Annotated in this window: 280 protein-coding genes, 33 pseudogenes and 1 riboswitch; of the genes and pseudogenes, 132 read left to right on the top strand and 181 right to left on the bottom strand. The window is 70.5% G+C overall.

The features are described 5' to 3' along the window. Positions 1 to 517, top strand: a pseudogene (locus tag FHX80_RS34550) (hypothetical protein); the annotation flags it as partial. Positions 518 to 560: 43 nt separating this feature from the next. Here FHX80_RS34550 and FHX80_RS34545 read toward each other — a convergent pair. From FHX80_RS34545 to FHX80_RS34525, 5 genes and pseudogenes are all read right to left on the bottom strand, one after another. Next, a complete protein-coding gene (locus FHX80_RS34545; protein WP_145767927.1) occupies positions 561 to 1427 on the bottom strand; it encodes a helix-turn-helix domain-containing protein in 867 nt (288 codons plus the stop codon). A 1014-nt stretch (positions 1428 to 2441) separates the two neighbouring features. Then, on the bottom strand, positions 2442 to 2927 hold the full coding sequence (locus tag FHX80_RS34540) for an iron chaperone (protein WP_145767926.1): 486 nt from the start codon (positions 2925 to 2927) through the stop codon (positions 2442 to 2444). A gap of 61 nt (positions 2928 to 2988) precedes the next feature. Beyond that, positions 2989 to 3660: pseudogene (locus FHX80_RS34535) on the bottom strand (glyoxalase). Continuing rightward, the gene (locus tag FHX80_RS34530; RefSeq protein WP_145767924.1) at positions 3657 to 4184 is read right to left on the bottom strand and encodes a helix-turn-helix transcriptional regulator; all 528 of its coding nucleotides are present in this window, start codon (positions 4182 to 4184) and stop codon (positions 3657 to 3659) included. The pseudogene FHX80_RS34535 and the gene FHX80_RS34530 overlap by 4 nt, the downstream one beginning before the upstream one ends. Before the next feature lie 374 nt (positions 4185 to 4558). Further along, complete coding sequence (locus FHX80_RS34525) at positions 4559 to 4969, bottom strand: VOC family protein (protein ID WP_145767923.1); 411 nt, start codon at positions 4967 to 4969, stop codon at positions 4559 to 4561. 329 nt (positions 4970 to 5298) lie between these two features. On the opposite strand from FHX80_RS34525, the gene FHX80_RS34520 reads away from it, so the two are divergent. Together FHX80_RS34520 and FHX80_RS34515 are read left to right on the top strand one after the other, a co-directional pair. Beyond that, on the top strand, positions 5299 to 5502 hold the full coding sequence (locus tag FHX80_RS34520) for an acyl-CoA carboxylase subunit epsilon (RefSeq protein ID WP_145767922.1): 204 nt from the start codon (positions 5299 to 5301) through the stop codon (positions 5500 to 5502). 270 nt (positions 5503 to 5772) lie between these two features. Next, positions 5773 to 7296, top strand: a complete 1524-nt coding sequence (locus tag FHX80_RS34515) for an acyl-CoA carboxylase subunit beta (RefSeq protein WP_411977561.1) — start codon at positions 5773 to 5775, stop codon at positions 7294 to 7296. A gap of 131 nt (positions 7297 to 7427) precedes the next feature. On the opposite strand, the pseudogene FHX80_RS34510 reads toward FHX80_RS34515, so the two are convergent. Together FHX80_RS34510 and FHX80_RS34505 are read right to left on the bottom strand one after the other, a co-directional pair. After that, positions 7428 to 7710, bottom strand: a pseudogene (locus FHX80_RS34510) (transposase); the annotation flags it as partial. Positions 7711 to 8093: 383 nt separating this feature from the next. Next, positions 8094 to 8612, bottom strand: a complete 519-nt coding sequence (locus FHX80_RS34505; protein WP_167523828.1) for a transposase — start codon at positions 8610 to 8612, stop codon at positions 8094 to 8096. Positions 8613 to 8896: 284 nt separating this feature from the next. On the opposite strand from FHX80_RS34505, the pseudogene FHX80_RS34500 reads away from it, so the two are divergent. From FHX80_RS34500 to FHX80_RS36965, 4 genes and pseudogenes are all read left to right on the top strand, one after another. Next, positions 8897 to 9109, top strand: a pseudogene (locus FHX80_RS34500) (glycosyltransferase family 2 protein); the annotation flags it as partial. A gap of 192 nt (positions 9110 to 9301) precedes the next feature. Beyond that, a pseudogene (locus FHX80_RS34495) lies at positions 9302 to 9391 on the top strand (IS5/IS1182 family transposase); the annotation flags it as partial. A gap of 964 nt (positions 9392 to 10355) precedes the next feature. Next, the gene (locus FHX80_RS34490; RefSeq protein WP_145768390.1) at positions 10356 to 11501 is read left to right on the top strand and encodes a glutathione-independent formaldehyde dehydrogenase; all 1146 of its coding nucleotides are present in this window, start codon (positions 10356 to 10358) and stop codon (positions 11499 to 11501) included. An 86-nt stretch (positions 11502 to 11587) separates the two neighbouring features. After that, the gene (locus tag FHX80_RS36965) at positions 11588 to 12058 is read left to right on the top strand and encodes an aquaporin (RefSeq protein WP_145768389.1); all 471 of its coding nucleotides are present in this window, start codon (positions 11588 to 11590) and stop codon (positions 12056 to 12058) included. Here FHX80_RS36965 and FHX80_RS34480 read toward each other — a convergent pair. From FHX80_RS34480 to FHX80_RS34470, 3 genes are all read right to left on the bottom strand, one after another. Beyond that, a complete protein-coding gene (locus FHX80_RS34480) occupies positions 11994 to 12569 on the bottom strand; it encodes an NADPH-dependent FMN reductase (protein ID WP_145768388.1) in 576 nt (191 codons plus the stop codon). The genes FHX80_RS36965 and FHX80_RS34480 overlap by 65 nt on opposite strands. 204 nt (positions 12570 to 12773) lie before the next feature. Then, positions 12774 to 13736 (bottom strand): threonine/serine exporter family protein, encoded by a 963-nt coding sequence (locus FHX80_RS34475; RefSeq protein WP_244318778.1) that lies wholly within the window; start codon positions 13734 to 13736, stop codon positions 12774 to 12776. Between the two features lie 34 nt (positions 13737 to 13770). Next, positions 13771 to 14646 carry a sigma-70 family RNA polymerase sigma factor gene (locus FHX80_RS34470; protein ID WP_145768387.1) on the bottom strand — a complete coding sequence of 292 codons (876 nt, stop codon included), beginning with the start codon at positions 14644 to 14646 and terminating at the stop codon, positions 13771 to 13773. Between the two features lie 86 nt (positions 14647 to 14732). Between FHX80_RS34470 and FHX80_RS34465 the strand changes: the two genes are divergently transcribed. Next, positions 14733 to 15191: a carboxymuconolactone decarboxylase family protein gene (locus FHX80_RS34465; RefSeq protein WP_145768386.1), complete on the top strand. Its 459-nt coding sequence runs from the start codon at positions 14733 to 14735 to the stop codon at positions 15189 to 15191. A 71-nt stretch (positions 15192 to 15262) separates the two neighbouring features. Here FHX80_RS34465 and FHX80_RS36505 read toward each other — a convergent pair. The 4 genes and pseudogenes from FHX80_RS36505 to FHX80_RS34445 form a co-directional block, all read right to left on the bottom strand. Beyond that, positions 15263 to 15925, bottom strand: a pseudogene (locus FHX80_RS36505) (Tn3 family transposase); the annotation flags it as partial. Between the two features lie 74 nt (positions 15926 to 15999). Then, a pseudogene (locus FHX80_RS36960) lies at positions 16000 to 16251 on the bottom strand (Tn3 family transposase); the annotation flags it as partial. 100 nt (positions 16252 to 16351) lie between these two features. Continuing rightward, a pseudogene (locus tag FHX80_RS36955) lies at positions 16352 to 16567 on the bottom strand (Tn3 family transposase); the annotation flags it as partial. A gap of 179 nt (positions 16568 to 16746) precedes the next feature. Continuing rightward, positions 16747 to 17076, bottom strand: a complete 330-nt coding sequence (locus FHX80_RS34445; RefSeq protein WP_145768384.1) for a hypothetical protein — start codon at positions 17074 to 17076, stop codon at positions 16747 to 16749. A 142-nt stretch (positions 17077 to 17218) separates the two neighbouring features. On the opposite strand from FHX80_RS34445, the gene FHX80_RS34440 reads away from it, so the two are divergent. Together FHX80_RS34440 and FHX80_RS34435 are read left to right on the top strand one after the other, a co-directional pair. Continuing rightward, positions 17219 to 18073, top strand: coding sequence for an IS5 family transposase (locus tag FHX80_RS34440; protein ID WP_145768383.1), 855 nt, complete (start codon positions 17219 to 17221; stop codon positions 18071 to 18073). Then, entirely contained in the window at positions 18070 to 18474 is a 405-nt protein-coding gene (locus FHX80_RS34435; protein WP_208764875.1) for a hypothetical protein, read from the top strand. The genes FHX80_RS34440 and FHX80_RS34435 overlap by 4 nt, the downstream gene beginning before the upstream one ends. 872 nt (positions 18475 to 19346) lie before the next feature. Here FHX80_RS34435 and FHX80_RS35330 read toward each other — a convergent pair. Continuing rightward, positions 19347 to 19868: a hypothetical protein gene (locus tag FHX80_RS35330; RefSeq protein WP_208764874.1), complete on the bottom strand. Its 522-nt coding sequence runs from the start codon at positions 19866 to 19868 to the stop codon at positions 19347 to 19349. A gap of 296 nt (positions 19869 to 20164) precedes the next feature. On the opposite strand from FHX80_RS35330, the gene FHX80_RS34425 reads away from it, so the two are divergent. Then, positions 20165 to 21949, top strand: coding sequence for an FAD-dependent monooxygenase (locus FHX80_RS34425; RefSeq protein WP_145768382.1), 1785 nt, complete (start codon positions 20165 to 20167; stop codon positions 21947 to 21949). Positions 21950 to 21996: 47 nt separating this feature from the next. Here the strand turns inward: FHX80_RS34425 and FHX80_RS35045 are convergent. Beyond that, positions 21997 to 22220: pseudogene (locus tag FHX80_RS35045) on the bottom strand (IS5/IS1182 family transposase); the annotation flags it as partial. 332 nt (positions 22221 to 22552) lie between these two features. On the opposite strand from FHX80_RS35045, the gene FHX80_RS34420 reads away from it, so the two are divergent. Continuing rightward, a complete protein-coding gene (locus FHX80_RS34420; protein WP_145768381.1) occupies positions 22553 to 23173 on the top strand; it encodes a DinB family protein in 621 nt (206 codons plus the stop codon). Positions 23174 to 23433: 260 nt separating this feature from the next. Here the strand turns inward: FHX80_RS34420 and FHX80_RS34415 are convergent, their stop codons facing one another. Together FHX80_RS34415 and FHX80_RS34410 are read right to left on the bottom strand one after the other, a co-directional pair. Then, positions 23434 to 23883, bottom strand: coding sequence for a glutaredoxin domain-containing protein (locus FHX80_RS34415; RefSeq protein WP_145768380.1), 450 nt, complete (start codon positions 23881 to 23883; stop codon positions 23434 to 23436). A gap of 242 nt (positions 23884 to 24125) precedes the next feature. Further along, a pseudogene (locus FHX80_RS34410) lies at positions 24126 to 24411 on the bottom strand (transposase family protein); the annotation flags it as partial. A gap of 54 nt (positions 24412 to 24465) precedes the next feature. Between FHX80_RS34410 and FHX80_RS34405 the strand changes: the two are divergent. Beyond that, a complete protein-coding gene (locus FHX80_RS34405) occupies positions 24466 to 25014 on the top strand; it encodes a YciI family protein (protein WP_145768422.1) in 549 nt (182 codons plus the stop codon). 201 nt (positions 25015 to 25215) lie between these two features. On the opposite strand, the gene FHX80_RS34400 is transcribed toward FHX80_RS34405, so the two are convergent. The 4 genes from FHX80_RS34400 to FHX80_RS34385 all read right to left on the bottom strand — a co-directional run bounded on the left by FHX80_RS34400 (position 25216) and on the right by FHX80_RS34385 (position 29149). Next, entirely contained in the window at positions 25216 to 25830 is a 615-nt protein-coding gene (locus FHX80_RS34400) for an SMI1/KNR4 family protein (RefSeq protein WP_145768379.1), read from the bottom strand. Positions 25831 to 26194: 364 nt separating this feature from the next. Next, positions 26195 to 26650, bottom strand: coding sequence for a hypothetical protein (locus FHX80_RS34395; protein ID WP_145768378.1), 456 nt, complete (start codon positions 26648 to 26650; stop codon positions 26195 to 26197). A 129-nt stretch (positions 26651 to 26779) separates the two neighbouring features. Next, complete coding sequence (locus FHX80_RS34390; RefSeq protein ID WP_145768420.1) at positions 26780 to 27925, bottom strand: cytochrome P450; 1146 nt, start codon at positions 27923 to 27925, stop codon at positions 26780 to 26782. 183 nt (positions 27926 to 28108) lie between these two features. Beyond that, the gene (locus FHX80_RS34385; RefSeq protein ID WP_145768377.1) at positions 28109 to 29149 is read right to left on the bottom strand and encodes an MDR family NADP-dependent oxidoreductase; all 1041 of its coding nucleotides are present in this window, start codon (positions 29147 to 29149) and stop codon (positions 28109 to 28111) included. A gap of 377 nt (positions 29150 to 29526) precedes the next feature. Here FHX80_RS34385 and FHX80_RS34380 point away from each other — a divergent pair, with 377 nt between their 5' ends. Then, on the top strand, positions 29527 to 30120 hold the full coding sequence (locus FHX80_RS34380; RefSeq protein WP_145768376.1) for a TetR/AcrR family transcriptional regulator: 594 nt from the start codon (positions 29527 to 29529) through the stop codon (positions 30118 to 30120). Beyond that, entirely contained in the window at positions 30117 to 30305 is a 189-nt protein-coding gene (locus FHX80_RS34375; protein ID WP_208764873.1) for an alpha/beta fold hydrolase, read from the top strand. The genes FHX80_RS34380 and FHX80_RS34375 overlap by 4 nt, the downstream gene beginning before the upstream one ends. A 105-nt stretch (positions 30306 to 30410) precedes the next feature. Here the strand turns inward: FHX80_RS34375 and FHX80_RS34370 are convergent, their stop codons facing one another. After that, positions 30411 to 33806, bottom strand: a complete 3396-nt coding sequence (locus tag FHX80_RS34370) for a CARDB domain-containing protein (protein ID WP_145768375.1) — start codon at positions 33804 to 33806, stop codon at positions 30411 to 30413. 1022 nt (positions 33807 to 34828) lie between these two features. Continuing rightward, positions 34829 to 35158 (bottom strand): annotated as a pseudogene (locus tag FHX80_RS34365) (MarR family transcriptional regulator); the annotation flags it as partial. A 363-nt stretch (positions 35159 to 35521) separates the two neighbouring features. Between FHX80_RS34365 and FHX80_RS34360 the strand changes: the two are divergent. From FHX80_RS34360 to FHX80_RS34345, 3 genes are all read left to right on the top strand, one after another. Next, positions 35522 to 38731, top strand: coding sequence for an alpha-L-rhamnosidase (locus tag FHX80_RS34360; RefSeq protein WP_145768374.1), 3210 nt, complete (start codon positions 35522 to 35524; stop codon positions 38729 to 38731). Positions 38732 to 38800: 69 nt separating this feature from the next. Continuing rightward, positions 38801 to 39730, top strand: a complete 930-nt coding sequence (locus tag FHX80_RS34355) for an LLM class F420-dependent oxidoreductase (RefSeq protein ID WP_145768373.1) — start codon at positions 38801 to 38803, stop codon at positions 39728 to 39730. A gap of 230 nt (positions 39731 to 39960) precedes the next feature. Then, positions 39961 to 40476 (top strand): DUF6630 family protein, encoded by a 516-nt coding sequence (locus FHX80_RS34345; protein ID WP_145768372.1) that lies wholly within the window; start codon positions 39961 to 39963, stop codon positions 40474 to 40476. Between the two features lie 154 nt (positions 40477 to 40630). Here the strand turns inward: FHX80_RS34345 and FHX80_RS34340 are convergent, their stop codons facing one another. From FHX80_RS34340 to FHX80_RS34325, 4 genes are read right to left on the bottom strand one after another with little or no spacing between them, the layout of a single operon-like run. Continuing rightward, positions 40631 to 41299, bottom strand: a complete 669-nt coding sequence (locus tag FHX80_RS34340; protein WP_145768371.1) for a response regulator — start codon at positions 41297 to 41299, stop codon at positions 40631 to 40633. Then, positions 41296 to 42585 carry a sensor histidine kinase gene (locus FHX80_RS34335; RefSeq protein ID WP_145768370.1) on the bottom strand — a complete coding sequence of 430 codons (1290 nt, stop codon included), beginning with the start codon at positions 42583 to 42585 and terminating at the stop codon, positions 41296 to 41298. Before FHX80_RS34335 ends, FHX80_RS34340 begins: the two co-directional genes overlap by 4 nt. A 10-nt stretch (positions 42586 to 42595) precedes the next feature. After that, a complete protein-coding gene (locus tag FHX80_RS34330) occupies positions 42596 to 43756 on the bottom strand; it encodes an acyltransferase family protein (RefSeq protein ID WP_145768369.1) in 1161 nt (386 codons plus the stop codon). Further along, a complete protein-coding gene (locus FHX80_RS34325; RefSeq protein WP_145768368.1) occupies positions 43749 to 44720 on the bottom strand; it encodes an alpha/beta hydrolase in 972 nt (323 codons plus the stop codon). Before FHX80_RS34325 ends, FHX80_RS34330 begins: the two co-directional genes overlap by 8 nt. Positions 44721 to 44955: 235 nt before the next feature. Between FHX80_RS34325 and FHX80_RS34320 the strand changes: the two genes are divergently transcribed. Beyond that, on the top strand, positions 44956 to 45396 hold the full coding sequence (locus FHX80_RS34320; protein WP_145768419.1) for a GNAT family N-acetyltransferase: 441 nt from the start codon (positions 44956 to 44958) through the stop codon (positions 45394 to 45396). A 53-nt stretch (positions 45397 to 45449) separates the two neighbouring features. Here the strand turns inward: FHX80_RS34320 and FHX80_RS34315 are convergent, their stop codons facing one another. The 4 genes from FHX80_RS34315 to FHX80_RS36495 form a co-directional block, all read right to left on the bottom strand. Next, the gene (locus tag FHX80_RS34315; RefSeq protein ID WP_145768367.1) at positions 45450 to 46940 is read right to left on the bottom strand and encodes a UDP-N-acetylmuramoyl-L-alanyl-D-glutamate--2,6-diaminopimelate ligase; all 1491 of its coding nucleotides are present in this window, start codon (positions 46938 to 46940) and stop codon (positions 45450 to 45452) included. A gap of 536 nt (positions 46941 to 47476) precedes the next feature. After that, positions 47477 to 48643: an alpha-lytic protease prodomain-containing protein gene (locus FHX80_RS34310; RefSeq protein WP_145768366.1), complete on the bottom strand. Its 1167-nt coding sequence runs from the start codon at positions 48641 to 48643 to the stop codon at positions 47477 to 47479. A 250-nt stretch (positions 48644 to 48893) separates the two neighbouring features. After that, positions 48894 to 50432 (bottom strand): carboxylesterase/lipase family protein, encoded by a 1539-nt coding sequence (locus FHX80_RS34305; protein WP_145768365.1) that lies wholly within the window; start codon positions 50430 to 50432, stop codon positions 48894 to 48896. Between the two features lie 176 nt (positions 50433 to 50608). Further along, on the bottom strand, positions 50609 to 50743 hold the full coding sequence (locus FHX80_RS36495) for a hypothetical protein (protein WP_280118798.1): 135 nt from the start codon (positions 50741 to 50743) through the stop codon (positions 50609 to 50611). A gap of 32 nt (positions 50744 to 50775) precedes the next feature. Between FHX80_RS36495 and FHX80_RS36490 the strand changes: the two genes are divergently transcribed. Then, a complete protein-coding gene (locus FHX80_RS36490; RefSeq protein ID WP_280118797.1) occupies positions 50776 to 50901 on the top strand; it encodes a hypothetical protein in 126 nt (41 codons plus the stop codon). Positions 50902 to 51351: 450 nt separating this feature from the next. Then, entirely contained in the window at positions 51352 to 51999 is a 648-nt protein-coding gene (locus FHX80_RS34300; protein ID WP_244318784.1) for an HD domain-containing protein, read from the top strand. A gap of 42 nt (positions 52000 to 52041) precedes the next feature. Here the strand turns inward: FHX80_RS34300 and FHX80_RS34295 are convergent, their stop codons facing one another. From FHX80_RS34295 to FHX80_RS34275, 5 genes are all read right to left on the bottom strand, one after another. Beyond that, positions 52042 to 52311, bottom strand: coding sequence for a hypothetical protein (locus tag FHX80_RS34295; RefSeq protein WP_145768364.1), 270 nt, complete (start codon positions 52309 to 52311; stop codon positions 52042 to 52044). A 35-nt stretch (positions 52312 to 52346) separates the two neighbouring features. Beyond that, a complete protein-coding gene (locus FHX80_RS34290) occupies positions 52347 to 52811 on the bottom strand; it encodes a MarR family winged helix-turn-helix transcriptional regulator (RefSeq protein WP_145768417.1) in 465 nt (154 codons plus the stop codon). Positions 52812 to 52979: 168 nt separating this feature from the next. After that, positions 52980 to 54005, bottom strand: a complete 1026-nt coding sequence (gene adhP / locus FHX80_RS34285) for an alcohol dehydrogenase AdhP (protein ID WP_145768363.1) — start codon at positions 54003 to 54005, stop codon at positions 52980 to 52982. A gap of 156 nt (positions 54006 to 54161) precedes the next feature. Beyond that, on the bottom strand, positions 54162 to 54713 hold the full coding sequence (locus FHX80_RS34280) for a glycoside hydrolase family 25 protein (protein WP_145768416.1): 552 nt from the start codon (positions 54711 to 54713) through the stop codon (positions 54162 to 54164). 445 nt (positions 54714 to 55158) lie between these two features. Next, positions 55159 to 56523 carry a radical SAM protein gene (locus FHX80_RS34275; RefSeq protein WP_145768362.1) on the bottom strand — a complete coding sequence of 455 codons (1365 nt, stop codon included), beginning with the start codon at positions 56521 to 56523 and terminating at the stop codon, positions 55159 to 55161. A gap of 249 nt (positions 56524 to 56772) precedes the next feature. Between FHX80_RS34275 and FHX80_RS34270 the strand changes: the two genes are divergently transcribed. Further along, complete coding sequence (locus FHX80_RS34270; RefSeq protein WP_145768361.1) at positions 56773 to 57297, top strand: SRPBCC family protein; 525 nt, start codon at positions 56773 to 56775, stop codon at positions 57295 to 57297. 14 nt (positions 57298 to 57311) lie between these two features. On the opposite strand, the gene FHX80_RS34265 is transcribed toward FHX80_RS34270, so the two are convergent. Further along, entirely contained in the window at positions 57312 to 58166 is an 855-nt protein-coding gene (locus FHX80_RS34265; RefSeq protein WP_145768360.1) for a pentapeptide repeat-containing protein, read from the bottom strand. A gap of 219 nt (positions 58167 to 58385) precedes the next feature. On the opposite strand from FHX80_RS34265, the gene FHX80_RS34260 reads away from it, so the two are divergent. The 7 genes from FHX80_RS34260 to FHX80_RS34230 all read left to right on the top strand — a co-directional run bounded on the left by FHX80_RS34260 (position 58386) and on the right by FHX80_RS34230 (position 67284). Then, entirely contained in the window at positions 58386 to 59759 is a 1374-nt protein-coding gene (locus FHX80_RS34260) for an FAD-binding oxidoreductase (RefSeq protein WP_145768359.1), read from the top strand. 84 nt (positions 59760 to 59843) lie between these two features. Then, positions 59844 to 60335, top strand: a complete 492-nt coding sequence (locus FHX80_RS34255) for a hypothetical protein (protein ID WP_145768358.1) — start codon at positions 59844 to 59846, stop codon at positions 60333 to 60335. Positions 60336 to 60423: 88 nt separating this feature from the next. Beyond that, positions 60424 to 60651, top strand: coding sequence for a hypothetical protein (locus tag FHX80_RS34250; RefSeq protein ID WP_145768357.1), 228 nt, complete (start codon positions 60424 to 60426; stop codon positions 60649 to 60651). Positions 60652 to 61020: 369 nt separating this feature from the next. Continuing rightward, positions 61021 to 62187 (top strand): L-rhamnose isomerase, encoded by a 1167-nt coding sequence (gene rhaI / locus FHX80_RS34245; RefSeq protein ID WP_145768356.1) that lies wholly within the window; start codon positions 61021 to 61023, stop codon positions 62185 to 62187. Between the two features lie 58 nt (positions 62188 to 62245). After that, entirely contained in the window at positions 62246 to 64291 is a 2046-nt protein-coding gene (locus FHX80_RS34240) for a bifunctional aldolase/short-chain dehydrogenase (RefSeq protein WP_145768355.1), read from the top strand. Positions 64292 to 64307: 16 nt separating this feature from the next. Further along, positions 64308 to 65828, top strand: a complete 1521-nt coding sequence (locus FHX80_RS34235) for a rhamnulokinase (RefSeq protein WP_145768354.1) — start codon at positions 64308 to 64310, stop codon at positions 65826 to 65828. After that, positions 65821 to 67284, top strand: coding sequence for an L-fucose/L-arabinose isomerase family protein (locus FHX80_RS34230; protein WP_145768353.1), 1464 nt, complete (start codon positions 65821 to 65823; stop codon positions 67282 to 67284). The genes FHX80_RS34235 and FHX80_RS34230 overlap by 8 nt, the downstream gene beginning before the upstream one ends. A gap of 13 nt (positions 67285 to 67297) precedes the next feature. Here FHX80_RS34230 and FHX80_RS34225 read toward each other — a convergent pair whose 3' ends face one another. After that, entirely contained in the window at positions 67298 to 68371 is a 1074-nt protein-coding gene (locus FHX80_RS34225; protein WP_145768352.1) for an enoyl-CoA hydratase/isomerase family protein, read from the bottom strand. 228 nt (positions 68372 to 68599) lie between these two features. Between FHX80_RS34225 and FHX80_RS34220 the strand changes: the two genes are divergently transcribed. Next, positions 68600 to 70786 (top strand): SpoIIE family protein phosphatase, encoded by a 2187-nt coding sequence (locus FHX80_RS34220; protein ID WP_145768351.1) that lies wholly within the window; start codon positions 68600 to 68602, stop codon positions 70784 to 70786. 85 nt (positions 70787 to 70871) lie between these two features. Here the strand turns inward: FHX80_RS34220 and FHX80_RS34215 are convergent, their stop codons facing one another. The 5 genes from FHX80_RS34215 to FHX80_RS34195 form a co-directional block, all read right to left on the bottom strand. Beyond that, positions 70872 to 71534 (bottom strand): LAETG motif-containing sortase-dependent surface protein, encoded by a 663-nt coding sequence (locus FHX80_RS34215; RefSeq protein ID WP_145768350.1) that lies wholly within the window; start codon positions 71532 to 71534, stop codon positions 70872 to 70874. 314 nt (positions 71535 to 71848) lie between these two features. Then, entirely contained in the window at positions 71849 to 72337 is a 489-nt protein-coding gene (locus FHX80_RS34210; RefSeq protein ID WP_145768349.1) for a GNAT family N-acetyltransferase, read from the bottom strand. A 40-nt stretch (positions 72338 to 72377) separates the two neighbouring features. Next, complete coding sequence (locus tag FHX80_RS34205) at positions 72378 to 73538, bottom strand: DUF6397 family protein (RefSeq protein WP_145768348.1); 1161 nt, start codon at positions 73536 to 73538, stop codon at positions 72378 to 72380. Between the two features lie 120 nt (positions 73539 to 73658). Beyond that, positions 73659 to 74072 carry a roadblock/LC7 domain-containing protein gene (locus FHX80_RS34200; protein ID WP_145768347.1) on the bottom strand — a complete coding sequence of 138 codons (414 nt, stop codon included), beginning with the start codon at positions 74070 to 74072 and terminating at the stop codon, positions 73659 to 73661. A gap of 119 nt (positions 74073 to 74191) precedes the next feature. Further along, positions 74192 to 74818, bottom strand: coding sequence for a GTP-binding protein (locus FHX80_RS34195; protein WP_145768346.1), 627 nt, complete (start codon positions 74816 to 74818; stop codon positions 74192 to 74194). Positions 74819 to 75141: 323 nt separating this feature from the next. Between FHX80_RS34195 and FHX80_RS34190 the strand changes: the two genes are divergently transcribed. The 3 genes from FHX80_RS34190 (at position 75142) to FHX80_RS36950 (ending at position 78910) form a co-directional block, all read left to right on the top strand. Continuing rightward, complete coding sequence (locus FHX80_RS34190) at positions 75142 to 75507, top strand: ArsR/SmtB family transcription factor (protein WP_145768345.1); 366 nt, start codon at positions 75142 to 75144, stop codon at positions 75505 to 75507. Beyond that, positions 75491 to 78217, top strand: a complete 2727-nt coding sequence (gene mgtA, locus FHX80_RS34185) for a magnesium-translocating P-type ATPase (RefSeq protein ID WP_145768344.1) — start codon at positions 75491 to 75493, stop codon at positions 78215 to 78217. The genes FHX80_RS34190 and mgtA overlap by 17 nt, the downstream gene beginning before the upstream one ends. Before the next feature lie 87 nt (positions 78218 to 78304). Next, a complete protein-coding gene (locus FHX80_RS36950) occupies positions 78305 to 78910 on the top strand; it encodes a GNAT family N-acetyltransferase (protein WP_425281719.1) in 606 nt (201 codons plus the stop codon). Here FHX80_RS36950 and FHX80_RS34180 read toward each other — a convergent pair. After that, positions 78796 to 80280 carry an LCP family protein gene (locus tag FHX80_RS34180; protein ID WP_244318776.1) on the bottom strand — a complete coding sequence of 495 codons (1485 nt, stop codon included), beginning with the start codon at positions 80278 to 80280 and terminating at the stop codon, positions 78796 to 78798. The two genes, FHX80_RS36950 and FHX80_RS34180, sit on opposite strands and share 115 nt — an antisense overlap. A gap of 194 nt (positions 80281 to 80474) precedes the next feature. On the opposite strand from FHX80_RS34180, the gene tatA (FHX80_RS34175) reads away from it, so the two are divergent. Both tatA (FHX80_RS34175) and FHX80_RS34170 read left to right on the top strand, forming a co-directional pair. Next, a complete protein-coding gene (gene tatA / locus FHX80_RS34175) occupies positions 80475 to 80639 on the top strand; it encodes a Sec-independent protein translocase subunit TatA (RefSeq protein WP_145768414.1) in 165 nt (54 codons plus the stop codon). A 158-nt stretch (positions 80640 to 80797) separates the two neighbouring features. Beyond that, on the top strand, positions 80798 to 81373 hold the full coding sequence (locus tag FHX80_RS34170; RefSeq protein WP_145768343.1) for a TerD family protein: 576 nt from the start codon (positions 80798 to 80800) through the stop codon (positions 81371 to 81373). A gap of 82 nt (positions 81374 to 81455) precedes the next feature. Here the strand turns inward: FHX80_RS34170 and FHX80_RS34165 are convergent, their stop codons facing one another. After that, entirely contained in the window at positions 81456 to 83570 is a 2115-nt protein-coding gene (locus FHX80_RS34165; protein WP_208764872.1) for an MMPL family transporter, read from the bottom strand. Positions 83571 to 83651: 81 nt separating this feature from the next. Between FHX80_RS34165 and FHX80_RS34160 the strand changes: the two genes are divergently transcribed. Continuing rightward, on the top strand, positions 83652 to 84161 hold the full coding sequence (locus tag FHX80_RS34160; protein ID WP_145768342.1) for a MarR family winged helix-turn-helix transcriptional regulator: 510 nt from the start codon (positions 83652 to 83654) through the stop codon (positions 84159 to 84161). A gap of 25 nt (positions 84162 to 84186) precedes the next feature. On the opposite strand, the gene FHX80_RS34155 is transcribed toward FHX80_RS34160, so the two are convergent. The 4 genes from FHX80_RS34155 to FHX80_RS34140 are packed head-to-tail and all read right to left on the bottom strand — an operon-like array spanning position 84187 to position 88578. Further along, entirely contained in the window at positions 84187 to 84627 is a 441-nt protein-coding gene (locus tag FHX80_RS34155) for a DUF742 domain-containing protein (protein ID WP_145768341.1), read from the bottom strand. 16 nt (positions 84628 to 84643) lie between these two features. Next, entirely contained in the window at positions 84644 to 85081 is a 438-nt protein-coding gene (locus FHX80_RS34150) for a roadblock/LC7 domain-containing protein (RefSeq protein ID WP_145768340.1), read from the bottom strand. Further along, a complete protein-coding gene (locus FHX80_RS34145) occupies positions 85078 to 87648 on the bottom strand; it encodes a sensor histidine kinase (protein ID WP_145768412.1) in 2571 nt (856 codons plus the stop codon). Before FHX80_RS34145 ends, FHX80_RS34150 begins: the two co-directional genes overlap by 4 nt. Positions 87649 to 87708: 60 nt before the next feature. After that, on the bottom strand, positions 87709 to 88578 hold the full coding sequence (locus FHX80_RS34140; protein WP_145768339.1) for an MHYT domain-containing protein: 870 nt from the start codon (positions 88576 to 88578) through the stop codon (positions 87709 to 87711). Positions 88579 to 88738: 160 nt separating this feature from the next. Between FHX80_RS34140 and FHX80_RS34135 the strand changes: the two genes are divergently transcribed. Then, on the top strand, positions 88739 to 89338 hold the full coding sequence (locus FHX80_RS34135) for a class I SAM-dependent methyltransferase (RefSeq protein ID WP_145768338.1): 600 nt from the start codon (positions 88739 to 88741) through the stop codon (positions 89336 to 89338). Between the two features lie 78 nt (positions 89339 to 89416). On the opposite strand, the gene FHX80_RS34130 is transcribed toward FHX80_RS34135, so the two are convergent. Beyond that, positions 89417 to 90319, bottom strand: a complete 903-nt coding sequence (locus FHX80_RS34130; RefSeq protein ID WP_145768337.1) for an oxygenase MpaB family protein — start codon at positions 90317 to 90319, stop codon at positions 89417 to 89419. Positions 90320 to 90480: 161 nt separating this feature from the next. Here FHX80_RS34130 and FHX80_RS34125 point away from each other — a divergent pair, with 161 nt between their 5' ends. Then, positions 90481 to 90789, top strand: a complete 309-nt coding sequence (locus FHX80_RS34125) for a hypothetical protein (RefSeq protein WP_145768336.1) — start codon at positions 90481 to 90483, stop codon at positions 90787 to 90789. A gap of 94 nt (positions 90790 to 90883) precedes the next feature. After that, a complete protein-coding gene (locus tag FHX80_RS34120) occupies positions 90884 to 91939 on the top strand; it encodes a hypothetical protein (RefSeq protein ID WP_167523824.1) in 1056 nt (351 codons plus the stop codon). 394 nt (positions 91940 to 92333) lie between these two features. On the opposite strand, the gene FHX80_RS34115 is transcribed toward FHX80_RS34120, so the two are convergent. Both FHX80_RS34115 and FHX80_RS34110 read right to left on the bottom strand, forming a co-directional pair. Beyond that, positions 92334 to 92516, bottom strand: a complete 183-nt coding sequence (locus tag FHX80_RS34115) for a hypothetical protein (RefSeq protein WP_136325839.1) — start codon at positions 92514 to 92516, stop codon at positions 92334 to 92336. Positions 92517 to 92612: 96 nt separating this feature from the next. Beyond that, positions 92613 to 93665, bottom strand: coding sequence for a fatty acid desaturase family protein (locus FHX80_RS34110; RefSeq protein ID WP_145768335.1), 1053 nt, complete (start codon positions 93663 to 93665; stop codon positions 92613 to 92615). Between the two features lie 254 nt (positions 93666 to 93919). Between FHX80_RS34110 and FHX80_RS34105 the strand changes: the two genes are divergently transcribed. The 9 genes and pseudogenes from FHX80_RS34105 to FHX80_RS34065 all read left to right on the top strand — a co-directional run bounded on the left by FHX80_RS34105 (position 93920) and on the right by FHX80_RS34065 (position 106771). Further along, positions 93920 to 96832 (top strand): DEAD/DEAH box helicase, encoded by a 2913-nt coding sequence (locus FHX80_RS34105; RefSeq protein ID WP_145768334.1) that lies wholly within the window; start codon positions 93920 to 93922, stop codon positions 96830 to 96832. Beyond that, a complete protein-coding gene (locus FHX80_RS34100; protein ID WP_244318775.1) occupies positions 96829 to 98274 on the top strand; it encodes an SWIM zinc finger family protein in 1446 nt (481 codons plus the stop codon). Before FHX80_RS34105 ends, FHX80_RS34100 begins: the two co-directional genes overlap by 4 nt. A 498-nt stretch (positions 98275 to 98772) precedes the next feature. Then, positions 98773 to 99363, top strand: a complete 591-nt coding sequence (locus tag FHX80_RS34095) for an N-acetylmuramoyl-L-alanine amidase (protein WP_145768333.1) — start codon at positions 98773 to 98775, stop codon at positions 99361 to 99363. A gap of 42 nt (positions 99364 to 99405) precedes the next feature. Continuing rightward, a pseudogene (locus FHX80_RS36290) lies at positions 99406 to 99549 on the top strand (transcriptional regulator); the annotation flags it as partial. Positions 99550 to 99942: 393 nt separating this feature from the next. After that, positions 99943 to 100452 carry a DUF4232 domain-containing protein gene (locus FHX80_RS34090; RefSeq protein WP_145768332.1) on the top strand — a complete coding sequence of 170 codons (510 nt, stop codon included), beginning with the start codon at positions 99943 to 99945 and terminating at the stop codon, positions 100450 to 100452. Positions 100453 to 101502: 1050 nt separating this feature from the next. Continuing rightward, positions 101503 to 103176, top strand: a complete 1674-nt coding sequence (locus FHX80_RS34085) for an NUDIX domain-containing protein (RefSeq protein ID WP_341874053.1) — start codon at positions 101503 to 101505, stop codon at positions 103174 to 103176. A gap of 188 nt (positions 103177 to 103364) precedes the next feature. Further along, positions 103365 to 103826 carry an NUDIX domain-containing protein gene (locus tag FHX80_RS34075; protein ID WP_244318774.1) on the top strand — a complete coding sequence of 154 codons (462 nt, stop codon included), beginning with the start codon at positions 103365 to 103367 and terminating at the stop codon, positions 103824 to 103826. Between the two features lie 744 nt (positions 103827 to 104570). Continuing rightward, a complete protein-coding gene (locus tag FHX80_RS34070) occupies positions 104571 to 105860 on the top strand; it encodes a phosphatase PAP2 family protein (RefSeq protein ID WP_145768408.1) in 1290 nt (429 codons plus the stop codon). Between the two features lie 650 nt (positions 105861 to 106510). Beyond that, positions 106511 to 106771: a hypothetical protein gene (locus tag FHX80_RS34065; protein ID WP_145768331.1), complete on the top strand. Its 261-nt coding sequence runs from the start codon at positions 106511 to 106513 to the stop codon at positions 106769 to 106771. 123 nt (positions 106772 to 106894) lie between these two features. Here FHX80_RS34065 and FHX80_RS34060 read toward each other — a convergent pair whose 3' ends face one another. Continuing rightward, on the bottom strand, positions 106895 to 107395 hold the full coding sequence (locus FHX80_RS34060) for a hypothetical protein (RefSeq protein WP_244318773.1): 501 nt from the start codon (positions 107393 to 107395) through the stop codon (positions 106895 to 106897). Between the two features lie 8 nt (positions 107396 to 107403). Then, a pseudogene (locus FHX80_RS34055) lies at positions 107404 to 107619 on the bottom strand (transposase); the annotation flags it as partial. 53 nt (positions 107620 to 107672) lie between these two features. On the opposite strand from FHX80_RS34055, the gene FHX80_RS34050 reads away from it, so the two are divergent. From FHX80_RS34050 to FHX80_RS34040, 3 genes are all read left to right on the top strand, one after another. Then, positions 107673 to 108284: a hypothetical protein gene (locus FHX80_RS34050; RefSeq protein WP_167523822.1), complete on the top strand. Its 612-nt coding sequence runs from the start codon at positions 107673 to 107675 to the stop codon at positions 108282 to 108284. Between the two features lie 237 nt (positions 108285 to 108521). Beyond that, the gene (locus FHX80_RS36670; protein WP_167523821.1) at positions 108522 to 108836 is read left to right on the top strand and encodes a hypothetical protein; all 315 of its coding nucleotides are present in this window, start codon (positions 108522 to 108524) and stop codon (positions 108834 to 108836) included. Positions 108837 to 109567: 731 nt separating this feature from the next. Next, positions 109568 to 110977, top strand: a complete 1410-nt coding sequence (locus FHX80_RS34040; protein WP_145768329.1) for an MFS transporter — start codon at positions 109568 to 109570, stop codon at positions 110975 to 110977. On the opposite strand, the gene FHX80_RS34035 is transcribed toward FHX80_RS34040, so the two are convergent. The 15 genes from FHX80_RS34035 to FHX80_RS33965 form a co-directional block, all read right to left on the bottom strand. Continuing rightward, the gene (locus FHX80_RS34035; protein ID WP_375884484.1) at positions 110946 to 113015 is read right to left on the bottom strand and encodes a prolyl oligopeptidase family serine peptidase; all 2070 of its coding nucleotides are present in this window, start codon (positions 113013 to 113015) and stop codon (positions 110946 to 110948) included. The two genes, FHX80_RS34040 and FHX80_RS34035, sit on opposite strands and share 32 nt — an antisense overlap. A 129-nt stretch (positions 113016 to 113144) precedes the next feature. Next, positions 113145 to 114359 carry a D-mannonate dehydratase ManD gene (gene manD / locus FHX80_RS34030; RefSeq protein WP_145768328.1) on the bottom strand — a complete coding sequence of 405 codons (1215 nt, stop codon included), beginning with the start codon at positions 114357 to 114359 and terminating at the stop codon, positions 113145 to 113147. A 551-nt stretch (positions 114360 to 114910) separates the two neighbouring features. Continuing rightward, on the bottom strand, positions 114911 to 115657 hold the full coding sequence (locus FHX80_RS34020) for an NADase-type glycan-binding domain-containing protein (protein ID WP_244318772.1): 747 nt from the start codon (positions 115655 to 115657) through the stop codon (positions 114911 to 114913). 634 nt (positions 115658 to 116291) lie between these two features. After that, positions 116292 to 116855 (bottom strand): phage tail protein, encoded by a 564-nt coding sequence (locus FHX80_RS34015; RefSeq protein ID WP_145768327.1) that lies wholly within the window; start codon positions 116853 to 116855, stop codon positions 116292 to 116294. Beyond that, positions 116852 to 118810 (bottom strand): putative baseplate assembly protein, encoded by a 1959-nt coding sequence (locus FHX80_RS34010; protein ID WP_145768326.1) that lies wholly within the window; start codon positions 118808 to 118810, stop codon positions 116852 to 116854. Before FHX80_RS34010 ends, FHX80_RS34015 begins: the two co-directional genes overlap by 4 nt. Beyond that, positions 118810 to 119232: a GPW/gp25 family protein gene (locus tag FHX80_RS34005; RefSeq protein WP_145768325.1), complete on the bottom strand. Its 423-nt coding sequence runs from the start codon at positions 119230 to 119232 to the stop codon at positions 118810 to 118812. Before FHX80_RS34005 ends, FHX80_RS34010 begins: the two co-directional genes overlap by 1 nt. Then, positions 119232 to 119549, bottom strand: a complete 318-nt coding sequence (locus FHX80_RS34000; protein ID WP_145768324.1) for a PAAR domain-containing protein — start codon at positions 119547 to 119549, stop codon at positions 119232 to 119234. The genes FHX80_RS34005 and FHX80_RS34000 overlap by 1 nt, the downstream gene beginning before the upstream one ends. 140 nt (positions 119550 to 119689) lie before the next feature. Beyond that, positions 119690 to 121504, bottom strand: a complete 1815-nt coding sequence (locus FHX80_RS33995; protein ID WP_145768323.1) for a VgrG-related protein — start codon at positions 121502 to 121504, stop codon at positions 119690 to 119692. Further along, positions 121501 to 122223: a CIS tube protein gene (locus FHX80_RS33990; RefSeq protein ID WP_145768322.1), complete on the bottom strand. Its 723-nt coding sequence runs from the start codon at positions 122221 to 122223 to the stop codon at positions 121501 to 121503. Before FHX80_RS33990 ends, FHX80_RS33995 begins: the two co-directional genes overlap by 4 nt. 137 nt (positions 122224 to 122360) lie before the next feature. After that, positions 122361 to 122786: a phage tail protein gene (locus tag FHX80_RS33985; protein WP_123465434.1), complete on the bottom strand. Its 426-nt coding sequence runs from the start codon at positions 122784 to 122786 to the stop codon at positions 122361 to 122363. A gap of 24 nt (positions 122787 to 122810) precedes the next feature. Continuing rightward, positions 122811 to 123140, bottom strand: coding sequence for a hypothetical protein (locus FHX80_RS33980; protein WP_145768321.1), 330 nt, complete (start codon positions 123138 to 123140; stop codon positions 122811 to 122813). Between the two features lie 2803 nt (positions 123141 to 125943). Beyond that, positions 125944 to 126102: a DUF6760 family protein gene (locus tag FHX80_RS35035; RefSeq protein WP_167523820.1), complete on the bottom strand. Its 159-nt coding sequence runs from the start codon at positions 126100 to 126102 to the stop codon at positions 125944 to 125946. Further along, on the bottom strand, positions 126099 to 126599 hold the full coding sequence (locus tag FHX80_RS33975) for a zinc-ribbon domain-containing protein (protein WP_145768320.1): 501 nt from the start codon (positions 126597 to 126599) through the stop codon (positions 126099 to 126101). The genes FHX80_RS35035 and FHX80_RS33975 overlap by 4 nt, the downstream gene beginning before the upstream one ends. Next, on the bottom strand, positions 126596 to 127036 hold the full coding sequence (locus tag FHX80_RS33970) for a phage tail protein (protein ID WP_145768319.1): 441 nt from the start codon (positions 127034 to 127036) through the stop codon (positions 126596 to 126598). Before FHX80_RS33970 ends, FHX80_RS33975 begins: the two co-directional genes overlap by 4 nt. A gap of 34 nt (positions 127037 to 127070) precedes the next feature. Next, positions 127071 to 128630 (bottom strand): phage tail sheath family protein, encoded by a 1560-nt coding sequence (locus FHX80_RS33965; RefSeq protein ID WP_145768318.1) that lies wholly within the window; start codon positions 128628 to 128630, stop codon positions 127071 to 127073. Between the two features lie 268 nt (positions 128631 to 128898). On the opposite strand from FHX80_RS33965, the gene FHX80_RS35325 reads away from it, so the two are divergent. Further along, the gene (locus FHX80_RS35325; protein WP_244318771.1) at positions 128899 to 130986 is read left to right on the top strand and encodes an eCIS core domain-containing protein; all 2088 of its coding nucleotides are present in this window, start codon (positions 128899 to 128901) and stop codon (positions 130984 to 130986) included. 88 nt (positions 130987 to 131074) lie between these two features. Here the strand turns inward: FHX80_RS35325 and FHX80_RS33955 are convergent, their stop codons facing one another. The 4 genes from FHX80_RS33955 to FHX80_RS33940 form a co-directional block, all read right to left on the bottom strand. Beyond that, positions 131075 to 133117, bottom strand: coding sequence for an ATP-binding protein (locus tag FHX80_RS33955; protein ID WP_145768405.1), 2043 nt, complete (start codon positions 133115 to 133117; stop codon positions 131075 to 131077). 251 nt (positions 133118 to 133368) lie between these two features. Next, complete coding sequence (locus tag FHX80_RS33950) at positions 133369 to 134073, bottom strand: Pvc16 family protein (protein WP_145768317.1); 705 nt, start codon at positions 134071 to 134073, stop codon at positions 133369 to 133371. Further along, the gene (locus FHX80_RS33945; RefSeq protein ID WP_145768316.1) at positions 134070 to 137255 is read right to left on the bottom strand and encodes a DUF11 domain-containing protein; all 3186 of its coding nucleotides are present in this window, start codon (positions 137253 to 137255) and stop codon (positions 134070 to 134072) included. Before FHX80_RS33945 ends, FHX80_RS33950 begins: the two co-directional genes overlap by 4 nt. A 191-nt stretch (positions 137256 to 137446) precedes the next feature. Beyond that, positions 137447 to 138139: a helix-turn-helix transcriptional regulator gene (locus FHX80_RS33940; RefSeq protein ID WP_375884487.1), complete on the bottom strand. Its 693-nt coding sequence runs from the start codon at positions 138137 to 138139 to the stop codon at positions 137447 to 137449. A 270-nt stretch (positions 138140 to 138409) separates the two neighbouring features. On the opposite strand from FHX80_RS33940, the gene FHX80_RS33935 reads away from it, so the two are divergent. Next, the gene (locus FHX80_RS33935) at positions 138410 to 139762 is read left to right on the top strand and encodes a COG1470 family protein (RefSeq protein WP_244318770.1); all 1353 of its coding nucleotides are present in this window, start codon (positions 138410 to 138412) and stop codon (positions 139760 to 139762) included. An 847-nt stretch (positions 139763 to 140609) separates the two neighbouring features. Next, positions 140610 to 140789, top strand: coding sequence for a hypothetical protein (locus FHX80_RS33930; protein WP_145768314.1), 180 nt, complete (start codon positions 140610 to 140612; stop codon positions 140787 to 140789). 392 nt (positions 140790 to 141181) lie between these two features. On the opposite strand, the gene FHX80_RS33920 is transcribed toward FHX80_RS33930, so the two are convergent. The 11 genes from FHX80_RS33920 to FHX80_RS33870 form a co-directional block, all read right to left on the bottom strand. Next, a complete protein-coding gene (locus FHX80_RS33920) occupies positions 141182 to 143668 on the bottom strand; it encodes an ATP-dependent Clp protease ATP-binding subunit (protein WP_145768312.1) in 2487 nt (828 codons plus the stop codon). Between the two features lie 975 nt (positions 143669 to 144643). Further along, on the bottom strand, positions 144644 to 145612 hold the full coding sequence (locus FHX80_RS33915; protein WP_145768311.1) for a PfkB family carbohydrate kinase: 969 nt from the start codon (positions 145610 to 145612) through the stop codon (positions 144644 to 144646). Continuing rightward, positions 145609 to 146598 carry a zinc-dependent alcohol dehydrogenase family protein gene (locus tag FHX80_RS33910; protein ID WP_145768310.1) on the bottom strand — a complete coding sequence of 330 codons (990 nt, stop codon included), beginning with the start codon at positions 146596 to 146598 and terminating at the stop codon, positions 145609 to 145611. The genes FHX80_RS33915 and FHX80_RS33910 overlap by 4 nt, the downstream gene beginning before the upstream one ends. Continuing rightward, positions 146595 to 147470 carry a carbohydrate ABC transporter permease gene (locus FHX80_RS33905; RefSeq protein WP_145768309.1) on the bottom strand — a complete coding sequence of 292 codons (876 nt, stop codon included), beginning with the start codon at positions 147468 to 147470 and terminating at the stop codon, positions 146595 to 146597. The genes FHX80_RS33910 and FHX80_RS33905 overlap by 4 nt, the downstream gene beginning before the upstream one ends. Then, positions 147467 to 148456 (bottom strand): carbohydrate ABC transporter permease, encoded by a 990-nt coding sequence (locus tag FHX80_RS33900; RefSeq protein WP_145768308.1) that lies wholly within the window; start codon positions 148454 to 148456, stop codon positions 147467 to 147469. The genes FHX80_RS33905 and FHX80_RS33900 overlap by 4 nt, the downstream gene beginning before the upstream one ends. Further along, a complete protein-coding gene (locus FHX80_RS33895; protein ID WP_145768307.1) occupies positions 148453 to 149817 on the bottom strand; it encodes an ABC transporter substrate-binding protein in 1365 nt (454 codons plus the stop codon). Before FHX80_RS33895 ends, FHX80_RS33900 begins: the two co-directional genes overlap by 4 nt. Before the next feature lie 172 nt (positions 149818 to 149989). Further along, positions 149990 to 150751 carry a DeoR/GlpR family DNA-binding transcription regulator gene (locus tag FHX80_RS33890; protein ID WP_145768306.1) on the bottom strand — a complete coding sequence of 254 codons (762 nt, stop codon included), beginning with the start codon at positions 150749 to 150751 and terminating at the stop codon, positions 149990 to 149992. Between the two features lie 337 nt (positions 150752 to 151088). Beyond that, positions 151089 to 151964, bottom strand: a complete 876-nt coding sequence (locus tag FHX80_RS33885) for a glycosyltransferase family 2 protein (RefSeq protein ID WP_145768305.1) — start codon at positions 151962 to 151964, stop codon at positions 151089 to 151091. A gap of 286 nt (positions 151965 to 152250) precedes the next feature. Beyond that, positions 152251 to 153201, bottom strand: a complete 951-nt coding sequence (gene bla / locus FHX80_RS33880; RefSeq protein ID WP_145768304.1) for a class A beta-lactamase — start codon at positions 153199 to 153201, stop codon at positions 152251 to 152253. A gap of 865 nt (positions 153202 to 154066) precedes the next feature. Next, positions 154067 to 156451 carry an ATP-binding cassette domain-containing protein gene (locus FHX80_RS33875; protein ID WP_145768303.1) on the bottom strand — a complete coding sequence of 795 codons (2385 nt, stop codon included), beginning with the start codon at positions 156449 to 156451 and terminating at the stop codon, positions 154067 to 154069. A 255-nt stretch (positions 156452 to 156706) separates the two neighbouring features. Then, a complete protein-coding gene (locus tag FHX80_RS33870) occupies positions 156707 to 157063 on the bottom strand; it encodes a VOC family protein (RefSeq protein ID WP_145768302.1) in 357 nt (118 codons plus the stop codon). Positions 157064 to 157397: 334 nt separating this feature from the next. Between FHX80_RS33870 and FHX80_RS33865 the strand changes: the two genes are divergently transcribed. Further along, positions 157398 to 158156, top strand: a complete 759-nt coding sequence (locus FHX80_RS33865; protein WP_208764871.1) for an IclR family transcriptional regulator — start codon at positions 157398 to 157400, stop codon at positions 158154 to 158156. A 233-nt stretch (positions 158157 to 158389) separates the two neighbouring features. On the opposite strand, the gene FHX80_RS33860 is transcribed toward FHX80_RS33865, so the two are convergent. Then, positions 158390 to 158965 carry a helix-turn-helix domain-containing protein gene (locus FHX80_RS33860; protein WP_145768300.1) on the bottom strand — a complete coding sequence of 192 codons (576 nt, stop codon included), beginning with the start codon at positions 158963 to 158965 and terminating at the stop codon, positions 158390 to 158392. 158 nt (positions 158966 to 159123) lie between these two features. Between FHX80_RS33860 and FHX80_RS33855 the strand changes: the two genes are divergently transcribed. Continuing rightward, the gene (locus tag FHX80_RS33855) at positions 159124 to 160365 is read left to right on the top strand and encodes a benzoate/H(+) symporter BenE family transporter (protein WP_145768299.1); all 1242 of its coding nucleotides are present in this window, start codon (positions 159124 to 159126) and stop codon (positions 160363 to 160365) included. A 108-nt stretch (positions 160366 to 160473) separates the two neighbouring features. After that, on the top strand, positions 160474 to 162267 hold the full coding sequence (locus FHX80_RS33850) for an ABC transporter ATP-binding protein (RefSeq protein WP_145768298.1): 1794 nt from the start codon (positions 160474 to 160476) through the stop codon (positions 162265 to 162267). A gap of 185 nt (positions 162268 to 162452) precedes the next feature. Here FHX80_RS33850 and FHX80_RS33845 read toward each other — a convergent pair whose 3' ends face one another. The 4 genes from FHX80_RS33845 to FHX80_RS36940 form a co-directional block, all read right to left on the bottom strand. Further along, entirely contained in the window at positions 162453 to 162764 is a 312-nt protein-coding gene (locus tag FHX80_RS33845; protein WP_425281718.1) for a sulfite exporter TauE/SafE family protein, read from the bottom strand. 234 nt (positions 162765 to 162998) lie between these two features. Continuing rightward, positions 162999 to 163808 (bottom strand): tetratricopeptide repeat protein, encoded by an 810-nt coding sequence (locus FHX80_RS36280; RefSeq protein ID WP_244318769.1) that lies wholly within the window; start codon positions 163806 to 163808, stop codon positions 162999 to 163001. A 111-nt stretch (positions 163809 to 163919) separates the two neighbouring features. Then, entirely contained in the window at positions 163920 to 164294 is a 375-nt protein-coding gene (locus tag FHX80_RS36945; protein ID WP_425281717.1) for a DUF4331 family protein, read from the bottom strand. Positions 164295 to 164296: 2 nt separating this feature from the next. After that, positions 164297 to 164530: a DUF4331 family protein gene (locus FHX80_RS36940; protein WP_425281721.1), complete on the bottom strand. Its 234-nt coding sequence runs from the start codon at positions 164528 to 164530 to the stop codon at positions 164297 to 164299. A gap of 336 nt (positions 164531 to 164866) precedes the next feature. On the opposite strand from FHX80_RS36940, the gene FHX80_RS33830 reads away from it, so the two are divergent. After that, a complete protein-coding gene (locus FHX80_RS33830) occupies positions 164867 to 166075 on the top strand; it encodes an MFS transporter (protein ID WP_411977470.1) in 1209 nt (402 codons plus the stop codon). A 125-nt stretch (positions 166076 to 166200) separates the two neighbouring features. Here the strand turns inward: FHX80_RS33830 and FHX80_RS33825 are convergent, their stop codons facing one another. After that, positions 166201 to 166938, bottom strand: coding sequence for an SAM-dependent methyltransferase (locus FHX80_RS33825; protein ID WP_145768297.1), 738 nt, complete (start codon positions 166936 to 166938; stop codon positions 166201 to 166203). A 136-nt stretch (positions 166939 to 167074) separates the two neighbouring features. Next, positions 167075 to 167932 (bottom strand): class I SAM-dependent methyltransferase, encoded by an 858-nt coding sequence (locus FHX80_RS33820; RefSeq protein ID WP_145768296.1) that lies wholly within the window; start codon positions 167930 to 167932, stop codon positions 167075 to 167077. 260 nt (positions 167933 to 168192) lie between these two features. Here FHX80_RS33820 and FHX80_RS33815 point away from each other — a divergent pair, with 260 nt between their 5' ends. From FHX80_RS33815 to FHX80_RS33795, 5 genes are all read left to right on the top strand, one after another. Beyond that, complete coding sequence (locus FHX80_RS33815; protein ID WP_244318768.1) at positions 168193 to 169677, top strand: aldehyde dehydrogenase family protein; 1485 nt, start codon at positions 168193 to 168195, stop codon at positions 169675 to 169677. Between the two features lie 14 nt (positions 169678 to 169691). Next, on the top strand, positions 169692 to 171230 hold the full coding sequence (locus FHX80_RS33810) for a GMC family oxidoreductase (RefSeq protein WP_145768294.1): 1539 nt from the start codon (positions 169692 to 169694) through the stop codon (positions 171228 to 171230). Beyond that, positions 171227 to 172276: a quaternary amine ABC transporter ATP-binding protein gene (locus tag FHX80_RS33805; protein ID WP_145768293.1), complete on the top strand. Its 1050-nt coding sequence runs from the start codon at positions 171227 to 171229 to the stop codon at positions 172274 to 172276. The genes FHX80_RS33810 and FHX80_RS33805 overlap by 4 nt, the downstream gene beginning before the upstream one ends. A 115-nt stretch (positions 172277 to 172391) precedes the next feature. Then, entirely contained in the window at positions 172392 to 174350 is a 1959-nt protein-coding gene (locus FHX80_RS33800) for an ABC transporter permease (RefSeq protein WP_145768292.1), read from the top strand. Position 174351: 1 nt separating this feature from the next. After that, the gene (locus tag FHX80_RS33795; RefSeq protein WP_145768291.1) at positions 174352 to 175317 is read left to right on the top strand and encodes an ABC transporter substrate-binding protein; all 966 of its coding nucleotides are present in this window, start codon (positions 174352 to 174354) and stop codon (positions 175315 to 175317) included. A 31-nt stretch (positions 175318 to 175348) separates the two neighbouring features. Here the strand turns inward: FHX80_RS33795 and FHX80_RS33790 are convergent, their stop codons facing one another. Further along, complete coding sequence (locus FHX80_RS33790; RefSeq protein WP_375884451.1) at positions 175349 to 177223, bottom strand: ATP-binding SpoIIE family protein phosphatase; 1875 nt, start codon at positions 177221 to 177223, stop codon at positions 175349 to 175351. Between the two features lie 136 nt (positions 177224 to 177359). Beyond that, positions 177360 to 177521: a hypothetical protein gene (locus FHX80_RS35030; protein WP_167523811.1), complete on the bottom strand. Its 162-nt coding sequence runs from the start codon at positions 177519 to 177521 to the stop codon at positions 177360 to 177362. Positions 177522 to 177887: 366 nt separating this feature from the next. Between FHX80_RS35030 and FHX80_RS33785 the strand changes: the two genes are divergently transcribed. Continuing rightward, a complete protein-coding gene (locus FHX80_RS33785; protein WP_145768290.1) occupies positions 177888 to 179789 on the top strand; it encodes an ABC transporter ATP-binding protein in 1902 nt (633 codons plus the stop codon). A gap of 67 nt (positions 179790 to 179856) precedes the next feature. Here the strand turns inward: FHX80_RS33785 and FHX80_RS33780 are convergent, their stop codons facing one another. Further along, positions 179857 to 180660 carry a PepSY domain-containing protein gene (locus FHX80_RS33780; protein ID WP_145768289.1) on the bottom strand — a complete coding sequence of 268 codons (804 nt, stop codon included), beginning with the start codon at positions 180658 to 180660 and terminating at the stop codon, positions 179857 to 179859. Positions 180661 to 181019: 359 nt separating this feature from the next. Between FHX80_RS33780 and FHX80_RS33775 the strand changes: the two genes are divergently transcribed. After that, positions 181020 to 181337 (top strand): hypothetical protein, encoded by a 318-nt coding sequence (locus FHX80_RS33775; protein ID WP_145768288.1) that lies wholly within the window; start codon positions 181020 to 181022, stop codon positions 181335 to 181337. Between the two features lie 57 nt (positions 181338 to 181394). On the opposite strand, the gene FHX80_RS33770 is transcribed toward FHX80_RS33775, so the two are convergent. The 3 genes from FHX80_RS33770 to FHX80_RS33760 all read right to left on the bottom strand — a co-directional run bounded on the left by FHX80_RS33770 (position 181395) and on the right by FHX80_RS33760 (position 184183). Next, entirely contained in the window at positions 181395 to 182432 is a 1038-nt protein-coding gene (locus FHX80_RS33770; protein ID WP_145768287.1) for an ABC transporter substrate-binding protein, read from the bottom strand. Between the two features lie 70 nt (positions 182433 to 182502). Beyond that, positions 182503 to 183378: an ABC transporter permease gene (locus FHX80_RS33765; protein ID WP_145768286.1), complete on the bottom strand. Its 876-nt coding sequence runs from the start codon at positions 183376 to 183378 to the stop codon at positions 182503 to 182505. Beyond that, positions 183368 to 184183, bottom strand: a complete 816-nt coding sequence (locus FHX80_RS33760; RefSeq protein WP_145768285.1) for an ABC transporter ATP-binding protein — start codon at positions 184181 to 184183, stop codon at positions 183368 to 183370. The genes FHX80_RS33765 and FHX80_RS33760 overlap by 11 nt, the downstream gene beginning before the upstream one ends. A gap of 219 nt (positions 184184 to 184402) precedes the next feature. Here FHX80_RS33760 and FHX80_RS33755 point away from each other — a divergent pair, with 219 nt between their 5' ends. Further along, positions 184403 to 186001 carry a sensor histidine kinase gene (locus FHX80_RS33755; RefSeq protein WP_145768284.1) on the top strand — a complete coding sequence of 533 codons (1599 nt, stop codon included), beginning with the start codon at positions 184403 to 184405 and terminating at the stop codon, positions 185999 to 186001. Then, positions 185998 to 186696: a response regulator gene (locus FHX80_RS33750; RefSeq protein ID WP_145768283.1), complete on the top strand. Its 699-nt coding sequence runs from the start codon at positions 185998 to 186000 to the stop codon at positions 186694 to 186696. The genes FHX80_RS33755 and FHX80_RS33750 overlap by 4 nt, the downstream gene beginning before the upstream one ends. A 28-nt stretch (positions 186697 to 186724) precedes the next feature. On the opposite strand, the gene FHX80_RS33745 is transcribed toward FHX80_RS33750, so the two are convergent. The 6 genes and pseudogenes from FHX80_RS33745 to FHX80_RS33720 form a co-directional block, all read right to left on the bottom strand. Continuing rightward, positions 186725 to 187483 (bottom strand): hypothetical protein, encoded by a 759-nt coding sequence (locus FHX80_RS33745; RefSeq protein ID WP_145768282.1) that lies wholly within the window; start codon positions 187481 to 187483, stop codon positions 186725 to 186727. Positions 187484 to 187771: 288 nt separating this feature from the next. Continuing rightward, positions 187772 to 187966 carry a hypothetical protein gene (locus tag FHX80_RS33740; RefSeq protein WP_145768281.1) on the bottom strand — a complete coding sequence of 65 codons (195 nt, stop codon included), beginning with the start codon at positions 187964 to 187966 and terminating at the stop codon, positions 187772 to 187774. Positions 187967 to 188285: 319 nt separating this feature from the next. Further along, positions 188286 to 189404 carry an acyl-CoA dehydrogenase family protein gene (locus FHX80_RS33735; protein WP_145768280.1) on the bottom strand — a complete coding sequence of 373 codons (1119 nt, stop codon included), beginning with the start codon at positions 189402 to 189404 and terminating at the stop codon, positions 188286 to 188288. Next, positions 189401 to 190588, bottom strand: a complete 1188-nt coding sequence (locus FHX80_RS33730; protein ID WP_145768279.1) for an acyl-CoA dehydrogenase family protein — start codon at positions 190586 to 190588, stop codon at positions 189401 to 189403. The genes FHX80_RS33735 and FHX80_RS33730 overlap by 4 nt, the downstream gene beginning before the upstream one ends. Further along, the gene (locus tag FHX80_RS33725) at positions 190585 to 191553 is read right to left on the bottom strand and encodes an NADPH:quinone oxidoreductase family protein (protein ID WP_145768278.1); all 969 of its coding nucleotides are present in this window, start codon (positions 191551 to 191553) and stop codon (positions 190585 to 190587) included. The genes FHX80_RS33730 and FHX80_RS33725 overlap by 4 nt, the downstream gene beginning before the upstream one ends. Positions 191554 to 191816: 263 nt before the next feature. After that, positions 191817 to 192476, bottom strand: a pseudogene (locus tag FHX80_RS33720) (beta-N-acetylglucosaminidase domain-containing protein); the annotation flags it as partial. A gap of 59 nt (positions 192477 to 192535) precedes the next feature. Here FHX80_RS33720 and FHX80_RS33715 point away from each other — a divergent pair. Continuing rightward, a complete protein-coding gene (locus FHX80_RS33715) occupies positions 192536 to 193117 on the top strand; it encodes an SDR family oxidoreductase (protein WP_244318766.1) in 582 nt (193 codons plus the stop codon). A 17-nt stretch (positions 193118 to 193134) separates the two neighbouring features. Here FHX80_RS33715 and FHX80_RS33710 read toward each other — a convergent pair whose 3' ends face one another. Together FHX80_RS33710 and FHX80_RS33705 are read right to left on the bottom strand one after the other, a co-directional pair. Beyond that, positions 193135 to 193968, bottom strand: a complete 834-nt coding sequence (locus FHX80_RS33710) for an enoyl-CoA hydratase/isomerase family protein (RefSeq protein WP_145768277.1) — start codon at positions 193966 to 193968, stop codon at positions 193135 to 193137. A 92-nt stretch (positions 193969 to 194060) separates the two neighbouring features. Further along, positions 194061 to 194792, bottom strand: coding sequence for a PIG-L deacetylase family protein (locus tag FHX80_RS33705; protein ID WP_145768276.1), 732 nt, complete (start codon positions 194790 to 194792; stop codon positions 194061 to 194063). A gap of 222 nt (positions 194793 to 195014) precedes the next feature. Between FHX80_RS33705 and argG the strand changes: the two genes are divergently transcribed. Together argG and FHX80_RS33695 are read left to right on the top strand one after the other, a co-directional pair. Next, entirely contained in the window at positions 195015 to 196466 is a 1452-nt protein-coding gene (gene argG, locus FHX80_RS33700; protein WP_145768275.1) for an argininosuccinate synthase, read from the top strand. Between the two features lie 186 nt (positions 196467 to 196652). Beyond that, a complete protein-coding gene (locus FHX80_RS33695) occupies positions 196653 to 197225 on the top strand; it encodes a rhodanese-like domain-containing protein (protein ID WP_145768274.1) in 573 nt (190 codons plus the stop codon). Between the two features lie 114 nt (positions 197226 to 197339). On the opposite strand, the gene FHX80_RS33690 is transcribed toward FHX80_RS33695, so the two are convergent. Next, positions 197340 to 198635, bottom strand: coding sequence for an alpha/beta fold hydrolase (locus FHX80_RS33690; protein WP_145768273.1), 1296 nt, complete (start codon positions 198633 to 198635; stop codon positions 197340 to 197342). 107 nt (positions 198636 to 198742) lie between these two features. Between FHX80_RS33690 and FHX80_RS33685 the strand changes: the two genes are divergently transcribed. Next, a complete protein-coding gene (locus FHX80_RS33685; RefSeq protein WP_145768272.1) occupies positions 198743 to 199906 on the top strand; it encodes an ABC transporter ATP-binding protein in 1164 nt (387 codons plus the stop codon). Positions 199907 to 200082: 176 nt separating this feature from the next. On the opposite strand, the gene FHX80_RS33680 is transcribed toward FHX80_RS33685, so the two are convergent. Further along, on the bottom strand, positions 200083 to 201231 hold the full coding sequence (locus FHX80_RS33680; RefSeq protein ID WP_145768271.1) for a serine hydrolase domain-containing protein: 1149 nt from the start codon (positions 201229 to 201231) through the stop codon (positions 200083 to 200085). Between the two features lie 191 nt (positions 201232 to 201422). Here FHX80_RS33680 and FHX80_RS33675 point away from each other — a divergent pair, with 191 nt between their 5' ends. Continuing rightward, entirely contained in the window at positions 201423 to 202574 is a 1152-nt protein-coding gene (locus FHX80_RS33675; RefSeq protein ID WP_145768270.1) for a Gfo/Idh/MocA family protein, read from the top strand. Beyond that, the gene (locus FHX80_RS33670) at positions 202571 to 203500 is read left to right on the top strand and encodes a DUF6807 domain-containing protein (protein ID WP_145768269.1); all 930 of its coding nucleotides are present in this window, start codon (positions 202571 to 202573) and stop codon (positions 203498 to 203500) included. Before FHX80_RS33675 ends, FHX80_RS33670 begins: the two co-directional genes overlap by 4 nt. 33 nt (positions 203501 to 203533) lie before the next feature. Here FHX80_RS33670 and FHX80_RS33665 read toward each other — a convergent pair whose 3' ends face one another. From FHX80_RS33665 to FHX80_RS33645, 5 genes are all read right to left on the bottom strand, one after another. Beyond that, complete coding sequence (locus FHX80_RS33665; protein ID WP_145768268.1) at positions 203534 to 204487, bottom strand: ABC transporter substrate-binding protein; 954 nt, start codon at positions 204485 to 204487, stop codon at positions 203534 to 203536. Further along, on the bottom strand, positions 204484 to 205161 hold the full coding sequence (locus FHX80_RS33660; RefSeq protein WP_145768267.1) for an ABC transporter permease: 678 nt from the start codon (positions 205159 to 205161) through the stop codon (positions 204484 to 204486). The genes FHX80_RS33665 and FHX80_RS33660 overlap by 4 nt, the downstream gene beginning before the upstream one ends. Next, a complete protein-coding gene (locus FHX80_RS33655) occupies positions 205158 to 205835 on the bottom strand; it encodes an ABC transporter permease (RefSeq protein ID WP_145768266.1) in 678 nt (225 codons plus the stop codon). Before FHX80_RS33655 ends, FHX80_RS33660 begins: the two co-directional genes overlap by 4 nt. 174 nt (positions 205836 to 206009) lie before the next feature. Beyond that, complete coding sequence (locus FHX80_RS33650; protein WP_145768265.1) at positions 206010 to 206711, bottom strand: alpha/beta fold hydrolase; 702 nt, start codon at positions 206709 to 206711, stop codon at positions 206010 to 206012. Positions 206712 to 206781: 70 nt separating this feature from the next. Then, positions 206782 to 207414 carry a PadR family transcriptional regulator gene (locus tag FHX80_RS33645; protein WP_145768264.1) on the bottom strand — a complete coding sequence of 211 codons (633 nt, stop codon included), beginning with the start codon at positions 207412 to 207414 and terminating at the stop codon, positions 206782 to 206784. Between the two features lie 70 nt (positions 207415 to 207484). Here FHX80_RS33645 and FHX80_RS33640 point away from each other — a divergent pair, with 70 nt between their 5' ends. The 6 genes and pseudogenes from FHX80_RS33640 to FHX80_RS33615 form a co-directional block, all read left to right on the top strand. Continuing rightward, a complete protein-coding gene (locus FHX80_RS33640) occupies positions 207485 to 207877 on the top strand; it encodes a nuclear transport factor 2 family protein (protein ID WP_145768263.1) in 393 nt (130 codons plus the stop codon). A gap of 58 nt (positions 207878 to 207935) precedes the next feature. Next, entirely contained in the window at positions 207936 to 208625 is a 690-nt protein-coding gene (locus FHX80_RS33635) for a formylglycine-generating enzyme family protein (protein WP_145768262.1), read from the top strand. 157 nt (positions 208626 to 208782) lie between these two features. Further along, on the top strand, positions 208783 to 210075 hold the full coding sequence (locus FHX80_RS33630) for a phosphoribosyltransferase (RefSeq protein WP_145768261.1): 1293 nt from the start codon (positions 208783 to 208785) through the stop codon (positions 210073 to 210075). A gap of 228 nt (positions 210076 to 210303) precedes the next feature. Beyond that, positions 210304 to 211368, top strand: a complete 1065-nt coding sequence (locus FHX80_RS33625; RefSeq protein WP_145768260.1) for a tetratricopeptide repeat protein — start codon at positions 210304 to 210306, stop codon at positions 211366 to 211368. Beyond that, the gene (locus tag FHX80_RS33620) at positions 211365 to 212414 is read left to right on the top strand and encodes a polyprenyl synthetase family protein (RefSeq protein ID WP_145768259.1); all 1050 of its coding nucleotides are present in this window, start codon (positions 211365 to 211367) and stop codon (positions 212412 to 212414) included. The genes FHX80_RS33625 and FHX80_RS33620 overlap by 4 nt, the downstream gene beginning before the upstream one ends. Before the next feature lie 104 nt (positions 212415 to 212518). After that, positions 212519 to 212800 (top strand): annotated as a pseudogene (locus tag FHX80_RS33615) (helix-turn-helix domain-containing protein); the annotation flags it as partial. A 6-nt stretch (positions 212801 to 212806) separates the two neighbouring features. Here the strand turns inward: FHX80_RS33615 and FHX80_RS33610 are convergent. Both FHX80_RS33610 and FHX80_RS33605 read right to left on the bottom strand, forming a co-directional pair. Next, positions 212807 to 213316: a mycothiol transferase gene (locus FHX80_RS33610; protein WP_145768258.1), complete on the bottom strand. Its 510-nt coding sequence runs from the start codon at positions 213314 to 213316 to the stop codon at positions 212807 to 212809. A 105-nt stretch (positions 213317 to 213421) separates the two neighbouring features. After that, positions 213422 to 213739 (bottom strand): YkvA family protein, encoded by a 318-nt coding sequence (locus tag FHX80_RS33605; RefSeq protein ID WP_145768257.1) that lies wholly within the window; start codon positions 213737 to 213739, stop codon positions 213422 to 213424. 486 nt (positions 213740 to 214225) lie between these two features. Between FHX80_RS33605 and FHX80_RS33600 the strand changes: the two genes are divergently transcribed. Further along, on the top strand, positions 214226 to 216283 hold the full coding sequence (locus FHX80_RS33600) for a SpoIIE family protein phosphatase (RefSeq protein WP_145768401.1): 2058 nt from the start codon (positions 214226 to 214228) through the stop codon (positions 216281 to 216283). A gap of 49 nt (positions 216284 to 216332) precedes the next feature. On the opposite strand, the gene FHX80_RS33595 is transcribed toward FHX80_RS33600, so the two are convergent. Further along, positions 216333 to 216797 carry a hypothetical protein gene (locus FHX80_RS33595; RefSeq protein WP_145768256.1) on the bottom strand — a complete coding sequence of 155 codons (465 nt, stop codon included), beginning with the start codon at positions 216795 to 216797 and terminating at the stop codon, positions 216333 to 216335. Between the two features lie 138 nt (positions 216798 to 216935). Here FHX80_RS33595 and FHX80_RS33590 point away from each other — a divergent pair, with 138 nt between their 5' ends. Next, positions 216936 to 217853, top strand: a complete 918-nt coding sequence (locus FHX80_RS33590) for a carbohydrate kinase family protein (protein ID WP_167523819.1) — start codon at positions 216936 to 216938, stop codon at positions 217851 to 217853. 85 nt (positions 217854 to 217938) lie between these two features. Here the strand turns inward: FHX80_RS33590 and FHX80_RS33585 are convergent, their stop codons facing one another. Beyond that, entirely contained in the window at positions 217939 to 218538 is a 600-nt protein-coding gene (locus tag FHX80_RS33585; protein WP_145768255.1) for a TetR/AcrR family transcriptional regulator, read from the bottom strand. A gap of 274 nt (positions 218539 to 218812) precedes the next feature. Between FHX80_RS33585 and FHX80_RS33580 the strand changes: the two genes are divergently transcribed. Beyond that, positions 218813 to 221104, top strand: coding sequence for an exo-beta-d-1,3/1,6-glucosidase (locus FHX80_RS33580; RefSeq protein WP_145768254.1), 2292 nt, complete (start codon positions 218813 to 218815; stop codon positions 221102 to 221104). Positions 221105 to 221170: 66 nt separating this feature from the next. On the opposite strand, the gene FHX80_RS33575 is transcribed toward FHX80_RS33580, so the two are convergent. From FHX80_RS33575 to FHX80_RS33545, 7 genes are all read right to left on the bottom strand, one after another. Continuing rightward, complete coding sequence (locus FHX80_RS33575) at positions 221171 to 222346, bottom strand: 4-hydroxybenzoate 3-monooxygenase (RefSeq protein ID WP_145768253.1); 1176 nt, start codon at positions 222344 to 222346, stop codon at positions 221171 to 221173. A 3-nt stretch (positions 222347 to 222349) separates the two neighbouring features. Then, positions 222350 to 223567 carry a bifunctional 3-oxoadipate enol-lactonase/4-carboxymuconolactone decarboxylase PcaDC gene (gene pcaDC / locus FHX80_RS33570; RefSeq protein ID WP_145768252.1) on the bottom strand — a complete coding sequence of 406 codons (1218 nt, stop codon included), beginning with the start codon at positions 223565 to 223567 and terminating at the stop codon, positions 222350 to 222352. 134 nt (positions 223568 to 223701) lie between these two features. Further along, a complete protein-coding gene (locus tag FHX80_RS33565; protein WP_145768251.1) occupies positions 223702 to 225180 on the bottom strand; it encodes a lyase family protein in 1479 nt (492 codons plus the stop codon). After that, the gene (gene pcaG, locus FHX80_RS33560) at positions 225149 to 225751 is read right to left on the bottom strand and encodes a protocatechuate 3,4-dioxygenase subunit alpha (protein ID WP_145768250.1); all 603 of its coding nucleotides are present in this window, start codon (positions 225749 to 225751) and stop codon (positions 225149 to 225151) included. The genes FHX80_RS33565 and pcaG overlap by 32 nt, the downstream gene beginning before the upstream one ends. After that, positions 225751 to 226590 carry a protocatechuate 3,4-dioxygenase subunit beta gene (gene pcaH, locus FHX80_RS33555; protein WP_411977471.1) on the bottom strand — a complete coding sequence of 280 codons (840 nt, stop codon included), beginning with the start codon at positions 226588 to 226590 and terminating at the stop codon, positions 225751 to 225753. Before pcaH ends, pcaG begins: the two co-directional genes overlap by 1 nt. A gap of 121 nt (positions 226591 to 226711) precedes the next feature. Next, positions 226712 to 227383 (bottom strand): CoA transferase subunit B, encoded by a 672-nt coding sequence (locus FHX80_RS33550; RefSeq protein ID WP_145768248.1) that lies wholly within the window; start codon positions 227381 to 227383, stop codon positions 226712 to 226714. Continuing rightward, the gene (locus FHX80_RS33545) at positions 227383 to 228165 is read right to left on the bottom strand and encodes a CoA transferase subunit A (RefSeq protein WP_145768399.1); all 783 of its coding nucleotides are present in this window, start codon (positions 228163 to 228165) and stop codon (positions 227383 to 227385) included. The genes FHX80_RS33550 and FHX80_RS33545 overlap by 1 nt, the downstream gene beginning before the upstream one ends. 172 nt (positions 228166 to 228337) lie before the next feature. Here FHX80_RS33545 and FHX80_RS33540 point away from each other — a divergent pair, with 172 nt between their 5' ends. After that, on the top strand, positions 228338 to 230017 hold the full coding sequence (locus FHX80_RS33540; protein ID WP_145768247.1) for an IclR family transcriptional regulator domain-containing protein: 1680 nt from the start codon (positions 228338 to 228340) through the stop codon (positions 230015 to 230017). A gap of 175 nt (positions 230018 to 230192) precedes the next feature. Beyond that, the gene (locus FHX80_RS33535; protein ID WP_145768246.1) at positions 230193 to 230423 is read left to right on the top strand and encodes a hypothetical protein; all 231 of its coding nucleotides are present in this window, start codon (positions 230193 to 230195) and stop codon (positions 230421 to 230423) included. A 43-nt stretch (positions 230424 to 230466) separates the two neighbouring features. Here the strand turns inward: FHX80_RS33535 and FHX80_RS33530 are convergent, their stop codons facing one another. Next, positions 230467 to 232656: an alpha-galactosidase gene (locus tag FHX80_RS33530; RefSeq protein ID WP_145768245.1), complete on the bottom strand. Its 2190-nt coding sequence runs from the start codon at positions 232654 to 232656 to the stop codon at positions 230467 to 230469. Between the two features lie 327 nt (positions 232657 to 232983). Between FHX80_RS33530 and FHX80_RS33525 the strand changes: the two genes are divergently transcribed. Beyond that, positions 232984 to 234171: an ROK family transcriptional regulator gene (locus FHX80_RS33525; protein ID WP_145768244.1), complete on the top strand. Its 1188-nt coding sequence runs from the start codon at positions 232984 to 232986 to the stop codon at positions 234169 to 234171. A 23-nt stretch (positions 234172 to 234194) separates the two neighbouring features. Here FHX80_RS33525 and FHX80_RS33520 read toward each other — a convergent pair whose 3' ends face one another. Then, positions 234195 to 234944, bottom strand: a complete 750-nt coding sequence (locus FHX80_RS33520) for an NPP1 family protein (RefSeq protein ID WP_425281720.1) — start codon at positions 234942 to 234944, stop codon at positions 234195 to 234197. Between the two features lie 484 nt (positions 234945 to 235428). On the opposite strand from FHX80_RS33520, the pseudogene FHX80_RS33515 reads away from it, so the two are divergent. Together FHX80_RS33515 and FHX80_RS33510 are read left to right on the top strand one after the other, a co-directional pair. Beyond that, a pseudogene (locus FHX80_RS33515) lies at positions 235429 to 236019 on the top strand (ROK family transcriptional regulator); the annotation flags it as partial. Beyond that, positions 235983 to 236453, top strand: a complete 471-nt coding sequence (locus tag FHX80_RS33510) for a carbohydrate-binding protein (RefSeq protein ID WP_145768242.1) — start codon at positions 235983 to 235985, stop codon at positions 236451 to 236453. The pseudogene FHX80_RS33515 and the gene FHX80_RS33510, both read left to right, overlap by 37 nt. On the opposite strand, the pseudogene FHX80_RS36270 reads toward FHX80_RS33510, so the two are convergent. From FHX80_RS36270 to FHX80_RS33490, 4 genes and pseudogenes are all read right to left on the bottom strand, one after another. After that, a pseudogene (locus FHX80_RS36270) lies at positions 236392 to 236605 on the bottom strand (XdhC family protein); the annotation flags it as partial. The gene FHX80_RS33510 and the pseudogene FHX80_RS36270 overlap by 62 nt on opposite strands. 58 nt (positions 236606 to 236663) lie before the next feature. After that, positions 236664 to 238826 carry a xanthine dehydrogenase family protein molybdopterin-binding subunit gene (locus tag FHX80_RS33500; RefSeq protein ID WP_145768241.1) on the bottom strand — a complete coding sequence of 721 codons (2163 nt, stop codon included), beginning with the start codon at positions 238824 to 238826 and terminating at the stop codon, positions 236664 to 236666. Next, positions 238823 to 239815, bottom strand: coding sequence for an FAD binding domain-containing protein (locus tag FHX80_RS33495; RefSeq protein WP_145768240.1), 993 nt, complete (start codon positions 239813 to 239815; stop codon positions 238823 to 238825). Before FHX80_RS33495 ends, FHX80_RS33500 begins: the two co-directional genes overlap by 4 nt. Further along, positions 239812 to 240414: a (2Fe-2S)-binding protein gene (locus tag FHX80_RS33490; RefSeq protein ID WP_244318764.1), complete on the bottom strand. Its 603-nt coding sequence runs from the start codon at positions 240412 to 240414 to the stop codon at positions 239812 to 239814. Before FHX80_RS33490 ends, FHX80_RS33495 begins: the two co-directional genes overlap by 4 nt. A gap of 242 nt (positions 240415 to 240656) precedes the next feature. Between FHX80_RS33490 and FHX80_RS33485 the strand changes: the two genes are divergently transcribed. The 7 genes from FHX80_RS33485 to FHX80_RS33455 all read left to right on the top strand — a co-directional run bounded on the left by FHX80_RS33485 (position 240657) and on the right by FHX80_RS33455 (position 248671). After that, the gene (locus FHX80_RS33485) at positions 240657 to 241289 is read left to right on the top strand and encodes a TetR/AcrR family transcriptional regulator (protein WP_145768239.1); all 633 of its coding nucleotides are present in this window, start codon (positions 240657 to 240659) and stop codon (positions 241287 to 241289) included. Positions 241290 to 241379: 90 nt separating this feature from the next. Further along, entirely contained in the window at positions 241380 to 241775 is a 396-nt protein-coding gene (locus FHX80_RS33480; RefSeq protein WP_145768238.1) for a TOBE domain-containing protein, read from the top strand. A gap of 357 nt (positions 241776 to 242132) precedes the next feature. Continuing rightward, positions 242133 to 242615, top strand: coding sequence for a molybdopterin-dependent oxidoreductase (locus FHX80_RS33475; RefSeq protein ID WP_145768237.1), 483 nt, complete (start codon positions 242133 to 242135; stop codon positions 242613 to 242615). A gap of 189 nt (positions 242616 to 242804) precedes the next feature. Beyond that, entirely contained in the window at positions 242805 to 242993 is a 189-nt protein-coding gene (locus FHX80_RS33470; protein WP_145768236.1) for a hypothetical protein, read from the top strand. Positions 242994 to 243126: 133 nt separating this feature from the next. Beyond that, positions 243127 to 243927 (top strand): molybdate ABC transporter substrate-binding protein, encoded by an 801-nt coding sequence (modA, locus tag FHX80_RS33465; RefSeq protein ID WP_145768235.1) that lies wholly within the window; start codon positions 243127 to 243129, stop codon positions 243925 to 243927. Positions 243928 to 244003: 76 nt separating this feature from the next. After that, the gene (locus FHX80_RS33460; RefSeq protein WP_145768234.1) at positions 244004 to 245953 is read left to right on the top strand and encodes an ABC transporter permease; all 1950 of its coding nucleotides are present in this window, start codon (positions 244004 to 244006) and stop codon (positions 245951 to 245953) included. A 243-nt stretch (positions 245954 to 246196) separates the two neighbouring features. Further along, a complete protein-coding gene (locus FHX80_RS33455) occupies positions 246197 to 248671 on the top strand; it encodes a polysaccharide lyase 8 family protein (RefSeq protein WP_145768233.1) in 2475 nt (824 codons plus the stop codon). 83 nt (positions 248672 to 248754) lie between these two features. On the opposite strand, the gene FHX80_RS33450 is transcribed toward FHX80_RS33455, so the two are convergent. Then, positions 248755 to 249873, bottom strand: coding sequence for a substrate-binding domain-containing protein (locus tag FHX80_RS33450; RefSeq protein WP_145768232.1), 1119 nt, complete (start codon positions 249871 to 249873; stop codon positions 248755 to 248757). 158 nt (positions 249874 to 250031) lie between these two features. Then, positions 250032 to 250811 carry an AraC family transcriptional regulator gene (locus tag FHX80_RS33445; RefSeq protein ID WP_145768398.1) on the bottom strand — a complete coding sequence of 260 codons (780 nt, stop codon included), beginning with the start codon at positions 250809 to 250811 and terminating at the stop codon, positions 250032 to 250034. Between FHX80_RS33445 and FHX80_RS33440 the strand changes: the two genes are divergently transcribed. After that, on the top strand, positions 250701 to 252215 hold the full coding sequence (locus FHX80_RS33440) for an alpha-L-fucosidase (RefSeq protein WP_145768231.1): 1515 nt from the start codon (positions 250701 to 250703) through the stop codon (positions 252213 to 252215). The genes FHX80_RS33445 and FHX80_RS33440 overlap by 111 nt on opposite strands. A 287-nt stretch (positions 252216 to 252502) precedes the next feature. Here the strand turns inward: FHX80_RS33440 and FHX80_RS33435 are convergent, their stop codons facing one another. Further along, positions 252503 to 252955: a flavodoxin family protein gene (locus FHX80_RS33435; RefSeq protein WP_145768230.1), complete on the bottom strand. Its 453-nt coding sequence runs from the start codon at positions 252953 to 252955 to the stop codon at positions 252503 to 252505. 228 nt (positions 252956 to 253183) lie between these two features. Continuing rightward, positions 253184 to 254029 carry a class I SAM-dependent methyltransferase gene (locus FHX80_RS33430; RefSeq protein ID WP_145768229.1) on the bottom strand — a complete coding sequence of 282 codons (846 nt, stop codon included), beginning with the start codon at positions 254027 to 254029 and terminating at the stop codon, positions 253184 to 253186. A gap of 131 nt (positions 254030 to 254160) precedes the next feature. Here FHX80_RS33430 and FHX80_RS33425 point away from each other — a divergent pair, with 131 nt between their 5' ends. After that, positions 254161 to 254790, top strand: coding sequence for a TetR family transcriptional regulator (locus FHX80_RS33425; protein ID WP_145768228.1), 630 nt, complete (start codon positions 254161 to 254163; stop codon positions 254788 to 254790). A gap of 87 nt (positions 254791 to 254877) precedes the next feature. On the opposite strand, the gene FHX80_RS33420 is transcribed toward FHX80_RS33425, so the two are convergent. After that, positions 254878 to 255324: a helix-turn-helix transcriptional regulator gene (locus FHX80_RS33420; protein WP_145768227.1), complete on the bottom strand. Its 447-nt coding sequence runs from the start codon at positions 255322 to 255324 to the stop codon at positions 254878 to 254880. 522 nt (positions 255325 to 255846) lie between these two features. Here FHX80_RS33420 and FHX80_RS33415 point away from each other — a divergent pair. Next, on the top strand, positions 255847 to 256275 hold the full coding sequence (locus FHX80_RS33415; RefSeq protein ID WP_145768226.1) for a pyridoxamine 5'-phosphate oxidase family protein: 429 nt from the start codon (positions 255847 to 255849) through the stop codon (positions 256273 to 256275). A gap of 36 nt (positions 256276 to 256311) precedes the next feature. On the opposite strand, the gene FHX80_RS33410 is transcribed toward FHX80_RS33415, so the two are convergent. The 4 genes from FHX80_RS33410 to FHX80_RS33395 all read right to left on the bottom strand — a co-directional run bounded on the left by FHX80_RS33410 (position 256312) and on the right by FHX80_RS33395 (position 258455). Then, positions 256312 to 256755, bottom strand: a complete 444-nt coding sequence (locus FHX80_RS33410) for an ester cyclase (RefSeq protein ID WP_145768225.1) — start codon at positions 256753 to 256755, stop codon at positions 256312 to 256314. Positions 256756 to 256852: 97 nt separating this feature from the next. Next, positions 256853 to 257410 (bottom strand): YceI family protein, encoded by a 558-nt coding sequence (locus FHX80_RS33405; protein WP_145768224.1) that lies wholly within the window; start codon positions 257408 to 257410, stop codon positions 256853 to 256855. Positions 257411 to 257607: 197 nt separating this feature from the next. Then, positions 257608 to 258021, bottom strand: a complete 414-nt coding sequence (locus FHX80_RS33400) for a YciI family protein (RefSeq protein ID WP_145768223.1) — start codon at positions 258019 to 258021, stop codon at positions 257608 to 257610. Positions 258022 to 258206: 185 nt separating this feature from the next. After that, a complete protein-coding gene (locus FHX80_RS33395; RefSeq protein WP_145768222.1) occupies positions 258207 to 258455 on the bottom strand; it encodes a hypothetical protein in 249 nt (82 codons plus the stop codon). 490 nt (positions 258456 to 258945) lie between these two features. After that, positions 258946 to 259161: riboswitch (cobalamin riboswitch) on the top strand. A 163-nt stretch (positions 259162 to 259324) separates the two neighbouring features. On the opposite strand from FHX80_RS33395, the gene metE reads away from it, so the two are divergent. Further along, positions 259325 to 261643 (top strand): 5-methyltetrahydropteroyltriglutamate--homocysteine S-methyltransferase, encoded by a 2319-nt coding sequence (gene metE / locus FHX80_RS33390; protein ID WP_145768221.1) that lies wholly within the window; start codon positions 259325 to 259327, stop codon positions 261641 to 261643. 110 nt (positions 261644 to 261753) lie between these two features. Here metE and FHX80_RS33385 read toward each other — a convergent pair. Next, positions 261754 to 261921: pseudogene (locus FHX80_RS33385) on the bottom strand (cobalt ABC transporter ATP-binding protein); the annotation flags it as partial. 67 nt (positions 261922 to 261988) lie between these two features. Here FHX80_RS33385 and FHX80_RS36265 point away from each other — a divergent pair. Beyond that, the gene (locus tag FHX80_RS36265) at positions 261989 to 263614 is read left to right on the top strand and encodes a hypothetical protein (protein ID WP_244318762.1); all 1626 of its coding nucleotides are present in this window, start codon (positions 261989 to 261991) and stop codon (positions 263612 to 263614) included. A gap of 154 nt (positions 263615 to 263768) precedes the next feature. Here the strand turns inward: FHX80_RS36265 and FHX80_RS33370 are convergent, their stop codons facing one another. After that, positions 263769 to 264347 carry a TerD family protein gene (locus tag FHX80_RS33370; RefSeq protein WP_145768220.1) on the bottom strand — a complete coding sequence of 193 codons (579 nt, stop codon included), beginning with the start codon at positions 264345 to 264347 and terminating at the stop codon, positions 263769 to 263771. A gap of 380 nt (positions 264348 to 264727) precedes the next feature. Beyond that, on the bottom strand, positions 264728 to 265009 hold the full coding sequence (gene tatA, locus FHX80_RS33365) for a Sec-independent protein translocase subunit TatA (RefSeq protein ID WP_145768219.1): 282 nt from the start codon (positions 265007 to 265009) through the stop codon (positions 264728 to 264730). 477 nt (positions 265010 to 265486) lie between these two features. On the opposite strand from tatA (FHX80_RS33365), the gene FHX80_RS35025 reads away from it, so the two are divergent. Continuing rightward, the gene (locus FHX80_RS35025) at positions 265487 to 265795 is read left to right on the top strand and encodes a hypothetical protein (protein WP_167523818.1); all 309 of its coding nucleotides are present in this window, start codon (positions 265487 to 265489) and stop codon (positions 265793 to 265795) included. On the opposite strand, the gene FHX80_RS33355 is transcribed toward FHX80_RS35025, so the two are convergent. The 3 genes from FHX80_RS33355 to FHX80_RS33345 form a co-directional block, all read right to left on the bottom strand. Then, the gene (locus tag FHX80_RS33355) at positions 265768 to 266331 is read right to left on the bottom strand and encodes a hypothetical protein (RefSeq protein ID WP_145768218.1); all 564 of its coding nucleotides are present in this window, start codon (positions 266329 to 266331) and stop codon (positions 265768 to 265770) included. The genes FHX80_RS35025 and FHX80_RS33355 overlap by 28 nt on opposite strands. A gap of 296 nt (positions 266332 to 266627) precedes the next feature. Next, positions 266628 to 267392 carry an ABC transporter permease gene (locus FHX80_RS33350; RefSeq protein ID WP_244318761.1) on the bottom strand — a complete coding sequence of 255 codons (765 nt, stop codon included), beginning with the start codon at positions 267390 to 267392 and terminating at the stop codon, positions 266628 to 266630. Beyond that, positions 267389 to 268003 carry an ABC transporter ATP-binding protein gene (locus tag FHX80_RS33345; RefSeq protein ID WP_145768217.1) on the bottom strand — a complete coding sequence of 205 codons (615 nt, stop codon included), beginning with the start codon at positions 268001 to 268003 and terminating at the stop codon, positions 267389 to 267391. The genes FHX80_RS33350 and FHX80_RS33345 overlap by 4 nt, the downstream gene beginning before the upstream one ends. 466 nt (positions 268004 to 268469) lie before the next feature. Here FHX80_RS33345 and FHX80_RS33340 point away from each other — a divergent pair, with 466 nt between their 5' ends. Then, on the top strand, positions 268470 to 269837 hold the full coding sequence (locus FHX80_RS33340) for an NAD(P)-binding domain-containing protein (protein WP_244318760.1): 1368 nt from the start codon (positions 268470 to 268472) through the stop codon (positions 269835 to 269837). A 171-nt stretch (positions 269838 to 270008) separates the two neighbouring features. Here the strand turns inward: FHX80_RS33340 and FHX80_RS33335 are convergent, their stop codons facing one another. Then, positions 270009 to 271367 carry a wax ester/triacylglycerol synthase domain-containing protein gene (locus FHX80_RS33335; RefSeq protein WP_145768215.1) on the bottom strand — a complete coding sequence of 453 codons (1359 nt, stop codon included), beginning with the start codon at positions 271365 to 271367 and terminating at the stop codon, positions 270009 to 270011. A gap of 821 nt (positions 271368 to 272188) precedes the next feature. Between FHX80_RS33335 and FHX80_RS33330 the strand changes: the two genes are divergently transcribed. From FHX80_RS33330 to FHX80_RS33315, 4 genes are read left to right on the top strand one after another with little or no spacing between them, the layout of a single operon-like run. Beyond that, positions 272189 to 273415, top strand: a complete 1227-nt coding sequence (locus FHX80_RS33330; RefSeq protein WP_167523817.1) for an SDR family oxidoreductase — start codon at positions 272189 to 272191, stop codon at positions 273413 to 273415. A gap of 33 nt (positions 273416 to 273448) precedes the next feature. Continuing rightward, positions 273449 to 275032: a PfaD family polyunsaturated fatty acid/polyketide biosynthesis protein gene (locus FHX80_RS33325; RefSeq protein WP_145768213.1), complete on the top strand. Its 1584-nt coding sequence runs from the start codon at positions 273449 to 273451 to the stop codon at positions 275030 to 275032. A 56-nt stretch (positions 275033 to 275088) separates the two neighbouring features. Next, positions 275089 to 281250 (top strand): type I polyketide synthase, encoded by a 6162-nt coding sequence (locus FHX80_RS33320; protein ID WP_244318759.1) that lies wholly within the window; start codon positions 275089 to 275091, stop codon positions 281248 to 281250. A gap of 48 nt (positions 281251 to 281298) precedes the next feature. Then, the gene (locus FHX80_RS33315; protein ID WP_145768211.1) at positions 281299 to 288000 is read left to right on the top strand and encodes a beta-ketoacyl synthase N-terminal-like domain-containing protein; all 6702 of its coding nucleotides are present in this window, start codon (positions 281299 to 281301) and stop codon (positions 287998 to 288000) included. 93 nt (positions 288001 to 288093) lie between these two features. Here the strand turns inward: FHX80_RS33315 and FHX80_RS36260 are convergent. Then, a pseudogene (locus FHX80_RS36260) lies at positions 288094 to 288330 on the bottom strand (transposase); the annotation flags it as partial. 101 nt (positions 288331 to 288431) lie between these two features. On the opposite strand from FHX80_RS36260, the gene FHX80_RS35020 reads away from it, so the two are divergent. From FHX80_RS35020 to FHX80_RS33295, 5 genes and pseudogenes are all read left to right on the top strand, one after another. Beyond that, positions 288432 to 288929 (top strand): hypothetical protein, encoded by a 498-nt coding sequence (locus FHX80_RS35020; RefSeq protein ID WP_167523816.1) that lies wholly within the window; start codon positions 288432 to 288434, stop codon positions 288927 to 288929. A 451-nt stretch (positions 288930 to 289380) separates the two neighbouring features. Further along, positions 289381 to 289590, top strand: a pseudogene (locus tag FHX80_RS33305) (transposase); the annotation flags it as partial. A gap of 5 nt (positions 289591 to 289595) precedes the next feature. Beyond that, a complete protein-coding gene (locus FHX80_RS36935) occupies positions 289596 to 289931 on the top strand; it encodes a helix-turn-helix domain-containing protein (protein WP_425281716.1) in 336 nt (111 codons plus the stop codon). Next, positions 289831 to 290523, top strand: coding sequence for a transposase (locus FHX80_RS36255; RefSeq protein WP_425281715.1), 693 nt, complete (start codon positions 289831 to 289833; stop codon positions 290521 to 290523). The genes FHX80_RS36935 and FHX80_RS36255 overlap by 101 nt, the downstream gene beginning before the upstream one ends. 2 nt (positions 290524 to 290525) lie before the next feature. Next, positions 290526 to 290885: pseudogene (locus tag FHX80_RS33295) on the top strand (histidine phosphatase family protein); the annotation flags it as partial. A gap of 234 nt (positions 290886 to 291119) precedes the next feature. Here FHX80_RS33295 and FHX80_RS33290 read toward each other — a convergent pair. The 6 genes and pseudogenes from FHX80_RS33290 to FHX80_RS33260 form a co-directional block, all read right to left on the bottom strand. After that, a complete protein-coding gene (locus FHX80_RS33290) occupies positions 291120 to 291977 on the bottom strand; it encodes an aldo/keto reductase (protein WP_145768210.1) in 858 nt (285 codons plus the stop codon). After that, complete coding sequence (locus FHX80_RS33285; protein WP_145768209.1) at positions 291974 to 292408, bottom strand: cupin domain-containing protein; 435 nt, start codon at positions 292406 to 292408, stop codon at positions 291974 to 291976. Before FHX80_RS33285 ends, FHX80_RS33290 begins: the two co-directional genes overlap by 4 nt. A gap of 73 nt (positions 292409 to 292481) precedes the next feature. Then, positions 292482 to 292802: a carboxymuconolactone decarboxylase family protein gene (locus FHX80_RS33280; RefSeq protein WP_145768208.1), complete on the bottom strand. Its 321-nt coding sequence runs from the start codon at positions 292800 to 292802 to the stop codon at positions 292482 to 292484. A 771-nt stretch (positions 292803 to 293573) separates the two neighbouring features. Further along, positions 293574 to 294281 (bottom strand): annotated as a pseudogene (locus tag FHX80_RS33270) (SDR family oxidoreductase); the annotation flags it as partial. Next, positions 294274 to 294645, bottom strand: a pseudogene (locus FHX80_RS33265) (glycoside hydrolase family 15 protein); the annotation flags it as partial. The pseudogenes FHX80_RS33270 and FHX80_RS33265, both read right to left, overlap by 8 nt. Beyond that, positions 294645 to 295303: pseudogene (locus FHX80_RS33260) on the bottom strand (catalase); the annotation flags it as partial. The pseudogenes FHX80_RS33260 and FHX80_RS33265, both read right to left, overlap by 1 nt. Positions 295304 to 295715: 412 nt before the next feature. Between FHX80_RS33260 and FHX80_RS33255 the strand changes: the two are divergent. The 4 genes from FHX80_RS33255 to FHX80_RS36240 all read left to right on the top strand — a co-directional run bounded on the left by FHX80_RS33255 (position 295716) and on the right by FHX80_RS36240 (position 298572). Continuing rightward, positions 295716 to 296159 (top strand): SRPBCC family protein, encoded by a 444-nt coding sequence (locus FHX80_RS33255; protein WP_145768205.1) that lies wholly within the window; start codon positions 295716 to 295718, stop codon positions 296157 to 296159. 60 nt (positions 296160 to 296219) lie between these two features. Further along, a complete protein-coding gene (locus FHX80_RS33250; RefSeq protein ID WP_145768397.1) occupies positions 296220 to 297833 on the top strand; it encodes a phytoene desaturase family protein in 1614 nt (537 codons plus the stop codon). 62 nt (positions 297834 to 297895) lie between these two features. Beyond that, positions 297896 to 298216, top strand: a complete 321-nt coding sequence (locus FHX80_RS36245; RefSeq protein ID WP_244318758.1) for a cytochrome P450 family protein — start codon at positions 297896 to 297898, stop codon at positions 298214 to 298216. Next, on the top strand, positions 298183 to 298572 hold the full coding sequence (locus FHX80_RS36240) for a cytochrome P450 family protein (protein ID WP_244318757.1): 390 nt from the start codon (positions 298183 to 298185) through the stop codon (positions 298570 to 298572). Before FHX80_RS36245 ends, FHX80_RS36240 begins: the two co-directional genes overlap by 34 nt. Positions 298573 to 298638: 66 nt before the next feature. On the opposite strand, the gene FHX80_RS33240 is transcribed toward FHX80_RS36240, so the two are convergent. The 3 genes from FHX80_RS33240 to FHX80_RS33230 form a co-directional block, all read right to left on the bottom strand. Further along, positions 298639 to 299421, bottom strand: coding sequence for a VOC family protein (locus tag FHX80_RS33240; protein ID WP_208764869.1), 783 nt, complete (start codon positions 299419 to 299421; stop codon positions 298639 to 298641). A gap of 136 nt (positions 299422 to 299557) precedes the next feature. Beyond that, complete coding sequence (locus tag FHX80_RS33235; RefSeq protein WP_145768204.1) at positions 299558 to 300232, bottom strand: HAD family hydrolase; 675 nt, start codon at positions 300230 to 300232, stop codon at positions 299558 to 299560. Positions 300233 to 300317: 85 nt separating this feature from the next. Then, positions 300318 to 300935 carry a cysteine hydrolase family protein gene (locus FHX80_RS33230; protein WP_145768203.1) on the bottom strand — a complete coding sequence of 206 codons (618 nt, stop codon included), beginning with the start codon at positions 300933 to 300935 and terminating at the stop codon, positions 300318 to 300320. A gap of 148 nt (positions 300936 to 301083) precedes the next feature. Here FHX80_RS33230 and FHX80_RS33225 point away from each other — a divergent pair. Continuing rightward, positions 301084 to 301266, top strand: a pseudogene (locus FHX80_RS33225) (sigma-70 family RNA polymerase sigma factor); the annotation flags it as partial. Positions 301267 to 301354: 88 nt separating this feature from the next. Here FHX80_RS33225 and FHX80_RS33220 read toward each other — a convergent pair. The 4 genes from FHX80_RS33220 to FHX80_RS33205 form a co-directional block, all read right to left on the bottom strand. After that, positions 301355 to 302446, bottom strand: coding sequence for a glutamate--cysteine ligase 2 (locus FHX80_RS33220; RefSeq protein ID WP_145768202.1), 1092 nt, complete (start codon positions 302444 to 302446; stop codon positions 301355 to 301357). A 31-nt stretch (positions 302447 to 302477) separates the two neighbouring features. Then, positions 302478 to 302621, bottom strand: a complete 144-nt coding sequence (locus FHX80_RS36235; RefSeq protein WP_244318780.1) for a CDGSH iron-sulfur domain-containing protein — start codon at positions 302619 to 302621, stop codon at positions 302478 to 302480. A gap of 73 nt (positions 302622 to 302694) precedes the next feature. Then, positions 302695 to 303375, bottom strand: a complete 681-nt coding sequence (locus tag FHX80_RS33210; protein WP_145768200.1) for a HemK2/MTQ2 family protein methyltransferase — start codon at positions 303373 to 303375, stop codon at positions 302695 to 302697. A gap of 158 nt (positions 303376 to 303533) precedes the next feature. Beyond that, on the bottom strand, positions 303534 to 303728 hold the full coding sequence (locus FHX80_RS33205) for a hypothetical protein (RefSeq protein ID WP_145768199.1): 195 nt from the start codon (positions 303726 to 303728) through the stop codon (positions 303534 to 303536). A 323-nt stretch (positions 303729 to 304051) separates the two neighbouring features. On the opposite strand from FHX80_RS33205, the gene FHX80_RS33200 reads away from it, so the two are divergent. Then, positions 304052 to 304375: a hypothetical protein gene (locus FHX80_RS33200; protein ID WP_145768198.1), complete on the top strand. Its 324-nt coding sequence runs from the start codon at positions 304052 to 304054 to the stop codon at positions 304373 to 304375. 19 nt (positions 304376 to 304394) lie between these two features. On the opposite strand, the gene FHX80_RS33195 is transcribed toward FHX80_RS33200, so the two are convergent. The 4 genes and pseudogenes from FHX80_RS33195 to FHX80_RS33180 all read right to left on the bottom strand — a co-directional run. Continuing rightward, a complete protein-coding gene (locus FHX80_RS33195) occupies positions 304395 to 305357 on the bottom strand; it encodes an iron-containing redox enzyme family protein (RefSeq protein WP_145768197.1) in 963 nt (320 codons plus the stop codon). A 611-nt stretch (positions 305358 to 305968) separates the two neighbouring features. Beyond that, positions 305969 to 306124, bottom strand: a complete 156-nt coding sequence (locus FHX80_RS33190; protein WP_145768395.1) for a DUF6131 family protein — start codon at positions 306122 to 306124, stop codon at positions 305969 to 305971. A gap of 116 nt (positions 306125 to 306240) precedes the next feature. Continuing rightward, positions 306241 to 306759: an SDR family oxidoreductase gene (locus FHX80_RS33185; protein WP_208764868.1), complete on the bottom strand. Its 519-nt coding sequence runs from the start codon at positions 306757 to 306759 to the stop codon at positions 306241 to 306243. 130 nt (positions 306760 to 306889) lie between these two features. Beyond that, positions 306890 to 307174, bottom strand: a pseudogene (locus FHX80_RS33180) (enolase C-terminal domain-like protein); the annotation flags it as partial. A 193-nt stretch (positions 307175 to 307367) separates the two neighbouring features. Here FHX80_RS33180 and FHX80_RS33175 point away from each other — a divergent pair. The 3 genes from FHX80_RS33175 (at position 307368) to FHX80_RS33165 (ending at position 308833) form a co-directional block, all read left to right on the top strand. Then, the gene (locus tag FHX80_RS33175) at positions 307368 to 307694 is read left to right on the top strand and encodes a plasmid stabilization protein (RefSeq protein ID WP_145768196.1); all 327 of its coding nucleotides are present in this window, start codon (positions 307368 to 307370) and stop codon (positions 307692 to 307694) included. A 119-nt stretch (positions 307695 to 307813) separates the two neighbouring features. Continuing rightward, positions 307814 to 308254 carry a VOC family protein gene (locus tag FHX80_RS33170; protein ID WP_145768195.1) on the top strand — a complete coding sequence of 147 codons (441 nt, stop codon included), beginning with the start codon at positions 307814 to 307816 and terminating at the stop codon, positions 308252 to 308254. Positions 308255 to 308272: 18 nt separating this feature from the next. Further along, the gene (locus tag FHX80_RS33165) at positions 308273 to 308833 is read left to right on the top strand and encodes a type 1 glutamine amidotransferase domain-containing protein (RefSeq protein ID WP_145768194.1); all 561 of its coding nucleotides are present in this window, start codon (positions 308273 to 308275) and stop codon (positions 308831 to 308833) included. Between the two features lie 121 nt (positions 308834 to 308954). On the opposite strand, the gene FHX80_RS33160 is transcribed toward FHX80_RS33165, so the two are convergent. The 3 genes from FHX80_RS33160 to FHX80_RS33145 all read right to left on the bottom strand — a co-directional run bounded on the left by FHX80_RS33160 (position 308955) and on the right by FHX80_RS33145 (position 311132). Continuing rightward, entirely contained in the window at positions 308955 to 309788 is an 834-nt protein-coding gene (locus FHX80_RS33160) for a class II glutamine amidotransferase (RefSeq protein ID WP_145768193.1), read from the bottom strand. A 403-nt stretch (positions 309789 to 310191) separates the two neighbouring features. Beyond that, on the bottom strand, positions 310192 to 310350 hold the full coding sequence (locus FHX80_RS33150) for a zinc-binding dehydrogenase (RefSeq protein ID WP_208764867.1): 159 nt from the start codon (positions 310348 to 310350) through the stop codon (positions 310192 to 310194). A 152-nt stretch (positions 310351 to 310502) separates the two neighbouring features. Further along, positions 310503 to 311132: a ScbR family autoregulator-binding transcription factor gene (locus tag FHX80_RS33145; RefSeq protein WP_280118792.1), complete on the bottom strand. Its 630-nt coding sequence runs from the start codon at positions 311130 to 311132 to the stop codon at positions 310503 to 310505. 561 nt (positions 311133 to 311693) lie between these two features. Between FHX80_RS33145 and FHX80_RS33140 the strand changes: the two genes are divergently transcribed. Next, on the top strand, positions 311694 to 312374 hold the full coding sequence (locus FHX80_RS33140) for an HAD family hydrolase (RefSeq protein WP_145768191.1): 681 nt from the start codon (positions 311694 to 311696) through the stop codon (positions 312372 to 312374). A gap of 240 nt (positions 312375 to 312614) precedes the next feature. Here the strand turns inward: FHX80_RS33140 and FHX80_RS33135 are convergent, their stop codons facing one another. The 7 genes and pseudogenes from FHX80_RS33135 to FHX80_RS33105 all read right to left on the bottom strand — a co-directional run. Beyond that, positions 312615 to 312890 (bottom strand): hypothetical protein, encoded by a 276-nt coding sequence (locus FHX80_RS33135; protein WP_145768190.1) that lies wholly within the window; start codon positions 312888 to 312890, stop codon positions 312615 to 312617. Continuing rightward, a pseudogene (locus FHX80_RS33130) lies at positions 312841 to 313116 on the bottom strand (IS30 family transposase); the annotation flags it as partial. The gene FHX80_RS33135 and the pseudogene FHX80_RS33130, both read right to left, overlap by 50 nt. 382 nt (positions 313117 to 313498) lie before the next feature. Further along, positions 313499 to 314731 carry a COG4705 family protein gene (locus tag FHX80_RS33125; protein ID WP_145768189.1) on the bottom strand — a complete coding sequence of 411 codons (1233 nt, stop codon included), beginning with the start codon at positions 314729 to 314731 and terminating at the stop codon, positions 313499 to 313501. 87 nt (positions 314732 to 314818) lie between these two features. Beyond that, entirely contained in the window at positions 314819 to 316087 is a 1269-nt protein-coding gene (locus tag FHX80_RS33120) for a sensor histidine kinase (protein WP_145768188.1), read from the bottom strand. Beyond that, the gene (locus FHX80_RS33115; RefSeq protein ID WP_145768187.1) at positions 316078 to 316731 is read right to left on the bottom strand and encodes a response regulator transcription factor; all 654 of its coding nucleotides are present in this window, start codon (positions 316729 to 316731) and stop codon (positions 316078 to 316080) included. The genes FHX80_RS33120 and FHX80_RS33115 overlap by 10 nt, the downstream gene beginning before the upstream one ends. A 301-nt stretch (positions 316732 to 317032) precedes the next feature. Then, positions 317033 to 317395, bottom strand: coding sequence for a hypothetical protein (locus FHX80_RS33110; protein WP_145768186.1), 363 nt, complete (start codon positions 317393 to 317395; stop codon positions 317033 to 317035). 16 nt (positions 317396 to 317411) lie between these two features. Next, positions 317412 to 317902 (bottom strand): annotated as a pseudogene (locus FHX80_RS33105) (transposase family protein); the annotation flags it as partial. Between the two features lie 123 nt (positions 317903 to 318025). On the opposite strand from FHX80_RS33105, the gene FHX80_RS33100 reads away from it, so the two are divergent. The 8 genes and pseudogenes from FHX80_RS33100 (at position 318026) to FHX80_RS33060 (ending at position 324752) form a co-directional block, all read left to right on the top strand. After that, positions 318026 to 318595 (top strand): SMI1/KNR4 family protein, encoded by a 570-nt coding sequence (locus FHX80_RS33100; protein WP_244318779.1) that lies wholly within the window; start codon positions 318026 to 318028, stop codon positions 318593 to 318595. A gap of 370 nt (positions 318596 to 318965) precedes the next feature. Beyond that, positions 318966 to 319984 (top strand): annotated as a pseudogene (locus FHX80_RS33095) (IS4 family transposase); the annotation flags it as partial. Between the two features lie 556 nt (positions 319985 to 320540). Beyond that, the gene (locus tag FHX80_RS33085) at positions 320541 to 320870 is read left to right on the top strand and encodes a response regulator transcription factor (protein WP_326589760.1); all 330 of its coding nucleotides are present in this window, start codon (positions 320541 to 320543) and stop codon (positions 320868 to 320870) included. A gap of 160 nt (positions 320871 to 321030) precedes the next feature. Further along, the gene (locus tag FHX80_RS33080) at positions 321031 to 321855 is read left to right on the top strand and encodes an alpha/beta fold hydrolase (RefSeq protein ID WP_145768185.1); all 825 of its coding nucleotides are present in this window, start codon (positions 321031 to 321033) and stop codon (positions 321853 to 321855) included. 55 nt (positions 321856 to 321910) lie between these two features. Beyond that, complete coding sequence (locus FHX80_RS33075; protein WP_145768184.1) at positions 321911 to 322234, top strand: putative quinol monooxygenase; 324 nt, start codon at positions 321911 to 321913, stop codon at positions 322232 to 322234. A 127-nt stretch (positions 322235 to 322361) separates the two neighbouring features. Continuing rightward, positions 322362 to 323054 carry an SDR family NAD(P)-dependent oxidoreductase gene (locus FHX80_RS33070; protein WP_145768183.1) on the top strand — a complete coding sequence of 231 codons (693 nt, stop codon included), beginning with the start codon at positions 322362 to 322364 and terminating at the stop codon, positions 323052 to 323054. Position 323055: 1 nt separating this feature from the next. Continuing rightward, positions 323056 to 323556: pseudogene (locus tag FHX80_RS33065) on the top strand (MFS transporter); the annotation flags it as partial. Between the two features lie 134 nt (positions 323557 to 323690). Next, positions 323691 to 324752, top strand: a complete 1062-nt coding sequence (locus tag FHX80_RS33060; RefSeq protein WP_167523815.1) for an FUSC family protein — start codon at positions 323691 to 323693, stop codon at positions 324750 to 324752. On the opposite strand, the gene FHX80_RS33055 is transcribed toward FHX80_RS33060, so the two are convergent. Both FHX80_RS33055 and FHX80_RS33050 read right to left on the bottom strand, forming a co-directional pair. Further along, positions 324753 to 325799, bottom strand: coding sequence for a glucose 1-dehydrogenase (locus FHX80_RS33055; RefSeq protein ID WP_145768181.1), 1047 nt, complete (start codon positions 325797 to 325799; stop codon positions 324753 to 324755). Next, positions 325796 to 326725: an aldose 1-epimerase family protein gene (locus tag FHX80_RS33050; RefSeq protein WP_167523814.1), complete on the bottom strand. Its 930-nt coding sequence runs from the start codon at positions 326723 to 326725 to the stop codon at positions 325796 to 325798. Before FHX80_RS33050 ends, FHX80_RS33055 begins: the two co-directional genes overlap by 4 nt. A gap of 424 nt (positions 326726 to 327149) precedes the next feature. Here FHX80_RS33050 and FHX80_RS33045 point away from each other — a divergent pair, with 424 nt between their 5' ends. The 3 genes and pseudogenes from FHX80_RS33045 to FHX80_RS33035 all read left to right on the top strand — a co-directional run bounded on the left by FHX80_RS33045 (position 327150) and on the right by FHX80_RS33035 (position 328774). Further along, on the top strand, positions 327150 to 327824 hold the full coding sequence (locus FHX80_RS33045; RefSeq protein ID WP_145768179.1) for an HAD family hydrolase: 675 nt from the start codon (positions 327150 to 327152) through the stop codon (positions 327822 to 327824). 154 nt (positions 327825 to 327978) lie between these two features. Beyond that, positions 327979 to 328134: pseudogene (locus tag FHX80_RS35305) on the top strand (LLM class flavin-dependent oxidoreductase); the annotation flags it as partial. A gap of 1 nt (position 328135) precedes the next feature. Then, positions 328136 to 328774 (top strand): CE1759 family FMN reductase, encoded by a 639-nt coding sequence (locus FHX80_RS33035; RefSeq protein ID WP_244318756.1) that lies wholly within the window; start codon positions 328136 to 328138, stop codon positions 328772 to 328774. Here FHX80_RS33035 and FHX80_RS33030 read toward each other — a convergent pair. The 4 genes and pseudogenes from FHX80_RS33030 to FHX80_RS33015 form a co-directional block, all read right to left on the bottom strand. Beyond that, positions 328702 to 329652, bottom strand: coding sequence for a lactate/malate family dehydrogenase (locus FHX80_RS33030; RefSeq protein WP_145768178.1), 951 nt, complete (start codon positions 329650 to 329652; stop codon positions 328702 to 328704). The two genes, FHX80_RS33035 and FHX80_RS33030, sit on opposite strands and share 73 nt — an antisense overlap. Positions 329653 to 330106: 454 nt before the next feature. Then, positions 330107 to 330271, bottom strand: a pseudogene (locus FHX80_RS33025) (pirin family protein); the annotation flags it as partial. A gap of 122 nt (positions 330272 to 330393) precedes the next feature. Further along, a pseudogene (locus FHX80_RS36230) lies at positions 330394 to 330582 on the bottom strand (tyrosine-type recombinase/integrase); the annotation flags it as partial. Between the two features lie 118 nt (positions 330583 to 330700). Further along, positions 330701 to 330991 (bottom strand): hypothetical protein, encoded by a 291-nt coding sequence (locus FHX80_RS33015; protein WP_145768176.1) that lies wholly within the window; start codon positions 330989 to 330991, stop codon positions 330701 to 330703. Between the two features lie 49 nt (positions 330992 to 331040). On the opposite strand from FHX80_RS33015, the gene istB reads away from it, so the two are divergent. After that, entirely contained in the window at positions 331041 to 331814 is a 774-nt protein-coding gene (gene istB, locus FHX80_RS33010; protein ID WP_145768175.1) for an IS21-like element helper ATPase IstB, read from the top strand. Between the two features lie 437 nt (positions 331815 to 332251). Here the strand turns inward: istB and FHX80_RS35015 are convergent. Then, a partial coding sequence (locus FHX80_RS35015) for a hypothetical protein (RefSeq protein ID WP_167523813.1) occupies positions 332252 to 334513 on the bottom strand: 2262 nt, incomplete at its 5' end.

Here is a 334513-nt window from a genome sequence, read left to right as displayed (position 1 = left end):
GTTCGGCCGCCCCGGGCACCCGGCGCAGCCCGTTCCGTTCATGCACCCCGCCCCGTTCACGTACCCCGGTCCGTTCGCACCGCCCGCGTACCCGGTGCAGCCGCTGCCGGCCGTCCGGCCGCTCCAGGCCCTGCGGTCCGTACCGTCCGTGGGCCGCCCCGAGGAGCCGGCGCGTACGGCTCCGGCGGCGGGCGGCGCCTCCCAGGGCCCGCTGCGGGTGGCGGCCGGCGCCGACACCGCACCGCAGCGCAGGAACCACAGCGAGACGCCGCCCGCGTGGGCGGCGGTCGCGGCGAAGATGGCCAGAGACCCGGCCATCCGGTACACGGCGGGCGGCCGGGAATTCCTGCGCTGGATGCAGGCGCACGTCACCGACCCGAACGAGGAGCGGAGCGACCTGGTCGACGCCGTCCCGGCGCACTGGGCCGGTGTCATCGCCCCGATCGCCGAGCGCATCGGCCGCGAGTGGCACCTGCTCGCCGAGCAGCTCAAGGCCAAGCAGGACGTGGCTCCGTGACCTGCCCGGCCAGGGCCGCCCGGCGGGCAGGGCCCGGGGCGGTCTACGCCACGGGGGCCGGCTCCGGCGCCGCGGACGCCACCTTGAGGTGGCCCGCGTCCCGGCGCCCCCCGGCCACCGGCTCGGCCTGCGGGCCGAGGGAGACGCAGCCGGGGTGGGAGACGACCTCGGCCGGCGGGACGAGTTCGGGCAACGCCAGCAGGACCGGCGGATCGGTGGCCCGTACGGGCCGCAGCCGTACTGCGGCGCTCACGATCACGCCGGCGGTGACGGGCACGGTCGCCGGGCCGCGCCCCGCGACGAGGGCGGTCCGCCGGGTGCGGGCCTCGGGCCCGATGCCGTCGGCGGCCGCCACCGCGAGCAGGTGCCACTCCCCCTCGGGAACGTTCTGGAGCACGTAGCAGGACGGCCGGCCGGCCGGTACGTCGACGACGGCCGAGGCGACGGACGGGTGCTGGACCACGGGGGTGCCGAAGGCCCCGAGGAACACGCGCGCGTTGCCGTGGCCGGCCGGGAGACTGATGGTGCCCGCGATCGTGCCGTACCCGGCACGGAGATCGGGCTCGGGTCCCGGCAGCCCGTCCCCGCCGTCCCGCGACAGCCGCCGGTAACGGCTCGGGGAGACCCCGACACCGGACGTGAAGGAGTTGGTGAACGACCCCAGGCTGTTGTAGCCGACCGCGTAGGAGATATCGATGATGCTCATCGAGGTGTGCTTGATGAGCCGCTTGGCCTCGTGAATGCGGATCGCTGCCAGGAATCTCCCGGGAGTGATCCCGGTCTCCTCCTTGAACAGCCGCGCGAAATAGAAGCGGCTGAGCAGAGCACTTTCGGCGATCTCCGTGAGAGTCAGCGGCTCGCCGTAACGCTCCCGAATGCACTCGATCGCCCTTTCTGCTGCGTTGTCCATACGCACCTCACTACGTCTCGATCCAGACAGAAGGATCGCGCGGCGACGTCGCGCACAACTCGAAGAACACTCGTGAGATGTTCACTTGTGCTTTTCCCCCGGAAATGCATGGGCGGAAAAGAATGAGGAAAAGCGGCCGGGGGTGCTTTCTCCCGGACGGGTCCGCGCCCACGTCCTGCGGGACACGTGCACGTACGGGCGCCTGCCGGTGCCGTGGCCGAGAGCCGGATACGGCCGGATGCGAGCCGGTGAAACACGACGGTGCGGGTGGCACGGCCGGCGCCGGGACCGGTCGGGCCGCAGGCCCGGCAGCTCAGGTGAGGGCAACCCGTGGAGCGGCGTGCGCTACCGCCGGGGCGGCCCCAACGCCCCTCACCGGCCGCACCGGGCCGGCACACGGACCTCCCGCACCTCCACCGGACCGACCACTGCGTGGCGGCGTGCCGTCCCCGCCGCAGAAGCCTGTCCTGCATCACCGGATCCCCCTGAAGCGCCCCGGGCGCCGCCCGCCGCGGACCGGCCGGAACCGCCCCCGCCAACCGCCCCCCGCCAACCGCCATCCGCTGTCCGCTGTCCGCTGTCCGCTGTCCGCCAGAACTCGCACACCCGAACACGTCCGCGTCGGCGGGCACCGCCCGCGGCCGGCCCCGGCCCCCCACGGCCAGGAAGCTCAGCCACGGCCCGATCCCGTACACGCACCTGCGCGCGTGTCACGGCTGCGCACCGCCATCGGGCACAGGGGGTGAGGAACCCGCTCCCCCGCCGACACGGCCGGCGGCCTCCGGGACCGGGGAAGGTCACCCTCCGTCCCCGTGGAACATCCTCGGCGATCACCGCGGCAACGTGGAGTCGGGCCCTGCCCGACGTAGAGCACGACACGCGACAACACCCGAACGGAGTAGCGGTGTTCGGAACATCCGGCCCGGCACGGACAAGCGGCCGGAGCTGGACGAACAGCCCCGCGCGGACAGACGGCCCGGCCCGGGACTTCCGGCCGGGGTGTCCCGGCCGGCCTCAGGCCCCTGCTTTCTTCACGAGGGCGCTGATGACCTTTTCGTCGGCCGCGGTCAGCTCCTTCAGTGCATAGGCGGTCGGCCACATCGCGCCCTCGTCGAGGGCCGCCTGGTCGCTGAAGCCGAGCGTGGCGTAGCGCGACTTGAACTTCTCCGCGCTCTGGAAGTGGCAGACGACCTTGCCGTCCCTGGCGTACGCGGGCATCCCGTACCAGAGCTTGGGTGCGAGGCCGGGAGCGGCGGCCCTGACGATCTCGTGGATCCGCTCGGCGAGGACCCGGTCCGATTCCGGCATCTCGGCGATCTTCGCGAGGACGTCCTGCTCCGCCGCGGCCTCCTTCTCCGCCCGGGACGAACCACGCCGCGCCGCCGTCTTCTTCTGGTCGCGTGCGTGATCCTTCATCGCGGCCCGCTCTTCGGCGGTGAATCCGTCGTACTTCTCGGCGGACGTGCCGGAATTCTTGGCGGGTGACTTCGTCGACGGCATAGCAGGTTTCCTCTCGTGCAAAAGAGTGAGACAGGGCGGTTCGGGAGTGCCGGACCGGACGTCAGGACTGTGCGGGGGAAGGCGGCGCGACGGTCTCCCAGGCGAAGCCGTCCGGGTCGGTGAAGGCGTCGACGGTGCCGCCGAGGACGATACGGTGCGAGCCGGTGCCGTCGGCGGGAACACCGAGGTCCTTGGCCAGCGCGCGGGTGCTTGTACAGCGCCAGCTTGACAGGGCTGGACGGACCGGAGGCGAACTCGGCGTACTTGCCGCCGAAGCTCTTGGCCACGGCCAGGCCCCGGTCGACGTAGAACTGCTTGGTCGCCTTCACGTCCTCGACACCGAGCAGCAGGACGAACTCGTCGATCTCACGGGTGGCGGGGCCGGTGTCCTTCTTCGCCGACGTCCGCGATTCTTCCAGATCGTCCCGTCCGGGGCCTGGACCACGCCGCCGTAACCCCACAGCGACTTCGTGGCGGGCTTCAGCACCGTGGCGCCGGCGTCCACGGCGGCGGCGACGAAGCCGTCGACGGTCGCCGGCCCGGACACCGTGAGTGCCAGGGTGAAGCCGCGGAACCCGGTCGAGTGCGCCTCGGACGCCCGCAGGCGAATGTACGTGTTCACGCCGAAGGCGTCGTAGAAGCGGCGGGCGGCCTCGAGGTCGGCCACCTCGAGGGTGACGGACGCGAGAACCGTGTGGACTGCGGTGGAAGCGGTGGTTGCCATGTCCGTCATGCTAGGCGCCGGGCGGTGGCCGGAGCTTCTCGAATCCTGACCGGCCCCGCCACTTGCCTGGCCACGCACGCGGGCATCCCCTCCACCGTGATCGCCGGTCCCGCGTCACCGACCGTGACCGCGTTATCGGCACCGGCAGGGCCGGACGCCGCTTCCGCGGCCTGGCGCCGGAAGGCCCCCGGAGGCATACCGACCAGCTCGGTGAAGCGGGTGGTGAACGTGCCCAGCGACGCGCAGCCGACCGCGAGGCAGACCTCGGTGACGCTGATGTCGCCCCGCCGCAGCAGCGCCGTCGCCCGCTCGATGCGACGCGTCATCAGATACCCGTACGGCGCCTCACCGTAGGCGGCCCGGAACTGCCGCCCGAGGTGCCCGGCGGACATGTGCGCATCACGAGCGAGCGCCTCCACGTTCAGCGGCTGCGCGTACTCCCTGTCGATCCGGTCACGGACCCGGCGCAGCCGCGCGAGATCGTCCAGGCGCTGCGCCTGGACGCGTGCACGCCGCCATTCGGGCTTGCACATGAGAACCCTCCCCCTCGTCGTTCGTCTTCCCATGCCGTCCGCGCCCCCGGGTGCCGGGGGGCGCCCCGCCGAGGCCGGGTGCCCCGACACCCGGGGGCACGGACCGGGCCACCGGACCCGGCCCGGAGTGCCCGGCCCGGAGTGCCCGCCCCGGAGTGACCGGCCCGAAGTGCCCGGCCCGAAGTGCCCGGCCCGGAGTGACCGGTCCGGTGTGGCCGGTCCGGTGTGGCCGGTGCGGTGTGGCCGGTGCGGTGTGCCCGGTGCGGTGTGCCCGGTGCGGTGTGGCCGGTGCGGTGTGCCCGGTGCGGTGTGCCCGGTGCGTCTCATGGGCGGTCGTGACGCCGCCCGCGCGGCCGCACCGCTGCCCGCATGGCTCAGCGCAGTTCCTGGATGCGGACCAGGTTGCCCGCGGGATCGCGGAAGGCGCAGTCGCGGACACCGTAGGGCTGCTCGGTCGGCTCCTGGACGACCTCGCTGTCACCGGCCTGCACCTTCTCGAACGTGGCGTCGAGGTCCGGGGTGGCCAGCAGGATCCACCCGTAGGTGCCCTTGGCCATCATCTCGGTGACGGTACGGCGCTCGTCCTCCGTGACGCCGGGATCGGCGGCGGGCGGTGCCAGAAGGATCGACGTGCCGGGCTGACCGGCCGGACCGACCGTGATCCAGCGCATCCTGCCCTGTCCGACATCGCTGCGGACCTCGAAGCCGAGGACGTCGCGGTAGAAGGCCAGCGAGGCGTCCGGGTCGTCGTGCGGCAGAGCCGTCGTGTGAATGGTGATGTCCATGGAGAGCAGGCTAGACGCGACCGCGTGAACGGTGCTTCTCGATTCCTGCTCGATCCGGACACCTCATGACGTTCACCGGCATGTCACCCGGAACGCACCCGCCCTCCCCGCGGCAGCGCACCCGACACCCCGTCAGCCGCCCGTCAGCCGCCCCGGTGGGAGCGGTGCAGGCTCGGCGCCGGCCCCTCCGCTCCGGCACACCGGCCCTCCCCCGGGCCCGCGCCACGAGCAGCATTCCCCAGGACGGTCCCCGGCGATCCTCAAGCGGGGCCGGAGCACTCCTGTAGGCCGGTGGCGGACCGTGAACGAAACTCCGAGGGAGGAAAAAAATGGGCGATACCGGCACCGCGCCCACGTTCCGGGTGGAGCGCGGGCGGGCCACCGACGCGGAACTGGCCGCGGTCACCGCCGTGCTGTGCTCACTGCTCGCGGGACGCGACGAGGAGAACAGCGACGTACGGCCGCCCCCGGCCCCCCGGTGGGAACCGGAACGGGCCGGCACGGTCTACCACTCCCCGTACAGCTGGCGTTAGCAGCCGGCCCCTCCACCCCGGCTGAATCACGTGCCCGCCACGCCCCACCCGCACACACCGCACCAGCGGTCCCTCTTGCGGTGGAGCGCCGACCGGGCCGCACCCTGAGAGAGGAAGGGACGTGTCGTGACAGGAGTGAACAACCCTCCTCGGGCCTCTGCTGAGACAGCCGGCGCCCACGTGCGGACGGCCGAACCGCATACGGCCCGTGCGCAAACAACTTGTGGCCCCGGCGGGGAACCCGCCAACGCCCACGCGCGGACCGGCGAACTGCACGCGGTCCGTGCACAAGCGATCGGCGGCCCCAGCGAGAAAGCCACCGAGGCGCAGCACGCCAGGGGCAAGCTGACCGCCCGGGAGCGCATCGGACTGCTCCTGGACGAGGGATCGTTCCGCGAGGTGGAACAGTTGCGCCGGCACCGGGCGACCGGCTTCGGACTCGAGGACAAGCGCCCCTACACCGACGGGGTGATCACCGGCTGGGGGACGGTCGAGGGCCGGACGGTCTTCGTCTACGCGCACGACTTCCGGATCTTCGGCGGCGCTCTGGGCGAGGCCCACGCCACGAAGATCCACAAGATCATGGACATGGCCCTCTCGGCCGGTGCCCCGCTGGTCTCCCTGAACGACGGCGCGGGCGCCCGGATCCAGGAGGGCGTCTCCGCGCTCGCCGGCTACGGCGGGATCTTCCGGCGCAACACCCGGGCCTCCGGTGTCATCCCGCAGATCAGCGTGATGCTCGGCCCGTGCGCGGGCGGCGCGGCCTACAGCCCGGCCCTCACCGACTTCGTCTTCATGGTCCGCGAGACCTCGCAGATGTTCATCACCGGACCGGACGTCGTGAAGGCGGTCACCGGCGAGGAGATCACCCAGAACGGCCTCGGCGGCGCCGATGTGCACGCCGAGACCTCCGGCGTCGCGCACTTCGCGTACGACGACGAGGAGACCTGCATCGCCGAGGTCCGCTACCTCCTGTCGATGCTCCCGCAGAACAACCGCGAGTACCCGCCCCGTCTGCCGTGCGCCGACCCGCGGACCCGCCGCTCCCAGGCCCTCCTGGACCTGGTGCCCGCCGACGGCAACCGCCCCTACGACATGCACCAGGTCATCGAGGAAATCCTCGACGACGGCGACTACCTCGAAATCCACGAACGCTGGGCCCGCAACATCATCTGCGCACTCGGCCGCCTCGACGGCCAGGTCGCCGGCATCGTCGCCAACCAGCCACAGGCACTCGCCGGTGTCCTGGACATCGAAGCCTCCGAAAAAGCCGCACGGTTCGTCCAGATGTGCGACGCCTTCAACATCCCGGTCATCACCCTCCTGGACGTTCCCGGCTTCCTCCCCGGCATCGACCAGGAACACCGCGGCATCATCCGCCACGGCGCGAAACTCCTGTACGCCTACTGCAACGCCACCGTGCCCAGAATCTCCCTCATCCTGCGCAAGGCCTACGGTGGCGCCTACATCGTCATGGACTCCCAGTCCATCGGCGCCGACCTCACCTATGCCTGGCCCACCAACGAAATCGCCGTCATGGGTGCCGAGGGCGCCGCCAACATCATCTTCCGCAGACAGATCGCCCACTCCAACGACCCCGAGGCCACCCGCGCCCACCTCATCAAGCAATACAAGACCGAACTCATGCACCCCTACCACGCAGCGGAACACGGCCTCATCGACGACATCATCGACCCCACCCACACCCGCGAAACACTCATCGCCGCCCTCACCATGCTCCACACCAAACACACCGACCCAACCCACCGCAAACACGGCAACCCCCCGCAATAACAGCCCAGCGCACTCCAACCGGAACGGGGGTGTCATGAAATGGGGTGGGAACTTCACCGGAAGGGACACCTGATGACGGTCCGGAGGGTCTGCCGAACGAGTGGTGCGGCGCGGGTTGTCGAGGGTTGCTGCCGGGCTGCGGAGAGCCGGCCGTCGAACGTCGGAGGTGATGCCGTAGGCGTTCAGGGCGGTCTTCCCGCGCATGGTCCGGCGGGCCCGGCCCTTGCCGGTGGGGCCGAGAGACATGATCGCCATGCAGAGGCACTTCAGTGCGGCCTGTTCGCCGGGGAAGCGGCCGCGGGCCTTGACCGCCCGGCGGGTCCTGGCGTTGACGGACGCGAGCGCGTGGGTGGTGCGGACGACGCGGCGGATGTCGGTATCGAAACGCAGGAACGGAATGAACTCCTCCCACGCCCTGGCAACGGTCGCGGAGGGCGCGGTGGACCGCGGGCACGGTGGACCGCGGGCACGGTGGACCGCGGGCACGGTGGACTGGTGCTGACGCGGAGGGTGCAGCCCCGGCCGCCGCGGTCGGGTAACTGATGTGCTGCCAGGCGTCGTCGGGATGCTGTGGACGGCCCGTTTGATGGAGGGGTTCATGCCGGCGGTGATCGAGAAGTGGGCACCGCCCCGGCGGCAGGCGGCGATTACCCCGGCGTTGTAGAACTGCGAGTCGGCCCGCAGGATGCGTATGCCGGTGCAGCCGGCCTCGCGGGCGGTGGCCAGGGCCTCGGCCACGAGTTTCGGGGCGCCTCGGGAGTCTGCTGCTTTGCCGCGGCGCATCCGCACGGTGGCGATCACCGGCCGCGAGGTGGGGTGCGGATCGTGGCGAGGAGGGGGTGCAGGGTGCGGATGCCTTTGCACCGGCCGTACTCGGCGCCCTGCTTGGCCCGTCCGTAGACCCGCTTATGGGTGGAGTCGACATCGATGAACACCGTCTGATCGGCCCCGGGCAGCAGCGGGGTGTGCGCGGCCAGCGCACCCAGGAACCTGCGGTGCACGGCATGGAGCTGGAGAGCATGGCCGTGAGTGAACGCGCGCAGGAACGTGCCCGGCGTGGAGGGTGCCCGGATGCCGCCGAACAGGACCGGCATCGCACCGTGCCGCAGCACGTCGAGGTCGTCGATGCTGTCCGCACCCGCGACCATCCCGGCCACGATGCTGGTGACCTTGGCGTCTGCCGTGGCCCCCGCGCCGTTCTCCGCACCGCCAAGCTTCACCTTCGCAGCCACCAGACGGGCGAGTCCGCACCGCTCGGCCAGCCGCATCACCGGGACCAGCCCGGCATACGCCACGAGATTTTGGTCATCGAACACGGCCGACACCGCCGCAGCGGCATGGGAAGATTGCATCTCGCGGGTGTTCTCTCGCTCTGTGGATGTGGAACCGTAGGAAGTCCCATCGTCCCAGCTCAGAGAGCATCCGCGCCTTCATGTCCAAGCCCTGGACCGGCTATTGCTCGGTGGATCAAGGCTAAGCGCGAGCAGAGGCACGCAGGCAAGTAAGTCATGTTCTGCGGCCTAGTCGGTAGTCCGGTCGGGCGCGAAGGGGCGGCGACGGCGGCGGACGCTGGCTTCGGTGGCGTGTGGGGCGGTGACGGCCCGCTGCCCGGGTTGTCGTCGTCGGAAACGGGACGGCCCTTGCGGGGCTGCCGGACGGCGTGACCGCGGTGGAGCTGGAGGAGAACCTGGGGGTGTCCGGAGGCCGCAACGTCGCTTGGCGGCGGCTGCGTGAGTTCGGTGACGTGGACGTGCTCGTGGACCTGGACGATGACGGGCTGTTGATCGACACAGGCGTGTTGCGGCGGATCGCGGTTGTAGATTCTCGTCTGATCTGTGGGTCAGGGCCCGCACGACCTGGGCAGCGCGGCGGCTGCACTCATGGCACTTCTACGGCCTTCGGGAACATCAGGGTCTCGGCGACGGTCGATGAGATCGATTTTGGGCATGGGAGTCTCGGTGTCCGAAAGCTCAACACCGATTCGGTGGCAAGTGCGGAACGCGTCATCGCCGATACGATCATCACCGTCCGTAGCCTGCTCCGCAGGGCGTGGACGACCCACCGCTGGGACAACCGTCCGAACCGCCGCCCATGAGCGAGTGCCGATCTACGCAGCGTCCGAGTGCGGCAGTTTGGGCATCTTGATGCCGACATGATCGGTATGTATGTCTGCCGAGCACGGCCGCCACCGCCCCGGTGGACGTGTGCAGCACGCCATCACGGCAGTAGAGAATATTTCCCCTATATGGGTGATGATCGGTATATGGGTGACGATCGGTGTGGGTGGTGCGGAGCTCCACTGCCGGAGTCGGCAGGCCCGGGTCGGCGGTATTGCCATCAGGCGCATCGGCAGGCGGCCTGGCGAGCCAGGCGTCGCTGGCAGGCGGCGGCGAAGGCGCGGCAGGCGCTGGTGTTCGCGGAAGCGGATCTTCTGACGCAGGTGCAGGCCGCAACCCAGCAGGCGAGCGACTCGCGCCCGCGGCGAGGAGCGGAGGGCTGCCATGTTGCCGCCGTGGCGGAGGTGCCCGGGCTGGCCGGGCAGCTGGTGCGCTGTGCGGTGTTGGCGGACCGGCGAGCCGGGGCGAGCTGGGCGCAGATCGGTGCCGGCCTGGGCATCAGCGCGGAGGCGGCCAGATGCCGCTTCGGTCGCCTGGAGGGATCTCTGCCCGGTGCCGCTCGGGAGGGTGAGAGCATGAGGGACCTTGCCGGCTTCGGCACGAGCACAGGCTCGGGCACGCATCCACTCGACGCCGCTTTGGACCAGTTCATGCGGGAGACAGATGCTTCCGGGGGCATGGTATACCTGCTGCCGCCGGGCGAGCGGGTGCTGCGGCTGGCGGTGCTGAGGGGGGTCCCCCGGCAGATCGCCGCGCACACGTCCACACGGTCAGGAATGCAATCGCCGCTCGGGCTGCGGCGGCGACCGCGCCGGGAGTGGGCCGGGTCGGGAGTCACCTGGGGTAACCCCTTTTGAACAGAGCACCCGGCCACTGAGCGGACCACGTGGCTGAGCTGGTGAAACCGCGAAACGCCGCGGACTCGGTGGAGAGGAGCACACGATGAAAGCCGTCGTTTACAAGGAACCGTTCAAGGTCGCCGTCGAAGAGGTCGACGACCCCCGCATCCAGGACCCCACCGACGCCCTGGTCCGGGTCACCACGACCGCGATCTGCGGCTCCGACCTGCACATGTACGAGGGCCGCACCGCCGCGGAGGCCGGGATCGTTTTCGGGCACGAGAACATGGGGATCGTCGAGGAGGCCGGCCAGGGCGTTGCCAGCGTCAAGCCGGGTGATCGGGTGAGCATGCCGTTCAACGTCGCCTGCGGCTTCTGCAGGAACTGCCTGGCCGGCCGTACCGCCTTCTGCCTGACCGTCAACCCCGGCTTCGCTGGGGGTGCCTACGGCTATGTGGCCATGGGCCCGTACACCGGCGGGCAGGCGGAGTACCTGCGAGTGCCGTTCGCCGACTTCAACTGCCTGCAGCTGCCGCCCGGCACCGAGCACGAGGACGACTTCGCGATGCTCGCCGACATCTTCCCCACCGGGTACCACGCCACCGAGCTGGCCCAGGTCAGCCCGGGCGACACGGTAGTGGTGTCCGGCGCTGGTCCGGTGGGGCTGATGGCCGCCTACTCGGCACTGTTGCGGGGAGCATCGAAGGTGTTCAGCGTCGACAAGGTGCCGAGCCGCCTAGCGCTGGCCGAGCAGATCGGCGCCATCCCCGTTGATTACAGCAAGGTCGACGCCGTCGAGCAGATCACCGAGCAGACCAACGGGAACGGTGCCGACAAGGGCATCGATGCCGTTGGCTACCAGGCCACCGTGCAGGAGGGCGAGGAGCAGCCGGCGATCGTGCTCAACAGCCTCGTTCAGACCGTCCGGGCCACCGGCATGCTCGGCGTAGTCGGCCTGTACGTACCCTCCGACCCCGGCGCGCCGAACGAGGACGCCGCGCACGGCCGGCTGCTGTTCAACATCGGCAAGTTCTGGGAGAAGGGACTGCAGATGGCCACCGGCCAGGCCAACGTCAAGGCCTACAACCAGCAGCTGCGCGACCTCATCATCGCCGGCCGGGCCAAGCCGAGCTTCGTCGTCTCCAAGCGGCTGCCACTGGAGAAGGCCCCGGACGCCTACCAACGATTCGACAAGCGTGAGGACGGCTACTCGAAGGTCGTCCTCGAGCCCCACCCAAAGGCCGCCTGATCCGATGTAGCCGGCCGGTGCACGGCCAACACCCCTGACGCTGGGCGTGCACCCCCGGCGCGCTCGAGCTATCGGGGTGAGCATGCATGACCGCGGAGCTGTGGCGGCGGTCGGCCGCGGAGGCGATCGGCACCGCGCTACTGGTGATCTTCGGGGCGGGCTCGTTCGTAGCCGCCTTGGTGGTGGGCAAGGGCCAGCTGGGCTACGCCGCGATAGAGATCATCGGTTTCTCGTTCGCTTTCGTCATCGCCGCTGCCGTCTACGTGTTCGGCCCCATCTCCGGGGCGCGGTCCGGTGATCGGCGCCGTCGTCGCCGTCGCGGCCTATGTGTTCGTTGCGCACCCTCAAACGTCCACACCGCCGCCCGGACGAACACCCGAAGCCGAATAACACCCCGGCATGACTTTCAGCACATGCTGCACTCCAGGAAGCCCGTGCGCCCCAACAAGATCGGTCGCCGAACCAGATGGCTAACAGAAGGCGTGGAGGGCATCACGTTTCCCTGGGAGGCAGCACGGAGAGCACGCGTACGATGTGATCGCGAAATTCCTCCATGAAGCGCCGCAGGAATTCTTCCGTGTCGCTATTGGTGACCTGGCCATCTTCCGTGAACACCTCCGGTCTGAATCTGATGTAGGCCTCGGGCGCGTTCATTTGCGGAGAGTTGCAGTAGCTGAGGACGCTGCGAAGGCTCTGCTGGGCGATGGCTGTCCCGATGGCGCCGGGGGAGGCTCCGATCACCGCGGACGGTTTGTGCGTGAATGAATTGTCGCCCCAGGGACGGCTGGCCCAGTCGATGGCGTTCTTCAGGGCGCCGGGGATTGATCGATTGTATTCCGGGGTAACGAACAGAATGGCGTCGACGGAAATGATGGAAGACTTGAGTTTCCTGCCCTCGACAGGAAAGTCACTGTCGTAGTCGTAGCTGTAGAGCGGAAGGTCCTTGATCGGAATCTCATCGAACTCCAAGTCTGGTGGGGCCAGCCGGATCAAGGCTTGGGAGAGCGTTCGGTTGATGGAGTGAGTCGCCAGGCTTCCTACTATGTAGCCGACCTTGTACTTGGTCATCCGTCCTCGATTCCGCTGCGCGCACCTTGCTTTGGCCCGCTTCTCTTCCGGAAAGCGGGCGAACTTCTTCCAAGTGCACGAAACCACGGCCGCTGGTGATCCGCTTGCCGGCTGATCCAACCGGAGGAGCACGCGTCATGCGCCCTTCGGTCGGACCACGAGCTCGGCGAGAACCGGCGTCGGCCGTGCTGCGGGCGGCCCGGCTCATGCGGGGCCGCGTCGTCCTGCTCGGTGAGGGCTGCCAGTGCGCGCGTCATGGTGCCGCCCGGCCTGGGTTTCGCTGTGCCCCTGCGTGAGTGCTTCGCCGACCACAAGGCCGATGGCGAGGGCGGCGACGATCGTGACCAGCTTCAGCAGGTCCTGGAACCCTCGACATAGCCGCCGACCAAAGTGGTCAGGCCGCGCATGCCGAGCGAGCCGACGGCGAGCGTGAAGAAGCCGGGCAGGATCAGGATCAGCCGGGGTGGACGGCGCGGCCCGCGCGCGATCAGCGTAGCCGCGGCGGCGAAGGTGCTGCCCGTCTCCCCGGCGAACTTCGTGAGCGCCGACTGCACGCCGACGGTGACGTAGACGAGCAGGAGCAGCGGCCAGAAGAAGCGCAGGGGGGGTCGCGAAGGCGAGCAGGGTGCCCGCTGTGAAGACGATCCAGGCCAGGAACAGCGCCCACCGGGGTAGGTCGGAGTGGGCGGCGACGTCGAAGAGGGCGTGGGGGGAGGAGCCGGTGAACAGGACGCCGAGCAGGACGCCGACGTACAGCTGGACCAGTAGGAAGACGGAGTAGACGAGCCGTAGCGCACCGGTGGTGATCAGGCCGGCGGCCAGCTCGGCGGTCGCCGCGCTCAGGTAGTCCCCGGGGACGAAGTAGAACAGCGCAGGGAGCATCAGCAGGACGGGACCGCCGTGCGCAGGATTGTCGGCGAACAGTTCGATCGTGACGACAGAGACCGCCGTTGACACCGTGAGCGGAAGGAACCGGTGCAGCCGCAGCACGCGGTCGGCGGTGACCGCGAGAGCCGCGGCGAGCGCGCCCAGCACGGCCGTGGTGGCGATCTCGTACCAGGTGGGCTGCATCAACGGTGCGAAACCCAGCGCGAACAGCACGATGCCGAGGAACTTCAGCCACCACGGGTACGGCACCGGCGCCGCCTCGATGACGAGGACCGACACCACATGGAAGACAAGCAGGGGTCGCCGGTAGGGGTCATACCGGGTTCGGCAGGTCCATCAACGCGAGTTCGGCCGGGTCGACCACGGCGGTGATCTCGGTGATGCGGCCGTCGGTGACGGTGAAGGCGAGGACGGAGAGCGGGGTGCCGTCTTCGCTCCAGGAGATGATGCCGGGGCGGCCGTTGACGGTCGCCGCATGTCCTCGTGCCGCGCTGGCGGCCACTCGTGCGCGGGTGGCGACTTCGGTGGCTCCGAGTGTGACGAACGTGCCGTTCGGGGTGTGGACGGTGAACTTCACTTCGGGGTGGAGAACCTGCAGCAGCTGCTCGAACCGGCCCTCACCGGCCGCGGCCAGGAAGGCTTGGACCACCTCGCGTTGCTGACGCCCGGCGCCCGCCGGTTGCCGGGCGGTCTGTACTTTCCTGCGGGCGCGGCTGGTGAGCATTTTGGTCGCGTCGGCGGACTTGCCGAGAATCGCGCCGATCTCCCCGTGGGGCACGGCGAACACGTCGTGCAGCACGAACGCCAGTCGTTCGTCCGGGCGCAGCGAGTCGAGGACCGTGAGAAGCGCGAGGCCGACGGAGTCCCCGAGTGCCACGAGCTCTTCCGGAGCAGGAGCGTCGTCGAGCGTCACGGTGAACTCGGGCAGCTGGGTGTCGAAGGAGAGCTCCGGCCGGACCCCGCGTGAGCGCAGGACATCGAGGCTGATGCGTCCGACCACGGTGGTCAGCCAGCCGCCGAGGTTGTTGATGGTGTCGGTGTCCTGGCGGGCGAGACGTAACCACGCCTCTTGGACCGCGTCCTCCGCGTCGGCGTGTGATCCGAGCACGCGGTAGGCGACGGCTCGGAGCCGGTCACGGTGGGCCTCGAAGGCGTCACCGATCGGATCCGTGGGCTGGGTGCCTGGCATGGTGTTACCTCTCTGGAAGCTGCTCCGTCATAGGGGTGACGGGCGAAAGCCCCGCAACGTATCCCGATGAAGGAGTGCACTCTCACATGGAAAACCGGCTCAAGAACAAGAACACGAAAAACGCCGATGTGTGGACCGCGGTCCAGCACCTCCACAAGGCGATTGCCGCCGGGGGCGTCGACCCGAAGCTGCTTGCGCTGGTCCACCTTCGCGTCAGCCAGATCAACAGCTGCTCGGCGTGCATCTACGCCAGTGTCACCGGGGCGAAGAAGGCTGGTGAAACCGACGAGCGGCTGCACAACGTGGCGGCGTGGCGTGAGGCGCCGTTCTACACCGACGCGGAGCGCGCGGCACTGGCGCTGGCCGAGGGAGCCACCCGGCTGCAGGACGGTGCGCAGGGCGTCACCGACGAGATCTGGGAAGAGGTCAACGCTCATTTCACCGAGGAGCAGATCCATGCGATCAACCTGGAGATCGCGCTGACCAACTTCTTCAACCGGATCAACCGCACCGTCAAGGAGCCGGCCGGCCAGACCTGGGGCTGAGACCAGCGCGGCTCTTGCCCACTGACCGGGCCGTGGTCACCGAGCCCGTCGGAAGACCGGCCCCCACCTCCTCACCACCCGGCGGCAGCCGGTCCGCCCCCGGGAGTACGCGGCAGGGACAGGGCGGCCCGCGCAGTCACGCCCAGGCCGGGATCGGGATCGAGATCGGAGTCGCGGTCGGGATCGGGATCGGGATCGCGGTCGGGATCGGGATCGGGATCGCGGTCAGGATCGGGATCGCGGTCAGGATCGGGATCGCGGTCGCGGTCGGGGTCGGGGGCGGGGTCGGGGTCGGGGGCGGGGTCGGGGTCGGGGGCGGGGTCGGGGTCGGGGTCGGGGTCGGGGTCGGGGCGAGTGTTCATGTCCAGCTCGAAACGGCCACAGGGATTCACGTGCGTCCAGCACAGTGGAGCCAGTGCGCGCCGGTCCGCTTCGGTGAGGATGCCGGCCCGCTTCGGGTCTGCGAGGACCTGCTGCTGCATCAGCAGCGTGTTGACGTGGACCAAGGGCGGGCCCGAGCAGGCGGAGCGCGAGCATGGACACCTCCTGGAACTCCTTGTCCGCCCCGGCCAGGTCGCCGCTTGCCGTAGAAGAGGTCCTTGCCCGCCGAATTCCAGCTTCTCCACGACCTGCGGCCCCTCGTGGATCTCGCGCCGCATCTCCACACCGGCGACGCAGGCGCACACGAAGACGGTACGCACCGCCCGCCCACGTTCTCCGATCGCCTGGTAAGTGGGGGGTGCTTGGGGCCGCCCAGGATGAAGCGGCGCAGAACCTGCCCGGCCCCCGAGGTGCCCGGGCGCGGGGCGGTGGTGTACTTCACGATCTGGTCGTACGGCCGGACGGTCAGATCCCAGTCGTTCGCGTCGGTGGAGAGCACCAGCGCGAGGTCCGGCCACTTCCCGTCCTGCCCGGCCACCGGCCGGTACAGCTTCGCGGAGCCGATGTTCTTCAGCCCCGGCACCAGCGTGAAGCCAAGCACATGAGCGAAGGCGACGGCGACGGCGACGGCAACAATGGAGGCGCCGTGGGTGTCGGTGTACTGCCGGTCCACTTCCATACCGGTGCGGTGCCACGGCACACCCTCGATCCCGAGGCGGCCCCGGAGGCCGGACAGGACTTGAGCCGGGAGTTGGTAGATGCAGACGGGATGTCCGCTCGACGTACCGGTAGATCATCGCGCCGGGGCTCCGGTAGCGCTGATGCCACTCGGTCATCAGGTTCCTGGACCAGGCGCCGAACGTGCCGCTTCCGGACGCACATGCGGTGCCGGTGCCCCACCACATCGCATCCCGGGCAGCGAGCATGGCGTTCACCAGCTCCCGCAGGACCGCGCGCAGTCGGCACGGTTCACCAACAGGTGCCGCACCCGCCACAGCGTCGCCTCGCTCCCGCCGTGCCTACCGGTCACCGCGACCCGCCTGATGCCCATGCCGGTGCCCAGCCCGGACAACACCAGGAGCAGGCGGCGCCACAGCGCCTCCCTGGACAGGTTCTCTGTTCTCCCTGGTGGCCACCGAGGTGAACGCGGCGATGAACCAGGTGCCGCACTCCGCTACTTCAGGATGTCCAGCAGGCCGCTGGTACCCCAACGCGGCGTTCGATCCCGCCCCTGACGGCCACCAAGGACTCCGGCTCCTCCTGCCTCGCCGCGCGGGGAGAGCCTGATCCACGGCTCGCCGTGCTTCTTGACGATCGCCGCTCCGCCCCTCGTGCCCTGCGCCAGTGCGATCTCGAAGTGGGCCAATGAAGTACGGAGTTCGTCCCGCACGGCAGCGACGAACTCGCCGGAGTCCTGCGGCCGGCCCAGGGCGGCGTCACACACGTCCCGGTTGCCTTCGACGCCCGCGGGCAGGTCATCCTCCGGGTTGCGCCACCAGTTCACCCCCCACCACCCAGGTCTCCCGCCGGCGCACCACGTCTCAGTGGACGTTAAGTCCGATCTTTCTCGGTTCGTGATCGCTCGATCGTATGACTGATCGCCACGCGGGATGGGCGTTGGGCATGGACATGCTGGGATACAGGGCATGGACAGAGAGCCGTACCCGAGTGACTTATCGGACGAGCAGTGGTCGTTGATCGAGCCGGTGATCACGGGCTGGAAGCAGGACCGGGTGGCGCGGTCGGCGACCGGGGATCCGGGATCCTGTGACCTCCGGGAGGTCGTGAACGCGATCTTCTACCAGAACCGGACGGGCTGTCAGTGGCGCTATCTGCCGCACGATCTGCCGTCCTGGTCAGCGGTGTTCTACTACTTCACCCTGTGGCGCGAGGACGGCCTGGACCAGCGGATCCAGGAACTCCTGCGCTGCCAGGTGCGGGAGAAGGCCCGCCGATTAGAGGACCCGTCCCTCGTGATCATCGACACCCAGTCCGTGCGTGCGGCAGCCGGTGTCCCGAGGACCACGACTGGACTTGACGTCAACAAGAAGGTGTCCGGGCGCAAGCGCGGGCTGGCCGTGGACGTTCTGGGCCTGGTCATCGGCGTAGTCGTCCTGCCGGCCTCCGCCCACGACAACGCCGCCGGCACCGCCCTGCTCGACCAGGCCGCCGAACGCTGCGGGAACCGTCTGGAGAAGGCCCTGGTGGACCAGGGCTTCAAGGACGAAGTGGTGATCCACGGCGTGCTGCAGGACATCGACGTCGAGATCGTCCGCCGCAACCCGGACGACAAGGGCAAGGGCTTCGTCCCGCAGCCCAAGCGCTGGATCGTGGAGCAGGTCAACGGGACCCTGCTGCTGCACCGGCGCCTGACCCGCGAGTACGACCACCGCCCCGACACCTCCGCCTCACGCGTCTACTGGGCCTCCACCTCGAACATGGCCCGCCGCCTGACCACACCGAGCCCTGCCTGGCGCGACGACCTCGGGCTCGCCGCGTGAACGTCACCGAACTCCTCGCCGGCCTCCAGGCCCAGCACGAGGCGGCCACCGCCCGCGCCGGTGAACTCCAGGGGCAGATCGAACACCTCACCGCCGCCCTGGCCGAGACCGCGGCCCGACTCGCGGAGCTGGACATCGCCCGGAAGGTCATCGGGCAAACCGCACCGGCAGTAACCGAACCCGACCCACCCCAGACCGAGATGAGCACCGCCTACCAAGCCATCGTGAACGCCTTCAACCAACACCCCGTCCAGGCATTCCGCGCCCGTGAACTGCACGAACTCCTCGACATGCCCACCGACGAGGCATCCGTCAACATCACCCGAAGCCGCCTCGCACGCCTCCTCCGCCAAGGCTTCCTCACCCAACCCGGACGAGGCCGCTACCAGAAACGGACTTAACGTCCACTCACAGCGCGACCCACACGCACAGCTCGCACGGAATGCGCTCGACCCGCCCCACGCTCGTCCACTACCGCCGCCCGCCACTGCTCGGGCACCACCCCCGCGAGCGGCACCGTCTCCGCGGGACCGAAGCACGCCCCCTCCTTCAACAGCCGCTTCAGATACCGCTTAAGCAGATCGATCGCGTCCATCACCGGCCGGTAGACGGTGCTGCTGCACGTCAGCCCCAGCGCGCCCAGCAAAAAAAGGGGGGAGAGCACCCGCCACCGGTGTACCGCGCACAAGGAGCACAGCACGGTGCGGACCGGGCCTGGTAGCGGGCCTCGTTCGCCGCCGCCTCCGCGGCCAGGGCCTTCAGCGTCCTCTCCCCGCCGACCACGGAGCAGCTCACCCACCGCACCGCACCGTGCCGGACGGCTCCGACAACGCCGCCTCCACACTCCGCAGCAGCACGCCCTCCTCGCCCCGGATCTTCCTCAGCTCGGCGTTCAACTCCTTGTCGGCCCTCCGCTCGGGTATTGATCTTCAGCACGAGCCGGATGAACAGGTCCACCAGCAAATCGGTGACCTCCCTCTGCCGCACATGACACAGCGCGGCCGGCAGCATCAGCCGTCACGCCGGTCTCATACGCTCCAGGTTCGCCGGGCACTCCCCCGACGCCCGCGCCGCCACGCCACGCCACGCCACGCCTCCAGCAGCTTTTGCGACACGTCCGCGAACAAGCCCGCGGGCAGCTCCGGCCGCCGCACTCGCTGGAGCTTGTTCACCTCCGCCGGCAGGGCCTCCGGCCCCGTGCCCCCGGGCCTCCGGATCGGCCTTCAGCTCGGCGAAGCACGACCGCCCGCCGCCCGCCACCGCGTCCTCACCGTCACCTCCCCTGGACTGTCACGTCCTCGCTGCCGGCGACCACGTCCTCCAGGCGTGAGCGCGTCGCCGCGACCTTCGTCCACGCCGGCATCAACGTCACCGACACCCCCTGTTCACCGGCGTGAGAGGCACCCAGCTCGCCGGACGCGCCACCCTGGTCAGCTGCGGCCCCCTCCCCGCCCGCCACAGCACCCACCAGCCGTTCCGCGACGTCACCACCGCCATCGAATACCACCTCGACCTCCAGCACCACCAACCCGGAACACTCCCCCGCCACGCCACCTGCCTCCACCAGCGCACCACCGGCCGCACCGGATCCCTCACCCGACTGATCCGCCAACCAGCCACCACCGCCATCACCGCCATCAGCGACGGCACCGAACACATCACCAAGACCACACCCGAGGCCATCTGCCTCGACCACCTCGCCGAAACCCACCACCACCCCCGCACCCAAGACCGCCAACCCCACCCAACAAACAGCAGAAGCAGCCCTGACCAGCACAAACACCAACCGGGCCATGGCACGCCAGAACTACCTACAACGAACACTGCCGACCTCAACACGGAACACATAACCCCAGCTCACACACCCCGACCACCCAACACCGAACCGCCAATTCCGTCTCTCAGCAAACCAGCAACACACCAGGCCGGCCGGCACCCCACACACCAACAAGCCCCCTTCCAGCATCAGACCTGGAGGAACCACCGCACAGATCGGCCAGCCATGACACACCCTCAACCCTGCCGGATCAACGCAACCTGGTGAAGCACACTGGCTCGGGAACTGATTCCGGACGACGAGGGAGCCCGATCATGGCCGATGTCGACGTACTCGTAGTGGGCGCGGGCCCGGTGGGCCTGACGACTGCGGCCGAACTGCGGCGCCACGGCGTGGACTGCCGCATCATCGACCGGCTGGCCGCCCCGGAACCCTTCGCCAAAGCCATCGGCATCGTGCCCCGCACACTGGAGATGTGGGACACCATGGGCCTGGTCCGCGAGGCACTGGACGCCGCGGTGCCACACCTGGGCCAGCTCGTCTTCATCAACGGCAAGGCGGCCCCCCGCTCCGAGCTGACTCTGCCACCCGAGATCCCCTACCCCTTCACCACACTGCCCCAGTACGCAACCGAACGGCTGCTCACCGAGCACCTCGCGCGCTTCGGCACAGAGGTGGAGCGGCCGACCGAACTCCGCTCGGTGGAAGTACGCCCCGACGAGGTCGAGGCCGTCCTCGCGCACGCCGACGGCCGGACCGAGCATCTGCACGCCCGCTACGTCGTGGGCTGCGACGGCGCACACAGCCTGGTCCGCAAAGCCGCCGGGCTGACCTTCGAGGGCGACGCCTTCCCCGAGCAGTACATGATCGGCGACGTCGAAGTCGACTGGGAACTGCCCGCCGGCTACAGCATGCGCTCCGTGAACCTGGACGCCAACGGCACCATGGACGACATGCTCGTCTGCATTCCGATGCCCGGCGTTCGCCGGTACTGGCTGTCGATGCTGCGCCCCCGCACCCGAACCGGGGACGAAGACGACTCGAGCGCCCCGGACGGGATGGGAGGCGGCCGCGGACCGGACCTCGGCCAGATCCAGGACGTGCTCGACCGGCTGTCCCCAGAACCCACGACCGCCTCCACCCTCCGCTGGTCGTCCGCCTTCCGGATCAGCCACCGCCTGGTGAACCAGTACCGCAACGGCCGCCTCTTCGTCGCCGGAGACGCCGCACACATCCACCCGCCGATCGGCGGCCAGGGTCTGAACACCGGAGTGCAGGACGCCCACAACCTTGCCTGGAAACTGGCCCTGGCCGTCCGCGGTCTGGCCACCGACGACGTACTGGAGAGCTACCACACCGAACGCCACCCGGTCGCACAAGAGGTGGTCAACCGCACCGTCCGCCACGCCCGCACCGTCCGCCACGCCCGCTCCGGCCTCAGCAACAACGGGGACGACACCGAGACGACACTGCGGCGCCAGGCCCAGCTGCTGATCGCCTACCCGGACAGCCCGCTGGTCCAACCGCAAGCAGCGGACAGCACACCCGCGGCCGGTCCCGCCCCCGGCGACCGGGCACCGGACTGCCGCGGCCTGCAGAGCGACCTCGCCTCCTACCCCCGGCGCCTGTTCGACCTGCTGCGCACCCCGCGACACGTACTGCTGCTGTTCGCGGGCCCGGAACACATTTCCGGCGACGGCGCCGCCCGGCTCGAGGCCTGCGCCGCCGAAGCACAACACGCCGCCCACGGCCTGCTCGACGCCTACCTGATCACCGCCGCAGAAGTACCCCACGACGCCCGCCCGGTCGGCCTGCACCCACCACGGGTACACGACACAGCAGGCGAATTCCACGACGCCTACACACCACGTGACGGCGAAGCCCTCCTGATCCGCCCCGACGGCTACCTCTCCGGACGCTTCCACCCAGCCGCACCACAACACCTCACAACACACCTGCGCCAAACCTTCCTCACCCCCACGACCGAAACAACACCAAGCCATACCAGGAGCAGGACGGCCCTGACCCATACCAACCAGACAGCAGCCAGGGACTCAAAAACCACCCCAGACTCCCCGGCCCCAGCACTGTCAACCTGACACAACCACAACAACACCACCCCCTGACCGGGGGCGGTTCAGAACCTCACCCCGATCGCGTTGTCGTGCACCGGTGCCGCGACAACGACCGCGATGATCAGCCCCATGACGTCCACCGCCGGCCCGGGGTCTTCTTGGCCGCGTCAAGGCCGGTGGTGGTCTTGGGCACCCCGGCCGCCGCGCGCACCGGCTGGGAGTCGAGCACCACCAGGCTCGGATCGGCCTTGCGCCCGGCCTTCTCGCGCACCATCATCCGCAGCACGTCAGGGATGCCGCGCCCTCCACGCTGCGATCAGCGGCTCGATCACCGCCCCCTCTACGTTCGTCAGATCCGTCTTGTACGCCCTGCGCTCACCCACCCCCCAGAGCACCACGGCCAACCCCGCCGACGAGCCGAAACTCCTCAACACCACAAAACAGCGGAAGACTCGCTTATTGCCTTCTCAGAACAATCATCATGGCCCAGCTGACAACCAATTGACCAGCTGAAGTGTTCAGCGATGGCGCTGGGCTTGGCGAGAAAATGAAATGAGGTGCGGTTCCGGCCGTGACAGGGTGACGACAGATCAATCCCGTCCCCGCAGCCCGCCGCAGGAGCCTCCGATGCCTACGCCGCCACGCATGATCCCATTGCTCCAGCAGTTCGACTTCGCGCACAAGCGACTTGCCGACCGGTTGGCAGGCCCCGTCATGGACAGCGGCAACGGCACGGACGTCGAGGTCGGCCCCATGACTGACAAGGAGTACTTCTGGGAGCCGGTGCCCGACTGCTGGTCGGTCCGACGACGTACGGACGGGCCCGGACCCCGGGCGACGACCCTGACCGGCACAGGTGAGTGGGGACGCGACGCCACACCGGGCCCGCACCCCGCCCCGCCACCCTTCACCACAATCGCGTGGCGTCTGAGTCACCTCTGTGAACTGCTGACCCTTCGGGCTGACCACACAGCCGGCAGCCATACGCTGACACGGGACGACTACTGCAGCAGCAAAGACGCTGCCGGGGCGATCTCAGCCTTCGAGACCGGCGCCGCAGCCTGGCGGAAGGCCTTGCACGGTGTCGATGACAGTGCCCTGGACACCGTGGGATACAGCACCTACCCCCACGGCAGCGACTCCGGCGACCCCTTCATCGACATCGTCTGGTGGGTCAACCAGGAACTGCTGCACCACGGAGCAGAGATCGCCCTGATGCGCGACCTGTACCGCTCACAACCACACTGACACCCGTCGTTGCACACATCCCACCGGATACTCGCAGTGATGGTTCTACTCGGGCAGACCGACAACGCTCTCTCTGAAGTCCCAAAATCTGTACACCACTCACCTCCCACCAGAACGTTTCGCCGCCACGCACCAGCCAACGGATCCACAGCCACGTGCGAGCCGTACAGGATGCCACCGATACGGAACCCATCCGTAACGGCACAACACCGAACATCAAGCCATACGCCCCTGCCCCGAAACCACCACCACACCGACAGTCACCCCATCGACTCCGGGCTCTGCCCAAGCTGCTCGCGCACCCATTCAGGGTCCGGGTTGACATGCGGCCGGCCCGTCACGACAACGGTCGGCACGGTCTCATTGCCATCGTTGACTGCCCTCACCACTGCCGCTCCAGCCGGGTCACTCCAGATGTCGACCCAATGCAACTGTCGGGCGCTTCGGCCCAACCGGATGCGCAGCCGCAGGCAGTACTTGCAGCCCGACCGCCAAAAGACGACCGGCCGGCCGTCGACCGCACTGCGGCGTTGTGCCTCCAGCGCACCGATCGACCTCGGGAAGACCAGAGGCGAGTGCACGACAGCGAGCAGCACAAACAACAGCAGAAGTGCTGCGGCTTCGCCGGGGACCCCGCTGAGGATCAGCCCGGTCGCGACGACTGAGCCACCGAGCACAAACAGCATCGGAAGGATCCAAGCGCGCATCATGACGACGAAGGCTATCGGAAGGTCGCGACAAGAGAGCCTGACAGACAGGTCTCGCCGGCTGGCGAACGGTCGTCAGAATCTGCCCGACGATGATCACGAGATTGACGCAAGGTCGTCACGTACTGTGATCGTAGCTGCAAGGGAGTTTGCGCGCAGAAGTCTCCGACTCTTCAGGGTGGCATTGGCCTGGTCGCCGACGGATCGGATCCTGGTGCGGGAGGACTTCACCGCCCGCTTCCCGGTCCGAATGCATCTGCGATGACCTGGACGTGCATGCCGTGGCGCTTGTGCTTGCCGGAGTAGTCGGGGCGGTCGGCGGCGATGCCGTCGGTGGACAGCAGTGTGCCGTTCGGGATCACGAACGCCTTGTTGGCGACGACGGCCACGGCCTGCTGGAGGGTGGGGCGAGGACGGCCAGGATCTCAACCGCTCCGGCGATGTAGCGGTATACGGTGGCCGGCCCGATCCCGAAGCTGGCTGCGAGCTAGCGTACGTGTGCCCGTAACGCACGTGGGCCAGGACGAGCAGCCGTCGCATGGGAATCCGCTCGACCTGGATGCCTCCGTGAAGAGATCATGGGGCATGGAGTTCCTCTGTTACCACCGCGACCGGCCCGGTTCCCTGCCTCTGCGCCACAGGCTGACGGAAGAGCACTGGTCATACATGGACCAGTACGCGAAGGAGATGATCGCCCGGGGTCCGACCCTCACCGATGACGGTGAGACCCCTACCGGCAGCGTGCACATCGTCGACCTGCCCGATCCCTCCGCTGCCCGCACGTTCGCCTTCGACGAGCCGAACTACCAGGCCGGTGCCTACCGGGATGTGCTGCTGCGACGATGGCGCAACATGCTGGGGCGCACCATGTGGGACTTCCCCGGCGGACCGGCCGAAGGCAACCGGTACCTGGTGCTCGGCCTCGGCGCGGGGAAGGCCGCCGACACCACGGTGCCGGCCGACCGGGACGAACTGATCGCCTACGGACCGCTGCTGTCCGACGACGGCGCCACCTGGCTGGGCACGGCGGCATTGATCCGGGCACCGGATCGGGACACGGCACGCGCCATCCTGACCCCGGACCGGTACGCCGACATTGAGGTGCACAACTGGCAGTTCGGCGGGCGGTCGTGACGTCCGAGAACATCTGCGTCCAGGCCGACCGTCATCGAGCCCGCCCAAGGCATCACCGACACCATGGTCGAAAAAGGGCCACACCGCCATGGAAATCTGGACCGCCTTGATGGACGACCACAACGTCTCCATCGCCTGCGGCACGGTCAGGCCCTACGTCCATGACCAGACCGTCGCCCCCCATGACCTGCCCGTTCCTGCTCAGGCCACCGGGACCGGTTCCCAGTTGAGTTCGCCCGCGTCGCCGAGCTGACCGACACAGGTCGCTTCGGCACCCCCGAGAGCAGCATGTTGCCCCAGCACTGCCGTCTGTGACTCCAGGGCGTCGGCAATGTCCTGGAGCATTGAGTCGATCGAGTCCCACAGCGGCACCCCGAGTCCCCAGCGCTCGTGATCCCACAGGAAGACCGCCCCGTTGGCCCCGCCGGGCCGAAGGTCAACGATGAGGCCGTCACCGCCGGGGCTCATCGCGATCGGTATGAACTCCGGCAGAAAGCGAGGCTCCGGCTCCCCGTTCTGATCGAACAGAGGTCCTTCCTCCTCTGCGACGAGCAGCCAGGTCTCCCGAGTCTCCAGGGCTTCTTCCAGCGCCACAGGAGCGAAGTCTCCGGGGATCCAGAAATCGGCGCTGACGTCGGCCAGGGCCCACCACTCCTTCACGTCGGCCGGCAGTGTCACAGCCTGCGCTGCCTCAACTGCGTCAAGGCGACCCGAGTCCACGGCCGGTCTGAGCGGGGCCTGCCGGACATGAGTCCTCAGCCAGAGGCCGATTCGATCCCATGACTGCCGCACACGACTGTGATCAATAGAGGTCATGACCGGCAGTCTCCCAGCCCGCTCGGACAGTGGCCGCCGATCACGACCGGCAGGCCCGGTCGATCTGCCCGAGGTACCACTGGAGGTGTTCTCCTGGACCGGTGACGACCAAGTGTTCACCTCGGTCGCCGGCGGCGAGGCACGTCCTCGGGAACGGCATGCCACGATCGCCGCTCTGTTGGTCGCACACTGCAGCAACGTCGGCTACGCCGCTCCTCAGGACACGGACCCGGAACGCGCCGCCGCCCCGATGCACGGGCGCACCCGGCCGGTTGTGCGGGCCTCCCGGACCGTGGCCGGCACCGTCCAGGAGACCGTCACCGTCCAGGAAGCCCGCACCGCTGCGATGACGCCCCTGGCGAGCTCACCGCGCGGGCGACGGTCCGAGCACCATCGGCCAGCCGTCGACGGAGGCGAGTACCTCTTCGAGCGACTGGTCCGGGCCCGCGCTGAACACCACGGTCCCCGGTGCCGCCCGCGCGTACCGCTCCGGGTCCACCACGGCGTCCACGCGCAACACCAGCGCCGCCTCCGGGTCAACCACCGAGTGGCCGGGGAACGCCCCGCTGTCCATCCCGACGCGCCCCAGCGCGACCGGGTACTCGGCGATGTCGACCACCAAGCGGTTGCCGTCGAGGGTGTGCTCGGCCCAGCCATCGGTCGGCACCAGGTAGACCACGCCGTCGCCCTCGTAGCAGCAGTTGAAGAGCTCATGGACCGCACGCTCGCCGGGTGGGCCGTCGGGGTCGACGACGAGCACCACAGCGGGCACGTCAGGCTCGTCGGGGTCGATGCCGGGACGGATGTGGAGCCGGGCCACGAGTGACCTCCGGTGCTGAACAGGGCGGGCGTTTCAGTAGAGCACGCCCGTTCCCGCGTACGTCCGCGTACGTCCGCGTACGTCCGCAAGGCCCGTACCGCAAGACCTACTCCTCGCTCACCGTGCTCCTCACCAGGTCACCGGAAGGCGTTCCGGGCTGCGCGAGGTGGTTCCCACGCGCCAGTGGACGGACTCCACCGGCTGCGCCAGCCGCAGTCCCGGGAACCGGACCGCCATTCTGTGCAGGGCCAGTTGGAGTTCCATCCGTGCCAGCCAGGCGCCCAGGCAGTAGTGCGGTCCGGCGCCGAAGGACAGGGTGGGCGCCTCCAGGGGTGCGAACAGGTCGTCCGCCGTACTTGCCGGGAAGACGGCGGGGTCGCGGTTGGCCATGCCGCAGTCCGCCAGGACCACCGCACCGGCTGGGATGAGAACACCCCCGACCTCGACGCCCTCGTACGCGCGACGCGTGCTGCCCCGGTCGTCGCCCAGCGGAATCAGGTGGAGCAGACGGTCGGCCGCCGCACCGGCCGCCTCCCCTCCGGCCGCGAGGAGCGGCCAGGCCTCCGGTCGCTCGGCGAGCAGGTAGAGGAGGGAGTTGCCGAGCATGGTCATCGTGCTGTCGTGTCCCCCCACCACCAGCCCGCAGACCAGGCTGACCAGTTGGCCCTCGGGGATGTCTCCCTCTTCGTCGGCGGCCCGGACCAGGCCAGTCACCAGATCGTCGCCGGGCTCGCGCCGCCGGGCGGCCAGCAGTTCGGCGCCGAACGCGGAGAACTCGGCCATGGCCGCTCCGACCTCGTCACCGCAGCGCGAGCCGTCCGTGAAGGCGTGCTCGCTCCAGTGGCGCATCCGCTCACGCGCGGAGGCGTCGAGTCCCATCAGCCTGCTGATCACGGCAACCGGCAGCGGCAGCGTGAACTCCGCGACGATGTCGACCGGCCCGTCCCCGTGGGTCGGCAGTCCGTCCAGTAACTGCTCCACGATCGAGGCGATCCAGGGTTGCCAGCGGGCGACGGCCCTCGGGGTGAACGCGCGGCGCATGGTGCGGCGCAGTCGCAGGTGACTGGGGCCGTCCTGGTTGAACATCAGGTCCGGGTCGTTGACCAGCCCTGGCACCTGGGACAGGGACGGCCCGTCCGCCGCGTACAGCTCGGCACGGCCGAACCGGCTGTCGCTGAGCACCTGCCTGACATCGGAATACCGGCTGACCAGCCAGGCCGGGGATCCGTCGGCCAGGTCGGTGAGCCGCGGTGGGCCCGGGGCGTCGAACTCCATGCGGTGGAGCGGGGCCAACAGCGGTTCGGGACCAGCACTGTTGCTGGTGCTGACTGCGGCGGACACGGTACCTCCTGGCTGTGCATGCTCGACGGGACAGCTGACGGGGCAAGCGGAGCGGCCGGGGAAGAGGAGAGGGGAAGGCGAAGAGGAACGGAAGGGGAAGGGGTATCACGGTGCCGGTCACAGTTCGACCAGCACCTTGCCCAGGTTGGCCCCCCGGTCGTGGTACAGGCTTCCGTAGGCCGCGGGGATGTTGTCGAAGCCGTGGTGGAGGGTATGGTCGCAGACGACCTCGCCCTGCCGGACCCTGCCACCCAGCTCGGTGTGGAGCGCCTGCCAGTTCTCGTCGGTGAACCACTCCAGGGAGAAGATTCCGCGCACGGTGGTGCGCGTGAACATGATGTACGGCAGGAGCCGGGGGCCCACCACGTCCTGGCCGACCTGGGTAGCCCACTGCCAGCACACCGCCACCTGACTGCCGACGTTGAGCAGGGAGAACACCACGTCGGTCACGGCACCGCCGAGGTTGTCGAAGTAGCGGTCGACGCCGTCCGGAGCCGCCCGGGCGAGCGCGTCGCGCACGCTCTCGGCGCTGTCGCCCTGCCGGTAGACGACGACCGTGTCGAACCCCAGCCGTAACAGGTACTCCGCCTTCTGCGGGCTCGACGTCGTGCCCACCACGCGGGCGCCCGCGAGCCGGGCCAGCTGGCCGACCAGTGTCCCCACCGCACCCGAGGCGCCGCTGATCACGAGGGTGTCCCCCGCACCGACGGTGAGGAACTTCGACAGCGTGCCCCAGGCGGTCATGCCGGGGCCGCCCATCGCGCTCAGCGCCGTCGCCAGCGGCAGCGCGTCGTCGTACCAGCGCGGGTCGAGACGGCGGAAGGCCGGGAACACCATCGGGAAGGTTCCCGTCTGCCACAGCGATTCCGTGCCCGTGCTGACCAGATGGGACCGCCAACCGCCGAAACCCTGCACCAGATCGCCCGGCAGGTGTGCGGCCCGCGGGCCCGCCTCCAGCACTTCCATGATCGAGTCGGCGCCCATGTGCCGGCCGAGCGGGGTGTCCAGCGCGATGCCCTGGAGATAGGGGTCGACCGAGACGTACCGGGTCTTCAGCAACATCTCCCCGATAGATTCTTTTCCGCTTTCAGCGGCTTCAATCCTCGGCCGATGACTTGCTGAGATTCCCCCGAGCGCCGTGACTGACCTCGTAGCCATTCAACCGGATGCCCGGTCCGGAAGAAATAGGGACTGACCCCACTGTCGCCAATGTGGGTTACTTAGTATTCTTTTCGTTTCTTTCCTGCTTGCCAATAGACCCAGCACCTCGGCCCGGCTCTGAACAGTCCGACGGCAGGCGCCCGTCGCCGGTGTCGGAGCCATCACGGCGCTGACACCACGCGCATGGCACTCGCGTCGCACTGACCACCGGTACCGGGAACGCGCTCGGAGCCCATGCGCCGGTCATGGCGGTGACTCCGGGGACAGAGCCGGCGTGACTCACGAGGCCCTGTCGGGCTTGAGTACCTCTGCCGGTTGCCGCTCCTAGGACCCCTAGGCTATATCTAGATACCCTAGGAATTCGCGGAGGACGCATGGTCAGGGCTGGTCTCACAACCGAACGAGTGACGATCGCGGGCGCCGAACTGGCGGACGAGGTCGGGCTCGACCGGGTGACCATGTCCCAGGTGGCGCGGCGGCTCGGGGTGAAGGACGCGAGCCTCTACGCGCACGTCCGGGGGCTGGAGGACCTGCGCGGGCGGATCGCACTGCTGGCGGCGGACGAGAAGACCATCCGTATCGCGGAGGCGACCGCCGGGCGGGCCGGCAGGGACGCGCTGGTCGCGTTCGCGGATGCCTGGCGCGAGTACGCCCGCGAGCATCCGGGCCGTTACATGGCGACGCAGACCCCCATGCAGATCGATCCCGAACTGGCCGCGAAAGCACCCGGACCGCGGCGCGGCGTCGAATTGACCTACGGCATGCTGCGCGGTTACGGACTGGCCGAGCCGGACCTGACCGACGCGGTCCGGTTGCTGCGCAGCACGTTCCACGGGTTCGTCGCCCTGGAGGCCGCGGGCGGGTTCGCGCATGCGCGCTCACCCCAGCGCTCCTGGGTGCGAACTCTAGACGCCCTGCACACCCTGCTGGAGCACTGGCCTCCGCCGCGGGAAGAGGACTCCGCATGACGAAACCGGCCATCGGCAGCGTTCGCTTGGACGGAGCGACCCTGCACCACGAGGTACGCGGGCAGGGTCCACTTCTGCTGCCGATCCCGGGCGGGACGGGCGCTGCGGCCTCCCTCACCCCCGTCGCCGACCACCTGGCCACCGAATCCACCGTCGCTGCCCATGACCCGCGCGGCATGTCCTGAAGCACGCTTGACGACCCCGAGGCGGCCCGGCTCCGTTCCCCCGGCCGGCCCGCTCCTGTGGCGGGCCGGCCGGGGGCCGGGTCGTGTCCGGTGGGCGGGCCGGAACTACTTCTTGGCGGCTGCCTTACCGGCACTGCCGTTGATGACGAACTGTGAACCTGGTTCGACCACGACATCGCCGTCGGCCGAACCGGTGATGGTCACATCCGTCAGGGTCGCACTGCCGCGTGCACCTCCATGGGCCAGGATTCCAGACCCGTTGACGGAATTCTCGATGCGGACGTTCGAGATCTGCGCTCCGGGTACGGATCCACCGCCGGACTTGAACTGGATCCCGTCGTAGGTCGAGTCATGGATATCGGTGTCGCGGATCGTCACACCGGGGATGTTCTGACCGGCGGCGAACAGTGTGATGGCACCGAACTCCTGGGCCTCGCCCCAGAAAGCCCCGCCTGTGCGGTAGAGCTCGTTGTTGGCGATCAGTGTCTGCCCGGAGAAGGGCAGCGGATCGTGGTCCGTCGCCAGCATGATTCCGGGGTAGTTCATCGTGTCGGAGATGATGTTGTTCTCGATCGTGTTGCCGTAACCGCCGTACATCGCAATACCGTTGGCCCGCCAGGGCAACTGGATCGTGTTGTTGCGGAAGTGGTTGTCATGACCGATGTCCACCGACGGATTCTTCACGTACTTGCTCGACCACACGGCCAGCGAGTCGTCACCGGTGTTCCTGAAGGAGGAGTTGAACACCGTCGAATTGCGTGTTCCGTTGGCGAAGTTGATGCCGTCCGCATAGGTGTTGCGGATCCGCATGCCGGTGAAGTCGACCCCGTCACCCGGTCCCCAGAGGTCCGGAATGTTGTCGTAGTCGCGTCCGACCCACACGCCGACGTTCGCGTGCTCCAGCCACACATTGGTGATCTTGGTGTCCTTGCCGAAGCGTCCGTTCAGGCCCACTCCGCCCTCGGCGTTGCCGTCCCCTCCGCGGATGGTGCCGGAGCCGAAGATCGCCAGGTCCGAGATCTTGGTGTTGGCGTCGATGTCGAAGCCGAAGTTCCCCTCGTGCGGGTGGTTGATGCCGCCCGCGTCCTGCGGCGGGGTGAGGGTGTACAGCTGAGAGTGCCACATGCCCGCGCCGCGGATAGTGACGTCCCTGATGCCGACCTGGTTGTACTGACCCCGGTTCAGTGGGTCGTCGGTCAGGATCTTCTGCTCCTGCCGCCACTGCCCCGGCGGGATCCACACGCAGCCGATGTTGCCGTTCTGGTTGGCCGTCACGGCGCGCTGGATGGCATCCGTGTCGTCGATCCCGTCGTTCGGGACGGCTCCGTAGTTGGTGATCGAGGTGCATCCGGCAGGCTGGGAGGCCGCCGGTGCCACCTGTTCCAGGTCTACGAGGTCGATGATGTAGAAGGGGGCCGAGTCGCCCGCGTCGCGCTGGAGGCGGAACTTCGTACCGGCGGGGTAGGTCTGGCCCAGCAGCGCGTTGGACTCGTCGAACAGCCTGCGTGCGTCGCCCCCGGGCCTGTTGGTCAGGCCCTCAGGACTGTCCGTGTCGCCGTACAGCCAGCTGTGCTTGGAGGAGAGGGTCAGCTTCCGCTCGAAGGTGTTGTTGACGTACAGGCTGATCGTGGCCGCCGTCCCGCCGCCGGAGTCGTCGGGGATGGAGTTGCGGACCACGATCGAGTTGGACGGAACGGTCGAGGTGATCTCGGCGTACTCACCGGTGGAGTCGAGCCGCACGGACTGCCGACCCGAGGACTCGGTGGCGAAGTTGGTGTGGCCGAAGGTGCGCTTCTTGTCGGACGTCAGCAACGTGCCCCGGTAGTCACCCTTCTCCGCCTCGTACTCGGTGTACGGGACAGCGGCCCCGCGGCCGACGACGATGGCGCGCGAGAAGACGTTGTTGTTCTCGTTCGTCTCGGCGACGACACCGGTCGCGTCCGCGATGGCGGTCAGGTTCGCCCCACCGCTCTTCGCGGTCCAGCTCCCGCTGATGGGCACGGTGACGGTGCCTCCGGCGGGAATCGCGCCGGTAGCGCCGTTCAGCGTGGTGCTCTCCACGAGGAGACGGGTGACCGTCGGGGAACTCACCGCAGTGGTACCGCGGTTGTGCACGGATACGGTGAAGGTGACGGCTGAGCCCACTGCGGGATTCGCCGGGCTGGAGGTGATGCCGAGCACCTCCAGATCGGGGCCGGGGCTCTGAGCGACCACGAGCTTCGAGGACGCGGTGCGGCTGTTGTTGCTGTTGTCCTGCTCGATGATCGTGTCGGTCGGGTCGACCACCGCCGAAACGCTGTACGTTCCCATCGGTCGTTTGCCGACTCCCACCTGCACGGTGGCCGAGGCGCCTGCGGCGAGTCCGCTCACGGGTGCGCTGCCGGCGACCACACCCTCCAGGCTGACATCAACCGTCGTCGCGGCGGCCGGAGCCGTACCCGTGTTGCGTACGGTGGCGCTCACGGTGACGTCGTCCTTCTCGGACGGCGAGGCGGGCGACCACGTCAGTTCGGAGACGGTCAGGTCCGGGTTGGGAGCGGCGGTGCCGACGATCTGGATCTCGGCGACCTGGGCACCGGGAGCACCGGTATTGGAGAAGAACTTGAGCTGGATGTCCGCGTACCGCCCGCTCACCGGGATCGTCACGGTGTTCTGGTTGCCGGTGGGGTTGAACGCGTAGTCGGCCCGGTCCTTCAGCGAGGTGAAGCCGGTGGCTGACTGGGAGCGGCCGAGGATCTGGAGGCTCTGGGTGCGGGCCGCCCAGGCCTGGTCCGGCGAGAGCTTGACGACGACGTTCTCGAGGTCGGCGTCGGCGCCGAGCTTCACCGTGAGTGTCGAGGGGTATCCGTTCGACTCCCAGTAGGTGCCGGGCTTGTCATCGTTGGCGTTGGCCGCCACGAAGTTCTGCACGAACGAGGAAGCCTCGATCGGCTTGTTCAGTGCCAGGTTGGAACCGACCCCGGCCGGTGGGCCGGGGTCGTCCCCGCCGTCCGCTCCGTAGACCTCCACCTGTGACAGCTGCGCGGCGTTCCAGCCGGTGTTGGCCGTCACCTGCACACGGATGTACCGCGCCTGTTTCGCGGTGAAGCCAATGGTCACGGTGTTGCCCGCCGAGGGTGTGAACACCCTTGGGGCCGAGGCGGACAGGGAGCTGAAGCTGCTCCCGTCCGTGCTGCTCTGGATGCCGAGTGTCTGGGTGCGAGCCTCCCAGGTGTTCGGCAGCCTCAGCACCACCTGGTCGACGTCGAACCGGTTGCCGAGGTCGATCTGCACCCACTGCGGGAACGTGCCCGGGCTCTCCCAGTACGTCTGCTGGCTGCCGTCGGTGATGTTCGACGCCGGGTAGGCGCCGTTCGACCCACTGGCCGTCGCCTGCTTCCCGAAGGCGAGGTCAGGGCCCGGTACGGCTGCCGAGGCGGTGACCGGCAGGAGCCCGACCGTCATCAGTGCGGCTGTCACCGCGCCGACGATGAACCGCCATCCGAATTGCTTCCCTCTCATGCTGTCCTCTGTTCCGTGGGGATGCGGGACCGGGAGAGCACGACGACGCGTAGCCGACCGCACGACGCGCTCTGCGCCACGCGGTCGGACAGGGCCGGGGTGTGAGCTGCCGGTGCACCGATGGGGGGACGATCAGGTACGTCGGCAGAAGCAGGAGCGAGCTACCTGCCGGAAATCACACGCTCGTTGCCTAGTATTTTGAGTGATCTGGTCAATATTTTACGGTGCCGAGGTAACAGGTTTCTAGCAGGTCACACTCTTGTCAACGGTCCTCACATGGGCGCCGGACTTCGCGCGCGACTCGACGCGCACGCCCCCGAATGGTCGACGCATCCACACATCGGATCTCAACGCGGCAGATCTACACCCAGCCACCCGAGACGACAGGGCGGGCGACAAGGCGGGCGGCGGCCCGGTTGCGCACCGACAGAGCATGGCGAATCACCCATATTGCAGACACACGCGCCCAGTTAGCGTTCATCGATATCCGAATGATCATCGAAGATGACTGAACCATTAGATATTCGAGCAAGCATGGACACACTCACACTCACACTCACGCTCGCTTGTTGCGCTGAAAGCTCCTACCTTTGCCACGCTCAAGTCAAGCGTCAGCAGTGCTCGCGTCATCCTGAAGAGAACTCAACGGACCCGCCGGTGGAAGGCGACCCTCACCACCATGGCCGCCACCGTGACACTGACAGGATCTGGGCATGTGCCTTGACGCGATACGCCGAAGCAACCGCACGCACACCGAGTACAGGGCCACGCTCACCCCCCGCGACGGCAGCACCGGTTCCCACCCAAGGATCTGGGCGCTCTCACGCCTCCCACGTCGAGTGCAGGCGGTCGGACTCATCGCTGAGCATGCCCATCATGACGAGATCCTGGTGTGCCGACCGGCGAAGAGCACGTGTGATCGCGCAAGCGCACCTCCTCGACGCAGCCGAGTCGGTCGGCATTGAAGCGCCAACAATGTTTCGCTCTCCAACCGTCTGCTACCTGGCACCTCACGGATGCGGCTCGTCACTGCGGCCGTCGAGCACAGCGCGCTCGGCGCGGCCCGCCTCGATGAGCCGGACCTGTCGCACCCGCCCGTCCCCGGGGTGCGGTTCCACTGTGACCAGACCGTCGGTCTCCAGGGAGCGCAGCAGCCGGCCGAGGTACCCGGAGTCAAGCCCGAGACGCTCGCGCAGTCGCCATACGTCCTGACCCTGTTATCCGGTCTCCCACAGGAGCCGGGCCTCGCCGATGGGCCGGCCACGGGCGAGGTAGTGGTCTTGGAGCGCACCCACGCGCTCGGTGACGGTGCGGTTGAACTGCCGCACCTGGTCGATCTGCCCCGCATCCATTCTCTGACCCTAGTCAGAGATACTCCTGCTGGACCAGAGGCGCGACACGGCCACTGGCGAGCCGGCCGGACGCATTCCCTCGCACCAAGGTGCGGGCCGAGAGCAAACCAACAGACGCCGTCAGCCGACCGGGCACCATCGGCGCGCCGCCGGCCGCCGCCGGGACGTGGCAGCCACTCCCACGGATTGAAACCGTTCAATCAAGCAACTCACCTGCACCGCAATACATTTGGAGGGCGCACGCTCGAGCGACGCCCCATCAAGAAACTCCCTGCACACTCATTGACCCCCACCTCTCCCGCCCATACGTTCAGCTACGTTCACCGCATGAATCGATTCATCAATTCTATGTGAGGGGCCTCAGTGATCAGCAGGAGGAACATCCTGACGAGCGCGGCTGCCACGGTGGGCGCCGTGGCAGCCGGAGTCGGACCAGCCGTGGCCGCACCGGCGCCGACACCCTCCCGGGCGCATACGCAGCACGGTGCACCACGCGTCACCACGCCGACCGTGGAGTACGTTCAGCGCCCCCTGGGACTCGACACTCCACACCCTCGGCTGAGCTGGCCGATCGCCTCGGACGAGACGAACGTGCGCCAGAGCGCCTATCGGATCCGGGTCGCGTCCAGTGAGTCCGGCCTGTCGCACCCGGACGTCTGGGACAGCGGGAAGGTCATGTCCGGCGAGTCCGTCCTCGTCCCCTACGCAGGCCCTCAACTGAAGCCGAGAACACGCTACTTCTGGTCCGTTCGAGTGTGGGACACGGACGGAGGCGAGTCCGGCTGGAGCGCGCCTTCGTGGTGGGAGACCGGCCTCATGGACCCCGCCCAGTGGTCCGCCGCATGGGTGTCCGCGCCGTCGGCCCTCACGGACGCGCCGTCACTGGAGAACAGCACCTGGATCTGGTTCCCCGAGGGCGAGCCGGCCAACAGCGCCCCGGCGGACACCCGTTGGTTCCGCCGCACCATCGATGTCGCCGACGGGACGACCGCCGCGACCCTCGCCATCAGCGCGGACAACGTGTACGCCGTCTCCGTGAACGGCACCGAGGTCGCACATACCGATCTGGCGACCGACAATGAGGGCTGGCGCCACCCGGCGGTCATTGACGTCCTCGCGCAGCTGCGTCCCGGAAAGAACGTCGTCGCGGTGTCGGCGGCCAACGCGAGCGAAGGTCCTGCCGGCCTGATCGCCACGCTCTCCCTGAACACGGCGTCCGGCGAGCAGAGCGTCGTCACCGACGCCTCCTGGAAGTCGACGGACAAGGAGCCCCCAGCTGACTGGCGCGGCCTCGGCTTCGACGACAGCGGCTGGCCGGCGGCGAAGGAGGCGGCCGCATGGGGTGCCGCGCCGTGGGGCAAGGTCGCCGCGGCGGTGTTCGCGGCCAACCAGCTGCGGCGCGAGTTCACGCTGCCGCGGAAGAAGGTCGCGCGGGCCCGCCTGTACGCCACGGCTCTCGGCCTGTACGAGGCCCATCTCAACGGCCGCCGCGTGGGCCGCGATCAGCTCGCCCCGGGCTGGACCGACTACCGCGAGCGCGTCCAGTACCAGACGTACGACGTCACCTCGCTCCTTCGGCCCGGCGCGAATGCCATCGGTGCGTACGTGGCGCCGGGCTGGTACGCGGGCAATGTCGGCATGTTCGGGCCCCACCAGTACGGCGAACGACCTGCACTGCTGGCCCAGTTGGATATCGATTACACGGACGGTACGAGCCGGCGCATCACGTCGGACACGAACTGGCGGGCCGCCTCCGGGCCGATCCTCACCGCCGACCTGCTCAGCGGTGAGACGTACGACGCGCGCAAGGAGACCGCCGGCTGGACCTCGCCCGGCTTCGACGACCGGACCTGGTCCGAGGTACGTGGCGCGGGCGAGGCCGCACCCGGCCTGATCGTCGCGCAGGTGGACGGCCCGGTCCGGGTGGCCAAGGAGCTTCCCGCCAAGAAGGTGACCGAGCCCGCGCCGGGCGTCTTCGTCTTCGACCTGGGCCAGAACATGGTCGGCTCGGTGCGGCTGCGCATCTCGGGCGACGCGGGGACGACGGTACGGCTGAGGCACGCCGAGGTCCTCAATCCGGACGGCACCATCTACACCGCGAACCTTCGCACCGCCGCGGCCACCGACACCTACGTCCTCAAGGGCGGCGGCGCCGAGACGTACGAGCCGCGCTTCACCTTCCACGGATTTCGTTACGTCGAGGTGACCGGTCTCCCCGGCACTCCCCCGGCCAATGCCCTGACCGGCCGCGTCATGCATACGTCCGCGCCGTTCACGTTGGACTTCGAGACCGACGTCCCGATGCTCAACAAACTCCACAGCAACGTCACTTGGGGCCAGCGGGGCAACTTCCTCTCCGTCCCGACGGACACGCCCGCACGCGACGAGCGTCTGGGGTGGACGGGTGACATCAACGTCTTCGCACCGACGGCCGCGTACACGATGGAGTCGGCCCGCTTCCTCACGAAGTGGCTCGTGGACCTGCGGGACGCCCAGACCGCCGAGGGCGCCTTCACGGACGTGGCGCCCATCGTCGGCAATATCGGCAACGGCGCAGCCGGCTGGGGCGACGCGGGCGTCACGGTCCCCTGGTCGCTGTACCGGGCGTACGGGGACCGGCAGGTCCTCAAGGACTCCTGGCCTTCCGTCCGAGCCTGGTTGTCGTTCCTGGAGAAGAACAGCGACGGCCTGCTCCGGCCGGCCGGTGGGTACGGCGACTGGCTGAACGTCTCCGACGAGACGCCGAAGGACGTCGTCTCCACCGCGTACTTCGCGCACAGTGCCGATCTCGCGGCCCGGACGGCCACGGAGCTCGGCGAGGACCCCGCCCCTTACCTCGACCTCTTCGCACGCATACGCGAGGCGTTCCAGGGCGCGTACGTCACCGCCGAAGGAAAGGTGAAGGGTGACACGCAGACGGCGTACGTCCTCTCCCTGTCGATGGGCCTGCTGCCCGACGCTCTGCGGGCTTCGGCGGCCGACCGGCTCGTCGCACTGATCGAGGCCAAGGACTGGCACCTGTCGACGGGCTTCCTCGGAACGCCCCGGCTGCTGCCGGTCCTCACCGACACCGGGCACACCGATGTCGCCTACCGCCTGCTTCAGCAGCGCTCCTTCCCGAGCTGGGGCTACCAGATCGACAAGGGCTCCACCACGATGTGGGAGCGCTGGGACTCCATCCAGCCGGACGGCGGCTTCCAGACGCCGGACATGAACTCCTTCAACCACTACGCCTACGGATCGGTCGGCGAGTGGATGTACACGAACATCGCCGGCATCTCGGCGAGCCGGCCCGGTTTCCGCGAGATCGTCATCCGTCCGCGGCCGGGCGGCGAGGTCACATCGGCCCGCGCCACGTTCGCCTCGGTCTACGGCCCCGTCTCCACCCAGTGGAAGCTGCGGTCCGGCGGCATCGACCTGAGGTGCACCGTGCCTCCCAACACGACCGCGGAGGTATGGGTCCCCACGGACAGCCCGGACTCGGTGACCCACACCCGTGCAACGTTCCTGCGCGAGGAGGGGGGCTGCGCGGTGTACCGCGTCGGTTCCGGGAACCACCGCTTCGGCGTGTAGGACGTCTCGTCACATCGACCCCGGCGTAAGTTAGTTGCCCAATACACCGAGAATGAGGGAGACACACCTGTGCCGATCCCGCTCGGTCTTGGCCTTCCGCAGATGAAGCAGTACGACCTCGGCCGCGACGTGGCAGACGTGGCACGGGCCGCGGAAGCGGTCGGGTACGAGAGTCTGTGGGTGTTCGAGCGGGTTCTGTTTCCCGAGCCGGCCACCCAGGGGCTTTACGGGGTCCCGGGGCTGGCCTGGCCCGATCAGTACCGCAGCGTCACCGACCCGCTGGTCACCCTGACCCTGGCCGCCGCGGCAACCGGCCGGGCCCGGCTCGGGACCAGTATTCTCGTCGCGCCCCTGCATGTGCCCTTCCAGCTGGCCCGTTCACTCGCCTCGTTGGACGTCGCCAGCGGTGGCCGGGTGATCGCGGGGCTGGGAACCGGTTGGTCCCTGGACGAGTACGCGGCCGCATCCGTCGCTCCCTTCGAGAAGCGCGGCGCGGTCCTGGACGAGCTGCTCGACGTGTGCGCGGCCGTCTGGGGCCCTGACCCCGTCTCGTACAAGGGGGATCTCACGACGATCGCCCCGGCCGAGGTGGGGCCCAAACCGGCCCGCCCCATCCCCGTGTTCCTGCCGGCGAACAGCCCCCGGGCCACTCGCCGTCTGGTCGACCGGGCCGACGGCTGGATGCCCGTCGCGATGGGTGCGTCGCAGCTGGCCGAGCAGTGGCAGCGGGTGCGGGACGTCGCCGCCGAACGGGGGCGGGACCGGCCGGTGGGTGTCTGTGCCCGTGCCAACGCGCGGTACAGCGCCGAACCGTTGGGGAGCCGGGACCGGAAGTCGTTCCACGGCAGTGTCGCGCAGATCGTCGAGGACCTGGTGGCACACGCCGCCACGGGCGTACCGGAGTTCATCCTGGACCTCCAGGGCACGACTCGTGACGCCGCAGAACTCATCGGCGTGGCGACCGCGGTGTACGAGGCCGCGCGAGCCGCCGGAGTCTGAGCCGGACCGGAGGCGGACGGTCCTGAGCAGGGCGCGCTGCTCGCCGACTCGGTGGGACAGGCAGTGCTGGTGGTCCTGGACTCACTGGCGCAGGCGGAGCACGGCCCGTGACCCACCCGTCCGGAGGCCTCGTTGTCATACCCCTGTGGCAGGGTTTTTCCAGGGCGCCGGACCGGGTGTCCTCATGACACTGCGGATGCGGCCGTACGGCTGCCGAAAGGGCGCACGCCATGTCCGGTACCTACGAAGCCCGTACCTCCCTGGCCGCTGTCGCGGCATTGCTCGCTCCGGCCCATGAGGCTGTCGCCGCGCGGGTACTGCACGCGCACGACGACCCCGCGGGCTACGTGCGCGACCATGCCGCCGTATTGGAGGACCGGGGTATCGATGGGCCCGTGCCCGACCTCGCCTGGATAGCGCTCGTCGACGCGCTCGCCGACCACCGGCTGCTGGCGGAACTGGACTGGAAGGAGGACTCCGAGGAGATCCGATCCCAGCTGCGGGGTCTCGCGTCCCGGCCCTCGGTGGATCCCTGGGTGCTGGTCGGGGCGGACGACATGCTCCTGCCGACCCACGAGTTCCTGGAGGCCCGTGATCGACACTTCCGCGACGTCGGTGCGGCGCTTGCCGTCCTCGACATCGAATCGGACTGCTACCCGGTGGTGTGCCTGCGGGCCGCACGGGTGGCGGAGCTGACCGCTCTCGCAGCCTGCGCGGGCTTCACCACACAAGGTTTCGGCGCCTGATTCGGGATCCGGCCCATGGTTCGGAATCACGTGGGAAGCAAAGGGTCGCGGCGGCAGCGCGAATAGGTCCGTGGCGCCACGCGGCGGGCCTTCGGGGAACCGTTCACTCCGGGTGCACGGAGCTGCCCGGTCTCCGCCGCGCCATGCCCCGGGTTCAGTAGCCGGCCGGGCGTATCAGGCCGGTCTCGTAGGCGAAAACGGCGGCCTGGGTCCTGTCCCGGAGCCCCAGCTTGACCAGGATCCGGCCGACGTGGGTCTTGACCGTCTGTTCCGCGACCACCAGGTTCGCTGCTATCTCGGCGTTCGAGAGTCCCTGTGCGATGAGGGACAGGACCTCGGTCTCGCGTTCCGTCAGAACACCCGCTCGGCCCTTTTCCGGGGTGCGGGGTGTCCGGGTGACGCGGGAGAACTCGGCGATGACGCGCTTGGTGATGTTCGGTGCGAGGAGGGCGTCACCTGCCGCCACCACCCTCACCGCTTGGGCGAGTTCGGCCACCGAGGCGTCCTTGAGGAGGAATCCGGAGGCACCGGCGCGCAGCGCCTCGTACACGTACTCGTCGAGGTCGAATGTGGTCAGGACGAGGACCTTGACGGTGGATCCGGCGGGCGCGGTGATGCGTCGCGTCGCCTCGATACCGCCGAGTCCGGGCATGCGGATGTCCATCAGCACGACGTCGGGCGTGAGTTCGGCGACCTTGGTCACGGCGTCCAGGCCGTCGACCGCCTGGCCGACGACCTCGATCCCGGGCTCGGCGTCAAGAAGGACCGTGAAGCCCTGGCGGACCATCATCTGGTCGTCGGCGATGACAACACGGATGGTCATACGGGTTCCTCCAGGGGAAGTAGCGCCACAACTTCGTAACCGCCTTCGGGAGTGGGCCCGTTGGTGAAGTCCCCGGCCAGCATGGCGGTGCGCTCCCGCATGCCGAGCAGTCCGTGACCGATGTGGCGCGGGGGCGGGACCGGCTCGTCCGGCGCGGAGTTGGTGATCCGGACGGTAACGCAGTTCGTCCCGTATCCGATCCCCACGCGTACCGCGGTTCCGGGCGCGTGCCGCAGGGCGTTGCTGAGGGACTCCTGCACGATACGGAACGCGGAGAGGTCGACGCCGGGCGGGATGGGCCGCGGTGTGCCTGTGAGGTCGGTGGTGACCCTGAGGCCCGCCGCTCGCACATTGGCGAGCAGTTCGGGCAGGCGGTCGAGGGTGGGCTGGGGGGTGTGTCGCGCGTCGGCGGACAGGGGGTCCTCGGAGCGGAGCACACCGAGGACGCGGCGCAGTTCGGTGAGTGCGTCGACGGCGTTCTCGCGGATGCCCGCGAGGTTCTCCTTGAGCTCGTCGGACGGATTCTCCACGAGGTGCGGGGCGACCTGGGCCTGGATGGAGATCACCGACATGTGATGGGCGACCACGTCGTGAAGTTCGCGGGCGATGCGGTTGCGCTCCTCCAGGAGGGTGCGGCGGTTGCGTTCCTCTGCGGTGCGTTCCTCCTGCGCCACGAGTTCGGTGCGGGCGACCTGACGGCCGCGCAGCGCAGCGCCGACCACGACGACCGCGGTGAGGACGGCCACGGCGACACGGGTGTCGGCGGTAGGAGCGACGAAGCCGTGCGGGGCGCAGGCCAGGCTCACCAGGATGCTGAGGCTGAGTGCCTCGACGGCGATGCGGGGGCGCAGCCGCAGCGCCATCAGCAGCAGGACCCCGGCCTGTACGACGATTCCGGGCCCGGTCCAGGGCAGTGGCGCGTCGACTGCCCCGAACCTCGCGGTCAGCGCGACAACGGTCATGACGGCGGTCACCGCCCACCAGGCGGGAACCGGCCGGTACAGGGCGGCGATGAGAGCCACGGACTGGATCCCGCCGAGAAGGACGGCGTCCCAGGAGTCCATCCCGTACTGCCACACAAGGGTGTTGATGCTGAAGGCGGCGATCGGCACCGTGCACACCACGAGTGGAACCAGGAGGGCCGGGAGCCAGTCGTGCAGTCCGGGCCGTTTCGAACGGGGCGGTGGGTCGATGGCCGTGGTCCACAGGTCGTGGGCCAAGATGCGCGGCAACGCCTTCACACGTCCTGTCAGCAGCGCCCCGGCCCCCGCCCATTCCCTACGCATGGCTCCCACCCTAGGCACGGTGCGCCTCCTCGGTCCGGCTGGGTCGCCCTTCCCGCACCACCGTGGTGCCTTGCTGCCGTCGCTGTTCGTACGTTCTGAACGCCGCCCAGCACACGGCCAGGGCGACGGCGAAGGCCGGTAGCCAGAGAAGCCGGGCGATGATCCACTGCGCGCCGTCGGGACGGGTGTGCAGGCCCGTCAGAGCACGACCGGTGAGCAGGCCGGTCGCCGTCACCGCCATCATCGCCGTCTGGTGCCAGAGGAAGACGGTCATGGCACTGAGGTTGACCAGGGCCACGGCCGCCCATGCGGCGGGCCTCACGAGTACCCGCCGCAGCGGGCCCAGCAGGAGCAGCGCCGCACCGCACTGGGCGAGGCCGAAGGTGACCGCGGCCAGGGTGGGCGGGTCGAGATTCGAGATGCCGGCGCCCGGTACTCCGACCATGGCCGCGGGGTATCCGGCGAACAGGACCAGCAGAGCGGTGGCGGTCGCGCCGCCGATGAGCAGGGTCCAGCCGGTCGTACGGGACCGCAGGTCCCCGCGGGCCCAGGCCGTGCCGAGGCAGTACGGGACGAGCCAGCCCGCGGCCACATTGATCCAGCCGAGCCGGTCGGGGCCGTCGAGCCCGAGCCTGATGATGTCGACGTGGAGGACCACGACTACGGGCCACAAGGGGTGGAGCCGGGTGACGAGCGGGGTCAGCGCGGTGAGTGCGGCGAGGACCAGCAGGAACCAGAGGGGTGAGAGGACGAGTTCCAGCAGCGCGTGCAGGTTGTCGTAGCCGACTCCGGAGGCGAGCATCGTGCCTGCCGTCACGGCCCAGACCACCAGCAGCGCCGCGACCGGCCGAAACAGCCGGGCCGTCCTGGCGCCGAGCCAGCGACCGTAGGTGGTGCCCCGGGCACGGGCCGACGCATAGCTCTTGGCCGCCACCTGCCCGCCCACCAGGAAGAACACCGCGAGCGTCTGGAATACCCAGGAGACCGGGGCGAGTTCGGGTAAGTACTGGAGCGGGCCGGCAACATGGACGGTGCCGCTGTCGATGACGAGAGCGGTCACCAGCCAATGGCCGAGTACGACTCCGAGGATGGCGAGGGCGCGCAGCGCGTCGACGGCCCGGTCGCGGTGGTACGGGGTGGCTGCGTCGATCCGCCGGATGAACTCACGCATGCCGGCTCCTCCCGGAGGGTGCGGTGCCCGAGACGATGCGGGCGATGTTCTTGAGGGGTACGGAGCCGGGCTTGAGGTAGTCGCTGTGTCCGCCGGTTCCGGCGTCGAAGGTGTGGGCGCCGAACTTCCGCGACATCGGGTCCGGTCCGAAGCCGATGGAGACGAAGGGGAGGTGGAGACGGGTGTGCGGAATGCCGGCGATCCAGTCGTCCGCTCCCCGGCCGGCCCAGACGGTGGTACGGGTGTGCAGCGCGCGGACGTTGCCGGCCCCGGTCCCGGGGCTGGCGCACAGGACGACGGCGGCGACTCCCCGCAGGCCGGGCGCGGCGCGGGCGCAGACGACCGAACCGTAGGAGTGGCAGAGCAGGGAGATCCTGGCCGCCGGTCCGACGGTGTGCAACTCGCCGGTGAACTGCCTGAGCAGGGGAGCGGCCGCCTCGGCGCGTCCGGTGGTGAGGACCGCGGGGCTCACCGTGACAGGTGTTTTGTAGCCGAGCCACGCGACGACGGCAGACCTCCCGCCCAACTCCTTTCGCAGGGTGGCGGAATCGTTCCTCAGGCGCCAGTACCTGTCGAGGTCGGTGTCGGCGCCCGGCACGATGACGGCGATCCGTTCGGCCTGTGCCAGGTCCCCGAAGACCTCGGCGGTGCGGCCGCCGTCGCGGCCGTCGAAGAGGAGGAAGTGGCGACGGGGATCCGCCATGGCGCGCAGCGCCGCGGCCCGTCTCCGGTCGCCGTGGGCCGCGGCCGTGCGCTCGGCTGCCAGGATGCCGTGACGTGTGACGGCGTAGCGTGCGTCCAGGGTGCCCGGAGCGGTGTCCCGCAGCGGGGCGAGCGCGGCCGGAGCGGGTGCCGGTACGGCTGCGGGGCGGGAGGCTCCGGACACGGGCACGGCGACCGAGGTGGCGATGAGCGCGGCCAACAGGGCGCGGCGCAGGCGGCTGTTGCGAGGGCGGACGCGCATGGGGTGAGTCCTTCCGTACCGGATGTGCTTCGTGGTTCCGGTACGAAAGTTATGAACCGCGCCCTGTAGTCGGCGTCCCTCCACGGATCGCACCTGTCGTGTAGCTCCGAAGTACTACGGGTAGGGCGAGCGGGGCGGTGGTCCGGCCCGTGGTCCGGCGTGAGGCGTCTCTCGTCCGCCGAGGAGGCGAGTTGACGCGTCGCTGTCCGCGCGGTTTCCTGATGCGATGACTTCGATGACCGGTCTTCGGATCGAGCGGGTGGACGGCAGCGCCAAGCTCGTGGACTGGCGGTACGTCCACAACACGATCATTGCCACGGCCGTGCTGTCGCTCGCGGAGGTGGACGAGCGGGCCCGTCGCAACCGGCTGGCCGTCGCGTATCTGGGAGAAGTCGTGGTGGGTTGCTCCACCGTGCGGCCGCCCGCCCCGGACGACGCGGTGGCCACCGTGATCGCGCGGGTGCTGCCTGACCACCGTGGCCGGGGGTTCGGCGGGCAGTTGTACGCGCGGGGGCTGGCCGAAGCGCGCGCGCTCGGCGCCGATGTGATCGAGACCTGTGTCCTGGAGTCCAGCCCCGAGGGGTTGCGGTTCGCACTGGACCGTGGATTCGTCGAGACCGAGAGGTACGTACTGCCGGGTGACAGCGTGCCGTTCATCGACCTCCGCCTGGCCTGACGCCCTTTTTCGCCGGGACGTGGCGCTCTGCGGTGGGCGCAGAGCGCCGGCTGTCAGGCCTGCAGAGCGGCGAGTTCGCGCACCGTCGCCATGTCGCTGAACGGGATCAGCTGTTCGCCGACGGTCTGGTACGGCTCGCTGCCCTTCCCCGCCACCAGCACGATGTCGTCGGGTCCGGCGGCCCCGAGGGCGAAGGCGATCGCGGTGCGCCGGTCCGCGTGGCGTTCGAACCTGGTTCCGGTGCCCTCCAGGCCCGGGGCGATCTGGTCCATGATCGCTTCGGGGTCCTCGTTCCTGGGGTTGTCCGAGGTCAGGACGCACAGGTCGGAGCGGGTCCCGGCGATCTCGCCCATCCGGGCCCGCTTGGTGACGTCCCGGTCTCCCCCGCACCCGAAGACGGTGATGACCCGGCCCCGCGAGAAATCCCGGACGGCGCCGAGAACCTTGTCCAGGGAGTCCGGTGAGTGCGCGTAGTCCACGATCACCGCGGTGCCGCGCGGCGTCTCGAAGCGTTCGAGCCGCCCGGGGACCGGAGGCATCCTGTCGAGTGCGGCCACCAGCCCGGCGAGGTCGTGGCCCAGGACGTGGCAGGCCGCCACGGAGGCCAGCGCGTTGGACACGGAGAACCGTCCCGGTACGGGGATCGCCGCAGGGTACTTGCTGCCCTCGTGGTGAAGGGTGAAGCGGGTACCGAAGGCGTTCATGCTCAGGTCCGTGGCCCGGTAGTCCGCCTCCGCGTCGATGCCGTACGTGGTGACCATGCCCGGCATCGTGGGGGCGATGGCGGCGCCCACGGGGTCGTCCGCGTTGACCACGGCGCTCCGGCACAGCCCCTGGAAGAGGCGGAGCTTGGCGTCGCGGTAGTTCTCCATGGTGCCGTGGTCGTCCAGGTGGTCCTGCGTCAGATTGGTGAAGATACCCACGTCGAGGAAGGCATGGTCCACCCGGTGGTGCAGCAGGCCCATCGAAGTCGCTTCCAGGACCACGGTGCCGACCTCGTGGTCACGCATGTGCCCCAGGAGGTACTGGAAGTCCGGCGATTCCGGTGTGGTCAGGACAGAGCGGGGCATCGGGATGAGTTCGTCACCGATCCGGCTGCCGGCGGTGCCGATCACTCCGACTCTCGCGCCCTCGGCGATCCTGAGCACGGACTCGACCATGTACGAGACCGAGGTCTTCCCGTTCGTGCCGGTGACGGCCACCATGTCCATGTTCCGGCCGGGTTCTCCGTGGTAACGGGAGGTGATGACCGCCGCTGCCGTACGGGTGTCCGCCACCCGCACCACGCACGTGCCGGTGAGCGATGCCTGCACCGCCGTCAGGATGTCCGGTGCCTCGCTGTCCACCAGCACGGCCACGGCACCCCGCGCCAGGGCCGGACCGACGGCCTCGGGACCGCCTTCGCGATGGCCGGGCACAGCGATGTACAGCGATCCCGGTGTCACGCGGTGGGCGTCGAAGCAGGCTCCGGCGGTGATCTGGGTCTCCGGATCACCGAGGAGGACCTCGTGATCGTGCCCGGCCAGCAACTCCCTCAGATTCATGCAGGATCCTTTCGAGAATGCGGCTCGGCCCCCGTCGGCCGCCGCCGTGGGGTTGCCGACGGCGCGTCGCGGGGGCTGCGCATGGTGTGGGGTGCTGCGGTGCGCAGCAAAGGCGGTGGAAGAACTCCGGTCGCGGAGCGGGAGAGCACGGCCGGAAACGGAATCCGGAGGCGGAGCAACGTCGCGGCACGGCCGGCTGCGGGTGGGTCCCGGTCAGCCGTGACCGTGCACGGCACGGCAACGCGCCTCGGGGGCGACAGGGCCCAGCAGGTCAGGTGCCTGTCGCAGGCACTCCCTCACCGCTTCTTTGTGACCCATAAGTGGAGTGTACGTCCCAGGGACCGCGCTGGATCCCCGTCGTCGTTCCGGCCGGGAGCAGGAGTGGTCCCGGTGAGGGCGCGAGCGGCGCGCGGACCGGTGCACGCGAGAGTGTTCCCGGCGGCGGTACCCGCCGTGGTGGCCGGTCGCACGTGAAGGGCCTGTCGCGCGAAAGCGGCGTGCTTCGCGCGACAGGCCCTCGGGACCGGTCGGGGTGATCAGGCCGTGTGGAGCGTCAGCCCGTACCGGTTCAGGATCTCGTTGATCGGCTGGTGCCAGGTCTCGCCGCCCGAGGTGCAGTTGCCCCAGCCGCCCGAGGTGACTCCCTGGGCCTGGTCGCCGCTGATGAAGGAGCCGCCCGAGTCGCCCGGCTCCGCGCACACGCTGGTCTTGGTCATCTGGTAGACCGCGCCCTGGCTGTAGTTCACCGTTTCGTTGGTGGCCAGTACGTTGCCGCAGTGCCAGTGCGAGGTGGATCCGGAACGGCATATCGAGGCGCCGACGGGGGCCGCGGCGGAGCCGCGTACGAGCTGATCCGAGACGGTGCCCCAGCCGAGGACCACGGGAACGGTCCACCATCCGTTGCCCACACTGACCCAGGCATAGTCGTCACCCGGGAAGGACGACCCCTGGAAGTTCCCGATGGCGGAGCCGTCCCACCCTCTGACGCCCGCACCCGCCTGTCCGCAGTGTCCGGCGGTGACGAAGCCGCCGTACACGGAGAAGCCGATGGAGCACCGTACGTTCCCTGTGTAGTACGGGTCTCCGCCCACGGTCCCGGCGGCGAAGGTCTGCGGTGCCCGGGCGGTCTGCTCGACGACGACCGGTCCGGCCTCGCGGGCCCGCTCGACGAACTTCCGGACATCGTTGTCACCCTGCGCCGAGGCGACGATGTTGACGACGACCTTGTTGGCCTCCGGGTCGACGTGCCAGCTACTGACCCCGGCGGGGGCGTCGAGCTTGTCGATCCGTGCCTTGACCGCGTCGAGCCGGCGCGCGGTGTGTGTCACCAGGCGGACTGCCGCACCGGTCGCCCGTACAGCCGCTTTCTGCTTGTTACTGGTGACGGCCACGGTGAGTCCGCCGGTCGACGGGTCGTACCAGGAGCCGCCGTACGCCGCTCCGGCGGCGCGCTTCGCCTTTCCCTGTATCGCGGTCGCGGTCTTCTCCGCGGACAGCCTCGCCCTGGCTTGGCTTTCCGTCAGTCCGAGGTCCTTCCGCATGGCGGCCAGCAGTCCGGCGGACGCCGGGGGCGCGTCGGAGACGGCGCGGTTTGCGGTGGCGGGGGTGTCGGCGGCGGAGGCGGCGGGGAAGCCCGCGCCCGCCCAGGCTCCGACGAGGAGCACGGCGGACAGAGCGGTCCGTAAAGCTGTGATGCGTCTCAAGGCATTGGCCCTTCTGTTGTTCCGACGACGTGGGGAGGAACAGCAGGCATCCGGGAGACGTCTCGCCTGAGAGCGCTCTCAGAGTGTGCCGCTCCGGACTGTAGCCCAGAGTTGTTTGCAGGTCCATGCCAATGTACGGGTGGCGGACGGCTCAGCCGTCGAGCGGGCGTACCCTCCGACCGATCCGAACTCGCCCTACAGACAGGACAGATGGAAGCGGGGTGGTGACGCCGAAGGTGCGTCACGGGCCTCAGGGCCGCAGGGGTCGGTATCCGAAGCTCCGCCACAGTGTGCGGATCGTTTCGCTGTCCGACCAGTGGCCGGGGGCAGGTGCCGCGGTGGTATCTGTTGTCTCCCAGGTCCGGACCGGCCCGCCGGAGGTGCCGAGCGGCTCCCACCCCGGCTCGCCGGTGACCGCGAATCCGGCCCAGGCGGCGGTCATCCGGTCCGAGAGGTGATGGTCCGCGGCCGTCGGCGGACCGCCGATCAGGAAGCGGACGCTCTCCTCGTCGAGGTTCCCGAAGGCGAACGGGACGTCCGCGCAGTGCCAGGCGTATGCCACCGACTGCGATCCGCCCCGCTGCCGCGCGAAACGTGACAGGAAGGTACGCCCGCCGGCCCGCGCATGGGCGTCGGCGAGCCGGCTGCTGTACTCGCCGAACATCAGGTCCCCGTACAGAGCGAGATGGATGTCGCCCACGGAGGCCCCCGGCATGAGTCCGCGGTAGCCCTGCGTCAATGTGTCCGGTAGTTCGAAGTCAGCGGCGAAATCGGCGAGTTGTTCCTCCGTGGTGACCTTCGCGCTGCTGCCGACGGCGTCCAGCAGCCAGTACTCCTGGGTGGTGTGACACACGAGCAGATCGATTCCGGAGGCCGTCCCACCGGCGAGGACGGCGAGCGGATCGGCACGCAGGTGCACTCCGTCAGCCACCGGGCCGTAGATGACCGGGTCCCAGTGGTGACGTCCGGAGACCGGGTTCTGCCGGTATCCGTCCACCACGGCGTCGGATGCCTTCACCAGCCTCTGCGGCGAGGCGGCCGCCAGCCCGGCGCGCGTTGCGGGGACCGCAGCCTCGGCGGCCACCTTCTGCATGAAGTGCTCGGCGAGTTCCGGTGAGAAGCTGGGGCCGACCGCGCTGTGCGCTATCGCGCGCCGGAACAGACCTCGCGCGCCGTCCATGGCCATCAGGCAGGCCACCGATGTCGCCCCGGAGGACTGCCCGGCCACGGTGACGTTCTCCGGAGTCCCGCCGAAGGCCGCGATGTTGTCGCGCACCCATGTCAGGGCGGCAATCTGGTCGAGCAGCCCGCGGTTGGGCGGGCAGGGGTCGTCGCCGTCGGCCGGGATGTGGCCGAAGCCCTCCAGCCCGAGGCGGTAGTTGAGGGTGACCACGACGAGGCCGGCGCGGGCGAGCGCGCCGCCGTCGAAGTCCGGCTGCGCACCGGACCCGAAGGTGTACTTCCCGCCGTGGATCCAGACGAGCACGGGCAGCGGGGCGCCGTCGGGGGTGCCGATACCGGTGACCGGGGTCCAGACGTTGAGGCTGAGGACGTCCTCGTCGCCGGGCGACCAGCTCGGTGCGCCCGGCAACCGTGCCGACTGCGGTGGGACGGGCCCGAAGTCCACGCAGTCGCGGATGCCGGCCCAGGGCCTGCGGGGGCGTGGCGCCCGGAACCGGTTCGCTCCGAACGGTGGCTCGGCATAGGGGATTGCGAGGACGGCGACGACACCCCGGTCCGCGCCTCGTCCCCGTACCTGCCCGCACGTCGTATCGAAGACACTCCTCAACGCTGCTCTGCCGCCCTTCGCTCCCCGCCCCGGCCGGGCACGGTGATCAGGATGGCAGAGCCCGTGGTCACGGCGCGAACGAAATAGCGGTCACCGCGAGAAGCGCGTCGACGAGCCCGGAGGGCGCGGGTTCGTCGTCCAGGGACGATCCGATTTACGCGCCGCCCTTGCGTTTGTCACAGAGGTCGAAGCCCGACGGCGGAGAGCAGCACGAAGCCGCCGATGAACGCGGCCGTGATGGGCTCCAGTTCGAAGCTGGTTCCGGCCTGAGGCTCGGCGGCGATCGTGCCGCGACGAAATCGGGAACACACCGTAGCCGACCGGTGTCAGGATGAACGAGGGGATGCCGCTTCTTCTCCTCGCTGCCGCCATCGCCGCTCTGTCCGCAGGCAGCGAGGTGGTGGGGAGGGCGGAGGACGACGAGCACCGTGGCGGTCCGTGCGGCGAGCAGGACGGTCGCGGTGCGTGAGGTGCGCATGTCGAATCGACCTCCGGGTGCGAGGGAATCAGCTGGGCGCGTCGAGTATCCCTTCATCGGGCGTTCGATATACCGAACAGAGTCCGGTTGACTGGACAACCGGGGAGCTCAAGGCGCGACCGCCTCCGGCCATTCCCTCAGACCGACAGAACGTGATGGCAGCGCGTGATCGGGACAGGCGTAGTTGGTTCACGCAGGCATGGACGTCCCGTTCCCTCCATGGCGTGAGCGAACCGTGCGGTCCTGCCCTGCGCTCGCGGCCGTCCGGCATCAGCGCGCGGCGCCGGGTTGTGGCCCGTGGGACGAACGCGGATGGTGGAGGTGCGGGCGGTCCCGTCACACCGTCCGCCGGACGCGCGGGCCCTTCGGGCCGTTCCGGCCGTTCAAGCTGGTCAGGCAGTCCGTGCAGTGCATACGTCCCGGAAGGTGCAGGTGAACGTGGTGACCACCGATCCCTCTTCAGTCGCCGGAGTGCAGGTTCCCGATACGGCGCTGGCGCGCGAGGCCACCCAACTGGTCCGGGACACCACCAGCGAACTCGTCTTCCACCATTCGCGCCGCGTCTACTGGTTCGGCGCCCTACAGGGCCGCAACCGCGATCTGGGTTACGACCCCGAACTCCTCTACATCGGCGCAATGTTCCACGATCTCGGGCTCGGCGAACGCTTCCGTACGAGCGGGCGCCGCTTCGAGGTGGACAGCGCGGACGAGGCGCGGCGATTCCTGCAGGGGCACCATGTCCCGGAGGACAGCGTCCGCAGGGTCTGGACGGCCATCGCACTGCACACCACACCCGGTGTCCCGCAGTTCATGGAGCCCGAAGTGGCGCTCGTGACGGCCGGGGTCGAGTACGACGTACTCGGCATCGGCTACCGGGACATCTCCGAGGAGGACCGCTCCCGGATCGTCGCCCTGCACCCGCGGCCGGACTTCAAGCAACGCATTCTCGGCGCGTTCACCGACGGCATTCGCCAGAAGCCGGAAACGACGTTCGGTAACGTCAAGGCAGATGTGCTGGAGCACTACGTGCCGGGTTTCGAGCGCGGCGACTTCGTCCGTACGATCCTCGACTCGCCCTGGCCGGAATGAGCCGGGTCGCCGCGGCAGCCGTCGCGGTGTCGGCCCGCCGGGTCAGCGGACCTGGCTGATCGCGGTGCGAAGCATCGCCACGGTGGTCGCGGCCGCCGCACGTTCCGCATCGTCGCTCGTCGCCCGCACCCGCTCCTCCAGCAGCACCACCGCCGCCTGCAGTACACCGACGCGTACCGGAACGCTCTGCATCGCCGCCAGAACCGCCGCTGCCTGTTCGGCCGGCGTCGCAGTCGCGGCCTGCGGGATGAGGGTGGAGATACCGCGCCCGAGCGCACGGTCACGAGGCGGCTGAGCCGCGGCTGTGGTCACCGCAGAAGTCTGCCGCACCGGGTGGGCCAATTCGGTCAGCGGCCTGGCCGCTGCGCCCCGGCACCGTCCTGGGCATGCGCGTACACGCGTCTCAACAGGACTGCCAGCTGTGTGCGTTCCGCCTCCGACAGGGGCGCGAGAAGGTCCTCCTGGACGGCCAGCGCCTCGACGTGCAGGCGGTCGAGCAACGTGCGGCCCGCCGGCGCGACGGTGACCATGACGCGGCGCCGGTCCGTTGTGTCGCGGGCCCGCTGCACAAGTCCGGCGACCGAGAGGTCGTCCACGATCTTCACGATGTCGCTGCGGTCGATCGAGAGCCGGGCCGCCAGCTCCCGTTGCACATGCGGGCCGAAGTCGACCAGTGCCGCCAGGACGGCCATGTGCCAGAGCCGCAGTCCGCGCTCGGTCAGCCGCTCCGCAAGCCGGCCGCGGGCCACTTTCCCGGTCCTGGACATCAAGTAGACAGTGAGCCCCAGGAGGCTGGGCGGGGTCTCGTTCATGTTCATCACATATATAGTAGGTCGTCACCAATGATGGGTGCACACCCGTGAATGAACGTGGACGCCCTGCACCCCCGGCTACTGGTCAGCGGGTTCGTCGAACGTTCCGCGCCTGTCCCGGCCGCCGGGGCCCGGCGGCCGGAGCGGTCGGTGATACGGGTGCGGTGATCAGGCCTTTGTGCTGCCGAAGTCGAAGACGAGGCGCGCCGACACCGTCCCCTTGAGGACTTCGTCGATCGAGGTGTTGATGTCCGCCAGATCGCGGCTCTCGCGAACCACACGGGTGCGGCCGAGCCGGTGCAGCCGGAAGACCTCGGCCAGGTCCTCGCGGGTTCCGACGATCGAGCCGACGACCTTCGTGCCGTTCAGCACGGTGTCGAAGACCGGAAGTTCCAGTTTGCCCTCTGCGGGGAGTGCCACGAGGACGAGGGTGCCGCCGCGGCGCAGCGCACCGTAGGCCGCGCTGAACGACTCGTTGCTCACCGCGAGCGAGATCGCCGCGTCGGCGCCGCCGAGCCGGTGGGTTTCCTCGGCGACGTCCTGGACGCGGGCGTCGATGACGTGATCGGCGCCCAGTTCCCGGGCGAGGGCCAGCTTCTCGTCGGTGACGTCGACGGCGATGGTCTCGGCGCCGAAGATCCGCGCGTACTGCAGGGCGAGGTGCCCCAGCCCGCCGATACCGGAGACGAGGGCACGGGTGCCGGGGCGCGCCCCGGAGAGTTTCACCGCCTTGTACGTGGTGACGCCCGCACAGGTCAGCGGCGCCGCGTCCAGCGGATCGATGCCGTCGGGCACGGGCACGACGTAGTTGCCGTGCGCGAGGGCGTACTCGGCATGGCTGCCGTCGACCGAGTAGCCGCTGTTCTGCTGCTCCAGGCAGAGCGTCTCCCAGCCGGAGACACAGTGGTCGCAGTGTCCGCACGCCTCACCGAGCCAGGGGATGGCCACCCGGTCCCCCACCGCGAGGTGGGTGACCTGGTTGCCGGCCGCCTCGATGATTCCGATGCCCTCGTGACCAGGGACGAAGGGCGGACTCGGTTTGACCGGCCAGTCCCCCTGGGCCGCGTGGATGTCGGTGTGGCACAGCCCCGAGGCCTCCATGCGTACCAGGACCTGATGCCCGGCGGGGCTGGGCAACGGCCTGTCCTCGACGACGAGAGGTTCGGTGAAGCTGCGGACGACTGCGGCTCTCATGGGTACTCCTCCGCTTCGGTGCTTGTGTGCCCGGCTTGCTGCGCGCGAACGCACCCACCAGGTACACAAGCTTCGAAACAGAGTATTTCGGATGGCTTGTTATCGCCTCTCCTCGCCCTCGGCCCGGTCGCTACTCCCTCCTCCCCGGTCCGGTCGCTACCCCCGCGCCCAGGTGTGCATCGCGGCCCGCGAGGAGAACTTCGCGACGTCCTTGTCGAGAGGATGGTCGGTGTACTGGTGGATGCGCCAGGACGCCTTGATGCGAGGCTTGCCCGCGGTGACGTAGTCGGCGATCCACAGGCCGTCCCCGGCGTACGACGTGGTGTCGTGGTTCAGCCAGAAGTATCGGTTGCAGTACAGCAGGACCCGGTGGTGCGGCCGCAGTCGTTTGACCTCGCGGATGAACCGGTCCTTCTCGGCATTGCTCGCCCGGGTGCCCTCACCGTTCTCCTCCCAGTCGACGGCCAGCAGTTCCCCTGCCTTCTCCGGCGCCCTGCTCAGGAAGTACGCCGCCTGCGCCGTGATGTTCCCGGGCCACAGGAAGTGGTAGTAGCCGACGACGCACCCCGCGTCCCGAGCGCGCTTCGTCTGCTCTGCAAGATGCGGGTTGACGTACGAACGCCCTTCGGTGGCCTTGATGAGGACGAAGTCCAGTCCGTCCGTGTCGAAGGACGACTGATGAGAGCTGACATCGACACCATGGAGCATGGGCACCGCCTTCAAGTGGTTCACGTGATTCCGCTTCCTCGTCCGTTAAGTGCCCGCGACTTGCGGGTCCCATCCGTCGGCGTGGTAGAGGAATCGTTTCGCCGTCACCCGGAACAACCCCGGGCGGGAGCGGGCCGGTGAACCGGCAGTAGTGAGTCGGTGAACCGTCAGGACCCCGTTCACGTCACGCGGACACCTTCGGAAGAACGCCGAGGGATGCCGGAGCAGGTGGCGGAGGGTCTCTTCCTCCGCTTCGCTGCCCTGAGCACGGCCCGGCACTATGCGCGGCCGGACCCGTCCTGGGCCCAGTCGGCCTGGGCCCCACCGGCCTGGAGCCGCTGCGGGGCGTACGCACCCGGGCGGACGGTCTGGACACCGCACTGGTGCGAGGCCCCGCCCAGGCCGTACGGGAACTCGCCGCCGCGGCGGATCCGTCCACCGGCGGCTACCCCTCGTCGTCGGGACGGGCCGGCAGGCTGTCCATGAAGGAGCTGACGGAGAACACCGCGCGTCCCGGACCCGGCTGGCCGTAGCCGGGGGGCGAGCTGAGCCCGTACTCCTCCATCGTCGAGCGGTAGGCGTCCAGCAATCGGATGTGGTACTCAAGCGGCGCGCCGTCCGGGTTGGTCTTCCCCAGCGGGGTGGTGGGCTCGGGGCACCAGGTGGTGAAGCGGGGCGTGATGCCGTGCGACATGAAGAACCGCAGGCCCTCGGTGGTGGATTCGATGGCCTCCTTCACCGTGGTGAAGCCGAACGGCTCAGCCATCTCCACGCCAGCGACGAAGTTGGGAATGACATTGCGGGCGCCGAAGACCTCGGCGGAGTCCAGGATGCGGCGGTGCCATTCGTCGCGGCCGACGTAGCGCTCCTTGCCGGGGCAGTACAGCTCGAACAGCCGGGGGTCCCACACCTCGTAGTTCGGGTGGTAGATCTGCACACCGTAGTCGTGGAACCGCTGCACATCGGCCTTGGGAAGGGCCTGGGCGACGACCTTGCCGATCCAGCGGCCGGGGAAGCGCTCCTCGATGGCCTTCGCGTACCGGCCGTAGAAGTCGGCCTCGTCCCGGCCGCCGATGTGGGAGGTGATGGCACCACCGGTGAGGGTGTAGGCCGTGGAGGTCTTCGCGGTGTCGTACCGGTCGATGATGGCCAGTGCCTCAAGGACCTCCTCCACCGGCTTCACTCCGGTGTACGGGCGGCCCGCGGCCTTGTGCTGGCGCCAGTTGTGGTTGATGTCACAGTACTGGCACTCCTCCTTCGCGCCGAAGTACTGGCATACGCGGAAGACCGTCAGATAGACGAGGTAGCCCCACTGGATGGTGGGCGCGACCTCCATCACGGACTTGCCGTTCTCCAGCTTGTGCCGGTAGTAGTCCGGCATCGGGGGGAGTCCGACGTCGGAGATCCACCTGCCGTCGAGGTAGAGCCCGAGCACGCCGTCGGCGTCGGCCGCGACCCGGTAGGGAGACGCCGGGTTGACCCGCACGGAGACGACGGTGCGCCGCAGCTCGTACGGACCGCCGGTGAGGACGATCTCCTCCGGCGGCCGGCGCAGGGCTGCGGCCCCCAGCTCGGGCAGGGTGCCGTGGTCGAAGGAGAAGATGAAGTACGACTTCGGCTTGACGTCACCGTCCTCGTTGTCACTGAGCGCGGACTCGTCGAAGGCCAGGCCGCCGCGCAGCAGGTCCTCCTTGATGACGGCCTCCCGCGGCACGTGCGGGAACTGCTCCATGAGCCGTTCGATCAGGCGGGTGCGGCTCGCGTCGGTGCTGCCCGGGTCGGTACGGCTGGGGTCGGTGCGGCTGGACATGTGCGGGGCTCCTCGGTCCGGTTGTCGAAGGTGTTCCAGATACGTCACCCTGTGCAACGAACCACGGGCCCGAAGCGTTCTCGATACCGGGCGCCGGTTGCGGGGCCACCGGTCCGGTCCATGGGTTACTGCCGCCACGATCCGTGTGACCCGTGAGTAGGGTGTGGGGCCCGGGAGCCCGCCGGCCGTCCGTGCGGTCGGCCCGACGCCCGGTGGTTGCCGGAGCCGGCCGCGGATCGGAAGTGCTTCATGCCCCGCACCATGTCCGTGTCGGACAGCATCGTGGTTCTCGCCGCCCCGTCGGCCGTGTACGAGCAGATCGGCGACCCGACCGCGATGGGTCGCTGGAGTCCGGAGAACCGGGGCGCGAAGGTGCTCGGGGAGCGCCGGGACGCGTATGTCGGCATGGTTTTCGAGGGCCGCAACAAGCGCGGAAGGATGCGCTGGACGACACGGTGCACGGTGACCGCGGCCGATCCGGGCGAGCGGTTCGCCTTCCGGGTTCACGCCATCGGTGCCCGGCGGCCCCGGCTGCCCGGCGCGATCGCCACTTGGGAGTACCGCTTCGAGGCCGTGGACGGCGGCACACGGGTAAGCGAGACCTGGACCGACGACCGCCGCGGCCAGCCGGACTTCCTGGCCGACGCCTTCGGCCGGGTGGACACCCGGGGGCACACGTTCGCCGAGTTCCAACGCGGCAACATCAGGACCACTCTCCAGCGGCTGAAGGCGGCACTGGAGGCCCCGCTGGACGGGGATGCGCCCCGACCGTAATCGTTCGGGCGCCCTCAACTCTCCCAGTGCTCGGGGCGGCTGAGCGACGGAGGGAGCCGGGTGGCCGCGTTCCCCCGGGCGGCGTTCAGCTGTGACTGCGTCAGGAAGAGTGCTCCGGTCAGGTCGGCGCCGGACAGTTCCGCGTCCCGGAAGTCGGCGCCGATGAGGTCGGCCAGCCGGAGATCGGCGCCGGTGAGATCCGCCGCGATGAGGTAGGCGCCGCGCAGGTCGGCACCGCGCAGATCCGCGCCCTTGAGACGGGCGCCGATGAGGTCGGCGCCGCGGTGGTTGCGCTTCTTCTTGCGAGGAGCGGTGGCGCGTACGAGTTCGCTGGTGCGCGAGAGCAGGGCGGCGACCTCGTCCCGGTGAGCCGAGACGTCCAGGTCCGCGAAGGCGTCCGCGTCGAGGCGGGTGAGGCGTTCGGTCGCGTCTAGGGTGCGGCCGATGTCGCCGTGAAGGGGGCGGGCCGGTACCAGGGCGGCCGCCTCCGTCAGATACCAGAGCAGTTCGTGGAGCTGCCGCATGACCGGGAAGACCTGGAACATCTGCTGGGCACTCTCCGGGGCCCTGCGCCAGTCCCGTCCGCCGAAGGTCTCCGCGGAGACCTTCTGGCCGGCGCCGAAGCAGTCGTACACGGTGCAGCCCGGAAAGCCCTCGGTGCGCAGCCGGGTGTGGATGCCGCAGCGGAAGTCGTCCTGAAGGTTGCGGCAGGGTTTACCGGCATCCTTGTTGATGGCGAAGTCCGCGGACCGGGTCAGGGTCAGCGCGACGCAGCACAGCCCGAAGCAGTTCCCGCAGTCGGCGCGCAGACCGGCCCGGCCGGAGCTGTCCGCGCGGTCGGGGCCGGGAACTCGGTCGTCGTGGGGCACGGTGCCTGGATCCTCCGGTGTACGGGGTTCATGGACGGTCGAGCCTACCGAGTCTCACCGTGCGCCTGATCCACGCGGTGTCCTTCACGGAGCGGCCTGCCGGGCCGGGCGCGGGGACGGCGGTTCCGTAACCGCCGAACGGGGGCCTCCCCCACGAGCCGGGCAGCTCCGCGCGCGACAATGGTGCATTGTGCATCTTTACAGGAGGTGGCCACCATCGTGGAAAACGCACCTGTCGACAGCATTCCGGCCCGGCGCATACTGACCGATCCGGCGGGTCTGGCCCGGTACCAGCACGACGAGGCCGAGTGGGCGCCGTACGGAATGCCGCTGGCCGTGGTACGCCCCGAGAGCACTGACGAGGTGCGTGATGTGGTGCGCCACTGTCTCGCCCACCGCATTCCGCTGGTGCCACGCGGTGCGGGCACCGGTCTGTCCGGCGGCGCCAACGCCGTCGACGGGGCGATCATCCTGTCGTTCGAGGACATGAACCGGATCGTCGACATCGACGCGGCCGAGCGACTCGCAGTGGTCCAGCCCGGTGTGGTCAACGACGATCTCCGGGCGGCCTGTGCGGAGCACGGGCTGTGGTACCCGCCGGATCCGGCCAGTTCACCCTGGTCCACCATCGGCGGGAACGTCGCGACCAACGCCGGGGGCATGTGCTGCGTCAAGTACGGCGTGACGCGTGACTACGTGCTGGGCCTTCAGGTGGTCAACGGGCTCGGCGAGGTCGTCTCGCTGGGCCGCCGTACCGCGAAGGGTGTGGCGGGATACGACCTGGCCGGGCTGATGGTCGGCTCCGAGGGCACCCTTGGGGTGATCACGGAGATCACCGTGCGGCTGCGTCCGGCACGGCTCCAGGAGCGCACGGTGGCGGGATACTTCTCGTCGGTGGTCGCAGCCGGTGAGGCGGTGAGCGCCGTGACGGCGTCCGGCGTCATCCCGTCCGCGCTCGAACTGGTCGACCGGCACTGCCTCGCCGCCGTCGACGCCTGGAAGAAGATGGGGCTGTCCGCGGACGCGGACGTGGTGTTGCTCGGCCGGGTCGACACCCCGGGGGCCGAGGGTGACGCCGAGGCCGAACTGGTCCGGGAATGTTTCGAACGGGCCGGGGCGAGCTGGGCCGCGGTCTCCACCGACCAGCAGGAGGCCGATGCCCTGTTCCAGGCCCGGCGGCTGGCCTATCCGGCGCTGGAGCGGCTCGGCCCGGTCCTGACCGAGGACATCTGCGTACCGCGGACCGCGGTACCGGAGATGCTGGCCCGGATCGAGCGGACGGCGGCCCGGCACGGCATCCTGATCGCCAACATCGCCCATGCCGGCGACGGCAATCTGCATCCTTTGATCATCACGCCGCCGGGTGACGAAGCGGCACGCGCCCGCGCCCAGTCGGCATTCGAGGACATCCTGGACGACGCGCTCGCGCTCGGCGGCACGGTCACGGGCGAGCACGGGGTCGGGCTGCTGAAGATGCGCGGCATGAACAAGGAGCTGGGACCCGCGGTGCTCGGCATGCACCACGCGGTGAAGGCGGCACTGGATCCGCACGGCATCCTCAACCCGGGCAAGGTGCTCGGGGGCGGCATCTGACCTTCTTGTTCGCGTCCGGGGCCGCGTTGTCAGTGGGGCGGCGCACACTGACAACCAATGTGTACGGGCGAAAGGGGGAGGCGGATGAACGCCGACGAGGGAACCGTCTTCGAACCGGCGACCGGGGAGGGTCCGCCACCCCCGGGCCCCGCGGATAGGCGTACCGCCGCGGTGCGGACCGCGTTCGCCGGGATGCTGCAGATACGGCGGCTGACCAACACCGGGCACCCCGCCCCGGAGACCGTCCCGGCCCCGTGGGAACTGCACAGGCCCGTAACGGCGATCGCCCTCGCGCTGGAGGCATCGGGGCTGCCCGCGTCCGCGGTTGACGCGTCGGGGCGGCGTACGGCGACGGGGTACCGCGTGGAACCCGGCACCCCCTCGGGCACCGTACGGGTCGAGTGGCTCGGCCCTTCCGGGAGCGGGGCTGCGCACGAGGAGGACGGCGAACTGACCCGATGCGCGGCGGCGCTGCGGGAGTTGGGCTGGACGGCGCTGCTGTACCGCGGGCCGCGCCGTCGAAGATTCCTGGAGGTCGAACCACCAACCGGTTCTCGTCGGCCGGACGGCCGATAGGGATCGCACCCGAGCCGTCACCGAGGGGTGTTGTCAGACCCAGGAGGGATGCTTGGGGGTCCGACACCACTGACGTGGAGGTGCTGAGATGCGCAATGACGAACTGGCCGCGGCGCAGGCGTACGTCCGTCTGCTGGAGGCCACCCGGGCCGCCCTCTCCGATCCGGATGACGCCCCTCTGTACATACCGTTGCTCGCCGCACCGATCGAGGAGGCGGACGGCGCGCTGCGGCGGGCCGGGCTCTCGGGCAACGAGTCCCGGTTCTTCGGCCTCGTCCGGACGCTCCACCCGCGCATGTCGGGCAGCGGGCGCTGAGCCGTGCCCCGCGAAAGGCCGCCGGAGGGGGCCGGGCGCCACGGGGCCGGGGTCGCCGGATGTGACTCCGGGGCCCGCCCGGCTCAGCGGTGACACCCCAGCGGGAATCATCGGCCCGGACGGCGAGTGGGCCGCCCGGTGCCCACCTGACGGAACGCCTTCCTGACCGGGCCTGCCCGGGAACTCCCCCGGGCAGGCCCGGTCCGTCTTTGGCCAGGTCGCCCCGATCCGTGGTGAATTGATTCAAACCAACGGGAAGATGGGCAAGCTGTTGACTAGTCGTTGCCGCCAAACCTAGCGTACGTTCCTGATGAAACGATTCACATCTGACGGCTGTGGTCGCCGGATGACTCTGCTTACGAGGTGTTCATGTCTGATGTGTCGGCCGTCAAGGCAGCCCTGAAGTCTCAGGTGATCGAGACTCCTTCGTGGGGTTACGGCAATTCGGGAACGCGTTTCAAGGTGTTCGCACAGCCGGGGGTGCCGCGCGACCCGTTCGAGAAGATGGAGGACGCCGCGCAGGTCCACGCGTTCACCGGGGTCGCGCCGAAGGTGTCGTTGCACATTCCCTGGGACAAGGTGGCGGACTATGCCGCACTGACCCGGCACGCCGAGGGCCTCGGGCTTCGGATCGGCGCGATCAACTCCAATGTCTTCCAGGACGACGACTTCAAACTGGGATCGGTCACCCACCCCGAGGCGGCGGTGCGGCGCAAGGCGACCGATCATCTACTGGAGTGCGTCGACGTCATGGACGAGACCGGTTCGCCCGATCTCAAGCTGTGGTTCTCCGACGGCACCAACTACCCCGGGCAGGACGACATCGTCGCCCGTCAGGACAGGCTTTCCGAGGCGCTGACGGAGGTGTACGAGCGGCTGGGCGAGGACCAGCGGATGCTGCTGGAGTACAAGCTCTTCGAGCCGGCGTTCTACACCACGGATGTGCCGGACTGGGGCACGGCGTACGCGCACTGCCTGAAGCTCGGCCCGAAGGCCCAGGTGGTCGTGGACACCGGGCACCACGCACCGGGCACGAACATCGAGTTCATCGTGGCGCTCCTGCTGCGTGAGGGAAGGCTCGGCGCGTTCGACTTCAACTCCCGCTTCTACGCGGACGACGATCTGATGGTCGGCGCCGCCGACCCCTTCCAGCTGTTCCGGATCATGCACGAGGTGGTCAAGAACGGCGGTCTCACGTCCGAGACCAACGTCAACTTCATGCTCGACCAGTGCCACAACATCGAGGCGAAGATCCCCGCGGTGATCCGGTCGGTCGCCAATGTGCAGGAGGCGACCGCCAAGGCGCTGCTGGTGGACGGGGACGCGCTCGGCGCCGCGCAGAGGTCGGGCGATGTGCTCGCCTCGAACGCCGTCCTGATGGATGCGTACAACACCGATGTGCGGCCACTGCTCGCCGAGGTGCGCGAGGAGCAGGGGCTGGGCCGTGACCCGTTCGCCGCCTACCTCGCCTCCGGCAACCAGGAACGCATCGCCGCCGCCCGGGTCGGTGGCACGCAGGCCGGCTGGGGCGCCTGACCCGCCGGTACACCCTCCCCTTGCCGTCAACGCACTTCTCACCTCAGAAGGAACCCTTATGACGTCCGCGACGCACGCCGAGGTCGCAGCGCTCCTGGAGCGCGCGCACCGGATCGGCTCCGATCCCCGCAACACCAACTACGCCGGTGGCAACACATCGGTGAAGGCCGTCGGAGCCGATCCGGTCACCGACGGCGGGACCGAGCTGCTCTGGGTCAAGGGTTCCGGGGGTGACCTCGGCACCCTGACGGAGACGGGTCTCGCCGTGCTCCGCCTGGACCGGGTCCGCGCCCTCAAGGAGGTGTACCCGGGCGTCGAGCGCGAGGACGAGATGGTGGCGGCCTTCGACTTCTGCCTGCACGGCAGGGGCGGTGCCGCGCCGTCCATCGACACCGCCATGCACGCCCTGGTCGAGGCGGCGCACGTCGACCACCTGCATCCGGATTCGGGGATCGCCCTGGCGTGTGCGGCCGACGGCGAGAAGCTGACCGCCGAGTGCTTCGGCGACAAGGTGGCCTGGGTGGGCTGGCGCCGGCCGGGGTTCCAGCTCGGTCTCGACATCGCGGCCGTGAAGGAGGCCAACCCGCAGGCGGTCGGCGTGATTCTGGGCGGTCACGGAATCACCGCCTGGGGCGAGACGTCCGACGAGTGCGAGCAGAACGCCCTGTGGATGATCCGTACCGCCGAGACCTTCCTTCAGGAACACGGCAGGGCCGAGCCCTTCGGTTCCGTACTGCCGGACCGGGTGGCACTGTCCGCGGAGCTGCGCCGCGAACGGGCCGCGCAGCTCGCGCCGCTGATCCGCGGTCTGGTGTCCACGGACCGCGCCCAGGTGGGTCACTTCACCGACGCCGAACCGGTGCTGGACTTCCTGTCCCGCGCCGAGCATCCGCGCCTCGCCGCGCTGGGCACCTCATGCCCGGACCACTTCCTCCGTACGAAGGTCAGCCCGCTGGTCCTCGACCTTCCCTCGGACGCTCCGGTGGCCGAGGCCGGGGCACGGCTGAAGGAGCTGCACGAGGAGTACCGTGAGGCCTATCGCGCGTACTACGAGCGGCACGCCACTCCCGACTCCCCCGCCATGCGTGGTGCGGATCCGGCGATAGTGCTGGTGCCCGGGGTGGGCATGTTCTCCTTCGGGAAGGACAAGCAGACCGCCCGCGTCGCCGGGGAGTTCTACCTCAACGCCATCAACGTGATGCGCGGTGCGGAGGCTGTCTCCTCCTACGCGCCGATCGAGGAGTCCGAAAAGTTCCGGATCGAGTACTGGGACCTGGAGGAGGCCAAGCTGCGACGGATGCCGAAGCCGAAGCCGCTGGCCACCCGGGTGGCGCTGGTGACCGGTGCGGGATCGGGAATCGGGAAGGCCATCGCGCACCGGCTGGCCGCCGAGGGCGCGTGCGTGGTCGTCGCGGACCTGAACGGGGAGAACGCCGCCGCGGTAGCCCAGGACCTCGGCGGGGCCGACCGGGCGGTCGCGGTGACGGTCGACGTCACCAGTGAGGAGCAGATCGCCGAGGCGTTCAGGGCCGCCGTGCTCGCTTTCGGCGGTGTGGACCTCGTCGTCAACAACGCGGGGATCTCCATCTCCAAGCCGCTGTTGGAGACGACCGCGCGCGACTGGGATCTGCAGCACGACATCATGGCGCGCGGTTCGTTCCTCGTGTCTCGGGAGGCAGCCCGGGTGATGCGGGCTCAGGACCTCGGCGGCGACATCATCTACATCGCTTCAAAGAATGCCGTGTTCGCGGGTCCCAACAACATCGCGTACTCGGCGACCAAGGCCGACCAGGCCCATCAGGTGCGGCTGCTGGCGGCGGAGCTCGGTGAGCACGGTATCCGGGTGAACGGCGTCAATCCGGACGGCGTGGTGCGTGGTTCGGGGATCTTCGCCGCCGGCTGGGGCGCCCAGCGGGCGGCGACGTACGGCATCGAGGAGGAGAAACTCGGCGAGTTCTACGCCCAGCGGACCCTGCTCAAGCGCGAGGTGCTGCCCGAACATGTCGCCAATGCCGTGTTCGCCCTGACCGGTGGCGACCTCACGCACACCACAGGTCTGCACATCCCGGTCGACGCCGGTGTGGCAGCGGCCTTCCTTCGATGACCCGGACACGATCCCCATGGCTGTGAACTCACTCCACGACCCGGCCGGCGACTCCGTCTTCGCCGCCGTGGACCTCGGTGCCACCAGCGGCCGGGTGATGACGGGCAGGGTCGGACCCGGCACGCTGGTGCTGACCGAGGCACACCGGTTCGCCAACACACCGGTGCGGCTGCCGGACGGGCTGCGCTGGGACGTACTGGCCCTGTACCAGGGGATGCTGGAGGGGCTGCGGGCAGCCGGGCGCGGTGGTCAGGTCGCCTCGATCGGCATCGACACCTGGGCGGTGGACTACGGTCTGCTGGATGCCGACGGGGCGCTGCTCGGGGCGCCGTTCCATTACCGGGACGGGCGCAACAGCGGAATGTCGGAGCGGTTGCCGGACGGCTGCGGCGCGGCAGAGCTGTATGCCGTCAGCGGGTTGCAGCATCTGCCGTTCAACACGGTGTTCCAGTTGCTGGCACACCGTGCCGGCGCTCAGTGGGAGGCGGCGCGGACACTGTTGCTGATGCCCGATCTGCTGGTGCACTGGCTGACGGGGTCGGTGGGCGCCGAGATCACGAACGCGTCGACGACCGGTCTGCTCGACGCGCGCGGCGGTTGCTGGTCGGATGAGCTCATCGGACGGCTGGGGCTGGCGCGTTCGCTCTTTCCGCCGCTGCGTGAGCCGGGCGATCCGGCGGGGACACTGCTGGCGCACGTCGCCGAGGCCACCGGCCTGCCGGCCGGAACCCCGGTGACGACCGTCGCCTCGCACGACACGGCGTCGGCGGTCGTGGCGGTACCGGCGACGGAGTCGGACTTCGCGTACGTCTCGTCCGGCACCTGGTCGCTGGCCGGTCTGGAGCTGGACGCCCCGGTGCTGTCCGAGGAGTCCCGGGCGGCGAACTTCACCAACGAGCGCGGGGTCGACGGCACCGTCCGATACCTCCGCAACATCATGGGCATGTGGCTGCTGGAGGAGTGCCGCCGGGCGTGGGACCGCAGGGGCCCGGCCACCGGTCTGGCCGGGCTGCTGGCCGCCGCGGCCGCGGCGGAGCCGTTCGCCGCGGTGATCGACCCCGATGACGAGACGTTCCTCGCGCCGGGGGACATGCCGTCCAGGATCGACGCGTATCTGTTGCGGACGGGGCAGACGCCTCCGGGAACTCCCGGGGGGTACGTGCGGTGTGTGCTGGAGAGCCTGGCGCTGGCCCATCGCAGGACGCTGCGCCGGGCCGCCGAGCTGGCGGGCCGCGAGCCGAAGCGGATCCATCTGGTCGGCGGCGGCTCGCGCAATGAGCTGCTGTGCCAGTGGACGGCCGACGCGAGCGGGATGCCGGTGACGGCGGGGCCGGCCGAGGCCACGGCGCTCGGCAACATCCTGCTCCAGGCCCGCGCCCACGGTCTGGTGGGCGACCTCGCCGGCCTGCGTCGACTGGTCGCCCGTACACAGGAGTTGCGGCACTACGAACCCCGGGGAAACCGACAGGACTGGGACCGCGCGGACGACCGGCTCAGCCCGGGACCGGTGACGAGGAAGGGAAGTCCTGATGTCTGACGACTGCGGCGCCGAACCCGGCAGTCCACTTGTACGCACGTTGCGCCGACGAACCCGGGTGGGCCTGGTCTCGGGCGGGCTCGGCGCGTACTGGCCGCAGTTCCCCGGCCTTCTCGAACGGCTGCAGGAGTCGGCGCGGTTCGTGACCGAACGGTTCGAGGAGATGGGCTGCGAGGTGGTCGACGCGGGTTTCGTCTCCGATCCGCTGGAGTCCGCCAGGGCCGCGGAGCAGTTGCGCCGGGCCGACTGCGATCTGGTGATGACGTTTCTGACGACGTACCTCACCGCCTCGATGGTGCTGCCGATCGCGCAGCGCACCCACACACCGGTGCTGGTGATCGACCTCCAGCCGACCGAGGCCATGGACCACCCGAACACCGGCACGGGCGAGTGGCTGGCCTACTGCGGTCAGTGCCCACTGCCGGAGGTCGCCAGTGTGTTCCGGCGCAGCGGTATCCCGTTCCGGTCCGTCTCCGGTCATCTGCGCGACGAGAACGCCTGGGCCAGGATCGGCCGCTGGATCTCGGCCGCCGGTGTGCGTGGCGCACTGCGTCACGGCCGCCATGGGCTGATGGGGCACCTGTACCCGGGCATGCTCGACGTCTCCACCGACATGACGCTGGTCTCCACGCAGCTCGGCGGACATGTCGAGGTCCTGGAGTTCGACGACCTGCGGGTCAGGGTCGCGGCCGTCACGGACGGGGAGACCGCCGACCGGGTCGCGCTGGCACGTGAGGTGTTCACCCTGGACGGTTCCGTCGACGAGGACGACCTCGCCTGGGCGGCCCGTGTCTCGGTCGGTCTCGACCGGCTGGTGGCTGATTTCGCGCTCGACAGCCTCGCCTACTACCACCGAGGGCTGGAGGGCGAGATCCATGAACGGCTGGGCGCCGGCATGATCCTGGGCGCCTCGCTGCTGACCGCCCGTGGGGTGCCGATGGCCGGTGAGTACGAGCTGCGCACCAGCCTCGCCATGCTGATCGCCGACACCATGGGAGCGGGCGGTTCGTTCACCGAGCTACAGGCGCTCAACTTCCGCGACCGGGTCGTGGAGATGGGGCACGACGGCCCCGCCCACCTGGCGATCAGCGCGAAGGAACCGCTGCTGCGCGGTCTGGGTGTGTACCACGGCAAGCGCGGCTGGGGCGTCAGTGTCGAATTCGACGTCACCCACGGGCCTGTCACCACGTTCGGCATCGGTCAGGAGGCCGACGGCTCGTTCGTTCTGATCGCATCCGAGGGTGCGGTCGTGCCCGGTCCCCTGCTGGAGATCGGCAACACAACCTCCCGGGTCGACTTCGGTTTCGATCCCGGCGAGTGGACCGATGCCTGGTCCGCCACGGGCATCGGTCACCACTGGGCGCTGTGCACCGGCCACCGCGCCAAGGACTTCCGGGCCGCCGCGGACCTTCTGGGCATCCCGTTCCGTTCCGTGACCGGGCCCAACGCCCTCTGACGCGAGCGGTGTCTCAGCGGGTCGCCGGGGCCCCGGGGCCGAGTCCGAGTTCACCGCCGCCCAGCGGTGCGAAGAACCGCGCCACATCGGCTTCGGTGACCTCGGCGAGCCCGGCGGGGCTCCACCGCGGATTCCGGTCCTTGTCGATGATCTGGGCGCGTACGCCCTCCACCAGGTCGGGCCGGGTGAAGGCGGTGGACGAGACCCGGTACTCCTGGTCGAGCACCGCTTCCAGACTGTCGAGGCGCCGGGCTCTGCGGACTGCCTCCAGCGTCACCTTCAGTGACGTCGGCGACTTCGACAGGATCGTCGCCGCGGCCTGTTTCGCGGCGGGCACCCCGCGATCGGCGAGGCGCTCGACGATCTCCTCGACGGTGTCGGCGCCGTAGCAGGAGTCGATCCAGTCGCGATGTGCGGCCAGTTCGCCGCCGGGGGCTGCTACGGCGTACCGCTCCGCCGTCGCGGCGATGTCCGCGGGCGTGGTGCAGGCGTCGAGGGCGGCGATCAGGCCGGGAAGTTCCCGCGACGGCACGAAGTGGTCGGCGAGCCCGCACAGCAGCGCGTCCGCCGCGCCGACCGCTTCCCCGGTGAGAGACAGGTGGGTGCCGAGCTCACCGGGGGCCCTGCCCAGCAGGTATGTACCGCCCACGTCCGGAACGAACCCGATACCGGTCTCGGGCATCGCGATGCCCGACCGCTCCGTGACGATCCGGATCGAGCCGTGGGCCGAGATTCCGACGCCGCCGCCCATCACGATTCCGTCCATGACCGCGACGTACGGCTTGGGGAACCGGGCGATACGGGCGTTGAGCCGGTACTCGTCACGCCAAAAGTCCAGGGCGGTCCCGCCGCCGGCCATGGCGTCGTGGCGGATGGCGCGGATGTCGCCGCCCGCGCACAGTCCCCGCTGCCCCGCCCCGGTGAGCAGCACGGCAGCAACCGAGGCGTCCTGTTCCGCCGCGTCGAGCGCCTCTCCCATGCGCAGCACCATGGCGTGGTTCAGCGCGTTCAGGGCCCGGGGCCGGTTGAGCGTGATGTGACGGATGCGCCCTTCGGTGCGCAGCAGGACGGGATCCTCGTGGTTCATGCGTGCGCTCCGGTCAGCCCCTGTGCCGTGCCGCCCGCCGGTCACGGACGGCCTTCCGCTGCCATTGTGCGCGGCGGCCCGGAGCCCTGGTACGGAGGGGTGTTCCGGCCACGGGGCCGGGACCTGTACACCGTCCGGGAAGATCTCCGCTGTGGCAGCCGCACCGAACCGGCACGACAATTGGGGCACGCAGTACGGCAGCCCCGCCGGACGATCTTCGGAGCAGGAATGACCGATCACGATCGGCCACCGATCATCCCCGTCCGACCTCGCCTGTTGTTCGAGAAGACACCCCACGGCGACACCGGGACGGCGGAGCGGCTTGCCATGAACCGCACCGGCAGTTTCGAGTGGGATCTCGATGCCCGGACGCTGGACGTCGACGAGGCAGGCCTGCTGGTGTTGGGCCTGGATCCGTTCTCCTTCGACTCACGGCCGGAGTCCCTGGTGGAGCGGCTGGAGCCGTCGGAACGGATCCGTCTGGATGTGGCGATCGACGAGGCCGTCAAGGGCGGGCGCAACACGTACAGCGTCCATTTCCGCGTTCCGCTCGATCACGGCGGCGACCAGTGGACCCATATCCAGGCGCGCATCCTGCGCAGCTCCGGGGGGCGGGCGCGCCGGGTGATCGGGGTGGTACGGGACGCGACGGCGGAAGTCACCCATTCGGCCTTCGTGCAGGAGCTGGAAAAGCGACGTCAGCGCCAGACCGACATCGTCGAACGCACCACGAGCGCCTTGTCGCGGGCTGTGACCGTGGACGATGTGACGGCCGCGCTGACGGGACCGGGCGGGCTGGCACGGCTGGGAGCCGACGGGCTCGCGCTCGGGCTGATGGACAACAGCACGCTGAATGTCATCGCTCTGAGCGGCGACTCCTTGGAGGTCGTCGACGAGCTGGGACAGGGCCGGCTCGACCGGAAGTTCCCGCTGGCCGATACCATTCTCAGCGGCCGGCCACACTTCGTGAGTTCGCTCGGCGCGCTCACGCGGCGCTACCCGGTGCTGGAACCGTATATGGGGCAGCTGAAATTTCAGGCCGCGGCCTACCTGCCGCTCGTCGCACAGGCACGTTCACTGGGCGGGCTGGCGCTCTTCTACCGCGAGCGCACGGCCTTCAGCGCCGACGAGCGCAATCTGTGTCTGGGGCTGGCCGCCATCGTCGCCCAGTCCCTCCAGCGGGCCACGCTCTTCGACGAGGAGCGGGAGTTCGCCACCGGTCTCCAGTCCGCGATGCTGCCCCGGCGGATCCATGACATCGAGGGCGGCGAGATCGCCGTCCGCTACCACACGGCGTGGAGTGGCCGTCAGGTCGGCGGCGACTGGTACGACGTGATCGCGCTGCCGAAGTCCCGATTCGGCATCGTGGTGGGCGACGTACAGGGCCATGACACGCATGCGGCCGCGATCATGGGCCAGCTGCGGATCGCGCTGCGTGCGTACGCCGGGGAGGGCCATCCGCCGTCGACGGTACTGGCCCGGGCGTCCCGGTTCCTCGCCGAACTGGACACGGACCGGTTCGCCACCTGTACGTATGCCCAGGTCGATCTCGGTAGCGGAACGGTGCGGGTGGTGCGGGCCGGCCACTTCGCTCCGCTGATCCGGCATATGGACGGCCGGGTCGGCAGCCCGCGGGTACGTGGAGGTCTGCCCCTGGGGATCTCGACCGATTTCGGGGACGAGGAGTTCCCCGAGACCCGGCTCGATCTGGTCCCCGGCGAAACACTGGTCCTGTACACCGACGGGCTGGTCGAGGAGCCCGGCGCCGATATCGACGCGGGGGTGCGCACGCTCATCCATGAGGTGAGTGCGGGTCCGGCGGGGGCCGAGGCGCTTGCCGATCATCTGTCGGAACGGCTGTGGGAGCGCTGGGGTTCGGGTGACGACGTCGCGTTGCTGGTGTTGCGCCGCAGCCCGGATCCCGGGTCGCCGCGGGCCCCGCGGCTGCATCAGTACATCCACCAGGCCGACCCGCAGGGGCTCTCCGACGCACGGACGATCGTGCGCCAGGCCCTGGCCGACTGGGACATGGCCGAACTCGCGGACGACGCCGAACTGCTGACCGGGGAGCTGTTGGTGAATGTGCTGCTGCACACGGAGGGCGGCGCGGTGCTCACCCTGGAGGTGCTGCCGGAACCGGTGCGGCGGGTCCGGCTTTCCGTGCAGGACCGCTCCAGCGTATGGCCGAGGCGCCGGACACCGGGTGAGACGGCGACTTCAGGGCGGGGTCTGCTTCTCCTGGACGCCGTCGCCACGCGGTGGGGCATCGAACCCCGCGGCGAGGGGAAGGCGGTGTGGTGCGAGATCGGCCCGGCCGCGCCACCCACGTCCGCTCCCATGCACAGGGACGCCCGGAAGCCGGTGAAACCCGCGGGCGGGACGGACGGAACCGGGAGGACGAGCGGACAGCATTGAGGGGCGTGCCGCCCCGCCGAAAGCGATGCGGCACGCCCCCTGCCGGACCCCCGGCGCACTACGCGCCCGGGACCGCCGGACTACGTCAGTGCTGAGCGGTGCGACGCTTGCGCACGGACCACATGATGCCGCCACCGGCCAGCAGCACGGCAACAGCCGCACCACCGATGATGGGGGTCGCCGACGACGAACCGGTCTCGGCCAGATCCGGCGAGCTGGAACTCGGCGCGGCTGCGGCGGGCGCAGACGACGAAGCGGTCTCGCTGGGCTTGTCGCTCGGGGCCGGCGTCGCCGTGGTGGGCGACTCGGAAGGCTTCTCCGACGGCTTCTCCGACGGCTTCTCGGACGGTGTCGTCTCGGACGGCGTCACCGTGGGCGTCGGGGTGTCGCCCTCGCAGACCGGTGCCTGCTTGGTGTCCTCCTTCGAGAACTGGGCGCCGTCACCGGCCTTGACGACCAGATGCACCGTCAGAACCTTGTCGTGCGCGGGCAGTTCGATCGTCTTGTCGAGCCCCCTGCCGAAGGTCTCCGTCGGCAGCAGGTCCTTCCCGTCAACGGTGACGGTCACCTGGTTGGTGACCTTGTCGTTGTACGCGGTCAGGTGAAGGCTCACTTCGGTACAGGTCACGTCCCAGGTGGGGGTGTGAGCTGCGGCCGGGCCGGCGGTGAGAACCGCGCCGGTCAGGCCGACAACCGCAGCGGCAGCGAGGGTTCCCGCAGCACGCAGCGATCTCCTGGGTATGGTCATGGAATGTTCCTCCGCAAATGTTTCATCGCCCGAATGGCGGTGGGGCGCACAGTACTGCCCTCGTCCCCCGTATGTGCACCCGGCCCACACACCGTTCGACGTCACAACTGGCGGCACACCATCACCAGTTGGGACATGACGGACAGCGCTGACGGGGTGATGGCCGGACCGGCGGTGGCGCGAAGTGAGCGTATGACGCCGGAACGTGCCGATCGAGCCGTTTCGGCCAGTCGGCCGACCGTGCAGGCCGGCCGCGCCGACCGAGAGACACCGAACATCGGACACCGGTTGCCGAATACCGGATACCGGTGCTGTCAGAGCGGTCGGTGCATGATGTGCAGTCCGACGAATCCCTGCTTCGGGTGGTCGAAGCCCTCGGGCAGCGTTCCCAGGACCTGGAAGCCGAGCGAGCGGTAGAGCCCGACCGCGGCGGTGTTCGTCTCCACCACCGCGTTGAACTGCATGGCGCGGAACCCGGCGGTACGGGCCCAGTCGATCGTGTACGCGCACAGGGCCCGTCCCACGCCGCGTCCGGCGTGCCGGGGGTCGACCATGTAACTGGCGCTCGCGATGTGCGAGCCGTTTCCCATATGATTCCTGTTCATCTTCGCCGTACCCAGAATCGTCCCGTCGTCGGCAACCGCGACGACCGTACGGTTGGGTGGCTCGAGGAGCCACCAGTCCTGGGCGTCGAACTCCCCCAGGTCGAGGGGATAGGTGAAGGTCTCGCCGTCGGAAACGATTCGGTGGAAGAACGGCCATACGGCCGGCCAGTCCCCAGTGGTTGCTTCCCTGATCAACATGGCGCAAAGACTGCCCGCTCCGGCCGCCGCTCGCGAGCCCTTATTTCCTGTTCGAGGCGTCCTCCCGCACCGAGCCTCCCCGCGGGCCGGCGAGCGGGCGGCGCGTACCTGGTGGACGGTGCCCGGCAGAGCGGGCAGCACGAGTGGCCGCGCGATGGACGTCATGCGCCCGAGGACGGCGACTTCGGCGCACCCTGCGCAGCCCGAGCCGGGCCAGGAGCCCAACAGGCCCTCCTTGTTCCACCGGTTCAGCAGGCTCGGCCAGATCGTCGGCCGACGCGACCGGCCCGGCCAGTTGGACTGCCTCGGCCGGCTCGACCGGCTTGACCGACTCGGCCGGCCCGACCGGATCGGTCAGTTCAACCGCCTCGGCCGATACACGCGGTCGGCCGAGTTCCTTCCGGCGCGGCCGCTGTTCGTCTCCGGGGCGTGGCGCCTGGCGGTGCTCACGGGCACTGTCCAGCTCCATGATGAGGTTGACCCGTCGCCACAGGATCTCGTCCGGTTCATCAGCGTGCATCAGGCGGCACATCGCCTGCCCCGTGGCCGACGGCCCCCGTTGCCCGAAGACCGGCTCGGGCCGGACCCTGGCGAAGTGGGCGCGCTCGTAGGGGTCGTCGACCACTTCCGCCAACTGGGCGGGGTCCAGTGCCTGGGCCGCGATCGCCGCGCGCGCCCAGGGATCCTCGGTGCGGGTCAGCAGCCGTTCGATCCTCCGCGAACGCCAGTTACGCGGGCGGCAGTCCATGCCGGAGTCCAGCCGGCTGCGCATCCAGGCCGGGCTGTTGCCCACCAGCAGTTCGGGCGAGCGGGCGGCAAACCCGCCGAGTTCCTGGGCGAGATAGAGCCACACCACCACTCGGTAGCGATTGAGATAGAACGCGACCGGTGTGACGCATCCCGCGCGGGCCAGCCGGGTGAAGCGGCCCGGGCTGATTCCGAGCAGCCGCGCGCCTTCCGCCGTCCCTACCGTGCGCACCCGCTCCCGCAGAGCCTCCGGGAAGCCGTCCTCCGACCGCAGCCGGTCGATCTCCTCCTGGCGGACCCTGGGCCGCCCGCCGCTGCGCTGCGCTTCGACCCGGACGATGCCCAGGTGCACCGCCAGCTCGAACTCACCTCGTTTCAAAACAAGTTCCGCAGCAGCCCGGCTTACGGCGACCGTGGGTGCACCGCTTGTACGTACCGCATCCGTCACCGGCATGACGATCCTCCCCCATGAGATCCGAATACTCTCTGTGACCACGGTAGCCCGGGGAGAACCACCACCGCCCGGCCTGTGGATAACTCCCCGGCCGGGCGGCAACATTGAACGAAGGACGCGTCAGATCAGGCTGTCTCCGGCGCTTCCGTCCTGCCTCGCCGCCACACCCAGATGTTCCCCGACCTTGTTGACCAGCAGCGTCATCTCGTACGCCACCTGACCCACGTCGGCCTCGGCCTCACTGAGCACGCACAGACAGCTGCCGTCCCCGGCGGCCGTCACGAAGAGCAGCGCCTCGTCGAACTCCACCATGGTCTGCCGGGCCTTTCCGGCGCGGAAGTGCCGTCCCGATCCGCGGGCAAGGCTGTGCAGGCCGGACGAGACCGCCGCCAGATGTTCCGCGTCCTCACGCGCCAGACCCGTACTCGCTCCTGTCACCAGACCGTCGTTGGAGAGCACCAGGGCATGCCGTATGTGCTCCACCCGGCTGGTGAGATCGTCGAGGAGCCAGTCGAGTCCCCTGTCCAGCGCCATCCTGTTCCTCCCCGTTCATACGTTCCCCGTGCCCCCGTACGCGTAAGCCTTGCGCACCGGTCACGTCCGGGCAACCTCCCCTCCACGCATCGGACAGGGCGAAATCAGGACATGCCTTCTCAGCTCACCGAGTCGAGGAGCCGGGCCGTGTGCATCCGGCCCGCGTACTCGACCATGCGGATCAGGACCTCCTTGCCGGAGTCCCGGTCGCGGGCGTCGCACAGCACCACGGGCGTTCCCGGGTCGAGGTCGAGGGCGCGTGAGACCTCTTGTTCGCTGTACGAGCGCGCCCCCGTGAAGCAGTTGACCGCGACGACGAAGGGGATCCGCCGGTGCTCGAAGTAGTCGACGGCCGGGAAGCAGTCCTCCAGCCGCCGGGTATCGGCCAGGACGACGGCCCCGAGGGCGCCTTGGGACAGTTCGTCCCAGAGGAACCAGAAACGGTCCTGTCCCGGCGTACCGAACAGGTACAACGAGAGGCCGGACCGGATGGTGATGCGTCCGAAGTCCATGGCGACGGTCGTCGTGGTCTTCCGGGCGACACCATCGGTGTCGTCGACCGACTGACCGGCCTCGCTGAGAAGTTCCTCCGTCCGCAATGGCCGGATCTCGCTCACCGCTCCGACCAGCGTGGTCTTGCCGACCCCGAATCCGCCGGCGACCAAGATCTTCAGGGCCATGACATCGCTCTGCGGGGCCGCCCCGGTGCCGGCCTCGTAGGTGCTGTCAGTGTGCTCGGGTGGCATCGATCACTTCTCTCACCAATGAGTCCCAGGATGTCGAATGCGCAGGTCAGAGCCATCTTGCCGGGCTTGGATCCAGTGAATCCTCGGCAGGTGCACGGCGACAGCATGGCAAACAGGAACCCGGTCCGTGGGATGGGACCGCATTCTTGGGGATATGACCATTTCAGGCCGTTCACCGCCTGGAAAAGCCCACATTCCGGTGTGATTGTCAGCCCTCCGATTGTTCCTGGTCGATGACGACTCACCACGGAAGCTCCACGTCCGGCGCCTACACTGGTCCCTTCGGGTGCGAGGAGTCGGCCCACGCGGACGGGAGTACAAGAGTGTCGACAGGTGCCGGCGGCGGTTTCCAGGATCCGCCCGCGGAGGTGCTGGCCCAGGCGGCTGCCGCCTTCGGTCTGCTGGCGACACCTGCCCGGCTGCACATCGTCTGGGCGCTGGCCCAGGGCGAGAGCGATGTGACGGGCCTCGCGGAGCGGGTGGGCGGCACGCTTCCATCGGTGAGCCAGCATCTGACGAAGCTCAAGCTGGCCGGCCTCGTCCGCTCCCGGCGCGAGGGCCGCCGTCAGGTGTACCTGGTCGACGATCCCGATGTGGTGACAGTCGTACGGCTCATGGTCAGCCAGCTCGCGGAGCGGGCCGGGTACCCGTCCACGCAACCCGCACGTCTCCATGAACTCGGCGCCTGAGAACGCTGCCGCGGCGGAGAACGCAGACCGGTCGGCTGTCGTCGTGCCGATGCCCGGCGCCACCGCCGGCCCCGCGGCCACCGCGCAACCGCCCGCCGCACCGACCTCGCTCCAGGTCCTGCGTTCGCTGGACAGCGGGCCGCGGGGGCTGCTGGAGACGGAGGCGGAGGAACGGCTGGCCCGGTTCGGCGAGAACATCCTCCCCGCCTGGCGCCCGGTCCCCTGGCCACTGCGCTTCCTGCGCACCCTGCGAGACCCCTTCACTTCCGTACTGCTCTGCCTCGGGCTGATCTCGGCCGTGGTGGACGCGTGGGGTACGGCGTCCGTCACCCTGGTCCTGGCGGTGGTCAGCGGTGTGCTGCGGTCCTCGGAGGAGCATCGGGCCCACCGGGCGACGGCGGCGCTGCGCGAGTTGGTGGCGACGACCGCGACGGTGCAGCGCCGCAGCGGCCCCGACACGGTCCCACAGGCCCGCGAGGTACCGGTCGGCGAGCTCGTCCCGGGTGACGTGATCAGACTCGGCCCGGGAGACCTCGTGCCGGCCGATGTGCAGCTGCTGCGCGCGAGCGGTCTGACCGTGCATCAGTCCGCCCTCACCGGGGAGTCCGCTCCCGTCGGAAAACATCCCGCGGACGCCGGGCTGCGGCAGGGGGCCACGACCGCGCTGCACAGCGTGCCCGGCATCGGGGCGGGCGTCTTCGCCCAGCGTCAGCTGTGTTTCCAGGGCAGCAGTGTGGCGTCCGGCAGCGGTACGGCAGTGGTGGTCGCGACCGGTGGGAACACCCGGTTCGCCGCCGCGCACGACCGGTCGGCACACCGCCGCGGCGCGAGTGCGTTCGACCGGTCGGTGCAGGGGATCTCCTGGACTCTGATCCGGTTCATGCTGCTCACCCCACCGCTGGTCCTGATGGCCAATGCCGCACTGCGCGGGCGGGGTCTGGAGACCTTGCCGTTCGCCGTCGCGGTGGCGGTGGGGCTGACGCCCGAGATGCTGCCGGTCATCGTCACCACTGCGCTGGCCCGGGGTGCTTCCCAACTCGCACGCAACAACGGGGTGATCGTCAAGCGGCTGCCCGCGCTGCACGACCTGGGCGCGATCGATGTGCTCTGCCTGGACAAGACCGGCACCCTCACCCAGGACCGGCCCGTCGTCGACCGCTCGCTGGACCGGACGGGGCATCCCGATCCACGGGTGCTGCACTGGGCGGCGGTCAACGCCCTGTGGACGCTTCAGCTCGCCGACCTCCCGGCGCCGGACGCCCTCGACGAAGCGGTGCTGGACGCCTGGGAACAGCAGGACGGCCCGCTGTCCGGGACCAGTGACTGGACGCCCCCCACTGCCGTCGGGTCGTACGACGCGGTGGCCGCCCTGCCCTTCGATCCGGTGCGGCGTCTCTCCACCGCGGTTGTCCGGCTCCCCGGCGGGTTGGGCACCCATGTGCTGGTGACCAAGGGGGCGGTGGAGGCCGTCCTGGAACGGTGCGACCTGGAGCCGGAGGAACGGGAGCGGCTGGCCGGTATGGCGGCGCACGAGGCCGCCCATGGGCTGCGGCTGCTCGCCGTCGCCCGTACCGAGCGGCCCGCACGGTTCGGCACGTACGACCCGGCCGACGAACACGGGCTGACCTTTCTCGGCTTCGTGGCCCTGCGGGACGCGCTCACGCCCAGCGCCGCCGACGCACTGGAGGTGCTGGCCCGCCGGGGTGTCGCCGTGAAGGTCCTCACCGGGGACCACCCGGGCACAGCGGCCCGTGCCTGCCGGGACCTCGGGCTGGATCCGGGGCAGGTCGTCTCCGCCGAGGAGGTGGACGCGCTGTCCGCGGCGGAGCTCGCCCGCGCGGCCGACCGGGCGACCGTCTTCGCCCGCTGCACCCCTGGGCACAAGGCCCGGATCGTCGCCGCGCTGCGTGCATCGGGACACACCACGGGGTTCCTCGGTGACGGTGTCAACGATCTGCCGGCCCTGCACGCCGCAGATGTGGGCATCTGTCCTCGCAACGCGGTCGACGTGGCACGGGAGACCGCCGATGTCGTTCTCGCGGAGAAGGACCTCGGCGCGATCGACCACGCGATCACCGCGGGCCGGCACAGCAGCGGCAACATCGCCACGTACCTGCGCATCACGCTCTCCTCGAATCTCGGAAACGTGATCGCGATGCTGGCCGCAGGTCTGCTGCTGCCGTTCCTGCCGATGCTTCCGGCGCAGGTCCTGGTCCAGAACCTGTGTTTCGACGCGGCGCAGCTCGCCTTCGCCTTCGACCGTCCCGCTTCCTCGGTACTGCGACGGCCGACGGTGCTGCGCCCGCGGGACTTCCTCCGGTTCATCACGGGATTCGGGCTGCTGAACGCCGCCGCCGACCTGGCGACCTTCGCCGTGCTGGCCCTTGCCCTGCACGATTCCCGGGCGGACGACCAGGCGGCCTTCCACTCCGGATGGTTCACCGAGAACCTCCTCACCCAGGCCCTGGTGATGCTGCTGCTGCGCACCGGCCGACGGGCCGCGGAGGGCCGCACAGGTGGACCGCTGCGGGCGGCCGCGGCCGGTCTGGCGGTCGTCGGCGTCCTGCTGCCGCTCACCCCGCTCGGCCCGCCGCTGGGTATGAGCGCACTGCCGCCGCTCTATTACCTGTTGCTCGCCAGCGTCCTCGCGTTGTACGCATACGGCCTCGCAGCGGCGCGCAACCGCTATGAACGGAAACGGAAGCTCTGATGGCCACGGCGGACAACGACCGCGCGGATTCCGGCACGGGAACCGCTCACGGCCGGCCGGTACGTGTACGCCGCGCCACCCTCGACGATGTTCCGGCGCTGGTGCGGATGCGCGCTGATGCCGGCCGACAGGGGGATGGCCACCGGTGACGACCGCGCTCCGTGGCGCGCCGCCTCGGCGCAGTGGTTCGCCGACCGGATGCCGCGGCCGGATGAGTTCGCCGCGTTCCTGGTCGACAACACCGAACTGGGCGTGGTGTCGTGCGCGGTCGGCTCGAGCGGGCTGCAGGGTCACGTGTCCAACGTGAGCACCGATCCGCGGCGGCGCCGGCTGGGCCATGCCCGGGCCTGTCTTGACGCGCTGCTCGCCTGGTTCGAGCAGGAGACGCGTGTGCGGTGGTCAGTCTCAACGCCACCGGGGACGGGGCAGGTCTGTACGAGTCGTTCGGGTTCGCGCCGCCCCGGCACCACCCCTCTTTGCAGCTGCGGACGGCCGGGCCGTCGGTCTGAGAGGCTGCCGGTGGCCTCCGTCCGCCGGATCGCAGGTCACCCGACAGCCGCTGAGCCGTCCGCAGCGGCTCAGCCGTACGACAGGTTGCTGCAGGGGTCGTCGTCGGCCGAGCGGGCTTCGTCGGCTACGGCGGACGGCACTGCGTCGGATGTCGCGGGGGCGGCTGCGGGGTTGTCGGCGTAGTCGCTGCCGACAATCACCTGGATTCCGGCGGCGGCCGACTCCGTGGTCCGCGCTCCCGCGAAGAGCCGGGCCGTGGTCTCGGCCTTGTCCCGCAGGCCCGGGCCGTAGGTGACGAGGGTGTGGGTCTGGTCCTGGGAGTTCGCGGTGGCCGTGCCGGTGACGGTGAAGCCGTGCGAGCGCAGGAGCTTCGCCGCGTCGGCCGCGAGTCCGGTCACGGTGGTGCCGTTGTAGACGGCCACGTCGATGCCCGTGCCGGAGACGGGAGCGGTGGCAGAGGGCGACGCCCCGCCGGATGCGGTGGCCGGGCCGTCTCCTCCCGCCTTGCCTGCGGCGTTCTGGCCGTCGAGTGTGCGGTCGGCCTTCAGGGACGCCCACAGCGCGCCGGCGTCCGGTTCCACGATCGCGACGCGGGCGCCCTGGTAGCGCCAGGGGACGGTGACGAACTTCGTGTTGTGCAGGTCGACGTTCTTCATCGACATGGCGAACGACAGCAGCCGGTCGGCCGATCCGAGCCCCGGGTCCACGGTCATCGCGTCGGTCGCCGCGTTGGCGAGCGGCAGCAGGGTGGTGGGGCTCAGGCCACGGGACTTGACCTCCTTCACGAGGGAACCGACGAAGGCCTGCTGCCGCTTGATGCGCCCTATGTCGGAGCCGTCGCCGATGCCGTGCCGGATCCGTACGTAGTCGAGTGCCCGCTGTCCGGAGACCGACTGCGGGCCCTTGGCGAGGACCAGGGTTCCCCGGGTGGTTCGCTTGGGGTTCAGATCGCGCTGGTAGATGTCCTTCGGCAGACAGACGGGCACTCCTCCGACGGCCGAGGTCAGCGCGGAGAAGCCTGCGAAGTCGACCACGATGGTGTGGTCGACACGCAGGCCGGTGAGGTGTTCGACCGTGTTCTGGGTGCAGGCGGGGTTGCCCTCGGCCGTCTCCCCCACCGAGAACGCCGCGTTGAAGATGGTGTGGTGCTGCGGGGTCGTCCAGCTGCCGTCGGGCATTTTGCAGGCCGGAATGTCGACGAGTGTGTCGCGGGGGATGGACACGGCGACGGCATGCTTGTGGTCGGCGTAGACATGCAGCAGGAACGCGGTGTCGGAGCGCCCGACGTCGCCCGTGCCACCGCCGAGCCCGCTGTTGGCGCCCGATCGTGAGTCCGACCCGATGACAAGGACGTTCTGTCCTTTGGACGTGTCGGGCGGCCGGTCGCCCGACACTCCGTCGGCGCTGAATGTGTCGATGCTGCCGGTCAGTTTGAGGTACCCCCAACCGACTCCGGCGACCAGCAGTACCAGGAAGGAGAGCCCGAACAGGGCCGTCCGCCGCAGACGACTCCTCCGTCCCCCTGCCGCTGCCGCCTTGTGACTGCCTGCCATTGGCCACCCCGTTCGTCCGGCTTCCATGCAGTCGGACTCGCACCGCACACACATGGTTGTACAGTTGCGCAATGTAGCAAGTGTTTTCGCCCGGATGGATCACCGGACCCGTCCATCGTCGGTCCGATCCGCTGTCCACAAATGCCTGCCGGAAACATTGACCGGAAGACACCCGAAGAAAGGGCGTGAAGCGCATGCTGCGCAACGGCCTCGAACCCTGGCACCTGGTGATCGTCGCGATCGTCGTGCTGATGCTGTTCGGCTCGAAGAAGCTGCCGGACACCGCCCGCGCCCTGGGCAAATCCATGCGGATCCTGAAGAGTGAGGCGAAGGCCATGAAGGAGGAGTCTCCTCGGTGAGCGGCGCGGCCGCAATCGCCGCACCGGCTCGCCACTTCATGGCTTGCGCAATCAGGGAACCCTGAGGGCAGGGCCGTCGTTCAACTCGGTGACGGCCGAAGAAGCGCTGATCAGAAGTAGTGCCGATCGGCGGATCATTGAATCATTGGAGGAAGTTCATGGGTGTGACCCTGGCCAAGGGCGGCAACGTCTCCTTGTCGAAGGAGGCGCCCGGCCTGACCGCGGTGACGGTCGGCCTGGGCTGGGACGTACGGACGACGACGGGCGCCGATCACGACCTCGACGCCAGCGCACTGCTGTGCTCGGAGAGCGGCAAGGTCCTCTCCGACCAGCACTTCGTCTTCTACAACAACCTCAACAGCCCGGACGGTTCCGTCCAGCACACCGGTGACAATCTGACGGGCGAGGGCGAGGGCGACGACGAGTCCATCAATGTGGACCTGGCGGGCGTCCCTGCGGATGTCGCGAAGATCGTCTTCCCGGTCTCCATCCATGACGCGCAGAGCCGGGGGCAGAGTTTCGGCCAGGTGCGCAACGCCTTCATCCGTGTGGTGAACCGGGCCAACGGCGTGGAGCTCGCCCGCTACGACCTGAGCGAGGACGCGTCGACGGAGACGGCGATGGTGTTCGGCGAGCTGTACCGGCACGGAGCGGAGTGGAAGTTCCGCGCGGTCGGCCAGGGGTACGCCTCCGGCCTGGCGGGTATCGCGTCCGACTACGGCGTCAACGTCTGACCTATCGCTGCCGTGAACCGGATCTGCACGGGTCCCGGTCCGCACTCCGGCATACGGAGCGCGGACCGGGACCCGTTCCGCTTCACCGGAGCCCGGCGGCTCCCGGCGCCTTCGTCCCGCTGCGACTGATCGCACTGGGCCACCAGGCCTTCGGACCGATGTCCACGACCAGCGCCGGCGCGAGCAGTGAACGCACCACCAGGGTGTCCAGGAGCACGCCGAAGGCCACGATGAAGGCGATCTGAGCGAGGAACGCCAGCGGAATGACGATCAGCGCGGCAAACGTGGCGGCCAGCACCACCCCCGCCGAGGTGATCACCCCGCCCGTGCTGACCAGTCCGCGCAGTACGCCCTGCCGGGCCCCGTGCGCCAACGCCTCCTCCCGGACACGCGACATCAGAAAGATGTTGTAGTCCACGCCAAGGGCCACCAGGAAGACGAACCCGTACAGCGGCACGGAGGCATCCGTTCCGCTGAACCCGAAGGCATGCTTGAAGACCAGCGCCGAAACGCCCAGGGTCGCCAGGAAGTTGAGCCCCACGGTGGCCACCAGCAGGACCGGGATCAGCACGGATCGCAGCAGCCCCATCAGGATCACCAGAATGATGGCGAGCACCACCGGCACGATGACGCCGCGGTCGTGCCCGGCCGTCTGCTGGGTGTCGTACTGCTGCGCGGTGTAACCGCCGACGAGCGCGTCGGCTCCCGGGATCGCGTGCACGGCGGTGCGCAGGCGCTGGATCGTGGCCTTGGCCGCATCACTGTCCGCGGCGTCCGTCAGCGTTGCGTCGATGCGCACGCGGCCGTCCACCACGACGGGCGGACCGCCACCCGGCCGTCCGGAAGCCGTCACGGGTGCCGCGGAGGCGACACCTCGCGTCCCCTCGGCCGCAGCGGTCACCTCGGCGGCGCGGGCACTGTTGGCGACGACGACCGCGGGGTTGCCCGATCCGCCCGGGAAGTGCTTCCCCAGGGTGGCCTGCGCCGAGACGGACGGGGCGTCGTTCACGAAGATCTCGTCCAGCGGTACGCCCTGCGACTTCAGCGTGGGCGCGAACGCCGCACAGGCGACCAGGACCAGGGAGGTGGAGATCCAGACCTTGCGCGGGGTGCGGTCGACTCGGGCCGCGACCCGTCGCCAGATGCCGTGTCCCCCGGCCGCCTCGTCCGCCGGGCGCGGTTTCGCCGGCCAGTAGGCGGCCCGGCCGCACAGGACCAGCACCGCCGGCAGGAAGGTCAGTGTGCTCAGCACCGCGCAGACGATGCCGATGGCCCCCACCGGGCCGAGCGCCCGGTTGTTCGTCAGATCGCTCAGCAGCAGCGCGAGCAGGCCGAGGGCCACGGTTGCGGCGCTCGCGGTGACGGCCCCGAAGGAGCGGCGCAGCGCGGCTACGGCCGCGGCCGTGCGGTCGCCGTGCCGGGTGAGCTCCTCGCGGAAGCGTGCGGTGAGCAGCAGCGCGTAGTCGGTGGCCGCGCCGATCACCAGAATCGACAGAATGCCCTGGACCTGGCCGTCCACACGCACGACGTCGTGGTCCGCGAGGACGTAGACGATCGCGCAGGCGAGTCCGAGGGCGAGGACGGAGCTGAAGATGATCAGGAACGGCAGCAGCAGACTTCGGTAGACGAGAAGCAGGATCACCAGCACTGCGGCGAGTGCGACGCCCAGCAGCAGCCCGTCGATCCCGGCGAAGGCGTCCTTGAGGTCGGCCTGGCTGGCCGCGGGTCCGGCGATCCCTGCCGTGGTGCCCGCCACCGTACCTGCTGCCTCACGTACCCGGTCGAGCGTGCCGGGCAGTGCGTCCCCCAGGCCGGAGCTGAGTTGCACGACACCGGAGAGCGCCTCGCCGCCCTCGGAAGGCAGTGCGGGCGAAGGCGTTCCGACGACTCCCGGCACCCCGGCCAGGGAGGCGAGTGCCCGGGTGGACGCGGCCTGAGCACCCGCCGGGAGCGGGCCCCGCTCGCTTGTCCAGACGACGATCGCGGGTACGGTTCCGGACCGCTGGAACTCCTTCTGGGCCTCGGACACCTTCGTCGACTCCGCGCTGCGCGGCAGGAACGCGGCCTGGTCGTTCGTGGACACCTCGCCGAGCTTTCCGGCGTACGGGCCCAGCGTCCCGCCGATGCCGAGCCAGACGACGAGCAGGGCCACGGGCACCAGCCAACGGACGATGCGGTGCCGCGGTACGGGCTTCATTGCTTCCCCAGAGGTCGGTGCACGATCACGGTCTCTCAATCATTCATTATCTCAATGATTGAGAGATATTACTCTGGAGGTATGCGCACCGCAGACAGAGGCCCGGACAGAGGCATGGACGACGGACCCACCGGGCTCCAGTCGTTCGCTGTCCTGCTGCGCCGGATGAACAGCGAGTTCAATCGCATCGCCCACGAGTTCGCCCAGTCCCAGGGCCTGCATCCCACGGATGTGCAGGCGCTCATCGCGATCCTCGACGCCGAGCGCACCGGGACGGGGGCGGCCATGACTCCGGGGAGACTGCGTGAACAGCTCGACCTCACCTCAGGCGCGGTGACAGCGTGTCTGGACCGCCTGGAGCGCGCGGGGCACATCCGGCGGGTCCGGGACAACAGCGACCGTCGGATGGTGCATCTGCACTACGCCGCCGCGGCGAAGGCGGTGGCCCGCGACTTCTTCATGCCACTGGCGGACAGCACGGACTCGGCCCGGCGCCAGTTCGACGAGGCCGAACTGGCGGTCGTGGTGCGCTTCCTGGACGCCATGAACGACGAGCTGGCCCAGTTGCGCAAGGACGGGCGGCAGCCCTGAGCGGGGGCGTCCGGTCGGACGGTGCTCAGAGTGCCCGCAGGCCGGTGATCACCTCGCGGATGATGCGTTCGTCGGGCAGCTGCGCAGGCGGCACGGGGCGGCTGACCCGTACGTAACCCGATTCGAGCAGGTCGCCGAGGAGCACCCGAACGACGCCGACCGGCAGATCGGCGTCGGCGGAGAGTTCCGCGACCGACTGGGTCTCGGTCCGGCAGAGCGTCAGCAGGGTCCGGTGTTCCGGCCCGAGCAGCGCGTCCTTCGAGCTCTTGGACGCGGTGTCGTCGAAGGTGACGAGCGCGATCAGGTCGAAGTGCGCGCCGCCCGGCCCCGGTTCCGTCCGGCCGCCGGTCATGGCGTACGGACGGACCAGCGGGCCCGCGTCGGCGTCGTACCACTGGCTGCCGGGCAGTTCGTACGGCTCGGGGGCGCCCGGGAGGTGTTCCCGGGCCTCGTCGGTACCGGACAAGGTGTCCCAACCTCCTTCAGTCAGCTGCCGACGGGTGTCCGGCGAACCGTGCCGGGGTACGCAGGTGCTCGCCCACCCGGTTGACGAGCCGGGCCATCTCGTAGGCGACCATGCCGATATCGGCGAACGCCGTAGTGAACACGGCGAGGCAGGACCCCTCCCCCGCGGCGGCGACGAACAGGAACCCCTCGTCCATCTCCACCATCGTCCGGCGTACGTCTCCAGCCCTGAAGTGGCGTCCGGCGCCTTTCGCGAGGCTGTGGAACCCGGAGGCGACCGCGGCCAGATGTTCGGCGTCCTCGCGGCTCAGCGTGCTGGACGCGCCGACCGCGAGCCCGTCGCCGGACAGCACGACCACGTGCCGTACCTCGCCGGCTCGCGCCACCAGATCGTCCAGCAGCCAGTCCAGTTCGCCGGAACGGCCGCGGACCCCGGCCCTCTCGTTCGCGATCATGCGGGGTCTCCTTCGGTGAGCGGGCGGGGTTCGGTGGTACGCGGGGGTGGCGCCGGTGTCTCCGGGCCAAAGCCGCCGCCGCGTACCCAGCCGGCCCGGTAGGCGGTCATCCGGTCCCGGACCTGTTCGGGCGTGCGCTCTGCGGATGCGTCCTCGGCCGGGCTGCCCGACGGGGGCGGTTCGGGCCTTGGCTCCTCGCGCAGTTGCGGCACGAGGCTGGCCTGGCGCACCCGGCGGGGCAGGGCGTCGTCCTCGCCCCGCTCTGCGTCCGGAGGCGGGGCATCGCCTGTTTCGTCCGCCCGGCGGGGCCGCGGGCGCAACGCGGTCACCCGGGTTTCCGGGCCCGTGTGGGACTCCAGTGCGGGAACGGCGACGGGCGCGGGAAAGGCCGTGGTCCGGGCCCGTTCCGGCCGCGCGCCCGGGGCAGAGGGGAAGGAGATCCCCTCGTGCTCGTCGCTACGCCCGGCCGGGTCCCTCCGCAGTGCGGTCTGCTCCGCGGCCGGTGGCAGCGCACTCTGCAGCAGCGCGGTCGGCAGCAGGACCACGGCCGTTGTGCCTCCGTACGGCGAGGTACGCAGCTGGACCTTGATCCGGTGGCGCACGGCGAGCCGGCTGACGACGAACAGGCCGAGCCGGTCGCTGTCGAAGAGGTCGAGCGCCTCGGCCTCTTCGATGCGCCGGTTGGCCTCGGCGAGGAGTTCGGGTCCCATACCGAGACCACGGTCCTCGATCTCCAGCGCGTACCCGTTGCCGACGGGTTCGCCGGTGATGTGCACCCTGGTGTGCGGGGGTGAGAACTGTGCGGCGTTCTCGACCAGTTCGGCGAGCAGGTGGATGAGGTCGGCGACGGCCGTCCCCTTCACCGCGCCGTCGGGCAGCCGGCGGACCTCCACCCTGGCGTAGTCCTCGATCTCGGAGACGGCGGCCCGCACGACGTCGGTCAGGGACACGGGCATGCGCCAGGCCCGTCCCGGGGCGGCGCCGGACAGGATGATCAGGCTCTCGGCGTGCCTGCGCATCCGGGTGGTGAGGTGGTCGAGGCGGAAGAGGTCGCTCAGCTCGTCGGGGTCGTCGGCCCGGCGCTCCATGCTGTCCAGGAGGTTGAGCTGACGGTGGACCAGCACCTGGCTGCGGCGGGCCAGATTGACGAAGACGCCGGAGATGCCGTCCGCGAGTTCGGCCCGTTCGACAGCGGCGCCGAGGGCTGCCCGGTGGACGGTGCCGAGGGCCTCTCCGACCTGCCCGATCTCGTCGTGGGAGGCGGGCCCCGGCGGGGCCTCGGCCTGGATGTCGAGCTCCTCGCCCGCGCGCAGCCGCCGCATCGCCAGGGGCAGTTTGCGCCGGGCGATCTCCAGGGCGCTGTTGCGGAGGCTGACCAGTTCCACGACGAGCCCGCGGCCGATGCGCACCGAGATCACGAGGGAGGCGGCGACAGCGACACAGCCGAAGATCACGGCGGCCCCGGACGTGCTGAGCAGCGCGCGGGCGAGCGGGTCGGCGCGGTCCCCGGCTCCGGTGCCGATGCGGCTCAGTTCGCCCCGTACATCGGCCGCGGCCGGCTGCCAGTCGTCGGCGGGCACGGCACGGGCCGCCTCCCGGCCGGGTGCGGCGGCGAGCACGGTGTCCTCGGCCGCCTGGATCGTGCGGTAGGAGGGATGGACGGCGAACTTCTTCCAGGCGGCGCGTTCGGCGGCGGGCAGATCGGCGCCCGCGGTCTCGGTGAGGCTGCGCCGGGTGGCCACCGCCCCGGCGAAGAGCCGCAGCGGCCCGTCCTTCAGGGTGCCGGTATGCCCGGCCGTGGTCAGCAGCGCGTCCTCACGGGCCAGCATCTCGTCGGCGCGGGCGAGTTCGAGCAGGACCCGGGCGTCGGATCCCAGGGCGTCGTCCTGTATCCCGGTGAGGGCGCCTGAGACGGCGAAGGCGGCGGTGACGGTCTCGGTGTACCGGTCGTACACGGCTTCCTCGTCGCCTCCGCCGGCCGGGCCGTCCGCTGCCCGTGCGCCGGTGCGAAGCTCCTTGGCGAGATCCAGGAAGTGTTCGAGGCGGCCGGCCACGCCGCCTGGGAGGCTGCCCGCTTCGGCGATGGTGTGGCTGTCGTCGAGCCGCAGGGCGGCGAGTGTCGTGTCGGTGTGCCCGGCCCGCTCCTCCAGCGCGGTGGTGCGGGTACCGCTGGGGTCCACAGCCTGGAGCATGGCCGCCGCGCGCTCGTCCTGCAGCGCCGTGACCGCGGCCGCCACCGGCGCCCTTACCTCCTCGTCAACCCGCTGCAACTGGCGCAGCCGGGCGACATCCTGGGATGTCGACACGGTGGCGAAACCCCACAGGACGAGCAGTGAGACGACCGGCACCGTGAGCAGCGAGATGATCTTCGCGCGGACCGTCCTGGGGCGCAGGGTCTGGCGTCCTCGCGGCACGGACCTTCCGTCGGCCGGCGCCGGTCCGTCGTACTCGGTGGTCTCGTCGGCCGGTGGTCCGGCGTGTGCGCGGCGCCCTCGGGCGGGCACCGGCGGGGTGCCGGGCCGGGCGTCGGCGGCGCCGGCGTCCGGGATCGTGCGGGGTGGGCGCATGGCCTCCTCGTTCCAGTTCATGGGCTGGGTGCGGCGCTGTCGGGCGGGCCGGACCGTGCGTCAGCGGGTGCCTGCGGGTGAGGCATCAGGGCTGCGGACCGTGCGACGTGAGCGGGTGTCCGGTCCCCGCCGGACGGGTCCGGCCGCGGATGCGGGTTCCGCGTCGGCGGGAGTCCCGGCGCGCTCGGCGAAGACGTAGGCGGCGCGTTCCCGGGCCGTGGGCGAGAGGGCCACGAAAGCCGAGGTCAGAAAGAGGTAGGAGCCGAGGCCGACGGCGAGCGGGAAGATGAACTGCATGGCCGTGGCCCCCTGGAGCTCGCTTCCCGAGGGCGTCACCCGCACCGTCACGGCGAACATTCCGGTGTAGTGCATGCTGCTGACCGCCGCACCCATGACAAGGGAGGCAAGGGCCACCGCACGCGGTGACTTGATGTTGAGCGCCGCCCACAGAGCCGCTGTCGCGGCGATCACCGCGATGGCGACGGAGAGGACGACCCGCAGCGGGTCGTAGTGGATGGTGCCGTGCAGCCGCAGTGCCGTCATGCCGAGGTAGTGCATGCTGGCGACGCCGAGCCCGGTGGCGAAGCCGCCGAGCAGCAGCGCCCTGGTCCGGTCGCGGCTGTAGCCGACCGCGAAGACGCCGCCGCCGACCACGACCATGGCGCCGAGCAGGCTCAGGAAGGTCAGCGGCGCGTTGTAGCGGATGTCGGTCCCGTACACGCCGAAGCCGAGCATCGCCACGAAGTGCATGGTCCAGATGCCCGACCCGATGGCCGATGCGGCCGTGATCAGCCAGTTGCGGCGCGAGCGCCCGGTCGCCTCCAGCGCGCGCACGGTGCAGCTGAGTCCGAGTGCGGAGCCGATGCAGGCCATCGCGTACGACAGCAGAGGTGTCAGCCAGCCGAAGGTGGCGTGGTCCAGGTGTCCCATGACTCCCAGACGCTAGTCGCGGCCGGGGTGCGCGCCCCGGGCGCATTCGAAAGCTGCCGGAATATGACAGAGAGACACTCCCGAACGATCACACCGTGGTCGAACATGCACCCCGATCCATGCCGATTCGTTCGAGCGGCCGTTGCGCGATCATGTCCGCATGGCCGATGACCACACACACGTCCAGGACTTCTTCACCGCCCGCGCCGCGAGCTGGGACGCCCGCTTCCCCGACGACGGTCCCGCCTACGCCGCGGCGGTCTCCGCACTCGGACTGCGCGCGGGCGACGCCGTGCTCGACGCGGGATGCGGTACGGGACGGGCGCTTCCCGCCCTGCGGGATGCGGTCGGTCCCGGGGGCACGGTGCTGGGCGCCGACCTCACCACGGCCATGCTGGAGTCCGCGGCACGCGCGGGCCGCGACCGCAGCGGACTGCTGCTCCAGGCCGACGCCGCCCGGCTGCCGCTGCGGTCGCATGCGCTCGACGCGGTGTTCGCGGCCGGGCTGATCTCGCATCTGCCGCAACCGGGGCGGTATCTGGCGGAACTGGCCCGGGTGGTGCGGCCGGGCGGGCTGCTGGCACTCTTCCATCCCATCGGCAGGGCGGCACTGGCCGCGCGGCACGGCCGCAACCTCACCGAAGCCGATCTGCGGGCGGAGCACAACCTCCGCCCGCTACTGACCCGTTCGGGCTGGCGGCTGGATACGTACATCGACGAGGAGGCCCGCTTCCTCGTCCTTGCCGAACGGATGGGCTGATGGCCCCTCGGTGTCGCACGCACGGTGCCGGACGGGCTCATACCCCCGGTGGCGCACGCACCGCACCGGCCGGCCCCCTCACCCGGCCGGGGTGTCCGGGCGACGGAGGTGCGGGACCGGACAGCCTCCCGTGCCGAGTGTGGGAAACGTGCCGAGTGCGGACACCTCGTAGCCGCCCGGGTAGCTCTTGATCTCGGGATTCTGGCGGGCGTAGTGCGGGGTGGTGCGAGGGGGCAACAGACGCACCGCGCGGGCCCTCAGGCGCAGAGCGCCCCGGGTGAGGCCCCGTGCCACCGGCCCCGGACGCTCGTACCGGAAGGCCCGCAGCAGCGAGTCGTCGAGGAGGGCGAGGCTCGCGCCGCGCACGACCGGCGCCAGGGGCCGCGGGTACCAGGAGGCCATCAGCTCCAGCGTGGCGTCCGACACCGCCCGCGCTCCCTCGTCCCAGCCGAAGTGCTCCCTCTCGTAGGCGTCGAGGGTGCGCTCGAAGTCCTCGTACGTGAGCGGCAGGTCCTTGATGCCCATGTGGGCGCCCAGGGTCCGGTAGTAGGCGGCGCAGGCCCGCAACTCGTGCCCGCACAGCCGACGCCATCCATAGGAGTCGAGCCAGCGCTTCGGGGTGACGACGAAGGTGCACAGCACATAACGCATGTCGTCGTTGCTGATGTCGTAGCTGCGGTGCATCTGGTTGATCCGGCGGATGGCCGTACGCCCCGGGTCGCTGTCGAACCCGTGCTCGACGACGGCGTCCAGGAGCAGCGCGGTGTCGTCGTACCTTTTCTGCGCACGTTCCGTCAGCTGAGCTGTTTCGGCAAGGAGTCGGCCGATACGCGGGACGGCATAGGTGCGGTAAAGGGCGAGTTCGAGGGCGCGGGTGATGTCCCAGGGGAATTCGTACGTGGCCGTGATCCGGTAGATCTCCAGGAAGTCCCGCTCCGGATCGAGGCGTTGGATGTCCTTCAGCCGGTCGTAGCGCTTCACCGCACTGTCCCCCGTCCTGTCCAGGTCGAGTGTCCAACCCTACGTCTGCGGGCATGACGGTGAGTAGCACGGCGGACAGGGACGGCACGCGCGCTCGGCACGGACCCTCGCGTGCGCACGGTACCGGTCGCACACACACGCATCCAGGAAGGGTGGTCCTCATGGCCGACATGTTCGGCATACTCCGCAGAGCCGTGGCCCCCGGCCGCAAGGACGGCCGGCCCGGCGTTCCCACCAGGGCGCCGGAGCACCGGCAGCACAATCTGTTCGACGCGGCCGCCACGTTCGTCGCGGCGTCGGTGGAGGACGACCAGGAGCGGATGGACGAGGCGAGCGGGTGGGTGTCGCCGGAGGCACTTTCCTTCGGCGTCGGAGAACTGGCCTGCCGGGCGGTCATCGCACTCGCCCGGGAACGCGACGAATCACCGGATGTCGTGGCCCGTACGCTGCTCGGCCTGGCCGCCGAGTGAGAGCCCGTCCACGGCACACCGGAGCGAGGTCTTCTGCGTTGTCAGGGCCTCGACGAGCGGGTTACTCACTGGTTAAGGTGCGCCGACGACAACCATGACGGACGAGGAGGGTGCGGTGACCGGGACGGACAACGCAGTCGCCGACGATGACGCACTGTATGTGCTGACCGCGGTCCTGCTGACCCCTGCGCAGTTCCCGAGCGTTCTCGGCGACGACTACCCGGCGGCGTGTGCGGCGCTCGGCCTCGAACCGTATGCCGACGGGTACGGTCTGATCATGGGCCAGGACAGCGACGGGGCCAGGTGGACCGTCGTCGTCGATGACGTGTCCCTGGTGGCCGTGGCGATAGCGTCCTGGGACTGCGGCATGGAGTACGACCTGTCGCCCGACGACCGCACGGTGGTCTGCGCACTCCCCGGCTGGCCGCTCGCCGTGGCGGTCGCCGCTCCGGGCGTGGCGGCCCCGCACGATCCGTCGCCTGATCCGGAGGCGGACGGCGAGGATCTGCCGCCGCTGGCTCCGCCCGACACCCAGGCGTGGGGGCCGGCTCAGCGTCGCCTCGGCGCGGACGCGATCGCGTTGCAGTGGGCGGTCTGGCGCGAACAGATCGACGACGAGACCGCGTTCGGCCCAGCGGGCGGTGGAGGCACGGGCAGGACCGCCCCGGATGCCGGTTCCGGTGCGCATGGTGACGCGGGTTCGGGCACCGGTTCCGGTGCAGGGGGCGCCGGGGCGGACGCCGGTACAGAGCCCGGCGCGGGTGCCGGTTCCGGTACGGACACTGCCGCCGGTTCCGGCACCGCGGAGAACAGCGCTGCCGCGGGGGACGGCGGCGCCGCGGAGGGCGACGTCGCGGCAGAGCGCGGCGCCCTCTCCGGCACGCATCCCGGCGTCCGGCGGGCTCTCGCGCAGGCCCACTCCTATGTCGATACCCCGCCGCCGCCCGGCCGGGTCCGTTCGTCCTTCGCCACCGGGGAGGCCCGGATGATCCGTGCCGACGGCACCGGCTGGTCCATGGTGGCCAGGACCGACGACATCGCCTTCCTGCTGCTGGACGAGATACCCGGCGAGATCGTGCCGGTCAGGCGCGGCACCAAACTGCCCGGTCTGCTCAAAGCCCTGGACGCGCTGGCGGTGCGGCCCTCCTGAGCATGGCGCCTTCCGGCGCGGGGTTCGGCCGGCGGTCCGGGCTCATACGCGGCACGGTTCGCCCGTGAGGGGAGGGCATCGCCTTGGGAGTGGCCAGCGGCGAGGAGCAGTCGGCGGTTGCCCGATGGCCATCTTCGGCCGGCACCCTCCGCGACGTACGGTCTCGACGAGGCTCCGGAGGCGGCCCGGCTGATGCGGCGCAACCGGCACACACCGTTACGGTCGGCGGGGCCCGGGATCCTGAGATCCCGGGCCCCGCCGACCGTCTTCAGGCACGAGGCCCAATGTCGTCGTGCACGAGCTCAAACATCTGCGCGCGCGGGGTCGAACCGGCACGGTTTGGGCAGGACGGGGCCCTCTACGGCCTTTGCACGGTGCTTGACCGTCGACCGGCTCAGCGGCCGATCTCCTTACGAGTGATCCTGCGGAGCCTGCGCCGCTGGCTGGGATCCAGTGCCAGATAGGCGATCGCGGGTACTCCGATGAGCACCAGCAGGGACAGCCAGAACCCGATGAACGGCATCAGGACGACTGCGACGACAACTCCCCCAATGGCGATCTTTGCGCTGTTCGACATCGTCCACGCCTCCTTCGCGGCCAGTGGCCGCTCCTGCAGTGAGAACGCATGTGCGTGCCCATCGGTTCCAGCCTGCCCCGAACCCGTCCACGACGGTCACCTGAGCGGCGCGCCGACCTCGTGCATGTGGTCGAGTGCCTGGCGGTAGGACTCGATGAGTCCGGTCTCCGCGTACGGCATTCCGAGCGCCTCGCAGTGAGCCTTGACCAGTGGCTGCGCCAGCCGCAGATGCGGGCGGGGCATGCTCGGGAAGAGGTGGTGCTCGATCTGGTAGTTGAGCCCGCCCAGGAACCAGTCGGTGAGGACGGCGCCCCGCACGTTGCGTGAGGTGAGGACCTGGCGCTGCAGGTGTCCCCAGCGGTCGCCGTCGGGGTCGGGCATCTCCATGCCCTTGTGGTTCGGGGCGAAGGCCATGCCCAGGTGAAGGCCGAAGAGCGCGTGGTGCACGAGCGCGAAGACGACGGCCTTCCCGGGCGACATGACGGTGAGCAGCAGCGTGGCGTAGAGGCCGAGGTGGGCGACCAGGAGCAGGGCGGAGAGGGCGCGCTCACGGGCGGGCTGCTGTCGCAGGTACTGGAAGCCGGAGATCTTCAGCGCGATGCCTTCCAGGAGCAGCATCGGGAAGAACAGCCAGGCCTGATTACGGGTGAGCCAGCGGGCGAAGCCTTCGCGCTGCGCTGCTTGCTTCTGGGTCCAGACGAGGGCGCCGACGCCGACGTCCGGGTCCTTGTCCACATGGTTGGGGTTGGCGTGGTGGCGTACGTGTTTGTCGTTCCACCAGGCTTCGTTCATGCCGAGGAGCAGATTGGCGTGCACCAGGCCGATGGCGCGGCTCGCCCTGCGGTCACCGGATATCTGTGCGTGGCCGGCGTCGTGTCCGACGAACGCGGTGCGGGACCAGAAGATGGCGAGGGGCAGAGCGAGCAGCAGGGTCCACCACGTGTTGCCGAGGAGGAACATTCCCGTGAGCACGGCGCCCAGGGCGAGCAGATTGACGGCGATGCCTGCCGCGTACCAACCGGTGCGGCGTTCGAGGAGTCCCTGCCCCTTGACGGCCCGCAGCAGTGGCGCGAAGTCACTTCCTGTACTTCCGGCACATATGTCACTGTCACGGGTTCGTTCCGCGACGGTGGTTGCGGCCTGAGGCATTGTGTCTCCGGTCTTAGAGGTGCGCTGACCTGATGAAACGTACGAGTCGCAGATGTATAGCAGCCATGGAGCCACCACCCGAGGTTTCCTGGTGCCAACCCCCACATTCCGGAGGGGGCTGACTACACCTGGCCGACATAACAGACACAGGCGTGTGACGTGAATCATGCGGAGGCCGGCCCCCGCACGGGACGTGATGGAGTACCCTCGGCGACCTCAGTCAACTAGTCAAATTTGAGGAATCTGACATCGCTGTGCACAGCCTCCCCGCAGCAACGCTCTCCGAGATCTCCGCACTCGCCGGCTGTTCCGTGGTGTTCCTGCCCGCGGATCCCTCCCGGACCGGACGCGTCGCCTTCTGGTGCCCAGACGGTAGCAGTCCGCCCGATGCCCCCGGGACCGTCGAGGACCTGACCGTGACCGGCTCCGACGCCCTGCCGTACGAGGTACCGGCGCGGCTGCTTCCCGTACGGGACGCTCTGCCGGTACTCACCCGCGCACGAGCCTCGGCACACGCATCCCCGGCGGCCGCCTTCTGGGGTGCGGCGGGGCTGCTGGCCCTTCAGCTCACCGCGCGTGGGCTGTTGTTGCCGGGGCTGAGCGCCACGGATCACGACGCCTGGCGGGTCGGACCGCTCACCGCGGACGATCAGGACCGGATTCGTACGCTGGCCGCGTCGATGCCGCCAAGTGCCCATGCGGTGCCGCTCGATGCGACGGCCGAGCCTCTGCTGCTTCCCGAACCGGAGTGGCTGGTAAGGGCGTTCCTCGACGCGGTGGCCGACGGGCTGCCGCGTACGCCGGCGGCGGCCCTCGCCGCCGGGGGCCCGGCGTTCACCGCGGACGCTCCGCAGCGGCTGCCGGATCAGCGGCCCTGGGTCGCCGATGTCGCGGCCGGGCACGACGCCGGTGTCCGGCTCTCGCTGCGCGTGGAGGTGTCCGGGCTCGACCTGGTCGACGAGCCGTCCGAGGGAGAGTTGTCCGGCCCTTCCTTCCGTGTGGTTCCGCAGATCCACAGCGTCAGCGATCCGACCCTGGTCACCGACGCCGCCGAGATCTGGACGGGCAGTGGGCCGGCTGCCGCCGCCCTCGGGCCGAGGGTTCGGATGGACGCCCTTCTGATGCTGCGCCGGGCCGCCCGCGCCTGGCCGCCCCTGACTCCGCTGCTTTCGGCGGCCGTTCCGGACTCGGTGGAACCGGCCGACGAGGAGATCGCCGAGCTGCTAGGCACCGCCTCACGGGCCCTCGCCGCGACGGGCGTGCAGGTGCACTGGCCCAGGGAGCTGGCCCGCAAACTCACGGCGCGCGCGGTGATCGGCCCGCCCGACGATGAGGACGGCAAGGACGAGCCGGACGGTTCCCGGGGGCCTCTGCGTACCGCGTCGGACACCGCGCCGCTCCTGTCCGCGGACGCCCTGCTCGCGTTCAACTGGTGGTTCGCGCTCGGTGACCAGAAGCTCAGCCGCGCCGAGCTCGACCGACTGGCCGAGGCAGGCCGGCCGCTGGTGCGGCTGCGCGACCAGTGGGTGCTGATCGATCCCGACGAGGCGCGTCGCGCCCGGGAGACCCAGGACCGCAAGGTCACGCCGATCGACGCGCTCGGGGCGGTGCTGACCGGCTCCACCGAGGTCGACGGCCGCCGCGTCGAGGTACGGGCGACCGGCTGGCTGGAGGGGCTGCGGAAGCGGCTCGCCGATCCGGAGGGCCAGCGGGCGCAGGGTGAACAACCGGCGCTCGGTCAGCCCGCGGCGCTCACCGCGACGTTGCGTGACTACCAGCTCCGTGGCCTGAACTGGCTGCACACGATGACCTCACTCGGGCTCGGCGGCTGTCTCGCCGACGACATGGGGCTCGGCAAGACCATCACCCTGATCGCACTGCATCTGCACCGGCAGACCGTCGAATCCGCCGCGGGCCCCACCCTGGTGGTCTGCCCGACGTCACTGATGGGCAACTGGCAGCGGGAGATCGAGAGGTTCGCGCCGGGCACCCCGGTGCGCCGCTTCCACGGCGGAGCACGCAACCTGGACAACCTGGCGGACGGCGAGTTCGTCCTCACCACGTACGGGACGATGCGGCTGGACACCCCGAGACTCGCGGCCACCCGGTGGGGCATGGTCGTCGCCGACGAGGCGCAGCACGTGAAGAATCCGTACTCGGCAACGGCCAGACAGCTGCGTACGATCGGCGCGCAGGCCCGGGTGGCCCTCACCGGCACCCCCGTGGAGAACAACCTCTCCGAACTGTGGGCGATCCTCGACTGGACGACCCCCGGCCTGCTCGGCCGGCTCGGCACCTTCCGTACCCGGTACGCGCGCGCGGTGGAGGGCGGCAGCGACCCCGCGGCGGCCGAGCGGCTCGGCGCGCTGGTGCGTCCGTTCCTGCTGCGCCGGCGCAAGTCCGATCCGGGCATCGCTCCGGAGCTGCCGCCGAAGACCGAGACGGACCGGGCGGTCTCCCTGACGGCCGAACAGGCGGGCCTGTACGAGGCGGTGGTACGGGAGACCCTGGCGGCGATCTCCGCCGCCGACGGCATCGCCCGGCGGGGCCTGGTGGTGAAGCTGCTGACCGCGCTCAAACAGATCTGCAACCATCCGGCGCAGTACCTCAAGGAGGAGGATCCGCACATCGCCGGCCGTTCGGGAAAGCTGGAGCTGCTCGACGAACTGCTGGACACCATTCTCGCGGAGGGCGCGGCTGTCCTGGTGTTCACCCAGTACGTGCAGATGGCCCGGCTCCTCGAACGGCATCTGGCGGCGCGCGGGGTCCGTACCCAGTTCCTGCACGGCGGCACGCCGGTCGCCGCACGTGAGTCGATGGTGAACCGTTTCCAGGCGGGCGAGGCCCCGGTTTTCCTGCTGTCGCTCAAGGCGGCCGGGACCGGCCTCAACCTCACCAGGGCGGGCCACGTGGTGCACTTCGACCGCTGGTGGAACCCCGCGGTCGAGGCCCAGGCGACCGACCGCGCGTACCGCATCGGGCAGACCCAGCCGGTGCAGGTGCACCGGCTGATCGCCGAGGGCACGATCGAGGACCGGATCGCCGACATGCTGGCCCGTAAACAGGGGCTCGCGGACGCGGTCCTCGGTTCCGGGGAGAGCGCCCTGACCGAGCTCAGCGATGCGGAACTGGCCGATCTGGTGGAGCTGCGAGGGGGCGCACGATGAGCGACGGATACGAGCGCGACGGATACCGGCGCGAGGAGTACGAGCCCGACGAATACGCCGACCCGTTCGACCGCCTCCACAGCTTCGACAGCGACGAGGAGGACGACACGGCACCCTCGGCGCCCGAGCAGGAACGCACCTTTGCCGCGCTGCCGCCCGCGAGCGGCCGCGGCTTCGCGGAGTCCTGGTGGGGCCAGGCGTGGCTGAAGGCTCTGGAGGACACCGCGCTGGACGGCCAGCAGCTGAAGAAGGGGCGCCGGTTCGCCCGTGAGGGCCGGGTCGGTGTGGTGTCCGTACGGCCCGGCCGGATCACCGCGTTGGTCCAGGACCGGGACGCGAGCGCGTACCGCAGCGACGTGCTGCTCCAGGAGCTGAGCGAGGAGGAGTGGGACCGGTTCCTGGATATGGCGGTCGACCGGGCCGGGCACATCGCGGCGCTGCTGGACCGGGAGATGCCGCCGCATCTGGTCGAGGACGCCTCCGCGGCCGGTGTGGAGCTGCTCCCCGCCATCGGTGACCTCGATCCGGAGTGCACCTGCGAGGCGTGGGACCACTGCCCGCACACCGCCGCCCTCTGCTATCAGGTGGCGCGGCTGCTGGACCAGGACCCGTTCGTCCTGCTGCTGATGCGGGGACGCGGCGAGCGCCGGCTGCTCGACGAGCTCCAGGTGCGGATCACCGCCCGGGCCGCGGGGCACGAACCGTCCGAGCCCGCCGATGCCTCCGCGGCGGGGCCCGGGGACCGGGGTGTGCGCGGGGTCCCGGCGGCGGAGACCCACGCGGCGGGCGACGTCCTCCCTGCGCTGCCCGCTCCCCCGGAGCTTCCCGCCGAGTCCGGTGTGTCGCCGTCGCTGGACACGGAGACCGATCCGGAGCCCGGGGTGGACCCGACGGCGCTGGAGATGCTGGCGACGGACAGTGCGGCGCGTGCGCACCGGATGCTCGCGGACGCGCTGGCGCCGGGCCACGAACGGCAGGCGCTACCGGTCGGGCTGACGCCGGAGCAGGATGCGGTGCGGCTGGCCGCGGACGCACGCCCCGAGCCATGGATCGCGTCCCGGCTGGCGACCGGATCGGGGCGCGGCCCGACCGGTCTGCAGGCCGCGGTACGCGCCTGGCAGTACGGCGGCACCGCGGCGCTCTCCGTACTCGACGAGGAGTGGACACCGGACGCGGCATCACTGGCCCACGCCAGGACGCAGCTCGCCGACGCCTGGGAGGAGGACGAGGCACCCCGGCTGCGGGCCGAGCGCAACCGCTGGACCTCGGTGGACGGGACGGTTCAGCTCCGCTACGGACGGGACGGGCGCTGGTATCCGTACCGCAAGGAGAGCGGGCGGTGGATCCCAGCCGGCCCCTCCGACGACGACCCCGCGGCGGCCTTGGTCGACGCGGCGCTGACCGACGCAGGTCCGACCAGCCCGGGCCTGAGCGGCGTCTGACGGCAGTTCACCGGCGGGCGGGGGCGAGCTCTTCGCCCCCGCCCGCCGTCACGAGTGCGCCCAGGAGTGCAGCTCGATCCCACCGGGCGTTGCGGACCGGGGGCGGATCCCGGCGGCCGTCAGTCCCTGCGATGAGCTCACCGCCCCGGCGGCATCGGGCGTCCCCGTTCCGCACAGGAGCCTGGCCATCACCCCGGGAAGGTCGCGGGCATGCCCGGCACAATCGAGGGTATGGCGGTGACGGGCCGGACTTACCGGCTTTCCGGTGTCCAAAGAATGACCGAACTCCCCCTGAACGAGAGCGATTTCGGACTCCTACCGTCTTCCGCCACTCTCGCGACGCCCGTACGGTAGGGCCCGCGACACGCTCGACCGTACATCGGACACCCATTCCGGTCATCGGACAAGAGGGAGTCACTGATTTCCCGGGGTCCTGAATCCGTCCCGACCAACACCCCCCACTCCCACCCCTTCCCCCCACACACAGCAGGAGTACACATGCACCGGAGAAGGATCCTTCAGGGGGCCGCGGCCACCGCCGCGGCCGCTCTGCTTCCAGCCTCCGCACAGGCCGCCGCAGCGGTGGCGGGCGACACGGACTATCCGTCGGCCCACTGGGCACCGGCATCTACGTCCAACTACACGGTCTCGAAGCGCCCTTCGGCGTATCCCGTGCAGTATGTGATCATCCATGTCACCCAGGAGACGTTCTCCGACGCGGTCGCGATCTTCCAGAATCCGGCGAAGCAGGTCTCCGCGCACTACGTGATCCGGTCGGTGGACGGATACATCGACCAGTGCGTCCGGGAGCAGAACATCGCCTGGCACGCGGGCAACTGGGACTACAACACCCGCAGCATCGGTATCGAGCACGAGGGCTATGTGGACCAGCCCTCGTACTTCACCAATGCCATGTACGAGAAGTCGGCGCTGCTCACCGCCTCGATCTGCGACCGATACGGCATCCCCAAGGACCGCACGCATATTCTCGGCCACGCGCAGGTCCCGGGCACCGACCACACCGATCCCGGCCCGAACTGGGACTGGGTCCGCTACCTCCGCCTCGTCAACCTGCTCGGCGCGGGCTGACCCACGACCGGGTCCGGCCCTTCCGAGGGTGGTCGTACGCCGCCACGGCATGACCCGCGTACCGGGCGCGGTCGACATCACGGGGGGAACCGGTTCGCGCACCCGCGCAGCGTGGCGTTCGTGCAGGCGGCCGTCGCGCGTGCCGCCGAGTCCCAACTGTCCCTGCTCGCACCGTCCCCGGCCACCTGAACCGTACGGCCGAGCACGCTTGGCAGGGACGAGGCGCCGCTGATCGCGGGCGGCCGCTTCGGAGCAGGATCCGGACCAGTCCCGGACCATCGCCTCGCCGCCCAACTCCCTGAACACTCCCTGAACGACGGCGCCGACGGCACGATGTCCCTGGTCGCCGCCCGTGCCGCTGAACCGGGCCACGGTCGGGGCGGACGCGGCCTGCGGCCCGTCCGCCGGGCGCGTGGTCGAACGACAACGGTAGGTGTGGGTTACGCATGGTGGTGGCGCGGCCGTGATAGCCCTGAGATACCCCCGGTGGGGGTGAGATTTAGGTCAAAAGCCCTCCTTCCCATGCTCTTGACCGAGAGAATCACCCTCAGGGCCATCAAGCGAAGCAGGGACGGTTTCATGATGCGTATCACCCGGAAGATCGTCGTCGCCATCGCCGCCACCGCACTGTTGGGCGCCGCGGGTGGGGAAGTGGCGCAGGCCGCGCCGGTGAGGGCCGGCGGCCCTGCACCCTCCGCCTGCCGTCCGGCCAACCACACCGCGAAGATCACCGATGCGCCCGGCAGCGCGGGGCACCGCCACTACCGCGTCACCCTGACCGCGCCGCGTGGGTACGACTCGTGCCGGCTGGCCGGTTCACCCACCGGCATGCGGTTCTCGAACCACGGGTCGGAGAACCGGATCACCGCCGGCCGCTACGGCAACCAGCGGACCGGGGTGACCTTCGGCCCGGGACACCCGGTGCACTTCGACATCCAGGTTCCCAACAACGTCCGTGGCATCTCCGCAGACGCGGCATCCTTCACGCTTCAGGCGCCGGGCGGGGAGATCCCCGGCACGTCCGTGGCCGAAGGCAAGCTCAAGGTGGCAGCCGGTACCCTCGTCGGTCCGGTTCAGCGCGGCGCCTGAGCTCCACATCTTCGGGAACCCCCCTCTCTCGCGAAGTCTCCTGCACCCGTTCCCTCCTGGTGATGAGCCAGCTTTTCGCGGCGCCCGTTCCGGCGGGCGCCTCGGTGCCGAACCCGCCGGAACAGGGCTGACACCGGCAAGCCCCTTGAGGACGCCCATCCCGAGAGGGCCAGGTTTCGGCCTGCGCGAATCCTCGGCAGCCGATGGTGCCGCCATCGGGTCGGTCTGCGGTGGTGGTGCGGAGAGGGCCGTGCACGCGCTGTACCGGCAAACGTTCCAAGTCGGCCAGACCGTCGTGCAGCGCGCGGCGGTGTCCCGTGCGGCGGGCCTCCTCGAATCCCGCCGCACGGGCCTTCTGGAAGAAGGAGAGGCGCGCCCGCTGAGGGATTCCCTGTACCCCGCTCGTCGAGTCGGCGATCCCGGACCCCCGCATGACCGTCTTCGGCCCCAGGGACTCTGGCCGAACCCCTCTCGACCGGGCCACACGGCCGCGCGGCGGCGTCGCCGAACCCGCCGACAAGGCGGTGGATGCGTGAGCGGTTTCCAACCCGACGGCAGCTTCACATGCTTGCCCGTCGGTCATCGCTCGACATGCCCAGCCGTACCTTGCGGTACGCGACCCGGTATGCGGCCGTAACGGCAGCACCACATCACCCCATCGGTGGATGCATCCGGAATCACCGACTCGTTCCTCGATCAGTCGGTAGCGTCGGTTGCCTCAATGCCTCCAACCACCACTCGGGGACATGCATCCGCAACTCGCACAACGTGTGATCGACACCCGTGTCATCCTCCGCGACGGCTACCGGGCTCCCCTCTCCGGGCGGGGCGGACCGTCCGGCTACGGGCAGTGGTGCTTGCCGTCAGGCAAGCCCGACACGGGAGAGGTCCTGGGCGCCGACGCTGCGCGGAAGCTACTGAAGGAAACCGGCGTCACGGTGTGTTCGCCATGACCGCCAACTGGTCTTCCGTCCAGCTCTGTTCGCCGGGCACCTTCCACTGTCCGGGGGTACGCCCATGAACTCACCGATCAATCCCACGGAGTCAGAGATGGAACCGGAGCAGGCGAACATCGAAGCTTGGGAGAGGTACGGAGTTCACCACATCGGCCGGCGGACTCCCGTCCCCGACGTGGAGCGCATCGACTGGGGAGTCCCGGGTGCTGCCCCCGGCGCCGAGGTACTGGGAGATCTGTCCGGAAAGCGCGTGCTGGACCTCGGCTCCGGCATCGCGCAACATGCGGCCCATCTCGTACGCGAGCACGGGGCAGCGGTGGATGCCGTCGACGCCTCACCGGGCCAGTACCAACGCGCCTGCGACCGGTACGGCGAGCTGAGCGGTCTGTGCCTGGTCCTGGGGGATGCCGTCGAGCACCTCAAGTCCGCGGAGCCGTACGACGTGATCTACTCCATCGGCGGCGTTCCCTACATCGACCCCCACCGCCTCCTGCCGGCACTCGCCGCGGCGCTCAAGCCGAACGGGACGCTCTGTTTCACCACCCTGGAGACCAACAGCCTCGGCGACGGACCCTCCCCGTCCATGAGCGCCCGTCCCGAGATTCTGCCCCTGACCGGCGGCGGCGAACTCACCGTGCAGATGTGGGTACCCACCCCTGAGCTTTGGGCCGACCTGCTCGTCGAGCACGGGTTCCTGGTCGAGGGCATCGATCTCCTCAAACCTTCCGCCGGCGACGACCGCGTCTCCTACCGGCTGTTCCGCGCACGTCGACGCACCCGTGTCTCCTCGCGGCCACGCACTTCCCGGCCTCCCGTGGCGCACGCGGCTCTGGGAGTCGCAGCGATCGTCCACGGCCCGCAAGGACTGCTGCTCGGACAGCACCGAAGGGGCACCTGGGAGCTGCCGGGGGGAAGCGTGGAACCGGGCGAGACACTGGTGCAGGCGGTCGTCCGCGAGTTGCGTGAGGAGACGGGGCTGCGGGCTCGGCCGGATGACGTCGTCCTGCTCGGCACCCTGCTCGACCATGTCAGCGGGACCCTGCGGATCACCGTGCCCGCGGTCGTGACCGGGTGGGAGGGCGAGCCGTCCGGCCAACCGGGAGAGAGCATGGGTTCCTGGCGCTGGTACCCGCCGGAGCAGTTCCCCGACGGGCTCTTCGAGTGCAGCGCCCAGGCCATCACCGCCTGGCGCCCGGAACTCCCCGTCGACCGCCCTCCGGCCGCGTTCACCCCCTTCGCCCCGGCACTCCGGGCACCCACCCGCCCGGTCGCCGACGAGCGCCGGTCCCCCTTGGAACAGCCCGACTCCACTGAGGGGGACAGCGCTGCCGTTCTGATCGTCAACAGCTCCGGTCAGTACCTGCTGCATCTACGGGACGCACACAAACGGATCTGCGACCCGGGCGCGTGGTCCCTGGTCGGTGGCGGCCCGGAGGGGGCGGAGTCGCTCGACGAGACCATCGTCCGTGAGATCCGGGAGGAGACAGGGCTGGTCATCCCCGATCTGGTGCCCTACGCCCGCGCCCGCACCGCCGGGCCGCACGTCTCCGAAGGGCACATCCGGATCTACGTCGGATATTGGGACGGCGACGCCGAGAGCCTGCCCGTCACCGAGGGAATCATGTTCCGTTGGTTCGACGTGGACACGATGGAACAGCTGAACATGTGCACCTGGGCACACCGGATGATCCTCGCCCACCACTCCGAACGGGCCGCCTCCGAGAACACGCTCTTGCCCGCGGCTGACCGCGCGGGGAGCGGCACCTGAGCAGGCCGGCGCGGCACATCGAGCCCCTCGACCTCTACGTGATCATCGCGAAGGATCAGAAACCCTTGACCCCTGACCCGGTTCATGAGCAACCCCACCTTCACTCCAATGAGAACCAGTCTCAGGTGGAAGGCGGCGGCCGGAGTGCGAGCCCGACATGGCTGCCGCTCGAGCAGTACGCCGAGACGGTGTTGAAGGCGACCGCCTTCGCGTGCCTGTTCTTCACCGACGAGCACGACAACCCGCTGCAGCTGAGGGCGGTGTACTCCCGGACTCATCCGTGGCAGTTGGTCGGTGGGACGATGGATCCGGGCGAGCGGCCGTGGGATACGGCCCTGCGAGAGTGCCAGGAGGAGACCGGGATCGCCTTCGAAGGCCCCACCACGCTCCTCGCGTCCGTCTTCGGCCGTCCAGGCAAGGAATGGCCCTACGCCACGATCGGCTTCGTCTTCGAGGGCGGCCGACTCACCTGCGACCAGATCCGGTCCCTCGCCCTGGACCCGGCCGAGCACGACGAGGCGCGCGTCCTGCCCCTGCCTGAGTGGCAGGAGCTCATGCCGCAGCGGGACTTCGCCCGGCTGGAAGCCGTGATGGAGGCTCGTCGGTCAGGAACAGCGGCATTCTTCGACTCATGGGACTGGGACGACTGAGGACAGTCACCTGAACGTCGGAACCTCCCCGCGGTGTGGAGCGGCAGCGGTCTGTACGACAGCTCCCGCGCGCGGTCCGCTGCCGCCAGGGCTTCCGCCTTCCGGCGCCGGTGGTGAGACACGGCGTCAGTCCGTGTCATACGGGCAGGGGGCGCCGGCACGGTGAGTCGCGCTCCGTGCTGTCCGGGCGTCGGAGGAAGAGCCGCCTCGCCGGCCCAACAGGGCCTCACAGACGAGGAGGCCCGCCACGCAAGGCGTGATTTCACCGGCATCCGGTTATCCGCCGCCGACCCTTTCCGCGTGATCTGACGCGGTCGCTGCCTCGCAGCACCGGCACGAGAGCGGGCCCGTTCCGGCAGCGGGGCGCCTGTCGGAACAGGTACCTCCCACTCCGCCGGAAGCCTCGCTTGCCCCCAACCACGCCCCGTGCAGACCTGACCGGGGTGGTGGCAAGTGGTCACGCCGCCTGGCCGTAGTGTCCGGGCCCGCGCCGGCCGGCAGGGTCTTGCTGCGAGCGTGCGGCGAACGGCGAACCCAGCCACCCCCTCCGCTAGCATGTTCGAACTCACGACGAGCACTCCCATCGCCCGTCTTTCACCGGAAAACCATACTTTCCGGCGCGAAGAGTGACTTACTCAATCAACATCTAACAAATCGGCCAATCACTTGATACCTATAGTATCGCGGGTGTTTTCGCGAATAAATTACAGAACTACGTTCGCCACCTGGCGTCAATCACGAGCGATACTATGGGCCGCGGCAGGTGTCGTGGCCCTTGGATTCCTCATCGCACTGGAGATCACGGCGCGTGGCTACGGCCTGCCGGGGCCGATGACCACCCAGGTGCAAGAGGTAATAGTCGCCCCCCAATCGGGCTTCCTGTTGTACGCCAGCATGGCGTTGATGATGGTGGTACTCACCTGGCGGCAACGGTTCATCGCGGCCGGTGCCGCAATCGGCATCGACGTCATCATCTTCCTGGTGCGGTGGGCCGCCGACGCCAGGGCGACCCACGGCCACCCCTTCGGTAACGGCGCGTTGTGGGTGATTGTCGCCTATGCGGTCATAGCCCTCACACGCCGAACGGGTCAGGAACGCGTCCTGCTCCTGAAGGGTGTCGGGCTTGGTCTGCTGCTGGTGGCCGGCCGCAAGACCGGCGATACCTGGCTACTCATCACCTCGAAGACCCGCCCGGCGGTGCTCGACCAGTACGTGGCAATCGCCGATCACGCGCTGGGCAACCCGTCGTGGCTGGTGGGCCGCATGGTCACGGCGACCGGCCCGATCGGGGCCCGTTTCCTCGACTCCGTCTACACACAGCTTGCGGTGGCCGCGGTCGTCGTCGCCCTGTTCCAACTGCGCAACGTGGCAGCCGAACGCCGCTTCCCGGGCCATCATCTGGTGCGCACCTTCCTGGTCATCGGCCTCCTCGGGCCCGGCATCTACGTGATCTTCCCGGTGGTCGGACCGATCTTCGCCTACGGCGCCGACGGCGGACACTGGGCGGTGTCCAACCTGTGGCCGAACACGCCGCCGCCGCTCGTTGCCCCGCAGCACATGTCATTCGACGAGATCACCCCACGCAACTGCATGCCCAGTCTGCACACAGCGTGGGCCACCGCGATCTTCATTCATTCCCGCAAGGGCCCACGGATTCTGCAACTCGCCGGCGCGTTCTGGCTGATTGCCACGCTCGCGGCAACTCTGGGCTTCGGCTACCACTACGGGGCGGACATCATCGCCGGTGTGGTGTTCACGCTCACGATCGAGGCAGCGCTGCGCTCGCTCGCTCGCGGCTGGGACCGCTCAGGAATCCAGCTGGTCGCCTACGGCGCAACCGTCTTCGCCGCTCTCCTGGTCTCATACCGCTATCTGCCGGTGGAGATGGCCAACCATCCATGGGTGTTCGGACCCCTTCTCATTCTCGCGATGGTCTCGGTGATCTACGGCTACGTACGCACCACCAACCGGTGGGAACCGAAGGCCGCACCAACACGGCATCCCGAACGGGAACCGGTACCCGAACCGGCTTGAGTCGCGCCTCGTCGGGAAACACCCGCGCTTCCAGGTCCTCAAGCGGGCCGGTGCGCCCGGGGCGGCGACCTCGATGCGGCCAATCGATCCGCGGTGTTCCGTGCGGATCGTGGGCCATCACTGCCCGTTCCCTGCCGGTGAAGGCCCGGCTTCGTCCAGGACACGGGCGAGGCCGGGCCGCCCCTGGTCCGGGGGCATGGTTCCATGGGACGCGGGGATCCGCGCGGCAGGAGAGCGCCAACCACCGCCCAGGCCCGCACCGGTAGGGGCGCGGGGGCCGCCGGTGCGCTGTGGACCGCTGAACGCCAGGTCGACGCGGAGCCGCCACCGGGTCTCACACCCTGTCCACGCATGGCGGCACTGATCCAGTGGTTGCCGGCACGGCCAGTGGCTGCCAGCCAATCACGCAGTGCGCGTTGGCGGTTGTCCGAAGCGCCGCCCTCAGTCCCGTGCGTTGCCCTGACTCGCCGGCGAGATGATCGGCCGCAAAGGTCTCTTCCGGGCCTCCGCACACAGGCACCTGGAGCAACAGGGTGTCCGTTCGGTGTATCTCGTGACGGGGGACGGGTGTGTCCTTTCCGGTCACTGCGTTGCCCGGGTCATGGTGAATCGACCGCACTACCCGTGACGTACGACACATGGAGTGACCCATGCTTCGCCGTATCGCAATCTCCCTGGCCACCGTTGCCGTAGCAGGTTTCATGGCTGCCGCCCCGGCCGCCGCACACGACCGCGGCGGCGAGGAGTCCGGCAAGATCGCCGCCAGCTACTTCGAGATCGACGCTTCGCGTGTGAACTCGGAGTACTTCAACATCGGCGGCCCCTACGGCATCACCTACGCCAAGCAGGACAAGGCGAACCTGAAGGCCGAGGGCGGCAGCTTCTACGCCGAGTGGCTCAACCGCCACTGACCACGCCTCACCGCGCGGGCCCGTCCCACCACGGGGCGGGCCCGCGCTCATTCCCCGTGAGACCGGAAGCGTGGTCAGGATCGCGCCCAGCCGATCAACCGGGGCATCTCCGAACCGACTTCCTCACCGTCCGCAGCCACGATCACGACTCCGGTCGCCCTCCGCTTCGACACCGGACGCGGCAGCACCGTCCGCCGCACCACTCACGAACCGCCTGAGAGGGCGTTGAGTCCGTTTCTTGTAGCGGCCTCGTCCGGGTTGGGTGAGGAAGCCTTGGCGGGTGAGCCGGCCGAGGCGGCTTCGGGCCACGTTGACGGCTGGGTCGCCGGTAGGCATGCCTAGGAGTTCGTGCAGTTCGCGGACTCGGAATGTCTGGTCGGGGTGCTGGTTGAAGGCGTTCACGATGGTTTGGTAGGTGGTGGCCTGTTGGGGCGGATCGGGTTCGTGCCCGGCCGGCGCGAGTTCGGCGATCACCTTCCTGGCCGTGACCAGCTCTGCGAGACGGGCGTCTGCCTCGGCGAGGCCGGCGGTGAGGTTCTCGATCCGGTCGCGTAGTTCGCCGGCCCGGGCGGTGGCCTTGTCCTGCTGGGCCTGGAGGGTGGCCAGGAGTTCGGTGCCGTTCACGCGACCACCTCGAAGGATTCGCGCTTCTCCCGCACCTGACAGCGCAGAAGTTCCTGGATCCGCTGGTCAAGCCCGTCCTGACGCCACAGCGCGAAGTAGTAGAACACCGCCGACCAGGCCGGCAGATCATGAGGCGGATAGCACCACTGACAGCCCGTCCGGTTCTGGTAGAAGATCGCGTTCACGACCTCCCGCAGCCTGTCCGGGCCCGGCGGCGCGACCGCCGGGCCCGGACGTATTCTGATCAACCCTTCACACAGAAACCGGGACTCCACTCATGTTTCGCTATTGGTTCGCGATTGTGCGTCGCACCGCAGTGGCCGCCGCCTCGGCCGCCGTTGTCAGCGGGGCGGCCATGGCCGGAGTGCTGATATCGGAGGACTCGAACGCCTGGTCGATCGCACTGCGGCGAGGGGCGCTCGGCGGCCTCCTGGTCGGCGTCGTCCTGGCCGGCGTGATCGCCACGTCCAACACATTGCATGCCCGGCGTACGGCCTCCCGTCATGGACTGACGCTGTCCCCCGACGCCGCAGCCGGTACCCGCACCACCGTGTTCCGCGCATCAGTCCCCGTCGGAACCACCGCCTATCAGCTCACCGACAGCGTGCTGCACGCCCTCAAGCAGGCGCCGTTCACCCGGATCGACGAGGTCCAGGAGTTCACGCACGGGAAGCTCAGCCTCGTCTGCGCAAGTTCGCTCGCCAATCCGGTGAAACTGAGTATCTCTATCGAGACGGACCAGAACACCGCGACAGTAACCATGGAAGCCCGCCCTGTATCCACATGGAAACGCCTTGACGGTGGCGCCAGCTGGAGCGTTCTGACAGCTGCTGAACCGCATGTCAGGGGTGCCGTCCACCCTGATGCGGGCGGCACGAGCACGGCCTGAGCGGCAACGCGGAGCTCAGCCTTCGGCCGTCTCCCAGGCCGACACGCCCCGGCCGCCCACCCCAGCAGAAACGCGCCAGGCGGCCCTTGACCAAGCCCGCCCACCGCGACCGCCCGGCCACTTGCCCGTTACCGACCCACGCTCCTGACATGAACGGCTGGCCGCGAGGGCGCGATCTGGGGACGCGGACTGTCCTGGGTTCGGGCCCGCAGTTCGCGGGCGGTGGAGGCAGGCTCCGTGGGCGAGGGTCTCGGACAGATCGGCCAGGGGAGCGAGCTGGGGGCGTGGGGGGACGTCGCGATGGTCCAGGTGGGCTTGTCCGGGTTGGGGCCGACCCAGAGGGTCCATGCGCGGCCGGTCCTCAAGAAGGCCGGAGACCTCCTGGACCCCCCGTGGAACGAAGGTGGTCTTGAGATCGGCCAGCCGTTCCGTCTGCTCGCGGATCGCCGTGTCCAGCTTGGTGTCCTGCAAGTCGACGAGGTGGCGAAGTGGAATCTCGCCGCCTTGTCCGACCGCTCCCCTGCCAGGAGGTCGTCGAAGGGCAGCACCTGAGCCCCGGTGTCGATGGGCGGCGCCGACAGTGGACCCTCGGGGCAGACCCACAAGAGTGCCTGGGTACGGTCTGCGCCACCTGCCTCGTTGGTCGCCGTCATCACGCCATGCCGTATCGCAGGGCTCGCGCCTCAGCGCCACGTACCACGCACCACCCACCACGCACCACGCACCACGCACCACGATCCGGACCAGGTGCGGACCAACTCGGCCCAGCAGTAGACGATTCCCCCCTTAGCCGCAGGCCAGGAGCAACGGCAGTCATGAACCACCAGCCGACGAAGAATCTGCCGGGCCGAACGCGCACCACACCCAGGCGCAGCGCTTTGTCCGTGCCCGCAGAATCGAGCGGCAAAGCCGGGCCGGTCTATCAGTCAGGTCACCTACCGCGCAACGGTCCTGGGCCGATCAGTCCCAAGATGCCCGAGTTCAACGGAGCGTAGTCAGCACGGGACAGGTGAGAACGGGTGATGAGGTGGGCTTTTAGTCAGCACCAAACCAGCACGGGAGTCAGCACCGCATCGTCGAACCGCCACGAACTACGCGTCCCGGACGGCGCTCGTTTCGACTGCCTCCGCCCCCCTGAACCGCCCCTCCCGCACCCGGCATGGTGGCCGCGCGCATAGCCGGACCCCGAACTATGTCACCCCGCCACATGTGCGCCTGAACTGCGTGTTTCTACCGTGTGCCGACACGTACCCGTCCCCACCGCACACGAGGAAGTGGCGTCCATGGCCTCCACAGCAACCGCTCCCCCACCCCCCGCCAGCCTCAAACGCATCGTCGCCGCCAGCCTCATCGGCACGACCATCGAGTGGTACGACTTCTTCCTCTACGGATCAGCCGCCGCCCTCGTCTTCAACAAGCTGTTCTTCCCCGATTCCGACCCGCTCGTCGGCACCCTCCTGTCCTTCCTCACCTACGCCGTCGGTTTCGCCGCCCGGCCTATCGGCGCGCTGGTCTTCGGGCACTACGGCGACCGGCTCGGGCGCAAGAAACTGCTGGTGCTCAGCCTGTTGATGATGGGCGGGGCGACCTTCGCGATCGGGCTGCTGCCGACTCATGCCACCGTCGGGGCCGCCGCTCCGGTGCTGCTCACCGTGCTCCGGCTGGTACAGGGCTTCGCCCTCGGCGGCGAGTGGGGCGGGGCCGTACTGCTGGTGTCGGAGCATGGGGACGCCAGGCGGCGGGGGTTCTGGGCCTCGTGGCCGCAGACCGGTGCGCCGGCCGGGCAGTTGCTCGCCACCGGGGTGCTCTCCGCGCTCACCGCGGTGCTGTCGGACTCGGCCTTCGAGACCTGGGGGTGGCGTATTCCCTTCCTGCTCTCCGGTGTGCTGGTCGTCATCGGTTTGTGGATTCGTCTCTCCGTCGATGAGTCGCCCCTGTTCAAGGCCGCGTTGGCACAGGCCGCGGAGCGCAAGGCCGCTGCCGGGGCGACGGAGAAGATGCCGGTGGTGGCCGTGCTGCGGCATCACTGGCGGGATGTGCTGATCGCCATGGGCGCCAGGATGGCGGAGAACATCAGCTACTACGTCATCACGGCGTTCATCCTCGTCTACGCGACGACATCGGCCGATCTGAGCAAGCAGACCGCGCTCAACGCCGTCCTCATCGCCTCGGCCGTTCACTTCGCCGTCATCCCGATGTGGGGCGCGCTGTCCGACCGGGTCGGGCGCAGGCCCGTCTATCTGGTCGGTGCGGTCGGGGTCGGGCTGTGGATGTTCCCGTTCTTCGCGCTGATCGACACCCGGAGCTTCGGCAGTCTGCTGCTCGCCGTGACCGTCGGGCTGATCTTCCACGGAGCGATGTACGCGCCACAGGCAGCCTTCTTCTCCGAGATGTTCGCGACCCGGATGCGGTACTCGGGCGCGTCGATCGGCGCACAGTTCTCGTCGGTCGCGGCCGGAGCCCCGGCTCCGCTCATCGCCACCGCGCTGCTCGCGGACTACGACAGCTCGACGCCCATCGCGCTGTACGTCATCGCCGCGGTGCTCGTCACCGTGCTGGCGGTCGTCTGTGCCAAGGAGACCCGGCACCGGGATCTCGCGGGCATCGAGCCGGCGACAGATCAGGCGGCGCCCGCGGTGGTAACCGCGGACGCCCGCACGGTCAGCCCGAGGCCGGCCGAACCTGTTGAGTGAGGTGCTGCCACAAGAAGGTGTGTGTCAGGGCGTTGTTGTGGGCTGACTGTTCGTTGTCGCCGGCGCCCGCATGGCCACCACCGGTGTTCTCGTGGAGGAGGACCGGGTGGCCGAGTTCACGCAGCCGTGCCGCCGCCTTGCGCGCGTGGCCCGGGTGGACGCGGTCGTCCCGGGTGGAGGTCGTCAGGAGCACCGGCGGGTAGACCCGGTCCGCGGTGAACTGGTGGTAGGGCGAGAGCGCACGGAGGTGGGGGCGGTCGGCTTCGTTGTCCGGGTTGCCGTACTCGGCGGTCCACGATGCACCGGCGAGGAGTTCATGGAAGCGGAGCATGTCCAGGAGCGGCACCTTGGCAACGATCGCACCGAACAGGTGCGGGTAGCGGGTGACCATCGCGCCCATGAGCAGGCCGCCGTTGCTCCCGCCCGCGGCGCCCAGCATCGCCGGGGTGGTGATGCCCCGCGCGACGAGGTCCGAGGCGACGGCCGCGAAGTCCTCGAAGGCTCGTGACCGGTCGGCGCCGAGTGCGGCCCGGTGCCAGCCCGGTCCGTACTCGCCGCCGCCCCGGATGTTCGCGATCACGTAGGTGCCACCGCGCTCCAGCCACGCCCGGCCCGTCAACGCCCCGTAGGAGGGGGTGAGGGAGACCTCGAAGCCTCCGTATCCGTAGAGCAGGGCGGGGCCGGGGGCGGAACGGTCGGGGCCGATCACGAAGTACGGCACCCGTGTGCCGTCCAGGGAGCTCGCGAAGAACTGCTCCGCCGCGAGACCCGTGGTGTCGAAGTGGGCCGGAGCCTGCTTGAGGATCTCCGAGCCGGCGCCGACCTGTCCGTGGTACAGGGTGGACGGCTGCAGGAACCCCGACACGTCCAGGAAGTACTCGTCGGAGATGTCCGGGTCCGTGTCGACGACGGTGACCGCGGACAGCGCCGGGACGTCCGCGAGCGGTTTGCGCGCCCACCCACCGCCGGGGCTCGGGGTGAGCACCTCGATGCGGGTGCTGACGTCACGCATCGTCTCCAGGATCAGGTGGTGACGGGTCCAGGAGTGCCCGGACAGGGCTGTCCGCTCATCCGGGGTGAACAGCACCTCCGCGGTGCGGTCGCCCGCCAGGAAGGCGTCGAAGCCGAACGCCAGCAGGGAGCCCGCCCGGTGTCCGAGCCATTCGGACTTCAGGCTCACGATCAGATGCTCGCGATGGGCATAGGAGTCGGCGTCGTCCGGAACGTCGATCCTGACGAGCGAGGCGTCCGGGGCCAGGAGGTACGTCTCGCTGCGGTGGAAGTCCAGCAGCCGGAAGACGAAGTCCCGTTCGAAACCGGGTGTGCTGTCGTGCCAGGCCCCGGCCGACACGTCTGCCGACCGGCCCTCGAAGACCAGGACGGCCTCCTCCGGTGGCGTACCACGTCGCCACCTGCGAACCGTGCGCGGGTAGCCGGAATCGGTCAGCGAACCCGGCCCGAGGTCGGTTCCGATGAAGACGGTGTCGGCGTCGATCCAGCCGATTCGGGTCTTCGCCTCCGCCACCTGGAAGCCGTCCTCGACAAACGTGCGGGTGGCGAGGTCGAACTCGCGGACCACTACGGCGTCACCCCCGTCGCGCGACAGGCACACCAGTGCCCTGTCGTACTCGGGATGCCGTACCCGCGCGCCCGCCCACAGCCACTTCTCGCCCTCCGCGGCGGCGAGCGCGTCGACGTCGAGGATGACCTCCCACTCGGGAGTGTCCTTGCGGTACTGCTCCAGCGTCGTACGCCGCCACACACCCCGCACGTGCCCGGCGTCCCGCCAGAAGTTGTAGAGGTACGCTCCGCGACGGACCGTGTAGGGGATACGGTCCGAGGCGTCGAGCACCTCCCGCAGGCGGTCCTTCAGGGAAGCGAAATCGGCGCCGGTGGCCAGCGCGGCCGCCGTCTCGGCGTTCCGCTCGGCCACCCACGCGAGCGCGGCCTCACCCTCAACGTCTTCCAGCCACAGGTACGGGTCATTGTCGATCACACCCTGAATTGTGCAGGCCGGAGACGTGTGGTGAGACCACATCCGCCCAGAGCCGAACCCGATGGCCACCACGGCGGCGGCCCCGGCCGCCCGCGCCCCGCCCGCCGCCGTCCGGATCGCGGCGGGCCCTTTCGGGAGGCGCAGGCGACCGATCAGCACTCGGGTGACGGATCACCAGTCGTGGACGGTCCCGTCGTGGAGGCGGTTGACCGGCAGATACGCCGGGGCGTACGGGTGGGCCGCGGCCAGCTCCTCGTCCAGCTCCACCCCGATGCCGGGGGCCTCGCCCGGGTGCAGATACCCGTCCGTGAAGGTGTAGGAGTGCCGGAACACCTCGCGGGTGAGGGGGCTGTGTCCTGAGTACTCCTGGATGCCGAAGTTGTGGACGGCGAGGTCGAGGTGGACGGCGGCGGCCATCCCGACCGGGGAGATGTCCTCCGGGCCGTGCACTGCGCTCTTGATCTGGTACTGGGCGGCGAAGTCGAAGAGTTTGCGCAGCGGAGTGACGCCACCGAAGTGGGTGACAGCGGATCGTACGTAGTCGATCAGCTGCTCGGTGATCAGTGTCTGGTAGTCGTGCACCGTGTTGAAGACCTCGCCGATGGCCAGCGGCGTGGTGGTGCTGCGGCGCACCAGGCGCAGTGCCTCCTGGCTCTCGGCGGGTGTGCAGTCCTCCAGCCAGAACGGCCGGTAGGGCTCCAGGTCCTTGCCGAGCCGGGCGGCCTGGATCGGGGTGAGGCGGTGGTGGGCGTCGTGGAGGAGCGGCAGTTCGGCACCGAACTCGGCGCGTACCGCGTCGAAGACGGCCGGCATGTGGCGCAGATAGGCCTCGGTGTCCCAGTCCTCCACCAGTGGGCGGGCCTGCTGGTGGAGGACCGGTGTACCGGCGGTGTCGGTGTCGGAGACCCCGTACACGGCCTTGAGACCGGGGATGCCGGACTGGATACGGACGGCGGGGTAGCCCTCGGCCAGCCTGGCCCGTACGGAGTCGAGGAGTTCGGGTATGTCCCGGCCGTTGGCGTGGCCGTAGGTGCGGACGCGTTCGCGGCTGGCGCCGCCCAGCAGCTGGTAGAGCGGGAGCCCGGCGGCCTTCGCCTTGATGTCCCACAGCGCTACGTCGACGGCGGCGATGGCGGCCATCGTCACCGGTCCCCGCCGCCAGTACGCGCCCCGGTACAGCGACTGCCAGGTGTCCTCGATCCGGTGCGGGTCGAGGCCGGTGAGCAGCGGCGCGACATGGCCGGTGAGGTAGCTGACCACGGCGAGTTCCCTGCCGTTCAGGGTGGCGTCGCCGAGGCCGGTGAGGCCCTCGTCGGTCGTCAGTTTCAGGGTGACGAAGTTGCGGCCTGGGCTGGTGACGACGACCTTCGCGTCGACGATCTTCATGCGTGTGTTCTCTTTCCGGACGTCGGAGGTGTGGGGGTCGGCCCCGGGCCGGTGCGGGAGTCGCGCTCCGGATGCCGTTGGGCAGCGGCTTCGCGGTCCTTCGTGGCGCCGGAGGCCGGCTCGGCGACCATCAGGTCGCCCCATTCGGTTCGGCCGGCAGCCCCGCGTAGAAGCTGATCATGATTCATATGATCAGCGGGACGGAGACGAAGACGCGACTCAGCACCAGCACAGTGCGGGAACCGGCAAGGCCCATCCGCGCGAACAGGCAGTTCCAGGGACGAACAACGAGACCGCCGGGACGATGCGCTCCGCCGGGAGTCCCCGCCGGGCGGGGCCGATCACCGGTCCCGGCAGCTCGGAACCTGACGGGGAGGAGGGGGCGGACGGCTGCATCCTCGCAGCGTACAGGCCGGTCCCGGCCCCATACCTGGCCCCGGGGCCCTGTCGCGTACGACCCCGGTCCTGCCCGTACCACGACATCGGTGCGCGGCCACCGCCACGGCGGTCCACCGGGGCAGAGGGCAGTTCACTTCGACAACACGGCCGAGTCAGCTCCGCTGGAAGAACTCCACCTCCGCCAGGGCCAGGTGACGGCCCTTGGTCAGGCCGGCGGGCGAGTGCAGGAACAGCCGCACCGTCTTCACATCGCTGATTCCGGTGACGATCGTCTGCGGGCCCGGCTTGTCGCTGAGGGTGACCTTCTTCCGGTGCTTCTCCCCGTCCGCTGTCGTCATCTCCAGGTCCACCTGGAGTGCACGCGCCTGGCGGGCGTAGGCCTCCGGGGACTTGGACGCCCCGTTGGTGAGGATCACGTCGATCAGCCGGAACGGCTTGCTGAAGGTGTACGTCACCGTGGCGTCCGGCCCGGGTGCGCCCCAGTAGCGGTTGTTCAGCCCGTCCGTGGTGTTCGTCGCCGGGTGTCGGGGCATCTCGGCGCTCGCGGCGATGCCCACCGGGGTCACGGCCTGGGCCTTGCCCATTTTGTCCCGGGTGTCCTCGATCAGGGCGCGTCCGGCCGGCAACAGCAGGAGACCGCCCGCACACAGCGCCACCAGCACGGCCAGGATCACCAGTCCCCGGACCACCCGGCCCGAACTCGCCCGCGCCCGGCGGCTGAACGGCCACACCGTCCGCCACCACGGCAGCGGGGCGGACTTCGCGGCAGGGTTCAGCGGAGTCGCGCAGCGTCGGCAGAACCGGCGCTCCGGCAGGTTCGGTGTGCCGCAGGCAGGGCAGGGCACCCCCGCCGCCTCGTCCGGCACCACCGCGGACCGCACGATTGGGCGTGGGGCCACCGGCTTCGCGGGGCGTACGGGCAGCACGGGGTCCTGGGCCGACGCCTCGGGGGTGGGCGCGGCAGCCGGGGCACGAGGGCCCGGCGCGTCCTGGGTCGTCGGCGTGTGGGGGGTGACGGGGGCTTGGGGGCTGACGGGGGCTCGGGGGGTGCTGGGGGCCGACGATGCGGCCGGGGCCTGCCGTGACCGTGACGTTTCCCCCGCCCCTGACACGGTGCGTTCCGACGCGGGGGTGTCAGGTGTCGCCGTGGGGGCAGACGTCGCCGTGGCGGTCTCGTCGCTGGGGGCGGTCTCGGCGCTGGGGGCGGTCTCGGCGTCGGCGGAGGGTGCGACCTGGCTACGACTCGTCGTGCTCGCTCCCCTGGCGCCGCCGCCACCGGTACGGCCGGTCAGTCGGCCGTACAACGACGAGGTACGGGGAGGATCGGCGGCCGCGGGCTCGTCCGCGGGGGATCGTGAGGGCGCCGGCGCCGAAGTGGCGTCCGGTGGGGTGGGTTCGGGTGAGGCCGTGGGGTGCGAGGGTGCACCGGGGGGCGGTGTGGTGTCCGACCAGCCCAAGTACGCACCGCAGTTGCCGCAGAAGTCGTCCGTGGAACCGTTGGACGCCCCGCACGTGGGACACGCGCGCATGGCGTCACCTCCCTTCATCGGCGGGTGGGCCGGGCAGGACCTCCACCCGGCAGACGATGTGCACCGGACACATGGCCCGGACGATCTCGTTGACCCGGTCCGCGTCCACCGACGCCTCGCGGCCCGGCCACACCCGTACCAGGGTCTCGGCGGGGGGCTCCGGCGGCAGGTCGGCTCCGAGGGTGCTCGACCATGCCGCACCGCCGTCCCCGGTCACCTCGGCGTGCACGCCGAGCGCGAGCCGCAGCCCCTCGACCAGACCACGTCGGGTGCCGCGCCACCGGTGCAGCTCCACCGCGTGGACCACCGCCTCACGGCGCAGCTCCACGGGCCAGTGCGGGTCGTCGACGGCGCCCACCCACGTCGCCAGCCAGGCCAGGAAGTCGGCCGGAGTCACCCGGGGGTCGAAGTAGGCGGGCAGGCTGTCGAGGGTCGCGAACACCGGGGCGAGCACGGTGTCGAGACCTGCGGTGAACCGTTGTGCGAAGTCGTCGTCGGCGTACAGGGCCGGCAGTTGTTCGCCGATCGGGTACCTGCTGGGCAGGCCGGGTACGGCGGCGCGGCTCATCCCCGCACCTCCGGTTCGATCGCTGTGACGACCACCTGGTGCTGGTACGAGAAGACCAGCGCGCCTGGGGCCACGTCGATGCGGTCCGACGGCGTGCCGCGCCGCCCGGTCGTGGGGTCGGCGGCGAACAGCCGGATCTCCTCCACGAGCGCGTTGCCGGTGGCGCGTTGCAGTACGCCGAACACCTCTCCGTACTGCACGGACCGTCCGAACGGCCACCCGGTGCCGTCCGGACCGCCGTGCAGCGGGTTGAGGAGCCGGAACAGCGCGGCGAGCGCCGCGTCACGCACCCGGTCCGTGTCGCCCGGCGGTGCCGCGAGCCGGGCGACCACGGTGACACCCTGGTACACCGGCGGCTCCACCACCAGGCGGGTGCCGATCAGGCGTCGCTCGTCGAGGCTCGCGGTGATCGCTTCGAGCACCTGGTCCGAGGGGATCAGCTGCTCGAAGCGGAGCCGGTCGCCCTCGTCCGCCACCGCGTCCGGCACCACCAGGACCCGTACCGTGCCCGCACCGTCCCCGGCGGGCAGACAGCGGACCCGGCGCGCCGAGGGCGCCGCTCGGCGGCTGATGATCTCGTAGTCCTCGGCGGTCACCGCGCGCTCCTGCATGCGCAGCGCGTCCGGCGCCCGCAGCTTGGCGTTGGCGACGGTCTCGCCGGCCACTCCGCCGCGTGCAGCCTCCCGGTTGGTGACCCGTGCCACGTACGGAACGGAGCTGCGCAGCACGGAGATCACGCCGCGGGCGACATTGCCCGCCGGGCCGCCGCCGGTACGGTAGCGGGCCACCCGCACCTGGGCGCCCTTGGGCGGCACGGCGCCGCACTGTCGCAGCGTGCCGTCCGGTTCGCGCAGCACCGGGGGAAAGGTGAACTCGCCGGTGGTCGCGTCCACGCGGACGTGCCGGTCGGCGGACCCGGAGCGGCCGAAGTGCTCCACCACCTCCCAGCGGCTCCACCCCTCGGCCGAGGACACCTCCACCACCGGGGGTTCGCCGTCGAGGAGGACCGGCGGGCGGCCGAGCCGGAAGGTCTGGCCCGCGACGCCTTCCGAGGTGCCGAGCGGTACGTCGGTCACCGTCTCGGCGTGTTCGACGGACATGGTGCCGCCCACGGTGAACACCGCCGCCTCACGTACCGTCGGGGACTCCGAGTAGAACGGCTGGCCCGGCTCCGCCTCGGTGACGCGGCAGCGCAGCCAGCCGGCCCGTGTCCCGCCGATCACCGACGCGGTGTGTGCGGCCGGTACGTACACGATGACCTCGCCGGGCCGGTTCAGCCCGCCGGTGGTGTCCGTGCCGGTCTCGCACTCCTGCCAGCCGCCGCCGTTCCACGCCTCCCACACCAGCGGGGGCTGGCGCGGGTCCACACCGATGCCCTCCACCCGGCTGTCCACGCGCACCGCCACCACGCAACGCGGCACCGGTGCCGGCAGACCGAACAGCAGCGCGTCCCCCGGCTCCGGTGTCGCCTGGAAGCAGGGGACGTCGCGGCCCTCGGCGAGGGTCCTGGTCCGGTCGGTGTGCTCACCGGTCCGGGGCGCGGTCACCAGGCGCGTCAACTCGCTCGGAAGGATGCGGAGTTCGTCCGTGGTCATGAACACCACGGCTTCCTCGGTCTCGCCGCGCACCGTGGTCACCTCGGTGCCCGCGGGCAGGACCACCGTCTCGGGCTGCGGCGCCGACAGCCAGAAGTCGACCTCGGCCCCGGCCGCGGCCGGCGGGAACAGGCAGATTCCCAACAGGTCGAGGAACGCGGTGTAGTTCTTGTCCGGGACGCGGTTCAGCCGGTACAGCAGCTGGTCCACGAGGTAGGCGAACGTCTCGATCAGGGTGACGCCCGGGTCGGAGACGTTGTGGTCGGTCCACTCCGGTGCGCGCTGCTGCACGTACCGCTTCGCCTCGTCGACGAGTTGCTGGAACCGCCGGTCGTCCAGGTTGGGGAAGTGCAGAGCCATCAGTCCGCGACCAGTTCCTCGGTCTCCTCGTCGGAGGGGATCGTGTAGAAGGGAAAGACCAGGTTGCGCCGGTCATTGGTGGAACGCACGGTGTAGTGCACGTCGATGTAGAGGGTGCCGTCCTCGACCGCGTCGAAGGCGACCACCACGTCGTCCACCGCGATGCGCGGCTCCCACCGCTCCAGGGCCTCGCGCGTCTGCTGCGCGATGCGTCCGGCGGTGGCACCGTTTCCGGGGGCGAAGACGTAGTCATGGATTCCGCAGCCGAACTCGGGCCGCATGGGGCGCTCGCCGGGGGCGGTGCCGAGCACCAGCCGGATCGCCTCCTCGATCTCCCGTTCCCGCTCGACCATGGCGATCCCGCCGGTCGGTCCGACCCGCAACGGGAACGCCCAGCCCCGACCGATGAACCGCTCGCTCATCACATGCCCCCGATCCGGACGTTCTGGGCACCGGTCAGGATGTTCCCGGCGCACGCCGTGCGGTCGCCCGCCCGTGCGGCCGGCAGCCCTCCGATCAGCACCATGCCCGCGGCGAGCGCGGCCGGGTCGGGCAGGATCACGTTGGCCGGCCCCAGGAGTGCGTGCGGCGCGATCGGGCAGGTGTGGAGGCTGCCCACCACGGCGGCGGGACGGCCGCCGATCAGCACGCGCATCACCGCGGCGGCGGCGCCGGGCGGCGGGGTGGCGATCACACCGCCGTGGCTGGTGGGGTCGCCGGTACGGGCTGCGGCTGGCATGCGGCACTCCTTGCGGAAGGTCCTGGGCCCGAGGGCCGGTCGCGGATTCGGTCGCTCGGTCTGTCGTCCGGCCGGGGCGCTGGGCCGGCCGGGGCGCCCGGCCTGTCGGTGTGTCGGGGCAGGGTGGGCATGGGCGGGTCTCAGTTGATCCGGATGAGCCGGGCCTTGAGGACGCCCAGCAGGCCACCGTCGACGGTGACATCCGAACCGCCGGTGACCTTCACCGATCGGCCGCCGATCCGCACCCCGTCCGTGCCGTCGATGTCCACCTGTCTGCCCCGTACGCTCACGTTGCCCTGCTTCGCGTCCAGCGTGATGCCGTCCTTGTCGAGCACGACGGAGGTCAGCGGTCGGCCCCGTCCCGCGTACACCGTCAGCTCGATCCGGTCCCGCCGGTCGTCCAGGCGTACTTCGAGGCGCTCGTCACCGGTCAGCAGCCGCAGTCCGGACGGGCCCGGCGCCTTCGCGTCCAGGAGTTCCACCCGGTGGCCCGAACGCGACACGACCGAGCGGCGGTTGACCTTCCCGCTGGTCCTGTCGATCAGTGGGACGTCGTGGGGCGACGGCTGGTCCACGCCGTTGTAGAGCCCTCCGATGACGTACGGGCTGTCCAGCAGGCCCTGTTCGAACCCGACCAGCACCTCGTCGTTGACCTCCGCGCTCACCACGCCTCCCCCGCCCACGCCGCCCCACTGCACGGTGCGCACCCAGTCGGTGACGTAACTCTCGTCCAGCCAGGGGAACTTCAGCCGCACCGCGCCGCGCTCGGCCCCGTCCGGCTCGCGTACGTCCGTCACCACGCCGATCGCCAGGCCCGGCATGCGCGGGCCACGGGCCGGCCCGCCGGTCACCAGGCCCGTCAGGGAGCGGTCCGGGCCTGCGCCGACCCACACCGTCGTCCGGTATCCGTCGTGCGGCTCCAGGGTGTGCTGCACGGCCGTCGCCGTGTACCGGCCCGAGAACGCCTGCCCGACGTTACCGAGGGCCACCGGCTTGCCCGCCCGCAGCAGGGGGTTGCCCTCGGCCACCGCCTCCAGCTCCCCGAAGCCCGCGCTGACCTGCGCGGCCGTCGCGTCCGCGACCGCCGTCGTCTCGGCCTGGGTACGGTACGGGGTGTCCGTGACGGTCAGCTTCGCCTTGCCGAACCGGGCACTCATCTCCGGACTCAGACCCGGCACCGCCGTCTCACTGATCACCGACGGGTTCCGGGCCACCAGCGGCCTCTTCGTGGTGACGTCCCAACCGCGCACCTCCACCGACGCCGCACCGTCCGCGGCCGACAGCGAGGCCCGCAACGCGAGGAGGTTCCGGCCGTACTCCAGCACCATCGGACTCTTCGTGGCCGAGGTCGACGGCGCGGGCGCGCCGGATGCCTTCTGCGGCCGGGTGAACTGGAGCAGCCCCTGGTCGTCGACACGCACCTGTGCGCCGTTCTCACCCGCCAGGTACTGGAGGAAGTCCCAGTCGGACACGTTCGCCTGCGAGAGCTGCTGGTAGGTGACCGGCGCGGCCTGTACGGCTCCGCAGGTCAGCCCGGCCCCGGCGGCCACCTTGCGGACGATCGCCGCCGTCGTCATGTTCCGGTAGGCCACCACCTTGCGGCCCCTCTGGAGGCGGTGCGCCCTGGAGTACGCGCGCACCACCGTGAACGAGCCCGTGCGGTCCCGGTCCAGTTCCAGGGCCGTCACCTCGCCGTTGAACAGCCGCTCGCGCGCCTGCCCGGAGACGGTCACCACGGACACCCGCAGCGGGGTGCCGATGGTGATGCCGGTCGCCTGCAGGAACTCGTGATCGGGGTCGCGAAAGGTGAGCACCGCCGCGTCGGGCAGGCCCACGTTCTCGTCCACCACGCAGCTGACCAGCTGGGCGGCCCAGACCTGCGGGAGTTCGGCGGGCGTCTCCACGACGGGGTCCGCCGCGAACGACCGGCCGCCCTGTGCCTCGGATGTGCTCACCGCTCCTCCTCACTGCCCGTGTCCCGCAGCGCCGGCACCACCAGTTCGGTGCCGGGCACGAGGGCCATCGGGTCGTCGATTCCGTTCGCCTCCGCGATGACCCGCCAGGCCGTCGCGTCGCCGTACTCCCGCCAGGCAAGCAGGGCCAGGCTGTCGCCCGCCACGACGGTGTGCGTACTGCGGGCGGTGCGCGCGCCGGACGTCGGGTTCTGGCCCGCCGGGTCGACGCTCGCCTCCTCGATGGACAGCGTGCAGGTGGCCCGCAGCGGCTTGCCGTCCACGTCGAACAGGGTGTAGCTCACCGCCAGGCTCGACAGCACCCCGTCGAACGAGGTCGTGCGCGCACTGCCCCACTCGAACCGAACCCACGGGCTGGCCGGTTTCTTGCGGCCCAAACTGGCCGGGGTCGGCACGCACGCCTTCATCAGCTTCTCCACCGCTTGCTCCACGGAGTTGTCATGGGTGGCGGTGGCGTCCAGGAAGACTTCGAGGCTCAATGTGCGCGGCCCGCTGCCGACGAACTCGGGCAGGGCCGACTGCCCGGCCATCCGGGACGGGGAGCGCCGCCACTCGGTGGTCTTGCGCAGCTCCAAGGTGGAGGGGTTGAACTGGAGGTCGAGCTGCGCGACCGTCCCGCCCGGCTTCGCACCGACGGAGGCCGGGGGCTCCTTCAGGGTCAGCTGGGCTCGGGCCCGACTGGATCGCACCGCTGGGGACATGCCTGGAGTTCCTTTCCGGTGCGGATACGTGGACGAGAGGGCGGGTGGGTGGGCGAGTTCCGGGCGACGGGGATACGGGGGGCGAACTGAGGAGCTGGAGGCTACCGGCCTTGTCTAACAGGCTCTATGAGGGAGTGTCAGGAAGGGCGCAGTCCTTGGTGGGCGATCTCCAGGGTCTCCACCGCGGCCTCCGATCGGGCGGGGTCGAAGGACGGCCCCTGCCAGCGCACCGGGACGATCCCGAACACCTGCCAGCTGATGATCCTGGTCAAGTCCGGTTTCAGTGCCACGATCTCGCCGTCCTTGGGCTCCACCCGGCGCAGCGTCTCGTCGAGCCAGCGGCCGATCTTCGCCGTGTCGGCGGTGACCGGCCTGGTGAGCGTGATGTTCGACCAGGTCACGCGTCCGGGCAGTTGCCAGGTGAAGCCGTTGTTGCCGCCCTCGGCATAGCTCTCCATCTCGACCTCGGCGCCCATGCCGGAGCAGGTGTGGAAGGCACCCAGGTCATTGCCGGCGATGGCCAGCCGGAAGAACACACTGGTCGCGAAGATGCTGTCTGTCATTCGTCCGTCATCCGTTCCGTGCTCTCAGCGGCGTCCGTCGTAGGGGCGGCCCGTGCGGTCCCGGCCGCGTCGCAGTTCGGTGCGCAGCAACCGGGCCATGGGGTCGAGCAGGCGGCGCGCCAGGTCGTCCAGGTCAGCGGCCTGGTCCTGCGGTGTCTCGACGTGCCTGGCCGCGCTCCTGACGGGGGCGGATGACGTTGCGGCCGGCCGCTCCGGCACCGCCTTGGCCGGTACGCCCTTGGGTACGGCGATGTCACCGGCGCCCGTGACATCGCGCTGGACCGGGGGCGCCGCCCGGCCGGTCCCGCCCGCCGCCGGTACGGGGCCCGGTGTGCCGGTCCGCGGCCGGACCACGGGGACGGTCCCTGCCGGTGACGGTCCCGGCGCCGGTGTGACCGGGGGGCGACCCGTGAATGACTGCGACTGCGGGGCGGTTACGGGAAGGGGCCGCACCGGTACGGCCTTCCTGGGTGCCCCGCGGGGCGGCGCCGCAGGCCGGACGACCGGGACACGCTGGACGGAGTCCTGGGAGCCGGTGGTTCGCGCTCCGTGTCCCTGCGGTCCGGGGCCGGGGTGCTCGGTCGCGGTGCGCCGGCCCCGCGGCGTCGGCGGGGCCACCGCGGACGGACCCGGCGACGGCTGCGCGGGGCCGCTCCGGTGCGCAGCCGGTGCGCCGGGCCAGCGCGCCGCCACCACAGGGCGACCGCCGGAGCGGGAGACGGCGGGCGCTGCCACGCCTTCCGGGGCACGGGTGTTCAGGCGGAGCGGGCGCGCGGCGAGCAGCGAGAGGGTGCGAGGCGGCACCGGAGCGGAGTGCGCTCCGGCGCGGATCACGGTGAGAGGGTGCGGGCCGGCCGTACCGGCGGTCCGGGCGCCTGTGGTGCCTGCGGGGCGTGCGGCGCCTGCGGCAGGGGCACGGGCGACGACGACCGGGGCCGGGGTGGCGGGAGCGTCTGGCCGTTGCCTGTCAGAGCCCGACCCATCGGAGGTCGCGCCGGGGGCCGTTCCGGGCGTCGCGCCGTGGGCCGTGGCGGGGGTCGTGCCAGGACGCCGGGTGTTCGCTGCGGTGCCGTCCGCGCCCTCTGGTGCCAGGCGCCGGGGCGCGGCGGCCTGGGACTGTGTCACCAACGGCGTGGCGGGCCCGCCTCCGTGGGCGGGGGCCGTGGCGCCGGGCAGCGTGGTGCCGCTGATCGAAGAGCGGTCGTCCAGGACGCGTTGGACGTCACCCGCACCGCTGTTGGAGGCGACGCGGCGTTGGACGTCAGCCGCCCCCAGCAAGGGCGCGTCCGGTCCGCTCCCTGCCTGCGCAAGGGGCGCGACAAGTGGCGCGGGCCCGGTGCGTGTCCGGTCTCGATCCGTCGTGGTCGGCGCCGGACTGTCGCCGGAACTCCGGACCGGGCGTGCGGGAGCCCGCTGGACGTCCGGGCCGGATGAGGTACGGGGCGCGCGGGCGCCGGACGCGGCGGAGCCCGGCAGGTCGACGCTGGGCGGCAGCTCGGACATCGGCGCGCCCAGGCCGCCCCGCGCGCGTGCCCCGGCGCGACGGCCAGGCGTCCGGCGCGGGGCGTCGGCCCGGTTCGCCGGGCCGTCCGGGGCGCCGGGGGCCGTTCCCGTCATGCCGCCGTTGTACGGGGCCGAGGTGCCGCCGTCGCCCTCCGAGTGGCGCTGGACGACGGGAAGCGCCGGCCCGGGCACGGTTGCGGCACCGGGCACGGCTCCGGCACCGAGCACGGAGGACGGCGCGGGAGCATCCGCAGCCAACGGTGATGCGGTAGAGGGCAGTTCGCTCAGCGGGGCGCCGAGGGGCGCACGGCTGATGGCACGCTGTGCGGGCGCCGTCGAACGCGCCCCTGACGCTGCCGGTGCGGTCGTGGTGGAGGCGGGACCCTGTACATCGGGGGCCGTGCCGAGATTGGGCGCAATGGCCGCGGCCCGCAGGGCAGGAAGGCGGCGCACGGGTCCGGCCGGGTGACGGGCAGCAGTCGGCAAAGGCCCCAGCGGGCGAAGCCTGACAGCCTCGCGGGTCGCCTCGGCACCGGAGGCACGTGACGCCTCCGGCTGTCCGCCTCTCCGCGCGGACTGCGGCCCCGTCGAGGTGCGCTGGACCGCCGGCCCGGACGACGTACCGCTCCCGGAGCCGGCCGGCGACCGGGACGCGCGCCCGGAGCCCGGCCCGGTCGTACCTGACGGTGTCTGCGAGGCACGACCGCCGGAAGCCGACCGGGCCACAGCCCCGTCAGCGCCTGCGCCCGCACCTACGCCCTGGACCACCGACACACGTCGTACCAGCGGAATGGGCGGAGCGGCCAGCGGGCGGGCGGTTCCGGAGGGGGGCACCACCGGACCTGTGCCCGACTCCGCGGCCCGTTGGACAGGGGTACCTGACGGGAGGAGCGCGGCGGGCGATTCCGTCGATGTGAGGCCACGGGTCCGCAGAACTTCTCCCGAACGTCCCTTCCCCGTAGTGCTGTTGCGACTGCGGCCTCCGGGGTGAGGCGTCGCCGACTCCGGACCGTGGCCCGCGGCGGAGACTTGCGCGGTGGACGACGCCGGGCCGGACTGCCGTGCCCCCGGACGCGTCCGGCGCGAGACGTCCGGCGTCCGCGTGACCGGCAACCGGGCCCCGCCGTCCACGGCCCCCGAGTCCGCGGTCCCTGCGTCCACGAGCCCGCCGTTCACGGCAGCGGCACCCGGCGTGCCGCCTCCCGGGCCGTTCTCCGCCCCCTCCGGGCGCAGCGCCCGGAGCAGCAGCGGGCCCCCGCCGCTGCGGGTGGGCTGCGGAGCGGCCGGCGTGGTGACGCCGCGTACCAGGCCGGTCGGGGCGGTGGGCAGCAGGGCGTGCCCGAGCCCGGCGTCGAACGACGGGTTCTGCCAGGCCGCGAGGCGCGCGCGGAAAGCGAGGCCGTCGCTGACGCCGAGCGGGGCACGGGCCACGGTGAGCTCCGGTGGTGCGGTGCGGCGCCAGCCGCCGTCCCAGTCGCCGGGCACGGAGGGACCCAGGGCGCTCGGCACGGAGGGACCCGGGGCGCCGGACACGCTCCGGTCCGGGCCGTCGCCGGACTCCTCGCCCGTTTCGGCACGCTCCGTACCCCGGGAACGGTCCGCGGGGTCCGGTCCGGCAGCCCGGCGGCGTAGCCTGTCCCGCCATGCCATGCGCTCAACCGCCTTCGTTCACACGGGTGTTGATACGGGCGATCTCGGATACCCACTGCTGGCGTTCACCGTGCGTCAGGTCGAGGATCTCCTCGCGTTGCCAGTGGAAGTGGTAGGCGATGTACGCGATCTCCTCCCGGAGCCGGGGAAGGGCGTACGTCACGATTCCCCCAGGCGCCCACCCGAGAGGTCGACCTCGAAGCCGCCCTCGCAGTGCGGGCAGGTCACCGCCGCGCGGGTGTGACCCTCGCTGTTGACGCGGCGGTAGAAGTCCTGGAGGAAGGCCACGTCGGTGGCGTACATCCGCTCCACGATCTCGGCGTGCACATCGGTGATCGCGCCGATCCGGGTGATCACCTGGCTCAGCAGCACCACGCTCAGGTACGCCGGGTTCTCCTTGACCCGCAGGTCGATCTGGGGCCGCAGTTCGTCACGGGCGGTCGCCAGGCGCATCGAGCCCTGGCGGTGCAGCGTGCCCGCCTCGTCCACGTAGCCGCGCGGGAGCTCGAACTCGAACTCGGTGCGCAGCCTGTGGTCCTCCCTGGGCGCCGGGGCGGCGGGGGTGGTGGTGGCCACCGCCGCCTGCTCCGACACCGGGGCGGGCTCCGTCGCCTGGAGGATCTCCTCCAGGTTGCCCGCGGACACCGTACGACGCCTCATTCGACGACGATCTCCTCGAAGACGATCGTGACCGACTCGGTAGCCGCGGCGGACTCGCCCGCCTTGAGGGACGGGCCCTCCCACTTGGAGGCCCAGCCCTGCATCAGCTGGATGCGCCGGACCGTGCTGCCCTCGGAGTCCTTGATCTCGATCGTGAGGTTCTGCCGCGCGGTGTCCACGGCACCCTTGTTGAGGGTCTCCTTGATCCACTTGGTGAACTCACTGCTCTTGTCGAGTCCCCGGGTGATCGTGACCTCGCCGGCCTGCCGGGCGCCGGGCTGCTTGCGGATGATCTGCTTGCCCTCCGCGCTGACCTGACGGACCTCGACGACCTCCTCCTCGACGGTCAGGCCGCTGATCTCCTGAATCGACTCGACCAGGTAGCCGCCGAGCTGCACGCCGAAGACGTGGGTGGAAAGAGCATCGCCCTCTGCCATGACTGTCTGTCACCTTTCTTTGCTGACCCGCGGGTCACTCGTCGACGAGGCTGGTGCTGTCGGAGAACTGAGCCAGCCGGAACACCACGAACTCCGCGGGCTTGACCGGCGATACGCCGATCTCACAGATGACCCGGCCCTGGTCGATGGACTCCTGCGGGTTGTTGTCGCGGTCGCATCGCACGTAGAACGCCTCTTCGGCGGTACGGCCGAAGAGCGCGCCCCGGCGCCACTCCTCGGTGAGGAACGCGGTGACGTTGCGACGGATGCTCGACCACAGCCGGTCGTCGTTCGGCTCGAAGACCACCCACTGGGTGCCCAGGAGGATTGATTCCTCAAGGTAGTTGAACAGCCGGCGCACGTTCAGGTAGCGCCAGGCCGGGTCGGAGGAGAGGGTACGGGCACCCCACACCCGGACGCCCCGGCCGGAGAAGGCCCGTACGCAGTTCACGCCGATCGGGTTCAGCAGGTCCTGTTCGCCCTTGCTGAGCCGGAGTTCCAGGTCCACCGCGCCGCGGATCACCTCGTTGGCGGGCGCCTTGTGCACGCCGCGCTCGGCGTCGCTGCGCGCCCACACCCCGGCGATGTGACCGCTCGGCGGGACGGTGGTGTTGCGTCCGGCGGCCGGGTCGAAGACGCGCACCCACGGGTAGTACAGGCTGGCGTAGCGGGAGTCGTAGCCCGCCTCGTCGTTGCGCCAGGTGCGCACCTGCTGGGCGGAGAGTCCGGGCGGGGTGTCCAGGACGGCCACCCGGTCGCCCATCTGCTCGCAGTGTGCGATCGCGGCGAGCTGCACGGTCCGCACACCTTCCGCGTCGATGTCGCCGCGCTGGTGGGCGCTCATCAGGTCCGGCACCGCGACCATGGTGATCTCGTCGATGGTCTCCAGGCCGCCGAACCCCGTACGGGCCGCGGCGTCGCCGACGTACTCGGACGCGTCGAGGCGCGCCATTTCTCCGGAGCCGGGTACGGCGGGCACGGCAGGGGCGTCGGGCAGCGCCACGGTCTGGCCGGCGGGCCTGCCCTGGGTGGCGTTGCGCTGCTCGGTGACCTCGATCAGGCTGGAGGCACGCGCCTGGTTGACGAGGTACCCCTTGACGTTCTTGCGGGTCGAGGCCTCGTACGTCTCCACGGCCTTGTCGCCCTGGCGGACCAGGACCTTGAAGCGGTCCTCCGGCGGGTTCTCGCCGTCCGCGTCGGCGATCTCCACCGACACCCCGGAGACGCCCGGCCGGGCCGCGACCAGGAAGCCGCCGAGCTCCACCGGCTCCGCCGCCCTGGTCTCCCGCTGCCGGCCGTCGTCGGCCGCCTCGGACGAGGCGCCCTCGGCGGGGCCACCGATCCGCACCACGTACGCGGCGCCGCCGCCGTTGGCGAAGTAGCCGTAGACCGCGTGGGCCAGATAGGTGCCCTCGGTGAAGCCGCCGAACTGCTGGGTGTACTGATCCCAGGAGGTCACCAGGGTCGGGGCGTGGAACGGGCCGTTCCGGGCAAATCCCACGAACGCGGCGACGGCGGTGCCGACCCCTTCGATCGGTCGGGCACCGGACTGCACCTCCTCCACGTACACACCCGGGGTGAGGTACGTCGGCATACTCGCTCCTTCGCGTCCTTACGGGTCACCTGTGTCCGGGCCGAGTCTTCGCTGCGGGTCCGCGACGGCGACAGGGGCGCGCGGACCTGGTCGGGGGCAAGACCACTGCCTTTCCGGACTCCCCGCACTGACCGTCCGGGCGTCGCCCGCTCCTGCCCTCGCGCTGCCCGCGCGGACCTGGACGCCCCGTCGGCCCGCCCGGTCCACTGGGGTCGGGACAGGGGTGCCCCGACCAGAAGCCGATGAGATGCCGACGAGGAGGCAACCGGTGCAGACGTCCGGGCAACGCGCCGAGCGGACCGAGCAGACCCAGAGCCCGCGGCCGGTGCGCGGCCGGGCCGACGCGCGGCACGAGATGTCCGGGGGCGCCGCCGCCGTGCCGCCACCGCTCACTGCCGACGCGCTCCGGGCGGCGCAGCGCGGCATGGGGAACGCCGCGGTGATCCTCATGATCGCCCGCCGCGCACGCCCCGCGGCCTCCCCGGAGCAGTTGGACCCCGGGGTGCACGAGGTCCTGCGCTCGGCCGGCAAGCCGCTCGACGGGCCGGTACGCCAGGAGATGGAGTCCCGTTTCGGAACCGAGTTCTCCGGTGTACGGATGCACACCGGGGCTGCCGCCGCCCGCTCGGCGCGTGCGATCGGGGCGCGTGCGTACACGTCGGGCAGCCATGTCGTACTCGGCGACGGCGGCGGCGACAAGCACACCCTGGCGCATGAACTCACCCATGTGGTGCAGCAGCGGAACGGGCCGGTGGCGGGCACGGACCAGGGCAACAGTCTCAGCGTGTCCCATCCGTCGGACCGGTTCGAGCGGGAGGCGGAGACGAACGCGCACCGGGTCATGGCGGGCCCCGTTCCCGTGCGGCAGGCCGCCGCTGCGACGGAGTCGCCTCCGGGAGAGGCTTCGGCCAGGCAGACGGCTGACGGGGAGGCGTCCGCGGCGGCGCCGACCGTGGCGCGCAGGCCGGCTCGGACGCCGGTGGTCCAGCGCAAGGGGCATGAGGAGCTCTCCGGCAAGCTGCCGTCCCCCGCGTCCGGTACCTCCGTGTCGTCCTTCCTCAAGTCCTTCTCGCTCCGTCCCGCTCAGGACGACCCCGTCGTCGCGGGCCTGCGGAAGGACATCGAGGCGTACGACAGCGACCCCAAGCGTGACCCCGCGCACTGTTTCCAGCAGTTGGCGACCCTGCTGCTGGCGGTCAGCTCGGCCGAGGACGACAGGCCCGCGAAAGAGGGCGGGGCGGTCAAGACCTTCCTGATCGCGGCCCGCGAGGCCCTCACGGCCGAAAAGGACGTGGTGACCGGCCAGATGGTCCGGGACAACCAGTTCCCCGAGGGCGCGCGCGGCCCCTTCGAGGCGATGACCAGGAATGGCATGCTCTGGAACGAGGACGGCTGGGCCGACAACGCCGTCGCGTTCGCCATGAGCGGACCGAGCTATTTCCGTGAACTCTCCGAGATCAACCGGGCCGGGATGGCCAAGGAGATCGCGGGGCGCGGCAGCCGGGGCTGGGTGGACAACGTCAAGAAGGCGCTGGAAATCGCACTGAAGCAGAGCGTGCTCTGCCACTACACGAGCCAGGACCGGGCGGACCAACTGGTCCAGCAGGGGACGCTCAAGTCCAAGACGGCGCTGCTGGGGGAGAACCCCGACGCGCCCAACAACTCCGAGGCCTACGACAAACACGTCCTGGCGAACGAGGACTTCGTCTTCTTCTTCCTGGAGGCGGAGGGCAGCGAACCCCGCGGCACCCGGTTCGGGAAGGTACGAATCGAGATTCCGCTCGACAAGTCCCCTCTGGAGTCACAGGGCTGGCTGATGCTCAGCGATTTCGCGCAGCGCGAGTATCCGACGATCCATGCCCATGCCGCCGACCCGGCGGACACCGCGAGCAAACTGCCCACCCGCGAGGACGCGTTCGCCGCCGAGTTCTCCGTGCCCGTGCGGAACTTCGATCTCGGGACGGGCAAGGCAAGGATGGACGACGACGAGTTCATGACACGGAGGGGCCGGGAACAGGAGGATGAACGGCGAGGCCAGATCTTGTTCGCCATGGCCCAGGCCGCGGCGGACCCGCACAGCGAGATGACCTACGGTTCCGACGAGGGGCGGAAGGCATACCCGGAGCAGCTGCGCTCCAACACGTTGAGGGGCAGCGACATCGTTCCGGGGCTGGTGGAGCGCGCGGTGCTGGAGATCATGCGACTGGAGGAGGTCAATCCGGCGCTGGCGAACCGGCTGAAGGGCATGTCGGGGCCGGACCTCATGAAGTACCTCCTCAAGGACCTCCTGCGCCCGCAGGCGATGCTGCCCAACACCGTGGATCTCAGCCAGGCCCGGGTGAGGTCCGTGTCCTGACACGGCGTTTCCGGCGGGCCGCGCCGCGTCAGGACACGGCATGGCCCGCGGGCCGCTCCGTCGAGGCGGAACGTGGGCGCCCCGCCCCTCAGGCGCCGGTGGCGTCCGGCAGATAGGGGCCGAACTCGCCGTCCAGGACCAGCCGTCCGAGCTTGCGGTACTCCTGCACGACGGCCGTCACCACCTGCCGCATGGTGAGCGGGGTGCCGGACTCCGCCGCGAGGTAGGCCGCGGTCACGGCGCAGGCCCGGATCGAGCCGCCGGCCAGTTCGAAACGGTCCGCGCAGAAGCCGAGATCCAGGTCGTCGGCCCGGGGCAGCCGGTCGCCCAGGCACCGGTCCCACAGGGCGCGGCGCTGACCGGAGTCGGGCACCGGGAAGTCCGCGACCACGTCCAGCCGGCGCGTGAACGCCTCGTCCAGGTTGGCCCGCAGATTGGTGGTGAGCACCGCGATCCCGTCGAACGACTCCATGCGCTGAAGCAGGTACGCCGACTCGATGTTGGCGTGCCGGTCGTGGGCGTCCTTCACCTCCGAGCGCTTGCCGAAAATCGCGTCGGCCTCGTCGAAGAGCAGTACCGCGTTGACCGCCGACGCCTCGGTGAAGATCCGTTCCAGGTTCTTCTCGGTCTCCCCCACGTACTTGTCGACGACCGTGGACAGGTCGACCACGTACAGGTCCATGCCCAGGTCCGCGGCGACCACCTCGGCGGACATGGTCTTGCCGGTGCCGGACTCGCCTGCGAACAGCGCGATCACGCCACGCCCCCGGCCGCCGCCGGGCCGCATCCCCCACTGCCCGAGCACCTGCTCGCGGTGACGGGCACGCAGCGCGAGTTCACGCAGTCGCCGGTGGGTGGGTGGTGGGAGCACCAGGTCGTCCCAGCCGACGCCGGGCTCCACCCGGCGGGCGAGCCGGTCGAGCCCCGCACCGTTCTGGGCACGTACGGCGCTCTGCAGATCGTCGGCGCGGACCGGACCGCCCGCGAGGGCGGCCGTGCGCACCGCCGCGTCGGCGGCGCGGCGCAACTGCCCGGAGTCCAGGCGGTGCGCGGCGACCGCACGGGCGAGCGCCTCGGCGTCTGCGACGGTGGAACCGTCACCGGCGGCCCGGTCGAGGGCGTGCCGCCAGCGCACGGCCTGCCGCTCGGGAGACGGCGCCGTCACGGTCAGGGCGACGGGGGCGTCGGCCGCCCAGGCCGGGTCCCAGCCGACGGTCCCGTGCGTGAACAGGGGAATCCCCCGCAGCGCCGCACACAACACCCCCAGCGTACGGGCCCGTTCGGCGGGTTCCGCGGGCAGCGCCTCCACCGGGCCGAGGACGATCCCGGCGCCGGTCAGGCGGGCTTCACGGGCGGCGACCCGGGCGAGTTCCGGCACTTCGCCGGAGCGTCGGGCGAGCGCCACCGCATCCAGGACGAGCGGACGCAACCCGGCCGCGCGCAGGGCGGCGGCGGCCAGGCCCTCGGCGTCGCCGCCCCGGCTGCGCAGGTGGACGAGGCCGGTGCCGGTCCGGGACGCGGCCGCGGCGCGGCGGACCTCCGCCGCTTCGGCGGTCGGGTCCTCGCAGGCCTCGCCGAGCACCCCGGCGAGCCGGGCGTCGGGCTGCGCGTTCCCCAGGAGGTGTGCGGTAACCCGGTCAGGGACGGCCAGGACGCGTGAGAGCGGCGGCCGTTCCGGCTCGGTGACCTCCACCAGACCACCCTCGACGAGCGGCGCGGCGGGGGCGAGCCGGAATCGGGCGGATGCCGCACCGGCGAGCCCGCACAGCTCCAGGGCGAGCCCGACCGTGGGGCGACGGCGGGTCAGGTCGTCGTTGAGGTAGCCGTAGAGCCGTTCGAACCGCGCGTCCAGGTCCGGCGCCACCGCGACGATGAGCAGGTCCATGTCCAGTGGGGACAGGCCGAACCGACCGGCGAGTCCGTCGAGAACGGACCCGGGAGGCGGGTGCCAGGGCTCGTGGGCGGGTAGGCCGAGGCCGCCCGGCTCGTCCAGGATGCGGGCGATCGCCTCGGGAGTGAGGTACTGGCCCCGGTAGGGGTCGTCGGGGTCGGGGTCGGCGGCGCGGCGGACCGCCACCGCATGCCGGACCCGTTCCTCGACAAGGCGGAGCCGAGACCAGAGATCCGCCATGCCGGCGGAGGCGGCATCGGCGACAGGGGCGTGGTCGGTCCGGGCATCGTGCCGGACATCGGGCCGGCCGTCGGTCCGGGCATCGTGCCGGACATCGGGCCGGCCGTCGGTCCGGGCATCGTGCCGGACATCGGGCCGGCCGTCGGTCTGCGCAGGGACGGCAGATTCGGTGTCAGGTCGAACCACGGCTTCGAGAGCGGGCTCGGCGTCGGCTTGAGCCACGGCTTCAACGACGGGCTCGGCGGCGTATGTCATGGCTGGCGGTCCCCCCGGCGGCGCCGGGCGGGGGCGGGCCGCCGCTCGCGTGGGCCGGCGAAACCGTCCGGGCCCGCCTCGCTCGTTCCCGTATAGCGCAGCCGCCGTCCCGCCGCCGCTTCCCCGCTCTCGCTCCGGGCGGCGGAGCGGACGACGAGCCCTTCGGTGACCGGCGGCGCGACGTCCGTACTCACCCCGGCGAGCGGCGCCCGCACCCGCACTCCGAGCGACGCCTTCAGCTCCCCTCCGAGCGCCGACCACACATCGGATGCGGCCGGTGCGTCGAGCCCGGACCCGGCGGTGTCCAGGCCCACGGTCAGGCCGAGTTCGGCGAGCGTGCCGGTGAGCAGCCGGGCGGGCAGCGTGTCGGTGGCCACCAGGCAGGCGAGCACCTGTGAGAGCAGCCGGTGCTCGTCCTGCGGACGGCTCGCCCACGCCGTGACCAGGTACGTCAGCTCGAACCAGCGCGGCGGGGTGCGCCGCGCCACCAAGTGCCCGTCCGCGTCGTACACCTCCCCGGCGCCGCTGCCGCGCCGGGTGGCGTCCTCGCGGATGTCGTAGAGGAAGACGCACACCGTCGGGGCGTTGCGGCGCGCCGCCCAGTCCCTGGTGGGGGCGTCGAAGACCACCTCGACGCCCGATGCCTCCAGGCCCGATTCGCCGAGCAGGCGGCGCATCCCCTCGTCGACCTCGTGGATCACCGGCGGCTCATCTCGCCGGGCGGCTGCCAGTTGCCGATGACCACCAGGAAGTCGGTCTTCACCGGTGAGAACCCGGGGCCCCTGGCCGTGATGACACGTGGTCCGGTCTCGTCCTTGGCGAGGATGAGCAGCTGGCCGATGAACGTGCCGTCCGGCTGCGGCACGGTCGGCGCGGCCGCCGCGGTGATTCCCGGCTTCCAGGTGAACCGCACCCGTGCTCCGGGCGGGAAGTCCTTGCCGCGTACCGAGGTGACGAAGCCGGGCTTGCCGATCGCCGGCACCGCGACGATGCGCGGCTGGAGGATGCGCAGCCGCTGCTGGGCGGTGTTGTCGCTTCTGTCGGCGTCCGTGCCGGTGGTGGTGAGCCGGCCGGTGACGCGGCCGGTGAGCGCCTTGTCGGGGCTGAGGACGACCCGGACGACGGTGCTCGCGCCCGGGGCCAGGTCCGGCAGCGCGCACACCCAGGAGCGGTCGCAGCCCGGCTGCGGCCCATTGTTCGGCATGCCCGGGGGCAGCCCGACCCGCAGCCGCAGCCCGGTCGCCAGTGCCTCGCGGCCGTTGCGCACGGTGTACGTCACCACGACGCGTCCGCCGACGTAGCCGGGGTTCGGCTGGGCCGTGACGCGTACCCCGGGCCCGGCCTCGGGCTCGTCCGGCTCCGGGGGCACGGTGGGCGGCGCGGTCGTGGGCACCGGAGTCGTGGGCGCAGGGGTCGTCGGGGGCGGGGTCGTCGGGGGCGGGGTCGTCGGGGGCTGCGTGGCCTCGCCGACCGGCACCACGGTCCGGCCGGCGTTGTCGCTGGGCTGCGGATCGAGTACGGCGCCGGTGACCGACCAGTCGACCGGGGCGTCGCCAGGGACGACCCCTACGAGGGTGACGGTCACCGGGACGGTGGCGCCGGGCGGCACCACACCGACATCGCACTGGAGGGAGGCTGCGTCGCAGGTGCCCCCGGGCCAGGTCAGGCCGGTGATCCGCACACCGGGGGGCGGAGCGACGGTCAGCCGGGTGCCCGGGGAAGCGGCGGGGCCGTTGTTGACCACGTCGACACGGACCGTCGTGGAGCGGTCGACGGTGACCTCGGGGACGGTGCCGGGCGCGTGGACCGCGAGGTCGACGGACTGCTGGACGCTGGGTTCCTTCTGCCGGCCCGGGAGGCCGGTGGTGAGCGGGCTGCGGCCGCCGGACGCGATATCCAGGAGGTACAGCTTCTCGGGGCTGTTGACCGGGAGGGTTTCGCGGGCGCTGAACACCAGGCCCGTGCCGTCGGCCGTCCAGGCGGCGTCACGCGGCTGGAACGGGCCGGTGGCCGAGGTGTCCGGCAGCTCCTTGCGGCAGGCGTCAGGAAGATCGCGGGAGGCGTCGGGCATCAGCACCCTGCAGTCGCCGTCCGCCAGGGACGTCAGCAGGATGCCGTTGTGCTCGTCGATCCGGCCGCCGCCGTTCTTGCGGTTGAAGGCGATGCTGCGCCCGTCCGGCGAGAACGCGGGGCTGTCGTCGATGACTTCGCAGTCGCCCGGGCATATCGTGGCGCTCAGATCGCGCTGGGCGCCCAGGTCGTTCACCGGCACGGTCCAGATGTGCTTGTTGCCGCCGCCCCCGTCGATCACCTGGTTGCGGGTGAAGGCCAGGGTGGTGCCGTCGGAGGACCAGGTGGGCTGGGCGTCGCCGCCCTGGGGCTGCCCGGCCGAAGCGGTGATCCGGTCACGGATCTCGCCGGTCGCGACGTCCGCGATCAGAATGCTGCTGGGTCCCGCCGCGTCGCCGACGCCACCCGGCGAAGTCCGGGTGAACGCGAGGTACTTGCCGTCCGGTGAGAACGTCGGGTCGGTGTCCCAGTCCCTCGGTCCGCGTCCGTCGAGTTTCATGTACGCCTTGTTGGAGCCGTCGGCATCCACCATCCAGATCCGCTCCACGCGATTGCCGACGTCGCCCTCGAAGCGGGTCACCACGATCCTGCGGCCGTCGGGCGTGTAGTTCTGCCGTTCGGTCCACGGGTCGGACCCGGGCGCGGGCCGGAAGAGCGGGTCGTCGGCGGGATCGGTGTCGGTGTCGGCTGCCGGGTCCTCGTCGAGGATCGTCAGCCCCAGGTCGCGGGGGTCGGACCCGTCCGACCTGGCGTCCTGCAGCGTCACCACGTGCGGGCCGTCCGCCGAGGTGCGCTCGACCACCACCCCGCCGTCGCCGAGGGTACCGGTCCAGGTGGGCGAGAGGACCTCCCGGTCCTCACTGAGCACCAGTTCCGGTGTGGCGTCGGAGTGCGCGGGCACCCGGAACACATGGTTCCAATCGCCCTCGCAGTCACAGGTGCGGTCGGGGCTCAGGAACAGCACACCGTCCCCGTCGGGCAGCCATGCTGCCCCGTGGGTACGCCACCCTGCCTGTACGCCCCCGAGCAGCGGCCCGTCGGTGCCCCCGTCCGTCACCCGCAGCCGGGGTCCCTGCGGCCCGGCGGTGGTGTACGCGATCAGGTCCCGGTGCGCGGGGTCGTCGACCGGGTTCCACGCCGGGTCGGTGGCCTCGCCGTTCAGGGGATCGGTGATCCTGGTGGCGGTGCCGCCCTCCAGGGGCCGGACGTAGATCTGCATCCCGGCCACCGGATCGTTGCCGCCGGAGTACGCCAGGCGCCGCCCGTCCGGGGAGACCGTCGGGCACTCCTCGTCCCAGGGTGTGTCGGTGAGCCGTGTCAGGCCGGTGCCGTCGGTCCGCACCAGCCACAGGTCGCGCTGCTTGCGACCGTCCGGGCCGCCGGGTTCGGCCGAGTCGAACACCACGGACTGTCCGTCCGGCGTCAGTTGGGGGTGCCCCGCGTACCGGCCGCTGGTGAGACGGCGCACCGAACCGTCGGCGGTCCGCAGGTAGACCTGCGGGGCCTTCTCGTCGCGACGGCTCACGAAGACCATCGCGTCGCCGAGGGCGGACGGCTGGATGTCGAAGTGGGCCGGGCCCGTGCCGAACAGCGGTGCGCTGTGGGTGTTGTTCTGCGCTTCCACCCGGCCGAGACTTCGGTGCCGGGTACCGGCGTACGCGATCCGGGTGGCAGCGGCGTCGGCCGCCTGCGGCCGGGACTCCGCGCTGCCCTCGCCGGAAGCGGTCGTCACCGCGAGCAGGGGGATCAGGAGCAGCAACGACGCCCCGAGTCTTCCTGGGCGGAACCGCCCACCGGGGCCGGCGGTGCGCATCACGGTCCACCTCGCTGTCTGGTGCGGTATCGGGCTGTCGTCCGGTGCGGGACCGGGCGGGTGGTCCGGTGCGGTATCCGGCCGTCCCCCGCCACCCTGCGGTGGCCGCGCGCGGCGCGGCAGGGCGGCGGGGCCGTACCCGGGGGAAACGTACGGTGCGCTTTCGGGCAGTGCCGGGGTGCCCGGCGTCGTCAGATCAGCCCGTTGCGCAGTGCGTAGCCGACCGCGTGGGCCCGGTTGCGCAGTTGCAGCCGCGTGATGATCTCGTGCAGCACGTTCTTGACGGTCCGTTCGGAGTACGCGGTCTTGCGGGCTATCTCCACGGTGTCCAGGCCTTCCGACACCAGACGCAGCATGTCCGCCTCGCGCGTGGTCAGCGTGGACATCGACAGGCTCCGCGGGTCGAGCGCCGAGCGCTGGAGGCTGCCCACGTGGCTGAGCAGCTTGCCCAGCAGGTCGCCGGGGAGCACACCCTCGCCGTTGGCTATCGCCAGGACCAGGTGGAGAAGCTGGTCCTGGCCGGCCTCGGAGCGCCGCAGTACCGCCGAGACACCGCACTCGATGACGCGTTGCAGCGCACCGGCCCCGAGGGTGCCGACCACCAGGCCGGTGCGGGTGTCGGTGTTGTGCCGCAGCCGGTGCAGCAGGGCTGCCACGTCGTCGTCGACGGTGTCGACAACCACCAGGGACACCTGGGCCTGATCCGCTTCGGCTTCGTCGAGCAGACTGACCTCGGGGCGTCGGCGTAACTGCTGGACGACGCCGACGTGCAGGACGGGATCGGCGGCGTAGACGGCCACGGTCACCTGGTCCGGGCGGCCTGAGCGGGAGGTCCGGTGCGAGGCCGGTGCCTGGGCGGACAGACGTGGTGTGGTGACGGACATGGCCGGGCTGTACTGCTCTGGGCAGGTCATGGGTAGCGGAGTTCCTGTTTCATGAGTTCGTGGGCAGAAGAACGCAAGTGCGGCGCAGGGGTGACGCGGGGGCCAAGTGACGGCCGGACGGGCGCGCGCGGCGGCGCGCGTGAGGTGGACGGCAGGATCAACGGCTCAGCCGGGAACGGGAGTTGGCCTTGGCTTCCCGGGCACCGCAGTTGCCCGGGTATTGCCCTCGCGCTCCTCGTGGTGGACGAGGCGCGGTCCTACCGTGGCGGTGTGACGCCTTCTGCAGCCCCTTCCGGCCCCAGCGCGCCCGGCCTCGACATCCCGGCGGTGACGGTGGCGCCGGGCAGCACCGCCACGACCAGCCTGACCGTCCGCAACGACAGCGACATCGTCGAGGCGTACAGCCTGGAGGTCGTCGGGGACTGCGCGCCCTGGGCCACCGTGGAGCCCCCGCGGGTCTCCCTCTATCCCGGTACCTCCGAGACGGTGACGATCCGTCTGGAGCCACCGCGTTCGCCGGGCACCCGGCCCGGCGAGATCCCCCTCGGGGTGCGGGTGCTGCCCACCGAGCAGCCCGAGTCGGTGCGGGTCCCCGAAACCACTGTGCACGTCGAGGAGTTCCGCGAGCTGCACACGGAGCTGGCCCCGCGCCGCCGGCGCGGCTGGCTGCGCGGGCGCTACCGGCTGGCGGTCCGTAACCTGGGCAACACCTCGGTGCAGGTGGGCTTCACCCCCGGCCAGGCGGGTGAGGAGTTGCGGTTCGGCTTCAGCCCGGCGAAGCCGAAGCTGGAGCCCGGCGAGTCGGCGGAGGTCCGGCTGCGGGTCCGTACGGGCAAGCCGGTGTGGTTCGGCTCCCCGGTGGTGTGGCCGTTCACGGTGGACACCACCGAGTCCGGCGACCAGGAGGAGGCACGACGGGACGAGGCGCGACGGGACGAGACCCCCGTCCGGCCGCCGCTGGATGCGGAGTTCGTCCAGATCCCGGTCTTCCCGAAGTGGCTGCTCGCGGTGCTCGCGGCGCTCCTCGCGCTGTTGCTCGCCTGGTTCACCCTGGTCCGTCCAGTGGTACGCAGCGCCGCGAAGGAAGCCGCCACCCAGGCCGTCCAGGCGCGTCCCACACCGGGCGGGGCTCAGGACGGACAGTCTCCGGGCACCGGTTCCGGGGGCGGTAAGGACACCCAGCCCGACGGGAACAAGGGCGCACAGCCCGGTTCGAGCCCCGGAGCCACGCCGGGAACCGATGGCGACGGCACCTCGGCCGGCGCCGGCCAGAGTTCGGCGACCATCGACCTCAAGACATCCGGCGGGGCGTCCAAGGCCGGTACCTACAAGGTGCCCCAGGACCGGGTCTTCGCGATCACGGACATCGTCGTCGCCAACTTCCAGGGCGACGAAGGGGTGCTGACCATCACGTTCGGCGACCGCAAGATCACCACGATCGCGCTGGAGACGTTCCGTAACCAGGACTATCACTGGGTCACCCCTATCAAGATCACCGAGAACGACGCCGTGACCGTCAACGTGACCTGCGCGAAGCCGGGCACACCGGCCACCGGACGTCAGGCACAGGTGTGCCACGAGGTCCTGAACGTGAGCGGTGTACTCAGCCCCACCAGGCAATGAACCAGGCCTTCCGGGACAATATCGGCCAGTGAGGCGCCCTCCGAAACAGGAGATTTATCGTTTCGTCCGAAAATCGACACCACGTTCGAGTGGTGACCTCGGGCAGCAGGGAGATCAGGAGCAGCGCCACGAGGAGGCTGGTCCAGCAGTGATTCCCCACGTGGCCACCCCCTCGCCACTGCGCTCCAACCACTGACGGGCAACGCCATCCGCTCGATGCCCCGCCGGCGGAGCGGACCGCGGGATCAGAAAGTGGCCGACTTTCATCGAGACAGCGCGGCTGTCCAAGACCACGGCATCGAGGGGGATTTCCCCCTGGGAAAGCCCCGGCATGACCGCCTCTTTGAGGTGCACAGGCGCGGTGCGGTCTGCCAGTTGCAGGCACTGGCAGACCGCGGGTCCCGCCCCGGCTCGGCGCATGGAGGTGTTCAGCCGGAACGGGACCTGCGCACCGGACGGCGGAGCCGCCGAAGGAGTTCCGGCTCCTCGGATCGCGGTCCGGATCCGACGGCATCGGTTTCGGACCGCAACCCCGTGCGGTGGCTGAGTCCCGCCGACAAGTCCGGTGCACGTGTGGGGTGGGATGCGCGCCGGGGCCGGATCCTGCCAGGTTGCCGACCCGGCCCCGACTGACGAAGCGGACCTCTCGCCGTGAGCCCCGCTTCGTCAGTCATTCGGAGACGTGACGCCCGCGGATTGGATTCGGAGGCGAATGCTGCACCATCTTGACTCGTTCGGGTGATGCACTAGCGGTGGGACGGGTTGGGATCCATCAACCGAGTTGAGGTATGAGCGGAAAGAACACGGGCACACGGGCTTCACCCAATCGGGACAAGGAGTTCCACCCATGTTCGGAATTGTCTCAGCAGTCCTCTTCTTCATCGCATTCCTGATCAACGCCGCCGACATCGCGACCAACGATGCCTTCTCCTCCGTGAACGTGATGCTGCTCGGCCTGACGGCCCTGGCATTGCACGTGGCTGGGATCGGCAACGGCTGGGGGGCCGGCAGGTCGCGCAGACGCTGATCTGCGGTCCGGGAGCGTCCCGGCGGCGGCCGGCCGGCCGCCGCCAGTGCGTGAGCCGTCGCGGCCCACGCGTCACCCTGGTCCCTGTTCCCCATCGCCCCCCATCGCCTCCAAGTGGAAGGTCGCTTGGGGGGCGGGCTTGTGCCGGGGGGTGGCGTAGACGACCACGTTGTCCTGGTACTCACGACATCCCACGCGGCTGCGCTGCCGGCCACATGCCGGAGATGAACGTCCTGTGCGCGCTCCGCGACTAGAGCCCCCGGAGCGACCAGCCGATCATGAAACATGTCAAGGTCACCTTCGTCGGCGCCCGTCAGGACGCGTTGCCGGAAACGCCCTGACCGGACACCGCGTGCGCCGGAAAGCCTGAGAGCTGTCGCCCTGGACCGCCCTCAGGAGGCTTCGCCGCGGAGGGTGCAGTGGAGCGAGTTGTCCTTCACGTCGGCGATGATCGTGTCTCCGGGCTCGGCCTCGCCTCCGAGGAGCAGGGAGGCGATCCGGTTGTCGAGTTCCGTCTGGATCGTGCGGCGCAGTGGGCGGGCGCCGAACTCGGGCTGGTAGCCATGAGCGACCAGCAACTTCTTCGCCGCTTCGGTGACGTCCAGATTCATGCCCTGGGCATGGACACGGTGCTTGCTGCGGTCCAGGAGGTGCTCGACGATCTCCGACAGATCGTCCTCGGTAAGGCTGTGAAACACGATGATGTCGTCGATGCGGTTGAGGAACTCGGGCAGGAACCGCCCCCGCAGATCCCCCATCAGCTCGTCCTTGAGCTCGGCCGCGTCGCCCGCGTGGGCGAGGATGCGATGGGCGCCGATGTTGGACGTCATGATGACGACGCAGTGGCGGAAGTCGACCGTGCGTCCCTGTCCGTCCGTGAGGCGGCCGTCGTCGAGAATCTGGAGCAGCGTGTTGAAGATGTCGGGGTGCGCCTTCTCCACCTCGTCGAACAGCACCACGCTGTACGGGTGACGCCGGACCTTCTCGGTGAGCTGGCCGGCCTCGTCGTAACCCACGTAACCGGGAGGTGCGCCGACGAGCCGCGCGACCGTGTGCCTCTCCTGGAACTCGCTCATGTCGAACCGGATCATGAGGTCCTCGTTGCCGAACAGCAGCTCCGCGAGCGTCTTGGCCAGCTCGGTCTTGCCCACGCCCGTGGGCCCGAGGAAGAGGAACGATCCGACGGGACGGTTCGGGTCCCCCATGCCCGCGCGGTTGCGGCGTACGGCCTCGGAGACCGCGGTGACCGCCTCGTCCTGGCCCACGATCCTGGCATGCATCGCCGCTTCGAGCTCGAGGAGCTTCTCCTTCTCGTCGGCGGTGAGCTGGGAGACCGGGATGCCGGTCCGCCGGGCGACGATGTCCGCGATGTCCGCGGCGGTCACCGAGACGACGCCTTCGCGGCGTTCCTCGATTCCCGCCAGCTCGCCCTCCAGCTCGCCGATCTGCTGTTTCAGCCCCGAGGCCCTCTCGAACTCCTCCCCGGCCACCGCCTGGTCCTTCTCGCGTCGCAGCTTCGCGAGGCGGTCCTCCCGGCTGACGACCTCGGTGGAGCGGCCGGCGCTCCGCAGCCGTACCCGGGCGCCGGCCTGGTCCATCAGGTCGATGGCCTTGTCGGGCAGGAACCGGTCGCTGATGTAGCGGTCGGACAGTTCCGCCGCTGCCGCCAGGGCCCCGTCGGCGAAGCGGACCTGGTGGTGGGCCTCGTAGACGTCCCGCAGCCCCTCAAGGATCTGCACCGTCTCCTCGACGGTCGGCTCGGGGATCAGGACGGGTTGGAAACGACGCTCCAGGGCCGCGTCCTTCTCGATGTGCTTGCGGTACTCGTCGATCGTCGTCGCTCCCACTACGTGGAGCTCACCGCGTGCCAGTGCGGGCTTGAGCATGTTACCCGCGTCCATGGAGCCCTCGCCCGTCGCACCCGCGCCGACGACCGTGTGCAGCTCGTCGATGAAGAGAATGATGTCGCCGCCGGCCGCCTGGACGTCCTCGATGACCTTCTTCAGCCGTTCCTCGAACTGTCCTCGGTACTGGGCTCCTGCCACCATGCCGGACAGGTCCAGGGAGACGACCCGCTTGTCCTTCAGCGTGTCGGGCACCTCGCCCGCCACGATGCGCTGGGCCAGGCCCTCCACGATGGCGGTCTTCCCGACGCCGGGCTCACCGATCAGCACGGGATTGTTCTTGGTGCGGCGCGAGAGGATCTCGACGGTCTGCTCGATCTCCTCTGACCGGCCGACCACCGGGTCGAGCCTGCCCGCCTTGGCCTCCTCGGTCAGGTCCCTGCCGAACTCGTCCAGGGTCGTGGCCGGCTGGTTCCCGGCGGCGGGGGCGCCGTCCGCGCGCGGCGCCGGTTCCGTGAGGCCGCGCAGCTTCTGCACGTCCAGGTCCTCCGCGCGCATGAACCGGGCTGCGCCGGAGTCGGCGTCGTTGAGGAGCGCGCCGAGGATGTGCTCGGGTCCGATGTAGGACACCCCTGCCGCCTGCGAATGGGCGTAGGCGGTGGCCAGGGTACGTTTCGCCGCCGGGGTGAGCCCGGGTTCCGCGGACGGCTCACCGGACTCCCGGGGAAGCACCTCGGCGATCTGGGCGGCAAGCGCGTCGGGGTCGATGCCGACCTGAGACACGAGTTTCCGCGCGGGCTCGACCTGAGTCGCCGCCCACAGGAGATGCTCGGTATCGAGGTCGGACGTCCCGTCCTCGGCCGCCCGTCGCGTGGCCAGATTGAGGAGTTCGTGCGACGACTCCGTCAGGAGCCGCCCGATCGGTACGCGCTGCACCGCGGGGGGCGAGGAGGCGGGCGACATGCCGAAGAACCTGTTCAACAATTCACTGAACGGATCGGACGGACCGAAGGGTGAATCGAACGCCATCGACATGCCGACTCCTCGTGTACATGGGGGCACCCCCCACTCAAACTCGATGTCGGGCACCTCGCAATCGGAGTGAGGCCGCCGCCGGGTTCGGTACGTGGCGGGGCCGGGCGATGAGGGCAGCACACTCAGCCCTTGGCCCCAGGCCGTGAGCCACCGGTCCTTACCACGGACGCGGCTACCCGACCACAGGAGCGCCTGACGTCCAAGCGGCCTGGGAAGCGCCCACGCCCGACAATGGAACCGTGCTGATCGTGGATGCCGTCGTGGAACCTATGACGCCGTGGACTTCGCTCTGTGGCCCACCACTCCCCCACGTGCAGACCGCCTCCTGGCTCTCTCCGGCCGGATGTCACCGCTTGAAGTCGGCACGGCGATGGCGGTCCTGACGAGTTGCGGGCATGCCGACGCCGACGACTCGGCCCCGGATTCCGAGGGCGTCGTGCGGCGTGTCCAAAACCTGCTGGGCGTCGATCCCGTCATAGCACCGAGCGGCATCCTCCCCCCAGGACATCGCGGCCGACGTCGTGATCGCCCCGGGGTGCTGCTTCGGCCTGGCGAACCGGCGCGACTGGCTCGGCCTCATGGCCGGGGAAGAGGTCTGGCTCAGCCATGACACCGCCACGCACATCGAACACCTGGAGTCGCTCGTCAGGCTGTGGCCTGACACGGCCCTTCGGCCAGGGCCCCATCGAGCTCCCCCTGGCCGAACTGCCGGACCTCCTCCAATCCGTGCACGACAAGCTCAACCGATTCCTGGACCTCGCCGGACAATGGGCTGCCCGTGACGCACCCGCTTCGGCTCCCGCCCCGATCGCCAAGCCCGCGGAAGACCTGGACATCGGCACGCCGCTGCCGACGAAGCGGGTACGGAACCCTTCGACTCCCACCTCGTGGTACGAACCGCTCTCGGTGCGGTTCGTCCCGGCGCGAGGGGAGGCACCCGCTCCGGCACGGACCGGTCGCACCCCACTCGCTGCCTCAGACCGGCAGGCCGCCGCCCCCGTCGGCCTGCACCGGTGTGCCGTCACGCCGCGGCCGCGAGGGCTCGGTCCCCGACTGCGCGACCACGGAGGCCGCCACCCGCGAGGCGAACGTCAGCATCTCGGCTGCCCGGTCGCGCGACAGCTGTGCGGCGGCGCCGTCGCGGAACGCTCCGGCATCGCCCAGCCAGCTGAGCACCGCCGCCATGAACGCGTCGCCCGCGCCGATCGTGTTGACCACGTCGGCCTGCACCGCGGGTACGGATACCCGGCCCATGTCCCGGGTGAATGCCGTGCTGCCCGCGGATCCGCGAGTGAGGACCACGAGAGCGTTCTCCGCGGCGAGCTGTGCGCAGGTGTCCTCGGGCGCCGCGCCCGGCCAGAGCGCGGCCACGTCTTCGTCACTGACCTTGAGGACCTGGGCCAGTGCGCACAGCTCCCGCAGCCGGCGCACGGTGAACCCGTCGTCGAGCGTGCGGTCCTCGCGCACATTGGGGTCGACCACCAGCACGGAGTGCTCGGCCCCGGCGCGCGCGGTCGCGGCCACCGCCTCGGCCGCGGGCGGGACGACCGCGGCGAGTCCGCCCGCGTACACGGCGCCGAAGCGGCCCGCGTCGGTCGTACGCTCCGTCAGCCGGAAGGTGGCCGTGTCGTGCAGGTGGAAGTGGTAGCCGGTGCCGTCAGGTCCGGGGTCGGCCACCGCGAGCGCGGTGGGCAGCTCCGAGCGTGTACACAGGCCCAGTCGCGCACCGGCGGCGACCAGCCGCTCCTCGATCAGGCGGGCGAAGCCGTCACCGCCGAGCGCTCCCGCGAACCAGCTGGGCGTGCCCAGCCGGGCGAGTCCGGCGGCGACATTGGCGGGAGCACCACCCGGCTGGGCCCGGTATGTCCCCGGGGCGTCCGCGGCGGGTACCAGGTCGACGAGCGCCTCGCCCATCACCAGGACGGCATCGGGGCCACCGGTCACGGCTCGACCACGATCTTGCGGCCCAGTCCCGCCTTGAACCGCTCCAGGGCATCGGGGTACTGCTCCAGTGGCAGCCGGTCGCTGATGAAGACCGCGGGGTCGATCACTCCGCCGGCGAACAGCGCGGCGGCGCGCTCGTAGCTGTGCAGCACCGCCATCGAGCCGGTGATGGTGATCTCCCGGTTGTAGATCCGGTACGGCTCGATGACGGCTGTCGTGGCGTAGTCGGCGACCCCGAACTGAAGGAACGTGCCTCCCTTGGCGACCCTGCCGAGCCCGTCCTGGATGGCGCCCGCATTTCCGGTGGCGTCGACGACGAGGTCCCAGCCCCGCACCGTCTCCAGCTCGTCGGCCGAGGCGGCGGAGCGCGAGACACCGAGTGCGACCGCGGTGGTCAGGCGGTCCGGATTGACGTCCAGCACATCCACGGAGGCGGCGCCGGTGCGCTTGGCGAGCTCCAGCATCATCAGTCCCATCGTGCCGGAGCCGTAGATGAGCACCTCGGCTCCCAGCGTGGACCTGAGTACGTCGTAGCCGCGCACCGCGCAGGACAGCGGTTCGATCAGCGCCGCCGTGCGTACGTCGACATGGTCCGGGAGCTTCACGCAGTTCGCCACCGGGGCGACGGCGAACTCGGCGGCTCCGCCGGGCTTGCTGACCCCGATCGCGTTCCAGTTGTCGCAGAGGTTCCCGCGCCCGCTGCGGCAGTAGTGGCATTCGTGGCAGTGCAGCGACGGATCGACCGCGACGTTGTCGCCGATGGCCAGCTCGGTCACTTCGGAGCCTGTCTCCACGATCTCGCCCGCGAACTCATGGCCGGGGATGATCGGCAACGCGGGTGCGAACTCGCCCTGCAGGATGTGGAGATCGGTGCCGCACAGTCCGCAGGCCTTGACGGCGATGACCACGTCCCGGGGGCCGGGGGCGGGGTCGGGGACGGTCTCGACCGACACCTTGCCGATGGACTCGATGATCGCAGCCCTCATTTGACAGCTCCAAGAGAAAGGCCCTGGACGAGTTTGTCCTGAGCGGCGAAGCCGGCGGCAAGCACCGGCAGGGACACGACGACGGACGCGGCACACAGCTGGGCGAGGAAGAGTCCCTGGCTGGTGACGAAGCTCGTCAGGAAGACCGGTGCGGTCTGGGCCGCCACCCCGGTCAGCACCCGGGCGAAGAGCAGCTCGTTCCAGCTGAAGATGAAGCAGATCAGCGAGGTGGCCGCGATGCCGGGGGCGGCCACCGGCGCCACCACCCTGGCCAGCACCGTTGGCAGCCGGGCGCCGTCGACCTGTGCGGCCTCGATGATGGAGACCGGCACGTCCGCCAGGAACGACTGCATCATCCATACCGCGATCGGCAGGTTCATCGACGTGTAGAGGATGACGAGGAACCAGATGTTGTCGAGCATCCCGGTGTTCTTGGCGAACAGGTACACGGGCAGCAGCCCGGCGACGACCGGCAGCATCTTCGTGGACAGGAAGAAGAACATCACGTCCGTCCACTTCTCCACTCGCTTGATGGAGAGCGCGTACGCGGCGGGCAGCGCCAGTACGAGCACGATGAGCGTGGAGAAGACGGACGCCGTCAGGGAGTTGATCAGCGGGGGCCAGGGGCTCGCCCCGCCGTCGGCGCCGAAGAACACCCGGTAGCCGTCGAGGGTGAGGGGCGCACCGGGCGACGGCGGGTTGGTCGCCGCGTCGGCCTCCGAGTGGAAGGAGGTGAGCAGCATCCAGAGTGCGGGCGCGCAGAAGACGATGCCGACGGCCCAGGCGAGCAGGCCGAGGACGGTGGAGCGGCGCCTGCCCGTGCGTGCCGCCCCGGCGTGGCCACGGGTGTTCGGAGCGGTCAGGGTACTCATGCGCGGCCCGCCTCCTCGCTGAAGAGGGACGAGACCACACGCAGGGCGAAGGTGGCGACGACGATGGTGCCGATCACCACGACCACGCCTGCGGCGGACGCCAGTCCGTATTCATGGGCTTGGTAGAAGGTCTGGTAGATCGTGTATGGAAGGTTGGCCGTGCCGAGTCCGCCGGCGGTGATAGTGAACACCGCGTCGAAGTTCTGCACGATGTAGATCGAGCCGAGGAGCACACCCAGTTCCAGGTAGCGGCGCAGATGCGGCAGCGTCAGGTAGCAGAACATCTGCCAGGCGTTCGCGCCGTCCAGCCGGGCGGCCTCCATCTGCTCGGCGGACCGGCTCTGCAGCCCGGCGAGCAGGATGAGCATCATGAACGGGGTCCACTGCCAGACGAGGGCGGTCGCGACCGCGGCCAGCGGCATGTCGGAGATCCAGTCGGGCTGTCCGGGGTTGTCGACGCCGAACAGTCCGGCGAACCATGCCCAGGCCCCGTTCAGCAGGCCGTACTCGGGGTTGTACAGCACGTGCTTCCACATCAGCGCCGCCGAGACGGGCACCAGCAGGAAGGGCGTGATCAGCAGCGTGCGGACGAAGCCCCGGCCGATGAACTTGCGGTCGAGGAGGAGGGCGAGGAGGAGTCCGAGTACGACGCTGACGATCACCACGCTCGCGGTGAGCAGGACCGTGGTGAACACCGAGTCCCGCAGACTCGGGTCGCTGAACACCTCGCCGTAGTTGGAGAACGCGCTGAAGGCGCGCTTGTCGGGCGAGAGCGAGTTCCAGTCGAAGAATGAGATCACCACCGTTGCCACGAAAGGCAGTTGGGTCACGGCGATCAGGAACACGAGGGCGGGCAGCAGCGGGGCGCGGATGGCCCAGACGCGTGCCCGGCCTGGAACCCTGCCGGGTTTCCGGGGCGCGGGGGCGCTCGACGCACCGGACGCGCCGGCAGGGGAGCGTTCGGGGGTGGAGACCGAGGCACTCACTTCTGCTCCTTGCCGACCTTTTCGGCGAGCGCCTGCGAGGCCTTGAGCGCGTCGGACACCGACTGGCGGCCGGCGATGGCGGAGCTGATCTCCTGCGAGACCTTGGTGCCCAGGTCGGTGAACTCCGGGATGTCGACGAACTGGATGCCGACCGTCGGCCGCGGCTGGGTGCCGGGGTCACGGGGGTTCGCGCCGGCGATGGCCTGCTGGGTGACGCTCGCGAACGCGGAGGCGTCCTTCAGGTAGTCCGGGTTGGAGTACGTGGACGCACGCTTGCCGGCGGGCACGTTGGGCCAGCCGATCGTCTTGCCGACGAGGTTCTCGTACTCCTTGCCGGAGGCCCAGGAGATGAACTTCCATGCGCTGTCGGTCTTCTCGGACGACTTCTGCATGCCCCAGGCCCAGGTGTAGAGCCAGCCGGAGCTGTCGGTCTTCTCGACGGGCGCGGCCACGTACCCGACCTTGCCCTTGACCGGGGAGCCGGCGGCCTCCAGCGATCCGGCGCCGGCGGTGGCGTCGTACCACATGGCTGTCTTGCCCTGCGTCATGCTGTTGAGGCACTCGGCGTAGCCGGCCTGGGGCGCACCCGGCTCGCCGTGCTTCCTCACCAGGTCGACATAGAACTGGACGGCCTTCTTGAACTCGGGAGAGTCGAGCCTCGCGTTCCAGTCCTTGTCGAACCAGGTACCGCCCATGGTGTTGACGACGGTGGTCAGCGGGGCGATGACCTCGCCCCAGCCGGGCAGACCTCGCAGACAGATTCCCTTCATGCCGCTCTTGGCACCGTCCGCCTTGGCTGCCAGGTCGGCGACCTGCTGCCAGGTGGGCTTCGCCGGCATCTTCAGGTTCTTCTCGGCGAAGACGTCCTTGCGGTACATGAGGAAGGACGACTCGCCGTAGAACGGCTCGGCGTAGAGCTTGCCGTCCTCGGCGGTGAGGGATTCCTGCAAGGGCTTCAGGATGTCGCCCTGGTCGAACGCCTTGTCCTTGGCCGAGTACTCGTCGAGCGGGTGCAGCCAGCCGTTCTTCGCGTAGAACGGCACCTCGAAGTTGCTGATGGTGGCGACGTCGTACTGACCTGCCTGGTTGGAGAAGTCCTGGGTGATCTTGTCGCGTACGTCGTTCTCGGGCAGGACCGTGAAGTTGACCTTGATGCCGGTCTCCTTCGTGAAGTTGTCCGCGGTGAGCTTCTGCAACTCGACCATCTGCGGGTTGTTCACCATGAGTACGTTGATCGAGTCGTTGCCGCCGGACGAGGCGCCGCCGCCTGCGCCGCTGCACCCGGCGAGCAGAGCCGTGAGGGCGGCGCCCGTACCCAGTCGGACACTCAGTCTGCTTCGACGTTCCTGAAGGTGGGGCATGAAATTCTCCTGATCACTCGTCATTGAGGGATTTCCTATAAGGGGCATGTCAGTCATCCCGGCCGACGGGCGGGGAGTCCGGGCACTCGGGACGGTGACTGCGGGAGGGGGCGGGAGTGCGGAGGTGGGGCTGCGGGGGCGGGGCCTGCGGGGCGTGCCGGCTGTGGGGGTGTCAGGCGCGGATGACCTGCGGGCCGAGACGCGAGTAGCGCTGTGCCTCGGCCGAGGGCAGACCCGTATCGGTGACGATGGATTCGAAGTCGCTGACCTCGGCGAAGCGGCAGAAGCTCACGGCGCCGAACTTGGTGTGGATTCCGGCGAAGATCCGGCGGCGGGAGCTGCGCATGGCCTGGGCCTTCACCTCGCTCACGGCCGGGTCGGGTGTGGTCAGGCCGAATTCACGGGATATCCCGTTCGCCCCGACGTACGCCAGGTCGATGACGAATCCAGCGAGCATCCGGGTCGTCCAGTGGTCGACCGTGGCCATCGTGGAGCCGCGCAGTCTGCCGCCGAGAAGCAGCACGGTGGTCTTCTCCACGTCGGCCAGAACGGTTGCCACGGCGAGGGACGCGGTGACCACGGTCAGGGGCCGGTCCCTGGGCAGTACCTCGGCGACGAGCATGGGCGTGTAGCCCTCGTCGACGAATACCGTCTCCGCGTCACCGAGGAGGTCGGCCGCGGCCGCCGCGATCCTGGACTTCTGGGGTACGAGCCGGCTGGTGCGTGCGGCCAGCGTCGTCTCGAAGCCGGCGCTCTCCACCGGATAGGCGCCGCCGTGGGTGCGGCGTACGAGGCCGTGCTCCTCCAGGATGTGCAGATCGCGCCGGACCGTCTCCTTGGCCACCTGAAGCGTCCCGGCCAGTGCGGTGACTTCCACCGCCCCGTCGCGTCGGGCAATCTTGAGGATCTTTCGTCGGCGCTCGTCGGTGTCCACCGCACACTTCCCTGCGTTGCTGCGACTCAGGCCCCGTTCGGGCTCATGAGTCGTTTGTACAAGCAACGCACCCACTGCGACCAGGCTCTTCACAGCTTCGCCTGTGCCCGTTCGTGCCCGTTTCACCAAGGTCGTATCGGCTGGTCACACCGCACAAAGCGGTTTCCCCCGCCCGGAGCGCTGCCCGAATGAGGCCGGGCTCGCGCCCGAACGGCGCCCGAGGCGGTCGGCAGTCTCCCGTCGGTGCCCGAGCCCGCTGCCCGTTTCCCTCACGGGGCGCAGCGCTTCACGTGCGGGCAGGACACTCGCCTCGGTCCGCTGCCGGTGCGGCCGACCGTCAGAGGATCGGAGGGCGCCCCAGCCGGGTCATACGCCACACGGTGCGCCACTTCATCGGTGCGCGCGGGCCGCACGGCGTCCGCAGCCCCTCGGTGAACCCACCCCACCAGGCCTTCAGACCGGCGGACGACCGCATACGCGCCATGGCTAGGAAGATCCACACACCGAGGTAGACCGGGATGAGCGGGATCGGGAGACGCCGACGGGCCAGCCACACACGGTTGCGGGCGGTGAACCGGTAATGGGCCGCGTGCCGGGCCGGAGACGTCCTCGGATGCTGGAGAACGAGTTCGGGTTCGTAGAGGATCTTCCAACCCGCGTCGAGCGCGCGCCAGGCCAGGTCGGACTCCTCGTGCCCGAAGAAGAACTCCGCCGGCCACAGGCCGATCTCGTTGAGCATGGGCATCGAGAAGGCGTGTCCGCCCCCGAGGAAGGCGGTGACCGGACCACGCCGCATCGGATCGTCCGCGCGCAGCCGGGGCACCCAGCGGCGCTCCGTGACCCCGTTCTCGTCGGCGACCCGGAACCCGACGATGCCCAGCCCGGGGTCGTTCGCGAACTGCTGCCGGACCTCGCGGAACACGTCATCAGCGATGAGCAGGCCGTCGTCGTCCAGTTCGACGACGACGTCGACGTCACCCGACTCGCTCAGCATCTTCAGTCCGACGTTGCGGCCGCCGGGGCAGCCGAGATTCTCCTCCAGCGGGATCTTGGTCACGTCCGCCGCGATGTCGGTGAGGGGCGTCGCGTTGCCGACCAGGACCACTCTCTGAGCAGGTACGTCCTGCTTCTCCACCGAGGCGAGCAGGGCGTCCAGTTCCCTCGGGCGGGTGCCCATCGTGACGATGACAACTCCGAGGCGCGGCAATGACATAGCGGCTTGCTCCAGCAGTCGGCGAAGATGCTGATCTTAGTGCCGTGTCAGATGGTGTCCGCCCTGTTGGTCAACCTCCGCCGTCGTCCGGTGCGTCACGTCACTTCGTCATGAAGACGCGGGCGATGCCCGGCGAATGGCGGGCGACCTCCCCCGGACACGTGCACCCCCTGCTTCCGGTGGCAGCCGGGAACCGTTCGAGAGCCTCGCCGCACTCACCCCGCACCGCGGCTGTCCCACCGCGGAGCCTGCCGGCCTCCGGGGGATCACTGATCCTTGGGCTCGCTTACGCGATTGCGCCGAGTGCGACTTTCGCGGCTTGGGCAATGAGTGCGTCGTCTCGTTCGGCGTCCTTGGTGCGGCGGCGGGAGAGGACGGCGAGGGTGATCGGGGCGGCGCCGGGAGGCCAGATGACGGCGATGTCGTTCCGCGTGCCGTAGCCGCCCGTGCCGGTCTTGTCGCCGACCTGCCAGCCGTCGGGAGTGCCCGCACGGATGGTGGTGTCCCCGGTGGTGTTGCGCCTGAGCCAGTCGGCCAGTACGGCCCGCTTGTCCGCGGGGAGCGTGCTGCCGAGGACATACGCGCACAGGCCGGTGGCCAGCGCGCGGGGTGTGCTGGTGTCGCGGAGGTCGCCTGGGGTGGCATCGCTGAGCGCGGTTTCGTAGCGGTCGCAGCGGGTGACGTTGTCACCGAGGACACGGAGGGCGTCCTGCAGCGCCCCGGGGGAACCGAGTTCGTGGAAGAGGAGGTTGGCCGCGGTGTTGTCGCTGTAGCGGACGGCGGCATCGCACAGTTCACGCAGAGTCAGCCCGGTGGCGACGTGCCGCTCGGTGACCGGCGAGGCCTCGACGAGATCCTCGCGGCCATAGCGCACGAGCCGGTCCATCTGCCGCACGGAGTTCTTGTCCAGTACGGCGCCGACGAGCAGTGCCTTGCAGGTGGAGGCGTAGGCGAAACGCTCGTCGGGCCGGTGGGTGACGGTCCGGCCGCTGCCCGTGTCGAGCGTGTAGACCCCCAGCCGGGCATCGAACTTCCGCTCCAGCTCGCGAAACGCCCGCTCGGTACGAGGATCGGCCGGGTGCGATGCGGAGGAGTGGGAGGCGGCCGGGGTCCGGGCGGGGATTGCGTCGGATGGGGGCGGCGAGGCAGCATCCGAGCCGGTCGTGCATCCGGCGAGGGGCAGGGCGGCAAGCCCGGCCAGTGTGGCACGACGGGAAACGAGGGTTCGAGTGTGCATGGCATACGGGCTTTCTGTTCGGAGGGGGCACGTCTCCCCCTGCCGGGGGCTGACGAGTCTGAACACGGATGCGGCTTACTGCCCCGGCCATCATGTCGTCGCCGTGGGTCTCAAGACAGGAGGCGCCCTTGTCGCCGACCGGGGCAACGGTGCCGACAGCGCCGACGAGAGCGTCGGCCCGGAACTTTCCGCCGCATCGGTCCAGTCGGCTTTTGTGAAGGTCCAGAACGGCAGGCCGTGGCCATGTAGTCATCGCAATGGCTCAGCTCGCGCGATGCGCTGTGGCCTGCGAGGAGAGAACTGCGGCACGGTTGGCCCGTGCACTGGCGGAGCTGGTTGCTGTCGGACTCGCCGACCTGCTGGGGAAGGCTGTCCTCGTGCCTGCGGAGACACACCAGCACGCGCTGGCGTGGCGTATCCAGGCGTTCATCGGGCACCACCTCGGTGATGTGGAACTGTCGCCCGCCGCTGCCGCTTGCGCCCATCACATCCCGCTGCGGTACCCACACAAGCTGTTCGAGTGTCAGGGCACCACCGTGGCGGGCCGAATTCGCACGCACAGACGCGAACGGTGCCGCATGGAACCGGCCGATCGGGCCTTCCGGGACCGCCCTGCCGGTACGGTCGCGGCACGGTGGGGCTCTCGAACACGGCCCGCTTCACCCGGCTGTTCCGGAACACCTATGGCCTCCCGCCGCCGCCACCCCCCACATGAAGTGACGACAAGGCGGTCACCGAACCGTGGTGTCCTGCCGCAGTGGCCGGACCTTGACCACAACTTCCGCGGACACGCTGACGTACGCCTTGTCGCGGACGCCCGAGGGTGGAATGCGGCGCGGCCCCCTCAGGCGGCCGGCGCGGCCCCTCAGGCGCCGACGTAGGCCGCGAGGTGCTCGCCGGTGAGGGTGGAGCGGTCGGCGACGAGGTCGGCGGGGGTGCCCTCGAAGACCAGTGTGCCGCCGTCGTGGCCGGCGCCGGGGCCGAGGTCGATGATCCAGTCGGCGTGCGCCATGACCGCCTGGTGGTGCTCGATGACGACGACCGACTTGCCGGAGTCCACGAGCCGGTCCAGCAGGCCGAGCAGTTGCTCGACGTCGGCCAGGTGGAGGCCGGTGGTCGGTTCGTCGAGGACGTAGATGCCGCCCTTCTCGCCCATGTGCGTGGCCAGCTTGAGCCGCTGCCGCTCGCCGCCGGACAGTGTGGTGAGCGGCTGCCCGAGGCTGAGGTAGCCGAGCCCGACATCGGCGAGCCTGTCAAGGATGCGGTGCGCGGCCGGAGTGTGCGCCGCGCCGTCGCCGAAGAACTCCTCGGCCTCGGTCACCGACATCGCGAGCACCTCGCTGATGTCACGGCCGCCGAGGTGGTACTCAAGCACCGAGGCCTGGAACCGCTTCCCCTCGCACTCCTCGCAGACGGTCGCGACACCCGCCATCATCGCAAGGTCCGTATAGATGACGCCGGCGCCGTTGCAACTGGGGCAGGCACCTTCGGAGTTGGCGCTGAACAGTGCCGGCTTCACGTCGTTGGCCTTCGCGAACGCCTTGCGGATCGGGTCGAGCAGTCCGGTGTACGTCGCGGGGTTGCTCCGTCGCGAGCCGCGGATCGCGCCCTGGTCGATCGACACCACCCCGTCCAGACCCGAGACCGAGCCGTGGATCAGCGAGCTCTTTCCGGAGCCGGCGACGCCGGTGATGACGGCAAGGACCCCGAGGGGGATGTCGACGTCGACGTCGCGCAGGTTGTTCTCGTTCGCGCCGCGGATCTCCAGAGCCCCGGTGGGCTTGCGCAGCGTCTCCTTGAGGGCGGCCCGGTCGTCGAAATGGCGGCCCGTGACGGTGCCACCGGCCCGCAACCCCTCGACGGTGCCCTCGAAGCAGACGGTTCCGCCCGCCGTTCCGGCGCCGGGGCCCAGGTCGACGACATGGTCGGCGATCGCGATCGTCTCCGGCTTGTGCTCCACCACGAGCACCGTGTTGCCCTTGTCCCGCAGGCGCAGCAGCAGGTTGTTCATCCGCTGGATGTCGTGGGGGTGCAGACCCGCGGTGGGCTCGTCGAAGACATAGGTGATGTCGGTGAGTGAGGAGCCGAGATGGCGGATCATCTTGACGCGCTGCGCCTCACCGCCCGACAGCGTGCCCGTCGGCCGGTCGAGTGCGAGGTAGCCCAGTCCGATCTCCACGAACGAGTCGAGGGTCTGGCGCAACGCGGTGAGCAGGGGTGCCACCGAGGGTTCGTCGAGGCCGCGGACCCATGCGGCCAGGTCGCTGATCTGCATCGCGCAGGCGTCGGCGATGTTGATCCGCTTGATCTTCGACGACCGGGCACCCTCGCTGAGCCGGGTGCCCCCGCACTCGGGGCAGGTGGTGAAGGTGACCGCCCGCTCGACGAACGCCCGGATGTGCGGTTGCAGCGCTTCCTTGTCCTTGGACAGGAACGACTTCTGGATCTTGGGGATGAGGCCCTCGTAGGTGAGGTTCACACCCTCGACCTTCACCTTGGTCGGCTCCCGGTGGAGGAAGTCCTGCATCTCCTTCTTGGTGTACTTGCGGATCGGCTTGTCCGGGTCGAGCAAGCCCGATTCGGCGTAGACCCGGACGGTCCAGAAGCTGTCCGACTTCCAGCCGGGGATGGTGAACGCGCCCTCGGCGAGCGACTTGGAGTCGTCGTAGAGCTGAGTCAGGTCGATGTCGGAGACGGTGCCCCGGCCTTCGCAGCGAGTACACATGCCGCCGGTGCGGTTGAAGGTCGCCTTCACCGTCTTCTTGGCACCACGCTCGACGGTGATGGCACCGCTCGCCCGGACCGAAGGCACGTTGAAGGCGTATGCGCTGGGCGGGCCGATGTGCGGCTTCCCGAGGCGGCTGAAGAGGATCCGCAGCATGGCGTTGGCGTCAGTGGCCGTGCCGACCGTGGAGCGCGGATCGGCGCCCAGCTTCTGCTGGTCGACGATGATCGCGGTCGTCAGCCCGTCCAGGACATCGACCTCGGGCCGGGCCAGCGTCGGCATGAAGCCCTGCACGAAGGCGCTGTAGGTCTCGTTGATCAGCCGCTGCGACTCCGCGGCGATCGTGTTGAACACCAACGAGGTCTTGCCCGAGCCGGAAACGCCGGTGAACACCGTGAGCCGCCGCTTCGGGATCTCGATGCTGACGTCCTTGAGGTTGTTCACGCGCGCACCGTGCACACGGATCACATCGTGGATGTCGGCAGCGTGCGGCGCGGGCGAGCGCGCGTCCGTCCTGGTGGCCATGCTTATCGTTTCTCCATCTGTCTGTCGGCCGGGGCCGCGTTCGCGGTCCCCGTCGACGTCGTCCGGTTCGGTCTGACCAGCCAAGGGTCCTACACGTGTTTCCCCTTCGTCGGCGCGGCCGCGCCGACGGTCCGGGCTCGCTGCCCGTCCGATCGGCGGAGCCGGCCGGGGCGGCGCGACGCCCGTCGGACCGGCCGGCGGCCCCGTGTCGCGCATTCGCCCGCGGTCACGGACACAGTACGGGCTGTTCGGCGCTCATCGGTCCTGAAGCAGCCCGAGGACGTTGCCGTCGGGGTCGGTGAAGGTGGCCACCAGCCGGCCGCCGCCGACGTCGCGCGCGGGCTCCTTCACGGTGGCACCCGCGGCTGCCACCTCGGCCAGCTTCGCCGCGATGTCCGGCACGTGCCAGTAGGCCACGGGCGAGGCCATGTCCTGCGGTCCGCCGGTCGGCACCAGCCCGATGTGCTGGCCACCGGCCTCGTAGCCGACGTAGTAGGACTCGTCGGACTGCGGCGGTACACCGAGCAGAGCCGTGTACACCGCCTTGGCGGCCGCCAGGTCGGACACGGGATGCAGCACGGTCTTGATCCCCTGGGTGGGAGAGCCGGTCATGGTCGCTCCTGTGGTTCGTGGGTCGCATCGACCCGGTGTGGACGGTCGCGCCGGGGCGACCGGCGAGGCGCGGATTCAGCGGTCTCGGTCGGCGCTCGGCACTGGATTCCGACGCCCGGTATCAGGCGCTCGGTATCAGGCACTCGGTGCCTGACGTTCGGTGTCTGGCGATCACGCTAGCTGCGGCCCGGTGACTGCGCTTCTCCGATCCTGATCGGCCCGGTCCGTCGTCCCCGGACCGCGCGACCGTTCCCCCGCCGCTTCGTATGCCCCAGGTCAGGGCCGTGCACAGGCCGTATTGCCGCCTTCCGGCACCGGGTCCATGCTTATGGGCATGGGTGACGAGGCCGGCCCCGAGCTCACCGCGTACGTCGAGCGTGCCCTTCGAGTGATGGAGGCGGCAGGGGCGCACGCGGCAGAAGTGCCGGTGCAGCAGCTGGCCCGGGAGACGGGACTGCCCCTGGCCGGCGTCCAGCGGCTGCTCAAGGCGCTCGCTCAGGACGGCTACCTGACCGAGCCGGACGACGGCGCGTTCACCCTCTCCGGCAGGCACTCCCCCCTGGGCTCCGAACACAACGGGCACAAGCGGCTGGACCGTGTCCGCCCCGCCCTGACGTCCCTGCGGGACGAGCTCTCGGCCGCGGTCTATCTGACGCTGTACGAGGAGGGCGAAATCCGGATCATGGAAATCGTCGACAGCGCTCGGATCCCACGCGTCGACCTCTGGGTGGGTTTCCACGACGCCGGGCATGCCACCGCGCTGGGAAAGAGCGTGCTGCGCGAACTGGACGAGAAGGCGCGCGCCGAGTACCTCTCCCGGCACTCCCTCACCGATCTCACACCCCACACGATCACGTGCAGGGAGGAGCTGCTGCGGCAGCTCGACTCGTCACCGACAGCCCCGGTCGTCATGGACCGGGAGGAGTACGCACGCGGTACGACATGCGTCGCCGTGCCCGTGTACAGCGGAGACCGGGTCGGTTCGCTCGGCATCTCCTTCCGGTCGGACCGGATGTACCGGACCAGCCGGGTCCGTGCCGGACTGCTGGCGTCCGCGATGCGCGTGACCGTGGGGCTCTCGCTCCCCGACTGAGCCCCGCCGCCCGGCAGTTCGACCCCCAACCCCATCCCGCATCTCCTACTGGCTGCGCGTACGAGAGTTCGCCGCGTGTTCGGCAAGGGGCCGACCCAGTCCGAAGGCGCCGTCGACCAACGCGGCCGCCGGGGTCGCGCATCCGCTGTGCCGTACCGAGGGAGTCCCCCAGCCCGGAGCCTCCTCCCGCTCGAACCTGATCGGCGGTGCGAGCCCTCCCCCGGGCGTGCCCGTCACTGCCCGGGCCCTTCCCCGCCCCGGACCGCCGACGGGTAGCGCACGAAGAGGATGCCGTGCACATCACCGTCCGGTGCGCTGTAGATATGGGGCGCATCGGCCCGCCAGCGCGCCGAGTCACCGGGGCCGGCCGTCCGGGTGTCGTGCGGCGGGCCGACGACTGCGGTGCCGGTCAGCACCATCAGGCTCTCCTCCGTACCCGGGACGTGCGCGGCGGACTCCTGGGTGGCACCCGCGCTGATCGTCACGCGGAACACATCGGTGACCGCGGCCGCGTCCTCGTGCCGCTCCAGCAGAGTCGCGGTGACGCCGGTGCCCGACACACCGGGAAACGCAGCGCCGGAACCGGTGCCGCCTTCCGGCGCCGGGTCGCTCAGCACCGCGCTGAGCGGATGGCCCAGCGCGGTGGCGAGTGCGTACAGCGTCTCCAGGGTGGGGTTGCGCAGGCCGCTCTCCAGCTCGGAGAGCGTGCCCTTTCCCACCCGGGAGCGTCGGGACAACTCCGAAAGGGACAGGCCCTGTTCGCGGCGAAGCGCCCGTAGTCTGCGCCCCAGGTCCTCGTTCAGCCCCATCGGCGTCCACCCACTCCGCATTCCTGGTTGACGGGTACCGGCCCGTCTCTCTAGTGTTCCACAAACAGAACGTTCCATATACGGAACATGCTCGTGGCGCGCGCGATCCCTCTGCTGGTCGACGGCGCCCCGCACCGCACAGGGGAAGTGGCTCACTCATGTTCGCGATCACCCGCATGCGCTCGGCCGCACCTCCCTCGGCCGTGGTCGCCGGACTGATCGCCGTCATGGTCGGAGTCACCAGTTCGGCGGCCCTGGTGTTCACGGCGGCGAAGGCGGCGGGAGCCGACTCGCGCGAGATCTCCTCCTGGATGCTCGCGCTCGGGGTCGGCCTGGCCTGCACCTGCATCGGGCTGTCGCTGCGCTACCGGGCCCCCGTCGTCACCGCGTGGTCGACGCCCGGAGCGGCGCTCCTGACAACCGGCCTGAGCGGTGTGTCCATGGCCCAGGCGGTCGGTGCGTTCGTCTTCTCCGGACTGCTCATCCTCGTCAGCGGGGTCACCGGGTGGTTCAGCCGGGCCATGAGCCGGATCCCGGTCCCGCTGGCGGCCGCACTGCTGGCCGGGGTTCTCCTGCGGTTCGGCACGGGGTTGTTCAGCACGATGCACGGCAGCTTCGGGGTCGCCTTCCCGATGTTCGTGCTCTACCTGCTGGGCCGGCGCCTGCTCCCCCGGTACGCTGTGCTGCTGGCGCTCGCCGCGGGGGTGGTGGCCACGGCGTTCACCGGCGGGTGGCAGCTGGGAAAGGTCCGGTTCGCCCTGGCCACACCGGTCTTCGTCGCCCCGGAGTTCGACTGGAAGGTCCTGGTCAGCGTCGGCGCTCCCCTGTTCGTGGTCACGATGGCGTCCCAGAACCTGCCCGGTGTCGCGGTGATCCGCAGTGCCGGCTACGACGTGCCGGTGTCCCCGCTGATGACGTGGACCGGAGCGGTCAACGCCGTACTGGCACCGTTCGGCGCGTTCGGCCTCAACCTGGCCGCCATCACGGCCGCCATCTGCACGGGCGAGGAGGCGCATCCCGACCGCGACAGGCGCTATCTGGCGGCCGTCTGGGCGGGCGTCTTCTACCTCTGTGTGGGCCTGCTCGGCGCGACCGTCGCCTCGCTCCTCACCGCGATGCCGCACGCACTGGTCCTGGCGATCGCCGGAATCGGCCTGCTCGCCACCATCGAGTCCTCCCTGTCCACGGCCCTGGCCGACAAGTCGTCGCGGGAGGCGGCCGTCGTGACCTTCCTCGCCACGGCCTCCGGCGTGACGCTTCTGGGCATCGGATCCGCGTTCTGGGGGCTGCTGGCCGGGCTGATCACCAGCGTGATCGCGTCGCTGGGGCGGGCCGGCCGCGAAACCCCCACTCCGCCCCCGGCCCCCGAACCGTCGCCACGCGAACTCCGCCTCCCGTGAGTCCCGTGGGGCCCGACGCCCGACGGATCCGACGGCCTCCGGCAACCCCCGTCCTGTCCGTGGGACGGGGGTTGCCGCGCGCGGCGGAAGCACGGTGGGATGGACTCCATGCTGAAAGCGCTTTCCCCCGTCTCCGCCGAATCCTTGGCACCCTTCGACCACCTGGACCACCGCTACCGCGGTGAGAACCCGGTACGCACCCTCGGCCATCTGTTCCGCCCCGACCGCGGCCGGCTGGCGCTCGCGACCCTCGTCTTCGTCGTGAAGCACAGCCCCATCTGGCTGCTCCCGCTGATCACCGCGACCGTCCTCGACGTGGTCGTCCAGCACGGCCCGGAGTCCGGACTGTGGCAGTCCACCGGTGTCCTGCTGTTCATCCTCGTCATCAACTATCCGCTCCACCAGTGGTACGTACGGCTCCTCGGCGGCAGCATCCGCCGGATGGGCACGACCCTGCGCTCCGCTCTGTGCCGCCGGATGCAGCAGTTGTCCATCGGCTACCACGCCCGGGTCAGTTCGAGCGTCCTGCAGGCCAAGGTGGTCCGCGACGTGGAGTCGGTGGAGCAGATGATGCAGCAGAGCGCGGACATGGGACTCGGCGCCGTCGTGACCCTGACCGGCGGCCTCGTCGTCATCGGCGTGCGCGTGCCGGCGTTCCTGCCCGTCTTCCTCGTCGTGGTGCCCGCGGCCGGGTTTCTGGTGATGAAGCTGCGTGCACGGCTGCGCAGCCACAACGAGTCCTTCCGCCGCGAGGTCGAGCAACTCTCCTCCCGGGTGGGCGAGATGACCGCACTCATCCCCATCACCCGTGCGCACGGCCTGGAACGGACCGCGCTGGGCCGGGTCGACGGTTCACTGCGCCAGGTGTTCGCGGCCGGACTACGCCTGGACACGGTCAACGGCCGTTTCGGGTCACTGGCCTGGGTCATCCTCAACACGCTCGGCGTGCTCTGCCTGACGGGCTCCGCCCTGGTCGCCTATCACGGCTGGATGCCCATCACCCCCGGCGATGTGGTGATGCTCAGCTCCTTCTTCACCGTACTCACCGGCTCCGTGACCACGCTGCTCGGTCTGGCGCCCGTGCTCACCAAGGGCCTGGAGTCGGTGCGTTCGGCGGGTGAGGTGCTCCAGGCACCCGACCTGGAACACAATGCCGGCAAGGCGCAGGTGGAGCAGGTCACCGGCCGCATCGACTTCGAGGACGTCGGATTCGCCTACGACGACGCGGCCCCGGCGGTCGACGGGTTCACCCTCTCCGCACGGCCGGGCGAGACCATAGCGCTGGTCGGTGCCTCGGGCGCGGGCAAGTCGACCGTCCTCAACCTGCTCATCGGTTTCATCAGGCCCACCTCCGGCCGCATCATGCTCGACGGCACCGATATGGCCGGGCTCGATCTGCGCAGCTACCGGCGCTTCCTGTCGGTGGTGCCGCAGGAGTCCATCCTGTTCGAGGGCAGCATCCGCGACAACGTGACGTACGGAATGGGAGACACCGACGAGGCCACGCTGATGCGCGCCCTGGAGGACGCCAACGCGCTGGCATTCGTACGGGATCTGCCGCTCGGTCTGGACACGGTCGTCGGCCAGCGCGGCGCACGGCTCTCGGGCGGGCAGCGGCAGCGGCTCGCGATCGCCAGGGCACTGATCCGCGACCCCCGGGTGCTGGTACTCGACGAGGCGACCTCCGCACTCGACAACCGCTCGGAGGCCCTCGTCCAGGAGGCCCTCTCCCGTCTGGTGCACGGCCGGACCGTCTTCGTCGTCGCCCACCGCCTCTCCACGATCCAGGGCGCCGACCGGATCGTCGCGATGGAGGGCGGCCGGATCGCCGAGGTGGGGACGCACAGCGAACTGCTGGACAGCGGCGGGGTGTATGCGGGCCTCCAGCCGGCCCACCCGTGACGCGGAGGCCGACCCCGGACACCATGTTCTGAGCGCGGCGGAACCGGCCGGACTCAGCGGGCGGACCCGGTGGCCGGGGCGACGGATCTCCCGGGCCACCGGGTAACGGGGCACTGGACGCACGGTACGGAACACCGGCAGGACGGCCTGGCTCGCGCCCTTCCGGCGGATCACGCTCGGCCGGACTACCAGGGGCCGGCCGCTGCCCTGAGGGTCAACAGCGCACCCACGGCCAGCACGAGCGCGGCGGACGCGGCCGGACCGATCCCCGCGAGCCGGGCGAACGGGGCTCGCAGACGGGCGTACTTGTCCGCACGCGCCTCGAACCTGTCCCGCAGCCGCACCAGCAGCAGACCCGCGAGGGTGAGTGTCACGGCCATTCCCAGGCCGTAGCCGACAACGAGCAGCACGCCGAAGGCGGTACGGCCGAGGGCGACCGCGCCGAGCAGGACGACCAGGGCGGAGGGGCTGGGAACGAGGCCTCCGGCGATCCCCATCCCGATCAGGCCGGTTCGTGACGTTCCGGTTCGGCGGGGGCCGTCGGCCCGGTCCGGATGGGGAAGGTGGCTGTGGTTACCGGCCCTGGCCGGGGCGAGGACCGTGCCGCTCCGCTCGGCCGCGAGCGGTTCCGGCCGGCGCCGCCGCGGCTGGAGGTCCCCGAGGCCGAGGAGATACTGCGGCAGGGGTGCGCCGGCGACGGCCGCGGTGAAGTCGGCAACGGCTTGCCGAAATTAGCCGAGCGCGGTGTGGGCCCGTGCCCGTGCCTCCAGCAGGGCGGCGTCGCCGGGCAGCGCTTCGAGCCCGGTGCCGGCCAGGTCCAGGGCGGTGCGGGGATCTCCGGTCTCCAGGGCGAGGGTGGCGAGGTGGGTCAGGGCGAATGCCTTCTCCGTCGGAGTACCGGCCGCCTGGAGGGACTTGTTCATCAGGTCGCGCGCCCGCGCCGTGTTCCCCCGGAGCTCCCAGGTGTAGGAGGCGCGGGCGAGGGCGCTGCTGTCGGGCCTGAGGTCGGTCATGCGCTGAACCGCCGCATAGGAGTCCTCGTAGCGGCCGAGCTGGGTGAGTGCGTCGGCCAGGACTCCTTGGGCGGGTGCGCTGTAGGGGTTGGCGGCGGTGGCCCGCCGCGCCCAGGTCAGGGCTTCGGCGAAGTGGTGGCGGGCGGATTCGAGGGCGCCCATCCCGGTCTCCGCCGTGAAGTTTCCGGCAGGCCGGAGGGCGAGCGACTTGCGCAGCGCGGTCCGGGCCCGGTGGTAAGTGGCCGCGTCCGACGTGCTGCGGGCCTGTTGTACGTAGGCCATGCCGAGGGCCGACCAGCCGTCGGGGTCGGTGGGCAGTTTGCGTACACGGATCCGGAGGCCTTCGGTCGCGTCCGTACTGCGGGGTGTGTCCGGGCCGGACGCGACCGTGGGCGTCTGCTGGGGAGCCAGGCCCAGTGCCCCGACCGCGAACAGGACACCCCCCAGGGCGAGCGTGATCACCGCGCTGCGCAGTCGTCTGCCGCCGCGAGCGGGGGTTGCGGGGGCTGGGTCGGTCGGGGCTGGCACTGATTCTCCCGGTGGTGTGTGACGGGCAGGGGCGGAGACGGTGTCCGGACCGACAGGGCCGGCCCGGACACCGGTGTGACCCGGGATCACCCCTCGATCAGGGGCGGCCGGTCAGCTCGTGGCGCGGCGCCGGCGCAGGCGCAGTCCGCCGACACCCAGCAGGGCGACGCCCGCGGCACCGATGGCGGCGGCGTGCGACGGCGTCATCGCCGGCTGCCGGGCGCCGCCGGACGGAGCGCTGTTGACGCTCTTGGAGTGCGGGAGCGCCAGGTAGGGGAAGCGTGTGCCGAAGGGCACGTCGTTGGCGTCGACCTTGTCGCCGGCCGCGAGCGCGGGGACAAGGTTCCCCGTCCGGGCGGCTCCTTCGACCGCCTGGAGGGAGATGTCGATGACGTCGTCGGTGAGTCGGCGACCGTTCGGGAAGCCGGCCAGGTCTCCGTCGAGGACGCCGAGCCTGTTGGGCTTCGCGGTGGGCGGTACGGCCATGTTCAGCCGCAGTTCCTCGGCCAGTAGTCCGGCATGGACGCCTTGCCGACGTTCGACGGTGCCACGGGGGCGCCGCGCAGCACGGTCGAGGTGCCCCGGGAGGTGGTCACCGTGAGGTCGTAGACCTGACGGATGTTGAGGTCCGGGTCGTTGAGCGAGGTGACCGGGCCCGTGTTGTAGAGGAACTGGCCGCCGGCGTCGCGGGTCAGGGTGCGAAAACGCCAGCTGTACGTGATGTCGGCGTTGCCGTCGCCCGTGTTGTCGACACAGAAGAAGTTGGCGTCCGGTGCCCAGATGCCAACAGACGCCTACGAGCCGGTGCGACGCAGGGGCGGGGACGCGCAGCCGTGGGGGCGCCCCGTGCGGAATGGCCTGCACGCCGCCACGAACGCGGTGCCCGGAGCGCCCCCGGGAAGGCCCCGCTGCGTGGGCCCGGTCCGGCCTCGGGCCGTACCAGCGTCCGCAACCGCGACCGCACTGCTCTTCCGGTGCACCGCCACTTCGCGAGACAGCCCGTCGCCGGGTCGCGCCGAGCACCACCCCGGCGGGCGGCCGATCATAGGGTGACATTCGTGATCGTTCGTGAGCATGCAGTGAACACACGTGGTGATCGGCGACCGGGCTATCTCGCTGCGGCCACGGTGTTCGCCATCGGGATGGCCGGTACCACCCTGCCCACGCCGTTGTACGGGCTCTATCAGGAACAGATCGGCTTCTCCGAGCTGATGGTGACCGTCGTCTTCGCCGTCTATGCCGTCGCGGTCATCACCGCGCTGCTGGTGGCGGGCAGTTACTCGGACAAGGTCGGCCGCCGGCCTGTGCTGCTGTGCGCGATGGCGTTGTCGGCCGCGAGTGCCGGATGCTTCCTGCTGGAGCGCGGTCTGCCGCTGCTCTTCGCGGGCCGGTTGCTGTCCGGCTTCGCGGCAGGCCTGCTGAGCGGGGCGGCGACAGCGGCGGTCCTCGAACTGGCCGGGCCCGCGCAGAAGGCGCGGGCCGGGTTCGCGGCCACGGCCGCGAACATGGGAGGACTGGGCTGCGGACCGTTGCTGTCGGGGCTCCTCGCGCAGTACACGCCCTGGCCGTTGACCCTGCCGTTCTGGGTTCATCTGGGTCTGGTGGCCGTGGCATCCGGGATCACCTGGTTCCTGCCGGAGACCGTGGCGGAGCCGAAGCGGTGGCCGCGTCCGACGCCGCAGGGTGTGGCGGTGCCGCCCGAGGTGAGGAGCGTGTTCCTGCCCGCCTCGCTGGCGGCCTTCGCCGGGTTCGCGCTGCTCGGGCTGTTCACGGCGGTCGCGCCGAGCTTCGCCTCGCAGACGCTGGGCGTGCACAACGTGGCCGTCACCGGGGCCGTGGTGTTCTCCGTGTTCCTGGCTTCGACCGTCGGGCAGTCCCTGACGCAACGTATCGGCGCACGCCTCGCGCTCCCGGCCGGTTGCGGCGTCCTCATCGCCGGCCTGCTGCTGGTGGCATCGTCACTGATCACCGAATCCCTGCCTCTGCTGGTCCTGGGCGCGCTGTGCGGCGGCACCGGCCAGGGCCTCGCCTTTCGCGCGGCGCTCACCCTGGTCAGCGGCGCGGCCCCGGCAGAGCACCGCGGCGGCACCATTTCGGCCTTCTTCGTCGTCGCGTACACCGGGATCTCGGTACCGGTGGTGGGCGTCGGCGCCCTCGCGACCTGGCTCGGGCTGCGCGACGCCGGACTCCTCTTCACGGGCTGCGTGTTGCTGCTGACGGCCGGAGCGGGGACGTACGCCGCGCTCAGGCCGCCGCAGGAGGCGTGAGCGCCGCCGGGACAGCGACAGTCCCGAACCGTTCTCCGGGCGTACGGAGAGCCGGCCCCGCCGCGAGCGCCCGGCGCGGCATCGGCCCGGGGGCGCGGGCGTCGGTTCCGGCGCGCTCCCCCGGGTCAGTCGGAGGTCCGGCGAAGGACCAGGCTGACGAAGCCCCAGGTGTCGCGGTAGCCGCGCAGCCATTCGGTGCGGCGGGTGGCGGACAGGGCGAGCGCCTCCGGGCCGTCCGGGTGGGCGGGGTGGTCCAGTGCCCAGTCGGCCAGGGTCCCCCAGCAGGCCCATTCGTAGTCGTCCAGCTCCTGGCGCGTACTGACGTGGCCGTGTACAGGCGTCCAGCCGTCGGCCATGACCCGGTCCACGGTCGTTGCCAGGTCGGCGAAGTCACCGAGCATCTCGACGGCCTCCCGGGAGGGCTCGCGGTCCCAGAACCCGTCACCGACCAGGACACGCCCGCCTGGAGCCAGGTGCTCGCGTGCCGCCGCGAGGGTGGGGAGCAGCCCGCCGAAGGCGTGAGCGGCCCCGAAGCTCAGGACCAGGTCGAACGCGTGCGGGGAGACGAATTCGGCGGCCGGCCGGTGGTGCAGGACCAGGCGGTCCTGCACCCCGAGCCCGGCGGCACGCGTACGGGCATCCGCCAGGGCGGCTCCGGAGATGTCGACGCCCTCGGCCCGCAGGTCCGGCCGGGAGGACAGCGCGCGCAGCAGCCACTCACCGCCGCCGCAGCCGAGGTCGAGTACGCGCTCGTCGCCGCGCGAGATGCCGTGGTCCAGCAGTTGACGTACCGATTCGTCGTTGAGCGGGGACTTGATCGGGTGGTGGGTGTGCGCGATTCTGGACATCTCTTCTCGGTTCACCGGCGCATCGTGACAGCGCCGAAGACCACACGCATCTGCTTTTCCGCCCGGTGCCCGACAACGGAACCAGGGTTCGCCAGGGCCGGGTTCACCAGACGGCCCCGCACCGGATTCCGCGGCAGTGGCGGAGCCGGCCTCAGACGGTGGCGACCAGCAGATCCTCTCCGCTCGAGGGGCGGAGACCGTCGGTCCGGTCGGCGAAGTAGCGTGTGGCGAGCAGGGTTCCCGACACGTGCCGGGCGTCTTCGAAACCGGCGGTGCGGGCCAGTGCGAGCATCTCCTGCGGGGTGTAGAAGCTGATGAAGGGCGTTCCGGATGCCTCCGCCCGCGGCTTGGTCTCCTCCAGAGCGGCGCGATCGGCGTCATCGATGAGTTCGGCCGGCAGCATGAACGTCATGGCGAGCGTCGAGCCGGGGGCCAGCCCGGCGAGCCGGCGCAGCGTCGCCTCGGTGGCCGTCTTGGTGAGGTAGACGGTGACGCCGGTGCAGACGACGACCGCCGGCCGGCCGGGGTCGAAGCCTGCGGCGGACAACTGCTGCCACCAGTCCCCACCCGCCTCGAAGTCGACCGGTACCAGTCGCAGCCGGTCGGGGATCCCGTAGCCGAGCTCGATCAGCCGTCGGCGCTTCCACGCCTGGGTGGCCGGCTGGTCGATCTCGAAGATCCGCAGCCGGGAGGCCGACTCCGGCCGGCGCTGCGCGAAGGTGTCGAGACCGGCACCCAGGATGACGTACTGGTCGATGCCGTGGCCGGCCTGATCGACCACCAGGTCCTCGATGAACCGGGCGCGGGCCACGACGGCGGCCCGGAACCCGCTGGTGCCGTGCGGGTCCATGTCGGGGCGGCTCCGCCACCCCTCGCCGGGCGCGGCCAGCCGCAGTCCGGCCTCGTCCTCGAACACGTGTGGAGCCGCGTCGATCTGTACGTGCATCGCCCGCCAGAGTGCGACCCGTACCGCGGTACTGTCCGGCACCTCGATCTGCTCGTCCGCCATGTCCGCTTCCACTCCTTACGGTCGGAAACCCGGCCTGGGCCCGGATGCTCCGAGTATGTCCGTCGAAGTCACGAACGGTCACCCCCTCGCGCCCCGGGAGCCATCTCCACATCACCCGGACGCGCTGCCGTGCGGTTCCCGTGAGCCGGGTCACTTCGGGACGGCGGCCGCGCATGGCTCCGGCCTTCCGGGGAAGAGGGCCAGACCGCCGGGGTTCACCCGGCGTGGGACGCACGGCCACCGAAGGAGCAGCGAACGACGTGTCGGCACAACACACGATCCATGTGGCGGGAGAGTGGCGAGCGGCCCTGTCCGGCGCCACGCGCGAGATCCTCGACCCCGTCGACGCGACCGCGTTCGCCGTCGTCTCGGAGGGTGACGCCGTGGACGCGGACGCCGCCGTCGCCGCGGCGCGGGCCGCCTTCGACACGGGGCCGTGGCCTCGCACGCCCGTGGCGGAACGCGCCGCGCTGCTCAGGCGCGTGGCCGATCTGCTGGAGCGCGACCGGGAGAGGATCGGCGCGCTGGAGTGCCGTGACGCCGGTAAGACGCTCGCGGAGGGCCGGGCCGACGTGGACTGCGTGCGCGACGCCTTCCGCTACTTCGCCGACCTCGTGATGAACGAGAGCGGCGGGCGTGTCGTCGATGCGGGGTCCGAGGAGATCCACAGTGTCGTGGTGCATGAACCCGTCGGCGTCTGCGGGCTCATCACCCCGTGGAACTATCCGCTGCTCCAGGCCAGTTGGAAGATCGCTCCGGCTCTCGCCGCGGGCAACACCTTTGTGGTCAAGCCGAGTGAGATCACCCCGTTGACCACGGTCGCCCTCATCGCGCTGCTCGCCGAGGCCGGACTGCCTGCCGGGGCGGCCAACATCGTCACGGGCGCCGGCGCCACCGTCGGCGCCCGGCTCGCGGACCACCCCGATGTCGACCTGATCTCCTTCACCGGCGGGCTCACCAGCGGCACGAAGGTGATGCGGGCCGCCGCCGACACCGTCAAGAAGGTCGCGCTCGAACTCGGCGGCAAGAACCCCAACGTGGTGTTCGCGGACGCCTGCGCCACCGAGGAGGGCTTCGACACCGCCGTCGACCAGGCGCTCAACGCCGCCTTCATCCACAGCGGTCAGGTCTGCTCCGCCGGATCACGGCTGATCGTCGAGGAGTCGGTGCGCGAGCGGTTCGTCACCGAACTCGCCCGGCGCGCCGAGCGGATCCGCATCGGCCGCGGCACGGACGAAGGTGTCGAATGCGGTCCGCTCGTGTCCGGACAACAGCTCGCCAGGACCGAGGAGTTCGTCGCCTCCGCACTGAAGGAGGGTGCGGTGCTGCGGGCCGGCGGCCAGCGCCCGGAAGGGCCCGGATACTTCTACCGGCCCACTGTGCTGGACCACTGCGACCGCTCCATGCGGGTGGTGCGCGAGGAGGTCTTCGGGCCGGTCCTGACGGTCGAGACGTTCCGTACCGAGGACGAGGCCGTGGCTCTCGCCAACGACACGGAGTACGGGCTGGCCGGCGGCGTGTGGACCGCGGACGCGGGGCGGGGACGCCGGGTCGCCGCCCGGCTGCGCCACGGCACCGTGTGGATCAACGACTTCCACCCCTACCTGCCGCAGGCCGAGTGGGGCGGCTTCGGCAAGTCCGGCATCGGCCGGGAGCTGGGTCCGACGGGTCTCGCCGAGTACCGCGAGTCCAAGCACATCTACCAGAACCTCGCCCCGCGCCCGGTGCGCTGGTTCGCGGGCTGACGGGAGCAGAGGCGATGGAGAACACGACCCAGTACGACTACGTCATCGTCGGCGGCGGCACCGCCGGATCGGTGATCGCTTCCCGGCTCACCGAGGACCCCGACATCACCGTCGCCCTCATCGAGGGCGGACCCAGTGACGTGGGCAGGGACGACGTCCTGACGCTGCGCCGCTGGATGGGCCTCCTCGGCGGCGAGCTGGACTACGACTACCCCACCACCGAGCAGCCCCGCGGCAATTCGAACATCCGGCACAGCAGGGCCAGGGTGCTCGGCGGCTGCTCGTCCCACAACACCCTGATCGCCTTCAAGCCACTGCCGTCCGACTGGGACGACTGGGCCGAGGCCGGCGCGGACGGCTGGGACGCCGCGTCGATGGACCCGTACTTCCACCGGCTGCGCAACAACATCGTCCCCGTCGACGAGGCGGACCGCAACGCCATCGCCCGCGACTTCGTCGACGCGGCCCGGACGGCGCTCGGGGTCCCGCGTATCGAGGGCTTCAACCAGGCGGCCTTCAAGGACGGCGTGGGGTTCTTCGACCTCGCCTACCACCCCGAGAACAACAAGCGTTCCTCCGCCTCGGTCGCGTATCTGCACCCCTTCCTCGACCGGCCGAACCTCCATATCGCGCTGGAGACCTGGGCGTTCCGGCTGGAGCTCGACGGCCACCGGGCGACCGGTGTGCGGGTGCGGACCGCTGACGGCGAGGAGCGGCTCGTACGGGCCCGGCGCGAAGTGGTGCTGTGCGCGGGCGCGGTGGACACACCGCGGCTGCTGATGCACTCCGGGATCGGCCACCGCGCGGAGCTGGAGAAGCTCGGCATTCCCGTGGTGCACGACCTGCCGGGCGTGGGTGAGAACCTGCTCGACCACCCCGAGTCGGTCATCGTCTGGGAGACGCACGGGCCGATCCCCGAGAACTCCGCGATGGACAGCGACGCCGGGCTCTTCGTACGGCGGGACCCGGAGAGTCCGGGACCCGACCTGATGTTCCACTTCTACCAGATCCCGTTCACGGACAATCCGGAGCGGCTCGGGTACGAGCGTCCTGCGCACGGCGTTTCCATGACGCCGAACATCCCGAAGCCGAGGAGCCGCGGCCGGCTCTATCTGACCAGCCCCGACCCCGAGGTCAAACCCGCCCTGGACTTCCGCTACTTCACCGACGTGGAGGACTACGACGGACGGACGCTCGTCGACGGGATCAGGATCGCGCGTGACATCGCCGCGCGGGAACCGCTGGCCGGCTGGCTGAAGCGCGAGGTCTGTCCGGGGCCCGAGGTCACGTCCGACGCGGATCTGAGCGAGTACGCGCGCAAGGTCGCGCACACCGTCTACCACCCGGCGGGAACATGCCGGATGGGCGCCGCCGACGACGCGCTGGCCGTGGTCGCACCCGATCTGCGGATCCGCGGCCTGGACGCCGTCCGCATAGCCGACGCGTCGGTCTTCCCGACCATGACCACCGTCAACCCGATGATCGGGGTGCTGATGGTCGGTGAGAAGTGCGCGGATCTGCTCGGCGCCACCACTGGGAGCCATGACCGATGAACACACCGCCGCACGTCTTCTCCGTGAACAAGCTCTGGAAGGTCTTCGGACCGAAGGCCGACCGAGTGCCGGGCGACGCCGAACTCAGCGAGCTCGACGGCGCCGAACTGCGCCGGCGTACCGGCTGCACCGCCGCCGTGCGTGACGTCTCGTTCGACGTCCGCAAGGGTGAGGTGTTCGTCGTGATGGGCCTGTCCGGGTCCGGGAAGTCCACCCTCGTACGCTGCCTCACCCGGCTCATCGAACCGACGTCCGGTGGAATCACCATGGACGGCGAGGACGTGCTCTCGATGAACACCGGACGGCTGCGTGAGCTGCGCCGCCATCGCGCCGCCATGGTCTTCCAGCACTTCGGCCTGCTGCCGCACCGCTCGGTCGTCGACAACGTCGCGTACGGGCTGGAGATCCAGGGCATGGGTCGGGCCCAACGGCGGTCACGCGCAGCGGAGTTCATCGGCAAGGTCGGCCTCGAAGGTCTGGAGAACCGCCGCCCCGGGCAGCTCTCCGGCGGTCAGCAGCAGCGGGTCGGGCTGGCTCGGGCGCTCGCCGTCGATCCCGAAGTGCTGCTGTTCGACGAGCCGTTCAGCGCCCTCGACCCGCTCATCCGACGGGACATGCAGGAGGAGGTCGTGCGCCTGCACCGTGAGGAGGGCCGCACAATGGTCTTCATCACCCATGACCTGAACGAGGCGCTGAAGCTCGGCGACCGGATCGCGCTGATGCGGGACGGCCGGATCGTGCAACTCGGCACTCCGGAGGAGATCGTGGGGTCCCCGGCCGACGACTACGTCCGGGACTTCGTGCGTGACGTTCCGCGCGAACAGGTCCTGACCGTACGCGCGGCGATGCGTCCCGCCGACGGCGAGGAGAGCGTCTCGGGTCCGGCGCTGGCACCGGACACCACCGTCTTCGAAGCGATCGAGGCGGTCGTCCGTACCGGCGAGACCGCTCGTGTGGTCGACGGGGGCCGCTGCCTGGGCGTGGTCGACCACGCGTGCCTGCTCGGCGTCGTGGCCGGGATTCCGGCCGTGAAGGAGGCCGCGTGATGCGGACAGTCCATGCACCGGCCCCGCCGGGCCGCACCACGGCACGGGGCCCGCGGCACGGGGATGGGGCGCGGCCGGCCGGCCTGCCCGCCGCGACGAGCGGGAGGTGGCCGCGATGACGGCGACCGCCACCACCGCACGTTTCACCGCTTTCGGCTCCTCCGGTACCGCCGGCTCCCTCGTACGGCACCGCACCGGTCTCCTGCTGGCCGCGGCGGTCGCGCTGCTGGTGCTCGGCACCTTCCTCGTCGGCGGGGGTGCGTGGCCCGGGGATCTGACCGTCGACCTCACCGGTCCGCTCGGCGGTGTCAGCGACTGGATCATCGACAACCGCGACACGCATCCGCTGTTCCTCTACTTCTTCGGGCACATCAGCAACGGCGTCGTGCTGTCGGTGCGCGGCGTCTACCTGGTGCTGCTCGCCGCCGGCTGGGCCGGTGTCACGGCGGCCGCCGGGCTGATCGCCTGGCGGGTGGCGGGTATCGGGCTCGCGCTGTCCGCCGTCGTCGCCTTCCTCTTCTGCGGGCTGCTCGGCATGTGGGTGCCCACCATGCAGACCCTGGCGCTGATGGTTGTCGCGGTGCTGGTCTCGGTGGTGGTCGGAGCGCTCCTCGGCCTGGCCGCGGGGCTGTCCGACCGGGTCTTCCGCGTGCTGCGTCCGGTGCTCGACACCATGCAGGTGATGCCGGCCTTCGCGTACCTGCTGCCGGTGGTGCTCGTCTTCGGGATCGGTGTGCCGGCCGCCGTGCTGGCGACCGTCGTCTACGCGGCGCCGCCCATGGCCCGGCTGACCGCTCTCGGGCTGCGCGACGCCGACCCGGGCGTCATGGAGGCCGCGGCCTCGCTCGGCGCCACGGGACGGCAGCGGCTGCTGACGGCCCGGCTTCCGCTGGCGCGCAAGGAACTGCTGCTCGGTCTCAACCAGACGATCATGATGGCGCTCTCGATGGCCGTCATCGCCTCCGTGATCGGCGCCGGCGGTCTCGGTGACCGCGTCTACCAGGCGCTCGCCTCCGTCGACGTCGGCGCCGCGCTCGCGGCCGGGATCCCGATCGTGCTGCTCGCCGTTGTCCTCGACCGGGTCACCGGCGCGGCCGGCGACGGCATCGGCTCCGCGCCGCGCACCGGAACCGCCCGTCCTGGCTGGGCCGTCGCGGCGGCCGGCACCGTGATCGTCGCCGTCGTGGCACGCCTCGCCGCCGGGACGGCCTGGCCGGACGGCCGGACCGTCGCGATCGCCGAGCCCGTCAACAGGGCCGTCGGCTGGATGACCGGCCATCTGTACTCCGGCGTACCGGTCATCGGCGGCACGGCGGACTGGGCCGGGCGTTTCACCACCTGGGTCCTGGACCCGGTGCGCGACGGACTGCAGTGGCTGCCCTGGTGGGCCGTGCTCCTGCTGATCGCCGTGCTCGCCATGCTGATCGGCACCTGGCGCACCACGGTGACCGCGGTCCTCGCGATGGCCGCCATCGGGGTACTCGGTGTGTGGGACCCGGCGCTCGACACGCTCTCCCAGGTGCTGGCCGGTGTCGCGGTGACCCTGGTGGCCGGCTTCGCCGTCGGTATCGCCTCCTCCCGCAGCGAACGGGTGGAACGGCTGCTGCGTCCGGTGCTGGACGTGTTCCAGACGATGCCGCAGTTCGTCTATCTCATCCCCGTCGTCGCCCTGTTCGGCGTCGGCCGCGCACCGGCGGTGGCCGCCGCCGTCATCTACGCTCTGCCCGCCGTCGTCCGCATCACCACCCAGGGGCTGAACGGCGTCGACCCGGTCGCCATGGAGTCCTCGCGTTCCCTCGGCGCGACCGGTGTCCAGCAATTGCTGAAGGTCCAACTTCCGCTGGCCCGGCCCGCGCTGCTCCTCGCCGTCAACCAGGGCGTCGTCCTGGTACTCGCCGTGGTGGTCATCGGTGGTCTCGTCGGCGGTGGCGCGCTCGGCTACGCCGCGGTGTTCGGCCTCGCGCAGGGCGACCTGGCGACGGGGCTGGTCGCAGGTGCCGCGATCGTCCTCCTCGGCCTGATGCTCGACCGCGTCACCCAGCCGACGAGGCGTCACTCCGGGAAGGGGGCCTGACATGGCTCGTCCGCGCACTCCACTCGTCGCGCTCGTCTCCGCCACGGCACTGATCGCCGTGGCCGGCTGCGGCGCGGCGGACATGACACAGCAGTCCTCGCCCTTCGCCAACGCCCGGGGCGCCAGGACCGTGACCCTGTCCGTGCAGTCGTGGGTCGGCGCCCAGGCGAACGTGGCCGTCGCCCAGTACCTCCTGGAACACGAGCTGGGTTACCGCGTCGACACCGTGCAGATCGACGAGGTGCCCGCCTGGGACGCCCTCAGCCAGGGCCGGGTGGACGCGATCCTGGAGGACTGGGGCCATCCGGACCAGGAGGCACGGTACGTCAGCGACAAGAAGACGATCAGTCCCGGCGGCGAGCTCGGGGTCACCGGGCACATCGGCTGGTTCGTCCCGACGTACTTCGCCAAGGAACATCCCGACGTCACCGACTGGCGCAACCTCAACAAGTACGCCGACCGGTTCCGCACGGCGGAGAGCGGCGGCAAGGGCCAGTTGCTGGACGGCTCTCCGTCCTACGTCACCAATGACAAGGCACTCGTGCAGAATCTCGGCCTGGACTACCAGGTCGTGTTCTCCGGGTCGGAGGCGGCGCAGATCACGCAGATCAAGCAGTTCGCCAAGGAGAAGAAGCCCTTCCTCTCCTACTGGTACAAGCCGCAGTGGCTGTTCGCGAAGGTGCCGATGACGGAGGTGCGGCTGCCTGCGTACGAGGACGGCTGCGACGCCGACGCGAAGAAGGTCGCGTGCGCCTACCCGCGGACGCCGCTGAAGAAGTACCTCAACGCCCGCTTCGCCCACGACAGTGGCAAGGCGGCCCGGTTCCTCAAGAACTTCTCCTGGGGCACGGAGGACCAGAACAAGGTCGCCCTGATGATCGCCGATCAGAAGCTGTCGCCCCAGGACGCGGCGAAGAAGTGGGTGGACGAGAACGAGCAGGAGTGGCGGGCCTGGATTCCCCGCTGACTGCGTCGGCACCGGGGGCGGCGCCGCGGTCTCAGACCGTGGCGGCGCCCCCGGTCTCGCCCGGGGGCGCTTCGGTGAGCACGAACCAGGCGGTCTTGCCCTCGGGTTCGGGCCGCACGCCCCACTGGTCGGCCAGGATGTCGAGCAGCAGCAGTCCCCGCCCCGACGAGGCCAGTTCGACCGGGGTCCGCTGGTGAGGCAGTTCGTCGCCGCGGTCCATGACCTCGACGAGCAGCCGGCGCCGGCCGGTCTCACCGGTGACGTACGCGTTGAGCGAGCCGTCCTGATCGGTGTGCACGAGTACGTTGCCGAGCAGTTCCGTCGCCAGGAGCACCGCGGTGTCCACCTGGTCCGGCCGCGCCCAGTCGTGCAGCAGCGCCTTCAGTTCGGCCCGCGCCTCGGACAGTCCCTCGCCCTGGTCCTGGCCGATGGACAGCACCAGCCGGCGCTGGTTGACCTCGGCGTGCGGCCGTCCGGAGTCGCGGCGCAGGAGCAGGAGGGCGATGTCGTCGCCGTCGCGTGCGGCGGCGCCCTCCCGGGCCCCGGGTTCGGGGCTGAGCACGGCCGACATCAGCCGGTCGGCCACCCCTTCGAGGTCGTCGACGGGGCCGGGTGAGAACGCCTCGCGCACCCGTACCCAGCCGCTGTACATGTCATGGCCGCCGTTCTCGATCAGCCCGTCCGTGCACAGCATCAAGACCTCACCCGTCTGCAGGCGCAGGATGTCGACGGGGTAGTCCTCCTCTCCGGGCATCAGCCCGAGGGGCAGGCCGCCGCTGATGTGCTTGATCAGGCAGGTGCCGTCCGGCATGCGCAGCACGGGGTGCGGGTGGCCGGCCCGTGCGATGTGCAGGTCGCCGGTGGACGGGTCGGCCTCGATGTAGATGCAGGTGGCGAACCGGTCCTCGTCGAGGGTGGTCAGGAAGCGTGATGTCCGTGCCAGTACGGCGTCCGGGCCGTGCCCCTCGGCGGCGTACGCGTGCACGGCCGTGCACAGCTGGGTCATCAGCCCCGCGGCGTGCACATCGTGCCCCTGCACGTCGCCGATGACCAGGGCGAGGCGGCCGTTGGGCAGGTCGATGCTGTCGTACCAGTCGCCGCCGACCATGAGCCCTCCCCCGGTCGGTACGTAGCGCGTCGCGACGCTCAGGCCGGTGAGTGCCGGACCTGCGGTGCGCATGCTCCGGCGCAGGCCACGGGAGAGCGCCAGTTCCGCCCTGCCGGCCCGGGCGCGTTCGAGGACCTGGGCGATCATCCGGCCGGTCACGGTCAGCAGGGCGCGCTCGCTCGTCGTGAAGGCCACCGGGGAGCGGAAGGCGGCGAGCCATACTCCGACGACCCGCCCGGCGGTCACGAGCGGCAGGAAGGCCCACGCGTTCCGGTTCCTGCCGGCCGACATGTCACAGGTCTCCGGAAAGCGGCGGCGGTACTCCTGCGTCGAGGCCAGGAACACGGCCCGGCCGGTTCTGGCCACCTCGACGGCCGGGTAGCCGGTCGTCATCGGTATCCGGAATCCCTGGTCGGCTCCTTCGCCGGGCCGGAATCCGTACTGCCCCAGAGAGCTCAGGGACCCGTCGTCGATGCCGAAGACGCACTGGCCGTCCAGGGGGAAGTCCGGCGCGTGCAGTCCGGCCACCACCCTGAGTGCCTCGTCGAGCGAGTCGGAATCGGCGGTCGTGTGACCGGCGGACAGCAGGAGCGAGTCGCGGCGCCTGGCCGCCTCGCCGGGCCGGGCGTCGGCAGCCGGTACCCGGCCGTCCGGCGGCGCCGGACGAGGCATGTCCATGCTGTTCATTGCGGCGATCTGGTCCAGCTCGGCCTCGATGTCGTCCGGCGGCGGTTCATGCCGTTCACCACCCATCCGGCGTCCCTTCGTCCCGATGTCGTCGCCGTCTGTTCGTTCCATGCTCCGACGGGGGAGACAGGTCCGCAGTGCGAGACGCCGTGACGGCACCCGGCGCGGGGCCGTGACGGGTGCCGGGACGTGAGGAGGCGGTGGGGCGGAGGGACGGCCGTGCCGCCCGAAGGGGGGTGGTCAGCGGCTACCGGTACGCGGCGGATCGGTGTACGTCGCTGAAGTCGATGGCCCGGTCGGCCTCGCGCAGAGTCTCCTCAGCCACTCGGCGCACCTCCGCCAGGACGTCCCCGTGCTCCTCCACGAGACCGGCGTAGATCGGTGCCTCGGATCTGTCTGTGAAACTCACGTCGAACTGCCTCAATCGGTTGTGTATGCCATCGTTCGGACGGAAACAGGGGCCGATTCTACGTGGTCCTCCCCCGGGGCCGCGGGCGGCACCGAGGAGTGGGCATTGCCGCGGGACGGCCTCCACCGGCTCCCCCGCCGCATCGTCGTCAACGGGCCCCGCGGCGGCATCCGGGTCTCCTCGGCACCGGGCGGCACCCGTTTCAGGTGTGCTGCCGATCGATCCGCCGGGCGAGGCGTGAGATCCTGCGCCGGGCGCGGAGAGCGGTTGACCTCAAGTCAACTTGAGATCTTAGCGTTCTGTCAGCGCCCCGGGCCGTGTCCGGCCACCGGGAGCATCGGCTAGTCGAATCCCGGAGGGCACCGCATGAGTATGGAAGTCACCGCTTGGTCATCGATGCACAACGCGATGAACGCCCAACAGGACCGCAGACCCTTCTCCCGGGCCACCGTGCGCCGGATCGCCTCCTTCGCCCGCCCGCGCCGACGCGAGCTCTACCGCTTCCTGCTGCTGAGCGTGATCACCGCTCTGCTGGCGGTGGCCACGCCGGTGCTGGCCGGCCGGGTGGTCGACGCGATCGTGCAGGGCAAGGAGAACGGCACGGTGACCCGGCTCGCCCTGCTGATCGCCGTCATCGCCGTGGCCGAGGCGGGGCTCGGTCTGCTGACCCGTCTGCTGTCCGCCACCCTCGGCGAGGGACTGATCCTGGACCTGCGCACAGCGGTCTTCGACCATGTGCAGCGGATGCCGGTCGCCTTCTTCACCCGGACCCGCACCGGCGCCCTGGTGAGCCGGCTCAACAACGACGTCATCGGGGCACAGCGGGCGTTCAGCAACACCCTGTCCGGTGTGGTCTCCAACGTGGTGACCCTGTTGCTGACCCTCGCGGTGATGCTCACCATCTCCTGGCAGATCACCCTGCTCGCGCTCGTCCTGCTGCCGGTGTTCGTCGTGCCCGCGCGGCGGATGGGTTCCAAAATGGCCCGGATGCAGCGCGAGGCCGCCGGTCACAACGCCGCCATGGGCACCCAGATGACCGAGCGTTTCTCGGCCCCCGGCGCGACCCTGGTCAAGCTCTTCGGGCGGCCGGCCGACGAGTCCGCCGAATTTGCCGCCCGCGCGGGCCGGGTCCGGGACATCGGTATCCGTACGGCCATGGCGCAGTCGACGTTCATCACGGCGCTCACCCTGGTCTCCGCGCTGGCTCTCGCGCTCGTCTACGGACTCGGTGGCTACTACGCGCTGCGCGGCAGTCTGGCGCCGGGTGCGGTCGTGGCGCTGGCTCTGCTGCTCACCCGGCTCTATGCCCCGCTGACGGCGCTGGCCGGTGCCCGGGTCGAGGTGATGAGCGCCCTGGTGAGCTTCGAGCGGGTCTTCGAGATCCTCGATCTGAAGCCGCTGATCGCCGAGAAGCCGGATGCCCGCAAGGTGCCGGACGGGCCTGTGTCGGTGGAGTTCGACGGTGTCTCCTTCGGGTATCCGTCCGCCGACAAGGTCTCCCTCGCCTCCCTCGAGGAGGTCGCGACGCTCGACTCCCGGGGCGGTACGCAGGTCCTGCACGAGGTCTCCTTCCGCGCCGAACCCGGCCGGATGGTCGCCCTGGTCGGCTCCTCCGGGGCGGGCAAGTCGACGATCGCGCAACTGCTGCCCCGGCTGTACGACGCCGATGCCGGCTCGGTACGGCTGAACGGCGTCGACGTACGCGATCTGACCGCCGCGTCGATCCGCGAGACGCTCGGAATGGTCACCCAGGACGGGCACCTCTTCCATGAGTCGGTCCGGGCCAACCTCACCCTCGCCAGGCCCGGAGCGACCGAGGACGACATCTGGGACGCTTTGCGCCGCTCCCGCCTGGACGGGCTGGTGGCCTCGCTGCCCGACGGGCTCGACACGGTGGTGGGCGAACGCGGCTACCGGCTCTCGGGTGGTGAGCGTCAGCGGCTGACCATCGCCCGGCTGCTGCTGGCCCGACAGCGCGTCGTCATCCTCGACGAGGCGACCGCGCACCTCGACTCGACCTCGGAGGCGGCCGTGCAGGACGCGCTGGCCGAGGCCCTGGAGGGGCGCACCGCCGTGGTGATCGCCCACCGGCTCTCGACCGTGCGGGCGGCCGATCTGATCCTGGTCATCGAGGAGGGACGGGTGGTCGAACGCGGTACGCACACCGAACTGCTGGCAGCGGGCGGACGGTACGAGGAGCTGTACCGGACGCAGTTCGATGCGCCGGCGGCCGATGAGGCGCACTCGGAGTCCGTCCCGGCCGAATGACGTGGGAATGCCCCCGGTCCGTGCGGACCGGGGGCGGCTTTCTGTGCGATGTCATGACGTGGACGGGTCAGTCATTGTCTACGTGCTCACTGATGACGGAGCCGTTGGCCGCATCGACGTCGACCATGGTCTTCTTCCCGTCCTTGGCGACGACGTCGACGGACCAGACAAGGACGTTCTTGTCGTTCTCGTCGAGATCGATGGAGGTCACGGTGCCCTTGGTCTTGTCCGTTGCCGCCTTGGCCGCCTGCTGCGGCGTCTGTGTGGCCTTGGCGAGCCGGTCGACCATCCGGGTCTTCTCCTGGGCGTCCTGGCCCTGCTCCTCGACGGTCTGGAGCACCTTGCCGGTGAGCGCGTCGATGCGCACCTTGTGTTCGGTGCCGTCCTTCGCGATGACCTCCGCGGCCCATTCCGGGCCGGTGGAGGTGGGGCTGCCGGTCGGGGAGGCGCTCGCCGCGGAGGGTGACGCACTGGTGCCGCTCCGTGCGGGACTGGCACTCGCCGACGCGTCGGTGTCGTCGTCCGACTTGCCGGGGCCCTTCAGGTTGATTTCGATCAGTTTGCTTCCTGCGACGGCTCCCTCGGCCGTGGTGATGGCCTTGTCGAAGGGGATCTTGGTGGAGGCCAGCAGCGCCTTCCGCTTCTCCTGGTCCTTGGTCAGCGAAGTACTCGGGCTGGGCGAGGTGCTGGCCGTTCCCTCGGGGACGGCGCGCGCGGCTTCGGAGGTCTCCGTGCCCGTCGACGTACTGCCGCTGTCCTGGCCGCAGCCGGTGAGCAGGGCCGCGGTCATGACGACGCAGGCGGCGCCGGCCGCGCGGAGGCGGTAGGCGCGGAGGAGTCCGGTGTTCTTCGGTCGGGGATCACATGTCATGCCGCCATGCCTAACCGCCCGGCGGCTCCGGCATGTGGGGTGACGGGTCGGAGTCACCCGATCGACCGTGTTCCGGTCCCTGCCGTGTACCTCCTCCGTGGCGGCCGGCAACCGGCGGGATTCCTGGTGGGGCCCCGGATGCGGGGCCCGGTGGAGCGTGACGACCGGGGTGATCCCGCCGGTTCACACCAGGCACTCGGTGCACTGCCGGGTCAGGATGTACGCGAGTACGGCGATGAGCGGCACGGACCGCGGACTGTACGGGTCGGCACGGTGGCAGAGGGGTCGATTGTCCGCGCGCCGCGGGATATTGGTCCGCGCGGGTCGCGATTCGGCGTCTTTGGTGCGAGCCTGGATGCATGACCTGGGCGTCCTGGACGACTCGCGGAATATATTCGGGGCACGGCGGCGTGCTCACCGAAGAGGTCGGGCCGCTGTCCGGCGACCTGACCGTCCACACCACATGGGCCGATGACACGGCACAGATCACTGTGCAGTACACCGGCGCCGCCGACTGGTTCACGATGTCGGGCAGCCCCGTGCCGTGTTGCTCGGAGGAGGACAGCCGTGCGCTGCACGAGGCCGTGGTGGAAGCCGTCCGGCTGGGTTCCGCGGCCACGGTTCCGGCGTCGCTCGCGGCACCGGACCGGCGGACCGGGGAAACCGCCGCCGAATGACTCATGTCCGCGCGCCCGTACGCGGAGGCGTACGGGCGCGCGGACAGGTGCGTGTGGTCAGTTCGCCTTCTTCACGAACTCCGTGGTGTACGTCTTGGAGAGGTCCACATCGGCGTTCTTCAGGTTGGGGTTGAAGGCCTTCAGGACCCGCTCGACGGTGGCCGGCCCGTCCGGGGGCATCACGCCGTCCGTGGTGAACATGGGCAGGGTGTTCTTGATGGACTGCGCGTACAGAGCCGCGCCGCCGCCCTGCGCGTAGTCCGCCGGCATCTTCGCGGCGATCTCGTCCGCGCTGTGCGTCGACATCCACTTCAGGGTCTTCACGAAGGCGTTGACCAGCTTCTGCACGGTCGCCTTGTGGTCGTTGACCCAGTCGGTCTGCATGTAAAGGCTGGAGGACGGGTAGAGCCCGCCGAGCGCCTGCTTGGAGCCTTCCGGCGTCCTCATGTCGATGAGGATCTTGCCCAGCTTCTTGTCCAGGATGGTGGCCACGGTCGGGTCGGTCGTCATGCCGCCCTGGATGGATCCCTGCTGGAGCGCGGAGATGAACGTCTGGCCGGCTCCGACCGCGACGGGTGTGAACTCGCTGGTCTGTACGCCGTTCTTCACGGCGAGGTACTTCGTCAGGAAGTCGGTCGAGGAGCCGAGCCCCGTCACACCCAGCTTCTTGCCCTTGAAGTCCTTCGCCGAGCCGATATCGCCCGCCGCCTTGTTGGAGACCATCTCGACCTCTCCCGGCGCGTGGGAGAACTGGACGACCGACTCGACGTGCTTGCCCTTCACCTGGAGGTCGAGCGTGTGGTCGTAGAAGCCCACAGTGCCCTGAACGTCGCCGGAGACCAGCGCGGTCTCCGCCTGGACGCCGGCGGGCTCGGTCAGCAACTGGACCGCGACGTGCTCGTCCTTGAAGTAGCCGAGCCGCTCGGTGAGCATCGCGGGCAGGTAGATGACCTTGTCCAGGCCGCCCACCATGATCTTGACGCTGTCGTTCTTGTCGCCGGACGCGGAGGTGGAGTCGCCTCCGCAGGCGGTCAGACTCGCCGCGGCGAGCACTCCGGCGACGGCGAGTGCCGGGATCCGGGGGGACATACGCATCTGGTTCACGTCCTTGTGAGGAAGAGCGGGGAAAGCGCGGGGAGGGTTGGTGCGCGGAGCAGCGGAGCGTTCAGCGGGCGGTATCGGCCTCGGCCGGTTTCCAGCGGAAGAGCTTCTTCTCCAGGAAGGTGAGCAGCCCCTCGGCGAGCAGGGCGACGACCGCGAGGATGACCATGGCCGCGTAGACGCCGGCCGCGTTGAAGGTGCCCTGCGAGGCGGCGACCAGCAGACCGAGTCCCTTGGTGGCGCCGATGTACTCGCCGACGATGGCGCCGATCAGCGCGAAGCCGAAGCTGACGTGGAGGCTGGTGAAGATCCACGAGGTGGCCGAGGGAATGACCACCTGAAGGGTCACCTGCCGGTTACTGGCGCCCAGGATGCGGGAGTTGGCGACGAGGTTGCGGTCGACCTCTCTGGCTCCCTGGAAGGCGTTGAAGAAGACGGGGAAGAACACCAGGACGACCGCGGAGGCGACCTTCGACGCCGGGCCGAGGCCGAACCAGATCAGGAAGATCGGGGCGAGCACGATACGCGGCAGCGCGTTGAGCACCTTGATGTACGGGCCGAGCACATCGGCGGCGAAGCGGACCCGGCCCAGCGCGATACCGAGCAGCACACCGGCGATCACGCCGATGACCCAGCCGAGCAGCGCCTCGTAGAGCGTGTACCAGATCTGCTCCCACAGGGAGCCCTGGGCGGTGCCGTCGGTCACCCAGGTGCGGATCTGGTCCCAGATCTTCGACGGCATGGAGAAGTTGAAGGGGTCGATGACTGCGGTCCTGGCCAGCCACTCCCACAGCCCGACGACCGCGACGAGCACGGCGATCCGGCTGGCAAGCACCAGCATCCTGCGGTTGCGGGCGGCCCGCGCCCTGGCCTCGGTCCGCCCGGTCTTGCTCACGGCGACGTCCCGGGTGACATCCAGGGTGGCGTTCTCAGGCGGCATCGGCGGCACCCCTCTCGCGGGTGATGCGGACCTCTTCGCCGAGCGAGGACCAGATCTCTCGGTAGATCTCCAGGAACCGGGGCTCCAGCCGCACCTGTTCGACCTTGCGCGGACGCGGCAGGCCGATCTCGAAGACCTCCTTGACCGTGGCCGGTCCCGCGGTCATCACGACCACCTTGTCGGCCAGGGCGATGGACTCCTCCAGGTCGTGGGTGACGAACACGACGGAGGCTCCGGTGCCACCCCACAGCTCCAGCAGCTCGTCGGACATCAGGGCCCGGGTCTGCACGTCGAGTGCCGAGAACGGCTCGTCCATCAGCAGGATCTCCGGGTCGTTCACGAACGTCGCCGCGAGTGCGACCCGCTTGCGCTGGCCACCGGAGAGCTGGTGCGGATAGCGGTCCTCGAAGGAGGACAGACCCACCCTGGCGAGCCAGGCCCGCGCACGCTCCTTCGCCTCCGCCTTCGGCACACCCCGGAAGCGGGGACCGGCCATCACGTTGGACAGGACGGTCCGCCAGGGGAAAACCGCGTCCTGCTGGAAGACGAAGCCGACCTTGTCGCCGATGCCGCTCACCGGCTCACCGGAGACGAGCACCTCGCCCTCGGTGGGCTCCTCCAGTCCGCTGATCAGGGTCAGGGTGGTCGACTTGCCGCATCCGGTCGGGCCGACGACGGCGACGAACTCGCCCCTGCCGATCGTCAGGTCCAGATCCCTCACGGCGGTGTGGAGCGCCCCCGACGGGGTCCGGAACGCTTTGCTCGCCCCCCGCAACTCGATGGCTGGGCTTGATTCACTCTTCATGGGCCGGGACGCTAGGGGCGGTCCGGCCACGGCGGGAGCCTTGCGCTCACAACTCCTGGTTCTGCCTTTTACCCATGGTTCTGCTCGTTGTGCTCACACCCTTACAACGAAGCGGAGACGAGGGCTAGGCAGCGAGGTCCGCTGCGTCTACCTTGCGTTCACACCAAACGAATCGGGGAACCGGATTCGAGAACCGCGGGAAAGGCACAGGAGACAGGCATGCGGATCCACTGGCCCCGCCGTGTCTTCGCCCAGGTCCTGCTCACCCAGGTGGCCATCACGACCGGCGTGGTCATGCTCGTCACCGGGCTCTTCCTGGCGCCGCTCAGCCATGAGCTCGACGAACAGGCGATGCGCCGGGCCCTGTCCATCGCCCAGACCACCGCCGCCGTGCCCGGTCTGGTGGACCAGCTGCTGAGCACCAAGCCCAGCCCGACCGGGCCGATACAGGCCGAGGCGGAGCGGATCCGGCGGGCCACCGGGGCACTGTACGTCGTGGTGATGGACACCCGGGGAGTGCGCTGGTCGCACACCGAGACGGACCGGATCAGTGAGCCCGTCTCGACCGATCCGAGCACGGCGCTGGCCGGCCGCGAGATCATGCAGATCGACATCGGCACCCTGGGACGCTCGGCCCGGGCGAAGGTCCCGCTGCGCAACCGGACCGGAGCCGTGGTCGGGGCCGTCTCGGTGGGCATCGCGTACAAGAGCGTCCGGCAGGGGCTGCTCGGCACCATTCCGGCGCTCCTGCAGTACGCGGGAGCCGCACTGGCCGCAGGGGTGCTGGCGACGCTCGCCGTCTCCCGGCGCCTTCATCGCCGCACCCACGGCCTGGCCTTCGCGGACATCTCCGCGCTCCTGGACGAGCGCGAGGCGATGCTGCACAGCATCCGGGAGGCGGTGCTCGCGCTCGACTCCCGCGGGCGGATCCGGCTGCTCAACGACGAGGCGCAGCGGCTGCTGGAGCTGACCCCGGATGCCGTCGGCCGCCCGCTGGGCGAGGTGCTGCCGCCGGGCCGTACGACGGAGGTGCTGGCGGGCCGGGTCGACGGCGCCGATCTGCTCACCGTGTCCCGGGGGCGGGTGCTGATCGCCAACCGGATGCCGACCGGTGACGGCGGGGCCGTCGTGACGCTGCGCGACCGCACCGAACTCGAACTGCTCGGCCGTGAACTGGACTCCACGCACGGACTGCTCGACGCGCTCCGCGCCCAGGACCACGAGCACGCCAACCGGCTGCACACCCTGCTGGGGCTGCTGGAACTCGGCAGGCACGAGGCGGCGGTGGAATTCGTCACCGAGGTCGCCGACTGTCAGCGGGCCTCGGCCGAGCAGGTGGCCGAGCGCGTGAACGATCCGCTGCTGTCGGCCCTGCTCGTCGGCAAGTCGGCCGTGGCCGCCGAACGCGGCGCTTCCTTGCTGGTGTCCCCCACCACCCGGCTGCCCGATGTCGTGGTGGACCCGCGCGATCTGGTGACCGTACTGGGCAACCTGATCGACAACGCCCTGGACGTCGCCACGCTGGTCGAGGTGGAGCTGCTCGCCGAGGGCACCACCGCCGTTCTGCGGGTCAGCGACAACGGCCCCGGAGTGCCCGTCGCCATGCGGGAGCAGATCTTCACCGAGGGCTGGTCGACCAAGGAGTCCCCCGCCCATCGGGAGCGCGGGCTCGGACTGGCGCTGGTGCGCCGCCTCGCCGAGCGCTACGGCGGCGCGGCCCGGGTCACGGCCAGGGCCGGCGGCGGCGCGGTCTTCACCGTCGTCCTGCCGGAGGCGCTCGCCGACCGGCAGCTGACCGAAGTGGGAGAGTCTCAGTGATCGACGTTCTGGTGGTGGACGACGACTTCCGGGTGGCGGAGGTCAACGCGGCCTATGTGGCCAAGGTTCCGGGGTTCCGCGTCGTCTCCCGCGCCCACACGGCCGCGCAGGCCCTGGCCGTTCTCGAACGCGAGCATGTCGATCTGATCCTGCTCGATCACTATCTGCCGGACCGGACGGGTCTCACGCTGGTACGTCAACTGCACCAGCTCGGCCATCCGGCCGATGTGATCATGGTGACGGCCGCCCGCGATGTGGTGACCGTGCGGACCGCGATGCGGTACGGCGCTCTGCAATACCTGGTCAAGCCGTTCAGTTTCGGCGGTCTCCGTTCCAAGCTGGAGAGCTACGCGACGCTGCGCCGCACCCTGGACGGTGTGGAGAGCCGCCGCGGCGAGGCCGGTCAGGAGCAGGTCGACCAGATCTTCGGGGCCTTGCGCACCTCGGAGGCCGTTTCCGCGGCCGGGCTCCCGAAGGGGCATTCGGCCCCCACCACCGATGTCATCCGCCAGGTCCTGTCGGCGGCCGTCGAGCCGCTGTCCGCGAACGAGGTCGCGGTGCGGGCCGGGCTGAGCCGCTCGACCGCCCAGCGCTATCTCAAGTATCTGGAGGGGGCGGGCCGGATCAGGCTCAGTCTCAAGTACGGGGACACCGGCCGCCCCGAGCACCGCTACTCCTGGGCGGCGGCGGGCTGAGGGCGGCAGAGGCCAGGTACGCCGTGCGTCACGCCTCGCCCCGGCGGGGTTCGCCGGCCCTGCGCCGCGTACCGGTCCGGCGGTCGAGCATCTCGCGCCTGATCCCGGCGGCCGTGGTCCTCGCCCGGTCGGAAGTCGCCCTGCGGTCTGCCTGGGCGGGCACGAACCGGTGCAGCGCGTGCCCGCACCGCGGGCACGCGGTGTCGGTGTGGATCAGCCGGCCGTCCTCGCACTGCGGATCGGCGCAGGGCGTGGCGCGCAGCAGATGCTCGGCGATCTCCAGGGGCCGCCAGCGGAGTCGGCCTTCCTCGTCCTTCTCCTGGAGTGTGTGGGCCCAGCGGGCGTTCCACCGGCGCTCGACCCGGTCCAGGAGCTGATCCGCGCTGCGACGGCTCAGCTCCCGGTGGATCAACTCGACGAGTTCGGAAGGATAGCGGCCGCCGAACTCCCTCATCAGCGGCTGCGGAAGCGCATGCAGGAGATAGCCGACCGGGTCCGTCCCCGCCCGCTGCCACTTGCGGCACTGGCAGTCGCCGTCGGGCGACAGCGGTGTGCGGCACCGGTTGCACAGGCCGCGGCAGTCGCCGCACAGTCCGTGGTCGAGCCCGTCCAGGTGCCGGGCGGGAGCCCTGCCGCACTCCCGGCAGCAGGAGGCGCACAGGCCGCAGAGCCGTTCGAGGCCGACGGCCGTCGTCCAGGGGCGCTGCTGGCACCGGCAGCAGCGGCTGCTGTTGCAGTGCTCATGGTGCACGGCGGCCGGTTCACGTCCGAGTGGGGGCAATGACATGGCTGCGTTCTCCGGGTCCCGGCTCGGTGCGGCGGCCGGCAGCCGTCGCGGTGCCGGGCAGGGTCACGGTACGCGCGGTCACGCACCTCTTCGGACCGTTTCATACCCGAATGCCAGCGGTCCTCGAATGGCCGCACGACGCAACCGGATGAACGAAATGATCATTTTTCGGGATCGACCGGGACCGACCGTGCGCGTTTCCATGCCGCTTCTTGACCTTACCGCCGGCGGTAGGGCGGAGACGGCACCCCTGCCCCTCCGGGCGGAGACACCGGAGAGGTGATGAGGTCAGGGGTTGATGCTGCTGACGACGTCGGCGGTGGCCGTGATGCCCTCCTGAATGGTGGGCGCCATGCTCGTCCCCGCGAGAAAGAAGCCCAGCAGGCCACAGACCAGCGCGTGTGAGACCTTCAGTCCGCCGTTGCGGAGGAAGAGCACCGCGAGGATCAGCAGAAGCAGCACCACTGAGATCGAAATGGCCATGGCCAACCTCCTCCGCCGCACCTGAATTGCGGCATTCGGCCGCCAGTTTGGCGTAGCGAAGGGGCCATCCGGCGTCGTGGCGTGTCCGCCAAACGGGTACGGATGGATGGTCTCCGACGGGCGCGGAGCGCCCCGGTCAGCCAGTCGTACCGGGGCTCGCTCCCGTTCGTCCCGGCCGTGGTGGCCGACGAGGGGGACGAACGAGGCGGTCGAGCCGGCCCTCGTCCGCCCCGGCACCGCTCGGTGCACGGAGCGGAGCGGGAGCACGTTGACCCGTACTCCCGCTCCGGGACCTCGCCGCACCGTCCAGCCGGTGGCGTTACGGCGCGGGCAGCTCCGTCAGCTCCGCGACGGTCGCGCGGTGGCGGCCCGCCGTGCCGTACGCGATCGAGTCGGCCTTGGCGCGTTTCAGGTACAGGTGCGCGGGGTGCTCCCACGTCATCCCGATGCCGCCGTGGAGCTGGACGCACTCCTCCGCCGCGTGGACGGCGACCTTGGAGCAGTACGCCTGTGCCACGGCCACCGCCAGCGGGGTCTCGGGGCTGCCGGTGGCCAGCGTGTCCGCGGCGTTCCGCGCCGCCGCCCGTGCCGAGACGACCTCCAGCCAGAGTTGCGCCATGCGGTGCTTCAGTGACTGGAACGAGCCGACCGGGCGGTTGAACTGGTGGCGCTCACGGGTGTGGCGGACCGTCTCGGTCAGGCACCACTCGGCAAGTCCGAGCTGTTCGGAGGCGAGGAGTCCGGCTCCGGCCAACAGCCCTCTGCGCACCGCCGCCAGGGAAGTCCCGGCGTCCGCGAGGAGGGTTCCGGTGGCGCCGGTCAGGGTGACGGTGGCGAGCGGGCGGGTCAGGTCGAGTGCGACGAGCGGCTCTACGGCGACCCCGGCGGCGGCCGCTTCGACGGCGTACAGACCGTCGGTGGTGGGCACCAGCAGAACATCGGCGGCGGCCGCGTCGGCGATCGGGCCGAGCATGCCGTCGAGAGCTGCGGTCACGGTGCTCGGGTCCGGCTCGACAGCGGAGAACGGTACGGCGAGCACGGCGACCTTGCGGCCGGTGGCCAGTTCGGCGAGGAGCGCGGCCACCGGCCCGTCCTGGGTGCCGAGCGCCAGCAGCGTCTCGGTGGCGACGACGGAGCTGGTCAGGTACGGCGCCGGGACGACGCTGCGACCGAGTTCCTCGACGACCACCGCCGCCTCGCGATGTCCGGCGCCCTGCCCGCCGAACTTCTCGGGCACCAGGAGTCCGGCGGCACCGATGCCGGCGGCGAGTGCCTTCCAGAGCCGCGGGTCGTACGGTGTGGCGGACTCGGTGCGGGCGATCACCTGCGGCGCGTCGCACCGGTCGTCGAGGAGCGAGCGGACGGCGGCCCGCAGGTCCTCCTCGGCCTCCGAGTACAGCAGATCGGGCACCTGGCCCTCTTCGGTCCGTGCGGTCATCGGGTCAGGTCCTTCCAGGCGACGTCCTTGTCGTTGCGCGGCTCGACGGGCAGGCCGAGCACGCGTTCGGCGACGATGTTGAGCAGTACCTCGCTCGTGCCGCCCTCGATGGAGTTGCCCTTGGAGCGGAGGTAGCGGTAGCCGGCGTCGCGTCCGGTGAAGTCGACGAGTTCCGGCCGTCGCATCGTCCAGTCGCTGTACAACAGCCCCTCGTTGCCGAGAAGTTCGACTTCGAGGCCGCTGATCTCCTGGTTGAGCCGGGCGAAGGCGAGCTTCATCCCGGAGCCCTCGGGGCCCGGCTGCCCGGCGACGAGCTGCTGGCGCAGGCGCGCCCCGGTGAGCCGGGCGACCTCGGCCTCCACCCAGAGGGTGAGCAGACGCTGGTGCAGATCGTGGGTGCGCAGTTCGGGGCGTTCGCGCCAGGTCCGGGCGACCGGGCCGATCATGCCGCCCTCGCGGGGGACACGGGCTCCGCCGATGGAGACGCGCTCGTTCATGAGCGTCGTCTGCGCGACCTTCCAGCCCTCGCCGACGGGGCCGAGCCTGCGGCTGTCGGGGATGCGCACTCCGGTGAGGAAGACCTCGTTGAACTCTGCCTCGCCGGTGATCTGGCGCAGCGGTCGCACCTCGACACCGGGGTCGGTCATGTCGCAGATGAAGTAGCTGATGCCGCGGTGCTTGGGCACGTCCGGGTCGGTGCGGGCGATGAGGATGGCCCAGCGCGCCACATGGGCGCTGGACGTCCACACCTTCTGCCCGTCGACCACCCAGTCCTCGCCGTCACGGACGGCGCGGGTGCCGAGGGCGGCCAGGTCGGATCCGGCTCCCGGCTCACTGAAGAGCTGGCACCACACCTCCTCGCCGACCCACAGAGGGCGCAGGAAGCGCCGCTTCTGCTCGTCGGTTCCGTAGGCCAGGACGGTCGGGGCGGCCATGCCGAGACCGATGCCGATGCGGCGCGGATCGTTGTCGGGTGCGTTCGCCGCGGCGAGTTCGGCGTCGACGACGGGTTGCAGGGAGCGCGGCGCGTCGAGGCCGCCGAGTCCGGCCGGGTAGTGCACCCAGGCGAGTCCGGCGTCGAAGCGCGCCCTGAGGAAGTCGGTGCGGCCGGTGGTGGCCGGCGGGTGGGCGGCGAGCAGTTCCCGGGTGAGACGGCGCAGTCCGGCCGCGTCGGGGGCGGTCATCGGGCGGGTCCCGCGGGGAGGACGACGATGCGGCCGGTGCTGGTGCCGTCGGCGACGCGCTGGACGGCGGCCGCCGCCCCGTCCATCGGGACGCGCTCGCTGACAAGCGGCTTGATGACGCCCTCGGCGGCGAGCCCGGTCAGCTCCTCGTGACAGTCGCGGACCGCCTGCGGGTCCTTCGTGTTGTACAGGCCCCAGTGGAGTCCGAGGACCGAGTAGTTCTTCACCAGGACGTGGTTGAGTCCGGGGGTGGGGATCACGCCACTGGCGAAGCCGACGACGATCACCCGGCCCTCGAAGGCGATGCACTTCACGGACTTGGCGTACGCGTCGCCGCCGACCGGGTCGTAGACGACATCGGCGCCACGCCCGCCGGTGGCCTCCTTGACGGCCGCGACGATGTCCTCGGTACGCCGGTCGATGACCAGGTCGCAGCCGAGCGCGGTGGCGATCTCGGCCTTCTCCGCACCGCCGACCACACCGATGACGGTCGCGCCGGCGGCCTTGCCGAGCTGGACGGCGGCGCTGCCGACACCGCCGGCCGCCGCGTGGACGAGCAGCGTCTCACCGGCCCGCAGGTGCGCCCGGCGGTGCAGTCCGAACCAGCCGGTCTGGTAGCCGATGTGCAGCGCGGCGGCCTCGGCGTCGTCCAGGCTCTCCGGGGCGGGCAGCAGGGCCACCTCGTCCGCGACGACGTACTGGGCGAATCCGCCGTCCGGCAGGGCGGGGGTGGCGAGCACCCGGCGCCCGTCGTCGGTCCTGCCGCAGATCTCCACACCGGGCGTGAAGGGCAGCGGGGGCCGTACCTGGTACTGGCCGCGGCAGAGCAGTGCGTCGGGGAAGTTGATGTTCGCCGCGAGCACCTCGATGAGCACCTGCCCGTCGCCGGGTGTGGGCCGGTCCGTTTCCTCCAGCCGCATCACCTCGCTCGGCTCGCCGTTCCGGTGCACTCGCCATGCCTGCATGAGGGGCCTCCACAACACTGTCGGCATTACCACTGCTCCGCGCATACTAAGCGGTCGCTTGCTCCTCTGGGAACAACCTGCGGGTGACCGCTTCGACCGGGCCGCGACATGCCGGACCGCAACGTGCCCGAGCGCGACAGGCCGACCCGTGACATGCCGAGCGCGACATGCCCGACCGCGACATGGGTGTGCGCGACATGGGTGTGCGCCCGGCCCCGCCCGCAAGGTGCGGGGGCGCCGGGCGCACAGTGGGAACGGGCCCGCTACTTCCCCACCACCACCTCCGCGATCTGCGGCGCCTCGCCGCCCGTGCGCCAGGCCAGCCGCACCGCGTCGGCGTTCCGGCCGTGCGTGTCGACGTAGGTGTACGCCCCGCCGAGGCTGCCGACGGTCCGCCAGCCGCCGTCCGCGCCCCTCAGCTGGATGTCCGCCGCGCCCTTGGCGCCGGTCGGCCGCAGGACCGTGACCGAGCCGACCGCACGCGCGGCACCGAGACCCACCTCAAGGAACTCGCCGGCCTTCGGGGCGCGTGCGGCGCGGCAGACGGTTCCGGGGTCCCCGTCGGCCGCCGAGCTCAGAGCGGATCCGTTGGCCGCCGGCGGATTGCCCGTGACCGCACCGTCCGTGGTGGCGACGTGGAACTCACGGACGACGACCCAGCTGGTCTGACCCGCGGTCGCCGGCGCCCGCACGTAGCGGGCCTTCGTACCGGCGGGCGCGGTCGCCGTGACGTCCGGCGTGCCGGAGAAGGCGGCGAGCTCCCGCCAGCTCGTGCCGTCGGCCGAGTACTCGAGCACCCCGTCGTGGAAGTAGCTGATGTCGTCCAGCGGCACCGCGAAGGTGCGTACGCCGATGTCCCAGATCGTCTGGAACTTGTCGACGAGGGCTTTCGCGTCCTTGTCCGAGCTGTAGCAGACCGACAGGGCCGCCGGACGTACTGGTCAACAACGCGGCGGCCAACTTCCCCTCCCCCGCGGAGGACTTGTCGCCGAACGCCTGGCGGGCGGTCCTCGACATCACGCTCACCGGCACCTGGTTCATGACCCGGGAGTTCGGGCGGCGGCATCTCGCGGCCGGGACGGCGGGCTCCATCGTCAGCGTCGGGGCTTCGTACGCCTGGACCGGCGGCCCCGGATACGCCCACTCGGCCGCCGCGAAGGCCGGGGTGAAGAACCTGGTCGAGACCCTTGCCGTGGAGTGGGGTCCGTACGGAATCCGGATCAACGGACTCGTGCCGGGGCTGATGCCGCACGAGGACATGACCGCCGACATCCGTGGCCACCTGGACCGGACCGGGGAGACGGACCGGGGCACGACACACGCCAGCCGGCGCTACGGGTCGGCCTGCCGCGCGAACTGGGCTGGGCGGCGACGTTCCTGGCCTCGCCGTACGCCGGGTTCATCACCGGACACTCGCTCGTGGTCGACGGCGCGAACTGGCAGCGGCGCTCCCTGGTCGCCCCGCCCGTGGTGCCGGTGCGCGAGCAGCTGGGCCGCGGCCCGTTCGCGCCACCCGGACCCGACGGACGGTGAGCCGGCCGCCTTCGGGCGCGGAACCCGATGAGCGACGGCCCAGATGGCTCAGCTGCCCTCGAAGCGCGGCGGACGACGGGCGGCCTTGGCGGCATAGCCCTCGGCGCAGTCCTGCGAGGTGAGGGTGAGCGCCGCGGCCAGCGCCGTCCGGTCGAGCGCGTCAGCCATCCCACGATCCGCGAAGGCATCGACCGACCGCTTGATGTGCCGTACGGCCAAAGGCGCGTTGGCCGCCACGGCACCGGCCACGGACCGCGCGGTGCGCTCCAGTTCGCCGGGAGACGTGACGCCCTGGAGCAGCCCGATCCGCTCGGCCGTCGCCGCGTCGATCCGGCGGCCGGTGAGCGCGAGGTACTTCGCCCAGCCCGCCCCGGCCTCGCGGGCTATCCGCATGTCGCCGCCCGCGTCGACGGCCACCCCGATGCCGGCCTCCGGCAGCGCGAACACGGCATCGTCGGCGGCGATCCGGATATCGGCCATGAGCGCCAGTTCGAAGCCGAAGCCCAGACAGTAGCCCTGGACCGCGGCGACCACCGGCTGCGGGAGCCCGGCGAACGCGGCGAAGCGTTCGTGCACCCAGCGGATGCCCTCGTAGTAATGGTGGGTGCGCTCGGACGGGGAACGCCCGGTGATGCCTCCACCGGGCGCGGTGACATCGATCCCGGCGCAGAAGGCCCGGCCCTCGCCGCGCAGCAGAACGGCCCGGACCGAGTCGTCGAACCGGATCCGGTCCGCCATGATGCCGGGCTGTCTGCTGGACTCCCAGCTCCAGCCGTTGAGCCGGTCGGGCCGGCAGAGGGTCAGCACGCCCACGCCGTCCTCGATCGTGAGCGTGATCCGCTCCTCGCCGTGCGCGATGTCATGGTCGAGGATGTCGAGCACGGCCTCCCCTCCATGAGCTGACGCATCGTCAGAATGCTGTGCGCTGCACAGAGTAGGGCGGCACACCCTGATGGCGCCAGAGTCCGTCCGGCTCAGCGCGCGAAGAGCTCGAAGGTGACGGCGGGCCGGCCGCCGAACCGCTCGGCCGACGCCTCGACGTGGCCGGTGAGGAAGGTGCGGCAGTACTCCTCGGGATCCTGGTCCGTGAGGACCTCGAGGTACGTGCGGTGGGCGAGCAGCGACCGAACGGAACGCTCAAGTCCGACCGTGGCGTCGACCGCGTGTGTGGGCGTGGCCGATCCGGCGACGGCGACCCAGCGCACCCCGCTCCACGGTGCGAGCCCCTGCTCGGTCAGCTCCGGGAAGATCCAGCGATTGCCCGCGTCGGCCGCCGCGTCCAGGGTCGCGCGGCCGACGGCGCGGTGATCGGGGGTGTTCCAGGCGACGCCGCCCCAGGTGTCGCGGTGGTTGAGCGTGACGAGCAGTTCGGGCCGGTGCCTGCGGATGGCCGCAGCGATGTCCCGGCGCAGGTCCAGGCCGTACTCGATCACCCCGTCGCGATGATCGAGGAACTCCACCCGGGAGACCCCGACGACCGCCGCGCTCGCCCGCTGCTCCTGCTCGCGCAGCGGCGCGCATCTCTCCGGTTCGAGGGTGTCGATGCCCGCCTCACCCCGGGTGGCCAGGAGGTAGGCGACCTCGTGTCCGCCGTCGGTCCAGGCGGCCACGGCAGCCGCGCAGCCGTACTCCAGGTCGTCGGGATGCGCGACGACGGCGAGGGCGCGCCGCCAGTCCGTGGGCATGGGTCGCAGCTGCTCGGTCATATCGGCAGGCTAACGACTTCGCCCGTGGTGGACAGCCGGAGGCGGAGGGCGGGGGCGCCGCGACGCCACTGCCGACCGCGGGTGGGATCGCAACCGCACCGGGTGGACGTGGCGCCGCGTCGCACGCCGCCGGTCCGAGGTACGTTCACGCGCAGTGGCGGCTCTCCGCGCACCCGGCCGCGTCACATTGCATGATCATGCGCAATAGCGCATACTCTTCCCATGTCTAAGGTTCTTACCTCCCTGCCCGCCGGCGAGCGCGTCGGCATCGCCTTCTCCGGTGGCCTCGACACCTCCGTCGCGGTCGCGTGGATGCGCGACAAGGGTGCCGTCCCGTGCACCTACACCGCCGATATCGGCCAGTACGACGAGCCCGACATCGCGTCGGTGCCCGGCCGCGCGTCCGCCTACGGCGCCGAGATCGCGCGCCTGGTCGACTGCCGCGCGGCGCTGGTCGAGGAGGGCCTGGCCGCGCTCACGTGCGGCGCGTTCCACATCCGCTCGGGCGGCCGCGCCTACTTCAACACCACGCCGCTCGGCCGCGCCGTCACCGGCACCCTGCTCGTCCGGGCGATGCTTGAGGACGACGTACAGATCTGGGGCGACGGCTCCACGTTCAAGGGCAACGACATCGAGCGGTTCTACCGCTACGGCCTGCTCGCCAACCCGCACCTGCGCATCTACAAGCCGTGGCTCGACGCCGACTTCGTCTCCGAGCTGGGCGGCCGCAAGGAGATGTCGGAGTGGCTGCTCGCCCACGACCTCCCCTACCGCGACAGCACCGAGAAGGCGTACTCCACCGACGCCAACATCTGGGGCGCCACCCACGAGGCCAAGACCCTGGAGCACCTCGACACGGGCGTCGAGACCGTCGACCCGATCATGGGCGTCCGGTTCTGGGACCCCGAGGTCGAGATCGCCACCGAGGACGTGACGATCGGCTTCGACCAGGGGCGCCCGGTGACGATCAACGGCAAGGAGTTCGGCTCCGCGGTCGACCTGGTGATGGAGGCGAACGCCATCGGCGGCCGCCACGGCATGGGCATGTCGGACCAGATCGAGAACCGGGTGATCGAGGCCAAGAGCCGCGGCATCTACGAGGCCCCGGCCCTGGCCCTGCTGCACGCCGCGTACGAACGCCTCGTCAACGCGATCCACAACGAGGACACCGTCGCGCAGTACCACAACGAGGGCCGGCGCCTGGGCCGTCTCATGTACGAGGGCCGCTGGCTCGACCCGCAGGCGCTGATGATCCGGGAGTCGCTCCAGCGCTGGGTGGGTGCGGCGGTCACCGGAGAGGTGACCCTGCGCCTGCGGCGCGGCGAGGACTACTCGCTCATGAACACCTCCGGCCCGGCGTTCAGCTACCACCCGGACAAGCTGTCCATGGAGCGCACCGAGAACTCCGCGTTCGGCCCGGTGGACCGGATCGGCCAGCTCACCATGCGCAACCTCGACATCGCCGACTCCCGGGCCAAGCTGGAGCAGTACGCCGATCTCGGCATCGTCGGCAATACGCACGCGACGCTCATGGGGGCCGCCCAGGCAGCCTCGACGGGGCTGATCGGCGCAATGCCGCAGGGTGGCGCCGAGGTCATCGCCTCGCGCGACCAGGCCGAGAGCGACGACGACCAGATGCTCGACCGCGCCGCCATGGAGTTCGGCACCGACTGACCTGGGCCTTTACCGGGCCACGGCATCCCGGGCCGGAGTGCTTCCCCGGCACCCCGGCCCGGCGCGCCGTGGCCCGCGCCCTTCGTGCACCGCGGCAGCGGATACCCCGACGGGTACCCTGGTCCGTCCGGGGCAGGAGAGACCGAGAACCTGCCCCGCCCCGGCGAACGAAAGGAAACACTGCTCGTGACCAGCCCCGTATCCCTCTCGCCGGCCCAGGCCGCGGCCCGTCTCACGGAGTTCACCGTCATCGATGTGCGGGCCCCGGGCGAGTACGCCTCCGGGCACGTTCCCGGTGCCCTGAACATCCCGCTCGACCGCCTGTCCGAAGCGGTGCCCGCCCTCAAGTCCGTCTCGGCCCGCGGCGCCCTGCTCGTGGTCTGCGCCTCCGGGGTCCGCTCCACGCGGGCCTGTGACATCCTCGCGGCCGCCGACATCGACGCCGCCACGCTGACCGGCGGCACCTCGGCCTGGGAGGGTGAGGGCCGCGGCCTGGACCGTCCCGCCGGCGCCCGGGCCACCTGGGCGCTGGAACGGCAGGTGCGGCTCGCCACCGGTTCACTGATGGTGGCCGGACTGCTGGCGGGGATCCGGTACCCGGCCGCACGCTGGCTGTCCGCCGGTGTCGCTTCCGGTCTCGTGTTCTCCGCGGTGACCAACACCTGCGGCATGGCCGCGGTCCTGTCCAGGCTCCCCTGCAACCGCGCCCCACGTTCGGCGGCGAACCTGGACGCGACGCTGGACGCCCTCCAGGGCTGACCGCGACCGGCCGGCCTCCGAAGGGGACCGGCCGGTCGTTGCGGCACCGCGACAGCGGGAAGGAGCCGGGCGCACCGCGCGGTGCGCCCGGCTCCTTCCCGCTGTCCGAGGGGCTCAGGCCTCGTCGCGGACCAGTGCGAGCAGCCGGTCCAGGACCCTCGGGCCGCCCGCGCGCAGCCCGTCGTGCTCGTACTCGTCGGTCACCCAGGTGCGCAGTCCGCGGATCGACGCGGCGGTACGCAGTGCGTGGGCGGTGTCCACGTACATGTCGTCGTGGTAGACGGCCGCGGCCACCGGTACGTCGTTGGCGGCAAGGCGCTCGGCGTCGTACAGCGGCTCCCAGTCGCCGCGGGTGGCGAGCAGTTCGGCCGTCTCGCGCAGCGGGCGCAGGGCCGGGTCCACGTCGAAGTGCCAGGGGTGGATGCTCTCGCCTGTGAAGAGGACCGGGCCGTCGCCCTGGAGGGCGGTCGCCGCGTCGAACTGCGGGAACTCGGCACGTACCCGCTCGGCCGCCCAGCCGGTGGGACGTTCGCCCTGCCCGTAGATCGCCTCGTGCAGGAGCGCGTACAGCGGATGTCCGGCGAACGAGGAGGCCGTGCGCATGGCTTCCTGGAAGGTGTCGGAGAGCTCGGTGCCGTGCGGGGTGCGGACGAAGGCGTTCTCCAGCAGGTAGTGGAGCTGATGGCTGCCGCTGCCGCCGCCCAGCATGATGCCGAGCGACTGGAAACCCTCGGGCGTCAGCCGGTGTCCGGCGCTCTCCGGGCGGTGCTCCGCGAGGTGAGCGGTGATCTCGCGGGCGCGCTCGACGTCCTGCGGGTAGCGGGCGTAGTGCGCGGCGACCTTCCGCTCGATCCTCGGGTACGCGGCCCGGTAGACGTCGTCCGCGTGGGCGTCGAGCGAGGGCAGCCCGCCGGTGATCAGGACGGTGCTGAGCCCTTCCGGCGCGGCGGAGAGATAGCGCACGGCACAGAAGCCGCCGAAGGACTGGCCGAGGACCGTCCAGGGCGCGCCGCCGGTCAGCTGCGGACGGATCAGTTCGCAGTCCCGCACGATGCTGTCGGACCGGAAGTGCGCGAGGTAGTCGGCCTGTTCCCGCGGGCCACCGCGCAGCGGCAGGGTCTGCCGGTTGGCCGGGGTGGACAGTCCGGTGCCGCGCTGGTCCAGGAGCAGCACCCGGAACTCCTGCACGGCACGGCCCAGCCAGGCCTCCGCACCGGTGAAGCGCCGGGCACCGAAGCCGGGTCCGCCCTCCAGGTACAGCAGCCACGGCAGCTCCTCGGCGGCCTTGGAGGTGGCCACCACCTCCCGGCCGAAGACCTCGATCTGCTCACCGCCCGGGTCGGAGTGGTCGAGCGGCACGGTGAAATGGCGGTCGGTGAGGACGAGGCCGGGCTGACGGTAGCTTTTCAAGGGTTTGCTCCTGAATCCGATGTTTCACGGACAGTTCAGCACATCCGCCTGACTCGTACGGTCCCGGCCCGTGTGCGCCGGGTCCGGCCGCCTCCTAACGTGCAGTCATGATCCGGTTCGAGCAGGTCGGCAAGGTCTACCCGGACGGTACGACGGCGGTCCACGAGCTGTCCTTCGAGGTCGCCGAGGGCGAGCTCGTCACCCTGGTCGGCCCGTCCGGCTGCGGCAAGACCACCACCATGATGATGGTCAACCGGCTGATCGAACCGACCTCGGGACGGATCCTGGTCGACGGCCTGGACATCTCCACGGTCGACCCGGTGAAGCTGCGCCGCGGGATCGGATACGTCATCCAGCAGGTCGGGCTCTTCCCGCACCGGACCGTCCTCGAGAACACCGCCACGGTACCCGCGCTGGTCGGCTGGAAGCGGTCCAGGGCGCGGGAGCGCGCGGCCGAGCTGCTGGATCTGGTCGGCCTCGATCCGGCGACGTACGGTTCCCGGTACCCCGCCCAGCTCTCCGGCGGCCAGCGCCAGCGGGTCGGTGTGGCACGGGCGCTGGCCGCCGACCCGCCGGTGCTGCTGATGGACGAACCGTTCGGCGCGGTGGACCCGGTGGTGCGGGAACGGCTGCAGAACGAGTTCCTGAGCCTGCAGGCCACGGTCAGGAAGACGGTCCTGATGGTCACCCATGACATCGAGGAGGCGGTGCGGATGGGTGACCGGATCGCGGTGTACGGGGAGGGACGCATCGAGCAGTTCGACAGCCCGGGGGCGGTGCTCGGGTCCCCGGCGACCCCGTACGTGGCACGGTTCGTCGGTGCGGACCGGGGGCTCAAGCGGCTGTCGGTCACCACGATCGAACCGGAGGACCTGGAGGAGCCGCCGGTCGCGCGGCTGGACGAGCCGGCCCGGACGGCGGCGGCCCGGCTCGGCGCCGCGGGATCACGGTGGGCGGTGGTGCTCAACGGCGCCGGCGAGCTGCACGGATGGGTGGCGGCGGATGCGCTGCGGATCGCCGGGGAACACGGCACGGTGGGCGAACTCGCCCGCCGGATGGACGCGTGGGTGCCGGTCGGTGCCCCGTTGAAGCGGGCGTTCAGCGAGATGCTCCAGCACGACGCCGGGTGGGTGGCGGTGCTGGACGGGGCGCGCTTCCTCGGCGTGCTGACCCCGGCGAAGCTCCATGAGGCCCTGCGCCGGTCGGTGGACGCGGACGCGCAGGGCGTGGGGCGCGACGAGGTGGAATTCGACTCGGTGGCGGACGCCTGACCGGTGCCGGGGTCCGCCGTCGCACTTCGGGGTTCCGGACCCGGGTTTCGGCTCTCCAGCCCTGGGTTCGCGGTTCTGGCTTCGGCGTTCGCGGTTCCGGGTTCGGGCCTCCGGCCCCGGCGTTCGCGGATCCGGCTTCGGGTCCCCGGCCACGGCCCAGCCCCGGGACCGGGGTTTCAGACGCTCGCGGCGTACCGCCAGAAGTCCCGCATCAGCACGGGCGGCGTGGGGCCGTCCATCCCCACCTGGCTGAGCATGATGGCGACCGTGCCGGTGGCCGGGATGATGTGCGCCGTCGTGCCGGTGCCGCCGACCCAGCCGTAGCGCCCCGGAACGTTCCAGGGGTCGAGCGTCTCGACGTCGACCGAGCCGCCGAACCCCCAGCCCTGCCCCTCGATGAACAGTCCGCTGGCCGCGCGCTGCGCGGGTGTCAGGTGATCGGTCGTCATCTGCCGCACCGATTGGGGCGTCAGGAGGCTGCGGCTGCCCACGGACCCGCCGGCGAGCAGCATCCGGGCGAAGGCGTACCAGTCGTCGACGGTCGAGACGAGCCCGCCGGCGCCGGACGGAAAGTCCGGCACGCTGCTCCACTGCCCGTCGGGAGCGTCCACCAGTTCGAGCTTCCCCTCCGTGCCGGTCCGGTAGTAGCCGGTGAACCGGTCGTGCCGGTCCGCCGGAACCGCGAACCCGGTGTCGGTCATGCCGAGCGGCTCGAACAGTCGCTGCGCCATGAAGTCCGGCAGCGACTGTCCCGAGATCCTGGCGATCAGCACGCCCAGGATGTCGGAGCAGGTGTTGTACAGCCACGCCTCCCCCGGCTGATGGAGCATCGGGATACGGGAGAGCGCCGCCATCCACGGGTCCGGGGCGGCGGCGGCCTGCGGCTCCGGCAGGCCCTGATGCAGTTCGCTGAACAGCTGCGCGACCGCGGGCAGCGAGAAGTCGGACGAGAATCCGTATCCGGCGCGGAAGGTGAGCAGGTCGGACACGGTGATCGGCCGGGCGGCCGGGACCACGTCGTCGATCGGGCCGTCCGGGGTACGCACGACCATCGGTGACGCCAGTTCGGGCAGCCACGGACCGACCGGGTCGTCGAGGGCGATCCGGCCGTCCTCGATCAGCATCATGACCGCCGCCGCGGTGAGCGGTTTGGTGATCGAGGCGAGCCGGAAGACCGAGTCGCGGGCCATCGGCGCGCTGCCGTCCGTGAAGGCGGAGCCGACCGCCTGCACGTCGACGCGTTCACCGCGGGCCACCAGTCCCACCGCTCCGGGCACCGATCCGTGACGGACGTGCGTCTCCAGTACTTCGCGCAGGGTGCTCATCGCTCCGCCTTCTCAGGTGTGGGGTCAACAGGATGACTCCACCGGGGACGCGAACTCATCGGACCGCGCCGCCGGGCTCGGCACACTCACCCGTGGGGGTCCGGAAGTCTTGACCGGAGCCCCGTGCGAAGCCTAGGTTTCCGCAGGGAGTAAGCGCTTGCTATCCGGTGGGCGCCCCACTCACCGCGGAGGTGTTTGTCACGCCCAGCCAGGCTTCCCCCAGCACGCCGATCCGGGTCGCGATCGTCGGCACGGGCGCGATCGCGCGCGGCAGTCATCTGCCCGCGCTGCGTGCGCTGGCCGCCGAACAGCCTCTGGAGATCGTCGCGGCGGTGGATGTCGACGCCGCTTCCGTCGAGGCGTTCTGCGCCGACGCCGGAGCCGGAAGTCCGTACACCGATCTGGACCTGATGCTCGCCGAACAGCGCCCCGATCTGGTCACGCTCGGCACGCCGCCCCGTTTCCACCGCGACCAGACCATCGCCTCGCTGCGGGCGGGTGCCTGGGTGTGGTGCGAGAAGCCGCCCTGTCCCTCGCTGGAGGACTTCGACGCGATCGAGGCGGCGGAGGGGCCGGAGCCCGGCGGTCCGTACGCCGCGATCGTGTTCCAGCACCGGTTCGGTTCCGGTGCGGACCATGTACGGGCGCTGCTCGCCGAACAGGCCATGGGGCGGCCCCTGGTAGCGCACTGCCAGACCACCTGGTACCGGGACGAGGCGTACTACTCCGTTCCGTGGCGCGGGCGTTGGAGCACCGAGGGCGGCGGCCCCTCCATGGGCCACGGCATCCACCAGATGGACCTGCTGCTCGATCTGCTGGGCCCGTGGTCGGAGATCCGCGCGATGGCCGGACGGCTGGTGCACGACGTCGAGACGGAGGACGTCTCCACGGCTCTCGTCCGCTTCGAGAACGGCACGATGGCCACGGTCGTCAACAGTGTGCTGAGCCCGGACGAGGTCAGCCGGATCCGGATCGACTGCGAGCGGGCCACCGTCGAGCTGACCCATCTGTACGGTCACCGCAACGCGGACTGGCGGATCACGCCGGCCCCCGGGGCCTCCCCCGAACAGACTGCCGCCTGGCGGGACTTCGGAGCCGACGTACCCAGTTCGCACGAGGCGCAGCTGCGTGGTCTGCTCGCCGACCTGCGGGCCGGGCGCCGGCCGCGCAGCAGTGGCGCGGACGGCCGTACCAGCCTTGAGCTGGTCGCCGCGCTGTACAAGGCCGCCTTCACCGGGAACACCGTCCGGGCCGGCGAGATCGGTCCCGGCGACCCGTACTACAGCGCCCTGCACGGCAATGCTCCCGGCTGGGCGCCCGAGCCGGCGGGGTCGGGCGCATGACCGGCATGCTGGACCTGGTACACCGGCACGGCGACCACATCGCCGTCTCGGTGGCGGGCAGCGGGGTGGAACTCCTGCGGTACGTGTACCGGCCCGAGGCGGCCTGGGAGGCGCCGAAGCCGTACATCCACCCGCTGCGCACCCTGTCGGACCGGGTGGTGACCGACTACCGGCCCAACGACCACCGCTGGCACAAGGGGCTCCAGCTGACCGCCTCGCATCTGTCGGGGCAGAACCTGTGGGGCGGCAACACCTATGTGCGCGGAGAGGGCTATCAGCCGCTGCCCGAGCGGGTGGGTTCCATGGCACACCGCGATTTCGACGAGGTGTCGCTGCGGGAGGACTGCGTCGCGGTCTCGGAGCGGCTGACCTGGCACCCGCACAGCGGTGAGCCGTGGGCGGACGAACTGCGCGGGATCGAGGTGCACGACGTCGATCCGGGGTCCGGCAGCTGGGTGCTGACGTGGTCGTCCGCCGTCACCAACCGTCGGGACGAACCCCTGCGGTTCGGCAGCCCGACAACCGAAGGCCGGGACGGCGCCGGCTACACCGGACTGTTCTGGCGCGGCCCGCGCGCCTTCCGTGACGGACGCATCCTCACCCCGGACGGCGAGGGGCCCGAGGTGATGGGGCGGCAGGCGCCGTGGCTGGCGTTCAGCGGCGAGCACGACGGCGCGGACGGACACGCGACCCTCGTCTTCGCGCACGCCCCGGAGAACGACCACACGGGCGCGGACGGGGCACACCCGGCGCACTGGTTCGTCCGCAACGACCCGTTCGCCGCGGTCGCCCCGTCCTTCGCCTTCCACGACGAGCTCGTCCTGGAACCGGGTGCCACGCTGACCCGGCGCTACCGAGTGGTGGTCGCGGACGGTGCGTGGGACCGGGCACGGATCACGGCCCGGCTCGCACAGCTGCCCTGGTGACGGCGGTGCGGCCGGCTGACCGCAGCGGCACGGTCAGCCGGCGGGGATGAGGTGCTTGGACCTCAGGTAGTTGCGGGCCACGTCCTCGGGGAGCCGTCGCCAGCTGTCCACCTGCTCGTTCAGCCGGGCCAGGTCCGCGGTGGTCAGTACGGTGTTCAGCGCGCCCAGCGCCTTGCGCACGCCCTCGCTGCCGGCCCGGGACCGGTTGACGACGGGCACGAGGTGGTCGGCGTTCTGGAGGTGCTTGTCGTCCGCGAGCAGGACGAGTCCGAAGTTGTCCAGGGTGGCGTCGGTGGTGGTCGTCAGCACCATCTGGTCCTGTCCGCTCTGGACGGCCTGCTTGGCCTGGGTGGTACCGACGCCCTTGGGGTCGACTGCGGTGATGTCGATGCCGTACGTCTTCCTCAGACCGGGTGCGCAGTAGGGGCGCTGCACGCATTCGTCGCCCGCCGCCAGCCGGACCGGCAGCCCCGATCTCCCCAGGTCGCTCAGCGTCTTCAGGCGGTGCGTCGTCGCGTATGCGGACGTGACGGCGAAGGCGTTCTGGTCGACGGCTCGACCGGGGTCGAGGACGGTGAGGCCGCGCGGTGCGGCCAGGGCGTGCAGGGCCTTCATGGTGGTGTCGAGGTTCGGTGAGCCGACGGGCGCGGCGTCGGCGCCGTTCTTCCTGGCGTTCAGCCAGTCGGCGAAGGTGGCGGCGTACTCCGGTACGACATCGATCTGGCCGCTCTCCAGTGCCGGTTCGTAGATCTCCCGGTTGGTGACCGAGATGATCTTCGTGGAGTATCCGGCCCGGCCGAGCAGCAGGGCGTACATCTGGGCGAGCAGATCGCTCTCGGTGAATCCCGCCGAGCCGATGGTGAGGTGCTTGCTGTCGCCGGGCGGTGCGGTGACCGCGCCCTGGTTCTCCAGCGCGGGACCGGTGGCGCAGGCGGTCAACGGGAGCAGGAGCAGCAGGGCCGCTGGGGCCGCGCGCCGGGCCGTCATCCGGCGTTCCCGTCCCGTACCCGGTCGGGTGCGAGCCGCTGCGCCACCGCGAAGAGCCCTTCGACGATCAGAGCGAACGCGGCGACCAGCGCCGCTCCCGCGACCACCTGGGCGGTGGAGGCGAGGTTGAACCCGGCGGTGATGATCCGGCCCAGTCCGCCGCCGCCCGCCAGTGCGGCGATGGTGGCGGTGGCGACGAGCTGCACGGCCGCGATCCGTACGCCGGTGAGGACGAGCGGCAGGGCGAGCGGCACCTCGACCTGGAACAGCAGCTGCCGGCCCGTCATGCCCATGCCCCGGGCGGCGCGCACGACGTCCTGATCGACCTCCCGCATGCCGACGTAGGCGTTGGTGAGCAGCGGTGGTACGGCGAACAGGACGAGGGCGACGATGGTCGGCCCCTCTCCGAACCGGCCGACCGGGGTGAGCAGGAGCAGCACCAGGACGGCGAAGGTGGGGACGGCCCGGCCGACGTTGGAGATGTTGACGGCGAGGGCGCCGCCCTTGCCGAGGTGGCCGAGCACCAGTGCCACCGGCAGCGCGATGAGGCAGCTGATCAGCAGACAGACGACGGTGAGGTAGAGATGCTGGCCGAGCCGGGTCCAGATGCCGTCGTCGCCGTGCCAGTGCGCGGAGGTGGTGAGCCAGGACCAGGCCTTGGTGAGGGTGTTCACGACTGCCTCCGCGTCCAGGGGGTCAGCAGTCGTTGTACGAGGAGGAGCAGCAGGTCGGCGGCGACGGCGATGACGACGCAGAGTACGGACGCGGTGAGCACCTGGGCCTTGAAGTAGGTGTTCATCCCGGAGTAGATGAGGTTGCCGAGTCCTCCGTAGCCGACGATCGCGCCGATGGTGACCAGGGAGACCGCGGAGACGGTGGCGATGCGCAGGCCGGCCATGGCGGCGGGCAGGGCGAGTGGCAGCTCCACGGCGACGAGCAGCCGGACCGGGCCGTATCCCATGCCACGAGCCGCCTGCCGGGTCTCCTCCGGTACGGCTCGGAGTCCGGCCAGGATGTTCCGTACGAGGAGCGTGAGGGAGTACAGGACGAGGCCCGCGACGACGAGCGCGGCGGAGAGTCCGTAGACCGGCAGCAGCAGCGAGAACATGGCGAGTGACGGGACGGTGTAGAGGACGGTGGTCACCCCGAGCACCGGCCCGGCCGCCCAGCGCCGGTGGCGGGCGGCCAGGGCGAGCGGGAGCGCGAGCAGCAGGCCGATGAGCACGGCGATCACGGTCAGTTGGAGGTGCTGGAGTACGGCTTCCCACAGGATGTGCCGCCGGCTGGTCAGATAGGCGCCGCAGATCCATTCGTTGCGCGCGAGGCAGTCGTCCGGGGGCGCGGTCACCCGCCCATTGCAACCCTGTGCACCACGGGAGCGCGCGCCCTGATCGGCTGTTCGTGGGCGCGGCGGCGGCGCCGGGAGGAGGACGGCGGTTCCGTTCACGGGGAGTCGCGCACCGGTCCCGCGGGGCGTGCGCGTACCGGGGTATGCGGGTTCGGCCGCGTACCCCGGTGGGGCTCAGGTCCGTGCGGCCGCTTCGGTCAGGATCCGGACCAGCTCGTGCGGCTGGGAGTACATCGGCCAGTGTCCGGTGTCCATGGTGACCAGCTCCCAGCGCGCCTCGGTCAGCAACGCGGTCACGTCGTCGGTCGGTTCGGGACCGTCGAGCAGGCACTTGACGTAGGTGGCGGCGAGGCGGCCGAGCGGGCCGCTCAGCACGGCGGGATCGCTCAGCGCGGCGCCCGGGTGCGGCGTCGAGTCGGTTACGATCCGCGCGATCTGCTCGTCGGTGAGCCCCTGGCCCTCGAAGTCGGGCGCGGGCAACGGCGCCCAGAAGCCGCCGTTGCCCGCGATCTCGGCCTCCAGTGCCGCCGGGCCCTGCCACCAGGTGGAGACGAAGGACTCCCCGTCGGCCGGGACGCAGGCGTCCACGAAGACGACACGGGCCAGCCGGTCGCCGATCCGGTCGGCGGCCTGCCCGACCGGGATGCCCGAGTAGCTGTGGCCGACCAGAACGACCTCGCGCAGATCGAGGCGCTCAACCTCGTCGACGATGTCGGCCACATGGGTCTGCCGGCCGACCGGCAGTCCTCGCTTCTCACCGACGCCGGTCAGCGTCACCGGGTGGGCGCCGTGCCCGGCCGCGCGCAGCGCCGGCACCACCTCGTCCCATGCCGAAGCCCCCAGCCAGGCACCCGCCACCAATACGAATTCAGTCATGCGGGAAACCTAACCGAGGGGTCTGACAACGCCGTTGAACCGCCCGCCGCCTGCCCTCCCCCGGGCCGCCTCAGTCCCGGGCCCGGCCCGGTGCGGCGGCGTCGGCGTGGCGCCCGGCGGCCGGGGCGGCCGTGGGGGTGCCGGCCTTCGAGGCCGCCCGTCGGTCCAGGATCTCCAGTACCTTCTCGCCCCAGCGCAGGTTCTCCTGCTCGAAGGACCGTCCGCGCATCAGCGTCAGGTAGGGCCCGATGCGCCCGGCCTCCGCCACGAAGGTGTCCTCGTCGCGGCCGTCCAGCAGCCGGTCCCGCAGCCGTTCGTAGCGGGCGAGCTTGGCGCGCGCCCACTCCATGCGTTCCTCGACCGAGGCGCGTACCGCCTCCTGGTCGCCGCCGTCCACAGCCTGGGTCATGACCAGGAGCTCGTCCCGGATGGCGATGGGGCGGGGCGGTTCGGCGGTGAACGCGCTCAGCGAGCCGCGGCCTGCCTCCGTGAGGGTGAACACCCTTTTGTTCGGCCTGCGCTGCTGCTCGACCACCCGCGCCTCGATCAGACCGCTCTCCGCCAGCCGGTCCAGTTCCCGGTAGAGCTGCTGCGGCGTGGCGGACCAGAAGTCCGCCACCGAGACGTCGAAGACCTTCGCCAGGTCGTAGCCGGAGGCCTCGCCTTCCAGCAGCGCCGCCAGGACCGCGTACTTCAGAGACATCTGGACAGGCTAACACCGATGTGATTAATCTCTTTCACACCTATTCAATGAATTGACTATGGAGCGGCACATGCACCCCTTCCGCGCAGCCGTCGAGACGCACGACCTCGATGCGATCGAGGCGATGCTGGCCGAGGACATCGTCTTCACCAGCCCGGTCGTGTTCAAGCCGTACTCCGGCAAGCCCTTCACCGCGGCGATCCTGCGTGCGGTCTCCGAGGTGTTCACGGACTTCCGGTACGTCCGGGAGATCGAGAGCGAGGACGGACGCGACCACGCGCTCGTCTTCGTCGCGAAGGTGGGCGACCGGGAGATCAACGGCTGCGACTTCCTGCACATGAACGAGGCGGGCGAGATCGACGACCTGATGGTGATGGTCCGGCCCCTTTCCGCGGCACAGGCACTGGCCGCGGCCATGGGCGCACGGTTCGACGGGATCACCCGCGAGGCGTCGGCGGGCTGATCACCGCCGGGCGCTCACCGGGCTTCGCAGCCAACGGCGTTGGTACGATCACCGTCCCATGGACACAGGCACGGACATCTCGATGATCACCGTACCGGCGGGGCGGGTCACCCTGTCGGACCGGCGTACGCAACGGAGCTGGACGGTCGAGACGGCCCCGTACCGGCTCGCGGCCCACGCGGTCACCCAGGCCCAGTACGCGCGGGTCACCGGCGAGCACCCGAGCACCGCGCAGGGCGACCGGCTGCCCGTCGAGGGCGTTTCCTGGCTGGACGCGGTCCGGTTCTGCAACGCCCTGTCGCTGCGGGAGGGACTGCCGCCCGCGTACCGCCCGCACTCCGGCACCGGGGACGTGGAGGGGGCCGAGGCCGTTGGCCTGGACCCTGCCTCCGACGGTTACCGGCTGCCTTCCGAGGCCGAGTGGGAGCACGCGTGCCGCGCCGGCACGACGGGCGCACGGTACGGACGGCTCGACGACATCGCCTGGCACCGCGGCAACTCCAGGGAGCGGCCGCACGAGGTGGGATCGAGACAGCCCAACGCATGGGGGCTGTACGACACGTTGGGCAACGTGTGGGAGTGGTGCTGGGACGTCTACGACGCCGAGGTCTACGGCAGTTACCGGGTGCTGCGCGGCGGCGGCTGGTTCGACGAACACTGGAGCTGCCGGGCCTCGGTGCGGCGTCGCAGCCACCCGACCTTCCGGATCGACGACACGGGGTTCCGGGTGGCACGTTCCGTCCTGTGACGAGCCGCACGGCGACGTCCCGTCGCGCCCCCCGCTCCGGCATCGTTCCCGGCGGAACGGCGACCACCGCCAGCTTGCGGACCGGCGGCGCACGGGGTTGATTTGAAGGAGGGGAGCAGATGACTGCCTCCCCTCTCCCGGTCCGGGGTGAGTCCCCATGCTGTTCTTCGACCGCGGCGACGCGGGGCAACAACTCGCCGACGCTCTCCGCCCCTTGGCGGAAGGCGACCCCGTCGTGCTGGGCCTGCCGCGCGGTGGAGTCCCCGTGGCCTTCCGGGTCGCCCTGGAGCTCGGCGCGCCGCTCGATGTGATCGTGGTCCGCAAGCTCGGCGTCCCGTACCACCCGGAACTGGGCTTCGGCGCCATCGGCGAGGGCGGTGTGCGGGTCATCAGCGAGGACATCCTGCGCCACAGTCTGGTGTCGGCGGCCGATCTGGCCGCCGTCGAAGGCGCCGAGACGGCCGAGTTGCTGCGGCGGGCCCGGGCCTTTCGCGGCGACCGGCCGCGCATCCCCCTCGACGGGCGCTCCGTGATCATCGTGGACGACGGCATCGCGACCGGTGCGACCGCCCTCGCCGCGTGCGAGGTGGCCCGTGCGCAGGGTGCGGCACGCGTCACGCTCGCCGTGCCGGTGGGGCCGCCGGACGCCGCCGAGAAGCTGCGCGGCCAGGTGGACCAGCTGGTCTGCCTGGCCACGCCGGTCCTGTTCTCCGCGGTGGGTGAGTGGTACCGCGACTTCGGTCAGACCCCGGACGAGGAGGTCGTCGCGCTGCTGGCCCGTGCGGCGGCCCGGGCCCCCGCACGGACACCCGTCGAGGTGGAGGTGGAGGCGGGTGGCGTCGTCCTGCCGGGTGAACTCACCCCGGCCGGCCCCGCCGGCGCTCTCGTGGTGTTCGCCCACGGCTCCGGCAGCAGCCGGCACAGCCCGCGCAACCGCGCGGTGGCTGCGGCCCTGAACCGGGCGGGCCTCGGCACCCTGCTCTTCGACCTGCTCACACCGGCCGAGGAGGCGGACCGCGCCAACGTCTTCGACATCGGGATCCTGGCGGAACGGCTGGTGGCCGCCACCAGCCGGCTGCGACGCGACGAGCCCCTTCCCCTCGGCGTCTTCGGGGCGAGCACCGGCGCGGCGGCCGCGCTGCGTGCAGCGGCGGCCGTCGGCGCGGAGCGCGGCACGGGGATCGGCGCGGTCGTCTCCCGCGGCGGCCGGCCCGACCTCGCGGGACCCTGCCTCGGCGACGTCCGGTCGCCGACGCTGCTCATCGTGGGCGGCCGCGACACCCGGGTGCTGGAGCTGAACCGGCAGGCGAAGGCGGAACTGCGCTGCGAGAACCGGCTCGACGTCGTCGCCGGTGCGACGCACCTCTTCGAGGAGCCGGGCGCGCTGGACGAGGTCGCCGAACTGGCGCGGGAGTGGTTCGCCGGCCATCTGGTGGACCGGTCAGGCTGATCCGGCGACCGCCGTACGAACCGATGTCCGCACGGATTGCCTGATGACGAAGCAACCCTCGGCGCGCATCAGCCGTCTTGATCCACAACAAGGCGGCACACCGCACACGACAGGCCTCGTCCGACCCCCCATGAGCGCACGGGTCAGAGCACCGGGCGGCTATGCACTGAATGTATACATCAAGGGCATAGTCGCCGTGCTCGGCCGGTTCGCGCGCGAAAGGCTCCCATGCACAGCAAAGCGCTGGCGCCCGAGTACCAAGGCGCCCTCACCAAGATGTCAGTGAACGCCTCCCTCACCGACGTACTGGCCGAGGGGGAACGCCACTTGAGGGCTGCCGAACTCTCCGGCTCCCAGCAGGAAGTGGCCCGCGCCGGCCTCGCGGTGGCCGAGGCGCACCGCAGGCTGGGCCACGTACAGGACGCCGACCGTGCCTGGAAGGCCAGTTACCGGGCAGCCAGATCGGCCGGGGACACCGGGGCGATGGCCTGGGCACTGTGGAGCGGCGGAACACTCGCCCGCCAACGGGGCGCACTGCGCCTCGCGTTCCGCCTGCTGGGCCTGGCGGCCGACCTCGGCAAGAAGGGCGGCGATGTGGTCGCCCGCGGCTACTCTCTCGCCGGACTCGCGGAGACCGGGCGCATACAGGGTGACTACCGGACCGTTGCCGCACTGCACGAGCAACTGCTCGCCGAAGCGCGCGCCCGCGGCGAGGCGCGCCACACCGTCTGGGCACTGGAGGGCATCGCGCAGATCCACCGCAACACCGGTTCGTTCGACACCGCCCTGGCAATGTTCGAGGAAGCGGCGCAACTGGCCGGGAGCGCGGACGACCGACGCGGCCGGGCCTGGGCGTTGCGCGGCATGGCCGACATCATCTCCGTACGGGACAACGCCCCGGAACGCGCGCTCGCTCTGCTGGCCGAGGCCGAACTCACCTGCCGTGAAATGAACTTGTCCAGCGCCCTCGCCTACAACCACAAGATGCGCGCCAATGTGCTGTACCGCGCCGGGCGGTACGAGGAGTCCCGGCAGGTGTACGAGGAAGCGCTCGGGGAGTTCCGGGCGATGACGGAACCACGGGGCGAGGCACTGGCCCGTCTCGGTCTGGTGAAGTCGCTCGCCCGGCTGGGACGCGACCGTGCGCAGACCGCTGCGGAGCTGGACGGCCTGCGCGTCACGCTCGACCGGATCGGGCTGCTCAACGCCCGTGACATGGTCGACAAGACCTACGCGGAACTCGGCGTGTCACCGGCCGGTGACACGGTGGCCGGGGAAGGCGGCCACCGATGACGCCCCCGGTGGCCGAACGGGCCACAGCACCGGAGATACTCGCCCGCTGCCGCGCTCTCGTCCGTCCGGCTCTCGGCAGGGCGGTGCGGCAGCTGCATCCGTGGCACGCCGAGATCACCGCCTTCTCGCTCGGCTGGGACGGGCCCGACGGCCGGGCCATTCCCGGTGCGCAGGGCAAGGGGATCCGGCAGGCCCTCGCCGTGCTCGGTGCCGAGGCCGTCGGCGCGAAGGCCGAGAGCGCGGTCCGCGGTGCCGTCGCGGTCGAGCTGATCCACACGTTCTCCCTGCTCCACGACGACATCATGGACGGCGACGAGACCCGCAGGAAGCGCGCCACCGCCTGGAAGGCCTACGGGACCGGGCCCGCCGTCCTCGCGGGTGACTCGCTCTTCGCGCTGGCCGTGCAGACCCTGGCCGACGCCCCCGGCGCCCGCTGTGTGCCGGCGGTCCGGCTGCTGGCCGGGACACTGAACGACTTGGTCCGCGGCCAGGCCGACGACCTGCTCTTCGAGACGCGGCCCTGGACCGGCCCCGATGCCGTGCAGCCGCACGAGTACCGGCTGATGGCCGAGCACAAGACGGGTTCGCTGCTCGGCTGCGCCGCCGGTCTGGGCGCCGTACTCGGCGGAGCCGGACGGACGGAGACCGACGCCCTCACCGCGGCGGGACGCCATCTCGGAGTGGCCTTCCAGGCCATGGACGACGTGCTGGGCATCTGGGGCGACCCGGATGTCACGGGCAAGCCGGTGCACAGCGATCTGCGCCGGCAGAAGAAGACCTACCCCGTCCTCACCGCCCTCGCAGCGGGCGACCGGGCAGCGCTGGAACTGGGCGCGCTGCTGCGTACCGGGGAGCCGCTCGACGACGGCGCGGTCCGGCGGGCGGCCGGTCTGGTCGAGGAGGCGGGCGGGCGCTCGGCCACCGTGGCCGAGGCCCATCGGCACCTGGAGAGCGCCCGCGCCTGCCTGGAGAGCGTCGCGCTGGCGCCGGACGCCGTCGGGGAACTCCTCGCACTCCTCCCGTTCTTCGTCGAACGCACCGTGTGACAGGCCGGGCGGCCGGCCGGGGCGGGCAGGGATCCGCCCGCCGGCCGCCCGTGCCCACTCCGGCTCCGGCAGGGACCCCATCTTCAGGAGTGCATGGACGCACCCTTGAGCTCCAGGACGCGGCGCTGCGTCTGCACGCCCATCACACCCATCTGGTGCGGGCCTTCAGCCGGGAGTTCGGGATGGCACCGCACCAGTACGTGACGGAGCGGAGTGTCGATCTCGCGCGCCGGCTGCTCCTCCAGGGGCTGCCTGCGCCCGGTGTGGCGACGTCCGCCGGGTTCTACGACCAGTCCCATCCGGCACGCCACTTCAAGCGCGTCGTGGGGACCAGCCCGGGGCACTACGCACGCGCCCGCGGACCGCTCGCCCCGCCCGCCGTCTGACGGCGCCTACCGGCGTTCCAGCGAGCCGCGGACGAAGGCCGCCTGCCCGGCGTGCTGGAGATCGTCCGACAGCACGCTGATCAGCCGTACCCCCAGGGTCACCGGCGGTGACCAGGCCTCGTCGACGACGCGGTCCAGCGCCTTCCCGTCGAGGCCCTGGACGAAGTCGACGGTCCGCAGGTGCACGGCGTCGTAGTACCCGAGCAGCAGCTCCACCGAGCCCACCTGCACGGCGGCGACCTGTTTGCCGCTCTGCCCGTAGCCGGTGGCGTCCTTGGCGAAGGGCAGGTCGAAGCGGGCGGCCCAGTCCTGGGTGAACCAGATCTGCTCGGTCCCGGCCGCGTCGGCGATGTGGTCGTCCTGGACGCGGGCCAGATGCCACACCAGCCAGGCGATCGAGTTCGCGCCCTCGTCGAGGCGGGCGTGGAGGTAGTCGGGTTCCAGGCCCTCGACGGCCGAGTGCACTGTCTCCCGGACACGGGTGAATCCATCGACCAGGATGTCTGCGACGTTCATGCCCTCACCCTGGCCGCTCCCCCGCCCCGGCCCCGCCATCGACACGCCCCGCGGCAGCCTGCGCCGGTGAGGTGATCAGGGGTGATGTGTACCCGTTCACCCGCCTTACGGCACGAGCCCTCCGGTCTTGGCCGCCCGCTCGTCGCGCCCGCCGGCTCCGGCGGCCCGTGCGGCGGCGTGCAGTGAGCGCAGCGCCAGCATCAGGAAGCCGATGTCGTCGAGGTAGACGGGGTCCGGCAGCAGATCGATGGGCGACACGGTGTAGATGACCGCCGCCCAGACCAGCGCCTTGTTGTGCAGCGGGACTCCGGCGTCGACCAGCAGTTTCCTGGCGCGGAACACCCGCACCAGGAGGACGCCGGCGATGACCGTGGTGAGCAGCGCGAGGATCGCGCCGATGATGAGCCAGGCCGTGGTGTCCATGCCTCATCGTGTACCCCGTGGCCGTCGAAATCACCACGCGAAAGGGCCGCCGGTGGTGTGAGAGTGCCCTCGTCGTCGTCCGAGAGCCCGGACGTCAAGGAGGCGGGGCGGTCCGGCCCCGCGCCGATCGCCTCGCACACCACGTCGTGCCGCGGGCCGGGCGCGTTCGGCTCGCCGTCCCACCGCGCACGCGGATCCGGCCGCACCGGCCGGCGCACGAGGCCGGCCGGTTCCCGATCGAGCCGCGGTCTCGCATGCGCGTGCGGGAACGGGTCGCTCTTGCCCGCCGCTGATCTGCGCAAAGTGGTATCCGCTTGCCTCGCGCCCCATCGGCCGCCCAAGGGGAGGACGGCACACCGCTGTGCCGCGTGCTCCGCAGGGGCTGCGGTGGCGGCGGATCCGGGGCGACCATGGGAGAGACAGCGAACCTTGCGTCCAGGCACCGTGACGGTATGGGAAGGACGGCCCGTGGGCGGCACTGAGGACATGCGGACCTGCCGGGGCGGCGCAGACCCGGCAGACGTGCGCCGCTCCCCCGAGGGCGGTCTGGTGGACGTCCTCGGGACGGCCGCGATGGTACTGGACACCGAGGGCCGCATCGCGCTGTGGAGCCCGCAGGCCGAGCGGCTGCTGGGCTATACGCCGCAGGAGGCGCTGGGCCGGTACGCCGCCCACGTCATGGTCGACGAGGAACACCTCGATCTCGTGCTGAGGCTGTTCTCCGAGGTGATGAGCAGTGGTGAGGCCTGGTCCGGGACCTTCCCCGTACGGTGCAAGGACGGCAGCACCCGGCTGCTGGAGTTCCGCAACATGCGGCTGCAGGACGACCGGGGTGACTTCTACGCGCTGGGGCTGGCCACGGACGGGGCGACGCTGCGGCAGGTGGAGCGGGATCTGGCGCTGTCCGTGCGTCTGGTCGACCAGTCCCCGATCGGTCTGGCGGTCCTGGGCACGGATCTGCGCTACCTGGCGGCCAATCCGGCGCTGGAACGGATGAACGGTCTGAGTGCGGCCGAGCACCTCGGCCGCCGGGTCGGGGAGACGCTGCCCTTCCTCGACGCCGATGCGGTCGAGTCGGCGATGCGCGAGGTCCTGAGGAGCGGCGTCCCGCAGGTGAGCCATCATGTGGAGGGCCGCACCCCGGCCGCTCCGGACACCGACCGTGCCTGGTCGATGTCGCTGTACCGGCTGGACGACTCCGGTGGTCAGGTGCTGGGGCTCGCCGTCTCGCTGATCGATGTGACGGATCACCACCGGGCCGCTGCCGAGGCGGAGCGGGCCCGGCACCACCTGGCGCTGGTCGCCGACGCCTCCGTGCGCATCGGGACCACCCTGGACCTGGAGCAGACCGCGAGGGAGCTGGCCGAGGTCACGGTGCCGGAGCTCGGCGACGTCGCAGCCGTCGATGTCCTGGACAGTGTGCTGAACGGGCGTCCCCGCCGGACCGAGGGCCCGGCCTTCTTCCAGGCGCTGGCCGTGGTCGCCGCCCGGCCGACGCCGGTCGTGGGGGCGGCGGATCCGCCGGGCCGGCCGGCCCAGTACGGCGCCGACCGGCTGATCACCCTCTGCGTGCGCACGGCCAAGCCGGTCCGGGAGCCGTTTCTCGACGCGGAGAAGCTGTCGCGCATCGCCCGCGACAGCGAGGCGGCACAAGTCCTGGCGGAGGCCGGTGCCCACTCCTATCTGGCGGTGCCGCTGATCGCCCGGGGCGAGGTCCTGGGCGTTCTCGACCTCATACGCACGGACAATCCGCTGCCGTTCACCGAGAACGACGAAGTGCTGGCCTGCGAGCTGGCCGCCCGCGCGGCGGTCTGTATCGACAATGCCCGGCTGTTCCGGCAGCAACGGGAGACCGCGCTCACTCTCCAGCGCAGCATGCTGCCGAGCAACCACCACCGTCCGGTCGGGCTGGACGTGGCGTCCCGCTACCGGCCGGCCGCTGCCCGGTACGAGGTCGGCGGCGACTGGTTCGACGTCATCCCGCTGCGGGAGGGCGGGAGCGCCCTGGTGGTCGGCGATGTCATGGGCAGCGGGATCAACGCGGCCACCACGATGGGACGGCTGCGTACCGCCACCCAGACCCTTTCCAGGATCAACCTCCGGCCCGCCGAGGTGCTCCGGCATCTCGACGAGATCACCGCCGGCCTGGACCCGTGGTTCGCCACGTGTGTCTACGCCGTGTACGACCCGGTCCTGAACACCTGCCGGGTGAGTACCGCCGGGCACCTTCCGCCGGTGCTGATCCCGGCCGGTGGCCCGCCGGGGCTGCTCGACCTGCCGGCCGGGGCACCACTCGGCGTGGGTGGTGTGCCCTTCAGCGACGTCACGTTCGACTTCGGGCCGGGCGACCGGCTCGTCCTGTACACGGACGGCCTGGTCGAGACGCGCGACCAGGACATCTACGCCCGGCTGGAAGCCCTGCGGGAGCTGCTCCGCGAGCCGGATCCGTCGCTGGAGGAGTCCTGCGACCGGCTGCTGCGCAAGCTACGGGACCCCAGCCACCACGACGACGTGGCGCTGCTGATGGCCCAGGTGCGCGACTGACACCGGGTGGTGGCACGGGACCCGTTGCCACCGCCCGGTGCGGGGTGGTTCAGCGGCCGCACCCGCGGTGGCGGCGGCAACGGCGGGCCGACGGTCCGCACCGGTGCGCCCCCGCGCCGAGGAAGCCCAGCCCGATACTGAACAGCCAGGCGTCCTTGGCCAGCGGGACACCGGCCTCGCTCGGGCGCAGACTGCCCGTCTCACGCATCCCGGGAAGCCGCAGATACAGGCCGAGCAGCCCGCCGGAGAACCCGGTCAGCGCGAGTCCGGCGAGCCTTGTCGGCACGACGGGAACCAGCAGGGCGCTGCCGACCGCGATCTCGGACCAGGCGAGCAGTCGGGTGAACCGCTCGGCCTCGACCTTCGCCAGGAAGGGGTAGGCGGTGCAGGCCATGCCGTGCAGGGCCTGCGCGGTCGGCTCGTCGGCCTTGAGCTTTCCCAGGCCGGAGTTCAGGATGAACGCGCCAGTGACAAGGCGCGGAGGAATGTCACGCGGTTCGAGCACCGACAGCATCGGAAGCCTCCACAGATCAGGTCCAAGGCCCCTTGTCGATCATAAGCAGCGGGCGGCCGGGCCGCTCGCAGAGAACGGCTGTGATGACGCCGGCCGATCCGCGATACTGGGCCGCGGCGGGACAAGAGAGGCGGAACCGTGATCCGACAACAGCCCGAACTCGACATCGTGGTGGTCGGTGGCAGCGGGGTGGACACCATCGTCCGCGTCGACACCCTGCCCGTCCCGCTCGCCGATGCGGTCATGGTCGGCCCGATCGAGGAGTGGCCCGGCCAGACCGGGGGCAATGTGGCCCTCGGCGCGCGGGCGCTCGGTCTGGATGTGGCGCTGCTCGACTGCATCGGCGACGACTGGATCGGCGGTCAGGTCCGCGAGCGGCTGGCCGAGGGGGACGTGGAGTTCCACTCGCTGATCTCCGCGGCGGGCACCCGTCGCGCGGTGAACCTGGTGGACGCGAAGGGCCGGCGGATGTCGTTCTACGACGCCCGTGACCCGGAGGATCTGCGGATGCCGCAGGACTTCTACCTGCCCCATCTGCGGCGCACCCGCCACGTCCATCTCTCCATCTCGAACTTCACGCGCTTCCTCTACGACGACATCGAGTCCCTCGGCGTCCCGGTCTCCACCGATCTGCACGACTGGGACGGACTGAACGAGCACCAGCGGGAGTTCGCCCTCCGCTCCGACCTCGTCTTCTTCAGCGCGGCGACCGCTGGGGACGGCACCCCCGCGCTGATGCGGCAGATCCTGCGCGAGGGCCGTGCGGAGACCGTGATCGCCACCGCGGGCGCCGAGGGCTCCTACCTGCTCACCCGCGACGGCGGGCCGGACCCGCACCACGTCCCGGCGACCGTGCCGCTCGCCCCGGTGGTGGACACCAACGGCGCGGGCGACGCGTTCGTCACCGGCTTCCTGTACGGGCGGCTCGACGGCCGGGACGTCCGCGCCTGCGCCCGGCTGGGCGCGGTGGCGGGCGCGCACGCCTGTACGGCACCCGGCTCGACCGCCCTCATCGGCCGGGCGGACCTGCTGGCGGCGGACAGCGACGGTTCCTGAACTCCCGGGCCCCACGGGGCCGCGGCCGGCACGTTCCCGTGGGGCCGTACCCGAGGATTCCGGTACGGCCCCACGGGCACGCGGCTCAGAGCGCCACGGTCAACTGCGCCTGTACATGCGCACGCAGCACACCCGCCATGTCCGTCGCGCAGCCGCTGATGAGCCACTGGATCTGCAGTCCGTCCATCAGCGCGACCAACTGCTGCGCCGCCTCGTCCGGTGCGATACCGGTACGCAGCGCACCCTCGTCCCGCGCCTTGCGGTAGGAGGCGGCCGTGGTCAGGACCGAGGTGCGGTAACGCTCCACGAAGTACGTGTGGGCCGGGTGGTCGGTGGACGTCGCCTCGGCGGCGAGTACGGAGAACAACTCGACGATTCCACGGCGTTCGGCGTTCAGTGCCGCCAGGTCGACGAGACGGCGCAGCCCGTCGACGCCTGTCGGACCGCCGAGGGCCAGCCACTGCCCGTCCACCTCGTCGCGGTGTTCCAGCACCGCGAGCAGCAGCGACTGCTTCGTCGGGAAGTGGTGCAGCAGACCGGGATGCGAGATTCCGCAGCGGGTGGCGATCACGCGCAGCGAGGCGCCCCGGTAGCCGACCTCGCCGAACATGGCCATGGCCTGGTCGAGGATCTCCACGCGTTTGGCCCGGCCCTTGGCGTAGCCACGCCTCGTATCGCGGGTCACTTGTCACCCTCCCCGGCCGTCTCGGACGGCGCCACTGAGTACACTCGCACACTCACATACTTACCACCCGGTCGGGATTCGGCGTACGGTGGGTCCGGGCGGCCGAGTTGAGCCGTGCCATGCCGACCGCAGGAGACCGCAGACGATGACAGCAGCCGGAGCACGGCTATGACGCGTCCGCGACAGTCGTCCGCGGCGCGTGCGTCGGCCGGCCCCAACCCCACCCAGGCATCCACCCGATGAGAACGTCACCGACGTTGTGAAAGGAACTCCTGTGGACTCCTCACTGCCCTATCTCGACCCCGCACTGTCCGTCCCCGAGCGCGTCGCCGACCTGACCGGCCGGATGACGCTGCCCGAGAAGGTCGGCCAGATGCTCCAGTTGAACGCGAAGGACGGGGTCCGGCACCTCATCGAGGACATGCACGTGGGATCCATCCTGCATGCCGCGCCCGACCGCGTACTGGAAGCCGCCGCGCTCACCGAGCGGACCCGGCTGCGGATCCCGCTGCTCGTCGCGGAGGACTGCATCCACGGGCACTCGTTCTGGGAGGGTGCCACGATCTATCCCACCCAGCTCGGCATGGCCGCGACCTGGGACCCGGAGCTCGTGGAGCGCATCGCGCGGGCGACCGCTGTCGAGGTCGCGGCGACCGGCGTCCACTGGACGTTCTCCCCGGTCCTGTGCATCACCCGGGACCTGCGCTGGGGCCGGGTGAGCGAGACGTTCGGCGAGGACCCCTTCCTCATCGGCGAGCTCGCCTCGGCGATGGTGCGCGGGTACCAGGGGGACGGCCTCGACGACCCGACGGCGATCCTGGCGTGCGCCAAGCACTTCGCGGGCTACTCCGAGACCCAGGGCGGCCGGGACGCGAGCGAGGCGGACATCTCGCGCCGCAAGCTCCGTTCGTGGTTCCTGCCCCCGTTCGAGCGGGTCGCCCGGGAGGGCTGCCGGACGTTCATGCTCGGGTACCAGTCCATGGACGGGGTCCCGATCACGGTCAACAACTGGCTGCTGAACGAGGTGTTGCGCGGTGAGTGGGGCTACACCGGGACACTGGTGACCGACTGGGACAACGTCGGCCGCATGGTGTGGGAGCAGCGGGTCTACGCCGACCACGCGCAGGCGGCCGCCGCCGCGGTCCGCGCGGGCAACGACATGGTGATGACGACGCCGGACTTCTTCGACGGTGCGCAGGAGGCGGTCGCCGGGGGCACGCTCGACGAGGCGGAGATCGACGCGGCGGTCCGCCGGATCCTGACGCTCAAGTTCGAGCTGGGCCTGTTCGAGAACCCGCGCCACCCCGACCGCGACCGGCAGGCCGCCGTCATCGGCAGCGCCGGTCACGCCGAGCTGAACCTGGAGGCTGCCCGCCGCTCGCTGGTGCTCCTCACCAACGACGGCACCCTGCCGCTGGCCGGCGGGTTCGAGGCCGGAGCGGACGGCCGCGCGCTCGCGGTCGCCGGTGCCGCGCCGCGCACGGTCGCGGTCATCGGGCCCAACGCCGACGACTCGCAGACCCAGCTCGGCGACTGGGCGGGATCCTCGGGTCAGGCGGACTGGCTGCCGGACGGTCAGCCGCGCGACATGATCCGTACCGTGCTGGACGGGTTCCGGGAGCATGTGCCGGACGGCTGGAGCGTCACCCATGCGCGCGGGGCCGACATCCTCACCGTGGGCCCCGACCCGGAGGGGGCCTTCTTCCCGGACGGGCAGCCCCGGCCGGAGATCGTCGTCCCGGCGGCGCCTTCCGAGGCCCTGATCGCGGAGGCCGTCGCCGCGGCGGAGGCCGCCGACTACGTCGTCGCGGTCGTCGGTGACCGTATCGAACTGGTCGGTGAGGGGTGCTCGACGGCGACCCTGGAACTGATCGGTGGCCAGATCGCGCTGCTCGACGCGCTCGCCGCGACGGGCAAGCCGCTCGTGGTGGTCGTCATCAGTTCCAAGCCGCTCGTGCTGCCGCCCTCCGCGCACAACGCCGCGGCGATCGTGCACGCCTTCAACCCGGGCATGCTCGGCGGCCGGGCCATCGCCGAACTGGCGCTCGGTCTCGTGGAGCCGTCCGGTCGTCTGCCGGTCTCGTTCGCACGCCACTCGGGACAGCAGCCGACGTACTACAACCAGGTGCGCGGCCAGCACGGTTCCCGCTACGCCGACCTGACGCAGAGTCCGGCGTTCGTGTTCGGCGAGGGCCTGAGCTACACGAGCGTCACGTACACGGACCTGGAGGTGCTGACCGAGGTCCTCGGCGCGGACGACACCCTGCGCGCACACGTTCTCGTCAGCAACACCGGCGACCGGCCGGTGCGGGAGACCGTGCAGGTGTACGTGAGCGACACCATCACGTCGGTGACGTGGGCCGAGAAGGAGCTCAAGGCCTACCGTCAGGTGACGCTCGGACCCGGCGAGTCGCGTGAGGTCCTCATCGAACTCCCGGCCGCGGACTGCAGCCTGGTGGACGCCGAAGGCGCCCGGATCGTCGAGCCGGGCGCGTTCGAACTGCTCGTCGGCCCGTCCTCGCGCGACGAGGCACTGCTGCGGGCGGGCTTCACCGTCAAGGGCTGAGACCCGCGCCCGCCGGGCGCCCGGTGAACGACCGGGCGCCCGGTGGCGGGTCGCGCGGGTGCGGTCCTACGGCAGGGGGAGACCGGCGTAGTTCTGCGCGAGCTCTGCCGCGGCGTTCGGCGAGGTGGCGATCCTGTCCAGCTGCGAGATCTGCAGCCGGGTGTCGAATCCGCTCTGTTCCGGGTCGGTGTGGAGTGTGGTGGTCATGAAGTACGAGAAGTGCTCGGCCCGCCACACCCGGCGCAGACATGTGTCGGAGTAGGCGTCCAGCAGATCGGCGGACCCGGTCCGCTGCTGCCGCACCAGGGCACGGGCCAGTACGACGACGTCGGCCGCCGCCAGGTTGAGTCCCTTCGCGCCGGTGGGCGGGACGATGTGGGCGGCGTCGCCCGCGAGGAGGACCCGGCCGTACCGCATGGGTTCGGTGACGGAGCTGCGCATCGGCAGGACGGACCTGGACGTGATGGGGCCGCGTCGCAGCTTCCAGTCGCCCTCGACGGCGAAACGGGCGTCGAGTTCGTCCCAGATCCGTGTCTCCGGCCAGTCGGCGGGGTCGGTTCCGTTGGGCACCTGCAGATAGAGGCGGCTGACCTCCGGTGAACGCATGCTGTGGAGGGCGAACCCGCGCGGGGAGTGGGCGTAGATCAACTCGTCGCAGGAGGGCGGGACATCGGCCAGGATGCCGAGCCATGAGTACGGGTAGACCCGCTCGTGCGTGCGCCGCACGTCGGCGGGGACCGCCGTACGCGTCACCCCGTGGAATCCGTCGCAGCCCACCACGTAGTCGCAGGTGAGCTCGGCGTCGCGGCCCTCGTGCGTGTAGTGGACGGTCGGCCGGTCGGTGTCGGCCCCCTCGACGGCGGTGACCCGGGCGCCGAAGTACAGCGGTGCGCCGTCGGCCAGTTGAAGGGCTATGAGGTCCTTGACGACCTCGGTCTGGGCGTAGACCCACACCCGGCGCCCGTCGGCGAGGGTCGGGAAGTCGATTCGGTGCGCGCGGCCGTCCCAGCGCAGCTCGATGCCGTCGTGTACCAGGCCTTCGGCGTCGAGGCGCCGGGCGGCACCGGCCTCCCGGAGCGCGTCGACGGTGGCCTGTTCGAGGATGCCGGCGCGCTGGCGCTGTTCGACGTACGCGCGGTCGCGGCTCTCCAGGACCACGCAGTCGATGCCCGCGCGGTGCAGCAGACGGGCGAGCAGGAGCCCTGCCGGTCCGCCGCCGATGATCCCGACGGTCGTGTGCATGGACTAGTTCTCCTCTGTGACGTGGGTGATCTCTGCGAGGATGCGGTCCGCCACGGCGAACGCGGCGTTGGCCGCCGGGACCCCGCAGTAGACGGCTGCTTGCAGCAGTACTTCCTGGACGTCCTCGGCGGTGAGGTCGCCGCTGCTCAGCGCGGCCCGCACGTGCATGGCCAGCTCCCCGTGATGGCCGAGGGCCACCAGGGCGGTGAGGGTGAGGCAGCGCCGGGTCCGGTGGTCGAGACCGGGCCGGGTCCACACCTCGCCCCAGGCGTAGCGGGTGATGAAGTCCTGGAAGACCGCGGTGAGGGGCGTGGTCCCGGCCATGGCCCGGTCGACATGCGCGTCGCCCAGGACGGTGCGACGTACGGCCAGCCCGGCGGCGTGCCGGGAGGCGTCGTCGGTGGCGTGCGCGGTGCCGGATGCGGTGCCGGGCGCGAAGTGGTTCAGCAGCGCGGTGCGTACGGGTCCGGGCCGTTCGACGCCGGCCAGGTGCGACGCGCCCGGAAGCTCGATCAGCGTCGAGCCGGGGATGGTGTCGGCCAGTTCGCGGGCGTGGGCGACCGGAGTGGCCGGATCCTCGCGGCCGGCCACGACGAGCGTGGGAGCCGTGATGCCCGCGAGTTCGCCGCGCAGGTCATGGGCGGCAAGGGCCTCGCAGAGCCTGGCGTACGCCTCGGGGTCGACGGCCCGCAGGCCGTCGAGGACCGCACGGGCGGCTGGGCTCCCGGCGAAGTCCGCGGTGAACCAACGGCCCGCCGCGGTCTCCGCGACCGGACCGATACCCTCGGCCCGCACCAGGCGGGCCCGTTCGCGCCACGCCTGCGGTTCGCCGAACCGGGCCGAGGAACACACGAGCGCGAGCGAGGTGATCCGGTCGGGGTGGTGGACGGCCAGCCAGGTGCCCACGGCGCCGCCGAGGGAGATGCCCGCGTACCCGAACCGGCCGACGCCGAGCGCGTCGGCGAGCCGCAGCACTTGGGCGCCGAGCTCCGCGACGCCGCCTCCGGCGGGGAGCAGCGCGGCCGGGCTGCCGCCGTGTCCGGGCAGGTCCCAGCGGACCACCCGATGGCTGCGGGCCAATCCGGCGGCCTGCCCGTCCCAGACGGCGAGCGAAGTACCGAGGGACGGCCCGAGGATGAGCGGCGGGGCGGCGGGCGAACCGTCCACCTGATGGTGCAGGAGGCGCGGGGCGGGGACGCCGGAGGAGTGCGGGGTTGTCATGAGGCTTCCTGGGTCGGCGGGTGCCGGATGGGAGGGTGAGGAGGGCGGGCTGGGGCGGATGTGACAGGCCGCCCGGGAGTGAGCGGGCGGGCGGCGATGTGACGGGCCGCGGGAACAGGGCGGGCGGGGCGCCTTCAGGACAGAGCGTTCGGGCGGCGCAGTGCGCGGTCGACGAGGATGCCGGACGAGCCCGTGTAGCCGGCCGGGTCGGTGAGGGCCCTCAGACGCTCGTCGGACAGGACGTCCGCCAGCGCGAGCTCCTGCCGCAAGGCCTCATGGAGCTCCGTCCCGTCACGGACCGCGCGACCGGCGGCACTGGTCACCGCCGCGCGGGCCTCGGTGCGTCCGATCAGGTCCGAGAGGGCGGCGACGAGTCGTTCGCTGACGATCAGTCCGCAGGTGATGCCGAGGTTCTCGCGCATGCGCCCGGGGTGGACGCGCAGCCCTTCGGCCAGTGCGGCCGCCGCGTCGGCGGCTCCGCCGACGCCGCGCAGGGCCTCACGCAGCGGCTGCCACTCGGCGTGCCAGGCCCCGGGCGGGCGTTCGTCCTCGGCGACGAGGGAGCCGTACAGGATCCCCGCGAGTGCGGGGACCTGGCGGGCGGTCGCGGCGATGAGGACGGCGCGGGCCGGGTTGGCCTTGTGCGGCATCGCGGACGATGACCCGCCGGTCCCCTCGGAGAGCTCGCCGATCTCGGTGCGGGAGAGCAGGAGTACGTCCGCCGCCAGTTTGCCGAGCGCTCCGGAGGCGAAGGCCAGTGCTCCGCCGAGGTCGGCTACCGGGGTGCGCAGGCTGTGCCAGGGCAGTGCGGGTGCGGCCAGTCCGGTCTCGGTGGCGTACGCCTCGACAAGGCGCGCCCCGGTGTCCTGCGTCGCGGCGGAGCCGGAGAAGGACGCATGGGAGGCGGACGCGTCGGAAGGGGGCGCGTCGGGCCGGGGCTCGGGGCTCCCGGAGTGCGCAAAGGCCGAGAAGGCGGCCAACGTTCCTGCCGCACCGCCGAGTTGGGCCGGAAGGGCGGACCGGACGGCCGTGAGCCGGGCCGATGCGTCGAGGATCAGGCTGCGCCAGCCCGCCGCCTTCAGCCCGAAGGTCGTCGGCACGGCGTGCTGGGTGAGGGTGCGGCCCGCCATCGGGGTGTCGCGGTGCTCGGCGGCTGTGCGCGCCAGGGCGGCGGCGGCCCTGTCCAGGTCGGCCAGGATCAGGCGCAGGGCCTCGGACGCCACCAGCATGGTAGCGGTGTCGAGGATGTCCTGGCTGGTCGCTCCACGATGGACATGGGCCGCCGCCTCCGGGGCCTCCTCGGCGACGGCCGCGGTCAGGTCGGCGACCAGCGGGATGACCGGGTTGCCGCCGGAACGGGCCCGTACGGCCAGCGAGCGCGCGTCGAAGCGGGCTGCGCCGGCCGCGGCCGAGGCGATGGCCGCCGCCGCCCCGGCCGGTGCGTGTCCGAGCGAGGCCTGGGCGCGGACGAGCGCCACTTCGGCGGCGAGCAGCGCCCGAACGTACGCGGCATCGCCCGTCGCCTCCTCAACGGCCGTTCCGGCACGAACCGGTGAGAGCAGACCGGTGTCGGCGGGTGCGTCAGCCGAAGTCAAGGAAGACCGTCTCCTCATGCACACCGTCGTACTGCAGACGGATGTCGAAACGGTGGACGCCGGTGTCTTCCGGCGTGGTCAGGAGCGTCGCCCGGCGCTGCTCCGGAAGGCGCGACAGCAGCCGGTCCTCCGCGCGGCCCGCGGCGTCGTGCAGGTAGGCCCGGGTGTGCAGGTGGTGCGTCAGCCCGCGGGCGAAGACGGTGATCGCCACGTACGGGACCCCGCCCGGCGGCACGGTCCGTACGGCGTAGTGCCCGTCGGCGTCCGTCGGCACCCGGCCGAAGCCGGTGAAGGTGAGGCCGTGGCGGCCGATGACCGCTCCGGTGACCGGGTCGCGGCGCAGCGAACCGGGCGCGCCGCGGCGTGAACCGTCGGGGGCGGGCTGCCACACCTCGACGAGCGCGTCGGGCACCGGTGCTCCGGCCCCGTCGAGGACATGGCCGTGCAGGACGACGGCGCCGGGATGACCGACGGGGACCATGTCGCCGCCGCCCGCGAAGGGCAGGGCGTAGCCGTAGAAGGGTCCGACGGTCTGCGACGGGGTGGGTGCGAGCGTTCCCGGGGCGGTGATGGGAGTGGGGCTGGACATCAGCGGCCCTCCTCGATCCAGGTCGCGGACGGGCCGTCGAGGACGATGTCCCAGCGGTAGCCGAGCGACCATTCAGGGATGGACAGGTCATGGTCGTACGCCGCGACGAGACGGCCGCGGGCGTCGTCGTCGGTGACGGACTGGAGGATCGGGTCGTAGGCGAAGAGCGGGTCGCCGGGGAAGTACATCTGGGTGACCAGGCGCTGGGTGAACGCCGATCCGAACAGCGAGAAGTGGATATGGGCGGGGCGCCAGGCGTTGGCGTGGTTGCGCCACGGGTACGCGCCGGGCTTGACGGTGACGAAGGAGTAGGTGCCCTGATCGTCCGTCAGGCAACGTCCCACGCCGGTGAAGTTCGGGTCGAGCGGTGCGGGGTGCTGGTCGCGCAGGTGCGCGTAGCGGCCGGACGCGTTGGCCTGCCATATCTCGACGAGCTGGCCACGCACGGGACGGCCGGACCGGTCGAGGACGCGGCCGGTGACGGTGATCCGCTCGCCCAGGGGTTCTCCCTGGTGGCGGCGGGTGAGGTCGTGGTCGAGGTCGGTGATGTCGGTGACGCCGAAGACGGGGCCGGAGAGCTCGACGTCCTCCGGGTCGGATCCCATGGCTGTCAGCTCGTGGCGCGGGTGGCGCAGGGTGCTGCTGCGGTAGGGGGCGTAGTCCCGGTCGGGGTGCGAGCGGACGGGTGCGCCGGCGGCGATCGACCTGGCGTAGTCGTCGCGCGCGGCGGTGATCTCGGCGCTGATGCGGGCCTGGGTGAGCACGGGGGCCTCAACGGTGCCGGGCCGGATGAGCGAGGAGGGCTCGATGGTGCCGGGCGGTGCGGGTGGGGTGGTCACGGGTGTCGGTCCTGCCTTTGCGGTACGGGGACGGGTGCATGCCGGGCGCAGGTGCGACGGCGCGGCCGCGCGGGAGTCTTCGCGCGGGGTTCCACACCCCGGAGGGCGCGGGAGGGATGGCTCACCGGCCGACTCCTTCGTCGATTCCTTCATCGACTGCTTCGTCGACGCGGACCGGAGCGGCCGTCCGGTCGAGTACGTCGGCGATGCTGACGCCCGGTGCGGTCTCGGTCAGCACCAGTCCGGTGCCGGTCACCTCCAGGACCGCCAGATCGGTGATGATCCGGTGGACGCAGGCCCGGCCGGTGAGGGGGAGCGTGCACTCCTCGACGATCTTCGGGCTGCCGTCCTTGGCGGTATGGGTCATCGTCACGATGACCCGGCGGGCACCGTGCACGAGGTCCATGGCGCCGCCGATTCCGGTCACGAGCTTTCCGGGGACCGCCCAGTTGGCGAGGTCGCCTCGGGCGGAGACCTGCATGGCCCCGAGCACGGCCGTGTCGATGTGGCCGCCGCGGATCATGCCGAAGGAGAGCGCCGAGTCGAAGAACGAGGCTCCCGGCAGGACGGTGACCGTTTCCTTGCCCGCGTTGATCAGGTCGGGATCGACTTCGTCGTCGTACGGGAAGGGGCCGGTGCCCAGGATGCCGTTCTCGGATTCGAGAACGACGTGGACGCCTTCGGGCAGATGGTTGGGGATCAGGGTCGGAAGGCCGATGCCCAGGTTGACGTACTCTCCGTCGCGGAGTTCGGCGGCCGCCCGGGCGGCCATCTCCTGGCGGTTCCAGGCCATCAGCTGCCTTCCTTCCGCGGGTTCGTCCGTGCGGTCACCGTGCGCTGTTCGATCCGCTTGTCGGCGGCCTGCTCCGGAGTCAGTGCCACCACGCGTTGCACGAAGATCCCCGGCAGATGGACATGGTCGGGGTCGATCGCGCCGGGCTCGACCAGTTCCTCGACCTCGGCGATCGTGATCCGGCCGGCCATGGCGGCGAGCGGATTGAAGTTGCGGGCCGCCTTGTTGAAGACGAGGTTCCCGTGCCGGTCCCCCTTGGCCGCCCTGACCAGGGCGAAGTCGGTGCGGATGCTCCGCTCCAGGACGTACGGGGTGCCGTCGAAGTCGCGTACCTCCTTGGCGGGTGAGGCGATCGCGACGCCGCCGTTCCCGTCGTGGCGCCAGGGCATGCCGCCCTCCGCGACGAGGGTGCCGACTCCGGCCGGGGTGTAGAACGCGGGGATGCCGGCGCCGCCGGCCCGCAGCCGTTCGGCGAGGGTGCCCTGGGGGATGAGTTCGAGCTCCAGCTCGCCGGCCAGGTACTGGCGGGCGAACTCCTTGTTGCCGCCGATGTACGAGCCGGTGACCCTGCTGATCCGGCCCGCGGCCAGCAGGACCGCGAGCCCGGAGTCCTGGGCGCCGCAATTGTTGGAGACGACGTGGAGGCCGCCGGTTCCCTTTTCGCGCAGGGCCCCGATGAGTGCGTCGGGTACTCCGCTGAGTCCGAATCCCCCGACCGCGATCGAGGCGCCGTCCGCTACGTCGGCCACGGCTCGTGCGGCGGAGGCGACCATCTTGTCCATCGGACCGCCCATCAGTTGTTCGCATAGTGAAGTTTCTTTCACTATTCTTGGCCCGGAGTCTGCCGCCCGGCCGGGCAGCTGTCAACGGTCCGCGGCCCACCGGCTTCCGGCGGTCCGCCCCTCACCTGCCGGTATTCACTACTGTGTCCCCACGACGCCCGACGGAGAGCCGATGCCACCGACCCACACGCTCCAGCAGACCGAGACGCCGGCGCCGGCCGAGGCGGTCGCCCCGCTGATGCGCGGCATCGCGGTCCTGCGCCGGCTCACGGACGCGGGCGGGACCATGAGCCCGAGCGGTATCGAGCGCGCCACCGGCCTGGCGCGGTCCACCGTCGACCGGATCACGGCGACCCTGGCCCGGATGGACTACGTACGCCTCGACGGGCGGGACGTCACACTCGCCCCGCGGCTCATGGAACTGGGCAACGCCTATCTGGCGGCCCTCCGGCTTCCGTCGCTCCTCGGCGGGCACGCGGACGCGCTGGCGGACGAGCTCGACGAATCGGTGTCCCTCGCGGTCGGCGACGGCGACGGCATCCGTTTCATCCATCAGGCCACCCGTCGGCGCGCCATGTCCCTGAGCTTCCGCATCGGCGACCTGCTTCCCCTGGAACGCACCGCGCCCGGCCCGCTGCTGGCCGCCACCTGGGGCCCGGAGGAATGGGAGTCGTGGCGGACGCGCCGGGACGGGGACCCGCAGGGCCTGGCCTTCCCGGCCGTACCCGCGCGACAGCCGTCGCACGGGCGGGAGTTCGCCAAGGGCTTCGTGGCGCGCGCCGAACGGGCACGCCACCACGGATGGGCCCTGGACGACCAGCTGATCGAACCGGGACTCGTGGCCCTCGCCGTACCGGTGCGCACCCCCGACGGGGACGTGGCCTGTCTCGTCAGCGTCGTGAGCCACACCAGCCGGCACACCGCCGCATCCCTGCACGACACCCTGCTGCCCCGGACACTCGCGGCCGCGGCGGCCATGGAGGACGCGCTCAGGCAGGCACCGCCCGCCGGGGCCCCGGACTCCCCCACCGCACTGGCTTCCTGGACGGGGGCGTCGAAGCAGGAGCTGGGCCGTGAGTTCATCGAGTCCCTCGCGCGCGGCCTGACCGTACTGGCCGCCTTCGGCGAGGGCCGGGAGGCCCTGACCCTGACCGATGTCGCCCGGGCGACCGGCCTGGCCCGGGCGACCGCCCGGCGCGCCCTGATCACCCTGGAGCACCTCGGGTACGTCGCCACGCACGACCGGGCCCACCGCCTCACCCCACGCGTACTGGCCCTCGGCTACCCCCCGTTGTCCCGGGCGACGCTGCCGCAGATCGCGCAGCCCCATCTCGCAGCCCTGACGCACGAGGTCCAGGACTCGGCCTCGCTGGCGGTCCTCGTCGGCGACGACGTCCAGTACACCGCCCGCGTCGCGACCCGCCGCATCATGAACGTCAACATCACCGTGGGAACGCGCTTCCCCGCCCATGCGACCTCCATGGGACGCGTCCTGCTGGCGGCGCTGCCGTCCGCCGAACGCGAGGCCCGTCTCGCCCGGAGCGAGCCACGCGCGCTCACCCCGTTCACAGTCACCCGGCCCGGCCCGCTCGGCAAGGTCCTCGACCGCGTCCGCGACGACGGATACGCGCTGGTCGACGAGGAGTTGGAGGTGGGGCTGCGCTCGGTCTCCGTTCCCCTCCTCGACCGCCGCGGGACGGTCGTGGCGGCGGTCAACGTAGCGATGCACAGCGGCGGCCGCAGCGTGCGGGAGTGCGTCACGGATGTCCTGCCCCGACTGCGCTCGGCCGCCGACCGCATCGAGGCCGACCTGCACATCACCGAGCGGTACGTACAGGTCCCGGCGATGTGACCCCGAAGGACGGGCCGTACCACGAGACGGCCACGTCACCCGCCCTCAGGACCGGGCGCCACGGCCGTCATCGGGACCGGCCGCCGTCAGGAGCGGGCGCCGCGGCCGGGGTGCGGTGAGCCGGGTTCAGGGACATGGCACAGTTCTTTTATTGCGCAACCTCTAAAGTATGCGTATGGATACTGATTGCACGACACGCGAGGAGCACGCGGTGCTCGTCGGGGGGCCCGCCCACGGCCTGCGCCTGCGCGTCACCGACCGGCCGGCGGTCGTACAGGTCACCCGCCCCTGCGAGGTGGAGGCCGCACCGGGTGGTGTCCGGGCCGAGGCCCTGTACGTCTACCGGCTCGGCCTGCCCGCGGGCGACGGCCCGCTGCGCTACGGCTACGACGCGGCGAGCCCGTGACACCATCCGCCGGGACGCCACCCCCCGGCCGGTGCGCCGCCCGTCAGTTCACGGCCACCTGAGCCGCGACCTCGATCAGCAGGGCCTGCCCCGGGTTGAGCGTCGGCATCGGCAGCCCCGCACCGGTCAGCACGGTGCCCGGCATCGGCACCCAGCCGTCGAGTGCCACCGTGCACCAGCCGGGACCGGTGACCTGGTGCAGGCCCGGCAGTCCCGCCTCCGTACGGATCCGGACCCGGTAGGACCGGCCGGGGGTGAGGCCGGGGAGGCGGACGCGGCCCGACTGCCCCGGCACGGAGGCCTCCGTCCGCACCCAGCAGTACAGCGCGGCGCCGGCGTCCGGCGCGACCACGCCGTGCAGTTGTGTCGCCGCGTCGTCGAGGTCCGCCCTGACGACCTGTCCGCCGTGCAGCAGCCCGCGCACCTCCTTGTACAGCGCCGCCCACCGGCTCAGCGCCGCGCGTTGCGCCGGGGTGCGGGCGGTCAGGTCGTCCTCGATGCCCGCGTGCCCGAACAACGCGGTGATCAGCCGGAACGAGTCGTCGGCGACCCGGCCCGTCGTATGGCTGCGCGGACCTCCGACATGGGCGCCGACGAGCTCGGGCGGCAGCAGCTGGGCCGTCCAGCGCTGGATCGACTGGCGCTCCACCGGGTCGTTGCAGTCCGAGGCCCAGACCCGGTCCGTGCGGGCGAGAACGCCGAGGTCGACGCGCCCACCGCCGCTGGAGCAGGACTCGATCTCGAGCGCGGGGTGGCGGGACCTGAGCGCGTCCATCAGCCGGTAAAGGGCCTGCGTCTGGGCGTGCACGCCGGGACGGTCGGCGCCGTGCGCACCGCGCTGCACCGCTTCGTGCAGGTCCCGGTTGTGGTCCCACTTGAGGTAGTCGATGCCGTACTCGGTGACGAGGGTGTCCAGTCGCTCCAGCAGATGGGCGAACGCGCGCTCATGGGCGACGTTCACCACGTACTGGTGGCGGGCGCTCGGCCCCACGCCCGCCGACGGGCCGAGTATCCACTCGGGGTGCTCCCGGGCCATCCGCGAGTCGAGGTTCACCATCTCCGGTTCCACCCAGAGCCCGAACTGCATCCCGTGGGCGTGCACCCGGTCCGCCAGCGGGGTCAGTCCCTCGGGCCACATCTGCGGGTCCACCGTCCAGTCGCCGAGTCCCGCTGTGTCGTCCCGGCGGCCGAGGAACCAGCCGTCGTCCAGGACCAGGCGTTCCACCCCGACGGCGGCGGCCTCGTCGGCCAGCGCCAGGAGCCGTTCGGGGCGGTGGTCGAAATAGACCGCCTCCCAGGTGTTCAGGGTCAGCGGACGCGGCGTGGACGGGTGCCCGGGGCGGGCGCGGATCATCGTGTGGAAGCGGCCGGCCAGTCCGTCCAGGCCCTCCCCCGACCAGGCGAAGAAGCACTCGGGTGCGGTGTACCGGCCGCCCGGGGCCAGCCGGATCTCACCGGGGGCCAGCAGTTCGCCGCCGCCGAGGACTCCCCCGTGCACACCGGCGCCCTCGGGCAGCCGCTCCGCGAGCCAGCGCTGGTTGCCGCTCCATCCCACGTGCAGGGCCCAGACCTCGCCCGTACGGAATCCGAAGCCGGGCACACCGACCGTCAGGAGATGCGGCGCGTCCAGTCCGGGCTTGCCCCGGCGCACCTCGCGGACATGACCGGCGAACGCCAGCCGGCCGCGCTGTGGGGAGCGTTCGCGGCACCACTTGCCGGTGAAGTCCAGGATCTCCTGGGCCCGGTTCGGCAGCGGGAGCAGTGCGGTGGTGGCGGCGAGGTCGTACGGGACGGGGTCGCCGGCGTCGGCCGGGCAGGACAGGCTGGTGCCTACCCCCAGGACGCCGGAGGGGTCGAGCCGGTAGGTGAGAGTGATGTCGAGGGCGGCGTCCGTGTCATGGAGGGAGATGACCAGTTCGCCGGAGCGTTCCTCGGCTCCGGTCATCACGACCCGCGGCGCGGTCGCAGTCCCCGCCCGGTGGCCCTGGTGGGCCGGGGTACCCGACCAGCCGTCGGCCTCGGTGGGCCAGACGGTGAACTGCCGTGGTTCGTCAGGTGCGCTGTTGAGCGTGGCGGCGTCCGCCGTCAGCCCGAGGGCCGCGAGGCCGTCCCCGGTCAGTTCACCGAGGTCTTCGCCCCAGTGCAGGACCCGGGGCAACGGAGCGCGGAGTTCGACGACGAAACTCACCCCGGCCGCGCGCAGATGGGCGATCCGGGTGGCGATGCGAGTCATGGCATGTCCTCTCGAAACCAGTGAGTGGGGACGGGGCTCCGCGTCGGCACCCCCGTGCGACCGGACCCCTGCCGAGGACCGGAATCGCACCGGTCCTACCCCGACGGGCAGTTCACGAACTGCGCCACGACGCACTCCTCGTGGCAGATGCCTCAGGGCGATCCGGCCGATGCCTGCCGCCTTCGCGGGAAGCGCGGCGACTGTAACGATAGTTTCCTTCCGTCGTCAATATATTCAGCACGTCCCGAAGCGCCCCTCTCCACCCCTGGCCACTCCACCGACTCGACCCCACCCCCTTGCTTTCGGCCAGAAGGTAATCTCCACGGGGTGAACCTCTCCCGGCAGCCACCGTCCGCAGCCCTTGTCCTCCAGACCCTGCTGACCCAGGGCCCGTTGACCCGGGCGGAGCTCGGGCGTCGCGCCGGTCTCTCCTCCGGGGCCGTCACCAAGGTCTCGGCGCCACTGCTCGACGACGGCTGGATCACCGAGCTCGGCCCGTCCGGCGACCGGCAGCCCGGACGCCCGGCCACGCTGGTGGGCGTACGGCCGGAGCGGGCCCGGTTCATCGGGATCAAGATCACGCCGGACGAGCTGATCGGCATGCTCGTCGATCTCACGGCCGCCCCCCTGACCACCCACCGGACCCCGCTCCGCTCGCGGGATGTCGGCACGGTCGTCAGGGCCGTCGCCCGACTGGTCCGCACACTCTCCGGACCGGCCGGGAAGGGGAAGGGCGAGTCCGGCCCGGCGGTGCACAGCATCGGTGTGACGGTGTCCGGCGATGTGGACGGCCTGAGCGGCACGGTCCGTTACTCCCCCTTCCTCGACTGGCACGGGGTGCGGCTGGCCGCACTCGTCGAGGAGGCCACCGGCATTCCAGCGGTCATCGACAACGACGTGAGGGCCCTCACCGTCGCCGAGCAGTGGTTCGGCGCCGGGGTCGGGCTGTCCTCGTTCGCCCTGGTCACGGTCGGTGCGGGGGTCGGATGCGGGATGTCCGTCGAGGGCCGGGTGATCTCGGGCGCGTACGGAGTCTCGGGCGAGCTGGGACATCTGCCCGTCGGCAGCGGCGACCGGGTCTGCACCTGCGGCAACACCGGCTGCGTCGAGGCCGTCGCATCGACGCAGGCCATCGTCGACCAGGTTCAGGAGCAGACGGGGGACGCGAATCTGTCCCTCGCCGACGCCGTGCGGCTGGCGCGGGCCGGGGATGCCACCGCGCGCGCCGTCTTCACCCGGGCGGGGCGGGCACTGGGTCTGGGGATCGCCTCGGTGGCCAACCTCATCGGGCCGGAGCGCATCATCATCTCCGGCGAGGGCGTGGCGGCGTACGACCTGTTCGCCGACGAGATCCGCCGGGCCTTCGCCGACCGGGCCTTCGGCGCCGCAGCCAGATGTGAACTCGTGGTGCGGCCACTGCCGTTCGAGACGTGGGCGCGCGGCGGCGCCGCGATGGCGGCGCACCGTCTGTTCGCCCCGCTGCCCGGCCGGTCCGCGGGAGCGACGGGGCACTGACCGCCACCCCCGCGGACCGCCCGTCAGGCGTTGGGGTCGAAGGGGATCCCCGCAGGCATCGCCTTTTGCAGGTGGCCGGCAAAATTTCCGTCCTTGAGACCGAAGACGGCACTGCCGAAGTCGGCCTGCACCAGCTTGTCCCGGATGCCCTCGGGGTAACCGTTCCAGCCGACGAGGTCGGGGAACTGCCACTGGTGGTAGTGGTTCTCCGGCGGCTCGTCGCCGGAGTTCGCGGGCCGGAAGCAGTGCGTACCGATCCCGTCCTTGTGATAGACGGCCTTGGGGTGGGTGCCGTCCCAGCGGATCCGATCGCGGCTGTAGACGCTGAAGCCGCCGTGGGCCGAGGTGGAGACGTACTTCGCCTCGTTGTTCTGCACCCAGACCACGACGTGCTCCCAGTCGTGGCGATGGCCGCCGAGACCACTCCCCGCCACAGCCTGGTCCTTCTCGAAGTAGAGGCCGTAGATGATGGCGCACCAGCCGTTGTTGCACTTGGAGCGCGCGTATCCGTTGGTGTTGTCCAGGTCCCAGGAGTCATGGCAGCCGCCGTTGACGGCGCCGGTGGTCTTCAGCCCGGGGGCGATGGTGCCGTCGGGGCCGATGGCCGGGGTCGGGTAGCAGCCGTCACCGTCGTAGTCGTAGGCCGGCTGGAAGGTCTGTTCCAGTCCGTCCGCGTTCTCGGGCAGGGCACCCGGCACGTCCGCGAAGGCGCTTCCGGGCACGGCCAGGACCAGCATCCCGGCCGCGGCCAGTACGAGTGACGCCTTGCGCATCCGTCGTCTGTTCTTCACAGTTTCCTCCTGGTCGAAGCGAAAACAGTCCGGACCTGTGCGATGTCATGCCCATGTCTATGCGCAAGGAACCTCGCGCCCCTTCCGGGGATGACGGATTTCGAAGCAGTGAAGGCGGGGCCGACTCCCCGGCGGCGAGGGCGGCACGGGTCAGCCCTACGTTCATTCAACTCTGTTTACATGAAGGCGAGTTGAATTGCAGTCACGCACGGGGCGGTGCTCGCCACGCGAGATTCCATGCCACAGAACAAGAAGCCGCACGACCAGGCGGCACACGGACAACAGTCCCGTCCGATCATGTGTCAACCCCTCCCCACGCAACCGCTCCTGGCCGTTCCGGGCCGCCGAGAGGATGTCCCGTCGGGTTGACTTTTTTTCTTGATAGAGGAAATTAACTCTCCTACGTTTCCGGCCATGTCATCGACCAGCCTGTCGGGACGTTCCGGCGCCAACGCCGGCTGCCTCTCTGGTGCTCACCACGGCCCTGTCCCAAGGGCCGCTCTCCCGGGTGCAGGTCGCCCGCAGGACCGGGTTGTCCTCGGCCGCCGTGACCAGGGCCGTGCGGCCGTTGATGGAGACCGGGTACGTCGTCGAGGACGTCGACGGCGGCACGGCTCCCGCGGTCGGCCGGCCGGCCAATCCGGAGCGGGTCAACGGGGGGCGTGCCCTCTTCATCGGCGTCAAGGTGACCGCGGACGAGGTCATCGCGGTTCTGGCGGACCTGTGCTGCCGGGTCAGGGTGGCCCGTCATGCGCCGCTGCCGGACCGGACACCGGACGCGGTGATCTCCACGATCGCCACGCTCACCCGCGAACTGCTCACCGAGGCGCAGCGGTTCGGCGTCGGAGTGCGCGGCCTGGCCGTCGCGGTCTCCGGCGATGTGGACCGGGCGGCGGGGGTGGTCCGCTACTCGCCGTTCCTCGGCCGGCGAGACGTCGCACTGGCCGCGCTCGCGGAGACGGCGACCGGCCTGCCGGCCACGGTGGACAACGATGTCCGGGCGCTGACCGTGGCGGAGCAGTGGTTCGGCGCGGGAGTCGGGCGGTCCGGATTCGCGCCCTCTCCGACTGCGACGAGTGCTCCGGCGGCAAGAAGGTCGGCAACCTCTACGGGGGCGGCTCCCTGCGCTTCGAGAACGTCGAGGCCGCGCAGGCCGGAACGTACTACGTCAATGTGGCCTACACGTCCGGTGACGAACGGTCCGTAGAAGTATCGGCCAACGGGAAACCGGCCACGACCAGGCTCTTCCCGTCCAGCGGGGACTGGGGCGCGGCGGAGACCATCAGCGTCCCGGTCACGCTCAGGGCCGGCCGCAACACCATCACGTTCGACAGTGGTGCGCCCCGGCGGCTCGGTCACCCTGCGGAAGTTCTGACTCCACGCCCGAGAGGCTGTCGGGTGACTGTCCGATCGGAGGTCTCCCGACAGCCTCTGCGATACGCGCGCCAAGGCCGATCGAGGAACGCGGACGGGCCAACTCCTCTTCGGTGAAGCCGACTTCGCGCAGCTGCCGACTGCGCTCTCGCGAGTGCGGCGCGAGCCCGTCCCGCCGACGTACGCGACCGGCGGCCGCAGTGCCGTCTCCAGCAGCGGGACGTCGGCTTCGCGTCGTGGGTGAGTACGCACAGCACGGTTCGTGCGTCGGTCACGACGGCGAAGTCCCGGCCCTCCTGGAACCAGCGGCGCAGGCCGTCCGCCCCGTCAAGCGCCCGGGGATCTCCCCGCCGCCGACCGCCGGGCCTCCTCCGCCGCACGCAGGACACGGTCGGGACGGATCGGCAGCTCCCGGTGACGCACTCCGGTCGCGTGCCACACCGCGTTGGCGATCGCGGCGGCGACGCCCACGACGCCGATCTCACCGATGCCCTTGATCCCGACGGGGTCGCCGGGAATGTGGTCGTCCACCCAGTCCGCCTCGATGACCGGCACGTCGGCGTTGGCGGCGAAGTGATAGCCGGCGAGATCGGCGCCGACGAGGCCGCCGGAGGCCTGGTCCCTGATCGCCTCCTCGTGCAGGGCCATGGACAACCCCCAGGTCATTCCGCCGATGAACTGGCTGCGGGCGGTCAGCGGGTTGACGATGGTGCCTGCGGCGTAGATGCCGAGCAGTCTGCGTACCCGCACCTCACCGGTGGTCACATCCACCGCGGCCTCCGCGAACTGCGCCCCGAAGGAGTGGCGTTCCATCTCCGGGAGGGCGCCGATGGCGTCGGCGGTGTTCGACCTGGCCGTGATTCCCTCCGGCGGGATGCCTCCGCCCAGGGCCAGCCGCTCCCGCAGTTCACCCGCGGCCAGCTTTACCGCCCAGGCCCAGGAGCGCGTGCCCATCGAGCCGCCGGCGATCATCGCCGGGCCCAGATCGCTGTCCCCGACACGCATCCGGATGCGGTCCGGTTCCACCTCCAGCACGTCCGCGGCGACCAGCGCCATCGCGGTCCTGGCACCGGTCCCGATGTCCGCCGCGTTGATCCGCACGGTGAAGGTTCCGTCCGGCTCCGCGGTCACGGCGGCGGTGGACGGGCCGACGCCTGAGGGGTAGGTGGCCGCGGCCGTTCCGGTCCCGAGCAGCCAGCGCCCCTCCCTGCGCACGCCGGGGCGCGGGTCCCGGTCCGCCCAGCCGAACCTGCGGGCGCCCTCCTCGAAGCAGGCGAGCACATTGCGGCTGCTGAACGGCAGCCCCGACACGGGGCCCACCGCGGGTTCGTTGCGGACGCGCAGCGCGATCGGGTCCACGCCGCACTTCTCGGCCAGTTCGTCGAGCGCCGATTCGACGGCGAAGGATCCCGGCGCTTCCCCCGGTGCACGCATCCAGGTCGGGGTCGGCACGTCGAGCCGCACCAGTTCGTGAAGGGTGTGATGCGCGTCGGCGTCGTACATGACGCGCCCCAGCACGGCGCTCGCCTCGACGAACTCGACCACGGTCGACGTCAGGCTCTGTGACCGGTGTTCGAACGCGCGGAGCCGGCCGTCGGCGTCGGCGGCGAGCCTGATCCGTTGCGCCGTGGGGCTGCGGAATCCGACGAGCGGGAACATCTGGCGTCGTGTCAGTACGACGCGTACAGGTCGCTGGAGAACGGTCGCGGCCATCACGGCCGCCACCTGATGGGGGTTCAGGCCCTTGGATCCGAAGGCCCCGCCTACATGCTCGGACCGCACCCGAACGGAGGACGGGTCGAGGGAGAAGAGCTGTGCGAGTTCGGCAGCCACCCAGCTGCTTCCCTGGTTGGAGTCGACGATGTCGAGGCGGCCTTCGTCCCAGCGGGCCGTCGCCGCATGGGGCTCCATCGAATTGTGGTGCTCCTCCGGGGTGGTGTACTCCTCGTCCACGACGAAGGCGGCGGTTTCGAGTTCGGCCTCGACGTCCCCCTTCGCTGTCTCGGCCTCGACCAGCGGGGTGTCCTGCGGTGTGTACGCACCGGGGTGCCCGGCGAAGAACGCCACGTCGTGCGGTTCCTCGTCGTAGTGGACGACCAGTGCCTCGGCCGCCTCCCGGGCCTGCTCGGACGTCTCGGCCACGACCAGCGCCACCGGCCAGCCCACGAAGGGCACCCGGTCGTTCTGGAAGAGCCCGACGACCGGGTTGGGCCGTCCCAGCATGCCGATGTAGTCGGTGTCGACACGCGGCGCGTTCCCGTGGTGCAGAACGGCGAGGACTCCGGGCATGGCCAGAACGGCCGCGTCGTCCACCGGGCGGACACGGCCGCGGGCCACCGTCGAGAGCACCAGCCAGCCGTGGGCGAGTTCCGCGAAGGGGATCTCACCGGCGTAGCGGGCCGCTCCGGTGACCTTGTCGAGGCCCTCCACCCGGGTGCGGCCGGAGCCGACGACCCCGGTGAATGTCGCGTTGTCGGTCTTCGTGGTCATCGGGCGGCCTCCTCGGCGAGTTCGGTCAGTACGCTCACGACGAGGTTGCGCATCAACGTCACCTTGTATCCGTTCTCCGGGAGCGCCTCGGCGGCTGCCAGTTCGGCGTCCGCCGCCGCGGCGAACGCCTCGGTGTCCGCCGGTCCGCCGGTCAGTGCCCGCTCGGCCGCCCTGGCCCGCCACGGCCGGGACGCGACCGCCCCGAACGCGAGGCGCACTTCGCGTACGGCTCCGTCCTGGACGTCGAGCGCGGCGGCGATCGAGCCGATCGCGAAGGCGTACGAGGCGCGCTCGCGCACCTTCCGGAACCGGGAGTGCGCGGCGACCGCGGCCGACGGCAGCGTGACTCCGGTGATCAGGGCGCCGGGCGGCAGAGCGGTCTCGATGTGCGGGGTTTCGCCCACCGGCCGGTAGAACTCGGCGATCGGCAACTCGCCCGGCCCGTCGGCCGTTTCGTACGAGACGACCGCGTCGAAGGCCGCGAGCGCGACGGCCATGTCCGAGGGGTGGGTCGCCACGCAGTGTTCGGAGGCGCCGAGGATCGCGTGGTTGTGGTGCTCGCCCGCGATGGCGGGGCAACCGCTGTCGGGGACACGCTTGTTGCACGGCTGGGCGAGGTCGCTGAAGTAGCCGCAGCGGGTGCGCTGGAGCAGATTCCCGCCGACCGTGGCCATGTTGCGCAGTTGCCCGGAGGCGCCGGCCAACAGCGCCTGTGCCAGGGCCGGGTAGTGACGCCGCACCTCGGTGTGGGCGGCGAGATCGCTGTTGGTGACGGTCGCGCCGATACGCAGGCCGCCGTCCGGTGTGAACTCAATCGTGTTCAGGGGCAGTTCCTGGACGTCGATGAGAAGCGTGGGCCGTTCCACGCCGGCCTTCATCAGGTCGACGAGGTTGGTGCCGCCGCCGAGGAAGCGGGCGTCCGGGCCCGTGCCGAGCAGTGCGACCGCTCCGGGGACGTCGAAGACCCGCTCGTAGCCGAATTCCCTCATGCCGCCGACTCCTTGTCCTCGGACATGGTGGCCGCCGGCATGGAGGCCTCCGGCATCAAGATCTCGGACGTGGTGACCTCGGCCGCTCGCGCGACCGCCTTCACGATCGACACATAGGCGCCGCAGCGGCACAGGTTGCCGCTCATCCGCTCGCGGATCTCCTCGGCCGTGAGTGCGGGAACCCCCGCTTCCGGCCGGACGTCATCGGTCACGGCGCTCGGCCAGCCCGCCGCGTGTTCCTCGATCACCGCGAGCGCCGAACAGATCTGCCCCGGTGTGCAGTAGCCGCACTGATATCCGTCGAGGTCGATAAAGGCCTGCTGGACCGGGTGCAGCCGATCGCCGTCGGCCACACCTTCGATGGTGGTGATCGCACGCCCCTCGGCCGCGACCGCGAGTTGCAGACAGGCCACGGCCCTGCGCCCGTCGAGCAGGACCGTACAGGCACCGCACTGGCCCTGGTCACAGCCCTTCTTCGTGCCGGTCAGATCGAGACGCTCACGCAGTGCGTCGAGCAGGGTGGTGCGGTGGTCGACGGGCAGCATGTACTTTTCGCCATTGATGTTCAGGGTGATGGCACTGGACGTCGATGGGGCCATGATCAGCCTTCCTTCGCATTACTGATGCGCGTCGAACGAGACGATCCCGGCGGACGGCCCGGGAGGGAGAGAGGCGATACGGGTTGATGGCGCAGGTGAGGACGGTGTACCACCCGGCCGCAAAGACTGGTTCTGCCGCTAAGGTAAGACTAAGCGGACAGCTGTCCACCATCGATCAAACGTAGTGGACAGCTGTCCGCTTATCAAGGCCGACCACGGCCGTGCGTCCGGAAGGAGGACACATGCCGGAGGAGAAGAACACCCCTCTGCGGCCTGACGCACAGCGCAATCGCGAGCGCATCCTGGACGCCGCACTGGCCGAACTGACCCTGGCCGCGGACGCCCCGGTGAGCGCGATAGCGAAGAAGGCCGGCGTCGGCCAGGGAACGTTCTACCGCAACTTCCCCAACCGTGAGGCGCTGGTCCTTGAGGTCTACCGCTACGAGATGCAGCAGGTCGCCGACAGCGCCGCCCAGTTGCTCCTGACCCGCGATCCCGACCGGGCTTTGAGGGAGTGGATGGACCGGCTGGCGCAGTTCGCCATGGCCAAGGCGGGCCTGGCCGAGACGCTGCGTACGACGGTCGGCCGGCGCAGCGGTCTGGCCCACCTGGGCCACGGCCCGCTGACCCAGGCGGTCACGCTCCTGCTGGACGCCAACGAGAAGGCCGGCACCATCCGTCCGGGGATGACCGCCGAGGACTTCCTGCTTGCCATAGCGGGGCTGTGGCAGATCGACCCGCTCAGCGACTGGCAGCCGCGCGCCGCCCGGTTGCTGGACCTCGTGATGGACGGACTGCGGGCGGGAGCATCCGGTAGGAACCAGTCGGCGCCGGACGGGTCGGGGCCGGATGCGCCGGAGGACGGACGGGCCTGAGTCCGGCGGGTCCCCGGCAGCCCGTCAGCACGGCGCCCGAGGACCGGCGGTGCGTGGGACGCCCCCCTGACGTTGGCCTAGAGTGCGCGGGTGCCTTCGTACAGCATTGGCCAGGCCGCTGAGCTGCTGGCCGTGAGTCCCGAGACCGTTCGCCGTTGGGCTGACGGCGGTCACCTCGCGATGGACCGGGGCGGCTCGGGTAACCGGGTGATCGACGGTGTCAGCCTCGCGGGTTTCGCCACGGAGCGTGCCGCGGGACTTCATCCGGTGCCCGGAGAGGTCCTGACGTCCGTACGGAACTCTTTCGCCGGGATCGTCACCTCGGTGAAGGGCGACGACATCGTGGCGCAGGTGGAGATCCAGTCGGGGCCGCACCGGCTGGTGTCGCTGATCAGCCGCGAGTCCGTCGACGAACTCGGCCTGGAGATAGGGATCATGGCCACGGCACGGGTGAAGTCGACGAACGTGCACATCGACCGGCCCTGAGCCCTGGCCGCCGCGGTCAGCGGCGCGTCAAGGCGGCCTGCGCATCGAGTCCGTGATCGAGACGCGACAGGTCGCGGCCGGTGAGCTGATCGATGCGCCGGACACGGCAGCGAACCGTGGAACCGTCCGTCAGCAGGGAGCGTGTCCGATCGGCCCCGGATGGACAGGTCCGAGCTCGGTCCGTCCGGCCGGCCGACCAGGCATTCGGCAACTCGGATATGCAGCCGAAAAGATCGGTATCGGTTCACAAACGCCAGGCCTTTGGCGGACATTGACTCGTACGCGCGATTCCGCGGGAGGCCTGTGGGGCATACCTTCCGACAGCCGCCCTGCGGGCCGTCCGAATTGGGGATCCCCATGAGCCGACTCAGCGCGCACCCCCGCACCCCTCCCCCGATGCTCGCGCCCTTCGCCCTGTGCGGGGACGTCGAGCGTCCGGTGACGCTGACCGTGCAGGACCTGCGGAGCGGGTGGGAGCAGCACCGGGCGGAGGTGGTCTTCGACTGCGCCACCAACGGACCGCAGCACCACAGCTTCGAGGGGCCCCTGCTTCGTGAGGTGGTCCTCGACGCCCGTCCGGTGTTCGACGCCCGCAGGCGTAAGAACCGCTCGCGCTATCTGGTGGCGGTCACCGGTGGGGACGGGCATCACACGGTGCTGTCCTGGGCCGAGATCGACGCCGATTTCGGCAATGTACCCGTCCTCCTGGCCACACGGATGGACGGGCGGGGCCTGGACGCGGCGGGAAGCCAGCTGGTGGCGCCCGCCGACCGGTGCGGCGCGCGCTACATCAGCGCCATCTCGCACGTGTGGGTCGGAGCGTGGCCGGGCTCCGTATAGCTGGTCACGGATGACCCGGCTCATGGGGAAGCGCATCGAATTCGGGGCGGGCGACAACGTGTCCTCGGACCGCCCCCCACCTCGGCGCATCCGTGCGGCAGCCACTTCGGATCTTCCTCCGAACGACAACGCATCTGCTATGGAGCATCACATTACGCATTGTAAATGCGAACTCATAACACCTATTGTGTGGCACATGCAGTCCTGCGTTGTTGGCGGTATCGCGGCCGGGTGGAGAACCGGGCCGGTACTTACCGCCTCGTCCCACTCCTCACCCGAGAGGCGGTCGAGGAACCCGGACCGGAGGTCGTCATGCGGGCCACCGCCCGCATGAAGTCGACCGGCGCGCAGACCGGCGCGCAGACGAACCGCACCTGATCCAGCGCTCCACCGCACGACTGCTCGACTGCTCGACTGCTCCATCAAGCGGCGTCGCCCGTCCCCGGCGCGGCTCACCACCATCCGCTCGGGCGGCACCGGCCGACCGCGTTCCCAAGGAGTCCCAACCCTCATGTCCCTCGCCTTCACCAGACGTCGTACCGCGGCCGCGATACTCACGGCGGCCCTCCTCGTCCCGCTGGCAGCCTGTGGCAGCGACAACGACAAGAAGGACTCGGGCGCCGACGCATCCGCCTCCGGGGCACCGAAGGCAAACCTGACGGTGCTGGCCGCCGCCTCGCTCACGGACGTCTTCAAGACGGCCGGCGCCGCGTACGAGAAGGAGCACCCCGGCACCAAGGTGAAGTTCTCCTTCGCCGGGTCGCAGCAGCTCGCCGCCCAGGTGAAGCAGGGTGCGCCCGCCGACGCCCTGGTCACGGCGGACACCAAGACGATGGACGGTCTGAAGTCCGACACCGGAGCGCCGACCGTCATCGCGAAGAACCGCCTGGTGATCGCCACCGGCAAGGGCAACCCGGAGAAGATCGAGAATCTGAAGGACCTCGCGGACACCAAGCTGAAGGTGGTGCTCGCCGCCCCCGAGGTGCCGGTGGGCCGTTACAGCAAGCAGATCCTGGACGCCCAGAAGATCAACGTGAAGCCGGTCTCGCAGGAGCTCGACGTCCGCTCGGTCCTCAGCAAGGTCGAACTCGGTGAGGCCGACGCCGGTCTCGTCTACAAGACGGATGTCGCCTCCGCCGCCGACAAGGTGGACGCGATCGACATCCCCGATGCCCAGAACGCCGTGGCCTCCTATCCGGCTGCGACCCTGAAGGCCACCAAGCACAGCGAAGCCGCGGACGCGTTCGTGAAGTGGCTCTCCACCCCGGAGGCCCAGAAGATCCTCGCCGACGCCGGCTTCCAGCAGCCGTAACCGGTGACCACCCCGTGCGGGCGGCCGGACCTCGGTCCTGGCCGCCCGCACAGCACTTCCAGTTTCAGGGACTTCGATGAGACGCCTTCGCAGCCGCACCACCGGTCTCCGCGCGCCGATCGCCCTGGCGATCCCCGCGCTCCTGGCCATCGCCTTTCTGCTGCTGCCGCTGATCGGGATCCTCGCCCGCACGTCATGGGGCGACCTGGGCGACCATCTGAGCAGCCCGGGGACGACCGAAGCCCTGAAGTTGTCGCTGCTCGTCTCCTTCTGGGCACTCGGGCTCTCGCTCGTTCTCGGTGTGCCGCTGGCCTGGCTGCTGGCCCGTACCGACTTTCCCGGCAAGACACTCGTCCGCTCCCTCGTGCTCCTGCCGATGGTGCTGCCGCCCACGGTGGGCGGTGTCGCCCTGCTGCTCGCCTTCGGCCGCCGCGGTCTGCTCGGGCCGTGGCTGGAGGGCACGTTCGGTATCACGCTGCCCTTCCACACCTCCGGCGCCGTCCTGGCGGCGACCTTCGTCGCGATGCCGTTCCTGGTCATCAGCCTGGAAGGAGCGCTCGGCGGACTGCGCCCCCGTTACGAGGAGACGGCGTCGACCCTCGGCGCCTCGCCGGTACGGGTGTTCTTCACCGTCACGCTGCCCATGGTCGCCCCCGGTCTCGCCGCCGGAGCCGCACTCACCTGGGCGCGGGCACTCGGCGAGTTCGGCGCGACCATCACCTTCGCCGGGAACCTTCCCGGTACCACCCAGACCCTTCCCCTCCAGGTCTATCTGCTCCTCCAGGACGACCCGGAAGCCGCCACCTCGGTCTCCCTGCTCCTGCTCGTGATCGCCATGCTCGTCCTCATCGGGCTGCGCGGACGCTGGACGGGCACCCCGGGCGCCGTGGCCGTCGGGCCTCGCGCCCCGGCGGATGAGCCGGCCTCCGCCCCGTCGGAGGACGTCCGAACGGCGGCGCCGGGCCACATCGGCCCCGACGGCAACCGGGACAGCTGGCCACTGCACGCCGAGGTCACCGGCTTCAACCAGCTCACTCTCGCCGCCGATGCCGGGACCACCATCGCCGTCGTCGGCCCCAACGGCGCGGGCAAGACCACCCTCCTGCGCGCCCTGCTCGGACTCACCCCCCGGGCGCACGCCGCGCTGCGGCTCGGAGAGCTGGACGTCAGCGCCCTGCCCACGCACCGCCGCGGCGTCGCCTGGGTACCCCAGGACGGCGCACTGTTCCCCCACCTCAGCGCACTCGCGAACACCGCCTACGGGCTGCGCGCCCAGGGCGTACCCCGCACCGAGGCCCGCCGCAGGGCCCAGCAGTGGCTGGACCGGCTCGGCGTGGGGCATCTGGCTGCCCGCAAGCCGTCCCAGGTCTCCGGCGGGCAGGCCCAGCGCATCGCCCTGGCCAGGGCGCTCGCCACCCGGCCCCGGCTGCTGCTGCTCGACGAGCCGCTGGCCGCGCTCGACCAGACCACCCGCGCGCACGTGCGGCACACCCTGCGCACCCACCTCGCCGGCTTCGGCGGCGTCTGTCTGATCGTCACTCACGACCCGGTGGAGGCCGTCTCCCTCGCCGACCGTGTCCTGGTCCTGGAGGACGGCCGCGTCCTCCAGGACGCCCCGCCCGCCGAGGTCACCCGGCACCCGCACTCCCCCTGGGTCGCCCGCATGCTCGGCCGCAACGCCTGGCCCGGCACCGCGACCACCGACGGGCTCCGGCTCCACGGCGGCGGCCTCCTCGTCATCGCCGATCCGCTGCCCGCCGGCACTGCGGCACTCGCGGTCATCGCCCCGGAAGCCGTCTCCGTACACCGCGCGAAGCCGGGCGGCAGCCCGCGCAACATCTGGGCGGGCACCGTCCGGGAGATCACCACCAGCGGTAGCCGCCTGCGCGTCCTCATCACGTCACCGCAGGCACCGGATCTCGTCGCCGAGATCACCCCCCAGGCCGCGGCCGAACTCGGCCTCACCGACGGGGTACCGGTGTGGACCAGCGTCAAGGCGACCGAAACGACGATCGTGGCGCTGTAGTGGCGCGGTAGAAGACCCGGGCGACAGGGGCGTGGGGCACCGCCTCCGGGAAGGCGGCGGTCGGGCCGTCGGCGCGACGGATCTCGATGCGGTGTCCGTGACACAGCGGACCGGATAGCGAGCGCCCGTATCGATCGAAACGATCAATTCCGTCGTTTCTATTGAGCGGTTGAGCGCATGCGTGCTAAAAACCGCGTGACTTCACCGCGCTCTTCTCTTCCTCTCCCGGCCCCCGGAGCATCCATGACGCCCCCTCCCCCGCCCGTCTGGTCCCGCCGCACCTTCCTCGCGGCCACCGGCGGCACCACGCTCGCGGCCGGCCTGACCGGGACCGGCGCCGCCACGGCGGCGCCCGGCACCTCGGCACCGGACGCCGCCGCCGTCGACGACGCGTTCGCCGCTCTGCGCGCCAAGTGGCGCACCCTGATCCTCGGCGAGGGCTTCAGCCCGACCGCGGAGCCCTTCCGGTCGAAGCTCGCCACGCTCGGGACCCAGGCGGCAGATCTCCGGGCCACCATGGCCCCGGCCGCCGGCTCGCTGTGGCCCGGTCTCAGTTACGCCGATCCGTCCCCGGACACCGACCAGGAGTCGTACGGCTACTCGGCCCGGATGAACGACAGCTTCACCCGGCTGAGCACCATGGCCCAGGCGTACGCCCAGCCGGGTACCGGGGTCACCGGGGACACGGCCCTGCGCGACGCCGTCATCACCGGCCTGGACCACCTCTGCTCGGACGTCTACAGCGCGGACGCCGCACCGTTCGGCAACTGGTGGAACTTCCAGATCGGCTCACCGCAGGCACTCCTGGACGCCGCCGTACTGCTCCACGACCAGCTGTCGGCCGAGCAACTGGCCACCTATTGCCGCTCCGTGGACAAGTTCCTGCCGGACTCGGCCGTGGCGAAGTACACCGGCACCAGCACCGGCGCCAACCGGGTCGACCTGTGCCGCGGGATCATCCTCCGCGGTGTCGTCGGCGGCAGCGCGGCCAAGATCACGCTCGGCCGTGACGCACTGTCCCCCGTCTTCCCCTACGTCACGTCAGGCGACGGCTTCTACGCCGACGGCTCGTTCGTCCAGCACACCGACGTCCCGTACATCGGGGGCTACGGAGCGGTGCTCCACGACGGCCTCGGCCGGCTGTTCGCACTGCTGCGGGACTCGGCGTGGCAGGTGGACGACCCGGGCAGTCAGCTCTTCCTCGACACGGTCGACAAGGCCGTCGCGCCCTTCATCTACGACGGCCTGATGATGGACAACGTCTCCAGCCGGGGCATCAGCCGCGGGCTGACGGAGTCCGACGCCTTCCAGCTCCCCCAGGACGACCACACCCGCGCGCACAGCGTGATGGCCTCGGTCGTCCTGGTCGGCAAGGGTGCGAGCGCCGAGGAGCGGGCCCGCTGGAACTCGATGGTCAAGGGCTGGCTGCAACGCGACTCGTACGGTCCCGCCCTCCGGAATCCGAAGCTGAGCCTGGTCAACACGGCTCTGTTGCAGAAGCTGTTCGACGACGACACGGTCAAGGCGTCGCCCGAGCCCGCCGAGCACCGGACCTTCCACAACATGGACCGTGCCACCCACCGCCGTCATGACTGGGGCGCGTCGGTCAGCATGGCCTCCGCCCGCATCGCGCACTACGAGTTCGGCAACGGTGAGCACGCCCGCGGCTACCACACCGGTTCGGGCTGGCTGTCCTGGTGGGGCGGCGACCACGGTCCGGCGCAGTACTCGGACACCTTCTGGCCGACCGTCGACCCGTACCGGCTGCCCGGCGTCACCGTTTCGAAGAAGCTCCTGTCGGACGGGTTCGGCGGCAACTGGGGCAATCCGAAGCCGGACACCACCTGGGTGGGTGGCACCACCGACGGCGAGTTCGGCACCACCGGGCAGCATCTGCGGGGCATCGACAGCACGATGGCCGCCAGGAAGTCGTGGTTCTGGCTCGACGACTCGATCGTCTGCCTCGGCGCGGGCATCACCTCGGCCGACGGCACCGCGGTCGAGACGGTGATCGACAACCGCAACCTCGGCGCGGCGGGCACCGCCGCACTCACCCTCAACGGCATCCCGCAGCCGAGCGCCCAGGGCTGGAGCACCACGCGTACGCACACCAGGTGGGCGCACATCCAGGGGCACGCCGGCTACGTCTTCCCGCAGGCGGGCGGCAGCCGGATCAGCGCACTGCGCGAGGAGCGCACCGGTGCGTGGCGGGACATCAACGCCGGCAGTTCGCCCGCCCCGTTCACCCGGCGCTATCTGACCCTGTGGCAGGACCACGGAACGGACCCGCGGGACGCCTCGTACGCGTACATCCTGATGCCCGGTGCCGGTGAACTCCGCACCGCCGCCCGCGCCCTCGACCCGTTGTGGCTGCGGATCCTGGCCAACACCTCGCGGCAGCACGGCATCCACGTCCCGTCGCTCGGCTTCACCGGGATCAACTTCTGGGCTGCGGGTACGGTCGGCAAGGTCACGGCCGACGCGCCGGTGAGCGTGCAGATCCGGGAGCGGCGCGACGGTACGGCGACGATCTCGGTGGCCGACCCGTCCCGCAGCGTCAGGAGCCTGGCCCTCACCTGGAGGCGGCGGGTCGCGTCCGTTCTCGCGAAGGCGCCTGCGGTGACCGGTGCCCGGACCGGCTCCTCCCTCGTCCTGACCTTCGGCGACCTCGGCGGAAGTCACGGTGCGACCCACCAGGTCAAGGTCCGCACGGCCTGACGGTCCCGGACAGGACGTCGCGGAGCCGAGGTGCGGGACGGGCCGGTCATCAGCCGGAGCCACGGGCCGATGACCGGCCCCACCTACACGGACGTGGCGTCCTGGACCCGCGCTCGCGCGGTCGCCTCGCCCGCGCCGCAGGACGCCCGCACCCGCAGCTCGGGCAGCAGTTCGAGGTGCTGGCGCGGCGCCGGTGTGCGGCCCGACGCGTGCTCGGCCAGCCGCTGCAGGATCAGCTTCGCCGCCAGTTCGCCCACCGCGCGCTTCGGCGGTGCGACAGCCGTCAGCGGTACGTCGGACAGCCCGGCCACCTCGTCGTCGTAGGCGATGACCGCCAGGTCGGCGGGGACGTTGATGCCGCGCGACTGCAACCGCGGCACCAGCACGATGGCGTCCTCGTCGCTGTGGACGAGGACTGCGGTGACCCCCCGGTTCCGGACCGCGTCGACCAGGTACTCCGCCATCTCGTCGTACTCGCCGTGTCCCCTGATGGCCGGTGATCCCGGCACCGGGGTCAGCCCGAGCGACTCCACGGCTGCCAGATATCCGGCGGTGATCTGCGCGGCGTGCGGCCCTTCCTGAAGCACCGCGGCGACGGCCCGGTGCCCGAGTTCGGCGAAGTGGCCCACCGCTTCCGCAGCGCCGTGGGCCCGGTCGGTACGTACGCGGTCAAGCCTCGCGGCGGGGTTGCCGGCCGGCGCCGAGCGTTCGACCAGTACGGCCGGGACGGGGCACCCAAGCAGCCACTTCTCCTGGCCGTCGGCGGGCACCCCGCCGAACCAGCTGGGTGCGATCAGCAGGCCCTCGGCGCCACCGGCCAGGAGGTGTTCCGCCTGCACCGGATCCTCCGTGTCCACGTAGCCCGACATCCCGAGCACCAGCCGGCCGCCCTGGGCCTCCACGGCCTCCCGGGCACCGCGCACGATGTCGGCGAAGATGAAGGTGGTGGTCGGCACGATCATTCCGATCACGGCGCCCTCGGCCCTCGGGGTCCGCGCCGCCTCCGTCGGCTGAGCCGTCGGCCACACCACGGCCCCGTGCAGCCGCTGCAACCTGCCGCGGGCAGCCAGCACCTCCACGTCGCGCCTCAAGGTCACGGCGGAGACGCCGAGTTCGGATGCCAGCTCGGCGACCCGGAGGCTGCCGCGTTGTCGGACGAGTTCGAGTACCCGCTCATGGCGCTGGTCGACATGCAGTCGCATGGGCTCCCCCTGTGGCAAGGCCGGACGGCCGCGGAGAGCGACTCCCCGCAGGTCACGGTATCGCCCGGCAGCGTATCGAACGTTTGCGTTCAATACGATCGTTCGCGTACCGGGCGGCCGTTTCGATCCGTCGGGGTCCGCCGGGCCGGGCCCGGCGGTCAGTCGCAGCCGGGGTGCGGGATCCGGCCGGCCCGTACGGCTCGTGGGGAGGCGCCGAGCTCGCGGCGGCAGACCTTGTTGAAGGCCTGCAGGTCCGCGATGCCGACCGAGGCGGCGACCGCGGGAATCGAAAGGGTCGACTCCCGGAGCAGATGGCCGGCCCGTTCCAGCCGGCGACGTCTGATGTAGGCGACGAGAGTGTCACCACGTTCCGCCCGGAACAGCCGGGTCAGGTGGTTGTGCGAGACTCCGGCGACCCTGGCGATGTCCGGTACGGCCAGCGGGTGGGCCAGATGCGTCTCGATGTAGGAGAGCGCGGCAGTGACGGCGGGGTGCGGGACCGCCCGGCTCACGGTGGGCGGCAGCCGGGCCACCCGCCACAGGGCCGCCCAGATCTCGGCCGATGCCTGGGCGGGTGCGGCGGGGGCCGCCGCGATGGCACGGCGGAACAGTTCCGACAGAGCCGTGGCGTGCGGCCCGGCGTCCTGCATCACCGGAACGAGGCAGGGGTCGCCCGTCTCGGGCAGCGACAGATGGGCGAAGAGGTGCTCGGACCGTCCCCGGTAGCGGAACTCCACCGGGGTATCCGGAGGCACCAGGCTCACATGGCCGGGCCGGATGGGATGAACCGCGCCGCGTACCGTCAGCCGGCCCTCGTACCCGTACAGATGCAGCTGCCACAGGTCGGGCAGCTGGAAGACGTCCCATGCGGCGGTCGTCCCGTGGACACCGACCCCCACGGCGGCGACCCTGGGCGGCTCGCTCAGGTGGATGGGGATCACGGTGAAAATTTACCAGCAGTGGTGAACCGGGCCCACGCGCCCGCCCCGGGCCGGCTTCTAGCGTGGGAGGCCGGGGGTGACGGGTGCGCGCGGGACGCGCACCGGGCCCGATGGACGTGGGAGTGCCTTGTGGCGATGCAGAAGTGGTTCGGCGATGCCAAGCTGGGGATCTTCGTGCACTGGGGGATCTATGCCGTGGACGGTGTGGCGGAGTCCTGGTCCTTCTACACGGGACAGGTCTCCTACGAGCGCTATATGAACCAGTTGCACGGTTTCACGGCCTCACGGTACGACCCCCGGGCGTGGGCCGATCTCTTCGCCCGTGCGGGCGCCGGATACGCGGTGCTCACGGCCAAGCACCACGACGGGGTGGCGCTCTACGACACCCGGCACTCCGGCCTCTCGGTGGCCACTCGTACGCCCGCGGGCCGCGATCTGGTCACCGGATACACGGAGGCGCTCCGGGAGCGGGGGCTCAAGGTCGGCCTGTACTTCTCCCACTCGGACTGGTCCCATCCGGACTACCCCACGGTGCGGCACCCCGCCCCGGCGGAGCCCTCGCTCAACGACTCCCGGTTCAGCGCGCCGCCGGCCGGTCAGGAGGACCCTGAACGCTGGGAGCGGTTCCTGGAGTTCCGCGCCGCCCAGGTCCGCGAGGTGGCCGAACGCTTCCGCCCCGATCTCCTCTGGTTCGACGGCGAGTGGGAGCGCAGCGAGGAGCAGTGGCGCATGGACGAGCTGGCGCGGGACGTCACCTCCGTCCTTCCCGACACCGTCTTCAATGCCCGGATGACCGGTCACGGTGACTACGCGACTCCGGAGCAGGGTCTGCCGACCGAGGCCCCGGAGGGGCCGTGGGAGCTCTGCCTGACCGTGAACGACTCCTGGGGGTTCCAGCACACGGACACCAACCAGAAGTCGGTCGGGCAGTTGGTCCGCTACTTCACCGAGACGATCGGGATGGGCGGCAATCTGCTGCTGGCCGTGGGGCCCAGGGAGGACGGCACGATCCCGCAGGCGCAGGCCGACCGGCTGACCGGGCTCGGCGACTGGATCGCCCGTCATACGGAGGCGGTCCACGGGACGGTCGCCGGTCTTCCGGCCGGCCACCACTACGGACCGAGCACCCTCTCGACCGACCGACGGACGCTGTACCTGATCTGCTTCGGTACCCCGCACGAGACGGTGTCGGTCAGGGGGCTGAGCACGCCCGTGAAGCGCGTTTCGGTACTGGCCACGGGAGATGTCCTGCCGCACCGGACGACGGGCGGGCTGGGCCATGTGCCCGGAGTCCTGTGGATCGATGCCCCGACCGTCGGTCAGATCGACCCGCACGCCACCGTGCTGGCGGTCGAACTCGACGGTGAGCTGGAGCTGTACCGGGGCACGGGCCGCGACTAGGTTCCGCTTGCCGAATCACCGTCACTGGCCGAAGTGGCTGCGAGAGACGTCCCGTTCCGTTGGCGGTCCCTCCGACCGCCACGAGATCCGGACGGGCGTGCCTTCACCGACCCGAAAAGGAGGGATCTTCTTCCTGGGAAGAAAGCGTCCCGGGACACGTGGGCGGCATCGTCGCACCTCACTGGCATGAGGACGGCGCCCTCGGCCGGGAACGGGGCGGCGTGGGACCTACAAGGTCGTCCGAGATGCCCGAAGGTGACCCGAGACGCACCGAGGTGACGGGAGGCTCAGTCCATCAGGCCGCTCGCGAGCGTGGCCCCCAGCTCCCAGCACGCCTCGATATCGGCCTTGCCCGGCTCACCGGTCACCGTCACGGCTTCCGCCGCCCGCCGCCAACCCAGCCCTGTCGTGATCGACTCCATGGCCCGTACGGCCCCGGTCACGTCGTTGCCACCGTGCACGTAGTACCCGAAGGGCCTGCCGCGCGTCGCATCCAGGCAGGGGTAGTAGACCTGGTCGAAGAAGTGCTTGAGGGCACCGGACATGTAGCCGAGGTTGGCCGGGGTGCCGAGCAGACAGCCGTCGGCGGCGAGCACGTCGGACGCCGTCGCTTCGAGCGCCGCGCGCCGCACGACCCGGACGCCCTCGATCCCGTCCGCGGTCGCACCGGAGACAACGGCTTCGAACAGCGCCTGGCAGTTCGGCGAGGGCGTGTGATGCACGATCAGTAGAGTGGCCACACCCCCGAACCCTGCCGCCCCCGCCGCACGGCCGCAAGCCAGGCACCTCACGCACCGACCGCCCTGCGGGCGCTCAACCGCCGCGCGCAAGCCCTGCCTTCGATCGCTGGGCAAGAGCCCAGGCACAGATACGCGGGGCACGAGCGCCGCCTCCGGCCCGCCGGGCGCAGGCACCGGTTCCGGCCCGCCGGGCGCAGGCACGGGTTCCGGCTCGTCAGCCGAGCACGATCACGCCGGGCGGCTCGCGGTGACCAGCCAACCGGTGCTGCGCAGCCGGACGCGGTCCGGCTCCTCGTGGTCGCGCAGGCGGTTCACGAGCGCCTCGCGGGCGCGGCCGCGGGTTTCCTGGTCCACCTGACCCGTCAGATGGCGTCCGGGACCGGAGTCCAGCAGGAAGTCCGCGGCGTCCTCGGCGTCCCGCCCCCAGTGCCCGTACGCCTCCACACTCACCGGGTCGGCGTCCACGAACCCCGCCGAGGACAGCACCGCGCGGATGTGGTCCGGATCCGCCAGGGAGAACATCCCCGGGCCTCCTGCCGCCCCGAAGTCCCCGAGAGGCAGGTGGTCCCGCAGCACGGCCATGGCCTGGATCCACTCGTTGCCCCCGGCGTCCGCGGCGCAGATGAATGCCAGCCGGCCTCCGGGACGCAGGGCGCGGCCGATATTGGCGAACGCTTCGACGGGGTCGCCGAAGAACATCACTCCGAAGCGGCTGATCGCCACGTCGAAAGCGGCGGGTTCGAAGGGGTGGACCTGGGCGTCCGCGTGCTCGAACGTCGCGTTGTCGGCGCCCTCCCGCGCCGCCGTCACGCGGGCGCGCTCCAGCATGGGGACCGACAGGTCGACCCCCAGTACCCGCCCGCGGGCCGCTCGCTGTGCGGCCAGCCGTGACGTCTTCCCGGCGCCGCAGCCGACGTCGAGCACGTGGTCGCGCTCACCGATCGCGGCGGCGGCGAGCAGCGGTTCGTTGAGGCCCCCGTTCACGGCGTCCCAGCGGTCCTGATTGCGCGCCCAGTACGTGCCTTCGTAACCGTTCCACGCGTGCGCCTGATCGGTGTTGGCGATGTCGAGCATGGGGTGCCTCCTCCTGGGTACCGGACGCCAGACCTATGATGGGCGTATGCCCATACAGTATGGGCGTGCGCCCATACTGGCAAGGCCAGCGTTGTCGGAGCGGGCCGCGACATCACATCGGGAGGAGCCTCATGTCACCGCGCGGAGTGGCCATGCCGGACGTTCGGGAGCGGCTGTTCGCCGCCGCGGAGCGGGTGCTGGCCCGTGAGGGCCCGGGCGCCCTGACCAGCAGGGCGATCACCGGCGAGGCGGGTTGCGCCAAGGGGGTGCTGCACGCCCATTTCGCCGGCCTGGACGAGTTCGTCGCCGATCTGGTGCTGGACCGGTTCGCGCACACCGCACGGGAGGCCGAGGCGCTCCCCGGACGGGCGGGCGAGGGCACGGTGGCCGGGAATCTCGGCGCCGTCACGCTCGCGCTACTGGCCTCCGGCGGTCCGACCATCGCGGGCCTGGCCATGACTCGCCCCGCCACTTCCCTGCGGGTACGCCGGGCGCTGGAGGCAGGGGCACCGGGATTCTCGTCGATCCAGGAGTCGATCACCCGATATCTGGACGCCGAACAGCGCCTCGGCCGCCTGGCGGCGGACACCGACACGGCGGCGGTCGCGCTCGCCTTGGTGGGAACCGCCCATCACCTCTTGATGACGGGCTGGTCCGGCGCCCCGGACCCCGGGGAGCAGGTTCAGAGGCTGATCGCCATGCTCGCGGGGGCTGCCGGGTCAGTCCCCGACAGCGCCTCGGCGAACTCCGCAACGGAGTAGCCGCCGGTACGCCCGCCGCGGTCCTGCTTCCCGTTCGCGGGATGTCAGGACGTGGCGCGAACGAAGCAGCGCGAAGCGGTCACAGCACTAACCGTTGGCAGTACCCGTGGGGGCCGCTTCACCGATCCCGACCGGTTGGTCCTTGATCGGCCGGGTGTGCGCCTTGGCCAGGCATGCGGGCATCGCCCGCAGAGCACTGTGGTCTCCGGCCCGGTACGCGCTCGGCGTCATCCCCACGAGCTCGGTGAACCTCGTACTGAATGAGCCGAGGGAGGTACAGCCGACCGTCATACACGCGTCGGTCACACTCGTGCCCGAGCGCAACAGCGCCATCGCCCGCTCAACCCGCCGGGTCATGAGGTAGCTGTACGGCGTCTCACCGTAGGCCGCCCGGAACGCCCGGGAGAAGTGCCCCGGCGACATCAGCGCACGGCGAGCCATCGCTGTCACGTCGAGCGGCTTCGCGTACTCGCGGTCGACCAGGTCCCGGGCCCTTCGCAGGTGCGCGAGATTGGCAAGGTACTGGTCGTCCATGGGACGAGGGTACCTGCGCTCCGGTTCCCGCCCGCGCCCGACTCTCTCCGCCCTGTCACTCTCTTCAGCCGACAGCGACCGGTCTCCTCGACGAAGTCGCGCACGATCCTCGCATTGCGGATCCCGACCCGGCGATCGTTCGCGTGGCGCGGGCGTATCAGCAGTGCCGCCAGGTCGGTGGCCTTCGTCTCGCCCAGCTCGGCCCAGGCGAGGGCTGTTGCCCGGCCTGCTCCGACCGGGCTCGGTAGCACCAGGCCCGCATCGGTCACCGCCAGGCTCCCCAGCTCGACCCGGCCCTTTTCGGCGTCAAGCGTGCCGCGCAGCCGCTCCAACAGCGGTATCCACCCCTCAGCGCACTGACCCATCGCACACCGCTGATCCCCTGCACCGGACCTCGCCCGCCCCCCTAGCACCGGGTTCGATTCACGACTCGTCCAAGCCGCGACACAACGGTTGATCCGGCATATACATTGCATAATGCAGCACCGAGAGCTCACGACACCCACCACGAAGGAGTCACCCGTGGCTTTGACCCGTGAAGAGCGCGAGCAGTTTCTGGCGGAGCCGCACGTCGCGGCGCTGGCCGTGAACGTGGCGGAGCGGGACCGTTCGCCGCTGACGGTCCCCATCTGGTACCAGTACCGGCCGGGCGGCGACATCTGGATCATGACGGGGCCCAACTCCCGCAAGGGGAAGTCGATTGCCGAGGCGGGCCGGTTCTGCTTGATGGTCGACCGTGTCTCACCGACCGTCCGATACGTATCGGTCGAGGGCCCCGTCATCTCGACAGTCCCGGCCACACGCGAACGGCTGGTCGAGATGTCGTCGCGCTACCTCTCCGCCGAGAAGGTCGACGGATATGTCGACTTCGCCTTGAAGGAGCACGGCGAACAGGTGATCATCCACATGCGGCCGCAGCGCTGGCTCAGTTCGGACCTCGGCGAGTTCTGAGGCGGGCGCGGGACTCCGGGATGTCCGTCGCCGTGATCATGAAGGGCCTCCGGGAGCCGCGCCGAGCTGTCGCATCTGCGCGAGGACGTCGACGACCCCCCAGGTCTCCGCGATCCTGTCGCCCTCGAAGCGGAAGATGAAGATCTCGTTGTAGGTGACGGATCTTCCGGTTGGCGGAAGGCCCAGGTACTCGCCCAGGTGGGTCCCGGTGACCGTGTTCCTGGAGACGAGCCTGTCCCCCTCGGCGATCATGTCCTCGACCTCGATGTGAAGGTCGGGGAAGGCCCTGCAGAGCGTCACGAACACCTCCTTCAGCGCTTCTGCCCCCGTCGCTTGGACCTGCAAGGGTGTGCGGATCAGTACGTCCGGATCGAACAACTCGTCGATCGTCCTCTGGATGCGCTCCGCGTCGCCGCCATTGACGGCCTCATGCAGACGGCTGAGCGACGCTCTGTTGTTGGCTGACCGGGCTGTGGACATGTGGCTTCACCTCGGGGCGACGCGAACGTTCGGGTGGTTGCCGCTGGTCGCGGCGGGGACGTGACGGCCGGCGTACGGCGTCGTGTCCGGGGGCAGGTCACTTCTGCGCGACGGCCTCGATTCCGAGGCTGATCGACACCTTCTCCCCGATCACGCCGCCGACGCCGTCCATCGGGAAGCGGATGCCGAAGTCACGCCGGTTGATCTGCGCGGTTGCGGAGAAGTCGGCCCGCCGACCGCCAGAGGGGCCGGGGCCGAACCCGTTCGGCTCGACGGCCAGCGGCACCTGCCGGGTGACTCCGCGGAACGTCAGCTCACCGTCGACGACCCAGCCGTCGCCGGTCCGGCGGATGCCCGTGGAGCGGTAGCTCATCGTCGGGTGTTCGCCGACGTCGAAGTGGTCGGCGGAGCGCAGGTGGCTGTCACGCCGCTCATTGCCGGTGTCGAGGGACGTGACGTCGATCATCGCGGCGACCGACGAGCCCCGGGGGTCCTCGCTCGTGACGATCGTGACGTCAAAGCCGGTGAACCGTTCACGCACCGTGCTGACCCTGAACTGCCGGAGGGTGAAGGCGAGTACGGAGTGCGCCGGGTCCGCCTTCCAGGTGCCGGCCACATAGCCGGGGATCGTGGCGGTCGCGGGGGCGGAACTCATGACTTCCTCCATGGTGGTGATGCCGCTGCCGGGCGGTGCGGGCGGGGACACCTCGGTGGCCGGCCCATGGACGGGCCCTGCGACGCGACCGTCACGGGCCGCCCCGGGCACGACCGCCTGTATGACCCTCCTGCCAAGGCGACGAACGCGCACCCGCCCAGGGGACAGTCCGGGTCGGAAATCTTCGAGCCGCCTGGTCAGGAACCGCCGCTCGGGGGTCGAGGTGGCCAGTTCGAGCGCCCTGCGGTAGGCGCCCCGGGCCTCGGCGTCCCGGCCGAGACGCCGCAAGAACTCGCCGCGGGTCGAGTGGAGGCAGAGGTAGCCGGAACACGCGACGCCATCTCGATCGCTTCGTCGAGGTCGGCCGCCTCGATCAGACAGAAGCCGCCGAGCACTTCCTTGGTGTCCGCGAACGGGCCGTCGGTCATCAGCGTCCGGCCACCGGCCACACGCACGCTCGTCGCCGTCTCAGCGGACTGCAACTGCCCTGCGCCGACACACCTCGGGTCGTCGGCCAGCGCCAGGTACTCGGCGTACGCCGCCTCACGTTCCACCTCCGACAGCGTCTCCTCGTGGCCGGGCTCGGTGTAGATCAGCAGGGCGTACTGCATCGCCGCCTCTGGAGTCAGCGGGCTCTCACCCTCACAACGAACGAGCAGCGGCGCAGGGGACACCGACGCGGTCGCCGGTTCCGGTCGAGCAGGGGCAGCGGCCCGCACGTCCCCTTGGCCTGGGCGCGCAGGCGATCGTAGATCCTGATCGTGTCCGGGTTCCACCACTTCCGCGTCGCGCGGGGTCAGCCGGCCGGTTCGTCCGGCACGGGGTGCTCAGGATGGTGATGGCCTGAGTGCGGAGCACCCCGTCGGCCGGTGCCGGCCTCGTCCGTGTCGGGAATCTCCGGGTCCGGCTGCTCGTCGGCGGCCGACTGCATCGAGCCGCCGACCACGTCCCAGGGGTCCTCGTCGGCGGTGGCCTGCTGATCGGGCAGGTCCCTCGGAATCGGGGCCCCGCTGTCCGCGGCGTCTTCCGGGTGAAGGTCGTTCACGGTGTTCTCGCTTCCTCCCGCAGGGGGTGTGCCCGATGCAGGTGTTCGGGTGAACCTGTTCCAGGTGGGGCAGTACACAGGTGGGGCAATACATTCGTCCCACAGGAGCGCGGAGCACGCTCACCGAGAACGACCTGGACGGCCTCGGAGCCGGCGCCGACGGACGTAGCTCGGCGCGAACGATGTGCGGCCCGGTGCCGCCACCTCCCCGAGGCCCTCCGGGCCGCGGTCACGGTGGGGTTGCCCCACCCCGGTCCAGGGGTCTGTCCGAGTACCCAGGCCGGCGCCACGTGATCCGCTGTCCGGGAACACTGCTCGTTGTCGGCGCGGCCCCGACCGACGGTACTGCTCCGCCTCACCGGATGCGGAGTCGACGGACGCGTCTCGCGGTCGGCCCGCGAGGGATGAGGCGCTTGCGGCGGCCTGTCCCCGATTCTCATTTCACGTTCCGGAATGTGAACAGCGGTGCCCGGGCGGTGGGCAACCGTCTAACCTGGCCCGTGCAGCTGGTTCGCCCTGTCCGCCAGACAGACGCGTCGTAAGAGGGAACCCGGTGGAATTCCGGGACTGCCCCGCAGCGGTGAGTGGGAACGACCGCCGTCATACGCACTGGATCCGGTTGGATCTGGGAAGCGACGGCCAGTAGGTGTCCGCCTCGGCGGACCTGCCCGCGAGTCCGAAGACCTGCCCGTTGCCCGCACACGACCCCTCGTGTGCGGATATCCCGGTGACCTCGTGGGCGGGTCGGCGTACATACCAGACGGAAGACCGCGCCGATGGCGTGCGTGAGATCCGTCCGGTTCGTCATCCCTTCGCGTCCGTGTCCCGTCCCCGGGATGTTCAGGAGTCATCTCGCGAAGGAGATTTCCGTGACAGCGAAGCCCGCAGCCGCGGCAGCACGAGCCACCGTGTACGGCTACCCCCGCCAGGGCCCGAACCGGGAACTGAAGAAGGCCATCGAGGGATACTGGAAGGGACGCGTCACCGCCGACTCCCTCCGGGAAACGGCGGCAGGTCTGCGCCGGTCCAGTTGGAGGCGGCTGGCGGACGCCGGGGTTCACGAGGTGCCCACCGGCGACTTCTCGTACTACGACCACGTCCTGGACACCAGCGTCATGGTCGGCGCGGTCCCCCGACGCCACCGCGCGGCTGTCGATGCCGACGCACTCGACGGCTACTTCGCGATGGCCCGCGGCACCCAGGACGTGGCGCCGCTGGAGATGACCAAGTGGTTCGACACCAACTACCACTACCTCGTCCCCGAACTCGGTCCGGACACCGTATTCACCGCCGATTCCGCCAAGCAGGTCACCGAGCTGAAGGAAGCCCTCGCGCTCGGGCACACCTCCCGGCCAGTTCTCGTCGGCCCCGTGACCTATCTCCTGCTGGCCAAGCCCGCCCCCGGAGTGCCGGCCGACTTCGAACCGCTCACCCTGCTGGACCGGCTGCTGCCGGTCTACGGAAAGGTGCTCGCCGATCTGCGTGCCGCAGGCGCGGAGTGGGTGCAGCTCGACGAGCCCGCGTTGGTCCAGGACCGTTCCGCGGCCGAGCTGAACGCGGCGGCCCGGACCTACCGTGAACTCGGCGGCCTCACCGACCGGCCCAAGCTGCTCGTCGCCTCCTACTTCGACCGGTTCGGCGATGCCCTGCCCGTCCTGGCCAAGGCCCCGGTGGAGGGTCTGGCACTGGACTTCACCGGCGCGGCCGCCGCGAACCTCGAAAACCTCGCCACCGCGGGCGGGCTGCCCGGCAAACGGCTCGTCGCGGGCGTCGTCAACGGCCGCAACATCTGGATCAACGACTACGAGAAGTCGCTGGCCACCCTCGCGACCCTCCTGGGCCTCGCGGACACCGTCGACGTAGCCGCGTCCTGCTCGCTGCTGCACGTCCCCCTCGACACGGCGCCCGAGAGGGACATCGACCCCCAGATCCTGCGCTGGCTGGCCTTCGCCGAGCAGAAGACCGCCGAGGTCGTCACGCTGGCCAAGGGGCTGGCCCTGGGCACCGGCGCCGTCGCCGCCGAGATCGCCGCGAACCGCGCAGTCCTCGCCTCCCGCAGGAACTCCCCGATCACCCGCGACCCCTCCGTACGGGCCAGGACCGCGGCCGTCACCGACGCCGACGGCCGTCGCTCCCGGCCGTACACCGAGCGTGCCGCAGCCCAACGCGCCCACCTCGGGCTGCCGTTGCTGCCGACGACCACCATCGGTTCGTTCCCGCAGACCGCCGAACTGCGCACGGCCCGCGCCGACCTGCGCACGGGCCGGATCGACACGGCCGGCTACGAAGAGCGGATCAGGGACGAGATCGGCGAGGTCATCTCCTTCCAGGAGAAGACCGGCATCGACGTCCTGGTGCACGGTGAGCCCGAGCGCAACGACATGGTGCAGTACTTCGCGGAGCAGCTCACCGGCTACCTCGCCACCCGGCACGGCTGGGTCCAGTCCTACGGCACCCGCTACGTCCGTCCGCCGGTGCTGGCCGGCGACATCTCCCGCCCCGAAGCGATGACGGTGCGCTGGACCTCGTACGCCCAGTCGCTCACCGGTCGCCCGGTCAAGGGCATGCTGACCGGGCCCGTCACCATGCTGGCCTGGTCCTTCGTCCGTGATGACCAGCCGCTCGGCGACACCGCCCGGCAGGTCGCCCTCGCTCTGCGGGACGAGGTGGACGACCTGGAGGCCGCCGGCACATCGGTCATCCAGGTCGACGAACCCGCGCTGCGCGAGACCCTGCCCCTGCGCGCGGCGGACCACGCCGCGTACCTGGACTGGGCCACCGAGTCGTTCCGGCTCACCACCAGCGGAGTGCGTGCGGACACCCAGATCCACACCCACATGTGCTACGCCGAGTTCGGCGACATCGTCCAGGCCATCGACGACCTGGACGCTGACGTCATCAGCCTGGAAGCCGCCCGCTCCCACATGCAGGTCGCGCGCGAACTCGCCGCACACGGCTACCCGCGCGAAGCGGGCCCCGGTGTGTACGACATCCACTCCCCGCGCGTACCCGATACCGACGAGATCGCCGCTCTGCTCCGCACGGGGCTTAAGGCCATTCCGGCCGAACGGCTGTGGGTCAACCCCGACTGCGGTCTGAAGACCCGCGGCTGGCCCGAGACCAAGGCGTCTCTGGAGAACCTGGTCACCGCGGCCCGAACCGTCCGCGGCGAACTACCCACCTCCTGACCGAGAAGTGACCGTAAAGTGACCGGACGGGCGGGGCGCGCAGCGCGCCACCGCCCGTCCGGCCTTCACTGCCGGTCGGAAGCCGCCGGTACGGAGGGTGTGAATCGGACCGCGGACTGGACCGAGCCGATGGCCACGCGCTGCTGCCGGCCCCCGGACAGTTCGTGCAGGGCACGGTGGCGGAGGTCGGCGAGACCCAGCAGGTCGAGGGTCTCCTCGACGCGCTTACGCCTGACCGTGGGTAAGATCGCCAACTGCTCTGCGGCGTAGGCGAGTTCCACGGCATTCCTGCACGGCATCTACGACCCGGCGGCCATCACCGACGGGCTCGGCACCGAGTGGGCCGTGCCCGGTATCTTCTTCAAGCCGTACCCGGCCAACCACTTCACCCACACGGCCGCCGACGCCGCCATGGCGCTGCGCGAACAGGGTCTGGACCCGGCGCGCGTGGAGCGGCTGGTACTCGGCGTGCCGGCCCCGGTGATCCGCACGATCGGCCAGCCGATCGAGCGCAAACGTGCCCCCGAGACGGGCTATCAGGCCCAGTTCTCCGGCCCCTACATGGTCGCCGCCGGGCTTCTCGGCGGGGGGCGCGGACTCGGCCTCGGGCTCGACGACTTCACCGACGAACTCGCCCGGGACCCGGCCCGGCGGGAGCTCATGGCCAAGGTCGAGGTCGTCGCCGACGACACGGCCACCGGCATCTTCCCCGAGCAGTTCCCCGCGGTGCTCACCGCCCACGACATCGACGGCCGCGTCTGGCGGCAGGAGGTGCTCAGCAACCGCGGCGGCCCCGACCGCCCCCTGTCGGACGCCGAACTCGCCCTGCCGTTCCGCGACAACGCCGTCGGCCGGCTGTCCGGTACCGACATCGACCTCGTGATGGACCGGGGCCTGAACCTCGGCGCACTCGACCGTATCCAAGATCTGCTCCGCCCCTTGGCCGAGCTGAAGACTGTGGAGGAGGCCATCATGGCTGAGTACGACCTCGTGGTGAAGAACGTCCGTGTCGTCACCGACGAACAGGACGAACCGCAGGCAGCGGACATCGCCGTCCTCGACGGGAAGATCGCCGCGGTCGCCCCCGGCATCGACGCCACCGGCGCGGCCCGGGTGGTCGACGGCGAGGGGAAGCTGGCCTTCCCCGGCGTCGTCGACGCCCACCAGCACTGGGGCATCTACAACCCGCTCGACCAGGACGCCGAGAGCGAGAGCCGGGCCTGCGCCCAGGGCGGCGTCACGTCCGCCCTGAGCTACATGCGCACCGGGCAGTACGACCTCGACAAGGGCGGCGCGTACGCCGACTTCTTCCCCGGGGTGCTGGAGCTGACCGAGGGCCGCGCCCACGTGGACTACGCCTACCACCTCGCCCCCATGTCCAAGGGCCACATCGCCGAGATCCCGGCGCTGGTCGGCGAGCACGGGGTCACCTCGTTCAAGGTGTTCATGTTCTACGGCAGTCATGGCCTGCACGGCCGCTCGGCCGACCAGAGCTCCTTCCTCATGACCCCCGAGGGCGAGCGCTACGACTACGCCCACTTCGAGTTCGTGAGGCGAAGCCGACCTGTGCGCCGACACGGGGATCGAACCGGGCCCGGATCAGCGGGAGTTGCTGTGGCCCAGAACCCAACTCGTGCGGGCCTGCGCGGCCGCCCGACTGGCCCAGCCGCTGGGCCCGGTGAGCACGGACTTCCGCGACCTCGACGCCCTGCACCGGTCCACCGCCGCGCTCAAACGCCTGGGCTTCGGCGGCCGCCGGAGCTGCATCCACCCCACGCAAATCCCGGTCGTCAACGACGTGTTCACCCCGGGCGCTGCCGAGCTGGAGCGGGCCCGCGCACTGATCGAACGGTTCGAGAAGGCCAACTCGGGCGTGGCCGTGGACGACTCCGGCCGCATGATCGACGAGGCGGTGGTACGCGGCGCCCGCCGCGTCCTGGCCGCGGGCCCCGAAAGCCGCTGAGCACCTGAGGAATCGGGCGTCCATGAGATCGGCAACCCAAACCTCCGCGTCCCGGCCCATGCGGGAAGAGCGCGGCGGCCACGGCCAACACGCCAGGCATGAGCACAACCAGCGCAGATGCCGGCCCGCCTCAAGGCTCCGTGGCCGTCCCGGCGCTCGGAGTCAGCCGATGTTCACGCCGTAGTCGGTGGCGATGCCGGCCAGGCCCGACGCGTACCCCTGGCCGATGGCGCGGAACTTCCACTCACCGCCCCTTCGGTAGAGGGCTCCGAAGACCATCGCGGTCTCGCCGGCAGCGTCGTACGAGAGTTCGTAGCGGCACATCTCGCGGCCGGTGAGGTTGTCCACGACCCGAATGAAGGCGTCGCTGACCTGGCCAAAGCTCTGGCCGCGCGTCTCCGCGTCGTGAATGGACACGGCAAAGACAACCTGGCCGGCCTTCTCGTCGAGGCCGTCCAGGTCGATGAGGATCTGTTCGTCGTCACCGTCTCCGTCACCGGTGAGGTTGTCTCCGGTGTGCCGCACCGCGCCGTCGGGGCTGGTGAGGTTGTTGTAGAAGACGAAGTGCTCGTCGGAAATGACCTTCATCTCCGGACCGCAGACGATCGCGGACGCATCGAGGTCGAAATCCGCACCACCGACCGGCCGAGCGTCCCAGCCCAAGCCGATGGAGACATCCGCGAGCGGGGTGCCGTCCTGGTTGAGGACGACGTTCTGACCCTTTGCGAGGCTGACGCCCATGAGTACTGCTTCTCCTGAGGTGAAGTGACGCCGAACCCGCCGTGGGCTGCTCCGGCGTGACAGATTTCATGATATTTCACAGATTGAGCAAAAATTAAGGTGTCGCCATAAACGCTGACGACGCAACAGCCCGGACTCCGGCGTACTCGACGGGCCCACGCCGGCACACTGCCGATGCGGGTCACCACCCGGCCGGGAGTGCTGCACCCTGACCGGCCAGGGTGCCACAACTGACCTGCCCTCGCGAACCGCACGCCCCGCCCACTGGTGCGCGAGTGGAGGCGCCGTACGCCTGCCGCCGCAACGTCCGGATGCAGGGCGATCTCCCTGCGGCACGGCTTCGACGGGACCGGCGCCCGACACCCCTGCCGGGCGCGAACTCAGCGGGCCGCCGCGCCGCTCTCCGGGACCGGGCGCGCCGAGGTCGCATCGCCGGGGGCGGCCTGGATCGTCCGTGCCGTCGCCTCTTCGGCGGGGGCGGACTCGGGTCCAGCGGCCGGTGTCGCGACATCCTCCTTCATCGCCTTCACCTCGCTCTTCAGGATTCGCATCGACTTCCCCAGCCCGCGAGCGGCGTCCGGGAGCTTCTTCGACCCGAACAGCATGATGATCACGATCGCCACGACCAGCAGATGCCAGGGTTCCAGTCCGTTGCGGAGCATGCGTCAACCCGCCCTTTCTCTCGCTCGTTCCAGCGCGCAGGCCTTGGTGGCCACACTCGCCTTTAAAGTTGCCAGATTGCGCAACTGTACAACTCTAAGGCAGGGCAGTCGCCCCTCTGGATGAACCGGACGGATGAGGCCGTTGTACGTGCACGCCGATGGCAAGCACGCCGTCAATGTGTCCTTTCCCCGCCAGACCCATGTCGACATGCTCCGCTGCAAACTGCCCGACGTCGGTTGGAGCCGACCGCGGTCCAGTGCCATGTTCAACTCGGCCTCCGCCCCGATCGCGGACACGTTCTCGCCCAGTGTGGTGGAGGCGACGGTCGTGGCGTGGGCCGATCTGACGAACAGGGACCTGGCCACCATCGGCTCGATGGTGGCCAGGAGACGGTCGCCGAGCACATGCCAGGTCGGTCCGCCGAAGACGATGCTGTCGACGTCGAGAAGCGTCGCCGCCGTGCACACCCCCGGCCGATGCGCAACGCCAGGGGCTCGATGATGCCGTCCGCCTGTGTCCCCCTCGGCGACGGGTTTCCCAAGGCGCTCCAGGCCGCGCTGGGCGTCGGCCGGATCAAGCACGGTGTACTCACCGCCGAGCACCCCCAGGGCGATTGCCTCGTCGACGAAGGTCCGTGCGGAGCGGGCGGCGCCGAGCCCGCCGGGACGCGATCGTGTGTGAAGTGCCTGGATCCGCCCGCTTCCCGTCTGTCCGAAGCCGGGCCCGACACCGATCGCCGCGCCCGCCCGGTGTTCCGCTACCAGCCGGCCTTCACCCCGTTGTAGGCCGCACGGCAGTCGGCGTTGGTGGCCTCCGCTGCCAGCTTCTCCATGGAGTGCATCCAGACCTTCTTGGCCAGCGCCTCCAGCTCACGGGTCGCGGCGGGGACGTTCGGGGCGTACTTCTTGATCGTCGCGATCGAGGACTTGGCGAACTTGTTGCACACGGGCCCGGCGGCGTTCCGGTAGCGGGTGTCCAGGTCCGTGGCGACCGCCTTGCCGTTCTCGGTCGCCCAGGTGTTCCAGGCCGCGCACGCCACCTCGGTGAAGGCCGCCTGGTCGGCTTCGCTCAGACCCAGCACTTCGCCCAGCATGGTGTTCTTGACCTTGTCGGGGACCGTGAAGTCCACGACGGGGAACTTGTCAAAGGTTTCGAGCAGCGCCTCCTGACACGCGGGCGGCAGCGGGGCCGCCTTTGCGACGGAGGGAACGGCCTGTACGCGGGAGGGAACGGCCAGCGCGGTGGAGGGAACGGCCAGTACGGAGACGGACAGGAGAGCCGTGGTGAGGACGGTGCGCTGGACGGTACGCGAAAGACTCATGGCGGAAGTGCTCCTTGCACGGGAGGGTGTATTGGTCCAGGCACCGCATCAGCGCCTGACGGCTACTGAACGATCACCGCACCGCCGGGGTCACGGCTCCCATCGGCGGGACAGCCGGTGGCACACAAGGGCGTCGGCCGTCCGTGCGACGGGAAGATCCGCAGCGCGACCGGCGGTCCGGCGTTCACGTGGGCCGTACGCGCTCCGCGGACGAACCGGGCTCTGCTGAAGGCAGGGGCGAGTGGGTGCCCTCGGGCCGCTTCACGCCCGGTGGGAGCCGGAATCCATGGCCGCCGTTACGGCGGGAGCGCGTTTCCGGTGCGCCGGCGGAAGACCAGGAACCCGGCCGACGCGGCGCCGACGAGCCAGAGGCACTGGATCACGAGGCCCTGGACGGCCGACGCGTCGGAGAAGGCCGCCGACATGCCGGCCTGCACAGCTCCGTACGTCGGCAGGAAGCGCACGACGGCGCTGTCCGACCCGGAACTGGAGAGGGGGTTCTGCAGGGCGACATCCAGGATGCTGATCATCAGGATGGCGAACATGCCCTCCACCTCCCGGCGGAGTACCGATCCGAAGACCACGCCGAGCGCGCCGTAGGTCAGCGCCGCGCAGAACAGCGCGGCGGTGAGCAGGACGGGCCGTCGCGGCGGCCAGGTGAATCCGACCGCGGCCGTGGCGTACACGGCGACGGCGGCACAGACCAGCGTGAGCGCGGAAAGCTTGGCGAGGACGAGGTGATACCGGGGGTAGCCCGCCATCGCGAGCCGGCGGTCGAAAGCGCCTCCCGTGAAGGTGGCCGCGAACATCATGAATCCGGCAATCAGCGTGACCGCGTTCAGCGCACCGGTGATCTGGGTCAGGTGGTTGCCGGGCGGGGACAGGACCTCGCCGGTGGCGCGCAGCCGGAACGGGGCGGGCTGATCGGGAATGGTCACATAGGCGAGGGCGATCCATACGGGGATGTACACGACCACCAGCAGCATCGCGAACCGGTTGCGGGTGTGCCCGATCAACGCGTACCGCGATGCCGTGGTGAACAGGGACCAGTGCCGCCTCATGCCACCGCCTCCGCACGCGGTTCCTGGCGGTGGAGGCGCCCGTTCTCCAGGCGCCAGAGCAGGTCGAGCCGGTTGATGTCGTACGCGAGGTGGGAGACGACCAGCACCGAGCGCCCGGCGTCGCGCAGCCTGGTCGCCAGCTCCCAGAAGCGCAGATACGTCTCCCAGTCGAAACCCTGGTAGGGCTCGTCCAGCAGCAGAACGTCCGGATCGTGCATGAGCGCCAGGGTCAGATTCAGCTTCTGTCGCGAGCCCCCGCTGAGCAGGCCCGCACGCCGGTCGAGGTACTCGGTGAAGCCCAGGACCTCCATCACCTCCTCGGCCCGCCGCAGGTCCGGGAGCCCGAACGCGCTCTTGAAGAAGTCGAGGTGCTGACGGACGGTGAAGGAGTCGTCCAGAACCACGGACTGCGGGCAGTAGCCGAACCTGCCGTGGTGACGCACCGAGCCGCGGTCCGGCTTGAGTTCACCGGAGACGATCTTCAACAGGGTCGTCTTGCCGGAGCCGTTCTCCCCGACGATTCCGGCGAGGGTGCCGGGCCGTAGCCGAAGGTCGACGCCCCGGAGAACGGTGTGCCGCTGGTAGGAGTGGTGCACATCTGTGACGTCCATCGTGTCGCTCCGTCATGCCGGGTCTGGCTGATGACCGCGGAACCGTCCGCGTCGTCCGGTCTACGGAGATCTCATCCGGTCGGCCGCTCGGCGGCGCATCCGGTCCGCTCGTGCCCAACGAGCAGGCCGAGCGGCGGAAACGGTGCCCGGAAGTGCGTCGGCTCCCTGCCGTCAACCCTGTGCATGACGTGTCATCCGCGCGACGGGTCTACCGCCGAAGACCGGCCCCGAGGCCGTGGGGTGGTTAGCGTGACGGGACCGGAGTTCCGCGATCAGGTCCACGAAGGTTCCGTCCCCCGTGGTTCTGCCACGGCCTCCGGGACAAGTCCCGGACGGGTAGCGGGCGCAGGGAACCGGCCCGCCTGTCCGGAGGCCGCGGCCCGGTCCCCCGGCGGTCGCGGTTCAGGCGTGCCGGCGACGTCGCGCGCATATGAGGGAAGGTCAGTCAGCCATGCGGAGAACGTGTGTGATCGGAGCAGGTCCATCCGGTCTGGCCGCGAGCAAGGTCCTTGCCTCGCGCAATGTTCCGTTCGACTGTTTCGAGGCCGGTTCGGGCATCGGTGGGCTCTGGCGGTACGGCAACGACAACGGCATGTCGGGGGTGTACGCGTCGCTGCACGCGAACATCTCGAAGGAGAGCATGTCCTTCTCCTCGTTGGCGATGCCGGAGACCTACCCGGTCTTTCCGCACCACAGCAAGGTCCTGGCCTACTTGGAGGACTACGCCGCGTCGTTCGGTCTGCACCGCCACATCGCGTTCGGCACGGAGGTCACCTCGGTACGGCCCCTGGACGACGGTGGCTGGGAGGTCGGCCGCCGACGCCGCGGGGACACGGCCGCGACGGTGAAGACGCGGCGCTACACCGAAGTGGTGGTGGCCAACGGGCACCACTGGAACCCCCGTCTCCCGGACCCCGCCGTGCCGGGGGCCGAGGGCTTCGAGGGGTCCGTCCTCCACTCGCACGACTACCGTTCCCCCGAGTCGTACACCGGCCGGCGGGTTCTGGTGATCGGCATGGGCAACTCCGCGTGCGAGATCGCGGCGGAGATCTCTCGTACGGCGGCGCGGACCTTCCTCTCCGCACGCGACGCGACGCACGTCTTCCCCAAGATGCTGCTCGGCCGTCCGGCGGACCATTTGGTGTGGAGCCCGCTGTCCCGCCTCCCGCGATTCCTCAAGGGCCCGGCGATGGCGCTTCTTCTGCGGCTGACCCGTGGCGCACCGGCGCACTACGGGCTGCCCGAACCGGTCCGCGGCCCCCTCGCCGCTCATCCCTCCACCTCGGACGAACTCCTCGTCCAGCTGGCCCGGGGAGCGGTCACCCCGAAGCCCGGCGTCAGCTCCTTCGGCCGCGACACTGCGGCCTTCACGGACGGCAGCCGCGAACCCGTGGACGCGGTGGTGTACGCCACCGGCTATTCCCTCTCCTTCCCCTTCCTGGACCCCTCCGTCTTCGCTGCCCGGGACGGCCGCACCGAGCTCTATCTGCGTACGGTGCCGCCCCGGCTCCCCGGCCTCTACTTCATGGGTCTCGCTCAACCCGCCGGTGCGGCCTTCCCGTTGCTCGAACCACAGGCGGAATGGGTAGCCGACCTGATCACAGGAGCGGTCGCCCTGCCGTCGCCGCAGGACATGGCGCGGGCGATCTCCCGCGAGTGGCGGCGCCATGAAAGAACCTATGTGTCCACCTACCGCCACGGGATCGAAATCGACGTCCGCTCCTACCAGAGGGCCCTTCGTCGGGAACTCCGAGCGGGCCGACGCCGAGCACGCGGGGCCGTCCCGCCCCCGTCCGCCGTGGCCGGTTCCGCTCCGGCCATCGAGGCCTTGTGATCCGTTCCGCCCGGAGTCTCAGGCGGTGACCGGCGTGGACGGGAGGGCGGGGGACCGGCGACGTGCCCCCGCCGGAATCCGGCCGCTGCGGTCATCGAAGGCCTGACCACCGGCAGCGGGGGCACCGGGGCCCGCTCCGTGCGGTCGGTACGGCTGGAACGCCCGGCCGGCTCACACCGGCGCCGAGCTCTCCTCCAGCTCAGCCACGGCCCGCTCCCACAGCTCCGGCAGCAACTCCCCGAGCGGAAGCGCGCGGTCGGTCACGAAGGACACCTCGGCCCAGTCACCGAAGAACGACAACCCCACCCCGAAGAGGTGTCCGGGCACGAGCAGGGGCAACAGTGCGGTGCCCGTCACCTGCGTCTCCCCCAGGCTGCCCTTCTTGGCGAGCGGCATGGAGGTGGCCATGACGTTGGTGACGCGTGGCGAAAGCACCCGTCGCAGATACCACTCGGTGGGGCGGCCCGGCATGAAGCGGACCAGGTCCTGAATGGCCTGCCGCCATGTCTCGCCCCGCAACTTCCGTGTTGTCGCCATGACATGGTCCAGTCGCCGCAGCGACACGTCACCGCCGCCGGGCCCGTCCTGGGTCTCCGAGGCGACCCGCACCGGCAGTTCCAGTGGCAGGGCGAAGCAGCGGTTTCCCCAGGTCTGGTCCTCGTCGGGGCGTCGTGCGTCGACGGGCAGCACGGCCGTCACTCGGGGAAGCGGCACGCCGGAGCGGGCCGACCAGACGGACAACGCCCCGGCGAGTGCGGCCAGATGCACGTCATGGGCCGAGCCGCCGCGCGCGCCGCCGATCCGGCGGAGGGTGTCCGCCGGTACGCGCCCCCGCCACAGCCGCCGCTCCCCGGAGGGGGTGAAGGCGGCGTGCGGGCGGTGACCCCGAACGGTGAGAGAGCGCGCCACGAACTTCGTGGCCAGCCCGACGGCCGCACCCACCCGCCGGGGCACCCCGGCGCGACGGCTCCGGCCCGGTACCGGGCGCGCTGACGGCTCCCCCTCGCCCAGCATGGCCCGGAAGGTCATGGCGGCGGCCGAACCGTCCTGGCAGGCGTGGTGGAAGCGGTAGCACACGGCGTACGCGTCGGGTTCGTGGCCGTGGACCAGCCAGAGCCCCCAGTAGGCGCCGGGCTCGAACGGGGCGTTGAGCGCGGTGTGCAGGGCGCAGTCCCAGGCGGTGGGGCCATCGGCTACCACCTCGTGCACATGCCGGTCGACGTCGAAGTCCGCGTCCGGCTGCCACCGGGACCGCCGACCGCCCTCGACCCGGCTCGTGAGCAGGGGCAACAGGCCGAGGCGGAAGCCCACATACGCGCGAAGATCCGCCAGGGCCGGGGGTGGACCGCTGAGGTACGCGACACCGCCGGCGTCCCAGCGGACATCGGGTCGCCGGCGCTCCAGATTGAGGAACGCGCGGTCGACCGAATGGGTGGGGTGGCGGGGCGAAGGAATGGACTGACCGGGCCGGGCGGACGGGGTGGAACGGCCGGACGGCTCGGACTGAGTGGACTGCTCAAGATCAGGCATGGGGCTTCGGAGCTCCGATTCTGGCCGAGGGCGACAGCAGGGCGACAGCCCTGACGGCAGGAGAGACAGGGGCGACACGAGCGGGCGGCCGGCAGGAGGCCACCGGCGCCGGGCAGCACGCCCCCGGCCGGCCGCGGCACAACGCTGCCCGGACCGGCCGACCATCAGAATGACCACCGGCCGGAGCCGGTCCGTCCGGTGCCCACAGGCCGCGCCGGCCCGGCAGCCCGTTTCCGGTCAGGGCCGGGGCCGCCGGCCGCATCCGCCCCGCAGGCCTCCGGGCCCCTGTTCCCATGCCGTGATTGGTCTGCCTCCCCGCGCTTCCCGCAGCCGCCGACGACACGGCGACCCCCCAGCAGGCCGATCCACGACCCCCACCGGCAAGTTCCCCCGAAAGGAGGACGGCGCTCGGATCGCGCCCGTACACCTCCGCCCGTGTCCTGCCTGTCGCGTTCACCGGGCAGCCCGGCCTGCGGTGCTGCCTCTCCGAACCAGCCCGGCGCGCACGGTTCGCGGTGTGGCGTACTCCGTTCGGGTGAGCAGGAGGAATCGAGGCTCTCGGCCCGCCCACCGTCTGACATTGTGTGCCGTGCGCCGGAGGTCACCGGGCCGGAGCAGGCCTGAGGAACCCCTGGCCGGACAGGGCGTCGGAGCACCGGACCGGCCGGATCGGCCGGACCGTGCACGGTGCGACCGCCAGTGGCGCTCCGCGTCGCAGGACGGCCGATGGCATGCCGCTCTGCCGCACCCGGTCGCCGCAACGGCGGCACCCCGCCTCCGCACACGGTCGCGGGACCGCCCCTCTCACTGCCCTTGGAGCCATGCTCGTGCACGTCGCCCTCACCGGCGCCACCGGATTCCTCGGACTGCGCCTGTTGCGTCGCCTGCTCGACACGCACCCATCGGTGACGGTCCTGGCCCACGCGGGATCGGGGGACGCTCTGCACCGGATCACCCGGTTCTTCGAACTGACCGGCTCACCCGAGACGTTCACCGCCAGGCTCCCCGGCCGTTTACGAGTGGTGGAGACGGATCTGGCGCAGCCTCGGCTGGGCCTGTCCGGGCGGACCTTCCAGAAGCTGGCCGACGGTCTGGGCGCGATCTGGCACAGTGCGGGCAACATCAATCTGGAGGGGAATCTCCCCGAGCTGCGCCGGACCAACGTCGAAGGCACCCGGCACGTGCTGGAGTTGGCTGCCGCCGGCCGCCGGAAACCTCTGGTCCGTCATGTGAGCACCGCGTTCGTGGCCGGGGCGCGGCGGGACGGAGTGGCGTACGAGGACGAGCTGGACGACGTCTGCGGTTTCGAGAACGCCTACGAACGGTCCAAGTACGAGGCGGAGCTGCTGATACACGCGTGGTCCCGGGAGCACCGCCGCCCGGTCCTGGTGCTGCGGCCGAGCATCCTGGTCACTGACCTGCCGCCGCACCCCGAACTGCCGTCGCACCCGCTGCAGGTCATCGAGCGGATCCTGCGGGACGCGCGGTGTGCCGCCGACCCCGGAGGGCCCGGCAGCCGGGACAGTGACGAGAGCGCGTCCAGCGGCTTTCCCGGACCACGGGATCGCGGGCCTCGCAGCTCCGGCCCGGCCGGCCGGTCCCTCATCCGGACGGTGGGACATCCGCACGGCCGGCTGAACCTGTTGCAGGTGGAGCACGCGGCCGAGGTCATGGTGCGGCTGGCCGGCCTGGCGCCCTCGGGCGGGGTCGACACGTACCACGTCGTCCATGACCGCGATGTGCCCGTACCGACGGTCGTGGACCTGCTGGAGCGGCTGGTCCCGCTCTCGATCGACCTGGTCGCCACCAAGCCGGACACCCCGTCAGCGCTGGAGGCGCTGCTGGACTTCTATCCGGGCATGACGGCATACCTCGCCCACCGGCGGCGGTTCGACGACACCCGGGTCAGGACCCGGCTGGGGCCGTCGGCGGCCTCCGCACCGGTGGGCCTCGACTACCTCTGGTCCGGTCTGGCGCCGCGGGGCAGGGCCCTCGTCCTGTCGCCGGGCACTCCCCCGGCCGTCCTCCCGTCCGTCCGGTACGCCTGACCAGCAGACGTCCTCTCCCGTTGGAGCCCTTGCATGTCCGTCCTCACCGTTGCCGGCACTCCCGCCGCGTCCCCGCCGGTCTTCTCGCCCGAGGGGATCGCGGCCGGTGCCCGGCAGATCCGGAACCCCGCCCACGTCGTCAGCGGGCCGGACGGCCGTGAGCTGGGGATCGCGACCGGTCCCGTACCCGGCGGCCCGGTGCTCGGTACGCTGCCGCCGCTGTACCCCGAGTGGCTCGGCGGTCGCACCTTCTGCGAGGCACACGGCGTCCGCTTCCCCTATGTCGCCGGTGAGATGGCGAACGGCATCGCGACCACCCGGATGGTCTCGGCGATGGCACGGGCCCAGATGCTCGGCTTCTTCGGGGCAGGGGGGCTGGCCTACCCCGATGTGGAGCGGGCCGTGCACGCGCTCGCGCAGGAGCTGGAGTCCCGCCCGAACTGGGGCGTCAACCTCATCCACTCACCGGCCGAACCGGAACTGGAGTTCCGCGTAGCCGAGTTGCTGCTGCGCTGCGGTGTCCCCCGGATCTCCGCGTCGGCGTTCATGGAGCTGACCCCGGCGGTCGTGCTGTGCTCGGCGCACGGGCTGCGCCGGGGCGCGGACGGCGCCGTCGTCCGGCGCACGCGCCTGCTCGCCAAGGTCTCCCGGCCCGAGGTGGCCGAGAGGTTCCTCTCCCCCGCCCCGCCCGTGCTGCTGGACCATCTCGTCGCCCGGGGGAAGCTCACCCGGCAGGAGGCGGATCTGGCGGCCCTGGTGCCGGTGGCCGAGGACATCACCGTGGAGGCGGACAGCGGTGGGCACACCGACAACCGGCCGCTGTCGGCCCTGCTGCCGAGGATCGCGGCCCTGCGCGACACCCTGTGCCATCGGTTCGGCTACCGTCGGCCGGTCCGGCTCGGCGCGGCCGGCGGCCTCGGCACACCGGACGCGGTGGCCGCCGCCTTCGCCCTCGGTGCGTCCTACGTGGTCGTCGGGTCGGTGAACCAGACGGCCACCGAGGCGGGCCTGTCCGACGAGGCCAAGGCGATGCTCTGCGACGCGGACATCTCCGACGTGACCATGGCACCGGCGGCCGACATGTTCGAGCTGGGCGTGCAGCTTCAAGTGCTCTCACGTGGAACGATGTTCGCCCAGCGGGCCGGCCGGCTCCATGCTGCGTACCGGGCCCACGGTTCGCTGGAGGAGATTCCGCCCGCACTGCGGGCCACGATCGAACGCGACGTGCTGCGCGCCCCGTTCGACGAGGTCTGGCAGCGCACGCGCGCGTTCTGGGAACGGCGTGATCCCGCGGAGATCACCCGTGCGGAGGCCGACCCGAAGCACCGAATGGCCCTGGTCTTCCGCTGGTACCTGGGGAGCTCCAGCCGGTGGGCGATCACCGGCGAGGGGTCGCGGCGGACCGACTACCAGATCTGGTGCGGTCCGGCGATGGGCGCGTTCAACCGGTGGGTGGCGGGCACGTTCCTGGCCGAGCCGGCGAACCGGTCCGTGGTGCAGATCGCGCTCAACCTGCTCGAAGGGGCCGCGGTACTCACCCGCGCCCATCAACTGCGAACCTACGGAGTTCCCTTGCCGACCGAGGCGTTCGCCTACCCGCCGCGCGAGCTGGCGTGAGCGGCACCGGCGCCGCCGCGGCGTCAGCAACGACAGCCCGACCCGGAGGAGAGACCGTGCCCGGCCCACCCCACCGCCAGGTCCCCGTCGCCGTGGTCGGCGTCGGCGCCCTGGTGCCCGGCGCGACGGACGCGGCCGGCTACTGGCGGATCGTGACCGGTCGTCGTGACCTGATCACCGAGGTACCCGCCTCGCGTTGGAGCGTGGAGGACCACTACGACCCGGACCCGGCTGCCCCCGACAAGACGTATGCCCGTCGGGGCGCCTTCCTCTCCGAGGTCGACTTCGACCCGATGGCCTACGGGGTGCCCCCCGCCAACCTGCCTGCGACGGACACCTCCCAGTTGCTCGCCCTGATGGTCGCCGACCAGGTGTTGACCGACGCCGGCGGTCTGGCCGGGGTCGACCGGGACCGGACCGGCGTCGTCCTCGGCGCGGCCGCCCTGGAACTGCTTCCGCACATGTACGGGCGCGCCCAGCGCCCGGTGTGGCTCGCGGCGCTGCGGGAGAGCGGATTCGGTGAGACCGAGGCACAGGCCGTGTGCGACCGCATCTCGGCCCGATTCGCACCGTGGCGGGAATCGACCTTCCCCGGACTGCTCGGCAACGTCGTCGCGGGCCGGATCGCCAACCGGTTCGACCTGCACGGCATCAACCACACCACCGACGCCGCCTGTGCCAGTTCCCTGGCGGCCCTGTCGACGTCGGTCGGTGAGCTGTCCCTCGGCCGGGCCGACCTGGTGATCAGCGGAGGCGTGGACACCGGGAACGACATCGGCATGTTCCTGTGCTTCTCCAAGACGCCCGCGCTGTCTCCCAGCGGTGACTGCCGTCCGTTCTCGGCCGCGGCCGACGGCACCATGCTGGGCGAAGCGGTCGTCATGTACGCGTTGAAGCGGTTGTCCGACGCGGAGCGGGACGGCGACCGGATCCACGCGGTGATCCGGGGCATCGGCACGTCTTCCGACGGCAGGAGCACGGCGATCTACGCCCCACTGCCCGACGGCCAGGCGCGGGCCCTGCGACGCGCCTACGAGGATGCGGGCTACGGGCCGGAGACCGTGGAGCTGGTGGAGGCGCACGGGACCGGTACGAAGGCCGGGGACACCGCCGAACTGGCCGCGCTCAAAGAGGTGTTCGGCGCTTCGGGCCGCACGGACGGTCAGTGGTGTGCGATCGGCTCGGTCAAGTCGCAGATCGGCCACACCAAGTGCGCGGCGGGCGCTGCGGGGCTACTCAAGGCCGTCATGGCCCTGCACCACAAGGTCCTTCCGCCGACCGTGAAGGTCGACCGGCCGAACCCGGCGGCCGCCGCTGCGGACGGCCCGTTCTACGTCAACACGGAGACCCGTCCGTGGGTGCGGTCCGCCGGACATCCACGCCGGGCATCGGTGTCGAGTTTCGGTTTCGGCGGCAGCAACTTCCACGTCACGCTGGAGGAGTACGTGCCCCGGGGCGCCGCGGGCCGCGCGGCTCCGCGCCACCGTTCCGCCCCTAGCGAACTCGTCCTGTTCAGTGGGGCTTCCCCGTCGGACCTCGCGGCGCCGCGGGCGGACGACAGTCGTCCGCTGGCCGTTCTGGCACGGGAGAGCCACGCGTCCTTCTCACCCGCCGCCCCGATGCGGCTGGCCGTCGTCGCCACCGATGTCGAGGACCTGCGGGAGAAACACGCGCAGGCAATCGCGCTTATCCGGCAGCGACCCGGCACCGCGTTCTCGACGCCGACCGGTGTCCGGTACGCGTGCGGGGAGGCCGAACCCGGCCGCATCGGCTTCCTGTTCCCGGGACAGGGGTCCCAGTACGTCGGGATGGGAGCGGATCTCGCGATGCTGGCACCTACCGCCCAGGCCGTGTGGGACCGGCTGGGCGGCGCCCGCTTCGACGGACAGCCCCTGCACCGGGTCGTGTTCCCGCCGCCCGCCTTCACCGACGGGGAACGCACCGCCCGGCGGAACCTGCTGGATGCCACCGAGTGGGCGCAACCCGCATTGGCGGTACACGCCCTGGCCCTGCTGGAGGTGGTGCGCGAACTGGGTCTGCGGCCGGACTGCGTGGCGGGTCACAGCTTCGGCGAGCTGGTGGCGCTGCACTGCGCGGGAGCTCTGGACGCCGGCTCGCTCGTGGATCTGGCCCGTCGCCGCGGTGAGCTGATGCGCGACGCGGCGGTCACCCCGGGCGGGATGCTGGCGGTGGCGGCGGACCGCGTGCACGTGGCGGAGGTGCTGTCCGGTGGCGGCTTGAGCGACATCTGGCCGGCCAACCACAACTCCCCGCGCCAGATGGTTCTTTCGGGGTCGTGGGAGGCGGTCGCGCGTGCCGAGAAGGCGTTCTCGGCCAAGGGGACCGGCACCCGCCGGCTGGCCACGTCGGCTGCCTTCCACAGCCCGCTGGTCGAACCGGCCGTCGAACCGCTCGCCGAGTACCTGCGCACGGTGCCTCTCACGGAGCCCAGGATCGAGGTCTACGGCAACGCCGACGCGGCGCCGTACCCGTCGTCACCCGACGAGGTGCGCCGCCGGATCGCCGGTCATCTCGCTTCCCCGGTGCTCTTCCAGGACCAGATCGAGGCAATGTACGCGGCGGGGGTGCGGACCTTCGTCGAGGTCGGCGCGGGCGCGGCGCTGACCGGCCTGGTCGGACAGATCCTCGGCGACCGCGAGCACGCGGCCGTTCCCCTGGACCGGCCGGCCCGGCACGGCGCCGACACCCTGCACGCCGCGCTCGGCGAACTCGCCGTACGCGGCGTCCCCCTCGACCTCGACACTCTCTGGGCGCCGTACGCCCATGGGACCCCAGCGAAGGAGCACGAGCCCCGAATGACCGTGAAGATCAGCGGAGCCAACTGCGGTCAGTTCCCCCCACCCCGCGCCGCGTCCGCCGAACCGCCGCCCGCCCCGGAGCGCGAGCCCGGACGCGAGCCCCAGCCTTCCCCCGCACACGTTTCCGCGTCCGACATCCCGGCGGCCCCCATGCCCGCGTACGTCCCCTCCCCCGTCCACACCGCGCAGCCGTCGGCGTACGGTACGGCTTCCGCACCATGGCAGCCGGAGCTCGAACCGGTACCCGAGGCCGGTGCTCCTCACGACTCCGGGGCCGGGAGCGGGGGCGCCGCCGACGGTGATTGGTACGCCGCCGTCGAGAGTGTCCAGCGGCAGACGGCGCAGACCCACGCGGCCTGCCAACGCATGCTGACGGAAAGCCACATGACCTTTCTGCGGATGACCGAGACGACCCTGGCCGCGATGCTCGGGGTACCGCACGCGGGTGGATCCACGGACGTACACGCGGGTGGGGCCATGGACATGCCTGTCTCCGCGCCGCCGCTGCCGCTGCCGCTGCCGCGCTCCTCGTCGCCGCGAGGCGTACCGGCACCCGTGGCGCCGCCGGCTCCGGTCGCGACCGTTGTTCCGTCAGCGGCGCCTCCGCCCGCCCCCACCCCTCCTGTGCGCGTCGGGTCCGGTTCCGCGCCTTCCCCCGCACCGGCAACCGCTTCCGCTCCCGCCGATGGCGCGGTGCCCCTGTCGCCGACGGAGCTGGAGGAGTTGCTCCTGTCGGTGGTGGCCCGGCTCACCGGCTATCCCACCGCCATGCTCAACATGGACATGGAGCTGGAGGCGGATCTGGGCGTCGACTCCATCAAGCGCGTCGAGATCCTGTCGGCCGTCCGCCGGCAGTTGGGTGACGTGGCAACGGGAGACGTCGCGCAGCTCGGCAGGCTCCGTACGCTGCGCGAGATCGTCGAGGCGCTCACCGGCGGCGCCCGGCCCGCCGAGGCCCCGGTGCCGGACGTCCGCGCCGTGCCCGGCCTCCCCCAAGAGGCCTCCGTCCTCCAAGACGCCTCCGTCCCCGCGGTGGCGGAGACCGTCGAGCATGCCGGACCCTCCGGAACCACCGAGGTCTCCACCGTCCCCGAACTGCCCGCCCCGCGCACCGGGTCCGGCGAGCGGACTCCGCTGACGAGGCTGGTACCGCGCACGGTGGAGTCGCCGCCGTCCGGGCTGATCACGGCGGGACTGCTGGACGGCCCCGTCACGGTGACCGGCGAGGGCGCGGACGGGTGCGGAGTCGCCGGCCTCGTCGCCCGGAAACTGACGGAGCGCGGCGTGGACGCCACCGCCGTGGCGGAAGTGCCCTCGCACGCACGCGGTGTCGTCCATCTCGGCGGGCTCACCGCGAACGGCACGCCGGACGGGGCGCGGGAGGTCCACCGGTCGGCACTGCGCGCGGCGCGAGCGGTGGCGGCGGCGGCACGAGCGGCCGGGGGCGGCGGGCTGTTCGTCACCGTTCAGGACACCGGGGGCGACTTCGGGCTCGGAGGCCACGAACCCGGCCGTGCGTGGCTGGGCGGGGTCGCCGGTCTGGCCAGGACCGCGGCGAAGGAATGGCCGGACGCCTCGGTCAAGGCCATCGACTGCCGACGGGGCGACCGGGACGACGAGGACGTCGCCGAGGCGATCGTGCGCGAACTGCTCGAAGGCGGAGCCGACTCGGAGGTCGGCCTGCGCGCGGACGGCACCCGCACCCTCCTGCGGCTGGTACCCGAGCAGGTGGCGCCCGACGGCACACGGCGGATCTCCTCCGCGTCGGTGATCGTGGCCACCGGAGGGGCCCGCGGGGTGACCGCCGCGGCGTTGCTCGACCTGGCCAGGGCCCACCGCCCGCGGATCGTGCTGCTGGGAAGGACGGAGCCGGCCGCCGAGCCCGCCGGACTGGCAGCGGCGACCGACGAACCGGCGCTCACCCGCCTGCTCGCGGAACGCTCCGCCCTGGACGCGGCGGACTCGTCGCCCGCCCGGATCGCGGAGCGGGCCCGGGCGATCCTGGCCGCGCGCGAGGTGCGGGCGACAGTGGCGGGGCTGGAGGCCGCGGGGTCGCCCGTCCGGTACATCCGGGTGGACGCCCGCGACGGTGACGCCCTCGCCGCTGCCCTGCGCGACGTACGCGAGACATGGGGGCCGGTCACCGGCATCGTGCACGGCGCGGGGGTACTGGCCGACAGGCTGATCGGCGACAAGACCGACGAGCAGGCCGAGCTGGTGATGTCCACCAAGGTGGACAGTCTGCGGGCGTTGCTTGCGGCGACGGCGGACGACCCCCTGGACACCATCTGCCTCTTCTCCTCGGTGGCCGCCGTGTTCGGGAATCCGGGGCAGGCCGACTACGCGATGGCCAACGAGGTCCTCCATCAGGTCGCGTCAGCCGAGCAGACCCGCCGCCCCGGCTGCCTGGTGCGGTGTGTGGCCTGGGGCCCCTGGCAGGGCGGCATGGTCACCCCGGCCCTGGCCGCGCACTTCGGCCTGTCCGGGGTCCCGCTCATCCCCCTGGACCAGGGCGCTGCGGCCTTCACGGCCGAGCTGGACGGCACGGTCGGCGAGGCCCGCGTCGTGCTTGCTGCGGGGGACGATCCGGCCGCCCTGTCCCCGGCAGGTGATCCGCGCAGCGCACAGTTGCTGGTCCGCTCGGACACCCTGCCGCAGCTGGCCGACCACGCGCCCGCCGGGGTTCCCGTGCTGCCCGTGGCCCTGGTCCTGAACTGGTTCGCAGCCGCGGCGACGGCCTGGCTGCCGGATGCCGGACAGCTGGTTCTGCGCGATCTGCGCGTCTACAAGAAGTACGCCCTGCCTGCGCTGCGGGGCGTGGGCCACCGGATCACCGTGCTCGGCAGCCGGGGCGCGCCCGGTTCGGTTGCGGGGCTGGAGGCGGAACTGCGGGGCGAGGACGGACTGGCGCACTTCCGGGCGGTCCTGGACACCGGGGACGGCAGGCCCGATGCCTCCGGTTGGGGCACCCCGGACGGCCTGAAGCCTCTCGCGCGGACCGAGTCGTACGACGGAAAGGTCCTCTTCCACGGCCCGCGCTTCCACGCACTGCGCTCGGTGCGCGGCGTCTCGGAGCATGGCGCCGAGGCGACCGTCGCGGGCCTGCGCGCCCTGGACTGGACAGGTGAGCACTGGCCGCTCGATCCGGCCGCCGTGGACGGCGCGCTCCAACTCGCCCTGCTCTGGGGCGAGGAGGTGCTCGGGTCGGCGACGCTGCCGATGGCCGTCGCCGAGTGCAGGGTGCATCGGCACGGCCCGGTGGACGGCACCGTGCGGTGTGTGGTGCGGGGACGGAAGGCGCACGACACGGGGGCGCGCTGCGACGCAGCACTGATCGACGCCGACGGGTCCGTCCGGCTGGAACTGATCGGTGTCGAGCTCGTCCGCCGCCCCTCCTGACCCTGCCCCCTGCCCCCGGCCTCCGCCCCGCCGTGAAGTGAGACCCGCATGCCTGTCGAACCCATCGCCGTCGTCGGCCGGGGCTGTGTGCTGCCCGGCGCGCTCGACCCGGACACGTTCTGGGAGAACATCGCCGCCGGCCGCCTGAGCCTGTCGGCCGCCCCCGCGGACCGGTGGCGACTGCCGCGCCACTGGGCCATGGGCTCGGTGGACGACCACCTCGACCGCACCTGGACCGACGTCGGCGGTTACGTCCACGGGTTCGAATCCGTCTTCGATCCGAGCGGCTTCCGGATCGCCCCGGAGCGGATCGCGTCGCTGGACCCGCTCTTCCACTGGGTCCTGTACGGGGTGCGGCAGGCCCTCACCGAGGCGGGCCGCACGGGCCCGCTGCCGCGCGGGGGCCTGGTGCTGGGGAACCTGTCGTATCCCACACCCGCCGGGGCGGCCTTCGCCGAGCACGTCTGGCTGTCGGCGCAGCGGCCCCCGCTCCGTGACGCCCTGCTGACGGGTGAGCGCCGTGCACGCCCCGACGCCCGCAACCGCTTCTCGTCCGGGCTGCCCGCCCGGCTCGCGGCCCGCGCGCTCGGCCTCGGTGCCGGGGCGTGGTCCCTCGACGCCGCCTGCGCGTCCTCGTTGTACGCGATCAAGCTGGCGTGCGACCGGCTGCACGACGGCACGGCCGACCTGATGGTGGCCGGCGCGGTGAGCCGCCCCGATCCCCTCTACCTTCACGTGGGCTTCTGTGGACTGTCCGCGACCAGCCGCACAGGGTGCAGCCGCCCCTTCCACCGGGACGCGGACGGGCTGGTGCACGGCGAGGGCGCCGGGTTCGTCGCCCTGATGCGACTGTCCGGGGCCCGCGCCGCCGGCCTGCCGGTGCTCGGCGTGATCCGCGGGGTGGGGCTGTCCAACGACGGGCGTGGTTCCGGGCTGATCAGCCCGTCGGAGGAGGGCCAGGTACGGGCCATGCGGCTGGCGTACGACGTGGCGGGGGTCCCTCCCGAGTCGGTGTCGCTCGTCGAGTGTCATGCGACGGGAACGCCGGTCGGTGACGCGGTGGAGGCACGTGGCATGGCCAGGGTCTTCGGGGCGACGGACGACCTTCCCATCGGTTCGGCGAAGTCGAACGTCGGGCACCTGCTTGCCTCGGCGGGCGTGACGGGGCTGCTGAAGGTGCTCGGTGCGATGCGGGCGGGGGTCCGCCCGGCGACGCTCGGCGCACAGCGACCGCCGGACGTGCTGGCTGGCACGCCGTTGCGGGTGCTGACCGCTTCGGAGGAGTGGGCGGGGCCGCGGAGGGCGGCGGTGAGCGCGTTCGGCTTCGGCGGCACCAACGCCCACCTGATCGTCGACCCGCCGGAGACCGTCCCCGTGTCCGCCGTTCGTCGCGGTGGACCGGCCGCCCATGCACCGGCTCCGGCTCCGGCACTCGACGCGCCGGGCGCCCGTGCACAGGTGGCGATCGTGGCCGTCGGTGCCAGGGTCGGCGAGGGGACGTCCACCGAGGACTTGCGCCGGGCGTTGCTGGGTGGTGAACGGCGCGGTCCCGTCACGGAGATCGCCGTGGAACTGACGGACCTGTGCTTCCCGCCGCTGGCCCTGGAGCGGACCGTGCGTCATCAGCTCCTGGTACTGGAGGCCGCTCGGGAGGCCGTGAAGAAGGTGAGTCTGCCCCGCGAGCGGACCATGGTGGTCATCGGTACGGGGGTGGACCCCGAGGTGGCCCGCGCGGGTGCCCGCTGGAGGGTGCCGTTCTGGCTGGAACAGGCGGGGGCACCCGCCACCGGTCCCTCGGCGGATCTCGCACGGGACGCGTTCACTCCCCCCATGACGGCAGAGGGGGTGGTGGGCAGCATGCCGAACCTCGCGGCGAACCGCATCAGCACCCAACTGGATCTGGCCGGACCCGGGTTCACGGTGTCCGCGGAGGAGGAGTCCGGCCTGGTCGCGCTGGAACTCGCGGCTCGGGCCATCCGGTCGGGGGAGGCCGACGCCGCTCTCGTCGGCGCCACCGACCTGTCCTGCGAGGCGGTCCACCGGGCCGCCCTGCGGGAGCTCGGTCGCGAGGACGAGCCCGGGGACGCGGCCGTCGTCCTGGTCCTCAAGTCCCTGGACGCCGCACGCAGGGACGGCGACACCGTCGTGGCCCTGCTGGACGAGGGGGCCGTCGGCAAACCCGACATGGTCATCGGGGACGGCCCCGACGCGGTGTTCGATCCGTCGTCGGTCTTCGGGCGTGCTCACGCGGCGTCCGGGCTGGTCTCCGTAGCGGTCGCGGCGCTCTCGCTCCAGCACCGCGCGGTGCCCCGTCCGGGCGGGCCCGCGGACGCCGCGGCCGCCGCCCACACGGCGCTGGCCGTGGTCGTACCCCTGGAAGGGCCGGCCGCGAGCGTACGGCTGCGCGCGGGGGACGCCCTGCCGTGGCTGCGGGGTCCGGCTCCGCGCCTGCATGTCTTCTCGGGGGCCGATCGTCAGGAGGTACTGGCCGCGCTGGACTCCGGTACGCGGTCCTCGGCCGGCCCGGCCCGCCTGGCACTCGTTGTCGACGGCGACACGGTGCCGGCCGGCCGCAGGGAAGCCGCCCGCCGCTGGCTGACGGAGGGCGGGGTCCGCCCTGCCGATCTGCTGTACCGGGACGGGCCGGTCACCGGGCAGACCGCCTTCGTGTACACGAACGGCTCGGCCGCGTACCCCGGGATGGGCAACGAGCTGATGCTCGCCCTGCCGTCGCTGGGCGAGGCCGTACGGGAACGGCACCGGGAGATGACCACCCGGCTGCGGTCGCGGGCGGAGCCCGGAGTCCTCGGCCAGATCTGGGCCGCCGCCGAACTGGCCGTCTTCCACACCGTTTTCAGCCGCGACGTGCTCGGGCTGCGGCCGCACGCCGCGCTCGGGTACTCCTCGGGCGAGTCGACGGCGCTCGTCGCGCTGGGGGCCTGGCCGGACGCCTCGGGGCTGTACGAGGCCGTCCGGGACAGCGGTCTGTTCACGACCGAACTCACGGGTGAACTGCGGGCGGTCCGGCGCTACTGGCGGCAGCGGGGCATCCAGGGCTCCCAGTGGTCGAGCTATCTCGTCGGGGCACCGCTGGAAACCGTCCGCGCGGAGCTTGCCGCAGAGGCCGCGGTCCATCTGATGGCGGTGAACGCGCCCGGCGTCTGCGTCATCGGCGGCGAGTCCCGGGCGTGCGCGGCCGCCGTGTCCAGGATCGGCGCCGACCGGGCGATCGAGTTGGACTACGACCTGGCGGCCCACGCCCCGGAGCTGGCCGAGGTCTCGGAGGTGTGGCGCGAGGTCCACCGCCGTCCCACGGTCGAGGTGCCCGGGGTGCGGTTCTACAGCGGGGCCACCGGGAAGGCGTACCGGCCGACGGCCGAGCGGGCCGCCGAGGCGATCACCGCCCAGGGACTCGACACGATCGACTTCGCGGCCACGGTCGAACGGGCGTGGGCGGACGGTGTCCGGGTCTTCGTGGAGCACGGGCCGCGCAGGCTGTGCACCGGCTGGATCAAGCGGGTGCTCGGCGACCGGGAGCATGTGGCCGTCGCGCTGGACGCGTCGGGGGACACCGGGCTGCGGCAGCTGTGCCTCGCGGTCGGCGAACTCGTCGTCGCCGGTGTGCCGGTGCAGGCCGACGCGGTGTTCGCCCGGCTCGCCGAGGCCTCGGCGGAACTCCCCCCGCCCGGCCCCGCCGTCAACGTTCCCGTACCCCCTTCTCCGTGTCTACCGCTCCTGGAGCCTGCTGTGACCGTTCTGCCTCGGGCACCCGAGCTGGCCCCGGTACCGGACCGGTGCCCCGGCCCGCCCACCGCTTCCCCCACCGCACCGGACCGTACCCCCGGCCGCGTCACCGCCCCGGCGGACCAGGAGTCCGGCCGCCTCTCCACCCGCGTCGCCGTCGCCGTACCCTCGCTGCCTGCCGAAGGCACCCAGGAACCGGGCACTGCGGAGGCCGGAGCCGTGGTCGCCCGGCACGCTCTTCGGGTCGCCGCGCTGCACCAGGAGGTCATGGCCCTGCACACCGAGGCCCATCAGCGGTTCCTACGGGTGTCCGCACTCGCCGTCAGGGCGCTGACGGCCGCCGGCACGAAGAGAACCGGGCCCGGCCGCGCTCCCGTACGGCCGCCCGCGCCCACCTCGCCGCTGCCTGCCCCCACGCGCTCCGCGCCCCGTCCGCTGCCGTTGCCGGCTCCCCCGGCGGAAGCGGCGTCGCCCGTGCCTGCTCCGAAGCCGGGGCCGAAGTTCGACCGCGCCCAACTGGAGCACCTCGCCTCCCGCGAGATCTCCGCCCTGTTCGGTCCGCGCTTCGCCGAGCAGGACGGATACGCGGTACAGACCCGAATGCCCGAGCCGCCCATGCTGTTCGCCGACCGGGTCACCGGCCTCGACGCGGTTCCCGCGGCGCTCACACTGCCGGGTCCGGTACGCACGGACGGGAGGATCTGGACGGAGACCGACGTTCTGCCCGGCAGCTGGTACCTGGACTCCACGGGGCGTATGCCGGCCGGCCTGCTGATCGAGGCGGGCCAGGCCGATCTGCTCCTGCTCAGCTGGCTGGGTGTCGACCTCCTCAACCGGGGCGAGCGCGCCTACCGGCTGCTCGGCTGCGAGGTGACGTTTCACGGCACCCCGCCGAAAGCGGGCGACACCCTGAGCTTTGAAATCCATGTCGACGGCCATGCGGAGGCCGACGGCGTCCGGCTGGCCTTCTTCCACTACGACTGTTACGTGGGCGGCGAGCTGCGGCTCAGCGTCCGCGAGGGCCAGGCCGGGTTCTTCACCCCGGCGGAACTCGCCGGCAGCGGCGGTGTCCGTTGGGATCCCGCCGAGCACGCACCCGGCGACGACCTGCCGCTCGACCCGCCTGCCGTGCGCTGCGAACGGACCCGCTTCGGCGCGGACCGGGTGCGGGCCCTGGCACAGGGGCGGCCCGCGGACTGCTTCGGGCCCGGCTGGGAGGCGACGGCGGCCCACGTGCGCTCGCCCGCGATGGACGAGGGCCGTCTGCTACTGCTGGACGAGGTCACCGCGTTCGACCCGGCCGGAGGGCCGTGGGGGCGGGGGTATCTGCGCGCCGAGACCTCGTTGTCCCCGGACGACTGGTTCTTCACCGGGCATTTCAAGAACGACCCCTGCATGCCGGGCACTCTGATGCTCCAGGGCGGTCTCCAGGCGATGGCGTTCTACCTGACGGCCATGGGCTTCACCGTCGACCGGGACGGCTGGCGCTTCGAACCGGTCAGCGAACACCCCTCCAGGGCCATGTGCCGGGGCCAGGCGACCCCGGAGGGCCGGCGGGTCGTCTACGAGGTGTTCGTTCGCGGCGTCTCCGCCGGACCGGTGCCGACGCTCTACGCCGAGGTCCTCGGCTCGGTGGACGGAACGAAGGCGTTCCTGGGCCGCGACATGGCACTCCAACTGGTCCCGGACTGGCCGCTGTCGCACTGGCGGCACTCGGGCCCGCCCGCCGTGCAGACCGGCGGCGCCCCGGTGCCGCTGCCGCGGCTCGCCGGGTTGGCCGGGCACCGGGAGGAGAAACCGGTGGCTGTGGCGGCCGACGGATTCCCCTTCGACTACACCTCGCTGCTGGCATGCGCCTGGGGCAGGCCGAGCGAGGCGTTCGGCGCCATGTACGAGCCGTTCGACGGCACCCGCAGGGTGGCCAGGCTCCCCGGCCCGCCGTACCACTTCATGAGCCGGATCGTGTCGGTGGACGGGCCGCAGGCCGGAATGCGGGAAGGCAGCGTCGTCGTCGCCGAGTACGACGTGCCCGCCCGAGCTTGGTATTTCGAGCAGACCGGTGGCAGCGCCATGCCGTTCGCCGTCCTCCTGGAGATCGCGCTGCAACCCTGCGGGTGGCTCGCCTCGTACGTGGGCAGCGCGATGACCAGCGAGACGGACCTGCTGTTCCGCAACCTCGACGGATCGGGAACGGTCACCGGCGAGGTCACTCCGGCGACGCGTACGGTCCGCACCAGGGCCGAGCTGACGCGCGTCTCGCACAACGGAGACATGATCATCGAGTCGTTCCGGGTGACGTGCACGGCCGACGACGTGCCGGTGTACGAACTCTCCACGGTCTTCGGGTACTTCCCACGGTCGGCCTTCGAGAACCAGCAGGGTCTCGCGACGTCGGCGGATGAGCGGGCGCAGCTCGACGAACCCTGCGGCCGTACCGTCGATCTGACCACCCGTCCCGCCCGGTACTGCGCCGGGGAGCCGCGTCTGCCGGGCCCGATGTTGCTGATGCTGGACCGGATCACGGGTTACTGGCCGGAGGGGGGAAGCGCGGGACTCGGCCGGTTGCGTTCGGAGAAGGACGTTCGCCCGGGCGCCTGGTTCTTCCGGGCCCACTTCTTCCAGGACCCGGTCCAGCCGGGCTCGTTGGGTCTTGAGGCCATGTGCCAGCTCCTCCAGTACCACCTGCTCGAACGCGGAGCGGCCGACGGCGTGCCCAGCCCCGCGTTCGAACCGGTACTGCCCGGCCGCGAGGCGGCCTGGACATATCGCGGCCAGATCACCCCGGCGAACCGGCTGATCCGAGTGGACATGGACATCGTGGAGAGCGGCACGGACGCACGGGGTCCCTATGCCGTGGCGGATGCCTCGCTGTGGGGCGATGACACATGCATCTACCGGGTGCGGGGGCTGGGTATGCGCGTGGTGCCGGGGGCAGCCCGCGTGCCGTGGGACGCTCCGGTACGGAACCTCCACTCGGACCGAAGCCAGGGTGCCTCGACCGCCTGAGGAAACATCACCCCCAGGCCAACGCCCGCACTACCCCGCCCCGCCGGCTGACCCGCCATCCCTGCCCACCTCGACCCACCCGGCCCCGAGGTTTCAGCGCCACCGACGGCACGGCCGGAGCGTGGAAGTGTCCCGAGGGCAGGTGGGCGAGGTCAGGCGGTGGAACGCGGCCGTGAGTTCATGTCGCCAGGGCCAGGTCGCGGATATGCGAAGTCGGAGGCTGCGGCCGCCCCGGGTGATCCGGGCGCCGACGTGCAGGAGCCGGTAGCGGAGTTTCTTGGGTTCGGCGGTCGCGAGTTCGCCGGCCAGCAGGAGGATGCCGGTCCAGGCGTCTTCGCCCTGGGACGACGCCCAGATGCCGTCATCGTGGCAGGCGCCGATGTCCGCAACCCTGCACCCGTCCCGTCGGCGCTGGCTGGCACACTGCAGTGGTGAACACCGCACCCGAGAACATGAGCTCCCGGACGGCCGCCGCATGGATAGTGGTCCTTACTGTCCTCGGCGGAGCTACCGGCTTCGCCTGGGGAGGGCCGTTCCTCGCAGTCGCCTGCGGCCTTTCCCTGGGCAGCGGCGGTGCGGTGGGTGCAGTTCTGTCGCGCCGTCGAATGGTCGGGGCCGATCGGGAAAGCCGGGGCAAGGAAGCTGTCCCTGGGGATGCCGACGGGGCTGCGGAGATGATGATCCTGGGAATTCACGCATACAAGGTCTCCGTCTTCCCTCTGGCCGGCCCCGGCGCGGTGACCCCTGCGGAGCGCATGGCACGCCGTGAGGACGCCTACCGGCTCACGGCCGCCGATCGGCTGACCCACCACGTCCGTGAGGCCGCAGCCGCCACTCTCGAAGCAATCGACGGCGGGAGTGAACCCGCCGCGCTGTCCGCTGTCGAAAACCTCATGGAAGCCGTCCAGGAGCAGCGCTGCGACCGGTAGCCACAGCGGGAATGGGCACCCTCTGCGGGCAACCGGACGTGAGCGGTGCTGAGTCCGCGACCTCTCCATGGACGACCAGCAACAGATGTGCCGACCGCACAGAGCCAGGTACGCCACGCTCCACGCCCTGATCGAGGCCGGATACAGCCGGCGCTTCGACCCAGCGGCAGCTCGGCATGACCCTCACCAGCGGAAACCCCAGTCGCCAGCGCCCTGCTACAACGAATCGGACACCGCCCCGCTTACCGCCCTTTCGGGCTGGAGTAGTCCGTATTTCTGCATGATGCAGGCGGTGTGGCCACCCACGGCGGAGCGGTCACACCAAGGCTTCTCTTCTCTACTTCTTCTGGAATCTACTGATCATGAGGACTGTCAGTAGGCCGCAGACCAGGCCGGCGAGGGCCCATGGGACGTTCGGGCTACCGTCGCTGAGGCTGTAGCCGATGATACCCACCAGGTCGTCATCGATGCCGAGACTCGGCTCGTCGTCGTGGTCGGCCGACCATTGCCTGGGAACCGCAACGACTGCAAGGCGTAGGAGGAATGGGGCGCCAAGGCCACGGTCGGCAGGACACTCACGATCGCCGACGGCGGCTATCCCGGCACGGGACTCGTCATGCCCCATCGTCGACGCAAGGGCGAAGACCTGCCCGACTGGAAGGCACGGTGCGGGAGGTGATCCACCAGTTCGACGAGATCGGCCCGGCCTGTCTGGACCCTCGATGGGCGGGAGGCCGTCCCGGCCTGCTCACCCCTGACGACGAGGACTGCGTCGTCCAGACGGCCACCACTCGTCCTACCAAGCTCGGCCAGCCCTTCACCCGTTGGTCGATCCGCAGGCTTGCCGCCTACTTGCGGAAAGTGCACGGACGCGTCATCGGATCGGCCGCGAGGCGTTACGGTGCCTGCTCCGGCGCCGCGGAAACACCTTCCAGCGCACCAAGACCTGGAAGGAGTCCCCCGATCGCGACGCCAAGCTCGACCGCATCGAGCACGTCCTGAAGCACTTCCCGGACCGCGTCTTCGCCTTCGACGAGTTCGGGCCGCTCGGGATCCGCCCCACGGGGGTTCCTGCTGGGCGAAGCAGGGCAAGCCCGATAGCCTGCCGGCGACCTACCACCGCACCCACGGCGTCACCTACTTCCACGGATGCTACTCCGTCGGCGACGATCGGCTGTGGGGCGTTAACCGCCGCCGCAAGGGCACCGCCAACACACTGGCCGCGCTGAAGTCGCTCCGCTCCGCCCGACCCGACGGCGCCCCGATCTACATCATCCTGGACAACCTCTCCGCCCACACCGGCCAGGACATCCGCCGCTGGGCAAAGAAGAACAAAGTCGAGCTGTGCTTCACCCCGACGCCTCCTGGGCCAACCCGATCGGGGCCCACTTTGGCCCGCTGCGGCAGTTCACCGCGTCCAACTCCCACCACCGCAGCCACCCCGCACAGACCCGGGCCCTTCACCGCTACCTTCGCCGGCGAAACGCCTACGCCCGCCACCCCGACGTCCTTGCCGCACAGTGCAAGGAGCCTGCCCGCGTCCGCAGCGAGAAGGGTATCCGCTGGGGGCGGACGTCCTCTCAAGGCGGCCTGACCATGAACAGCAGGGCGATGACCTCGATCCAGCTCGTCTACGAGACCCACGCGACCACCACCGACAACGAGGCCGGAATCGCCACCGGCTGGCTGCCGGGCGTCCTCTCAGTAACCGGCCGCCGGCAGGCCCGGGAACTCGGCGCTCGCCGCCGCAACGATGGCATTGCGGCGGTGTTCACCTCCGATCTGCACCGCGCGATGGACACCGCGCGGATCACCTTCGCGGGCACCACAGCCCCGATCCGCCACGATCCCCGCCTGCGTGAATGCAACTACGGACGCCTCAACGGCTGTACGCAGGAAGCTCTTGCACCGCTGCGGGGCCAGCACATCGACGAGCCCTTCCCCCGAGGCCAGAGCTACCGCGAGGTTCTGGCCGCCACAGCGCGGCCTCGGTCGCCTCCGACGCACCAGCGCGATGTGCTGCCGTCGTCGGCGCGACGTACACCTCGCAGTCCACGACAGATCGGACTCAGGTCGGTGCTGGGAAGCAAACCGTCGTCGCAGTACGGCGGCGTGAAGGACATCAGTCGAGGTATCGCTTCAAGTGCGGCTCAGAACATCGGGCCATCACGGGGTGGCACTGCGCCGGCTTCACTTGCCGCTGTAGACAGGGAAGGCGCTGTGCTCGCCGTAGTCCACATCGCGCAGGTTCCGCAGGGCGTCCATGTCGTCACCGGAGATCTCGAAGTCGACCTCGGCATTGGACCGCATGTGGTCCGGGTTCGCCGTCTTGGGCAGCGACACGGTGCCCAGCTGCAGGGTGTATCCGATACACAGCTGGGGAACAGACACCCCGTACTTCTCCGCGATCGCCTGAACCTCGGCGTTGCGCAGGATCGCGCCGTGGGCGATCGGCGAGTACGCCTCGACGAGGATCTGCTTGCTCGCGCAGTAGGCCAAGAGCTCGCTGGGGGTGTTGCCGGCGTGCACGAGCAGCTGGTTGACGTGCGGGACGACGCTCGCGCCCTGCAGGATGTTCTCCAGGTCGTGCTGCTGGAAGTTGGAGACGCCGATGGATCGGATCTTGCCGGCCTGGTGGGCTTCCTCCAGGGCACGCCAGGCTTCGCGGTTGCCTTCGGCGTAGTCGCCGCCGCGGAAGTCGCTCCACGGCTGTGGGCTGTGGATCAGCATCAGGTCGATGCGGTCCAGGCCCAGCCTCTCCAGAGAGCCGTCGATCGCCGCGACCGCCTGGTCATAGTCCTTGATCTCCGCAGCGAGTTTGGTCGAGATGAACAGCTCGTCGCGGGGCACTCCCGATGTGCGCACGCCCTCGCCGACGCCGCGCTCGTTGCCGTAGGCCTGGGCGGTGTCGATGTTGCGGTAGCCGATCTCCACGGCTGCGCGGACCGCGTCGGCCGCCTTGTCGTCGTCGATGAACCAGGTGCCGAGGCCCAGCTTGGGGATGGCGACGCCGTTGGACAGGGTGTAGGTCTCGTCCAGGATGGTCATGCGTGTGCTCCGTTCTTCGGCAGCTTGCCGTACGTCTCGTCGGTGACGGGTTCGAGCCATTCGTTGCTGACGTCTTCGCCCGGGGTGATGAAGGCGACGTGAGAGAACCACGAGTCGGCCTTCGCGCCGTGCCAGTGCTTCGTGCCCGCCGGGACGCGGACCACCGTTCCCGGTTCCATGCTGACGGGATCCTCGCCCTCGGCCTGGTACCAGCCGCTGCCCGCCGTGCACAGCAGAATCTGGTCCCCGCCCCCGCTCGTGCCGTGGTGGATGTGCCAGTTGTTGCGGCAGCCCGGCTCGAAGGAGACATTGCTGACGGGAACGCTCCCCGAGGCGAGCGGAGCCAGGTAACTCTGGCCGATGAAGAACTCCGCGTAGGCGTCGTTCTTATCCCCGAGCGGGAAGATCTGATCGAATCCGTTGACAGTCATGTCGTTCTCCCCATCCTGTTCCGCATGTCCCACCGGCCGTGCGGGGTGTCGTTACGCTGCTCGCACCGGTTGATCAGGCGGAGCGCTCGTCGGCGATCTTCTTCAGTTGCGTGATCGCGGTCATAGCGTTGGGCCATCCGGCGTAGAAGGCCAGGTGCGTGATCGCCTCCGACAACTCCTGCACGCTCAGCCCGTTCTCCAGCGCCTTGCCCAGGTGGTAGGGCAGCTGCTCGGTGCGGTACAGGGCAGCCAGCACGCTGACCGTGACCAGGCTCCGGTCACGGGGCGACAGCTCGGGCCGCTCCCACACATCTGCGAACAGCACCTCGTTGCTGAGCTCGACCAGCTTCGGCGCGATGCCGGCCAGGTCCTGGGGCGCGGACTGCTTCGCCATTGAATGACTCCTTGGGACAATACGAACACGAAAGGTTACTGATGTGGGCTGCAGTTCACGGTCGGTCACCACCGACCCAACGGCATCTCCAACGACGCCGCCGTCCCGCGGACCACGGGCCACATCTGCTGCCACCATCGAGAAATCCGCAGCTCACAGCCCCCTGGAAGGCACTGCTGTTACAGGTACTGACAGGGCACCCCGCCTCTGCTCCATCCCGCCTAGCCTGGATGGCATGGACACCGCCCACGAGCTCCGCGAATCCGTCGCCGGCCGCCGCGCGAAGATCACTCCGCAGCAGGCCGGCTTGCCTGCCTTCGGCGGCGGAATCCGCAGGGTGCCCGGGCTGCGCCGTGAGGAAGTCGCCCTCCTGGCCGGGTTCGGCATCGACTACTACGCCCGCCTGGAGCGCGGTCAGCTCGCCGGCGCCTCCGAAGAAGTCCTCGATGCAGTCTGCCGCGCCCTCAGCAAGCCCGGTCGGCTAGATCTGGCACGACTCAGCCTCCCTCGGACGGCCTGCCCCCGGCGCCGCCTCAAGAACCGCGCGAAAGTCCCTCCAGGCAGGGCCCGGGACGTGTGTCGCAGCAACGGCCTGGGGAAACTCCATCTACCTGACACCCCATCAAGTAAGCCCGGATCCACCGGTTTGATGCCTGTGGATAGTTTCTCCGGGAACGAAGAAGTGCCGCGCGGCCCCCGTCAGGAGGGACGCCGCGAGGGCCGGGTGGTGGGAGAACCACAGTTGGGGGGCGCAGGCATGGGAACGCCGGCGGTGCTGGCGCCGACGTAGTACTGCTTGCGTCCAAGGTGGTCGGCCGCGTACAGGACGGCCCGCGCCGCGATCTCTGGCTGGTAGATCGGCGGCACCGGCTGCGGGCTCTTGGAGAGGCGGGAGAGTACCCAGGAGAACTGCGGGGTGTTGACGGCCGGCATTTGGGCGAGGGTGACGCGCACGTTGCTGCCTTGGTGCATGAGTTCGGTGCGCACGGAGGAGGTGAAGCCGTTGATGGTGTGCTTGGCACCGCAGTAGACGGACTGCAGGGGGACGGAGCGTGAACCGAGGGCGGAACCGACCTGCACGATCGTGCCCCGGTCGTGCGACATCGTGTGCGCGAGCGCGGTCCGGGTGCCGTTGACGAAGCCGAGGTAGGACACTTGGGTGACGCGCGCGTACTCCTCGAGGGTGATCTCGGTGAAGGGCGCAAAGACGGAAGCGAAGGCACAGTTGCCCCACACGTCGTTCCGTCCGAACGTCGCGACTGCAGTGTCGGCGGCCGCTTCGACCTGCTGGTGGTCGGACACGTCGGTGGGCAGGACCAGGGCCTGGCCCCAGGCCTGCTCGACCTCGTGGGCTGCGGCCTCGAGACCGGCTCTGCCGCGGGCGAGGAGTGCGACGTTGGCGCCACGGGAGGCGAACGCCCTGGCGGTTGCGCGGCCGATGCCCGCGCTGGCTCCGGTGATGACGACCGTTTCAGGCATGTGATCCTCTTTCAGAGTCCGGGAACGGCAGGGGTGCGTCGCTGAGCCGCGTGGCGGTTTCCAGCATCAGGGCGTGTACGAAGGCTTGAGGCAGGTTGCCGCGCAACTGACGCTGGCCGACGTCGTACTCCTCCGTGTATAGGCCCTGGGGGCCGCACGCGGCGCGGTTGCGTTCGAACCAGCGCAACGCCTCCTCCCGGTTGCCCTGCTGGTGTTCGGCCAGAGCCATCAGGTATCCGCACAGAAGAAAGGCGCCTTCCGCATCGCCCAAAGGACGTTCGTCATGACGGAAGCGATAGGCGTAGTGGTCGTGGGTCAGTTCCTGGGTGTACGCGTGCAGCGTCCGTAGTGTTCTCGGGTCGCCGGGTGCGGCTTGCCCGCGTGGATGATGTCGGGGAACTTGATCGCGTCCTGGATGGAGAAGACCGGGATGTTGTTGCCGACGAGGTCGAACACACCCTCCTCGGTGTAGAACTTGGTCGCGAAGCCGCGGGTGTCCCGCACGGTGTCGGCCGAACCGCGCGACCCGAGCACCGTGGAGAACCGGACGAATACCGGCGTCTCCACGGCCTGGGCCAGAAAGGCCGCCTTCGAGATGTTCGCCGCCGAACCGTAGCCGCGGAACACGCCGTGAGCGGCGGCCCCGCGTGCGTGGACGACGCGCTCGGGAATCCGCTCGTGGCCGAAGTGGGTGATCTTCTCGCGCAGATGGTGGTCCTGCAGCAGGACCGGGCCCCTGGGGTCCGCCTTCAGCGAGTGATCGGTGTCGTACAGGCGTGCCCCCTGCGCGGTGGTCAGGTACGAGCCCCTCTGCGCCATCCGCGCCGGGTTCGCTCCGGTGGCCTGCCCGGTCGGGCTGACCGTCTCGGGCCCGCGCTGGTCCGGCTTCGGAGGCAGGGGCTCCCGGCCGTGGTCGGCTCGGCCAGAGAGGGACCGGCGCTTGCGGGCTTGCCGGGGATGCCCTCCTCCGAGCCTGACCCGTCCGGCTGCCCGGAAGTGGGCTCGGGGCGGTTGTCGCTCATGACCGCTCCATCCGTAGGTGCTGGTGCGTGAGAGGCACGAAAGGCCGGTATCCAGAAACCGGGCGTCGACACAACGAAAGCGCGGACCTGTCCCACCGCGCCCTGCCGACCGGGCGCGGGTCCGTCCCTCCGCGACCGGCCGGCCGCTGGCTGCGGACTCCGGCGGACGCCGCACTCACCGAGCGAGCCGCCCGGGCACCAGCATCTGACCCTCACCAGTCGTAGCGGAGGGAAGGACGGAGAGCGACAAGAACGGCTCCGTGCCGCGGCAGACGCGTCATCCAGCCCCTCCAATGGCCGTCGCCGGTCATGGCCGGGATCCGGATCGGTGCGGAATGTCGGGTCGCCGCGGGCGGCTTAGGGTAGAAGCATCACGGATCCTCTGGCACTCCTTCCGCGTCTGGAGGCGCTCATGGCCATTCGTCATCAGCTGATCAAGCACGCGCCGTCGGCCTTGTGGTCGGTCCTGGAACGACCGGACCTGTACGGGGAATGGGTGGTCGGCACTTCCGGCTCGCGCAGTGCGCAGGGCCACTGGCCCGAAGTCGGATCCTCGATCGAGTACACCGTGCGGATCGGTCCGAAGGAATTCCACGGTCGGACCGTGGTGCGCCGGCTCGAACGCCCGAGCATTCTCGAGCTGGAGGCGCACAGCGGCCTGCTGGGTTCGGCGCGTATCGCCTTCGACATCCGGCCATGGGGCGACGAGACGCTGGTGCGGCTCGACGAGCACCCGCTCCGGGGCGCCGGCGGCACCCTGCACAACGCGGCGGCCGACGTGCTTCTCCAGCTCCGTCACCGGGCCATGCTGGGGCGCCTCGCCTCCGCGGTCGACGAGCTGGCGAGCGACAGCTGAAGGTGCACGCCGAGGGCGACACCGGCCGGACGCCCTCCCCCGAGTGAAGGGCGACGGATGATGGCGGACGCGGTGGTGATCGGAAGCGGTCCGAACGGCCTGGTCGCGGCCAATCTTCTCGCCGACGCGGGATGGAGCGTCGAGGTCTTCGAGAGCCAGGACGAGCCGGGCGGGGCGGTGCGCAGCGACCGGGGGGTGCACCCGGACTTCGTGAGTGACATGTTCAGCGCGTTCTATCCGCTGGCAGCCGCTTCCCCGGTGCTGGCGGGTCTGGCTCTGCACCGTGACGGGCTGCGGTGGAGCCGGGCGCCGTCCGTGCTCGCCCATCCCCTGCTCGACGGCAGCTGCGCCGTGCTCCATGCGGACCGGGCCGGCACCGCGGCGGGTCTGGACCGGTTCGCGGACGGTGACGGGGAGGCGTGGATGTCCCTGTGCCAGGTGTGGGACCGAGTGGGCGACGACCTCCTGCGGGCCCTTTTCACTCCCTTCCCGCCCGTGCGGGCCACCGCCGCGCTGGCGGCCCATCTGCGTACGGCGGGCGGCTTGCGCCTGGCCCGGAGCCTTCTCCTGCCGGTGCGCCGGCTGGGCGAGGAGGAATTCGCCGGCCAGGGAGGGCGGCTCCTGCTGGCGGGCAATGCGCTCCACGCCGACCTGCCGCCCGAAGCGGCAGGGAGCGGCGGGTTCGGCTGGCTGATGGCCATGCTCGGGCAGCGATACGGATTCCCGGTGCCAGAGGGGGGCGCCGGCGCTTTGACCGATGCGCTGGTGCGGCGGCTGCGGGCCCACAAGGTCGAGGTGCACTGCGGCAGCCGAGTGACGGAGGTGGTGGTGCGGCGGGGGCGTGCGGTGGGAGTGCGGACGGAGAACGGCGATGCCGTACGGGCGCGCAAGGCGGTGCTCGCCGATGTGTCGGCGCCCTCCCTCTTTCTGGATCTGGTCGCCCCGGAGCACCTGCCGCCCCGCGTCTTCGGCGACCTGCGGCGCTTCCAGTGGGACTTCGCCACGTTCAAGGTCGACTGGGCTCTGGACCGGCCCATTCCGTGGAGCGCGGCGGACGCCCGCTCGGCGGGCACGGTGCACCTGGCGGAGAGCGTCGACGACCTCACCCGGTTCGCCGCGCAGATCGCCATGGGGCAGATCCCGGACCGTCCCTTCGTCCTGCTGGGCCAGATGACCACCGCCGACGCTTCGCGCTCTCCGCAGGGCACGGAATCGGCGTGGGCCTACACCCATGTGCCGCACCGCGTGAAATCCGACGCCGGCGAGGAAGGGCTCACCGGCCGCTGGGACGCAGCCGAGGCCGAGACGTTCGCCGACCGGCTGGAGCGGCGCATCGAGAGCTACGCTCCCGGGTTCCGGAGCCGCATCATGGCCAGGCGCCTGCTCCCTCCGCCCGTCCTGGAGGCCGCCGACAGCAACCTTCACGGCGGCGCGATCAACGGCGGGACCAGCAGCCTCCACCAGCAGCTGGTGTTCCGCCCGGTCCCGGGCACCGGGCGGCCCGAGACGCCGGTTCGCGGCCTCTACCTGGCCTCCGCGTCCGCCCATCCGGGGGGCGGTGTGCACGGTGGGCCGGGGGCCAACGCGGCGCGGGCCGCGGTCCGCACGCGGGGCGCCACCACGCTGGTCTCGGCCGGCCGCCGGGCACTGGCTCACCGCGACCGGTCGGACTGAGCCGCGCGGGTGACGAGGCGCGCGCGTTCCCCGACCGCCGACGGCGCAGCGGCGGAGCGCCCGTGCGCACCCGCCTCCTCGGCAAGCGGGCGATCGCCCTGCACGGCCCCGCGGCCGGTCGCTTCTTCTACGAGGCACACCACATCCACCGCCACTCGGCACTGCCGGAACCGGTGATCGACACTCTCTTCGCCCGGCGTGCGGTGCACACGCTCGACGGGAAGCGGCACCGCTCACACAAGTCCCTGTTCATGCACCTGCTCACGGGACCCGACCGGGTCGCCTCCCTGGCCGCCCACGTCGCCAGGGAGTGGGAACGAGCCGTCGCGACTGAGCGGACGCCGGGCGCGTGGTCCTCTTCGACGAGGTCGCGGTCCTGCTGACGCGATCCGTCCACACGTGGGCCGGTGTGCCACTGCCGGAGGCCGAGGTCCCCCGGGCCGCCCGGGACCTGGTCGACTTCTGGCCGCGCCCGTACACCTTCGACCCGTCACGGTTCACCGGCGAGCCGCGCGAGCGCGAGGAGCTCGTGCCGCAGGGCGGCGGCGATCCCGCGACGGGGCACCGGTGTCCGGGCGAGGACATCACCGTCGCGCTGCTCGCCACGATGGCGCGGCTGCTGGCGGGCCTCACCTATCGGGTGGCCGAGCAGGACCTCGGCATTCCGCTCAACCGGGTCCCGACGGCTCCGCGCAGCGGCTTCGTCATCACGGATGTGGCCCGGGCCGCCGCCGCGTGAGAAGCGGACGTGACGCGCACCGGCCTCCGAAGGCCGGTGCTGCGCCGCCAGCCGTCGGACCGGCCGTCAGGTGCCGCGCTGCGTGAGGGTGAACAGTCCTCCGCCCGGATCCTGAAGGACGCGTGAGAATCCGTCGGGCGACCAGGCGGAGGCCGGCAGCTGAGGTTTGCCGCCCCCGGCCCCGGTGGCGGTGGCCACGGCCCTTTCCACGTCGTCCACGGCGAAGTTGACCAGCCAGCGCGGTCTGCTCTGCGGCTCCGCGGACGTCTGTACGCCGCCGCCGCGCAGGGACAGGGCCGTCCGTCCGTCCCGCTCGACCAGGACGTGATCTCGCCGGTACGCCACGTCGATGCCCGGCTCGTCGGCCCAGCCGAAGACCTCTCCGTAGAAGACCGCGGCATCGAACACGTCCCGGGTCTGGAGGTCCAGCCGTGTGGGGGCGCTCTCCGCTCCCACCGACCAGGCCAGGCCGGGGCCTTCCCAGAATCCGAACGCCGCCCCGTCCCGGTCGGCGGCCAGTCCCGCACGCCCCTCGCCCAGGGCCACCGGGCCCACGGCCAGGGTGGCTCCGCGTTCCCGGAGCCGGGCGGCCGTCACCGTGGCGTCCCGCACGGCGAAGTACGGTGTCCACACCGAGGGCGGGGCCAGGCCCGGCCGCCGCTCGCCGATGCCCGCCACCGGCCGGCCGCCGACCGATGCCACCAGGAAACCGCTGCCCAGGGAACTCGTCCGGAACTCCCAGCCGAGCACTGCCGCGTAGAAGGCCTGGGCCGCCCGCAGGTCGCCGACCATCAAGTTGACCCAGCACGGGATTCCCGGCGCCGGCACCACATGCTCCGCAGCAGACATCAGCCGTCCTTCACCGTCGACGTGGACCACTCTCCCGGACCCGGGTTCCCTGGTCCGCAGCGGACGAACGTACCGGCTCACTCCGCAGGGCGGAACGTGACCGGGCCGCTTCGCGGGCAGGAGTGTCCGCCGACGCTCAGCCGGCCGCTCCGATGCGGGCGAAGACACCGGTGTCCAGGTGCGCCAGCAGGTCGGCCGGGTCCCGGTACACCTCGGCAGCCCCTGCACCCACCAGGTCCTCGCGGGGAATGCCGCCCGAAAGGAGCGCCACCGCGGTGACCGACGCGCCGGTCGCGGCCTTCATGTCCCAGACGGAGTCGCCCACGTACACCGTCTCGTCGCTGGTCCCGCCGGCGAGCTCCATCGCGTGGCGGATCGGCTCCGGAGCGGGTTTGCCCTCGCTCACATCGTCGGAGCTGGCCGTGTCGTGGATGGCGTCGTCGGCATCGAGGGCCTTGCGCAGTGCCTGCAGTTCCGGACCGCTCGCCGAGGTGGCCAGAACCACCGTCCACCCCCGTGCCGCCAGCGTGCGCAGGAGATCAGCCGCACCGTTCAGCGCGGGAAGGCGGTCGAAGAAGGTCGCGTAGAGCGCGGAATGGGCGCCGCTGATGACCGCGTCCTGGTCCCGGTCCCGGCCGGCCCCGAGGAGATGCTCGATCAGGTCGTCCGATCCGAGACCGATCGCCCGGTGCACGGCGCTCATCGGCACGGAGTGTCCCGCTTGGCGGAACGCCTCCCACCAGGCGCAGACGTGGAGGTAATTGGTGTCCACGAGTGTTCCGTCCACATCGAACAGAGCCGCGCGGGTCATATCGGTTCCTTCCGGTCGGACGCCGGGACACCGGGAGACAGGGGCTGGCGCTCCGTGCCCCGGTGCGGCGGTGGGGGACGTCGGATCAGAAGGCGACCGACTCGGCACGGCGGACATCGGCGCCCATGTTGCGCTCCATCATCCGCAGCCCGGCACGGGCGAGGTCCTCGTGGATGTGAGCGACACCGTCCTCCGGAATCGTAAGGTCCAGATGCCGGATGTGCGCGTCCAGCACCGAGTAGAGCATGCACTGCTCCGTCACCTGGCCGCAGAGCACCAGGTGACCGACGCCCAGCTGACGGAGCAGAGACGGGAGGGGCGTCTCGTAGAAGATCGAGTGCCTGGCCTTCACCACGAACAGCGAGTTCTCGTCCGGCAGGAGGGGCTCGACCAGATCCGGCCGGGCGCCGGCCGTGGCCATCTCCACGATTTCCCCGTGGTGGGACCGCCACTCCCCGAAGTTGTCGTTGGCGTAGATGACCGGGGCGTCCTGTGCGCGGGCCGCCTCCAGCAGCCGGGCGATCACAGGGACCGTGCGCTCCACATCGGGAAGGACCTGTTCAGCGTCCTCGTGCCGGTAGTTGTTGATCATGTCGATGACGATCAGCGCCGTACGTCCCGTGCATTCGATGGTGGCATCCGGCCACTGTGCCTGCGAGCGCTCAGGCGTGGGGCCGGGCCCGCGGAAGGACCGGGCGCGCATGCCGGCCGGCGGAGGCAGTCCGCTCCGGCCCCGCTCCGGCCTGGCGTGTCGCCTGTCGAGGCAGACTCCCGAAGGGAGAGTGCCTCATCGCTACCGACTACGTGCGAGGACTGCAGTGACGGTCTCCCGCCTTCGGCGTCCGTGGACGGTGAAGCCGGCGCTGCGGCGTCTGCCGAAGGGGGAACGCACCATCCTGTACTTGCGGTTCTTCCGCGACATGACGCAGGACGGCATCGCCGAGACGCTCGGCATCTCGCAGATGCACGTGTCCCGGCTGATCAGCCGGTGCTGTGGCGAGGTACGACGAGTGGCCCTGCAGGGCGTGGTCTGACGGGGCCCCGAACGTACGGAGCGCGGGGAGCCGGCGAAGAGCGGAGGAAACACGGAGGCCCTTGAAGGTCCCGTACCCGGCCGTCCTCCTATCCCCGGCTCCTCGCCACGCACTCGGCGACGGTCGTGCGCAGGCTGCCGGTCTCCGCCAGCAGCCTGCGCTGGACCCGGGCCCCCGGACCGCGCGACGTCACCGCTCTGAGGGCGCTCTCCGCCGACGCGAGGTCCCCGCTGTCCTCCAGGGCCCCTCTGACATGTGCCAGCAGGACGTTCAGAACGTCTTCGGCCGGCGCCGGCTTCATGGTCAGGGGATGCAGCAGGCTGCCCTCCAGTCCCGAGCGGCCCGCTTGCCAGGCCGCCATCCGGAGAAGACTCACCGGCAGCGCGTCCGGCGGCTCACCGGCTCGCCAGCTGCGGGCCGCCGTCTCGACCAGCCCGCGCACCAGGGTGGCCAGCAACACGGTGTCGGCGGGGTCCAGGCACACGTCCGCCACCCTTATCTCCACGGTGGGGTAGCAATACGAGAGCCGCGCGTCGAAATAGATCATGCCCTTGTCGCGCAGGACGCCGGTGTCGATGAGCGCGTCCGCCTGCCGGTGGTAGCTCTCCGCGGAGCCGAACACCTCCACGGGGCCCGCCGAGGGCCAGCGGCTCCACACCCTGCTGCGGTAGCTGCTGTACGAGGTGTCCTGTCCCTGCCAGTAGGGAGAGTTCGAGGTGAGCGCCAGCAGGACCGGGAGCCAGGGGCGGATGCGGTCCAGTACGGCGACCCCCTCCTCGTCGGAGGCGACCGAGACGTGGACGTGGCAGCCGCAGGTCAGTTGCTCCCGTGCGGTGAGTCCGAATCGCCGGGCCAGCCAGCTATAGCGTTCGCCCTCCCCGATGACCGGTTTCACCGGCAGGGGCGAGGTGGCCAACGCCGCCACGGACGCCCCGAAGTCCGCTGCGCTCGCCGCCGCCTCGGCGCGCCAGCGCAGGATCTCCTCCGCCAGTTCGGTCATGTCCGCGCGTGGCTCGGTGGCGAATTCCAGCTGCTGGTGGTGGAGTTCGGGTTCGAATACGGAATCTTTTCCGGTCCGGCGCTCCGCCAGGGCCAGCACCGCTGACGAGAGCGCCTGTGGTTCGCCGCTGCGCGCGTCGACAAGTAGGAGTTCTTCTTCGACGCCGACGGTCCTTGCCATCGTTCCCCTCTGTCTTCGTCGGAACGGCGCCCTACTCGGGTGCGTGCGGCCTCGCGGCACGGGCCCGGCTGTGGCGCCGGTGGCTGGTATCGCACCAGGGTTGGGTCCGGCTTCGCCGGCACACGCAGATCGCCGCCACGAAGCGTTCGGAGAACACGGTGGTTCCGTCGGGCATCGTCACCTCGACCGGCCCCTCCACCAGCAGGGGGCCGCCTTCGTCGAGACGGACACGTACGGGTTGGCGGGGTTCACGCTCGCTGGGCACGGATGACCACCAGTTCCTCGCAGGGGTCGTACGGACCGACGAGGGCGCGCTCGCTCAGCCAGGCACGGCGCGAAAGGAGCACCGGGCCGAGCGGAACCCGCGTCCTCGCGGCCACCGCGGCGTCGAGACCCGCCCGCTCCAGACGGCTGACGGTGAGGTCCGGATCGCAGAGCCCGGAGTGCACCAGCAGGAGCACTCCCCGGGGCTTGAGCGCAGCCGGCGCGTTGTCGCAGACCCGGTCCACGACCGCGCGGCCGTCGAGTCCGGCGTCCCAGGCCCGGCGGGCTCCCCGGTCCGGCACCCGGGCTTCGGGCGACGGCACATAGGGCGGGTTACACAGGACCAGGTCCCAGGCACGCTCCCCCATCGCGGCAGCCAGGTCGCGGCGGCGCACCCTGACCCGGCGACGGTTCAGCAGCGTATTGACACGGGCCGTGGCCACGGCCCGTCTGGACACGTCCACGGCCGTGACTCTCGCGCCCCTCCGAGCTGCCGTCACCGCCAGCACCCCACTCCCGGTGCATACGTCGAGGACCTCCGTGCCGGGCCCGATGTCTTCCCGGTCCAGGGCGCGCAACAAGAGGCGGGTGTCGGACTGGGGGGCGTACACGCCCGGGGGAATCACCAGGACGGCACCGTCCCGCTCCGCTGTCTCCGTCGTCATTCCGGCCCCTTTCGCGTCCCTCTCGCCGAGGCCGTGCCCGTCGGGTCATCCGCTGCTGCGGCCCTTCCCGGCTCGACGGCCTCGAGCCGGTCGGCAGACTTCTCAAGAATCCCGCATCCCGGAGGACGCCGCATCACGACCTGTGGCGGGCCCGGTCCTCAAGCCGGCTCGGCGTTCCGCTCTGCCACGATGGCCATGTGCCCTGCGATCCTCTCCACACACCTGGCCTCTGCCAGGGAGAACGACGGCCGCACCCCCGTGCGCAGAAGTGTGACGGCGCCTCGCGCGGGTGGTTCGCCGACCGCCGTGGTGAGCGCGACGCTCAGCAGGGAGCCCACATCGGCTCGTCCCATCAGCGACGCTCCCCCGCTGCCGAGGCCGAAACGCCCCGCCTTCCGCCAGACCGTCCAGGACGGCTGAAGCGGCGCCCACGACCTCGACGACGACCGGGCAGGCCGTCGGGTCCTGCTGGGCGATCTCCTTCTCCAGCCCGGGGGCGTCGGTCTCCTCGGAGCCGCTGACGACGTGACGGGTCAGCACCCCGTCCTGCACGAGATCCAGGACCGCCCAGTCCGCGAGTTCTTCCCGGACCGCGCTCGCTGCGGCACCGAGCGCGGTGACAGGCCCCTCCGCCTCCGCCCTGAGCACGATGCCGCTCGTGCGGTCCAGCAGATCCGTGAGGGTAGCCTCCCGTGCCGCGACGGAGGCGCTCGCCGCGGTCGCCGGGGCGGGCCCGTCGGCCGGGGACCACACGTGGTCGGACGTCGGCCACATGACCACCAGGACGGCCGGCTCGCTCTCGCCGGGCAGGTACGCCTCACTGAGAGTGACGCGCGCCCGGCTGTCCGTGCGCTGCGCGAGATGCGCCGCGAGGCTGCGGCTGCTCTCTCCCCGGGCCAAGGCGGCGGTCTGGCTGCGCAGAGCGGGTCTGTCGCCGGGGCGGAGGAACCCGCTCATCGGCCGGCCGGCCGCGTACCGGGTCTGCGCGGAGGACGCCTGAGAAGGCGGCCCCGTGCGCGTCAGTGGCGCCACTCGGCGAGCATCCGGTCCCCGATGCGGTCCTCCAGGAAGCCGGTCGCGTTGATCCCGAACACCACGTCCGGCTCCAGGTGCGGCTCGTCGTCCAGCAGTCCGCGGACGACGTCGTGGCGCACCACCTGTTCGTGCACCGCGTCCGCCTCAACGTGTTCGGTGTAGAAGAACTCCGCTGCGGGCCCGGCCCCGGCGCGCTTCATCGCCTCGGCCAGACGCCGTGAGGCGGGCGACGAGGTGATCTCCACCGCTGCGAAATGCCCGACCAGAGCGCCGCGCAGCCGGCGGTGCAGGCCGAACAGCGACATCAGGTTGACCAGGGCCAGCATCTCGGCGTGCCCGTCGTCCAGATAGTGGCCGTACGCCGTCTCCAGCCCCAGGTCGGTCATGAGATCGGCGAACAGTTGGGCATGCACCTGTTCCGGCCGTCCGGCGCCGAACTCGTCGTACTCGACCGCCGCCATGCCCGCCTTGGCGCGGCCGCTGAGCCGGGGCAGCACCCAGGCGTGCGGGTCCGCTTCCTTCAAGTGGTAGAGGGACCGCTGAACCGCGTAGGAACGGAGCGTGCCGAGATCGCCCCGCTCCCGGAGCACGTAGGACAGCCCTGTCCCCTGGACCGGTTCCACCAGCAGGTCTTCCAGTACCTCGGCCATACCTGCCGTGGCGGGCACATCCGCTCTCAACGCCGACTCGAAGCGCCGCTCGAGAGCGCCGCGAACCTCCAGCAGTGCCGGGTCCCACTCGCTCGCCGGGTCCACCTCCGCGAAGCCGCGGTAGTGGAGCTCGTAGCAGATGTACAACGCCAGCTGCAGGTCATCGCCATAGGGGTCGGCGCCGGTCGCCGACCGCACGGCCGGCAGCTTCCCGGTCCCGCGCAGATGGGCGAGGACGCCCGCCGACAGGTCGCCCCGGCTCCGCGGAAGCGGAGGTCCGTCCTGCACGCCGCTCATGAATCCCTCCTCGGAAGTCCGTGGGAAACGCCGCCGCCGTACCCAGTGCGCAGGGCGTCGTTCCCTCAGGGCATTCCCGTACCCGGGAGTGCGCGCGCCAAGCCCCGCCGGGGCCGCGGTGGAACGGCGGTCCGGCTCATACGCGGGCGGGCCGCCGCCCACACCACGCTACCGAGGGGGCGGACCCGTCGCCCGGCGGACGGGCGACGGGTCCGCGGAGCGACGGGGGACGGTGGGGGTGCAGGTGCCCGGTGGCGGACCCGGTACTGCTGCGCCGCGCCCGGACTGGCACTCGCCGCGCTACGCGCGAGGGAAAGAGAGGCCGGCCCCTGGGGGTTTCTCTCCGCCTCGCCTCCGGCCCCGTCAGGTGCACGAGAGCGACCGCGTCCTCATGTGCACAGCGGTGCGAACTCGGTCGCCTCGCGCATGCGTGAAACGCCGTACGCGCCGCAGCGCGGGAGAACTCGCACCGGGGACGTTGCGACGGCTCATCTATTACCTGTCGGAAAACACCTGACTCCGTGACGACGCGACCATTCTCATGCTCGAACGGAAAATCCGCAGCCGTGCATTTCGTTGGCGCTCTCCCGGGGCGGCGACCTGCGTGACAGCTACCAGTAATGCCGACGGCCGCCCACGGCATGGCCTACGGCTCCGAGCACCCAGAGAACGGCCCCGATGACCAGCAGAATGATTCCGATGGTCCAGAGGACTGAAATCCCGGTGATCAATCCGATGATGAGCAAAATGGCGCCTAGAACGATCATGACGCCCTCCATTCGGCTCTCCAGCACATATTCATGCTAGTTGCCATGTGAGCCAAAAACTTGTCAGGGAACGGCCCGAGCTGCCCGGTCGAGGTGCGGCGGCCCGACGGCGGGCATCACCGCCTCTTGCGGACCCGCGCTCCCAGCGCCGTGAGAGCCGACACGCCACCTGCCGCCAGGGCGGCGGCGAGGGCGGGGTGCCGGGAGGCCCACAGTTGGGGGTCATGCCGACGCGATTCCTCGTCGAAGGAGCCGTGCGCCCCGTGATCGGCGTCGTCGTCCACCGGACGCCAGAGATTGGTGCGGCGCCCCTCGTCCGCGACCTCGGCCGCCTGCTGGGAGTCGTAGCCGGTCCGGGCGAGATACCGGTCGAGCAGCCCGGGCGCGATCTTGTTGGCGAGCAGGGCGGCCATCGTGCTCGTCCCCACGACGTACTGCCTGCGCCCCGGGTAATCCGCTGCGTGGACGACGGCCGCCGCGGCGACCTCCGGCTGGTAGATCGGAGGGACCGGCTGGGGCCGTCTTTGCAGCCGGGAGAGCACCCACGAGAACTGCGGGGTGTTGACCGCCGGCATCTGGGCCGCAGTCACGCGGATGTTGCTGCCCTGGTGCGTGATAACGACTGTCTGTGTCACTGTTGCTTCCCTTCCGATACGGCCGCCGCGGCGCCCGGCGGGCGTCGGCGGTCGGCGGGCTCGCGCCCGGTGCGCGCGGTGACGCCGGCGGTCGCGGGCGGGTGTGGTGCTCCTCGGCTCATCCGGCCGGTCACCGGATCCGGTAGGGTTCCACGGCCCGCGGGCCGAAAGCCAGTCCGAGGCCGGCGGCACCACGGCCGCCGGGGCGGACAGCTCCGTCGGCCGGGTCGAGCGTCCCGCCGAAGAAGAGTTCCTCGATCCGCACGTGGTCGTGGAACCACTCCAGATGCCGGAGGTTGGGCACGGCCGCGGCGGCATGGGCGTGGGCGTGGGGCGCGCAGTGGCCGGAGATCCGCAGCCCGGCGGCTTCGGCCAGCGCCGCGGCCCGGAGCCAGACGGTGATGCCCCCGCAACGGGGCAGCGGAAGGCGGCAGCCGCACCGCGGGATCACCCGAGCGCGCGGCCCGGGAAGCGTGACCGGACGGCCGGTGCCATGTTTCGGAGGTGGCCCAGCGGTAACCGGGGTGTACGTAAACAGCGCACCCCCTCGGCGGCCCCGGCCGCGTCCTACGGGCCGAGGGGGACATGAGGCAGACCAGGAGGAGATCGTGCCGGCAGGTTCCAGCCCCAAACGCGAACGTCAGTACGAGCACGTGAAGGAGAGCGCGGAGAACCGCGGCGCCTCCGACAAGCGCGCGAAGGAGATCGCGGCGCGCACGGTCAACAAGGAACGCGCGCGCTCCGGAGAGTCGAAGACCGCGAGCAAGACCTCGACGCAAGACCCCAAGTCGGCGTCCCAGCGCGGCGGAGAACGCTCGCACAAGGGCGCGCAGGGCCGTACCAGGGACCAGCTGTACGAGGAAGCGAAGAAGAAGAACGTCGAGGGCCGCTCCACCATGAACAAGGAGCAGCTCCGCAAGGCCGTCGACCGCTGACCTGCGGTGCGACGCGTCGTTCAGCGGCATTCCGCCGTGGTCCCCTCCCCCGCGAGCCGGGCCGGAACCACGGCGTCCGCGTTCCGGCCGGACTCCGGGCCGCGTTTCGGCCGACGCAGATGTGGAACCAGGGGCATGAACGCGCAAACGAATCGAGGAAGCACCTTGCTGTCGCAACCTACTGCCTCGTCGCTATCGACTGCCCCGACCCGGCGGCACTCGCCCGCTTCTACCAGAACGTCCTGGGCGGAGAGGTCACGCAGGATTCGGACAACCGGTTCGACCTGCACGCGCCCGGCGGAGCCCGGATCGCCTTCCAGCGGGCCCCGGACCACCGGCCGCCGGAGTGGCCCAGCGGAGACCTGAACTCCCAGCAGGAACACCTCGATTTCAAGGTGACGGACATGGAGCGGGCCCATCGGGAGGTGCTCGAGTTCGACGCGACACCACTGGATGTGGACGACCGGAACGGAGAACGCGACTTCAGGGTCTTCGCGAACCCGGCCGGGCATCCGTTCTGTCTGTGCCGGGAGCGAAACGGTCTGGGCCGTGTGCCGTGAGTGAAAGGGCGGAAGCCGATGACTGACCACGACGTGAGCAAGCGAAAAGTACTGGCCATCGTCACCAACTACGGCGTCGAGCAGGACGAACTCTTCGTTCCGCTCGATCACCTGCGCGGATGGGGAGCACAGGTCGATGTCGCCGCCGTGACGACGGACGAGATCGAAACCCTGGTCGGTGACAAGGACGCGGGCAAGACCCTCCGCCCCGACCTCGCACTGAGCGACGCCGACCCGGCGGGATACGACCTACTGCTCGTACCGGGCGGCACCTTGAACGCCGATACGCTGCGCCTGCAGGAGCCGGCCACGCGCATCGTTCGCGCCTTCACGGATTCGGGCCGCCCGGTCGCGGCGATCTGCCACGGACCCTGGGTCCTGGTCGAGGCCGGAGCCGTCGCCGGCAAGCGGCTCACTTCCTACGCGTCGTTGCAGACCGACATCCGCAACGCGGGCGGCGACTGGACCGACGAGGAGGTCGTCACCGACGACGCGGGCGGCTGGAGGCTGATCACCTCACGCAACCCCGGCGACCTGGACGCCTTCGTCCGTGAGATCGACGAGGCGATCACCGCCTGAGACGGCATCCAGAAGGCCGGTGTGGCGGGGTACGGGGCCAACGCCCGGTACCCCGCCACCGTCGTACCGGCTTGGGCTTGCGCCATGTCACACCTTGCGCCATGTCACACCTTGCGTCAGGTCACACCGGCTCGGGCTTGAAGGGACGGAACTCGTCCCAGCCGGGCTGGACGACGCCGTAACTGCTCTCCGGCACCTCGTTCCACACGCCGGGCAGATCCCCCAGAGGCTCCGACACCACCAGGCGCGTGTCCTCGGAGACGCCCCTGAGGAAGTCCAGATCCGGATGCAGCGCCCGTATCGCGTCGGCCCGGCTGCTGCAGAACAGCGAGCGCGAGGCATGCCGGCTCGAGTAGCGGAACGTCCACATGCGTTCCCCGTCGGCCACCGCGATGGTCATCTGCAGCGGGTACTCCACGCCCTCATCGCGGCCCACCCGCTCCACGAGACCGGCCATGCGTGCCACGGCTCCCGGCACGTCCTGGTCGAGACCGAAGGTGACGGCGAGGTAGAACATCACCTCCGAGTCGGTCGACCCTTCCAGAGACGGGAAGAGCACCGGGTCGATGGCCAGGGAGAGGTCCCGCCGCAGACGGTGGAATTCTGCTATCGCCCCGTTGTGCATCCACATCCAGCGGCCGTGGCGAAACGGGTGGCAGTTGGTCTGCTGCACAGCCGTACCGGTGGACGCACGGACATGCGCGAAGAACAGGGGCGACCGTACGTGGCCCGCGATCTCCCGCAGATTCCGGTTGTTCCACGCGGGGCCCGTGTCACGGATGATCGCCGGGGTGCCCGCGTCGGACCCGTACCAGCCGATGCCGAAGCCGTCGCCGTTGGTCGTCTCGACCCCCATGCGCGAGTGCAGGCTCTGGTCGATGAGCGAGTGCTCCGGCTTGTAGAGCAGATCGCTGAGCACCACGCTCGTGCCCGCGTAGGCAAGCCATCTGCACATGAGTCTCTCCGCCCTTCCTGGAGAAGTCAGCCGCGAAGGAGGCGCCGTGGCCCCCGACGGTCAAGGGGACGTACTACCCGACTACCCCCTTCCACGCTACCCAGTCGCCGGCTCCGACAGCCATTTCGTAGGCGGGCACACCGGCCCGTCGGCGGCCGTCAACGTGTGGTAGGGGTGCAGGTCGCTGCCGCACACGCAGGAGCGCAGGACGCGCACGATCGCGTCGGTGGACTGCTCGATGACAGGGTCGGGGGCGTCCTGGACACCGACGTTGCCGGTTCGTACATGAAGGTGGCCCGCATGGGACAACTCGCTTTCTCACTGCGTGGGATTTTGATGCCTGCCGCCTTGACCGGAGCGGCTCAGGGCGGCCAAGGCGGCAGGGGCAGGGCGGCGCCCGGAGTCAGGGAACGGTGAGGACGATCTTTCCTTGGGCCAGGTGTGTGCGGAGTTGCTCGGCGGCCCGGGCGGCGGTATCGAAGGCCAGGGTGGTGTCGATCGGGGGGCGCACCCGGTCGTCCGCGACCGCGGGCAGCAGCGCCTGGCCGGCTGTGGCGATCACACTGCCGAGCTCCGCGGGGCCGGGTGAAGCCGAAGGGCACTCCGCGCAGGCGCAGGTGGCGGTAGGATCCTCGTCCGACGGTCTTGGCTCGGCCTTCGGCCGACCGGTCCGCGCCACGAGGCGAGCCCGTACGCCTGAATAAAATCCCTGGCTCACAACGAGACGCGAGCCCGCGCACGGGCAAGCAGAGCGGCCGGGTCCGGATCCGCCTGCAGGGACTTCAGTATCAGCAGCCACCACTGGTCCAACTGCTCTCTCCAGCCCCGCCCGCCCGGCAGATCATCGGTCAGCACACAGAGACCGAAGAACGCGCATACGAGCGTCACGGCCGCGGCCGACGGCTTGACCCCTGCCGCGAGTTCACCTCTCATGCGGGCCTGAGTCAGGAGCCTGGTGGCAGCCGACGCCCAGGCATTGAACGGCGTGGGCAGGGCGGCCTCGATGCCGTGGCGTTCCGCCCACAGCCGCGCGCCCGCGCGGGCCACGACGTCCTCACTGAGGGACCGTGCGACACCGAAGCTGAGGACGACCAGTTTCTCAAGCGGAGGAATACCGGGCGTGGCATAGAGGGCGGCGAGTTGCGGCCAGGTGGCGAACTGCTCGCGCACCACTGCCAGCGCAAGCTTCTCCTTGCTGTAGTAATGGAAATAGATGGCCCCACTGGTCTTTCCCGAGTGATCACTTATGTCATTGACACTCGTTCCCGCATATCCCCGTTCGACAAATAGATGTGCTGCTGATTCCAGCAGCACTCTGCGGGTTGCACGCGCCCTTTCCTGCACTTCAGTTCCACCTTCGCTCAAATGTGCTAGCGCCACGACAGGAGAGTTCAAACCCTCCCCATGGAGGGCATGGTCGCATCGCGCGAAGATCTTATTATTCGTCGCCTGCGCGCGGGCGGGGGAATATTCACACAATCCATCACCCCACAGAGCAGGATCGTTCGCCAGGGCGCGGCAAATCCGGCCCGAACAACACTGCCGCAGCACCTCCTGCCAGGCATGTTGACGGCCTTACGGGCGCTACGGCCTCACTCCTCGCCCCGCCCGCGGACGCCGGTCACCTTCGGCCGGGACGCTTCCGTCCACTCGAATTGGTGATTGCGGAAATCAGCAAGGCCGAATTAACGTAACGGCCACGATGTTTTCGACTTAAGCCGAAAGCGACGATGCGCGTCCTCCATAGCGCGCCCGGTCGTAGCCCCACGGCCGCAAAAGCCGTGCGACATCGCTCGTTCCCTCTCATTTCGTCGAGTGGACCACGCATCATCCCGGCACCCTCGTGTGTCCTGCCTGCGCCCGCGCAACTAACCGGCCGGTGCAGCCTCCGAGATCGGCAATGACATGACAGCTCGAAACATCTTTTTGTGGTCGCCGTCCGCCATCGTCTTCGACTGCGACGGAACCCTGATGGACACGGAACAGCACTGGCAGGAGGCCCGGAACATCACCTTCCGGCTGTTCGGCCTCAAACCGCCGACCGGGTTCGCCGACCGCGCCAAGGGCGTGCACTACATCGAGTGCGGCGCGCTCATGGCCGAGGAGACCGGAAAGCCCAACCTCGGCGACGACCTGGCCGCCACGCTCCTCACCACCTTCACCGCACTGGTCGACCAGAACCCCGTGACCATGCCGGGCGCCGCCGCGCTGGTCCGGCTGACCGCTCGCCACCTCCCCCTCGCGGTAGCGAGCAACTGCCCTCGGGAGATGGTGGAATCGTGCCTCCACCGGGCCGGGCTCCTCAGCTCCTTCAGCCATGTCGTGGTCGCCGGCGAAGACGTCCGGCCGAAGCCCGAGCCCGACGTGTACAGAGTCGCCGCCCGTCTCTGCGGTGTACCGCCCGAGGAGGCTCTGGCCGTGGAGGACTCGTTCACCGGCATGGAATCGGCCCGCCGGGCGGGCCTGCGGGTCATCGGCATCGGGCCGCACCCAAAGGGGCCGGAGGCGAAGCACGCCGATCTGTGGGTCCCGAGCCTTGCCGACCACGAGCTGGTGAGGTGGGCCGGTAGCTGGATCGACGCGTAGACATGCCATGGTCGGGCGCAGTGTCAGCCGGATGTCAGATGGGGTTCCAGGCTGTGTACGGCCCCGGCGGCGGCAGGGGCATTGTGCGACTGGGAATGGTCCGGTTCGCCGGTCTCGTGAGCGATGTGGCCTCATGTGAGCCGCTCCGGGTTCGGTAGAGACCTCAGATTGTGGTTGTGACCTGGGGTTTCGTGGATTGCATGTAGTGGTTGGCCTCGTACTCGACGGGCGGAACGTGGCCTATCTCACCGTGGAGGCGCCGGCGGTTGTACCAGTCGATCCACTCGGGGTGGCCAGCTCGACCTGGGAGAGCGTCTTCCAGGGCCGCCGGGGTTTGATCAACTCAGTTCTGTGCAGGCCGATCGTGGATTCCCAGTCGTATGCGTCGCCGGCGGATCCGATGCTCGCCGCGATGCCGGCGGCGTCCAGATGTTCGGCGAGCTTGAACAATGTGTACTGCCCGCACTCAACCGGTCGCCGCAACATCGGTTCGGTGATCCAAGTGTAGGTGTTCACCGAGGACTTCTCCCGGCGTCCTCCAATCGAGCGTCTTGCGTGGCCTGCTGTTGAGCGAGGCTGCGACCGCCTCAAGCTCCTTCTCGTTCCAGCGGGAGAGATCGGTGCCCTTGGGAAAGTACTGCCGCAGCAGGCCATTGGTGTTCTCGTTGGTGCCGCGCTGCCAGGGGCTGTGCGGGTCCGCGAAGTAGACCTTGATGCCGGTCTCGCTCGTCAACTTCCCATGCTGGAGAGGGCGTCCGCCCCAGCGGATGCGGACGCGTTCGCGTCGTTGGGCGACGAGGACGTCTGGGTGGCGGCCCTTGGTGGTGCGCCGACGCAGGCAGACGCGCAGGTCCCGGGTCTGCGTGGTCACCTGCGCCTGCTTCTGGCGCATTCGCCGCCACCGCGACTGACCAGTCCGGGGTGACAGCGGGGAGGCGAAGCCATTGACGCCAGCTTCGACCGCCCCACGGGAGCCTGCGGACATAACACGGCTGCCACAGGCGGACCCGGCCGCCTGCGCTGTCCGCGGCTCGCCGGCGTGTGCCGAGGCAGCGCGGTTCTCGGCACAGCCCGGCACACTGAGCCCGTCGGCCGGGCGGGCCAGCCAGGCGCTGGGTGGTCTGTCAGCCCATGTCCGTCAGGAGGGTGTTCAGTTCCTTCTCCTGCTGCGCAGGCGACATCGGCGGGTTCGAGTGATCGATACCGAAGGTCTTGAGCACCTTGTCCATCTGGGCGTCGATGGAGGTCCAGCCGGTGTTGTCCAGCGGCTGCAGCGATGCCTGGTCGGCGTCCCACAGGTCACGCAGCGACTGTGCGTCCGCGTGCGCGCCCTTCGCGTTCCCCGAGCGTGCGTCCTTCAGCGAGGTGGAGGCGAGGGTCCGCAGCGCGGCGACCTTGGCGGGCGGGAACTTCTTCACCGCCTGGCCAGGAGCCATCTGGACGGCGGAGGTGTTGTCGGCCTCCGGCGCCGGGCCGACGTGCGGCTGGCTGTGGGCCCAGACCAGCAGGCCGGTGGTGGCGACGGCGAGCAGGCCGAAGCCGGCAAGGGCGACGCGCTCCTTGCGCGGGTCGCTGGTGGCGTGTGCGGCGTGGGTCGCCTCGTGGGTCTCGGTCGCGTCCGAGCGCGTCACCGTCAGGTAGATCACCGTCGCCAGGATGAGGCCGAGGAAGATGAGGCTGGTGGTGAAGGTGCCCAGGTCGAGGCCGGTCGGGTCGCCCGGGCTCTCGGCTACCTTGGGGGAAGCGAGCCAGTCGCCGATGTTGGCGCCCAGCGGGCGGGTCAGGATGTAGGCGAGCCAGAAGGACAGCACCGGGTTGGCGCCGTACCGCCACAGCCCGGTGATCGCCGCGATGAGGCCGAGCGGCAGCAGCACCGAGGCGCCCGGGCTCCAGCCGGTCAGCTCCAGGGTCCAGTCGCCGGTCGCGGTGCCGAGGGCGAAGGTGACGAGAACGGCGAGCCAGTAGAACGACTCCCGCGGCAGCGTCGTGACCGAGTGGATCGAGAGGGTGCGCTCACGCAGCCACCACACGCCGAAGACCACCGCGAGCAGCACCGAGAAGACCGCGGAGCTGATCCACAGCGGCACGTTCAGCTGGTCGGTCAGGATGTCGGTGTACAGGGTGCCCGTGACGCTGACAACGACTACGGTCAGCCAGTACGGGAATGGGACGTACCGCTTCAGCCGCAGCTGGATGGCCAGGACCACCACGAACACCGCGGTGAAGATCCAGGCCGTGTTCACCAGGCCGACGCCCAGCTTCATGTTGATCCAGTCGGCGAAGCTCTCACCCACGGTGGTGCACAGGATCTTGATCACCCAGAACCAGATGGTGACCTCGGGGACCTTGTTGAGCATGAGGCGCCCGCTGCGCGTTCGGGTTTCCGTTGTCGTTGTCGTTGTCATGCAGGGAGGTTTACGGGGGGGAACCTGCAAGCAACCTGACTACGTGGTCGCACGCGCGGCCGGGAGTGTCACCTCGATGTGGCCGCGGCCGTCCGCGATCGCGCGGACCTCCACACCGGCCGAGGCGGCAATGCGCCGGACCACGGGCAGCCCCAGCCCGAACCCGTCGCCGCCGGTCACACCCGCTTCGAAGACCCGGTCGACGTCCGCGGGATCGAAACCGGGGCCGTCGTCCAGGACGTCGACCACGATGGCCTCGCCCTGGCTGCGCGCGGTGATCCACACACGGGACTTCGCATGCCGCAGGCTGTTCTCCAGCAGGGGTGACAGCAGCGACACGGCGATGTCGGGCGCCACGGCCACGTCGACCTTCGCCGGGAAGGCGACCTCGACCGGGCGGCTGCCGATCGCTTGGTGCGCGGCGGAGCGCAGATCGCACCGGGTCCCGTCGTCCGTCCGTGCGCGCGCTGCGCGCAGAATCGTCGTGATCGCGGTATCGAGGCGGTCGACCTCGCTCAGTACCGCCTCCGGCGCCACCGGCTCGCCGGAGAGCTGCGCCAGTTGCGCCTCGCCCCGCAGGACCGTGAGCGGTGTCCGCAGCTCGTGGGCGATCTCATCGGTGAGCCGGCGCTCGTCCGCCAGCGCGTTGTCGACGCGCTCCAAGAGGTTGTCCAGGGTCTGGCCCAGTTCGCCGAACTCGTCACGGGGGACTCCGAGGTTGAAGCGGCGCCCTTGTTCGTGATGGCCCCAGTCGTCGGCGAGGGCGGCCATCTCGTGCACGACCCGCAGCGCGCGGTGCACCACGAGGTGCGCGACACCGCCGGCGAGGAGGATCGTGAGGCCGCCCAGGATCAGCGACAAGGTCAGGCTGCGCTGCTCGGATGTCTCGTAGGGCGTGAGGTCCACCCGGACGATCACCATGACGTGGTGGCCGGCGATCGGGACCTGCCGCGCGTACAGGAGGTAATTGCCGACGGACGCGGTCTGCGATCGCCCCGAGTCCGCCAGCTCCTCGACGCGATCGACCACGCTCGGTGGCACGTTCCCGTCGATCAGGCGGCCGTCGGCATACACCCAGGCGACCTCGTCCAGCGCCTCGTTGCTGTTCTCCGTGAGCACGACGCGGCCGCCTTTGGAGGTGACGTTCGCCGTGACCGCCTCGGCGCGCGTATATGCCAGATCGTGCGCGTCGGCGTCCGTCACCCGGCTGAGCAGCACGTGCGAGACCACGACCAGTATCGCGACCACAGCGGTGGCGATCAGCACAGTGAGTGCGACGACGCTTCTGCGGAATCCCGTTACTGCCATCGGTAGCCCACGCCGCGGACGGTCGCCAGACGCTCGGCCACACCCAGCGGACCGAGCTTGGTCCTCAGCCGGCGCACGTAGGAGTCGAGGGTGTTGTCGCTGACCTGCGCCCCGTGCGGCCAGCCCGCGGCGACAAGGGCGCGGCGGCGCACCGCGTCGCCCTGCGAGGCGATCAGGCGGCCCAGTAGCCGGAACTCGGTCGGGGTCAGGCTCATGCTCACCGCATCGTAGGTCACCATGTGCTTCGCCGGATCGAGGACGACCTCGTGCGGTGCGGGCGCCGCGGTGGCCCGACGCAGCAGTGCTCGGACGCGGACCAGCAGTTCCGGGATGTCGAAGGGTTTGGTCATGTAGTCGTCGGCGCCGGCCTCGAAGCCGCCCACCTTGTGATGCAGGCCGTCCAGGGCGGTGAGCATCAACACCGGCACGTCGACGCCGCGAGCCCTCAGGGCAAGGCAGACGTCGCGGCCGTCGGCGTCCGGGAGCCCGAGATCCAGGACGACCAGCTGGGGCGCCGGTGCGAGCTGCCGCAGCAGGCTGTCGGCCGTGGCGGCGACCGAGACCGTGTGGCCGTCGTGCTCCAGGGCACGCTTGAGGACGCCACGGACCGCCGCGTCGTCTTCGCACACCATGATGAAAGCCACGTGCTGACCCTAGATACTCCCGTCCCAGTTCTCCATCTGCCCTGATCAGCCGCCTGCCAGTCGTGAGGGGCGCTGACGCCGCACGCCCGTGCCCTGCCAAGCCGCGACGGTCCGGCGCGACCGGCCGAGCCGCGGCAGCGGAGGTTCACGGGGGACCACCATCGGTCGCATGGATCCTGTGCAGGAGTACTCGACACCATCGCGCCACCCCTCGCCCCCTGGCGACCCGAGCCGGCCGTCCGCGAGTTCATCCACCGGGCCCGCAAAGAGCTCGGCATCGCCGCGTGACGGCCTGCTCTCTTTAGTCGTCCGACGGGCGGAGCGGGATGACATTGCCGAGGGCAGGTTGGTCCTGGCTGTCGGGTCGCCGGAGGATGAGCACGGCTGCCGCGAGGGCCATCTGCTCCGCTCGATGCCGGGAGGCGGCCTCGGCGGCCCGGGAGTCCTTGAGAGCTTCCTTCAGGCGGACAACCTCGTTGCGCAGTCGCCTTGCGACTTCCGGCGTCTGGTGCGTTTCCGTACGCACCCGCGCGTAGAACTCCTCCGTGAGGTCGGTGTGGCGCTTGTGCAGAGCCATGCGGTGAACGCCGGCCTCTGCGGCGAGCGCGACGACCGTGAGGCTGCCGTTGGAGCAGGTGGGCTGGCCGGCCAGGAGGCGGTCCATGGCCGCGCGGGTGCGGGAGCGTGGCGTGATCGCGGTTGTGACGCCGCCGCCATCCACGCAGCCCCTTGCTCCGGAACGGGACGCGGACCGCCTGGCCTGCGCCCTGATACGCCTTGTCCGCCCAGCACTTGATGTCGTCGGCGGCGAGAGCGGCCGGAATGCCGTGCGTCCGGGCCGCAGTCAGATCGTGCACGGCTCCGGGCAGCGCGTCCGAGGCCCAGATCAGACGGCCGGCTGGATCTGCGAGGACCTACACGTTCAACCCGTGGTGCTTTTTTTGCCCGAGTAGTACGGCTGGTCGGCGGCGATGAGGTCGATGGGCAGCACGGTGCCGTCGAGGATCACGTACGCCTTCTTCCGGACGGTCGTCATGGCCTGTTCCAGCGTGGGCGCGAGGGCGGCCAGGAGGTCGACGGCCTCGCGTATGTAGCGGTAGGCCGTCGCGATCCCGACGCGAAATCCCGCTGCGAGACGGGCGTAGGTGTCACCGCAGCGCAGATGGGCCAGCAGAGGGTGCGGTGTGGGCGTGAACTGGCCGTTGTGCTGGAATTTGCTTGTGACGCAGGGGCAGGATCTTCCTTGCCGCGCAAATGCCCCAGCGTGATTAGTAGATTTTTGATGGAGGTCTGCGTGCCGAGTGATATAGGTGAGTCGTGGCAGCGGGTTGTGTCCTGGCTGCGTGAGTATGCCCCGGTCAGCCACCGTGCTCTGGGGGATGCGGCGAGCGAGGAGGAGATCGCCGCTGGGGAGAAGAAGATAGGTGTTCGGTTCCCGGAGGATCTGCGTGCCTATCTGAAGGTCAACAACGGGACCGTCACCCGGCTCGATGGGTCGAACGGCCTGACGGGTTCCTGCCCGGAAGGCGAGTTCCTCGTCGGCGGATGGGCGCTGCTGCCTCTGTCGAGTATCGAGCGGCTGCATCATCAGATGATGCCTGGTCCGAGCGAGGATGAGGGCTATTGGAGGAAGGAGTGGATTCCTTTCGCCGCCGAGTCTTATGCGTGTGGTGAGATGTATGGCTTCTTCATCGACGCGGAGACAGGTTCGGTGGGGCAGTGGAGTGACGGCGACGTAGAGACCATGGATCTCTTCCCGGATCTGTCGGAATTCTTCGCATCGGTTCTTGAGGATCTGGAGCGAATCCTTGGTCCGGAGGAAACCAGTCAGCGGATCCAAGATGGCAGCGTCACCCTCCCCTGAGGCACACAGGGAAGGCCCCCACGGATGTTCCCGTGGGGGCCTTCCCTGTGTGGGGTTCTGTCAGGGGGTGAACCCGTCGAGGTCTACCCAGTAGTCGTCGTCTTCCATCAGCCGCTGTTCACGGATGAATCCGCCGAAGGGCTTGAGGTTCCCCCGAGATGCGGAAGATGGTGACAAAGGGTCAGATGGGTCTCATGAGAGGGAACATCAGCCATGGCTGCCCCCAGGAAGTACTCCAAGACCGCGGAGTTAGGGACGATCCGCCGCTGTCAAGCGGATCGGGGATTTCAGGGGAATCGCAGGTCACAGCAACGGGGCACCTGATAGAGCGAGGAAGCCGACCAAGGTCTTCCTGCTTGAAGGAGCCCCGTTGCCCGTTCAGTGTTCCACCGTCACGCTCACGTCGTCCATCACTGTCGCCGACGGTGTCTTTACTCCAGGACATCTCGGCGAGCTGACCCGGCACTTGCCTTTCGAACTCGTCGATGACGTGCTGGAACGCACCGGCGGCGCACAGCGGAGGCTGCGCCTGCTGCCGTCGAGAGTGGGGGTGTACTTCGTGCTGGCCCTGCTGCTCTTCCCGCAGTTGGGGTACGTGCGCGTGTGGGACAAGCTCACTTCTGGGCTTCACGAGCTTCTCTCACGGAGCCCTTCGAAGAAGGCACTGCGGGAAGTCCGCCGACGGCTGGGCGTCGCGCCGTTCCAGTCGCTGTTCGAAACGTTGGCGGGCCCCGTAGCGCAGCCGATCACGCCCGGGGTGCGCTACCGATGCTGGCGTACGGTCGCATTCGACGGCTGCAGCTCCACCAAGGCGCCAGACGGCCGCGAGTCTGCGCCTGGCTGGGCAAGCACAAGCACCGCTATGGCACGGACGGATATCCGATGCTGAAGATCATGGCACTGTGCGAGACCGGGAACCGGGCCCTGCTCGGCGCTGTCTTCGGGCCGACGCCGGAGAAGGAGACCGGCTACGCCGAGCAATTGCTGCCGCTGCTGGACGACGGCATGCTGCTGCTGAACGACCGGGGCTTCGACTCCGACGACTTCCTCGCGAAGGCCGCGGCCACCGGCGCACAGCTGCTGGTACGGCTCAAAGGAACCAGGACACCCGCCCGCTGGGCGCTGCTTCCGGACGGATCGTTCCTGACCAGGATCAACGGGACTCGGCTGAGGATCATCGACGCGCACATCGCGGTGACGACCGCCAAAGGACTGCGTCTGGATGGTCATTACCGACTGGCAACCACGCTCACCGACCACCGCCGATACCCCGCAGCCGAGTTGGTGGAGCTCTATCACGAGCGATGGGAGATCGAGTCGGCCTTCTACTCGCTCCGTCACACGTTGCAACACGGCCTGGTACTGCGCTCCCAAGACGCGGCGGGCATCCACGGATGCATGTCCGGTCAACGAACCAGCACCCCGGCAGTCACCGTGCCCGGGAGAGGAACTACTTGCACCCCTCAAGCAACGGCATTGGCCGTTGTCCACGAGACAGCCGATCGCGTCCAGCATCGCCCGGTGGCAGTACGCCTCGGGGCGCCCGCCCTGCTTGAGGAGCCAGGCCGGCACCGGCATCGCGGAGCGGACCTCGGCCCACTCCGCATCCGTCATGTCACTCGGATAGCATCGCGCCCGCCGCCCCGGAGCGATCGAACCGAACCGGTGCACGTAGCAGTCACACCCAGGGGTGACCGTGGTGGACGCAGGCATAGAGATGCTGCTCAACTGATCGGGCAACGGGCTTCCTTGGTCGTGCTGGGTGTCGTAACCGCGTCACTACCAAGGGGCCCGTTCTTTCATGCCCGCGGCCACACCCGTACCTCCGTTCAGATGGCCACCCGCGCCGCACACCTCGAACGAGATCCGGTTTGCCACAACGCACTGACTCACCCTGGCGTACGGCGAGAGGCTGCGTCGTCAGGGGCTCAACCGCGAGGCCCGGGTGCAGCTGGCCGCCGCCCGCGGCTGCTTCGAGGAGCTCGGGGCCCGTTCGTGGGAGGCCCGGGCCGCTGCGGAGCTCCGCGCCACCGGCATGACGCGGACCGGCCGGGGCAAGGCCGGTGAGGCCCTCACCCCGCAGGAGCTGGAGGTCGCCAGGCTGGCGGCGACGGGGCTGTCGAACCCGCAGATCGCGTCGCGTCTGTTCCTTTCGCCGCGGACCGTGTCGTCGCATCTCTACCATGTGTTCCCGAAGCTGGGGATCACATCGCGGGCCGAGCTCCGCGACGCACTGGAGGCGCTGCCTCCCGAGCCTTCGGCCACCCGGCTGTGAGAGCTACCGGCCGGGTCCCAGCACTGCCCCGGTACTGACGTAAGCGAGCCGTTGGCCGGATGTCAGTCAGCTGACGGAGGCTGTCGGTACGGTGGCCGATCCATTCTCGTGGAGACATCGAAACCGCCCGGTACCCGGGCGAGACCACGAGGAGCAGACCATGCCGTTCGTCACCGCCAGCGACGGAACCGAAATCTTCTACAAGGACTGGGGCTCGGGCCGGCCGGTCATGTTCCACCACGGCTGGCCGCTGAGCTCGGACGACTGGGACGCCCAGCTGCTGTTCCTCGTCCAGCGGGGCTACCGTGTCATCGCCCACGACCGCCGCGGGCACGGGCGCTCCGCCCAGGTCGGCCACGGGCACGACATGGACCACTACGCGGCGGACGCCGCCGCCGTGGTGGCGCACCTCGGCCTGCGCGACGTCGTCCACGTCGGCCACTCCACCGGTGGCGGAGAGGTCGCCCGGTACGTCGCCAGGCACGGTGCCGGGCGGGTCGCCAAGGCCGTCCTCATCGGAGCGGTCCCGCCGCTCATGGCCCAGACCGAATCGAACCCGGGAGGGCTGCCGGTCGAGGTCTTCGACGGCTTCCGCGAGGCCGTGGCCACCAACCGCTCCCAGTTCTACCTCGACCTGGCCTCCGGGCCGTTCTACGGGTTCAACCGCCCGGGCGCGGACATCTCCCAGGGCGTCATCCAGAACTGGTGGCGCCAGGGAATGACCGGCAGCGCGCAGGCGCACTACGAGGGGATCAAGGCGTTCTCGGAGACCGACTTCACCGACGACCTCCGGGCGATCGACGTGCCCACGCTCATCATGCACGGCGACGACGACCAGATCGTCCCGATCGCCAACTCCGCCGAGATTGCGGTCACGTTGGTCAAGAACGCGCGCCTGAAGGTCTACCCGGGGCTGTCGCACGGCATGTGCACCGTGAACGCCGACACCGTCAACGCCGACCTCCTCGACTTCATCGAGAGCTGACACCGGCCCGGTACCGACACACAGCCCGTCAGCACGGAACAGAACAGGAATCACCATGACCGCAACACCCGCCGGCTACGTGACCGTCGTGTGGGACGCGAAGGCGAAGGCGGGCAGGGAGGCCGACCTCAAGGCGTTCATCACCGCCGCCGTCACCCCCTCGCGCAACGACCCCGGCAACATCGACTACGAGGCCCACGAAGTCGAGGGCAGGCCCGGCGAATTCGTCATCTACGAACGCTGGGAGACCCGCGCCCACCTCGACGCCCACCTCGCCGCGCCCCGGATGCAGGAGCTCGTCCCGCAGATGCTCGAACTGATCGACGGATCCATCGAGGACGGCATCCGCCTGCTGCGCCCGTTCCGTCCCACCCACTAGCGCCGGACACCCGCCGGCATCGACGCCGGCGGGCCGCACCACCGCGAACCGATCCCGCAACGGGTGCTCCCGGTAACCGCTTTTGCGGGAGCACCCGCTCCGACGACACGCACAGGAGAGACACGACGTGACCACCACATTGATCACCGGCGGCAACAGGGGCCTCGGCCACGAGATCGCGCGCCGACTCGTCCAGGCGGGCCAGACGGTCTGGATCGGAGCCCGGGACGCCGGGAACGGACGCAAGACCGCCGACCGGCTCGGCGCCGGCTTCGTCCAGCTGGACGTGACCGACGACGCGTCGGTCGACGCGGCGGTCGAGACGCTGCGCGCACGGGCCGGCCACCTGGACATTCTCGTCAACAACGCCGGCATCCTCGGCGAAGTGACCGCACCCGAGGACATGACGGCCGACCAGATCCGCCACGTCTACGAAACCAACGTCTTCGGCCTGGTGCGCGTCACGCACGCGTTCCTGCCCCTGCTGCGGAAAGCGACCGCCCCGTCCGTCGTCAACGTCACCAGCGGCATCGGCTCGTTCACGCTGACCCACGACCCGGAGCGGGTCGAGTCGCAGTATCCGCTCGCCGCCTACGGCTCGTCGAAGAGCGCGGTCACCATGCTGACCATGCAGTACGCCAGGACGAGCCCCGACGTCCGCTTCAACGCGGTGGACCCCGGCCAGACCGCAACCGAGTTCACCGGCCACATCGGGCAGAGCGTCGAGGAGGGCGCGGAGGCGGCGGTGCGTATCGCCACCCTGGGGCCCGACACGCCCACCGGCACGGTGACCGACCGCGCCGGCACACTCCCCTGGTGAGATCGGCGTGATCAACCTGCTGATGACCATCGTCGCGATCCGGCTGATCGACCGTGCAGGGCGACGCAAGCTGCTGCTCGGCTCGCTGGCCGGCATGCTGGTGATGCTCGTCCTGCTGGGACTGTCCTTCGTCCTCGGCATGAACGCGCTGCTGTCGCTGCTGTTCATGGTGGTGTACATCGCTGCCTTCGCCGTGGGGCTGGGCCCGGTCTTCTGGGTGCTGATCGGTGAGCTCTTCCCGCCCTCCGCGCGCGCCGCCGGCTCCAGCGTGTCCACCACCGTGAACTGGGCCTCCAACTTCGTGGTCAGCCTCGTGTTCCTCCCGGTGGTGAACTCGATCGGCCAGGGCGAAACCTTCTGGATCTTCGCCGCGGTGTGCGCCCTCGGGCTGTGGTTCGTGGCCCGCTACGTCCCCGAGACCCGCGACCATGACTTCACTCAGGTCGACGCCGCACTGCAGGCCCGGTTCAACAGGCAGCCCCAGGGAACGAATCCGGGGTGATGTGGCGTCGGCGTCGCGGGCGCGTGGCACGGTGGCGACGCGCGCTGCTGCACGTCGCCTCCGGCGCATGGGGGCGGGTCACGTCAGGTATATGGCCGATCGTTCAGCAGACCGCCGCGGCGAGCACGGCCTGGTTGACAGCCAGGCATCTCGTGGACCACCGGCTGCCGTTCTTCGCACCGATCGCGGCCGTCGTCGCACTCAACGCCGCACGCGGCGAACGAGGAGTCAACGCGGTGCGACTGCTCCTCGGGGTCGTCGTGGGCATCCTCGCCGCGGACGCGGCAGTGCCCATGCTGCACCACGGCTACGGGGCGCTGACGGCAGCCACCTTCGCGGCCATGCTGGTTGCCCTCGCGCTGGGCGGCGAACGCATCGTGATCGCCCAGGCCGCTGTCAGCGCCATCCTCGCGGTGACCGTGGGAGGCGGAGCGGGGCCGCAACGCCTGACCGACGCGCTGATCGGAGCAGGCGTGGCACTGCTCTTCAGCCAGCTGGTCTTTCCGGCCGAGCCCGTGATGCTGCTGCGCCATGCGGAGGCGGCGGCTCTGACGGACCTCACCGACCTCGTGCGCCACACCGCTGAAGCACTTGAGCGCAACGATCAAACACTCAACGACTCGGTGGCCCAGCGCCTGCCCACCACCCGCGACACGCTGTCCGACCTCGCGCACGCACGCCTCCGAAGCAGCGCAATCGCACGTCACTCACCCCTTTGGTGGGGGCGCGGCTCAACCGTCCTGCGGGAGTGCCACGACGCGGGACGGCTCGACCTGCTGGGCATGAGCTGCCTGATGCTCGCGCGCATCGCCACCGCCCACCGCGTCGGCGACAGCCGGCAACTGGCCAAGCCGGCCCCGGCCGTGCGGGAACTCGCCGACATCCTGGAGACACTCGCCAGTGCGCCGGAGGATCACGACACCCGGCAAAGGGCGGCCCAGCGCGCCCTCGACCTGATACGCCGCCTCCAGGCGTCGGACACCACGAAGGACCCTCGCCCGATCGCGCTTCATATGGCCGTGCACATGACAGCCACCGACCTCATTGCCTTCGCCGGCGTCGACCCGGCCACGGCCGTGGAAGTCGCGCGACAGGCCCGGACAGCCCCAGAACAGTCACCCGACCTGCAAGTCCGCGCCCCGCCCTCGACCCCCCTGACCCGCCTTCGTCGAAGACGCCGCCGCCCCGGGCGGTGATCAGGATCGCAGGTCCACGACGACCTTGACGTCATCGTCGCCCTTGTGCAGACCATCGGAGAACCGGCTCATCGGCACCCTCCGGGTGATGACCCGGTCAAGCCAGCTCCGATCGGCCTTCGCCAGGGCATCGGCGGCCTGCTGGTAGTGACGACGGTTCGCGTTGACCGAACCGAACACCACCGTGTTCTCCAGCACCAGTTCCTTGTTCACCTCATCCAGGCCGACTTCTGCCGTACGTTGGCCGGAGGAGATACCGGTGAGGCAGATGACGGCATCGGGCGCCACGATCTTCGTCAGCGCGAAGACCAGCGGTCCGGCACCGGTGCATTCGATGACCACGTCTGGCACCACGCCGACGTCCCTGACGTCACCGGTGTGGAAAGTGGCGCCCAGGTCGGCGACCAGCTGGGCCTTCGGACCGCGGTCACTGAGATCCAGCACATGGGTTTGCAGGCCCCGCTGCACCGCCAGCAGGGCGGCGAACAGGCCGATCGGCCCGGCTCCGGTCACCAGCGCCACCCGGGGCCGCCATGAGGCCCGGCTGAAGATGCGGTCCGTCTGCTCCCATGCCTTGGCCAGCACCGAGGCAGGTTCCAGCAGGACCCCGCAGTCGCCGAGCTGCGGATCGAGCCGGACTGCGTACTCCGGTTCAATCCGCCACCGCTGGGATCCGAACCCGTCTCGCTCCTTGATCCCCCGCTCGGTGTACCGGCCGTTGCGGCAAAAGTCCCACTCACCGTGCGAGCACGGCGGGCACGGCAAAGGATCGGGACGCCGCACGATGCCCACGACCAGGTCGCCCGATGCGAAGCCGCTTCCCGCGGGGGCCTCCATCACCTCACCGAGTGACTCATGCCCGATCACCAGGCGATCCTGGCCCGGTGGCGGCGAACCGTAGCCGCCCTCCACGATGTCGACGTCGGTCCCGCAGATGCCGAGCAGCCGCCCTTCCACGAGCAGTGCCCCCTGCGCTGGGTCGGGTTCGCTGACGTCGCTGACCGCCACTTGGCCGGGATCGCCCGGAACAACGGTGATCGCCTTCATGTCATGCCCTCCTCACATTCGGGATCGATGCCCCACCGCGCCTGGTGCGTCCGCCCCGGCTCCAGGGTGATCAGCCCCTCCCGGGAGTTGAACGCGTCCGGCGCACAGGTCATCGGCTCCACACCCAGACCGGTACGCCGCCTGTCCGCTTCGGGGAGCGTGTCGCCGGTGAAGATCTCCACATAGGGATAGGCGTCACCGACCCAGAGGGTGACGGCCGGTCCCTCACCGTGAACGGGCCGGACCCGGGCCCTGCCATCGACATCGCGCCGCAGCTGCGTATACGCCACGTCGATGTGCCGGTCACCGAGCGATTGCGGTTCCCGCAGGTCATAAGGCGTGCCGTCGACCAGGCGCCGACCTGTGGGAATGCCGGCGCCGCCCACCGGTAGGTACACAGCACCGGGCACCCGACAGGCTGCGGTGTCGATCCTCGGCGTCGACACGCTCAGATAGGGGTGCGCCCCGGTGGCGTAAGGGCAAGCCGTCCCACTCCGGTTGGTCACCGTCGTACACACCGTGAGCCCATCCGCACCCAGGGTGTACTGAAGACGGCAGTCCAGCACCCAGTCCCGTCCCGGGCAGGCGTGGAGTACGTACCCGAACGCCGCTGAGTGGGCGCTGCCCTCCAGGTACCTCCACGGCGCCCACCGGGTCAGACCATGGATGGCACCCAGCTTCTCCGGTTCACTGAGGTCGAGCTGGAACTCCTTGCCAGCCCAGGTGTACTTGCCCCCGCGGATACGGTTGGGCCAGGGAATCATGGAATGGCCGCGAGCGCCCGTGCACCTCTCCTCCGGCCCGTATCCGTCGAGGATCCGGCGTTCCCCCACGAGGTACGACTGCAGGCCCGCGCCGACCTCCGCGATCACGGCGAGCTGCTCGCCATGACGAATCTCGTACTGGTTTCCGGACGGAGCTGCCACGTTCGCTCTCCGTATCGTCTGGGTGCCGTCTGGCTCACCGCTTCCGGCGATGCGCTGCCACCATCGGGCCTGGACCGGCCTTCGCCGACTTCGGTTCATCGTGCGCCGAGCACTCCCTGCTCCCTATCCTCCGCCGCATCCATGTAGCCCGCTTGCCGTGACGTTGGCCCCAGCTGGCAGCCGTGCACGGCTCCTCCAATCGGATCCCCTCGAAGCGCCCCACGCTCGTCGTCGTGGTTCCCTGCAGTAAGGAAACGTCTGCAGCTCAGCGTCCGGCGTACGCGTGGGCGAACAACAAATCGTGGGGTATTCCTCCAAGTGTTCATGGAGGAATACCGGGATCACATCGTGCGAGTGCCTACCGTGCTGCCGCTCAGACTCAGAACCTGACACCATTAACCACCTCGCGCCCAGAGGAACGGATATGACAGGACCCCTCGCTGTCCTCTTCGACATCGACGAAACTCTGGTCCACACCGGAGGTGCGGGAACACGCAGTTGGGCCTGGGCGTTCGATCAACTGCACGGCGTACCCGCAGACATCGGAAAGCACACGTCGGCGGGCGAGACCGACCCGCAGGTGGGACGAGAAACGTTCCGGGCGGTGCTGGGTCGTGACCCCAGTCACGAAGAGATGATGCGGCTCTACAGCGCCTACCTGTGGCACCTGTCCCAGGAAATCTGGTCCTCTGAGACCTATCGAGTCCTGGACGGTGCCGAGGCAACCTTGCGCCGGCTCGGACGAGCGGGTGCCATCCTGGGCGTGGTGTCCGGTGCCATGGAAGGCGCGGCGAGACTCAAAATGGAACCGGGCAAGCTGGGCCGCTACTTCGTCTTCGGCGCCTACGGATCGGACTCCCCCGACCGGGAAAAGGTGACGCGCCTGGCCGTCGCGAAGGCCGGGAGACTTCATGGCCGCGCCCTCGCTAAAATCGAGGTGTACGTCGTGGGAGACACTCCACGTGACATCGAGGCCGCGCACGCGGCGGACGCCACCGCCATTGGAGTCGCCAGCGGTCACTACACCGCGCAGCAACTTCGCGCCGCGAATGCCGACTATGTGCTGGAGTCACTGGAGGAGTCGTTCCCCGGGCTGTGACCCGCGCGATGAGGCAACACGGAGGTCACCTTCGGCGAGAACCTCGTTCGAACGGCGCGTTCTGCGGGGTGGGCGCGAGCGTGGAAAAATGTGGGGGACGGCCCAGGCTGCGCGTCCGAGGGAGTTCGACATGGGCTCGTCCGAAGCGTCCGCGATGCAGTTCGGCATCTTCACAGTCGGTGACGTAACCACTGACCCCACTACGGGGAGCACGCCCACCGAGGCGGAGCGTATCCGGGCCACTGTCGCCATCGCGCGCAAGGCCGAGGAAGCGGGCCTGGACGTCTTCGCCACAGGCGAGCACCACAGCTGTGACCAGCGAACTCGAACACCTCGGCGACCAGGCCGACGCGTCGTTCGTGGAGCTCCGTCCCTTGGGTCACCCCATTATGGACGCGATGCTGACCGGGTTCACCACAGATGCACTGGAATCCGCATTCCAATCGGTCGTACGCGCTGATGGGATCATCGCGGTCACGCCCGCCTTCAACGCCTCGTTCAGCGGACTGTTCAAGTCTTTCTTCGACGTGTTGCCGGAACAGTCCCTTTCTGACATGCCGGTGCTCATCGGAGCGACCGGCGGAACCGAGAGGCATTCCCTGGTCCTTGAGCACGCGCTGCGCCCCATGTTCTCCTATCTGCACGCGATCGTCTCCCCGCGGGCCGTCTACGCCGCAACCAGCGATTTCGGTTCCCAGGGGGCTCTGCCTTGGGAGAACGTATCGCCACCGCTGCAGCCGACTTCGTCCGTCTGCTGCGTGCGTGCGGCCCGCGGGCACGACGCGACCTGGTCGACGAAGACCTCGCCTTCATGCAGCAACTGTTGGGCGGCGCATCCGGTGGGATCCGAGCATCCGGCGGATCTGCGCTTTGCCGCTCAGGTCGTCCCGATGGAAATGGCCCGCTCAGCGGCTGCGCGCAGCACCTTGACACTCTCGGCCAGGGCCTGATGCTCTGCGGGAGTCATGGCGGGCTCGTGCATCTGCTGTACGCCGCCGGCGCCGAGAACGCTCGACAGGGACAGCGTGACCTTGTGCCGGGAAGAATAGGCGGCGACGGGCAGCACCGCGCGTTCATCACGCAGGACAGCCTCGACGAGGCGGGCGGAGACAGCGCCGATGCCGTACTGGCTCGCGCCGGTGCCCTCAATGATGGTGATGTTCGCATAGCGGATGTCGCGTTCGACCTCCCTGCGGATGTCCTCGACGGAGCGCCCGTCCTGGCCCAGCAGGTCGGCGACGGGGATGCCGCCGACGGTCGCCGAGGACCACAACAGCACCTCGGAGGTGCCGTGTTCGCCCACGACCAGGGCCTGCACGTCACGCGGCCGGACCCTCAGGCGGTCGGCCAACTGGACACGGAAGCGCAGGCTGTCGATCACGGTCCCGGTCGAGAACACCCGGGCATGTCCGGCCAGATGCCGAGTGAGGTCGGCCAGCGGGTCTGGTGGATCGGTGACGACCATCAGCACCGCCTCGGGTGCGACCGCGACCACCTGCGGAACGATGTCGGCGAAAACCTTGGCGTTGGTCTCCAGTAGTCGCAGGCGCCCCTTGGGGTCGGACCGGTCGGTGGCGCCGCCGGCCTTCTCGTTGACACCGGCAGTGATCACGACGATCGCAGTGCCGGCCAGGTCTTCGTAGCCTCCGGAACGCACGTCGACCGTGGGGGACAGCGGCGCCGCATAGCGCAGATCGCTGGCGACGCCGTCGGCGCGGGCGGTGTCGCGGTCGACCAGCACGATCTCCCGGCAACTTCCACCACGTTCGACCAGGGACAGAGCGGTTGCCGACCCGACCGCGCCGACCCCTACCACTGCGACCTTCATATCTGCTCCTTAGGAGGGCGGCCGGGCGTGGGCGCGCCAACCTCCGGGGACACGGCGAACAGGTGCGGCGAGACCTCGCCGGTCAGGAACGGGGATGCGTGGTAGAGGACAGCCCGCACCCGACCCTTGCCGCCCGGGCACGGCCACGCGGGTCAGCCGTGTCGAGCGCGCGCTTCCCGATCAAGCCTAGGGCGGGAGTTCGATACCCGCCACTGCGCTTTGATGACCTGCGTCCTGGCTGCCCGCACATAAGGCCAGGACCCAGTCCACGCGGCCCCTCGCTACCGTTCCGACGGACGCAGCTCGGTCCTGCGGTCGCCGGGGCCGGGCGGGCGAGTGCCGACCGCCCTAGGAACCGACCTACGGGAGGCACAGCTGCGTCCCCCCGTCGTGCTGGCGGGGGGACGCGGCGAGCGCACGCGACAGGGAGCGCCGGAGAACACATCACTCCAGTTCAGCGCACCCGTCCCCGCGGTTTCAGCGCCACCGGCGGCAGTGCGGGAGCAGACAGCCGGTCGCCGTCGTAGCCGTGAACCTCACCGAAGCGGGAGCCCTCCGCCCACGCCTGCCGGGCCTCCTCGATTTCCTCGTGAGACCGCCCGATGAAGTTCCACCACATCTCACACAACTTCGGCAATTTCGCAGGTCAGACGCGTCTGAGTCCTCGAGGGGTCAGCAAAAGGTCAACATCGCGCCAGGATGGTTCGCTGAAGTCTCGGTGCGGCAGCGCCCCGCCACGCCTCAGCTGGTCATACCCACGTCTAGAAGCTTGGCCGCCTTGCCAATCGAGCCGGGCATGAGGTGACGGTAGATATTGAACGTGACGTCGATACTCGTGTGCCCCATCCACTCAGCCACGTCGGTGATCGGGATGCGGTTGGACAGGCAGTTCGAGGCGAAGAAGTGACGGAACCCGTATATGACCAACCCGCCGGCGAGGTCGTCCGCGCGGACGAAGCCCACTCCGTCCAGAACGGAACCGCCGGCTGGCAGGCCCTCGGCCAACTGCGAACCGTTCCTGCGGAGTTGACGGCCGACTGACCGGGGGTCAATCCCCGACGAACCGCAGATACCGGTGCACTCGCTGCTGGACGACCTGGCACAACTCGCGGGCCTGCCCAACCCAGTCACCGCCGCAAGCGGCCGGGAGCCGGTCGAGTTCCGCCAGCAGTAGCGGCACCTGCCGGTGGTTGAAGACGGCGTCGCCATACGGGTCCAGGGCCCAGAGCATCGGAAACTCCCCCGGGTCCAGATCCGCGAATGCAGCGGTCCACTCCACACCACCCTGGGCTCGGGCCACGACGTTCCCGCGGTCGCCCCGCACCGACATATTGATCATCCGCCGAACCTATCGGCGTCCGCCCCGACCCACGAAGGAATTAACGACTATGACGTTTCCCCAGGCCCCGGCGCTGCCCGAGGAGCTCGACAAGCTCATGCACCGTATGCGCCTGCCCTACATGCGCAAAGCGGCCCCGGACGTCCTGGCCACCGCCCGAGCCCAGCGGTGGGATCCCGCCGAGGTCCTGCGGCTGCTGATAGCCGAGGAGTTCACCGGCCGCGACGCGGCCACCCGGCGTCTTCGCCGCCACTCGGCGAACTTCCCCACCGGCAAGACCCTGGGCTCCTGGCGGGCCGAGGACTCCACCATCCCTGAGCCCACCCAGAACTCCCTGACCACCCTGGAATGGATCGGCCGCGCCGAGAACTTGGTGATCGCCGGCCCGTCGGGGACGGGCAAGAGCCACTTCACCGAGGGCCTGGCCCAAGCCGCGATCGAGAAGGACATGCGGGTGTCCTGGTTCACCCTGGAGACGTTGAGCGCCGCGATCGGGAAGTCGAAGGTCGACGGGTCCACCGCACGGACCGTCGCCCGGATCTGCCGGGCCGATTTGATTGTCATTGACGACATCGGCCTGCTGCCCGTCGGCGAGGACGCCGCCGAGGCGTTCTACCGGATCATCGATGCTGCCTATGAGCGCCGTTCCATCGCGGTCACCAGCAACATTCATCCCTCGGGCTTCGACACGATCATGCCGAAGACTCTCGCGGGCGCGAGCACCGATCGCCTCATGCATCACGCTCACCTCGTGACCACCACCGGTGACTCGCACCGCCTCGCCGAGGCCCTCGCCGGGAAGGGAGTGGTCCCCTTGAACTGACCCCCACCCCGGGAACACCACCGGCCACACGCCTGAGTTTCTGATGGCCACCAGCCTGGGCCTCCAACGGCCACCTACCTGGGCATCTCAATGACCGTTGACACCAATCCAGGGCAGGGCGTCACAGTCCCGATGCAGCCCACTCGAAGGTCCCACGGCAGGTGTACGCCGTCCGGCAGGCCGGACGGTTCCCTTGACCATGTCGTCTGACGTCAGGCGACGCCCGTAACCGGCCCCCAAGAGACAGAAGAGAGCACCGATGACAAAGCCGTTGTTCCGCCGCCAACCGGAGAATCTGCACGCCGACAATAGCTACGACTACGAGCGCCTGCGGCGCTGGCTTCGCAACCGAGGCATCCGTCAGCGCATCGCCCCCGCAGGGGCATCGATCGGTTCCCCGTGCACGGTTGCCCCTGCGCCTGCGGGACGGACACCCTTCACGATCTCCAGTCTTCGGATTCTCGTGTGCCGAACCACATGACTCCGAGCGCGGCCGTCACACGTTCCGCCTTTGCGGCGAGGTCGGGGCGTTTGTCCGCCAACAAGGCCAGTTCCCCGGCGTTCCGCAGCTGGTGGTTCCACTGGACGCAGCGGCCGGCCTCCAGGAGTTCCAGAGCCTTCTCCGGATCACCGGCCTCGAGCGCGGTTGCCGCGGCGTCGGAGGTGACATGGGACCAGTTGGTCAGCTGGTGCTCCTGGTCTTCTCGTTCGAGGTGCAGACCAGCCACAGACGTCAGCAGATCGACGGCCAGAGTGTAGGCCCTCACCGCCTCGTCCCAACGACCGAGTTCGCCGCTCCGTCTGCCCCATCCGGTTGCTGCGGCCATCCGGACGTCCGGCGGCGCCGCATCGCTGAGCGCCGCTGATCTCCAGTCCTGCAAGGCAAGCACCCGGTCCTCGGGCCGCCCGCATAGATACAGCGCCGAGCCCCGGTTCACCAGAAGACGGGCGTCCGGCGGTGGACCCTCGGGAAGCAGTCCCAAAGCCTCAGTGCTGAGCCGCACGGCTTTGCGGAGCTTGGCTTCGTCGTACTCCTCCTCGGCACTCCGGGTCAGTGCGACCGCATGGTTGGACAGGACGCCGCCGCGGCGTGGGTGGTCGGCGGGGATCTCGGACAGTGCGAGGTCTCCGGCAGTCAGCGCGAACTCCAAAGCCGAAGTGTCGTCCGTGGAACGATGAAGCTCGAGATACGCGCCAACCAGATTCGCCCGGTATACCCCCTTCTTCGGGTGCCCGTCGGGGAGCAGGTCCAGGGCTTCGTGACAGAGAGTGATCTGTCGGCGAATGTCCTCGGGATCCTTACCCGTGGCGTAACGGGCTCCCATCAGGGCCGACTTGTTGAAGAGCTGAATGGCTCGATCGCTGTCCGACTCGTCCTGCAGGGCAAGCGCCCGCTCGATGACGGCCAGGCCGTCGTTCAGGTCCGGTGTGCTTCCCGTCGACGTGGCCCGCGCCGTCAGAGCTGCGGCGAAGATAGCCAGTCGACGTCCGAGAGCGCCGTCGCCTTGCGGCGTCGACGCCACCGATAGACGCCCCGCTGCGATCGCACCGTCTCGGTCCGCGACGTCACCGGATCGCTCGAAGCGAAGGTGGAGCGACCAGGCCAGGCCGGCGAGTGCCGCGGAGGACGAGATCCCGTCGGCTTCGGCCAGGGCCTTGGCCTTCTCATAGTGGTGCACCGACTCGTCGAGCAGCTCGCTCCGCCCCGTGCGTTCGTACAGCAGTTCCTGCATCCGGGCGAGTTCGAGGTGGTCGTGTGACCTCCCCAGCTCCACGGTTAGACGGCGGCGGAGTGCCACGGCACGCTGCGGATCACGCACGGAATCCCTGATGCTGCCTCGGTCGCCCAGGGCGGATGCGAGCACTTCGGCGATCGGCTGAAACTCCGTCCCCAGCTCTCCCCGGTCGGGCACCACGGCGCTCAGCACGTTGATCACCCGGTCGAGATCGTCGCGTCGCCCGCTCTGCAGATGACGCAGGTACCAGGCATGGCCCAAGTCCGTGAGAACTCTCCTGACGATGGTCACGGGCACGCCTTCGAGTTCGCTCGCCCGCGTCTGGATCTCGATCGCCTCATCCAGGTCCGCGAGGCGAGGATGCTCGAAGTGGCGGGTTACGAGGAGGCGGCCGAACTGGTTCAGGACCCGAGCGAGGTCCCCGCTGGGTAGGTCGAACCCTCCCAGCGCCTTCCGAGTTACGTCCAGGGCGCGGTCGATGTGCGGGGATGTTCCTGTCACCTCGCACTCGACAAGCGCCGCGGCACAGAGATTGGCCGCGACCGAGGGCCACTTCGGATCGTCCTCGGAGAGCTGTTCCAGAACCTGGGTGAGCCGGCGCAGCCCCTCCCCCAGAGCGCCTTCACATCCGTGGCGTTCTGCAAGACTGACGAGCAGTCCGGCGTAGTCCTGAAGCAGCAGGAGATCCGGTGGTTCGCTCTGCATCGCACGCTGCCCGAGTCTCACCAACGGCCGGAGCGGGCCCGGCGCTCCCTGGCCGTCGCGCAGCAGATGGCTGACCAGGATCGCCCGATCCAGCTCCACGCCGCCGTCACCACTCCGGCTGTGCTGCCAGCGAGCCCAGTGGATACAGGCCAACAGCGCGGCGACCCTGGCGGCCGGAGGCGAACCCGGCTCCTTCATCGGCTCGACGAGCCACTCCAGGAGCTCCTGCAGCCGATGCGACGTTTTCGGCTGGAATAA

It is taken from the genome of Streptomyces brevispora (genome assembly GCF_007829885.1).
Classification (GTDB): domain Bacteria; phylum Actinomycetota; class Actinomycetes; order Streptomycetales; family Streptomycetaceae; genus Streptomyces; species Streptomyces brevispora.
This window is presented reverse-complemented; position numbering and strand designations above follow the sequence as displayed.

Excerpts from the sequence above, each read along its gene's own strand:
- FHX80_RS34170 (WP_145768343.1), top strand. The coding sequence starts at position 80,798 with ATGGGTGTGACCCTGGCCAAGGGCGGCAACGTCTCCTTGTCGAAGGAG.
- FHX80_RS33485 (WP_145768239.1), top strand. The coding sequence starts at position 240,657 with ATGCCGGAGGAGAAGAACACCCCTCTGCGGCCTGACGCACAGCGCAAT.
- FHX80_RS33230 (WP_145768203.1), bottom strand. The coding sequence starts at position 300,935 with ATGCGCGCCCGGTCCTTCCGCGGGCCCGGCCCCACGCCTGAGCGCTCG.
- FHX80_RS36965 (WP_145768389.1), top strand. The coding sequence starts at position 11,588 with ATGACCGCGGAGCTGTGGCGGCGGTCGGCCGCGGAGGCGATCGGCACC.
- FHX80_RS34415 (WP_145768380.1), bottom strand. The coding sequence starts at position 23,883 with ATGATGCGCGCTTGGATCCTTCCGATGCTGTTTGTGCTCGGTGGCTCA.
- FHX80_RS34210 (WP_145768349.1), bottom strand. The coding sequence starts at position 72,337 with ATGTTGATCAGGGAAGCAACCACTGGGGACTGGCCGGCCGTATGGCCG.
- FHX80_RS33905 (WP_145768309.1), bottom strand. The coding sequence starts at position 147,470 with ATGAGTACCCTGACCGCTCCGAACACCCGTGGCCACGCCGGGGCGGCA.
- FHX80_RS33795 (WP_145768291.1), top strand. The coding sequence starts at position 174,352 with ATGGCTCGTCCGCGCACTCCACTCGTCGCGCTCGTCTCCGCCACGGCA.
- FHX80_RS34215 (WP_145768350.1), bottom strand. The coding sequence starts at position 71,534 with ATGACCATACCCAGGAGATCGCTGCGTGCTGCGGGAACCCTCGCTGCC.
- FHX80_RS33755 (WP_145768284.1), top strand. The coding sequence starts at position 184,403 with ATGCGGATCCACTGGCCCCGCCGTGTCTTCGCCCAGGTCCTGCTCACC.
- FHX80_RS33885 (WP_145768305.1), bottom strand. The coding sequence starts at position 151,964 with ATGTCATTGCCGCGCCTCGGAGTTGTCATCGTCACGATGGGCACCCGC.
- FHX80_RS33790 (WP_375884451.1), bottom strand. The coding sequence starts at position 177,223 with ATGGAACGAACAGACGGCGACGACATCGGGACGAAGGGACGCCGGATG.
- FHX80_RS33775 (WP_145768288.1), top strand. The coding sequence starts at position 181,020 with ATGACCTGGGCGTCCTGGACGACTCGCGGAATATATTCGGGGCACGGC.
- FHX80_RS34095 (WP_145768333.1), top strand. The coding sequence starts at position 98,773 with ATGCACCGGAGAAGGATCCTTCAGGGGGCCGCGGCCACCGCCGCGGCC.
- FHX80_RS34040 (WP_145768329.1), top strand. The coding sequence starts at position 109,568 with ATGGCCTCCACAGCAACCGCTCCCCCACCCCCCGCCAGCCTCAAACGC.
- FHX80_RS33315 (WP_145768211.1), top strand. The coding sequence starts at position 281,299 with ATGCCTGTCGAACCCATCGCCGTCGTCGGCCGGGGCTGTGTGCTGCCC.
- FHX80_RS33330 (WP_167523817.1), top strand. The coding sequence starts at position 272,189 with ATGCTCGTGCACGTCGCCCTCACCGGCGCCACCGGATTCCTCGGACTG.
- FHX80_RS34425 (WP_145768382.1), top strand. The coding sequence starts at position 20,165 with ATGGCCGATGTCGACGTACTCGTAGTGGGCGCGGGCCCGGTGGGCCTG.
- FHX80_RS33875 (WP_145768303.1), bottom strand. The coding sequence starts at position 156,451 with ATGGCCACCAGGACGGACGCGCGCTCGCCCGCGCCGCACGCTGCCGAC.
- FHX80_RS33705 (WP_145768276.1), bottom strand. The coding sequence starts at position 194,792 with ATGACCGAGCAGCTGCGACCCATGCCCACGGACTGGCGGCGCGCCCTC.
- FHX80_RS36235 (WP_244318780.1), bottom strand. The coding sequence starts at position 302,621 with ATGCCCGACGGAACCACCGTGTTCTCCGAACGCTTCGTGGCGGCGATC.
- FHX80_RS34050 (WP_167523822.1), top strand. The coding sequence starts at position 107,673 with ATGTTTCGCTATTGGTTCGCGATTGTGCGTCGCACCGCAGTGGCCGCC.
- FHX80_RS34145 (WP_145768412.1), bottom strand. The coding sequence starts at position 87,648 with ATGCGCCCACCCCGCACGATCCCGGACGCCGGCGCCGCCGACGCCCGG.
- FHX80_RS34440 (WP_145768383.1), top strand. The coding sequence starts at position 17,219 with ATGGACAGAGAGCCGTACCCGAGTGACTTATCGGACGAGCAGTGGTCG.
- FHX80_RS33545 (WP_145768399.1), bottom strand. The coding sequence starts at position 228,165 with ATGGACAAGATGGTCGCCTCCGCCGCACGAGCCGTGGCCGACGTAGCG.
- FHX80_RS34275 (WP_145768362.1), bottom strand. The coding sequence starts at position 56,523 with ATGTCCAGCCGCACCGACCCCAGCCGTACCGACCCGGGCAGCACCGAC.
- FHX80_RS33845 (WP_425281718.1), bottom strand. The coding sequence starts at position 162,764 with ATGGGGATCGCCGGAGGCCTCGTTCCCAGCCCCTCCGCCCTGGTCGTC.
- FHX80_RS33335 (WP_145768215.1), bottom strand. The coding sequence starts at position 271,367 with ATGCCTGATCTTGAGCAGTCCACTCAGTCCGAGCCGTCCGGCCGTTCC.
- FHX80_RS34165 (WP_208764872.1), bottom strand. The coding sequence starts at position 83,570 with ATGAAGCCCGTACCGCGGCACCGCATCGTCCGTTGGCTGGTGCCCGTG.
- FHX80_RS33870 (WP_145768302.1), bottom strand. The coding sequence starts at position 157,063 with ATGACCGGCTCTCCCACCCAGGGGATCAAGACCGTGCTGCATCCCGTG.
- rhaI (WP_145768356.1), top strand. The coding sequence starts at position 61,021 with ATGTCTGATGTGTCGGCCGTCAAGGCAGCCCTGAAGTCTCAGGTGATC.
- FHX80_RS33195 (WP_145768197.1), bottom strand. The coding sequence starts at position 305,357 with ATGAGCGGCGTGCAGGACGGACCTCCGCTTCCGCGGAGCCGGGGCGAC.
- FHX80_RS33745 (WP_145768282.1), bottom strand. The coding sequence starts at position 187,483 with ATGTCATTGCCCCCACTCGGACGTGAACCGGCCGCCGTGCACCATGAG.
- FHX80_RS33670 (WP_145768269.1), top strand. The coding sequence starts at position 202,571 with ATGACCGGCATGCTGGACCTGGTACACCGGCACGGCGACCACATCGCC.
- FHX80_RS33235 (WP_145768204.1), bottom strand. The coding sequence starts at position 300,232 with ATGACCCGCGCGGCTCTGTTCGATGTGGACGGAACACTCGTGGACACC.
- FHX80_RS33800 (WP_145768292.1), top strand. The coding sequence starts at position 172,392 with ATGACGGCGACCGCCACCACCGCACGTTTCACCGCTTTCGGCTCCTCC.
- FHX80_RS33945 (WP_145768316.1), bottom strand. The coding sequence starts at position 137,255 with ATGCGCACCGCCGGCCCCGGTGGGCGGTTCCGCCCAGGAAGACTCGGG.
- FHX80_RS33080 (WP_145768185.1), top strand. The coding sequence starts at position 321,031 with ATGCCGTTCGTCACCGCCAGCGACGGAACCGAAATCTTCTACAAGGAC.
- FHX80_RS34090 (WP_145768332.1), top strand. The coding sequence starts at position 99,943 with ATGATGCGTATCACCCGGAAGATCGTCGTCGCCATCGCCGCCACCGCA.
- FHX80_RS36945 (WP_425281717.1), bottom strand. The coding sequence starts at position 164,294 with ATGGCCGTACCGCCCACCGCGAAGCCCAACAGGCTCGGCGTCCTCGAC.
- FHX80_RS33970 (WP_145768319.1), bottom strand. The coding sequence starts at position 127,036 with ATGGCAGAGGGCGATGCTCTTTCCACCCACGTCTTCGGCGTGCAGCTC.
- FHX80_RS34240 (WP_145768355.1), top strand. The coding sequence starts at position 62,246 with ATGACGTCCGCGACGCACGCCGAGGTCGCAGCGCTCCTGGAGCGCGCG.
- FHX80_RS33895 (WP_145768307.1), bottom strand. The coding sequence starts at position 149,817 with ATGCCCCACCTTCAGGAACGTCGAAGCAGACTGAGTGTCCGACTGGGT.
- FHX80_RS33290 (WP_145768210.1), bottom strand. The coding sequence starts at position 291,977 with ATGACCATCCTGGACGAGACCTACACCCTGTCCAACGGCGTCGCCATC.
- FHX80_RS33730 (WP_145768279.1), bottom strand. The coding sequence starts at position 190,588 with ATGACCGCCCCCGACGCGGCCGGACTGCGCCGTCTCACCCGGGAACTG.
- FHX80_RS34135 (WP_145768338.1), top strand. The coding sequence starts at position 88,739 with ATGGCCGATGACCACACACACGTCCAGGACTTCTTCACCGCCCGCGCC.
- FHX80_RS33955 (WP_145768405.1), bottom strand. The coding sequence starts at position 133,117 with ATGGCGGATCTCTGGTCTCGGCTCCGCCTTGTCGAGGAACGGGTCCGG.
- FHX80_RS33550 (WP_145768248.1), bottom strand. The coding sequence starts at position 227,383 with ATGGCCTGGAACCGCCAGGAGATGGCCGCCCGGGCGGCCGCCGAACTC.
- FHX80_RS33280 (WP_145768208.1), bottom strand. The coding sequence starts at position 292,802 with ATGGCGAAGCAGTCCGCGCCCCAGGACCTGGCCGGCATCGCGCCGAAG.
- FHX80_RS33645 (WP_145768264.1), bottom strand. The coding sequence starts at position 207,414 with ATGTCTCTGAAGTACGCGGTCCTGGCGGCGCTGCTGGAAGGCGAGGCC.
- mgtA (WP_145768344.1), top strand. The coding sequence starts at position 75,491 with ATGAACTCGGCGCCTGAGAACGCTGCCGCGGCGGAGAACGCAGACCGG.
- FHX80_RS34320 (WP_145768419.1), top strand. The coding sequence starts at position 44,956 with ATGACCGGTCTTCGGATCGAGCGGGTGGACGGCAGCGCCAAGCTCGTG.
- FHX80_RS34250 (WP_145768357.1), top strand. The coding sequence starts at position 60,424 with ATGCGCAATGACGAACTGGCCGCGGCGCAGGCGTACGTCCGTCTGCTG.
- FHX80_RS34150 (WP_145768340.1), bottom strand. The coding sequence starts at position 85,081 with ATGATCGCGAACGAGAGGGCCGGGGTCCGCGGCCGTTCCGGCGAACTG.
- FHX80_RS33685 (WP_145768272.1), top strand. The coding sequence starts at position 198,743 with ATGATCCGGTTCGAGCAGGTCGGCAAGGTCTACCCGGACGGTACGACG.
- FHX80_RS33770 (WP_145768287.1), bottom strand. The coding sequence starts at position 182,432 with ATGCGTATGTCCCCCCGGATCCCGGCACTCGCCGTCGCCGGAGTGCTC.
- FHX80_RS34065 (WP_145768331.1), top strand. The coding sequence starts at position 106,511 with ATGCTTCGCCGTATCGCAATCTCCCTGGCCACCGTTGCCGTAGCAGGT.
- FHX80_RS33680 (WP_145768271.1), bottom strand. The coding sequence starts at position 201,231 with ATGAGCACCCTGCGCGAAGTACTGGAGACGCACGTCCGTCACGGATCG.
- adhP (WP_145768363.1), bottom strand. The coding sequence starts at position 54,005 with ATGAGAGCCGCAGTCGTCCGCAGCTTCACCGAACCTCTCGTCGTCGAG.
- FHX80_RS34530 (WP_145767924.1), bottom strand. The coding sequence starts at position 4,184 with ATGTGCAAGCCCGAATGGCGGCGTGCACGCGTCCAGGCGCAGCGCCTG.
- FHX80_RS34380 (WP_145768376.1), top strand. The coding sequence starts at position 29,527 with ATGGTCAGGGCTGGTCTCACAACCGAACGAGTGACGATCGCGGGCGCC.
- FHX80_RS34160 (WP_145768342.1), top strand. The coding sequence starts at position 83,652 with ATGCGCACCGCAGACAGAGGCCCGGACAGAGGCATGGACGACGGACCC.
- FHX80_RS33940 (WP_375884487.1), bottom strand. The coding sequence starts at position 138,139 with ATGTCCGTCACCACACCACGTCTGTCCGCCCAGGCACCGGCCTCGCAC.
- FHX80_RS33015 (WP_145768176.1), bottom strand. The coding sequence starts at position 330,991 with ATGATCAATATGTCGGTGCGGGGCGACCGCGGGAACGTCGTGGCCCGA.
- FHX80_RS33165 (WP_145768194.1), top strand. The coding sequence starts at position 308,273 with ATGACTGACCACGACGTGAGCAAGCGAAAAGTACTGGCCATCGTCACC.
- FHX80_RS34125 (WP_145768336.1), top strand. The coding sequence starts at position 90,481 with ATGGCCGACATGTTCGGCATACTCCGCAGAGCCGTGGCCCCCGGCCGC.
- FHX80_RS34525 (WP_145767923.1), bottom strand. The coding sequence starts at position 4,969 with ATGGACATCACCATTCACACGACGGCTCTGCCGCACGACGACCCGGAC.
- FHX80_RS34180 (WP_244318776.1), bottom strand. The coding sequence starts at position 80,280 with ATGGCAGGCAGTCACAAGGCGGCAGCGGCAGGGGGACGGAGGAGTCGT.
- FHX80_RS33540 (WP_145768247.1), top strand. The coding sequence starts at position 228,338 with ATGCCACCGACCCACACGCTCCAGCAGACCGAGACGCCGGCGCCGGCC.
- FHX80_RS33325 (WP_145768213.1), top strand. The coding sequence starts at position 273,449 with ATGTCCGTCCTCACCGTTGCCGGCACTCCCGCCGCGTCCCCGCCGGTC.
- FHX80_RS34290 (WP_145768417.1), bottom strand. The coding sequence starts at position 52,811 with ATGAACGAGACCCCGCCCAGCCTCCTGGGGCTCACTGTCTACTTGATG.
- FHX80_RS34400 (WP_145768379.1), bottom strand. The coding sequence starts at position 25,830 with ATGACCTCTATTGATCACAGTCGTGTGCGGCAGTCATGGGATCGAATC.
- FHX80_RS33740 (WP_145768281.1), bottom strand. The coding sequence starts at position 187,966 with ATGGCCATTTCGATCTCAGTGGTGCTGCTTCTGCTGATCCTCGCGGTG.
- FHX80_RS33565 (WP_145768251.1), bottom strand. The coding sequence starts at position 225,180 with ATGAGGAGACGGTCTTCCTTGACTTCGGCTGACGCACCCGCCGACACC.
- FHX80_RS33990 (WP_145768322.1), bottom strand. The coding sequence starts at position 122,223 with ATGTCCCCAGCGGTGCGATCCAGTCGGGCCCGAGCCCAGCTGACCCTG.
- FHX80_RS34520 (WP_145767922.1), top strand. The coding sequence starts at position 5,299 with ATGGGCGATACCGGCACCGCGCCCACGTTCCGGGTGGAGCGCGGGCGG.
- FHX80_RS34470 (WP_145768387.1), bottom strand. The coding sequence starts at position 14,646 with ATGCCAGGCACCCAGCCCACGGATCCGATCGGTGACGCCTTCGAGGCC.
- FHX80_RS34100 (WP_244318775.1), top strand. The coding sequence starts at position 96,829 with ATGAGCGACGGATACGAGCGCGACGGATACCGGCGCGAGGAGTACGAG.
- FHX80_RS34420 (WP_145768381.1), top strand. The coding sequence starts at position 22,553 with ATGCCTACGCCGCCACGCATGATCCCATTGCTCCAGCAGTTCGACTTC.
- FHX80_RS33605 (WP_145768257.1), bottom strand. The coding sequence starts at position 213,739 with ATGGACACCACGGCCTGGCTCATCATCGGCGCGATCCTCGCGCTGCTC.
- FHX80_RS33425 (WP_145768228.1), top strand. The coding sequence starts at position 254,161 with ATGTCACCGCGCGGAGTGGCCATGCCGGACGTTCGGGAGCGGCTGTTC.
- FHX80_RS33045 (WP_145768179.1), top strand. The coding sequence starts at position 327,150 with ATGACAGGACCCCTCGCTGTCCTCTTCGACATCGACGAAACTCTGGTC.
- FHX80_RS33810 (WP_145768294.1), top strand. The coding sequence starts at position 169,692 with ATGGAGAACACGACCCAGTACGACTACGTCATCGTCGGCGGCGGCACC.
- FHX80_RS33860 (WP_145768300.1), bottom strand. The coding sequence starts at position 158,965 with ATGGGGCTGAACGAGGACCTGGGGCGCAGACTACGGGCGCTTCGCCGC.
- tatA (WP_145768414.1), top strand. The coding sequence starts at position 80,475 with ATGCTGCGCAACGGCCTCGAACCCTGGCACCTGGTGATCGTCGCGATC.
- FHX80_RS33595 (WP_145768256.1), bottom strand. The coding sequence starts at position 216,797 with ATGCTGTCGGTGCTCGAACCGCGTGACATTCCTCCGCGCCTTGTCACT.
- pcaG (WP_145768250.1), bottom strand. The coding sequence starts at position 225,751 with ATGTCCAGCCCCACTCCCATCACCGCCCCGGGAACGCTCGCACCCACC.
- FHX80_RS33055 (WP_145768181.1), bottom strand. The coding sequence starts at position 325,799 with ATGAAGGCGATCACCGTTGTTCCGGGCGATCCCGGCCAAGTGGCGGTC.
- FHX80_RS33205 (WP_145768199.1), bottom strand. The coding sequence starts at position 303,728 with ATGGGACGAGCCGATGTGGGCTCCCTGCTGAGCGTCGCGCTCACCACG.
- FHX80_RS33190 (WP_145768395.1), bottom strand. The coding sequence starts at position 306,124 with ATGATCGTTCTAGGCGCCATTTTGCTCATCATCGGATTGATCACCGGG.
- FHX80_RS33455 (WP_145768233.1), top strand. The coding sequence starts at position 246,197 with ATGACGCCCCCTCCCCCGCCCGTCTGGTCCCGCCGCACCTTCCTCGCG.
- FHX80_RS34325 (WP_145768368.1), bottom strand. The coding sequence starts at position 44,720 with ATGCGCGTCCGCCCTCGCAACAGCCGCCTGCGCCGCGCCCTGTTGGCC.
- FHX80_RS33460 (WP_145768234.1), top strand. The coding sequence starts at position 244,004 with ATGAGACGCCTTCGCAGCCGCACCACCGGTCTCCGCGCGCCGATCGCC.
- FHX80_RS34315 (WP_145768367.1), bottom strand. The coding sequence starts at position 46,940 with ATGAATCTGAGGGAGTTGCTGGCCGGGCACGATCACGAGGTCCTCCTC.
- FHX80_RS33410 (WP_145768225.1), bottom strand. The coding sequence starts at position 256,755 with ATGTCCACAGCCCGGTCAGCCAACAACAGAGCGTCGCTCAGCCGTCTG.
- FHX80_RS34220 (WP_145768351.1), top strand. The coding sequence starts at position 68,600 with ATGACCGATCACGATCGGCCACCGATCATCCCCGTCCGACCTCGCCTG.
- manD (WP_145768328.1), bottom strand. The coding sequence starts at position 114,359 with ATGAAGATCGTCGACGCGAAGGTCGTCGTCACCAGCCCAGGCCGCAAC.
- FHX80_RS34540 (WP_145767926.1), bottom strand. The coding sequence starts at position 2,927 with ATGCCGTCGACGAAGTCACCCGCCAAGAATTCCGGCACGTCCGCCGAG.
- FHX80_RS33255 (WP_145768205.1), top strand. The coding sequence starts at position 295,716 with ATGGCCATTCGTCATCAGCTGATCAAGCACGCGCCGTCGGCCTTGTGG.
- pcaDC (WP_145768252.1), bottom strand. The coding sequence starts at position 223,567 with ATGACAACCCCGCACTCCTCCGGCGTCCCCGCCCCGCGCCTCCTGCAC.
- FHX80_RS34115 (WP_136325839.1), bottom strand. The coding sequence starts at position 92,516 with ATGTCGAACAGCGCAAAGATCGCCATTGGGGGAGTTGTCGTCGCAGTC.
- FHX80_RS33250 (WP_145768397.1), top strand. The coding sequence starts at position 296,220 with ATGGCGGACGCGGTGGTGATCGGAAGCGGTCCGAACGGCCTGGTCGCG.
- FHX80_RS35330 (WP_208764874.1), bottom strand. The coding sequence starts at position 19,868 with ATGGCCCGGTTGGTGTTTGTGCTGGTCAGGGCTGCTTCTGCTGTTTGT.
- FHX80_RS36490 (WP_280118797.1), top strand. The coding sequence starts at position 50,776 with ATGCCGCTTCTTCTCCTCGCTGCCGCCATCGCCGCTCTGTCCGCAGGC.
- FHX80_RS33110 (WP_145768186.1), bottom strand. The coding sequence starts at position 317,395 with ATGGACCGCCTCCTGGCCGGCCAGCCCACCTGCTCCAACGGCAGCCTC.
- FHX80_RS33855 (WP_145768299.1), top strand. The coding sequence starts at position 159,124 with ATGTTCGCGATCACCCGCATGCGCTCGGCCGCACCTCCCTCGGCCGTG.
- FHX80_RS33620 (WP_145768259.1), top strand. The coding sequence starts at position 211,365 with ATGACGCCCCCGGTGGCCGAACGGGCCACAGCACCGGAGATACTCGCC.
- FHX80_RS33120 (WP_145768188.1), bottom strand. The coding sequence starts at position 316,087 with ATGGCAGTAACGGGATTCCGCAGAAGCGTCGTCGCACTCACTGTGCTG.
- tatA (WP_145768219.1), bottom strand. The coding sequence starts at position 265,009 with ATGCTCCGCAACGGACTGGAACCCTGGCATCTGCTGGTCGTGGCGATC.
- FHX80_RS33030 (WP_145768178.1), bottom strand. The coding sequence starts at position 329,652 with ATGAAGGTCGCAGTGGTAGGGGTCGGCGCGGTCGGGTCGGCAACCGCT.
- FHX80_RS33405 (WP_145768224.1), bottom strand. The coding sequence starts at position 257,410 with ATGAGTTCCGCCCCCGCGACCGCCACGATCCCCGGCTATGTGGCCGGC.
- FHX80_RS34015 (WP_145768327.1), bottom strand. The coding sequence starts at position 116,855 with ATGAGCCGCGCCGCCGTACCCGGCCTGCCCAGCAGGTACCCGATCGGC.
- FHX80_RS33285 (WP_145768209.1), bottom strand. The coding sequence starts at position 292,408 with ATGACTGTCAACGGATTCGATCAGATCTTCCCGCTCGGGGATAAGAAC.
- FHX80_RS33075 (WP_145768184.1), top strand. The coding sequence starts at position 321,911 with ATGACCGCAACACCCGCCGGCTACGTGACCGTCGTGTGGGACGCGAAG.
- FHX80_RS34390 (WP_145768420.1), bottom strand. The coding sequence starts at position 27,925 with ATGGAGTTCGACGCCCCGGGCCCACCGCGGCTCACCGACCTGGCCGAC.
- bla (WP_145768304.1), bottom strand. The coding sequence starts at position 153,201 with ATGCACACTCGAACCCTCGTTTCCCGTCGTGCCACACTGGCCGGGCTT.
- FHX80_RS33500 (WP_145768241.1), bottom strand. The coding sequence starts at position 238,826 with ATGACCACGAAGACCGACAACGCGACATTCACCGGGGTCGTCGGCTCC.
- FHX80_RS33210 (WP_145768200.1), bottom strand. The coding sequence starts at position 303,375 with ATGACGACGGAGACAGCGGAGCGGGACGGTGCCGTCCTGGTGATTCCC.
- FHX80_RS33530 (WP_145768245.1), bottom strand. The coding sequence starts at position 232,656 with ATGACTCGCATCGCCACCCGGATCGCCCATCTGCGCGCGGCCGGGGTG.
- FHX80_RS34235 (WP_145768354.1), top strand. The coding sequence starts at position 64,308 with ATGGCTGTGAACTCACTCCACGACCCGGCCGGCGACTCCGTCTTCGCC.
- FHX80_RS33910 (WP_145768310.1), bottom strand. The coding sequence starts at position 146,598 with ATGAGGGCTGCGATCATCGAGTCCATCGGCAAGGTGTCGGTCGAGACC.
- FHX80_RS33965 (WP_145768318.1), bottom strand. The coding sequence starts at position 128,630 with ATGCCGACGTACCTCACCCCGGGTGTGTACGTGGAGGAGGTGCAGTCC.
- FHX80_RS33765 (WP_145768286.1), bottom strand. The coding sequence starts at position 183,378 with ATGCCGCCTGAGAACGCCACCCTGGATGTCACCCGGGACGTCGCCGTG.
- FHX80_RS33240 (WP_208764869.1), bottom strand. The coding sequence starts at position 299,421 with ATGTCTGCTGCGGAGCATGTGGTGCCGGCGCCGGGAATCCCGTGCTGG.
- FHX80_RS33420 (WP_145768227.1), bottom strand. The coding sequence starts at position 255,324 with ATGGACGACCAGTACCTTGCCAATCTCGCGCACCTGCGAAGGGCCCGG.
- FHX80_RS33610 (WP_145768258.1), bottom strand. The coding sequence starts at position 213,316 with ATGAACGTCGCAGACATCCTGGTCGATGGATTCACCCGTGTCCGGGAG.
- FHX80_RS34035 (WP_375884484.1), bottom strand. The coding sequence starts at position 113,015 with ATGTGGTCTCACCACACGTCTCCGGCCTGCACAATTCAGGGTGTGATC.
- FHX80_RS34010 (WP_145768326.1), bottom strand. The coding sequence starts at position 118,810 with ATGGCTCTGCACTTCCCCAACCTGGACGACCGGCGGTTCCAGCAACTC.
- FHX80_RS33160 (WP_145768193.1), bottom strand. The coding sequence starts at position 309,788 with ATGTGCAGATGGCTTGCCTACGCGGGCACGAGCGTGGTGCTCAGCGAT.
- FHX80_RS34345 (WP_145768372.1), top strand. The coding sequence starts at position 39,961 with ATGTCCGGTACCTACGAAGCCCGTACCTCCCTGGCCGCTGTCGCGGCA.
- FHX80_RS33920 (WP_145768312.1), bottom strand. The coding sequence starts at position 143,668 with ATGTCGATGGCGTTCGATTCACCCTTCGGTCCGTCCGATCCGTTCAGT.
- FHX80_RS33575 (WP_145768253.1), bottom strand. The coding sequence starts at position 222,346 with ATGCACACGACCGTCGGGATCATCGGCGGCGGACCGGCAGGGCTCCTG.
- FHX80_RS33650 (WP_145768265.1), bottom strand. The coding sequence starts at position 206,711 with ATGACTGAATTCGTATTGGTGGCGGGTGCCTGGCTGGGGGCTTCGGCA.
- FHX80_RS33520 (WP_425281720.1), bottom strand. The coding sequence starts at position 234,944 with ATGCGCAAGGCGTCACTCGTACTGGCCGCGGCCGGGATGCTGGTCCTG.
- FHX80_RS34385 (WP_145768377.1), bottom strand. The coding sequence starts at position 29,149 with ATGGCTACGAGGTCAGTCACGGCGCTCGGGGGAATCTCAGCAAGTCAT.
- FHX80_RS36950 (WP_425281719.1), top strand. The coding sequence starts at position 78,305 with ATGTTCCGGCGCTGGTGCGGATGCGCGCTGATGCCGGCCGACAGGGGG.
- FHX80_RS35025 (WP_167523818.1), top strand. The coding sequence starts at position 265,487 with ATGCGCAACGCCAGGGGCTCGATGATGCCGTCCGCCTGTGTCCCCCTC.
- FHX80_RS34480 (WP_145768388.1), bottom strand. The coding sequence starts at position 12,569 with ATGACCAAGTACAAGGTCGGCTACATAGTAGGAAGCCTGGCGACTCAC.
- FHX80_RS33930 (WP_145768314.1), top strand. The coding sequence starts at position 140,610 with ATGTTCGGAATTGTCTCAGCAGTCCTCTTCTTCATCGCATTCCTGATC.
- FHX80_RS34195 (WP_145768346.1), bottom strand. The coding sequence starts at position 74,818 with ATGCCACCCGAGCACACTGACAGCACCTACGAGGCCGGCACCGGGGCG.
- FHX80_RS33735 (WP_145768280.1), bottom strand. The coding sequence starts at position 189,404 with ATGACCGCACGGACCGAAGAGGGCCAGGTGCCCGATCTGCTGTACTCG.
- istB (WP_145768175.1), top strand. The coding sequence starts at position 331,041 with ATGACGTTTCCCCAGGCCCCGGCGCTGCCCGAGGAGCTCGACAAGCTC.
- FHX80_RS33640 (WP_145768263.1), top strand. The coding sequence starts at position 207,485 with ATGCACCCCTTCCGCGCAGCCGTCGAGACGCACGACCTCGATGCGATC.
- FHX80_RS34200 (WP_145768347.1), bottom strand. The coding sequence starts at position 74,072 with ATGGCGCTGGACAGGGGACTCGACTGGCTCCTCGACGATCTCACCAGC.
- argG (WP_145768275.1), top strand. The coding sequence starts at position 195,015 with ATGTCTAAGGTTCTTACCTCCCTGCCCGCCGGCGAGCGCGTCGGCATC.
- FHX80_RS34490 (WP_145768390.1), top strand. The coding sequence starts at position 10,356 with ATGAAAGCCGTCGTTTACAAGGAACCGTTCAAGGTCGCCGTCGAAGAG.
- FHX80_RS34205 (WP_145768348.1), bottom strand. The coding sequence starts at position 73,538 with ATGCCGGTGACGGATGCGGTACGTACAAGCGGTGCACCCACGGTCGCC.
- FHX80_RS34110 (WP_145768335.1), bottom strand. The coding sequence starts at position 93,665 with ATGCCTCAGGCCGCAACCACCGTCGCGGAACGAACCCGTGACAGTGAC.
- FHX80_RS34545 (WP_145767927.1), bottom strand. The coding sequence starts at position 1,427 with ATGGACAACGCAGCAGAAAGGGCGATCGAGTGCATTCGGGAGCGTTAC.
- FHX80_RS34255 (WP_145768358.1), top strand. The coding sequence starts at position 59,844 with ATGAACGCCGACGAGGGAACCGTCTTCGAACCGGCGACCGGGGAGGGT.
- FHX80_RS34120 (WP_167523824.1), top strand. The coding sequence starts at position 90,884 with ATGACGGACGAGGAGGGTGCGGTGACCGGGACGGACAACGCAGTCGCC.
- FHX80_RS33430 (WP_145768229.1), bottom strand. The coding sequence starts at position 254,029 with ATGCTCGACATCGCCAACACCGATCAGGCGCACGCGTGGAACGGTTAC.
- FHX80_RS34280 (WP_145768416.1), bottom strand. The coding sequence starts at position 54,713 with ATGCTCCATGGTGTCGATGTCAGCTCTCATCAGTCGTCCTTCGACACG.
- FHX80_RS34330 (WP_145768369.1), bottom strand. The coding sequence starts at position 43,756 with ATGCGTGAGTTCATCCGGCGGATCGACGCAGCCACCCCGTACCACCGC.
- FHX80_RS34370 (WP_145768375.1), bottom strand. The coding sequence starts at position 33,806 with ATGAGAGGGAAGCAATTCGGATGGCGGTTCATCGTCGGCGCGGTGACA.
- FHX80_RS33630 (WP_145768261.1), top strand. The coding sequence starts at position 208,783 with ATGCTGTTCTTCGACCGCGGCGACGCGGGGCAACAACTCGCCGACGCT.
- FHX80_RS34000 (WP_145768324.1), bottom strand. The coding sequence starts at position 119,549 with ATGCCAGCCGCAGCCCGTACCGGCGACCCCACCAGCCACGGCGGTGTG.
- FHX80_RS33785 (WP_145768290.1), top strand. The coding sequence starts at position 177,888 with ATGAGTATGGAAGTCACCGCTTGGTCATCGATGCACAACGCGATGAAC.
- FHX80_RS34375 (WP_208764873.1), top strand. The coding sequence starts at position 30,117 with ATGACGAAACCGGCCATCGGCAGCGTTCGCTTGGACGGAGCGACCCTG.
- FHX80_RS34340 (WP_145768371.1), bottom strand. The coding sequence starts at position 41,299 with ATGACCATCCGTGTTGTCATCGCCGACGACCAGATGATGGTCCGCCAG.
- FHX80_RS33635 (WP_145768262.1), top strand. The coding sequence starts at position 207,936 with ATGGACACAGGCACGGACATCTCGATGATCACCGTACCGGCGGGGCGG.
- FHX80_RS34230 (WP_145768353.1), top strand. The coding sequence starts at position 65,821 with ATGTCTGACGACTGCGGCGCCGAACCCGGCAGTCCACTTGTACGCACG.
- FHX80_RS33600 (WP_145768401.1), top strand. The coding sequence starts at position 214,226 with ATGCGGACCTGCCGGGGCGGCGCAGACCCGGCAGACGTGCGCCGCTCC.
- FHX80_RS33370 (WP_145768220.1), bottom strand. The coding sequence starts at position 264,347 with ATGGGCGTCAGCCTCGCAAAGGGTCAGAACGTCGTCCTCAACCAGGAC.
- FHX80_RS34465 (WP_145768386.1), top strand. The coding sequence starts at position 14,733 with ATGGAAAACCGGCTCAAGAACAAGAACACGAAAAACGCCGATGTGTGG.
- FHX80_RS33665 (WP_145768268.1), bottom strand. The coding sequence starts at position 204,487 with ATGACGGCCCGGCGCGCGGCCCCAGCGGCCCTGCTGCTCCTGCTCCCG.
- FHX80_RS34085 (WP_341874053.1), top strand. The coding sequence starts at position 101,503 with ATGGAACCGGAGCAGGCGAACATCGAAGCTTGGGAGAGGTACGGAGTT.
- FHX80_RS33440 (WP_145768231.1), top strand. The coding sequence starts at position 250,701 with ATGCAGCTGCCACAGGTCGGGCAGCTGGAAGACGTCCCATGCGGCGGT.
- FHX80_RS33170 (WP_145768195.1), top strand. The coding sequence starts at position 307,814 with ATGTGGAACCAGGGGCATGAACGCGCAAACGAATCGAGGAAGCACCTT.
- FHX80_RS33140 (WP_145768191.1), top strand. The coding sequence starts at position 311,694 with ATGACAGCTCGAAACATCTTTTTGTGGTCGCCGTCCGCCATCGTCTTC.
- FHX80_RS34270 (WP_145768361.1), top strand. The coding sequence starts at position 56,773 with ATGCCCCGCACCATGTCCGTGTCGGACAGCATCGTGGTTCTCGCCGCC.
- FHX80_RS33725 (WP_145768278.1), bottom strand. The coding sequence starts at position 191,553 with ATGCAGGCATGGCGAGTGCACCGGAACGGCGAGCCGAGCGAGGTGATG.
- FHX80_RS34405 (WP_145768422.1), top strand. The coding sequence starts at position 24,466 with ATGGAGTTCCTCTGTTACCACCGCGACCGGCCCGGTTCCCTGCCTCTG.
- FHX80_RS33625 (WP_145768260.1), top strand. The coding sequence starts at position 210,304 with ATGCACAGCAAAGCGCTGGCGCCCGAGTACCAAGGCGCCCTCACCAAG.
- FHX80_RS33820 (WP_145768296.1), bottom strand. The coding sequence starts at position 167,932 with ATGGCGGACGAGCAGATCGAGGTGCCGGACAGTACCGCGGTACGGGTC.
- FHX80_RS33475 (WP_145768237.1), top strand. The coding sequence starts at position 242,133 with ATGAGCCGACTCAGCGCGCACCCCCGCACCCCTCCCCCGATGCTCGCG.
- FHX80_RS33450 (WP_145768232.1), bottom strand. The coding sequence starts at position 249,873 with ATGCGACTGCATGTCGACCAGCGCCATGAGCGGGTACTCGAACTCGTC.
- FHX80_RS34140 (WP_145768339.1), bottom strand. The coding sequence starts at position 88,578 with ATGGGACACCTGGACCACGCCACCTTCGGCTGGCTGACACCTCTGCTG.
- FHX80_RS33975 (WP_145768320.1), bottom strand. The coding sequence starts at position 126,599 with ATGAGGCGTCGTACGGTGTCCGCGGGCAACCTGGAGGAGATCCTCCAG.
- FHX80_RS33495 (WP_145768240.1), bottom strand. The coding sequence starts at position 239,815 with ATGAGGGAATTCGGCTACGAGCGGGTCTTCGACGTCCCCGGAGCGGTC.
- FHX80_RS33985 (WP_123465434.1), bottom strand. The coding sequence starts at position 122,786 with ATGACAGACAGCATCTTCGCGACCAGTGTGTTCTTCCGGCTGGCCATC.
- FHX80_RS34005 (WP_145768325.1), bottom strand. The coding sequence starts at position 119,232 with ATGAGCGAGCGGTTCATCGGTCGGGGCTGGGCGTTCCCGTTGCGGGTC.
- FHX80_RS33760 (WP_145768285.1), bottom strand. The coding sequence starts at position 184,183 with ATGAAGAGTGAATCAAGCCCAGCCATCGAGTTGCGGGGGGCGAGCAAA.
- FHX80_RS33355 (WP_145768218.1), bottom strand. The coding sequence starts at position 266,331 with ATGAGTCTTTCGCGTACCGTCCAGCGCACCGTCCTCACCACGGCTCTC.
- FHX80_RS33125 (WP_145768189.1), bottom strand. The coding sequence starts at position 314,731 with ATGCTCAACAAGGTCCCCGAGGTCACCATCTGGTTCTGGGTGATCAAG.
- FHX80_RS33345 (WP_145768217.1), bottom strand. The coding sequence starts at position 268,003 with ATGGACGTCACAGATGTGCACCACTCCTACCAGCGGCACACCGTTCTC.
- FHX80_RS33805 (WP_145768293.1), top strand. The coding sequence starts at position 171,227 with ATGAACACACCGCCGCACGTCTTCTCCGTGAACAAGCTCTGGAAGGTC.
- FHX80_RS33220 (WP_145768202.1), bottom strand. The coding sequence starts at position 302,446 with ATGGCAAGGACCGTCGGCGTCGAAGAAGAACTCCTACTTGTCGACGCG.
- FHX80_RS33535 (WP_145768246.1), top strand. The coding sequence starts at position 230,193 with ATGGATACTGATTGCACGACACGCGAGGAGCACGCGGTGCTCGTCGGG.
- modA (WP_145768235.1), top strand. The coding sequence starts at position 243,127 with ATGTCCCTCGCCTTCACCAGACGTCGTACCGCGGCCGCGATACTCACG.
- FHX80_RS33865 (WP_208764871.1), top strand. The coding sequence starts at position 157,398 with ATGGGTGACGAGGCCGGCCCCGAGCTCACCGCGTACGTCGAGCGTGCC.
- FHX80_RS33850 (WP_145768298.1), top strand. The coding sequence starts at position 160,474 with ATGCTGAAAGCGCTTTCCCCCGTCTCCGCCGAATCCTTGGCACCCTTC.
- FHX80_RS34335 (WP_145768370.1), bottom strand. The coding sequence starts at position 42,585 with ATGCGTAGGGAATGGGCGGGGGCCGGGGCGCTGCTGACAGGACGTGTG.
- FHX80_RS33490 (WP_244318764.1), bottom strand. The coding sequence starts at position 240,414 with ATGGCCCCATCGACGTCCAGTGCCATCACCCTGAACATCAATGGCGAA.
- FHX80_RS33400 (WP_145768223.1), bottom strand. The coding sequence starts at position 258,021 with ATGCAGTACGCCCTGCTGATCTACACCGAGCCCGGCCACGAGGAGACG.
- FHX80_RS33780 (WP_145768289.1), bottom strand. The coding sequence starts at position 180,660 with ATGACATGTGATCCCCGACCGAAGAACACCGGACTCCTCCGCGCCTAC.
- FHX80_RS34225 (WP_145768352.1), bottom strand. The coding sequence starts at position 68,371 with ATGAACCACGAGGATCCCGTCCTGCTGCGCACCGAAGGGCGCATCCGT.
- FHX80_RS33350 (WP_244318761.1), bottom strand. The coding sequence starts at position 267,392 with ATGAGGCGGCACTGGTCCCTGTTCACCACGGCATCGCGGTACGCGTTG.